Source organism: Gloeobacter kilaueensis JS1 (genome assembly GCF_000484535.1).
Lineage (GTDB): Bacteria > Cyanobacteriota > Cyanobacteriia > Gloeobacterales > Gloeobacteraceae > Gloeobacter > Gloeobacter kilaueensis.
Map to the genome: position 1 here is coordinate 3,174,072 of NC_022600.1, position 450,937 is coordinate 3,625,008.

The 450,937-nt window shown below is 60.5% G+C and carries 444 protein-coding genes, 1 tRNA gene, 1 other RNA gene and 4 pseudogenes (2 of these 450 only partly in view); 219 read left to right on the plus strand and 231 right to left on the minus strand.

Features of this window, described 5'->3' with window-relative positions:
- A protein-coding gene (locus tag GKIL_RS14675) for a c-type heme family protein (protein ID WP_023174489.1) crosses the window boundary here: on the minus strand, positions 1–683 show its 5' portion. Its footprint begins 307 nt before the window's first position; only the first 683 of its 990 coding nucleotides appear in the window; it begins with the start codon at positions 681–683; its stop codon lies off the left edge, out of view.
- A complete protein-coding gene (locus tag GKIL_RS14680) occupies positions 680–1,582 on the minus strand; it encodes a c-type heme family protein (protein WP_023174491.1) in 903 nt (300 codons plus the stop codon). Before GKIL_RS14680 ends, GKIL_RS14675 begins: the two co-directional genes overlap by 4 nt.
- A 204-nt stretch (positions 1,583–1,786) precedes the next feature.
- Here GKIL_RS14680 and GKIL_RS14685 point away from each other — a divergent pair, with 204 nt between their 5' ends.
- Positions 1,787–2,665 carry a phosphate/phosphite/phosphonate ABC transporter substrate-binding protein gene (locus GKIL_RS14685; RefSeq protein WP_023174492.1) on the plus strand — a complete coding sequence of 293 codons (879 nt, stop codon included), beginning with the start codon at positions 1,787–1,789 and terminating at the stop codon, positions 2,663–2,665.
- 107 nt (positions 2,666–2,772) lie between these two features.
- The gene (locus tag GKIL_RS14690; RefSeq protein ID WP_023174493.1) at positions 2,773–3,297 is read left to right on the plus strand and encodes a cytochrome b; all 525 of its coding nucleotides are present in this window, start codon (positions 2,773–2,775) and stop codon (positions 3,295–3,297) included.
- Positions 3,298–3,304: 7 nt separating this feature from the next.
- Here the strand turns inward: GKIL_RS14690 and GKIL_RS14695 are convergent, their stop codons facing one another.
- Both GKIL_RS14695 and purQ read right to left on the minus strand, forming a co-directional pair.
- A complete protein-coding gene (locus tag GKIL_RS14695) occupies positions 3,305–4,087 on the minus strand; it encodes a helix-turn-helix transcriptional regulator (RefSeq protein ID WP_023174494.1) in 783 nt (260 codons plus the stop codon).
- A complete protein-coding gene (gene purQ, locus GKIL_RS14700) occupies positions 4,088–4,786 on the minus strand; it encodes a phosphoribosylformylglycinamidine synthase subunit PurQ (RefSeq protein WP_023174495.1) in 699 nt (232 codons plus the stop codon).
- A 502-nt stretch (positions 4,787–5,288) separates the two neighbouring features.
- Here purQ and GKIL_RS24240 point away from each other — a divergent pair.
- Genes GKIL_RS24240 through GKIL_RS24870 form a run of 5 tightly spaced genes read left to right on the plus strand, consistent with a single transcriptional unit; the run spans position 5,289 to position 9,280 of the window.
- Positions 5,289–6,908 (plus strand): sensor histidine kinase, encoded by a 1,620-nt coding sequence (locus tag GKIL_RS24240; RefSeq protein WP_187293822.1) that lies wholly within the window; start codon positions 5,289–5,291, stop codon positions 6,906–6,908.
- 5 nt (positions 6,909–6,913) lie between these two features.
- Positions 6,914–7,591, plus strand: coding sequence for a response regulator (locus tag GKIL_RS23695; protein ID WP_023174498.1), 678 nt, complete (start codon positions 6,914–6,916; stop codon positions 7,589–7,591).
- Positions 7,592–7,618: 27 nt separating this feature from the next.
- Complete coding sequence (locus tag GKIL_RS23700) at positions 7,619–8,038, plus strand: helix-turn-helix domain-containing protein (protein WP_071824817.1); 420 nt, start codon at positions 7,619–7,621, stop codon at positions 8,036–8,038.
- A gap of 8 nt (positions 8,039–8,046) precedes the next feature.
- Positions 8,047–8,667: a transposase gene (locus GKIL_RS14715; protein ID WP_245595941.1), complete on the plus strand. Its 621-nt coding sequence runs from the start codon at positions 8,047–8,049 to the stop codon at positions 8,665–8,667.
- Positions 8,645–9,280, plus strand: a complete 636-nt coding sequence (locus tag GKIL_RS24870) for a hypothetical protein (protein ID WP_187293823.1) — start codon at positions 8,645–8,647, stop codon at positions 9,278–9,280. Before GKIL_RS14715 ends, GKIL_RS24870 begins: the two co-directional genes overlap by 23 nt.
- 65 nt (positions 9,281–9,345) lie before the next feature.
- On the opposite strand, the gene GKIL_RS14720 is transcribed toward GKIL_RS24870, so the two are convergent.
- The 4 genes from GKIL_RS14720 to GKIL_RS14735 all read right to left on the minus strand — a co-directional run bounded on the left by GKIL_RS14720 (position 9,346) and on the right by GKIL_RS14735 (position 11,028).
- Positions 9,346–9,759, minus strand: coding sequence for a Spy/CpxP family protein refolding chaperone (locus tag GKIL_RS14720; RefSeq protein WP_023174502.1), 414 nt, complete (start codon positions 9,757–9,759; stop codon positions 9,346–9,348).
- Entirely contained in the window at positions 9,746–10,066 is a 321-nt protein-coding gene (locus GKIL_RS14725) for a hypothetical protein (RefSeq protein WP_023174503.1), read from the minus strand. Before GKIL_RS14725 ends, GKIL_RS14720 begins: the two co-directional genes overlap by 14 nt.
- A complete protein-coding gene (locus GKIL_RS14730; RefSeq protein ID WP_023174504.1) occupies positions 10,063–10,626 on the minus strand; it encodes a sigma-70 family RNA polymerase sigma factor in 564 nt (187 codons plus the stop codon). The genes GKIL_RS14725 and GKIL_RS14730 overlap by 4 nt, the downstream gene beginning before the upstream one ends.
- 87 nt (positions 10,627–10,713) lie before the next feature.
- Entirely contained in the window at positions 10,714–11,028 is a 315-nt protein-coding gene (locus tag GKIL_RS14735) for a hypothetical protein (RefSeq protein ID WP_023174505.1), read from the minus strand.
- Between the two features lie 167 nt (positions 11,029–11,195).
- On the opposite strand from GKIL_RS14735, the gene GKIL_RS14740 reads away from it, so the two are divergent.
- The 7 genes from GKIL_RS14740 (at position 11,196) to GKIL_RS22810 (ending at position 18,270) form a co-directional block, all read left to right on the plus strand.
- Positions 11,196–12,599 carry a pyridoxal-phosphate dependent enzyme gene (locus GKIL_RS14740; RefSeq protein WP_023174506.1) on the plus strand — a complete coding sequence of 468 codons (1,404 nt, stop codon included), beginning with the start codon at positions 11,196–11,198 and terminating at the stop codon, positions 12,597–12,599.
- Entirely contained in the window at positions 12,596–13,762 is a 1,167-nt protein-coding gene (locus tag GKIL_RS14745) for a trans-sulfuration enzyme family protein (RefSeq protein WP_023174507.1), read from the plus strand. Before GKIL_RS14740 ends, GKIL_RS14745 begins: the two co-directional genes overlap by 4 nt.
- A 127-nt stretch (positions 13,763–13,889) precedes the next feature.
- A complete protein-coding gene (locus tag GKIL_RS14750) occupies positions 13,890–14,696 on the plus strand; it encodes a cytochrome c oxidase subunit II (protein ID WP_023174509.1) in 807 nt (268 codons plus the stop codon).
- The gene (gene ctaD, locus GKIL_RS14755; RefSeq protein ID WP_023174510.1) at positions 14,693–16,348 is read left to right on the plus strand and encodes a cytochrome c oxidase subunit I; all 1,656 of its coding nucleotides are present in this window, start codon (positions 14,693–14,695) and stop codon (positions 16,346–16,348) included. The genes GKIL_RS14750 and ctaD (GKIL_RS14755) overlap by 4 nt, the downstream gene beginning before the upstream one ends.
- A 13-nt stretch (positions 16,349–16,361) precedes the next feature.
- Positions 16,362–16,919 carry an RNA-binding protein gene (locus GKIL_RS14760; RefSeq protein WP_023174512.1) on the plus strand — a complete coding sequence of 186 codons (558 nt, stop codon included), beginning with the start codon at positions 16,362–16,364 and terminating at the stop codon, positions 16,917–16,919.
- Positions 16,920–16,936: 17 nt separating this feature from the next.
- Positions 16,937–17,731: an NAD(P)/FAD-dependent oxidoreductase gene (locus GKIL_RS22805; protein ID WP_081705262.1), complete on the plus strand. Its 795-nt coding sequence runs from the start codon at positions 16,937–16,939 to the stop codon at positions 17,729–17,731.
- Complete coding sequence (locus GKIL_RS22810; RefSeq protein WP_144080406.1) at positions 17,728–18,270, plus strand: NAD(P)/FAD-dependent oxidoreductase; 543 nt, start codon at positions 17,728–17,730, stop codon at positions 18,268–18,270. The genes GKIL_RS22805 and GKIL_RS22810 overlap by 4 nt, the downstream gene beginning before the upstream one ends.
- A gap of 11 nt (positions 18,271–18,281) precedes the next feature.
- Here GKIL_RS22810 and GKIL_RS14770 read toward each other — a convergent pair whose 3' ends face one another.
- Positions 18,282–18,689, minus strand: coding sequence for a nuclease A inhibitor family protein (locus tag GKIL_RS14770; RefSeq protein WP_023174513.1), 408 nt, complete (start codon positions 18,687–18,689; stop codon positions 18,282–18,284).
- A gap of 64 nt (positions 18,690–18,753) precedes the next feature.
- Here GKIL_RS14770 and GKIL_RS14775 point away from each other — a divergent pair, with 64 nt between their 5' ends.
- The 5 genes from GKIL_RS14775 to GKIL_RS22820 all read left to right on the plus strand — a co-directional run bounded on the left by GKIL_RS14775 (position 18,754) and on the right by GKIL_RS22820 (position 23,252).
- Positions 18,754–19,356: a histidine phosphatase family protein gene (locus GKIL_RS14775; RefSeq protein ID WP_023174515.1), complete on the plus strand. Its 603-nt coding sequence runs from the start codon at positions 18,754–18,756 to the stop codon at positions 19,354–19,356.
- A 168-nt stretch (positions 19,357–19,524) separates the two neighbouring features.
- A complete protein-coding gene (locus tag GKIL_RS22815) occupies positions 19,525–21,237 on the plus strand; it encodes a DUF7948 domain-containing protein (RefSeq protein ID WP_023174517.1) in 1,713 nt (570 codons plus the stop codon).
- A gap of 21 nt (positions 21,238–21,258) precedes the next feature.
- Positions 21,259–21,762, plus strand: a complete 504-nt coding sequence (locus tag GKIL_RS14785; protein WP_023173029.1) for a helix-turn-helix domain-containing protein — start codon at positions 21,259–21,261, stop codon at positions 21,760–21,762.
- Positions 21,763–21,785: 23 nt separating this feature from the next.
- Positions 21,786–22,469, plus strand: a complete 684-nt coding sequence (locus GKIL_RS14790) for a transposase (protein WP_223173775.1) — start codon at positions 21,786–21,788, stop codon at positions 22,467–22,469.
- A gap of 138 nt (positions 22,470–22,607) precedes the next feature.
- Positions 22,608–23,252, plus strand: a complete 645-nt coding sequence (locus tag GKIL_RS22820; protein ID WP_023174519.1) for an SBBP repeat-containing protein — start codon at positions 22,608–22,610, stop codon at positions 23,250–23,252.
- A 15-nt stretch (positions 23,253–23,267) separates the two neighbouring features.
- On the opposite strand, the gene GKIL_RS14800 is transcribed toward GKIL_RS22820, so the two are convergent.
- The 12 genes from GKIL_RS14800 to GKIL_RS14855 all read right to left on the minus strand — a co-directional run bounded on the left by GKIL_RS14800 (position 23,268) and on the right by GKIL_RS14855 (position 34,079).
- Positions 23,268–23,879 (minus strand): cytochrome c oxidase subunit 3, encoded by a 612-nt coding sequence (locus tag GKIL_RS14800; protein ID WP_023174520.1) that lies wholly within the window; start codon positions 23,877–23,879, stop codon positions 23,268–23,270.
- Between the two features lie 4 nt (positions 23,880–23,883).
- On the minus strand, positions 23,884–25,542 hold the full coding sequence (gene ctaD, locus GKIL_RS14805) for a cytochrome c oxidase subunit I (protein WP_023174521.1): 1,659 nt from the start codon (positions 25,540–25,542) through the stop codon (positions 23,884–23,886).
- Between the two features lie 2 nt (positions 25,543–25,544).
- Complete coding sequence (locus tag GKIL_RS14810) at positions 25,545–26,462, minus strand: cytochrome c oxidase subunit II (RefSeq protein WP_023174522.1); 918 nt, start codon at positions 26,460–26,462, stop codon at positions 25,545–25,547.
- Between the two features lie 29 nt (positions 26,463–26,491).
- Complete coding sequence (locus GKIL_RS14815; RefSeq protein ID WP_023174523.1) at positions 26,492–27,745, minus strand: NAD(P)/FAD-dependent oxidoreductase; 1,254 nt, start codon at positions 27,743–27,745, stop codon at positions 26,492–26,494.
- Between the two features lie 31 nt (positions 27,746–27,776).
- Positions 27,777–28,376 (minus strand): DUF2231 domain-containing protein, encoded by a 600-nt coding sequence (locus GKIL_RS14820; protein WP_023174524.1) that lies wholly within the window; start codon positions 28,374–28,376, stop codon positions 27,777–27,779.
- Positions 28,373–28,867, minus strand: coding sequence for a DUF2231 domain-containing protein (locus tag GKIL_RS14825; RefSeq protein WP_023174525.1), 495 nt, complete (start codon positions 28,865–28,867; stop codon positions 28,373–28,375). Before GKIL_RS14825 ends, GKIL_RS14820 begins: the two co-directional genes overlap by 4 nt.
- Positions 28,868–29,081: 214 nt before the next feature.
- On the minus strand, positions 29,082–29,582 hold the full coding sequence (locus tag GKIL_RS14830) for a vitamin K epoxide reductase family protein (protein ID WP_023174526.1): 501 nt from the start codon (positions 29,580–29,582) through the stop codon (positions 29,082–29,084).
- A 105-nt stretch (positions 29,583–29,687) separates the two neighbouring features.
- Positions 29,688–31,187 (minus strand): glycoside hydrolase 100 family protein, encoded by a 1,500-nt coding sequence (locus tag GKIL_RS14835; RefSeq protein WP_023174527.1) that lies wholly within the window; start codon positions 31,185–31,187, stop codon positions 29,688–29,690.
- A 75-nt stretch (positions 31,188–31,262) separates the two neighbouring features.
- Positions 31,263–32,561, minus strand: coding sequence for a nucleotidyltransferase family protein (locus tag GKIL_RS14840; RefSeq protein WP_023174528.1), 1,299 nt, complete (start codon positions 32,559–32,561; stop codon positions 31,263–31,265).
- Between the two features lie 168 nt (positions 32,562–32,729).
- Positions 32,730–33,137, minus strand: a complete 408-nt coding sequence (locus GKIL_RS14845) for a lasso peptide biosynthesis B2 protein (protein WP_023174529.1) — start codon at positions 33,135–33,137, stop codon at positions 32,730–32,732.
- Positions 33,134–33,412, minus strand: coding sequence for a PqqD family protein (locus tag GKIL_RS14850; RefSeq protein ID WP_041244827.1), 279 nt, complete (start codon positions 33,410–33,412; stop codon positions 33,134–33,136). The genes GKIL_RS14845 and GKIL_RS14850 overlap by 4 nt, the downstream gene beginning before the upstream one ends.
- Positions 33,413–33,464: 52 nt before the next feature.
- Complete coding sequence (locus tag GKIL_RS14855; RefSeq protein ID WP_023174532.1) at positions 33,465–34,079, minus strand: DUF1643 domain-containing protein; 615 nt, start codon at positions 34,077–34,079, stop codon at positions 33,465–33,467.
- Here GKIL_RS14855 and GKIL_RS14860 point away from each other — a divergent pair.
- The 3 genes from GKIL_RS14860 to GKIL_RS14870 all read left to right on the plus strand — a co-directional run bounded on the left by GKIL_RS14860 (position 34,078) and on the right by GKIL_RS14870 (position 37,168).
- Entirely contained in the window at positions 34,078–34,716 is a 639-nt protein-coding gene (locus GKIL_RS14860; RefSeq protein ID WP_144080407.1) for a hypothetical protein, read from the plus strand. The two genes, GKIL_RS14855 and GKIL_RS14860, sit on opposite strands and share 2 nt — an antisense overlap.
- 70 nt (positions 34,717–34,786) lie before the next feature.
- Positions 34,787–36,415, plus strand: a complete 1,629-nt coding sequence (locus GKIL_RS14865) for an MDR family MFS transporter (RefSeq protein ID WP_023174534.1) — start codon at positions 34,787–34,789, stop codon at positions 36,413–36,415.
- A gap of 30 nt (positions 36,416–36,445) precedes the next feature.
- On the plus strand, positions 36,446–37,168 hold the full coding sequence (locus GKIL_RS14870) for an ROK family protein (RefSeq protein WP_041244830.1): 723 nt from the start codon (positions 36,446–36,448) through the stop codon (positions 37,166–37,168).
- Positions 37,169–37,203: 35 nt separating this feature from the next.
- Here the strand turns inward: GKIL_RS14870 and gloB are convergent, their stop codons facing one another.
- Positions 37,204–37,971: a hydroxyacylglutathione hydrolase gene (gloB, locus tag GKIL_RS14875; RefSeq protein WP_023174537.1), complete on the minus strand. Its 768-nt coding sequence runs from the start codon at positions 37,969–37,971 to the stop codon at positions 37,204–37,206.
- Positions 37,972–38,028: 57 nt separating this feature from the next.
- Here gloB and grxD point away from each other — a divergent pair, with 57 nt between their 5' ends.
- The gene (grxD, locus tag GKIL_RS14880; RefSeq protein WP_023174538.1) at positions 38,029–38,364 is read left to right on the plus strand and encodes a Grx4 family monothiol glutaredoxin; all 336 of its coding nucleotides are present in this window, start codon (positions 38,029–38,031) and stop codon (positions 38,362–38,364) included.
- Here the strand turns inward: grxD and GKIL_RS14885 are convergent.
- A complete protein-coding gene (locus GKIL_RS14885; RefSeq protein ID WP_023174539.1) occupies positions 38,357–38,641 on the minus strand; it encodes a BolA family protein in 285 nt (94 codons plus the stop codon). The genes grxD and GKIL_RS14885 overlap by 8 nt on opposite strands.
- 286 nt (positions 38,642–38,927) lie before the next feature.
- Here GKIL_RS14885 and GKIL_RS14890 point away from each other — a divergent pair, with 286 nt between their 5' ends.
- Positions 38,928–39,236, plus strand: coding sequence for a hypothetical protein (locus GKIL_RS14890; RefSeq protein ID WP_023174540.1), 309 nt, complete (start codon positions 38,928–38,930; stop codon positions 39,234–39,236).
- On the opposite strand, the gene GKIL_RS14895 is transcribed toward GKIL_RS14890, so the two are convergent.
- Positions 39,217–41,808, minus strand: coding sequence for a glycogen/starch/alpha-glucan phosphorylase (locus GKIL_RS14895; protein WP_023174541.1), 2,592 nt, complete (start codon positions 41,806–41,808; stop codon positions 39,217–39,219). The two genes, GKIL_RS14890 and GKIL_RS14895, sit on opposite strands and share 20 nt — an antisense overlap.
- Before the next feature lie 172 nt (positions 41,809–41,980).
- On the opposite strand from GKIL_RS14895, the gene GKIL_RS14900 reads away from it, so the two are divergent.
- Positions 41,981–44,119 (plus strand): sensor histidine kinase, encoded by a 2,139-nt coding sequence (locus GKIL_RS14900; RefSeq protein WP_023174542.1) that lies wholly within the window; start codon positions 41,981–41,983, stop codon positions 44,117–44,119.
- A gap of 43 nt (positions 44,120–44,162) precedes the next feature.
- Here GKIL_RS14900 and GKIL_RS14905 read toward each other — a convergent pair whose 3' ends face one another.
- On the minus strand, positions 44,163–44,942 hold the full coding sequence (locus tag GKIL_RS14905; protein ID WP_023174543.1) for a Uma2 family endonuclease: 780 nt from the start codon (positions 44,940–44,942) through the stop codon (positions 44,163–44,165).
- Between the two features lie 154 nt (positions 44,943–45,096).
- Between GKIL_RS14905 and GKIL_RS14910 the strand changes: the two genes are divergently transcribed.
- The 4 genes from GKIL_RS14910 (at position 45,097) to GKIL_RS23710 (ending at position 51,144) form a co-directional block, all read left to right on the plus strand.
- The gene (locus tag GKIL_RS14910; protein ID WP_023174544.1) at positions 45,097–46,779 is read left to right on the plus strand and encodes a malectin; all 1,683 of its coding nucleotides are present in this window, start codon (positions 45,097–45,099) and stop codon (positions 46,777–46,779) included.
- A 179-nt stretch (positions 46,780–46,958) separates the two neighbouring features.
- Entirely contained in the window at positions 46,959–48,047 is a 1,089-nt protein-coding gene (locus GKIL_RS24245) for a glucosaminidase domain-containing protein (protein WP_023174546.1), read from the plus strand.
- A gap of 155 nt (positions 48,048–48,202) precedes the next feature.
- On the plus strand, positions 48,203–49,651 hold the full coding sequence (locus GKIL_RS24875; protein WP_023174547.1) for a gasdermin: 1,449 nt from the start codon (positions 48,203–48,205) through the stop codon (positions 49,649–49,651).
- Positions 49,652–49,692: 41 nt separating this feature from the next.
- Positions 49,693–51,144: a S8 family peptidase gene (locus tag GKIL_RS23710; protein WP_071824819.1), complete on the plus strand. Its 1,452-nt coding sequence runs from the start codon at positions 49,693–49,695 to the stop codon at positions 51,142–51,144.
- On the opposite strand, the gene GKIL_RS14925 is transcribed toward GKIL_RS23710, so the two are convergent.
- The 3 genes from GKIL_RS14925 to GKIL_RS14935 form a co-directional block, all read right to left on the minus strand.
- On the minus strand, positions 51,141–51,479 hold the full coding sequence (locus GKIL_RS14925; protein WP_023174550.1) for a hypothetical protein: 339 nt from the start codon (positions 51,477–51,479) through the stop codon (positions 51,141–51,143). The two genes, GKIL_RS23710 and GKIL_RS14925, sit on opposite strands and share 4 nt — an antisense overlap.
- A gap of 73 nt (positions 51,480–51,552) precedes the next feature.
- Entirely contained in the window at positions 51,553–52,986 is a 1,434-nt protein-coding gene (gene tnpC, locus GKIL_RS14930) for an IS66 family transposase (RefSeq protein WP_023173055.1), read from the minus strand.
- Positions 52,987–53,174: 188 nt separating this feature from the next.
- The gene (locus GKIL_RS14935) at positions 53,175–53,516 is read right to left on the minus strand and encodes a BON domain-containing protein (protein WP_023174551.1); all 342 of its coding nucleotides are present in this window, start codon (positions 53,514–53,516) and stop codon (positions 53,175–53,177) included.
- A 233-nt stretch (positions 53,517–53,749) separates the two neighbouring features.
- Between GKIL_RS14935 and GKIL_RS14940 the strand changes: the two genes are divergently transcribed.
- From GKIL_RS14940 to GKIL_RS14960, 5 genes are read left to right on the plus strand one after another with little or no spacing between them, the layout of a single operon-like run.
- Positions 53,750–55,351 carry an AAA family ATPase gene (locus GKIL_RS14940; protein WP_023174552.1) on the plus strand — a complete coding sequence of 534 codons (1,602 nt, stop codon included), beginning with the start codon at positions 53,750–53,752 and terminating at the stop codon, positions 55,349–55,351.
- A 23-nt stretch (positions 55,352–55,374) separates the two neighbouring features.
- Positions 55,375–55,749: a DUF1257 domain-containing protein gene (locus GKIL_RS14945; protein WP_023174553.1), complete on the plus strand. Its 375-nt coding sequence runs from the start codon at positions 55,375–55,377 to the stop codon at positions 55,747–55,749.
- Positions 55,749–55,964 carry a DUF2997 domain-containing protein gene (locus GKIL_RS14950; RefSeq protein ID WP_023174554.1) on the plus strand — a complete coding sequence of 72 codons (216 nt, stop codon included), beginning with the start codon at positions 55,749–55,751 and terminating at the stop codon, positions 55,962–55,964. The genes GKIL_RS14945 and GKIL_RS14950 overlap by 1 nt, the downstream gene beginning before the upstream one ends.
- A 25-nt stretch (positions 55,965–55,989) precedes the next feature.
- Positions 55,990–56,598 carry an XRE family transcriptional regulator gene (locus GKIL_RS14955; protein ID WP_187293824.1) on the plus strand — a complete coding sequence of 203 codons (609 nt, stop codon included), beginning with the start codon at positions 55,990–55,992 and terminating at the stop codon, positions 56,596–56,598.
- Positions 56,595–58,130, plus strand: coding sequence for an Hsp70 family protein (locus GKIL_RS14960; protein WP_023174556.1), 1,536 nt, complete (start codon positions 56,595–56,597; stop codon positions 58,128–58,130). The genes GKIL_RS14955 and GKIL_RS14960 overlap by 4 nt, the downstream gene beginning before the upstream one ends.
- 12 nt (positions 58,131–58,142) lie before the next feature.
- Here GKIL_RS14960 and GKIL_RS14965 read toward each other — a convergent pair whose 3' ends face one another.
- Complete coding sequence (locus GKIL_RS14965) at positions 58,143–58,535, minus strand: DUF1622 domain-containing protein (protein ID WP_023174557.1); 393 nt, start codon at positions 58,533–58,535, stop codon at positions 58,143–58,145.
- A gap of 532 nt (positions 58,536–59,067) precedes the next feature.
- On the opposite strand from GKIL_RS14965, the gene GKIL_RS14970 reads away from it, so the two are divergent.
- The gene (locus GKIL_RS14970; protein WP_023174558.1) at positions 59,068–59,481 is read left to right on the plus strand and encodes a hypothetical protein; all 414 of its coding nucleotides are present in this window, start codon (positions 59,068–59,070) and stop codon (positions 59,479–59,481) included.
- A gap of 9 nt (positions 59,482–59,490) precedes the next feature.
- On the opposite strand, the gene GKIL_RS14975 is transcribed toward GKIL_RS14970, so the two are convergent.
- Positions 59,491–59,787, minus strand: coding sequence for a YiaA/YiaB family inner membrane protein (locus GKIL_RS14975; RefSeq protein WP_023174559.1), 297 nt, complete (start codon positions 59,785–59,787; stop codon positions 59,491–59,493).
- A gap of 130 nt (positions 59,788–59,917) precedes the next feature.
- On the opposite strand from GKIL_RS14975, the gene GKIL_RS14980 reads away from it, so the two are divergent.
- Complete coding sequence (locus GKIL_RS14980; RefSeq protein WP_023174560.1) at positions 59,918–60,358, plus strand: alkyl hydroperoxide reductase; 441 nt, start codon at positions 59,918–59,920, stop codon at positions 60,356–60,358.
- Between the two features lie 6 nt (positions 60,359–60,364).
- Here the strand turns inward: GKIL_RS14980 and GKIL_RS14985 are convergent, their stop codons facing one another.
- The 3 genes from GKIL_RS14985 to GKIL_RS22825 are packed head-to-tail and all read right to left on the minus strand — an operon-like array spanning position 60,365 to position 63,992.
- On the minus strand, positions 60,365–61,594 hold the full coding sequence (locus tag GKIL_RS14985) for a hypothetical protein (protein ID WP_023174561.1): 1,230 nt from the start codon (positions 61,592–61,594) through the stop codon (positions 60,365–60,367).
- A complete protein-coding gene (locus tag GKIL_RS14990) occupies positions 61,591–62,796 on the minus strand; it encodes a caspase family protein (RefSeq protein ID WP_023174562.1) in 1,206 nt (401 codons plus the stop codon). The genes GKIL_RS14985 and GKIL_RS14990 overlap by 4 nt, the downstream gene beginning before the upstream one ends.
- A complete protein-coding gene (locus GKIL_RS22825; RefSeq protein WP_023174563.1) occupies positions 62,796–63,992 on the minus strand; it encodes a lipase family protein in 1,197 nt (398 codons plus the stop codon). Before GKIL_RS22825 ends, GKIL_RS14990 begins: the two co-directional genes overlap by 1 nt.
- A gap of 151 nt (positions 63,993–64,143) precedes the next feature.
- On the opposite strand from GKIL_RS22825, the gene GKIL_RS22830 reads away from it, so the two are divergent.
- Positions 64,144–66,423 (plus strand): FG-GAP-like repeat-containing protein, encoded by a 2,280-nt coding sequence (locus GKIL_RS22830; protein WP_023174564.1) that lies wholly within the window; start codon positions 64,144–64,146, stop codon positions 66,421–66,423.
- Between the two features lie 23 nt (positions 66,424–66,446).
- Here GKIL_RS22830 and GKIL_RS15005 read toward each other — a convergent pair whose 3' ends face one another.
- The 4 genes from GKIL_RS15005 to GKIL_RS15020 form a co-directional block, all read right to left on the minus strand.
- Positions 66,447–67,817, minus strand: coding sequence for an aminopeptidase P family protein (locus tag GKIL_RS15005; protein WP_023174565.1), 1,371 nt, complete (start codon positions 67,815–67,817; stop codon positions 66,447–66,449).
- A 54-nt stretch (positions 67,818–67,871) separates the two neighbouring features.
- On the minus strand, positions 67,872–69,638 hold the full coding sequence (locus tag GKIL_RS15010; protein WP_023174566.1) for an esterase-like activity of phytase family protein: 1,767 nt from the start codon (positions 69,636–69,638) through the stop codon (positions 67,872–67,874).
- Positions 69,639–69,749: 111 nt separating this feature from the next.
- Positions 69,750–70,064: an outer membrane cobalamin receptor protein gene (locus GKIL_RS15015; protein ID WP_023174567.1), complete on the minus strand. Its 315-nt coding sequence runs from the start codon at positions 70,062–70,064 to the stop codon at positions 69,750–69,752.
- A 52-nt stretch (positions 70,065–70,116) separates the two neighbouring features.
- Positions 70,117–70,587: a hypothetical protein gene (locus tag GKIL_RS15020; RefSeq protein WP_023174568.1), complete on the minus strand. Its 471-nt coding sequence runs from the start codon at positions 70,585–70,587 to the stop codon at positions 70,117–70,119.
- 171 nt (positions 70,588–70,758) lie between these two features.
- On the opposite strand from GKIL_RS15020, the gene GKIL_RS15025 reads away from it, so the two are divergent.
- Entirely contained in the window at positions 70,759–71,472 is a 714-nt protein-coding gene (locus tag GKIL_RS15025) for a phenylalanine 4-monooxygenase (protein ID WP_023174569.1), read from the plus strand.
- Here the strand turns inward: GKIL_RS15025 and GKIL_RS15030 are convergent.
- Together GKIL_RS15030 and kynU are read right to left on the minus strand one after the other, a co-directional pair.
- A complete protein-coding gene (locus GKIL_RS15030) occupies positions 71,450–71,704 on the minus strand; it encodes a helix-turn-helix domain-containing protein (protein ID WP_023174570.1) in 255 nt (84 codons plus the stop codon). The genes GKIL_RS15025 and GKIL_RS15030 overlap by 23 nt on opposite strands.
- A 69-nt stretch (positions 71,705–71,773) precedes the next feature.
- Positions 71,774–73,003, minus strand: coding sequence for a kynureninase (gene kynU, locus GKIL_RS15035; protein ID WP_023174571.1), 1,230 nt, complete (start codon positions 73,001–73,003; stop codon positions 71,774–71,776).
- Positions 73,004–73,173: 170 nt separating this feature from the next.
- On the opposite strand from kynU, the gene GKIL_RS22835 reads away from it, so the two are divergent.
- Positions 73,174–74,841: a serine/threonine-protein kinase gene (locus GKIL_RS22835; RefSeq protein ID WP_023174572.1), complete on the plus strand. Its 1,668-nt coding sequence runs from the start codon at positions 73,174–73,176 to the stop codon at positions 74,839–74,841.
- A gap of 7 nt (positions 74,842–74,848) precedes the next feature.
- Here GKIL_RS22835 and GKIL_RS15045 read toward each other — a convergent pair whose 3' ends face one another.
- Positions 74,849–76,210 (minus strand): cytochrome P450, encoded by a 1,362-nt coding sequence (locus GKIL_RS15045; protein ID WP_023174573.1) that lies wholly within the window; start codon positions 76,208–76,210, stop codon positions 74,849–74,851.
- A 105-nt stretch (positions 76,211–76,315) separates the two neighbouring features.
- Between GKIL_RS15045 and GKIL_RS15050 the strand changes: the two genes are divergently transcribed.
- Positions 76,316–76,885, plus strand: a complete 570-nt coding sequence (locus GKIL_RS15050; RefSeq protein WP_023174574.1) for an NADPH-dependent FMN reductase — start codon at positions 76,316–76,318, stop codon at positions 76,883–76,885.
- Between the two features lie 106 nt (positions 76,886–76,991).
- On the opposite strand, the gene GKIL_RS15055 is transcribed toward GKIL_RS15050, so the two are convergent.
- Positions 76,992–77,207 (minus strand): hypothetical protein, encoded by a 216-nt coding sequence (locus GKIL_RS15055; protein ID WP_023174575.1) that lies wholly within the window; start codon positions 77,205–77,207, stop codon positions 76,992–76,994.
- Between the two features lie 131 nt (positions 77,208–77,338).
- Positions 77,339–78,997, minus strand: coding sequence for a glycosyltransferase family 39 protein (locus GKIL_RS15060; RefSeq protein ID WP_023174576.1), 1,659 nt, complete (start codon positions 78,995–78,997; stop codon positions 77,339–77,341).
- A gap of 231 nt (positions 78,998–79,228) precedes the next feature.
- Here GKIL_RS15060 and GKIL_RS15065 point away from each other — a divergent pair, with 231 nt between their 5' ends.
- Positions 79,229–80,704: an NAD(P)/FAD-dependent oxidoreductase gene (locus tag GKIL_RS15065; RefSeq protein ID WP_023174578.1), complete on the plus strand. Its 1,476-nt coding sequence runs from the start codon at positions 79,229–79,231 to the stop codon at positions 80,702–80,704.
- A 3-nt stretch (positions 80,705–80,707) separates the two neighbouring features.
- Here the strand turns inward: GKIL_RS15065 and GKIL_RS15070 are convergent, their stop codons facing one another.
- Complete coding sequence (locus GKIL_RS15070) at positions 80,708–82,399, minus strand: alpha/beta hydrolase (protein WP_023174579.1); 1,692 nt, start codon at positions 82,397–82,399, stop codon at positions 80,708–80,710.
- A 175-nt stretch (positions 82,400–82,574) separates the two neighbouring features.
- Here GKIL_RS15070 and GKIL_RS15075 point away from each other — a divergent pair, with 175 nt between their 5' ends.
- Entirely contained in the window at positions 82,575–82,820 is a 246-nt protein-coding gene (locus tag GKIL_RS15075; RefSeq protein ID WP_023174580.1) for a hypothetical protein, read from the plus strand.
- A 185-nt stretch (positions 82,821–83,005) separates the two neighbouring features.
- The gene (locus tag GKIL_RS15080) at positions 83,006–83,692 is read left to right on the plus strand and encodes a hypothetical protein (RefSeq protein ID WP_081705378.1); all 687 of its coding nucleotides are present in this window, start codon (positions 83,006–83,008) and stop codon (positions 83,690–83,692) included.
- Between the two features lie 9 nt (positions 83,693–83,701).
- Here GKIL_RS15080 and GKIL_RS15085 read toward each other — a convergent pair whose 3' ends face one another.
- Positions 83,702–84,733 carry a phosphotransferase enzyme family protein gene (locus GKIL_RS15085; protein ID WP_023174582.1) on the minus strand — a complete coding sequence of 344 codons (1,032 nt, stop codon included), beginning with the start codon at positions 84,731–84,733 and terminating at the stop codon, positions 83,702–83,704.
- 148 nt (positions 84,734–84,881) lie between these two features.
- On the opposite strand from GKIL_RS15085, the gene smpB reads away from it, so the two are divergent.
- Positions 84,882–85,340 (plus strand): SsrA-binding protein SmpB, encoded by a 459-nt coding sequence (gene smpB, locus GKIL_RS15090; RefSeq protein ID WP_023174583.1) that lies wholly within the window; start codon positions 84,882–84,884, stop codon positions 85,338–85,340.
- Here the strand turns inward: smpB and GKIL_RS15095 are convergent.
- Positions 85,337–85,690, minus strand: coding sequence for a winged helix-turn-helix transcriptional regulator (locus GKIL_RS15095; RefSeq protein ID WP_023174584.1), 354 nt, complete (start codon positions 85,688–85,690; stop codon positions 85,337–85,339). The genes smpB and GKIL_RS15095 overlap by 4 nt on opposite strands.
- Before the next feature lie 228 nt (positions 85,691–85,918).
- Here GKIL_RS15095 and GKIL_RS15100 point away from each other — a divergent pair, with 228 nt between their 5' ends.
- The 3 genes from GKIL_RS15100 to GKIL_RS15110 all read left to right on the plus strand — a co-directional run bounded on the left by GKIL_RS15100 (position 85,919) and on the right by GKIL_RS15110 (position 88,585).
- On the plus strand, positions 85,919–86,539 hold the full coding sequence (locus GKIL_RS15100) for an FMN-dependent NADH-azoreductase (RefSeq protein ID WP_023174585.1): 621 nt from the start codon (positions 85,919–85,921) through the stop codon (positions 86,537–86,539).
- 102 nt (positions 86,540–86,641) lie between these two features.
- A complete protein-coding gene (locus tag GKIL_RS15105) occupies positions 86,642–86,914 on the plus strand; it encodes a hypothetical protein (protein WP_023174586.1) in 273 nt (90 codons plus the stop codon).
- A gap of 207 nt (positions 86,915–87,121) precedes the next feature.
- On the plus strand, positions 87,122–88,585 hold the full coding sequence (locus tag GKIL_RS15110) for an FAD/NAD(P)-binding protein (RefSeq protein ID WP_023174587.1): 1,464 nt from the start codon (positions 87,122–87,124) through the stop codon (positions 88,583–88,585).
- Between the two features lie 14 nt (positions 88,586–88,599).
- Here the strand turns inward: GKIL_RS15110 and GKIL_RS15115 are convergent, their stop codons facing one another.
- Positions 88,600–89,475: a shikimate dehydrogenase gene (locus GKIL_RS15115; RefSeq protein WP_023174588.1), complete on the minus strand. Its 876-nt coding sequence runs from the start codon at positions 89,473–89,475 to the stop codon at positions 88,600–88,602.
- A gap of 99 nt (positions 89,476–89,574) precedes the next feature.
- Here GKIL_RS15115 and ilvB point away from each other — a divergent pair, with 99 nt between their 5' ends.
- The 6 genes from ilvB (at position 89,575) to GKIL_RS22845 (ending at position 96,076) form a co-directional block, all read left to right on the plus strand.
- Positions 89,575–91,365 (plus strand): biosynthetic-type acetolactate synthase large subunit, encoded by a 1,791-nt coding sequence (gene ilvB, locus GKIL_RS15120; protein ID WP_023174590.1) that lies wholly within the window; start codon positions 89,575–89,577, stop codon positions 91,363–91,365.
- Between the two features lie 409 nt (positions 91,366–91,774).
- An RNA gene (ffs, locus tag GKIL_RS23715) (signal recognition particle sRNA small type) lies at positions 91,775–91,872 on the plus strand.
- A gap of 81 nt (positions 91,873–91,953) precedes the next feature.
- Positions 91,954–93,261 carry an adenylosuccinate synthase gene (locus GKIL_RS15125; protein ID WP_041244844.1) on the plus strand — a complete coding sequence of 436 codons (1,308 nt, stop codon included), beginning with the start codon at positions 91,954–91,956 and terminating at the stop codon, positions 93,259–93,261.
- 309 nt (positions 93,262–93,570) lie between these two features.
- Positions 93,571–94,374: a DUF2092 domain-containing protein gene (locus GKIL_RS15130; protein WP_023174592.1), complete on the plus strand. Its 804-nt coding sequence runs from the start codon at positions 93,571–93,573 to the stop codon at positions 94,372–94,374.
- Positions 94,371–95,258 carry a DUF6515 family protein gene (locus tag GKIL_RS22840; protein WP_023174593.1) on the plus strand — a complete coding sequence of 296 codons (888 nt, stop codon included), beginning with the start codon at positions 94,371–94,373 and terminating at the stop codon, positions 95,256–95,258. Before GKIL_RS15130 ends, GKIL_RS22840 begins: the two co-directional genes overlap by 4 nt.
- A gap of 98 nt (positions 95,259–95,356) precedes the next feature.
- Positions 95,357–96,076, plus strand: a complete 720-nt coding sequence (locus tag GKIL_RS22845) for a hypothetical protein (RefSeq protein ID WP_023174594.1) — start codon at positions 95,357–95,359, stop codon at positions 96,074–96,076.
- A gap of 4 nt (positions 96,077–96,080) precedes the next feature.
- Here GKIL_RS22845 and GKIL_RS15145 read toward each other — a convergent pair whose 3' ends face one another.
- Together GKIL_RS15145 and GKIL_RS15150 are read right to left on the minus strand one after the other, a co-directional pair.
- Positions 96,081–96,914: an MBL fold metallo-hydrolase gene (locus tag GKIL_RS15145; RefSeq protein WP_023174595.1), complete on the minus strand. Its 834-nt coding sequence runs from the start codon at positions 96,912–96,914 to the stop codon at positions 96,081–96,083.
- The gene (locus tag GKIL_RS15150; protein ID WP_023174596.1) at positions 96,911–97,489 is read right to left on the minus strand and encodes an anthranilate synthase component II; all 579 of its coding nucleotides are present in this window, start codon (positions 97,487–97,489) and stop codon (positions 96,911–96,913) included. Before GKIL_RS15150 ends, GKIL_RS15145 begins: the two co-directional genes overlap by 4 nt.
- Before the next feature lie 154 nt (positions 97,490–97,643).
- Between GKIL_RS15150 and GKIL_RS15155 the strand changes: the two genes are divergently transcribed.
- Entirely contained in the window at positions 97,644–98,483 is an 840-nt protein-coding gene (locus GKIL_RS15155) for a DUF4344 domain-containing metallopeptidase (RefSeq protein WP_023174598.1), read from the plus strand.
- Here the strand turns inward: GKIL_RS15155 and argB are convergent.
- From argB to GKIL_RS15170, 3 genes are read right to left on the minus strand one after another with little or no spacing between them, the layout of a single operon-like run.
- Positions 98,480–99,421: an acetylglutamate kinase gene (gene argB / locus GKIL_RS15160; protein ID WP_023174600.1), complete on the minus strand. Its 942-nt coding sequence runs from the start codon at positions 99,419–99,421 to the stop codon at positions 98,480–98,482. The two genes, GKIL_RS15155 and argB, sit on opposite strands and share 4 nt — an antisense overlap.
- Entirely contained in the window at positions 99,421–100,080 is a 660-nt protein-coding gene (locus tag GKIL_RS15165; RefSeq protein ID WP_023174601.1) for an SDR family oxidoreductase, read from the minus strand. Before GKIL_RS15165 ends, argB begins: the two co-directional genes overlap by 1 nt.
- Positions 100,081–100,136: 56 nt before the next feature.
- Positions 100,137–100,466, minus strand: a complete 330-nt coding sequence (locus GKIL_RS15170; protein ID WP_023174602.1) for a hypothetical protein — start codon at positions 100,464–100,466, stop codon at positions 100,137–100,139.
- Positions 100,467–100,695: 229 nt separating this feature from the next.
- Between GKIL_RS15170 and GKIL_RS15175 the strand changes: the two genes are divergently transcribed.
- The gene (locus GKIL_RS15175) at positions 100,696–104,172 is read left to right on the plus strand and encodes a DNA polymerase III subunit alpha (protein WP_023174603.1); all 3,477 of its coding nucleotides are present in this window, start codon (positions 100,696–100,698) and stop codon (positions 104,170–104,172) included.
- Here the strand turns inward: GKIL_RS15175 and GKIL_RS15180 are convergent.
- The 4 genes from GKIL_RS15180 to GKIL_RS15195 all read right to left on the minus strand — a co-directional run bounded on the left by GKIL_RS15180 (position 104,165) and on the right by GKIL_RS15195 (position 108,637).
- Positions 104,165–104,749: a Crp/Fnr family transcriptional regulator gene (locus GKIL_RS15180; RefSeq protein ID WP_023174604.1), complete on the minus strand. Its 585-nt coding sequence runs from the start codon at positions 104,747–104,749 to the stop codon at positions 104,165–104,167. The genes GKIL_RS15175 and GKIL_RS15180 overlap by 8 nt on opposite strands.
- Positions 104,750–104,801: 52 nt before the next feature.
- On the minus strand, positions 104,802–105,425 hold the full coding sequence (locus GKIL_RS24250) for an NIL domain-containing protein (protein WP_023174605.1): 624 nt from the start codon (positions 105,423–105,425) through the stop codon (positions 104,802–104,804).
- A 147-nt stretch (positions 105,426–105,572) separates the two neighbouring features.
- On the minus strand, positions 105,573–106,382 hold the full coding sequence (locus GKIL_RS15190; RefSeq protein ID WP_023174606.1) for a CPBP family intramembrane glutamic endopeptidase: 810 nt from the start codon (positions 106,380–106,382) through the stop codon (positions 105,573–105,575).
- Between the two features lie 572 nt (positions 106,383–106,954).
- Positions 106,955–108,637: an NADPH-dependent assimilatory sulfite reductase hemoprotein subunit gene (locus GKIL_RS15195; protein ID WP_023174607.1), complete on the minus strand. Its 1,683-nt coding sequence runs from the start codon at positions 108,635–108,637 to the stop codon at positions 106,955–106,957.
- A 173-nt stretch (positions 108,638–108,810) separates the two neighbouring features.
- Between GKIL_RS15195 and GKIL_RS15200 the strand changes: the two genes are divergently transcribed.
- The 7 genes from GKIL_RS15200 to GKIL_RS15225 all read left to right on the plus strand — a co-directional run bounded on the left by GKIL_RS15200 (position 108,811) and on the right by GKIL_RS15225 (position 114,851).
- Positions 108,811–109,704 (plus strand): S1C family serine protease, encoded by an 894-nt coding sequence (locus GKIL_RS15200; protein WP_023174608.1) that lies wholly within the window; start codon positions 108,811–108,813, stop codon positions 109,702–109,704.
- A gap of 22 nt (positions 109,705–109,726) precedes the next feature.
- Positions 109,727–111,010: a serpin family protein gene (locus GKIL_RS15205; RefSeq protein WP_187293825.1), complete on the plus strand. Its 1,284-nt coding sequence runs from the start codon at positions 109,727–109,729 to the stop codon at positions 111,008–111,010.
- 60 nt (positions 111,011–111,070) lie between these two features.
- On the plus strand, positions 111,071–111,868 hold the full coding sequence (locus tag GKIL_RS15210; protein ID WP_023174610.1) for a prohibitin family protein: 798 nt from the start codon (positions 111,071–111,073) through the stop codon (positions 111,866–111,868).
- Positions 111,869–111,889: 21 nt separating this feature from the next.
- Positions 111,890–112,078 carry a hypothetical protein gene (locus GKIL_RS15215; RefSeq protein WP_041243987.1) on the plus strand — a complete coding sequence of 63 codons (189 nt, stop codon included), beginning with the start codon at positions 111,890–111,892 and terminating at the stop codon, positions 112,076–112,078.
- Between the two features lie 3 nt (positions 112,079–112,081).
- Positions 112,082–113,149, plus strand: coding sequence for a helix-turn-helix domain-containing protein (locus tag GKIL_RS24880; RefSeq protein WP_023174612.1), 1,068 nt, complete (start codon positions 112,082–112,084; stop codon positions 113,147–113,149).
- The gene (locus GKIL_RS24885) at positions 113,140–113,958 is read left to right on the plus strand and encodes a GSU2403 family nucleotidyltransferase fold protein (RefSeq protein ID WP_023174613.1); all 819 of its coding nucleotides are present in this window, start codon (positions 113,140–113,142) and stop codon (positions 113,956–113,958) included. Before GKIL_RS24880 ends, GKIL_RS24885 begins: the two co-directional genes overlap by 10 nt.
- A 233-nt stretch (positions 113,959–114,191) precedes the next feature.
- Positions 114,192–114,851 carry a DUF1345 domain-containing protein gene (locus GKIL_RS15225; protein WP_023174614.1) on the plus strand — a complete coding sequence of 220 codons (660 nt, stop codon included), beginning with the start codon at positions 114,192–114,194 and terminating at the stop codon, positions 114,849–114,851.
- On the opposite strand, the gene GKIL_RS15230 is transcribed toward GKIL_RS15225, so the two are convergent.
- Positions 114,780–115,766: a LysR family transcriptional regulator gene (locus GKIL_RS15230; protein WP_023174616.1), complete on the minus strand. Its 987-nt coding sequence runs from the start codon at positions 115,764–115,766 to the stop codon at positions 114,780–114,782. The genes GKIL_RS15225 and GKIL_RS15230 overlap by 72 nt on opposite strands.
- A gap of 110 nt (positions 115,767–115,876) precedes the next feature.
- Between GKIL_RS15230 and GKIL_RS15235 the strand changes: the two genes are divergently transcribed.
- A complete protein-coding gene (locus GKIL_RS15235) occupies positions 115,877–116,362 on the plus strand; it encodes a GNAT family N-acetyltransferase (protein WP_023174617.1) in 486 nt (161 codons plus the stop codon).
- 2 nt (positions 116,363–116,364) lie between these two features.
- On the opposite strand, the gene GKIL_RS15240 is transcribed toward GKIL_RS15235, so the two are convergent.
- Entirely contained in the window at positions 116,365–116,646 is a 282-nt protein-coding gene (locus tag GKIL_RS15240) for an ArsR/SmtB family transcription factor (RefSeq protein ID WP_023174618.1), read from the minus strand.
- 167 nt (positions 116,647–116,813) lie between these two features.
- Between GKIL_RS15240 and GKIL_RS15245 the strand changes: the two genes are divergently transcribed.
- From GKIL_RS15245 to GKIL_RS15255, 3 genes are read left to right on the plus strand one after another with little or no spacing between them, the layout of a single operon-like run.
- Entirely contained in the window at positions 116,814–120,044 is a 3,231-nt protein-coding gene (locus GKIL_RS15245; protein WP_023174619.1) for an efflux RND transporter permease subunit, read from the plus strand.
- A 3-nt stretch (positions 120,045–120,047) separates the two neighbouring features.
- Positions 120,048–121,256 (plus strand): efflux RND transporter periplasmic adaptor subunit, encoded by a 1,209-nt coding sequence (locus tag GKIL_RS15250; RefSeq protein WP_023174620.1) that lies wholly within the window; start codon positions 120,048–120,050, stop codon positions 121,254–121,256.
- A 39-nt stretch (positions 121,257–121,295) separates the two neighbouring features.
- Entirely contained in the window at positions 121,296–122,750 is a 1,455-nt protein-coding gene (locus GKIL_RS15255) for a bifunctional orotidine-5'-phosphate decarboxylase/orotate phosphoribosyltransferase (RefSeq protein ID WP_041243989.1), read from the plus strand.
- Between the two features lie 31 nt (positions 122,751–122,781).
- On the opposite strand, the gene mtnC is transcribed toward GKIL_RS15255, so the two are convergent.
- From mtnC to GKIL_RS15275, 4 genes are all read right to left on the minus strand, one after another.
- Positions 122,782–123,522, minus strand: a complete 741-nt coding sequence (gene mtnC, locus GKIL_RS15260) for an acireductone synthase (RefSeq protein ID WP_023174622.1) — start codon at positions 123,520–123,522, stop codon at positions 122,782–122,784.
- A gap of 193 nt (positions 123,523–123,715) precedes the next feature.
- Positions 123,716–125,353 carry an acetolactate synthase large subunit gene (locus tag GKIL_RS15265; protein ID WP_023174623.1) on the minus strand — a complete coding sequence of 546 codons (1,638 nt, stop codon included), beginning with the start codon at positions 125,351–125,353 and terminating at the stop codon, positions 123,716–123,718.
- The gene (locus GKIL_RS15270) at positions 125,350–126,738 is read right to left on the minus strand and encodes an NAD-dependent succinate-semialdehyde dehydrogenase (protein WP_023174624.1); all 1,389 of its coding nucleotides are present in this window, start codon (positions 126,736–126,738) and stop codon (positions 125,350–125,352) included. Before GKIL_RS15270 ends, GKIL_RS15265 begins: the two co-directional genes overlap by 4 nt.
- Positions 126,739–126,919: 181 nt before the next feature.
- Positions 126,920–127,192, minus strand: coding sequence for a PII-interacting protein PipX family protein (locus tag GKIL_RS15275; RefSeq protein WP_023174625.1), 273 nt, complete (start codon positions 127,190–127,192; stop codon positions 126,920–126,922).
- Positions 127,193–127,340: 148 nt separating this feature from the next.
- Here GKIL_RS15275 and GKIL_RS15280 point away from each other — a divergent pair, with 148 nt between their 5' ends.
- Positions 127,341–129,713: a UvrD-helicase domain-containing protein gene (locus tag GKIL_RS15280; RefSeq protein ID WP_023174626.1), complete on the plus strand. Its 2,373-nt coding sequence runs from the start codon at positions 127,341–127,343 to the stop codon at positions 129,711–129,713.
- A 44-nt stretch (positions 129,714–129,757) separates the two neighbouring features.
- Here GKIL_RS15280 and GKIL_RS15285 read toward each other — a convergent pair whose 3' ends face one another.
- Positions 129,758–130,072, minus strand: a complete 315-nt coding sequence (locus tag GKIL_RS15285; RefSeq protein ID WP_023174627.1) for a YdhR family protein — start codon at positions 130,070–130,072, stop codon at positions 129,758–129,760.
- 161 nt (positions 130,073–130,233) lie between these two features.
- On the opposite strand from GKIL_RS15285, the gene GKIL_RS15290 reads away from it, so the two are divergent.
- The gene (locus GKIL_RS15290) at positions 130,234–130,830 is read left to right on the plus strand and encodes a TetR/AcrR family transcriptional regulator (protein ID WP_023174629.1); all 597 of its coding nucleotides are present in this window, start codon (positions 130,234–130,236) and stop codon (positions 130,828–130,830) included.
- Between the two features lie 14 nt (positions 130,831–130,844).
- On the opposite strand, the gene corA is transcribed toward GKIL_RS15290, so the two are convergent.
- Positions 130,845–132,014 carry a magnesium/cobalt transporter CorA gene (corA, locus tag GKIL_RS15295; protein ID WP_041244855.1) on the minus strand — a complete coding sequence of 390 codons (1,170 nt, stop codon included), beginning with the start codon at positions 132,012–132,014 and terminating at the stop codon, positions 130,845–130,847.
- A 161-nt stretch (positions 132,015–132,175) separates the two neighbouring features.
- On the opposite strand from corA, the gene GKIL_RS23735 reads away from it, so the two are divergent.
- On the plus strand, positions 132,176–132,532 hold the full coding sequence (locus GKIL_RS23735) for a DUF6883 domain-containing protein (protein WP_023174631.1): 357 nt from the start codon (positions 132,176–132,178) through the stop codon (positions 132,530–132,532).
- Positions 132,519–132,722 carry a DUF4926 domain-containing protein gene (locus GKIL_RS15300; RefSeq protein WP_023174632.1) on the plus strand — a complete coding sequence of 68 codons (204 nt, stop codon included), beginning with the start codon at positions 132,519–132,521 and terminating at the stop codon, positions 132,720–132,722. Before GKIL_RS23735 ends, GKIL_RS15300 begins: the two co-directional genes overlap by 14 nt.
- A gap of 49 nt (positions 132,723–132,771) precedes the next feature.
- On the opposite strand, the gene GKIL_RS15305 is transcribed toward GKIL_RS15300, so the two are convergent.
- The 3 genes from GKIL_RS15305 to rpsT are packed head-to-tail and all read right to left on the minus strand — an operon-like array spanning position 132,772 to position 135,648.
- Entirely contained in the window at positions 132,772–133,329 is a 558-nt protein-coding gene (locus tag GKIL_RS15305; RefSeq protein WP_023174633.1) for a phycobiliprotein lyase, read from the minus strand.
- 46 nt (positions 133,330–133,375) lie between these two features.
- Positions 133,376–135,337: an acetate--CoA ligase gene (gene acs, locus GKIL_RS15310; protein WP_023174634.1), complete on the minus strand. Its 1,962-nt coding sequence runs from the start codon at positions 135,335–135,337 to the stop codon at positions 133,376–133,378.
- 2 nt (positions 135,338–135,339) lie between these two features.
- A complete protein-coding gene (gene rpsT, locus GKIL_RS15315) occupies positions 135,340–135,648 on the minus strand; it encodes a 30S ribosomal protein S20 (protein WP_023174635.1) in 309 nt (102 codons plus the stop codon).
- Between the two features lie 142 nt (positions 135,649–135,790).
- Here rpsT and GKIL_RS15320 point away from each other — a divergent pair, with 142 nt between their 5' ends.
- From GKIL_RS15320 to GKIL_RS15330, 3 genes are all read left to right on the plus strand, one after another.
- A complete protein-coding gene (locus GKIL_RS15320; RefSeq protein ID WP_023174636.1) occupies positions 135,791–136,060 on the plus strand; it encodes a hypothetical protein in 270 nt (89 codons plus the stop codon).
- A 119-nt stretch (positions 136,061–136,179) separates the two neighbouring features.
- Entirely contained in the window at positions 136,180–138,342 is a 2,163-nt protein-coding gene (locus GKIL_RS15325; RefSeq protein ID WP_023174637.1) for a transglycosylase domain-containing protein, read from the plus strand.
- The gene (locus tag GKIL_RS15330; protein WP_023174638.1) at positions 138,339–138,692 is read left to right on the plus strand and encodes a translation initiation factor; all 354 of its coding nucleotides are present in this window, start codon (positions 138,339–138,341) and stop codon (positions 138,690–138,692) included. Before GKIL_RS15325 ends, GKIL_RS15330 begins: the two co-directional genes overlap by 4 nt.
- Before the next feature lie 294 nt (positions 138,693–138,986).
- Here GKIL_RS15330 and GKIL_RS15335 read toward each other — a convergent pair whose 3' ends face one another.
- Positions 138,987–139,634 carry a Uma2 family endonuclease gene (locus GKIL_RS15335; protein ID WP_023174639.1) on the minus strand — a complete coding sequence of 216 codons (648 nt, stop codon included), beginning with the start codon at positions 139,632–139,634 and terminating at the stop codon, positions 138,987–138,989.
- Between the two features lie 138 nt (positions 139,635–139,772).
- Between GKIL_RS15335 and GKIL_RS15340 the strand changes: the two genes are divergently transcribed.
- The gene (locus tag GKIL_RS15340) at positions 139,773–140,381 is read left to right on the plus strand and encodes a rhomboid family intramembrane serine protease (protein WP_023174641.1); all 609 of its coding nucleotides are present in this window, start codon (positions 139,773–139,775) and stop codon (positions 140,379–140,381) included.
- On the opposite strand, the gene GKIL_RS15345 is transcribed toward GKIL_RS15340, so the two are convergent.
- Complete coding sequence (locus GKIL_RS15345; RefSeq protein ID WP_023174642.1) at positions 140,375–141,808, minus strand: CCA tRNA nucleotidyltransferase; 1,434 nt, start codon at positions 141,806–141,808, stop codon at positions 140,375–140,377. The genes GKIL_RS15340 and GKIL_RS15345 overlap by 7 nt on opposite strands.
- Before the next feature lie 338 nt (positions 141,809–142,146).
- Between GKIL_RS15345 and GKIL_RS15350 the strand changes: the two genes are divergently transcribed.
- Positions 142,147–142,713: an RNA-binding protein gene (locus tag GKIL_RS15350; RefSeq protein WP_023174643.1), complete on the plus strand. Its 567-nt coding sequence runs from the start codon at positions 142,147–142,149 to the stop codon at positions 142,711–142,713.
- Between the two features lie 70 nt (positions 142,714–142,783).
- On the opposite strand, the gene pheT is transcribed toward GKIL_RS15350, so the two are convergent.
- Positions 142,784–145,141, minus strand: a complete 2,358-nt coding sequence (pheT, locus tag GKIL_RS15355; protein WP_023174644.1) for a phenylalanine--tRNA ligase subunit beta — start codon at positions 145,139–145,141, stop codon at positions 142,784–142,786.
- Between the two features lie 275 nt (positions 145,142–145,416).
- Here pheT and rsmH point away from each other — a divergent pair, with 275 nt between their 5' ends.
- The 3 genes from rsmH to GKIL_RS15370 are packed head-to-tail and all read left to right on the plus strand — an operon-like array spanning position 145,417 to position 148,564.
- Entirely contained in the window at positions 145,417–146,286 is an 870-nt protein-coding gene (rsmH, locus tag GKIL_RS15360) for a 16S rRNA (cytosine(1402)-N(4))-methyltransferase RsmH (RefSeq protein ID WP_023174645.1), read from the plus strand.
- Complete coding sequence (locus GKIL_RS15365; protein WP_023174646.1) at positions 146,283–146,708, plus strand: hypothetical protein; 426 nt, start codon at positions 146,283–146,285, stop codon at positions 146,706–146,708. Before rsmH ends, GKIL_RS15365 begins: the two co-directional genes overlap by 4 nt.
- Complete coding sequence (locus GKIL_RS15370; RefSeq protein WP_023174647.1) at positions 146,708–148,564, plus strand: peptidoglycan D,D-transpeptidase FtsI family protein; 1,857 nt, start codon at positions 146,708–146,710, stop codon at positions 148,562–148,564. Before GKIL_RS15365 ends, GKIL_RS15370 begins: the two co-directional genes overlap by 1 nt.
- On the opposite strand, the gene rsmD is transcribed toward GKIL_RS15370, so the two are convergent.
- The 3 genes from rsmD to GKIL_RS15385 form a co-directional block, all read right to left on the minus strand.
- Positions 148,519–149,094, minus strand: a complete 576-nt coding sequence (gene rsmD / locus GKIL_RS15375) for a 16S rRNA (guanine(966)-N(2))-methyltransferase RsmD (RefSeq protein ID WP_023174648.1) — start codon at positions 149,092–149,094, stop codon at positions 148,519–148,521. The two genes, GKIL_RS15370 and rsmD, sit on opposite strands and share 46 nt — an antisense overlap.
- Before the next feature lie 426 nt (positions 149,095–149,520).
- Positions 149,521–149,865, minus strand: a complete 345-nt coding sequence (locus tag GKIL_RS15380; protein ID WP_023174649.1) for a DUF3140 domain-containing protein — start codon at positions 149,863–149,865, stop codon at positions 149,521–149,523.
- Entirely contained in the window at positions 149,862–150,086 is a 225-nt protein-coding gene (locus GKIL_RS15385) for a hypervirulence associated TUDOR domain-containing protein (RefSeq protein WP_023174650.1), read from the minus strand. The genes GKIL_RS15380 and GKIL_RS15385 overlap by 4 nt, the downstream gene beginning before the upstream one ends.
- A gap of 225 nt (positions 150,087–150,311) precedes the next feature.
- Between GKIL_RS15385 and GKIL_RS15390 the strand changes: the two genes are divergently transcribed.
- Positions 150,312–150,986, plus strand: a complete 675-nt coding sequence (locus GKIL_RS15390; RefSeq protein WP_023174651.1) for a Uma2 family endonuclease — start codon at positions 150,312–150,314, stop codon at positions 150,984–150,986.
- 50 nt (positions 150,987–151,036) lie between these two features.
- On the opposite strand, the gene GKIL_RS15395 is transcribed toward GKIL_RS15390, so the two are convergent.
- From GKIL_RS15395 to rfbD, 9 genes are all read right to left on the minus strand, one after another.
- Positions 151,037–152,668, minus strand: a complete 1,632-nt coding sequence (locus GKIL_RS15395; RefSeq protein ID WP_023174652.1) for a phosphodiester glycosidase family protein — start codon at positions 152,666–152,668, stop codon at positions 151,037–151,039.
- Entirely contained in the window at positions 152,634–152,921 is a 288-nt protein-coding gene (locus tag GKIL_RS15400) for a DUF3007 family protein (RefSeq protein WP_023174653.1), read from the minus strand. The genes GKIL_RS15395 and GKIL_RS15400 overlap by 35 nt, the downstream gene beginning before the upstream one ends.
- Positions 152,922–152,926: 5 nt before the next feature.
- Positions 152,927–153,736, minus strand: a complete 810-nt coding sequence (locus GKIL_RS15405; RefSeq protein ID WP_023174655.1) for a tyrosine-protein phosphatase — start codon at positions 153,734–153,736, stop codon at positions 152,927–152,929.
- Positions 153,733–154,953: a tetratricopeptide repeat protein gene (locus GKIL_RS15410; RefSeq protein ID WP_023174657.1), complete on the minus strand. Its 1,221-nt coding sequence runs from the start codon at positions 154,951–154,953 to the stop codon at positions 153,733–153,735. The genes GKIL_RS15405 and GKIL_RS15410 overlap by 4 nt, the downstream gene beginning before the upstream one ends.
- Before the next feature lie 2 nt (positions 154,954–154,955).
- Entirely contained in the window at positions 154,956–156,029 is a 1,074-nt protein-coding gene (locus GKIL_RS15415) for a polysaccharide biosynthesis/export family protein (RefSeq protein ID WP_023174658.1), read from the minus strand.
- A gap of 76 nt (positions 156,030–156,105) precedes the next feature.
- Entirely contained in the window at positions 156,106–157,173 is a 1,068-nt protein-coding gene (locus GKIL_RS15420; RefSeq protein ID WP_023174659.1) for a glucose-1-phosphate thymidylyltransferase, read from the minus strand.
- Positions 157,173–158,588: a sugar transferase gene (locus GKIL_RS15425; RefSeq protein ID WP_023174660.1), complete on the minus strand. Its 1,416-nt coding sequence runs from the start codon at positions 158,586–158,588 to the stop codon at positions 157,173–157,175. Before GKIL_RS15425 ends, GKIL_RS15420 begins: the two co-directional genes overlap by 1 nt.
- A gap of 4 nt (positions 158,589–158,592) precedes the next feature.
- The gene (gene rfbB, locus GKIL_RS15430; protein ID WP_023174662.1) at positions 158,593–159,630 is read right to left on the minus strand and encodes a dTDP-glucose 4,6-dehydratase; all 1,038 of its coding nucleotides are present in this window, start codon (positions 159,628–159,630) and stop codon (positions 158,593–158,595) included.
- The gene (gene rfbD / locus GKIL_RS15435) at positions 159,627–160,508 is read right to left on the minus strand and encodes a dTDP-4-dehydrorhamnose reductase (RefSeq protein WP_041243992.1); all 882 of its coding nucleotides are present in this window, start codon (positions 160,506–160,508) and stop codon (positions 159,627–159,629) included. The genes rfbB and rfbD overlap by 4 nt, the downstream gene beginning before the upstream one ends.
- A 308-nt stretch (positions 160,509–160,816) precedes the next feature.
- Here rfbD and ychF point away from each other — a divergent pair, with 308 nt between their 5' ends.
- From ychF to GKIL_RS15450, 3 genes are all read left to right on the plus strand, one after another.
- Positions 160,817–161,908 (plus strand): redox-regulated ATPase YchF, encoded by a 1,092-nt coding sequence (gene ychF, locus GKIL_RS15440; RefSeq protein WP_023174665.1) that lies wholly within the window; start codon positions 160,817–160,819, stop codon positions 161,906–161,908.
- A 110-nt stretch (positions 161,909–162,018) separates the two neighbouring features.
- Positions 162,019–162,336, plus strand: coding sequence for a DUF4258 domain-containing protein (locus GKIL_RS15445; protein WP_023174667.1), 318 nt, complete (start codon positions 162,019–162,021; stop codon positions 162,334–162,336).
- Positions 162,333–162,560: a hypothetical protein gene (locus tag GKIL_RS15450; RefSeq protein WP_023174668.1), complete on the plus strand. Its 228-nt coding sequence runs from the start codon at positions 162,333–162,335 to the stop codon at positions 162,558–162,560. The genes GKIL_RS15445 and GKIL_RS15450 overlap by 4 nt, the downstream gene beginning before the upstream one ends.
- Positions 162,561–162,716: 156 nt before the next feature.
- Here the strand turns inward: GKIL_RS15450 and GKIL_RS15455 are convergent, their stop codons facing one another.
- Positions 162,717–163,463, minus strand: a complete 747-nt coding sequence (locus GKIL_RS15455) for an SDR family oxidoreductase (RefSeq protein ID WP_023174671.1) — start codon at positions 163,461–163,463, stop codon at positions 162,717–162,719.
- A gap of 136 nt (positions 163,464–163,599) precedes the next feature.
- Here GKIL_RS15455 and GKIL_RS15460 point away from each other — a divergent pair, with 136 nt between their 5' ends.
- The 3 genes from GKIL_RS15460 to GKIL_RS15470 all read left to right on the plus strand — a co-directional run bounded on the left by GKIL_RS15460 (position 163,600) and on the right by GKIL_RS15470 (position 167,337).
- Positions 163,600–164,850 (plus strand): cytochrome P450, encoded by a 1,251-nt coding sequence (locus tag GKIL_RS15460; protein ID WP_023174673.1) that lies wholly within the window; start codon positions 163,600–163,602, stop codon positions 164,848–164,850.
- A 114-nt stretch (positions 164,851–164,964) separates the two neighbouring features.
- A complete protein-coding gene (locus GKIL_RS15465) occupies positions 164,965–166,329 on the plus strand; it encodes an MFS transporter (protein ID WP_023174674.1) in 1,365 nt (454 codons plus the stop codon).
- Positions 166,330–166,410: 81 nt separating this feature from the next.
- Positions 166,411–167,337, plus strand: a complete 927-nt coding sequence (locus GKIL_RS15470) for an ROK family protein (protein ID WP_023174675.1) — start codon at positions 166,411–166,413, stop codon at positions 167,335–167,337.
- A 5-nt stretch (positions 167,338–167,342) separates the two neighbouring features.
- Here the strand turns inward: GKIL_RS15470 and GKIL_RS15475 are convergent, their stop codons facing one another.
- Complete coding sequence (locus GKIL_RS15475; RefSeq protein WP_023174676.1) at positions 167,343–168,260, minus strand: AraC family transcriptional regulator; 918 nt, start codon at positions 168,258–168,260, stop codon at positions 167,343–167,345.
- Positions 168,261–168,499: 239 nt separating this feature from the next.
- Between GKIL_RS15475 and GKIL_RS15480 the strand changes: the two genes are divergently transcribed.
- The 3 genes from GKIL_RS15480 to GKIL_RS15490 all read left to right on the plus strand — a co-directional run bounded on the left by GKIL_RS15480 (position 168,500) and on the right by GKIL_RS15490 (position 170,954).
- Positions 168,500–169,489 (plus strand): aldo/keto reductase, encoded by a 990-nt coding sequence (locus GKIL_RS15480; protein ID WP_023174677.1) that lies wholly within the window; start codon positions 168,500–168,502, stop codon positions 169,487–169,489.
- Positions 169,490–169,588: 99 nt separating this feature from the next.
- The gene (locus GKIL_RS15485; RefSeq protein WP_023174678.1) at positions 169,589–170,389 is read left to right on the plus strand and encodes an alpha/beta fold hydrolase; all 801 of its coding nucleotides are present in this window, start codon (positions 169,589–169,591) and stop codon (positions 170,387–170,389) included.
- 64 nt (positions 170,390–170,453) lie between these two features.
- On the plus strand, positions 170,454–170,954 hold the full coding sequence (locus tag GKIL_RS15490) for a hypothetical protein (RefSeq protein WP_023174679.1): 501 nt from the start codon (positions 170,454–170,456) through the stop codon (positions 170,952–170,954).
- Between the two features lie 6 nt (positions 170,955–170,960).
- Here the strand turns inward: GKIL_RS15490 and GKIL_RS15495 are convergent, their stop codons facing one another.
- Positions 170,961–171,620 (minus strand): 2OG-Fe dioxygenase family protein, encoded by a 660-nt coding sequence (locus GKIL_RS15495; protein WP_023174680.1) that lies wholly within the window; start codon positions 171,618–171,620, stop codon positions 170,961–170,963.
- Positions 171,621–171,863: 243 nt separating this feature from the next.
- Between GKIL_RS15495 and GKIL_RS15500 the strand changes: the two genes are divergently transcribed.
- On the plus strand, positions 171,864–173,105 hold the full coding sequence (locus tag GKIL_RS15500) for a cysteine desulfurase-like protein (RefSeq protein ID WP_023174681.1): 1,242 nt from the start codon (positions 171,864–171,866) through the stop codon (positions 173,103–173,105).
- A gap of 1 nt (position 173,106) precedes the next feature.
- Here GKIL_RS15500 and GKIL_RS15505 read toward each other — a convergent pair whose 3' ends face one another.
- Complete coding sequence (locus GKIL_RS15505; RefSeq protein WP_023174682.1) at positions 173,107–174,183, minus strand: RMD1 family protein; 1,077 nt, start codon at positions 174,181–174,183, stop codon at positions 173,107–173,109.
- 62 nt (positions 174,184–174,245) lie between these two features.
- Here GKIL_RS15505 and GKIL_RS15510 point away from each other — a divergent pair, with 62 nt between their 5' ends.
- The 3 genes from GKIL_RS15510 (at position 174,246) to GKIL_RS24890 (ending at position 176,275) form a co-directional block, all read left to right on the plus strand.
- Positions 174,246–174,647: a DoxX family protein gene (locus GKIL_RS15510; protein ID WP_023174683.1), complete on the plus strand. Its 402-nt coding sequence runs from the start codon at positions 174,246–174,248 to the stop codon at positions 174,645–174,647.
- A gap of 25 nt (positions 174,648–174,672) precedes the next feature.
- Complete coding sequence (locus GKIL_RS15515; protein WP_023174684.1) at positions 174,673–175,545, plus strand: heme-dependent oxidative N-demethylase family protein; 873 nt, start codon at positions 174,673–174,675, stop codon at positions 175,543–175,545.
- Positions 175,546–175,651: 106 nt separating this feature from the next.
- Positions 175,652–176,275 (plus strand): hypothetical protein, encoded by a 624-nt coding sequence (locus GKIL_RS24890; protein ID WP_023174685.1) that lies wholly within the window; start codon positions 175,652–175,654, stop codon positions 176,273–176,275.
- A 22-nt stretch (positions 176,276–176,297) separates the two neighbouring features.
- Here GKIL_RS24890 and GKIL_RS15525 read toward each other — a convergent pair whose 3' ends face one another.
- Positions 176,298–181,490, minus strand: a complete 5,193-nt coding sequence (locus GKIL_RS15525) for an nSTAND1 domain-containing NTPase (RefSeq protein ID WP_023174686.1) — start codon at positions 181,488–181,490, stop codon at positions 176,298–176,300.
- Between the two features lie 229 nt (positions 181,491–181,719).
- Between GKIL_RS15525 and GKIL_RS15530 the strand changes: the two genes are divergently transcribed.
- The 3 genes from GKIL_RS15530 to GKIL_RS23740 all read left to right on the plus strand — a co-directional run bounded on the left by GKIL_RS15530 (position 181,720) and on the right by GKIL_RS23740 (position 185,325).
- The gene (locus GKIL_RS15530; RefSeq protein WP_187293826.1) at positions 181,720–182,835 is read left to right on the plus strand and encodes a CE1 family esterase; all 1,116 of its coding nucleotides are present in this window, start codon (positions 181,720–181,722) and stop codon (positions 182,833–182,835) included.
- Between the two features lie 155 nt (positions 182,836–182,990).
- Positions 182,991–184,058, plus strand: coding sequence for a hypothetical protein (locus GKIL_RS15535; RefSeq protein ID WP_023174689.1), 1,068 nt, complete (start codon positions 182,991–182,993; stop codon positions 184,056–184,058).
- Between the two features lie 82 nt (positions 184,059–184,140).
- Positions 184,141–185,325 (plus strand): aspartyl protease family protein, encoded by a 1,185-nt coding sequence (locus GKIL_RS23740; protein WP_071824820.1) that lies wholly within the window; start codon positions 184,141–184,143, stop codon positions 185,323–185,325.
- A gap of 141 nt (positions 185,326–185,466) precedes the next feature.
- On the opposite strand, the gene folP is transcribed toward GKIL_RS23740, so the two are convergent.
- The 6 genes from folP to GKIL_RS15570 form a co-directional block, all read right to left on the minus strand.
- Complete coding sequence (folP, locus tag GKIL_RS15545) at positions 185,467–186,318, minus strand: dihydropteroate synthase (protein ID WP_187293827.1); 852 nt, start codon at positions 186,316–186,318, stop codon at positions 185,467–185,469.
- On the minus strand, positions 186,270–186,623 hold the full coding sequence (locus tag GKIL_RS15550; protein ID WP_023174693.1) for a hypothetical protein: 354 nt from the start codon (positions 186,621–186,623) through the stop codon (positions 186,270–186,272). Before GKIL_RS15550 ends, folP begins: the two co-directional genes overlap by 49 nt.
- A gap of 41 nt (positions 186,624–186,664) precedes the next feature.
- The gene (locus tag GKIL_RS15555; RefSeq protein ID WP_023174695.1) at positions 186,665–188,179 is read right to left on the minus strand and encodes a TolC family protein; all 1,515 of its coding nucleotides are present in this window, start codon (positions 188,177–188,179) and stop codon (positions 186,665–186,667) included.
- 118 nt (positions 188,180–188,297) lie between these two features.
- Positions 188,298–188,666 carry a DUF1634 domain-containing protein gene (locus GKIL_RS15560; RefSeq protein ID WP_023174696.1) on the minus strand — a complete coding sequence of 123 codons (369 nt, stop codon included), beginning with the start codon at positions 188,664–188,666 and terminating at the stop codon, positions 188,298–188,300.
- Positions 188,653–189,504, minus strand: a complete 852-nt coding sequence (locus tag GKIL_RS15565; protein ID WP_041243995.1) for a sulfite exporter TauE/SafE family protein — start codon at positions 189,502–189,504, stop codon at positions 188,653–188,655. Before GKIL_RS15565 ends, GKIL_RS15560 begins: the two co-directional genes overlap by 14 nt.
- A gap of 83 nt (positions 189,505–189,587) precedes the next feature.
- On the minus strand, positions 189,588–190,250 hold the full coding sequence (locus GKIL_RS15570) for a hypothetical protein (protein WP_023174699.1): 663 nt from the start codon (positions 190,248–190,250) through the stop codon (positions 189,588–189,590).
- Between the two features lie 217 nt (positions 190,251–190,467).
- Here GKIL_RS15570 and GKIL_RS15575 point away from each other — a divergent pair, with 217 nt between their 5' ends.
- From GKIL_RS15575 to GKIL_RS15585, 3 genes are all read left to right on the plus strand, one after another.
- On the plus strand, positions 190,468–191,535 hold the full coding sequence (locus tag GKIL_RS15575) for an aromatic ring-hydroxylating oxygenase subunit alpha (protein WP_023174700.1): 1,068 nt from the start codon (positions 190,468–190,470) through the stop codon (positions 191,533–191,535).
- A 30-nt stretch (positions 191,536–191,565) separates the two neighbouring features.
- On the plus strand, positions 191,566–192,636 hold the full coding sequence (locus tag GKIL_RS15580; RefSeq protein ID WP_023174702.1) for an N-acetyltransferase DgcN family protein: 1,071 nt from the start codon (positions 191,566–191,568) through the stop codon (positions 192,634–192,636).
- A 69-nt stretch (positions 192,637–192,705) separates the two neighbouring features.
- Entirely contained in the window at positions 192,706–193,158 is a 453-nt protein-coding gene (locus GKIL_RS15585; RefSeq protein ID WP_023174703.1) for a surface-adhesin E family protein, read from the plus strand.
- Between the two features lie 44 nt (positions 193,159–193,202).
- On the opposite strand, the gene GKIL_RS15590 is transcribed toward GKIL_RS15585, so the two are convergent.
- Positions 193,203–194,177, minus strand: coding sequence for a stage II sporulation protein M (locus GKIL_RS15590; protein WP_023174704.1), 975 nt, complete (start codon positions 194,175–194,177; stop codon positions 193,203–193,205).
- Between the two features lie 79 nt (positions 194,178–194,256).
- Between GKIL_RS15590 and GKIL_RS15595 the strand changes: the two genes are divergently transcribed.
- Together GKIL_RS15595 and GKIL_RS15600 are read left to right on the plus strand one after the other, a co-directional pair.
- On the plus strand, positions 194,257–195,096 hold the full coding sequence (locus tag GKIL_RS15595) for a DUF7847 domain-containing protein (protein WP_023174705.1): 840 nt from the start codon (positions 194,257–194,259) through the stop codon (positions 195,094–195,096).
- The gene (locus tag GKIL_RS15600; RefSeq protein ID WP_023174707.1) at positions 195,093–195,971 is read left to right on the plus strand and encodes an RDD family protein; all 879 of its coding nucleotides are present in this window, start codon (positions 195,093–195,095) and stop codon (positions 195,969–195,971) included. Before GKIL_RS15595 ends, GKIL_RS15600 begins: the two co-directional genes overlap by 4 nt.
- Here the strand turns inward: GKIL_RS15600 and GKIL_RS15605 are convergent.
- Entirely contained in the window at positions 195,918–196,247 is a 330-nt protein-coding gene (locus GKIL_RS15605; RefSeq protein ID WP_023174708.1) for a hypothetical protein, read from the minus strand. The two genes, GKIL_RS15600 and GKIL_RS15605, sit on opposite strands and share 54 nt — an antisense overlap.
- Positions 196,248–196,253: 6 nt before the next feature.
- Positions 196,254–196,646 (minus strand): DUF4346 domain-containing protein, encoded by a 393-nt coding sequence (locus GKIL_RS15610; protein ID WP_023174709.1) that lies wholly within the window; start codon positions 196,644–196,646, stop codon positions 196,254–196,256.
- 139 nt (positions 196,647–196,785) lie between these two features.
- Here GKIL_RS15610 and GKIL_RS15615 point away from each other — a divergent pair, with 139 nt between their 5' ends.
- The 6 genes from GKIL_RS15615 (at position 196,786) to GKIL_RS15640 (ending at position 198,873) form a co-directional block, all read left to right on the plus strand.
- A complete protein-coding gene (locus GKIL_RS15615; RefSeq protein WP_023174710.1) occupies positions 196,786–197,121 on the plus strand; it encodes a rubredoxin in 336 nt (111 codons plus the stop codon).
- A 4-nt stretch (positions 197,122–197,125) separates the two neighbouring features.
- Positions 197,126–198,106, plus strand: a complete 981-nt coding sequence (locus GKIL_RS15620; protein ID WP_023174711.1) for a photosynthesis system II assembly factor Ycf48 — start codon at positions 197,126–197,128, stop codon at positions 198,104–198,106.
- A 76-nt stretch (positions 198,107–198,182) separates the two neighbouring features.
- The gene (gene psbE / locus GKIL_RS15625) at positions 198,183–198,440 is read left to right on the plus strand and encodes a cytochrome b559 subunit alpha (RefSeq protein WP_023174712.1); all 258 of its coding nucleotides are present in this window, start codon (positions 198,183–198,185) and stop codon (positions 198,438–198,440) included.
- Between the two features lie 27 nt (positions 198,441–198,467).
- Positions 198,468–198,620, plus strand: coding sequence for a cytochrome b559 subunit beta (psbF, locus tag GKIL_RS15630; protein ID WP_023174713.1), 153 nt, complete (start codon positions 198,468–198,470; stop codon positions 198,618–198,620).
- 15 nt (positions 198,621–198,635) lie between these two features.
- Positions 198,636–198,749: a photosystem II reaction center protein PsbL gene (gene psbL / locus GKIL_RS15635; RefSeq protein ID WP_023174714.1), complete on the plus strand. Its 114-nt coding sequence runs from the start codon at positions 198,636–198,638 to the stop codon at positions 198,747–198,749.
- Between the two features lie 13 nt (positions 198,750–198,762).
- Positions 198,763–198,873, plus strand: coding sequence for a photosystem II reaction center protein J (locus tag GKIL_RS15640; RefSeq protein WP_023174715.1), 111 nt, complete (start codon positions 198,763–198,765; stop codon positions 198,871–198,873).
- A 27-nt stretch (positions 198,874–198,900) separates the two neighbouring features.
- Here the strand turns inward: GKIL_RS15640 and GKIL_RS15645 are convergent, their stop codons facing one another.
- Positions 198,901–199,947 carry a hypothetical protein gene (locus GKIL_RS15645; protein ID WP_023174716.1) on the minus strand — a complete coding sequence of 349 codons (1,047 nt, stop codon included), beginning with the start codon at positions 199,945–199,947 and terminating at the stop codon, positions 198,901–198,903.
- Positions 199,948–200,092: 145 nt separating this feature from the next.
- Between GKIL_RS15645 and GKIL_RS15650 the strand changes: the two genes are divergently transcribed.
- The gene (locus GKIL_RS15650) at positions 200,093–201,013 is read left to right on the plus strand and encodes a substrate-binding domain-containing protein (protein ID WP_187293828.1); all 921 of its coding nucleotides are present in this window, start codon (positions 200,093–200,095) and stop codon (positions 201,011–201,013) included.
- A gap of 6 nt (positions 201,014–201,019) precedes the next feature.
- On the opposite strand, the gene GKIL_RS15655 is transcribed toward GKIL_RS15650, so the two are convergent.
- The 5 genes from GKIL_RS15655 to GKIL_RS15675 form a co-directional block, all read right to left on the minus strand.
- Positions 201,020–201,775 carry a thioesterase II family protein gene (locus tag GKIL_RS15655; protein WP_023174718.1) on the minus strand — a complete coding sequence of 252 codons (756 nt, stop codon included), beginning with the start codon at positions 201,773–201,775 and terminating at the stop codon, positions 201,020–201,022.
- A 38-nt stretch (positions 201,776–201,813) separates the two neighbouring features.
- Positions 201,814–203,043, minus strand: a complete 1,230-nt coding sequence (locus tag GKIL_RS15660) for a glycine zipper 2TM domain-containing protein (RefSeq protein WP_023174719.1) — start codon at positions 203,041–203,043, stop codon at positions 201,814–201,816.
- 78 nt (positions 203,044–203,121) lie between these two features.
- A complete protein-coding gene (locus GKIL_RS15665) occupies positions 203,122–203,832 on the minus strand; it encodes a response regulator transcription factor (RefSeq protein WP_041243999.1) in 711 nt (236 codons plus the stop codon).
- A 47-nt stretch (positions 203,833–203,879) separates the two neighbouring features.
- A complete protein-coding gene (gene upp, locus GKIL_RS15670) occupies positions 203,880–204,548 on the minus strand; it encodes a uracil phosphoribosyltransferase (protein WP_023174721.1) in 669 nt (222 codons plus the stop codon).
- On the minus strand, positions 204,548–204,862 hold the full coding sequence (locus tag GKIL_RS15675) for a DUF3155 domain-containing protein (RefSeq protein WP_023174722.1): 315 nt from the start codon (positions 204,860–204,862) through the stop codon (positions 204,548–204,550). The genes upp and GKIL_RS15675 overlap by 1 nt, the downstream gene beginning before the upstream one ends.
- Positions 204,863–205,125: 263 nt before the next feature.
- On the opposite strand from GKIL_RS15675, the gene GKIL_RS15685 reads away from it, so the two are divergent.
- Both GKIL_RS15685 and GKIL_RS23745 read left to right on the plus strand, forming a co-directional pair.
- Positions 205,126–206,814 (plus strand): hypothetical protein, encoded by a 1,689-nt coding sequence (locus GKIL_RS15685; protein WP_023174724.1) that lies wholly within the window; start codon positions 205,126–205,128, stop codon positions 206,812–206,814.
- An 87-nt stretch (positions 206,815–206,901) separates the two neighbouring features.
- A complete protein-coding gene (locus tag GKIL_RS23745) occupies positions 206,902–207,285 on the plus strand; it encodes a DUF6130 family protein (protein WP_023174725.1) in 384 nt (127 codons plus the stop codon).
- A 31-nt stretch (positions 207,286–207,316) separates the two neighbouring features.
- On the opposite strand, the gene GKIL_RS15695 is transcribed toward GKIL_RS23745, so the two are convergent.
- Together GKIL_RS15695 and accC are read right to left on the minus strand one after the other, a co-directional pair.
- Positions 207,317–208,750 carry a M20/M25/M40 family metallo-hydrolase gene (locus GKIL_RS15695; protein ID WP_023174726.1) on the minus strand — a complete coding sequence of 478 codons (1,434 nt, stop codon included), beginning with the start codon at positions 208,748–208,750 and terminating at the stop codon, positions 207,317–207,319.
- Between the two features lie 3 nt (positions 208,751–208,753).
- Entirely contained in the window at positions 208,754–210,103 is a 1,350-nt protein-coding gene (gene accC / locus GKIL_RS15700; RefSeq protein ID WP_023174727.1) for an acetyl-CoA carboxylase biotin carboxylase subunit, read from the minus strand.
- A 225-nt stretch (positions 210,104–210,328) separates the two neighbouring features.
- Here accC and GKIL_RS15705 point away from each other — a divergent pair, with 225 nt between their 5' ends.
- Both GKIL_RS15705 and GKIL_RS22860 read left to right on the plus strand, forming a co-directional pair.
- On the plus strand, positions 210,329–212,191 hold the full coding sequence (locus tag GKIL_RS15705; RefSeq protein WP_023174728.1) for a hybrid sensor histidine kinase/response regulator: 1,863 nt from the start codon (positions 210,329–210,331) through the stop codon (positions 212,189–212,191).
- A 52-nt stretch (positions 212,192–212,243) separates the two neighbouring features.
- Positions 212,244–212,696, plus strand: coding sequence for a tellurite resistance TerB family protein (locus GKIL_RS22860; RefSeq protein WP_023174729.1), 453 nt, complete (start codon positions 212,244–212,246; stop codon positions 212,694–212,696).
- 49 nt (positions 212,697–212,745) lie between these two features.
- Here the strand turns inward: GKIL_RS22860 and guaA are convergent, their stop codons facing one another.
- The 3 genes from guaA to GKIL_RS25510 all read right to left on the minus strand — a co-directional run bounded on the left by guaA (position 212,746) and on the right by GKIL_RS25510 (position 215,582).
- Positions 212,746–214,293 carry a glutamine-hydrolyzing GMP synthase gene (gene guaA / locus GKIL_RS15715; protein WP_051382956.1) on the minus strand — a complete coding sequence of 516 codons (1,548 nt, stop codon included), beginning with the start codon at positions 214,291–214,293 and terminating at the stop codon, positions 212,746–212,748.
- Positions 214,294–214,452: 159 nt separating this feature from the next.
- Positions 214,453–215,154 carry an N-acetylmannosamine-6-phosphate 2-epimerase gene (locus GKIL_RS15720; RefSeq protein WP_023174731.1) on the minus strand — a complete coding sequence of 234 codons (702 nt, stop codon included), beginning with the start codon at positions 215,152–215,154 and terminating at the stop codon, positions 214,453–214,455.
- A complete protein-coding gene (locus GKIL_RS25510; protein ID WP_023174733.1) occupies positions 215,151–215,582 on the minus strand; it encodes a hypothetical protein in 432 nt (143 codons plus the stop codon). Before GKIL_RS25510 ends, GKIL_RS15720 begins: the two co-directional genes overlap by 4 nt.
- Positions 215,583–215,684: 102 nt before the next feature.
- Here GKIL_RS25510 and trpA point away from each other — a divergent pair, with 102 nt between their 5' ends.
- Complete coding sequence (trpA, locus tag GKIL_RS25515; RefSeq protein WP_023174734.1) at positions 215,685–216,509, plus strand: tryptophan synthase subunit alpha; 825 nt, start codon at positions 215,685–215,687, stop codon at positions 216,507–216,509.
- Between the two features lie 155 nt (positions 216,510–216,664).
- Here trpA and GKIL_RS15735 read toward each other — a convergent pair whose 3' ends face one another.
- Complete coding sequence (locus GKIL_RS15735) at positions 216,665–218,167, minus strand: leucyl aminopeptidase (protein ID WP_023174736.1); 1,503 nt, start codon at positions 218,165–218,167, stop codon at positions 216,665–216,667.
- Positions 218,168–218,260: 93 nt separating this feature from the next.
- On the opposite strand from GKIL_RS15735, the gene GKIL_RS23750 reads away from it, so the two are divergent.
- Complete coding sequence (locus GKIL_RS23750; protein ID WP_041244002.1) at positions 218,261–219,307, plus strand: dockerin type I domain-containing protein; 1,047 nt, start codon at positions 218,261–218,263, stop codon at positions 219,305–219,307.
- 282 nt (positions 219,308–219,589) lie between these two features.
- Here GKIL_RS23750 and GKIL_RS25785 read toward each other — a convergent pair.
- Together GKIL_RS25785 and recJ are read right to left on the minus strand one after the other, a co-directional pair.
- Positions 219,590–220,411: pseudogene (locus tag GKIL_RS25785) on the minus strand (SAM-dependent methyltransferase); the annotation flags it as partial.
- Positions 220,335–222,668 (minus strand): single-stranded-DNA-specific exonuclease RecJ, encoded by a 2,334-nt coding sequence (gene recJ, locus GKIL_RS15750; protein WP_023174741.1) that lies wholly within the window; start codon positions 222,666–222,668, stop codon positions 220,335–220,337. The gene recJ and the pseudogene GKIL_RS25785, both read right to left, overlap by 77 nt.
- A gap of 206 nt (positions 222,669–222,874) precedes the next feature.
- On the opposite strand from recJ, the gene gyrA reads away from it, so the two are divergent.
- The 7 genes from gyrA to GKIL_RS15785 all read left to right on the plus strand — a co-directional run bounded on the left by gyrA (position 222,875) and on the right by GKIL_RS15785 (position 230,137).
- Positions 222,875–225,346, plus strand: a complete 2,472-nt coding sequence (gene gyrA, locus GKIL_RS15755; protein WP_023174742.1) for a DNA gyrase subunit A — start codon at positions 222,875–222,877, stop codon at positions 225,344–225,346.
- Between the two features lie 88 nt (positions 225,347–225,434).
- A complete protein-coding gene (locus GKIL_RS15760; RefSeq protein ID WP_023174743.1) occupies positions 225,435–225,806 on the plus strand; it encodes a DUF3110 domain-containing protein in 372 nt (123 codons plus the stop codon).
- Between the two features lie 4 nt (positions 225,807–225,810).
- On the plus strand, positions 225,811–226,266 hold the full coding sequence (locus GKIL_RS15765) for an EVE domain-containing protein (protein ID WP_023174744.1): 456 nt from the start codon (positions 225,811–225,813) through the stop codon (positions 226,264–226,266).
- A gap of 46 nt (positions 226,267–226,312) precedes the next feature.
- A complete protein-coding gene (locus tag GKIL_RS15770) occupies positions 226,313–226,963 on the plus strand; it encodes a HEAT repeat domain-containing protein (protein WP_023174745.1) in 651 nt (216 codons plus the stop codon).
- A gap of 222 nt (positions 226,964–227,185) precedes the next feature.
- Positions 227,186–228,130, plus strand: a complete 945-nt coding sequence (gene mnmL / locus GKIL_RS15775; protein WP_023174746.1) for a tRNA modification radical SAM protein MnmL/YtqA — start codon at positions 227,186–227,188, stop codon at positions 228,128–228,130.
- A gap of 52 nt (positions 228,131–228,182) precedes the next feature.
- Positions 228,183–228,623 (plus strand): photosystem I reaction center subunit XI, encoded by a 441-nt coding sequence (locus GKIL_RS15780; protein ID WP_023174747.1) that lies wholly within the window; start codon positions 228,183–228,185, stop codon positions 228,621–228,623.
- A 14-nt stretch (positions 228,624–228,637) separates the two neighbouring features.
- On the plus strand, positions 228,638–230,137 hold the full coding sequence (locus tag GKIL_RS15785; RefSeq protein WP_023174748.1) for a bifunctional ADP-dependent NAD(P)H-hydrate dehydratase/NAD(P)H-hydrate epimerase: 1,500 nt from the start codon (positions 228,638–228,640) through the stop codon (positions 230,135–230,137).
- A gap of 6 nt (positions 230,138–230,143) precedes the next feature.
- On the opposite strand, the gene clpS is transcribed toward GKIL_RS15785, so the two are convergent.
- Positions 230,144–230,431, minus strand: coding sequence for an ATP-dependent Clp protease adapter ClpS (gene clpS / locus GKIL_RS15790; RefSeq protein WP_023174749.1), 288 nt, complete (start codon positions 230,429–230,431; stop codon positions 230,144–230,146).
- Positions 230,432–230,482: 51 nt separating this feature from the next.
- On the minus strand, positions 230,483–230,653 hold the full coding sequence (gene psb35 / locus GKIL_RS24265; RefSeq protein ID WP_023174750.1) for a photosystem II assembly protein Psb35: 171 nt from the start codon (positions 230,651–230,653) through the stop codon (positions 230,483–230,485).
- Positions 230,654–230,832: 179 nt separating this feature from the next.
- On the opposite strand from psb35 (GKIL_RS24265), the gene GKIL_RS15795 reads away from it, so the two are divergent.
- Positions 230,833–231,531, plus strand: coding sequence for a lysophospholipid acyltransferase family protein (locus GKIL_RS15795; RefSeq protein ID WP_187293829.1), 699 nt, complete (start codon positions 230,833–230,835; stop codon positions 231,529–231,531).
- Positions 231,528–232,262 (plus strand): alpha/beta fold hydrolase, encoded by a 735-nt coding sequence (locus GKIL_RS15800; protein ID WP_023174752.1) that lies wholly within the window; start codon positions 231,528–231,530, stop codon positions 232,260–232,262. The genes GKIL_RS15795 and GKIL_RS15800 overlap by 4 nt, the downstream gene beginning before the upstream one ends.
- Here GKIL_RS15800 and GKIL_RS15805 read toward each other — a convergent pair.
- From GKIL_RS15805 to GKIL_RS15820, 4 genes are all read right to left on the minus strand, one after another.
- Positions 232,259–232,990 (minus strand): hypothetical protein, encoded by a 732-nt coding sequence (locus GKIL_RS15805; RefSeq protein WP_023174753.1) that lies wholly within the window; start codon positions 232,988–232,990, stop codon positions 232,259–232,261. The two genes, GKIL_RS15800 and GKIL_RS15805, sit on opposite strands and share 4 nt — an antisense overlap.
- Before the next feature lie 138 nt (positions 232,991–233,128).
- On the minus strand, positions 233,129–233,686 hold the full coding sequence (locus GKIL_RS15810) for a hypothetical protein (protein WP_023174754.1): 558 nt from the start codon (positions 233,684–233,686) through the stop codon (positions 233,129–233,131).
- Positions 233,687–233,857: 171 nt separating this feature from the next.
- Positions 233,858–235,237 (minus strand): nicotinate phosphoribosyltransferase, encoded by a 1,380-nt coding sequence (locus GKIL_RS15815; RefSeq protein WP_023174755.1) that lies wholly within the window; start codon positions 235,235–235,237, stop codon positions 233,858–233,860.
- A gap of 92 nt (positions 235,238–235,329) precedes the next feature.
- Entirely contained in the window at positions 235,330–236,358 is a 1,029-nt protein-coding gene (locus tag GKIL_RS15820) for a bifunctional nicotinamide-nucleotide adenylyltransferase/Nudix hydroxylase (RefSeq protein WP_023174757.1), read from the minus strand.
- 123 nt (positions 236,359–236,481) lie between these two features.
- Here GKIL_RS15820 and GKIL_RS15825 point away from each other — a divergent pair, with 123 nt between their 5' ends.
- The 4 genes from GKIL_RS15825 (at position 236,482) to GKIL_RS22870 (ending at position 238,842) form a co-directional block, all read left to right on the plus strand.
- Entirely contained in the window at positions 236,482–237,087 is a 606-nt protein-coding gene (locus tag GKIL_RS15825; protein ID WP_023174758.1) for a hypothetical protein, read from the plus strand.
- On the plus strand, positions 237,087–237,803 hold the full coding sequence (gene pyrF, locus GKIL_RS15830; protein WP_023174759.1) for an orotidine-5'-phosphate decarboxylase: 717 nt from the start codon (positions 237,087–237,089) through the stop codon (positions 237,801–237,803). Before GKIL_RS15825 ends, pyrF begins: the two co-directional genes overlap by 1 nt.
- Positions 237,800–238,330, plus strand: a complete 531-nt coding sequence (locus tag GKIL_RS15835; protein WP_023174760.1) for a hypothetical protein — start codon at positions 237,800–237,802, stop codon at positions 238,328–238,330. The genes pyrF and GKIL_RS15835 overlap by 4 nt, the downstream gene beginning before the upstream one ends.
- A gap of 125 nt (positions 238,331–238,455) precedes the next feature.
- Positions 238,456–238,842, plus strand: a complete 387-nt coding sequence (locus GKIL_RS22870) for a cupredoxin domain-containing protein (RefSeq protein WP_023174761.1) — start codon at positions 238,456–238,458, stop codon at positions 238,840–238,842.
- A gap of 11 nt (positions 238,843–238,853) precedes the next feature.
- On the opposite strand, the gene GKIL_RS15845 is transcribed toward GKIL_RS22870, so the two are convergent.
- The 4 genes from GKIL_RS15845 to GKIL_RS15860 all read right to left on the minus strand — a co-directional run bounded on the left by GKIL_RS15845 (position 238,854) and on the right by GKIL_RS15860 (position 244,270).
- Positions 238,854–239,306 carry a hypothetical protein gene (locus GKIL_RS15845; RefSeq protein ID WP_023174762.1) on the minus strand — a complete coding sequence of 151 codons (453 nt, stop codon included), beginning with the start codon at positions 239,304–239,306 and terminating at the stop codon, positions 238,854–238,856.
- 6 nt (positions 239,307–239,312) lie between these two features.
- A complete protein-coding gene (locus GKIL_RS15850) occupies positions 239,313–241,508 on the minus strand; it encodes a cation:proton antiporter domain-containing protein (protein WP_023174763.1) in 2,196 nt (731 codons plus the stop codon).
- A gap of 248 nt (positions 241,509–241,756) precedes the next feature.
- Positions 241,757–242,992, minus strand: a complete 1,236-nt coding sequence (locus GKIL_RS15855) for a M16 family metallopeptidase (protein ID WP_023174764.1) — start codon at positions 242,990–242,992, stop codon at positions 241,757–241,759.
- Positions 242,993–242,998: 6 nt separating this feature from the next.
- On the minus strand, positions 242,999–244,270 hold the full coding sequence (locus tag GKIL_RS15860) for a M16 family metallopeptidase (RefSeq protein WP_023174765.1): 1,272 nt from the start codon (positions 244,268–244,270) through the stop codon (positions 242,999–243,001).
- Positions 244,271–244,327: 57 nt separating this feature from the next.
- Here GKIL_RS15860 and GKIL_RS15865 point away from each other — a divergent pair, with 57 nt between their 5' ends.
- Complete coding sequence (locus tag GKIL_RS15865) at positions 244,328–245,959, plus strand: NAD+ synthase (RefSeq protein WP_023174766.1); 1,632 nt, start codon at positions 244,328–244,330, stop codon at positions 245,957–245,959.
- Positions 245,960–246,045: 86 nt separating this feature from the next.
- Here GKIL_RS15865 and GKIL_RS15870 read toward each other — a convergent pair.
- Positions 246,046–246,118: transfer RNA gene (locus GKIL_RS15870), tRNA-Glu, on the minus strand.
- A 297-nt stretch (positions 246,119–246,415) separates the two neighbouring features.
- On the opposite strand from GKIL_RS15870, the gene GKIL_RS15875 reads away from it, so the two are divergent.
- Positions 246,416–248,428 (plus strand): TonB-dependent receptor plug domain-containing protein, encoded by a 2,013-nt coding sequence (locus tag GKIL_RS15875; RefSeq protein WP_023174768.1) that lies wholly within the window; start codon positions 246,416–246,418, stop codon positions 248,426–248,428.
- A 399-nt stretch (positions 248,429–248,827) separates the two neighbouring features.
- Here GKIL_RS15875 and GKIL_RS15880 read toward each other — a convergent pair whose 3' ends face one another.
- The 4 genes from GKIL_RS15880 to GKIL_RS15895 form a co-directional block, all read right to left on the minus strand.
- On the minus strand, positions 248,828–249,304 hold the full coding sequence (locus GKIL_RS15880) for a hypothetical protein (protein WP_023174769.1): 477 nt from the start codon (positions 249,302–249,304) through the stop codon (positions 248,828–248,830).
- Positions 249,305–249,441: 137 nt separating this feature from the next.
- Entirely contained in the window at positions 249,442–253,086 is a 3,645-nt protein-coding gene (locus GKIL_RS15885) for a tetratricopeptide repeat protein (protein WP_023174770.1), read from the minus strand.
- 2 nt (positions 253,087–253,088) lie between these two features.
- A complete protein-coding gene (locus tag GKIL_RS15890) occupies positions 253,089–253,439 on the minus strand; it encodes a hypothetical protein (RefSeq protein WP_023174771.1) in 351 nt (116 codons plus the stop codon).
- Between the two features lie 251 nt (positions 253,440–253,690).
- The gene (locus GKIL_RS15895) at positions 253,691–254,158 is read right to left on the minus strand and encodes a hypothetical protein (protein ID WP_023174772.1); all 468 of its coding nucleotides are present in this window, start codon (positions 254,156–254,158) and stop codon (positions 253,691–253,693) included.
- A 236-nt stretch (positions 254,159–254,394) separates the two neighbouring features.
- On the opposite strand from GKIL_RS15895, the gene GKIL_RS15900 reads away from it, so the two are divergent.
- Positions 254,395–255,297 carry a DUF4351 domain-containing protein gene (locus tag GKIL_RS15900; RefSeq protein WP_023174774.1) on the plus strand — a complete coding sequence of 301 codons (903 nt, stop codon included), beginning with the start codon at positions 254,395–254,397 and terminating at the stop codon, positions 255,295–255,297.
- An 83-nt stretch (positions 255,298–255,380) separates the two neighbouring features.
- On the opposite strand, the gene GKIL_RS15905 is transcribed toward GKIL_RS15900, so the two are convergent.
- Together GKIL_RS15905 and GKIL_RS24905 are read right to left on the minus strand one after the other, a co-directional pair.
- Positions 255,381–256,331, minus strand: a complete 951-nt coding sequence (locus GKIL_RS15905) for a hypothetical protein (RefSeq protein WP_144080408.1) — start codon at positions 256,329–256,331, stop codon at positions 255,381–255,383.
- A gap of 251 nt (positions 256,332–256,582) precedes the next feature.
- Positions 256,583–256,813, minus strand: coding sequence for a hypothetical protein (locus GKIL_RS24905; RefSeq protein WP_144080409.1), 231 nt, complete (start codon positions 256,811–256,813; stop codon positions 256,583–256,585).
- Between the two features lies 1 nt (position 256,814).
- On the opposite strand from GKIL_RS24905, the gene GKIL_RS15910 reads away from it, so the two are divergent.
- Positions 256,815–258,644, plus strand: coding sequence for an aminopeptidase P family protein (locus GKIL_RS15910; RefSeq protein ID WP_023174777.1), 1,830 nt, complete (start codon positions 256,815–256,817; stop codon positions 258,642–258,644).
- Between the two features lie 67 nt (positions 258,645–258,711).
- On the opposite strand, the gene GKIL_RS15915 is transcribed toward GKIL_RS15910, so the two are convergent.
- Positions 258,712–259,254 (minus strand): GNAT family N-acetyltransferase, encoded by a 543-nt coding sequence (locus GKIL_RS15915; protein WP_023174779.1) that lies wholly within the window; start codon positions 259,252–259,254, stop codon positions 258,712–258,714.
- 90 nt (positions 259,255–259,344) lie between these two features.
- Between GKIL_RS15915 and mads3 the strand changes: the two genes are divergently transcribed.
- Positions 259,345–260,652: a methylation-associated defense system AAA family ATPase MAD3 gene (mads3, locus tag GKIL_RS23755; RefSeq protein WP_023174781.1), complete on the plus strand. Its 1,308-nt coding sequence runs from the start codon at positions 259,345–259,347 to the stop codon at positions 260,650–260,652.
- Positions 260,649–261,263 carry a methylation-associated defense system protein MAD4 gene (gene mads4 / locus GKIL_RS24910; protein ID WP_023174782.1) on the plus strand — a complete coding sequence of 205 codons (615 nt, stop codon included), beginning with the start codon at positions 260,649–260,651 and terminating at the stop codon, positions 261,261–261,263. Before mads3 ends, mads4 begins: the two co-directional genes overlap by 4 nt.
- Here mads4 and GKIL_RS15920 read toward each other — a convergent pair.
- On the minus strand, positions 261,253–261,855 hold the full coding sequence (locus tag GKIL_RS15920) for a glutathione S-transferase family protein (protein WP_023174784.1): 603 nt from the start codon (positions 261,853–261,855) through the stop codon (positions 261,253–261,255). The two genes, mads4 and GKIL_RS15920, sit on opposite strands and share 11 nt — an antisense overlap.
- 25 nt (positions 261,856–261,880) lie before the next feature.
- Positions 261,881–262,939 (minus strand): ankyrin repeat domain-containing protein, encoded by a 1,059-nt coding sequence (locus GKIL_RS22875; protein ID WP_023174785.1) that lies wholly within the window; start codon positions 262,937–262,939, stop codon positions 261,881–261,883.
- Between the two features lie 49 nt (positions 262,940–262,988).
- Here GKIL_RS22875 and GKIL_RS25520 point away from each other — a divergent pair, with 49 nt between their 5' ends.
- From GKIL_RS25520 to GKIL_RS15940, 3 genes are read left to right on the plus strand one after another with little or no spacing between them, the layout of a single operon-like run.
- Positions 262,989–263,378 (plus strand): hypothetical protein, encoded by a 390-nt coding sequence (locus GKIL_RS25520; RefSeq protein WP_223173778.1) that lies wholly within the window; start codon positions 262,989–262,991, stop codon positions 263,376–263,378.
- A 40-nt stretch (positions 263,379–263,418) separates the two neighbouring features.
- Positions 263,419–263,985 carry a photosystem I assembly protein Ycf4 gene (locus GKIL_RS15935; protein WP_023174788.1) on the plus strand — a complete coding sequence of 189 codons (567 nt, stop codon included), beginning with the start codon at positions 263,419–263,421 and terminating at the stop codon, positions 263,983–263,985.
- A gap of 3 nt (positions 263,986–263,988) precedes the next feature.
- Complete coding sequence (locus GKIL_RS15940; RefSeq protein WP_023174789.1) at positions 263,989–267,165, plus strand: alpha-mannosidase; 3,177 nt, start codon at positions 263,989–263,991, stop codon at positions 267,163–267,165.
- Between the two features lie 56 nt (positions 267,166–267,221).
- Here the strand turns inward: GKIL_RS15940 and GKIL_RS15945 are convergent, their stop codons facing one another.
- Positions 267,222–267,866, minus strand: coding sequence for a hypothetical protein (locus GKIL_RS15945; RefSeq protein WP_144080410.1), 645 nt, complete (start codon positions 267,864–267,866; stop codon positions 267,222–267,224).
- Between the two features lie 77 nt (positions 267,867–267,943).
- Positions 267,944–268,201, minus strand: a complete 258-nt coding sequence (locus GKIL_RS24915; protein WP_144080411.1) for a hypothetical protein — start codon at positions 268,199–268,201, stop codon at positions 267,944–267,946.
- A 246-nt stretch (positions 268,202–268,447) separates the two neighbouring features.
- Here GKIL_RS24915 and GKIL_RS15950 point away from each other — a divergent pair, with 246 nt between their 5' ends.
- Positions 268,448–269,476 carry a HEAT repeat domain-containing protein gene (locus GKIL_RS15950; protein ID WP_144080412.1) on the plus strand — a complete coding sequence of 343 codons (1,029 nt, stop codon included), beginning with the start codon at positions 268,448–268,450 and terminating at the stop codon, positions 269,474–269,476.
- 28 nt (positions 269,477–269,504) lie between these two features.
- Here the strand turns inward: GKIL_RS15950 and GKIL_RS22880 are convergent, their stop codons facing one another.
- The 4 genes from GKIL_RS22880 to GKIL_RS15970 form a co-directional block, all read right to left on the minus strand.
- On the minus strand, positions 269,505–271,985 hold the full coding sequence (locus tag GKIL_RS22880) for an FG-GAP repeat domain-containing protein (RefSeq protein ID WP_023174794.1): 2,481 nt from the start codon (positions 271,983–271,985) through the stop codon (positions 269,505–269,507).
- Between the two features lie 133 nt (positions 271,986–272,118).
- Positions 272,119–273,342 carry a glycosyltransferase family 4 protein gene (locus GKIL_RS15960; RefSeq protein ID WP_023174795.1) on the minus strand — a complete coding sequence of 408 codons (1,224 nt, stop codon included), beginning with the start codon at positions 273,340–273,342 and terminating at the stop codon, positions 272,119–272,121.
- Complete coding sequence (locus GKIL_RS15965) at positions 273,339–274,157, minus strand: glycosyltransferase family 2 protein (RefSeq protein ID WP_023174796.1); 819 nt, start codon at positions 274,155–274,157, stop codon at positions 273,339–273,341. Before GKIL_RS15965 ends, GKIL_RS15960 begins: the two co-directional genes overlap by 4 nt.
- 3 nt (positions 274,158–274,160) lie before the next feature.
- Positions 274,161–275,153, minus strand: a complete 993-nt coding sequence (locus GKIL_RS15970) for a glycosyltransferase family 2 protein (protein WP_023174797.1) — start codon at positions 275,151–275,153, stop codon at positions 274,161–274,163.
- Positions 275,154–275,398: 245 nt separating this feature from the next.
- Between GKIL_RS15970 and GKIL_RS15975 the strand changes: the two genes are divergently transcribed.
- The 3 genes from GKIL_RS15975 (at position 275,399) to GKIL_RS15985 (ending at position 281,298) form a co-directional block, all read left to right on the plus strand.
- Positions 275,399–278,479 carry a DUF4132 domain-containing protein gene (locus GKIL_RS15975; RefSeq protein ID WP_023174798.1) on the plus strand — a complete coding sequence of 1,027 codons (3,081 nt, stop codon included), beginning with the start codon at positions 275,399–275,401 and terminating at the stop codon, positions 278,477–278,479.
- Positions 278,480–279,571: an ATP-binding protein gene (locus GKIL_RS15980; protein WP_023174799.1), complete on the plus strand. Its 1,092-nt coding sequence runs from the start codon at positions 278,480–278,482 to the stop codon at positions 279,569–279,571.
- Positions 279,572–279,693: 122 nt separating this feature from the next.
- Entirely contained in the window at positions 279,694–281,298 is a 1,605-nt protein-coding gene (locus tag GKIL_RS15985) for a sensor histidine kinase (RefSeq protein ID WP_023174800.1), read from the plus strand.
- On the opposite strand, the gene GKIL_RS22885 is transcribed toward GKIL_RS15985, so the two are convergent.
- Positions 281,295–281,726, minus strand: coding sequence for a nuclear transport factor 2 family protein (locus GKIL_RS22885; RefSeq protein ID WP_023174801.1), 432 nt, complete (start codon positions 281,724–281,726; stop codon positions 281,295–281,297). The two genes, GKIL_RS15985 and GKIL_RS22885, sit on opposite strands and share 4 nt — an antisense overlap.
- 108 nt (positions 281,727–281,834) lie before the next feature.
- Between GKIL_RS22885 and GKIL_RS15995 the strand changes: the two genes are divergently transcribed.
- Positions 281,835–282,320 (plus strand): MauE/DoxX family redox-associated membrane protein, encoded by a 486-nt coding sequence (locus GKIL_RS15995; RefSeq protein WP_023174802.1) that lies wholly within the window; start codon positions 281,835–281,837, stop codon positions 282,318–282,320.
- 15 nt (positions 282,321–282,335) lie between these two features.
- On the plus strand, positions 282,336–283,376 hold the full coding sequence (locus tag GKIL_RS16000) for a DMT family transporter (RefSeq protein ID WP_023174803.1): 1,041 nt from the start codon (positions 282,336–282,338) through the stop codon (positions 283,374–283,376).
- Positions 283,377–283,382: 6 nt separating this feature from the next.
- Here the strand turns inward: GKIL_RS16000 and GKIL_RS16005 are convergent, their stop codons facing one another.
- The 3 genes from GKIL_RS16005 to GKIL_RS16015 form a co-directional block, all read right to left on the minus strand.
- A complete protein-coding gene (locus GKIL_RS16005; RefSeq protein ID WP_041244889.1) occupies positions 283,383–284,594 on the minus strand; it encodes a DUF790 family protein in 1,212 nt (403 codons plus the stop codon).
- The gene (locus tag GKIL_RS16010) at positions 284,581–285,984 is read right to left on the minus strand and encodes a DEAD/DEAH box helicase (RefSeq protein ID WP_023174805.1); all 1,404 of its coding nucleotides are present in this window, start codon (positions 285,982–285,984) and stop codon (positions 284,581–284,583) included. Before GKIL_RS16010 ends, GKIL_RS16005 begins: the two co-directional genes overlap by 14 nt.
- A gap of 69 nt (positions 285,985–286,053) precedes the next feature.
- A complete protein-coding gene (locus GKIL_RS16015) occupies positions 286,054–286,503 on the minus strand; it encodes a ComEA family DNA-binding protein (protein ID WP_023174806.1) in 450 nt (149 codons plus the stop codon).
- A 248-nt stretch (positions 286,504–286,751) separates the two neighbouring features.
- On the opposite strand from GKIL_RS16015, the gene GKIL_RS16020 reads away from it, so the two are divergent.
- A complete protein-coding gene (locus GKIL_RS16020) occupies positions 286,752–287,219 on the plus strand; it encodes a DUF3598 family protein (RefSeq protein ID WP_023174807.1) in 468 nt (155 codons plus the stop codon).
- Positions 287,220–287,240: 21 nt separating this feature from the next.
- Here the strand turns inward: GKIL_RS16020 and GKIL_RS16025 are convergent, their stop codons facing one another.
- From GKIL_RS16025 to GKIL_RS16045, 6 genes are all read right to left on the minus strand, one after another.
- Positions 287,241–287,825: a PadR family transcriptional regulator gene (locus tag GKIL_RS16025; protein ID WP_023174808.1), complete on the minus strand. Its 585-nt coding sequence runs from the start codon at positions 287,823–287,825 to the stop codon at positions 287,241–287,243.
- 104 nt (positions 287,826–287,929) lie between these two features.
- Positions 287,930–288,076 (minus strand): hypothetical protein, encoded by a 147-nt coding sequence (locus GKIL_RS25345; RefSeq protein WP_023174809.1) that lies wholly within the window; start codon positions 288,074–288,076, stop codon positions 287,930–287,932.
- Positions 288,077–288,084: 8 nt separating this feature from the next.
- Positions 288,085–289,302, minus strand: a complete 1,218-nt coding sequence (locus tag GKIL_RS16030; RefSeq protein WP_187293830.1) for an efflux RND transporter periplasmic adaptor subunit — start codon at positions 289,300–289,302, stop codon at positions 288,085–288,087.
- Between the two features lie 83 nt (positions 289,303–289,385).
- Positions 289,386–290,327 carry a hypothetical protein gene (locus GKIL_RS16035; RefSeq protein ID WP_023174811.1) on the minus strand — a complete coding sequence of 314 codons (942 nt, stop codon included), beginning with the start codon at positions 290,325–290,327 and terminating at the stop codon, positions 289,386–289,388.
- A 76-nt stretch (positions 290,328–290,403) separates the two neighbouring features.
- The gene (locus tag GKIL_RS16040; RefSeq protein ID WP_023174813.1) at positions 290,404–291,393 is read right to left on the minus strand and encodes a nucleotidyl transferase AbiEii/AbiGii toxin family protein; all 990 of its coding nucleotides are present in this window, start codon (positions 291,391–291,393) and stop codon (positions 290,404–290,406) included.
- Positions 291,394–291,416: 23 nt separating this feature from the next.
- Positions 291,417–292,031 (minus strand): type IV toxin-antitoxin system AbiEi family antitoxin domain-containing protein, encoded by a 615-nt coding sequence (locus GKIL_RS16045; RefSeq protein WP_023174814.1) that lies wholly within the window; start codon positions 292,029–292,031, stop codon positions 291,417–291,419.
- 201 nt (positions 292,032–292,232) lie between these two features.
- Between GKIL_RS16045 and GKIL_RS16050 the strand changes: the two genes are divergently transcribed.
- Positions 292,233–292,655: a GNAT family N-acetyltransferase gene (locus GKIL_RS16050; RefSeq protein WP_023174815.1), complete on the plus strand. Its 423-nt coding sequence runs from the start codon at positions 292,233–292,235 to the stop codon at positions 292,653–292,655.
- Here the strand turns inward: GKIL_RS16050 and def are convergent.
- The 4 genes from def to GKIL_RS16070 are packed head-to-tail and all read right to left on the minus strand — an operon-like array spanning position 292,652 to position 294,957.
- A complete protein-coding gene (gene def / locus GKIL_RS16055; protein ID WP_023174816.1) occupies positions 292,652–293,161 on the minus strand; it encodes a peptide deformylase in 510 nt (169 codons plus the stop codon). The two genes, GKIL_RS16050 and def, sit on opposite strands and share 4 nt — an antisense overlap.
- A complete protein-coding gene (carA, locus tag GKIL_RS16060; protein WP_023174817.1) occupies positions 293,158–294,300 on the minus strand; it encodes a glutamine-hydrolyzing carbamoyl-phosphate synthase small subunit in 1,143 nt (380 codons plus the stop codon). The genes def and carA overlap by 4 nt, the downstream gene beginning before the upstream one ends.
- A 42-nt stretch (positions 294,301–294,342) precedes the next feature.
- Positions 294,343–294,579, minus strand: a complete 237-nt coding sequence (gene ndhO / locus GKIL_RS16065; protein ID WP_023174818.1) for an NAD(P)H-quinone oxidoreductase subunit O — start codon at positions 294,577–294,579, stop codon at positions 294,343–294,345.
- A 57-nt stretch (positions 294,580–294,636) separates the two neighbouring features.
- Complete coding sequence (locus GKIL_RS16070) at positions 294,637–294,957, minus strand: HU family DNA-binding protein (protein WP_023174819.1); 321 nt, start codon at positions 294,955–294,957, stop codon at positions 294,637–294,639.
- An 80-nt stretch (positions 294,958–295,037) separates the two neighbouring features.
- Between GKIL_RS16070 and GKIL_RS16075 the strand changes: the two genes are divergently transcribed.
- The 7 genes from GKIL_RS16075 to gatC all read left to right on the plus strand — a co-directional run bounded on the left by GKIL_RS16075 (position 295,038) and on the right by gatC (position 299,336).
- A complete protein-coding gene (locus GKIL_RS16075; protein WP_187293831.1) occupies positions 295,038–295,937 on the plus strand; it encodes an alpha/beta fold hydrolase in 900 nt (299 codons plus the stop codon).
- Between the two features lie 6 nt (positions 295,938–295,943).
- Complete coding sequence (gene ispF, locus GKIL_RS16080) at positions 295,944–296,423, plus strand: 2-C-methyl-D-erythritol 2,4-cyclodiphosphate synthase (protein ID WP_023174821.1); 480 nt, start codon at positions 295,944–295,946, stop codon at positions 296,421–296,423.
- Positions 296,424–296,611: 188 nt separating this feature from the next.
- Entirely contained in the window at positions 296,612–296,989 is a 378-nt protein-coding gene (locus GKIL_RS22890; RefSeq protein ID WP_187293832.1) for a BON domain-containing protein, read from the plus strand.
- A 71-nt stretch (positions 296,990–297,060) separates the two neighbouring features.
- Positions 297,061–297,831, plus strand: coding sequence for a M48 family metallopeptidase (locus GKIL_RS16090; RefSeq protein ID WP_023174823.1), 771 nt, complete (start codon positions 297,061–297,063; stop codon positions 297,829–297,831).
- Positions 297,828–298,319, plus strand: a complete 492-nt coding sequence (locus GKIL_RS22895) for a DUF2127 domain-containing protein (protein WP_023174825.1) — start codon at positions 297,828–297,830, stop codon at positions 298,317–298,319. The genes GKIL_RS16090 and GKIL_RS22895 overlap by 4 nt, the downstream gene beginning before the upstream one ends.
- Positions 298,320–298,394: 75 nt before the next feature.
- Positions 298,395–299,000, plus strand: a complete 606-nt coding sequence (locus tag GKIL_RS16100; protein ID WP_023174826.1) for a hypothetical protein — start codon at positions 298,395–298,397, stop codon at positions 298,998–299,000.
- A gap of 51 nt (positions 299,001–299,051) precedes the next feature.
- Positions 299,052–299,336, plus strand: a complete 285-nt coding sequence (gene gatC / locus GKIL_RS23770) for an Asp-tRNA(Asn)/Glu-tRNA(Gln) amidotransferase subunit GatC (protein ID WP_023174827.1) — start codon at positions 299,052–299,054, stop codon at positions 299,334–299,336.
- A gap of 99 nt (positions 299,337–299,435) precedes the next feature.
- On the opposite strand, the pseudogene GKIL_RS16105 reads toward gatC, so the two are convergent.
- Positions 299,436–300,200: pseudogene (locus tag GKIL_RS16105) on the minus strand (undecaprenyl-diphosphate phosphatase); the annotation flags it as partial.
- 296 nt (positions 300,201–300,496) lie between these two features.
- Here GKIL_RS16105 and GKIL_RS16110 point away from each other — a divergent pair.
- Positions 300,497–301,273: a fatty acid desaturase gene (locus GKIL_RS16110; RefSeq protein ID WP_041244006.1), complete on the plus strand. Its 777-nt coding sequence runs from the start codon at positions 300,497–300,499 to the stop codon at positions 301,271–301,273.
- 14 nt (positions 301,274–301,287) lie between these two features.
- Here the strand turns inward: GKIL_RS16110 and GKIL_RS16115 are convergent, their stop codons facing one another.
- Positions 301,288–302,379 (minus strand): saccharopine dehydrogenase family protein, encoded by a 1,092-nt coding sequence (locus GKIL_RS16115; protein ID WP_041244896.1) that lies wholly within the window; start codon positions 302,377–302,379, stop codon positions 301,288–301,290.
- A gap of 298 nt (positions 302,380–302,677) precedes the next feature.
- Here GKIL_RS16115 and GKIL_RS16120 point away from each other — a divergent pair, with 298 nt between their 5' ends.
- A complete protein-coding gene (locus GKIL_RS16120; RefSeq protein ID WP_023174831.1) occupies positions 302,678–303,538 on the plus strand; it encodes a hypothetical protein in 861 nt (286 codons plus the stop codon).
- 11 nt (positions 303,539–303,549) lie between these two features.
- Here the strand turns inward: GKIL_RS16120 and GKIL_RS16125 are convergent, their stop codons facing one another.
- The gene (locus GKIL_RS16125) at positions 303,550–304,278 is read right to left on the minus strand and encodes a cytochrome c biogenesis protein CcdA (RefSeq protein ID WP_023174832.1); all 729 of its coding nucleotides are present in this window, start codon (positions 304,276–304,278) and stop codon (positions 303,550–303,552) included.
- A gap of 10 nt (positions 304,279–304,288) precedes the next feature.
- Complete coding sequence (locus GKIL_RS16130; RefSeq protein WP_023174833.1) at positions 304,289–304,828, minus strand: thioredoxin domain-containing protein; 540 nt, start codon at positions 304,826–304,828, stop codon at positions 304,289–304,291.
- Positions 304,829–305,084: 256 nt separating this feature from the next.
- Between GKIL_RS16130 and GKIL_RS23775 the strand changes: the two genes are divergently transcribed.
- Complete coding sequence (locus GKIL_RS23775; protein WP_081705281.1) at positions 305,085–306,407, plus strand: serine/threonine-protein kinase; 1,323 nt, start codon at positions 305,085–305,087, stop codon at positions 306,405–306,407.
- Here GKIL_RS23775 and trpE read toward each other — a convergent pair.
- Positions 306,290–307,786 carry an anthranilate synthase component I gene (trpE, locus tag GKIL_RS16140; protein WP_023174835.1) on the minus strand — a complete coding sequence of 499 codons (1,497 nt, stop codon included), beginning with the start codon at positions 307,784–307,786 and terminating at the stop codon, positions 306,290–306,292. The genes GKIL_RS23775 and trpE overlap by 118 nt on opposite strands.
- A 54-nt stretch (positions 307,787–307,840) precedes the next feature.
- On the opposite strand from trpE, the gene GKIL_RS16145 reads away from it, so the two are divergent.
- Positions 307,841–308,110 (plus strand): YciI family protein, encoded by a 270-nt coding sequence (locus GKIL_RS16145; RefSeq protein ID WP_023174836.1) that lies wholly within the window; start codon positions 307,841–307,843, stop codon positions 308,108–308,110.
- 67 nt (positions 308,111–308,177) lie between these two features.
- Here GKIL_RS16145 and GKIL_RS16150 read toward each other — a convergent pair whose 3' ends face one another.
- The 3 genes from GKIL_RS16150 to GKIL_RS16160 all read right to left on the minus strand — a co-directional run bounded on the left by GKIL_RS16150 (position 308,178) and on the right by GKIL_RS16160 (position 311,700).
- A complete protein-coding gene (locus GKIL_RS16150; protein ID WP_023174837.1) occupies positions 308,178–308,816 on the minus strand; it encodes a TraB/TrbI/VirB10 family type IV secretion system protein in 639 nt (212 codons plus the stop codon).
- Between the two features lie 194 nt (positions 308,817–309,010).
- Complete coding sequence (gene bchI / locus GKIL_RS16155; RefSeq protein ID WP_041244007.1) at positions 309,011–310,111, minus strand: magnesium chelatase ATPase subunit I; 1,101 nt, start codon at positions 310,109–310,111, stop codon at positions 309,011–309,013.
- Between the two features lie 47 nt (positions 310,112–310,158).
- Positions 310,159–311,700 carry a site-2 protease family protein gene (locus GKIL_RS16160; RefSeq protein WP_023174840.1) on the minus strand — a complete coding sequence of 514 codons (1,542 nt, stop codon included), beginning with the start codon at positions 311,698–311,700 and terminating at the stop codon, positions 310,159–310,161.
- A 91-nt stretch (positions 311,701–311,791) separates the two neighbouring features.
- Here GKIL_RS16160 and GKIL_RS16165 point away from each other — a divergent pair, with 91 nt between their 5' ends.
- The 4 genes from GKIL_RS16165 (at position 311,792) to GKIL_RS16175 (ending at position 314,458) form a co-directional block, all read left to right on the plus strand.
- Positions 311,792–312,916 carry a geranylgeranyl reductase family protein gene (locus tag GKIL_RS16165; RefSeq protein WP_023174841.1) on the plus strand — a complete coding sequence of 375 codons (1,125 nt, stop codon included), beginning with the start codon at positions 311,792–311,794 and terminating at the stop codon, positions 312,914–312,916.
- A 16-nt stretch (positions 312,917–312,932) separates the two neighbouring features.
- Positions 312,933–313,700, plus strand: coding sequence for a hypothetical protein (locus tag GKIL_RS16170; protein ID WP_023174842.1), 768 nt, complete (start codon positions 312,933–312,935; stop codon positions 313,698–313,700).
- 115 nt (positions 313,701–313,815) lie between these two features.
- Positions 313,816–314,163, plus strand: coding sequence for a nucleotidyltransferase family protein (locus GKIL_RS25940; RefSeq protein ID WP_023174843.1), 348 nt, complete (start codon positions 313,816–313,818; stop codon positions 314,161–314,163).
- Positions 314,150–314,458, plus strand: a complete 309-nt coding sequence (locus GKIL_RS16175) for a HepT-like ribonuclease domain-containing protein (protein ID WP_023174844.1) — start codon at positions 314,150–314,152, stop codon at positions 314,456–314,458. The genes GKIL_RS25940 and GKIL_RS16175 overlap by 14 nt, the downstream gene beginning before the upstream one ends.
- A gap of 102 nt (positions 314,459–314,560) precedes the next feature.
- Here GKIL_RS16175 and GKIL_RS16180 read toward each other — a convergent pair whose 3' ends face one another.
- A complete protein-coding gene (locus GKIL_RS16180) occupies positions 314,561–315,100 on the minus strand; it encodes an HNH endonuclease (RefSeq protein ID WP_023174845.1) in 540 nt (179 codons plus the stop codon).
- Between the two features lie 3 nt (positions 315,101–315,103).
- Positions 315,104–315,502: a thiol-disulfide oxidoreductase DCC family protein gene (locus GKIL_RS16185; protein WP_023174846.1), complete on the minus strand. Its 399-nt coding sequence runs from the start codon at positions 315,500–315,502 to the stop codon at positions 315,104–315,106.
- A 133-nt stretch (positions 315,503–315,635) separates the two neighbouring features.
- Between GKIL_RS16185 and GKIL_RS16190 the strand changes: the two genes are divergently transcribed.
- The 3 genes from GKIL_RS16190 (at position 315,636) to GKIL_RS16200 (ending at position 317,916) form a co-directional block, all read left to right on the plus strand.
- Entirely contained in the window at positions 315,636–316,310 is a 675-nt protein-coding gene (locus GKIL_RS16190; protein WP_041244008.1) for a DUF1995 family protein, read from the plus strand.
- Complete coding sequence (gene miaA, locus GKIL_RS16195; RefSeq protein ID WP_023174848.1) at positions 316,307–317,224, plus strand: tRNA (adenosine(37)-N6)-dimethylallyltransferase MiaA; 918 nt, start codon at positions 316,307–316,309, stop codon at positions 317,222–317,224. The genes GKIL_RS16190 and miaA overlap by 4 nt, the downstream gene beginning before the upstream one ends.
- 104 nt (positions 317,225–317,328) lie before the next feature.
- The gene (locus tag GKIL_RS16200; protein WP_023174849.1) at positions 317,329–317,916 is read left to right on the plus strand and encodes a DUF4142 domain-containing protein; all 588 of its coding nucleotides are present in this window, start codon (positions 317,329–317,331) and stop codon (positions 317,914–317,916) included.
- Between the two features lie 48 nt (positions 317,917–317,964).
- On the opposite strand, the gene GKIL_RS16205 is transcribed toward GKIL_RS16200, so the two are convergent.
- Positions 317,965–318,780, minus strand: coding sequence for a bestrophin-like domain (locus tag GKIL_RS16205; protein ID WP_023174850.1), 816 nt, complete (start codon positions 318,778–318,780; stop codon positions 317,965–317,967).
- Between the two features lie 262 nt (positions 318,781–319,042).
- Between GKIL_RS16205 and GKIL_RS16210 the strand changes: the two genes are divergently transcribed.
- Both GKIL_RS16210 and GKIL_RS16215 read left to right on the plus strand, forming a co-directional pair.
- On the plus strand, positions 319,043–322,150 hold the full coding sequence (locus GKIL_RS16210; RefSeq protein WP_023174851.1) for an efflux RND transporter permease subunit: 3,108 nt from the start codon (positions 319,043–319,045) through the stop codon (positions 322,148–322,150).
- Positions 322,151–322,279: 129 nt separating this feature from the next.
- On the plus strand, positions 322,280–324,121 hold the full coding sequence (locus tag GKIL_RS16215) for an alkaline phosphatase family protein (RefSeq protein ID WP_023174852.1): 1,842 nt from the start codon (positions 322,280–322,282) through the stop codon (positions 324,119–324,121).
- Between the two features lie 3 nt (positions 324,122–324,124).
- On the opposite strand, the gene GKIL_RS16220 is transcribed toward GKIL_RS16215, so the two are convergent.
- Positions 324,125–324,727 carry a Uma2 family endonuclease gene (locus GKIL_RS16220; protein ID WP_051382844.1) on the minus strand — a complete coding sequence of 201 codons (603 nt, stop codon included), beginning with the start codon at positions 324,725–324,727 and terminating at the stop codon, positions 324,125–324,127.
- A 220-nt stretch (positions 324,728–324,947) separates the two neighbouring features.
- Here GKIL_RS16220 and GKIL_RS16225 point away from each other — a divergent pair, with 220 nt between their 5' ends.
- The 4 genes from GKIL_RS16225 to GKIL_RS16240 all read left to right on the plus strand — a co-directional run bounded on the left by GKIL_RS16225 (position 324,948) and on the right by GKIL_RS16240 (position 330,289).
- Complete coding sequence (locus GKIL_RS16225) at positions 324,948–325,973, plus strand: sulfonate ABC transporter substrate-binding protein (RefSeq protein ID WP_023174854.1); 1,026 nt, start codon at positions 324,948–324,950, stop codon at positions 325,971–325,973.
- 13 nt (positions 325,974–325,986) lie between these two features.
- Positions 325,987–327,084 carry an FMNH2-dependent alkanesulfonate monooxygenase gene (gene ssuD, locus GKIL_RS16230; RefSeq protein ID WP_023174855.1) on the plus strand — a complete coding sequence of 366 codons (1,098 nt, stop codon included), beginning with the start codon at positions 325,987–325,989 and terminating at the stop codon, positions 327,082–327,084.
- Between the two features lie 32 nt (positions 327,085–327,116).
- Complete coding sequence (locus GKIL_RS16235) at positions 327,117–329,741, plus strand: TonB-dependent receptor (RefSeq protein ID WP_023174856.1); 2,625 nt, start codon at positions 327,117–327,119, stop codon at positions 329,739–329,741.
- A gap of 224 nt (positions 329,742–329,965) precedes the next feature.
- Positions 329,966–330,289 carry a hypothetical protein gene (locus GKIL_RS16240; protein ID WP_023174857.1) on the plus strand — a complete coding sequence of 108 codons (324 nt, stop codon included), beginning with the start codon at positions 329,966–329,968 and terminating at the stop codon, positions 330,287–330,289.
- 67 nt (positions 330,290–330,356) lie between these two features.
- Here GKIL_RS16240 and GKIL_RS16245 read toward each other — a convergent pair whose 3' ends face one another.
- The 5 genes from GKIL_RS16245 to GKIL_RS16260 form a co-directional block, all read right to left on the minus strand.
- Complete coding sequence (locus GKIL_RS16245) at positions 330,357–331,634, minus strand: MFS transporter (protein WP_023174858.1); 1,278 nt, start codon at positions 331,632–331,634, stop codon at positions 330,357–330,359.
- 303 nt (positions 331,635–331,937) lie between these two features.
- Entirely contained in the window at positions 331,938–333,050 is a 1,113-nt protein-coding gene (locus tag GKIL_RS16250) for a PQQ-dependent sugar dehydrogenase (protein ID WP_023174859.1), read from the minus strand.
- Positions 333,051–333,077: 27 nt separating this feature from the next.
- Positions 333,078–333,572, minus strand: a complete 495-nt coding sequence (gene aroQ / locus GKIL_RS16255) for a type II 3-dehydroquinate dehydratase (protein ID WP_023174860.1) — start codon at positions 333,570–333,572, stop codon at positions 333,078–333,080.
- Entirely contained in the window at positions 333,556–333,678 is a 123-nt protein-coding gene (locus GKIL_RS25760; RefSeq protein ID WP_023174862.1) for a hypothetical protein, read from the minus strand. The genes aroQ and GKIL_RS25760 overlap by 17 nt, the downstream gene beginning before the upstream one ends.
- 31 nt (positions 333,679–333,709) lie before the next feature.
- Entirely contained in the window at positions 333,710–334,987 is a 1,278-nt protein-coding gene (locus GKIL_RS16260; protein ID WP_023174863.1) for a competence/damage-inducible protein A, read from the minus strand.
- Positions 334,988–335,064: 77 nt separating this feature from the next.
- On the opposite strand from GKIL_RS16260, the gene GKIL_RS16265 reads away from it, so the two are divergent.
- The gene (locus tag GKIL_RS16265; protein ID WP_023174864.1) at positions 335,065–335,502 is read left to right on the plus strand and encodes a hypothetical protein; all 438 of its coding nucleotides are present in this window, start codon (positions 335,065–335,067) and stop codon (positions 335,500–335,502) included.
- A gap of 3 nt (positions 335,503–335,505) precedes the next feature.
- On the opposite strand, the gene GKIL_RS16270 is transcribed toward GKIL_RS16265, so the two are convergent.
- Entirely contained in the window at positions 335,506–336,540 is a 1,035-nt protein-coding gene (locus tag GKIL_RS16270; protein WP_041244009.1) for a TIGR03032 family protein, read from the minus strand.
- Positions 336,541–336,650: 110 nt separating this feature from the next.
- Here GKIL_RS16270 and GKIL_RS16275 point away from each other — a divergent pair, with 110 nt between their 5' ends.
- Positions 336,651–337,784, plus strand: coding sequence for a choice-of-anchor tandem repeat GloVer-containing protein (locus GKIL_RS16275; RefSeq protein WP_023174866.1), 1,134 nt, complete (start codon positions 336,651–336,653; stop codon positions 337,782–337,784).
- Position 337,785: 1 nt separating this feature from the next.
- On the opposite strand, the gene GKIL_RS16280 is transcribed toward GKIL_RS16275, so the two are convergent.
- The 10 genes from GKIL_RS16280 to GKIL_RS16320 form a co-directional block, all read right to left on the minus strand.
- On the minus strand, positions 337,786–338,964 hold the full coding sequence (locus GKIL_RS16280; protein WP_023174867.1) for an LL-diaminopimelate aminotransferase: 1,179 nt from the start codon (positions 338,962–338,964) through the stop codon (positions 337,786–337,788).
- Positions 338,965–339,001: 37 nt separating this feature from the next.
- Complete coding sequence (locus GKIL_RS16285) at positions 339,002–339,880, minus strand: serine/threonine protein kinase (RefSeq protein WP_023174868.1); 879 nt, start codon at positions 339,878–339,880, stop codon at positions 339,002–339,004.
- 57 nt (positions 339,881–339,937) lie between these two features.
- On the minus strand, positions 339,938–340,252 hold the full coding sequence (locus GKIL_RS25790; RefSeq protein ID WP_023174870.1) for a DUF6760 family protein: 315 nt from the start codon (positions 340,250–340,252) through the stop codon (positions 339,938–339,940).
- Entirely contained in the window at positions 340,195–340,569 is a 375-nt protein-coding gene (locus GKIL_RS16290) for a hypothetical protein (protein WP_023174871.1), read from the minus strand. The genes GKIL_RS25790 and GKIL_RS16290 overlap by 58 nt, the downstream gene beginning before the upstream one ends.
- An 82-nt stretch (positions 340,570–340,651) precedes the next feature.
- The gene (locus tag GKIL_RS16295; RefSeq protein ID WP_041244904.1) at positions 340,652–340,966 is read right to left on the minus strand and encodes a hypothetical protein; all 315 of its coding nucleotides are present in this window, start codon (positions 340,964–340,966) and stop codon (positions 340,652–340,654) included.
- Between the two features lie 11 nt (positions 340,967–340,977).
- Positions 340,978–341,493, minus strand: coding sequence for a phage tail protein (locus GKIL_RS16300; RefSeq protein ID WP_023174873.1), 516 nt, complete (start codon positions 341,491–341,493; stop codon positions 340,978–340,980).
- A 17-nt stretch (positions 341,494–341,510) separates the two neighbouring features.
- Positions 341,511–342,005 carry a phage tail protein gene (locus tag GKIL_RS16305; protein WP_023174875.1) on the minus strand — a complete coding sequence of 165 codons (495 nt, stop codon included), beginning with the start codon at positions 342,003–342,005 and terminating at the stop codon, positions 341,511–341,513.
- A gap of 36 nt (positions 342,006–342,041) precedes the next feature.
- The gene (locus GKIL_RS16310; RefSeq protein WP_023174876.1) at positions 342,042–342,506 is read right to left on the minus strand and encodes a phage tail protein; all 465 of its coding nucleotides are present in this window, start codon (positions 342,504–342,506) and stop codon (positions 342,042–342,044) included.
- Positions 342,507–342,607: 101 nt separating this feature from the next.
- Positions 342,608–344,281, minus strand: coding sequence for a phage tail sheath family protein (locus GKIL_RS16315; RefSeq protein ID WP_023174877.1), 1,674 nt, complete (start codon positions 344,279–344,281; stop codon positions 342,608–342,610).
- A gap of 63 nt (positions 344,282–344,344) precedes the next feature.
- On the minus strand, positions 344,345–345,187 hold the full coding sequence (locus GKIL_RS16320; RefSeq protein WP_023174878.1) for a Pvc16 family protein: 843 nt from the start codon (positions 345,185–345,187) through the stop codon (positions 344,345–344,347).
- A 288-nt stretch (positions 345,188–345,475) separates the two neighbouring features.
- Between GKIL_RS16320 and GKIL_RS16325 the strand changes: the two genes are divergently transcribed.
- Positions 345,476–346,582 carry a sensor histidine kinase gene (locus tag GKIL_RS16325; RefSeq protein WP_023174879.1) on the plus strand — a complete coding sequence of 369 codons (1,107 nt, stop codon included), beginning with the start codon at positions 345,476–345,478 and terminating at the stop codon, positions 346,580–346,582.
- 28 nt (positions 346,583–346,610) lie between these two features.
- Positions 346,611–347,285 carry a response regulator gene (locus tag GKIL_RS16330; RefSeq protein WP_023174880.1) on the plus strand — a complete coding sequence of 225 codons (675 nt, stop codon included), beginning with the start codon at positions 346,611–346,613 and terminating at the stop codon, positions 347,283–347,285.
- Here the strand turns inward: GKIL_RS16330 and GKIL_RS16335 are convergent.
- Positions 347,260–348,387 carry a glycosyltransferase family 4 protein gene (locus tag GKIL_RS16335; RefSeq protein ID WP_023174881.1) on the minus strand — a complete coding sequence of 376 codons (1,128 nt, stop codon included), beginning with the start codon at positions 348,385–348,387 and terminating at the stop codon, positions 347,260–347,262. The two genes, GKIL_RS16330 and GKIL_RS16335, sit on opposite strands and share 26 nt — an antisense overlap.
- Positions 348,350–349,666, minus strand: a complete 1,317-nt coding sequence (locus GKIL_RS16340) for a hypothetical protein (RefSeq protein WP_023174882.1) — start codon at positions 349,664–349,666, stop codon at positions 348,350–348,352. Before GKIL_RS16340 ends, GKIL_RS16335 begins: the two co-directional genes overlap by 38 nt.
- A 146-nt stretch (positions 349,667–349,812) precedes the next feature.
- Between GKIL_RS16340 and GKIL_RS16345 the strand changes: the two genes are divergently transcribed.
- Complete coding sequence (locus tag GKIL_RS16345; protein WP_023174884.1) at positions 349,813–352,320, plus strand: mannose-1-phosphate guanyltransferase; 2,508 nt, start codon at positions 349,813–349,815, stop codon at positions 352,318–352,320.
- Here GKIL_RS16345 and GKIL_RS16350 read toward each other — a convergent pair.
- Both GKIL_RS16350 and GKIL_RS16355 read right to left on the minus strand, forming a co-directional pair.
- Positions 352,317–352,529 carry a hypothetical protein gene (locus GKIL_RS16350; RefSeq protein ID WP_023174885.1) on the minus strand — a complete coding sequence of 71 codons (213 nt, stop codon included), beginning with the start codon at positions 352,527–352,529 and terminating at the stop codon, positions 352,317–352,319. The two genes, GKIL_RS16345 and GKIL_RS16350, sit on opposite strands and share 4 nt — an antisense overlap.
- A gap of 82 nt (positions 352,530–352,611) precedes the next feature.
- Positions 352,612–353,001 carry a C6orf136 family protein gene (locus GKIL_RS16355; RefSeq protein ID WP_023174887.1) on the minus strand — a complete coding sequence of 130 codons (390 nt, stop codon included), beginning with the start codon at positions 352,999–353,001 and terminating at the stop codon, positions 352,612–352,614.
- Between the two features lie 80 nt (positions 353,002–353,081).
- On the opposite strand from GKIL_RS16355, the gene GKIL_RS16360 reads away from it, so the two are divergent.
- The gene (locus GKIL_RS16360; RefSeq protein WP_023174888.1) at positions 353,082–354,623 is read left to right on the plus strand and encodes an FAD-dependent oxidoreductase; all 1,542 of its coding nucleotides are present in this window, start codon (positions 353,082–353,084) and stop codon (positions 354,621–354,623) included.
- A 60-nt stretch (positions 354,624–354,683) separates the two neighbouring features.
- Positions 354,684–355,121 (plus strand): T3SS (YopN, CesT) and YbjN peptide-binding chaperone 1, encoded by a 438-nt coding sequence (locus GKIL_RS16365; RefSeq protein ID WP_041244907.1) that lies wholly within the window; start codon positions 354,684–354,686, stop codon positions 355,119–355,121.
- Between the two features lie 5 nt (positions 355,122–355,126).
- Here the strand turns inward: GKIL_RS16365 and lepB are convergent, their stop codons facing one another.
- Positions 355,127–355,690: a signal peptidase I gene (gene lepB, locus GKIL_RS16370; RefSeq protein WP_023174890.1), complete on the minus strand. Its 564-nt coding sequence runs from the start codon at positions 355,688–355,690 to the stop codon at positions 355,127–355,129.
- A gap of 122 nt (positions 355,691–355,812) precedes the next feature.
- Between lepB and GKIL_RS16375 the strand changes: the two genes are divergently transcribed.
- Complete coding sequence (locus GKIL_RS16375; protein ID WP_023174891.1) at positions 355,813–356,730, plus strand: nucleoside hydrolase; 918 nt, start codon at positions 355,813–355,815, stop codon at positions 356,728–356,730.
- Here the strand turns inward: GKIL_RS16375 and GKIL_RS16380 are convergent.
- A complete protein-coding gene (locus GKIL_RS16380; protein ID WP_023174892.1) occupies positions 356,727–357,761 on the minus strand; it encodes a threonine aldolase family protein in 1,035 nt (344 codons plus the stop codon). The genes GKIL_RS16375 and GKIL_RS16380 overlap by 4 nt on opposite strands.
- Before the next feature lie 299 nt (positions 357,762–358,060).
- Here GKIL_RS16380 and GKIL_RS16385 point away from each other — a divergent pair, with 299 nt between their 5' ends.
- Positions 358,061–358,261: a DUF2973 domain-containing protein gene (locus tag GKIL_RS16385; RefSeq protein WP_245595857.1), complete on the plus strand. Its 201-nt coding sequence runs from the start codon at positions 358,061–358,063 to the stop codon at positions 358,259–358,261.
- Here GKIL_RS16385 and GKIL_RS16390 read toward each other — a convergent pair.
- Positions 358,258–358,782 (minus strand): dihydrofolate reductase, encoded by a 525-nt coding sequence (locus GKIL_RS16390; protein ID WP_023174894.1) that lies wholly within the window; start codon positions 358,780–358,782, stop codon positions 358,258–358,260. The two genes, GKIL_RS16385 and GKIL_RS16390, sit on opposite strands and share 4 nt — an antisense overlap.
- Before the next feature lie 53 nt (positions 358,783–358,835).
- Here GKIL_RS16390 and GKIL_RS16395 point away from each other — a divergent pair, with 53 nt between their 5' ends.
- Positions 358,836–360,638: a M14 family metallopeptidase gene (locus GKIL_RS16395; RefSeq protein WP_023174895.1), complete on the plus strand. Its 1,803-nt coding sequence runs from the start codon at positions 358,836–358,838 to the stop codon at positions 360,636–360,638.
- Here the strand turns inward: GKIL_RS16395 and GKIL_RS16400 are convergent.
- A complete protein-coding gene (locus GKIL_RS16400) occupies positions 360,619–361,878 on the minus strand; it encodes an MFS transporter (RefSeq protein ID WP_023174896.1) in 1,260 nt (419 codons plus the stop codon). The two genes, GKIL_RS16395 and GKIL_RS16400, sit on opposite strands and share 20 nt — an antisense overlap.
- A 114-nt stretch (positions 361,879–361,992) precedes the next feature.
- On the opposite strand from GKIL_RS16400, the pseudogene GKIL_RS16405 reads away from it, so the two are divergent.
- A pseudogene (locus tag GKIL_RS16405) lies at positions 361,993–362,325 on the plus strand (integrase core domain-containing protein); the annotation flags it as partial.
- 148 nt (positions 362,326–362,473) lie between these two features.
- Here GKIL_RS16405 and GKIL_RS23785 read toward each other — a convergent pair.
- From GKIL_RS23785 to GKIL_RS24920, 4 genes are all read right to left on the minus strand, one after another.
- Positions 362,474–362,926, minus strand: a complete 453-nt coding sequence (locus GKIL_RS23785; RefSeq protein ID WP_023174898.1) for a Clp protease N-terminal domain-containing protein — start codon at positions 362,924–362,926, stop codon at positions 362,474–362,476.
- 273 nt (positions 362,927–363,199) lie between these two features.
- On the minus strand, positions 363,200–364,495 hold the full coding sequence (locus GKIL_RS16410; RefSeq protein WP_023173207.1) for an IS4 family transposase: 1,296 nt from the start codon (positions 364,493–364,495) through the stop codon (positions 363,200–363,202).
- 47 nt (positions 364,496–364,542) lie between these two features.
- Entirely contained in the window at positions 364,543–365,325 is a 783-nt protein-coding gene (locus tag GKIL_RS23790) for an RHS repeat-associated core domain-containing protein (RefSeq protein WP_071824827.1), read from the minus strand.
- Between the two features lie 225 nt (positions 365,326–365,550).
- The gene (locus GKIL_RS24920) at positions 365,551–366,315 is read right to left on the minus strand and encodes a hypothetical protein (RefSeq protein WP_023174900.1); all 765 of its coding nucleotides are present in this window, start codon (positions 366,313–366,315) and stop codon (positions 365,551–365,553) included.
- A gap of 333 nt (positions 366,316–366,648) precedes the next feature.
- Here GKIL_RS24920 and GKIL_RS25675 point away from each other — a divergent pair, with 333 nt between their 5' ends.
- On the plus strand, positions 366,649–367,950 hold the full coding sequence (locus GKIL_RS25675; RefSeq protein WP_041244267.1) for an IS701 family transposase: 1,302 nt from the start codon (positions 366,649–366,651) through the stop codon (positions 367,948–367,950).
- A 497-nt stretch (positions 367,951–368,447) separates the two neighbouring features.
- Here GKIL_RS25675 and GKIL_RS16420 read toward each other — a convergent pair.
- From GKIL_RS16420 to GKIL_RS16440, 5 genes and pseudogenes are all read right to left on the minus strand, one after another.
- Positions 368,448–370,544, minus strand: a pseudogene (locus tag GKIL_RS16420) (RHS repeat-associated core domain-containing protein); the annotation flags it as partial.
- A 152-nt stretch (positions 370,545–370,696) separates the two neighbouring features.
- Positions 370,697–371,329 (minus strand): transposase, encoded by a 633-nt coding sequence (locus GKIL_RS16425; RefSeq protein WP_071824818.1) that lies wholly within the window; start codon positions 371,327–371,329, stop codon positions 370,697–370,699.
- On the minus strand, positions 371,326–371,745 hold the full coding sequence (locus GKIL_RS23800; protein WP_071824817.1) for a helix-turn-helix domain-containing protein: 420 nt from the start codon (positions 371,743–371,745) through the stop codon (positions 371,326–371,328). Before GKIL_RS23800 ends, GKIL_RS16425 begins: the two co-directional genes overlap by 4 nt.
- Positions 371,746–371,801: 56 nt before the next feature.
- A complete protein-coding gene (locus GKIL_RS16435; protein ID WP_023174902.1) occupies positions 371,802–373,379 on the minus strand; it encodes a hypothetical protein in 1,578 nt (525 codons plus the stop codon).
- Between the two features lie 390 nt (positions 373,380–373,769).
- Positions 373,770–373,988: a TOBE domain-containing protein gene (locus tag GKIL_RS16440; protein ID WP_023174903.1), complete on the minus strand. Its 219-nt coding sequence runs from the start codon at positions 373,986–373,988 to the stop codon at positions 373,770–373,772.
- A 68-nt stretch (positions 373,989–374,056) separates the two neighbouring features.
- Between GKIL_RS16440 and GKIL_RS16445 the strand changes: the two genes are divergently transcribed.
- Positions 374,057–374,746 carry an O-methyltransferase gene (locus tag GKIL_RS16445; protein WP_023174904.1) on the plus strand — a complete coding sequence of 230 codons (690 nt, stop codon included), beginning with the start codon at positions 374,057–374,059 and terminating at the stop codon, positions 374,744–374,746.
- Here the strand turns inward: GKIL_RS16445 and GKIL_RS16450 are convergent.
- Together GKIL_RS16450 and GKIL_RS16455 are read right to left on the minus strand one after the other, a co-directional pair.
- Positions 374,743–375,213, minus strand: coding sequence for a hypothetical protein (locus GKIL_RS16450; RefSeq protein WP_144080415.1), 471 nt, complete (start codon positions 375,211–375,213; stop codon positions 374,743–374,745). The genes GKIL_RS16445 and GKIL_RS16450 overlap by 4 nt on opposite strands.
- A gap of 22 nt (positions 375,214–375,235) precedes the next feature.
- Complete coding sequence (locus GKIL_RS16455; RefSeq protein WP_023174906.1) at positions 375,236–376,609, minus strand: RecQ family ATP-dependent DNA helicase; 1,374 nt, start codon at positions 376,607–376,609, stop codon at positions 375,236–375,238.
- A gap of 157 nt (positions 376,610–376,766) precedes the next feature.
- Here GKIL_RS16455 and GKIL_RS16460 point away from each other — a divergent pair, with 157 nt between their 5' ends.
- Both GKIL_RS16460 and GKIL_RS16465 read left to right on the plus strand, forming a co-directional pair.
- A complete protein-coding gene (locus GKIL_RS16460; protein ID WP_023174907.1) occupies positions 376,767–377,729 on the plus strand; it encodes a M14 family metallopeptidase in 963 nt (320 codons plus the stop codon).
- A gap of 4 nt (positions 377,730–377,733) precedes the next feature.
- Positions 377,734–378,702: a M14 family metallopeptidase gene (locus GKIL_RS16465; protein ID WP_041244011.1), complete on the plus strand. Its 969-nt coding sequence runs from the start codon at positions 377,734–377,736 to the stop codon at positions 378,700–378,702.
- Here GKIL_RS16465 and GKIL_RS16470 read toward each other — a convergent pair.
- Entirely contained in the window at positions 378,699–379,586 is an 888-nt protein-coding gene (locus GKIL_RS16470) for an ion channel (protein WP_023174909.1), read from the minus strand. The two genes, GKIL_RS16465 and GKIL_RS16470, sit on opposite strands and share 4 nt — an antisense overlap.
- 155 nt (positions 379,587–379,741) lie before the next feature.
- On the opposite strand from GKIL_RS16470, the gene GKIL_RS16475 reads away from it, so the two are divergent.
- From GKIL_RS16475 to GKIL_RS16485, 3 genes are read left to right on the plus strand one after another with little or no spacing between them, the layout of a single operon-like run.
- Positions 379,742–380,755, plus strand: coding sequence for an alpha/beta fold hydrolase (locus GKIL_RS16475; RefSeq protein ID WP_023174910.1), 1,014 nt, complete (start codon positions 379,742–379,744; stop codon positions 380,753–380,755).
- Positions 380,756–380,804: 49 nt separating this feature from the next.
- Entirely contained in the window at positions 380,805–382,124 is a 1,320-nt protein-coding gene (locus tag GKIL_RS16480) for a S41 family peptidase (protein WP_023174911.1), read from the plus strand.
- Between the two features lie 51 nt (positions 382,125–382,175).
- Positions 382,176–383,522, plus strand: a complete 1,347-nt coding sequence (locus GKIL_RS16485) for a golvesin C-terminal-like domain-containing protein (protein WP_023174913.1) — start codon at positions 382,176–382,178, stop codon at positions 383,520–383,522.
- Here the strand turns inward: GKIL_RS16485 and GKIL_RS16490 are convergent.
- Positions 383,519–384,472, minus strand: coding sequence for a multicopper oxidase domain-containing protein (locus GKIL_RS16490; protein ID WP_023174914.1), 954 nt, complete (start codon positions 384,470–384,472; stop codon positions 383,519–383,521). The two genes, GKIL_RS16485 and GKIL_RS16490, sit on opposite strands and share 4 nt — an antisense overlap.
- A 117-nt stretch (positions 384,473–384,589) precedes the next feature.
- On the opposite strand from GKIL_RS16490, the gene GKIL_RS16495 reads away from it, so the two are divergent.
- Genes GKIL_RS16495 through GKIL_RS25355 form a run of 3 tightly spaced genes read left to right on the plus strand, consistent with a single transcriptional unit; the run spans position 384,590 to position 385,948 of the window.
- Positions 384,590–385,090: a superoxide dismutase family protein gene (locus GKIL_RS16495; protein WP_023174915.1), complete on the plus strand. Its 501-nt coding sequence runs from the start codon at positions 384,590–384,592 to the stop codon at positions 385,088–385,090.
- A 7-nt stretch (positions 385,091–385,097) separates the two neighbouring features.
- Positions 385,098–385,532 (plus strand): hypothetical protein, encoded by a 435-nt coding sequence (locus GKIL_RS16500; protein WP_023174917.1) that lies wholly within the window; start codon positions 385,098–385,100, stop codon positions 385,530–385,532.
- A gap of 44 nt (positions 385,533–385,576) precedes the next feature.
- Positions 385,577–385,948 carry a hypothetical protein gene (locus GKIL_RS25355; RefSeq protein ID WP_023174918.1) on the plus strand — a complete coding sequence of 124 codons (372 nt, stop codon included), beginning with the start codon at positions 385,577–385,579 and terminating at the stop codon, positions 385,946–385,948.
- On the opposite strand, the gene GKIL_RS16510 is transcribed toward GKIL_RS25355, so the two are convergent.
- The gene (locus GKIL_RS16510) at positions 385,910–386,632 is read right to left on the minus strand and encodes a Uma2 family endonuclease (protein WP_023174919.1); all 723 of its coding nucleotides are present in this window, start codon (positions 386,630–386,632) and stop codon (positions 385,910–385,912) included. The genes GKIL_RS25355 and GKIL_RS16510 overlap by 39 nt on opposite strands.
- A 633-nt stretch (positions 386,633–387,265) precedes the next feature.
- On the opposite strand from GKIL_RS16510, the gene GKIL_RS16515 reads away from it, so the two are divergent.
- Positions 387,266–388,042 carry an integrin alpha gene (locus GKIL_RS16515; protein WP_245595858.1) on the plus strand — a complete coding sequence of 259 codons (777 nt, stop codon included), beginning with the start codon at positions 387,266–387,268 and terminating at the stop codon, positions 388,040–388,042.
- 297 nt (positions 388,043–388,339) lie between these two features.
- Here GKIL_RS16515 and GKIL_RS16520 read toward each other — a convergent pair whose 3' ends face one another.
- The 6 genes from GKIL_RS16520 to GKIL_RS16545 form a co-directional block, all read right to left on the minus strand.
- On the minus strand, positions 388,340–388,528 hold the full coding sequence (locus GKIL_RS16520; protein ID WP_023174921.1) for a hypothetical protein: 189 nt from the start codon (positions 388,526–388,528) through the stop codon (positions 388,340–388,342).
- 238 nt (positions 388,529–388,766) lie between these two features.
- Positions 388,767–389,294 carry a DUF2808 domain-containing protein gene (locus GKIL_RS16525; protein ID WP_023174922.1) on the minus strand — a complete coding sequence of 176 codons (528 nt, stop codon included), beginning with the start codon at positions 389,292–389,294 and terminating at the stop codon, positions 388,767–388,769.
- Between the two features lie 120 nt (positions 389,295–389,414).
- Positions 389,415–391,037 carry a 2-isopropylmalate synthase gene (locus GKIL_RS16530; RefSeq protein WP_081705285.1) on the minus strand — a complete coding sequence of 541 codons (1,623 nt, stop codon included), beginning with the start codon at positions 391,035–391,037 and terminating at the stop codon, positions 389,415–389,417.
- A gap of 272 nt (positions 391,038–391,309) precedes the next feature.
- A complete protein-coding gene (locus GKIL_RS16535) occupies positions 391,310–392,338 on the minus strand; it encodes an IS110 family RNA-guided transposase (protein WP_023171280.1) in 1,029 nt (342 codons plus the stop codon).
- 77 nt (positions 392,339–392,415) lie between these two features.
- On the minus strand, positions 392,416–394,746 hold the full coding sequence (locus tag GKIL_RS16540; RefSeq protein ID WP_023174924.1) for a prolyl oligopeptidase family serine peptidase: 2,331 nt from the start codon (positions 394,744–394,746) through the stop codon (positions 392,416–392,418).
- On the minus strand, positions 394,743–395,510 hold the full coding sequence (locus GKIL_RS16545; RefSeq protein WP_023174925.1) for a TerC family protein: 768 nt from the start codon (positions 395,508–395,510) through the stop codon (positions 394,743–394,745). The genes GKIL_RS16540 and GKIL_RS16545 overlap by 4 nt, the downstream gene beginning before the upstream one ends.
- A gap of 124 nt (positions 395,511–395,634) precedes the next feature.
- Between GKIL_RS16545 and GKIL_RS16550 the strand changes: the two genes are divergently transcribed.
- From GKIL_RS16550 to psb35 (GKIL_RS16565), 4 genes are all read left to right on the plus strand, one after another.
- A complete protein-coding gene (locus tag GKIL_RS16550) occupies positions 395,635–396,054 on the plus strand; it encodes a secondary thiamine-phosphate synthase enzyme YjbQ (protein WP_023174926.1) in 420 nt (139 codons plus the stop codon).
- A gap of 26 nt (positions 396,055–396,080) precedes the next feature.
- Positions 396,081–398,315: an SF1B family DNA helicase RecD2 gene (gene recD2 / locus GKIL_RS16555; protein WP_023174927.1), complete on the plus strand. Its 2,235-nt coding sequence runs from the start codon at positions 396,081–396,083 to the stop codon at positions 398,313–398,315.
- 137 nt (positions 398,316–398,452) lie between these two features.
- The gene (locus GKIL_RS22900) at positions 398,453–401,230 is read left to right on the plus strand and encodes a S8 family serine peptidase (RefSeq protein WP_023174929.1); all 2,778 of its coding nucleotides are present in this window, start codon (positions 398,453–398,455) and stop codon (positions 401,228–401,230) included.
- A 197-nt stretch (positions 401,231–401,427) separates the two neighbouring features.
- Positions 401,428–401,640, plus strand: coding sequence for a photosystem II assembly protein Psb35 (psb35, locus tag GKIL_RS16565; RefSeq protein WP_023174930.1), 213 nt, complete (start codon positions 401,428–401,430; stop codon positions 401,638–401,640).
- Positions 401,641–401,710: 70 nt separating this feature from the next.
- Here psb35 (GKIL_RS16565) and GKIL_RS16570 read toward each other — a convergent pair whose 3' ends face one another.
- The 6 genes from GKIL_RS16570 to GKIL_RS22910 form a co-directional block, all read right to left on the minus strand.
- Positions 401,711–403,111 carry a PP2C family protein-serine/threonine phosphatase gene (locus GKIL_RS16570; RefSeq protein ID WP_023174931.1) on the minus strand — a complete coding sequence of 467 codons (1,401 nt, stop codon included), beginning with the start codon at positions 403,109–403,111 and terminating at the stop codon, positions 401,711–401,713.
- Positions 403,112–403,222: 111 nt separating this feature from the next.
- On the minus strand, positions 403,223–405,940 hold the full coding sequence (locus GKIL_RS22905) for a protein kinase domain-containing protein (RefSeq protein WP_023174932.1): 2,718 nt from the start codon (positions 405,938–405,940) through the stop codon (positions 403,223–403,225).
- On the minus strand, positions 405,930–406,508 hold the full coding sequence (locus GKIL_RS16580) for a sigma-70 family RNA polymerase sigma factor (RefSeq protein WP_023174933.1): 579 nt from the start codon (positions 406,506–406,508) through the stop codon (positions 405,930–405,932). The genes GKIL_RS22905 and GKIL_RS16580 overlap by 11 nt, the downstream gene beginning before the upstream one ends.
- 299 nt (positions 406,509–406,807) lie before the next feature.
- Entirely contained in the window at positions 406,808–407,164 is a 357-nt protein-coding gene (locus GKIL_RS16585; RefSeq protein ID WP_023174934.1) for a hypothetical protein, read from the minus strand.
- Positions 407,165–407,233: 69 nt separating this feature from the next.
- Positions 407,234–408,544, minus strand: a complete 1,311-nt coding sequence (locus tag GKIL_RS16590; RefSeq protein WP_023174935.1) for an MFS transporter — start codon at positions 408,542–408,544, stop codon at positions 407,234–407,236.
- Positions 408,545–408,623: 79 nt separating this feature from the next.
- Positions 408,624–409,910, minus strand: coding sequence for a GGDEF domain-containing protein (locus GKIL_RS22910; RefSeq protein ID WP_144080416.1), 1,287 nt, complete (start codon positions 409,908–409,910; stop codon positions 408,624–408,626).
- A 256-nt stretch (positions 409,911–410,166) separates the two neighbouring features.
- Here GKIL_RS22910 and GKIL_RS16600 point away from each other — a divergent pair, with 256 nt between their 5' ends.
- The 4 genes from GKIL_RS16600 to GKIL_RS16615 all read left to right on the plus strand — a co-directional run bounded on the left by GKIL_RS16600 (position 410,167) and on the right by GKIL_RS16615 (position 413,287).
- On the plus strand, positions 410,167–410,889 hold the full coding sequence (locus tag GKIL_RS16600; RefSeq protein WP_187293833.1) for a L,D-transpeptidase family protein: 723 nt from the start codon (positions 410,167–410,169) through the stop codon (positions 410,887–410,889).
- A 41-nt stretch (positions 410,890–410,930) separates the two neighbouring features.
- Complete coding sequence (locus tag GKIL_RS16605; protein WP_041244015.1) at positions 410,931–411,446, plus strand: hypothetical protein; 516 nt, start codon at positions 410,931–410,933, stop codon at positions 411,444–411,446.
- 123 nt (positions 411,447–411,569) lie between these two features.
- Positions 411,570–412,400, plus strand: a complete 831-nt coding sequence (locus GKIL_RS16610; RefSeq protein WP_023174940.1) for a sigma-70 family RNA polymerase sigma factor — start codon at positions 411,570–411,572, stop codon at positions 412,398–412,400.
- Positions 412,397–413,287 (plus strand): after-VIT domain-containing protein, encoded by an 891-nt coding sequence (locus GKIL_RS16615; RefSeq protein ID WP_023174941.1) that lies wholly within the window; start codon positions 412,397–412,399, stop codon positions 413,285–413,287. The genes GKIL_RS16610 and GKIL_RS16615 overlap by 4 nt, the downstream gene beginning before the upstream one ends.
- Here GKIL_RS16615 and GKIL_RS16620 read toward each other — a convergent pair.
- The 4 genes from GKIL_RS16620 to GKIL_RS16635 are packed head-to-tail and all read right to left on the minus strand — an operon-like array spanning position 413,284 to position 415,200.
- Complete coding sequence (locus GKIL_RS16620) at positions 413,284–413,526, minus strand: hypothetical protein (protein WP_041244016.1); 243 nt, start codon at positions 413,524–413,526, stop codon at positions 413,284–413,286. The genes GKIL_RS16615 and GKIL_RS16620 overlap by 4 nt on opposite strands.
- Positions 413,527–413,580: 54 nt before the next feature.
- Positions 413,581–414,060, minus strand: a complete 480-nt coding sequence (locus GKIL_RS16625; protein ID WP_223173779.1) for a DUF2656 domain-containing protein — start codon at positions 414,058–414,060, stop codon at positions 413,581–413,583.
- Between the two features lie 32 nt (positions 414,061–414,092).
- Positions 414,093–414,626 carry a methylated-DNA--[protein]-cysteine S-methyltransferase gene (locus GKIL_RS25765; protein ID WP_023174944.1) on the minus strand — a complete coding sequence of 178 codons (534 nt, stop codon included), beginning with the start codon at positions 414,624–414,626 and terminating at the stop codon, positions 414,093–414,095.
- Positions 414,601–415,200, minus strand: coding sequence for a bifunctional transcriptional activator/DNA repair enzyme AdaA (locus tag GKIL_RS16635; protein ID WP_023174946.1), 600 nt, complete (start codon positions 415,198–415,200; stop codon positions 414,601–414,603). The genes GKIL_RS25765 and GKIL_RS16635 overlap by 26 nt, the downstream gene beginning before the upstream one ends.
- A gap of 157 nt (positions 415,201–415,357) precedes the next feature.
- Here GKIL_RS16635 and tolA point away from each other — a divergent pair, with 157 nt between their 5' ends.
- A complete protein-coding gene (tolA, locus tag GKIL_RS16640; RefSeq protein ID WP_023174947.1) occupies positions 415,358–416,389 on the plus strand; it encodes a cell envelope integrity protein TolA in 1,032 nt (343 codons plus the stop codon).
- Here the strand turns inward: tolA and GKIL_RS16645 are convergent.
- Positions 416,373–417,686, minus strand: a complete 1,314-nt coding sequence (locus GKIL_RS16645; RefSeq protein WP_023174948.1) for an ATP-binding protein — start codon at positions 417,684–417,686, stop codon at positions 416,373–416,375. The genes tolA and GKIL_RS16645 overlap by 17 nt on opposite strands.
- Before the next feature lie 409 nt (positions 417,687–418,095).
- On the opposite strand from GKIL_RS16645, the gene GKIL_RS16650 reads away from it, so the two are divergent.
- The 13 genes from GKIL_RS16650 to GKIL_RS16705 all read left to right on the plus strand — a co-directional run bounded on the left by GKIL_RS16650 (position 418,096) and on the right by GKIL_RS16705 (position 429,234).
- Complete coding sequence (locus tag GKIL_RS16650) at positions 418,096–418,674, plus strand: Uma2 family endonuclease (protein ID WP_023174949.1); 579 nt, start codon at positions 418,096–418,098, stop codon at positions 418,672–418,674.
- Positions 418,675–418,725: 51 nt separating this feature from the next.
- Positions 418,726–419,268 (plus strand): hypothetical protein, encoded by a 543-nt coding sequence (locus GKIL_RS16655; RefSeq protein WP_023174950.1) that lies wholly within the window; start codon positions 418,726–418,728, stop codon positions 419,266–419,268.
- A gap of 106 nt (positions 419,269–419,374) precedes the next feature.
- Positions 419,375–420,748, plus strand: coding sequence for an FAD-binding oxidoreductase (locus GKIL_RS16660; protein WP_023174951.1), 1,374 nt, complete (start codon positions 419,375–419,377; stop codon positions 420,746–420,748).
- A gap of 82 nt (positions 420,749–420,830) precedes the next feature.
- The gene (locus tag GKIL_RS25360; protein ID WP_023174952.1) at positions 420,831–420,995 is read left to right on the plus strand and encodes a hypothetical protein; all 165 of its coding nucleotides are present in this window, start codon (positions 420,831–420,833) and stop codon (positions 420,993–420,995) included.
- Positions 420,992–421,258 carry a methyltransferase gene (locus tag GKIL_RS16665; protein ID WP_023174953.1) on the plus strand — a complete coding sequence of 89 codons (267 nt, stop codon included), beginning with the start codon at positions 420,992–420,994 and terminating at the stop codon, positions 421,256–421,258. The genes GKIL_RS25360 and GKIL_RS16665 overlap by 4 nt, the downstream gene beginning before the upstream one ends.
- A 425-nt stretch (positions 421,259–421,683) precedes the next feature.
- On the plus strand, positions 421,684–422,574 hold the full coding sequence (locus GKIL_RS16670; protein ID WP_023174954.1) for an AraC family transcriptional regulator: 891 nt from the start codon (positions 421,684–421,686) through the stop codon (positions 422,572–422,574).
- 126 nt (positions 422,575–422,700) lie between these two features.
- Positions 422,701–424,368: a sensor histidine kinase gene (locus GKIL_RS22915; protein WP_023174955.1), complete on the plus strand. Its 1,668-nt coding sequence runs from the start codon at positions 422,701–422,703 to the stop codon at positions 424,366–424,368.
- Positions 424,355–424,993, plus strand: a complete 639-nt coding sequence (locus GKIL_RS16680; protein WP_023174956.1) for a response regulator — start codon at positions 424,355–424,357, stop codon at positions 424,991–424,993. Before GKIL_RS22915 ends, GKIL_RS16680 begins: the two co-directional genes overlap by 14 nt.
- 105 nt (positions 424,994–425,098) lie before the next feature.
- Positions 425,099–425,641 (plus strand): DsbA family protein, encoded by a 543-nt coding sequence (locus GKIL_RS16685; protein WP_023174957.1) that lies wholly within the window; start codon positions 425,099–425,101, stop codon positions 425,639–425,641.
- Between the two features lie 172 nt (positions 425,642–425,813).
- A complete protein-coding gene (locus GKIL_RS16690; protein ID WP_023174958.1) occupies positions 425,814–425,996 on the plus strand; it encodes a hypothetical protein in 183 nt (60 codons plus the stop codon).
- Between the two features lie 90 nt (positions 425,997–426,086).
- Entirely contained in the window at positions 426,087–427,049 is a 963-nt protein-coding gene (locus GKIL_RS16695) for an ABC transporter ATP-binding protein (RefSeq protein WP_023174960.1), read from the plus strand.
- 170 nt (positions 427,050–427,219) lie between these two features.
- A complete protein-coding gene (locus GKIL_RS22920) occupies positions 427,220–427,804 on the plus strand; it encodes a BON domain-containing protein (RefSeq protein ID WP_023174962.1) in 585 nt (194 codons plus the stop codon).
- A 101-nt stretch (positions 427,805–427,905) separates the two neighbouring features.
- Positions 427,906–429,234, plus strand: coding sequence for a metal-dependent hydrolase family protein (locus GKIL_RS16705; protein WP_023174963.1), 1,329 nt, complete (start codon positions 427,906–427,908; stop codon positions 429,232–429,234).
- Here GKIL_RS16705 and dnaB read toward each other — a convergent pair.
- Positions 429,228–431,447, minus strand: coding sequence for a replicative DNA helicase (dnaB, locus tag GKIL_RS16710; RefSeq protein ID WP_023174964.1), 2,220 nt, complete (start codon positions 431,445–431,447; stop codon positions 429,228–429,230). The two genes, GKIL_RS16705 and dnaB, sit on opposite strands and share 7 nt — an antisense overlap.
- A 235-nt stretch (positions 431,448–431,682) precedes the next feature.
- Between dnaB and GKIL_RS16715 the strand changes: the two genes are divergently transcribed.
- Together GKIL_RS16715 and GKIL_RS16720 are read left to right on the plus strand one after the other, a co-directional pair.
- Positions 431,683–431,898: a hypothetical protein gene (locus GKIL_RS16715; RefSeq protein ID WP_023174965.1), complete on the plus strand. Its 216-nt coding sequence runs from the start codon at positions 431,683–431,685 to the stop codon at positions 431,896–431,898.
- 45 nt (positions 431,899–431,943) lie between these two features.
- Entirely contained in the window at positions 431,944–432,807 is an 864-nt protein-coding gene (locus GKIL_RS16720; protein WP_023174966.1) for an isoaspartyl peptidase/L-asparaginase, read from the plus strand.
- Here GKIL_RS16720 and GKIL_RS24280 read toward each other — a convergent pair.
- Together GKIL_RS24280 and GKIL_RS16730 are read right to left on the minus strand one after the other, a co-directional pair.
- Entirely contained in the window at positions 432,804–433,469 is a 666-nt protein-coding gene (locus GKIL_RS24280) for a pentapeptide repeat-containing protein (RefSeq protein ID WP_023174967.1), read from the minus strand. The genes GKIL_RS16720 and GKIL_RS24280 overlap by 4 nt on opposite strands.
- Positions 433,470–433,570: 101 nt before the next feature.
- Complete coding sequence (locus tag GKIL_RS16730; protein ID WP_023174968.1) at positions 433,571–433,777, minus strand: hypothetical protein; 207 nt, start codon at positions 433,775–433,777, stop codon at positions 433,571–433,573.
- Positions 433,778–433,902: 125 nt separating this feature from the next.
- Between GKIL_RS16730 and GKIL_RS16735 the strand changes: the two genes are divergently transcribed.
- Both GKIL_RS16735 and GKIL_RS16740 read left to right on the plus strand, forming a co-directional pair.
- The gene (locus GKIL_RS16735; RefSeq protein WP_023174969.1) at positions 433,903–434,583 is read left to right on the plus strand and encodes a hypothetical protein; all 681 of its coding nucleotides are present in this window, start codon (positions 433,903–433,905) and stop codon (positions 434,581–434,583) included.
- Between the two features lie 35 nt (positions 434,584–434,618).
- Positions 434,619–435,527, plus strand: a complete 909-nt coding sequence (locus GKIL_RS16740) for an alpha/beta fold hydrolase (protein WP_023174970.1) — start codon at positions 434,619–434,621, stop codon at positions 435,525–435,527.
- Here the strand turns inward: GKIL_RS16740 and rpsR are convergent.
- Positions 435,511–435,732: a 30S ribosomal protein S18 gene (gene rpsR, locus GKIL_RS16745; RefSeq protein WP_023174971.1), complete on the minus strand. Its 222-nt coding sequence runs from the start codon at positions 435,730–435,732 to the stop codon at positions 435,511–435,513. The two genes, GKIL_RS16740 and rpsR, sit on opposite strands and share 17 nt — an antisense overlap.
- Positions 435,733–435,734: 2 nt before the next feature.
- A complete protein-coding gene (rpmG, locus tag GKIL_RS16750; protein WP_023174973.1) occupies positions 435,735–435,926 on the minus strand; it encodes a 50S ribosomal protein L33 in 192 nt (63 codons plus the stop codon).
- A gap of 244 nt (positions 435,927–436,170) precedes the next feature.
- Here rpmG and GKIL_RS16755 point away from each other — a divergent pair, with 244 nt between their 5' ends.
- Complete coding sequence (locus GKIL_RS16755) at positions 436,171–437,583, plus strand: ammonium transporter (RefSeq protein WP_023174974.1); 1,413 nt, start codon at positions 436,171–436,173, stop codon at positions 437,581–437,583.
- 53 nt (positions 437,584–437,636) lie between these two features.
- Here the strand turns inward: GKIL_RS16755 and GKIL_RS16760 are convergent, their stop codons facing one another.
- The 5 genes from GKIL_RS16760 to GKIL_RS16780 all read right to left on the minus strand — a co-directional run bounded on the left by GKIL_RS16760 (position 437,637) and on the right by GKIL_RS16780 (position 443,885).
- On the minus strand, positions 437,637–439,103 hold the full coding sequence (locus GKIL_RS16760; RefSeq protein WP_144080418.1) for a hypothetical protein: 1,467 nt from the start codon (positions 439,101–439,103) through the stop codon (positions 437,637–437,639).
- 246 nt (positions 439,104–439,349) lie between these two features.
- The gene (locus GKIL_RS16765) at positions 439,350–440,201 is read right to left on the minus strand and encodes an ABC transporter permease (protein ID WP_023174977.1); all 852 of its coding nucleotides are present in this window, start codon (positions 440,199–440,201) and stop codon (positions 439,350–439,352) included.
- Entirely contained in the window at positions 440,198–440,980 is a 783-nt protein-coding gene (locus GKIL_RS16770) for an ABC transporter ATP-binding protein (protein WP_023174978.1), read from the minus strand. The genes GKIL_RS16765 and GKIL_RS16770 overlap by 4 nt, the downstream gene beginning before the upstream one ends.
- On the minus strand, positions 440,977–441,987 hold the full coding sequence (locus GKIL_RS16775) for an ABC transporter substrate-binding protein (RefSeq protein ID WP_041244018.1): 1,011 nt from the start codon (positions 441,985–441,987) through the stop codon (positions 440,977–440,979). The genes GKIL_RS16770 and GKIL_RS16775 overlap by 4 nt, the downstream gene beginning before the upstream one ends.
- A 92-nt stretch (positions 441,988–442,079) precedes the next feature.
- On the minus strand, positions 442,080–443,885 hold the full coding sequence (locus GKIL_RS16780; RefSeq protein WP_023174981.1) for an aspartate kinase: 1,806 nt from the start codon (positions 443,883–443,885) through the stop codon (positions 442,080–442,082).
- A 258-nt stretch (positions 443,886–444,143) separates the two neighbouring features.
- Between GKIL_RS16780 and GKIL_RS16785 the strand changes: the two genes are divergently transcribed.
- A complete protein-coding gene (locus GKIL_RS16785) occupies positions 444,144–445,301 on the plus strand; it encodes an acyltransferase family protein (protein ID WP_023174982.1) in 1,158 nt (385 codons plus the stop codon).
- Between the two features lie 377 nt (positions 445,302–445,678).
- On the opposite strand, the gene GKIL_RS16790 is transcribed toward GKIL_RS16785, so the two are convergent.
- Together GKIL_RS16790 and GKIL_RS16795 are read right to left on the minus strand one after the other, a co-directional pair.
- Entirely contained in the window at positions 445,679–446,191 is a 513-nt protein-coding gene (locus tag GKIL_RS16790) for a hypothetical protein (protein WP_023174983.1), read from the minus strand.
- Positions 446,192–446,246: 55 nt separating this feature from the next.
- Positions 446,247–446,693, minus strand: a complete 447-nt coding sequence (locus GKIL_RS16795) for an acyl-CoA thioesterase (protein WP_023174984.1) — start codon at positions 446,691–446,693, stop codon at positions 446,247–446,249.
- 55 nt (positions 446,694–446,748) lie between these two features.
- On the opposite strand from GKIL_RS16795, the gene GKIL_RS16800 reads away from it, so the two are divergent.
- Both GKIL_RS16800 and GKIL_RS16805 read left to right on the plus strand, forming a co-directional pair.
- Positions 446,749–448,104: a M24 family metallopeptidase gene (locus GKIL_RS16800; protein WP_023174985.1), complete on the plus strand. Its 1,356-nt coding sequence runs from the start codon at positions 446,749–446,751 to the stop codon at positions 448,102–448,104.
- Positions 448,105–448,217: 113 nt separating this feature from the next.
- Positions 448,218–448,916, plus strand: coding sequence for a response regulator (locus GKIL_RS16805; RefSeq protein ID WP_023174986.1), 699 nt, complete (start codon positions 448,218–448,220; stop codon positions 448,914–448,916).
- Here the strand turns inward: GKIL_RS16805 and GKIL_RS16810 are convergent.
- The 3 genes from GKIL_RS16810 to pheS all read right to left on the minus strand — a co-directional run.
- Positions 448,913–449,329, minus strand: a complete 417-nt coding sequence (locus tag GKIL_RS16810; RefSeq protein WP_023174987.1) for a DUF6220 domain-containing protein — start codon at positions 449,327–449,329, stop codon at positions 448,913–448,915. The genes GKIL_RS16805 and GKIL_RS16810 overlap by 4 nt on opposite strands.
- A gap of 284 nt (positions 449,330–449,613) precedes the next feature.
- The gene (fbp, locus tag GKIL_RS16815; protein WP_023174988.1) at positions 449,614–450,657 is read right to left on the minus strand and encodes a class 1 fructose-bisphosphatase; all 1,044 of its coding nucleotides are present in this window, start codon (positions 450,655–450,657) and stop codon (positions 449,614–449,616) included.
- A gap of 2 nt (positions 450,658–450,659) precedes the next feature.
- Positions 450,660–450,937, minus strand: the end of a protein-coding gene (gene pheS, locus GKIL_RS16820; protein WP_023174989.1) for a phenylalanine--tRNA ligase subunit alpha. The gene runs 739 nt beyond the window's last position; only the last 278 of its 1,017 coding nucleotides appear in the window; the start codon falls outside the window, past its right edge — the gene reads right to left on this strand; its stop codon occupies positions 450,660–450,662.

Sequence of the window (450,937 nt, forward strand, 5' to 3'; positions counted from 1 at the left end):
GCCGCCACCACCGCCCCCAGCTTCCAGTTAAAGCCGTTCTCGCTGCCGTAGGTGGTGAGCAGACTCTTGGGAGCAGCGGCGGGCGTGCTGTGGCACTGCAGGCAGCTTTTTTCAGGAATTCGCAAAGGCCGCGAGATAAAAAAGACATCGCCCCCCGGCAGCGAGCGAAAGCCGGTCAATTCTTTGAGGGAACTATCTGCGGTGAAGCGGCTCACCAGCGCCGCCTCAAAATCGTCGGCCTTGTCGCGCAGGTTGGTCGGGTTCGGGGCCGCCTCCTTGTAGAGGAAGTTGTTGTACTTGCCGTTCTTGCGCACTCCTTCAAAGATCTCCGTCGCCGCAAAGCCGGAGGCGGTCTCGGAGATGAAGGTCGGCTCGGTGGCGGCTTTGCTCGCAAGCAGTGGTTTGACGCGGTTGTTGGTGTAGTTGCGCACCGAGTTCATCGTCTCCAGCAGCACATCCGCCTTGGAGGTCACCTCGTCCTGGGCGCGCTGCTGCAGCACCAGCGAGAGAATCGAGCCACTGATCGCCAGAGCGCCGACAAAGATCAAAATCAAGATCAGGCTAAATTTCGTTCCCAGTTTCAGGTTTTTAAGCATAGCGTCAACGCGGTTGCGTTCAGAAACGGTCCTATTGTCCTGCCGGTCGATATCTACCGTCCAGCCAAAGATAAGTAGCGCAATCAACGCGGCTGCTGGCTCAAAAGTTTGAGGGCAATTTCGAGGCTCGCCTTCATCCGGTTGAAGGCGGTAGCGAGGGTACCGATCTCGTCGGTCGAGTCCTCGCTGAAGTTGGCCTGCATCTGGCCGGTGCTCACCGCGTCGGCAGTTACGGCCATCCGACCGATGCGCCGGATCACCGAGCGCTTGAGGAGCCAGTTGACCACCCACAACAGCACCACGAAGACAGCGGCGAGCATCGCCATCACCAGCGCGAGCGAGCGGCGGCTGTTGGCGTAGACCTCTTCTACCGGCACCGAAATGACCTGCGCTGCCACGACTTCGTGCAACTTCCAGCCAAAACCGTTGTCGCTGCCGTAGGTGGTGAGCATGCTCTTGGGAGCAGCGGCGGGCGTGCTGTGGCACTGCAGGCAGGAAGGACTGGAGACGGTCAGTGGACGGGCGACATAGAAGACATCGCCGCCGGGCAGGTCGCGAAAACCGGTCAGCTCCTTGGTATCCGGTTCGTTGCGGAAGCGCTCGACAATCGTTGTCTCAAAGCCGTCAGCCTTGTCGCGCAGGTTGGTCGGGTTGAGGGCCGCTTCTTTATAGAGAAAACTGCGGTACTCGTCGTTGGTGCGCAAATTCTCGAAGACTTCGGTCGCCGAATAGGCCGGTATCACCTCCGGGATAAAGACCGGCTCGGAGACGGCTTGCGCCAGAAGGAGGGGCTTGATGTGGTTGGAGGTGTAGTTGCGCACCGAGTTCATCGTCTGCAGGAGCACCCGCGTCTTGGCTGTCACCTCGTCCTGGGCGCGCTGCTCAAGCAAAAGTGACAGCAAAGTGCCGCTTGCCACCAGACCGATCGAAAAAATCAACAGCAAAATCAAGCTGAACTTCAGACTGAGATTTAAGTTCTTGAACATGGCGCTGAATGGAGAATAACGACGGACTAGAAATATCGACGATTCTGCAAGAGGGTCTTTCACCTGTCCGCTATTGTCGTCGCATCTGTCTAATTCATAGGCCCGAACTTCAAAATTATTCAGCTCAGCGGCCCGTGCGCCCCTGCCTTCCTGCGACAGCGGCGGCAGTAAACTAAAGCTAAAAGCACGCTTTTGCAAAAACAAATGTTCAAAACGGGGCTACGATTTTTATTGTCTCTGGCAACTTTGCTGCTGCTGGTTGCCTGCGGCAGCTCCGCCGATCGCGGCGGTAAACTCACGATCGGCACAGTCAGCTACAGCGAGGGCACCCAGGCGATCAAGCGCTACGCCCGCTTCAAAGATTACCTGGCAGAAAAAGCCCAAAATTTTGTCGAACTCGATCCGGCCTACAACGAGCAGCGGGCGATCGAGCGCATCCGCAACCATTCCTGGTCGCTGGTCTTTGCCCCGCCGGGGCTGGCGGCGATCGCGATCAAAGAGGCGCAGTACCAGCCTGTTCTTCCTCTGCAGGGGGTCGAGAACCGTCGCTCGGTTCTGGTGGTGCGCAAGGACAGTCCCATTCAGACGATCAAAGAGCTGGCCAACCACAGCGTCGCCCTGGGTCAAATCGGCTCCAGCACCAGCTATTACTTTCCGCTCTACAACCTCTACGGCCTGACCCTCTCGGAACTGCTCTTTGCCCCGACGCCCAAGAGCGCCCTTGAATGGGTGGCAAGCGGCAAAGCGACCGCCGGAGCCCTTTCTAAAGAAGAGCTGGACCGCTACGCTCCTGAGATTACCAGTGGCCAGTTTCGCGTCCTCGCCGCCGACGAGCACTTCGTCCCGGCGGGGGTGCTGCTCATCGGCCCCAACATCGAGCGCAACCGCCAGGACCAGCTCCGGCAAATTCTCAAGGACACCCCCAGCCCGCTAGCGCAAGAAGCCGGTTTCATTCCCAACGGCAGCCTGCCCGACTACAGCTACATGTTCTCGGTCGTCGATCGGGTGCGATCGATCTTTCCCGATGCCCCCGAGCCCGCTGAACTCAAACCGGCCCGCCTGTACGGCAACGCCCGTCCCTGAAGGGCAGCGCAAACAATCTTAATTCTTCTCGTTAAAATCGAAACATTCGCCGGTCGTCTTCCGTCTGGGATAGGGTCGGCAGCGATGAAATTTTATGAGGAAAGGCTATGGCAACAGCGAAAGTCGCGGTGCGCAAACCTTTGCGCTGGTTGCACTGGACGATGGCGATCTGCTACGCGATTTTGTTCACCGTCGGCATCTACATGGTCAACCTGCCGGAAGGGGTGAGCTACACGCCTTCACTGTTTGCCTTTCACAAGTCGATGGGTGTTCTGGTGCTGTTGTTGTTGACCGCCCGCATTCTGCTTTTGATCCCGACGATTGGGCCGCCTCGGGGCAAGAACTGGCTGCCCACCGCTGCCCTGCACACGATTCTCTACCTGGCGATGATCGTCGTGCCGATTAGCGGTTACTTTTTCTCCAACACCAGTGGGCACGGCGTCGCTCTCTTTGGCCTTGCGCTGCCGACGCTGTTTGCCAAAAACAAGGCCATTGCCGAGCTGGCAGGCGATGTTCATGGCTGGCTCGCCTACACGTTTTTGGCCTTTATCGCGATTCATATGATTGCCCAGCGCAGCTACTTGCTGGGCAGGTGGAAGCGGCTGACGCGGGGACGCGCCACCCGCGCTTGAAGGCGATCTATCCAGAACGGGGCAGCAGGGCGACCAGTTCTGCCCGCGACGAGATGGCGAGCTTGCGGAACATTCGCTTGAGCGCCTGTTTGACCGAATTTTCGGTGATCCAGATACTGCTTGCGATCTGGGCGTTGGTCAGACCCTGAGCGACGAGATTCGCAATCTGCCGTTCTCTTGCCGTCAGACCGTTTGCCGCCGCCGCGAGCGCTGGCGGTGTGAGGCGGGCGAGGCAGGCCGAAAGGTGAGCGCATAGAGCCGCCAGATCCGCCAGGTTTCGCTCATCGAAGGCTGGTCGGTTCTGCTCGCGGGTGAAGTGGACGAAGCCCAGCAACCGCCCCTCTCCCACGATCGGCCCCATCAGCATGTGGCCGTGGTCGAAGGCCGCAAAGCAGGCGCGGTAGAGTTCGCTCTGCCGCCAGTCGTCCGTTTGAGGCAGCATCTGATCGTGAGCCGGGGCGTGGCGATCGACCAGGGACTGCACGATCGGATCGAACGGCTGTCCTGCCTGGGCGAGGCGCTCGATGAGCGCGGCAAAATCCGGCGGCTGGCCCTTGTTCTTGAAGGCGGCAAAAGGGGGTGTAGCAAAAAGAGCGGTCTGCTTCAGCGCTGCCGTATCCGGATTGCCCTGCACACCGGCCATCGTGTGGCCCTGCGCCTGATCTTGAACGTGTATTCCCCAGTGCTGCGCCTCAAAATAGCTCCCGGCCTCCGCCAGAAAGCATTGCCGAAGCGCCTGGAGGCTGTCTGCCCCGGCCAGCTTCACAACAAAATCGCGCAGCGCCGCCACCTATACAACCGCCAGACTTTCGACCAGGCTCTCGAACAAGCGCCGCCCATCGGTTCCACCGCCCAGCAGCGGATCGCTCACCCGCTCCGGATGGGGCATCATCCCGAGCACATTGCCCGCCCGGTTGCAGATACCGGCGATATTGCCCAGCGAACCGTTCGGGTTGGACGCCTCGTCTATCTCTCCTTCCTGGTTGCAGTAGCGCAAGACCACCTGGCGGTGTTCCTCAAGCTCCTGCAGCGTCGCCTCCTCCGCGTAGTAACAGCCCTCGCCATGGGCCACCGGCACCGCAATTACCTCGCCCTGCCGGTAGCCGCGTGTCCAGGGCAGATCGTTCCGCTCGACTCTAAGGGAGAGCCGATCGCAGACGAACTGCAGATTGCGGTTGCGAACCAGCGCGCCGGGCAACAATCCCGCCTCGGTGAGCACCTGAAAGCCGTTGCAGATGCCGATGAGCAACCGCCCCTGCCGGACATGCTCCCGAATTGCCTGCATCACCGGCGAGAAGCGGGCGATCGCCCCGCAGCGCAGATAATCGCCGTAGCTGAAGCCGCCGGGCAGAACGACCACCTCACAGTCGCTCAGGTCGGTCTCGGTGTGCCAGATCATCCGCGTCGGCTGCCCGAGTAGCCCCCGCGTCACCGTGACCACATCGCGGTCGCAGTTGGAACCAGGAAAGACGACGACGCCAAATTTCATGATTGTGCTCCCTCGCCAGGTCCAATCTACTGCACGGGCAGGCATCCACGACAAAAGTCGGACCGGAGTAAAGATGTGTATTCAGGTAACTGAACAGCAGTCCGAGTTATATTCCTGCCCCGCAGCCCCCCTATCGCGTCATTGCTCAAGGGCAGAAGAATGATGGATGCTAACAAGCTCAAAAGTGCTCTGGAGGCTGCCCAAATTCGAGAAGAAGCTTTACTAGAAACAGAAAACATACAATTAACGATTAACTCCGACATGAATAAAAGCGCACAGGCTAACGCAGAAACTTCAATTTATATACTTATGTATTGATAAACGGCAAATGTGTATCTCAGATCGCTACCGCAATCCAACCCGTGTACAAAAACTTACAGAACTTAGCAAAACTTTCTCCCCAAATTAGACGACTCAGTATACACTGATGCACGAGCAAATAGGGGATGTTTGCCAGAAATTCCCCACTATAACTTTCTCAATCAACTCAAAGTTGGGTAGTATGGAACAGCGCCTCAAGTTAACACCAGGGAAACTTTTTAACCATCTAAAATCAGGCAGGGCTTTATTGCGGCTACTAGCCTCAATGGGTATAGCAACGTTGATCATTTTCTTCCTAACTTACTCAAGTTACTTGAACTACTGGAACAAGACAATTTATCGAATACAAACGGTAGATTTTAATATTCTTGCTAACTTACTTCCGACAAAGCTATCAATTATTCTGGCAAAAGGCGATAGGCAGCAGATTCAGAGCACTCTTAATAGTAACTATGGCCTTTTCGGCGTTATTGTGACTGATTGTCAAATCAGCCAAGTCACTTGCCCTAATCAGAAAATAATTTATACAGCAAGCGGAAAATATGATTCAAACTGGAAACGGAATCTAACCGTCGAAAAACTTGATGGACATGTTTTCAATATTCTGACTAGCCCGCCACCAATGCAGCCAGAATGGCATTATCCAAATCCTCGCGAAACCAGTATTCAAATTAATAAACAGGAGATTAGAGGAAAAATAATTGGACGAGTTTATTACCTGCGGAATCCACCGCCAAGTTTTTTAGAAGATATCTTAAAGTGGTTACAAGACGTCGGAAGTAGTAGTAGTGCCGTCCTTGTCTATAATAGTATCGCTTTAGCCTCTTTAATAACGAGTTTCGCTATATGGTTTGTTATTGAATTTCTGTTCTATCGATCCAATGTATCTGAACAGACCGCGTTGCATTATCAACAAAGAATGGTTGAAGAAAGAGAGGCAGCGGTAGCTGCTAGAGAAAAATGGCTTGAAGAAAAAATGCAGGTAGAGAAATACAAAGATTATTTTAACGCGGTTAAAGAAGTCATTGACTCCGATTTTGTATCAGTAGTCAATAATCTAACGCAGGAAATATCTGCAGTACTCTATCAAATGAAAGTTTGCGTGATGGACATTATCCATGATCTAAAAAAAGCGCCACTTATAGAAAACAGAGATACTCAAAATGTTATAGATGCACTCAAGCGCATGAAAGAGGTTTTAACCGAGCCTAAAACCCAACAGGATTACGAAAAACTCATTCAACATCTCTCTGAAATAGATAAAACTGTCGAGACGATTATTTGGTCTATGGGAAACTTAAGTGGTTTCGTAGCTGAACCCGAATTGATTGACTTCAGCGATGAGATCCATAAATTTTATACGGATCTGCCGCCTCGAATCCGTGATAGCTATGATGTAAAATTTGAGATTCAAACTGACAGAAAATTACTGATACATTGTAATCCGCATCATTTGCGAAGCATAGTAAAAAATGCTCTCTATAATTCTTGTGGAGCTTTGGAAAAGCTGAAAGGGAAAGTTGAGGGTCAGGTGGTAATTACATGTCATGAGATGGAGCAGCAAGCTGCTGTTACTATTTCTGACAATGGAGATGGAATGCCTAGTAAAGTGTTGAAAAATCTCTACGAGACAGAAGAAGTTTTGAATTCCAAAGAAGGCAAAGGTATGGGTAGCGGTATTGTTCGTGCGTTCTTGAAACTGTATGGCGCACAGGTTAAAAAAGCAAACAAAAAGAAGCCAGAACGTGGCGCAACAGTAACTTTTCTTTTCCCACTTCAATCGAATATAGGTGAGGTATAGCGACAATGGCGCACTTTCTATTAGTGGATGATGAGACAACTATTCGTCAACACTATCGCACTCTTTTGGAGCCGAGAGGCCATACCTGTGTTGAAGCGGGAAGTTATTCCGAGGCACTGGGATATATAGAAGCGAGCGAATGCGGAGATCAATCTGCCTTCGACCTGATTATTTTGGACCATGACATAAATCCTAAATACGGGTCAGATCTCGTCCGAGATGCACGGGAGATTCTGGGCTCCAACTGCTGCAAATATAACTTTATTGTTTCAACAGGCTTCCCGGATACGAATCTTGCAGTTATGTATAATCGACTCGGCGCACTGGGCCACTTCATAAAGCCTATTGATCGTCATATTGCAATGTTTTGGACAACTCTTGAAAGTGCTTTGAATGATGAGCGTCGAAGCATCCATACTGGAATAGAGCAATTAAAAAAACTGACCGCAACTCGTCAAGATGAAGTTGTTAAAACAAACATTGGCATCCACACAGCAGCAAGGGATAAGTATGGGCTGTTGCAAACCTGCGCGGACTGGTTAGAGCTACTTGCCAATGGTGAGCAATACGAACGATTAGACAGTGCTGTCACGGATTTGCGCTCATTACTCAGGCAAAGAAGCATCTCGCTACATGATTATTTCTATCTACTAAGTAGGCGGAGGTTGAAATACAGCATATGATACAAGTGCTGCCTCTGCCAACTAACCATGCCCTATCATCGCATCTACCTGACACCCCAGGAAGAAGACGACCTCCAAAAACTCAGCGACGACCTCACCGTTCCTCAGCGTGTACGCCAACGTGCTCAAACCGTACGGCTGAGTATGCATGGCATGACTGCACCTCAAATTGCTGCCTACCTCGGTTGTGCCCCATCTACAGTGCGCACTACCTTCCGCCGTTGGTGGGACCACGGCCTGCAGGGATTGTTCGAGGCTAAGGGTCGTGGTGCCAGACCGAAACTCGCAGCGGAAGACTTTGAGTTTCTCAGACAACAGATGCAGCAACACCCAAAAGCCTACAATGCGAGACACTTGGCTACTCTGCTTCAGCAGCGGGGGGTGCAAGTGCATCCAGACTATCTCAGGCAGGTTCTCAAAAAAAAAGATTCAGTTGGCAAAGAATAAGGCACAGCATTGTCAAACGCCAAAACCCAGAGCATAAGCAGAGCAAATCGAACGACCTGGAAACTCTAAAACTGGCTGAGCAAGAAGGTTTGGTGCATATCAAATATCTTGACGAGTCGGGTTTTAGCCTACCAAGTGTGATTGGCTATACCTGGGCAGAAGTCGGTAAGCAAAAACGGATCGAGCAGCCAAATCGTCGAGGCAAACGCATCAGTGTGCTTGGGATATATGCTCCGGGAGAAGCCTTCAACTATGGTGTGAGTTTGGGAAGCATAAAAAACGATGTGTATATCGAGTTAATGGATTGGGAAGCGAAAAGAGCCGCCGAAAGACTGGCAGAGACTGGTCAAATAACAGTGATAGTGCAAGATAATTATTCAGTGCATAAACATTGGCGGGTGAAAGAGCGATGGCCAGTATGGGAGAGGCAAGGGTTGTACGTGTTCTTTCTGCCAGTATGTTGCCCAGAGATGAATCGCATAGAGGAGGAATGGCACCAGGTAAAAGCTCACCATATGAAGTGTCGTAGCTTCGAGATGGAGTATGAACTTGCGGAAGCAGTGATTGAGGCCATAGATGAGCGATATCTGGGCAAGGGGTTGCAGTGTGAACGTTATCTGTTTAATTGACTCCGTCTACTTAGAAGGTATGCAAGTATATGCTTATGACTCTCCAGTAATACGCAAAATTCTCTCTGATGAATATCAAAATATCGCTTTTAGGGAGACGGACGAAGCGTCTGTAGAGAATAGAAGCGTTGAGCCTTTCGTCGAAGAAATAATTCACGCTCTTCATGTATTTGATTCTACGGTTGCGCCAGAAGTAGCGGAGTACATTCGTTCAAAATTGCAAAGTCCGTCTACTCTTAGTGCTCGCGAAGACTTGGGTACTTCAGAATGGGATAGCGACCTCGACTTAAGCGATCTGACAATTGGTATTGCGGGTGGCCACCATAAAACGCGGGCAAATATTGTCGAGAGATTATTAAAACTCGGAGTAGCGAGTTGCATTGAAGTTGCTCCATCTAGTGAGTCGTATTTGAGCAAATCTAAAGTTGCAGAAGCAATCAGGGATTGTGATCTAGTCGGCTTCATTACTGGCTATACTGGGCACGATCTCAGCTACATCCTTGTTTCACTCAATAGAACAGGTGCTTTTCGAGGCAGACTGATGAGATTGTCCTGTCGTGGTGTCTCGGGTGTAGTCAGAGAATTGACGGCAAAATTACAGCAAATGTTCTGATGCCGCTAGAGCTTTGTGTAACCTGATCGTCAAAGGAAAACGCTTGGCGTTTTTCTGAAATTAGATTAAGGGCGGGCAAAGGAGAAGTTGGTGCGGCGGCGCTGGCCGAACTGGCTGCGCAGTTGGGCGCGCTGTTCGAGGGTGAGCACGCCCCGGATGTGCATCAGGTTGTCGAAGCGGGCGCGTTCGAGCCGCTGGCGATAGACCTGCATCCGGTCGTACTGGGAGCGCACCTGCTCGTCGGGGGCGTCGCTGGTGTAGAGGTCCCGCAGTTGATTGAGTTGGGTGTTGAGGCCGTCGCGGATCGGAGCTGCCGACTGCTGATCTTCGCGGCGGATGTCCTGCAGCTGGCTGCGCTGGTCGGGGGTGAGGTTGAGACCGCGCAGGTCGAGGGATTCGGGGGGAGTCTGGGCGAAGGCAAGGGCGAAACTCGAACACCAACTGAGTGTGACCAGAAGCAGAAGCTTAAAATTGCACATCGTAGAGGCCGGTCTGGGGATCAACTGCAAAGAAAGTATCGGGTTCACGGAAGGCGAGGGTGGCTGTCTCGGCGGGTTTAGAAGCTTCGAGGATGGGACGCTGCTGTTGCTGTTGCTGCCAGAGGCCAAGGCTGCCCAGAAGAAGCAGAGCGAGGCTTGCCGCTGCGATGAGCGGCGGGCGGCGAAGATACCAGGGATGCACCGCCGGAGCGAGGGTGCGGGCAATAATGTGGTCTTCTAGATCGATCCCCGGCTCGGGCGGCTGGGGAGCGTTGTGGCGCAGGAACTCTTGTAGTGGGTCACTCATAGCTCGATCCCCTGGGCGTAGAACCATTCGCGCAACTGGCGGCGCGCATAGAAGAGGCGGGATTTGACCGTGCCAACCGGCACGTTCAATATTTTTGCAATTTCTTCCTGGGGCCGGTCCTGCAGGTCGTGCAGGACGACGACCAGGCGATGCTCGTCTTTGAGGGTCTGGAGGGCACGGGCGACCAGTTCCTCGCGGTCGAGGCGCTTGAGCGGATCTTCGCTGTGGGCCGCAAGCGGGAGCTGATCGATGGGGACGGCGACGGGGCGGCGGCCCCGACGGCGGCGGGCATCCTGGCAACAGTTGACGGCGATGCGAAATAGCCAGGTCGAAAATTGAGAATCACCCCGGAAGGACGGCAGCGCCCGGAAGACCTTGACGAAAACTTCCTGGGTCAGATCGTCGAGTCCGTCACCGTCGCCCGTCATCTGAAAGAGCAGACCGCGAACCTTTGCCACGTAACGCTGATAGAGTTCTCGAAATGCCTGACTGTCGGAGCGGCTTGCCCGCTGGACAAGCTGCTCATCGCTCACCTGTGTCACAGTTGCGTCCGCACGCATCGAAACCCTCTTGTACCCATCTACTTAGACTGGCCTTCTGCCCTTGGGGTTCAACGATCCAGGCCGCTTGCATATAGAATCCTGGGTTCAAAGATAGGTGAGCAAAAACAGGTTCAACAGTCCCAGGGCAAGGGCGAGAGCGAGGATGAACCACCAACGGGCCGTCACCAGTTGCAGGCCACTGAGGGCAGAGATGTCTTCGCCCCGCCCGCGCCGTTCCTCGCGGTAGCCGGGAACAAAGAGCAAAGCAAGGCCAAGCACCAGGGCCGCCGGACCAAAGATACTCGTTCGGATATAAAAGGAACCCTGACTCTGGCGGTTGTACCAGCTCCAGCCGATAAAACCGACGCCAATCGCCGCGATTAGCGCGCCACCCAGCAATTTTTTGGTCCGCTCGTCCATCCGCGTCGCACCTGACATCCGAGGCAATTATAGTGCCCGTCTTACAATTGCTGCGCTGACTTTCAACCGCAGGGCCGCCGTTTGCCCGGCGTTAGTCGTAGAATATGGCGAGCGCCTCCCGGTTTGTTCGGGCTTCAAGAAGGCCGCTTTTCTTTCAAAAACTGCCTATGTCCAGCTTCTCGGATACAAAGATTCTCGCTCCGGCTGTGGGCGATCCGCTGACGCTCATCGGCAATACGCCGCTGGTGGAGCTGACAAAATTCGATACTGGTCTTTGCAGGCTCTTCGTCAAGCTCGAAAACCAGAACCCCGGCGGTTCGATCAAGGACCGGATCGGTCGCTCGATGATCGAGGCGGCGGAGCGCGAGGGCCGTCTCAAGCCGGGGGGCACCCTCATCGAGGCGACGGCGGGCAACACTGGCCTGGGTCTTGCCCTGGTGGCCGCGAGCCGGGGCTACCGGCTGATTCTCGTCATTCCCGACAAGATGGCCCAGGAAAAGGTCTTCCACCTGAGAGCCCTCGGTGCCCAGGTGGTGATGACCCGTTCCGACGTCGGCAAGGGCCACCCCGACTACTACCAGGACAGAGCGGAGCGCCTGGCATCCGAAATTCCCGGTGCCTTTTACGTCAACCAGTTTGCCAACCCGGCCAATCCCCGCGCCCACGAGGAGACGACCGGCCCCGAAATTTGGGAACAGGTAGGCCACGACCTTGATGCGGTGGTCTGCGGCGTCGGTTCTGGCGGCACGATTACTGGCCTCGGGCGCTATTTTCGCCGGGTCGCTCCCCACGTCCAGATGGTTCTAGCCGATCCAAAAGGCTCGATTCTTGCTGATTACGTGCGCACAGGAACAGTCGGTGAGGCCGGTTCCTGGGCGGTAGAGGGCATCGGCGAAGATTTTATCCCGCCGCTGTCGGACCTGTCGCTGGTGAGCGAAGCCTTCGTCATAAGCGACGCCGAGAGCTTTGTGACCGCCCGCGAACTGGTGCGGCGCGAGGGCATCTTAGGCGGCTCCTCCTCCGGTACGCTGCTGGCGGCGGCCCTGCGCTACTGTCAGGCCCAGAGCACGCCCAAACGGGTCGTCACCTTTATCTGCGACAGCGGCAACAAGTACCTCTCCAAGATGTACAACGACTTCTGGATGGCGGACCAGGGCTATCTTACCCGGCCACCGGCGGGCGACCTGCGCGATTTGATTTCCCGGCGGCACGACGAAGGGGCGACCCTCAGCGTCGGTCCCGACGACACACTGCTTACCACCTACAACCGGATGCGCCTGAGCGATGTCTCGCAGCTGCCGGTGCTCTCAGGGGATCGGGTGGTGGGCATCGTCGATGAGTCGGATCTGCTGCTTGCCGTCTACAAGCGCGACTGTCAGTTCACAAGCCCTGTGACCATGGCGATGACCAGCCACCTTGAGACCCTTGCCCCCGACGCTCCCCTCGAAGCGCTCCTGCCCATCTTCGATCAGGGTTACGTCGCCATCGTCGTCGAGGGTGAGCGCTTTTTGGGCCTCATCACCCGCATCGACATGCTCAATTACCTGCGCCGCAATACGAGTCAACCATGAGTGATTCTTCTAACCGCCCCTACAATTTTGACACTCGCGCCATCCACGCCGGTCAGGAGCCGGACCCGGCCACCGGCGCAATTATGACGCCCATCTACGCCACATCGACCTACGTCCAGCAGAGCCCCGGTGTTCACAAAGGCTACGAGTACTCCCGCAGCCAGAACCCGACCCGCGCCGCCTACGAGCGCTGCGTGGCGGATCTCGAAGGCGGCAGCCGGGGCTTTGCCTTCGCCTCGGGCCTTGCGGCGATGGCGACGATTCTCGATACCCTCGAAAGTGGCTCCCACATCGTTGCGATGGATGACCTCTACGGCGGGTCCTACCGGCTCTTCGAGCGGGTGCGCCGCCGCTCGGCGGGCCTCGATTTTAGCTTTGTCAACCTGGCGGACCCAGCAGCGCTCGAAGCCGCCCTCCGCCCCGAGACCCGGCTCATCTGGGTGGAGAGTCCGACCAACCCGCTCCTCAGGCTGGTGGACCTCAAGGCGGTGGCCCAGGTTGCCCGCGAGCGCGGCATTCTCACCGTCTGCGACAACACCTTCGCCTCCCCCTGGGTGCAGCGCCCGCTCGAATCGGGCATCGACCTGGTCGTCCATTCGGCCACCAAGTACCTGAACGGTCACTCGGATATCGTGGGCGGCATCGTCGTCGTGGGCGACAACCCGGCTCTCGCTGAACAGCTCGCTTTTTTGCAGAACGCCGTGGGAGCGATCGCCGGTCCCTTCGATAGCTTTCTTGCCCTGCGCGGCCTCAAGACTTTGCACCTGCGCATGGAGCGCCACTGCGCCAACGCCCTCACCATCGCCCGCTGGCTCGAAGAACAGCCTTTTATCGAAAAAGTGATCTACCCCGGCCTGACGAGCCATCCCCAGCACGCTCTCGCCTGCCGCCAGATGCGCGGCTTTGGGGGCATCGTCACGGCCATCCTGCGCGGTGGGCTGCCCGCCTCGCGCCGCTTCCTGGAGCGCTGTCGGCTGTTTGCCCTTGCCGAGAGCCTGGGGGGGGTCGAGAGCCTCATCGAGCATCCGGCAATTATGACCCACGCCTCGATTCCGCCGGAGCGCCGCGCTGAACTGGGTATCGACGACGGTTTGATTCGCCTTTCGGTCGGCGTCGAGGACGTGGACGATCTCATCGGCGATCTGCGCACAGCAGCGGGCTGACGGACGACCGGATCTATCTTGTGACGGACGTTCCAGTCAACTGAGCGACTTAGATTGGGACGGCGACAAAGTACCGCATCAGTGTGATTTGGGGTAGCACCGCGATGTCGGCAGCGGTCGGGGGCGCATGGTCAATCTTCGCCGAATCCTGGATCGAGGAACGCTTCTGCAGATCCTGGTATTGACCGCAGCAGCGGTGGTCGTCGGGGCTTTTGGTCTCTGGCTTGGTAGCTGTACAGGCTGGCTATTGCCGGTGGCGGCGAGTGCTGAGGCGCAGGCTGTCGATGGCTTGTTTCGGCTGGAGTTGACGCTCGCGGCGATAGTCGCCGGTTCGGTTCTGGCCCTTGTCCTCTATATGGCGATTGCCTTCAGGCGGGCGGGCGAAGATACCAGTGACGGTCCGAATATTCAGGACAACGAGCGGCTGCAGCAGCTATGGACGTTGCTCCCGGTGGTGCTGGTGGCGTTTTTGACGGTGTACGGCTATCAGGTCTACCGCCAGCTCATCGTCACCACTCCCCTCAACTTTGGTCACGCCCACCCACTGGTCGCCCCAGAAGCACAGTTGTCCAGTGGTCCAGCCCCGATTCAGATCGAGGTGGTCGCCCACCAGTGGGGCTGGACGTTCTTCTACCCCGGCCACCCGGCCAAGAGCGAACTGCACCTGCCCGCCGGTCAGCAGGTCAATCTCACGATGCGCTCCGAGGACGTAATTCACGGTTTCTGGATACCCGCTTTTCGGCTCAAGCAGGACGTGATCCCAGGCCGGACGATCCCCTTGAACTTGCGGCCCCTGCGCGTTGGTCGCTACGTGCTCGAATGCACGCAGTTGTGCGGTCTTTACCACGGAGCGATGCGCGCTCGGGTGGTGGTCGAGCTACCCGAGGACTACGAGCGCTGGCTCGATTCGACTCCAGGAGCAAGCGGACGATGACGAGCCTTGCCGGTCAAAGTAGCGAGGAGCGCCAGCCCGTCACTGGCAGCAACTGGCGTGTCTACTTCAGCTTCAGCACCGACCACAAGGTGATCGGCATCCAGTATCTGGTGACCACCTTCTGCTTCTATCTGGTGGGCGGTTTGATGGCGATGTTGATTCGGGCGGAACTGGCGACGGCGAACCTCAATCTCGTCTCCCCCGCCACCTACAACGGCCTGTTTACCCTGCACGCGACGATCATGATTTTTTTGTGGGTGATCCCGGCCTCGGTCGGGATGGGCAACTATCTGGTGCCTCTGATGATCGGGGCGGAGGACATGGCCTTTCCGAGGCTGAACGCAGCGAGTTTCTGGATCATCCCGGTAGCGGGGCTGCTATTGCTGTCGAGCTATCTATTGCCTGGAGGACCGGCCCAATCCGGCTGGTGGTCCTACCCGCCTGTCAGTCTGCAGGCGGCTCCCGGTCTTTTGCCTGCAGGCGAACTGATCTGGATCGTGAGCGTCGTGCTTTTGGGCATCTCGTCGCTGCTGGCTGCCTTTAACCTGATGTCCACCATCCTTGCGATGCGGGTGGAGGGGATGACGCTGTTTCGGATGCCGGTGTTTGTCTGGAACATGCTGGTCGTCTCGATGATGACCCTGCTGGGGGTGCCGGTGCTCACCGCCGCTCTGGTATTGCTTGCCTTCGACCTGACGGCGGGAACGGGCTTTTTTAACCCGGCAAGAGGCGGCGATCCGCTCGTCTACCAGCACATGTTCTGGTTCTACTCGCACCCTGCTGTCTACATCATGTTCTTACCGGCGGCGGGAATGGTGAGCGAAATCCTGCCCACTTTCAGCCGCGAGCCGCTCTTTGGCTACCGGACGATCGTGATCTCCACAGTGGCGATCGCGGTGATCGGCTTTTCGGTCTGGGTGCATCACATGTTCGCCTCCGGTACCCCCGATTGGGTGCGTCTGTTCTTTATGGTCACCTCGATGACGATCGCCGTACCTACCGGTCTCAAAGTCTTCAACTGGATAGCGACGATGTGGCGAGGCCGGTTGTGGCTCACCGCACCGATGCTCTTTGCGATGGGCTTTGTGGTCATGTTCGTGATGGGCGGGGTGACCGGGATCATGCTTGCCACAGTACCGGTAGATATTCATGTCAGCAACACCTACTTCGTCGTTGCCCACCTGCACTACGTTTTGTTCGGGGCAAGCGTGCTCGGGTTGTACGCGGGTATCTACTACTGGTTTCCAAAGATGACGGGCCGGATCATGAGCGAAGCGCTGGGCAAGCTGCATTTCTGGCTGACGATCGCGGGGCTGAACCTGGCGTTTTTGCCGATGCACGCAGTCGGGCTGCTTGGGATGCCCCGGCGGGTGGCGGTGTATCTTCCTGAATTTCAGAACCTGAACGTGTTTATCAGCCTCGGGGGCTTTTTGCTGGGCATCTCGACGCTGCCTTTTATCTTCAACGCCGTCTTCAGCTGGCTGGTGGGCAAAGAAGCAGGGGACGATCCCTGGCGCTCCCACGGTCTGGAGTGGCTGACCAGCTCACCCCCGCCCGTCAAAAATTTCACCGCACCGCCAAAGATTACCGCTGGTCCCTACGAGTACGGCATCCTCGGCAAGGGGGCCGGTCCTGTCGATCCGTCCAGGTAAGAGTCGAGGAAAGATGGAAAATCCTCAAATTCGCGGCATCGCGACATTCAGCGACAGACAGCAGGCCGAGGGGGCCGTTGCCCGCCTGCAGCACCTGGGCTTCGACCCCGAGCGGTTCGTGGTCGTCGATTCGGCGGAATCTCTGGGCAAAAAGCTGGCCGAGGGGGAGGTGCGCGACGAGATCGCCCACCTGGCAGGCTCAGCACTTTTAGGCGGACTTGCGGTCGGGGCGGCGGTCGGGGCAGGTGGCGGGTTGCTCGTCGCCGTCGCCGCTCTGTGGCTGCCCAAAATTCAACCCGGACCCGTGCTGAGCGGTGTGTGGATTGCTGCAGCGACGAGCCTGGCCGGGGCAATCGTCGGAGCGGCAACTGGCAGCCTCGCTGCTGCCCTGGCCAACCTGGGCATCCCCAATACGAGGGCAGAAGCTTACCGGCAGGCGATTGCCTGGGGCGGGGCAGTGTTGTTGATGGACGACACGCCCCGCAGGATCCGCCGGGCCCGGCGGGCTCTCAAAGTAGCGGGCTTTTCGCAGGTCGATAAAATCCTCGAACCTGGCAGCTCAGTGCTCTAGACCCTACAGGAGGCTCTATGCGCTCATCTCAGCAACCGACGTTGATCTTAGGCGGCGGTTTTACCGGTCTATTTGCGGCCCTACACCTCAGCCACCGCAACTATCCCCGACCAATTATCTTGATCGACGACGCAGAGCGCTTTGTCTTCAAACCGCTCCTCTACGAGTACCTGAGCGGTGAGATGAGCAGCGATCAAGTCTGTCCGCTTTTCAGTGAATTGCTCGAACACCGGGGCGTGACCTTTGTTCAAGGCTGCGTGAACAATATTGACCTCACCGGACGGCGTGTCCGGCTGGCAGAGGGAACGGAGTACGGCTACGAGTACCTGGTGCTGGGTCTGGGAAGCACGACCGGCTACTTCGGTGTGCCGGGAGCCCAGCAAAACACTTTCGCTTTTCGGACCGGCGAGGACGCACTGCTGCTTGCCCGTCACCTGCGCGATTGCCTGCAGCGGGCGAGCCAGACCAGCGACAGGGCTGAGCGGCGCAAGCTCCTGAGCGTCGCGGTTGTGGGCGGCGGACCGAGCGGTGTCGAGCTGGCGGCTACCCTCGGAGATCTGCTGCCCCAGTGGTACGAGCCCCTGGGAGGCGATCCGCGCGAGTTGCAGATTGTACTGATCAACCACGGCAAGATGCTCCTCGAAGGCGACATCAACAGCAAGCTGCGCTCAGCCGCGACAGAGGCGCTGGCCAGCCGCCGCGCTCCCGTCCGGTTGCAGCTGGTACGGCGGTGGTCGAGGTGCAGCCGGGCCAGGTGGCCCTTCAGCCCGCAGACCAGGATCAACTTCGGTGGCTGGCAGCCCAGACCGTGATCTGGACTGCTGGGACCGCCACACCGGAACTTGTCCGCGCACTGCCGGTGAGCGAGCACAACCGCGACCATCGCGGCCAGTTGCGCGTCAACGAGGCGCTGCAGTTGCCGGAATACGCCGAGGTTTTTTGCGGCGGCGACTGCGCCGTCGATTACCAGTCTGCTGCTCACAACGGCCATCGCCAGGACTACGAACCGCACGAGGCGGACCGGAACAAAAGCCACGGCCAGGCCAGACCGCTCCCTTCCACTGCCCAGGTCGCCTACCAGCAGGGTGCCGGTATCGCCGAGAATCTGGTGCGCCTGGCGGAAGGCAAACCGCTGCAGCCGGTGGCTGTCAACTTGCGAGGCTCGCTTTTGAAACTGGGCCTGGGGGAGAGCGCCGCCGAAATCTACGATCGCATCGAGATCAAGGGCAAAATTGGCCACCTGATCCGCCAGGGAACCTATCTGGAGCTGTTGCCCGACATCAGCCACGACTTTAAGGTGACCCTCGAATGGATCACAGACGGCATCCTCTCGCGCTTTGCCGGTAGCTGATCCACCTGCTCCTACGTCTCAACCACCTGGGTCGAGAGGCCGCTCAGGGTACCCTTTCGGTTGCGACCGACTATGTAGATGTCAGCCTCCGTATCGCCTACCCGGTACACCTGCACATCGTTCAAGTTCTGCTCGATCGTCTGAACGAGGTGCCGGAAGCGGGCGGCTGTCTGCTGTTCCTCGGGGCCGTACCAATCTTCTTCGCGGCAGGCCGAGCTGAAGAACTCTCGAAGGGCCAGCTTTCTTACACGCATCCCGGTAGCATGGCCGGTGCGCTTCAACAGTTGGGCAGAATCGATCGTCGCAACCGGCCAACGGAGGGCACGAAAAGGCGCTTCCGACTCACTGATAAATATGAGCCCAGCAGCGGCCTCCTGCAAAAGCGCCGCTGGATCGTCGGCGGATTGTTCCTCGCTCATCGTCAACTTGATACTTTTGAGGCCAGGATAATGCAATTGCCTGTATCTGACGACGGAAGCTCTCTTGAACCTCTACCTCATCCGCCACGGCGAGACGCGCCTCAGCGAAGAGCGGCGCTTTTGCGGCAGTACCGACCCGCCTCTCAGCACCACCGGCGTGAGCAACGTCGAAAAACTGGCCCACTGGCTTGCTGCCCACCAACCACTGCCCGACATCGTGTTTACAAGTCCCCTGCAGCGCGCCCGCCGGACGGCTGAACTGCTAGAACCTCTCTGGCCCGCTGCAACCGTCCAGGTCGAACCCAGGGTAGCTGAGACCGACTTTGGGGCGTGGGAAGGATGGAGCGGCGATCAGATCCAGCAAGAAGACCCGGCAAGATTTGCCCGCTGGATGGCGGACCCCCTTTCCTTCCAGCCGCCGGGCGGCGAATCGGTGGCTGAGCTTCTTGTCCGGGTGGAATCTTTTTTGAACGAATTGCTCGCTCGTCCTGCCGATAAAAACGTCGCCATTGTCTGCCATGGTGGTGTGATTCGAGCATTTTTGCTCGTGGCTCTGGGATTGCCTGCGCACCTGTTCTGGCACTTCAATCCCCCCTGGGCTTCGGTAAGTCTCCTGCAAATGAGTGATCCAATTCGCAGGCTGCACTTTCTCGGTCAGCGTGGCTAGATCATCAATTCAGCCCCTGGAGTCGCGCTCACCCGTCATCTTTGCGACCTGCGTAACCTCATACACCCGCTGCCCACAATAACGAGATGTAAAGTGTTTTGCGCATTACCGACTTGTCCCTGAAGACTCTACCTATAATGCGAGCGCCACACTTGCCCCGGTGATATCATGCTTTTCCATCGCACTGCTGCCCTGTTGAGCATTGCTACTCTGCTTATCCAGGCCCAGGTTCTTTCTGCCCCGCTGCCGGTTGTTGCCGTAAAGAGCTCACCGCCAGTGGTGCCCTCCTCGGCTGAACGACTCAGTACAGCTCGCAAGCAGTACGGCCAGTTGCCTGTGAGCTTCGAGCCGAATGTCGGTCAAGCACCTGCTGCTGTGCGCTTCCTTGCTCGTACAGGCGGTTATAGAGTAGCCTTGCTGCCCACAGAGATGCTGTTTGCTTTCCAGTCCGCTACACCAGGCTTGACTAAAGACAAGGGCGCACTCCAACCGTCCCACTTGAGCACAAAGACAAAGACAGCACTCGTGCAGATGCAACTGGTGGGAGCAGATAGCCAGGCACAGCTAGAAGGAATCGACGCTCTACCGGGTAAGGTCAACTATCTAAAAGGCAACGACCCGAGCCAGTGGCGCACTGATGTGGCAACTTATGGTCGTGTGAAAAGCAAGAGTGTGTATCCTGGCATCGACTTGATTTACCACAGCGAGTATGGGCAGCTGGAGTACGACTTTGTAGTAGCACCCCATGCTGACCCTGGACGCATTCGTTTACGATTCAGTGGAGCAAAGCGCGTTTTCATCGACAAGCAAGGTGGGCTGGTGGTCGAGAGCGAAGCAGGCCAGATGCGGCAGCTGCCTCCAACAGTCTATGAGTACGACTCCGGCAACAAGAGACAACTGCAGGGACGGTATGTGCAACTAAACCATCAAACGGTTGGCTTTTCGGTAGTCGGTCACAACCAGAGTAGAAAGCTGGTTATCGACCCCGTTCTGGCTTACTCTAGCTACCTTGGAGGCGGAAGTTTCGAGAGTAGTTACGGCGTAGCGGTGGACGAAGCAGGTAACGCTTATGTAAGTGGGTATACCTTTTCAGCTGATTTTCCGACTACATCCGATGCACCACAAACTCAATCTAGTGGTGACTACGAAGCTTTTGTGGCAAAGCTGAACGCAACAGGAACTGCCCTGGTCTACTCTACTTATCTGGGAGGAGGAGGCTCCGATCTCAGCTATGGCGTAGCGGTAGACAGAGCTGGCAATGCTTACGTAAGCGGACTCACTCAATCAACCAACTTCCCGACCACAACCGGCGCGCTGCAGACCCAATTGAGGGGTCCAGAGGACGTATTCATAACCAAAGTGAATGCAGCGGGTACTGCTCTGGTCTACTCTACCTATCTGGGAGGCAGCGACTACGATTACAGCTATGGTATAGCTATTGATACTACCGGTAATGCCTACCTGACTGGAAATACTAGTTCGCCTGACTTCCCGACCACGTCTGATGCAGCTAAAACTCAATTGAGCGGTGCCGGAGACGCATTTGTAACGAAGCTGAACGCGACTGGAACTACTCTTACGTACTCTACTTTCCTAGGAGGTAAAGACATCGATATTGGCAACAGTATAGCAGTGGATAGAGCAGGTAACGCTTACGTAACTGGACTCACTTACTCAACTGACTTTCCAACAACATCTGATGCGCCGCAAAGCCAGTTTGGTGGAGGGGACTACGATGCATTTGTGGCGAAACTGAGTGCAGCAGGTACTGCTTTGGTCTACTCCACCTATCTAGGAGGCAAGGGTAGGGACGAAGGCTTTGGCATTGCGGTGGACAGGACGGCTAGTGCAGGTGGGCTGAGTCAGTCTGGTAGTTTGTAGGCAGGATTTCGGTAACCACTCATGCCTGGACCCAAACCACCCGCTCTGGTACTTGCTGAAGATGTCCGCTCAGCTCTGCAGAAATTCTCAACCAAACACAGCACCCCCCAACAGCTAGCCTGGAGAGCCAAACTCATTCTTGGTTGCGCCGACGGCCTCAATAACTCCCAGGTGGCACACGCTCACGACACGGACCCCGATGCCGTGCGCTTTTGGCGCAGCCGCTGGCTGGCTGTTGCGGCCATCCCACTGCCAGATCTCAGCATTGAGGAGCGACTGGCCGATGCCCCCAGAGCAGGCAAGAAGTCTGCTATTAGCCCGGAGCAGTTTTGTCAGATTGTCGCTCTAGCGTGTGAAGCGCCAGAAAAATCAGGCCGCCCGATTACTCAGTGGTCTGGCAGCGAAATCGCCAAAGAAATCGTGGCCCGTGGCATCCTGCCTTCAATTTCGCCGCGTCATGCCTTGCGCCTACTCAAAAAGGGGATCTCCAACCCCACCGCGTCCGGGGCTGGCTCACCGCGCTAAAAGACGAGAACTTTGAACCTAAAGTGCAGCACATCTGCGCACTTTACCAACAGGCACCCGCCCTGCAAGCGGCGGGAGAAGTAGTTTTCAGCAGTGATGAAATGACCGCAGTGCAAGCACTGGAGCGTCTGCATCCAGACAAGCCAATGCGGCCAGGAGCGCCTGAGAAGCAGGAGTTTGAGTACATTCGTCACGGCACGCTGTCTCTGATTATTCATCGGGAGGTGGCCAGTGGCCAACTTGTCGCGCCGTTTGCCGCTCCCACCCGTGCAGAAGAAGACTTCGCTCTTTCTTTGGTGCTGGCGATGGGCACCCGTCCTGAGGCTGTGCGCTGGCACTTTGTGGTGGACAATCTCAACATTCATCAGTCTGAGTTGCTGGTGCGGTTAGTCGCTGCTGTGGAGGGTAGCTCTGAGAAGTTGGGGCGCAAAGGCAAAAGCGGCATCCTCAAGTCGATGGCCAGCCGACAGGCATACCTGAGCGATCCGAAGCACCGAGTTGTTTTGCACTACACACCCAAACATGCCTCCTGGCTCAATCAAGTCGAGATGTGGCTATCGATCTTGGCACGCAAAGTGCTCAGGCGTAGCTCGTTCCGCTCAGTTGAGGAGTTGCGCGAGCGGGTGTGGGCCTTTATTGAGTATTACAACCTGGAATGGGCGAAGCCGTTCAAGTGGACCTACCAGGGCAAGCCTTTGCAGGTATGAACTACCAGCTCTTTTCAGCCCATCTGCACTAGCGCATACGTGGGTGGATTTACCACTTCAACCAATTTTCCAACGACGCGTGACGTGCGTCAGCGCAGGTATGGTGGTGGTAGCGGCTTAACGGAAGGCGACGCGTTTGTGGCAAAGCTGAACAAAGCAGGCAAGACCTTGGTCTATTCCACTTACCTGGGAGGAGACAGTTCCGATTTCGGCTACGACATAGCTGTAGACAATCTGGGTAACGCCTACGTAAGTGGCTCTACCACCTCAAACAACTTTCCATTGGTTAACGAAATCTACTTCACCCTTAACGGCTTTGCAGGCTTCCTCAGCATATTGAACGCTACAGGCTCCGGCTTGATTTTTTCTACTCTCCTTCCAGGCAACGTTGACTTTATTAGCGTAGCGCTGGACAGTACCGGCAATGCTTATGTAAGTGGGGAAACTGTGTCGCCGAGCTTCCCGATCACTCCCGGTGCCGTACAAGCAACACTCAATGGTGGAGACGATGCTTTCATCACCAAAATCAATCCTTCCACACCGCTTGTTACTGGCTTTTCTCCTGCTTCCGGTCCAGTGGGAACAGCAATTACCCTCACCGGCACGGGCTTTTCTAAGACTTCTTATGTCTACTTCACCAACGGCAAGAAGGCTCCCTTCACCATCGTCTCGGACACCCAACTGGTCGTCACTGTTCCAACTGGGGCGACGACGGCCAAGATTGATGTTTACGTGCCCTTCGGTAAGGCGCAGAGTCCCACTGCCTTCACTGTCACTCCCTGAAGACGCAAAGGCGGTTTAACCTTGCACTGCTGGCGATTGCCACAGGTACAGAAGCGCGAAGAGAATCAACCAGATTACATCGACGAAGTGCCAGAAAAGCGAGGCGGCACTCAGGCCGAAGTGCTTCTCGGGGGTATAGAGCCCAGCGACGAACGAGCGGGCGAAGACACCCAGCTGGAGCAGGATGCCCACCAGGACGTGCAGGCCATGGAAGCCGGTGAGCAGATAAAAGGTCGAGCCGAACTGGCCGGTGGTGAGGCCAAAGGGCAGGCTGCGCCACTCGATCGCCTGACCGAGTAAAAAGTAGCCCCCCATCGCCGAGGTGAGCAGGAGCAAGCCCCGAAAGAGCGTGAGATTGTTGCGCTCGAGGGCTTTTTCAGCAAAGAAGATGACAAAGCTGCTGGAGACGAGGACGACGGTGTTGATCGCCGGGCGGATCACTTCGAGGCCGTCCACCCCTGCCGGGAGCCAGCGCGGGCTGGTGAGTCTCAGGGCAACGTAGGCAGCGAAGAATACAAAAAACAACATGCTCTCGGAGAGCAAAAGGATGGTGACGCCGAACATGCGATTGTCCGGCTCCTCGTGGTGGGCAGAAGCGATCGGGGCAGGTTGGGCAGGGGTATCCATATATTTATTCGGAGGCGGTGGGCTGGGCAGGCGTCGGCTCGATCAGGCCGTAGCCGTAGGGCATACCGGTGACGACCGGGATCTTGGCAAAATTTTCGACCGGCGGCGGCGAGGGGATAGTCCACTCTAAGCCGAGGGCGCGCCAGGGATTGGCCACCGCCCGCTTGCCCCGCGTCCAGGAGATGACGACGTTGAAGATAAAAGGCAAAGTCGAGACCCCGAGTAAAAAGCCGCCGATGCTCGCTACGACGTTGAGCGGCTGGTACTGCGGGTCGTAGGAGGCCACCCGCCGGAGCATCCCCAACAGGCCCAACTGGTGCATCGGAATAAAGAGCAGATTGAGACCGATAAAGTTGAGCCAGAAGTGGATCTTGCCCCAGTTCTCGTTGAGCATTCTGCCTGTCATCTTCGGAAACCAGTAGTAGATGGCGGCGTAGATACCGCTCACCGTACCGGCGTAGACGACGTAGTGAAAGTGGCCGACGACGAAGTAGGTGTTGTTGACGTGAATATCCACCGGCACCGAGGCGAGCATGACGCCCGTGATCCCGGCAAACAGAAACATGGCGACAAAGCCGATGGCAAAGTGCATGGCGGCAGTGAGGCGCAATTTGCCGCCCCAGATCGTGGCCGTCCAGCTGAAGACCTTGATGCCGGTGGGCACAGCGATCGCCATCGAGGTGATCATAAACAAGATTCGCATCCAGTTCGGGGTGCCGCTTGCGAACATGTGGTGGGCCCAGACCAAAAAGCTCAAAGCAGCAATCATGATGCTCGAAATCGCCACCACCTTGTAGCCAAAGAGCGGTTTGCGGGCAAAGACCGGCAGCACCTCCGAGACGATGCCAAAGGCGGGCAGGATCATTACGTACACCGCCGGGTGCGAGTAGAACCAGAACAGGTGCTGGTAGAGAATCGGGTCGCCGCCTTTTGCCGGGTTAAAAAAGCCCGTGCCAAATTCGAGATCAAAAAATAGCAGGACCACGGCTGCCGTCACCGACGGAATGCCAAAAAGCTGGATGATCTGGGCGGAGAGAGTGGTCCAGACAAAGATCGGCATCCGAAACAGGGTCATCCCCGGAGCCCGCAGCCGAAAGATCGTCGCCACAAAGTTGACCGCCCCCAGGATCGAGGAGATGCCGTAGATGGCCACACCGACAATCCAGACCGCCTCGCCGTTTATCAGGCTGCCGGAAGGGTTCTGGAGGCTTACGGGCGGATAAGACCACCAGCCTGCCTGGGCGGCTCCGCCGGGGACAAAAAAACCCGCCATCAACAACAGCCCTGCCGGAGGCAACATCCAGAAACTGACGGCGTTGAGCCGGGGGAAAGCCATATCCCTGGCTCCGATCATCAGGGGCACGAAGTAGTTGGAAAGCCCCACCAGCGACGGAAAGATCCAGCCAAAGATCATCAAGGTGCCGTGCATGGTAAATAGACCGTTGTAGAGCGAGCGGTCCACCAGATCCGAGGGCGGGGTCATCAGTTCTCCCCGGATCACCATCGCAAAGAGCCCTGCAAACAGATAGGCAATAAAAGAGGTCACCAGATACTGGATGCCGATCACCTTGTGGTCGGTACTGAAGCTGAAGTAGACGCGCCAGTTGGCCGGGGGCTGGTGGGGCTTGTTGCTTCCGAGATTGCCGTCGGATAGTTCGACCATCGCTATTTGCCTCCGGTAGGGGATGCTCGCTTGATCGGCGGCTCGACGTGGGGAACGACCGGCCAGCCGCTGGAGAAGGCCCGCTTTGGCTCCTGGGTTTCGACGGGCGGGGGCTGGGCAAGTGGGCCGGTCTGTCTGCCGGCGGCAGCGCCCGCAAGCCAGCGCCCGTAGTCGGCGGGTGCATCGACGATGACATCCGCCTCGTTTGCACCGTAGTAGGTGCCGCTAAATTGAGAATCGTGCAGCCGGTAGCGGCCAGGCCGGGTGGGCGTAAACATCATGTCGATCGTCCGGGCCGGTACGATGTCCTGCTTGACTCGAAATTCGGGCACATAAAAGCCGTGCAGCACATCCGCTGAGCGCAACTTGAGCCGGACGCGCCTGCCTGCTTCAAGGTGCAGCTGGCTGCTTGTCACCCCAGCGTCGGGGTAGTAAAACGACCAGGCCCACTGGCGACTCATCACCTCGATGACGATGTCCGGCTTACCGGCAATCGGTGGTGCGGCTGCGAGGGCGGGTTCGCTGCTGCCGGGCAGGTGCAGATGCACCAGTTGCATTGGGCCAAGAATGCTCATGCGCTTGTAGATGTCGAAGCTGTAGACCCCGAGATAGATCACCAGCACCACCGGGATCGCCGTCCAGAGAATTTCAAGCCGGGTGTTGCCCTCGATGGGCTCAGCGTCGCTAAAGTCTCCCTTCGCAGCGCGGGAGAAGAGCAGCGAATAGAGGAGCGCCCCCTCGATGCCAAAGAAGATAAACGCGCCGATCGTCGCTAAAAGACGAAACAACTCGTCGATCAGCCCGGCCTCGACCGTCGCCTGCACCGGCAGCCAACCGGGCGATTGGCTGCCCACCCAGACACTCAGAGCAGAATCGACAGCGACGATGGCGGCGATGATCAGGAGGTTCTTGAGCGGCATGGCCCTATCCGGGTGGGGTGGACTGTCAACTAGCTAAGACTGCCGGCGCGGCGAAAAACCTCGTCACTCAGCCATTCGGTCGTCACCTTGAGGTCGTGGACGGGGGTAGGGAGCATCTCAAGATAGGTGAGTTGGCGAATGGCGTGGCCGAGGTGGCCCTTGATCTCGTACTTGTTGAAGATCTCAGCCGCCGCTTCGCTCAGGCCCAGCTTCATCAGCGTACCGCGCAAGAAGACGTGCTCGGGGTTAGGCACATCGCCTGCCAGGACGTTTACCAGATTGTGGGCGATCGACTTTGCCTGCTGGTAGGCAACCTGGGCCAGGGCAGGCTCGCTCTTGTGCAACGTCACGCAGTCGCCCCCGGCAAAAACCTCCGGATAGGCCAGCAGGTGCAGCGTCGGGGTGACAAAGGGCTTGCCGTGCTTGTCGCGCTGCTCGTCGGGGATGGCCAGATCTTTTAAGAGCGGATGGTTGGCAGTACCCGCCGTCCAGATGATCGTGCCTGCCTCCAGCACGGCGGTCTCGCCATCTTTTTTGTACTCGACCTCGCCGGGCCTGACAGCGCTCACCGCCGCCCCACTCACCAGTGCGACCGGGACAGCCCGCCGCTGCATCGCTTCGAGGGCAGAGTTGCGCAGGTGAGTATTGGCATCGCCTGCGAGAATTTCCGTTCCCCGGTTGAGCAAAGTGATGCGGACCTCCTCGCCCCTGCCGCCCAGCTCCTTGTAAAGCTGAGGCAACCAGTCGGCGAGGGTGAGCCCCAACTCGAGACCGGAGGGTCCGGCTCCGATCACCGCCACACTAAGGAGACTGGCCCGCAGCTTGGGATCGTCGGTCTGGCTTGCTTTTTGCAGTTGCTGGCGCAGGTGAGTCTGCAGGGCAATCGCCTCGCGGGCGGTGCGAAAAGAGAAGGCATTTTCTTCTGCCCCCGCTATACCGAAGTACCCGGCGACGCTGCCCAGGGCAAGCACCAGGTAGCGGTAGTCGTAGTGCAGGCCCGAGGCGAGTTCGACTTTTTTAGCCGGCAGGTCGATGCGGGTAACAGTATCGCTGATAAAGGTAGTACCGCTACCTGCCAGCAGTTCGTCGTAGCTGGGCCAGACCTGCTCAGGGCTCATCTCGCCCACCAGAAATTCGTACAGCAGTGGCTTGAAGACAAAGCGCGCATCTTGATCGATGAGCACGATCGGCTGGTTGTAGCGCAGGTGGCTCAGATACAGAGCCGTAAACAGGCCGGTGAAGCCACCGCCGACGATGACCGTGGGTTTAGTCGCTGTGTCCACTAACAACTCCTGTAGAGAAACCGATAGACACTCACTTGATCGAGCGCAGCGGAACGCCCTGCCGCAACAGGTTGCCCGCCGTATTGTGGATGGCGAATTCGGCTGCCATCTGGGCTCCGAGGGTGCCATGAAAGTAGAGCACAGCGATTACCGCCACCCCCGCCGCCAGATAGCTCCACTGCACCTGCCGGGACTGGTCCTTGCGCCACCGGTAGCGCTGGAGGCCGCGCCAGAGCGTCAGGCCCACGATCGCAAACAACAACACCACACCGCCGACGCCGTGCCAGAGCATCGTCTGGTAGGCCGTCAACCCCCAACTGCTTTTGAGATCGAGGGGCGGCTGGGCGAGCATGATCTCGAAGAAACCGGCGCTCACGGTAAAAAACGTAATGATTGCTGAGCCCAGCAGGTTGTACCAGCCTACGTCGAAGAAGTTGGAGCGGTTGGCGGCAAAACCAAAGATCTTGATGAGCGGCTTTTCGATCGGAAACAGCACCCCGGCAATATCGAAGACGATAGCGATGATAAAAAGCCCTAGCGTCAGATGCACCAGATTTGGATGGATCGGGATCGCGTAGGGCAGGCCGTTTGCCCCCACCGAAAAGCCCAGTTGATCCGCCGGTGGATTCATGGCGCGGCTCCATTGCGGGTGGCCTCGACCACCGGTACGGTATGCAGGCCGTAGACCCAGACCAGCCGCGCGCCGAGCAGCACCTGATAGCTGACCAGGCCCACGAGCAGTACCCCCACACCCAGATAGACCGGTGAAATCTTCAGCGGATTGCGCAGCCGCAGAATGCCGCGCCAGGCGGTCATCGCCACGACGATCGCCGAGAGCGACCAGCCAATCAGCGTGTGGGTCTGCAGGACAGGTTTTACCGCCTCGTAGGGCTGGGCGAGCGCCGCCTCGAACTGGCCAAAGATAATCGCAAAGAAGATCGCCACCGAGGCGACGACCATATTCCACCAGCTCACCTCAAGCAGGCGACGCTTGCCGGTAAAGTAAGCGATCAGATCGCACAGAACCGCGAAGACAATCATCGCGATCACGAAGTGAACGATGATCGGATGGATCGTATCCGGGTACGGCAGATTGTGGTCGTTCAGATGCAGATCCGGCATCGTCCCCCCTGACCGATGGCAACTGCCACCGGTGAGCAACATCTGACTGGAAGTCCTCAGCAGGCTCATTGTCCTGCCTTGGAGCACCGATGAGCCAGTAAAGTTTGGGTTGTTAAACGCGGAACTTACAGCCACCCGCTGGTTGACTGGTGCTTGTATCCTCTTAGAAGCCAGTCGCTTCTGTCAAGGCAAGTTGTGGATTGCCAGCGCGGATTCAGCCCTGCTTGCCTTGCCGCAGGGCTGCGAGCGCCTCGGGTAGAGCAATCGCCGCCGAGGCGAGGGAGGCGACCGTCGCCACCTGGCAGTAGGCACAGAACGCCTTGTTCTCCTGCCACTCTTCGCGGGCCAATTCCAGACACACCCCGGCGTCGATCAAAGTCTTGGCGGCGGTCAGCAGCGGCAACAGGGGCCGGGTCCGCGCCCGATCCGCACCGCCTGCGCCGGCCAGGATCGCCGTAAGCGCGTAGTTGGCGATCATAAAAAGACCGTCGGGGGTCTCAAGGCGCTTGTAAGCGTAGTCGGAAGCATCGACCCGGTCGGAGTCGAATCCGGGTACAGGTGGATCGGGCAGGTGGCGAACGATGCCGGTCTGATAGAGCGAGACGATCTTGCCCATCGTTCCCGCCAGCAGCGATAGCCCGATCACCCACCGGCGGCGGTTGAGGTCGGGACTCTGCCCGTGGCGCAGTTCGTTGCTCAGTTGCCGTGGCTGCATCGCTTCGTCCTCGCTGTGCTGCGTTTGCCTGCCACTCCATCGTTGGCCAAACAGTCCCCGCCTGTCGTCTGACCGGCGGACTACTTCCCGGCAGAAGTTGCTTCTTTAATTCATGAGCGGGCGCAGATGTTTGAGGCGGGGCAGATCAAAGATGTGGGCGTCCGCTGCCTCCACCCGCAACAGGTGATGCACCAGCAAAAAGCCGACGATCGTCCAGGTCTGGTAGTAGCGGGCCTGCTGGCCGGTCCATAGCCCCGTCGGGCCGTCGAAGTACTCGGCCCACTTTTGTTTGGGCAGCCGGTAGAGCAAATCCTGGTAGGTCTGCTCCAACAGCTGCAGCGCAGGCTTCAATCGGGCCGTAGATTTGCTGGGGTGGCGGAGGATAGCGAGAGCCAGATACCACAGCAGGCAGGGCCAGTGCCCGCCATTGTGGTAGCACCAGGGCCGGTTTTTAGGATCGAAGCCTGTGACGCTGCGCCACTTTTCGCTGTCGAGGGGCGGGTGACAGATGCGCAGGGGCATCTCGGCCACCAGCTCAGTCTGGTTGTGGACGACGAGCTGAAAGAGCGACTGCTGCTGGGCACTGCTCAAGATGTCAAAGATCGCCCCCAGGCAATTGCCCAGGGTAAAAAAGCGAAAGTCGGGCCTGCCGGTGCGGATGTTGCCGATAAGATAGCCGCCCTTCGGTCCCAACCAGAGCTGCAGCCAGTGGGGGATCGTCTCGGTCTGGATGTTGTACTCGTTTGCAATCTGATCGCCGTACTGCTCGGTGGGCCGGCGGCGCAGCACCTGAATGCTGCTGGTATTGACCCAGTAGTACTTGAGCAGGTAGTGGCGCAACCGGTGGGCCCAGCGGATCGCCTGCTGCAACTGCTGGCGCTGCTCGCTGATAAACGCTTTCTCGGCGTGGTGGACAGCCGGATGGCCTCCCTCCAACAGTCCCTTGGCCTCCAGATCGACGCGAATCAACTCCGCTGCGCTCACCAGTGCCCCGTACAGCAGCGTCTGGACTTCGAGGGGGATGCCCCAGACATCGAGCGGGCGGTCCACCATGAACGCCCCGTCCGGTACCAACAACGTCGGCGCGTCCCGAAACCCCGGCTGCAGCACCAGCCGCAAAAAGCGCTGCAGTCCGGCCTGGACGTGGGGCTCGCTCGCCCACTGACGGTCCTTTGTGCGCTGGACGTAGGTGTGGGCGAGGATGGGCCACCAGAGCGTCGCATCCACCGAAGTGACCCGGCCAATCGCCCGCTGGCCGTAATCGGCGACGAGGCGTCCCTCGCTTTCAAAGAAGCTGGTGGGGAAGATGCCGCTCGTCTGCTGGTGGGTGCTCTGCAGCTTCAAGCAGGTCTCAAGAAAGTGCCGGACGATCGCCCCTTTGCCCTCGATGAGCAAATAGACCATCACCGGCACATTGTCGCGGATAAAAACCTCGGTATAGTTCAGGTCGTGAACGACAGTCTTTTGATCGCCTTTGGCCTGGGGAATGGCGGCGAGCGCCCCGGCAAAGGCTCCATCGACGACGGCGAGCGCCCCTTCGTAGAGCAGTTCGCGGGCAGACTGGACAACCGAACGCTCGAAGGCAGTGTCAGTTTTTTCGCTCATGAACCGGGGTGGGTTGCAGAAAATATAGTATGTCCAGTTTTACCACGCCCTGCCGCTGCTGTTGGGGCACGGCCCTTAAATCTGGGACGGATAGCGCCAGCCACCGGAGGCAGCGTCCACGGGCGGATCGAAGGCGGCAGGCTCTTTCCAGGCATGGACGATGCGGCCATTTAATTCAACCCAACAGGAAGCCTGTCCGCCTGGCCCTTCCTTGTGGCAGAAGACCGCCGGATAGCCCCAGCGCCGCAGCGCCGCAAAAAGGGCGAGGGTGCCCGTAAGATGGGCCTCGGCTGCCGGCAGCCCGAGCAGACGAATTCCCCAGCGGATGCCCCTCACGATCCGGTGGCAGGGCAGGTGCGCCGGCGGGAGCACACCCGGTCGGGCCGCAATCTGGTCCAACAACTGGCGAACCGGGGTGCCCCGGCGCAAGCGGGTACGCAGCTGCCAGAGGTGGGGCCACTCGCGCCACAGATCCGCAAGCACACCGGGCCGGTACAGCTGTCCCAACAACCGCTCCCAGCCCAGATGACCGCGCTCAGGCACGATCGCGAGTTCCCAGCGCCGGAGTGTGCCCGGTGTCGGCTCGCTCAGATCTAAAGTGTCAGTCCACGGATCGCAGCGCTGCAAAAAAAGCTTGACCGTGCGCTCGCAGCCCAGGACAGCCGCCCGTTCGAGCACCGTCCGGCGCGTCAGGCCGAACTTGCGCACCAGCAGCCGCAGATCGAGCAGGTCGTGGGCCTTGATCTGCCAGCGATCGAGCGACCAGCAGCGGTTGAGGACCAGGCCGATGAGCAGCGAATCTGTCGGATCGAGCACCCAGAAGCGGCTATCCTCCCAAGCTTGCAGGTGCGCCCGCTGCCAGGCTTGCTCTGTGATCCGCTGCTGGAGATGATGCCAGGGCGTATAGGTGTGCAAAATGCGGTGGTGGACATCCAGCTCGATAAGACCGTCGGCGCTGAGCAGGTGCAGCGCCACATGGTTGCACGGCTGCATCACCTCGCGCTGGTTCCAGCTCTCGCTCCAGCCCAGCCCCTGGGCCAGACGCGACGCCTCGCCTATCTGTTCTGGCTTGATTAAAATATCCACATCCTGAAAGTAACGCTGGCCGGGCAGATCGTAGATGCACTCCGCCAGATAAAAGCCTTTAAAAAACAGCACCGCGATCCCGGCTTTTTGCCAGGCGCGCACCAGCGGCAGCAACATCGCCTTGAAGTGCAACTGGCGGGCCGCCGCCTGCATGTAGTCGCCGCGCAGGGCGGCGCGGGCCGGATGGTTCTTTGGTAGAGAGCTAAAGGCGTAGGCGCTCAGGTGCTGATCCCGCAAGATCGCAATCTGCTCCTCGTTCACCGTCCCATCCGTCAAAAAACGCTCCACTGCCCCCGTGCTCCTTTGGGGCAAGGCAGCGGACGGTGCCGGAGGACCGGAGATAGTCGAGAAAAAAGACACGATAGCAGGCGGGAGGGAAGCTACAAGTATCCTAGCTTGCTTTTACTTGCTTGCTGTGAAGCTTTTTTCAAATACAGGCAAATCGTGACAAAGCACCTATATTTGCCTGGGCAATTTGAGCAGGGGCGGCGTCCGGCTCGCCACATCGGCGGCGTCGTTGAGTACGCACTCGCCGTAGCACACCCAGGCATGGCCCAGCGCGCCCGCCCAGCCAATCTGCAGGCGCGCAGCGATCCCCTGGGCGCGCAGCCAGCCGTAAAGAGCGATCGAGCGGTGCAGACAGCGCGCCTGAGCGGGATGGTAGCGGGCAGCCCAGGCCAGGGCCGCGCTGCGCCGATGGATCTGCTGCAACTGGTGGTCACTTAAAGCTGGAAGGGGAAAGACAGGTTCTGCCTCCGCCAGAGCTGCAACCGCCAGGGCGTGCAACCGCCGATCGACGCGCCCGAGGGCGAGCAGTGCCCAGGCGCGCAGGTACCAGCACTCCAGTCGGTTGCGGACGCTCATGAACGGGGAACGAGAATGCCACGGGCAGTCAGCTCGCAGAGCATCGCCTGCAGGTCGCGCTCAAGTTGTTCAGGCTCGACCTCGTACTCGGCGAGGACGCGCTCGACACCCGCCTGGGGCTGGCCGCTGCACAGCCCTTCCCACAGGTAGATAGCCGTCTCGTTGAGGGCGTAGTAGTTGCCGGTCGAGGCGTGCAGCAAGATCGCCTCGTCGCCCACCTGGCGGTAGAGCACGTCAGCTGCGATCGTAAAGGCTGGACCTTCTGAAGAAGACATCTTGGCAATGTTCATGGGGGGATCGATCTAAAAGAAGCTGTCAACCGTCATTCTACCGATTGGCAAGGGGCGATTCTACCGACTTCATAAACTCTAGACATTCGTCGAACGGTTCCACTTCGAGGCGAGCGCTTAGATAGAGCGGATGGCGAGGCTGACCGCTGCGGGTGCGGCCCAGGCAATAGAGCCTGCTCCCTGCGATCAAATTCAGAACTGAGCGGTTGCGGTTTTGCAAACTGCCCCAGTTGCCCCAGGCGAGGATCACCGGTCGTTGCGGCTGGCAGGCGGCGAGGAGGTACAGGTCGTTGTCAGGACCGACCGGATCAGGGGTACAGGTGAGTCCACGGGGATCGCTGCTGCGCCAGGCAAACAGGTTGAGGACTTCCAGCGCGCCGTAGCCCCAGGTTCTAGCAAATGCCAGGCAGCGGCGGAGTGTCGGGTCGTCGCGGTGGGCATCGGCGGTGCTCGGGTTTAAAAGTACAAATACCAGCAGCGGACGCTCCTGATCCCAGCGCCGCCAGAGGCGGTAGCGGTAGGCTCCGCTCGCATCGAATACGGCTCCACCTTCGATCACCTGCTCGCTCCAGCACCCGAGGCCGCCTGCAATGCACGGCAGGGCAGCCTGGACGATATCATAGGGCTGCTCTGTGTTTTCGAGAAGACTCATGCAAAAACGGCAAGTGTCAGGCTGGGTAAGCCTGCTCAGTGCGGTTTTCCTGGCGGCAGCTGCTGCGCCCTTGCTGGCCCAACAGGCGGTGGACAAGGGACCGGGAAGTACCTTTAACAATCCGCAACAGCAACAGCAAAAGCCCAGCGAAGATCCAGCCGCCCAGGATGAACTCAAGCGCAAGGTCGAGGAGGCCGAAAACCACAACAAGGCTGTCGCTGCCAACAACAAGGGCGTCGAACTGCAAAAAGACGGCAAAAATGCCGAGGCGGTCGAGGCGTTCCGGGAGGCGCTGACGGTAGAGCCGGGGTACGAACTGGCGCGTCAGAACCTGGCGGCGGCTCACTACAATGTGGCGGGTGAGGCTGTCAAACAGAAGAAGTGGGCCATCGCCGTCGAAAACTTCGAATCTGCCCGCACCTACGACAAGGGGATGCGCGAGCGCACCACCTCGCCGCTCGCTGCCTCCTACAACAACCTGGCTGCCGAGCAGGTCGATGCAAAGCGGCTCGACGATGCAGTGGCGTCGATGGAAAAGGCTGCCGAACTCGACAGCAAGTACACCCCCGAGCTTGAAAAACTCAAAGCCTACCGCGACTCGGTTGCTGCTCAGCAAAAAGGCGGCAAGAGCAAATAGGCGCGCTGCTTCCCCGGTCGGGGGCGGGTGGGGCGTCTATGATTGAAAAGTTTGTATCAAAGGATGCCGCTTGCAACTTCCGCGTGCCGTCGATTACGCGGCCACCCTCGACGAGCGTACCAAGCGGTTGGTGATGGGAGCGGTGCTCCTCGCTCTGTTTCTGACCTCACTGGATCAGACTGTCGTTGTCGCCGCCCTGCCCAAGATCGTCGCCGATCTGGGGGCGCTGGATCTGCTTGCCTGGACTTCGGCGGCTTACCTGCTCGTGAGTACAGCGATCCTGCCCATCGCGGGCAAGCTCTCGGATCTCTATGGCCGCAAGATCATCCTGCTTTTGGGGATCACTGAATTTCTTTTTGGTTCTTTTTTGTGTGGGCTGTCGCCTACCATGCTGGCGCTGGTCTGCTTTCGCGGGTTGCAGGGTTTGGGAGCCGGGGTGATTATGGCCGTTGCCCTCACGATTCCCGCTGATCTGTACGTACCGGCGGATCGGGCCCGCCTCCAGGGGCTGATCGCCGCTGTCTTTGCCCTGAGCAGCATCGTCGGGCCGCTTTTGGGCGGTGTACTCACCGATACCCTGAGCTGGCACTGGATCTTCTTTATCAACCTGCCTTTTGGCACGCTGGCGCTGTTTTTTATCCTGAGCTTTATGCCCCGCCTCGACAGTGGTCTTAGCCGCAGCATCGACTTTGCTGGGGCGCTGTTGCTGCTGCTGACAGTCGTGCCCCTGCTCGTCGCCCTCAGTTTCGAGAACCACTCCTGGATGTCACTGCTCAAATTGGGCCTGTTGGCGGTGGCCGCCGTCGGCCTGGCTGCTTTTATCGGGGTCGAGCAGCGGGCCAAGGAGCCAATTTTGCCCCTGTCGCTCTTTCGCATCCCCGTCTTCAGCCTGCTCTGTGCGATCTCGGTGCTCATGGGCTCGGTCTTTATCATCGCCATCTTGTTTTTGCCGGTCTTTCTGGTCAACGTCCAGTCGGCGACGGCCACCCAGGCCGGTGCCGCTTTGATCCCCGAATCCCTCGGCCTGATGGTGAGTTCCTTTATGACCGGCAACATCGTCCAGCGCACCGGGCGCTACAAGGCGGCGATGCTGGCCGGGCTTGTGCTGATGGGCTCGGGCTTCTTTTTATTGAGCTGGATCGGTCCTGCCACCAGCGCCCTTCAGATCTGGGTGGCTCTTGCCGTCTTCGGCCTCGGAGCCGGGGCGACCTTTCCGCAGCTCAACCTCGCCCTGCAAAATGCCGTTCCGTTCAAAGATGTGGGCGTCGCCACCGCCGGACGGCTCTTCTTCTCCCAACTGGGCCAGACGATCAGCGCCGCCGTCTACGGCTCGCTGTTGGTCGCCTGCTTGAGCACCGCTCTGACCGCCAACCTCGCACCCATCGCCCAGCACCTGCCTGCGGATCTGGCCATTCATCTCACGCCAGAACGGCTGCGCAACGGCGGCAGTGCCGTGACAGGCGAGCTGGCTGCCCTCAGATCCCGCCTGGCCCCACCGCGCTTCGATGCCGCCCAGCGCCGGCAGGTTACTGCCGCTGTCGAAACGGCGATCAAGCACGCCTTCGCCGAAGGGATTGCCCGCGTCTACCGGGCCGGATTGCCCCTCGCCGCTGTGGCCCTGCTCCTGGGCCTGCTGGTGCCCGAATTGCCCCTGCGGCGCAGCAACAGCCCGGACCCGTCCCAGCCACTCAGCGAATAAAATACCTCCAGCCCGCCCGTCTCACCCGTGATTGCCGAGCAGAGTACATTTCCCCGGACCCTCGCCGTCGATATCGGTGGCAGCGGCATCAAGGCATTGGTGCTCGCTGCCGACGGCTCGCCGCTCACAGAGCGGGTGCGGGAGGCCACTCCCCGGCCCGCTCCCCCCGAAGCGGTCGTTGCCATTATTCAAAAACTGAGCAAAGCCCTCGGCCCCTTCGAGCGCGTCTCAGTGGGCTTTCCGGGCGTGGTGCGCAATGGCCGTACCCTCACCGCCCACCTGCACCCCGACTGGATCGGCTTCCAGTTCGATGCCGTCCTTGCCCAAACCCTCGGCAAGCCGGTGCGGGTGGCCAACGACGCCGACGTGCAGGGGCTGGGAACGATCGCGGGCCGGGGGGTCGAACTGGTGATCACCCTCGGTACTGGCCTGGGCTCCTCACTGTTTGCCGACGGCAGACTGTTTCCGAACCTCCAGCTTGCCCACCAGCCTTTTTTAGAAGGCAAGACCTACGAGCAGCACCTGGGCAACCCTGCTCTGCAGGTGAAGGGCAAAAAGAAATGGAACCAGGCGCTTGCCCTTGCCCTCACCAACTTTGAGGCGCTCTTTGGCTTTGATGCCTGCTACATCGGCGGCGGCAACGCCCTGTACGTCAAGCTGGACCTGCCGCCCCACATTCAGATCAGCTCGAACATCAATGGCCTTTTAGGCGGCATCGCCCTCTGGCGGGATTCAGTAGACGAAGCCAGGTAAGTGAGGTTTTGGGGGTTGGAAATCAGAAGGGGAGGTCAAAGGTAGAGGTAGCGGTCTTTAAGCGATCGTAGTTTCGCAAAGAGCGCCACCGGCGAATGCTGGCCCGTACAGCGCTGCAATTCGGGACTCTGCCAGCGCAGGAACGGATTGGTCGAAAGCTCCAGGCCGATCGTCGAGGGAATCGTCGCCTCTTCCCGCCGCCGCAGGTGTTCGACCGCTGCCAGGCGTTCGGCGAGGGCGGCGTTGCCCGGTTCGACGCTATGGGCAAAGCGCAGATTGCCCAGGGTGTACTCGTGGGCGCACCAGACGCGGGTCGATTCTGGCAAACTCGCAAGCCTGGCAAGCGAATGCTGCATCTGAGCAGCTGTGCCCTCGAAGAGGCGACCGCAGCCACCGGCAAACAGGGTATCGCCACAAAAAAGATCGCCGCTGCGCTCGAAATAGTAGGCGATGTGACCCAGGGTATGGCCAGGGACGAACAGGACACGCCCCGGCTCGCCTGCAAAGTGGACAGTATCGCCATCCGCCAGCTCGACATTCTGGCCGGGGATGCGGCCCCGGTCCTGGGCTGAGCCATAAATCTGCAGCTCAGGAAAGGCTTGTAGCAGTTCATGGTTGCCGCCCACGTGATCGCCGTGGTGGTGCGTATTAAAGATGGCCACCAGGCGCAACCCCCGCCGTTCAAGGGCGCGCAGCACCGGAGCCACTTCTGCAGGATCGACGACAGCGGCGGTGCCCGTGGCGGCATCGCTCAGCAAAAAAATATAGTTGTCCTTCAATGCCCGGATTCGTTCTACCTGCATCGGTCGTTCCTGCCGGCTGCGTTAAGATCAAGTATTGATGGCCAGGAGCGTTGAACCATGTCCCAGTCCGTTCAAGAAAAGATCGATTCTTTAGTCAAAAATAACAAAGTGCTCATCTTCATGAAGGGCACCCCCCAGTTTCCGCAGTGCGGCTTCTCAGCAGCCTCTGTCCAGATTCTCTCCTCCCTCGGCTATCCGTTCGAGGCAGTCAACGTGCTCGAAGATTTCGAGATCCGCCAGGGAGTCAAAGAATACGCCAACTGGCCGACGATTCCCCAGGTTTACGTCGATGGCGAATTTATCGGCGGCTGCGACATCTTGATCGAGATGCACAATCGCGGCGAATTGAAGCCGCTCGTCGAGCAGGCTTTCGCGGGCGAAGCGGTCAAGTAGACAACTGGCGCGAGCGCCACTGCTCGGGGGTGAGGGTGGTAAGGGCGAGCGCGTGGATGCTCAGGCCCATCTCGCCCGCGAGCGCCTCGTAAACCAGTCGGTGCTGCCGCAGCATCGAAAGTCCGGCAAAGCGCTCTGAGACGACCGTCACGTCGTAGTGGCCTCCCCCGTTTGACCCGGCGTGACCGGCGTGAAAGCGGGTGCGGTCCTCGACGCTGACGCAGCTGGCAGCGAGGCGCTCTTCGAGGACTTTTTTGATCTGTTCTGCTGTGATCATCTTTGTATTCTCTCGTAGCGGCCAGGTCGCTGTCGAATGGGGCTGCATCTGCATAAGCGAAGCTACAATGGGTCTAATCTCATCTAAAGTGTCTGGGCACCTGTTTGTAGCAGGACGTTTTTTCTGTATTACATAGTGCATCCTGGCGCTGTGGCGCTATTCACACTATCGAAATTTCTGGAGGCCGGCGGAAGCTTTTCTGGAAGCATTCAGAACGGTTGCAGGCAGGCTATCCAACTATCGCTTACCCGCTCATCTACCGAGTACGGTAGGGAGGATTCTTTCCATGCATTATTCTCATCGAGGCAGCCGCGATACGCTCAAGGCGATGGGCCTGCCGAGCAAGAATCTGCGCTGGGAGCAGCAGCGGCTCTACGTCATCGATCGCTGCAACAAGGTACACGTTGCCCAGATGTTTCCGAGCCTTTATCAGGAGTGCCTGCAGGAGGCGGCGATTCTGCTCAATCGGCTTGAACTGGAGCGCAAGCGGCTCATCCACCCGGATCAGTGGGGGCCGGGGCTGAGCAGCGAGAACGCCGATTTTCCGATTCTGGTGCGCCTGCTACGTCTGGGCTTTACTCTGCAGCGGGCCTGATCGCCGGGCTTTCTGGCTCGACTGGCACAGGCTCGCTCTGCCAGATGTTCCGGCTGTACTCGCGGATGCTGCGGTCCGACGAGAAGTAGCCCATGCGCGCCGAGTTGAGGATGGACATGGTGAGCCAGCGCTCGCGGTCGCGGAAAGCCTGGCTCACCTGCTCCTGGCAATCGATGTACGCCTGGTAGTCGGCGAAGACCAGATAGTCGTCGCGGTACAGCAGCGAGTCGAGCAGGGGGCGAAACAGGTTGGTGTCGCCCCCTGAAAAACCGCCTGCGCTGATCCGATCGACCACTTCGCGCAACTCGGCGTTGCTATCGTAGTAGTCTCTTGGGTTATAGCCCCGCGCCTTGAGATCGTAGACCTGCTGGGCGGTGAGGCCAAAAAGAAAAAAGTTGTCGGGGCCCACCTTTTCGCGGATCTCGATATTCGCACCGTCGAGGGTGCCGATCGTGAGCGCGCCGTTGAGGGCAAATTTCATGTTGCTGGTGCCGCTCGCCTCCTTACCGGCGGTCGATATCTGCTCGGAGAGGTCGCAGGCGGGATAGATGCGCTGGGCGAGGGAGACGTTGTAGTTGGCAAGAAAGACTACTTTTAGATGTCGGCTGACCTGCGGGTCGCTGTTGACCACCCTCGCCACCGAGTTGATGAACTTGATGATCAGCTTTGCCATCGCGTAGCCCGGTGCCGACTTGCCGCCAAAGATAAACGTGCGCGGCACAATCTCAAGATCCGGCTGGCGCTTGAGGCGGTTGTAGAGGGTGACGATAAAAAAGGCCAGCAGAAGCTGGCGCTTGTACTCGTGGAAGCGCTTGACCTGGATATCGAAGAGCGAATCGGGATCGACCTCGATCTGGTTAAACTGCAGGATGTATTCGGCCAGGTCGCGCTTGTTGTCGTCTTTGATCTGCTGCCAGGCGCTGCGAAAGGCCGGATCGGCGACAAGCGATTCGATGCGGCCAATCTGATCGAGGTCTTTGAGCCAGTCCTGGCCGATGCGCTCACTCAAGAGCAGCGCCAGCTTTGGGTTGCTGAGGAGCAAAAAGCGGCGGGGGGTGACGCCGTTGGTGACGTTGGTAAATTTTTCGGGCCAGAGGGCGTAAAAGTCGGCGAGCACGTCTTTTTTGAGCAGTTCGGTGTGCAGTTGGGCGACACCGTTGATCGCGTGGCTGCCGACGCAGGCAAGGTTGGCCATGCGCACCTGCTTTTGGGAACCTTCTTGAATGAGCGAGAGGCGGGCTATGCGGCCCTCGTCTTCGGGAAAGCGCTCGCGCACCTCGTCTAAAAAGCGGCGGTTGATCTCGTAGATGATCTCCAGATGGCGCGGCAACAGATTGCCAAACAGCGCCACCGGCCAGCGCTCCAGCGCCTCGGACAGCAGCGTGTGGTTGGTGTAGGCAAAGACGCGCCGGGTGATCTGCCAGGCTTTGTCCCAGCCCACCAGGTACTCGTCTACCAGAAGGCGCATCAGCTCGGCGATGCCGATGGAGGGGTGGGTGTCGTTGATCTGCAGGGTGACTTTGTCGGCAAAGCTCTCGAAGTCGGAGTGGTACGAGAGGTAGCGCCGGATGATGTCCTGCAGCGAACAACTGACGAAGAAGTACTGCTGTTCGAGGCGCAACTCCCGGCCCTGGTAGGTGTTGTCGTTGGGATAGAGCACCTTGGTGATGTTCTCGGAGTAGGTCTTGTCGGCCACCGCCCGCGCAAAATCGCCGGAGTCGAAGACCTGGAAGTTAAAGTCCTCGGTGGCCCGCGCGCTCCAGAGGCGCAGGGTGTTGACGGTGTCGTTGCGGTAGCCCGGCACCGGGTAATCGTAGGGGGTGCCCAGCACCGAGCGATCGTTGACCCAGCTCACCCGGTACTGGCCTGCCGGGTCGATGTAGCCCTCGGTGTGACCGCCAAATTTGACTTCGACTAAGTACTCCGGCCTCGGGATCTCCCAGGGGTTGCCGTAGCGCAACCAGCGATCCGGCTGTTCGACCTGCCAGCCGTCGCGGATGCTCTGGGCAAAGATGCCAAATTCGTAGCGGATGCCGTAGCCGATGGCCGGGATCTCAAGGGAGGCGAGCGAATCCATGAAGCAGGCGGCCAATCTACCCAGACCGCCGTTGCCCAGTCCCGGCTCGATCTCCTGCTCCATCAGATCGCGCAGGTCGAGGTTCATTTCTTTTAAGAACGCGCGGGCCTGCTCGTAAAGCCCGACGTTGATGAGCGCGTTGCCGAGTTGCCGCCCGAGCAGGTACTCCGCCGAGAGGTAGCAGACCGAGCGCACATCTTGTTGCAGATAGACCTCCTGGGTATGCAGCCAGCGCTGCAACAGCCGGTCGCGCACGGTGTAGGAGAGGGCCATGTAGAGGTCGTAGGGCGTGGCCAACTGCAGATCCTTGCCCTGAATGTAGTAGAGGTTGTCGAGAAATGCCCGCCGCAGGGTCTCGACATTCATGCCGGTGCGGTCGTCCTCGATCTGCACGGCGGCTTCCGAGGTGCGGTGGGGGTGCTTCTGATAATCGGTGGGCAGGGCGGCGTGCTGGGTGGCACGCTTGCGCCAGACGGACTGGTAGTCGCTGCTCATCGTCGTCCCCTCCATAAATGTCGTCTGCAATACGAACCGCTCGGCCTCTATCGCTGAGTAAAACACAAATTTTCCGGTGCGTTTATGGGCGGGCGCAGATGATCCTGGACGCCCAAAAAACCATCTTGGTACCGTCTCGGCTAGCCTGTAGGGCAGAATCCGGCTCCTGGTCATGGTCACGCGGCTGCGCACCCAGTATCTGTTCTTCTTTGCCCTGGCGGCGGTGGTGCCGGTGCTGGTACTGGGGATTGTCGAATTTTCGCTCCTCCAGCGCGATGTGCCGGAGCGCGAACAGCGGGTGCTCGATGAAAACCAGCGGCTGGCGGACCTGCTCGCCGCCAACCTGCGCTACCAGCTCAATCTTGTCCTCGACCCGGTGCAGCGGGCGGCAGGCTCAAGCGCTGCACCGACGAGCCGGCCCACCGGCGGCACACTTTCGCAGTGGATGAGCACGACGCCCCTTTTTCGCCATCTGTTGCTGGTCGAGCGCCGCCGGGTGGTGGCCAGTGCCCGTTCGACCCTCTGGCTGGGCCGCCTGTTGCCTCCTGCTGCTCTACCTGGGCCTGGCAACCGGCCCGCTGCTGTTTTTTATTCGCCGATGTTTCCTTCGCTCTACGACGGGGCACCGCTCGCGGCGGTGGTGGTTGCTTTTCCCGATTTCTCCCGGTCGGCCTTAGTCGGCCTGCTCGATCTGAACGTGCTCGACAGCCAGCTGCAGGTCCAGGCCACTCCCACCCGCCGGGTGGCCATCGTCGATCAGACCGCCCAGGCGCTGGCCTTCGCTGCCCAACCCCGAACGGTACCCATCGGCGCAGACTTGAGCCGCCTCGCCCCAGTCAAAGCCGTACTCCGGGGCCATCGCGGAACGCTGCGCTTACCAGAAAGCGGGGACCTGGCGGCCTTCAGCCCGGTGAGCGGCACCAGCTGGGGGGTAGTCGTCAACAGCGCGGCCTCCGAAGCCCTGGTCGGCCCCTTCGCCAACAACCTGCCGGGCTTTGGGGCGGGCCTCGGCCTCACCGCCCTCGCAGCTGTCGGCTTCGCCTACTGGCTGAGCGAGCGGATCAGCCGCCCCCTGCAGCAGTTGAGCGAGCGGATGCAGGGGCTGGCGCTCGGCAATTCCCTCGATCCGCCCCCTACGTTGCTGGCCCCGGCAACGGCCCTGGAGGTGCAGGTATTGATCGACTCGTTTCGGACGATGCGCCAGCGCATCGGCAGCGAAGCTGCCGCCAACCGCCGGCTCGTCGCCAACCTGAGCGCTGAGAAGGGCAAGCTGGAGCTGATTATCGAGTCGATCACCGAAGGGGTACTGGTCTACGAGGAGTCAGGCCAGGTGATCACCGCCAACAGCGCCCTCTGGACACAGCTCGACAGCGCACCGGCCACCCTCACCGACTGGCGGGCTCTGCCCCTGCGCGACGCCCTCGGTGAGACTCTGCCGAGCGAGCGGAGCGTCCTGGCCCGCGCCGTCCGCCTCGGTAGCCCCGAGAGCGCCCTCTACCGGCTCGCCCGCCCCGGTTCGCCCCTGCGCATCCTCCAGATTGCCGCCGCACCTTTGCGCATCCCAGAAGGCAGCATCATTGGCGGTGTCGCGATCGTGCGCGATGTCACCGCCCAAAAAGAAAGCGAAAGACTGCGCGAAGATTTTGTCGCCACCCTCACCCACGACCTGCGCACGCCGCTTCTGGCTGCCGTCCAGACCCTTGGCTTTACCCTCGAAGGCCAGTACGGCCCCCTGAGCGACGGCCAGCAGCAGATCTTGCTCGCCGTGATCGAGAGCCACCGCGAGCTTCTGGGCCTGGTCGAAAGTTTGCTCACTATCTACCGCTACGAGGCAGGCCGGATGCGCCTGCGCAAGGAACCGACCGATCTTGTCGCCCTCACCGCCAGTTGCCTGGAAGAGGTGGGCACCCTCGCCACTGCCCGCAAACTCAGCCTCAGCCTCGATGCCCCGAACCATCTGCCTCCCGTCCCCTGCGATCGCCAGCAGTTGCGCCGGGTAATCATCAATCTTGTAGACAACGCCCTCAAGTTCACCCCCACCGGTGGCCGGGTCGAGGTGCGCCTTCTGTGTCAGGATGCCGGCGTGCAACTGAGCGTCCGCGACACGGGCCGGGGCATCGCCCCCGAAAAGCAGGCGGCTCTCTTCGTGCGCTTTGCCCAGGCCGACAGCTACAGCACCGGCACCGGCCTCGGCCTGTACTTGTGCCGCCAGGTGATCGAGGCCCACGGCGGACGCATCTGGGTGGAAAGCGAGCCAGGACTGGGTAGTACCTTCGCCTTCGACCTGCCCCTCAATAGCCCTTCTGGCTGATCAGGATTCGAGCTACCAGAAGCTTTGTGAGCATGTTGATATTTCAAAGGGCATCTGGATCGACGCCCAGGGCTCTCAACCTTGCTGCTAAATTGGCGGCTCGTTGCTCGGCTTGCTGAGCGCGTTGTTCAGCCTGTCGGGCAAGTCGTTCGGCTTGCTCAGCCCGCTGGCGCTCTTGCTCCACATCGGTAGAAATCCATTCACCCCGCGCATCGTACCAGCGCAACCACAGGCGCTCCACCCCAGCAAATTTTCCCTGCCACAGCCCCAGACCAATCCCCAACGTTCCGATCCAGAGGCGGTCATCGGACAGTTCCCGGTACTGCTCGCCTTCCAGCCGAAACAGCCTATAGCTATTTGCCTCGCGGTTAAAGAGCACGTAGTACGGCACCCGCAAAATGCTCTCGTACACTTCCCACTTCGAGGGCGGCTGCCGGTCTCGCAGTGTCTCCCCCTGGTCTTCTTCAAGGGTGCCAGGCGAGAGCAATTCGACCACTACGATCGGGGCACGTCCCTCGCGCCACAGTACGTAGCTGAGCCTGCCGGCATCGACGAGGCGCGGCACCCCGACCACCGCAAACCAGTCGGGCCGCTTGTAGTAGCTGGTGTTGAGCGAGTCGTAGTAGAGGTTGAGGTCGGTGGCACAGAAGACCTGCTCGGGCGGGTAAGTAGTGGGCCGAAAAGTCTGGCTGAGCAGCTGCGGTTGCCAGTGATGAAACTCGTCAGGCAAGCCAGGCTCCTCGGGATTTTCGCTCGGTAGATCGTACATCGAGGGCAAAGGCGGGAGCGGCGAGGGGGTGAAAACTGGCTTATAGACAGTCATCGGACACCTGTTTGAAGATTTTGTGTTTTTCGCCCGTTCCCTCACTTTAGCCCCGTCTGTCCCGGTCATTCGCCCTCGCCAACCTTTAGACTAAAAAACGCGATACCTGCTCCCCATCCTTCGTTCACACACCTTCGTCGTTCAGGGGGACAATATGCGATTTTCTTTGCGCGGGGCGCTCTGCGTCCTGATGCTGGTCTTTGTGTTCTTTTGCGCATCTGCCTATGCTGCGCCTACGACTTTCAACATCAACTGCGGCGGAGTGCCCTATCAGAACAAGAGTTCTGACGGTCAGACCTGGCACTGGAGCGGCGACGTTGACTACAGCGGCGGCACGACCTACGAGAATGCTGTGCCGATTGCAAACACGGCGAACCCGTACCTCTATCAGACCGAGCGCTACGGCAGCAGCTTCAGCTACAACGTTCCGCTGCCGGACGGGACGTACACGCTCTCGCTCAAATTTGCCGAGACCTACTTTACCCAGCCAGGTCAGCGCAAGTTCAACGTGACAGCCGAGGGTCAGACGCTTTTGAGCAACTTCGACATCCTGGCAGCGGCGGGGGCGAATACGGCGATTACGAAGAGCTTCACCGTAAAAGTCACGGGCGGCAGCCTGAATATCGGCTTTAGCGGCGTGGTCCAGAACGCCAAGATCGACGCGATTGCGATTAGCGGCGGTCCGAGCGCTCCCACTTCCGAGCCGGGGGAGTTCAGTGCTTACCTGACGCCCTATCCGGCTATGCCGACCGCGAGCAGCCTCACCACGCAGCAGATCTTCGAGAACACCCTGAGCAGTGCGGCTCCGGTTTCCACCAGCGACGCTGAACTGCGCCAGGCGATCATCGCCATGTACCAGTCAGTGGGCATCGATCTGTCTTTGTCCTCTGACAAGCTGGCGGCCCTCGAACCGGTGGATTATTCCCTCGCCACGCCTCAGCCGCTGAGTGGCAGCTACCAGCAGCCTCTCAGTAGCGACGCGCCCTTCTATCACAAGATCCCGGCGAACAGCCCCAAAGTCGCCCTGCCGCCAGGTTACCTGAGCACGCTCCAGTACGATCTGATCGACCAGGCGAACGGCGGCGACGGCATCGGCGTCGGGGTGACAGCCCCAGTAGATGGCAGCGCCTACTCCCAGACCGTGGCGAGCGTTAACTATCCCAGCAGTACCTATACGCTCACGACGATGCCGGGGGCCTTGAATTACCTGGCAAAGCCAGGAGATTACGACGGGCACCTGGTCTTCATCGATCCGGTGGCCCAAAAATCACTTTCTTGCTACCACACGACCAGCGGCAATGCCCAGGGCAAAGCTGCCGACTACGCCTGTCTTTATACGCCCGGCGCTTTTCGCCTGCCTTTTTTGGGCGACAGGGGAGGCACGAACGCCGCTCAGATCTTTGAGCTGGGCTACACCGTCCGTCCAGGTGAAGTGACCGATGCGAGCAAGCCCATTCCCCACGCCCTGGGGGGCCCTTTCAGACGCACCTGGAAGGCGATCGTCTACCCGGCCCGCGCCACCGACGCAGACGCCAATACCAGCCCCAATGCCAACGGCCTCATTCCCTACGGTGGGCTGGTGCAACTCGATCCCGCCCTGAATTTGAAAGCGCAGTACCCGGATCTCCCGCTCCCTGCCTTTCGCATCCTGGAGGCGATGCAGAACTACGGGCTCTATCTGGTCGATGGCGGCGCTTACAGCGACTTCAATATCCATACCGCTGCCAGCGGAAACGAACTGGCTCCCTACGGCAGCGTCCAGGCGATCGAAGCGCAGATCGACTCGGTTCTCGCTCAGCAAAAGCTCTACGTCGTGCCGCCCCTTGTAAAGCGCTGAACGCCCTCTGTGAGCCGGTTCTCTTCTGTCACAAATACAGGAGCCGAAACGCTCTACTGCCCTTGAGGAGGACCGGGCAGACAGAAATAAAAGTTAATAGTGAAAATTGGCTGATGCATTGCATAACTTGCACTTCTCGCAACTAATACTCATCACAACAACAGAACTGGCGAGTGACGATGGTAAAGATTCACGTTTACCTACCGGACGATCGACGGCAGGTAGGAAGGCTGCAATTAGTTGACGATAATGATGAGATAATTACGGGACCATTCCCTGTGCTTGGTAAGGCAGATAATCAGGCGGCAGCAGCAAATGGCAATCCGTCACGAGATCCGCTACGGAAAAATGGGGATACACCCCTGGGAACTTACCGAGTATCCGAAGTGCGGCCCACAGATAATGAACATTATCCTAACCACTCCTACGGTCCATACGGTTTTCTGCCCTTGATTGCTGTGAGCGGCCAAGCGTTGCACGCTGCACAAAACGGACGGGCAGGTTTGGGAATTCATGCAGGCGATCCCGGAACTGGTGGAAAATTGAGACCTACTTATGGCTGTCTTCGGCTTTTCAACGATAACCAAAAACAGCTTGTTGCTGCTCTAAAAAATGAAGGTTTGCCATGCGAGTGCATAGTTGAATCCACATCGAAGCCATCTTCAATAACCTTTTTACTTGAGAGTGAAGTTTATAGCGTTGGAGAAGACGATGGAGATGTGCCGAGCGAACCTGCAGAGGCTGTTGCTGCAATTGCAGCTTTAGAAGCATTCAGCTTTATACGTTCTCCATTTAGCATCGACGCGCCGCTCAAAAAGAATAATTCGCGCTTGACTCCGCAACTCTTTGATAGATATCTTGACTCGAGAGAGCGGACACTTCTTTCTGGGCTTGGTGTCTACGCTATTGATGCTCAGAGCAAGTACGGGATCAATGCGACATACATTGTCGCTCATGCCATTGTAGAAACTGGCTGGGGTACGTCCAGAATCTGCATAGAAAAGAACAACTTGTTTGGCTGGGGCGCATTTGACGGCACGCCCTACCAAAGTTCCAAGGGCTTTCCAAGTCGGGAGATATGCGTCGATTTTGTGATGGGCAAAATCAACAGCCTGTACCTGGATCCCGCTGGTCGATACTACAGGGGTGCAGTACTTGGTAATAAGGACCATGGGATGAATGTTTACTATGCGTCCGACCCGAACTGGGGAAGAACAATCGCAGCAGTGGCTGAGAGAATTGAGAGATTTCTCGATTCACAAACTTGAGAAAGCGTTCAGGTAGCAAATTAGGCCAGTTGAATTATCCGTTAGCGAATCGATATGCGAAGTAAGTCCTCCATTGCTCGAGGCAATCTATCGAATCCAGCCCTGGTGGTGCATTTCAAGGTCAATGTTCTTCTCAACTTAACGAGGTCTTCGGTATGTGCAAAGACGGCTCCGTGAATTTTCTCCAATCAGTTGGCTACAATGTAATTCGCTATCCTAGCGAAAAGTTTAAACCACTTCAAGTTCTTGTTCGAGTTCCTAATCGCAATCGGGTTATTGAACTAATTGGGCCAGTAACAGACCTTATCTCTGCTGGCCCTACAGCACCTGAGCCCAAAGAGTTAGATGGTGCTGATGTGAGTGGGAAGCAATCAGATAAATTTGAACTCAGCTTTGGTCTTGGGATACTGAGAGATCTACTCAAGACTTTAGGAGTAGGAGCGATAAATCTGAGCACAGCTTTCTCAAACTCAAAAGAGATTCAATTCGTCTACCAAAATGTCAAGCTAGACTCACTCATGACTACTAGTGCCGCCAGCTACTTAAAAGCCTGCAAACCAGACGTAAGCAGCGAGCTGTTCGATCAAATGGATGAAGAGGGAGAAGCCTATTGCATCATCGAAACGTTAAAGTCCAATAGCTTCTCGGTCAGAGCTTTTCGTGATAATGGGTTCAGCGCAAGCATTGATCTGAGCGTCCTTCAGGAAGCTTTAGCTTTCACTCCTGGCATTAGCATTTCCGGCAACGATGAGCTTGTTACCTTCTATAAAGGTGATAGTAATCTCGTCTTTGGATTCAAAGCTATCCCATTTTGGGTTGCCATTGACTCTGCTGGCTTGCCATACTTCAAGATCGAGTACTCCTCGGCTCCTACCTCAGATGTGCTTGAGGGTATTCAAACTGATCGTGGTAACCAGAGCGAGCAACTGCTACTCGATACCGTAGTATTGAGCGAAGATCTACTGCTTGTAAAGCTAGACAACGGCCTGGATCGACCTACACTGAGAGAAATGGCCCTGCCTCCAGCATCTACCCTTATATCTTCTGCAGCCTCTCCTTTTGGAAGTGCTGAGTCTACTAGGACTTCTGCTGAGGGCGTTTTTGACGATCTACACCAAGATCCGGATGACTCTGAGCAAAAGTCTACTCCTATAGTTGGAGTTGAGGTTGAGGCTGTGCGTCCCTGGCGAGTTGCTAAGTGCCTTGAAGTTCTGCGAGGGCAGATCAACTCAAAATTTCCTAGACGTGACAAAGATAGCGATGGTTGTATCGGTGATGCCAGCCATCAAACACGTAATTCAGATCACAACCCTTGGGTAGTTGATGGGGGTATAGGTGTAGTAACTGCCTGTGATGTCACTCACGATCCCGCCCATGGCTGCAATGCCGGAACAATTGTACAAGCACTTTGGCAAAGTCGTGACCCGCGTATTAAATACATTATCTGGAATAGACGAATTGCTAACTCTTCACCAATTGGTGGGGTTGAAGCATGGACCTGGAGATCCTACACCGGCTCCAATCCTCACACTGAGCACTTTCATCTCTCTGTTAAGTCCGAAAAAGACAGATACGACTCGACGACGTTATGGTCGATTACCTGATGTGACTTTTTTAAGTTTGCCTATGTTGTTATGGAGGAGGAATGATGGAATCGGAAGCACTGGCAAAAGCTCGCATGGTTGTTCATAATCGTTACGGTGCTGATTTAGAGAGCAAGGCAAGTGATGCTTTCTGTATTGTGCATGGTCTGCCAACTGTAGCCACTGAGGCTTTTTTTGAGTCGGCTGTGGCGAGTACAGCAAGTATACCCTTAGAAGCGCCAGCGGCAGTGATCGAATTCGCCCATAGTTCTGAGGTCGTTGCCGAACGCTCACAAGCAACTGATGCTATACGCAACAGCCCTACCTGGGACCAAATCAAAGAAACAATAGCCGAACTTAATCAGTTCGAGGAACTGCCTCTGCGAGCAACACAGTTGCTGCGCGACAGGAGCATTCGTTCGAGCAGGGAGAACTTCTACAGAACGATTGGAGTGATGCGCGGGGCGATCGAGCGTGGAGCACGCGCCTTCATCCAGCCCGGTACATCAAGCCTGAACACATATGCCTCGGCACGTACAAGCGAAGTGTGCTGGTTAAATCGCACCATTCTTACCTGGGCCGACCTGCGAGTTCTGTCGGAACTCGCTTCGGATCGCAGCATTGAACAACTTGACCTACCCCGGCAGCTAACTGCCGAGGTGAGCATACCTGGATTGCCTTCAAAGGCACCTGAATTTCGTCTGTCGTCTGGACGAACCGGTAAAGGAATTATCGTTGCTGTTATTGATTCGGAAGTTGCTCTTCAGCATCCCGCTCTCGTCGGTCGTGTGATTCAAAAACGCAATTATTCGCGCGAACCCTGGGGAAATCCCGATGCTCATGGAACAACTGTTGCAGGAATTATTGCCGCTCAATCAGATCAATACGACGGAATCGCGCCAAATGCAACAATTTACAATTACAAGGTTCTTGCGACCAATCGCTTCTCAAATGGGAACGATTTTTATGGCAATCTTGCCATTCAATCTGCTCTGGAGGACGGAGCCCATATTGCGAATTGTTCTTGGGGTGCTGGACCGATTAGCGACGGCCGATCTCGCGAGGCCAGAGCTTGTAACGCTGCGTGGCAATATGGACTTACCATAGTCAAGAGTGCTGGAAATAATGGTCCTACTGCAGGCAGTTTAACCTCTCCAGCGGATGCGGAAGGAATTATTGTTGTTGGAGCTACTGACGAAACAGGTGTTACTGTTCAGGATTACAGTAGTCGTGGTCCGCTCAAGAATGGTGAGCATCGTCCGCATCTAGTGGCAGTAGGTGGAACCACTCTGCGCGGAGTCGATGGTTGTACTGTAGGTGGAGACTTCGGAGATTGCGGGTATGGAACCAGTTTTGCTGCTCCCTATATAACTGGTCTGATTGCGCTTCTACTAGAAGGCGAACCAGACCTAGAACCCGACCAATTACGCACTAAATTGTTACATTTGTGTAATCCATTAAGAGCACACAGCTTAGATGTTGACGGAGAAGGATTTCCGCTTCTGCCACTTTAGGGTGACAGCCGATCGACATTGATGGCATGTGGCAAATCGAGAAACTCTACTCTGTCAAAGCTGGCCAAATTTTTAATTGTATGTGCTGGGACACGCGCCAGAATTGTGTGATTAAGCCAGGCAGTTGATGTCACTTCTCCTCCCGACCGCCGGATGGTTTCTTCAATAGGGTCAACTATTTTCTGGAAAGCTTCACGCGACTGTGCGATCCGATCGCTTCTCGAGATGCCTTCTACTTTGGGCTCATGCACCTTCAACTCCAAAACCAGGTCGAGCATTGCTGAACTATCAGCTTGCTCCAGCCACGCCTCCAACTCAGCTGCAATCTTTTGCATAACCGACGAACCTCATCTCTATCAGCTGCAATCTATACAAACATAGTAGCCTTTTTACTACGAATGTAACTGTTCAGGTGCTGGTTTCCGGGATCAGTGACGGTTGAGCAAAACCCCCATGATAGGTTGCCTGCAACGCTCGCACGAAAAACTCCATCGCCGAGCGGCCCTGCCGCCGACACGATTGGATCACACTCAACAAGTCCGCCGTCTGGGCATACCCTGCCTGCGACCGGCTTCCTCCCGACACTTTGCGCCGGGTCACAGCCAAGCGTAAGTTCCGCTCCGACAGATTGTTGTCCGGACGCACCGCCGGATTCGACAAAAACTGCCACCACTGCCCAGCGCGCTCCTGCAACGAGCGCAGCAGTTTGCTCCCTGCATAGGCTGCTTTCGGTTGCCAGGTGCGGATCGCCTGCTCCACCCGCACCCGAAACTGCTGCCCCCAACTTTGCCAACTCGCGCTGTCCCCGTCCTGCTGCCACTGCCGGTAGCGCTTGAACGCTTCGTCAATCAGCTCAATGAAGACCGCGCCGATGCCTGCTGGCTCGGCTGGATGGAGGGCGAGTTTTTTGAAATGCCGCCGCAGATGGGCCAGACACTTTTGCTGCGCCTGCACCTGATAGCCGTTGTAGGCACTGAAGTCATCACTGACGAGGGTGCCACAAAAGCGCTCGCCCAACCGACCACGCAGTTCCAAACGCGAGCGCGTCTGCCCGGCATGAAATAGACTCAGCCGCTCGCTGCCAAAGTGCCACAACCACTCTTTACACCCAGCCACCGGCCAGGGCGTCTCATCCACATACACCACCGCCTCAGTGGCCAGATGCTGCCAGGCCGCCTGCACACTGGCAGCGACCGCCAGGGCCGTGCGCTCCTTGACTGCCGCCAGCGTCCCCACCGCAGGCCGCCAGCCGCACAAGCTCTCGACGAATTCGGCTTGTTTGTCCAGACTGAGATGGCCGTAGTGGCCCAACCAACTCAGCACCGCCATGAGCGTGGCATCCAGCTCAAAGTGACCGACCAGACGGCTGGGCCACTTTGGGGTGTGGGTGCTCCGGCAGTGCGTACAGCATCCAGTCGGGCGGCGAAACTCGACGATTTCGAGAGGCCGCTCGGCAAAACAGGCCACCTGCCGCGCTTCGACGCTCAGGGTCTGCCACTGCCTCCCGCCGCACTGGGGACACTCCCCCAGCGAGACCGCTTCCAAACGGTCTGGGGTGCCGAAGCCTTTGCGGGTTTTGCCCTGATGGCCGGGCTGAGCACCCGGTTTTCTTTTCGGAACCTTGGGTTCTCCTTCGGGCTTGGGTTTGGGTGATTCGGGCTTTGTGAGGAGGTCTGCGGAGGGGGGACGGCTTGAGGTGGTGCTGTCGGTGGCCAGACGGGTTTGCAACTGTTCAACGATGCCCCCCAGGCGGGTAATGTACTCCAGCAACAAGTCAATCGCCTGCGGCTGGGGCATCTGCAATAACTCGTCACGGCTGGGCAGGGGTGGTAACGCACTCATACCGAAAGCGTACAGTCTGTTATCGCTCCGTCAAGACCAGCACGTGAATGCTTACCTACGAATAGCCGTGGCAGAACAGAAGTTGCAGCAGCCGTGCCTCGTACTGAACTGCCACGGATTCTGGATCTTAGAAAAGAAAAAGCATTTCTCGCTTTCTCCTCTCAATTGGGTTGAAGGTGCTTGAAAGCCTAACCCACTGTTACCTGGTTGGTCTCGACGGCGGTTGCGCCGTTGACGCCTCTGGCTACCGCCACCAGCTTGGTGAGGATGGCCTGGTTGGGCACTTTGCCCTTCAAGACGACCGTGCTGCCGGTCTGGGCAACGTAGATCGTGTCGATATCATCTACCTCTGGATCGTTGTCGAAGGCAAGCGCAACGCGCTTGGCAAGTCCACTCTGGTCGTACTCACCGTGCAGGCCGACCCGCTCGGGCGCGACCGTCTCACCGGAGGGGGTGGTGGGAGCCTGAGCCGGGGCAGCGGCGGCCTGGGGCGGTTTTTCAAGACCAAATAGACGCTGTAGCCATCCCATATCGTCTGAGTCCATGCGAAACGACTTTTCCCCAGCATATTAACCGTGCGGGACCGAAAAACGTCCCCAAAGACAGATGTTGTAATCTCACGATCCCACTCTTCAATAAACTTTTATCAGGTGGGATGTATACAGCGCGACATCACGGGCGCAATCCTCTCTGGGGGCACCGGTGAGCAGGACAGTCTCCGATTCCGCCATACTTGGTATGGAAAAAGGACAAGGAAGAAGCGGTGGTCGATTCTCAACTGACAGCCGGTGAGGGCGAGGGTATCGTCGCCCAGTTGCATCTGCTCGTCCGGGCCCGTGCAGCACTCATCTACATCGTCTCGCCCGAAGAAGGACCGGTGGAGGCGGCCCTCGAACAGGTGGCGGCCCTCGATCGGCCATCGCGCCGCATCCGCCGCTGGGATGTGGTGGCAGGCTGGGAGGACACAGGCCAGGCAAAGGGAGCAGCGATTCAGGCGCTCGAGCAGGTGCGCGCCGCCGCCGATGAGCCGGTGCTCTTTTTAATCAGAGACCTGCACCCGGCGCTCAGCAATCCCCTGGCCGCTCAAAATTATCCGGTGGTGCGCGCCCTCAAAAAACTGGCGATCGATCTTAAAGACAAGCGCAAGACGGTGATCTTGCTCAGCCATACGGTGGCGGTGCCCGCCGAGCTGCGCGAGGAGATGGTCGTCGTCGATTTTCCGCTGCCCACTGCCGCTGAAATTCGCCGCCTTTTGCGCACGAGCGTGCCCGCCGAGCAGTACCAGATTCAAGATCTGGCCGAGGAGCAACTGGTGCGTGCCTGCCAGGGTCTTTCGCGCACCCGCATCCGCCGGGTACTGGCCCGTGCCCTCGCCGCCAACGAGCGCGTGAGCGAGGGTGACATCGACCTGGTGCTCGAAGAAAAAAAACAGTACGTCCGGCAGACGGAGGTGCTCGAATTTTATCCGGCCCGCGACTCACTCAAAAGCGTCGGCGGCCTCGAAAACCTCAAAAGCTGGGTGCGCGAGCGGCGGGGCAGCTTCAGCGAAGGGGCGCGGCGCTACGGCCTGCCCAACCCAAAAGGCGTGCTCCTGGTGGGCATCCAGGGCACCGGCAAATCCCTTTCGGCCCGCACGATCGCCTGCGAGTGGCGGATGCCACTGCTCAGGCTCGACGCCGGTCGCCTCTTCGGCGGGCTGGTCGGGGAATCGGAAAGCCGGGTGCGCCAGATGATTCAGATTGCCGAGGCGATGAGCCCCTGCGTGCTCTGGATCGACGAAGTGGACAAAGCTTTTGGCGGCGTCGATGCCAGTGCTTCGGGCGATTCGGGCACCAGCAAGCGCGTCTTCGGCTCGCTCATCACCTGGATGCAGGAGAAGACCACCCCGGTCTTTATCGTCGCCACCGCCAACAACGTCGAAGTTCTGCCTGCGGAATTTTTGCGCAAGGGCCGCTTCGATGAGATTTTCTTTCTCAACCTGCCCAACTTGAGCGAGCGCCAGGCGATCTTTCAAGTCCACCTCCAGCGCCTCCGGCCCCAGCGGCTGCGCGAGTTCGATCTCAAAGCCCTCGCCGCCCACACCCAGAACTTCAGCGGCGCTGAGATCGAGCAGGTGATCGTCGATGCGATGCACCTCGCTTTTAATAGCCGCCCTGGCCGCGAATTCTCGATGGAAGATATATTCCATAGTGTCGAGCAAACGGTGCCGCTCGCCTCGATCGCCCGCCAGCAGATCGCCCGGCTCAAGCGCTGGGCTGCCCAGTCGGGAGCCCGCACCGCCTCGATCGACACCGAACTCAGCCAAGAGATCCAGGCGATCGCCGCCCGCCACGGCCTCGACTCCGTCGAGATCGATGATCCTTAAAAAGCGTAACGATGAGGCGCTCCATGTCCCACTTCACCACCGTCCGTCTGCAACTAAAAAACCGGGCCGTCCTGCGGACCACCCTCGAACAGCTCGGCCACACCGTAAGCGAGAACGCCCCGGTGCGCGGCTACCGGGGCAACAGCACCCGCGCCGACCTGGTCGTCCACCGCCAGAACGGCTACGACATCGGCTTTTATCAAAAGGGCGAGGCTCTTGAGATGGTTGCCGACTTCTGGGGTGTGGGGCTCACAGCCGAACAGTTCCTCGCCCCCGTCCAGCAGCGCTATGCCCACAATCTGCTGTTGGCCACCGCCGCCGAGCAGGGCTTTAGCGTCGAGAGCGAAGAAGTGAGCGGTACCGGTGAGTTGCGGGTCGTGCTCGGGAGGTGGGCGTGATGGCCGAGTACCAGCGCATCGAATTTGTCATCGGCAAAGATGGCCGGATCACCGAGCAGGTGAGCGGCGCTGTCGGCTCCCACTGCACCGAGATCACCGCCGCCCTCGAAAATGCCCTGGGCCGGGTAGAAAAGCAGGAGCTGACCAGCGAGTACGACGGAGCCGCCCAGGTGAGCGAATCGTTGCCGCACCGCCTCGACCAGGGGAATGCCTAGCCACGACGCACTCTTGCGCAGCTACATGCAGTCTGTCGGTATCGAGAGCTGGCGGCAGCTGGCCCGGCGGTGCGGCGTATCCGCTCGGGCCGTGCAGCTGGTGCGCCGGGGAGAAGCAGACCAGTTGCGGACGAGGGCGGCCCAGCAACTGGCAGCCGGTCTGGCGGTGGATCTGCCCACGTTTTTAGGTGATTTTGGCAGGCTGGATCTGCCCCGGTCCCCCCGCGACCGCGACGCTCTCTGGGCGGAGTGCCGGCGGCTCCAACAGCAGCTCGACGAACAAAAAGCGCTACTTACCGCCCAGTTTCGCACCCAGACCGCCGGGCAGCTCCTTGCCCTGCTGGTGCAGGCTCCCACCCTGCGCGAGGCCGCCCTCAAAAATCCCGCCCTGAAGGCGGCAAGTTTTGTGCATCTGCTCGCTCCCCTCGAAAGCCTGATGGCCGACTGGGGCTACCGGACCATCGGGGCGGTCTGGCAGCCCGTATCCTTCGACCCCGACCTCCACCAGCCCGACAGCGAGAAGATCGTGCCGGGTGAGGCGGTCTACGTTCGCTTCGTGGGCTACCGGAGCGACGACGGTGCTGTGCTCTGCAAGGCAAAAGTGAGCCGCACGCTGCCGGGAGGGAGTCCATGAGCACCGTCGCCATCGACTTCGGCACCTCCAACACCGTCGTCTGCATCGAAAATCAGGTCAAAAAAACCGCCGAGACCCTCGTCTTTCCCTTCAGCTTGAGCTACCAGGGCGGCCCGGCGCTGGTGCCCTCGCTCATCTACGTCGAAGCCGGAGGTTCGGTTTGCATCGGCAGGGACGCCGCCCAAAAAAGCAACCGCACCCGTTTATTTCAGGGCTTCAAGCGCGAGCTGTCCCAAGAATTTACCCCTTCGCCGCGCTGGATCGACAATGTCGAGTACGGCCCGGAGACGGTGGCAGAACTCTTTCTGCGCGAACTCATCGCCGCTATCGGGCAACAGCAGATCGTCCCCAGCCAGCTCATCGCCAGTGCGCCGGTGGGCGCTTACGAGCGTTACTTGCGCTGGCTTCGCGAAGTGTGCGTCCGCTTCAAGCTGCCGGAGCCGGTGGTGGTCGATGAACCGACGGCGGCGGCTCTGGGCTACGCGATCGATGAACCGGGAGCCCTGGTGCTCGTCATCGATCTGGGGGGCGGCACGCTGGATCTGGCGCTGGTGCGGACGAGCAAGTTGCGCCCAGGGGAGCGCGCCTACCGGGCGGAGGTGCTGGCCAAGTCCGACCGGCCCTGGGGCTGCGGCGGGGTCGATATCGACCAGTGGATCGCTGAAGATTACCTGACCCGCCGGGGATTCAGCCGCGCCCAGGTAGAAACGTCAGCCTGGCAGAATCTGCTCCTGGTGGCCGAAGCGGTCAAAATTCGCCTTTCGACCCACCGCGAGGCCCGCGAGAGCTGGCTCGACGAGGAGAGCTTCGAGACCTTCGAGGTCCACCTCGACCGCGAGCGCTTCGAGGCGATTCTCGAACACAACCTGTTGTTGGAGCGGCTGCGCGAGGCGATCGACGAAGTGCTCGATCAAGCCTACGGCAAGGGCATCGCCAAAAAAGCGATCCAGCACGTGCTGCTGGTAGGCGGCACGAGCTTGATCCCGGCTGTCCAGAAACTCGTCACAGGCTACTTTGGCCGCGAGCGGGTGCATTTTGGCAGGCCCTTCGAGGCCGTCGCCCACGGCGCGCTCAGTCTGGCCCACTACAGCAGCCTCGACGACCTCCTGCGCCACACCTACGCGCTGCGCCACTGGAACCCCTATGCCCGCCACTACGAGTACCTGCCCATCTTTGCCAGCGGCACCTCCTACCCGGCCACTGCCGAGCCGGTCCTCCTGCAGGCCAACGCCAGCGGCCAGCAGGAGGTGAGCCTGGTGGTGGGAGAACTGAGCAGCGAGGCGACCACCGAAGTCTACGAGGATGCCGCCGGGATGCTGCGCACCCGCGCCGGGAGTGCTGACAGCAGTTTTCGGCCCCTGGGCAAACGCAATCAGGTGAACTTCGTTCTCGATCCGCCCGGCACCGCCGGGGTGGACCGCCTCGAAGTACTCTTCACCGTCGATCAGGCCCGCACCCTGCGCGCCACCGTCCGCGACCTTTCGACCGACGCCCTCTTAGTCGATGCCCAGCCGGTGGGCCGATTGAGCTGATGGGCGCAAAGTTTATCCATTGTCGGGGCGGGTGAGAGGCGATTTTGCTGGTTCTGAAACTTCCTCAAGCTTCAGCTCTCTGCTCAAAAAATAGTTCAAGAACGTGCGAATCACCGCGATGAGGGCGAGCTTGCCCAGTTCTTCAAACGTCGGCGCAACGGTAGTAGCCAGAATGTCCGCCCCCAGTTGAAATTCGAGTGCCAGCGCCAGCCAGGTACCAAAGCGCAGCCGGATCTGGTTGAACGGAAAATCCTGTCCCTGCGGGCGGCGGCTGAGTTCGAGGCCGAGCACGAGGGTGCGAAAAAGACCAAACACGATACAGGCGACCGAAGCCGTCTCCAGGCAGAAGCGGGCCACCGCCACCGTTGCTTTGAGAGCGGATTCAAACAGGGCAAAATTCTCCATCGCTCCCCAGATACCGGTCTAGAAGCTCCTGTCGTGTACCAGATTGCCACATCCGCCCCAACCAGGGCGCATTCGGGGCAGTCTGAAGCAGGCAGTCGTTCCAACGGATATCCACCTGGATAGAACAAAATGTCCGGCTGACAGTGTTGAAGGTGCCTGTACTCATCGAAACTGACGACAAGAGAACGTTTTTGGCCCTGAACCCCTTCGTTGGTCCCTGCCAACCGCCGACAGTGTCCGACGTCGGCAGTCTCCCAAAACAGCCAAGTCACTTGTGCCAGCCCTGGAAAGTCCTTTTCCAGGGCTTTTTCTGGCGCTGGTCTAAGCGTTGTAAGCAAAGACAAAGAAGTGTTGCAGAAATGAGCTGAGCGTACAGTCTATGCAGATTAGAGAGCGTAAAGCGCGCACGTACCCTATTCGGGGGATTTATAGGAAAGCCGTGCATATCTCTATCCAAAGACGGATGTGGGACTGAAATAGAGATTTGTACTCTGAGTTGACCAAGTGGCTATTGGTCAAAGGTATGGCATCGATGACAGAAAATACCCATGAGCGGATCATGAGTGCCCTGCGCACGATGGAGCAGGAAGGTCGTCTGCCGATGAATGCCGGTGTGCTCGTCGATGAATTGATGAAATCGACGAATCTGGCCCGCAGCACTGTTTACCGCTACCAGCGGCAATGGCGCAAGTATGCCCGCGCACCGCGCACGACGCTCGACGAAGACCTGGCGACGGCAAATGCCCAGCAGCGCTTTTTGATCAGCATCCGAATGCCTGCAGATCTGCTGCGCTGGCTCAAGTCCAGGGGCGAATCTCAAAATATTGGTTACCAGTCTCTGATCGTCGCTCTGCTGTACTGGACAAAGGACAACCCGCTCCTTAGCAGCCAGGTGGCCGGTTTTGACAGCGAAGACGAGGAGTACGACGAGGACGAGCTAGGCTGAAGCGTCCGGTTACTTTGTAAACGGATCGTGCTCGACCAGTATCTTCTGCAACTTGGCGTCGTCGATGCGCGAGGCTAGTTTTTTACCTTCGTGCAGGTCACGCAGGGTTTTGGTCAGGCTGATAGCGGAGGCGAGACTAAACGAAAGTCCCATCGCCAGGAAGCCCTTGATCCACTGATCGACGGGCAGATAAAAAATTCCTCCCGCCGTCAGCACCAGCGAAAGGAGCATATTGGCCCATGCCTGGGCGAGCCAGGCGGGGCTGTGGATGTTCGCGCCAGCCTGGTACATTTCTTCTGAACGCATCACAGCGAATCTCCTCCAAGGTTGCTCGACTACCGGTATAGCTGTCCTGTAACAGCTCCTGGGCGCAAGTTGTGCCGGTTGCTGAACTGGCCGGAGATTAGGATGGGTGGAAGCGTGCAGGAGGTTTGCTGTGTTTATCCAGCCGGGCAGCCGTCTACCCCTGTTCAAGATCGCCGGTACAGACGGGCAGGTAATCAGCAGCGCCGATTTTCGCCAGCGCTACAATCTCCTGCTGATCTTTCTCGACCAGCCCCGGCAACTGGACTACCTCGATGGATTCGTCGCTGCCGCCGAGCAGCTGCGCCTGGCCAACACCCGCGCCATCGCCTTTTTGTCCCAGTCGGGCTTTGAGAAGCCATTGCCCTTTGCAACGGTCCTCGATCCAGAGCGCCGCATCTACGAGCAATTGGGCATTCCAGAAAAAGCGCTGGTGTTGAGCGACCGCTTCGCCACCGTGCGCAAGATCTTTTGGGCTCCGGAGCCGATTGCCCTGCCGGAGGTGCCGGAGGTGCTCAGTTGGGTCGAATTTATCGACCTCGAGTGCCACGAGTGCAACACGCCACTTTTTTGAACGACGCTAACCGGGAAGATCCAGGTACTGCAGCGCTTCGAGAAAAGACAGCTCCTTATGGCGGCGCAGCCCGTCCGGACGGTCCGGATTGAGGCCCGTAAAGGTCAATCCCGTGCGCTGGTAATCGATAAAACTCGCGTAGCGGGTTAGTGCCTCCAGGCAGGTCTGGGCCAGGCTAAGGATTTCCGGATTGAACTGGCGCTCTGCAACCCGCACGTAGGTAGACAGGCGCTCAATGGCATAGGAAAAGCCGGTGTTAAAAAGCGGCAATCCGCGCTGGGCAATTTGAGCAAACAGTTCGATGGCTTTGTGGTGCTCGCCCAGGCGAGCGAGCTGTTCTGCCCGGATCGCCGGACCATCCGGTAGCCAGGTAAACCAGTTCATCAGATTTTCTGGCCAGTCGTGCAACCGGTCGAGTTCGCCGAAGCGCAGCAGGGCGTAAGCGCCGACGGTGGCGGCGATCGGATCGTTCAATTTGCCGTACAGCAGTTCTTCGGCGTGGTTTGCGATCGTCTGGGCTTCCTGCAGATAGCCGCGACTACGAAACTGCAACAGTTGCCGGGCCGCCTCGTGCTGGACGATCAAGCCGATCTGCCAGCCCGGTGCGTCGGTGCGATAGACGAGTGGATCGGCACCAGGCCCGATGGCCTGCAGGTACACGAGGTTCTGGGGCTGCTGGCCCTGCTGCAAAAGTTGAACCAGGGCAACATCGTCCTGGGGGGACAGTTGCAGCTTCAGGCGGTAGGCTTGGGCCGCCTCCGGGATCGACACCGACTCAGCACTCAGCTGCCAGGGCGACTGAACGAGCCGGTAGCCGTCCATAAGACTGCCGCCATAAAGGCGCAGCGCGACATCGCTCGTCCTGATCGCTGCTTTTGGCGCACCTTTGAAACTGGGGGTGCGCTTTTTGAACTTATCGAAGTAGCTGTTCCAATCGAGGGCAAAGGTGCTGCCCGCCAGCTGCGGCGCATCGGGTGTCCAGACGACGGCCTCGCCCGTCAGGGTAACGGTCTCGTTCTCCGGCCCGTCCTCATCGACGCTGAAGGGGGCGCTGTAGGCCGTCCCATCCGGCAGGGCCGCCGAGACAAAATACGCTCCCGGCGACAGGGACACGGCCCGGTCGAGCGTCGTCCGAGCAACCAGATTGAGATCGGCGCTCCTGATTTCGATGGGCAGGGCGGCGGTGTTCAGTTCGCCGGAGGGTGCTTCCCCCAGTACAAAGCGGACCCACTTCACGGCGCACCTCCTGCAACCTTTACCTGCCAGCGCGCAAGCGGTGGGCGGGCCAGCTGAATGCGGGTGTAATTTTTTAGCCCCGGCTGGGGAGGATCGACTTTGCCGCGCAGGATGTACGAGCCACCCGGCAACTGGCTCCGGTAAGGATGGGGATCGACTGGGGCAACGAGATTCCAGATCTCGGCGTCTTCTTCGCTGCACACCTGGACATGTACACTGGCTAGCGCTCCCGGCGGCAACACCTCCAGTTGAATTTCGACCGTCGGCGGAGCCGTTAGATAACAGATCACCGCGTCCTTGACCAGGCCGTTGGTAATGCACTCCTGATCGGTCTTGTAGAGCGCATTCAGGCGGCTGATCTCGTCGCTCAGGCTTTTGGCGAGCGAGTTGACCGTCACCCGCCAGCGGGGTACGTCCTCTTCCTGCTCGGGTGGGGTGCCCGCCAGATTCTTGAGGCACTGGATGAGCGCTTTGCTGAAGATGCTTTGATCGCCTTTGATCGCATAGGCTTTGCTGTCGGCGACGGCAGCGTAGAAGATAGGGGCGCAGCGATCGTCCCGGCCTCCCAGCTCGATATCCCAGGGAGCGGTCGTATTGAGCTTTTCAAAGTTCTTGAACTTGGCCGGTAGATTGCGGCAGGCATCGATGAAGTAAAACTGCTTCTGGGCGATTTCAGGACAATTTGCAGAAAAGGCCATGCCGTCGAAGATTTCGCGGCTGCGCACGGCGTTGGTGAGCGCCGAACCAAGACCGTCGCCAAAATTTTCCAATAACAAGATCGAATCCTGGCGGCTCGCCTGCACGCCATGACCGGCGAAGTAAAAAAGGGCAATGCCATCCTTATGCGTACTGGCGTCGGTGCGCCATTCGGCGAGGGCCGTCAGAAAGCTCTTGAGCGTGCCGTCGCCCGCTCGATCGAGAATTGCCGCAAGTTCCGGCTCCGCCTCGATTTCTTGTTCAGAAGGCGAAAGGAGCAGACGACAGGTAGCAAGCGGCACCGGCAGGGTGCTCTGGTTGTCGATGAGCCAGCGATAAAAGCGAAAGGCGCTCAGGGCCGTCGAAGAAAGCTGCTTCATCCCGAAACTCTCTGGGGCGGGTGTACCACCTCCTTCGGGCAGGTGGGGATAGTGGCTGATACCGACGATCAGGGCGTGAAAACCCGGTTCGCCCTTCAGGATTTTTCTGTTATCGACCAGCAGCATCAGCCGCCTCCCTGTCCTGCAAAAATCTTGACCAGCCGCTCGCCCAGCCGATCGTAGAAGCTAGGGCGGACGAAGTAGGCTCCGTGCGCCTGAAAAAAACTCACCCCGGACGAATAGCTCAGATCCTCGACCCCGGCGACGATGTCCTTTGTCGCGAAACTGAGGGCGTCGGTCGGATCGAAGACATTCAGCCAGACTTTCTTGACGTTTTCAGGCTTTTTCAACGTCAATTCCGGCTGGTCTTCCTGCAACTTAAACAGTTTTTGGACAGCGAACATACCGAGCTGCGAGCCGACCGTAACCACTGCGTCCACCTCGATCTCCGGACGGTAGTAACTGAGCAGATCGTAGGTGATGATGCCTCCCAAACTGTGGGCGACGACGATGAGCGGGTCGTTCGCTGTGCGCAGGGCAAGGGCTTTATCCAGTTGCTGGCTGATTGCCTGAATAATCTTGCCAGGCTGTGCCTTGCTGCCCCGGTCATCGAGGTAGACGAACACATCGCCAAAAAAGAGCGTGACCATCCTCTGCAGGCTCGTGCGCGCCAGGTCCAGAAGCTTCTGGCTGGCCAGGTTGAGCGCCGCTTCCTGTATTCGGGAGAGTGCTTCGTCAAATTCGTTTGGAACATCGGCGGTTCCCAGCGCCTCGACCTCACCCGCCGCCGGGGAATCCGTTTCCAGAAACCGGGTGCGATCGAAAAGTTCGCGGAGGAACGCCTCGTCATCTTTTACAACCGCGAGCCAGTCAGGTTTCGGATTCTTACGAGCGTACTCAGAAAGAGTAAACGCCTGGGAAGCGAGCCCGGCAAGTTTCTGCGCCGGGACTTCGACCGTCGCAATGCTCCAGAGCAGATCGATTGCCTGCTCCAGCGAGCCATTTCTGGCCGTTTCCACGAGTAACTTTTGAGTACCACTGCCCTGCACAATCAGCGGATTTTGAGCCAGGATCTCACCTACCACATCTTCGCCCCCCAGCCCTTCCACTCCGACCTGCGGCAGGTACGAGAGGTTGGCGACCGCACCGGCACTGCCCCAAAAAGGATTGAAAATTTGCCGGGAAGCGGGCAGGGAGCCAGCCCGCTCAAGAACGTACTTCAAAAAAAGCGCGTCGCGAATCTCTTGATTGCGCCGGTACGCCCTGCGCTGCTCATCGTCGTCCTGCCGGTTGGCGACCCCATGCACAAATACCAGGGGCATACGGATTCTCCTGTCTATGCCTGTCTTCAATTAATAGCTCTGACTGCCCCCGCCCATGCAACGCTGACATCTCCATAAAGGTGTGAGAGAACACACGACTGGGGGGGAAGTGCAACGTATTCTTTGAGGATGCTTCTAAGTGTGGTGCGGTATGCAGTGGATCTGTCGTTTTCTCGCTCAGCTTCTCAAAAAGCCACTTCTCAACCGCTCTGGTCGTTCGTGGCTGGTAGGTCTGGGATTGGCTGCAAGTATCACCGTGCAGGTCACTCCCGCCCAAGCCCAGGTGAGCTTTCTCAGTGCGAAGAGTCTTCCTGTTGGGGTGATTGGAGAGGCAGCCGGAGATCTAGACGGGGACGGTGATCTCGATTTGGTAATTACCCAACTTACTGGCTATTACGACGGCAGAGTCTTAGTGCTCAAGAACAGTGGTAACGGTAGCTTTGATCCATCGCAGAGCGTTGTCGTCCCTATCGGACACAACGTATTACCTGGAGAGCTTACCCTGGGTGACTTTGATGGCGATGGCGACCTCGATATCGCCACCGCGAACTTCTACACGTCCGGCGTCTCGGTCATAAAAAACAACGGAGACGGTACCTTTGCTCTCGCCCAGACGCTTGAATTCGGTGCCGACTCCGTCGTCGCTGGTGATCTCGACGGTGATGGCGATCTAGATCTGATCACCGGGCTCTCCGCTTCCCAGAGCTACGTCTCCCTGCTCAAAAACAACGGCAACGGCACCTTTGCTCCACCAGTTAAACTGCTGATCGTCCCCTCCGCTCCTTACAGCCCTCTCTCCGTCGCACTCGGAGATCTCGATGGCGACGGCGATCTCGACATCGCCTTTGCTCCCGGTGCAGACCAAGGGTCGCTCTCGGTGCTCAAGAACAATGGCAACGCAACATTTGCTCCACCCAATCAGGTCACAACTGGAGCGTACCTGGAATCGATTGTGCTCGCAGACCTCGATGGCGACAGCGATCTCGATCTGGCAATCACTGGAGGCAACGAGCGCAGGGTGGTGCAGGTATTCAAGAACAATGGCCTGGGCAGTTTTGGTGCAGTTGCTCTCTTCAGCACTGCTGGCAAAGTGCCGAACACCCTTACTGCCGGTGACCTCGACGGTGATGGTGACCTCGATCTGGTGAGCACGGACCGTACAGATGGCACCGTCTCGGTGCTCACCAATGGCGGAAACGCGACTTTTACTACATCCCGTTCCTATGCCGGGGCCGGCAATTATTTGGCTAGGGCGGTACTCGGCGACTTCGACGGTGACAGGGCTCTCGATGTGTCGGTAGGTGCAAGTTGCAGCTCGTCGATATTGTTTAACCGGGGAGGTACCCTACTCGCCGCTCGCAACTTTGCCACGGGTGGTGAGGCATCGGCAGTTGCCCTCGGAGATCTCGACAGCGACGGTGACCTGGATGTGATCGCGGTGGATAGCACTGGCCTGGATACAGGCATCTCGGTGCTCAAAAACAAGGGCAACGGTGGCCTTGGTGCTCCCCGCCGCTACCCGAGCCCGAGCCCCTCGGGGCTTGTCTCGGGGTTTGCCAGTGGTGATTTTGACGGCGATGGAGATCTGGATCTGGCCGTAGCGGAGTATTTCAGTGGCATTATTCAGGTGCTCTCCAACAACGGCAAAGGTACTTTTGTGGCAACTGCCAACTTCAATGCGGGCAGTGCAATCTCCAGTCTGAGCGTCGGGGATCTCGACAGCGACGGTGACCTGGACTTGCTGGCTGCCAGTCGAAATGACTATATCTCGGTATTCCGGAACGGCGGCGGCACTTTTGGTGCCCCAAGGCGTTTTTCTTTCTATATCGACAACGGCAACGATCTTGCTAACGCCCAAGTTGTCCTGGGTGACATCGACGGTGACGGCGACCTGGATCTAGTTGCGCCTCAGTTCAATTCTAATAGGCTCGGTATACTCAAGAACAACGGCGATGGTACCTTTGCCACCAACACTACCTACCTGTCTGTTGATGGAAGACCTCTAGGTGTTGTTGGTGCCGACTTTGACGGCGATGGTGACCTGGATTTAGCTGTCACCGTCACCGTCAGCAATGGCTCTATAGTCTCCGTTCTGTTAAACAGAGGTGATGGAACTTTTGATGCCCCTGCTATCTTCCACACTATTGACGGAAACAGCAGCATTTCTGCTGGTGACCTGGACGGTGACGGTGACGTTGATCTCGTTACATCGGGTAGACTTGCTAACGTTTCGGTTCTACTCAATCGGGGTGGAGGCCGCTTCGCGCTTGAGGCCAGCCTTACACCAGCCGCTGACGGTGTAGCAATCGGAGATCTAGACGGCGATGGCGATCTGGATCTAACCGTGGCGAGGGGCGGAAACAACACGTCGGTGGCGGTGCTTGAGAACATAACCCGACGACGCACTCTGAGTGCGGCTGCCCATAAATAGATCACTCTGCGCCCTGGAGCCAATCAGCCGACCAAATCTTCTATCGCCTCAGCCTGGGTGGGCAGATCGGCGGTGAGGACTTCTGCACCAGTTGAGGTGACGAGCACATCGTCCTCGATGCGGATGCCGCGCACGTCGGCAAATTGCTCAAGCCGTTCCCAGTCAATCATCTGCCGGTAGCGCTCGCGGTTGGTCGGATCGTCCAGGATCGCCGGTACCTGATAAAAGCCAGGCTCGATCGTCGTTGCCATGCCGGTCGTGAGGGTGCGATCGAGGCGCAGGTAGCCCAGGCCGAAGCGATGGGAGCGGCTGCGGCCCGGAGCGTAACCCGCCAGATCTCCCAGATCTTCCATGTCGTGAACGTCGAGGCCGATGAGGTGGCCGACGCCGTGGGGGAAAAATAAAGCGTGGGCGTCCGCTTCGACCAGATCTTCGGCTTGACCGCGCAGGATGCCCAGATCTACGAGGCCCGCCGCGATCGTCCGGCAGGCGGCAAGATGAACGTCCCGGTACTCGACTCCTGGCTTTATCAGGGCGATGGCGTCGTCGTGGGCGGCGAGTACCACGTCGTAGAGGGCGCGCTGGCTCGCGCTGAAGCGGCCCGAGACCGGCCAGGTGCGGGTGATGTCCGAGGCCCAGCCCAGCTCCGATTCGGCTCCCGCATCGACGAGCAATAGATCGCCGGGCTGGAGGGGGTTGTAGTAGTGCTCGTTGTGGAGCACTTCGCCGTGGACGGTGACGATGCTGTTGTAGGCGGTGCCCATCTGGTGAGCGATGAACGCACTTTCGATCGCCGCTCGGACTTCTGCTTCGCTGCGGGCGCGGCGGGTGGCCTGCATTCCGGCTTTGTGGGCAGCGACGCTCACGGCGGCAGTCCGGCGCAACTCTTCGATCGCCCCCTCGTCGTGGGTGAGCCGGAGGGCGATCACCGCCTCTGCCAGAGCCAGATCTCTGCCGGTCTGAATCGAGACGGGCCGCTCCAGAAGCCGGGCCTGGGCGATGCTGGTTGCCGCATCCTGGACCGGCAGCGTCGCCGCTCCGGCGGCGTGGGCCTCCAGATCGGCCAGGGCGTAGGCGCTATCGGCCCCGATCCACTGGGCGATTTCGCTGCGGCTCGGGGTGGGGCCGTGCCACAGGGCATGGGTAGATCCCGGCTCGTCGATAAATAGTTCCAGATTGCCCCCCTCCAGTCGGATCGCAGCGTTTTCGAGGGGCGCACCGGCAAAGTACAAAAAGTGGCTGTTGGCGCGGAACGGATAAAGATTGTCGGGATAGTTGCGCCCGATGCTCCGCCCCGACCAGAAGATCGCAGGACCATCTACCAGGGCAGCCAGCCGCTGCCGCCGCGTGGTAAGCACACCCGCCATCGAAGGCCGCAACTGCCAGGCCACCATCTCAGGTTCTCCGTATTGCCAGTCCTCCTATTTTACTGCCGGTGCTTTGTTCTTCTACTGGACTGTAAAGGCGGCGGGGGTGACGATCGTGCCGCCGGGGGCGGTGATTGTGATCGGGCCTGTTGCGGCTCCGGTGGGCACCACGGCCTTGATCACCGTTCCAGCGGCGGTGGCTTTAAATTTGGCACTCTTGCCACCGGCAAACTGCACCTGGCTCGTTCCCCGCAGGCCGCTGCCTTCAATCGTCACGACCGATCCGACGGAACCAGCAGGAGTGAAGCTGCTGATGCCGGGAGCCAGGAGCAGTTCCCGCGCATTGATCTTGAAGGAGTAAATAAAGGTGGGAATGAGCGACTGACCACTGGGACAGGGCGCATCGATCGGCACCTCGCTGCTGGTGGTGTAGGCAGGCGCATCGACGCAGACATCGAACTGAACGTCGTTGTCGTCCTGGGTAACGCTGAAGTCGTTGTCGGTAATTGCGATCACGACGAGGGAACCGTCCGCCAGAGCCGGACCCACCGCCAGACCCTCGATCTTCTCCGGCACGACCTGACCGGCAGCCTGCAGCAACCCCAGCAGGTCGAACACGGTTGGGGTCTTGATGACCGGGATGATGCCGCCGGTCGGATTATCGGGAAGTGCGTCGATGCCCACCAGGCTGGTAGTGCTCACGTCGGTGGCAAAGCGAGTGTCAATCTTGTAGACGCGCTTGGTACTCACCGGGGTGCTGCCGGTCGGATCGTCCACGCCGATGCCCCGGTTGTCGCGTTCAAGCACCAGTAGCTGGCCATTGGGCAGCGGTGTGATCGCGCTGATGCCGATGCTGCGCCCCTGCTGGTTGGTCTTGAAGGGATCGGAGGGCACGCGGGCATTGATCGTGGCGAGGGATTCGAGCGGATAGACGTACTGGGCGAGGTTGGTGCCGCTCGTCAGATCGAATTTGCTCAGGCGAATGTTGCGGCTGTTGCGCCCGTCGCTGCTCGATCCTTCGTTGACCAGCGGATCTTGCAACAGGGCGTAGGCGGTGTTGCCTGCGATCGTGAAGCCTTCAAAGCCCCGGTTGTCCTGGCGGCCAAAGGTGAGGGCCGGATCGTCGGAGCGGCCATTGACATAGTTGAGGCTGCCGTCGGCGATCTTCGGCAGCAAATTGGGGGCGAGGTTGACGCCGCTTACGGCGCTGGGCACGTCGAAGGCACCGATAAAAGCACCGCCCGCATCGAAGCGGTAGATCGAAGGGCCGTACTCGTCGGAGACGATGAAGCTGCCGTCGGTAAGCACCGCCAGACCCTCCGAATCGAGGCTGCGGCCCAGGATCGCCGGATTGCCGTTGAGCGGGTCGAGGCTGGGGTTCAGGCCGTTGAAGGCGGTGCCGCTCGCGAAAGTGAGGCCGCCCACGGTCGTGTTGGGCGACTGGATGGTGAGTGGGATGGTCTTTACCAGTTGAAAGTTGCTGATTGCGCCGGTTTTAAGGTCGATGTCGAGGGTAAATTTCTGAATCCGGTTCTCGTAGCTGATCACTCCGCCACCGGGACCGCGATCGGGTTCTCCGTAGAAGACGAAGCGCCGCACGCCGGGGGTGCCGGTGGGCTGGTTGTTGGCCGGATCGCTTTTGGCGTAGACCAGGTCAGACCCGAAGCCGCCCAGACGGTTGATGTTGGCCGAATTGGTGCCCGGAGGAACGGGGGTGAGGTCGGTGGCGTTGCCAGGAACGGTCAGAACGTTGACCAGGGCGGGCTCAGCCCAGGCAGGAGCGCTGATCGCACTCAAAAGCAGGCAGGAGCCGACGACCAATCGCAGTGGCAGTGGCAGTGATTTCACAGCACAACTCAAAGACAGAACAGTAGCAGGATCGGCCACCAAGGTTAAGAGACGACTAAGCCCCCGCTTCAAAAAAGCAGGGGCCGGTTAGAGAGAGGACAGATTGCGGGTCTAGCGGCCAGTAAAACCGGGCACCAGTTGCAGGGCGTCCCGGACGGTGATCGCCCCCACCGAACGAAAATCTTCTTTGCGCAGCACGTAGGTGTTGACGGTCGTATCGCGGGCGCGGGCCGGACGGCGGGTGGCGGTGACGCTTACCTCATCGAGGATGCGGCCAGGCGGCAGGAAGGGCGAACTGGCCTCGGTGGCAGCCGGGGGCGTGGTCACTACAGCCGGGGTGCTCGCTGAGTCTTGCGCCAAAGCCGGGATCGCTGCCAGCCACAGGCTGAACGGGACGACAAATAGATGCCAGGAGGGCTTCAGCATAAAAAACTTTTCCTCGTGGTTGGGCCTCTATTCTAGCCCCCGCCCCCAGCCCTCAGGTGCGCTCCGAGCGGTTGTCGAGGTTGTCGTCGTCGCCAAAAAGAATCGTTTCCTTGTCGATGAGCCCCTGGGCTTCATCGACGATGTCCTCCTCTTCGTAGCTGGCGTAGTGCATCGGCTGGTCGATCGGATCGAGGGTGAGATTCTCGGCAAAGGCGCGGATCCGCTGCTGCTCGTCGCTGCCTGTCAGGTCGGTGAGCAGGCCCTCGTCGAGCATCGCCAGAAATTTTTCGTTCGCCTCCTTGACGTACTCGTAGCGCTCCAGACAGCGCTGGTAAAGGTCGAGCACCGCCTCGCGCACCTCCGGATCGACGCTCTCGGCTGCCGCCGCCAGCTCTGCCTCCGTATCGACTGCATTGGTATCGGTCAGTGTCGCCTCACCGCTAGGGCGGGGTTGGGGCTCGATAAGGGCACTATCGAGGTCACCAAAGTAGCGGGAACGCAGCTCGCGCAGGCGTTGAAGCATATCGGGTCGTCCTGAATGAAGATCCCATCAGTCTCGTCTGTTCGGGGCTTTCAGGCTTCTATCGGTCGGTGGAACTTCCGGCAGTGTCCGAGCAGATGTGAAGTTCTGCTGCGGATCGGTTGACTGACAGGGGCCGCCGATGGCACACCAAAAAGAGGAGGTAACGGGCGCGTGCAGCAAGATTACGACGACTACAGCGACGAGGACCAGCAAACCTGGAGACGACTGGTCGAACTGCAATTTCCCCTGTTGCAGGCCCACGCCTGTACAGCCTTTCAAGAGGGTTACGCGCTTCTGGAGCCGCACCTGCGCACCATACCGCGCCTGGAGGATCTGGCCCGGTTGCTGGAACGGTACGCAGGCTGGAGCGTCGTCGCCGCCGACGGCTTTCTGAGCGCCGAGGACTACTTCGCCCTGCTCGCCCGGCGTATCTTCCCGGTCGTACCGGCGATCCGCAAGGCGGGAGCGCTTCGCTTCACCCCGGCCCCGGACATCTGGCACGATGTCTGCGGCCACCTGCCGCTCTTGTTCGACCGACGCTACGGGCGCTTTGTCGCCGATCTCAGCCGGCGCTTCGCCCAGGCAGGCGAGCGGTTGCGCGTGGCAATCGGCAGGCTCTACTGGTTCACCGTCGAGACGGGCGTCGTATTCGAAGCGGGCGGGCGCAAAATTTATGGCTCGGGCATTCTCTCCGGCCCCGACGAGATCCGCTACGCAGCAGGCGATGCGGCCCCCGTGCGGCCCTTCGACCTCGCTCAGATCGTCGCGACCCAGCCGCACTACGAAGATCTGCAGCCTTTTTTTGTCGCGATCGACTCCTTCGACGCCCTGGCACCCTTACCGGCGGCCCTTGAGCGGCTGCTTAGAGGCGCTCCTGCTCGATGAGCTTTTCGCAGTGAGCGACGCCCTCATCGTTGAGCACGATCCGAAAGTTGGTCCGCTCGATGTAGCCGCTCTTTTGCAGCGCCTTGCAGGCGTCCTGGAGATCTTTGAGGCCCAGGCCGCTCGCCACCTGCACGTCTTTTAAGTACGTGGCGTGCTCGGGATCTTCGAGGGCGAGGTGGTAGATCGCCTTCAGGGTCTTCAGTTCACTCTGATGCTTATCGACAAACCGCATGGGCAGGCACTTGTGGACGTTTGTGCTTCTTTTTTAGCACGTCCGGGCCCGCTCTGCCAGTGCCGGTGTTCAGGTGACGCTCTGGCGGCGCATAAATTCGGGCCGGTCCCATTCGGCTGCGTCCATGACGGCGGTGAGGGCAGCCACCGCATCCCAGATGTCGGTGTAGCGGTTGTAGAGGGGAGCAAAGCCAAAGCGCAGCACGTCGGGAGAACGAAAATCCCCGATCACCCCCCGCCGGATGAGCGCCTGGATAATGGCGTACCCTTGCGGGTGGCGCAGGCAGACCTGGCTGCCCCGGCCTTCGCCCTCGCGGGGAGAAGCCAGGGCAAAATCGAGGCGGGCCCCCTCTACCAGATCGATGAACAGATCCCCCAGGGCGAGCGACTTGTGGCGGATCGCGTCCATCGGTGCTTCTAAGAGCAGATCGACGCCGCATTCGAGGGCAACCAGGCTCAAGATCGAAGGCGTGCCGCACAAGAAGCGCTCGATCCCGGCGGCGGGCCGATAATCGGCCTCGAAGGCAAACGGTTCGGCGTGGCCCAGCCAGCCCGTCAAAAAAGGCCGGAGTCGGGGCTGGAGGGCGTGGGCGACGTAGAGAAAGGCCGGTGCGCCGGGACCGCCGTTGAGGTACTTGTAGCCGCAACCGACAGCCAGATCGACGGCGCAGGCGTCGAGGGCTACGGGCAAGGCTCCGGCGCTGTGGGCCAGATCCCAGAGGATGAGCGCGCCACGCTCGTGGGCACAGGCGGTGATCGCAGCCATGTCGAGGCGGGCTCCGTTGCGGTAATCGACCTCGGTAAGCAGTACGACCGCCGTCTCAGCGTCAATGGCAGCGCAGATCTCGCTGGGGTTGACGGTGCGCAACCGACAGCGATGGCCCGACAGCGCCGCCAGTCCCTGGGCAATGTAGAGGTCGGTTGGAAAATTACCGTCCTGCGAAAGGATGACGGAGCGGGGTGCCTGCAACTCGACCGCTCCGGCCAGAAGTTTGAGGAGGTTGATCGAAGTCGAATCGGCCACCAGCACCTGGCCTGTGTCCGCTCCGATGAGCCTGCCAATCTTGTCGCCCACCCGGCGCGGCAGGGTAAGCCAGTCGTGGGTCGTCCAGCCGCCGATGAGCGCTTCGCCCCATTGCTTGCGCACAAGCTGCACGAGACGGTCGGAGGTGGCCAGGGGCAGAGCTCCCAGCGAGTTGCCGTCGAGGTAGACAATCCCCTGGGGCAACAGAAAATGCTTGCTGAAGGGGGCGAGGGGATCGCTCGCATCGAGGGCGAGGGCTTCGGCGCGGGAAAGCATATTGATTGAGGGTGCAGAGAGGACCGGAGGGCCAGTAAACAGACATTCCAAAGATTATGATGCACTTGCAAAAACTGCTCCCTAGAGTGGGCATCGGCTTCTTCCCCGGCTGCAGACAGGTTTGACGGTTTTTGGCTGCCTGACAATTCCACCCGCTCAGTCGTGTACCGATGATCGACCAAGACGCGGCAGATACTGCCCCTGTAACCCAACGCACCGACTGGGCTTCCTACCTCGGTCGCCTGGTCGGTGGCCGCTATCGCATCGTCCGTTTTATCGCCGGCGGGGGGATGGGCCGCGTCTACGAGGCGCTCGACACCCGCCTGGCCGAAAAGGTCGTCGCCCTCAAGGTGCTGGTACAGCACCTGTTTGCCGAGGACGAACGGGCATTTGAGATGCTGTTGCAGCGCTTCGAGCAGGAGGCGAGATTGAGCGCGCTGCTGGGCCGCCACCCCTGCATCATTCAAGTCACCGACTACGGCATCGAGGACAGCAGGCCCTACCTGGCGATGGAGTACCTGGGCAAAGCACCGGAGGGGCGCTCGCTCACCCAGCTCATCGAGCAAGAAGGTGCCCTCGCCCCCGAGCGGGTCGTCGCCCTGGCCGCCCAGATCTGCGACGGCCTGGCCTACGCCCACAACCTGCGCGTCCAGGTCGAAGGCCAGACGATCCGGGGCGTGATCCACCGCGATGTCAAGCCCAACAACATCTTCGTCCTGCAGCGGGGCGAGTTGGGCGAGACGATCAAGATTCTCGATTTTGGCATCGCCAAGGCGGTGAGCGACGCCAGCATCGCCCTCGGCACCAACACCGGCTTTGTCGGCACCCCAAAATACGCGGCCCCCGAACAACTGCGCGGCGACCCGCCGGACGCACGCTCTGACATTTACTCGCTGGGGGTAGTGCTCTATCAGATGCTCACAGGCCGCCTGCCCCTGCAGCCCAAGACAGATTCCTTTCCAGGCTGGTATCAGTATCACAACTACGAGCAGCCGATCGGTTTCGAGGGCACCGCTGTCCCGACGGCTCTTGCGGCAGTTGTTCTGTCCTGTCTTGCCAAAAAGCCCGAGGAGCGTCCCCAGACGATGCAGGAGCTGGCTCAGCGGCTGCAGGTTGCCCTGAACACTCCCGATCCGCTGCCGCGCCGTCCGGTTCTGGGCTGGTTTGCTGCCGCTTCTCTGGTTGCCTTGCTGGTTGCCGCCGGCACAGGACTGATCTGGCAACAGCACGACCCAACGAAACCCTCCCCTGTTGCTGCCACCGCCCCGGTCCTTCAGACTCCGCCGCCAAAGCGTCCATCCTCCCCACCTACCAGACGCGCACGCCCAACCGCAGCCGGACCCACCCCTGCTGCCCAGCCCCCCCGCCGGAGTACGTCAGAACCAGCGGCATCGCCCAGTGTGGCAAAGCGACAACCCGCAGCGACAAAACCGCCGCCTGCCCGGTTGCCAGTTCTTTCTGAGCCGCCTCCCGCTCCCTCCCCGCCTGTAGTCCGGCAGGTTCCGGAACCCCTGCCCCGGCTGTACGCCGTTGCCCTGGGCACCGGCAGCACCGCCCGCAACGAGATTCGCGGCGAGACGAACACTTTTGCCCCCGACACGCCCGAAATTTATTGCGTCTGGAAGGCGAACGTGAGAACCAGCACCGAGCTGCGCATCGTCTGGGTGGCCGACGAGACGGGCGAAAAGCTGGCTGAGGACGGGATGCCCCTCAGTGGGGCGATGTCCGGCACCTTTAATCTCAGCAAGCCGGAGGACGGCTGGACAGCTGGCCGCTATCACCTGGAGCTGTACCTGGGAGAAGTCCTTGCTCAGTCGGTGCCGTTTACGGTGCGCTAGCGCCCTTTTAGACAGAAGCCGGGACGCGCCCGCAAACGCGCCGGGTTCCAGGCATCAGGTACAGGCCATCCGGCGGGGCAAGGGTCACTCCTCGCCGCACCGGCAATAGCGGGCGCGGGTGAACCAGGTGCATCTCCAGCTGGCTGAGAAACGTCGCGAGCACCAGCTTCATCTCGTAGAGGGCAAAGGCCATGCCGATGCAGCGCCGGTTGCCGCCCCCGAAGGGCAAATATTCGTAAGGCGAAAAAGTGCGCTCCAAAAACCGCTCGGGCCGGAAGCGATCCGACTCGGGGTAAATGTCGCTGCGGTGGTGCGTCAGGTAGATAGCGGCAGTCAACCGCTCCCCAGTCGTATATTCGTGCCCCAGGATCCGGACAGGTTTGCGCACGACGCGGGGCGATGTGATGAGGGCCACCGGATAGATGCGCAGAGTCTCAGAGCAGACGGCATTCAGGTAAGGGAGGCGGGCCACCGCCTCCGGATCGAAGTCGGTCCCGAGCCCGTCGAGTTCGGCGCGCAACCGCTGGTACACCTCCGGCAGGTAGTGAATCCAGTAGAGCGCCCAGACCAGAGAGGTCGCAGTCGTCTCGTGACCGGCCACCAGCAGCGTCATCAATTCGTCGCGCAGTTCGACATCGCTCATCGGCTCGCCCCGCTCGTCGCGCGCCGCCAGCAGCAAACTGAGGATATCGTTCGCCGCCGGGTCGGGCCTCTGCCGCCGCTCGCGAATCTCAGCATAAAGCAGCGCATCGATCTGCTCCAGGGAGCGGTTGAGCTGGCCACGGGGACTCCAGGGACCGAGATCGTCCGGCAACAAGAGCAATAGCCCCATCAACAGTGGCGCGCTCATCGTGTCGAGCATGTTGCTCAAGATCCGGCGCAACTGCCGCAGGCGCGCACCGCCTTCCAGGCCAAAGACTGCCTGCAAGATCACCGAGAGCGAGATGCGCTGCATCGTCGAGCGAATGAGAAAGGGACTGCCCGGCTGCAGCCCGGCGATTACCTGGGATGTGAGTTGGCGGATCAGCTCGCCGTAGGAGCGCATCCGCTCGCCATGAAAAGGCGGCATCAACAGTTTTCGCTGCTGCTGGTGGCGCTCGCCGTCGAGCAACAACAGCGAATTGCTGCCCAAAGTCGGCTTGAGCGCCTGGTTGGAGGCACCGGCATCGAAGGTGCCGCTCTCGGCGCTAAAAAGCTGCTGGATCGCCTGCGGGTCGCTCAGGAGCACCAGCGGTGGAAAGACGCCGATGCGCATCGTAAACGCATCGCCAAAGCGCCCTCGGGTGGCTTCGAGGTATTCGGTGGGCCGCCCCAACCAGCGCATCAGCTGAAACGGCGACGGCGAAGCGGGACCGGCAGGCAGAGACATGGCGAGACGACCACGAGCGTACCCCCACAGGTTAGCGCGCTGCCCAGCCTATTGCCGAGTGACAAATGGCATGTACGATCAGCTCAGGACTATGACGGAGGACCGATGGGCAAGCCCTGCTCACCAATCCAGCTATTGGCGATCTCCGGTAGTCTGCGGGCCGCCTCCTCAAATACGGTTCTGCTGCGGGCCATCTCCCAGCTGGCACCGCCGGGCGTCAGAGTCGAACTCTACAGCGCCCTGGGTGAGTTGCCCCACTTCAACCCCGATCTGGAGGGCAAAGAACCGCCGGTTGTGAGGGACTTCTGGTCCCGGATACGCGGAGCCGATGGTCTGTTGATTTCAAGCCCCGAGTACGCCCACGGTGTACCGGGAGTGCTCAAGAACGCCCTCGACTGGCTGGTGAGCGGTGAAGAATTTATTGCCAAGCCCGTCGCCCTCCTCAATGCCTCGCCGCGAGCGACCCACGCCCAGGCGTCGCTGAGCGAGATCGTGACGGTGATGTCGGGGCGCATCGTCCACGAGGCGTCGATCGCCGTGCCCCTGCTCGGTAAAAATCTCGATGCAGCGGGTATTCTCGCCCACGCCGAGATCGCTATGGCCCTGCGCGGCGCGCTTACTGCTTTTGTAGAAGTGATCGAGCGCTTTCGGACCCAGACGCAAGTTCCGCAATAAAAAACTCCCGCGCTTTGGGCGCGGGAGGGAGGGACGAGAGTCAGGAGGAGTGGAGGATGGCCTGGGGGGAAGAAAGATTGCTCAGCCAGACAGACTGGAGCGCACCTCAGGCCAGTTCTGCTCCCTGGGTCCAGACCCAGCAACCCAACAGGCCAGTGGCAGCGAGCAGCAGCAGTGGCAGCGCACCGGTGGCGAAGATGGGCATCTGACCGGTGGTGGCGGCGTAGAAGAGCGTAAAGCAGGCCACCAGGGGGACGATGATACCGGTGGCGACTCCGAGAATTTGAAGGGCGTAGAGGCGGTTGCGGCAGTGGCTGGTCATCTGAGGTGCTCCATGTCTGGCTCGATGTCTTTATCATCTTTTGGAGCGGCATTCGCCGGGATGATGTGCGGAGCATTCTCAGCTGCGATCAAGCGCAATGCTCCTCGCGAGCAGACGTATCGGCAACAGCGCTAAGGAGTCGTGCGCCGCAAGATGAGCACCTGCGAGGCACCAACCGGCAGCCAGCGCTCGAACGGATAGCGCTCGTAGAGTGCGTACCCGGCGATTGGGCCAAAGGCCACGGTGTAGTCGTCGCGGTCCACCCACCACCAGCTTTTGCCCGGCGTAGCCTTGTAGCGCGGGTCGTAGTTGTACCAGCCGTTGAACTCGAAGCCGCCGTCGGTGTTGGCAGGGGTGAGGCGGCCTGCAGCCATGCCGGCGCGCAACGCCTGCCAGCGCACCCGGTTCCAGGCCAGGTAGTCGTGGACGGCGGCGGTGGAGAAGACCCCGTAGGCCGTGCTCAGGACCAGACAGAGCGCAAGAAGTATGCCGTCCTGTTTGAGCGAGACAGTGGCCGGTTGGGCGAGGGCGAGCACGATGAGGAGCGGCAGGAAAAAAAGAAAGTAGCGGTCGTAGGAAGCTGTCCGCGTCGCGATGAGCAAAAAGTAGGCGAGGCTGCCGGTGAGGGCGAATACAGCCGTCCAGGCTCTGGGCCGCCGTTCGATGGCCAGGAGCGAAAAATAGGCGATGAGCGCCGCCCCAAAAATGCCCACGACCGTAACGCCGACCCAAAAGAGCACGGGTCCTTTGGGCATGTGTGGCAGCCAGAGGGTAAAGGTGTCCTTGAGAATCGGAAAACCGATACCAAAATCGAAGAGCACGCCCCCGAAGATATAAGGAATCAATCCGTCCGGCAGCAGCGGGCGGCCCGCCGCAACGACGGCAAACAGGGCGAGGGCAATGAGACTGCTGCCGCCGCCATAGAGCAGGCGCTGACGCAAGGGCAGTTCCCGCCAGCTCGCCCACGCCGGTATGAGCAGCCAGGGAAACAAAAAAAGGCCCGAGTAGAGAGCCGCCTGGGCCAGGGAGCGGGCGACGTGCGCCAGGCTGTCAGCTCGAAAGTAGCCTCTTACCAGTTCTCCCGCCTGCTCGCTGTACATCTGGGGCAACCGACCACTCGCACTCAACCAGCCCTGATAGAACCCCAGGCACAGGAGTACGACGGCGAGCGGCACCAGGGCTTTGATGCATCGGCGTGGCCGCAGGCCATAGTGGGTAACATACGCCAGGCAAAAGGCAAAAGGCAGCACCAGGGCAAACTGGCGGGTCAGGGTGGCAGCGCAGGCAAAGAGGGTGCCGAGGGCCATCTCGCCGTTCGTGTCCCGGCGGAGGCCCCGCAACAAAAAGACGATCGCCAGGACACAGAAGGTATAAAACGGCACGTCCGTCATGAAGGTGTAGGCAAGATTGAGATAGGCCGGGTTAAAGAGCACCACCAGAGCGGCGATCAGCGCCACCGGCCAGCTTGCATACATGTCCCGAGCAAGTGCGTAGGTGGCAATCACTCCAATCCAACCCAGCACCAGCGTCGAGAAGCGCAGCGCGTCGAAGGAAAAACCGGCGGGCAGGCAAAAAAGTGCCCCCCAGAGGCTCTGGGCAACCTGGCTTGCCGGAGCCCAGTCCGTCAGCCGAAAGTCGCCAGCGAGAATAGATTGTACAGCTTTTCCATAAGCCCAATCGTCGTTGAGCGGAAAGTTGCCGAGCGGGTTGATAGCAAAAACGACGAACAGCCAGAGGAGTGTGAGCAGACCTCCAGCGATCGGATCGGTACGATTGAACTTTTCACTCATCGGCAGATCCTTGCCGCTGCGGGCCTTTCAATTCGTCTGTATGGGGGAGCTACTGCCAGAGAGCTACAGCGAAAAAAATGCTATGAAGCTCTTGCAATAAGCTTTTTAAGCCCAGAAATGGGAGGTTTCATCTCTGCGGGGGAAGCAGGGCGGGAGGGGAATGTTCATAATTTAGCTGAGAGCAACCCCCCAGTCATTTTTCACCAGTGATTATCCGATCCAGGTGAGACTATGCTATCAATTACATCTGTCTCCGGGGCAGAGATTGCTATCGATCGCGCACCCGTCTTTGTTCTCGGAGCTGGTCCTGCCGGGCTTGCTTGCGCCTATACTCTGAGCAAGCTCGGTCTGCCCGTGGTCGTCGTCGAGCGCGACGATCAGGTGGGTGGATTGGCAAGAAGTATTGTGCATAAGGGCTTTATCCTCGACTATGGTCCCCATCGCTTCTTCACCAAGCTCGCTCCCGTTCTCGACCTGTGGAACGAAGTTTTGGGCGATGAGCAGGTGACCGTCAACCGCCTGACGCGCATCTACTACGGTGACAGGTACTTTTCTTATCCGCTCAAAGCCTTCGAGGCGCTCTTTATGCTGGGACTGATTGAGAGTAGCCGCATCGTGCTCTCCTACGCAACGGCGCAGCTATTTCCCAATCCAGCGCCGCGCAACTTTGCTGAGTGGGTGACGGGCCGCTTTGGCAGACGGCTCTTTGAAATCTTCTTCGAGGGTTATACCGAAAAACTCTGGGGCATTCCCTGCACTGAAATTTCAGCCGAATGGGCCGCCCAGCGCATCAAGGGATTATCGCTTCTGGCGGCGGTGCGCGGTGCCCTCTTTGGCAACAGCGGTCGGGTCAAAAGCCTCATCGACCAGTTTCAATTTCCCCGCCTGGGCTCCGGCCAGTTGTACGAGCGAATGGCGACTGCGCTGCGGGAACAGGGCCAGAGCCTGCTGCTCAATACCGAGGTGGTGGGCCTTACCCACGCCGGGGGACGGGTGAACGCTGTTCGCCTCAAAGACCGCACAAGTGGCAGGGAGTATCGCGCTGAGTGCTCCGCCGTCGTCTCCTCGATTCCGCTGACCCGGCTTGTCGAGCAATTAGAACCCACTGCTCCAGAAGCGGTCCTGGCGGCGGCCCGTTCGCTGCGCTTTCGCAACACGGTGCTGGTGTACCTATTTGTCGAAAGCCACGCACTGTTCCCGGACAACTGGCTCTACATCAACGATCCGACGGTGGCGCTGGGCCGGGTGACCAACTTTGCCAACTGGTCGCCTGCGATGCTGCCCGAGAACGGAACCTGTACACCCCTCTGCTGCGAGTACTGGTGCCAGTTCGACGGTCCCTGGACGATGGGCGACGCTGCGCTTGTCGAGCGAGCCGAGCAGGATCTGCGCCGCATCCGGCTTTTAGACCAGCAAAAAGTCATAGAGGGCTTCGTCGTCCGTCTGCCGCGCACCTATCCGATCTACGCTGGTAACTACGAGCAGGCGCTCAGCACCCTGCGCGCTCACCTGCAGCAGTTCAGCAACCTGCAGGTGGTGGGCCGCTACGGTGCCTTCAAATACAACAACCAGGACCACAGCCTGCTGATGGGCATCCTGGCAGCGCGAAACGTTCTGCAGCCCGGCCAGCACAATCTGTGGGCCGTCAACTCCGACAGCGAGTACCACGAGGAGGTCAAAGTCGCAGCAGCTTCCGCTGTCCGCTAGTGATCAAGGCCGAACCGTATTGCGAGCTTTTCGCAGTGCCTCGTCGAGCAGTTTGCGAATCTGGGGATTGTCGAGGGAGGTGATCGAGCTGAACTGGTAGGGCGGCTGGCTGAGGGAGCCCACATAACCCTGTTGCAGAAACGGGGCGTAGGACGGCTCACCTGCCAGCTGCGTCTTGAAAAAAGCAACGGTGACCGCCCGAAGGGCAGTGAAGTAGCTTGCAGGATCCGGGCCGACGAATTCTTTGGGAATAGGCAGTACCGAGGCGGTTTGCCCAGGGTCGATGGTCGGTGTGAAGTGGGTGGCGTTGCGGGCCAGCACGAGATATTTTTGCGGGACTTTCAAGAAGCTGAAGGGCAAAAATTGCTCCAGCTCTGGCCGGGCAAAGGCATCCTTGTTGGCTGAGACCATGAGTGTCGGCACGGCGACGCGGCCCATTCCCGGTCTGCCAAAGACAGCGGCCCCGATCGGATTGATCGCAAACACAGCTTTGATGCGCTCGTCGCGAAATTCGGTCGGGGCGGTGGCTGGTAACAGCAAGGTACCGCATTCGAGCAGCAAAGCAGAGTTGACCAGTTCCACCAGCCGGTCTCTGTTGTCGCAGACCGAATGCACCGTGTCGTAGTCGATAGTGGCTCCTCCCACAGTCAGAGCGGTGTAACCACCCATCGAATGACCGACAATGCCGCTCTGGGAGGCGTTCAGTCGCCCCTGCCAGGCAGGGTCCGTCCGGGAGAGCCGCTCCAGTTTATCGAGAAGCGCTGAGATGTACTGGGGGCGGGCGATGAATTCACCGGGACCGCCGCTACCGCTCACGCCGCTGAAGAGTTCGGCGGCGCGCTTTTTGTCGGATCCGGGGTGATCGAGGGCCGCTACGGCGAAACCCCAGGAAGCCAGGTGCTGAGCCAGCCAGCCGAAGGTCCGGCGATCCGAGGCGACGCCGTGGGAGATGACGATAAGGGGGGCAGGGCGAGCAGTGCCCACCGGTAGATAGACATCCGCTGTGATCTGGGCGGTTGATGCGAGGCGCAGCCAGTCCTCCGCCTGGGCATAGCGGGGGTTGTTGAAGGACAGGGTGCGCACCTCGGTGCGAAAAGGACCAGTCTGGCGCGGGTCCGCCGTACCTGCAGCCGGTGGCTCGGCAACAGTGTCAGCCTCCGCCTGCTTTTCGACGGCGCTGAAGGTGACTTCGCCCAGGTCGAACAGACTGGCCACCTCCCTGCCCACCTGCTCGCCGGAGGAGACATCGACCTTGAGGGTCGTGAGCGGATAGCTCTGTAAAAAACTGAGCAGCGTCAGGCCGCCGGGGGAACCCGCCCCCAGCAACAGCGCGGCGCGCAGGGCATGAAAGCTGCTGTTGCCTGCCTCGGTAGGCAACAGGCTGCCCAACCGTTGCAGGACGCGCTCGCCCACCGGCGAGTAGGTGATTCGAGAAACCAGCGCCAGATTGACAGGCAGGGGGGTAATGAGGACGTTTCGCAGGCTGGCGAGATCCCCCGACCCTGCCAGATTGATTAGATAGGCGAGCTTGTCGCTCACCTTGCCGGTCTGCACGTAGCTGTCGAGGTCTGCTACCGGTAGCGACAGGCCAAAAGGACCGTAATTAAATAGCAGACTCTCTGCTGAGCGGGCCGGACCAGCCAGGGTTACCAGCGCGGCAAAAACCAACAGCCATCTTCCTGCCACTCGGAGCATAGGATTTTCTCCTGGACCTCCGATCATTGTCCGCCTGAAATCGGCTTTGAAAACAGTGTGGCTGGCCTCTGGCCCCTGACAATCGCCCTATTCCCCAGAACAGAGAGGCAAAAACCCTAAGTTGTGTTAAGAAGAATAAAGAACGGTAACTAGAAGTGTATCTGGAGACTGTCCTATGGATATTTTCGGCATCAACCTGGGTGCGCCAAAGCTTGTGGACGGCCTGAAGCTGGCCTTCGCCGCCGAGCTTGGCATCGCCACCCTTTCGGAGCTGACGATCGGTGCTCTCGGCCTTGACAAGAACATTCTCACCCGCCCGCTGGTCGATATTCAGCGGCTGAACGCAGCGGCACAGACGCTGCTGTGGGGGGCGCTCATCTACCAGCTTGAGCAGCCTGTGCCTGCTCAGAGCGCTGAGTAGCAAGAGGCCGAAGGTCTGCATACTTACTATTTTTGTAGGCGGTATGACAACTGCAGCTCTCTCCAGAGTTGGAACCTGCTAGCATGCAGATCTGCGTATCTTTGAAGAAAAGCCGAGTTGTATTGCAGGCGGCGGCACCGGCATATTGCTGGTTAGGATAGGCCCGTTGTTGCCCGTTGGTGGCCGTGGCAAGCAGTAGGAGGCAGCGGACAGCCGGGCTGTGCCTGGGGGCGTGGCTATGGTGGACAGCAGTAGCGGTAGCTCTACCCCTGCAGGATCACCTGCCGCCGACGGATCTGGCGGGACGGCCCGTTAGCGCTGAGCAGCTGCGCGGGCGGATAACGGTGCTGGTGCTCGCCGGACAGGCCAACGAAGCGGAGGCCACCGCCGTCAGCGATGAAATCGTCGCTGCGATGAATGCCCAGCCCGAGCGCTATGCCTTTGTGGTCGTGATGGATCTGGCGGGCGTGCCGGAGTTTGGCCGGGGACTGAGTGTAGCCATCGTCCGCGAGCGGTTGGAGCGGGAGGATCAGCTTCTCGCTGCGCGCCTCGAACAAGGAGGGCAGACCTTCAAGCCGCCGCTGCGGCTGCAGTTGCCGGACTGGAGCGGGCAGGCCACGCGCTTCTGGCTGGCCGCAATACCGGAGGCCGGGTACGCTGTCTTTCGCGCACCGGAAGGGCACACCCGCTTTGAGCGCGACCGGCTAAGACGCGAGCGGCAACGGTTGCGCAGCGAAGTGCAGGTATTTGTGCTCGATGAAAAGCACGAACTGAAGGCCCAGTACGTCGGACGAAGCGCCGGAGCACGGGCGATCGAGGCGATGCGCACCCTACAGCCTCACAGCCCTGCGGCTCTGGGCAATTTGCAGTAAAAGCATCGCTTAAACCGCCACTTCGACCACTCGTGGTTCTGATATAAAGACAGCGGCGACGATCTGCTCCAGTTCATTGTGCTGGCGCACCAGGTCGCGGTAAACGGCAATCTGCCTGCGGCAGCGGGCGAGGTTGTGGGCGCACCGGCTCCCATAGGCTGCCGGATCCCACTGGAAGTAGCAGTCCTCGAAGTAGTCGATCAAGTAGCGCATCGCCAGTTCGAGGGTGATGAGCTTGATGGCAGCGATGAGACAGCCAGGATCGAGGGCGTGGAGGGCACCGGCCTCGGCGTAACCTTCGAGACTGGCTTGCAGTGCCATGAGATCGAAATGTTCGCCTGCCGTACACCAGGAGCGCAGGGCGTCGCCCAACTCGACGTAGAGGTTGTGGTACATGAACGTGTCGAGGTCCACTATCCCAACCACCGCGCCCGCCTCGTCAAAAAGAAAATTGGTGAGCTTGAGGTCGCCATGGATGATCTGGCGAGGCAGATCGGCTGGTAACAGCAGAGCCGGGATCTGCTCGATAAGAAAAAGCCACTCGAACTCTACGTGCGGATCGCTGGGGTGGGCGAATAGCTGCTGCCAGATCTGCTCGCTGGCATGAAAGTTAGGCAATTGAAACTGAAAATCGTGGTCAAAGTCAGATAAGAGGCGGTGCAGGTGACCGGCGGCCCGGCCTGCGTGTTGCAGGTAGGCAGCGCTGGGAGCACGGCGGTGCGAGCGGCCCGGCAGGCAGTTCATCACCCGCCAGGATTGCTCCTGCCAGTCGAGGTGCAGATCCCCCTGGCGCGTTCGCATAAATCGCGGAATGCCAAAGCCCTGGTTAGATAAATAGCAGCTCACCGCCTCGGCGTCCTCAGTCACCGCCTTGTCGAAGGCCGGGTGGAGGCTCTGGCAAATGTAGGCGGCGCTGTTGGTCTCAAGCTGCCAGGTCTGCTGGATCTGGCCAGTTTGCAGCCGGGTCAGTCGCTGAGGCTCTCCCAGCTGGAATGCATCTACAACAGGTTGCAGCCACGGAAGATTGTTGCTGCTGGTCATACTCCTCATAGGCGACGCAGTGCAGGCTGCTGCCAGTTTCAAAGCATAGCGGACAGCGGGCTGCCTGTAAAACATATTCCCCCGCCAGAGCTGTGAAGGCAAAGGAGGGTTGCGCTAGTCTGGAAAGATCCCCGCTGTTCACACCACCATGCCCGGCAGTTCGACGCGCAAATTACTCATCGATAACCGCAAGGCCCGCTTCGAGTACGAGATTCTCGAAACCTACTCGGCGGGTCTGGCTCTCCTGGGCAGCGAGGTCAAGGCGATTCGTGCCGGTCGCGCCAACCTCACCGATGCTTTCGCCCGCATCCAGGCGGGCGAGGTACTCCTTTACAACATGCACATCTCCCCTTTGCAGACCGCCGGTGCCTTTGCCCACGATCCTCTGCGCACGCGCAAACTCCTCCTCAAGCGCCGCGAGATTAACAAGCTCACTGGCCGCGTCGAAGAAAAGGGCCTGACCCTGGTGCCGCTCAAACTTTACCTCGAAGGCAGCTGGATCAAGCTGGACCTGGGCCTGGCGCGGGGCAAAAAGCTCTACGACAAGCGCGAGGACGTTAAAAAGCGCGAGGCCAAGCGGGATATGGAGCGGGCGCTGCGCCGTTAGTGGGTTGAAGTGGGTACAGGCTCCTCGCACCTGTACCAGCGCTGGGCAATGTCGTGGATCTGATCGAGGACGACAACCAGGTCCTCCATACGTTCGGTGAGACTGTAGGTCACCTGGGGCGGCACCGTCGGCTCGTACTCGCGATGAATCAGCCCCGCCTCCACCAGCATCCGCAGCCGCTCTGCAAGGATGCGCGAGGAGATGCCGGGGATGCAGCGCTTGAGCGCTCCGTAGCGCAGGGGGCCGTTCGAGCGCAGGTTCCAGAGAATATAAAGCGTCCAGGGACCGCTCAGCAGCCTGAGCAGCGTATTCATCGGACAGGGATCGCTGTGGTGCTTGAGAACTGTCATCGCCTGCCTCCTGCTGCCGGTCGATAGTTACTTTAAGACAACTACTTTACTTTCTAGACCACCGGGCGATAGTGTCAAGGTGTACCGGGAGGATGCGGCAGATACTCTAAGAGCCGAGACGACCGGGATATAGTCTGTCAGCCCACGCCACAGTTTGCCTTACACGTTGTTTTTGAGCGCGTGTGCCAGTCCGCTGCGTTTGCCAACTTTTGCATGGAGAATTATCGCATGGTCCATATTCTGCACATCGATGCGAGCCCGCGCGGCGAGCGCTCCGTCTCCCGCACCCTGGCGGGCGAATTTGTCGATAAGTGGAAAGCTGCCCATCCGGGCGGTACGGTTACCTACCGCGACCTGGGTCATAACCCGGTACCGCTCGTCGATGAAACCTGGATCGCCGCTGCCTTCACTCCACCGGAGGCGCGCCCGCCCGAACTGGCTCAGGCCATCGCCATCTCGGACGAACTGGTAGACGAGCTTCTGGCCGCCGATCGCTACATCTTTTCGGTGCCGATGTATAACTTCAACGTACCGGCTGGTTTCAAGGCATACATCGACCAGATCGTGCGCGTTGGCCGTACCTTTGCGGTCACCCAGGAGGGATACGCCGGGCTGGTGGCAGGCAAAAAGGCACTATTTATCACCGCCCAGGGAGGCAGTTATCGTCCTGGCACCCCCGCAGAAGCTTACAACTTCCAGGAGCCTTACCTGCGGGCCATCTTTGGCTTTCTCGGCATTACCGATGTCAGCTTTATTCAAGCTGATACCCTGAACCGCGATGAGCCGTCCCGCGAAAAATCGCTCGCCGAGGCCCAATCGGCGGTCCGCCTGACAGCGAGTAGCTGGTGAAGTCTGGTGATCCTCCACTGTCAGGTGGATGGCAAATTGCCGGTCAGAACCTATCGTGAAGCCGCACACTGCGCTTATCTGGCTGCAGGAGAAACAACGACGATGCACACATCAAGTTCTTTGTGTCTGGCTCTCGCCCTCACGGTTGCCGGCTCCGGGCTGCTACTGGTGCCCGCCCATGCTCAGGCGTTTACGACCACGAACACCCTGGCCCGCACCTACACCTACACCAAAAAGCGGGCCAGGGGGAATCGGGCCGCTTCTGTAAAGGAGCAGTGCCTGAAACTCACCCAGTCCAACGCCTACGACCCGCAACTGCTGGTCAAGTACGACAAACTCAAGTGCGATCAGGTGCTGGCAGCCAAAAAGTCCTGACTGCCCGCCTCGACTTCCCCTGCGCTCCGGCAAATCCTGGGATTTGCCGGAGATTTTTTATTGATGAAAGCATGACAGAACAGCAAAAGCGTATCAGAAGAAACGCCTACTCCAGGCGGATCTTCGGATAGGATCCGGTGTAAAGCTTCTGGTTTTTGCCCCTGCAAATCTGAAGCAAAAGCCCCAGATCGAGCCTTACTGTCTGTTATGCAACATACCACCGCTTTTCAACGGATTACCTCTCAGCTATCCCAGCGGCCCGACCCGGATCGCTGCCGCCGCTCACCGTTTACGATTGCCATCGTCGGAGCGGGTTTCAGCGGCACGCTATTGGCCTTTCACCTTTCACGGTTGTGCGGTCCGCTGCCGGTGCGGCTGGTGCTCATCGAGCGGGCGAGCCGCTTTGCCCAGGGCGCGGCCTACTCTACCCGTTGCCCCCTGCATCTTCTAAACGTACCGGCGGGCCGGATGAGCGCGCTGCCCGAGGCGGCGGGTCATTTTGTGAACTGGCTTGCGCAGGAAGGTCTGGACGCGGACCCGGACAGCTTTCAGCCGCGCCAGGTATACGGGCGCTACCTGCGCAGCCTTTTTGATCAGAGTACCGAGCATTTTGCTGGTCTTGAGCACCTGCGCGGTGAGGTAACGGCGGTGCTGCCCAATCCGGACGGTACCGCCGCTATAGTCGAGCTGGCGGACGGCTCGTCGCTGACGGCGGACCGGGTGGTGCTGGCTCTGGGCAATCTCAGCCCCGCCCAACCGCTTGCCGGTCACTGGGACTTTTATCAAAGCCCGCGCTACGCCCGCGATCCCTGGTCAGAAACCCTCTTTAGCGGACTCGATCCCCAGGCACCGGTGCTGCTGGTCGGGAGCGGACTCACGATGGTGGACAAGGTGCTGGAGCTGGAGGAAGCAGGCCACCGGGGAGCGATCTTCGTGCTCTCGCGGCGGGGGTTGATGCCCCTTGCCCACCGTTTTCCCAGGGGACGGGCCAGGCTACCCGCTCTCCTGCCAGCCACGGCAGATGGCTGGTGCCGCCTGCTGAGGCAACTGGCGCGGGAGAGTGCCGACTGGCAGCATGTCGTCGATGGCATCCGGCCCCTCACCGAGCAGATCTGGAGCGCGTTCAGCCTCCAGGAGCAGCACCGCTTCCTGCGCCATCTGCGCCCCTACTGGGAGGTGCATCGCCATCGCATCGCTCCCGAGGTGGCCCGCCAAATCGAGCAGGTCCGAACAAGTGGCCGCTTGCAGGCTCTCGCTGGCCGTCTGCTGGCTTTTTATGAGCGGGCGGACGGCGTGGAGGTCGTCTTTCGACCGCGTGGCAGCGGCGAGAGGCAGTCACTCAAGGTCGAGCGGGTCGTCAATTGTACCGGCCCCGAGAGCCGCATCGAGCGCATCGCAGAACCGCTCATCCGCAGGTTGCACGCCCAGGGTCTTATCCGGGCCAATCAAACTGGGCTCGGACTCGACGTGACGGCGGGCGGTGCGCTGATTGACCACAGCGGCACAGCGTCCCGGTTGCTCTTTACGATCGGTCCCCTGCGCAAGGGGTGCCTGTGGGAGACGACGGCGGTTCCAGAACTGCGGGGGCAGGCGGCGGTTCTTGCCCGGCAACTGCTTGAGCCTGTGCTGGCCAATCTGACGGCAGCGGGGGGGCAGGGGCAGAACAGCTGAAGCAGGCGATCAAGCTACCGCTCTGCGTCATCACTGCCCGTACCCAGAGCAAGTTCTCCTGCCTGGAGCATCAGGCCGTCGGGTGGCTTCAGCCCCGTCCAGAAGCAAAAAGCCGCCTCCGCCTGGGCCACCAGCATCGGCAGGCCATCGACGGTGCGCAGACCCTGGGCGGCGGCCAGTTGCAATAGCCGGGTCGGTCGGGGCCGATAGATAAGGTCGTAGACGCAGGCGGTAGGGGGCAGGAGGCTCAGCTCGGCAAGCGGACTGGCGGCGGTGGATGGGGCCATGCCGACGGGCGTGGTGTTGACCAGCAAGCCCGTATCAGCCAGCAGCGCCTCCTGCTCCTCCCAGGGGTGAACGCTGATGGCAGGCATGGGGGCAAGCCGGGCCTCAAAGGCAGCGAGCCTGTCATGATCGCGCCCCAGCACCCGGATGCGCTCGAAGCCCAGGGCGGCACAGCCCAGGGCCACCGCCAGCGCCGAACCACCGCAGCCTAAGATCGTGGCATGGCCTTGCAGGGGCAGATCCGCGATCGGGGCGATGAAACCCGCGATGTCAGTATTCGCTCCCACCAGACGACCGTCCGCTTCCTGGCGGATCGTGTTCACCGCTCCGGCGCGCTCCGCCTCGCTCGTGAGTCCATCCAGCAGGGATAGAACAGCCTGCTTGTGGGGAATGGTGACGTTAAAGCCAATAAAGCCTGAACGGCGCAGCCCAGCCAGGGCCACGGCCAGATCGGTGGGGGCCACCGGAAGCGGCACATAGACCAGATCGAGGCCGAGCCTGGCGATGACGGCGTTGTGCATCGCCGGGGAGAGCGAGTGGGCCACCGGATAACCGAGCAGCCCCAGAAGCCGGGTCGAACCCCGGACGATAAAAGAATCGGACATCACAGGCACCGGAAGCCGAAGACGGGACAGTTACTGCTGCAGCGGTGATGTAGAGTAAGTGGTTACAGGGAACCGTTATTTTCGCTACAGGTCAGATCTATGCATACTACCGGAGCCTTCGCCATCGTCGATAGCCTCTGTCGCCAGGGTGTCCGGCATATTTTCGGTTATCCGGGCGGCGCGATTTTACCGGTCTACGACGAAATTTACCGGGCCGAGGCGGAGGGCCGGTTGCAGCATTTTCTGGTGCGCCACGAGCAGGGAGCGGCCCACGCGGCGGACGGCTACGCCAGGGCAACGGGGCGGACCGGCGTCTGTGTGGCGACCTCCGGACCGGGGGCGACCAATCTGGTGACTGGCATCGCCACCGCCCACATGGATTCGATCCCGATGGTCGTGCTCACAGGCCAGGTGCCGCGCCGGGCGATCGGCTCCGACGCCTTTCAAGAAGCGGACATCCTGGGGATTACCCTGCCCATCGTCAAACATTCTTATATCGTCCGCGACACTGCTCAGATCAGCCAGATCTTCTGCGAAGCGTTCCACATCGCCGCTACCGGCAGACCCGGCCCGGTCCTCATCGACCTGCCCAAGGATGTCGGACAGGAAAGTTTTGAATATCACCCCGTCGAGTGTGCGCCCAAAATTCCTGGCTACCGGCCCACGACGCGGGGCAATCCCCGCCAGATTGCAGCGGCGGCCAAACTGATCCTCGAAGCCGACAAGCCACTTCTTTATGTCGGCGGCGGTGCCATCGCCTCGGGAGCCCACGCCGAGGTGCTGCAATTGGCCGAGCTGTGTGCGATTCCGACGACGACGACGCTCATGGGCAAGGGCGCTTTTCCTGAACAGCATCCGCTCGCCCTCGGAATGCTCGGGATGCACGGCACCGCCTACGCCAACTTTGCCGTCACCGAGTGCGACCTGCTCATCGCCGTCGGAGCGCGCTTCGACGACCGGGTAACAGGCAAGCTCGACGAATTTGCCGCCCACGCCAAGGTGATCCACATCGACATCGACCCGGCGGAGGTGGGCAAGAACCGGGCACCGGATGTGCCGATCGTGGGCGATGTCAGGCTCGTATTGCAGGAACTCAACAAAAAGCTCGTCGCCGGTCAGCCCCGCAGCCGCGCCTGGCTTGAGCGCATCGAGCGCTGGCGGGCCGACTATCCGCTGGAGGTGCCGGGCGACGGTACCCGGCTTTTTCCGCAGCAGGTGATGGTCGCCTTCCGCGAGCTGGTGCCGGACGCCTTTTATACGACCGACGTCGGCCAGCACCAGATGTGGGCGGCTCAGTTTCTTAAAAATGGTCCCCGCCGCTGGATCTCCTCCGGTGGCCTCGGCACGATGGGTTACGGCTTCCCGGCGGCGATCGGCGTCCAGGTCGCTCTGCCCGAAGAGGATGTCGTCTGCATCTCAGGCGATGCGAGCTTTCAGATGAATCTGCAAGAAATCGGCACCGCCGTGCAGTACAACCTGCCGGTCAAGACGGCGATCGTCAACAACGGCTGGCAGGGCATGGTCCGCCAGTGGCAGGAATTTTTCTACGACCGACGCTTCTCCCACTCCCACATGCAGCCCTCGATGCCCGATTTTGTCAAGCTCGCCGAGGCGTTCGGTGCCTCTGGCCTGGTCATCGACCATCCCGACCAGCTCGAAGCCGGCATCAAAGAACTGATGGCGAGCGAGGGACCGGTGATCTGCGATTTTCGGGTCGTCGCCGATGCCAACTGCTACCCGATGGTGCCGCCGGGCAAGGCCAACTACCAGATGGTGGGTCTTCCTGTCCAGCCGCCGCTAGAGGCGCTGGAGCTTATCTACTGTCCCAACTGCAACACCAAGAACACCACCGCCAACCGCTTCTGTCCCAGCTGCGGCACCAAGCTTTAAGCGGCTGTTTTTGAGGACTGGAGGTGTTGCTCCTTTGGGTGTGAATTAATGTTGACGAGCCGATCTATTTCGAGCCTCCGCTTTTATAGTAAGAGTGTCGTTAGCAAAAGAGTTCACGACCTGGAGCGAGTGACAAGTAAGCGATTTCCGCTTTCGATCTACACTCAAACCTTGAAGCCGAAAGTGCTCTCCTCCTGGTTTCCTGGCGTAGTCGATGCGATGACCCCAACCCAATACTGAAGCGTCCCAAATTTTGGAAAACGGGAGTTTCCTGGTTCGTTTATGACAGAAACTCCATCGAGATTCTAGATGTGAATCGGGACAATTTTGGTAGAAGGTCTGGGGTTTTCGCATGGGAACCGGTCGGGGAGCGTTGCACCATTTGTTTTTGATGCGCTAACATGATCGTTGCCTGGGCCCGTGCGGCTCAGACGCCCGAACCGTGTCAGGACCTGACGGTAGCAGCACTAAGGGATGCTCTGGGCAGGCGCGTGGTTCCGGGTTTTTTTGTGCCCGAATTTCACATTGACAGGCTCCTGTTTTTTCCCTTACGCTTGATTGTTTGGTGTCGTAAAGGTCTGCGGGTTTTTGGCTAATGTGATCGTGGTCGGCGCCCAGTGGGGTGACGAGGGCAAAGGCAAGATTACCGACTTACTCAGTGTCTCGGCGGACGTGGTGGTGCGCTACCAGGGCGGCATCAACGCTGGACACACCGTCTGCGTAGGCGATCAGACGTTCAAGTTGCACCTGATTCCGTCGGGCATTCTTTATCCTGAGACGCGCTGTGTCATTGCCTCCGGCACAGTGATCGATCCGAAGGTGCTGCTGGAGGAGATCCGCCAGCTTGAAGAACTGGGCATCTCGACCAAAAATTTGTTTATCTCCGAGACGGCCCACGTGACGATGCCCTACCACCGGCTGATCGACCTGGCCGAGGAGGAGCGCCGGGGCAAAAACCGGATTGGCACCACCGGTCGGGGCATCGGCCCGACCTACGCCGACAAGTCCGACCGCACCGGCATCCGCGTGCTCGATCTGATGGATCCGGAGGGCTTCCTCGAAAAACTGCGGTGGATCGTGCCCCTTAAAAACGTCTTGCTTGAGCGCCTGTACAACCTGCCGCCCTTAGCGATCGATGCGGTGGCCGAGCAGTACCTGGCCTTTGCCGAGCAGTTGCGCCCCCACGTCATCGACGCCTCGTTGCTCATCGATCAGGCGGTGCGCACCCACCGCAACATTCTTTTTGAGGGAGCCCAGGGGACTTTACTCGATCTCGACCACGGCACCTACCCCTACGTCACTTCTTCTAATCCAGTGGCAGGGGGTGCCTGCGTCGGGGCTGGCGTCGGTCCTACGATCATCGACCGGGTGATCGGGGTGGCCAAAGCTTACACCACCCGCGTCGGCGAGGGGCCATTTCCAACCGAACTCGGCGACGCGATAGGCAGTCACCTGAGCGAGCGGGGCGCTGAATTTGGCACCACCACTGGCCGGGCCCGGCGCTGCGGCTGGTTCGATGCGGTGATTGGCCGCTACGCCGTGCGCATCAACGGCCTCGATTGCCTGGCGATCACCAAGCTCGACGTGCTCGACGAGCTTGAAAACATCAAAGTCTGCGTCGGCTACCGGGCGGGCGGGCGGACGATCGCAGAATTTCCGAGTGACGCCAATCTGTTCGTCCGCTGCGAGCCTATCTACGAGGAGTTGCCCGGCTGGAAGGAGCCTACCGGTCACTGCCGCACCCTCGACGAGTTGCCCGCCGCCGCCCGCCACTACCTCGAATTTCTTGCCCAGCAGATGCAGACCCCCATCGCCCTCGTCTCCGTAGGAGCCAACCGCGAGCAGACGATCATCGTCGAAGATCCGATTCACGGCCCCAAGCGCGGCCTGCTCTAGCGCTATACGGCAGCATCGACAGAAAGTACCCATCAATATCAGGCAGTGTATGCCTGAAAATAGCGCTTCCGGTGCTGTGCGACAATACCGAGCATGACCGGAGAAGGAAAGACCAGTGAATACTTGGCAAAAGAAATTTGCCATCTATAATAGCGGCGGACGCTGATAGCGATTCCACGCTCCTTCTGTTGATGCCTGTACCCCCGAGGTGTTGCCGGGGGGTTTTGCATACAATTTTCACTGCTACAATCTCTTCTGAATAGTGGATTGACTCGATCAGGATCTCTTTTCAACTGAGGACAGGTGTCTATGAATGGACAGAGGCAAGCGCTGGAGAATCGCCTGCACACTGGCCGGTGGGCGCTCCTATGGTTTGCATCGACGCTACTTACTGCTATGCCGGTCGGTGCCCAACCCAACGCCGCGCCGGAGCAGGTTTTAGACAGGGTTTGCGACTGGTTCAAAGCCCAAAAAGCTTTTCGCGTCGAGGTCGATACCGCCTACGACGACGTGCTGGAAGATGGCCAGAAGGTGCAGTACAGTGCCTTTCAGCAACTCTCGGTACAAAAGCCCGATCGCCTGCGCTCGGACTACGTGGGCGACGAGCGGGTCACCGAATTTTACTACGACGGCAAGTCCTTCGCGTTGCTTTCTCCTCAGAAGAAACTATACGTCACCAGGTCAGCACCAGCGACGATCGATCAGGCGGTGGACACGATTGCCGAAAAATACGGCATCACCATTCCCCTCTCCAATCTGGCCGTCGCCGACCCGTGTACCAGGCTCAGGAGCGATCTGCTCACCGGTACCTTCGTCGGCAACGATATGGTCAACCGGGTGACAGGCTCCCACTTTCTTTTTAGCGGCAGTGAGCGGGACTGGCAGTTGTGGGTGAGTGACGGAGAAAAACCCCTGCCGATGAAACTGGTAATCACCTACAAGAAGCTGCCGGGAGCCCCGCAGTACACGGCTGTATTTTCTAACTGGGATTTCGCACCAGGTTTTAGCGAAGAGGCTTTTGCCTTCAAACCTCCGGCGGGAGCTTACGGGATCGAATTCTTGCCGCCGGAGAGTGCCCAGAACGCTCCTCAGAAGCGAGGGAAAAAATTATGAACCGCATCTTTTTGCCCTGTACCCTCCTGGGTTTGTGGATTGCCCTCGGCACGTCTTTTACCGTAGGAGCGGGTGCCCAGCGCTTTGGGGGTGGTGGGGGCGCTTCGCCGCGCCTCAACCGCAGCGTTAATTTGCAAAATCGAGGCAATATTTCGCTGCCGGCGGGGAGTACGCGCGACAATGCCAGTGCTCGCGCCCGAGTTGCCGAGGCGCGCAACAATCCAAACGTTCAAAATCGGCTGAATGCGGCGCGCAACAATCCCACCAATACTCGCGACCGTGCGGTGCAACTGCGCAACAACCCGAACGTGCGAAACCGGGTCAACGAAGCGCGCAACAACCCCAATCTTCAAAACCGCGTGGCCGAGGCGCGCAACAACTCAAATTCACAAAACCGGGTCAATAACATTCGCTCCAACCGCAACGTGAGAGCCAGCGTTCAAAATCGCGCGAACGAGATTCGTAACAATCGGGTTACCAACGTCAATATCCGCAACAACAACATCAACATTGCACCGCCCAGGAGTGCCTGGGGTGGCGGTGGCTGGTACGGCGGCGGCTACTACACTCCCCCCGGATGGGGTACTGCATTTACCTTTGCTGCGGGCCTGGCCATCGGCGCAGCACTCAGCGCTCCACCGCCCTACTACACTCCCGTGGTTATTGGTTCCACCAGATATGTCTACTCTGATGGCGTCTTTCTGCAACCAGTGGGCGGCCAGTACATCGTTGTCCGGCCTCCACTCGGAGCGGTGGTCGATTATTTACCCGACGGATGCCTGACCACGCAACAGGGTGGCATCGTGCTTTATGACTGCAGCGGCGTCCTCTACCAGCCTTACTACGAAGCAGATGCCCTGGTCTACAGGGTAGTCCGGCTCTAGGGGCGCAATCGCCAGTAGAAGCGACCTGCCCCTGTCCAGCTGCGGCAGGTCTACCCTCTGCGACTGGTATAGTGTGAGGGTTGCAACGTGTTCATCCCTTGACCAAGCCTGCCACGCCGCGCCTGCGGGTGCGCCGCCGTCCACCCGCAAAAGCCCAGGCTCCCTTTGACTACCGCAACTTGATCCTGGCGGCTTTTGTCCTGCTTGGGGGTGCAGGAGCGAGTTTTTTTGGCTTTCAGTTTGGTCAAAAAGCACTCGAAGATGTCTCCTCGCCCAGAACACCCAGTGGTGAGGGGCGCAAGGTACTGGGCAAAAGCCAGGGTCTACTTAAAGAAGCCGAAATTCTCGGTTCGCTGACCACTGCCTCCGAGGTGCCCGAGGCGCTTACGCCGGACGAGCTATTAGAACAAGAAGAAGACCTGGCAGCCGAAGACAGCAGTTCGGCCAAAGTCAAAGTCTCCGCCCGCTCAGTTCAAGAAAACGTCTCGCTCAGCGTCGATTCGCTCTCCTGGCAGGGCAGCAATCTGGTGCTCCAGGTGAGCCTGCAGAACAAGAGCTACCACGCGGCGCGCTTTGCCTACAGCCCGGCTTTTGGTCTGCTCGTGGTCACCGACGATCAGGGCAAGCCCCTGCGCACCGTCAGCGAAGGTTTGCCGCCAGAACTTCCCGACGATCGTCAGGTTTACAAGGGCAATATTCAAATTCCAGCAAGCGAACTGGGTAACAGCCGCTCCCTCAACTTGAGCCTCACCGACTATCCCGACCGCCAGCTGCAATTTCAGCTCAATGCCATCCCTGTCCCGCCCCGGCCTCAGTAACGCTTCAGGAGCGCTCCGCTTGAGAAGAAGGCACCGGCGTCCGCTCGCGGCCTAAGGGTGCGGCTTTGCCGGCAAAGTTGTAGGCAAAGACGCGCACCCCCGGTGCGTCCTCGGCGCGGGGCAACTCGGCGGCGGTGAACTGGGCGACGGGGCTGGTGTAGACTTTGACCGATTCGCTCTTGAAGTACTTCAAGAACGGCTCGACGTTGCCCAGATCGCAGGCTTGTTCGGCGGCGGCGGTGCGGTAGTAGGTGGGCACCACCAGCCTTGGCTGCAACTGCTGAGTTGCCTCGTGCGCCAGTGCCGGATCGAAGCTTTTGAGTCCGCCACCCACCGGCACAAACAACAGATCCGGCTTGCCCAGCAGGATCTTTTCTTCGTCGCTCAGGGGAGAGGCAATCACCCCAAGGTGAACGATGTCCATCCCGGCCTGCCGCCAGCGCCAGGCGACGTTGACGCCGAACTGCTTGCCATCCTTGCGGTCGTGCAGGGTCTTGACGCCCTGGAGTTTGTCGAAGCGATCGACGGTGAAGACGCCCGGCTGATAGAGCACGCGGGGATTGCCCCGGACAACGTCGAGCGCGCCCTCGTCGAGCAGGCGCGAGCTGAGCAAGATCAAGTCGGCCTGCACCTCCGGGCGGCGGTACCCGGCGGTACAACCGGCGGGCCGGAAAGGATCGACCAGCAGCCGCCCCTCGCTGGAGCTGAACAAAAAGCAGGAGTGGCCCAGCCAGGTCACCTGCAGTCCTTTGGGCCGGACCGGAGCAGCGATTACCGGTACTGCAGCGGCCAGGGCACAACTGGCGAGGCCCGTTTGCAACAGTTGTCGTCTTCTCATGCGTTCGCTAAACTCTCCAAGAAATTGCGGAGCAGATCTTTACCGGCGGCAGTAAGGATACTCTCCGGGTGAAACTGGACCCCCTGAATGTGTGGCCAGGCGCGGTGGCGCACGCCCATAACTGTCCCGTCCTCGGTCCAGGCAGTGATTTCGAGCACCTGCGGAAAGCGCTCGCGGTCGATGACCAGCGAGTGGTAGCGGGTGGCCACAAAAGGTTGCGGCAGATTGGCAAAGACCCCTTCTCCCCGATGGTGAATGAGCGAAGTCTTGCCGTGCATCAACTCGGTTGCCCGGACAATTGCCCCGCCAAAGACCTGACCGATCGCCTGGTGGCCGAGACAGACGCCCAGAACCGGCAGCGAAGATCCCAGTTCAGCGACGATGGCCCCGGAGATTCCGGCATCCTCGGGACGACCTGGACCGGGAGAAATCACGACGGCTGCCGGAGCCAACTCGCGCACCTGATCGAGATTGATCTGGTCGTTGCGCCGGACCTGTACCTCAGCCCCCAGTTCTGCCAGGTATTGCACCAGATTGTAGGTAAAGCTGTCGTAATTATCGATGACCAGGATCATTGTGCTAACCGAGCTTACCCGCCTGCATAAACTTCCCTATCATAGACAACCCAGGCTCGAACAGGGCGACAAGTGGCCCCAATCGTTGGCAGTGTCACCCGATCGTGGTACAGTTCTTCGCGCCATCGCAGGAAATTCGACCGTGCAAAAGCAGATGCTTCGTTTCTCTTTTCAGCGTCAGGCTGTGGCTGCCGTTGTGGCCGGCTTCGTCGGTATTCTGACATTGCTGCTCGCTCCTCCCCGCCCGGTCTCTGCCCAGACGAGCGGTGGCCAGCTCAAAGTTGTCTTCGTGCCCCCAAAGAGCGCCTTCGGCAAGTCGATGGAAAAAGTCCTCAACCAGGGCGGCTCCAACAGCGGTTTTGCCAAAATTGTCGCTTCGCTCAACAAGCTATTTATCTTCCCGCGCGATCTGCCGGTGATCTTTCGCGAGTGCGGCTTTGTCAACGCCTTTTACTCGCCGCCCCAGCACACGATCACCGTCTGCTACGACCTGATGCAGCACTTTGGCGATCTTTTCAGCAAACAGGGCAAATCCGGGACAGAACTGGGCCGGTTGGTCGCCGGGGCAACGCTCTTTACGTTTTTTCACGAATTTGGCCACGCCCTGATTGGCGAAATGGGCATCCCGGCCACAGGCAAAGAAGAAGATGCCGTCGATGAATTTTCGACGCTACTGCTGGCGCGTCTGGGCGATACCGGCCAGTTTGCCGTGCGCTCCGCCGCCTACTGGTTTGCCCTCGAAGGACAGCAGCAGGCCCGCACCGGCAGAGTAAGCGATCTACCGTTCTGGGACGAGCACTCCCTCAATCAGCAGCGCTTTTACGATGTCATCTGCATTCTTTACGGCAGCAGCCAGAAGCGCTACGCCAACCTGGCCACCGCCGTCGGCATCCCGCCCACCCGCGCCGCCCGCTGCGTGCGGGACTACCCCAAAGAGCGCAAAGCCTGGAACGCCCTGCTGGCCCCTCACCTCAAGCGCCAGTTTTCGCTTTAGCTGAGTTCGGAGGCGACGAGCATACTGCCGATGCCCTGGTCGGTGAGCACTTCGAGCAACAGCGCGTGCATCTGGCGGCCATCGACGATGTGAGCGGCGCGCACCCCCTGGGCCAGGGCGCGCACGCAGCACTGCACCTTGGGAATCATGCCGCCGACGACGATGCCCTGGTCGATCAACCGGCGCGCCTGGTAGATGTCGAGCTTGCGCACCAGGGTCTTGGGATCGTTTTTGTCGAGCAAAATCCCGGCGGTGTCGGTGAGCAAGATAAGCTTCTCAGCGTCGAGGGCCGCCGCCAGTTCCCCCGCCGCCGTGTCGGCGTTGATGTTGTAAGCCTGGCCGTGCTCGTCGCTGGCCACACTCGAGAGCACCGGGATATGGCCATCTTTAAGGAGCGATTGCACGAGCTTGGGGTTGATGCTCTGGATGTCGCCGACAAAGCCTATCTGGGGCTGTTCCTGGGCGCTCGTGTGGGGGCGGGCCTCGATGATCGTGCCGTCCCTGCCGCACAAGCCCACCGCTGAACCGCCCGCCTGATTGATCATCTGGACGATCGACTTGTTGACCTTGCCTGCCAGGACCATCTCCACCACTTCCATCGTGTCGGCGTCCGTTACCCGCAGACCGCCCACAAATTGCACCGGAATATTGAGTCGGGCAAGCCAGCTGTTGATCTCAGGGCCGCCGCCGTGGACGACCACCGGCTTGATGCCGACGGTCGCAAGAAAGACGATGTCGCGGATCACCTGCTCGCGCAGGGCGGCCTCTACCATCGCCGCCCCGCCGTACTTGACGACGATCGTCTTACCTGAGAAGCGCTGAATGTAAGGCAGCGCCTCCGCCAGCACCTGCACCCGATCGACCGGTGAGATGGGCGTAGTAAAGCAACTGGGAGCCGTCTGGGAGGCAGTGCGCAAAGAATCGGCGGTCTGGTCCATCACAACTCAAATAGCGCGAAATCTTTCCCACTGTAGGTCATCTGCCGGTCCACAGCCGAAAGAATCCGGTTGCGGGCCCGGTAGGATTCGAGGGCACAGCAGACCAGGGCCGCCACATCAGCTCGATGAATCGTCCCGGCCACGCGCGGATCCTCGGTGAGCACGCCGTTGCCGGTGGCAGGCTCCGACTTGAGGCCGCCGGGCCGGATAATCGTATAGGCAAGGCCGCTATGCACCAGATGCTGCTCGGCCTTGTCCTTTTCGATTAAGACCGGTCCCAGCGTCTGCAACACCTGGGCGGGCAGGGCGACCGCACTGTTACCGGTACCGATCGAAGTAATCAAGACGAAGCGCCCGACCCCCGCCGCTGCTGCTGCATCGATCAAGTTGCGGTTGCCAGGGTAGTCGGCGCGCCGGCCATCTTTTGGCAGGCCACCGATCGTACTCACCACCGCCTCGATCGGTTCAGATCCAAACGCCCGGCTTACAGATAGTGGATCGAGGGCGTCACCGAAAACGACTGCGACACCCATCGCCTCCAGTTCCTGCCGGGTCGCCTCCGAGCGCAGGAGTGCTTTTAGCGGCTGCCCCTGGGCGCTAAGCTGGCGGGCAATTTCAAACCCCACTCCACGGCTGGCACCGGCCAGAAGAATGGTCACTGTACACCCTTACAACACCAGTCTTTAAGCTTACGCCATCGGGTTTGAAGCTGGCACTAGCGGTGCAGGGAGTTCAAAAGCAGGTTGACGCCCGTCTGGATCAGCGCTCCCTGCAGAGTCTGGGGCTGCCCGTAGCCGTAGCCGCCGTAATAGCCCTGGTTGGCGTAACTGCGCTGCTGGCAGTAGCCGTTGCGGCCACAGGTGTAACCGTCGTTGTAACCCTGGTTGTAGCCCTGGTTGTAGCTGTTGTCGTAACCGTAGCCCTGGTTGCCGTAGTAGGGCTGGTTGTAGCTGCCGTAGGTGTTGGGCAAAAATTGTGCCTGTGCCGGTGCAGCCAGGGTCAGAGCGGTCAACGAAAGGGCAGCAAGAGCAAGAACTTTTTTCATGGCACAAGTGAGGGTAAAAGGTCCAGCCTCCGTGGCCACTGCCTACGGCTGCTCTAGCCCCTATTATCCCCTGCGCCCCCTGCACCACACTTGCGCTTTCGCGCAGAGATCGCTGCGGCGATACTATAATTTGCGTAGACAAGTGTTCATGATCTCCGATCAGCCGGCGGTGATTGCTTCCAGATCTAGCGTCCGGTAGGATGATGGCCTGTATAACTAGTGCTCCACGATGCAGTACGTCAACCTTCACACCCACAGCGACTACAGCCTGCTCGACGGAGCGAGCCAGGTGCCGGACCTCATCGAGCGGGCCAGGAGCCTGGAGATGCCGGCGATCGCCCTCACCGATCATGGGGTGATGTACGGGGCGGTGGAGCTGATTAAAAAATGCCGCTCCGCCGGCTTGAAGCCCATCGTCGGCACCGAAGGGTACGTCATCAACGGCGATATTCGCGACAAGACCCGCCGCTACCGCCGCTACCACCAGGTGCTGCTGGCCAAAAATCTGCAGGGCTACAAAAATCTCGTCAAGCTGGTGACGATCTCGCACCTGGAGGGCATGCAGGGCCGGGGCATCTTTGCACGCCCCTGCATCAACAAAGAACTGCTGACCCAGTACCGCGAGGGTCTTATCTGCACCTCCGCCTGTCTGGGGGGCGAGATTCCCCAGCAGATTCTCAACGGTACCTTCGATCAGGCCCGCCGCATCGCCCAGTGGTACAAGGAGCTGTTCGCGGACGATTTTTATCTGGAGATTCAAGATCACGGCCAGCGGGAGGACCGCGTCGTCAACGTCGCCCTGCTGCGCCTCAGCCGCGAGCTGCATATCAAGCTCATCGCCACCAACGACTCGCACTTTACCTCCTGCGAGGATGTAGACGCCCACGACGCGCTGTTGTGCATCCAGACGGGCAAGCTGGTGAGCGAGGAGAACCGGATGCGCTACACCGGCACCGAGTTTCTCAAAAGCGCCGAGCAGATGGCGAGCATGTTTCGCGACCACCTGAGCGACGAGGTGATCGCCGAAGCCCTCGCCAACACCCTCGAAATTGCCGAGAAAGTCGAGCGGTACGACCGCGAACTGTTGGGAGACGCCCGGCTGCCGCAGTTTCCGATCCCGCGCGGCCACACCGCCGAGAGCTACTTAGAGCAGGTGAGCTGGGAGGGGATGCGCGAGCGCTTCGGCAGCCAGATCGACCCCGTCTACCGCGACCGGCTCAAGTACGAGCTGGGCATTATCGAGCAGATGGGCTTTGCCACCTACTTTCTGGTGGTCTGGGACTACATCAAGTACGCCCGCGACCACAGCATCGCCGTCGGACCAGGACGCGGTTCAGCGGCGGGCTCCCTCGTCGCCTACGCCCTCAAGATCACCAACATCGACCCGGTGCGCTACAACCTGCTTTTTGAGCGCTTTCTCAACCCGGAACGCAAGTCGATGCCCGACATCGACACCGACTTTTGCATCGAGCGCCGCGACGAGATCATCCGCTACGTCACCGAAAAGTACGGCGAGGAGTACGTCGCTCAGATCATCACCTTCAACCGCCTCACCTCCAAGGCGGTGCTCAAGGACGTGGCGCGGGTGCTCGACATCTCCTACGGCGACGCCGACAGGCTCGCCAAGCTCATCCCGGTAGTGCGCGGCAAACCCGTTCCCCTCAAAAAAATGATCTCAGAGGAGACGCCCGCGCCGGAATTCAAACACGCCTACGAGAGCGACGAGCGCACCCGAAAGTGGGTCGATCTGTCGATGCGCATCGAGGGCACCAACAAGACCTTCGGCGTCCACGCCGCCGGGGTGGTGATTTCGAGCATTCCCCTCGACGAACTGGTGCCGCTGCAAAAAAACAACGACGGCCAGGTGATCACCCAGTACTACATGGAGGACATCGCCGATCTGGGCCTTTTGAAGATGGACTTTCTCGGCCTGCGCAACCTGACGATGATCTACCGCGCTCAGGAGTTGATTGGCCAGTACCGGGGCGAGCACATCGACCTTGACAACCTGCCCCTCGACGACCCCCAGACCTACGCGCTGCTGGGCAAAGCGGACCTGGAGGGCATCTTTCAACTAGAATCCTCCGGCATGAAGCAGATCGTCCGCGATCTGCGCCCCTCCAACATCGAAGACATCTCATCGATCCTGGCACTCTATCGGCCTGGACCGCTCGATGCCGGGCTCATTCCTGAATTTATCGACCGCAAGCATGGCCGCAAGCAGATTCAATATCTGCACACTTTACTGGAGCCAATCTTAAAAGAAACCTACGGCGTTCTATGCTATCAAGAACAAATTATGAAAGTCGCCCAGGAATTGGGCGGCTATACCCTCGGTCAGGCCGATCTGCTCCGGCGGGCAATGGGCAAAAAAAAGCGCGAGGAGATGGAAAAGCACCGCTCGATTTTTGTCGATGGCTCCGCCAAAAATGGCGTCCCCAGTCGAATCGCAGAAGAGCTATTTGAGCAGATGGTTGTCTTCGCAGAGTACTGTTTTAACAAGAGTCATTCTGCTGCCTACGGCTACGTTACTTTCCAGACGGCCTATCTTAAAGCCCACTATCCAGTCGAGTACATGGCCGCACTATTGAGTTCGGTCAAAGGCGATCAAGATAAAGTTCAAAAATATATCGCTTCCTGTTTGAGCATGGGCATCGAGATCGAGCCGCCCGACATCAACCGCTCCGGTTTTGACTTCACTCCTCAAGACAAGAGCATTCTCTTTGGCCTCGGGGCCGTCAAGAACGTCGGCGAAGGGGCGATTCAGGCGCTCATCGAAGCGCGTGCCCAGAAAGGTGCCTTCCGCAATCTGGCCGATCTGTGCGACCGGGTCGATCTGCGGGTAGTCAACAAGCGCGCCCTCGAAGCGCTGGTCAAAGCCGGTGCCTTCGACAGCTTTTCGAGCAACCGGGGTCAGTTGCTCGCCGATATGGAAAAGGTGGTGGATTGGGCCCAGGACCGCGCCCACGACCGCAGCATCGGCCAGTTCAACCTCTTTGACGCCTTTGCCGCCGCTGCTTCTGAGCGGATGGCAAGTTTTGAGAGCGCCCCGAGTGCGCCGCCCACCGCCGATCTGCTCCCGGCGGACAAACTGCGCTTCGAGCGGGAACTATTGGGCTTTTATGTCTCGGACCATCCCCTCAAGGCGGTGCGCGAGAGCGCCAGATTGCTCGCGCCGATCAATCTGGCGGATCTGGCCGATTGTCGGGTCGAGAGCAGCGTGAGCGCGATTGCCCTGGTGCGCGATGTAAAGGCGGTCGTCACCAAAAAAGGCGACCGTATGGCGATCGTGCAACTGGAGGATTTGACCGGTTCGACTGAGGCGGTGGTCTTTCCGAGAGTCTACGAGCGGGTCGGACCCCTGTTTGTCACCGATGCGCGGCTGATGCTCTGGGGAAAGATCGACCTGCGCGATGAGCGCCCTCAGCTCATCATCCAGGACGCTAAACCGATCGAGGAAGTCAAGATGGTCGTCATCGACCTCGAACCGCGCTCGGACGTGCAGACCTGGCACCAGTTGCGCGAGTTGTTGCAGGCGCACCAGAGCGAGACAGCCCATATTCCGGTGATCGCCTCGATCAAAAATGACCAGCGCCACAAGCTCATCCGCTTTGGCCACCAGTTTCGCATCAGCAACGACAGCGCCCTGATTCAGGCGCTGGCGCGCAAAGGTTTTGCTGCCCGGCTGGCGCGGATCGTCAATTGAGCAGGACGCAGGGGGCAGCCGTTGTCGGGCGGAGGATGAGGCGGTGACGGGCAACGCGCAGGATGCGTCCCTGGCGCTCGAGCTGGTTGAGGATGCGGGTGACGGTGACTCGCGAAGTACCCACCAGATCGGCAAGATCTTGATGGGTCAGGCGCAAGTCGATGAGCCGTCCTTCGGCCACATCGCAGCCAAAGCGGCGGGCGAGCCAGACGAGCACCGATTCGATGCAGACCTGGGCATCCTTGCACTGGACAATTTCCAGCAGGTCCATCGCTCCCCGGACGTGCCGGATGAGGGCGTCGGTGAGCCGGGACCACTGATCTTTGGGAACGCGCACGGCCACGACCGGTGTCAAACATTCGAGGTGGTAAGGTTCGACCTGCACCAGTTCTCGGCCAACCACATCCCCCGGCCCCCAGAGGCCGAGGGAGATGAGTGTACCGTTCTCATGCCAGGTGGTGGCGCGCACGATACCCTGAACCAGCTGCCAGAGGCAGTCGCGCTCGTGGGGCAAAAGCGCCCGGCGCTCGAAGGTGTGCGTGCGGGAATAAGCCGTCGAGATGATTGAAGTAGCCATAGTGTGGGTAGCTGCTGCAGGACGGGAAGTACCGTCACAGCAGGATAAGCGGTTACCAGCTTTCTGCTAGGGACACAGGCTCAAGCCATAGCTGCAGGCCGAGCTGTTCGAGGTACTGCAATCCGTCCCCAATCTGCGCCTCGCTGCCGCGCAACTCAAGGTCGAACCAGCCGTCGTCGTTGCTGCCGGAACCCAACAGCGCACCGAGAATGGTGAAGCTCAGCTTGTATCTGGCCGTCAGATTAGAGAGCACCGGCTCGCGCCGGAAGCGCTGCGGTACGTGCAGGCGCACCCGCAGAGAGACTTCTGTGCTCCGTTCGTTCAGAGGCTTGATAAAAACGCGCTCCCGGTCGCTATGCAGTTGTACCGGGCAGGCAAACTGGTCAGGTGCTGAGAGCACACCCTCGTAGTCGAATACCCCCACCTCAAAGTTGAGGTGCCTGGGCAACGGCACCCCCGGCCCCTGGGGCGAGACGTTACAGTACATCTCCAGGCCAATCCAGTCTCTTCCTTCCTGCCGCACTGCCAGCGAAAGCGCAGAGGTGTCAGTGCTCAGCGTATGCCAGTGGACCACCGAGGCCGACCGGTCCCAGAGCGTCGCCGGAATACAGACCTGCCGGGGAATCCGCAGATGGGTGCGCAGTCGAGCAGTCCGGCTCTCGGCAGTGGTGTTCATGGGTGCTCCCGGTTCGTGCAAACAGATAAAGGGGCCAGTTCCCGGTTAAAAATAAATTACCGGTAAGTTGGTCGATTTATCGTAGTTAGTGCCCATTATGCTTGCACATCTGCGCTGAGATTGCAAGCTGTCTGCTGACAATTGCGCTCAAAAAACCGACAGCAGCCACAGACCGATCGCCGTTGCGGCAAGAAAAACCAGTCCCATCGCTCCGGCGAGGGGTTTGCCGCCCAGGCCGCTCACCCACTCTCTTACGGCACCGGTGGACCGCACGATCCCGTGGGTGTCGATGAGGGTCATCCCCCAGACCCAACCGGCGTGCAGTCCCCAGGCCAGATAAAGATTGCCCCCCGAGAGTATTCTTGCCAGCACCAGGACCATGCCCATTGCCCAGAGCCCCGGTAGTTCCCGCGCTGCCTCAGCGAATTTGTCGAGCTGCCAGATAAGGTGCAGTGCGGCAAAGACGAGGCTGCTGGCAACTGCTGCGGTCCAGGGACCGTAGGGCAAAAGGGTCTGGAACAGAAAACCGCGAAACAACAGCTCCTCGACTCCGCCCACAAAAAGCCCGATCACAAGCGGCAGCAAAAAAGGTTGCCCACCCAGGCGCACAGGCTTTATCTGTGCCCAACCCGCTGCCGTCTCAAAGCCAAACAGCAGCGCCAATCCCAGTGTTCCGAGGCCGAGCCCGGCAAGCACCTGCAACCCAGCCCGCCCGCCGGCATCTCCGAGGCCGTAGGCGGCAAGGGGAACGGCAAGCCAGGCACTGACTGCCCAGACAACGATCGGAATGATGAGGTAGAGGCTGAGCAGAAGCTTGAGCCTGTCAGCAAAAGCAATAGGCCGACCGGGCCGCCAGCCCAGCCGGATGAGCTGGGGCAGTGCCACCGGCAGCCAGAGGCCAAAGCAGCCTGCGGCGACGACAAAGACAAGCAGTAGCGGCGAGGGGGCATCCGGCATAGATTGGAATTTTTCGACTAATTAGACGGAGCTAAATAGGCATCAGATTTGGGCTGGAGTGGGGGAAGCGGGTTTTTGAGTACTTCTAAAACCGTCCCCACCCCTCCACACCCCCCCTGCCCCCCGCTCTCCTCCTCCTGCCCCCCGAATGGGGGGCTGCCCCCGCTGGGCAGGGAAGAAGAGGGGGGGTTCACTGTAACTGGGTTGCGGGTGGGATGGGCGAAGTCAGTTGCAGACTCGAAGGGATGCATAGCTGTTTTGATCTGACGTTAATTACCTTCGGCTACACTTCAACAACATCTGCTGTCTTGGGCACCTTCTCGATAAACCAATCCATGCTCAAACGACCTGAGCGCTGAGGCGTCTGGTATAGGGGTGGTCTAATGGGAGTCCAGTTGGAGCGCAAACGCTGCTGCACCACATCAGAAAGACTGCCTGACCGTTTTCTGTTCACACGGGCGCGGATCATGTAGGTATTTTAGCCCAGGCATGATCCGGTGGGAATCCAGCCAGGAAAGTGTCCGACTGGAAGCTAGCCGGGAGGGCATCCAACCTATGCCCTGATCCTGGTTCTAGAGCAATTGCGCCTCGAGGTCGGCTTTGCCTTTGCGGGCGCAAAAGTCACCGAAGGATTCGCCGGGCAACCGCTCGTCTTTGAAGTAGGCAAACAGAGGAGCGAGCAGCGCGGCGATCTCCTCGCGCTTGACCCGCTCGCGGAAAAGCCAGTTGAGCCGGGTCGATTCAAAGTTGCCGCCCAAAAACAGGTGGTAGGCACCGGGGGCACTGCCGACAAAACCGATTTCACCCATGTAGGGGCGGGCACAGCCGTTCGGACAGCCGGTCATCCGAATCGAGATGGGCGTGTCGGCCAGCTCCAGCTGCCGCAGGTGGGCAGTAAGTTCCTCAACGATCGAAGGGAGCACCCGCTCCGATTCGGTGAGGGCAAGGCTGCAGGTGGGCAGAGCCGGGCAGGCCATCGCGTAGCGATGGGAGGGGACGATATTGTCGGCTGTCTCGATGCCTGCCCGCTGCAAGATCCCATCGATGGCCTCGCGCTGATCGGGTAGAACATCGACGATGAGCAGGTTCTGGGTCGGCGTAAAGATAAGGTGCAATCCAAAGCGCTCGACGATCTGGCGCAGGGCAGATTTGAGATAAAGACCTTCTCGATCGAGAATGCGGCCATTCTCGATCCAGAGGCCCAGAAAGTAGCGCCCGTCGCCCTGGGGGTGCCAGCCCAGGTAGTCCTCGTAGCGCCAGGAAGCTACAGGCCGCCAGGGTAGCAGAGCTTTGCCCAGGTACTTTTCGACTTGATCGCGAAACCATTCCAGCCCGCGATCGTGGATGAGATATTTGAGCCGGGCATGGCGGCGGTTGTAGCGATCGCCAAAATCGCGCTGCACCAGCACGATCGCCTTGACCGCATCGAGCATGTCCTCGGGAAGGACAAAGCCCAGGTGATCGGCGCGGCGCGGGAAGGTCTCGGGGTTGGCGTGGGTCATCCCGAGGCCGCCCCCCACCGTCAGGTTGTACCCCACCAGCCGCTCGCCCTCGAAGAGCGGCACCAGGCCCAGATCCTGCGTGTAGAGATCGACCGAATTGTCGCCTTCGACGGCGACGGCGATCTTGAACTTGCGGGGCATGTAGGTCTTGCCGTAGATGGGTTCGACCTCCGGCTCGTCGGTAAAAAGCTTTTCTTCGCCCTGCCAGACTTCGACGTAGGCACCGGTGCGGGGAGTGAGCAGCTCGGCAATCTGAACCGCCGCCTCGCGGGCCGCCACGTAGGGCAAAGAAGCAAAGGGCGCAGCCGGAGCCATGACGTTGCGGTTGATGTCGCCGCAGGCTCCTAAAGTCGAGCCGAGGTGGGTGCTGATCGTCGCTACCACCTCCTGCAGGTTGCGCTTGTGGATACCGTGCAACTGCAGGCCCTGGCGGGTGGTGGCGCGGATCGTGCCGTTGCCGAGACTGTCGGCGAGGGCGTCAATGGCCAGATAAAAGGCCGCCGGGGCGTAACCGCCCGGATTTTTGGTGCGCACCATAAAAGAATAGTCAGGCTCAAGGGCGCTTTCCTTGCGCGCCTTGCGCTCGTCGCGGTCATCTTGCTGGTAGATGCCGTGGAATTTAAGCAGTTGCTGCGACTCCTCACCAAAGTGCGTCGTCGGCTCCGCCAGTTCCTCGCGCAACCTGCCGCGCAGGTTGTCGCTCTGCTCTTTGATCCGCTCAACTTTTGAGCGCCGCACCGTCGTCTCAGTCATACCTGTCTTTTTGCCCCAGTTCCCCGGTATCTCTATCGAGATTTAGCAATTTTTTGAGCATTTGTCACGTGAGCTTGCTCACATCGGCAAAACTTTGCTGACATAGTTCACGTTCGGAACCGCCGCTTTGCAGTCGGCGTCTACTTTCTGTAGTTGTCCTGGTGCCTGTTTCGATGAACTGGAAGCCTGCCCTCACAGGTCTTGTCCTGCTCGGTATTCTCGGCCTTGCTTCGCCGCTGCCCGTCCTTGCCTTTGACCCAGAGGAGACGACGACGATCAAAGTTTACGACCGGGCGAGCAAGGCGGTCGTGAGCATTCGCAGCAGCGACGGCACCGGTGCCGGAGCGCTCATCGATCCGAGCGGGGTGATCATCACCAACAACCATGTCGTGCAGGGCAATCGGCGCGTGCAGGTGCAGACGGCGGACGGGCGGAGCTATACCGGCAGCGTGCGCGCCCTCGACCGGCGCAACGACCTGGCGATCGTCGAGATTCAACCAAATCGAGCGCTGCCTTATCTGCGCCTTGCAACAGGACCGGCGCGGGTCGGCCAGCGCGTCTACGCGATCGGCAATCCCTTTGGCCTCGATCGCACCCTCACCGTCGGCATCCTGAGCCGGATCGCCCCGAACGGCGACCTGCAGACCGATGCCGCCCTCAACCCCGGCAACTCCGGTGGCCCGCTCCTTAATTCGGATGGCGAAATCATCGGCATCAACAAGGCAATCTTGAGCGAGAGCGGCGGCAGTATCGGCATCGGTTTTGCCACCCCCACAACCCCGGTGCGGACACTGCTTGCCAGTGGCAACCGCGAGACAGCTCAGCGCCCCGACCGCCGGGGACTGGGCGTCGTCCTCGATACCCAGACGCTCACCGTCCTCGAAGTCCAGCCGGACTCGCCGGCGGAGCGCGCCGGTCTGCAACCGGGCGATCAGTTGCTGGGGGTCAACAACTACGCCCTGCAAAGCTCTACCCAATTGCAGCAGATCTTGCAGCGCGCAGCTGGCACACTGATATTGACTGTGGCCCGCGATCGGCAGATCGGGCGCGTCCGGATCGAGTTGTAGTCGGTTTGTCTGGATGATCTTGTTGAGACTGGCCTTAATCTTTGCTTGCCTGCTGGCTTCTTGTGCAGTTGCTGTCGCTGCTCCGCGCAAGGCAGCCCTGAGTGCCCGCGAGGTCAGCGTTCCGCTCAATATCCGCCTGCGCGAGGCGAACCTGCGCTTTGGCTTTCGGCTTTTGAGCGAGCTGACGGAGGAAGCCCAGCCCCGCGAGGGGAATATCTTGATTTCGCCTTTGAGCGTCGAAATTGCCCTGGGCCTGCTGCTGCCGGGAGCCTCCGATCCGGTCAGGCGCGAGATCGCAAGTACGATCGAGTGGCGCGATCAGGAGCTGGACCAGGCGAGCGAGGCCCTCGCCTTGCTGAGCGAACAGTTTCGCACCGATGAGCCACGGATACAGCTGACGCTTGCCAACGTGCTCTGGGCGCAGGGAAGTGCCGCCGATCTTTCTCAACGCTTTTCGGGGCTGGCCCTCCCCCGTCCTGGAGCAAATGTGCTGATCGCCAATTTACAAAATTCGACGACAGCCATCGATCTCAACCGCCAGCTCTCCCTGGGCACCAGCGGTCAGATCGATCGGGTTCTCGATCGAGAGCGACCGCAGACCCGCTCGCGGGTACTGGTAAACGCAGCCACTTTTCGTGCCCCCTGGCGGCAGGCATTCAATCCGGTAGAGACGAGCGAGGTTCCTTTTACCCTGAGCGATGGCAAGCAGAAGACCGTGCAGCGCATGGGGATGACCGGCAGCTTTCGCTACTTCGAGGGGCGCGATTTTCAGGCGGTGAACCTGCCTTTTGGCCGCAACAGTGAATGGAGCATGATCGTGTTTTTGCCCGCCGCCGGTACCACCCTCACCGCCTTTGAAGACGACCTGAGCGACGAGCGCTGGCAGCTCTGGATGCAGCAATTTGCCCTGCGCGATGGAGCCGTCTACCTGCCCCAGTTGCGGTTGCGCTACGGCAGTGGTCTGAGCCGGGCCCTCAAGGCGCTGGGCATGGTAAACGCCTTTTCGGCAGGAACGAGCTTTCCTGGGCTGGGAACCGCCCTCGACGAGGTGAGCCACCAGACCGCCTTCGAGGCCCGCGAGGATGGCCTGGAGCCGCCACTGCCCACCGGCGACACCAAGCAGCGTCCGCTGAGCATCGTCAATCCAGCCCAGTCACCTTCAGCCCGCAGTGAGCGCCGCCGCCGGGCACCCTTCGTCTTTAATGTCGATCGGCCTTTCTTTTTTGCGATCTACAACAATTACTCCGGCTTCGTGTTGTTTTTAGGTTCCGTCGTCGATCCGACCGAGACCACCAACAGCGGTTAACAGCCAGACGCCGTGTAGGATACAGACAAAGACCACCAGAAGACATCGTGACAGCCAAAGATGAGTAGCGATCGGCAGAACTGGCTTTTTTGGGGACCGCAAATTATCGGGGTCTTGATCCTCGCTTTTTTGCTTGTGAGCCTCAACCCGGTGCGTTTTGTGGGCAACGGCGAAAACCTCGTGGTCTTCTCCTGGCTCGGGGGCATCCAGCGCGAGGCGCTGCAGCCGGGGGCGCACCTGGTGCTGCCGGTGGTCTCCCAGACGATTCCCTTCGACATCAAGACCCAGACGCTCACGTTCAAAAATGGCGGCGAGAACACCTACGGTCCCCGCGTCGTCGCCCTCACCCGCGACGGTCAGGAGATCAGCACCGAAGTAACGATGCAGTTTGTCGTGGCCGATCCGGCCAAAGTCTACGAGACTCTGGGCACTGACTATATCGACCGCATTGCGCCGATTGTTCGTTCTGTGATCTCTTCTGAAACCAGCGGCTTTTCTGCCCAGGCGCTCTACTCGACAAAGCGTCCCCTGTTGCAGGCGCAGATCCGCGAGCGGGTGGCAGGCAACCTCGGTCCCTACGGCATCAACGTCCTCGATCTGCTGCTCAGGGACGTGAGCTTCGACAAGGACTTTGTCTCGGCCATCGAGGCCAAGACGATCGCCGAGAACCAGCTTGCCAAAAAAGACTACGAGATCGATCAGGCCACCCAGGAAGCCAAGACTGCCATCTCCGAAGCCCAGGCGGAGGCTGGCCGCCTCGGAGCCAAAGCCGATGCCCTGACTAAAAATCCTGCCTACCTGCGGGTGGTCCAATCGGGCGTGCTGGGCGATACTCTCGATACTCTCGTCACCCGCTAAATTTCACTACCGGGGGTGCCTGTGACGACAAATCTGCAGGTAGGCGAAAAATTCCCCGATGTAGAATTGCTCGATCACGAGCGCCAACCGATGCGCTTCTTGTTCTTCATGCGGCAGCGCCTCAGCGGCATCGGTATTGCAACCAGGAACTGCCGCCAGGAGCAGCTACAACTCCATGTTTCAGAAACCAGCTTGTTTCGTTTAAAATGAAACATGGCCATTTCTGAAACAGACTTGCTTAACCTCCTAGATGTTATTCGAGCTCGGCTTCCTGCAAGATGGAAGCTTGAGCGCGAGCAGATCGAGCCTCACCTCGGGCGAGGGATGAGGCCAGACGCAACGGCAGTCCTTACAGATCCACAGGGTATGAGCGCGGCCATCATCATCGAAGTGAAAAGCCAGCCAGTAGAAGCGCACAAGGTACCGTATATTGCAGCTCAGCTGCGCCGCTATGATCAGTGCGTTCCATTGTTACTGTGTCCCTTTTTAGGTAAGGCTGCCCGTACACGGCTGCTCGAATACGAAGTTAATTATATAGATTCTGTTGGAAACTCCAGACTCGCCATTGAGAAGCCCGCAATCTTTATAGAAACAACAGGAACTGACAAAAATCCCTACCGGGAAGCGGGAAAACCTTTGCGCTCATTGAAAGGGGCAGGTGCAGGAAGAGCTATACGAGCGCTATGCGACTTTATTCCTCCATATGGAGTTCGTGAACTTGCCAAATGTTCAGATGCTGCGGTGTCAGCAATCAGCCGGGTGGCTGACTTATTAGAGCGCGATGGGCTTGTGCAGCGCAGTAGTGGGCGTATTATTGATGTTGATTGGTGTGGAGTTTTGAGACGCTGGAGCCAGGATTACGTGTTGTTTGTTTCTGGTAAGTATACGTCGTACTTAGAGCCTCGAGGTCTTTCAAACCTATTGTCTAAACTTCAGAATCTACAAGAGAAATGGGCTTTGACAGGATCGCTAGCTCTAAACCAACGTGTGTCCGTTTCGCCAGCACGGCTTGGGCTGGTATATGTTCCTAATGTTCGTACTACAGCGAAGAATTTGCAGCTAGTGGAGACTGAAACAGGAGCGAATGTTATTTTACTTGAACCGTTTGATCCAGTTGTTTTCTCTCGTCTATGGGACTGGGAGATGCCGCAGCGAAATGCGGCAGCTACGCAGGTTGCTGTAGACCTTATGGTCAGTCCGGGTCGTGGTCCTGCTGAGGCTGAGGCATTGCTGGAATGGATGGGAAAAAACGTATCTGTGTGGAGGCGTAAGTGTATCTAACGACCGGATTTGAACCGGAATACGTTCAGGCTCGCAAGGCGCTTCTAGATGTTCTAGAAGCGCTTGGTAAACACAGAGAGGCAGTCGTCCTAGTTGGAGCACAAGCTATATATCTTCGCACTGGCGAGTCCGATCTTGCTGTTGCACCGTACACTACTGATGCAGACTTAATGATCAACTCTACGATACTCACTGATAAGCCTCTACTCGAAGAAGTACTTGAAGCTGCAGGATTTAAATTAGAGACTCCTCCTGGTGCATGGAAGAGCAGTGGAGATATAGCAATCGATTTTATGGTTCCAGAAAGTCTAAGCGGACAGGGTAGAAGAGGAGCCGACCTTGGTAATCATGGACGAAGGGTAGCGAGGCGAACTCTAGGTCTGGAGGCAGCACTTGTAGACCAGGACGTACAAATTATTGGAGCTCTGGAAGATACCGATACTCGAAAGTTTGAAATTAGAGTAGCTGGACCAGGTGCATTGTTGATTGCAAAGTTGTATAAAATCGAAGAGCGAATAGAAAAACCACATCGTCTGAGTAATAAGGATGCCCTCGATGTGTACCGCCTTTTGAGAGAAACTTCTGTGGACACAATGGCCGCGACTATGAAAAAGCTTTTGGCGGACAAGCGCTCCCAAGAGATTACAGAGCAGGGCATACGCTACTTGGAGGAACTGTTTACGTCTGCGACAGCCAGAGGTGCAGCAATGGCTGGAGAGGCAGCACATCCACTTGTAGACTCTGGAGAAATAGCAGCTTCAAGTGCAGCGCTTGCTAAAGAGCTACTTGTAGAAATTTTAGAGAACTGAAACTAAAAAGGTAGTGCATTATTTTAAAATTTATTCTCAGGGCGGTGCAGGTAGAACAGCAACCTCCTGCACGATACGCAAGAGCATCTTGAGAACTGAAGGCGTTGATCTTCTACTAAAGGGGGCCTTTAGAGTAAAAATAAGCGCGGTACCAAAAGCGCAGTTGCATAGCTGCAGTCCTAGAACGAGGTGCAAGTGGTGTACCGTAGGCCAGCGGAGCGAGGAAATGCCAGATGACAACTTCGCCGATGATGGATCGGATCGTCAACCTTCACCCTATCAACCGCCTGCTTTTGTCTTTAATCGCAGCGGCGGTCGCTTATTTATTGGTCAGCCGCGACAGTTCCCTGCTCTACCGCACCTTGGTTCCCTGGGAGAGTGCGACGCTTTGTTATCTGTCGCTGTCCTGGCTGACCGCCTTGATGATTACCCGTGAGCGGATCGCGAGCCTGGCCGACGAGGAAGATGTGGGCCGCACGGTCATCTTCTTTCTGGTGATTGGAGCGACTACGGCGAGCCTGGTCGCGATTGCTTTGCTCTTAGCCGATGTCAGGGGACATGCCCCCCACCTGCTGGCGGGCGACGTGGCGCTGGCCGTCACCTCGGTGCTCAGTTCCTGGTTGCTCACCCACACCACCTACGCCTTCCACTACGCCCGCGACTACTACCGGGGAGAAGACGGCGGCCTGGAGTTTCCCGGCAAGGAACCGCCCAACTACTGGGACTTTGCCTACTTCTCGTTCGTGATCGGCATGACTTTTCAGGTATCGGATGTGGAAATCTCCTCTTCTGGGATCCGGCGCGTTGTTCTGGGCCACTCCCTATTGTCGTTTGTCTTCAACACGGTGATTCTCGCTCTCAGCATCAACTTGATCGCCGGGCTGGTCCACTGACGAGCCGTCAGCATTTTGCCGCTCCAAGTGGGGCAGACCGGCGACTTCGCGCACGACGTTCAAGAATGCCTCCAGAACCGGTGAGGCGTTGTTCTCCCGCCAGATCGCCGCCACCTCCACCTGGGCTTTGGGATCGGCCAGTTCGCGGTAGACCACTCCAGAGCGCTGAAAGTTGCGCACCGAAGCGGGAACGAGGGCAACACCGATGCCACCGGCGACGAGGTGAATGGTGGTCTGGATGTTGTTGGCCTCCTGCACGACTTTTGGGCTAAAACCCGCCTCGAAGCAAAGCCCTACCAGCTGATCGTAGTAACTTGGGCCAAACTGGCGCGGAAAGAGAATGAACGGCTCGGCGCGCAACTGTTCGAGGGCAATGATCGGGTAACTGGCGAGCGGATGATTGGCAGGCAGGGCCGCCACCAGCGGCTGCTGGAGGATAGACAGGTGGGCAATCTCAGCGTCGAGCAGGGGCAGGTAGACGAACCCGACATCGATGCGATCCTCGTAGAGCGCCCGCAACTGGGTGTCCTGGGGCAATTCGTTGAGCACCAGCGTCACCTCGGCGTAGCGCTCGCGAAAGACGCGCCAGGTATCGGGCAGCAGACTGTAGGCAGCGGCGCTCACAAAGCCTACGACCAGACGGCCCACCTCGCCCCGGCTCGCCTGCCGGGCAGTGAGCACGGCCTGCTCGACGGCGGCGAGCACGGGCCGAATGGATTCTAAGAAAACCTGGCCCGCGTAGGTGAGTTGCACGGGCCTGCGGCCCCGCTCAAATAGCGACACACCTATTTCCTGCTCAAGAGCCTGGATCTGCTGGCTGAGGGGCGGTTGGGCGATGTGCAGCCGGGCAGCGGCCCGACCAAAGTGCAACTCCTCAGCGACAGCGAGGAAGTAGCGCAGGTGGCGAAGTTCCACGGGAATTCCCTAACTTGATATCTATTGCATATCATCTAATGCCAAACAATATATTGGACCTCTTGTGAGAGGAGCTTCTAGAGTAGGAGCAAGCGCGGTGCCGGAGGCGGATGGAAAAAGTGCAGTTGCGCGGCTACAGCCCCGGAACGATCGGCAAGGTGACGGAACTGCATGGCAGTTACTACGGTCGGCAGTGGAATCTTGGCCTGCGCTTCGAGGCGCAGGTGGCAGGAGATCTTTCTCAGTTCTTGCTCGAACTGGACGAGAAGCGCGATCGGTTTTTTGCAGCGACGGTGGCGGGCGAAGTTGTCGGCTCGCTGGCAGTCGATGGCCGCAGCAGGGAGGAGGGGGCGCGGCTGCGCTGGTTCGTTCTCGCGCCCACTCACCAGGGTCTGGGAATCGGCCAGATCCTGTTGCAGGCAGCCCTCGATTTTTGCCTGGAGGCGAGCTTTGAGCGGGTGTACCTGTGGACCTTCGCGGGCCTCGATGCCGCCCACCACCTCTATCGCAAGTTTGGCTTCACCCTCTCCCGAGAATGCACCGGCGACGAATGGGGGCGGCCCCTGACCTATCAGATGTTTGAGAGGGCACTGTGAATCTAACCCGGACTGTCCAGGCTAGCCAGCAACGCCCTGAGCAGGTCGCGGTTGAGGCGGTTGTACTTGGTCTGCCCTTCTTTGCGCTTGTCGAGCAACCCCACCTCCCACAGCTGCTTGGTGTGGTGGCAGGCAAGGGAGAGGCTCACCCCCAGCCGCTCGGCAATTTCGGAAGTACTCAATTCAGGCACAGCCGCCAGCATCTCGACGATCTGCAGCCGGGTCGTATCGGCGAGGGCCATAAACGCCCGCGCCCGCTGCTCGTGGTCCGCCTGCTCACCCATGTTCCCGCTGCGCTGCCGGTCACTCTTAATTAAACACTTAAATAACTATTTGACTACAGGAACGTTTTTGCGTACTCTGGAATCTGTACAGCCTGCAACAGTAAAGTCAGATACCGATCCCCCGGCGACGGCTGGGGTGATTTTTTCTTCTCGTTACAGGTGGAGCTATGTGGATCGTCCGGCTGGCGCTGCGCCGTCCCTATACATTCATCGTCGCCAGTCTGCTCGTCGTCTTATTGGGAGCGGTGACGATTGCCCGGATGGCGACCGACATTCTGCCTGAGATTGACGTGCCGGTGGTGAGCGTGATCTGGACCTACGGCGGCGTCAACCCCAACGACATGGAAAAGCGGATCGCTACGATCTCCGAGCGGGCAATGACCACGACGGTCAACGACATCGAGCACATCGAATCGCAGTCGATGAACGGCGTGAGTGTGATCAAGGTCTTCTTTCAGCCCGGTGCGAAGGTCGAGGCGGCGGTGGCCCAGGTCACCTCTGTCTCCCAGACCATCCTGCGCATTCTGCCGCCGGGGATCGTGCCGCCGCTCATCATCCGCTACAGCGCGGCGAGCGTGCCGGTCCTGCAGGTGGGTGTTTCGAGCAAAAAGCTCTCTGAGGCGGAGTTGTACGACTATGGCCTCAACTTTGTGCGCACCCAGCTTGCCACCGTCCAGGGTGCCTCTGTGCCGTTGCCCTACGGCGGCAAGCCGCGCCAGATCATGGTCGATATCGACCCCGACGCACTTTTTGCCCGTGGCCTATCGGCAGCCGATGTCACCGCTGCGATTAACGCCCAGAATTTGATCCTCCCCGCCGGTACCGCCAAGATCGGTGCCCGCGAGTACAACGTCGAACTCAATTCCAGCCCCGAGATCGTCAAAGCCCTGGGCGATCTGCCGATCAAGCAGGCGAACGGGGCGACCGTTTACATCCGCGACGTGGCCCAGGTGCGCGACGGCTTTGCTGTACAGACCAACATCGTCCGCCAGGACGGCCAGCGCTCCAGCCTGCTCACGGTCCTCAAAAACGGCGGAGCCTCGACCCTCGATGTCGTGGACCGGGTCAAGGCGGCTCTGCCCCGCATCCAGTCCACGCTGCCGCCGGAGTTGAACCTCAAGCTGCTCTTTGATCAGTCGATCTTTGTGCGCGCCGCGATCGACGGCGTGGTGCGCGAGGCGCTCATCGCCGCTCTGCTCACCGGCACGATGATCCTGGTATTTCTTGGTTCGTGGCGCAGCACCCTCATCATCACCATTTCGATTCCGCTCTCGATTCTCTGCTCGATCATCGCCCTCAGCCTGCTCGGCCAGACCCTCAACGCGATGACCCTGGGGGGTCTGGCGCTGGCGGTGGGCATTCTGGTGGACGATGCCACCGTCGAAATTGAAAACATCCACCGCAACCTGGGCCAGGGCAAGCCCCTCAAGCAGGCCATCCTCGACGGTGCCCAGCAGATCGCCGTACCGGCTTTCGTCTCGACCCTGTGCATCTGCATCGTCTTTGTGCCGGTCGTCTTCTTAAGCGGCGCGGCCCGGTCGCTGTTTGTGCCGTTGGGGCTGGCGGTCGTCTTTGCGATGCTCGCCTCCTATCTGCTCTCGCGCACGCTGGTGCCGGTACTGGTCAACTATCTGCTGCGGCCAGAAGTCGATCGCTACGCTGCTCCCCATACGGCAAAGGGCGACTGGATCTGGCGCTTTCATGAGGGGTTCAACCGGCTTTTTGAGCGCCTGCGAAACGGCTACCGCGACTTGCTGGTCTGGACCCTCGCCCACCGGGGCGCAGTCTTTGGGCTATTTGCCGCTTTCTTTGGCGGTTCTTTGCTCCTTTTTGCGATGCTGGGCCAGGACTTTTTTCCGCAGGTAGACGCCGGGCAGTTCCGGCTGCACGTGCGCACGCCGGTAGGCACCCGCATCGAGCAGACCGAAGTCTACTTTGCCCGCGTCGAGCGGGCGATCAGGCAGACGGTCCCGAGGGGCGAACTCTCGACAATCATCGATAACATCGGTCTGCCGGTGGGCGGCGTCAACCTCGCCTTCAGCGACAGCTCCACGATTGGCCCGAGCGACGGCGAAATTCTCGTCTCCCTCAAAGAAGACCACGGCTCGACCCACGATCTTGTCCGGCGCTTGCGCCGCAGGCTGGTGGCCGAATTTCCGGAGCTGACCTTTTTCTTTCAGCCCAGTGACATCGTTACCCAGATTCTCAACTTTGGTCTGCCTGCCCCGATCGACGTGCAGGTGAGCGGGCCGCCGCGCAACCAGCAAAAAAACTATCCCATCGCCCGCAAGTTGCTGGCGGAGATCGCCCGTATCCCCGGCACCGTCGATGTCCACATTCATCAGGTGCTCGATTCGCCCACCCTGCGCATCGACGTCGATCGCACCCGCGCCTCCGAACTGGGCCTCAGCCAGCGCGACGTCGCCAATACGGTGCTCTATTCGCTCAGTTCCAGCGGTCAGGCCGCTCCCAACTACTGGCTCAACCCCAAAAACGGCGTCAACTATCTGGTGGCGGTGCAGACGCCCCAGTACCGGGTCGATTCGCTCGCCGCCCTCCAGAACACGCCGGTGAGTGCCGCCGGTCTGAGCGCGCCCCAGTTGCTGAGCAACCTGGCTACGATCCAGCGCAGGACCATCGGCCAGGTGATCAACCACTACAACGTCCAGCCGGTCTACGACATCTACGCCAACGTCCAGGACCGCGACCTGGGCAGCGTCGCCGCTGAGGTCCGTTCGATCGTGGCCCGCTACGAGAAGCAACTGCCGCGCGGCAGCCGCATCGTCGTGCGCGGCCAGGTGGAGAGCATGACCACTGCTTTTACCAGCCTCGCCCTGGGCCTCATCTTTGCGATCGTGCTGGTCTACTGCCTGATGGTAATTAACTTCCAGTCCTGGCTCGATCCGTTCATCATCATCTCGGCTCTGCCCGGAGCGCTCGCCGGGATCTGCTGGATGCTCTTTATCACCCAGACCACGGTGAGCGTACCCTCGCTGATGGGAGCGATCATGAGCATCGGTGTGGCCACCGCCAACAGCATCTTGCTCGTCACCTTCGCCAACGACCAGCGCCGCCACGGCCTCGACGCCACTGCCGCTGCCCTCGCCGCCGGTTACACCCGCCTCAGGCCGGTCTTGATGACGGCACTCGCGATGATTATCGGCATGTTGCCCATGGCGCTCGGCTTTGGAGAGGGAGGCGAGCAGAACGCCCCCCTGGGCCGGGCGGTGATCGGTGGCTTGCTCGTGGCGACGGTCACGACTTTGCTCTTTGTACCGCTCGTCTACAGCGTCCTGCGCCGCGCCCAGCCCTTTGATCCCGATACTGACGAAGATCGGACGCTGCCCGAAGCTGCCTCTGCCTACTCGCTCAGCGCCCAATCTCAGCAGGAGGAATAGTCGATGGCCAGTGAGAAGTCCGCCAAAAAAGCATTCTCCCTCAAAGGCCCGCTCCTGCTCGTCGCGATCGTAGCTGGACTGGCGGGGTTGTTTGCCCTCGGGTTTCTCCCCCGGCTGCAGCGCCAGCGCACCCTCGAAGCGGAGGCAGGCGAACTCGCGAGCAAGCCAGCGGCGGTCTCCATCGTCCGGCCCACCCGCTCAGGCCGGACCACCGCCGTGCGCCTGCCGGGCAACATCCAGGCACTCTCCGACACGGTGATTAACGCCCGCGCCGACGGCTACCTGGAGCGGCGCACCGTCGATATCGGCGATCGGGTGCAGGCGGGCCAGCTGCTGGCGGTGATCGAGACGCCGGAACTGGACCAGCAGGTAAACCAGCAGCGCTCCAACCTCGCCCAGGCCCAGGCCGACCTCAAACAGCGGCAGGTCAACCTCGATCTCTACCGCACGACCCTGGAGCGCTGGCAGAATCTCGGACGGCAGGGGGCGGTCGCCCGGCAGGACGTGGACGAGCGCACCTCGACCTACCAGGCCCAGCTTGAGGCCGTCGCCGCCCAGCAGGCCACGATCCGCTCCCAGCAAGCTGAATTAAATCGACTGCTTGCCCTGCAAAATTTCAAGCAGGTGCGCTCGCCCTACGCCGGGATCATCACCGCCCGCAACGTCGATAACGGGGCGCTCGTGAGCAGTTCCGGCAACACGCGCACCAATCTTTTCACCGTCGCCAAAACTGATCGCGTGCGCATCTTTATCAACGTTCCCCAGCCCTTTGCGCCGGGAGTAAAGGTGGGCCAGAGCGCCCACGTCCTGGTACAGGAGTACCCGGCCCCCTTTACAGGCCGCATCACCCGCACCGCCGGAGCCCTCGATCCCGCCTCGCGCACGATGCTCACCGAGGTGCAGGTCGATAACCGCGATGGCCGCCTGCTGCCTGGCATGTACGCCCAGGTGGAGTTGAGTGGCCGCCGCACAGCACCGCCCCTGGTGATCCCAGCGAGCACCCTCATCGTCCGCGCCGCCGGTCCCGAAGTCGCCGTCGTCGGTATCAACAGCACCATTCACCTCCAGAAAATTGCCCTGGGCCGCGACTTCGGCGATACGGTCGAGGTCGTCTCGGGCCTTACCGGCAACGAGCAACTGGTGGTCAATCCGACCGACGACGCGGTGCCGGGGGCAAAAGTGCAGGTGGAGCGCGGTGCAGGTCCGTCCTGAGCGCCTACAGTAAGAAGACACGCGCCCCGGCAGATGCTGATGAATTTTTTAGACAGGCTCAACGCGGCGATCCGGAAAAATAACAGTTTGCTCTTCGTGGGCCTCGATCCCAACCCCGAGTGGTTGCCCGCCCGCTACGGCCAGGGTTCTTCGATCAAACCTCTAAGAGCGTGGCTGCGCTTTTTAATCGACCAGACCGCCGATCTCGTCTGCGCTTACAAGCCCACCCTCGGCTTCTATCAGGCTCTCGGGCCGGAGGGGCTGGCGCTGCTTGTCGAACTGCGCGAGTGGGTGGGGCCGGATCTGCCGCTCATCCTCGATGCCAAGCACGCCGATCTCAATACCGCCACCCTCATGGCCCGCACGGTCTTCGAGGACTGGCACTTCGATGGGATCACCCTCAACCCCTACGCCGGGCAGGATGTCGTCGCCCCCTTTCTCCTCCATCCCCACCGGGGCGTCTTCGTGCTCTGCTGCACCGCCAATCCCGCTGCCCAGGCGCTGCAGACCTATCCGAGCGAGCAGACGCCCCTGTACCTGCAGGTGGTTCGTGAGGCGTGTGCCTGGGGATTGCCCGAACAGTTGGGTCTGGAGGTAGGACCGGTGCGCGCCGAAGTGCTTGCCCGCCTCAGGGCCGCCGCACCGGAGCGGGTGATCTTACTGCGCAGCGTCTGGGCCTTGAGCGAGGGACTGGATTCGATCCTGGCGGCGGGCCTCGATACAGCGGGGTCGGGCCTGCTGGTGCCGGTGCCCCTGGAGATGCTGGTGGCGGGCGATCCAGCCACTCAGGTAGACGCTCTGCGCCGCGACATCGAAAAATCGCGCCACGAATCTACCCGGCAGGACACTTCCAGTAGCTGCAGCCTCTGGCAACCGGATGTCTGTTTGCTCGTACCCCAGAGCGACCCACACCTCGAACTCACCCTGCAGCTATTCGACAGCGGCTGCGTACTCTTTGGCGAGCACGTGCAGGCGAGCGGAGCCGTTTTTCCTTATTACATCGACCTCAGGCGGATCATCTCCAATCCCCAGCTTTTTCATCAGGTGCTCCTCGCCTACGCCCAGATCCTCCAGCAACTGCGCTTCGACCGGCTCGCCGGTATTCCCTACGGCTCGCTGCCCACCGCCTCGGGACTGGCGCTGCACCTGAACGTGCCCCTTATCTTTCCGCGCAAGGAAGTCAAGGCCCACGGCACCCGGCGCGCAATCGAGGGCAGCTTCGAGCCGGGCGAGGTAGTAGTGGTCGTGGACGATGTATTGATCAGCGGCAAAAGTGCCCTCGAAGGGGCTCAGAAACTCGAATCCGCCGGGCTCGTCGTCAACGACATCGTCGTCCTCATCGAGCATGAACCCCAGGTGCGGGAGCGGCTACGCGAGCACGGCTACACCAGCCACGCCGTCCTGCCCTTTGCGCGCATCGCCCGCACCCTGCACGCCGTTGGCCGAATCACCGACGAGCAGTACCGCCTGCTCCAGCCGGAGGAAGCAAGCTGACCCCTCCGGCACCCTGAGGGGATGCCCTTGATCAAGATTCGTCCCCAGCCGGGGCGGGGGCAAAGCTGCGGACGACTGGAAAATCTGTACCCTCCGCCAGTGCATTGCCGGGACGAACGACCAAAACAGTCCGCAGACCGGCTTGCTGGGCTGCCCGCAATTCACCACGGTGATCGGAGGCAAATAAAATTTGAGCCGCATCCACTGCGATCTGGCCCGCAATCCGGCGGTAGCTGTCAGCTTCGAGCTTCGGGCCGCTGGTGGTATCGAAGTAGCGACTCAAGTAGCCCCTCAGATCGCCCTGCTCGGTGTGCTCGAAGAGCAGGCGCTGGGCCTGGATGCTTCCTGAAGAGTAGATATAGATGCGTTTACCTGCCCTGGTCCAGCGCTCGAAGGCCGGTCTCACGTCCGCAAAGATTTGCGAGCGATAGGCTCCGCTCAGGTAGCCCTGCTCCCAGATCTTGCCCTGCAGCGACTTTAAGCCGGTGGATTTGCGATCGGCAGCGATCAAAAAGCGGATGTACGGTGTGGCCGCCGTCGGCTCCGGTCCGCTCCAGTCAGGCAAGATAAGCCCCCGCCCGGTGTCAGCTTCGTACTCGTCGCGCAGCGCCGCCAGATCCGCCTGCACCAGGGGCTCTTTGCCGTGGACTTCTAAGAACGTTTCTACCTGCGCTGCCGCGTAGGGAAACAGCACCTCGAAGACAAAAGACACTGGCGCAATGGTTCCCTCGATGTCAAGCAGCAAGACCTCCGCATCCTCCAGCAAAGACATGGCACCGCCCTGTTGCAATAGAAAACCAGTGTAGTGGCCGAACGAGGCAGGGCCAAACCCGTGCGTCAGGCGGCGATTCAGTAGACGGCACCGGATTCGCCTCAAGGCCGCCGAGCAGATCGCAGTTCCGCCGCCCTCGGAACTTGCCGGTGCCGAGACAGCGGGCGCGTTCGTCGAACTCTACTGGCACGCCTTAGATCGCGCAGTTGAGCTGTTTGGTGCGCTGCGAGAAGCGGATATTCTCGCGATAATCCACCGGACAATCGATCACCGCCGGTACCTTCTGCTCAAGGGCGCTTCTGAGGACGGGCAGCAACTCGTCTGCGGCCTCGACGCGGTAGCCTTTGAGGCCCATACTCTCAGCCAACTTCACAAAGTCCGGGTTGCTGAAGTGGACGTAGGCGGCGCGGTTGAAATGCGTCTGCTGCTTCCACTCGATAAGCCCGTAGCCGCCGTCGTTGAAGATCAAGGTAACGAAGGGGGTGCCCACGCGCACGGCAGTCTCCAGTTCCTGCACGTTCATCATGAAACCGCCGTCGCCGGTGACGGCTACCACCTTGCGCTCGGGGTAGACGAGTTTGGCGGCCACCGCGCCGGGGATGGCGATGCCCATCGAGGCGAAGCCGTTGGAGATGATGCAGGTATTGGGCTGGTCGCAGTGGTAATGGCGGGCCACCCACATCTTGTGCGCGCCGACGTCGCTAATCAGGATGTCGTGGGGGGCGAGCACCTGGCGCAGGTCGTAGATGATCTTCTGCGGTTTGATCGGGTAGCCGGTATCGCAGGCGTACTCCTCGTACTCGCCCCGAATGTCCTCGCGCAGGTGAATGGCGTAGGGGTCGGGCTTGCCCTGGCGGTCAGCCCGCGCCAGAATCTCCTGCAGGCTGTCGGAGATGTCGCCTACAACTTCGACTTTGGGAATGTAGCTGCTATCGACCTCCGCCGCCGTCTTGCCGATGTGGACGATCGGGATCACTCCGCCGGGATTCCACTTTTTGGGCGAATATTCGATCTGGTCGTAGCCGATCGCGATCACGAGATCGGCTTTGTCGAAGCCGCAGCTGATGTAGTCGCGCTGCTGAAGGCCCACCGCCCAGAGGGCGAGGGGATGGGTGTAGGGGATGACGCCCTTGCCCATGAAGGTGTTGGCGACGGGGATGTTCAGGCGGGTGGCAAATTCGGTCACCGCCGGGCTCGCCTGGTTGCGGATAGCACCGTTGCCCACCAGGATGATCGGATTGACCGCCTGCGAAATCAACTCCGCTGCCCGGTTGATGCTGCTGAAGGAGGCGAAGACGTCGTTGTTGTCGGTAATTTCGAGCGGTGCCCCCGTCGCTGCCATCGCCGCGATATTTTCGGGCAGGTCGATGTGGACTGCCCCCGGTTTTTCGGCCTGGGCCAGCTTGAAGGACTTGCGGACGATCTCGGGGGTATTGCTGGGCCGGACGATCTGGGTGCTCCACTTGGTGACGGGAGCGAACATCTGTACCAGATCGAGGTACTGGTGCGAGTCGATGTGCATCCGGTCGGTGCCCACCTGGCCTGTGATCGCGATGAGGGGCGCACTGTCGAGGTTGGCGTCGGCGACGCCGGTCATCAAGTTGGTGGCACCGGGGCCGAGGGTCGAAAGACAGACTCCCGCTTTGCCCGTGAGCCGTCCGTAGACGTCGGCCATAAAGGCGGCACCCTGCTCGTGGCGGGTGGTGATAAAGCGAATCGAAGAATCCTGCAGCGCTTCGAGAAACTGCATGTTCTCCTCACCCGGCAGGCCAAAGATGTACTGGACACCTTCTTTTGCGAGGCACTGCACCAACAGTTCGGCTGTGTTCATGACTCCCACACCGTTTTGATGTTGACAAATTCTAAGATGCCTTCGCGCCCCAGCTCGCGGCCATAGCCCGAGGTCTTGATGCCGCCGAAGGGCAGACGAGGGTCGGATTTGACCATGGCGTTGATAAAAACTGCGCCAGCGTCGATCGCTTCGATCAGGCGGGCTTTCTCGTCCGGCTCGTTCGTCCAGCCGCTCGCGCCGAGGCCAAAGGCGGTGTCGTTGGCAAGGTCGATCGCTTCGTTCAGGTCTTTGACCCGAAACAAGGACGCCACTGGACCGAACAGCTCTTCACTGTAGGCCGGGCTGTCTTTGGGGATATCGGTGAGCAGGGTCGGCGCGTAGAAGTGCCCCGCTCCAGCAAGCCGTCCACCTCCCACCAGCACCCGCGCTCCCCGTTCGATGCTCGAACGCACCTGGGCGTCGAGGCCGGTGAGAATCGCCTCGGTGGCGAGCGGACCGATATCGGTATCGGCCAGCAGCGGATCTCCTACCTTGAGCGCTCGAAAATGCTCGACGAGCAACTGCTCGAAGCGGTCGGCCACGGCCTCCACGACGATGAAGCGCTTGGCGGCGATGCAGGACTGGCCACTGTTGAGCATCCGGGCTTTGACGGCGGTAGCCGCCGCCGCCGCCAGATCCGCGCTCGGCAGGACGATGAACGGGTCGCTGCCCCCCAGTTCGAGCACCGTTTTTTTGAGGTGCTGCCCGGCGGTAGCGGCCACACTGCGGCCAGCCGGTTCGCTGCCGGTGAGGGTGACGGCTTTGATCCGTTCGTCGGCTACCAGCCTGGCGGTGCGCTCGGAACCCACCAGCAGCGTCTGAAAGACGCCCGCTTCAAAACCGGCTTGCTGAAAGATCGCCTCGATGGCGAGGGCAGACTGGGGAACGTTGGAGGCGTGCTTGAGCAGGCCCACGTTGCCCGCCATCAGGGCCGGGGCGGCAAAGCGGAACACCTGCCAGAACGGAAAGTTCCAGGGCATGATCGCGAGCACCGGCCCTAAAGGCTGATAGCGCACGAAGCTTTTTTGGGCGTCGGTCTGGGCCGGTTGGTCGGCCAGATAGCCGGCAGCGTGCTCGGCATAAAAGTGGCAGACCGCAGCACACTTATCGATTTCTGCGAGCGCGGAGGTGAGGGTCTTGCCCATCTCGGCGCTCATCAGTCGGGCGTACTGCTCGCGCCCTGCGCCGAGAATATCTGCAGCCCTGCGCAGCTTTGCGGCCCGCTCGGCAAACGTCGTGTGCCGGTAGGAGCCGAAGGTGCGCCAGGCGAGTTCGAGTCTGGCTTCGAGTTCGCTATCGCCGAGCGGGAGAAAGGTCTTGAGAATCTGACCGGTCGCCGGATTGATACTCGCGATCGGCCTTGCTGGACTTTGCGCCTGTACCATCGCCTTGCCTTCTTATGCGACAGTTTCCGATCGCCCACTGTATCTTTTGGGGATCAGCGCTCGGGGACTTCAAGACGGATTCTTAACATCCGGATGATTGATCCCTCTCACTGCCAAGGGGAGTAAGAAAACGGTTTTGCCCCCCCTGCCCTTGCCAGGAAGGGGGCCGGGGGACCAGGTCTCACACCTGTTGATAAAACGACTTCATCCGGTCAATCGTCTCGTGGTCCAGTTCGAGCGCTCCCCGTCGATAGGCCCGCAGCCGCTCATCGATCAGGTGGCGCGCCTGACCGCGACTGAGGGACTCGAACTGCAGAGCGTTGCCCTCCGCCTCGGTGACGACGAACAACATCCGCTGAGCATAGAGCGTCGCGAAAAGTCCCTTCCTCGGGCCGAGGCTGCAGACGAGGAACAGCAACCCGAAATTAGGATGTTGCAGGTACTGTTCGTTCATGCCTTTGTGCGACGTAATGTATTCGACACTACTGCAAGATGTTCAGTTTGTCACCACTTCGGACGGCGAATGTCCGTCTGTGTCAGCAGGACAGCAGCGTATACGATAGGTCAGAACCATCCAGGCAGCATTGGCGAGGTGAACGGGCATGGTCCTGGGGAAAGATGCATTACTGAACCCTACGCAGCGGCGGGCGGTCGAGCGCTTCAACGGGCCGTTGCTGGTCGTCGCTGGTGCCGGAAGTGGCAAGACGCGCATTCTCACCTACCGCATCGCTCACCTCATCGAAACCTATCAAGTCGAGCCGGAGCACATTCTGGCGGTCACCTTCACCAACAAGGCCGCAGGCGAGATGAAGGAGCGCATCCTGCAGCTTTTTTGCGAGCGGGCGGCCCGCAACCGCACCGGCAGCGCTTACCTCGATCTGAGCGAAGCTGAGCAGCGCGAGATCGGATCTCGGGTGCGCGCTGAACTGATTCAGCCGCTGTGGGTCGGCACCTTTCATGCCCTGTGCGCCCGGATGTTGCGCTACGACATCGACAAGTACACCGGCGAGGGGGGCCAGAGCTGGCAGCGCAACTTTACGATCTTCGACGAGTCGGACGTGCAGGAGATCGTCAAGGAGATCGTCACCAAAGAACTCAACCTCGACGATCGAATGTATCAGCCGCGCTCGGTGCGCTTTGCGATCAGCGCCGCTAAAAACCGGGGCCTCACAGCCGAGGAATACGCAGCCGAGGAGGGCAGCCGCCGCGCCCGGACGATCGCAGGAGTCTACGAGCGTTACCAGCAGCAACTGGCGCGCAACAACGCCCTCGACTTCGACGATCTGATCCGCGTGCCGGTGCAGCTTTTTCGGCAGCGCCCCGAGGTGCTCGACTACTGGCATCGGCGCTTTCATCACATCCTGGTCGATGAGTACCAGGACACCAACCGCACCCAGTACGAGCTGATTCGCCTGCTCGCCACCAACAATCGTCCCCGATCGGAGTGGGACTGGCGCGACCGCTCGGTGTTCGTGGTGGGCGACGCCGATCAGGCAATCTACAGTTTTCGCCAGGCCGACTTTCGGATCTTGATGGATTTTCAGTCCGACTTTGGCGACGGCCAGTCCGACGACAAGACCGAGACGCTGATCAAGCTCGAAGAAAACTACCGCTCCTCGGCGACGATCCTCGACATCGCCAACGACCTGATCGCCAACAACGTCGAGCGCATCGACAAGGTTCTGCGCCCCACCCGGCCTGCCGGTAAACCGGTCACCCTGCACGAGGCGGAGGACGAAGTGGCCGAGGCCGAGTACATCGTCTCCCAGATGCGGGCGCTCAAAAACAGCGAAAGCCGCTCCTGGCGCGATTTTGCCGTACTCTATCGAGTCAATGCCCAGTCCCAGCCCATCGAGCAGGCGCTCGCGCGCTGGGGGGTGCCCTACGCGGTGGTGGGCGGCCTGCGCTTCTACGACCGCCGCGAGATCAAGGACGTTTTAAGTTACCTCAAGGCGATTCACAATCCGGCGGACTCCCTCGCCCTCAAGCGGGCAATGTCGATTCCGCGCCGGGGGATCGGCAAGACGACCCTCGACAAGCTCGAAGCCGGTGCCGGAATGCTCCAGACTTCACTCTGGGAATTGCTCGCCGATCAAAGCAGCATCCAGAATCTGGCGGGGCGGACGAGCGGGCCAATCTTGCAGTTCGTGCGCTTTATCGGTCGGATGCAGGAGCTGGCTGCCACCGGCAGCGTCTCGCAGTTGCTCGACACCGTGCTTGAGGAATCCGGCTACGTGCGGATGCTTCAAGAAGAAGGCAGCGAGGAGGCCGAAAATCGCCTCGAAAACGTCCTCGAGTTGCGCTCGGTGGCCCAGCGCTTCGAAGAAGAAAACGACGATCCGGCTGCCGCTACCCTCGAAGCGTTTCTGGCCAACGTTTCGCTCGCCTCGGACCTCGATAGCCTCGATGAGAGCGCCGATCATATTTCGCTGATGACCCTGCACGCCGCCAAGGGGCTCGAATTTCCGGTCGTCTTTCTGTGCGGCCTCGAGGACGGTCTTTTTCCCCATTTTCGGGCGATTCAAGACGGCGACAGCGCCGCCATCGAGGAGGAGCGGCGGCTCTGTTACGTCGGGATCACCCGCGCCAAAGAACACCTGTTTTTAAGCTATGCCCAGGCGCGCAGGCTCTACGGCGACCGCCAGAGCGCCATCGCCTCGCAGTTTCTCAAAGAACTGCCCGCCGACAAGCTGGCTGGATCCAAGCTGCGCAAGGGTTTCACGCCGGGTGGGCGCACCCGCGCCCAGGCCCAACTTTCTGCTACCAGGCCCGCCGCCGCTCCTGCTCCTACCCGCCGCAAGCAACCGGCCCAGTCCTGGGCGGTGGGTGACAGGGTCGAACACGAACAATTTGGCCCAGGCCAGGTAACCCACGTTTTAGGAGAAGGAGCCAGACAGTACCTGGCCATCAGCTTTCCCGGCCAGGGCAAGAAGATCATCGACCCGCGCCTCGCGGTGCTGCGCAAGGTGGAGTGACGCTGGACTTGCCTTGATCCATGTGGCCGATGGCCAGATACTCGCTAGTCGTAGTAGGGTGAGCGCATGTCGCGGCTCGCTTCTTCTACTACCTCGCCGTCGAAGATCTTGGTGGTAAAGCTCACGCCAAGCTGCCGCGCTTCGCGGGCAAAGAAGCCATCGGCAAACGCTCTGGCGTTTTCGAGGGAATCGAATTCGTAGAAGCCGCCGACGGAGTTGGAATGGATGCCGCTCAGCCAGGTCTTTTTGAGCAAGCCTTTTTCCTTTTTCATCTCGGGGTTGAGCAGCTGCCAGTTGACCTCGCTAAAAGGCTTCGACGCCTGAAGCTCGGTGTAGAGAAACACTTTGTTCGGACTCATCGCCTGTCTCCTGGTAAGTATGGGACTGGCCGGTCATCTTCGCCGGCGGCGGACCCGTTTGGACACTCATTAATATCACGAGCGTTATATAACGGTAAGATAACTGTCGTTATCCTGTCAAGGATAATCTAGCGATCGTTATCTAATTGAGGGGATAGAAGGTGCGCTACGCCACTGGACACAAGCAAAAGACCAGGCTGCGGATTCTGGAGGCGGCGGGCCGCTGCTTCCGGTTGCGCGGTTACGAGGGTACGGGTGTGGACGCTCTCGCCCAGGAGGCCGGAGTCACTTCGGGCGCTTTCTATGGCCACTTTCGCTCGAAGACGGAGGCTTTTTCGGAGGCGGTGGTCGGTGGCCTCGGGCAGCTAAAAAGTGGAATCGAAGCGTTTCGGCAGGCTCACGGTCAAGGCTGGGTTGCCCCTTTTGCGCAGTTCTATTTCAGCAGCAAGCGCAAGTGTGATTTGAGCGAAGGGTGCGCCCTGCCGAGCCTTTCACCCGAAGTGGGCCGCTCCGGCTCTCAGGTACGCACGGCTTATCAAGGCGAGCTTCTGCGCATCGCCGAGACGATCGAAGCCGGTCTATCCGGCGATGCGAGTGAGCGGCGCTCCGACACCTGGGTGCTCCTTGCCCTGCTCGCTGGAGGCACGATGCTGGCGCGGGCAGTGCAGGAGGAGGCTATAGCCGACGAGATCGCAGCCGCCGTCCAGGAAGCGACGGAGGCGGTTGCTGCAGGCAGGCTGGGCCGGGAACCGTCTTGATGCGCGTCGGTCCCTCAGCGCCTCTCGTCCCGGACGCCCGAGAGGTTTTCAAACCAGCCCCGCCGCCAGAAGTAGATAACCAGGCCAGAGGCGACGGCGAGCATGACGAGGAGGCAGATCGGATAGCCCCAGTACCAGTTCAATTCCGGCATGTTCCAGGGAGACTTCTCGGCGTTGAAGTTCATGCCGTAGACCCCGGCAATGAAGGTAAGGGGAATAAAGATCACCGAGATTACCGTCAGCGTCTTCATCACCTCGTTCATCCGGTTGCTCACCGAGGACATGTACACGTCCATCAGGCTCGAAGCCACTTCCCGGTAGGTCTCGACAATATCGAGAATCTGGATCGCGTGGTCGTAGCAGTCGCGCAGGTAGACGCGCACCTCGTCGCGGATGAGCGGGTTGCCGTCGCGGATGAGGGAGTTGATCACGTCGCGCTGGGGCCAGATGGCGCGCCGCAGGCTCAACAGTTCGCGCTTGAGCTTGTGGATGCGCTCGATCGTGCTGCGGGTCGGATTTTCGACTACTTCCTCTTCAAGTTCTTCGATCCGCTCGCCGTAATCCTCGAGCACCGGAAAGAAGCCGTCGATGATCGCATCGAGCAGGGTGTAGGCGAGGTAATCGGCCTGCTGGTCGCGGATGATCCCCTTGGCGGTGCGAATGCGGTCGCGCACGGGGTTGAACACGTCGATCTGGGGTTCTTCCTGGACGGTGAGCAGATAATGCTTGCCCAGAATAAAGCTCACCTGTTCGCTGATGAAGCCCGATTCTTCGTTGGAGCGGGGACAGACCATGCGGGCGATGATGAGAAGCTGGTCCTTGTACTCCTCGACTTTTGGCCGCTGCGGCACGTTGACCACATCTTCGAGCACCAGCGGATGGAGGTTGAATACCTGGCCCACCCGGCGCAGAATATCTTCGCTCCCTAGGCCGCGCACGTCCACCCACGAGACAGAGGCACTGTCGAGGTAAGGGGCAATTTCTTCGGGGGTCGCTACCTTCTTGCAGGTGGCCTGCTCGCCCGCGTAGTCGATCACCACCAGTTCCGGAACCGCCGCATCCTCGTCGATGCTGAGGGTTCCAGGCAGATCGCCCGGCTCGCCATAAAAATAATCGACGTAGGACTCGTCGTCCTCGTTCTCGTCTACCTCCGCTTTTTGTTCGTCCTTGTCGCGATCGCTCATCTGTTCGACAGGTTCATGCTCGAAGTTGCGCATGGCCGACCGCCTCGGCTATCTATTGCTTAGATTCTAGGCCGGGTTGGGACCTCAAAGCTGCACCACAGGAGAGAAGACGGCGGGGCGACTCATAATAGTGTCAATTGGCCACTCTTAGATTCCGAAGCATGAAAGTGCCCTATGCTGAGCGAGCCTTTGTGGATATGAACAAGCTCATCGGTTATTGCTTAAATCCTCAGCATTCACGGGGCAGGCATAAAGCGCGGGTTTTTGCAGCAGCTCTTGGACTGACCGCAGAAGCTGCCGCAGAGTTGCGAGATGCATTGCTTGCAGCAGTTTGCAGCTGTGAGTCAGCGCCCGCTGAAGTTGATCAGTATGGGCAGCGCTACACCGTGGACTTTTTGCTGCGACGGGGGCGACAGGCAGCAAAGATTCGTAGCGCGTGGATTATTCTGCATGAAGAAGACTATCCCAAGTTGATTAGCTGCTATGTCATGAGGGAGCAGGACGATGAAGCTACTTGATACTGTTGCTTTACTGGAAGATCTGCCGGAACGCAAGCTGTACCGGGGGCAGGTAGGAACACTTGTCGAAGAACTGGCTCCTGGCGTGTACGAGGTGGAATTTAGCGACGACGAGGGCCGGACCTATGCCTCACTTGCGCTACAGCTCGAACAGTTGCTGATCTTGCACCACAAGCCCTTTGCCGCCTGAGATTGTCGTTGGACATGAGTCACAGCAGCAGGTCCAATTTAAGCAAGACTCAAGTTACTTTTTTCTCGACACCGAAGCCAACCAGTTCCAGATCCTGTAGGGGCAGATTCTCAAGAACGTTGCGCCGAAAGTTCTGGATCTGACGGATGCGCAGTTCGGGGTTGACCAGGGTAATCGAATCGACCGAGACCACCCGCGTGTAGCGGGTGATCATCCGCAGTTCGGCCCGCTCGGGGTCGTAGCGAAAGTGAGAAATCATCGGGCGGGATTCTTCGTAGGCGCGATCGCGTAGATAATCGCCCTCGATGATGCCGTCCTCACTGGTATGGGTAGGTACGAAGAGAATATTCAGATCCATCGCCACCGCCTCCCCCCGGTCGGAGAGGGTATCGAAGGCCAGAAAAAAGCCGTAGAGCGGTCCTGTCACCTCGCTGGGGCGGTTATTGTCCGCCAGTACCTTTTGTCTGCGATCCGCCGTCAGCTCCTGGATGTCGTAGTTGGTGTGGGAGCGCTCCACCCGGCCTTCCGGGTCACTCAGGTAGTGATAGGTCCGCTCGATCGACCACTTGCCCAGACAGGCATCAAAGAATGCCTCGATCGAAGTCATCGCACCGCCTCCCAGCCATCTGCCGCCCATTGTAAAAGAACGCCCTTCAGCCGTCGCGCAGTTTTTCGAGCACGGATCGATCTTCGAGGGTAGAAGTGTCGCCGGTGAGTTCTACCCCGGCGGCCAGAGATCGCAGCAATCGACGCATGATCTTGCCGGAGCGGGTCTTAGGCAGCGCCTCGGCGTAGCGAATCTCCTCGGGCCGGGCGAGGGCTCCGATTTCTTTGACGACGTGGGCGCGCAGTTCATCGAGTAACGGTGCGGTCTGCTCTACGCCCGCTTCGACGGTGACGAAGGCGACGATCGCCTCGCCTTTGATGTCGTCGGGCCTGCCCACTACCGCCGCCTCGGCTACCGCCGGGTGTGAGACGAGGGCCGATTCGATCTCCATCGTGCCCAGGCGATGGCCGCTCACACTGATCACATCGTCCACGCGGCCCATCACCCAGAAGTAACCGTCCGCGTCGCGGCGGGCCCCGTCACCGGCGAAGTAGACGTGGGGCACCTGGCCCCAGTAGTTCTGGCGGTAGCGCTCCGGATCGCCGTAGACCGTGCGCAGCATCGAGGGCCAGGGCTTGCGGATCACCAGATAGCCGCCCTCGTTAGCCTCGCAGCTGTTGCCCTCGCGGTCCACCACATCGGCGACGATGCCCGGAAAGGGCAGGGTGGCCGAGCCGGGTTTGGTGGTGGTCGCTCCCGGCAGGGGGGTAATCATGATCCCGCCGGTCTCGGTCTGCCACCACGTATCGCAGATCGGGCAGCGCTCGCCACCGATTACCCGGTGGTACCAGATCCAGGCTTCGGGATTGATGGGTTCCCCTACGGTGGCAAGCAGGCGCAGGGAACCCAGATCGTGCCGCTTGGGCCACTCGTCGCCCCACTTGATAAAGGTGCGGATCGCAGTTGGGGCCGTGTAGAAGATCGTGATCCGGTGCTTTTCGATCATCTGCCAGAAGCGTCCGGGATCGGGCTGGTTGGGAGCGCCCTCGTACAAAAAGGTCGTCGCCCCATTGGAAAGCGGGCCATAGACGACGTAGGAGTGGCCGGTGATCCAGCCTACATCGGCGGTACACCAGTAGACGTCCTCGTCGCGCAGATCGAAGATCCACTTGCTCGTGATGTGGCTGTAGAGGTTGTAACCGGCGGTCGTATGCACCACGCCCTTCGGCTTGCCGGTGGTACCGCTGGTGTAGAGAATAAAGAGCACATCTTCAGAATCGAGGGCTTCGGCTGGGCAATCGCTACTGTGCCTGGCGACCAGTTCGTTCCACCAGAGGTCGCGCCCCGGCTGCATCGCCACCTCCTGTCCCGTGCGCCTAAGACAGACGATGTGCTGAACGCTCGTCGCCTGGGCCACCGCTTCATCGACGCGCGGCTTGAGGGCGACGATCGCCCCTTTACGAAAACCGCCGTCGGCGGTAACGACAACTTTTGCTCTGGCGTCGTTGAGCCGGTCGCGCACCGCCTCGCCCGAAAAGCCGCCAAAGATAACCGTATGGGGCGCGCCGATGCGGGCACAGGCGAGCATGGCGATCGCCGCCTCGGGCACCAGGGGCATGTAGATGGCGACGACATCGCCCCTGCCCACCCCGAGGGACTTGAGGGCGTTGGCAAAGCGACAGACCTCGGCGTGCAACTGGGCATAACTGAGGGCGCGCACCTCCCCCGGCTCGCCTTCCCAGAGAATCGCCGTCTTGTCGCCGCGCTCTGGAAGGTGCCGATCGAGGCAGTTGTAGGACAAGTTGATCTTGCCGCCTACGAACCAGCGGGCAAAGGGCTCCTGCCAGTCGAGTACCTGCTGCCAGGGAGCAAACCAGTGCAATTCTTTTTGGGCCAGATCGGCCCAGAACGCCTCGGGATCGGCTACCGAGCGAGCATAGAGCTGCTGGTAGGCAGCAAAATCGCCGATCCAGGCACGCTCGCCAAAACCCGCCGGTGGCTTGAAGCGTCGCTCCTCCTGCAGGATCGACTCGATCTCGATCGCCCGGTGGCCTGGCTCGCTCGCCACCGCTAACCTGCCTTGGCTTGAACCTTATCCAGGGCGGCGCGCAGAGCGGCGCTGAGGCGGGCTTTTTTGCGCGCACCGTTGTTGAGGTGAATCACCCCGACTTTTACCGCCTTGTCGATGCGGCTGAACGCCTGGCTCAGGTAGTCCTGGACCTCGGCCAACACCTCGTCGGAGGGCGACTGTGTGTACTCGCCCAGGCGGGTCAAAAACTTTTTGCTGAGGGTGCGGATCGTCGATTTGTAGGTGACGTTGCGCTGGCGATTGCGCTCGGCCACATCGACGCGCTTGATCGCAGATTTGATATTGGGCACGGTTTTGTCTTCCTGGCAATAGCTTCGGCAGCCTACGATTATAGGCCAGATTGCGCCCGTTTGTGACAAGTTCTTGCACTTCTAAAGCCAGTTGGAGGTGGGCGGATATACTGGCCTGTGCCGAACAAAGAGATGATATTCGATGGAATTAGAGGCCCTACAGACGAAGCGTGAGCTCCTCTACCGCGAAGCCAGAGAAATTCATCAGCAGCGCCTTGTCATCGATCGCAACCTGCGTTGGGTTACCGGTACCGATCCGATGGCCTGCCAGCGCCGTTCTCTTTTACAGAGTGAGTTCGACGATCTGACAATTCATCTGCGGGCGCTCTCGGCACAGATTCGCTCCCTCAGCCAACAGATCGACCGCCGTCTGGCCCGCTCCGAAGTCTGGAAAAACGAAAATTCCGGCTGAGGTGCTGCGGCTGCTCGCGCGTGCGAGTCTTACCGTGCGGCGCAGCAGGTACCCTTAAGCTTCGATCATCTCCGCCTACAGTGGAAGAATCTGTTCCCTACCGGAGCTTGGGTGCGAGGATGGCTTTTCCGGATTCTTCTTTGGCGGGGGTGCGCAGTGCCGCTTCTGCAGGTGCCTTCTTGCGCAGCCATCGTCGGCAGATCTTGCTTGGCTTTTTGCTCACCCTGCTCGCCTCTTTGCTGGGCCTTGTGGTCGCCCTTTTTTGGGATCTGCCCTCCGCCGACGCCGTGCGCCACTACACCCCCGAAAATCAACTGCTCATCAAGGCGATGGACGGCTCGCTACTATACAACAGCGCCCAGGGACCGGCCAAGCAGGTGACTTATAAACAGATTCCCGACAGCTTGATCAAGGCAATCGTCGCCACCGAGGACCGGCGCTTCTACGATCACCAGGGCATCGACTGGCGCGGTATCGGACGCGCCATCGTCCGCGATGTGCAGGCCCGCTCGCTGCGCGAGGGCGGCTCGACGATTACCCAGCAGTTGGCGCGCAACTTGTTTTTGAACCAGCAGCGCACGCTCTGGCGCAAGCTCAAAGAGATCGTGATCGCCGCTCGCATCGAGCAGGAACTGTCTAAAGAAGAAATCCTCACCCTCTATCTCAACCAGATCTACTTCGGGTCCGGTGCCTACGGCGTCGCGGATGCGGCGCGCACCTACTTCAGCAAACCGATCGAGCGCCTGAGCCTGACAGAATCGGCGCTGCTCGCCGGTCTACCCCAGGCTCCAAGCCGCTATTCGCCGCTCATCAATAAATCCCTCGCCCGCAAGCGGCGCGACGCGGTGCTCAAGAACATGGTCGAGGTGGGCTATCTGCCCCGCCCCGGCTACGAGCAGGCCCGCAAGCGCCCGGTTGTCATCCGCCCAAGCGAGAGACCGCAACTGTTGCAGGCAGGCTACTTCAGCGCCTACATCCAGTCGCTGTTGCCGGACTTGCTCGATACCCAGACCGTACCCGGCGGGCTCACCGTCGAGACTACCCTCGATCCAAAGATGCAGGCGGCAGCCCAACGCACGCTCACAACCGCCCTTGCAAGCTACCGCGCAAGGCGCGTGAGCCAGGGAGCGCTCGTCACCCTCGATCCTGCTTCCGGCGAGATTCGGGCAATGGTAGGAGGCGGCGACTTTCAAAAAAGCCAGTTCAACCGGGCAGTACAGGCTCTGCGCCAGCCCGGTTCGACTTTTAAGGTCTTTGTCTACACCGCCGCCATCGAAAACGGCATCCGCCCCGAGGATGTCTACGTCGATCGGCCCCTGCGCTTTGGCCGTTACACCGTCAAGAACTACGACCGCCGCTACTACGGACCGATGACCCTGGTGGACGCCCTCAAAGAGTCGCGCAACACGATCGCCGTGCAGCTCTTTAACAAAGTGGGCGAGGCAAAGGTCGTCGATGTGGCCCGGCGCATGGGCATCCACAGCAAGTTGCAGTCCGGGGCGGCGATGGCCTTGGGCGCTTCCGACGTCAGCCTGCTCGAACTCACCAGCGCCTACGGCACCCTGGCAAGTGGGGGCCGCTACAGCGAGCCGGTGGCCGTCCGCCGCATCGTCGATAAAGACGGACGGCTGCTTTATAGCGCCGCCCGCCAGTCGCGCCCTGCCCTCTCCCCCGAAGTCACCTCGACGATGACCCGGATGCTCCAGCAGGTGATCGAAAACGGCACCGGACGGCGGGCGGATATCGGCAGACCAGCGGCGGGCAAGACGGGCACGACCGAAAATTACCGCGACCTGCTCTTTGTGGGCTACACTCCCCAACTGGTGACGGGCGTCTGGCTGGGCAACGACGACAACCAGCCCACGCGCGGCAGCAGTGGCCTCGCCGCCGCCCTCTGGGGCCGCTACATGGGTCAGGCTCTCGCCTCCTATCCGGAAGTAGACTTTCCTGATATCGGCGACAACGAACCACTGCCGGCCTCACCGCCCCAGGGCGAGGAGGAACCGGCAGCTGAACCGGACAGCAACCAACCCGACGAGCAGCCCAGATCGGACGATACCGACTGCGAGCGCGACGAGCAGGGGCAACTGGTCTGCTCCAACGCCGCCGGAACCGCCGCTCAGGAACCCTCTTCTCCTGCCGCCGCGCCTCAAAATGGACAGAACGGCGACAATCAAGGTTCTGCCCCGCCACCGGACAATCCCCTGCCTTCTCCCGAACTGGACCACGAGCACGCCCTGCCCGCTTCTCCAGCGCCAACCGATACGCCCCAACAGCCATGAGCCCCGATCGCATCGTCTATTCGACCCATCCCCGGCCCGAACCCCGCTGCGAGGGTTGTGGCGCGCCCCAATCCGAGTGCTCCTGCCCAGTAGCTGAAATTCCTCCTCGTAAACAGACCGCCCGGCTCGCCCACGACCGCAAACGTCGCCGGGGCAAAGTCGTGACCGTAGTGAGCGGCCTGCAACTTTCGGAAGTAAATCTCTCAGAACTGGCCAGATTGCTCAAAAACCGCTGCGGGGCCGGTGGAACCGTAAAAGACGACGAGATCGAAATCCAGGGCGAGCACCGCGACAAAGTGGCAATGATTCTACAGGAACTGGGCTACAAGACAAAACTCGTGGGCGGATGACAGTTAGCTAAAGGGCTAAAACAGACTCGGCGCATCCAGGGCGCGATCGATCAACTGCTCCGCCTGGTTTCGGCTTATGGTAGGAGCCTTACAGGATCGAGCAGGCTTTGCCGCAGTGACAGTGACATCGCTCATCCTCCGGCCTATGTAATGAGAGCGCGCGGATAAACAATTGCCTCTCTATCCCCGGCGGTCCGCAGGTTGCTCAAGTCCAGTGTGGCTCTCGCAATCCGTGCTCTTCGAGGGGATGGTAGTGAAAGTCTCGCGGGAACGAACTTGAATCGGGGGCAATTATCAGTAAGAAAGTTGTCGGTGAATCCAGGTGCGCAGTTGCTGAATAGTCGCGTTGTGGCCGCGCTCGTCGGCCATCTGCAAAAATACTGGCAACTGCGCTATCGGTAGTCCGGCAAAGGCACGGCTTTGAAGAGACGGCTGGTAGCTGGTGCCATCGAACTGATGTATCTCCAGCCTCCCACTGCGGTAGAGCCAGATTTCCGGTACCTGCAGCGCCGCGTAAAGCGGGAACTTTGGCGCGGAGCTACTGGCGATATCGACCTCGACAATCAAATCTGGGGGCGGATCTTGATTGAGATCGACTTCTCTATTTTGCTGGACGATGGCGCGGATCACTGCTTCGTTCTGGATATAAAAACACGAATCCGGTTCGACACCGGCCAGTGGCTCCAACTTCCAGGTGGTCGAGCCGAGGGCGTAGATCTCCAGCCCCAGTTCTTCGCTGAGGGTGATCACAAATCTTTCAAGCAGTCGGTTCACCTGCTCGTGCTTAGATGACGGATTCATAACTTCGAGCACCCCCCGATAGTAAGCAAGACGGGTCGAGCTGCGATCGCCCAACTCAGCGAGCAGATGCTCGAACGTTTCCCAGGAGATGGGCTGCAGCGCGATGCGCTGGGTAGGGTCCGTCGATAAAGTCGTGACCATCGTGCGCTTCTACGAATGGGGCTTTGGCAGATAGATATGCCAAGGATATCAGGCGGCAACTCGGCTCGACGCGGGTGCGCACCCGGTCATCCCTAAGATAGGATCAACCTACTCTTCAATCACTGCGCGAGAAATACTATGCTCAGCAACAGCAAAGGTCAGCCGTCACTCGCTCGCACCGTCAAAAGCCAGGCCACGATTCTCGGGGGAACGGTGGCCAGCTTCTGGGCACTCGAGATCTTCGATCAATTCCTGCCGCGCAGCCTCTCGCTCGACAACTGGGGCATTCACCCCCGCGATGTCCACGATTTGCTCAATATCTTTTTTGCGCCCTTCTTGCACGTTGGCTTTGCCCATCTCATCGCCAACACGGTGCCCTTTGTCGTGCTGGGCTGGCTCATCATGGTGCGCAGTGTCCGGGATTTCTTTTTGGTCTCGCTCATCGGGATCATCGTCAGCGGCCTGGGGGTCTGGCTGTTCGGCGATCCCAACTCGGTGACGGTCGGGGCGAGTGGGGTGATCTTCAGCTACCTGGGCTTTTTGCTGTTGCGGGGCTACTTCGATCGCAGCTGGCAGTCGATCGCGATTGCCCTGGTGGTCGGGTTTTTCTTCGGCGGTGCGCTCTGGGGAATGCTGCCGGTGCAGACGGGCATCACGATGATCTCCTGGCAAGCCCATCTGTTTGGATTTATCGGCGGGGTGCTCGCCGCCTGGCTGCTCACCTCGCGCCGCCGCACTGCCTACTGAGGGCGTTCGGCCAGCGCCAGTTTTTGGGCGAGCGCCAGTGCCTGCTCGCGATCGGCGACTTCACCGGTTGCCTGGGCTTCTTGAATGGCGGCCAGTAGCCTGCCCACGATTGGCCCCGGTGGCAGGGCAAGGGCGCGCATCAGGTCGCGTCCGTCGAGCAGCACCGGCGGATGGGCGAGCGGGTCGGCTGGGGTGTAGTAGTGCTCCAGCAGCAGGTGGGTGAGTGCTTCGGCCCGCTCGAAGTCAGCAGCCCTCACCAGCGGACCACGGGTGGAGCGGCGATCGGCGAGGGCGAGCACGAGCAGGGCCGGCAGCATCTCCCCCAGATCGCGGCAGAGGCGGTAGATCGCCCGGCGGCTGGGGGGCAGGTGGGAGGCGAGGTGGCCGGGGCGCAGGTGGTGCTGCACGAGGGCTGTGACCCAGCGCTCCTCCTCGCGGCTACACTTGAGCCGCTGCAGGACCGTGCGGCTCATCTGGGCTCCGAGGGTCTCGTGAGCGGGGAAGCTGAGGGAGCCCGTCAGGGCGTCGCGCTGCTGGGTGGCGGGTTTGGCGATGTCGTGCAGCAGGGCGGCGAGTTTGACGAGGGTGGCGACGCTGTGGCCGCCGCTTACCTGCCGCTGCAGATCGCTTGTCAGAAATTGGCCAAAATCAGCGATCGCACCGTCCACCTGACGGACCACCTCGAAGGTGTGGGCGACGAGCGGAAGGTGGTGATAGTCGCTCGGACCGATAGGCTCCATCGCCGCCAGTTCCGGCAACCAGAAAGCAAAAAGCCCATCGCCGTAGGCCGCTTCGAGGGCGTCAGCCCCCGGGGGGCTTGCGAGCATTGCGCACAGCTCCTCGCGCACCCGCTCTGCGGAGACGTGGGCAAGCAGAGGGGCGTGAACGGTGAGCCAGCCCTGGGTCTGAGAATCGATCGTCAATCCCAGCTGGGCCTGAAGCCGGTGGGCGCGCAGGAGCCTGAGCGGATCGTGGGTCAAGTTGGCCTCGCTGATGGCCCGCAACCGCCCAGCCTCAAGATCGGCCAGACCACCGCACGGATCGACCAGTTCCCCGGTGCGCAGATCCCAGGCTAAGGCGTTCATCGTGTAGTCGCGGCGCGCCAGATCCGCCCTGAGATCTTCTCCCTGCTGGCGGGCAAAGTCGAGGGTGAGGCCACCGGCGAGCACCAGGCGGACGATCTCGTTTTCGGCATCGAGCAGGGCAAAACCCGCCTTGAGGTGCCGGGACAGAGCGCGGGCACGATCGATCACTGGACCGGGGGTGACAAAATCGAGGTCGATCGGTGCGCGCTCCCGGCCCAGTAGAGCGTCGCGCACGCTGCCACCCACCAGAGCAATCGGTCCCGGCCACAGAGCCAGATCGAAGGGGATGCGCTCGCAAAGGGGCTGCAGTGCCTGTGCAAAATTTTGAGAGGGGCTGCCCATTTACAGGAGTTTGCGCTAGTCTGGATCAGGCCGAGCGGGGTTCGCACCACCGCGTCAGGCTGGACCCAGCAGGTCCACAGCACCCACCGTAACTCAGACTCGCTCGGATTCAGGCTTTATCCCTACCCATGTCATCCTTGCCCCCTGTCGGACGGTTGCGGTCGTGCCTCTCTGCTGTGCCTGCCAGAGTTTGTGCCGGGCAGCAAATCTCGTCTTCACACCGATTAGATCGCCTTTTTGGCGACAAAAGGGCTAGAACCGTAGGGGCGGAAGATTTCCTGCCGCTCCCTGTCTCGCTGTCGTCTTGTGTTCCTGGTTACTCGCATTAGGAGTTTTGTATGTCCGTTCGTCTTTACATTGGTAACCTGCCCGAGGAGGTTACCCGTCAGGAGCTGGAGAGCTTCTTTGCACCGGTGGGCAATGTCGTCTCCCTCAAGGTGATCACCGATCGCAAGACCAACAAGTGCCGGGGCTTCGGTTTTCTGACCGTGCCCAGCCCGGAGGTGGCCGATAGCTTTATCGAACAGTTCAACGGTGCCACCTTCAAAGACGCCACCCTGCGCGTCGAAAAGGCCCAGCCCAAGACCAAGGGCGAGCGCTCCGAAGAAGGCGGCAGTGCGCCTGCCGAGTCAGAAGCCGCTGCTGTCTCCACAAGCGAACCGGGTAGTGCTCCCGAACAGCCCCAGCCTGCTCCGGCGCGTTCGACGGCTACCCCGCTCATCAGCACTGGCCGTTCGCCCATCCGCAAAAACGACAAGCAGCGCCAGAACGACAGCCGTCGCCGCGACAGCAACCGCGAGCGGCCTGCGGTCACGACCACTTCCTCCGACGAGGCCAATCAGCCCGATCCGCGTTGGGCCGACGCCCTGCGGGACATCCGCCGCCAGCTGACGGCCAAGGCGTAGTTCACGCCCGACCAGGAACACCATTTTCAGGCGGTTCGAGGCAGGCGTATGCCTCGAACCTTTTGCTTTTTTAACTGCGCGCTTCGATGTCGAAGCGGTCGATGAGCGCCTGACGGATGCGCTGGTGAACGCTGTTCACTTCTTCTTCGGTGAGGGTGTGATCGCTGCGGTAGACCATCCGGAAGGCGAGGGAACGGCTGCCTTCCGGCACGCTGCTGCCCCGGTATTCGTCGATAAGCGCCACCGATTCAAGCAGTGGTTCGCCGTTGTCGCGAATCACCCGCTCGAACTCGAAGACAGTGGTCCCCTCGCGGGCGTAAAACGACAGGTCGCGATCGGAGGCGGGGTAGGGCGAGTAGGGCCGAAATTCGGCGGGGCGCTCGCGCACGACGGCGATCAAAAAATCGAGGTCGATCTCAAAGAAAAACGTTTGTTCCGGCAGATCGAGGCGGGCCGCCAGCCGGGGATGAAGCTGACCGATCACACCCAGCCGCTCGCCGTCGATCCACAGCGAGGCGGTGCGGCCAGGATGCAGCCTATCGTCCTGGCGATCGGCCTGGTACTCGACATCGATCTGCCAGGGCGAGAAGAGCGATGCGAGCACACCCTTGGCGGCGAACCAGTCGAAGTCTGGTGCTTTTTTTTGCCAGTCGCCGACGGTTGGCGCACCGCAGAGGACCGCCGCCAGCCGCTGCGACTCGAAGATGCCCTCGTCGGTCTTCAAAAAGACAATGCCAATCTCGAAGGCGTGCAGCTGGGCGGTGCCCTGGGAGCGGTTAAAGCGCAGGGTCTCGATCAGCCCATCGATCAAGTTGGTGCGCAGGCTATTGAGTTCGGCGCTCAAAGGATTGCTGAGGGCGACCGGATTTTGATCGCGGTCGGGGGCGAGGGAGTAGGTAACCACCTCGGTCAGACCCGCCCCCTGACAGATGGCCCGGATCTGGCGTTCGAGCTGGTCTTCGAAGGGCAGATAACCGCCGTCGGCAGGCGGCGGCAGCGTCGGCGCAAAGCGCTCATAGCCAACGATGCGGGCCACTTCTTCGATGAGATCGACCTCGCGCTCGATATCCCGCAGCCGGTGGCTCGGAACGCTCACCCGCAGGTGCTCGGGATTGGCCTGGACATCGAAGCCGAGGTCTTTAAGCACCTGGGCGATCTGGGCTGCTGGGATCTCCTCGCCCAGCAATCGGGCAAGGCGTTCGGGCCTGAGGACAAGGGTGCGGCCCTGGCGCTCGCGCCCATCGACAATTGCCTGGGCACTCACTCGCGCCCCAGCAAAGTCGATCAACAGCTGCAAAGCCCGGCCCAGGGCGTGTTCGAGGGCAAAACTATCGACCCCCCGCTCGTAGCGGGCCGAAGCTTCGCTGCGCAGGCCGAGGGCACGAGCGGAGCGGCGGGTAACGACCGGATCGAAGACGGCGGCTTCGAGGACGACGCTGGTGGTCTCGGGGCTGACCTCCGTCGCCTCGCCGCCCATCACCCCGGCTACAGCCACAGGCCCATCGGCGGCGGTGATGAGCAAGTTGACCGGCTCCAGGCTGCGGTCGGTGCCGTCGAGGGTGCGCAGGTGCTCTCCCTTGCGGGCAAAGCGCACCCCGAGGGGCCGGGCGGCCAGTTTGTCGGCGTCGAAGGCGTGCAGCGGCTGCCCCCACTCAAGTAACACGTAGTTGGTGATATCGACGAGGTTGTTGATCGAGCGCATCCCGGCTTTTTCGAGGCGCTCCACCAGCCAGGCGGGCGCAGGTCCGACCCGGAGACCCTCAAGCAAAGTGGCGGTGTAGATAGGGCAGGCATCGGGCGCTTCGACCCGGACTGCGAGCGCACCCTCGCCCACCGCCGGGGGATGGGCAATCGGCAGGCGCAGCAGGCCGCCGGTGAGGGCTGCCACCTCGCGGGCGATACCGATGATGCTCAGCGCGTCGGCCCGGTTGGCCGTCGAGGCGATGTCGAGGATGACATCGTCGAGCTTGAGCAGAGGCCGCACGTCCGCTCCAAGGGGCAGATCGCTTTGAGAAAAGATATAGATACCGTCGGACTCTTTTTCGAGTCCCAATTCTGCCAGCGAGCAGAGCATTCCCTCGCTGGGCACCCCCCGGATCGTCGTGCTGCGCAGTTTGAGATCTTTGATGGGCAGATAGGTGCCCACCGTCGCCACGGGCACATAGATATCGGCGCGGGCGTTCGGGGCACCGCAGACGATATTGAGCAGGCGGCCACTGCCCGTATCGACCTGGCAGACCCGCAACCGGTCCGCCTGGGGATGGGGAACGCATTCGAGCACCCGCCCGACGACCACACCGTCTGCCCAGGTGCGCCGATCTTCGATGTCCTCGACTTCAAAACCGGCCATAGTCAGCTTCTCGGCCAGTTCGACCGCAGTAAGGTCAAAGTCTACATATTCTCGCAGCCAGTTGATCGAAACGCGCATGGAACGAGCCGGACGATGGAGCCTTTCGATGCTATCAGTTCTCCCGGTGAGGGTGGAGCGGAGCCCAAAAATCGCCCTTCGCTTTTAGGCAGTGAAAAAGGTGTAGCAGGTATCTCGCCCCCACTACCCTGAACAATGGACCCACCCAACTGTCAAAAATAGCGACGAGCGATTTTGAAGATATCGACTGCTAAAAATAAACGACAAGACTTGACAGAAACCTCTCAGTTTTTTTAGTCTGTCACAAGGTTATCCAGACGTGGTTTGCTCTCCTCGTGGATCTGCTGCATCGCCCTGTTCTATTAGAAGAAACGATTGCCGGTTTGCAGGTGCGCTCGGGGGGCGTCTACCTCGATGCCACCGTTGGCCTGGGTGGCCATTGCGAGGCGATCTTGCGCACCGAGCAGACCCGCGTCGTCGCCCTCGATCAAGACAGTGCTGCCCTCGAGCTGGCCCGCGAGCGACTTGCGGCCTACGCCGACCGCATCCGCTTCGTCCACATCAATTTTGCTGAATTTGCGCCGCAGGGCGAAGATTTCGACGGTATCGTCGCCGATCTAGGGGTCAGTTCGATGCAGCTCGACAATCCCGATCGCGGTTTTTCCTGGCGCTTTGAGGCACCCCTCGACATGCGCATGAACGAGCAGGCAGTGGGTGAGACGGCGGCAGACTTGATCAATACCAGCAGTGCGACCGAGTTGAGCGATCTGTTCTGGCGCTACGGCGAGGAGCGCTTTTCCCGGCGGATCGCCCGGCGGATCGTCGAGCGTCGGCCCTTGCGCACGACAACCGAACTGGCGTCGGTGGTTGCCTCCGCCGTTCCTGGCCGCCAGAGCATCCATCCGGCCACCCGCGTCTTTCAGGCGCTGCGCATCGCCGTCAACGATGAACTTGTTGCCCTCGATGCGTTTTTGACCCACAGTCCCGACTGGTTGCGCCCGAACGGACGCATCGCGATTATCAGCTTCCACAGCCTCGAGGACCGGCCAGTCAAGCATCGCTGGCGGGCCGATCCGCGCCTTGAGGTGCTCACCCGCAAGCCCATCAGCGCCTCCGAGGCAGAGGTGCGCGCCAACCCCCGCGCCCGCTCCGCCCGCCTGCGCATTGCCCGCCGCCTTTCACCCAGTGAGGAGTCCCAACCGTGAACGCCCTGCCCCAAAGCCAGCTACCGCCTACCCCACCGGCTACCCTGCTGCCACTTGAACGGCCCCTGCCGCTGGGCGCGCTGCGCACCTGCGCCTGGCTGCGCACTGCCCAGCGCGCTGCTGCTGCTGTACTGCTAATGTTGATTGTCGCTATCTGCGCGCTCTACTGGTGGACTTTCCAGACCCAGGCGCGCTGGGAAGAGGACTACCGGCAACTGATAAACTTGCGCACGCAGTCGCGGCAGCTTGCCGTGCTCAACGAAGCGCTCACCGGCGATCTGGCGGGCAGTGTCGCCCTCAACACTCCCCTGCGCGTCGCCACCCCAGCCCAGACGCTGAGCGTTCCGGCTGCCCTCGAACGGCCCCTCAAGCAATTGTCCGAACCACCCGCGTATACCCTCGACATCCCGGCAGGTTATTGATGCGCGATCTTCGTAGACAGACCACCTCCCGCTTGTGGCTGGTGGGCATCGGCGTATTGGCCGGAGCCGGGGCTTTAGGTTGGAAGCTTTACGACCTCCAGGTGATCCAGGCCAGTACCCTGCAGAACCGGGCGGCAGCCCAGCGCGAGCGCACCATCGCTGCCGACAGGCCCCGCGCCGGGATCTTCGATCGGCGCGGCGTAGCTCTCGCCCTCGACCAGCCCATCTACGATCTCTACGTCCATCCTTTTTTAATCGACGCCGAAGCGCGCGACCGCGCTATCCGGCAGGCCGCCAAAGTCAAGACCAAAGGCATCGACCGCCAGGCACTCGCTACCAGATTGACTTCTCAAAACCGCCAGGAACTTTACACTCAGATGGCGAGCACCCTGGCGGCCACAAGCGGCAAACCCACCGCCCAGATTGCCCAACTCCTCTCCCAGCCCAAACGTACCGTGGCGATCGCCAGGGGTCTGAGCGAAACGGCCCACGACCAGCTGCTGGCAGCAAAGCTACCCGGCCTCGAATTCAACACCCGCCGCCGGCGCTACTACCCGGACGGCCTCAACAGCGCGGCGGTGATTGGCTTTATCAACTACGACGGCCAGGGTCAGGGCGGCGTCGAGCAGTACTACCACAAAAAGCTGAGCGCCAAGGCGGCGAGTTACCCGGTGACGATGGGTCCGCTCGGCCTGCCTCTAGCCGCTTCGCTGCCGGCTGAGGCGCTGGCCGATCCCCAGCCGGGCCGCCTGGTGCTCACGATCGATTCTCGTGTGCAGCGCGCCGCCCGCATCGCCCTCGATCGCGGCGTCAAGGCCAACCGGGTGAGCCGGGGCACAGCGATCGTGCTGGAGCCCCAGAGCGGCGAGATTCTGGCTCTCGCCGTCTCCCCGAGCTTCGACAACAACCACTACGGCCAGTTTGCGCCTTCTACTTATAAAAACTGGGCAGCAAGCGACCTGTACGAGCCGGGTTCGACATTCAAGCCCATCAACGTTGCCCTCGCCCTGAGCGCCGGTGCGATCCGGCCCGATACGACCATCTACGACTCTGGTTCGCTGAGTTTTGGCCGCTACACGATCAGCAACTACGACCACAAGGGCCGGGGCAGCCTCGATGTCACCCACGTGCTGATGTTCTCCGACAACATCGGCATGATCCGCCTGATGCAGCACATGCAGCCGGGCTTTTACTACGACCGCCTGCGCGAGATAGGCATCGGCCACAGCAGCGGCATCGACCTGCCCGGCGAGACGCGGGGCATCATCACCAACCGCACCCAGTTCGTCAAGTACCCGGTGCAGATGGCGACGGTAGCCTTTGGCCAGGGTGTGGCCCTCACGCCATTGCAGCTGGCACGGCTGCACGGAGCGATCGCCAACGGCGGCACCGCCATCACACCCCACATCGTCCGCGACTTTGAAGACGAAGACGGCAAAGTGCTCTGGAAACCCGAACTGCCGGCGAGCAAACCGATCTTTACCCCCGAAGCTGCAGCCCAGGTGCGCCAGATGATGCTCCACGTCGTCGAGGAGGGCACCGGCAAACCGGCGCGCATTCCCGGCTACCGGATCGGGGGCAAGACCGGCACCGCTCAAAAGGCCAACATCGGCGGTCGAGGCTATCTGGCCGGTAAAAAGATCACCAGTTTCGTCGGTTACCTGCCCGCCCTCGCACCGCGCTACGTGGTTCTCGTCGTCCTCGACGAACCTAAATCCGAGAACGCCTTCGGCTCGACCACTGCCGCTCCCATCGTCCGCGAGATCTGCCAGGATCTGATCTCTTATGGCAACCTCGCTCCGAGCCATCCTCAGGAGTTGCACCCAGGCGCAGGATCGGCGGCCAAAAAACGGTAGTAACTTACCGCCGTGCTGCCGTAGACGCGCCGATCGATGCGCACCAGCGTTTCTATTTGTTCTGGCAGGTCCGGCAGGTCATCGCTGTGCTCGGCAGCCAGTTCGCCGTCGGCAACGAGCAATTTTGCGTCGGCAATCGCAGCGAGCACCGGCGCGTAGAGGGCGCTTCTGTAGGGCGGATCGAAGTAGATCAGATCAAAAGTTCTGATGGCTTTGACCAGGCGGGCAATGCCGGCGAGTACGTCGGCTTTCCAGATCGTGCCCCTGCCGGGAGCGACTTTTTCCCAGTTGAGGGCAGCAATCCGGGCAGTGGCTGCCGAAAGTTCGATGCCAAGGGCTTCCTGGGCTCCCCGCGCCAGAGCCTCCGCTCCCATCGAACCCGCTCCAGCGCACAGATCGAGCCAGCGGCAGCCGTCTATGCGGTCGTGCCAGCGCCCAAAGACTGCCGAGCGCACCCGGCCCAGGGTTGGTCGGGTTTCAAGCCCGCTTGGGGTGCGCAGGAGCCGGTTGCCGTAGATGCGAAGACTCATCTGATGACGAAGCTAAAACATTTTCCCCACCTCTCCTCACCCCCCCTGCCCCCCCTCTCCTCTCCTGCCCCGCCGGGCAGGGGAGAAAAGGGGGGGTTCACTGTAACTGGGCTGCCATCGGGCAGGGTGAAGTCAGTTGCAGGCTCGTCCTCTCTAGCTCGACTTCGTCGAGTGAGTCTGCTCCCAGGTCTGGTACAAAATTGTTGCTGTACATAAGGGCTGACATGCTCTTCAACAATTATCTACAAGATCATCCTGTGACGAAGCAAAAACCCGGCTAGCAGTGGCGAGGAATGCAGGATAACACCGTACCAGAAACACACGCTGACGATCCAGTGTTGCCGGATGCAGCTTGTAGAGATAATTTTATATGGGCAAGGGTAGAGGCTGAGAGGCGTCCTCAGCCTCGCATCGGACAGACAGGTTCTACGATTTGAGCGGATCGTGGCCCCAATTCATCAGTGAGTAGCGCCAGCGGCTGTGCTCGATGTCGCCGCCAGGCTTCTGGGCCATGTGGCGGTGGACGTAGCTCACCACCCGCCGGATCTGGTGCAGGTCGTCTTCGGTGTAATCGGCGGATTTTTTGGTGAGCAGTTCAACGATCGCCTCTCCGGAGTGATGGCCGATCGCTTCGCTGTCGCCCGCTTTTTTCTGGCCGACAGATTGTGACTCGTCTGTTTCTAGCCAGTTGCGCAATTCTTTTGCCGACATGTTGACTGCGCTGCGAAACTCTTCGATCGCGGTCTTATCGTCTTTTTGTGTGGTGGTCATTTCTTGTCCCCCTTCAGTTTCTTCAGCGCTTCCGGCTTGTGGGCCGCTTCTTCACCGGTCTTGTCGCTCACGACCAGATACTGGGGTTCCTCCTCGGAAGCGTTGACCTTGTGGTCCTTGATGTGGGTCGGGGAGGTCAGTTTTTGCTTGATTTTTCCGATGGAGGTGCCGCCTGAGCTGTGCCACTCGACGCGGTCGCCAACTTTTAGAGTGTCAGACATAAAAAGGGCTCCATTGTTCACTCGATCGTCGCCTCAGACGAACACTCAGCCCTGCCCCTCTAGATGGAAATCAGCGACCTCAGCGCGGACAGAGCCCGAGGCCGTTGTGGATGGTGCGCAGGCCCAGCAGGTACACGCCGGTCAAAAGTCTGCTGGAGGTAACAACCCACATGCTGGCACCGCCGCTGCGTCCTCGGCCACGAACAGGGCATAATTGGTGTGCCCATGCTGCGTTCTTATCCCAAATTTGTGCCCGTACTTGTTGCGCTTGACTGTATTGAGCTGGAGCCCGGCAGCACAGTGACGATTCACGGCCTGGGCTGGGAACAGTTTGAAGCCTACCTGGAGGAACTGGGTGAAGGCCGTTCCGCTCGCATCGCTTACTTTCACGGCGCTCTGGAAATCATGGCACCATTACCCGCCCATGAACGTCCCCACCGCTTCATCGCTGACGTGGTTAAGGCCATCCTCGATGCCCAGGGACGAGACTGGGAAGACTTCGGCTCGACGACATTCAAAAAAAAGACAGCCGATGCTGGATTAGAGCCGGATACCTGCTTTTACATCCAGAATGCACAGCGGGTGCGCAATTGTCTGCGGATGGACCTGGAAGTTTATCCACCGCCGGACCTCGCGATTGAGGCCGACCTGACATCCACAACGACACTTGCGGCTTACCAGGCTTTACAGGTGCCGGAAGTCTGGATCTACAGCCAGAATCGGCTCACCATCCATTTGCTGCGCGACGACCGCTACGAGCAGTCTCAGACCAGTGAAGTTTTTGGCGATCTACTTGTTGCCCAAGCCATCCCCCGATTGTTGCAGCAGGCGCTTCAGCAGGGCAGCAGCCAGGTATTGCGGTCACTGCGCACTCGCCTTGCCGAGGGCAAGGAGCTGTAAATCGAAGAATTGAAGCCCAAAAAAAGACAGCCTCGGCAACCACTGCTGTTTTAGCGGGGCCAGAGTCCGAGGCCGTTGTGAATGGCGCGCTCGAAGGCACCAGCTTCGCGATCGCGCAGGTGACTGCCGAGATAAAAGGCGCTGGAGCCACCGCCGTCGAGGTTGAGGGCGTCGCTGACCCCCAACTGGAGCAGGAGGCGGGCGAGCGCTTCGAGGGAGAGACCAGCGGCTGTGCCGTCATGGCAGGCAACGATGAGTAGTCCCTGGCTGCCCCGTCTGGCGATCACCGTGCGGGCGACGCCGGGGGCGCGCACGTCCGGCTGAAAGCGCTCCGCCGTCGCATCGAGAACGATCTGCCCGTCTTTTATCAAGAGCGGTCCCGCCTGCAACAGCGAGCCGTCGCCACTGGGAACGATATCCAATTGAGCGGTGGCACCGGCCAGGGTACGCACCTGGGCGCGCAGAGCCTCGCTGCGGGCCACCAGCAACTGAGCATCCGCTGGAATCGGCACCTCCTGATTTGGGCTTGCTGACTCAAAGACGCTCTCGATCCGACCGGCGCGCACCAGGGCCAACGTTTCACCCGTTCGCCCCCGGTAGGTGCTGCCCCAATCCGGGGTGTAGAGGGCGAATCCGTTACCGGCCACAGTGCTGTTAAAAGCTGCAACGGGAAACAGCCGATCGTTCAGGCGGATCGAAGCACTCCAGTTCAGGCGATCGAAGCCCGGTAGATTGTCCTGCCAGTTCACGGCTCCGCGCGGGGGCAGGCCCGCGACGCTGCTGGTCCACCAGCGCCCGGTGGCGCGCAATGCTCCGAGTGCTTCGGCGGTGTTGCGGTTAAAAAAGCTGCCGTTAATCGCTGCCCAGGCCCCCTGAGCGGCGGCCAGAGTGCTGAGAGCAGTCAGTTCGTGCAGGTTCGTAGCGGAGCGCAAAAGTCCCAGGCGCATCCGCGTCGGGTCGAACTCGGCCACCATTAGCCGCTGCGGCAGTCCTTCCCAGACGGTGCGAATCTCGCGGTAGCTGAGGCCCGCTCCCCAGTTTTGGACGCGCTCGAAACGGCCACTGCGCCGCCATTCGAGCACCAGCCGGGCGGGAGCGGCGAGGGTGCTGACGAGCGGATAGCTGCCCGGCGGCGCGACAAAGACCAGTTCGCTCTGGGCGGGACCGACCGTAAGCTGCAGACCAGGAGGGCCTTCGAGCGGGGCAACTGGCGTCGCCTGCACACTCAGACGCAGGCCGGTTTCGGTTGGAATCACCTCGTAAAAAGCGGGCCGGTCCAGTTCGATGACCCAGCGCAGGTTGTCGGCATCCGGCAGTGGGCGCAGAGCCTGGATGTGGGCCTGGGGCAGGTCCAGGCGCACCTGGGTTGCCTGGACGGTGCCTGCTGCCCCAGTCAGTTGCTGGACCTGTTCGAGGGGGAACCGCCGGGCCGGGCCGTCCAGCACCCGCAGGTCGAGTTGTTGACCAAAAAATCGCACCGGCTGGCTGTCCGGCTGGGGAGCGTCGAGCAATTCGACCCCGAGGCGCTTTTCGACCTCGAAGGCGTCAAGGGCGCGTCCGGCACTGAGGCTGAGCACCGGAGCCGCTACTACGGGAGCAAAGCTGGCGACGAGAAGACAGCTGACGGCTGTGCCGACAAGGGCGAGGCTAGCGGCTGCTCTTGGACGGATCAGCCTGGGCACCGGTTTGTTCTTCGCGGCGCTTGCGCAGCACCGCCTCCTTGTAGTTGCGCATCTGGGTGTTGAAGGTCATCTTGCGGCCTGCCACCCGGAAAACATAGCTGCCTGTCCAGACGACCAGGCCGACGACGAGAATGAGTTGCGCCCACAGACCAGCGCCGATGCGCGAGAGGCCGAATAGGGAGAGCAGGCCGTAGAGCAGACCGCCCACTACCAGAATGCCCAGTCCCCAGAGGAGCGCATCGATGCGGCGCATGGCACTTATACCCGCGAAAAAAGACGCGACCAGAAACCGCCGCCGCTCGCCTTCCGGCGCGTCGCTCCTGCTTCTGCTTCCAGATCATAGAGGGGAGCAGGAATTTCTTTAGAATCGAGCACGTACTGGGGATTGCGCTCCATCACTTCCCAGGCGCGATCCGGGCCGATGAGCGACTCGACCAGGGGACGGTTTTGCAAGGGAAAGAAGGCAGGACCGTCCGGGTGATGGGCGTCTGAGGCAACGATCTGAATCAGGCCGCGCTTGAGAAAGTCGTGGGCTGATTTTTGGGCGGAAGGACCATAGGCACCGTGCATACTGCCGGCGCTCATCACCGCCCGCACCCCCGACTGGATCATCGCCTCAAGGCGCTCGGGATGGTGGCGCAGACTGCGGTTGCGCTCGGGGTGGGCAAGCAGCGTCATCAGTCCTTTGGCCTGCAGCGAAAAGAGCAACTGCTCCATATAAAAAGGACAGTCTTGCTGGGGCAGATCGACGAGCAGGTAGGCACCGTCGGCCAGCGTCTGCAGTTCGCCCCGCTCGTAGCGCTCGCGCAGGTCGCCTTCTGGATAGGCTTCTTGACCGGGCAAAAGCTGAATATCGATGCCTTCGCGCTCGTAGGCCGCCTGCAACTGGCGCACGTAGTTCTGAATCTGGGAGGCCGTGTTCTCGTAGGTGCCCGGCATGTGGTGCGGGGTAATCGTCGCGGTGCGGATTCCGCCTGCGTAAGCCTTGCGCGCCAGCGCCAGGGCAACATCCCAGTCCTTGGGGCCGTCATCGACTCCAGGAACAAGATGTACGTGTAGATCGATCACCGGGTCACCTCCTGTATCTTTCTAAGATCCGCTTGCAGTTGGGCGAGCGCTGCAGAGGGAATAAGCGGATTGTCGAGCGCCTTTTTAAGCTGGTCGGCTGCCTCTGTCCGGTTGCCCAGACGAACGAGGGCCAGCGCCAGGTTCCGGCGCGCCTCCCAGTAATTGGGTTCAAGCTGGAGAGCCTGCTCGAACTGGGGGACCGCCTCGCGCTCGCGGCTGCTGTCGAGGTAGAGTACGCCGAGGTTGTTGTAGACCTGAGGTAGTCTGTCGTTGACAGCCAGGGCGCGCTGGTAGGCCGCTACCGCCTCGTCCATCTTACTCTGCTGTCGGCGAACGACCCCGAGATTGCTCCAGGCTTCCGCATAATTGGGGTCAAGGGAGGTCGCCCGTTCCAGGGCCACCGCCGCCTGATCGTAGAGTTTCAGTTTGCTGAGGGTGACGCCCAGATCGTTCTGGATGCGCGCTGAAGCCGGATCGAGGGCTGCCGCCTCCCGCAGGGCTGCCGCCGCCGCTTCGGATTGATCTTGAGCGTTGTAGAGCGTGGCGAGCAACAGCCAGGAGCGGGCATCCATCGCCTTGAGGCGCACCGCCGCCTCCAGTTGGGCAATGGCGGCAAAGTCCTGGCCCGCATCGACCAGTAGCTGCCCGTAGGCCAGCCGGTAGCTGCCGTTCTCAGGCTCCAGATCGACCGCTTTTTGCCAGCTTGCGAGCGCCTGGGGCCTGCGCCCCAGCTGCTGCTGGATTCTGGCGAGCCGGGCGTAGACCGGAGCAGACTCCCCGGCCCCCTGCAAAAATGCCTGGTACTCGATCGCCGCTTCGCTGTAGCGCTTGAGCCCTTCGTAGACCGTGGCCAGGTTGAGCCGGTAGACCGGGTTGGTGCGATCGAGCTTGAGCGCCTGCCGGATCGCACTTAAAGCTTCGTCGTAGCGGCCAAGGGCGGCGAGGGCGACCGCCAGGTTGCTGTAGGCGTCGGCGTACTTGGTATCGAGGCGGACCGCCTGCCGGTAGGCGCTCACCGCCTCGCTGTTACGATTTTGCCGCCGGAGGCTGACGCCCAGGTTGTTCCAGAGGCGCGGCTCACGCGGCTGCGCCTTGAGGGCTGCCCGCAATTGCAACTCCAGCCCCCTGTCGGCTGCTTCTCCGGCGGCGGTGGCTGCCGGGGCGAGCGCCACCAGGAGCGCAAGGCAGACCGGCAGGACGCAGCGAGTCGAGAACATCTTCAATAGCGGAAGTTCCGGAAGATAAAAAACAAATTCGCGAAGGTGCTGACGGGCGCTGCGACGGTGTTGAGCCCGTTGAGCAATTCTCCTCCAAGGCTGCGGCGGACAATCACCGCATCTTGATCCTGCAGCTGCAGGTTCTGGCTCGCGTCGTTGTTGAAGGCCAGATTGCCGTTGACGATCCGATTTTTGACTCTGCCATCTCTCTGGAGCGACAACACTTCGACGCTCTCGGGTGCAGCGTAGTTGGTCATCCCGCCCGCTGCCGCGATCGCATCGAAGACCGTCGAGTGGGCATCGAGGTCAAAGGGGCCGACTTTGTTGACCTCCCCCAGCACGCGCACGCGGATCTTGGTGGGGGCGATCGTGCTGTAGCCAATCACCCGACTATCGATGGGGCTATCTGCTGCCACCTGTGGCACCAGCAGCACGTCGCCGTCTTTAAGGAGCATGTCCTCTTCGACCCTGCCCTCGTTCATCAGCCGCCAGAGGTCGATTTTTTTGACGATTACCTGGCCATCTACCGTCCGCCGCTCCAGGCGGATCGCACTCACATCCGCCCGGTTGGTCACACCGCCGGCGGCGGCGAGAGCGGCACTCACCGTGGGCAGGGTGTTGGCGTTGACGTTGGGGATGCTACCGGTTGCCAGAAGCGACTGCAGCTGGCGCGGTCCTGGCTGCAGCACTTCCCCAGAGACGGCGATGCGCAGGGGCCGTAGAGCCTGTACGGAGATGCTCACTTTTGGTTTTTTGATATATGCCGCGAGCCGCCGCTCCAGCAGAGCGCTCAGATCCGCGACCGTCTGGTTGGTCACTGGAACCGTACCCACCAGATAAACAGAGACCGTCCCATCCGGGAGGACGGGTTGCTCACTGCTAAATTCTGGTGAACCGAGGACGCTGATCTTGAGGCGGTCGCCGGGACCGAGCAGGTAGCCGTCTTGAGCAGCCGAAAGATCAAAACTTTGAACCGGCCCTGCGCCCTGCGGCTGGGCCAGCACCGGAGGAGCCGCCAGCAACAGCGGCGCAACCACCAGCAAAGAGGGCACTGCCCGGAAGGAATTTCTCGACATCTGTAACGCGCCTCACGAGGTCCACTGTATCTTACCGGTTGTTTGCAGTCGTCTAGAACACCAGCGACGACGCCTTTTAAAGCTCGATGAGCGAGTCGTCGCCCAGCAAAAAGCGGTGGGCCTCGGGCTTGCCGGTGTGGCGGGCAATCACCGTGCGCTGGCCAATCAGACTATCGACGATGCGCCCGGCGTCGCTGATGCGCGTCCCTTCCATGACGACGCTGTGCTCGATATCGACGTTCTTAAGCTGCACGCCGCCGGCGATGCTGGTATAAGGACCGATGTAAGTGTCTTCGATCTGGCAGTCGTCGCCGATCGTGACCGGACCGCGCACCGTCGATCGCACCAGACGGGTGCCGGAGCCGATGCAGACGCGGCCAGAAATTTTGCTTCCGCTATCGAGGGTGCCGGCCATCGGGCAGTGGGTGCGCTCGTCGAGGATGATCCGGTTCGCTTCGAGCAGGTCGTCTTTTTTGCCGGTATCGAGCCACCAGCCGGTCAGTTCGACCGATTCGACCCGAGAGCCCATCGCGATCAGCTGCTGGATGGCGTCGGTGATTTCCAGTTCACCGCGAGCGGAGGGGCGGATCGCGTCGATCGCCTTGTGGACCAGGTGCGAGAACAGGTAGACCCCCACCAGCGCCAGATCCGAGGGGGGCTGCTTTGGCTTTTCGACGAGCCGCTGCACCCGGCCCTGGGCGTCCAGTTCGGCCACACCGAAGGCGGTCGGGTTGGCGACGCGCTTGAGTAAAATCAATGCCTCCGGCTGGGCGCTCTCGAAGCGATGCACCAGCGTCTCAAGCCCGGTCTGGATCAGGTTGTCCCCCAGGTACATCGCAAAATTGCCGTCCCTTAAAAAAGGACGGGCGATCTGTACGGCGTGGGCGAGTCCCAGCGGTTCCTCCTGCAGGATGTAGCGGATGCGCGCTCCAAAGCGCTCGCCATCGCCGGTGAGGGCGCGCACCTGATCGCCGGTCTCAGGGGAGATGATGATGCCGATATCATGGATGCCCGAGGCGACCATCGCCTCGATGCCGTACCAGAGGATGGGCTTGTTGGCGACGGGCACCAGTTGCTTGGCCCCGGTGTAGGTGAGCGGACGCAGCCGCGTGCCCTTGCCGCCTGAGAGAATTAATCCGCGCATCAGTACGCTCCCTGTGCCCGCAGCACGACGCCGACAGTCTTGAAGAGAATCTCCAGATCGAGGGCCAGCGACCAGTTCTGGATGTAATAAAGGTCAAGGCGCACCACATCGTCGAAGTCCTTGAGATCCGAGCGGCCCGAAATCTGCCACAGTCCAGTGATCCCCGGCAGAACCAATAGCCTGTCGTAGTGCCACTTTTCGTACTGTTCGACCTCGGCGGGCACCGGCGGACGCGGCCCGACCAGACTCATCTCGCCTATCAACACGTTGATGAGCTGGGGCAATTCGTCGAGGCTGGTGCGCCGCAAAAAAGCACCCACCGCCGTCACCCTCGGATCGTTGCGCAACTTGAAGAGCGGCCCCTGCACCTCGTTTTGGGCCATCAACTCCGCCTTGCGCTGCTCTGCATCGACGTACATGCTGCGAAATTTATAGATCCGAAAAGGGCGGCCCCGCACGCCGACCCGCTGCTGGACAAAAAAGACCGGCCCCGCTGAATTGAGGCGAATCGCCAGGGCGATCGCCAGAAAAAGGGGCGAGAGCACCAGCAGCGCCGTCCCCGCAAGCAAGATATCGACCAGGCGCTTGAGACGAAAGTCCATGCCGCTGATGAGGGGCGGGCTGACCTCGACCGTCGGCAGGCCGCCCAGGATGCGGGGGGTGCCGATCTGCCTGAGCAAAAGCTCGCCTCGATCCGGCACCCAGCGCACGGTGATCCCGGCGGAGCGCAGACCCCGGTAAAAAGCCGGCAAGCCAGGCAGATAATCGATCGTCGAGACGGCGACCTCCTGGGCCTCACTGGCGATCACCCGCTCCAGCAGCGAGGAAAGATTGTCAGCGCTCGGAGCGGCGTAGCCCACCACCCGGTAACCCACCGTCGCCAGCTGCCTTTCGATCTGCGCCTGGCGATCGCCCAGGGCGACGATAAACGTCGGAATGCAAAAGTAGTGCCGCCGCCGCAGATAGAAGATGATGCGCTTGACGATCTCCCGTCCGAGGCCCGCCAGGATCATGCTCAAAAACCAGGCCGCCACCAGCACCGAGCGGCCAATCGGCAGCACCAGGCCGGTGAGGACAAACCAGCCCAGGTGCAACAGCAGCACCGACAGGCTGATGGCGATGAGCAGATCCCGGTAGCTGCGCCAGTAGCTGCCCCCCCGGTAAAGACCACGCAACGCAATCACTGCCACCATAAAGCCGGCGATAAGCCAGATTGGCACCCCTTTGAAGTTCAAGTATCCCGGCTCGATCTTCAAAGCGTTCCACTGTCCGGCCAGCGACCAGGCACTTAAAAACGCCAGATAATCGCTGATCACCAGCAACACCAGCCGCGACCACTTCATCAAGGTAGTGCGCCGCACCCGCAGGCCAAGCCCGGCCCGCACATCGACAAACGAAGCGCTGCTCGAAGACATAGCGTTACACCTGGCGAGAAGGGAAAGAAAGCGCCTGATGGGTATGCCACCAGGAGCGGTTATCGATGTACCACTCGACGGTACGCCGCAGCCCGCTCTCGAAGCTCTCGCGGGGCCGCCAGCCCAGTTCCGTCTCGATGCGCGTCGGATCGATGGCGTAGCGGCGGTCGTGACCGGGCCGGTCGGTGACGGGGGTGATCAGTTGGTGAAATTGTCCGGCACGCTCCGGATAAATGCTGTCAAGAATGTCACAGATAATCCGTACCGTATCGATGTTGCGCCGCTCGTTGCGCGTGCCGATATTGTAAGTTTCGCCGAGTTGACCGCGCTCGATCACCGCCTCGATGCCGGAGCAGTGATCGGCGACGTACAGCCAGTCGCGCACCTGCAGGCCGTCGCCATAAACAGGCAATACCCGGCCTTCGAGGGCGTTGGTAATCATCAGCGGAATCAATTTTTCAGCAAACTGGTACGGGCCGTAGTTGTTGGAGCAGTTGGTGGTCACTACCGGCAGGCCGTAGGTATGAAAGTAGGCGCGCACCAGGTGATCGCTCGCTGCTTTGCTGGCGGCGTAGGGACTGTTGGGCCGGTAGGGCGTCGTCTCACTAAAGGGGGGATCTTCCGGACCGAGGGTGCCGTAGACTTCGTCGGTCGAGACGTGCAAAAAGCGGCAGTCGGTCTGCTCGTCTTCCCAGTAGCGGCGCGCCGCCTCCAGCAGGACGAACGTTCCGCGCACGTTCGTCTCGATGAACGGTTCCGGACTTTTAATCGAGCGATCGACGTGGGATTCGGCAGCAAAATGCACGATCGTGTCGATTCGTTCTTCTTCGAGCAACAGCCCCACCCGCCCGGCATCGCAGATGTCGCCCACGACCAGTCGCAGTCGGGGATCGCTCTCGACGGTAGCCAGGTTGGCGCGACTGCCGGCGTAGGTGAGCTTGTCGAGCACCACTACCCGATCGCCCGGATGGGCAGCAAGCCAGTGATGGACGAAGTTGCTGCCGATGAATCCGGCTCCGCCGGTGACCAACAGATGCCTCATCGCTTTTCCTCCTGCTCGTATAACTGGGCGAGCATCCGCCGCAAGCCCTTGCGCCACTGGGGCAGGGGCGCGCCGAGCAACTGGGCCGCTCGGGCAGTAGCGAGGACAGAATAGGCGGGCCGGGCGGCGGCGGTCGGGTAATCGGCGGTGGCAATCGGCTCGATATCTCCCAGCCGAAAGTCCTTTTCCCCCAGCGCCTCTGCCTCCTCGACGATCGCCACGGCAAAGTCGTACCAGCTTGTCACGCCGCTGTTGGTGAGGTGATAGATCCCACCGGCGGCGTTCCCATCGGCCAGCCCCACCAGCGCCACCGCCAGATCGTAGCTCCAGGTAGGCGAGCCGACCTGATCGGCGACGACCCGCAGCCGCTCGCGCTCCTTTGCCAGGCGCAAGATCGTGCGCACGAAGTTAGACCCCCCGACGCCGTACAGCCAGGCGGTCCGCACGACCAGATGGGCATCGCTGCTCTGGAGCACCGCCACTTCTCCTGCCCGCTTGCTCTGGCCATAACTGCCCAGGGGCCGGGTCGGAGCATCTTCCGGGTACGGCGTACTGGCCTGGCCATCGAAGACATAGTCGGTCGAAATATGGATGAGCCGACAATCGTAAGCCTGGCACGCTCTGGCGAGTAGGCCCGGTGCGAGGGCATTGACCTGCCAGGCCCGCTCACCTTCCGATTCTGCTTTATCGACCTGGGTGTAGGCGGCGCAGTTGAAGAGCACGCGCGCCTGGGTGCGCGCCAGAACTTTTTCGATCGCCTCAAGATCGCAGATGTCCAGTTCTGCTCTGGTGCAGGCCAGGAAGGCACGGTCCTGCCCGCCCAGCACCAGGGCAAGATCGTGCCCCAACTGCCCGCCTGCCCCAGTAATCAAATACATAAAAACCACTTCCAGCCAGCAGCGCCGGCGACAAACAATCCAACCAGGCACCGATCGCCTAGCAGCACACTTCTACCCAGCAAGTGAACCTCACCGAACGCTCACTACTCTCGTCCCGGTCGCCCTGCCGCTTGAACTTTACCATATTTCATATATGTCTCCAGGGGCAAATCGCCGCTCTCATCGGACTTTTTGCCGATTTCTCAACCAGGAACAGCATCAACCGTGGCACTGTCTGCGCCGCGATGGACTGTGCGGCTGGCGGACCAGAAGCATTAAGATCGAGTAACAATTTGCATCCGCACCCTATGCTCAAGACAGGCATCGTCGGCTTGCCCAACGTCGGCAAATCCACTCTCTTCAACGCCCTGGTCGAAAACGCGAAGGCCCAGGCGGCCAATTTTCCCTTCTGCACGATCGAGCCCAACACCGGCATCGTCAATGTGCCGGACGAGCGGCTGGCTGTCCTGGCGCGCATCGTCTCCACCCGCACGATCATCCCGGCCCGCATCGAGTACGTCGATATTGCCGGTCTGGTGCGGGGGGCAAGCCAGGGTGAGGGGCTGGGAAATCAGTTTCTCTCGCACATTCGCCAGGTCGATGCGGTCGTCCACGTCGTGCGCTGCTTCGAGAATGCCGACATCGTTCACGTCGAGGGCTCCGTCGATCCGGCCCGCGACATTTCGACGATCAACCTTGAACTGGCCCTCGCGGATCTGGGTCAGATCGAAAAGCGGCTGCAAAAAATCGGCAAACAAAAAAACAGCAAGGAGTACGCCGTCGAGATGGGCGCGATCGACAAGATCACGCCGGTGCTCAACGACGGGCGACCGGCGCGGGCAACCGACCTCAGCGAGGCCGAAAAGCAGAGCATCCTGCACCTGGATCTGCTGACTTTCAAACCTGTGATCTACGCCGCCAACGTCTCAGAGAGCGATTTAGCGGCGGGGGGCAACGCCTACACCGAGCAGGTCGCCCAGATCGCTGCCGCTGAGAACGCCCAGATGGTCGTCCTCTGTGCCCAGTTGGAGGCTGAACTGGCCGAACTCGACCCCCAGGAGCGCACGGCCTTTCTCGCCGATCTGGGCGTCACCGATTCGGGCCTGCAAAAGATGATCCAGGCCACCTACAGCCTGCTCGGTCTGCAAACTTTTTTTACTGCCGGTGAAAAGGAAGTGCGCGCCTGGACGATCTCCCAGGGCACCACCGCTCCCCAGGCAGCAGGGACCATCCACACCGACTTCGAGCGCGGCTTTATCCGAGCTGAAACCGTTGCCTACCGCGACCTGGTCGCCACCGGCTCCACGGTCGCTGCCCGCGAGAAGGGCCTGCTGCGCTCGGAGGGCAAGGAGTACGTGGTCAAAGACGGCGACGTGATGCACTTTCGCTTCAACGTCTGATGTCTTACCGGTAGTCATTTACCCCTTTGCGTCAAGAAATCTTTCTGGGTTCTCGACGCCTGCCTCAGATGCTACATTTGCGATGCAGAATAGGGCAATAGGCAACAGGCGTGATCGGTGTTGAGGAGTTGACCGAAGCAATCTTCCAGGGCAACTTTAAGGTTACGCTCCATGCTCAGCAGGCTGCTGCTGTCGATGATCTTGAAATCGTCTACGTGGTTACAAGCGTGGTTGCATCAGGTCAAATTATTGAGCAGTATCCGAATGCCCGTATCTCTCCAGCTTGCCTGGTACTGAGCACTGGTCTGGGAGGTGAGCCCATACACACCGTCTGGGGCTATCATCAGCCTGATAGACGGGCTGCTCTGATTACAATCTATCGTCCTGACTCGGACAACTGGCAACCTGATTGGAGGACGCGCAGATGAGCGATTTCGAGGAATTGCGTTTGTGGGCACAGGCGCAAATCGATAACAGTGCCAAGCCGGAAGTGCGACCCGATATCGGGGTGACTGTGCTGCAGCTGCTCGATTATCTGACTGAATTGCAGGAGGGCGCAACTATGGATGGCTCTGCCACTGAAAAGCCAGGATCACCGGTGCTCGATCCCGAGCTGCTCGAAAAAATGCTGCGCCTGCATTCTCAAAAGTAATGCATCCTGGCTGGTACCAGCAGGAGCATTCTGACGACCACCTGCTGCAGCAACTGTGCTATCAGGATGACGGCGGTACGCTGGGACTGTTTTAACACTGTCCTTTCGGCCCGATGGGTTGATTGTGACTCAGCCAGCCTGAAAGTTAGTCATGCCCTACCAGGGCAGCGGCTCGCCCTGGTAAAAGAAGCCGCCACTTGGTCCGTCCTCGTCCAGCAGAGCGAGTTCAACTCCGCTTCTGGCTCCTTCTTCGACTGTCATCGTCGCTCCGACACTGCCGATCTCAGTCATCACCCAGCCGGGGTGGGCGCTGTTGACCTTGATTGGCGTGTCACGCAACTCGTAGGCCAGGTGAATCGTAAAAACATTCACTGCCGTCTTGGAGGCGTCGTAGGCAAAGGGTTTGGAATGGTAGAGCACCGAATGGGGATCGGCGTGCAGCGTCAGCGAAGCCATGATGCTCGAGATATTTACGATGCGGCCCTGGGGACCCTTGCGCAGGAGCGGCAGAAAAGCGCGGGTAACGTTGACGAGCCCGAAGAAGTTCGTCTCAAAAGTCTGGCGGATCGTCTCATCTGAGACCGTAATAACAGTGCTGATGCCCCACTCGTGCTCCAGCATCACCCCTGCGTCGTTGATCAAGATGTCGAGGCGGCCAAAGCGTTGTTCAACCTGTTGGACAGCAGAGCGAATCGAGTCGGTCTGAGTCACATCGAGGGTTAAAGGATGGGCATCGCTCCCCTCCTTTGACAGCTCGGTGGCAGCAGCCTCCGCTTTTTTTGGATCGCGTGCGGTAACGAGCACGGTAATTCCCTTTTGGGCCAGTTGACGGGCCGTCTCAAGGCCAATACCCCGGTCGGCACCGGTTACAAGGGCGACCCTGTGATTGGTAGAATTCGTCACCCTCAAATCTCCTCTCAATCGTTTCCTTGGGCCATCTGCTGCTAAACTATAGAGCAAACGCATTTACTCGTCCACATCCATTACCTGATGGAGGGCAAACGAGCAAAGCCGTCACTGCTTCGAGGACGAAGATCAGATGACACTCATTCCAGGTTCATCCGTCCATCCGGATCCCAGAGAAGGGGAAGGTTTTTTCCTCAACAGTCCGCAGAAATTGGACAATCCGTTCCCCGATCTTCAATACTTCCGAGAAAACCGTCCCATCTTCTTTTATCCGCCCCTCGACCAGTGGTTTGTCTTCAAGTACGACGCTGTGAACGAACTGCTCAGTGATCCCAGACTCAGCGCCGATCGGATGAAGGGATTTGTGGATAAAGTGCCCGAGGAAGTGCGCGAGGAATTCAAAACAATTGCGCCTCTGTTGACGATGTGGGTATTGATGCAAGATGGAGAAGATCATGCTCGGCTTCGCAACTTTTTGTACCTTGGATTTAATGGCACCGTTGTTCATGACCTGAAGGAGCAGACACAAAAATCAGCCGATGAACTTCTCGATCGAGTCGAGCGCCAGGGGTACATGGATGGTTCCAGCGATTATGGCTTTGTGCTCACTGCCTACGTCCTTTCCGACTTTTTGGGCGTCCACAAAGAAGATCGCGATCAGGTTATCCAGTGGTCCGTAGACTTTGTCGATTTTTTTAATATCGTTCCGATCACAGTCGATACGACACGACGACTTGTGCGAAGCACCAACGGGCTCAGCCAGTACACGCGGGGTCTGATCGCGGAGCGGCGCGCCAACCCTCAGAATGATTTTTTGACCACACTGATCCGCGCAGAAAACGAGGGGGGCCACTTTAGCGATGACGAGATCGTAGCCAACGCTATGCTCTTCTTGCTGGCTGGCCATCTGGCGGTGAGAAACCTGATAGGCAACGCCATTTATTTACTCTTGACCCATCCCGAGCAGTATCGCCAGCTTCTGGCGCAGCCAGAATTATTGGAGAATGCTGTCGAGGAGACGCTGCGCTATGAGCCGCCAGTTATCTTGATCCCACGGATTGCCAACGAAGATTTTCTATTTAATGGAAACCGCTTTCGTCAAGGGCAACTCATCCAGCTCAGCATCGCTTCTGCCAACCGCGATGCAGACCACTTCTCTATGCCAGATCAATTTGATATCACCAAAAAGCCAGGTAAGATTTTGAGCTTCGGTCACGGTCCCCATACCTGTCTGGGAGCAGTTTTAGCCAGGCAGGAGGCAATTATTGCCCTCGAAACGTTGTTCCGGCGCTTTCCTACGATTAAGATCGCTGAAGACAAGCAAATCCAGTGGTACCGCAATGCCGGCAATCGTGGACCCCAGAAGTTACCTTTAGTGTTTTGAGCGAAAAAGGCATTTCAGCCCATCTGCCCTGGGACAGTGCTAAAACTGTCCCCTCCAGGCGGCCAATCAAGTGTTTTTCATCCAGGCTAAAAGTAGCAACCTGCAGAGTCCCCTGTGCCCACTACCCCCAGGTCCGAACGTCTGAGTCTCGCCCAGAAACTCGCCTACGGCGCGGGCGATTTTGGCCCAGCGGTCGCCGCCAATTTGCTCGTCTTCTTCTGGCTGCCTTTTTTGACCAACACGGTTGGTCTGGCTGCCGGGATCGCCGGGAGTATTCTCAGCATCAGCAAAATCTGGGACGTGGTGAACGACCCGGTGGTGGGGGTGCTCACCGACCGCACCCGCAGCCGCTGGGGCAGGCGGCGTCCCTGGTTGCTGTTTGGGGCGATACCCTTTGGCCTCGCCTTCTTTGCCCAGTGGCTGGTACCTTTTCCCGGCAACCTGAGCGCCTCTTTCTGGTACTACCTGGCCCTGGCCTTGGTCTTCAGCTCGCTCTACGCCGTCGTCAACCTGCCCTACACCGCTTTGACGCCGGAACTCACCGACGATTACGACGAGCGCACCAGCCTTTCTAACTATCGCTTTGCCTTTTCGATCGGCGGCAGCTTAATTTCTGGCGTCACCTTTCCGCTCATCCTCCAGCAGTTCGGCGAGCGCAGTGCCCTCGCTCACGCCGTCGCTGCCGGGCTCTGGGCTGTCCTCTCGGTCCCGCCCCTGTTCTGGTGTTTTTTGGGCACCCGCGAGCGCTACCAGGCTGCCCCGGCCTCGACGATTCCGCTTATCGAGCAGTTGCGCATCGCCTTTGCCAACCGCGCCTACCTCTACGTCGTCGGCCTGTACCTGTGCTCGTGGCTCGCGGTGCAACTGGTAGCGACGGTCGTTCCCTACTACGTCAGTTTCTGGATGCGCCTTTCGAATAACTGGCTGGCCGGGACGATCCTCGCCATCCAGGGCGCTGCCTTCGCCGCCCTGTTTGTCTGGAATGCGGTGAGTGAACGCATCGACAAGCAAAAAGTCTTCTACCTGGGCATGGTCTTTTTGCTCACGGCGCTCACGGGCCTCGCTTTCCTGCAACCTGGCCAGCAAAACTGGATGATTGCCCTCTCGGTCGTTGCCGGGATCGGCGTCTCGACGGTCTATCTGATTCCCTGGTCGATGTTGCCGGATGTGATCGATGTGGACGAACTGGAGACCGGTGAACGCCACGAAGGTGTCTTCTACGCCTTGCTGGTGCTGCTGCAGAAAGTCGGCCTCGCCCTCAGCCTGCTCCTGGTAGGCCAGATTCTCCAGTTTTCCGGCTTCGAGGGCACCGCCTCCCAGCAGCCGGATTCCGCCCTACTTGCCCTGCGCGCCATCATCTGCCCGATCCCGGCGGTTGCTCTGTTGGGCAGCCTGCTCTTTGCCTGGCTCTACCCGATCACCCGCGAAAAACACCAGCAAACTCTTTTAGCCCTGAAGGAGCGGCGTCAGCAACTCTAGCTACGACGCTTCTTATCTACCACGAACTGTTGTAGAACAGGTTCTGCAGGCTTTTTGGTTTCAGGAAACGGACAGTCAGAAATGTCTGAACCCTCCCACAGCATGATCGAAGACACGGCGAAGATCGGCATCGACCTGGGCGGCACCAAGATCGAGTTGATTGTTCTTAGCAGGGATGGACAGGAACTTTACCGCCGCCGGGTGGCGAGTCCACGGGGCGATTACGGGACGACGCTGCGCACACTCCGAGATCTGGTGCAGGCGGCGGAGGAAGCAGTCGGTGTGCGGGCGAGTGTCGGCATCGGCATTCCAGGGATCGTCTCGCGCCGCACCGGACTGGTCAAAAATGCCAACTCTACCTGGCTCATTGGCCATCCCTTCGACCGGGATCTAGAAGAGCTGTTAAGCCGCCCCGTCCGCGTCGAGAACGACGCCAACTGCTTTGCCCTCTCGGAGGCGACGGACGGCAGTGCCTCCGGTAAGGCAGTGGTCTTCGGTGTCATTCTGGGCACCGGCGTCGGCGGCGGGCTGGTGGTGAATGGCGGGATCGTGCAGGGGGCAAACGCGATTGCCGGGGAGTGGGGGCACAATCCACTGCCCTGGCCCGAGGCGGACGAGTTGCCCGGTCTGGAATGCTACTGTAGCCGCCGGGGCTGCATCGAAACGTTCCTGTCCGGTCCTGCCTTCGAGCGCGATTACCGGCAGAAGATTGGCAAAGCACTCGGGGCGGCGGCGATTGTCGAGCGCGCCGAAGCGGGCGATCCGCAGGCGGTGGCTGTGCTTGAGCGCTACTATGACCGGCTGGCGCGGGCTCTGGCCCATCTGATCAATATCGTCGATCCGGCGGCGATCGTCCTGGGGGGCGGGCTCTCACAAATCCGCTCCCTCTACGAGGCGGTGCCGGAGCGCTGGAGCCGCTATATCTTCTCGGATACCGTGGACACGCAACTGCTGCCGCCCAAGCACGGCGATGCCAGTGGCGTGCGTGGGGCAGCCCATCTCTGGTAGCGCGATCAGGCAATCCGCAGTCGTTCGATATCCTTGATGGGCGGTGCGCCAAACATGCGCGAGTATTCGCGGCTGAACTGCGAAGGGCTTTCGTAGCCGACCCGGTAGGCAGCAGTCGTGGCATCGGCATTTTCGGCAAGCATGATCTGACGCGCTGTTAGTAATCTCAACTGTTTTTGATACTGCAGGGGACTCATAGAGGTGATTTCTTTGAAGTGGCGGTGGAAAGATGAGACGGACATATGGGCCTGCTCCGCCAGATCTTCGATGCGCAGCGGCGCTGTAAAATTGACCTTGATGTGTTTAATCATCGCAGCGATGCGCTGCATATTGCTGCCGGAAGTGGCAATCTGACGAACCGCTTCTGCCTGTTCTCCCACAAGCAGGCGGTAATAAATTTCACGTACAATCATCGGTGCAAGAAAGGGAATGTCCTGCGGTGTGTCCAGAAGTCGGGTCAACCGGATCGCACAGTCGATCAAAGCGGGCTCAGCGTCGCTGATAAACCAGCCTCTGACCGATTCTTTCTTGACTGGAGCCGGATGAATCTGGGCAATGATTTCACAAAGTTGAACGGGGTCCAGATTGATCTTGACACACAGGTAGGGCCGTTCGGGAGTGGCATCGATAATAGAACTGCTGAGCGGCAGATCTACCGAAACGACAAGATACTGGGCGACGCCGTAGTAATAGACTTCTTCATCCAGTAGCACTGCTTTTTTGCCCTGAACGACGATGGCAAGCAGCGGTTCGCTGATCGCCGGTGCCACCACCGAAGCATTTGGCTGCCGGATAAAGGACAGTTGCGCGATTTCCGTGGTGTGAACGCTGCTGTTCTCACCCGCTGTGTGGCGATCGACTAGAGCTGATAATTCTTCACATCTTGTGATCGCAGGCTCTCGGTAGGATATCTTGCCAGTCATACTCCATTCCAAATGTGCGTACCCCGATGGGATCATTATAAAAAATCTTTCTGCGCTGTCTGCCCCCGGCTTGAGAGAATCGGGTAATCATCTGCAAGGTTTGGGTATTGGGAAAAGTGTCCGTCAGACCTACGATAAATCCAGGCTGCTTGATGTCCTTTCAGTCGTTCGATGAGCGGCAAAGCAGGTATAGGCATCGGATCAGCAGCGCAGAGAAAACAGTCCTTTCAGGAGAATCTATGAAGACGCGGACGCTTGGAGCGCAGGGTCTGAAAGTCTCAGCCCTCGGTCTTGGTTGCATGGGCATGAGTTGGGCCTACGGCAGCGCCGACGAGGACGAAGCCATCGCTGTCATTCACCGTGGGATCGAGCTTGGGATCACGTTTTTTGACACTGCCGAAGTGTATGGGCCGTTCACAAACGAGCAACTTGTCGGTCGTGCCCTGCGGGGCCGCCGCGAGCAGGTGGTGATCGCCACCAAATTTGGCTTCGCGATTCATCCTGGAGATAGCTACAGTCGCGGCCTCAACAGCAAGCCTGAGCACGTCCGGGAAGTGTGCGATGCGTCGCTCAAGCGTCTGGGCACCGATTACATCGACGTGTTCTATCAGCATCGCGTCGATCCGGCAGTACCGATCGAAGAGACGGTCGGTGCGATGGCCGAACTGGTCAGGGACGGCAAAGTCCGCTACCTGGGGCTGTCGGAGGCCAGTGCGAGCACGATTCGCCGCGCCCATAAAGTGCATCCGATTAGCGTCCTCCAGTCAGAATATTCGCTGTGGGAACGGGGGCCGGAGGCGCAGGTTCTCCCCACATTGCGCGAATTGGGGATCGGCTTTGTTCCCTACAGCCCGGTGGGCAGAGGCTTTCTCACCGGTCAGATCAAGCGCTTCGAAGACTTTGCGGCGGACGACTACCGCCGCAGCGATCCGCGCTTCCAGGGCGAAAACTTCGATCGCAACCTCCAGCTCGTCGATCGCGTCCGAGAAATCGCTCAACAGCTGAACGCAACGCCCAGCCAGATCGCCCTCGCCTGGCTGTTGCACCAGGGAGATGACATCGTGCCGATTCCTGGAACAAAGCGGCGGACGTATCTCGAAGAGAACGCGGCGGCGGCTGAGATCGCTTTGCGCCCCGATGTGCTCGATCAACTCAATCGGGCCGCCCCGGTGGGAGCAGCCTCCGGCGAGCGCTACGGCGAGCGGCTGATGGGCACCATCGATCGCTGAGGCCGCGCCTTCTGTTCGGAGGGAAGGGGAGCGCTTAACTGTCTGGTTAAAACCAGTTACATTCGTTCAGCAGCGCGTTGAAGCTGGAGAGACCGCCGGATGGGCGTCCACCTCACCCCCGAACAGTTGCAGACCCTCCCCGAGGCGGAGCGCCTGACCAGGGCGTTGCGGATGTTCGTCACGCCAAGACCGTTCGAGCGGCGGCCCAAAGAACGGCTGCTGCTTGCCTCCGGTACGGCCCTGCATTTCGAGGGAGGACTGGCTGCCACCAGTTGGGGAGAAGGGCCGCCGGTGCTTCTGGTGCATGGTTGGGACGGGCGCGGCACCGATATGGCCCCCTTCGTCGCCCCGCTGGTAGCCGCCGGCAGGCGGGCAATTGCCCTGGACGGCCCGGCCCACGGGGACTCAGCAGGTAGCGAGAGCAGCATGGTGCGCTTTGCCGAGGCGATTGGCGCGGTCGGGGCAGAGTTGGGCGAGCTGGCCGGAATCGTCGGCCATTCGGTAGGAGCTGGAGCGACCGTGCTCGCCCTCGATCGGGGCCTCACTGTTCGCAGGGCGGTGCTCATCGCCGCTCCCGCCACCGTCGAGGGGATCATGCGGCGCTTTTTGCACATTCTCGAACTGCCCGAGAACTGGCTTCCAGCTTTTCAGGCAATGGTCGAGGCGGAGGTGGGCGTCCCGGCAGCCGCCCTCGACCTTGTACATATCGCCGGACAGCAGCGCATTCCGGCCCTCGTCGTTCATGCCGACGACGATCGGGAGGTGCCGGTTACAGATGCTCAGGCAATCGCCCGCGCCTGGCCGGGTGCCAGGCTCTACCGGGTAAGCCACTGCGGCCATCGGCGGATTCTGCTCGTGCAGGCGGTGGTCGATGAGGCGGTGAAGTTTTTGCTCGACTGAGCGATTGCCTGCGAAACCCTCGGTTATTCGTGGGATAATCTCTGCAGTCACAGGACACCAGACGATGCAAAAACGACTGCTTCCGCTCCTTACAGCCATCGCCATCAGCTTCGGTGCCGCCCTTCCTGCCGTTGCCACCACCTATACCGACCGGCGCGGGCAGGTCAGCTTCAAGATCCCCAGCGGCTGGAAAAACATCAGCCGGTCCGCCGATTATGCCTACTTTGTCACCGCCGACGGCAGCGTGGGCATCCTGGTCCGCTCGCTTCCTGCCTCCAATCTCACAAGTGCGGTCGAGACGGCGATCGGCCAGGCCCAGCAGGTCATCCCCGACCTCAAGCCTACCGGCGGTGCCAAAAAAATTACGATCAACGGTCTGCCGGCCACCACCCAGCTCGGTACCGGCACGATGAAAGGCGTCGGCAGTGCGGCGGTGAATCTGGTGATCGTGCGGACCCGGCCCGATAGCTACCTGTTATTTATGAGCACGATCGACCGCAGCGTGTTCGACCAGGGCCAGGAGGCGGTGAGCTACGTGATCGGCAGCATCCGTCCCAAACAATAGATATCGCTAGGCCGCCGAGTCGATGCGCTCCGATTGTTCCTCCACGCCAATCGCCGTAAAGACGAAGGCATCGCGCACGCCCCTCCCCGGCTGTTGCACGCGAATCGGCGAAGTGTAGTGAAACAGTTCGCGGTCGTTAATTACCAGTAACTCACCCGGATTAAGGGTCCAGCGGAGAATAGGACGCCCCTGCTTTTCGCGATAAAGAAGCGTCTCGCCGCCCTGGAGGTTGTCGATGCCGACGACGTAGATGCCGATCACCTGAAAGCCGTCCTGGTGAACCCCTTCGGGAGCGGGATAGCCCTCGTGGCCCTCCGAACAGCTGATTTCAAGTTGATGCGCACCGATCTCGATCGCCCTTGCCGTCAGCCCCGAGAGCCGGGCAAAGGTGACAAGTAACTCTTGAAAGCTCGGAAGATTGGCCAGCGCCTCTTCGAGGGGCTGGTAGGAGCGGACGATCCCGCCGAGTTTGGCGTTATAGTCACTGCTTTGAAAAAAAGTGTGATGGGGCAGTTTGATCAAACCTGCAGCTGATAGTTGAAACCGGTCGAAGCGCCGGGTTCGATAACCACCAGGGGTATACTGGTCGGCTGGAAGCGATGCAAAGTACGCACGGATCTGGGAAACATCCAGTTCCAGCCGCTGCAGGGTAAACAACTGTTCCATGAGCGTTGCCTCGCTGCTGCATCTGGCCCCATTATAACTGCTTGCCAGACGAAAGTGTTACCGGATAAACATTTTTATACGCTACAAAACTTACCAGACTATTAGGAACATTGTCCTACCCCGTTTGGAGTATCATTCCAGGGCGGCGGCGGCATTCTTGATTTTGCTGCGTATAAATACTCGTCAGTTGTTGTCTGCAAAGCAATTGGCTCCCAGGGTAGATTATGGAAAGTGAGATCAAAGATGACGATGAAGAATGCACTCGATCTGGGATTTGTTCGCAGGCAATTTCCGGCCCTGGCAGGAGAGTGGACGTTTTTTGACAATGCGGGGGGTTCGCAGATCCTGGGGCGGGTCGTCGATCGGCTGGCGGATTTTTTGCTGAGCACCAACGTGCAGTTGGGCGCGTCCTACGCCGTCTCCGAGGCCGCTACCGCCCGCCTGGCCACCGCCCGGCAGGTGATGGCCGACTACATCCATGCCCGCTACCCGGAAGAGATCGTCCATGGCTCCTCGACCACCCAGTTGCTGGCCAATCTTGCTCTTGCGATGGTGCCGCTGTTGCGCCCCGGCGATGAGATCGTCGTCACCAACTGCGATCACGAATCGAACGTTGGCCCCTGGGTGCGGCTAGGCGAGCGGGGCATCGTCGTCAAATTCTGGAAGGTCAACCCCGACAGTTCTGCCCTCGAACCGGCGGACCTGGAGCCGCTTTTAAGCGAACGGACCCGCCTGGTCTGCTTTAGCTACGCCTCCAACGTCGTCGGTACCATCCATCCGGTCGCCCAGATCGTCCAGCTTGCCCGCCGCTACGGGGCGCTCACCTGCGTCGATGCCGTCGCCTACGCGCCGCACCGGCCCATCGACGTGCAGGCGCTCGACGTCGATTTTTTGGTCTTCAGCACCTACAAGCTCTACGGGCCGCACGCAGCGGTGCTCTACGGCAAGCGCGATCTGTTGCTGGAACTGGCGGGCATCAACCACTACTTCATCGAGCGCCACGAGATTCCCTACAAGCTCCAGCCCGGCAACGCCAACTTTGAACTGGCCTGGGCGACGACCGGCATCGTCGATTATTTCGAGCAACTGGCCGCCATGCAAGAGGGACCACCGGCAGAAAGCTACCCAGAGCGCATCGCCCGTGCCTTCGAGCCCATCGCCGCCCACGAGGAGGCGCTGAGTGCCCGGCTTCTCGCCTATCTCACTGCCCAGCCCAACCTGCGCATTCTGGGCCAGAGACAGGCTGAGCGCCACCTGCGGGTGCCGACCATCAGCTTCTGGGTGCCGGGCCGGGCGAGCTGGACGATTCCTCCCAAAGTCGATGCCTTCAAGATCGGTATCCGCTGGGGCGATTTTTATGCCCGACGGCTCATCGATAGCCTGGGCCTCACCCCCACCGGCGGCATCGTCCGCGTCTCGGCGGTCCACTACAACACGATCGAGGAAATCGACCGGCTGATCGCAGCCCTCCAGACCGTACTCTAAGCTAGCGCGCAAGTGCCAGAACGATCTCCGCCAGGATCAAGCCGATGATCACCAGTTCTAAGGTCTGGCCCTGGGCAGTGTTCACCCGGTCGGTGAGAAGCTGGTAGAGGTTGGCAACGATATCGAGCTTGCGCGAAATCGAGCTTTCCCACTCCTGCAGATAAAAGCGGCGGGTGCCGACCGAGTAGACGCGGGCCAGATACAGGTCACCAATCAGCTTCAGGGCGTTATCGACCCGCTCCGAGAGGAGCGAAGATTCGATCCGCAGCTCCGCCAGATCCTCGATCGCCCGCCTGTGGGGCGTGCGCAGAGGAATCGGCCACTCCGCCCGCTTCTGGATCAGCCCTTCGTAGTCGCCGATGCGCCGGTCAAGCTGGGCGTCGATGTAGCGCGCCTCCAGCAGCTCGACGTTGAGTAGCTCCAGCACATTCAGCGTGTCCCAGTAATCCTGGTCGTAGATGATCGCCGCGTTCCAGTCGATCACCACCAGATCGCTCTCGTAGTAGGAGATATGTTGCTCCAGCGCGTCCTGCTGCTGTTCGGCACTCAAAGGCCGGGTATCGAAGCGCAGTACCTGGGCGAGGGCAGGCCGGTACTCCATGAGCAACTGGGCACTACCCAGGGGCGCATCGAGCTTTTCGATCACGAACAGGTAATAGTCCTCGACCAGCTCCGCCAGTTCCGGACGGCTGACGGCGGGCGCAATTTTTTGCACCAGGCGTTCAAGCTGCTCCCTGGCATGGGCCTCCAGAGCGAGGCCATACAGTTGCTGGCTCAGTTCGGGCAGCTTCTCCAGATCCAGAGCGTTCATCGGCCAGCGGTAGGCGAGGCTGACCGCGCCAAAGTCAAAGACCGTCGCCTGGATCTGCCCTGGCCGCTCCACCAGAACCGGAGCGTCCCCCAGATTGAGCAACTGGGGCGGTCGGGTGTACTGCAGATAGTCGGGCGTCTTTTTTTTGCGCGACAAAGGCGGCACCGGGGCAGAAAGGAGTAGCTCCCTCACCCGCTCCAGCGACACTTCGTAGCCGATATCGAAGGCAAACAGGGCAACGGCCTGGCCCTGCAGAATCTGAACCATGCCCTCACTCTAGCCGCTCGCGGGCAACCGGGCAGGGAGTGTTCTAGGCTGGACTTATTAAGATGGACCTTGCGGTGGAACGCTTCAAATTCCCCCTGCGCCTGCTTCTGAGTGCCTTCATGATCGCAGCGGGTTGCCTGCACTTTCTCAACCCTGCTCCCTTCGTCAAGATCGTGCCCGCCGCTCTACCGGCCCCGGCGCTGCTGGTCTACATCAGCGGCTTTTTTGAGATCCTGGGCGGTATCGGACTCTTGCTTCCACCGCTTTGCCAACCGGCCTCCTGGGGGCTCATCGCGCTTTTTATCGCCGTCTTTCCCGCCAACATCAACATGGCCGTCAACGATATCGTCCTCGAAGGCATTCCCCATATCCCGTGGCTCTACTGGCTGAGATTGCCGCTGCAGGCTGTCCTCATCGCCTGGGCCTGGTGGGTGGGACAACCTGCAAGCGAGACTAAAGACTAGCGATGTAGAGAGCAGGTGTGCCCAGATGCCCAGGTATTTCCCCTACGCCGACGGCCAGTGGCGGTTACATATCGGCTTGAGCGCCCTCGATCTCAGCGAGTGGATCGAACTGGACGAGGAATACCCCGTCTACCTGGCCCGCAAGCAGCAGCTCCTTGCCCAGCGCCGCGACGAGGTGCTGGTGAACCTGCCGGACAGCCTGCCGGAGCAGATAGAAGTGCGGGACTTGCTCATTGCCCATCTGCTGCAGCGCTTTCCCGAGCATTACCAGCGGAGCGGCCAGCAGGTAGACAACCGGATCACAGGCGAAAGCTGGAACATCGACGCCTTCGCTTCGCCGCTGGAGCTGGCCTCTCGGCTCGTTCAAGAAGATCTCTGCATCCTCAGACCTGCCACCGGAGCCTACGTCCTGAGCGCTGCCTGCGTCTGTTTTCCCTCGCGCTGGTCTCTTGTCGAAAAACTGGGCCATCCCCTCGCCGCGATCCATGCCCCCGTACCAGGGTACGGCGAGCAGTTGGCCAGACCCGTGGACCGCTTCTTCGATCGGCTCCGGGTCGAAGCACCGATGCAGCGGCTCAACTGGACGATCGTCGATTCACCTGCCCTCTTTCTGCCCCCCGATCACCCCCGCGCCGCGCCTATCGCTGCCTCCGAGGCCGGAGAGCACCTCTGGATCCGCATCGAGCGCCAGACCCTGCGCCGATTGCCCACCACCGGAGCCGTTCTTTTCACGATCCGCACCTACGTCCATCCCCTCGCCTGTCTGGAAGGGCAACCGGAGATGGCCCGCGCCCTGGCCGAGACTGTGCATCAGATCCCGGAACCGATGCAGCTGTACAAGAGCATCTTGCCGGTGCGCGAACCCCTGCTCACTTACCTGACAAAAATCAGTCATTAACTGTGTAAAGGCCAAAAATTTTTTCGGTAGTTTCACATTAGATTGCTGCATATTTTATGCGGCAGCTCTCTATGGGTATTCAAATCCCCCTACCGGAGAAGCGCTCATGACTTCTTGGATAATTACTGCTGTCCTCCCTGGTGCCCAATTGCCCAAGATTATCAGGGCTGGTCAACAGGCACCTGATCCGGCTGGAGTTACGCCTGGTGTTACTATCATCGACGAAAATGACGTTCTATACACCCACTCATCGTTGGTAGAGTTGCGGCCAGTTAACCCCAGTTCTCGCGATGTAAATGCGGTGGCGAGATTGGATCAAAATTCACAAGTTACACTGCAACAAGATGGGCCAGCCATGATGCTAAAGCCCCTGGAGGGGAATCTCTTTATCAACAACCCCACTCCAGCCGTTTTCGATCCAACCAGTTATGGATTTCACACCAGCTCAAACGGCAAGTGCATCCCGGACTTACAGCAAATTTATCTGGTGACAGAGGGCCAGTCAGCGAATCATACGCTTTACAGCCTGATTGGAGATACAAATGTGTACGGCAACGTACGCTCTGGAGGAAGCCAACAATATCTCCTGGCAGGCACTGTGGCTCAGAACTTCAAGGCTACCTACAATGGGCAGGTGACAGGATTAGCTACGTCTTCTCAAATTACTCAAGAAGAGCGCGACGACATCAGAAATCGCTTCCTCAACTCAGGTTGGCAACCATTGCCGTAGTCGATAAATAATTGAATTGCCCTCAATCGCCCGAGCTACCGCAGACATTCAACACTTCCTGCTCTTCTCTTTTGAACTGACTCGTGTAGTTGCTCAGCCAGTGGCAACCTTCATTCAGCAAGCGCTGCTGATTGGGTTGCCACTGCTTCCATAGCAGGAGCTGACCATTGTTACTTCCTGATACAATGCTTTTGCTATCGGGGCTGAAGGCGAGCGCCGAGATAATTTCCTCGGAGTCGTTGAGCACAGCGAACTGCTCTATGTCCAGATTCCAGACATGAATCTTTCCGTTGTCGGCAGCCGTCAGTAGAGTTTTGCCATCGGGGCTGAATTGAAGTCTCGTGATCGGCTCATCTCGATCATGGAGAGTAGCCAGCAATTCGCCTTTTAGATTCCAGATACGAACAACACCGCCTGCATCGGCGCTGGCCAGCGTCTGGTTGCGTGGATTAAACTTGAGCACGCTAATTTGACTTGTATGCTTCTTTATCGTGCGAATTTGCTTTCCGTTCCTGTCCCAGAGTGAGACCGTGCCATCGGAGTCTCCGACCGCAAAAATTCCAATTCTGGTCTCTGCATCGATGCAGGTCGCTGCCTTGAAACCAGATAAAACTTTTACCTGTTTACCATCCAGTTTCCACCATCTAACAGTGTTGTCGCGGCTGAAAGAAACTATTGCTCCAGATAAATCAAGTACGTGAAAGATATCATCTTTATGGCCCCGAAAAATGCGAAGCAGCTTGCCACTTTGATCGAGAAGGTGAATAGACTTATCATAGCTAGCTGAAATGATTTTTCCATCCCTCAAAAAAGAGACCGTCGTGATTCCTTCGGTGTGACCATAAACGGTCCTGAGCAGCTTGCCCTCCTTGCTCCAGGTGCGAACAGTTCGATCATTGCCGGCTGAAACAATAAATTCTCCGTCGGGGCTGATGTCGATCGCCTGGATCTCAGCTGTATGGCCTCTTAGAACTGCAAGGAGCTGTCCTCTGCGATTCCATAGCAAAACATTGTTGCCGCTGTCGATACTAACGAAGCGACTGCTATCCGGACTGAAGCGAATAGACTTGATTGTCGTACCAGAATCGAAGAAATTTTGACTGAACTTGTTCTGCAGTTGCCAGATCCGGACAGTTTTATCTAGACCTGCGGAGAGCAACCTGTCTCCGCGCGAACTGAACCGAACATGCATCACTGTATCTGTATGTCCTTTTAAGGTTTGAAGTGCCTCTCCATTTGTGCTCCAAAGCCGTATCGTCTTGTCCCAGGCGGCGGTTGCAAGAGTCTGGCTGTCCGGGCTGAAGGCAATGCTCTCAATGGCATCCGTGTGGCCTCGATAAACATGTAAGAGCTTACCGCTGATGTCCCACAATTGAATGCTGCGATTGCGGCCGACCGTAGCAAGGGTTTTTCCGTCAGGGCTGAATGCGACATCATCGATGAACTGTTTCTGCCACTTGAAAATCTTCAGGTACGCGCCGTCGATACTGCGCAACTCGAACGTTCCCAGTTTTCTAGTCGCAATCGCAAGGCTTTTACTGTCAGGACTGAACGCCAACTTCTGCCCATCGTCGAGGTTTTGAGTGATCGTTCGCAGAAGCTTACCATCCCGATTCCAGATCCGAATGGATTCCTTGCTGAGGGTAGCGATTGTCTTACCGTTGGGACTGAAGGCAACGTCGTGGACAGGATTTGCATGGCCTGTAAACGTTTTGAGAAGTTTACCGTTCAGTGCCCATAGACGTGCCGTCCTGTCGTAGCTTGACGTGGCGATTGTCTGGCTGTCGGGGCTAAAAGCGATCTTCCAGATAAAATCGCTGTGTCCCCTCCAGGTTTTGAGCGGTTGGCCGTTCTGTTGCCACAGATGAACAAAGCCACGGGTGTCAGCGGCAGCGATCATCTTTTCGTCGGGGCTAAAGGAAGCACTGGTGAGCTTGCCTGTAGGGATTGTCAGTCGATTTGCCTCGCTCATTGCGTAGAGTATGGGTTGCAGCGTCTGGGTCGCTTCGTCGCTCAGCTTCTCGTCGCCGGAAAAATACTGGCGGCTCAGCCCGGCTGCCAGTACGGCGTCGGAGAGAGCTTCCAGTTGTTTGTGATTGGCCATCAATAGCTTCGATTCGGAGAGCAGAGTCTGGATGTGGCTGTGCTGCACCTCCTGAACCTGCTTCCAGGCCACCAGTCCAGCTCCGGCGGCGATCACCGCCAGCGCCGCCATTGCCCCGGCTACGATCTGGGCGAGGCGCAGGCGGCGGTGTGTCTGTTCGCGTTCGCGGTCGCGCTTGGCCAAACAGGCGGCGATGAACTGGCGCACGTCCTCAGAGAGTTCGTCCGCCTGCTGTTCGTACAGTTCCTCGGCAACGGGCAGCTGTCCCTCCGGCAGCAAGAATCCTGCCTGGCGGTGGTTCTGAAGCCAGACACTGGTGGCCTGCTCGATCTGGCGGCGGGTGCGCAGGCGGTCGCGATTTTCGTCCAGCCAGGTGCGCAGGGTAGACCAGTGCTGGATGAGGATTTCGTGGACGACCTCGACTGTCACCTCCTGCTTGAATGTTTCCAGTTCAGCGTCGAGATCGCCGGGGAGGGCGGCGCGGCTCTGGAAGGCCAGCGAGTTGCTGCCCCGATCGACGATGACGAGTTTGGCGTCTTCGAGCGCCCCCAGGGTGCGATCGACCAGTTCGGCGCTGTAGCGGGGCACGAGCAGGTCCGCCTTGCGCATCAGGCGGCGGGTATCTTCGGTGCCCTCGCCCAACTGGGTGAGCGACAAAAAGATCCAGCGCGCGCACGCCTTTTGCTCGGCACTCAGCGATTGGTAGGCTTTTTGGGCGCGCTTCTCCACCGCTCCTTCGAGCCTGCCTACTTCCTGCTCGTAAGCCTGCAGGCTCAAGCGTCCCTCGCTGCGCACCTGCCAGATAAGCTCCAGGGCAAATTCGAGCAGCGGCAGCGCCCCCGAGTCGTTACCCAACTCCTGCAGCAGCGCTTCGACGAGAGCCGGATCGACCTGCAGGCCGACCTGCTGGGCTGGTTTGCAGATGATCTCGCGGTAATCCTGGCGCTCGAGCTGCGGCCTCAGCAAAAAGTTGCCGGTGCCGAAAAGTGGACCTAAAAGCGGGGTTCTCAGGCAGCGATCCATATATTCGAGGCGCAGGGTGACAGCGATTTTGAGGCGGCCCTCCGCCAGCGGCAGGGCTTCAAGCAGCACCTGCAGCAGCGCCTGTGTCTGGGCGGGACCGGCGAGGGTAAACAGTTCCTCGAACTGGTCGATGACGAGCAGCACCACCGGTTCCGGGCGCGTGGTGAGCCAGTGCAGCAGACCCTTTGCTCCCAGGTGCAGCAGTCCTTCGATCACCTCCTGCGGCTTGCAATCTTCAGCCGAACGGCTGCCCTGGCCAAGGGCGTGGGCGAGAGCAACCATCGGCTTTTCGCCTGGCCGAAAGCTTGCGATCCACCAGTGCTCGGAGCCAGGAATCTGGTTGCCGGAGCGCAATCGAGGCAGCACACCGGCGTGGAGGAGCGAAGATTTGCCGCTGCCGGAAGCACCGCTGATGGCAAGAAAATGACCGGTGGCCAGCCGGTTTGTCAGGCTATGGCTCAGACCCTCGCGGCCAAAAAAGTACGGGGCGTCCTCCTCGCCAAAGGCGCGCAGTCCCATGTACGGGCAAAGATTGAGGTCGCTGGTCTGAAATTCGCCTGCACTGCCGCCCGGCAGAATCTCGATGATGCCGGTTTCGCCGGAGAGCCGTTCGTGCAGCTCGATGGCCGGATCTCCCTGCTGCAGTTGACTGATCCAGCGGGCCGCACTCAGGCCAGTCTGGATGTCGGCGGCGGCGAGGGTAGAAAAAACCAGACGCGCAAAGCGGTCCGGGTCGTCCACCGGCGAGGCGGCGGCGATCAGGCACTGGCTGCGGCTGGGGCCGAGAACCAGCCGGTCGGTCCAGCCCGCCAGGTTCTCCGCTCCCGGACAATCGAAGATCAGCACCTGCTGCAAAAAGGGACTCTGGCGCATCTGTTCTAAAAGCCAGAACGCAGAAAGGCGCAGACCGCCGCCCAGAACCAGCCATTCGCCCTCGTCGCCCCGCTCGATCCGCCCGCGCAGATACAGCAGCACCGTCTCACTCGTATCGGCAGTCGCACGAGGCTGCAGAGCAGACTGGATGGCATGGCGCAGCTCGCTCCAGTCTTGATCGTGGGCGGGCCAGAATTGCGGCTCGAACTGGCCTGCCCCTGCCAGCTTGCGGCCAATATCGAGGGCTATCTGCTGGCCCTGCCGGGCCGCAGCAATGATCGCCCGCCGGGGAGGCCGCACCAGATTTGAGGCAGACCGCAGGCCGATGCGCAGGTTGCCCACGCCCTCGACGATCCGCTTTGGCTCCTGGCGGGCGTAGTCCGGCAAAAGGTCGCTCTGGCCAAGCCGCCGCCGCTGCCGATTCAAATATCGGACCTGCTGGTTGCGATTTTCGATGTAGCTGCCCACCTGGCGGCAGACGTAGTGGTAGAGGTTATCGACCTCGATCTCACCTTTGAAGTTGGCCGCCGCCCCCTGCAGACCGTGCATCAAAAAGTACGTAAACAGGCCGTGGCCCAGTTCGCTGAACTCCCAGGAGCGCTGGCCCTGGTTGCAGGAGAGCATCGCGTAAAAACCCCTGCTGCGGGCTGCCTGCTCCCGCAGGATCTCCTCCATCCGCCCGTTGGGATCTGCGGACCTGCCGTTACCGGTAGCGAGATCGCCAAAGTTGACGCCGCCGCTGTGACAGGCATCCAGCCAGATAATCTGCTGGGCGGCAACGGAGCGGCCCAACTGGGCCAGCAGACGCCGCAGTTCGAGGCCCGTCGCGAGCAGATCGTCCTGGTCGGTGTCCGCCAAGCAGAGCACTGCCCGGCGCTGTACCGGCTCCAGAGTGCCGTGTCCGCAAAAATAAAAAAGCACCGTGTCCTGGGGCCGGGCAAGAGCGACAATCTGCTCGACGGCGGATCGGACATTGGCGAGGGTGGGAGCTTCGGAAGCCTCGTCGTGCAGGATAAAAGCAGTCTGAGCGGCGAGGTGGCGATTGGCCTCCTGCAGCGCCGCTGCGATACCCCGGCAGTCAGCCACACAGTAGCGCAAAGTGGGCAGGCGCGGGTCGCGGTAGGTGTTGACACCCACCAGCAATAGCCACAGGCGGCCCTCCTCGGTCACCTGGGCCTGTTTGGACTGGGTGGAACGAATCCCAACGGGAGGCATAGGAGTAATTTCCAGACGGTGGGGATTATTTTTGGACGGGCAGCGAATCAATTGTGCTGCCGAAATCTGATAATTCTTGCGCCCTGGTGCAATACAGTCCCCCCATCATAGGGGAGGTAGGACAGCTTTCTCTATCGCCAGGCAGCGGCATTTATGCAGATAGAGATCCGACTGCTGGTTTGTCGGCTATTGTGAATCCTGCTACTTCCCCACGGATTTTATGAACTGGATGCGCTCTTTGGCCCCGGTGGGCAAATTTGTGTCCTGGCTTGTGGTCCTGGTCTGCGGTGCCACCCCAGCCCTTGCCCAATCGACAAACACGAACTGCCCGGCAGTGAACCCCGGCGTCACCGTCAACGCCAACGGCAGCAAGGACACGCTCTACAACGCCACCTGGCAGGTGGCAGGCAAGACCAACCGGCGCTACTACATCGTGCATACGCCGCCTGGATACGACCCCACCAATCCGCTGCGCTATCCGCTCGTCTTCTTCCTGCACCCTGGCAGTAGCTGTGCGATCAACGCCCGCAACAAGCCGGTGAATCTGGCCGACTACGCCGACGAGCTGGCTCTAGCCGAGCAGCCGACTTTTTTCGCTGTCTATCCCCAGGGTTACTTCGACCCTGTGACCAAACTGGGCTACTGGAATGCCGGCAACTGCAGCGGGGCGGACGGCGTTACCCAGAGTTGCGCCACACCGGCCTACACCAATGGCAGCAACGACATCGATTACTTCAACTCCGTGCTGCAGCAGGTCCAGAGTAAGTTTCGGACCGACACTGCCCGCGTCTACGTGCTCGGCCACTCCGACGGCGGCTCGATGGCCCACCTGCTCGGCTGCCAGCCCCAGACGCACATTGCGGCTGTCGGTTCGATCGAGGGAACTTTCAAGGTGCCCACCTGCTCCCTCGGCAATCCGCCCGTATCGGTGATTGCCTTTCATTCGCTGGGCGATACGCAAAATCCCTACTATGGCACCGGCACTGAGGCTGCTCTCAACGTCGTTCCCAACACGGGCCGCGAGGGCGATACCTCCGTCGAGCCTTTTACGATGAACCTCTGGCGGGCTGCCAATAGCTGCACCGACGCGCCACTCAAGTCGGACCCAGCGCCGAGCACTACCGGCATCGGCACCTACACCCTCACGAGCAATACCTTCTGCCACTTCGACAGTACTGGTACCTCCAGCCAGGTGTTGCTCTACTCACTGTGCGACCCCTACTACGACAGCGACAACAATCCGCGCTGCGACGCAAGCCACAACTGGCTGTACTCTCTGAGCACCCTCGATCTCGACTGGCGGCCTCTTGTCTGGAATTTTTTCCAGAGCCGCAAGAAGCTCTAAATACTACCGAATCAATGGATTTTCATCGTCTACCCTGAGCGCCACCGCTGGCAGCAAGCATCCTTTTCGCTGTGCGGATTTCCCCAAAAGTGGGTTGACAATTCTGTATTGCGAATATACCTTCTGAAAGCGTAACCTTCATCGACAGGTGGATCATGGACGAAGAGCTTCCGCTTCCAGACGAGCAAGATAATTTTGGCGGTGAGGGAGAAGGCGAGTACGAGGCGGACCTGCAGAGCAACCTCGAGCAGGACTGCGAAGATGAGGGGGGCGAGTACAACGACGACGGGCAGAACGAACAAGCCGCTCTCCAGAATTTTGATGACGGCCAGAACGGCGGCTTTGCCGACGATTTCGGTGATGGACAATACCAGGCTCTCGCTGACGATGGCTACGGCAACGGACAGTACCAGAGTCCTGACGATGGCTACGACGAGGGGCAGTATCTGGCCGATGCCGACGAATATAGCGACGGGCAGTACCAGAGTGCGGACGATAGCTACGATGATGGCCAATACCAGGCAGCCGGAGACGGCTACGACGATATCCAGGGTGAGCAGGACTTCTCCAACTTCGATGCAGAGAGTTTTGACAACTCGTACAACGAGCAGACAGGCAGCTTCGGCAATTTCTTTGACAGTGAGCGGAACGACGACACGAACGGAACAGGCTATGGCTTTGGCAGTAGTGACGGCAGCTTCAACAGCTACGACTACGATGGCGACGCGAGCGGCTACGGCAATGGTGCGTATGAGATGGGTAATGATAGCTATGGTATGCCGCCGGAGGGGAGTGGCTTTATTGGCTCTGGAGCCGAGAGCTATGGCATGACCTCCCAGGTAGACGGCATGGGCGGCACAGATCCGACTTTGCTGGCGGACAATCCAGGTGGTGCGCCTGCGAATCCAAACAACGGCGGAGCCCCAAGCACCAGAGCTACTGATCTGGGTCCGCCTATAACCAGTCCTACTCAACCCCAAGATCAAAGAAATACCAATACTACTGGTGGAGTCAGCTATGGCAAGAACTCGCAAGGTAGGATAGATGCCACAGCAATCTTTGAAAATTGCAACCAGTACAGTGGCGGAGCAACAAGTTTCGGTGGCAGTGTAACAGCAGGCTCTGATGGCAGTTGGCGATTTGAGGCTCACGGAGGAGTGACTACAGGAGACCCAAATAAGCAAGGAGATTGCCCAAAACCTCCCAATCTGCCCAATCCATAATGATGAGGAACGTATCGAGTTGAGAGGAAGGTACACATCTCTACAGTTATTCTGCATCATAGTACTTCTATGGGCAGGATGGATGTTTTTAGGGCGGACAGATTTGCTTGCGCAATCTGTTCCGGACCATTCAAAAGCTACTGCAACAACTGAAAAATCACCACTCACGACCATCCCTTTCGAGAGGGGTATCTTTGCCTTTGTGCCAGTTGTGAAGGTTAAAATCAACGATCAAGAATCTTGCTTTCTTGCAGTTGATTCTGGTGCATATGGCGTCCAAATCACCCCTGAACTAGCTTACAAACTAAAGTTACCTGTAAAACCTCGTGAGGGTGGTTCAGCCGTGCTAAACGGACTAGGTGATAAGCAGACTATACTGATAAGCCAGGAAGCATATATTAACAGTATTAAAATCAGAGACATTGAACTGACTAATATAAAAGCGAGTATATCCGCTTTACCTCTTAATACATCAGAGATTGATGGTCTTTTAGGTTCTGAATTATTTGAGAATTTTGTAGTTCAACTAAATTACGATAAATATGAGATATTACTCTTTGAGCCGAAGCAGTTCTCTTACAGAGGGAACGGCATCACTTTACCAATTACTTTTGCTTCTACTACGCCAATCATAACAGCTAAAATCGATGGTTTAGATGCACAGTTCAATCTTGATACTGGGAGTAGCAGAAGGCTTACCCTGTTCAAGCCTTTTATCAATAGATTCGACTTGCGCAAGCGTTATCCAAAGCGGATAGAAGTAGATAGCGGCCAGGCAATTGGTGGCCCTACTAGAGCAGAACTTACCCGAGCAAATCTGCTGAAATTGGGGAATATTGAGATTCATAGACCGCTAATCGAGCTAACGTTGCAAAAAGGTGGCTTCGCGACTTCCTTTTCAGTAGACGGAAATATTGGAGCGGGATTGCTGCAAAGATTCAACACGACCTTCGACTACAAGCGACAGCAATTGATTTTAGAAAAGAACTCCCATTTCAACGATCCTTTTATATTTGTTTACTACGGCATGGCGGTTTTTCCAAAAACAGGTCTGGTAACTGAGATAGAAGAGTTGGGCCTTTTTTATCGCGCTGGTATTCGTAAAGGCGATAAAATCGTCGCCATCGATGGTTTTGCTTTTGACAAGATGAAAATCGAAGATTACGCCAGGCGGCTCGATAAAAAGCTTGGCGATCAGATTCGGATGACGGTGCAAAGGGGCGACCAGCAGCGCGAAGTAGTAATTACTGTCGAGGAAGCGCTCTGACATTTTTTAGCGCATTAGTCGAGAGTCTTGCGCCCGTTTGGGTAAGGGGTGAGGCGCGCTGGTAGCCGATCGCAAACTGCTGCGCCAGGATGAGGGACTGAGTGGAATTTTTCCGGCAGCTGCAAGAAGCTCTAAGACCGCCTACTCTCGAATCGCATTCAGCACCCGAATAGCATCGCTCAGGGGGGCGACGGCGTGGGTGCGCAGGTAGTCGATGCCGCCCAGATACGCCCAGATTTCACAGGCCAGGGTACCGGCAGCACGGCCCTCGACGGGGCGGCCCCCGAGGACGTTGCCGATAAACGACTTACGTGAGGCGCATAAATACAGTGGGCGGCCTAGCTGGCGCAATCGCTGCCACCCGGCGAGTACCCGCAGGCTCGCTTCCGGATTGCTGCCCAGAAAGTAGCCCATGCCTGGATCGATGATGAGTTGTTCCTCGTTCAAGCCCGCCTGCAGCAACCGCTCGATGCGCTCAGCAAAAAATCGCTCGATGCGATCGAGGATCGTCTCCGGATCGCTGATTTGCTTTTTGGCGCGCTGGCCCTGGTCTTGAGAAAACATCAGCACCACCGGCACCTCGGGATAGCTTTTAACGATCTCGACGCTCGCCGGGTCTTTGAGGGCGGTGATGTCGTTTACCATGCCCGCACCCAGTTCCAGAGCGCGGGCGATCACGGCGCTTTTGTGGGTATCGACGGAGATGCGGGCTCCTGAACGGCGCAGATCAGCGATCACCGGCTCCAGGCGAGCCATTTCGGTTGCAGCGCAGACGGCTTCGCCCTCGGGATTGCTCGATTCTGCTCCCAGATCCAGCCAGTGCGCTCCCTGGGCCAGCAACTGGTGGCCGTGGGCGATGGCCCGCTCCGCTTCGAGAAATTGTCCGCCGTCGGAGAACGAATCGCTGGTGATGTTGACGATGCCGACGATCTGGGTCTGGGCCATCAGCAGCAGGCGCAGGCAAAGGCCGGATCGGCGTGGTCGCGCGACCACTGCCGGATCTCATCGCCGTCTGGACTGCGCAAAATCAGCTCGTTCAGATCGTTCAGGCTTTCGAGCCTGCCCCGGCCAAAGAGTTTGACGATCGTGCTGCGATTGGGCACCCGTGGCCACTGCTGAGCAAGCCAGTAACAGCCGGGCAGTTCGCGGGCGATCCGCATCCGGTTTTCGACAGGCGAAGGAGGCTCGCCCAACAAGTCGTCGCTCAGGGCCGTGAGGCTCAAGCGGCGGTACTCGCGAAAAAACCAGTTGCTGAATTCTTTTTCGGGATTAACTGGGGCAGCGAAGCCTTTGCTCATAAAGATCCAGACGAACGGCGCTTTCCTCATTATAAGAAGCGCTACAGTTCACCCAAAGCTCGCCGGAGCGACGAGAGCGAGCGGTTGTAGTCCACCGTCGCCGTGAGCAGATTCACCCGCGCCTGGGTGAGGTCGCGGTCGGCCACCAGTACGTCGGTCTGGGTGCCGACGCCCTCTTCAAAGCGCCGCCTGGCAAGGCGCAAACTTTCTTCGGCGGAGGTGAGGGCGGTGCGGGCCGTGTCGATCTGCTGGCGGGAGGTGTCCAGTTGCGAGTAAGAACTCTCGACATCGAAGCGAATCGTGTCGCGGGTGTCGAGGTAGCGCACCCTGGCCGATTTGGCGTCGGCGATTGCCTGGGCCGCCCGCCCCTGGGCCGCCCCGCCGTCGAAGGCGTTCCACTGGATCTGCACACCGGCGCTGTAGCCGGTGAAGATGCCGAGGCTGCGGTCGGTGAGGTTGTCGAGGGCTTCGCCGTTGGCAAAGAGGCTGAGTTGGGGGCTGACGCTGCCGTAGGCGGCTTCTTCCCGCGCCCGCGCCGCCTGCTCCTGGGCAATTTGCGCCGCAAGCTCCGAGCGCTGGCTGTAGCTTTTGAGAATGCTCTCTTCGAGTCCCAGCGGCCAGGTGCCGCTCGCCTCGATCGGTTCGTCGGCGCTCACGTCGGTGGGCCGCTCGAAGTGCAACAGCCGGGCGAGGGCCCGCCGCCGGACTGTCTGCTGGTTCTGGTAGCCCAGCCGCTGCTGAATGGCGTTGGCCAGTTGCACCTCCGCCTGCAGCACCGCAAAGCGGGCGGCGATCCCGGCGCGCAACTCGGCCTGGGCATCTGTAAGAATCGCCTGGGCACTCTTGACCGCTGCCTCGCCGATTTCTAAGTTGCCGTCGGCGGTCTGCAGGTCGTAGTAGGCGGTAATCACGCTCTCGATCACATCCTGGCGGACGCGCTCGTAGTCGAGGCGGGCCGCCTGCAATTGCTGCTGGGCGGCCCGGATGTTGCCCGGAATCAGGCCCCCCGAAAAAAGCGTCCAGCTGATGCTGGCCCGGCCATCGATGGGCGTCGAATCGAGAGGAAAGGCACCGCCTAGAATACTGCCGTTGCGCGCAAAGGCGGCCAGGATCGTGTTGGCCTGCAGGGGGGTAAACGCACCGGAACCCAGCACGACCTGATCGATGCCTGTGGGCTTGGAGAAGATGTCGAGGGTGATGCGCGTCTGGGCCGACTGCACGTAGGAGTAGCTGAGACTGAAGCTGGCTGTTGGATAAAGGGCCGCCTCCGCCTCGCGCTGCACGCCCTCGGCCCGCTCGACCGCCAGCTTTGCCAGCAACAGTTGGGGGCTGCGCTCCAGACCGATTCTCACCGCCTCCTGCAGCCGCAGGGGCCGGTTGATCTGGGCTTTTAACTCAAGCGGCCCCTTTGGCATCGGCGGAATCGACGGTTGCAGGGGCGTTTCACCCAGCGCAGCGGCGTTCGTCCCGCTACTCGGAGTGGTCTGGGCGACGAGCGGCGCACCAGAAAATAGCCAGCCGGTGGCCAATAACCCGATAAGCAGGCGGTGGTTCATCGTCTCTCTCCTGGTTTGGGGACGGATTAACTAAACTGCCGAGTTAACTAAACTGGCAAGTTAACACCGATCCGGCCCATAGTTTAGGGAGGGGGGCGACGAACAAGAAATTTTGGCTTCAGCCAGCAAGCAGGCCGTGGAGCAGTACCAGCAGAACAACCGCTGCAATCCCGGTATAGACCGCTTCGCGCTGTCTGGCAAAATTGACGAGGGCAAAGAGGACCTGGGCGATGGGCACCGCAAGCAGGAGCATCAGTCCCAGTTGGATGAGAGCGCGGCCATGGCCGCCCGAGGCGGCCTGGATGATCGCCGGAAGCTGGCGCAACTGGGCCGGTTCGGAGTGAAAGACGGCGTAATCGGGACTGGCACTGCCGTGGCGCTGGAGGTACAGCCAGCCGCCGACGGCGACGACAAGGGCGGCAAGCCAGACACCTGCGCTGAGCACGCGACTTAAGTGCTGCTGGAGCGGTTGTTCAGAGTGCTGCATGGCCAAACCTCCCACCAAAAGCACCAACGATCATCTGCACCGCCAGAACCGCCACCAGACAGGCAAAGACCGGCCTCAAAAGTCGTGGGCTGCTGCCGATGAAGACCCGCGCTCCCACGAGCGAGCCTGCGAGGACGCCGAGCACGACAGGCAGGGTGAGGCCCGGATCGATGTAGCCCTGGTGGAGATAAATACCGGCGCTGGCTGCCGCCGTCACCCCGATCATGAAGTTGCTGGTGGCCGTCGAAACCTTAAAAGGCAGGCCCATCACCTGATCCATCGCCAGCACCTTCAATGCCCCCGAACCGATGCCCAGCAGGCCCGAAAGCATTCCAGCCACCCCCATCAGGGCAAACCCTGGGGCAACCGCCCGCACCCGGTAGCTGCGCGCTCCGCCCGCTTCCGGATAGCTGCCGTTCAGTTGCAGAACTTCTGCCCACTTATCGACCCGCTCAGCGGCGGGCGATTTTTTGGGCGGACGAACGGCGAGGTAGGCCGAGACGAGCAGCACTGCACCGAAGACACAGGCGATGAGGGCTGTCGGCAGGCGGGAGGCAAGCAGCGCTCCTGCCACCGCCCCGAGGGTCGTCGCCAGCTCCAGCAGCAAACCGATGCGGACGTTGGTGATGCCGCGCTTGAGATACACACCCGCTGCCGCCGCCGAGGTGGCGATCACCGACACCAGCGACGCCCCGGCGGCGTAGCGAATATCGACGCCAAAACCCAGAGTCAGCAGCGGCACGATCACCACCCCACCGCCCAGACCGCTCAAGGCCCCGAGAAAACCAGCCAGCAACGCTCCCAAGCCGAGCAGAACCGTCAAAAGCCAGATCGTCAATCGCTCCCCCCACCGCTGTCTTTCCTTCTCCAGGATATGCAGCAATTAACGTTCAGACAAAAAATGCAGCAAAGCTCACACAATCAACATAAATTTACGCCCTGGGGACGGGCGCGGGTTGCGATCTCCGTCTGGCGGAGCCTGTGGATGTTGTGGCAGGTAAAGGTCGCAGCGCCGCTACGCCGCTCGATAAGTTCGATGATCTGACCGGCGCTGTTAGCGAGAAACCACTGGCGCAGCAGGGTGTCCTCTACCGGCTCGGGGCTGAGGGGAACAAAACCGCGCCCTTTCCAGCTGCAAGCCACCTCGTCCATCCGATCGGGTAATACCCGCAGGGCGACGTGATGCACGCAGTCGCTGCCGTTTTCCTGCAGGAGCCGGGCATGCCGATCGCCGTCGCTATAAGGGGCAAGCACGACGACAAGCCCCCGCTCCAGGCGCACGCTCGCCATATAAAACCACAGATCCACGGGCAGATCGGCTGCTTCGCCCCCAGCACAAAAGCCATCGGGAAACAGTGCCGGTCCCTCGGTGAACTGCCCACCGACTACCAGCAGTTCGCCGTTAAAGCGCTCGAAGTGTTCCCGGTTCCCCTGGAGGACTACAACGTGATCCACCGCCACTTCCTGGCCGTAGAGCCGATCACAAAAGTCCCAGGTTGCCCAAAAAGCTGCTGAAGAGCGCTCCGGACGGTAATACAGCCGGCCTGCACGCTCTTCAAAAGGACTGGTGAGTTGTCTTTCCACCCCTCCAGCCTAGGCGATCCGGACCGCCGACAGATTTTGGACAGCATTTTACAAAAAACTCGCCTGCCGCCTGACCGGCAGTACCGCCCCTTGCCCCAAAAAAGGGAGGTTCACCGTTGCCAGGAGCCGGACAGCTTCCCGCAACCTCGGTAGTCGTAGCTACTGCCAGGGCAGCGGGCGTCTGTGACGATAGGTGGGTTCTATCTGCACCGCACCGATGACCCGCAGTCTGCCTTTTGCCGGTGCGTCCCTGGGATTGCCGGGGCGCTACTACACCGAGCCAGAAATTTATCAGCGCGAGTTAAAGACGCTCTGGCGCTCGAGCTGGCAGTGGGTGGGGCGGGTCGAAGATCTGGCAGCTCCCGGCGATTACCTGACCTGTATGTTGGGCGAGGAGCCGATTCTGGTGCTGCGCGACGAGCAGGGAGAACTGGTGGCGCTGCACAATGTCTGTCCGCACCGGGGAGCGCGGTTGCTGAGCGAAGCGCGGGGCAACTGCAAGATGCTGCAGTGTCCGTACCACGCCTGGACCTTCGACCGGCAGGGGCAACTGGTGGCGGTGCTGCAGCCAAAGTGGTTTCCGGATCTCGACAAGTCGCAAATTTCGCTGGCGCGGGCGCGGGTCGAATGTTGGGGCGGCTTTGTCTTCGTCAATCCCGATGCGGAGGGCGAATCCCTCGGCGAGTACCTGGCGGGCTATCCCGACTATCTGGCCGGCTGGGGGGAGCGCTGGGAAGATCTGCGCGAAGTGGCCCGTACCAGTTACGAGGAGCCGATCAACTGGAAGTTTATCGTCGAGAATTACGTCGAGGATTACCACTTCACGATCGCCCACGCCAGGAGCCTGGTGCCGCTTTTTGAGGTACAGAATATTCGCACGCTGCCTACTGGCCGCCATATCCCGATTCTGGTGCCTTACGTGAGCGAGCCGCCTGCCGATCCGGCCACTTTCAGGCACTGGGAGCAGCACCGGCCTTCCTACCAGGGTTTTATCTTTCCGAACATGATGATCAACACCGGCAAAAGCGGCTGTTCGGTCTGGCGGGTGACCCCCCTCGGGCCAGAGCGCTCGCGGCTGGAGACGATTCACTACCAGACGCCAGGGCAGTACGCGGCTGAACCGTACCTGCCCGAGTCCTGGGCAGAAGTAATGGAAGAAGATTTTGCCGTCTGCCGCCTGTTGCAGCAGGGGGTCGGCTCACGGGCCTATCAGGTGCGCAGTCTGGCGGAGGAGCATGAACTGGGCGTCTCCCACTTCCACCAGGTGCTGGCACAGTATCTATAAGCGACGCAACAACTTCGCGGAGGACAGGCGGTGGATGGCACGGCGGTCGTGATCTGTGACGGCTTCTTTCAGATGCCGGAGGGCAAAACTGCCCACGGGCTGGTGCGCGAGACCGATCGCTACAAGATCTTGGGGGTGATCGATGGGCCGACGGCTGGCCAGGACGCCGGGGTGGTCCTCGATGGCCTCCACCGCGCCATTCCCATCTACCCGTCGCTCCAGCAGGCTCTCAAAGCCTTGCCCGTCGCGCCCGACTACTGCATCGTCGGCATCGCCACCAGGGGCGGGCGGCTCACCGCCTCGCTGCGCGAGCAGCTGCTGGTAGCCCTCGAAGCGGGTATGAGCGTCGTCAATGGCCTGCACGAATTTGCGGCGGACGACCCGAAGTTGGCCCAGGCGGCGGCAGCACAGGGCCGGATGATTATCGATATTCGCAGACCCAAACCCAAGGAACAGTTGCACTTCTGGAGCGGGGCGATCCGCACTCTGGGCATCCCGCGCATCGCCGTACTCGGCACCGACTGCGCTCTGGGCAAGCGCACCACCAGCCGCTTTTTGCTCACAGCCTGCAACCGCGCCGGCATCCGCACCCAGCTCATCTACACCGGTCAGACCGGCTGGCTGCAGGGAACGGGCTGTGGCTTCGTCCTCGATGCGGTCGTCAACGATTTTGTCAGCGGCGAGATCGAATACGCCATCCTCGAATGCGCCCGCCGCTTCGAGCCTGAACTGATCTTGCTGGAGGGACAATCGGCCCTGCGCAATCCTGCCGGTCCCTGCGGCAGCGAATTTATCCTCTCCGGCGGTGCAGCCGGTGTGATCCTCCAGCATGCCCCCGGTCGCCTGTACTTCGACGGCTTCGAGGAGGCGGGCTACAGAATTCCGCCGATTCAAGAAGAGATCGCGTTGATCGAACTGTTAGGAGCCCAGGTACTGGCGGTGACGATCAACAGTGCAGGACTGGGGGCGGCTCAGCTGGCCGATGCCTGCCGGCAGCTACAGGCGCAGCTGATGCTGCCGGTGGTGCGGCCCCTCGAAGATGGGGTAGAGGGCCTCGTTGCGGTGATCGAGCGCTACATTGCCTCTCAAAGAGCCCTCTAAATTCGCCTTTTCAGTACAGGCCGCTGCGGCACCGCCGGGTTAAGGTGAGAGCGCGCAGGGCAGGGTACGATGACCAGAGCACCTACAAAGGCTACTATTATTCTCGCCGTTTTGCTCCCGTCGCTGTTCGTTTCTATCGGCAGTGCCAGAGCAGAAAAATGGGTCGATATTGCCGTTTCTTCTGAAGCGAATACCCACGCGATTAACATCGATTCGATCACGTTCTTGAACGATCTGGTAAAGTTCTGGAAAAGAATCATTCTCAAAAAACCCGAGCATCTGCCGGACGGCACCACCTACGACCGGACGCTGACGCTCAACTACGTAGATTGCACAGAACGCAAAGCTGGCTTCACGCGGTTAATTCTCTACAAAAAAGAAAAGGCAGTCGGCAACGATGTCTATCCCCTCGATCTCAAACAACCCGCTCCCGAATCGATCACAGCCAGGGTGATCGATGAAGTGTGCGAGGTCGCCCACTTTCGCAAGGCGGTGCTTTCAGGGGACATGGACCTGCCTTGATCGCCTGTGGGCGGACCGCCTTTTTATCCCGAACTGACGTTGCATCAAGATCCGCTACGACTTTCGCCAGCCTTACGGCGGCTGCCGTAGAGCACGAGCAAGATAAAAAGAATGCTGCCGGCCATGTACTTGAAGGGCTCGGGAATGGTCGGGTTGGGGGAGAAGAAACCTTCGATCGTCCCGGCGATGAGCAGCAGGGGTACGATGCCGTAGACCAGTTTGGCCGCCTCGCCCCCCCAGAGTTTGAGGGCGGCGACCCGCGTCAGGCGGCCAGGAAAAAGCAGTGCTCTAGCAAGAAGCAGCCCCGCGCCGCCCGCCAGGAAAATCGCCGGCAGTTCTAAGGCACCGTGGGGAAAGACGAAGGCCCAGAAGGGATACCAGAGGTCGTTTTGGGCCACCAGAGCGGCGGCGGCTCCGAGGTTGATGCCGTTGCTAAAAACAATCCAGGCGGTGGAGAGCCCGGCGGTGATGCCTCCGGCCACAGCGGCGAAAGAGACGGTGAGGTTGTTGATCATGATGCTGCTGCCGGCAAAGGGGGCGATGCCTACGATCGAGCCAATCCAGAGTTGGTGATTGTCGCGCACTTGATGGACGATCTGGGCAGGCATCACCAGGTCGATAAAGTGCGGGTCGGCCCAACTGCACCACCAGGCGATCAGGCCGCCCACGAGCAGCAGTGCCGTTGCCAGGCCAATTTCAAGGCGACTACGCTGGATGACCGCCGGGAGTTCCCACCGATAAAATGCGACGAGGGCGCGCCACTCCTGTCGCCGCAGTCCCTGGTAGATCTGGCGGTAGCCACGGGCGACCAGGTTCTGGAGGTCGGCGGTGAGCCGTTCGCTCGATTGAGAGGAGCGCAGACGGGCCAGATCGGCGCAGGCGGAGCGGTAGAGGCTCGACAATTCGCGTACCTGCTCCGATTCTAGCGAGCGCAATCCTTTGCTTTCTGCCCGGCTGAGCAGGCGGTCAAATTTTTGCCAGTCCGCCTCGCGGCGGCCAACCCAGCGCTGCAGATTCATCGCACCCGCTTGTCTGGAATGTTTTTAATACTCTAAGGCGGGAGTAGGATAACCTCAAATCGACCCTTCGAGAACAGCCATGCTCCTCCAGCCGCTCCGTACAGGCGATATTGTCAGCGCCGCTGTGCAACTGTACCGCCAGAACTTCAAGACCTTTTTGCCCATTGCGCTTGTCGCGAGCCTCTGGCTGCTGGTGCCCGTCTACGGTTGGGCACAGTACGGAGCAAAGATGGGACTCTTGTGCCGCCTGGCCTACGACCAGCTCAACGGCAGCGGCGAGAGTGAAAAAGAGGCGGCTGCCTTTACCGAGGGGCGCAGGTGGTCCTATCTGCTCGCGGGTTTTCTCTGCCTGATCATCCTGGGAGGCACCTACTTCGTGGTAATTGTCATAGCGATTGCCCTCAGCGTCGGTGCAGCGCTGGTGCTCGGGGCCAGTTCGGCAATCCCCGCCGACCGCACTGTCGCCGCCCAGGTATTCGCTCTTCTTTTTTCGCTGGTGCTACTGGCCCTGTTCGTTCCTTTCTTCTGGCTTTTTACGCGCCTTTTTATCACCGACGCGCCCCTTGCAATCGAGGCGGACCTGGGCGGTTCCGAGGCGCTGCAGCGCAGCTGGAACCTCTCAGGGGGCGGCGTTCTGCGCATTCAACTGGCCGCTTTGATCGCGTTTTTGGTGACGCTGCCTCTGAGCCTGCCTTTTCAGCTGTTGATCGCCTTCCTGCGCACCGTGGCGCTGATCAAAGTGAGCGATGGCGAGGGCGGGGCAGCTGTGTTCGCGGTTTTTAACCTCATCGTCACAGTCGCGCTCACAATCTTGTTCACTCCCTTCTGGCAGGCGCTCAAAGCCGTGCTCTACCAGGATCTGCGCGCCCGCCGCGAGGGGGCCGATCTTACCTTGAGCAGCGAGCCGGTAAAGTTATGAACCCTCTGAAGCGGGTGGTGCTGAGAACGCCTGAGAGCGTCGAACTCGAATACACCCTGGCAGGCATCGGCAACCGCGCCCTGGCCCTGCTCATCGATGTGCTCGTTGTGTCTGGGGTTCTGCTGTTGGGCGTTATCGCTCTGGTGGTAGCGGTGGTCAGCCTGCCGGATTTTCAAAGCTGGCTTTTGGGCACCGGCGCGCTGGTCTTCTTCTTTGTCTACGTCGGTTACTTCGTCGGCTTCGAGTCGCTCTGGCGGGGCCAGACTCCCGGCAAGCGCCTGCTGCAACTGCGGGTGATCCGCGAGGACGGTCGCCCGGTGGGGATTGCCCAGGCTACCCTGCGCGCTCTGCTCAGGGTCATCGATGACGCGTTTTACCTCGGTGCCTACATCATTATCTTTGCGCCCCGCGAGAAGCGCCTCGGCGACTGGGCCGCCGGTACCCTCGTCGTCCAGGAGCCAAAAGCCGGAGGCGAGGGGCAATTTGTTCTTTCTGAAGCAGGTGAGCAACTGGCAGAACAGCTGAAAGTCCGGCTCGATACCGCAAAGCTCCTGGCGGACGATTTTGCCGTGGTGCGCGAATTTCTCCGGCGGCGCACCCGCATGGAAGGGCGGGCCCGGTTGTTCAAAAGTCGAGAACTGGCCGGGCAACTGATCGAACGCTTTGGGCTGAGCGAACTACCGGGACAGGCGGTGAGCGATACCGGCACTGCGCGGGAACTGCGCTCGCTCAAGCGCCTGGCTGAACCGGTGTCCCCTGGTAGCGAACCGGCGGAGATTTTTCTGGAGGCGGTCTATAGCCTCTACCGGAGCCACCGGCCCTCAATGTCTGAGGGCAAGCAGCCAGCTGATGAGCAACAGCAGCAGCAACAATAAGGGCACGCTCCAGAGGCGGCGGCTGAGGGGCGATTGATAGATTGGCGGCGCTTCTTTGGGAGCCTGCGCGTCGCGGTAGAGCGAACAGCGCTGCGCTTTTGGGCAATCCGGCAGGTTGCAATCTTCGCGGTAGGCACAGCGCTCGCACAAAAATTCGCCCTTAGGAGCGACGGCGATGCGGATGCCGGGCCTATCGCCGGCGATGAAGCCAAGCCCGCACTCCGGGCAGCTCTGCTCGTTTTGGGCTAAAAGGGTGCCGCAACGAGGACAGCGCATCAGCTCTCAGTCCTGCACGTAGTCGTCGCCGCAGATAAGGGCGTGCTCGGCGCGCATCAGCTCTCGCCCAAGATAAGCGGCGTGGCAGAACTGGCTCACTACCGGCTTCTGCGTCTCAAAAAGCTGCACGCACATCTCTTTGGCGGTGCGGGCGGTGTAGGTGGCGATCAAGGGCGTGTTGACCGGTCCTCTCGCAGGCAGGGGCTTGCCTGTCTTTGGATCGATGGCGAGGCCCTGATCGTTGACGACCAGAGCGTAGTGGCTGGCGCGCAACAAACCCTCTTCGCGATCGACTGCGATCAAAAAGTACCCGGCTTCGTCGAGGTCGATGTGGCGAGTCGAGAGCTTGCGATCGATCTCGGCAATGCGCGCCTGCCAGGGAGAAACTTGCTGAACCATGAAATCCGCTCGGTTACCCTTCCCATCGTAAATACGGCGATCTTGAGCGTCAAATCGCAGCGCAATCGGGCGGAGGCGCTATCCTTGATAATGAAGAGAATTTAAGTTTTTCTTTCGATTGTTTGCAGGTGGGACCGCCATGACGACCCAGATCACCGACCCGACCCAACTCGATCGCTACGAGTGCCGCACCTGCGGCTACATCTACGAACCTACCAGAGGTGAAGCTGTGGTGGCGGCAGGGACCGCCTTCGAGGATCTGCCGGCTGCCTGGAAGTGCCCGGTCTGCTCCTCGCCTTCGAGTCGCTTCAAAAGCATCGGGCCCAAGGTAGGCACGGTGGCCGGTTTTGAAGAAAACGCCGGGTATGGCTGGGGCGTCAACCTCCTCAACCCGCAGGCAAAGAACCTGCTTATCTTTGGGGCACTGTTTCTCGGCTTTGCCTTCTTTATGAGCATTTATTTTCTGAGCAGCTGACGCCATGGGCAAAGGTCGCGGACTAGGACTGGGGTTGGGACTGGGACTGCTGCTGTTGCTGGCAGGGTGTGGTGCTCCCTCCCTCGATCACCACGAGTGGAAGGCAGTATCGCCAAAACTGGACAACCGGCCAGATCTGACCGATGTTGCGTTCATCGATGACAAGAATGGCTGGGTCGTGGGCAGCAAATCGACCCTGCTGCGCACCGAGGATGGCGGCGAGACCTGGAAGGCGGGCACCGTCCGGCTCGACTCCGATTCGCGCTTTGTCTCGGTAAGCTTCAGCGGACCGGAAGGCTGGCTGGGCGGCGAGCCCCGGCGACTGTTGCATACTGTCGATGGCGGCAAAAGCTGGAGCACGATCAGCCTCGATCGGCGCATCCCCGGCAACCCGATCAAAGTCTCTGCCCTCGGTCCCGGCACCGCCGAGGTGGTGCTCGACGCCGGTCTGGTGCTCAAGACCGTCAACGGCGGCAAGAACTGGAAGTTGCTCACCCCGGCTTCGGCGGGCGGCATCAGAAGTGCCCAGCGGATGCCCGACGGCTCCTACTGGGTCGTCTCGACGCGCGGCGGCTCCTACCTGCAGTGGAAGCCCGGCGATCCGCAGTGGACCAACTACGAGCGCACCAGTTCGCGCCGCATCCAGAGCATGGGCTTCAGCGACGAGCTTCACGGCTGGATGATCAACCAGGGCGGCGAGATGCAGGTAAGCAGCGACGGCGGCAAGAGCTGGACCCCCAGCCGCTCGGTCATCCTTAACGGCATCGGTCTGCTCGACGCCGACTACATCCCAGGTGGTGCCAGACTCTGGGCGGTGGGCGGCAACGGCACCCTCATCGTCAGCGCCGACGGCGGCAAGAGCTGGCAGGGAGACGATCTGCCCGATGTCAAGACCAACCTGCTCAACGTCGCCTTTATCGGCGACAAAGGCTTTGTCCTCGGCCAGAACGGCCTGCTCCTCAAGTACCAGCCGCCCGCCAAATGAAAATGTTGTTGTTCTGTGTAATGTTACGTATCATTGTGTAAAATTGCAGCTGTAAGCCGTGGGAGGCTCTTATCTTATGTCTGGATCGCGCAGCACGGGCGAACGCCCTTTCTCCGACATCATCACCAGCACCCGTTACTGGATCATTCATATACCGGCGCTGACAATTTTGTTTGCCAGCGGCTTTTTGTTCGTCTCGACGGGTCTGGCCTACGACGTGTTCGGTACGCCGCGTCCCGACGAGTACTACAACTCCGACGGCAGCAAGAAGCCTCTGGTCAACAAGCGCTTCGAGGCCAAGCAGGTTCTCGACGAAGGGACCAAGAACAAATAGTTTTGCTTTTGCAGGGAGAACCGTTCCATGACTTCTTCAAATCGTCCCACAAGCGGCAGTGGTCCTCAGGTGGTCTCCTACCCGGTCTTTACTGTGCGCTGGCTGGCTGTCCACGCCCTGGCCGTACCCACGATCTTCTTTTTGGGTGCCCTCGCCGCCATGCAGTTCATCCAGAGATAAGTAGGAGAAATTCCCGTGTCCAAAGATCCGAGAAATCCTGGCGTTGAACTGAACCGCACTTCCCTTTACATGGGCCTGGTGCTGGTACTGGTCATCATTCTTTTGTTCTCCAACTATTTCCTCAACTAACGGGAGCACGACGATGCCGAACCGCATTCCTCTCTGGCTGGTAGGCGTGATGGCCGGTCTGGGCGTCATTGCCATCCTTGGCATCTTCTTCTACGGCGCTTACACCGGCGTCGGCGCTGCGTAAGCAGCCTGCACCGCAGCCATAGCGCTTCTAACCCTTGCAGGAATGGGTGCGGACGCGATTGGCCACCTGTTCGACTTGATCTGGGTTTACGAGCCGTTCCTGGGGTTCCACAGTCCCGTAGCCGCCGTACTTCTCTATAGAGAAGTTGTTCGGTATGTGGCCACGGCTACCCTCGCCGGAGGTATGACCAGAAAAAGAACTGGCGTAGTACGTCTCTACATATTTTGTGCTGGCCGTCTCGGTCTGTATCTTCGGTTCTGATCGCGTTGGTCCCCCAAACAGAATGTTCTTGTCACTGTCATTCACTGGTGAAAGCCCGAGCATCCGCCCCAGTTGAAATTCGCTCTGCTGCTTTAGCTCGCCCGGATGACGCCAGCGGTAGCCATCCTGCACTGCGCCACCGGCATCAAACTTCGTGACGATGCGGACAATCTGCTGTCCATTCGCCTCGTCGCTGATATAGGGGCCAAAGGCCGTAGCATCTACCAGCGCGTCGATGCGGACATCGGCCTGCTCCGGTTGCTCGACGAGTGCTAGAACTGGCGGCAACTTGTCATCCCGGCGCGAGATAAAAGTGTTCCAGGCGGCGATGCCCTGTTTGATACCTTCGAGGCTGCTCGGGACGATTTTTTCATCCGGCTGGTCCACGTGGGCGACTGGAACATAGACCTTGACCGGATAGCAGTCGGCCAGAAAGGGTCCAATCTGGGCGCGCAGGCGAAACTCCGCCGCGTAGGGCTGAGCGCCGGGAGGAGCGGCAAACGCCGGAATGGCTACCAGTGCTTCCTCGATCGACTTGCGCACCGCCTCGCTGGTGCCGATCTTGGGACTTACCTGAATGTCGGAGCTGACCAGTTTGCCGTCAGCGCCGATATTGGCGGTAACGTCGATGGTCGTCGTGCGCTCCACAAAAGGAATCTTCCAGCGGCTGAGCACAGCGTTGCGCACCGAGGCGTTGTAGGTAGATAGTTCAGAAAAAGAAGGGCGGGAGGCGGTCTTTGGTCCAGCGCCCTGAGCAAAAACGGGGCCAATCAGCAAGCAGGCGGACAGCAGGAAGAGCAGACGGTTTTTCATGGGGTTTCGTCCAACGTGGATGGGTAGGACGAGTCTACTGCTTTTTTTCTCATCGAACCGGCAGCTGCACTCTTGAACACAATTTTTCACAGCGCCTGGGTCGCCTTCTGGTAGATTTATCACGCAGCGGCGAGGAGGAACGCATTTGAGTGGCAGGCGTTGGTGGTGGATGGTGCTCTGGTTTGCTCTTCTTGCTGCAGGCTGTGGCCAGGGAGGTTCCCAGTCGGGCAACGAGCCGGTGGTCGGAGTGTCGCTTCTTACTCGCCAGGACGCTTTTTATCGCGAACTGGAGCGCGGTCTGCGCGAAGAAGCCGCCAGACAAAAGCTGACCCTGCGCCTGGACGCTGGAGAATTTGACCTCGCCCGCCAGCAGAGCCAGCTTGAAAATTACACCGTCCAGAAAGTCGCGGCGATCGTCGTCTGTCCCACCGATTCTCAGGGCATCGGCCCGGCGATTGCCCGCGCCAATCAGGCGAAGATTCCGGTCTTTACCGCCGACATCCGCGCCAAAGATGGCCAGGTGGTCTCCCACATCGCCTCCGACAACAAGGCGGGCGGGCGACTCGCAGGCGAGTACATCGCCAGGCGGCTCACCGGCAAAGGCTGGGTGGCAATTATCGATCAGCCCTACATCCAGTCGGTGATCGAGCGGGTGGAGGGTTTTGAGCAGGCACTCAAAGCCTATCCGGGTATCCGGATCGTGGCCCGGCTGACCGGCGACGGCGTGCGCGACCGCTCGCTCAAGGCAACCGAGGATCTGCTGCAGGCCCAGCGCAAACTTGACGCCGTCTTTGCCATCAACGACGAATCGGCCTTCGGTGTCCTCTCGGCTCTGGAAGCCGCAGGACGCAAGAATGTCTTCGTCGTCGGCTACGACGCCTCCGAGGAGGCCCGCAACTTAATCAATAAGGGCGACTCTCCCCTGGTGGCCGATGTTGCCCAAGATCCCTACCAGATAGGCCAGCGGACGATCCAGGCCGTCAGCGATTATCTGGCGAAAAAACCGGTCCCGCCCCTCATCCCCGTGCCGGTCAAACTCGTCGAGCGCTCAACTGCCGCTCCATAAGGACATTTAACCGTCCACAGGTTGCAGGGCACTGGCGATTTCGGCGAGCAGTCTAACGTGTTGCGTGCTCAAGAAGAAGTGATCGCCCGGCAGTATGTGCAGCTTAAATTCAGCAGTGGTTTGAACGCGCCAGGCCACCAGTTCCGCTTCGCCAATCGTGTCCGCTTCGCCGCCGAAGACGGTGATCGGGCAGCCCAGGGGCGGCTGGTGGTTGTAGGTATAGGTGTCGAGCACGGTGAAATCGGCGCGCAAGGCCGGTAGCAACAGTTGCATCAGCTCGGCGTTGGCGAGGATCGCTTCGGGTGTACCGTTCAATCGGCGCAATTTTGCTAAAAATTCAGGCTCCGGCAGGTTGTAGGTGGAGGCGTCGGTGCGGGGCAGTTGCGGTGCCCGGCTGGCGGAGACAAAGAGCACCAGCGGCAGGGGCGCGTTCAACTTGCGAAACTGGCGGGCCAGTTCAAAGGCGGTCAGCGCTCCAAGGCTATGGCCAAAAAGGGCATAAGGGCGGTCCAGAAACCCCAAAAGAGCCTGGGCGGCTGCTTCGACCAGGGGCTCCATCCGTATAAAAGGCGCTTCCTGCAGGCGCGTGCCCCGGCCCGGCAGCTGGAGGGCGCTCACTTCGATGCTCGCAGGCAAAAAAGCGGGCCAGTCGCGAAAGACAATCGGACTGCCGCCCGCGTAAGGCAGGCAAAAAAGCCGAAGTGCCGCTCGGGGGTTGGACTTCGGTACTTGAAGCCAGCGGCTGGCAGGCTTGTTAGACATGGCAGCGATCGTAGCAGGCAGCGGACGCTCTGCAGGTATCAGTAGTTGCCGATGGTCAGATCATCGACCAGTTGGGGATTGATCGTGCCCTGGGGAATGACGACGGTGGTGCGCACCTGGGGCCGCGAGAGCGATCCGCCCAGGAAACTGCCCAGAAGACCGCCCAGAAGACCGCCCCACAGACCACCCCAGCGCCGATCGACCGAGCCGCCAAGAATCGAGCCGCCGACGCCGCCCACGACGCCGCCGATCGCCATACCGGTGCCCATGTCGCCGCCGGAGCGGCTCACCTGAGACGGATAGACCGGCGAGACCGCCCGAATTGCGTACTGGCGGTTGTTGATTGTCAGCTCGCGCAGGGTGAGGCGGGCACCGCTCGGGGTCGGTTCGACCGTGCCGCGCACCCGGCTGCCGCCGGGCACCACCAGATCGCCCTCGTCGCTCAGGATGTCCTGCAGGACGACCGCCTGAAAGGCGACGGGCTGATCGCCGCTGACGATCACCTCGCGGTCGAGCAGCACCGGAATCGGGCTACCGGCGCGCAGGACGCTCACCCGCGTATTAAAAGGACGAGAGCCGTTATTTGCATCGGCGAGGGCCGGGGTCGAAGCGCCGGAGGTATCGCCCCTGGCGGGGTCGGCTACTTTCTGGCCGGGATAGATCGGATCGCCAATCACCGCCAGATCCCCCAGCGAAGCGGACCTGCCCTTTGGCGGAGCCGATCTGGCCGGGCGGGGAGCCGGAGGGGTGCGCGCCGGGGGCGCATCGATCGGATCGCCCAGCACCGGAATGTTTTCGTCGTCGCTGCGGTTGGCGATCGGCTCAGAGGCGGCGATGAGGGGCGATCTTTTGGCCGGACCGCGCACGCTCGTCAGGTCGATCTTGGCGAGCATCTCCGGATCGCCGTCGCGCTGCAGCCGGGACGCTACAGCCGGAGCGATCGATCCTTCGTAGGGGTTGGGTTTGTTGAGCAGGTAGGCGCGCAGCGTCACCTTCTGCAAGCCGGGTTCACTCGATTCGAGCAGGCTCGCCATCTGCAGCAGTGCCAGTTTTAGCTCGTCGGTGTTTGGAAAAATCTGTTCGGAGAGGATCGTCAGGCGCGAAGCATTGCGCTGAAGCTCAAACCTGGAACCCACCAGGCCCGAGCGGTCGATCGCCTCGCGCAACTGCTGGGTCGAAGCGGCCAGTAGGGGCAGCCCCTGGCAGAGGGTGAGACACATACTGAGGGCAAGGGCCACGCCGCACCGCCACCTCGTCGCGCTACCCATCGCCGGACTCCCTGCTGAAGCTCGAATGTACAACCATTTTAGACTTGTCAGGCAGGAGCAGGTTCCAGCAAGTTGTCCTCAGGTGCCGCGCACCGGATCGCGCCCGAGATGGTTGCGATTGATCTGATCGGGGCGCAAGATGCCAAACTCTAAGGCCCGGCGCACGCAGAGCGTGCGGGTGCGCCGCAGTTGGCCCTCGTCTACCCCCGGCTCAGAGAGAATCTTGGCCATCAGCGACTTGACGTGGGAGGCGACCGTCGAGGGGGCGACCACCAGTTTTTGGGCAATTTCGCCGTTTTCGAGACCGAGGGCCATGTAGCGCAGGACGATGCGCTCGCGGGGCGTGAGCTTGGGAGCGTCAAATTTGAGTGGACGGCCCACACCCTGGGCAGCGTGGCGGATCGCCTCGATGCGCTCCTGGGGTGTGGCGGTCTTGAGCAGATAGTCGTAGATCACGCGGGGCTTGCAATCGACGAACGGCTGGGCAGCTACCAGCCCGGAGCGGTCCTGGTGACCGGTCATGACGATGAGCCGCGTCGGCCAGCCACCGCCACGGATAGCGCGGGCGATCTGGATGCCGCCCAGGTATTCTGCCGCCTCGCCGACGGCGCGGGGCAATTCGAGATCGACCAGGGCGACCTGGGGCTGGTGGTCGCGAATCGCCGTCAACGCTTCGGCGATCGTCTGAGCCTGGGCGACAAGCCGGATGTCAGGACAGTTACCCAAATAGGCCGCTGCACCTAGCAGCACATCCGGGTGATCATCGACAACGACAACGCGGATTGACATTGCATCACCGAACGGAATATTGGACCTATAGTAGCAGGCTGGGACTGTCATCCTACCCCTGGGGGATAGGCGGTGCCGAAGGCTCTATCCCCAGCGTCTCCGAGGCCCGGCACGATGAAGCCGCGCTCGTCGAGGGCTTCGTCGATCATCGCCGTGTAGATGACCAGCGATGGGTAACGTCCTCCCAGCTTTTGCAGGGCCGCAGGCGCACAGATGATCGAGAGAATCCGCACCAGCGCCGGGTCCACGCCGCGCTCGATGAGTTTTGCCATCGCCGCCAGGCTCGTGCCGCCGGTGGCGAGCATCGGCTCCAGCACCAGTACCCGCGTCTGGGGAGCGAAGCGCTCCGGCAATCGGTCAAGATAACAATTTGCCTCCAGCGTCTCCTCGTCGCGGGCATAGCCGAGGTGATAGACCGGCGCTGCAGGCAGCAGGGGCAGCACCCCATCGAGCAGCGCCAGCCCGGCCCGCAGAATCGGCACGATCGCCACCGGCGCATTCGCGTCGATAATTCGGGCAGCGGCGATCACCTCCAGCGGCGTGCGTACCCCGACTTCGAGCGTCGGCAGCCAGTCGCGGACGCACTCGTAGGTGAGCCAGCGACCCAGATCGGCCACAGCAGAACGAAAGATCGGAACTGGCGTGGCGCTGTCGCGGCAGACCGCGAGCAGATTGGCAATAAACGGATGGGGAGGAACGTGGATAGTAAGAGCCATCAGGCGACCGAATCGCCCTGGGCCTCGGCTGTAAGCCGGACACGCAGCATCTCAAGGGAGGGAAACATAAAGTGGTGCTCCTCGACGTACTGGGCACTGAATAAGCCCTTGAAGCCCCAAAAAAAGCGCTCCTGATTTCGCTCGGAGCGCTGAACGACGACGATTGCCGGTGGCTGGATACTGTGCGCCTCGATAAACTTGCGCGCCGCCGTCACCGACTTTTCATCGCCGCATTCCAACCCGAAGCGCGGCACCAGATCGAGGATGCGCTTGCCCTCCAGGCGACGAGGATTGACACGCTTGCGTCTGGCCAAGCTGTTATCTCCTTACGAGGTTGAGCAGGACGGGGAGGAAAGCAGCAAAGAGTATACCGGCTCCGGCCAGGTGGGCAAAGGGAACTTTACAAAATAATGTGAGGCGCGGGCTTCGCCCTCCCAAAACGTGGACGATAGTGGCTGGAAGCTGCATTGCAAAAAACGCAGGACCGCCACGAAGGGCGTTAAATGTGTACATAGTGAACCCTAGAGCTTTCTGCAGCAGCATTTCCAGACTCCCCACACAAAGGAGCAGCACTTCCATGCTGGACAACGATTGGACCGCAGGCCCCGAAGATGACGAAGAAGAAGATGGCGGCCTGTTTGGCCAGCTTGCAGACTGGGCTGGCGATCAAGTAGAGGCGGTCTCCGATGGCCTGGGCGACCTGGGCGAAGGGGCGATGGACCTGGCAGGTGACGCGCTGAGCGGTATGAGCGATCTCGCCGGTTCCGCCATAGAAGAGGTAGGCGACGCTACCGGCTGGCAGGAGTTGAGTGATTTTGGCAGCGGCGTCGAAGCTGCGGGCGACGCGCTGGACCAGCAGTGGGACGAAGACGGCGCTCTGCTGAACGCTCAACTGGACGGCTTTGGTGAGCAGGCAGATGCGACTATCGGCGGTGCCGGTGATTGGGCGGATGCGCAGGTTGACGGAGCGTTCGACAGCGCAATCGATCTGGGTGTGGATCTGGCGGCGGGTGCAATTGACCTGGCCCAGGACGGTGCCCAGGCGTTCGTCCAGTACGGTGATCCGGCAGCGGACTGGCTGGGCGACCAGATCGAAGGGGGCCTCGATACAGCAGGCGATCTGGTAAGTGGAGGCGCGGACCTGCTGGGCGATCTGGGTGGCGGTCTGCTTTCAGGAGCGGGCAGTCTGCTCTCAGATATCGGCGATCTCAGTGGCCTCGATGGAATAAGCGATCTGGGCCACGATGTCCAGGACACCGGCCAGCAGCTGGATCAGGGGCTCGACGCGCTGGGCGAGCAGGCCAATGACAGCCTCGATGCGCTCGGGGCCGCCGCCGACTACGTGCTCGACAATCCCCTCGGGCTCATCGACACCGACAACGACGGCTCGGCCCTGGACAACATCATGGGTTGGGGCGGCTCGCTCATCGACGACGGCCTTTCGTGGATGAGCGGCGGTGCCATCGCCACTGACCTCGGAGCCTTTGGCGAACAGCTGGGCGAGTTGACCTCCGACGCTCTGGGCACGCGCGGCGAACAGACCAGCCCAGAGGCAGACGAGGCCGCCCGCCAGGCAACACTCGAAAACGATCCCAGCCAGTACCAGACGATCGAGCTGCGCAGCGAGTACTACGACTCGATGCAGGATGTCTTGAGCCAGACGGAGAACCTGCAGGATGTCCAGTTTTTCGGCGCGGCAAGTGCCGTCACCAACAAGTTTGGTGTCGGCGTGATCGAACAGCTGCCCGAAGATCTGCTGGACCTGCACACCCCCGAAACCGAAAGATTTCTCATGCAGGTAAATACTGATCTTTTCGAGGGCAACATGGGTGTGCTCAACCGGACCCTCACCAACGGCTATCCTACCGACCCCCTCAACCCCGACTCGAGCGAACCGCTCTCAGGTTTGGACTTCGACCTGCAGATGGTGAAGTTTGAGCAGGGCAGGGTCGAGGACAACCTCGACACCTATCGTCAAACCCACACTCCCGAAGAGTATGCTGCCCTCTGCGCAAATATCGACGCGGACTTGAACCTGGATGGCCCGGTGCGTCAGATCGGCGCACGATCCGGATTGGCCGACCCGGCCATCGCCGCCGCCCGTCAAGCCCTCCACCTCAAAGACGGCGAGAGGCTCAGCTTTGCCAACCAGGAACACCGTATGGCCATCGGTCGCGCCAAGGTCTTCGCCGCCCACAACCGCAGTCCCGAAGAACTGGCGGCCTACGTCGCTCAGCAGCGCCCTGCCGTTCCTGATGCCGATTAGTTGCTCACTGACCAGGACCGGCATTGCTCGGGATGTTTTTTGAGCAAAGATTGGCTATTCTCTACAGGACGCTTTCTATTCGATGTGATGAACGCCCCCAACCAGAATGCCGGAGAGGTCCGCGATCCATCGCCACTCATCGCTATCGAAAACGAAGCACCGGCCAGGCTGATCGTTGATCCGCCGCTTGCTGGACCGCTCGCTCAGGGCCGCGTATTCATCCAGTATCGGACGGAGAATTTGCGTGTATTGCCGGTGTTCGGCGCAGGCGCTCTCGATGTCTCGCCGCGTATCGGTCATGTTCACATCACCGTCGATGACGCGCCATGGCACTTCATCGATACCAGCGGCGAGACAGTGGTTCTGGTGGGCCTGGAGCCTGGCCCGCACAGGGTTCTTTTTGAGCTGGCCGACCCCACACACAAAGTGATTACCAGCGAGACGGTGACCTTTACAGTACCCGCTCGTTAGAGCAGGGCTGGAGCGCCACCAGGCTCGCCCCTCAGCGGGGAGTAGGTTTCGGAAAGCTGACCAGGCTCGCGTGGCCATTGCTGTCGAGCGACTGGACGCCAAAGAAGTAGTTGTCCTTTGAAAGATTGGGCAGGGTGAAGCTGGTGGCGGTACCAGTGGACTGGACGTGGTTCCAGAAGGGGGCGGTCGTCTCCCGCCAGACCACCTGATAGCCCACTGCGCCGGGTACAGCCTGCCACTGCAGCTTCGTATCGTTGCTGAGGCTGCTGTCGATCGTGACGGCTTTGGGAGCGGCGGGGGCCAGGGCGAGGGAGGCGAGGGCAACGGCGTTGACCCGCGCCACCTGGGCGACGTAGTTAAAGTCTACGAACTGGGGCAGATCGCCGTACTGGATGCCGTCTTTGGTGCGCAGGCGCTGGTGCTGGTGGCGGTAGTCCTCCAGCCACTCGGTAAAGCGCACCGCCGGATAGCCGTTCTGCAAAAACGGAATGTGATCGCCTCCCCTTGAGTAGCGGTCCCGCCGCCAGATGGGCTCGACGGTGATCCCCGGTACCGTGCGGCCTGCCACCTCCTGAATGTAGCGGGCCAACTGCCGCGAGGGCGCGTCGTTCTCGCCGCCCACCGAGCGGCGCACCTTTGCCTGCGCTTCGCTCTCGTCGCTGGGCACCCCTTCGGAGAAGACCCGAAGGGCCGGTGGGCCGGTGCGCCCGGCGCTGCTGCCCACGATGTCGTTGGTGATCATCCCTTCGATCTGGGCACCCTGGGCGCGGTACTGCTCTGCCAGGTGCGCCGAACCGTACAATCCCTGCTCCTCGCCCACGACCGCCGCAAAGACGATCGTGGCGGGGAAGCGCTCCTTTGCCATCACTCGCGCCAACTCCAGCACCACCGCCACCCCCGAAGCGTCGTCGTCCGCTCCCGGCGCGTCGCTCGTGGCATCGAGCACATCCTGGGCGCAGACGCACGAGTCGAGGTGGCCGCTCACCACGTAGATCCGGCCTGGATCGCTGGTGCCGGGCAGGACCGCCAGCACGTTCGTCATCTGGGTAGGCACCGGCACCCGCGCTGAGACCGGCTGCACGAACGTATCGAGTTTGACCTCCAGCCGCGCCCCACCCTGGCGGGCGGCGCGCTCGAATTCGGAGTGTACCCAGGCGGTGGCAGGGGCGATCCCCCGATCGGGCGCTGCTTTGGCTGAAAGGGTATGGCGGGTGCCGAAGGAAACGAGCTTGCGAATCGTCGCCTCGATGCGGCTGGCAGAAATCTCGGAAGTGATCTGCTCCAGCTGGGCGTCCTTCGCCGCAGGAGCCGCCTGGGTTGGGGCAGGGGCGAGCCCCAGAAGAACAATCGCTAGCGCCGCCTGCGCGGCCAGCGGGTGAACATTTCGGTTTTGGCCGAGGCGAGCAAATAAAGAATCAAAAGGGCGATACCGGCGAGAAACTGGGGCCACTGGTTCATGGTGCATGGGTTACGGGTTCATCCGGCGCTGGACAAAATTGGTATAGACATCACCGCGCAAGAACCAGGCATTTTCGAGCACCCGCAGGTGAAAGGGAATGGTGGTCGGCACGCCTGTTATCGCGCACTCCTGCAGCGCCCGGCGCATCCGCCGGATCGCCTCCTCGCGGTTGCGGCCCCAGACGATGAGTTTGCCCAGGAGCGAGTCGTAGTTGGCCGGGACCTTGTAGCCCTGATAGAGGTGCGAATCCATCCGCACCCCCGGTCCGCCCGGCGGCAGGTAGGCGCTCACCGTGCCGGGGGTGGGCCGAAAGTCGTTGTCGGGATCTTCGCAGTTGATCCGGCACTCGATGGCATGGCCGCGAAACTGGATGTCGCTCTGCTCGTAACCGAGAGCTTCACCGGCGGCGACGCGAATTTGCTCGGCGATCAAGTCGGTGCTCGTCACCATCTCGGTGACCGGGTGCTCGACCTGGATGCGGGTGTTCATCTCCATAAAGTAGAAGTTGCCGTGCCGGTCCACTAAAAATTCGACCGTGCCCGCACCGACGTACTGGATCGATCGCGCCGCCTGCACCGCCGCCTCTCCCATCCGCTCGCGCAACTCGGCGCTGAGCAGGGGGCTGGGCGATTCTTCGAGCAATTTTTGATGGCGGCGCTGGATCGAGCAGTCGCGCTCGCCGAAGTGGACGACATTGCCGTGTTTGTCGGCGAGGATCTGAAATTCGACGTGGCGGGGTTCTTCTAGGTACTTTTCGATATAGACTCCCCGGTTGCCGAAGGCACTTTCTGCCTCCCGCTGGGCGGTCTGGAGCATCTTGATGAGTTCGCGGCTGTTGCCTGCGATCCGCATTCCCCGGCCACCCCCACCGGCGGTTGCCTTGATGATCACGGGATAGCCAATCTGCTCGGCAACTTTGGTCGCTTCTTTTTCTGATTCGATGAGGCCATCTGAACCGGGCACCGTCGGCACACCGGCGGCGCGCATCGTGTCGCGGGCGGTGGACTTGTCCCCCATCTTGCGGATCGCCTCGGGGGAGGGTCCGATGAAGTTGAGGCCGTGGTCGGTGCAAATTTCAGCGAAGCCGCTGTTTTCAGATAAAAAGCCGTAGCCAGGATGGATCGCGTCGCAGTCCCGGGTGAGGGCCGCTGAAATCAAGTTAGGAACATAGAGATAACTCTTAGCAGGTTGGGCCTCACCGATGCACACCGCCTCGTCGGCCAATTGCACGTGCAGCGACAGGGCGTCTGCGGTCGAGTAGACCGCCACCGTGGAGATGCCCAGCTCATTGCAGGTGCGCAGGATGCGCAGGGCAATCTCGCCCCGGTTGGCAATCAAGATCTTGCGAAAGTAAGCCACAAAAAGGTCCGCCCTGACGGCTGCTTCAGCGGATAATCTTAACACGCGCGGCCTTTCAATTCTGGCGGTATAGACGACCTCCTCCAGTCGGAAGAACCTGCGCGGTCGCTGGCAAGCCGGCTTTCCTACCGGGGCGAGAGGTAAAAAGTAGTCGATGATCCCGAATATAGGAGCGGGGCCGCACCGGTTCGGCTGTCGCTGAGTGCCCCTTAGCAGGAAAGTTCAGTGGACGAGCACGAGCACAGGGATCAAAAACAGCTGGAGGCGCAGATCGAGCAGTACCGCCATGAACTGCAGCGTCTCAAAACGATCGAGAGCCGCTACCTCGCCGCAAACGCCGAATGCGAGCGCCTGAGGGAGCAGCAACAGGCAGCGGCTGAACGATCGACGCTGCTGGGGCGCGCCGCTGCTATTCTCGCGTCCTCGTTTGACTACCAGGCGACGCTGGCGGCGATGGGCCAGCTGGTGGTGAGCTACCTGGCCGATTACTGCATCGTCGATCTGATCGAGGAGGACCGGACGGTGCGCCGTCAGATTATTGCCAACGTCGAACCCAGGACGCTGGAATTGGCCTGGGAAGTCGAGCGGCGCTATCCTTTTGATCCGAACGCGCTCTACGGTCCGCCGCGCGTCGTCCGCACCCGTCTGCCTGAGATCGTGCCGGTGGTGGCGGACTGGGTAGTGGCGGTCTACGCCCAGGACGATGGGCACCTGCAGCTGTTGCGCCGCTTTGGCCTGCGCTCATACCTGTGCGTGCCGCTCATCGCCGGAGAAAAAACCCTCGGTGCTTTGACTTTTGTGCTCGCCCATACCGAGCGCCACTACAACAGCGCCGATTTGACCCTGGCGCAGCAACTGGCGGAGCGGGCAGCCCAGGCGATCGTCAATGCCCGGCTGCACCGGGCCGAACAGACAGCCCGCGCCGAGGCCCAGGCCGCCAACCGGACAAAAGACGAGTTTCTCGCTGCCCTCAGCCACGAACTGCGCACCCCACTCAATTCGATCATCGGCTTCTCGCAGCTGCTGCGGCGGGGGCGCTTCAACCCGGCGGCGATTGCCCGCGCCACCGAGGCCATCGAGCGCAATGGCCGCCTGCAGGCGCAGCTGATCGACGATCTGCTCGATGTCTCCTGCATGTTGCGCGGGCAGATCCAGCTGCAGCGGCAGAACGTCGATCTCAAGGCGATCGTCGAAAATGTTTTAGCTGTCGTGCGCCCAGAAATTCGCAGCCGGGGTCTGACGCTCAAGACGCGCATTGCCCGCCAGTTGCCTGCCGTCGAAGGAGATCCGCGTCGGCTGCGGCAGATCTTCTGGAACTTGATCTCCAATGCGATCAAATTTACGCCGGATGGCGGCAGCATCCTCGTCCAGCTCAAGAGCACCGATGGTCATATCTGCCTGAGTGTCCGCGATACCGGCGTCGGCATCGAAGCGGATTTTCTGCCGCACCTGTTTGAAATTTTTCGGCAGGCAGATGGCACTGCGACCCGCCGCCACGGTGGCCTCGGGCTGGGTTTGAGCCTGGTCCGCCACCTTATCGAGTTGCACGGCGGCAAGATCGAGGTCGAGAGCGCCGGGATCGATCAGGGCAGCTGCTTTACTGTCCGTCTGCCGGAGATAGAAAGCCAGGCAAAAAGCTGCCCGATTCGCCTGCCTGCGGCCAATCCTTCTGCCCTGGCCGGACTGCGGGTGCTGGTCGTCCTTGAACACGCCGCCCTCGCCCACACCCTGCAAAACGCCCTGATTGCCCAGGGAGCGACCGTTCAGCCCGCTGCCTCGATTCAGGAGGCGATGGATTTTATCGAAACCTTCCGGCCCGACATCCTGGTGAGCGATGTTATCTCCCGAGACAACCAGTCGGCGGGCCGCTTCGCGCTGGTGCGCAAGCTCGATGAGCGCGAGGAGTGCTTCTCTGCCCCCGACACCGAATTGAACACCACCTCGATCACCCGTCGGTTGTTATTTGCCGACTTTGCGATCCGGATGGCCCTGCCCCAGCAACCGGACGATCTGGCCCGCGAAGTGATGCGCCTCGCTGGCCGCCCCGCCCCGCCCCTGCCAGGTGAGCAGCCCCATCCGCAAGCGTGACGGATCGGCAGGAACAGGGGACAATTTTGTGCGTGGTACAAGGAGAGTCCCGATGGCAACCTCTGACTTTGACGGCGTCTTTAGTAGCAGTGCAACCATTCCGGACGAGCTGACCTTCAAGGAAGCTGTCCTTGCCATCAGCGCCCTGGTGATGTGGAGCGATGGCCAGATAAAAACCGAGGAACTCGATACGATGTCCGCTTTTTTGATGGACAAGAGCTTCGATATGGAGGCGATGAAGCAGGCCAGCATCAAAGTCAGCCAGATTTACTACGCGGACGGACCGGGGGCGCTCTTTAACGCGGCAAAAAAAGTGCTCAACGCTCCCCAGCGAGAGACTGCCTTCGAGCTTGCGATCAAGACGGCCCTGGCCGACCAGGAAGTGGCCCAGCAAGAAAGAGATTACGTTTCAGCTCTGGCAAAGGCGCTCGATATTCCTGCCAAAATATCCCAGCAGATCATCGCCGAGTACACCGGCGGCAAACCGGAGTTGTTCAACAGCTGAAAACGGCGCTGCTTCCAGTGCCACTGGGACGGGCTTGAAGTGTCGGAAATTACTCCCACTCGATCGTGCCGGGGGGCTTGGAGGTGATGTCGTAGACGACCCGGTTCACCCCCGGCACCTCGTTGACGATCCGGTTGGAGATCTGTTCGAGCAGGTCGTAGGGCACCCGCGCCCAATCGGCGGTCATGCCGTCCTCGCTGGTGACAAAGCGGAGGGCGACGGCGTAGGCGTAGGTGCGCCGATCGCCCATCACTCCCACCGATTTGACCGGCAGAAGCACCGCGAACGATTGCCAGTAGTCGTTGTAGCGCCCGGAGCGGTTCACTTCCTGGCGCAAAATAAAGTCCGCTTCGCGGAGGATCTCGACTTTATCTCGGGTGAGTTCTCCCAGCACGCGGATGGCGAGTCCCGGCCCCGGAAAGGGCTGGCGCTGAACGATCTCGTCGGGGACACCCAGGTTGCGGCCCACCTGGCGCACTTCGTCTTTAAATAGACGGCGCAACGGCTCGATGAGCTTGAAGCGCAAATTTTCGGGTAGTCCCCCGACGTTGTGGTGCGACTTGATCTTGACGGCCACCCGCTCGCCGGTCTTGGGATCGATATTTTCGCCCGCCGACTCGATGATGTCGGGATAGAGCGTGCCCTGGGCCAGATAGTCGAAGGGACCGAGCCGCTGCGACTCGCTCTCGAAGACCTGGATAAATTCGTCGCCGATAATCTTGCGCTTGTGCTCGGGATCGCTCACTCCCTGCAGGCGGGCGATGAAGCGCTCGCTGGCATCGACGTAGACCACCGGGATCGCAAATTGTTCTTTGAAGAGTTTGACGAGGCGCTCGGGCTCGTTTTTGCGCATGAAGCCCTGGTCGATAAACATGCAGGTGAGCTGATCGCCGATTGCCCGGTGCAACAAAAAGGCGAGGGTCGAAGAATCGACGCCCCCCGACAGTGCCAGCAATACCCGCTTGTCGCCGACGCGGGCGCGCACCTCGCGCACGGCCTCCTCGATAAAGGTGGCTGTCGTCCACTCCGGCTCACAGCCGCAGATGTGGTAGACGAAGTTGCGCAACAGGGCCATGCCGCCCAGGGAATGGACCACTTCTGGATGGAACTGGACGCCGTAGAGGTGGCGGCGATGGTGGGCGATCGCCGCGCAGGGAGTGTTGTCGGTGTGGGCAAGTCGCTCGAAACCCGCCGGAACGCTGATTACCGAGTCGGCGTGGCTCATCCACATCGTCGTGCCGTCCTCGACGTTGGTGAGCAGGTCGGTCGGATCGTCGATATAGAGCGACGCCTTACCGTACTCGGCCCGCTCGGCCCGCTCGACGTTGCCGCCCAACTGCTGGACCATCAGCTGCATCCCGTAGCAGACCCCGAGAATCGGAATTCCCAACTCCCAGAGGGCCGGATCGCATTTGGGGGCGTACTCCTCGTAGACCGAACTGGGACCGCCGGAAAGAATGATCCCGCGCGGACGGAGGCGCTGCAACTGGGCGATCGGCGTCTGGTAACTCAGCACCTCAGAGTAAACTTTTGTCTCGCGGATCCGGCGGGCAATCAACTCCGAGTACTGGGAACCAAAATCGAGAATAGCGATCATCTCGCGGCTGAGATCGGCGCTATCGGCAGCGCTCGCGGTACTCGTCTCTTCCGCAGTCGTCCGGGTGGCGGACAAAGGGCCGGTTGTCATGGCGTCTGTCGGCGATGGGTTGTTATTCAGGACATCATAGCGACTGATTGGCTCGATTGTGGAAGGGCACTACGCTTCTGTCTGCATCGTGGGCGACACCCTTCCGGCAAAGTGGGCAAATTCGCGCACGCGCACATCCAGCCCGGTAAGGGCGGTGCCGACGACGACCACCCTTGCGCCACAGGATCGAGCCAGAGCCACCTGGGCAGGACTTTTGACGCCTCCCTCGCACCAGACCGGGACGCTGAGATCCGGCGCGAGGGCCGCCACCAGGTCGAGGGCCGGTAGCGGGGTGCCGTGGGTCATCTCGGTGTAGCCGCAGAGGGTGGTAGCGACGATATCTGCCCCCAGTCGGGCGGCGGCTATTCCTTCGGCGCGGGTGGCGACATCGGCAAGGACTGGTTTTTGGAGTTCTGTCCAAATGCGTGCGATCAGATCGCCCAGTTGTTCACCGTTCGGGCGCTCGCGGTCGGTCGCATCGATGGCGACGATATCCGCTCCGCTCAGCGCCACCGCCTGGGCATCGGCGAAGGTGGGCGTGATGTAGACGGCACTATCCGGATACGTCCGCTTCCAGAGGCCGACGATGGGCCGATTCACCCGTCCGCGCACCGCCTGGATGTGGGCGGGCGATTCGATGCGCACCCCAACCGCCCCCCCCAGGCAGGCGGCTTCGGCCATCGCCGCAATTACCGGCGGCGCGTGCAGGGGCGAGGTGGCGGGAGCCTGGCAGGAGACGATGAGCCCTTCTAGCAGCGCCAGTTCGCTCATCTATGCCCGGCGAGCGGCAGAACGACAGCGACCGGAGCCCCCTGGGCTGCACTCGTCTTTTTGCGCTGGTCGCGGGGCACGTAGACGAGGGCGATGTAGACCAGAATTGCAATCATGACCAAGAAGGTGATCGTGTTGAAGATCCCGGCCCGGTACTGGAAGGCGATGTAGGCCCAGAGCCAGGGAAAGCGGCCTGCCAGGTGCGCTCTCAAGTTTTCGTCAGAACCGCCCTCGATCGGTCCTTGCGGGTAATCTTTGATGAGCAGCTGCCTTGCAAGATCCCGCGTGCCGCCGCTCAACTGCACCCACATGTTATAGTCGCCTACCAGTCCCTTGCGCGCTTCGACCATCTGCTCGTCGTCGGTGGTCAACCAGGCGGGATCGGCCCGGTAAGAAAAAGACGGCTGCTCCGATTCGTTCTGCTGCATACTGTCCCTGAAAGGCAAGCGCTGCCCCAGCTTGAAGCTCTACAGTCAACGTTAACATCAATATTGTCGCCGGACACTGACCACCTGAATGGGAGAATTTTCGTGAGCACCATCGCCGCTGGCCGGATTGCCCGCCGCTTCGCCGAACTGCGCGCCCGCCGGGAGGTTGCCTTCCTCCCCTTTGTGACCGCAGGCGACCCGGACCTCCAGACGACTGCCCAGGCGCTGATCGCCCTCGATCAAAGCGGCGCAGACATTCTTGAACTCGGCGTGCCCTACTCGGATCCGCTCGCCGATGGCCCGGTGATCCAGGCCGCCGCTACCCGCGCTCTGGCGCGAGGAACCACCTTGAGCGCCGTGCTCGCCCTGCTCGCCCAGCTCAGCGGGCAGTTGCAGGCTCCAGTAATCGTTTTTACGTACTTTAATCCGATTCTGGCTATGGGTATAGAAACCTTCGTCGAGCAACTGGCGGCGAGCGGGGCCGGCGGTCTGCTGGTGCCGGATCTGCCCGTCGAAGAAGGCGAGGTGCTGCAGCGCGCCGCCCACAGCCAGGGGCTGGACATTATCTGGCTCGCTGCTCCCACCAGCCCCCCCGATCGCCTGCGGCAGATCGCCGCTGCCACCACCGGTTTTATCTATCTGGTAAGCACTACCGGCGTCACCGGACGCCGCGAGCAGGTCGCAGGCACATTGCGCTCCTCGCTCGCCCAACTGCGCACCCTCACTACCCACCCGATCGCCGTCGGCTTCGGCATCGCGAGTGTCGAACAGGCCCGCGAAGTGGCCACCCTCGGGGCCGACGGCGTCGCCGTGGGCTCCGCCATCGTCCAGCTGCTTGCCGAAACCCCGGCCCCGGAACGGCTTGCGAAACTCACAGCCTTCTGCCAGCAACTCAAGCAGGGCAGTCAAACCAATGTGACAAAATAATAAGTAATTGAGAAAAGTGGCGACAGAAAAAAGCAATGCCGTGTATTCTCGGCAGCAGAGGGAAACACGACAGAGCTCAGTCGGGATGTGTGTCCGATATCCAGGGGGGAACTGAGCTCTTTTTTTCTGCGTTTTCCCACCGCCAATTGGATGTACTACTGAGCGAGGACAAAGCGCACCAGGGTGCGCACGCCAAAGCCGGTGCCACCCCGGTTGAGGTAGCCGCGCTGCTTTTCAGTCCAGACCGGACCGGCGATGTCGAGGTGGACCCAGGGGGTCTTCTCGACGAACTGCTTGAGAAAGAGGGCAGCGGTGATCGTGCCACCGTCCCGTGAGCCGGTGTTGCGCATGTCGGCCACCACCGACTTCATGTTCTCGAAGTAGGTGTCCTCCATCGGCAGGGGCCAGAATTTTTCGCCGCTCGCCTCACCGGCGGCGCGCACCTGGGAGGCGAGTTCGTCGTTCGGCGACAACAGACCGGCGATGTCGTTGCCCAGGGCGACGACGCAGGCACCGGTGAGGGTGGCCAGATCGACGATCGCATCGACCCCCAGCTTCTCAGCAAAGACCAGAGCGTCGGCCAGGGTGAGGCGGCCCTCGGCGTCGGTGTTATCGACCTCGATCGTCTTGCCGTTAGAGGCGGTGAGGATGTCTCCGGGGTGGATGGCGTGGCCGGAGACCATGTTCTCGGTGGCAGCGACGATAAAATGCACTTCGACATTCGGTTTGAGCTGGGCGAGGGCGCGGGCTGCACCGAGGGCTGCCGCTGCGCCGCCCATGTCGATCTTCATCAGTTCCATGCCCTTGGCGGGCTTGATCGACAGACCGCCGGAATCAAAAGTCAGGCCCTTGCCGATAATCGCAAGCCGCTTGCGGGGGGTACCCTCGGCAGGTTTGTAGGTGAGGTGGATAAATTTGGGCGGCATGTCCGATCCTTGCGCCACCCCGAGGTAAGCGCCCATCCCCAGCCGCTCGCAGTCTTCTTTTTCGAGAATTTCGCTTGTGAGGCCGCCGGCGTCGGCGATCGCCTGGGCCTGCTCCGCCAGGTAGGTAGGCGTCACGTAATTGGCCGGAGCGGAGACCAGTTCGCGGGCAAAGATCGTGCCCTCGGCGAGGATGTTGCCCTTGCGGATCGCCGCCTCGAAGTCGGCTTCGCCGCCGACAATCAAGCTCACTTTCGCAAGTTTATTTTCGCTGCCGTTGCCCTCGCCGTCGCCATTTTTTTTGTGCGAGCGGAAGCGGGCGTCGGTGTGCAGGGCGAGGCACAAACCTTCGACGATAGCCTCGACACTCGCGAGTTCATCGTCCCCTGCAGGGGGTATCCAGACTCCGGCGCTCGCCGCCTTGATGGCCTTGAGGGCGCGGGCTCCCTCGCCCACCGCCTGGCGCAGCGCTTCGAGGGTGTACTTCGAGCGCTCCCCCAGGCCGACGAGCACCACCTTGCGCACCGAGGCGGCACTACCGACGCGGACGCTCAATTTCTGGCGGGGTTTGGGCTTGAATTCTTCTTCGGCGATGACTTCGAGCACCACCTGGGCGGCAACCGGATCGAGAGCGCTCAACACCTCCGCCGGAGCCGGTCCATCCTGGAACAGCCCCACCAGCAGAGCGTCTCCCCGATAGTCGCCTGGGGTGATCCGGACTGCTTCAAATTCCATATCTGCCTCCCTCGTTTTTCTTCTCTTCAAATTAACCTGCGGGATACAGTTGAAGCGACGCGGCTGGCATGGGCGATGGCAAGAGGCTGGCTAGTGGCAATTTTGCTGGGTGCGCTGCTCGCCTGGGGTCCGCTCTGGGCGGCGGGCAGCGGCGATGTCAACGGCGACGGCCACTTTGACGAGCAGGATCTGGCGGTCATCGATGCGTACCTGGCGGGAACAGTGCTTCTGGCCGACGAGCAGATCCAGGCGGCGGACGGCGACGGCGATGGCCGGGTGAGCCAGGCCGACCGGGATCTGTTGGAGCAGCGCCTCAAGGAACTGGCCGTCGGTCACGCCCCAGGCCGCATTCAGGCAGAAAGTGCCAACAGCGGTGTCGTCCTCGACAGGGCGACGGGCAAACCGCTCGCCGGGGTCGAGATCGCCCTGCCGGATGAAGGGGTGACGGTGCGCACAGATAGCCAGGGACGCTTTCAGTTGCCCGGTGCCACAAAAGGCAAGATCCTGACGGTCCGGGCGGCAAACTATGCCCCCCAGGCCACTGCGGCTCCCGGCGGCGAGGGCGGCTTTCGGCTCGAACTTGAGCGGCTCTCGCCCAGGCTGGTCGTGCTCGACGACAGCCTGCACCACCTGGGGGACGACAAGTACGGCTACGGTTCGGCCAACTACCGCGAATTTCGCCTGCGCGCCGAGGGACCGCGCCTGGAGCGCACTTTTTATCTCGACGCTCTGCCGGAGCCGATGCGGCTGCGCGTCGGCTCGATTATCGGCCTCGACACGGCCCATTCGGTAGCGATGGGCCAGTCCGCCCTCAGCCAGTTTGCCGGTAGTCGCCCGGACGGCCTGCGCATCTATCTCAACGGTAGGCCGCTCCAGAAAATTTATCTTAACGGCGACAACCTGACGGTGCGGTTGCCGCCCGCCCTCCTCAGGCGCGGCGCAAACGTGCTGCGCCTTGAGACCCATCCGCTGCAGCTACCGGGGGAGGCGGACGACGAACTAGCGCGAGTCGTCCGGCTCTACGGGCTGGTCAACTACGACGACATCGAGTTTGCCCACCTGCTGCTCATCGACGACAGTGCCGGTGGCCGACACATCCGGGTACAGGGTGAGATCTTGCCCACCGCCGTCGGACCCTGACGGCTCCGGGTGCTTGCGCAGGTACAGCGTCAGTTCCTCGCGGTTGTGAAACAGTTGCTTGGCCCGGACAAGCTCTATCTTCTCCCCGAGGATCACAAGCACGTCCTTGAGGGTCTGAAAGGGCTTTTTATAGAGCAACTTGACAGTAACAATCGCCGCACCGCCTGCTACCAGCACCGGCAAAAGCCCGGCCACCAGCTTTGCCATCCGCCGTGCGTCCCAGTTCATATCGCAGACGAGCAGATCAAAAGTCTGGGCACCCAGTCGGGCGGTGGCGGCGCTGGTGGCCAGGTAGCGTAGCCGGGGGTGGCCCAATAGCGTAGGGTGCAGGGCCGCCGGATCGATGGCGGTCACTTCGAGGCCCCGATCGAGGAGCAGCGCTGTCCAGCCTCCCGGTGCCGCCCCGATATCGAGGGCGCGGCGAAACCGGCCTAGATCCAGTCTGAAGCGCTCCTCCGCTTCCAGCAGCTTGAAGGCGGCCCGCGAGATCTGCCCCTGTTCTTTTTGAAAGCGCACCATACCGCCCGGCCAATCCGAAAGATCGTCGCCCGGTCGGGTGAGCCCCCAGTAGAGCCGGTTGGCGGCCAGGTACACAGCGACGGTCCAGTCGGCCTCGCGGCGGACAGCCTCGATGGCAAACGTGCGCACCAGGGCCGCCTCGATCGCCGATCGCACCTGTGCCGCTGTATAGGCAAAAGGCTGACCCCCCTGGAGCCGCACCCGCACCGCCACGGTCTCACCGGCGCTCAGGCGGCGCTCACCGGCAGCCAGCGCGGCGATGCGAGCCAGATCTGCCCAGGTGCGATCGAGGGGGAGCACCTGATCGACCGGCTGGAGGTGACGCAAAAAGATCGGTTCGCGCCCGCTTACGATCTGCAGCGCGTCTTCGGTCGCAGTCGCCGTCTCAAAGAGAAAGACCTCCCCCACATCGAGGTACGAAAACCGCAGATCCGAAAACAGCTGCCGCAGTTCTGTAAGCGCGTACTGGGCCGAGCCAGGATTCGACGAGCCGATAAAAGCGGCCCGCTCAGCAAAGGGAGTCACAGGAGCGTGCCAGCGGTTGCAACAGCGAAGCAGGCCGCCTGAGAAGCTCCTGGAGCACATCGGCCCGGCTCTGGTACCACTCGGCCAACTGCAGGCGCTCTGCCCCCAGCCAGCCGTGCAGGTTTGCATCGATCACAGGACGCCAGTCTTCTAAGAAGCGCTCCTCCACCAGCGCCTCGCAGACGATCCGGGGCGAGACCCAGCAGTGCTGAGAAAGCCGCAGAATCTCGAAGGGCAGCCCTGGCCGGTAGCTCGCCTGCAACTGGTGCCTGAGCTTCCAGGGATGAAAAGCGGGCACAGTGGCGGCAAACAGGTGGACCGTCCGGGGCCGGACCACCGCCAGCAGCCAGAGCAGGTGCAGCGGCGAGGGCGGCAGGCTCCACAACAGCAGGTGCTCGTAGCGGTAATTCTCCTGGGGGCGGTCGTAGTGGACCGGCCAGCCAGGGGGCAACTGGGGACGCTCGTGCCCATAGAGGAGCACCGGTCTTTGTTGATCGGGCACAAAAGTTGCCAGAAATGCAGCGCCGTCGCCCTCGCGGTGGTCGTGCCACTCGATGGACTCCTCAAAAGCCGGAGGAGCCGGCAGGACAAACGGGGCGGCAGTGGCAGCGCGCAGGCCCGCCACTTCCAGTTCGATCTTGACGGTGCCCTGGTACTCGTTGCGCCTGGCGCTAAAGGCGATATCGACGAATTCGGGCAGCGGCAGATAGTCCGCCTGCCGCCAGCCCACCGCCCGCCGCTCAGCGGTACCGTCGCTCACTAAAAGCTGCAGGTGGGTACCCTCCTTCCCCATGGCCTTTTGCTGGACAACCCGTGCCCCGGCTACCCAGAAAACCGGTTCACGGTTGCCGAGGCCGCAGGGCTGCAGCCGGTCGAGCTGCTCGACGAGTGCGCGGTTGATCTGGGCAAGCTGCACTGCCGCGTCGATCTCTACGAGCGGCGCTATCTGCTCGGGCTGGAGGCGGGCGCGGGCAAAATCCTGCAGCCGCACCTTGAAAGCTTCAAGCTGATCGCCCCTGAGCGAAAAGCCCCCCGCCATCGGATGGCCGCCGAAGCCGTCGAGGAGATCGGCGCAGAACTTGAGCGCCTCGTAGATGTGAAATTCAGGAATCCCCCGCGCCGAGCCGCGCACCCGCTCGCCCTCGATGGCCGCGATAAAGACCGGAGCTCCGTAGCGCTCCTTGAGGCGGCTTGCCACGATCCCGATTACACCGTGGTGCCAGCCAGGCTGGGCAAGCACCAGCACCCGCTGCTGAGCCAGGTCGAGCCCGTCTTTTTGCTGGGCCTCGACAAGGGCAATCGCCTCGGCCTCGATCTGGGCACAGAGCACCTGGCGGCGCTGGTTGGCCTGTTCGCACTCGCCGGCCCGCTCGGCGGCCACCGCCGGATCGTCGGTGGTCAATAGCTCGATGACCGTCACCGGATCGCCGATGCGGCCCACAGCGTTGATCCGGGGGCCCAGGGCAAAACCGATCGCCTCAGGCTTGAGATCGTTGCGCCCGAGCAGACCGCAGACGGCCAGTAGCGCCTGCACGCCGGGATTGGTCGAACCGGGCAAGCGCGCCAGCCCCCTCAGCACCCAGGCCCGGTTGACACCGACCAGCGGAGCAAGATCCGCCACCGTTCCGAGGGTAAATAGTTCCAGCAAACTCTCCTGCAGATCGCCGTTGTCTTCGAAGCGGCGGGCAAGTTCTCCGGCCAGAACAAAGGCCACCCCGACTCCGGCCAGATAGGCGTAGGGCGAGGTGCGCTCCATCAACTTGGGGTTGAGAATCGCGTCGGCCACCGGCAGCACATCCGGCAGGTCGTGGTGGTCAGTGACGATCACCTGCATACCCAACTCGGCGGCGCGGGCGATCGGTCCGTGGGCGGAGATGCCGTTATCGACGGTCAGAATCAGACCGACGCCGCGATCAAAAAATTCTTCGACGATCCGGCAGTTGATGCCGTAGCCCTCGTGCATCCGGCTGGGGATCGCATAATCGATCTGCCCGCCCAGGGCGCGCACCGCCCGCAGGAGTAAAGCCGTGCTCGTCATGCCGTCGCAGTCGTAGTCGCCGCAGATGGCGATGGGCTTGTTGTGGACGATCGCCTCCGCCAGCAGCTCCACAGCCCGGCCCATCTGGGCAAATTCTGCCCCAGGCTCCGGCAGCACCCAGCTGTCGGGCGATAAAAAGTGCTCGGCCAGCTCGCAGGTGGTGATCCCGCGATTGATCAGCACCTGGGCCACCAGCGGCGACAACCCGAAGGCTCCGGCCAGCCGTGCGGCCAGGTCGGGAACGGGAGCGGCAATCTGCCAGCGCTGCCTGGGTAGCATCGAAACAGCCTATCTCTGGCTGCTATCTTACGGAACAGGCTACTTGTCTTACAAGCGCCGCCCACCCCAGCTGTGATACAAAAGCCTGTAATCGCCCGAGCAGGGACCACTATGCTACGAATAAGGCGATCGAACGGCGAATTGAGTACAATTGTTCACAAGCTCGTCGTTCCACTGTCCGCACCAAAGCGAGTGTTCCAGACACCATGCCCAGACAGCTCGAATTGACCGGTCCAGATCCCAATTCCCGGATTGTGCCCACGGCCCTGCATTCAGAGATGCAGCGCTCGTACCTCGAGTACGCGATGAGCGTCATCGTCGGTCGAGCACTGCCGGACGTGCGCGACGGCCTCAAGCCGGTGCATCGGCGCATCTTGTTTGCGATGCACGAGTTGGGGCTCGCTCCCGATCGGCCCTTTCGCAAGTGCGCCCGCGTCGTGGGCGACGTGCTGGGCAAGTACCACCCCCACGGCGATACGGCGGTCTACGACGCGCTGGTGCGGCTGGTGCAAGATTTTTCGTCGCGCTATCCGCTTCTGGCGGGCCACGGCAACTTTGGCTCGATCGACAACGATCCGCCCGCCGCGATGCGCTACACCGAATGTCGCCTCGCAGCGGTGGGCGTCGATGCCCTGCTCGCTGAGATTGACGAGCAGACGGTCGAATTTAGCGACAATTTTGACGGCTCCCAGCGCGAGCCGGAGGTGCTGCCGGCCCGGCTGCCGGTGCTGCTCTTAAACGGCAGCTCGGGGATCGCCGTCGGCATGGCGACGAATATTCCGCCCCACAACCTGGCAGAGGTGGTCGATGGGCTGGTCGCCCTCATCGACAATCCCCAACTGAGCGACGACGAATTGTTGCAGCTTATTCCCGGCCCCGACTTTCCGACCGGGGGCCAGATCATCGGCACCGCCGGGGTGCGCGAGGCGTACCTGAGTGGCCGGGGATCGATCACGATGCGCGGGATCACCCATCTTGAGGAGGTGGGCAGCGGTCGGCGGCGCAAGCCCGCGATTGTCGTCACCGCCCTGCCCTTTCAGGTCAACAAGGCCGCCTGGATCGAAAAGGTGGCGGAGCTGGTCAACCTGGGCAAGATCCAGGGTATCAGCGACATCCGCGACGAGTCCAACCGCGAGGGCGTGCGCGTCGTGCTCGAACTGAAGCGGGAGGTCAAAACCGACCTCATCCTCGCCGGTCTCTACCGGCTTACGCCCCTGCAGGCCAACTTCGGCAGTATTCTGCTCACCCTGGTCGATGGCCAGCCGCGCCTGCTCAAGCTGCGCGAACTGCTCGAACAGTTCTTGCAATTTCGCCTCACCACCCTCACCCGCCGCATTTCGTACAACCTCAAGCGCGCCACCGACCGCGCCCACCAGCTCGAAGGCCAGCTCGTCGCCCTCGCCAACCTCCAGCCGATCGTGCAGCTTCTGAGCACCTCCCCCGACGCCGCCCAGGCAAAAGCCGCCCTGGTCTCCCGCTACAGCCTGAGCGAGCGCCAGGCCGAGGAGATCTTGCAGATGCCCCTCAGGCGGCTGACATTGCTCGATCGCGAAAGGCTCGCCACTGAACATCGCGAGTTGCGCGAGCGGCTCATCGAACTGCAGTCGTACCTCGACAGTCCCCGCAAGCTCCAGAACCTCCTCAAGCGCGAACTGAGAGACCTCAAAAAAAAGCACGCCGACCCGCGCCGCACCAAGATCGAGCTGCAGGCCGCTCCTTTGCCCACCGCCGATGAGATGGTGAGCGACGACGAGGTCGTCGTCCAGTTCAGCCGACGGGGCTACGTTCGCCGCCTGCCCGTTGCCACCTTCGAGCGCAGCAACCGGGCCCGCCGCAGCGCCTCGCGCAGCGAGGACGCCGATTTTGTGATCGAGAGCTATCCGACCCGCAGCCGCAACGAGCTATTGGCCATCACCCGCAGTGGCCGCGCCTACTCGCTCAAAGTCGGCGACATTCCCGAGACGGGGGCGCGGGCGCGGGGAACGCCGCTCGTCACGCTGCTCGCCTTAAACAACGAGCAGATCGCCGCCACCTTCGTGCGCGAGAACTACCCGAGCGACCTGTATCTGGTGCTGCTGACCCGCGAGGGCCGGATCAAAAAACTGCTCCTCAGCGAGTGCGCCAATCTCACGGGCCGGGGGCTGATGCTGCTCAAACTCGGCGACGACGACCAGCTACTGCAGGTGGCCCTTGCCACGGCCACCAGCCAGATCGTCGTTGCCACCAGCGCCGGACGGTTGCTGCGCTTTTTAGCCGACGAGGCCCAACTGCCGGTGATGGGCCGCACCGCCCTCGGCCTGCAGGCGATCAAGCTGCGCCGGGGCGAGGCGCTGGTCGGGATGACCGTAGCGGGCGAGCAAGACAACCTGCTTTTGCTGAGCCGCCAGGGCCAGGCCAAGCGCCTGCCCCTGGCCGAGTTGCGGCTGCAGGAGCGCGCCGGTCTCGGCACGCCGATCGGTCTGCTGGCCGACCGCGCCGATGTGCTCCAGGCGCTCACCAGCACAGGCACAGAAGACGAGCTGATCGTCGTCACCGATCAAGAGCGGCTCATCCAGCTGCGGGCAGGGGATCTGCCGGTGGCCAGCCGCTCCGAAAGTGGCCGGGTTCTACCGGCCCTTGAACCGGGCGAGCAGGTGATGGCGCTTACCCGCTTGGCCTGTGAACCTGCAGACGATTAGCGATGGGGTCCAGGCGGCGGTCTCAGCCGATACGGCTGGCCCTCCCGCTGCAGGCTAAAATGAAGGTTAACCAAAAACAGGGGTATCCATGCAGCTGTGGGTGCTGATCTTCAACGCCGGCTCCGAGAACGAAGGGATCTACACGCTGAGCGTTCAGGATAAAAACATCGTCGTCGCCTTCGAGAGCGAGGACGACGCGCTCTGCTACGCCAACTTGCTCGAAGCGCAGGATTTTATGGTTCCCCAGGTCGAGCGCATCGAGTCCGAGGAGATCAAGCAGTTCTGCGAAGATTCCGATCTGGGGCTCATCGTCGTCGAGGCCGGTAAGCTGATGCTCCCTCCTGAGCAGAGCAAAGAAGCCTTCGACTGGCAGCCCGGCCAGAAGTCCGAAGAGCGCGCCGGGGGCGAGCTGGACCGGATGCGCTCGATGCTGGAGCGGCTCTACAGCAAACCCACCTGAGCGGATGGCCTACTGGCTTTTTAAAAGTGAGCCGGGCGTTTTTTCGCTCAGCGATCTCAAGGCCGCTCCCACCGACTGGAGCGGCGTGCGCAACTACCAGGCCCGCAACTTTATGCTCACGATGCAGTTGGGGGATGGGGGATTTTTCTACCACAGCAACAGCAACCCCCCCGGCATCGTCGGTACCGTCGAGGTGGTGCGCACCGCCTACCCCGACCCGACCGCCCTCGATCCAAAAAGTCCGTACTACGACCCGCGCTCGACCCTCGAAAAACCGATCTGGCAGATGGTCGATATCGCCTTTCGCTCCGCCTTTGCCGAGATCGTCGCCCTCGATCGGCTGCGCGCCACGGCTGGGCTTGAGCAGATGCTGCTTCTGCGCCGGGGCAACCGCCTTTCGGTGATGCCTGTGAGCGCTGCTGAGTGGCGGATCATCTTGAATCTGGCGGGCCCATCGTAGGCTTCGGGGGGTGAGTTAAGATGCCAGAGGCAAACGGGAGAGAAGCGTGGAAACTCCGGAGCAAAAACTGGCCAGCGCGGACGTTGGCGATCGGCTGAGCGCTGTGAGCGCCCTGCGGGAGGTACCGGCGGAGCGCTCGGTGCCCCTGCTGGTGCAGGCCGCTCAAGATAGCAATGCCCGCGTGCGCTACGCCGCTATCAGTCTGCTTGGTCAAAAAGAAGATACTTCGGTGCTGGAGCTACTGCGGACCACCCTCAAGACGGACCCCGAATTTGACGTGCGCGCCGCCGCCGCCGCTGCCCTGGGCGACCTGCACGAGCGCCAGGCTTACGAGGATCTGGTGGAGGCGTACCACCGCGAGAGCGAATGGCTGGTGCGCTTTAGCTGCGTCGCTGCCTTAGGAGAACTGGGCGATCCTCGGGCGGTCGATCTCCTGGTCGAAGCCCTCGCAGGCGACGCGCTGGTGCGCACCGTCGCCGCCGGTGCCCTCGGACAACTGGGGGATCCCAGGGCGGTGCCGGCGCTCATCACATATCTAGGCGACGAAGATTGGCAATTACGCTTTCGGATCGCCCAGGCGCTCGGCGAGTTGGGCGGAGAGCAGGCCCGCGCTGCGCTCGAAAAACTGGCTGCCGATCCCAGCGAGCCGGTGCGCTCGACCGCCAGCTACGCCCTCGCTCAGTTGAGCGAAAAATAACGACACGATTCCTCCCCGCAGGCGAGAGAAATTTCTTAAAAAAAACTATTGCTTTCCCAAAATGTAGTTTCGGGAACAACTTTCCTAGGACTGGATGCGTGAGCATCAAGGTGGTTCTCCTTATACTCTGACACTCCCCCTTGGGGAGTTTTTTTTGTCCGGACTCCCTGGGCCTGCTGAAGGACCGTGGCACGATAGAAGCGGTGAGCACGTCCAACGGTCATGTCCGAGTCACTGCCCTACAACCAGTTCAGCCGCCACCTGCGGGAGCGCTTTGGCGAGAAGGTCTTCAAAGTGACCCTCGACGCCGGTTTTGACTGTCCGAACCGCGACGGCACCCGAGCGCGGGGGGGCTGCACCTTCTGCGACGCCTCCGGCTCCTCCGCCCAGGTGGCACCGCCCACGGTGCCGCTCTTAGAACAGTTGCAGATCGGCATGGCAGGCTGGCAGCGCAAGTTTGGCGAGCGGGCGCGCAAATTTGTCGCCTACTACCAGGCGTTTACCAACACCCACGCCCCCCTGTCGCGCTTAGAAGAAGTCTACCGGATCGGCCTGGAGCATCCCGACTGCGTCGCGCTCGCTGTCGGCACCCGTCCGGACTGCGTGGCCGAGCCGGTACTCGAACTGCTCCAGCAGATGGCCCACCAAAAATATCTCTGGGTGGAGTACGGCCTGCAGAGCGCCCACGACGCCACCCTCCAGCGCATCAACCGCGCCCACAGCGTCGCCGAATTCGTCGATGCGGTCCGCCGCACCCGACAGCGCGGCATCGAGGTCTGCGCCCATCTCATCCACGGCCTGCCCGGCGAGACGCCCAAGATGATGCTCCAGTCGGTGGATCTGCTCGCAGATCTAGAAGTCGAGGGGATAAAGATCCACTCGCTGCACATCCTCAAAGGCTCGATCATGGCAGGCCAGTACCTGCGGGGGGAGATCGAACTGATGAGCGAGCAGCAGTACGTCGGCTCAGTCTGCGACTCGCTGGAGCGCCTACCGCCTCAGACCTGGATTCACCGGCTCACCGGCGATGGGCTGCCGCACCTGCTCATCGCCCCCGAGTGGTCGCGCCACAAGCGGGCAGTGCTCACCGCAATCGAACAGGAAATGCGTAGACGCGGCACCCGACAGGGATCGCAGTATCTATTAAGGAGTGTTGCGGGTCGATAGCGGCGGCAAACGAACGACGTAGGATCATCGAGACGCTCGAGGAATAGCAATCATGACCCTGGCACGCTATGTCTACACGCCGGACCCCCAGGAGGGAACGCTGCTCACGCCGATCAACAATTCCCAGGCGGTGCGCTGGTTTATCGACAATCTGCCCATCAACCGGCAGGGTATGGATGAATTCACTCGCGGTCTGGAAATTGGCCTCGCCCACGGGTACTGGCTTTTAGGGCCCTTTGCCCTGCTTGGTCCGCTGCGCAACACGGAGCTGGGGCTGGTGGCGGGGCTGCTCTCGGCCATCTCGCTGGTCTTGATCTCGACGATCGGGCTGTCGGGTTACGCCTCGCTCACCACCGATCCGCCCGTCTTTGACCGCAAGGGCTGGAGCCGTCTGGCCGGTGGCTTTTTAATTGGCGGTGCGGGCGGTGCGATCTTCGCTTTTGTGCTGCTGCAGTTCTTCCCGCTGCTCTCGGCGATCGCCAAGATTCCCTGAAAAAGCCAGCTTCGATGGTTGCCCTCAGCCGCAGTTGCCTGGTAAGTGCCCAGGCAATGGAGCAGGTCGAATCGACTATCTTCGCCGGCGGTTTGCCGGTCGAAGCGTTGATGGAAAAGGCTGGTCTGCGGCTGGTCCAGGCGATCGAGCGCGACTTTGCTCTGAGCCGTTACAGCCGCATCGGCGTACTGGTCGGGCCCGGCCACAACGGCGGCGACGCGCTGGTGGTGGCCCGCGAGCTGTTGCTCGCGGGCCGCACGGTCTTTGCCTACTGCCCCAGAACACCGGCAAAACCCCTCACCGCCTCTCACCTGCGCTACTTTCAGTCATTGGGAGGCAGTGTGAGCGAGGGAGAAGCCCTCGATGGGCAGGCGGATCTGTGGATCGACGGGCTCTTTGGCTTTGGCCTGACCCGGCCAGTCACTTCTCCCTACGCCCAGATCATCGATCGCATCAACGCGAGTGGTGAGCCAATCGCCGCAATCGACCTGCCTTCAGGTCTATCGAGCGACGGGGCAGTGCTGGGCACGGCGATCCGGGCTCGGCGCACCTACTGCCTGGGCCTCTGGAAGCGGGGACTGTGGCAGGATGCAGCGCTGCCTTACCTGGGCAGCGCTGAACGCCTCGATCTGGGCATCCGCGACAGCCAGATTCAAATGCCGATCGCCGAGCACCTGCTGCTGCCGGAGATGGCCCGGAGCTATCTGCCCCTCAGCCGCCCGCCCCTCGCCTACAAGTACAGCGTCGGCACGGTGCTCGCCATCGCCGGATCGCACCAGTACAGCGGTGCGCCCCTGCTCGTCGCCCTGGGAGCCCGCGCCGGTGGCCCCGGTATGCTCTATCTGGCCGTGCCCGAATCGCTGCCACAAAGGCTCAGCCCCGAATTGCCGGAGGCGATCTTTTATCCCTGCCCCGAGGCGGCCAACGGCACGATCGCCGATCTGCCCCTGGATCTGGGCAAGTTCGATGCGGTTGTCTGTGGCCCTGGCCTCGGCAAGATCGATCCAAAGCTGGTGGAGCGCGTCGTGGGCGAGACAAAAGGCGCTCTGCTCCTCGATGCCGACGCTTTGAACGTTCTCGCAGACGGCCTTCTCGCTGCACTCACTAGCCGCAGGGCACCGACGGTGCTCACCCCCCACGCCGGTGAATTCAAGCGCCTCTTTGGCGACATCGATCTGGGCGATCGGCTCACCGCCGCCTCGGAGGCAGCCCGGCGCAGCGGTGCCTGGATCGTCCTCAAAGGTGCCCGCAGCGTCGTCGCGAGCCCAGAAGGTTCTGTGTGGGTCAATACCGGCGGCTCAAGCGCCCTTGCCAGGGGCGGCTCCGGCGATGTGCTCTCCGGCCTGGCCGGGGCGCTCCTTGCCCAGAGCCACAATGAAACCCAAAAAGCCATGCTCGCCGCCGTCTGGTGGCACGCCGCCGCCGGCGAATGGCTGGCCGGGCAACACACCGTCCTGGGCGTCGATCCGCGCACCCTCGCCCTCGGGCTTTTGCCTTTTTTGGTCGCAAGCTGAGAGGCTTTAACCCTGCTCCAGCGGTGCCATCGTCAGACCCTCGCGGCCCAGTTGTTCGTGATACAGTTCTGCCTGTTCGAGCGGCCCTGCCCAGACAATCGCCTGCCCCTCGAAGTGGACTTGATTGGTCAACTTCCAGGCCCGATCGGGGGTCATGTGGGGAATATGCTTCACAAGGCAGTTTGCGACGTGCTGGAAGGTGTTGAAGTCGTCGTTGAGGACGATCACCTTCCAGGGCTTGTAAGCTTTGGGCGCTGTCTCCGGCTTGGTTGGGGCAACCGTTGGGCTCGGCATCGCTTTTGGCCTCACTGCACCTCTGCCCATTTTAGAACGTGGGCTTTGCTCCTATCCTTGATCGCCCGTCTGCTCCAGGCTTTTGGGGGTCATCTTTCTGACCCAACCGGGCGTTTCTGCCCCTTCCCAGCCCGCCGGTTTTTTGGAGCTGTACCAGGCAATCGAGCCGAGAGTCACGCCTGCCACCAGCCCCGCTGCCATCAAAGCCCAGAAAATAACCATATGCCCTCTCGGCGAAACAATCTTTTGTATCAATCCTAGAATAAATGTGAAGAAGTGATCGCGATTTGGCGCGACGGGCCGCTGTTAGGATGGGTGAACGTTTGTCTTGCTCCGCCTTGCCGTCGATGGATCTTGCTCTAGGGCTTCCGGCTTTTTCTCAGCGGTCGCTGGCTTCCTGGATGCTCGAATTGTTTCGCACCCAGGTACACGTCACCTACCAGCAGCCCCTGCCGGCCCACGAGGGCTGTCTTTTGGTGGTGAGCGGCCACCGCAGCTTTCTCGATGCGCCGGTATTGCTCTGGGGGATGGGCAGGCCGATCCGGCTGGTCTGCCACCACTATCTGGGGCAGGTGCCCCTCGTCAACGAACTGGTGCGGCAGTTGGGCGGCTTTCATATGGGGCCGCAGGGCCAGGGCTGGTCACAGCTTTTTGCGCGCGCCGCCGGTTTTTTGCAGGCAGGCACCCATGTCGCCATCTTTCCGGAAGGAGCCCAACTGATCACAACCGCCAGCCGACCGGCCCAGGTTGCCCGCTTTCGGCGCGGCTTTGCCCATCTGGCGCTGCGCAGCGGCATCGTCGGTCTGCCGGTTGTGCCGGTGGCGATCGTGAGCCGCCGCGAGGCGAGTGGTCCGCTCGTGCCGCTGCGCCTTTTGAGCCTGTTCGATCAAAGCGAGCCGATGTTTCAGCGCTCAGGCTGGCACCCTTACGTCGTCTACGAACAGGTCGAGTTGCGCGTCGGCTCTCCCCGGCGTCTGGTAGCGGACGAGTTCGAGCGCTACCGCAGCGGCGAGGCAGCGGCGGTGACGGCGGCGCTGGCAAGCGAGATGGAGCAGGCGGCGCGGCAACTGACTGCCAGTGGGGCGACCCACCCGTGGTGAGCGAGCGTCCTTTGCTCCTCTATCTGCCCGGCCTCGACGGCACAGGCAAGCTTTTTTATCGCCAGGAGATCCACCTCGCTCCCTACTGCGATGTCGTGGCGCTTTCTATCCCGATCGACGATCTGGGGGACTGGCAGAGCCTGGTAGTGCGGGTGCGGGAGCTATTGCCTGCCGACAGGCGGCCTGTGCTGCTTTGCGGCGAGTCCTTCGGCGGTTGCCTGGCCCTGATGAGCGCCCTTGCCTATCCGGAGGCTTTTGACGCGCTGGTGCTCGTCAATCCAGCCACCGCCTGGCGGCGGCAGAACTGGCTGGTGCAGGGTTCCCACTGGCTGAGTCTGTTGCCCACCGTATCGCTGCAGGTAGCAGCTCTCGTCTTTCTGCCTTTTTTGAGCGCTGTCAATCGCCTTACCCCCGCCGACCGGCGCACGCTGCTCGCGACGGTGCGGCTGGTACCGCGCGAAACGATTCTGCACCGGCTGCAGCTACTTGAGCAGTGCAACCTCGACGCAGATCTGGAGCGATTGACGCTGCCGGTGCTGCTACTGGGCGGGCGGATGGACCGGCTGCTGCCCTCGCTGAGCGAGACGCATTTTTTAGAGGAGCGCCTGCCCAACGCCCAGCGCGAGGTGCTGCCCCACAGCGGTCACGCCGCCCTGCTCGACAGCGACCTCAACCTTGCCGATTATCTGCTGCGCCACGGACTGCTGCCCCAGCCCGCCGAGGCGGGTTAACGGCTCTCCTGCTGGGTATCCGGGGACCAGAAGCGGGTCACACCGTCGCTTGTCTCGACGAGGGTGCGGCCATCGGGGCTATAGCTGAGCTGGGCCGTCCAGCTGCTGCTGGGGTAGGGCACCGGGGTGATGAGCCGTCCATCGGGCAGGCTGCTCAGGTAGCCGACCATCGAGCTGGTCGATCCGAGCGGCTCGCCAAACCAGAACAGCTCGGTCACCGTCACCGAGCGCACGCCCGCCGGGAGGGCAGGCAGGTTGTTGTCGAGGTCGCGGACGGTCTCGACTGCCCTCTGGGCCACGTCGAGGGGCGCTGTCGTGTACTCGGGCAGCAGACGAGCGTTGTAGACATGGCCGTCGGCATCGATGTCGTAGGCGACCACCGTGTACTCGTTGCCCCCCGACTCGTTGAAGTAAATATCGTGATAGTGCCGGATCTGCCGCGACAACTCCAGGTTAAACGTGCTCAAACTCTGCTCACAAGGAACCGTTTCTGCCTCAGAGCGAAACAGCGCCGCCAGGGCGTCCGGCAAAGCGAGGGCGCTCTGGCCCCAGCGCACCAGCTTGAGGGGATTGAACGTGTCGCGCAGCTCAAGCCAGCCTGCGTCGGCGAGGGCGCGAGCGGTCTGCTCGGGGGTATGGACGGCCATCCAGCGGACAGCAAAAGGGGAAAGGGCAAAAACCAGGCTCAAAGCCAACAGCGGCCTGACGGCGGGGCGCAGATGGTTCATCACAAAATCTCCCGGCAGTTTTCTTCCTGACAAAATACTACACACTGACTCTCGATTCTTCACCCCCCTGAGCGGGCGGAAATCGGCCAACAAAAAGCGCCCCTGGCCCAGGAGCGCTTTTGTAGATCCAGCAAGAGCTTACCGGGGCTTCTCGCTCATCGAGCCGGAATCCGGCTTGCTCTGGATGTCGCGGCCCGGCTGGGCATCGCCCTTCGGACGGCTGTAGCGCGACGGGTTGAGGTTTGGATCGACGTTGCTGGTACCGGAGGGCGGCTCGGCAACCACAGCGCTGTCGGGCCGGCTCTGGTTCTCGGGCAGGTCGGTCGTCTGGGTCACCGGGACGCGGTCGGCGTCCTTGCCCGATCTGACCTTGTCCTGCTGCATCTGGCTCGTCCTGGGCGGCTTGGTGCTGCTCGGATAGGTCGTCGTGCCCTTCTGCATCGTCTTGTCTTTTTCCATCCGCGTCATATCGCCGGTCCTGTCGGGCCGCTCAGCGGACGGTGTACCGGCGTAGGGCGTGGCATCGGTCCGGCTCTCGTCGGTCGGTCCATTTTGATCGTTAGTCGGATTGGCGCGGGGGTTATCTGTCTGCGTCGTCGTCGGCTTACCCGTCGGCGTGTTCGTCGTCTGGGCAAATCCGGGAGCTGTCGCCAGCAGCAGACCTGCAGCCACCGCACCGACAAATTGAATCTTCATAATTCCTCTTCGCTAAGGCGCTAGGAAACTTCTTTTTGCATGGTCGCCCAGAGTAAAACAGATAGACTCTTTCTCAGGTTGGAAGCTGATTGCAGCCTGGCGGTCCATAAGAAGGAGCTTCCTGCAAACGGGGGTGGCGCAAAATGCATCGTGTAGTGAAAGTTTTGCGGCTCAGGCTCCGGCGCGGGAGCGCACGTCGTTCAGGGTGTACTCGCGGCACACCTCGCCATCTTCAAAGACGGTGACCAGTTCGCTGGTGGGCAACGGCTCGCTGCCGGTGAGGCGCACCGTGGTGTACTCGCCGTTGGCGTCGCGGACGAGATCGAGGCGGCCCTGTTTGCTGCGCTTGCCCGGATCGGTGATCGGGTCTTTGAAGACGGGCAGTGAGCGGCCATCCACTTCGACCTCGGAGACTTTCATCGCAAACTTGAGCGTGTCGCGGTTGAGCACCTGCAGGAGTTGCCCGCCCATGCCGAAGGCAATGTTGGAGGCGCTGAAGCCGAGTTTGAGAGCGGTTTCGAGCACCTCGGCCAGTGTGTCGTGATCGACGCCGTCGCCCTGGATGACCCGCACGTGGTTGAGCAGTTTGTAGCCTTTGGAGTTGATTGTGCTCCCGAACTGGTTGTCGAGAATGTTGAGTACCCGGCTCACGACGATAGCCGGAATACCGGAGTCAGGACGAATGACGACCGTGGCACCGGATTGCTCAATCTGAGAGCGCAGATCGCCGCCCCAGAGGTTGCGCACGGCGTTCCAGAGGTCGTAGGAGTCGGAGACGACCGCCAGGGTCGCCCCCGGCCTGGCAAAGCGACCCAGCATGTTGCGGTAGGCGTCCACCTCGCGCTCGCGCCCCCAGGCGATGATCGTCGAGTGCTCCGCCGCCGGGATCGAGAAGGCGGCCATCGGCTGGTGGTAATAATGGTTGGCGTAGCGCACCCCAATCGCCGTGTCGGAGCCTTGAAAGTTGACCAGATGGGCCATGCCGCCGATGCCCGCCGATTCGCTGCTGGAGACGCCCCGCGAGCCAAAATCGTGCAACTTGAAGGCGATCTCACTTTCTGGTTCGTCGGCGCTCTTGTCGAGGTACTCGCGGATGGTCTGCTTGAGATACCAGCTGCGGGTGGCGACGGTAATCGGATACCAGACGCGCAGCAGCAGCGTCTCCAGGTAGGTGACCAGCCAGAAGACCGCCGGATCGGTCGATTCGATCGTCACCAGCGCGTTGTGGACCGGGACGACGCTGCCCTCGCTCACCGCCCGGATCCGCACCGGCAGCTTTCCGCCCCGCTCCCGGACAATGTAGGACCAGCCCTCGTAGTTGAAGGGCAGCCCGTGGGCCGCAAAAAAATCTTTTGCTTCCTCGACCATCCACTGCTCGACGGGACGGCTGAGATATTCCTTGAGCAGGTACTGCAGACCAAAAAAGACCGTGTTCGGGTAGCGCCCGCCCCGCGACTCGATGTAGGCAAACAGCGATGTCGTTCCAGGCGGGTACTGCAGGTAGTGCGAAGCCTTGTAGCTGTCGGTATCGAGGACGAGGTTGTACTGCATGACGATGGTTCCTTTCCCACTCCGGGATGGTGGTGAGCCGCTTCGGTCTATCCGGCGGCAGTCTGGCAATTACGGCGATAGCGGAAGCTACCTCAGACTCTGCTTACGAAGTGCTGAATGATCGCAAAGTGGTCCTCGAAGAAATGATCCTCGTGGACGTAGAGATCGGCGAGCGACATCCACAGCGCCTTGTCAGCATCGTCGCCCCCTTTGACCGCCGGCAACTTGCCCGCCTTGAGCTGGATGAAGTAGGCGTGGGTGATCGTCCGGCCCCGCAGCGAACGACCGGGGTTATCGAAGACGTGGCTATCGACGATCGAACCGCGCAGGACCGGCACCGGCACCTTGAGGCCCGTCTCTTCTTTGAGTTCGCGCAGCATCCCCTCCAGCAGGGTCTCGTCTTGATCGACGAAGCCCCCCGGCAGGGCAAAAAGGCCGTGGCCAGGGTGGGCCTTGCGCCGGACGATGAGCACGTGGCCGGACTGGACGACGACGGCATCGACGGTGACGAAGGTGGGCGGATACGGAGCCACCGACCAGGCTTTTTTGTAGTTCTGGATAAAGGTGTACTCGCCGCACAGTTCCTCGAACAGTGGGTCGCTTTGAAAAGTGCTCAGGTTCACCTGCACACCGACCGGCAGTTTGTCGAAGTAACTCGCTTCGGGGGCGCGGCTCAAGTAGGCGGCCCGGATATCGGTGGAGTGAATGTCGCGGTAGTTGCCGGTCTCGATGTAGCTCCACTGCGGAAAGCTATCGAGGTAGTAGGAGCTTTCGTCCTTGCGGTGGCCGATGATCGCCACGGCGCTGTCGTCGTCGGCGATGGCGAGCACTTTTTGCTGAATATCGGCTACCCAGAGGTTGTCGCTGTAGAGCTGGTCGCGCACCGGTACAAAGTGAATGCGCGCCAGCAGCTCCGGCTCGTCCTTGAGGGTCTGGCGGATCATCTGCTCCCGCTGGGCCGAGGTCCAGGGGTTCTTGATATTCGGTGCCGTCCGGTGGCTGCCGATAACGATAATCAGCCTTTCGGCTTCCTCCAGGGCAATGCGCACACTCTGAAGGTGGCCGAGATGAAACGGCTGAAAGCGACCAATATAGATGCAAAAGTCGTATTTTTTGCGCATCGCAGGCTCCCTGTGATGAAAAAATCCTCTCTCCGAGGATTAAAATCACATTCCCACAGGCGGCCCATAATTGCAAGGGCTGAGCGAACTGGTACCCTGAAGGGAGGCTTTGATCTCGACTGAATGTCTGTTTCCCCGAGGCTGCTTCAACTTTTTCGTGAGCGGCACCCGACCGGCACCGTCGTCGCCGAGTTGTTGCGCTTTGACGCCGGGGCGTACACCGTCCGCGCCGAGGTGCGCATCGACCGCAACTGGGTGCTCGCCTCGGGCCTGGCTGTTCACGCCGACATCGAAAAGGCCGAGGAGCGGGCGATCGAGCGGGCCTTGCAGGTGGCCGGATTTGCCCTGTTCGACCAGCGTGGACGCGAGCCGACGGGCGATTCTTTTGCCCTGCCGTCTGCCCCGGCCCGGCCAGGCGAGGTGAACCACGCCCCCACCAACGGTTCTCTGCCCGTCTACGAAGAAGAAGCGCCGTCGCTGCTCGCGAGCAGCAACGGCCACAGCTACGAGTTGGAGCCGCCGGTGGACCTCTCGGACCTGCTTGCCCAGACCGACGTGCAGATGCAGCGCATCGGCTGGAGTTCAAAGGAAGGGCGCGACTACCTGCAGCGGACCTTCGGCAAAAATACGCGCTCGCAGTTGGAGGCAGGCGAGTTGCAGGCGTTCTTGCGCCACCTCAAGTCCCAGCCCAACCACCTGCCCCGCCGCAATCAACCGGCACCATTCTGATGATTCCAGTTGCCGAACGGATCATTGTCGCCCTCGATGTGCCCGACGCCCCGACGGCCTGGCAGTGGGTGCAGCGCCTGCCCCAGGTCCGCTTCTGGAAAGTCGGCCTTGAGCTGTTTGTTGCCGCCGGCCCCGGACTGGTGAAAGATCTCAAGGCTCAGGGACTGCGGGTGTTTCTCGATCTCAAGTTGCACGATATTCCCAACACGGTCGCCGGAGCCTGCCGCCGGGTGACGCACCTGGGAGCGGACTTGCTCACCGTTCACGCCGCCGGTGGCACCGCCATGCTGAGGGCGGCAGCCGATGCGTGTGCGAGGGAAGCGGAGCACCTGGGCATCCCCGCTCCAGCGGTGCTCGCCGTCACCCTGCTCACCAGTCTGGACGAGACAGTTCTAAAAGATGAGCTGCTCATCGAGCAGAGCCCAACCGATTACGTCGCCCACCTGGCCGGTCTTGCCCTGGCGGGGGGCGTTCCAGGGATCGTCTGTTCTCCCCACGAAGCGGAGGCGGTGCGTGCCCGGCTCGGCGACAAATTGCTCATCGTCACCCCCGGCATCCGGCCTGCCGGTGCCGAGGTCGCCGACCAGCGCCGGACCTGCACACCCCTCCAGGCGATCCGAGCGGGGGCCGATTATCTGGTGGTGGGCCGGCCCGTGCTCGCCGCCCCCGATCCAGCCGCTGCCTTCGCGGCCATCGTCGAGGAGATTGCCCTGTGAAACCCAGGCTCATCCTCGCCCTCGCTGCCGGACTGCTACTGCTCAACGTTCTTGTTGCCCAGGCAGAAAATAGCCCGCTCGCGGTGGACGAACTTTCGACCCGGCTCACCGCAGCCTTGCCCGATTACGTCAACCGCGAGTACGCCCGAGCGCGCTCAGACTGGCATCTGGTGCTCACGAGCAACCCCCGCGTCGCCCACGGTCCGGGCGACAGCTACGCGATCGCCTTCGTCACCCTTGAGCGAATTTTTCAAAAGGGCCGGCTGGTGCCGGTGCTCATCGACCGCACGATCCGCGTCGCCCCGAGTGGTGGGCGCTGGTGGTTGAGCGATGTGCGCACCGTCTTTCGTCCGATTCCCGAAGCACTCGACAGCAAGCTCGGCCCCTACCTGGGCGATTATCCAAAACCCCAGTCCGACCCGCCCACCATCGACGCTCTGCCGCCTTACACGGTGGTCGAGAGTGCCTTCAGCAAGGCAGTCACTACCTGGCTGCGGGATATCCAGACAACCAGCGATCAGTACTAAAGAAAACGTTCATCGCCACTGGACGTTGACAAACAGTCGCCGCTTATTGATAATAACTTGCGGTAAGCGACGGGCTTTTCCGTCCCACCGGCCCGCTATCACCCGTTTTAACCAGGAGACACCTCATGCTGCGACGGTCTGTACCCGCCCTGCTGCTTGCTTTTGCTGCCTTTGCTTCGGCTGGGGTAGCTGCCGACATGAAAAAGCCGGTCGATGTCAAGATTACGCTCGGCGAATACACAGTCGAGTCATCGCTGACCAGCTTTGAGAAGGGCGTCCCTTATCACTTCATAATTGAGAATGCTGGACAAAGAGAACACGAGTGGATGATCATCCCGCGCAGCGAGCGCGATACCAAAAAGGCGCTCATCGAAGTCGAAGAAGACGATCTCAAGCCCGGTGCCACGGCGGTGCGCGACTTTACATTCAAAGAGGCAGGCGAGTTTGAATTCGCCTGCCACGTTGGTCGCCACTACTCGAAGGGCATGGTGCTCGCGATCACCGTCAAGTAACCCCGGAGAGTCTACTCGGCTTTTTTGGTTTCTCCTTCGATAGCGAGGGTGCGGCCTGCAAGGGCAACCTGGCCCTGCAGGCGGCCACCAGCCACGCTCGCTTCGAGGGTTACGGGTTGCTTTTCTTTGCAGGTGCCGAGGCTGATTCTGCCTGCGAGATGCACCTTTGCGGACTCGACCTGCCCGTGGAGCAGGCCGTTGCCCTTGAGGGCGCGGGTGAGCAGGTTCTTTTTGGCGTCGGCGGGCACGATGTCAGCTCCCAGGTAGCTGCCGGACTGGCCAACCACCAGCAGGGGCGGCTCGCTGAAGCAGTCGCCGGGTAGTCCCCTCACGACGTACTGGCCACCGATCGCCTCGGGGGCGCGCAGGTGGGTCGAACCGTAACTGGCGATAGCGCTGAAGGCGGCGACGATGAACCCGATCATGCCGATGTAGAGGGCGACGGTTTTGGGGTTGGCTTTCATGGCTGGCTACTCCGAGGCGGTGGTCACAATCGCCGGGCGCTCGCCGATGAGCGATTGCAGGTGGGGCGTCGCATCTTTGTGGTGCTTGACGATGAGAAGAGAAGTCTGGCAGCGGGTGGCCAGCTCGTCGGTGCTCTTACCGAAGATGTGGCGATCGAGGCCCCAGCGGGCGCTGGTGCCGACGACCAGCAGATCGGCGCTGCGGCTCGCTTCGACCGTATCGCTGAGCGGATCGCCCAGGATAGGCGAGACCTCGATCCCAAGGCGCTCCTGGAAAAGCGCAATCAGATCGCCCACCTCCCGGCTGAGGGCTACCGCCTGCAGCACCCGCAGACTCGCCCCACAGCCGAGGGCGAGGCGCAGGGCGATCTCGACGGCGAGCCGGTCGTGGATCGTGCCGGAGTAGGGAACGACAATCCGCGAGCGCGCTTCGAGTTTGAGACCCCGGTCGATGAAGACCGCCACATCGGCGGGGGCGGCTTCGAGGATGGGCCGCACATTGCCGCCCAGCAGATCCTGGGTGAAGGTGGGCCGGTGCCAGCCTAAGAGCACCAGGTCGGCGTGGTATGCCTGGGTGATCCGGCGGATGTCGCCGGGGATGTCGTCGGAGAGCTGGCTCATCGAATGCACCTGCTGATGCTTCACGATCACCCGCCGCACGAGAGCGTCGAGGCGCTCACGGCTCTGGCTTACCAGCTTCTCGGCCTGCTCCGGTAAACTCTCAAAGCTGTACTCGTCGCCCAATCGCACCAGGTTGACCGGATAGATGCGCGAGGCGGACGCCTCCGGCAGGGTGAGAGATTGGGCCATTTGCAACAGTCCCAGTTGGGAATCGGGGTTGGCCACCGGCACGACGATCGAATAGGTGCTTGCCGGATCGGCTGCCTGCAGGTAGACTTCTTCCTCCTCTTCGCTCACCACGCCGAAGCGGTCCTGGGGATAGATCCATTCGAGGATGGGGGTGGTGGCAAAGGTAGTCACCAGCGCCATGATCACCATCATCGCGAACAGGGCCGGGGAAATGACGCCCAGATCGAGGCCGATATTGAGGATGATCAGTTCCATCAGGCCACGCGTGTTCATCAGCACGCCGAGGGCAGAAGATTCGCGCCAGTTCAACCCCGAGAGTTTCGCCGAGAGGCTTGAGCCGCCGAACTTGCCCAGGGTGGCGGCGAGCACCACCAGGGCACAGTCGAGCCACAGCGAGGAGTTATTTAATAGACCGAACTGGGTGCGCAGGCCGGTGTAGGCAAAGAAAATCGGCAGCAAAAAGACGACTGTAAAATCTTCGGTCTTCTCGGCCAGATCGCGCACGAAGACGCGGCGCTGGGGCATGACCGCACCAAAGAGAAACGCGCCGAAGATATTGTGGATGCCGATGAGTTCTGTGATCGTGGCGGAGATGATGAGGCCAATAAAGATCACCGCTACCCACAGTTGCGTCAGCCGACCGTTGTTGCTCTTTTCGACAAAATCAGCCAGTTGGGCGAGCAGCGTGCGGCCAACGGTGAGCATAAAGCCGATATAGACCACTGCTAAAAGCGTCGTCGGCACCGCCCCCAGCAAGTCGCCCGAGCGCACCACCGAAATCACAAAGGCGAGCAGACACCAGGCAGTGACATCATCGACCGCCGCACAGGTGATGGCGATCGTTCCCAGATAAGTCTTGTGGAGGTTGCGCTCCGTCAGAATGCGCGCCAGGACCGGAAAGGCCGTCACCGACATCGCCGCGCCCATAAATAGCGAAAAGGACAAAAAGGGCACGGCACTGGTGGAGAGCGACTCGTAGAGGTAGAGCGCGAGCAATCCGCCCAAGAAAAAGGGCGCAATGATGCTCACATGGGAGACGACCACCGCCGCGTGGCCCTTGCCCTTGAGGTTGTCGCTGTTGAATTCAAGCCCCACCAAAAACATAAAGAACACCAGCCCGACCTGGGCGAGGATGTTCAAGTAGGGCAGCGTCTCAGGCGGAAACAGCTGCGCCGAGAGATCCGGGGCGATCAAGCCAAAAAACGACGGCCCCAGCAAAATACCGGCGACGATTTCGCCGATGACAAGGGGCTGGCTGATCTTTTTGAACAACAGCCCGACGCCCCGCGAGAGGGCGATGATGATGCCGATTTGAATCAGCAGCAACATGACGATGTTGGCTTCCGCCGGTGCCGCTGTCGCTGCCAGCAGGGGTGAGCTAGCGATCCACATAGACAGTTCCGCCCAGATGAGGACATTCTCAGGCTAGGGCTGTCTTCTTGCTGCAGGCTATACGACAGTGAGCGTATTGTGGATAGCTCTCTCCTCTTAGTGGCCTACGTCATCCAGCAGGTTCGATCGGCATCTGCCCATTTGGGGACGAGGTTTTTGGTCAGGCACTCAAAATCGCCAAACCTTTGCTGGAACTACTCAAGCCAGGGCAAACCGTGCATCGGTTTTACGAACTGCCAGGAGCAGAATCAGATCAACGCTGGCACTTCGGCGGGGCCGACCAGTGAGACGAGGGGTTCTGTGAAAGTGCGCTCGGCGGCGGCGCGCAGATCCTCGGGGCGCAGGCGGGCAATCGCCTCGGTATAGGTGCGATCAAAGTCGGCTCCCACCCCGATCGCCTCGTACCAGCCCCATAGCTGGCTCACCTGGCTGTTGGTCTGCTTGCCCAGGGCGTACTGGCCGAGAAACTTGTTCTTGGCGATCTGCAATTCTTCTTCGCTCAGGTCGATCTGGGTGAGCCGCTTTGCCTCGAAGCGCAGGCTCTGCTCGCAGGTGCGCGTATTTTCGGGGGCGGTGCCGATGTAGGTGACGAAGTGGGAGCGATCGACCCTGGTCGGGAAAAAGGCGGAGACTTCGTAGGCCAGACCGCGCTTTTCGCGCAACTCGGTAAATAGACGGCTCGAAAGGCCGTTGCCCAGGTAGGTGCCGATGAGCTTGAGGGCGGCAAAATCCGCTTCACCGACAGCCACCGCCGGATAACCCACCAGGACCATGCTCTGCTGGGTGGGCTGCACCGTCTGCACCGTTTGCTGAGCCGGGATCAAGACCGCAGAGGCCGGAGGCGTGGGCAGCGGCACCGCCGGAGCCTTCCAGCCCGCCAGGACCGCTTCGAGCTGCTCGACGACGGCCTCCGGTTCGACCGGGCCGACGCAGACAAAGATGGCGTTGTCGGGCCGGAAGTGAGTGCGGTAAAAAGCCAGCAACTGTTGGCGCTCGATCGCCTGGACGCTCTCCTCGGTGCCCAGTTCGGCAAAGGCGTAGGGATGCTCGCCGTAGAGGGCGCGGCGGAACTGGTTGTAGGCGACGGTAAAGGGACGCTCCTGCTGGGAGCGGATCGCCTGGAGGGTGACTTTGCGCTCGATCTCGATCTGCTCCGCCGGAAAGGTGGCTTCATTTAAGAGTTCGGCGGCGAGGGCCAGCAGGGCTGGAAAATCTTCGCCCAGGCTCTTTATCGAGAGCTGGAAGTAATCGGGGCTGCCGTCTGCTCCGAGCATCGCCCCGAGCGATTCGACGGCGTGGGCGATCGCCATCGAGTCGCGTCGCTGGGTGCCCTTGCTCAGCACCGAGGCTATCAGGTGAACGAGCCCCGGCTGGGTTTCGTGGCGGGAACCGGAACGGATAAAAAAGCGGGCGCTGACGATATCGACGGCAGGATTGGCAAGCACGAGCACGCGCAGGCCATTGCCGAGAACGGTACGAAACATGGCACCTCAGAGCGATTCAGGAAGCAGGCGCAAGACGACGGCCTTTTGCGGATCGATGTAGTGGCGGGCGATGCGCTGCAGGTCGGTGGGGCGCACCTTCTGCAGGTAAGCAGGATAATCCAGGGCCGTCTCAAGGGTGGCGACAGTGCTGTAGTAGCCGTAGAGCCCGGCCAGTTGGGCGGGGGCTTCGGTGTTAAAGACAAAGTCGTTGCGCAGGATGCGCACGGCCCGCCCTAACTCGTCGTCGCTCACCGGCTCATCGATTAACTGGGCAAGCTGCCCGCGCACTTCGGCTTCGACCGCCTCCAACCGCTGGTGATCGGCCTGGGCGGCGATTACGAACAGTCCCGGCTGCTTCTGGGGCATAAAGTACGCCTGGATCGAGCGCACCCAGCCTTTTTCTTCGCGCAGCGAGCGGACCAGCCGCGAGGTGCGCCCCTCCGCGAGGATGGTGGCGAGCACATCGAGGCCGATCGCCTCCTCGATGTCGGCGATGGGCGCTCCCTGCCAGGCCAGGAGGAGCCGGGGCTGCTCCAGCCGCGCCAGGGTATGGGTGTGTATACCCGGCGGCACCAGGGCCGGAGGCTGCTCTACGGAAGCTGGGATCGGCTGCCCGGCAAGATCGGCAAATTCGGCCTCACAGGCGGCGAGCATCCGCTCCTCGCTCACGCCGCCCACGATCACGGCGACCGTGTTGGCGGGCTGGTAGCGCTCGCGGTGGTAGGCGCGCATCTGATCGGCGCTCATCGCAAGCAAGCTCTCGGCGGTACCCAGCACCGGCCTGCCGTAGGGGTGATCCGGGTACATCGTGCGCGCCAGGATCTCAAAAGCCCGGCGGTCCGGGCTGTCGTGGGAGCGGCGGATCTCTTCGAGGACGACCAGCCGCTCGCGCTCGTACTCGTCGGGCGGGATCGCCGCTCGATTGACCAGCTCGACCAGGTACGGTAGCGCCGCCTCGAAGTGCTCGTTGGCGACGGTGATGTAGTAGTGGGTGTAGTCCTGGCTGGTAGCGGCGTTGGTCACCCCGCCCCGATTTTCGATCTGCGAATCGAAGACGCCGGGGCCGAGCTTCTCGGTGCCCTTGAAGATCATGTGCTCCAGAAAGTGAGACACCCCTGCCAGAGCCTCCGGCTCGGTCCGGGCTCCGGTGCGCACCCAGAGGTCACAGGTCACGGCAGCGGCAGTAGGAATCGAACGCAAGATCAAAGTCAGCCCGTTGGGCAGGGTGCGGACGGTGCCCGCAAAGTTCTGAACGGTAGTCGATGGAGTCGCAATCATCTTTTCATCCTAACGTTATGGTGGGCTAGAAGACGCTGCCATTCGAGGTGTGCCTTTGTGCAGATTGCCCTGTTGCAACTGAACCTGACGGTGGGGGATCTGGTGGGCAATGCTGGCCGCATCGAGCAGGCCGCCCGCCAGGCGGCTGCTTGTGGGGCGGATCTGGCGGTCACCTCCGAACTCGCTCTCCTCGGGTATCCGCCCCGCGATTTGCTGTTGGACCCGGCTTTTGTTGCGAGAGCCGCCGGGGTGGGAGCGGATCTGGCCCGCGCCCTGAGGGGTGTGCTGCCGGTGCTGGTGGGCACGGTGGTACCCAGCGACGGGGGCCGCCCCCTCGCCAACGCGGCAGTGCTGCTCGCCGGGGGCGAATGCCGGGTCGCAGCGCGCAAGGTGCTTTTACCGACCTACGATGTCTTCGACGAGGACCGCTACTTCGAGCCAGGTAAGACAGTCCAGCCTTTGGATCTCGCTCGCCAGTCCCTGGGCGTCCACATCTGCGAGGACGGCTGGAACGACCGCGAGTTCTGGCCGGTGCAGCGCTATCACCGCGATCCGGTGGAAGAACTCGTCACAGCCGGGGCCGGGTTGCTGATTAACCTTTCCGCCTCGCCCTACTACCGGGGGGTGCAATCGTTTCGTGAGCGCCTGCTGGGCCACACCGCCCGCCGCCACCGCCTGCCGCTGCTCTACGTCAATCAGGTGGGCGGCAACGACGAACTGTTGTTCGACGGCTGTAGCTGTGCCTTTGGCCCCGACGGCGGACTCGTCGCCCGCGCCCGGAGCTTCGAGCCGGATCTGCTCGTAGTTGACACCGAAGCCCTCAGCGGTCACTGCTCGCCAGTGTTTGCGGGCGAAGCCGAGGTCTGGGAGGCGCTGGTGATGGGGACGGCGGATTACGTGCGCAAGTGCGGTTTTCGTCAGGCTCTCGTCGCCTTCTCCGGCGGCATCGATTCGGCCCTCACCCTGGCGGTGGCGAGCGCTGCCCTTGGACCTGCGAACGTGCTCGCTGTCCTGATGCCCTCGCCCTATTCGAGCCCCGGCAGCATCGACGACAGCCTCGCCCTTGCCGCCAACCTGGGCGTCGAAACGCTGAAGCTGCCCATCGCTCCGGCGATGGACGCCTTCGAGCAGATTCTTTCTCACAGCTTTGCCGGGTACAGCGCCGACATTACCGAGGAAAATCTCCAGGCGCGCATCCGGGGCACGCTGATGATGGCCCTCTCCAACAAGTTTGGCCGCCTCGTGCTCACCACCGGCAACAAGTCGGAGACTGCCGTCGGCTACAACACGCTCTACGGCGACACCGCCGGGGCCCTGGCGGTGATTTCGGATCTGTACAAGGGCGAAGTGTATCGGCTCGCCCACTGGCTCAACCGCGACCGAGAGCTGATCCCCGCCAGCATTCTGACCAAGCCCCCCTCCGCCGAACTGCGCCCCGGCCAGCGCGACTCCGACAGCCTGCCCCCCTACGACGCACTCGACAGCATCCTGCGGCTTTTGATCGAGCAGAACCGCACCCCAGAGCAGATCGAAGCTGCCGGTCACGACCCGGCAACCGTCCGGCGGGTGCTCCAACTGGTCGATCGGGCCGAATTCAAGCGCCGCCAACTGCCTCCTGGCCTGAGAGTCAGCCCCCGCGCCTTCGGCATCGGCTGGCGGCAGCCCATCGCAGCCCATAAAGCGATCTGACTTTTTTAAGAATCGAAGCGAACCGGTCGCTCTCCGCCCTCGAACGAGGCGCTATCCAGTGAGATCCGCCGGCTTTGAATGGCGCATACCCCCAACCGGATTCGAACCGGTGTCGCCTCCGTGAAAGGGAGGTGTCCTGGGCCTCTAGACGATGGGGGCACAGACACAGCTTCTTATTATGGATGTAAATCGAAGCGAGCGTCAATCTCGCTGCGGCGGCGCTCCGAGTGTACCCGCAGCAACCGCAGTGGAAACTTCATTCAGGCGCAACCGTTGCTGCGGCCCTGCCACTCTACTCGAACGCCGCTTTGCCCGATCGTAAAAGAGGGTAGTGAAAGCTACCTCGGCGGCCTGTACCCCCCTGCAGGCCGTCTTTTTTTGGTTTGACAGCCGGTCTTTTGACGAGTCATCCGTCCTGCCTGACAATGAGCGGCTGAGTTAGCCACCGGTAATCGCTTGAAAACTTCGATCTGTCTTGCCCTGCTCATCCTGGGCCTGCCGACGCTTGCGGCGGCCCAGAGCGCGCCCACCCGCTCCGAACTGGTCCACCCGTCCCAGCGGGCAGCGGACCTGCTATCCCAGGCAGAACCTGCGATCCCGGTTTTGACCCCCCAGGCGGAGACGCGCCAGCCCGCTCCCCCGGCGACGCCGGTCTACACCGTGCCCGCCGCCCAGATCGAAAAACAGGGAGCGCAGAGCCTGGCGGATGTGCTGCGGGGGCTGCCGGGCTTTGCGATCAACGATGTCGGGCCAGGGGCGGACATCCACACCGGCACCTACTACCGGGGAGCTTCGATCAACCAATCGACCCTGCTCCTCAATGGCCGCCCCTTCGGCACCAACATCAACACCTACCACGGCACCACCGACTTCAACGCCCTGCCGGTCGAGGCGATCGAAAAGGTCGAACTGACGAGCGGAGCCAGCTCGACTCTTTATGGCAGCGAGGGCTTTGGCGGCGTGCTCAACGTCGTCACCAAAAAAGGCCGGGGCCAGCCCCGGCTCAGCGCCAGCCTCGAATACGGTTCCTACGGCCAGAGCAACTACCGGGCCGCCTTCGCCGGGGCGGGCGATCAGTTCAGCTACACCGTCAACTACCAGAGCTTTTTGGCCGACAACCGCTACGGTGTTCCTTTTGAATCGGTCAATCGCGGCCCGGACGGGCGGCTCTTCAACGGCGACGCCTACCGCAACAGCTACGCCGCCAACTTCAGCTACGAACCCGACAGCCGCAACACCCTCTCCTTTGATCTCACCAAGATCGTCTCCCGCAAGGGCCTGCTGTACTTTGGCTTTCCCGGCAACTGCAACCCGGCTTTGCCCCTGCAGTGCGACCGCCTCGACCACGACGGCCTCAATACGGGCTTGAACTGGCGCAGCCAGCTTGGAGGAGGGGAAGATTCGCTCTTGAGCGTCAGCCTGGGCTACAACCAGGACTACTTCAACACCTACGGCCCGAACCAGAACCAGTTCAGCCGCACCGGCAGCCTCGACTCGCAACTCATCAGCGCCCGCATCGAGCACGACTGGTACACCTCCCCCGGCCACCGCCTGCGCTATGGCTTCGACCTGCTCAACAACAGCCTCACCGGCACGATCTTGAGCACCAACCCGGCCCGCGCCGCCAACAACGGCGGCGAGAGCCACGCCGTCTTCAACGGTGCCTTCTTTGCCCTGAGCAGCTGGACCGTTGCGAAGCCCCTGCAGTTAGAACTGGGCGTGCGCCAGACGGTGAATAGCCTCTTTGGCAGCTACACCAACCCGAGCCTGGGCATCCGCTATGCACTGAGCCCGGATGTCGCCCTGCGGGCCAGTTGGGTGCTCGCCCAGCGCAATCCGGGCCTGGATCAGCTCTTCGTCTACGACACCGTTCACGGCTGGCTGCCCAACCCCAATCTGGTACCCGAGACCGGCTCCGCCTACACCGCCGGATTCGACGTGCGCTTCAGCGAGGCTCTGAGCGGCCAGTTCACCTACTTCGGCAGTGGCCTCGCCAACCGCCTCGCCGTCGGTTCCGACAATCGCTGGCAGAATATCGGCTCCGTCGCCACCAACGGCCTCGAACTCGCCCTGCGCTGGCAGATCGCCCCCGAGTGGTCGAGCTTTCTCAACTACACCTACACCGACGCCAAAATCCTCACCGGTTCCGACGCCGGACTGCAACTGGGCCTCGTCCCCTACTCGGTGGGCCAGGCGGGCGTGGGCTACGACCACGGCGGTTACCAGGCCAACCTCATCGCCACCTACGGCAGCGGCAGCCGCCGGGCCTTTTACACCCTGCCGGGGGTGAACAACACTGACTTTTCTTCGCCCTGGCTCTCCCTGGATCTACGCACCCGCATCCCGCTCACCCCGAATCTGGCCTTCACCGCCTACATCGAAAATCTGGCGGACGTGCCCTACGAGCGGGCCAACCGCATCTTCACCCCCGGCATTCTCTACCGAATTGGCGTGGAAACCAGTCTTTAGCGGCCTGACCTGAGCCGGAAGTTTTCAGTTCCAAACCGGAAGCTCGGGGTTCCGAACCTGAAGTTCGAGGTTCAAAACCCGGAACTTGAGGTTCGCAACCAGAAATTCGAGGTTCAAAACCTGGAACTTGAGGTTCTGAACCTGGAAGATGGGGTTCCGAACCCGAAGGATGAGGTCTGGAACCTGAAACTTGAGGTTCTGGACCAGAAAGATGAGGTTTTGAACCTGAAACTTGAGGTTCGGAACCCCGAGCTTGAAGTTCCGAACCTGAAAGACGAGGTTTTGAACCTGAAAGCCGAAGCCCGGAGCCTGGCCGTTCCAGACTCCGGGCTTGCATACCTGTGAGCATCGGTGCCGATAGCAGCTCAGAACACCGTCTCCCAGCGGGGACCGCTCAGCTCAAACCGTGGGAGCAGCAGGCTCACTGCGGCGTGCCTTGCGAGCAAAGCGGCGGCCCATCTCATCGAGCGCTCCATCCAGACCTAACCCCTTGCCGCTGTAACGACCAAAGTTGTAGACCGTGAGCGCTGCTCCATACGCCTCTGCCCCTACTACTGTCGTCGTGTCCTCCAGCAACTCGTCCAACTGCCTGAGCGACAGGGCAATCGGATACAGCTTCTCGAACAATTCCACATCCCGCCGCATCTCCTGCACCTCGAAGGTGCGGGGCAGGAAGTCCGGATTTTGCCCGGCTATCTCAAGAGCGCGGGCGACAAAGGCGCGACTTTTATCTCCGAGCCTGGGCAGGGCGCGTCTTTCATCTGCGGTGAGCCCAACCAGAAACGGCAACTTCTGGCGGATGAGGGCAATGGCGTCAAGAATGGCTTTCTGGTCTTCGGCAGAAAATTCAACACTCACACGGTTGTTCGTCGTCATGCGGTTATCTCCTACAACTGGAAGGACAGTTTCCCAGCAAACACTAGAGAGCAGGGTATACCGACGCAGACAAGATTTGCAAGACCGACTGCTCTACCAGTAACACTATTTCCTGGTTGCAGACAGCCGAAAGCTTATTACTCCTGCTGAAGCATCTGCCTGAGCAGATCCTGGGTCATTGGAGACCCCTGCGATAGTAGCTTTTCGAGCAGGGCGGGCTGTTCCTGCACGATGCGCTCCAGCATGCCGACATAATTCTGCCGAACAGTGATGGTGTTGGGATGTTCGGTACCGAGCTTCTTTAGTAGTACCTCAACTGCCCGTACATACAGTGGCTCCGCCTGCTCATACCGACTCTGGGCTGTGTAAAGCAAAGCTAGATTGCATAAGTTTATGGCCACGTCTGGATGCTCCTGACCCAATAGCTTCTGTCGCATTTGGAGAGCCTGAAGGTACAGTGGCTCGGCCTCTTCGTACCGACCCTGGGAATAGTAAAGCATGGCCAAATTTCCCAGGCTGACAGCTACAACTGGATGCTCCTGGCCCAGTAGATTTTGTTGCATCTGGAGAACCTGGGTGAACAGTGGCTCGGCTTCCTCGTACTGTTTCTGGGAATATTTGATTATGGCTAAATTACCCAAGCTATCAGCTAGGTCCGGATGCTCCTCACCTAGCAGCTTTTTCTGCATCTGGATAGCCTGCATAAAGCGCGGCTCCGCCTGCTCGTATTGGTTCTGGGAATAGTAAAGTAAGCCAAGGTTATTGAGGTTAGCAGCCACGTCTGGATGCTCCTGACCCAATAGCTTCTGTTGCATTTGGAGAGCCTGAAGGTACAGTGGCTCGGCCTCCTCGTACCGACCCTGGGAATAATAGAGAAAGGCTAGATTGCCCAGATTTCTGGCCACGTCTGGATGCTCTTGACCCAACAACTTCTTTTGTATCTGAAGCGCCTGAAGGAACAGCAACTCGGATTTATCGTACTTTCCCTGGGATTCGTAAAGTGCGGCCAAACTGCCCAGATTTTTGGCTACGTCTGGATGCTCCTGACCTAATAGCTTCTTTTGTATCTGAAGCGCCTGAAGGAACAGCGGCTCTGCTCTCTCGTACCGACCTTGGTGATAGTATAGTCTAGCTAGATTGCCCAGGATAATAGCTACTTGTGGATGCATCTGGCCCAACCGCTTCTTCTGTATCTGGAGAGCCTGCATGTAAAGCGGCTCCGCTTTCTCGTACCGACCCTGGTCCATGTAGAGTGCAGCCAGGTTGTTAAGGCTATCAGCTACCTTTGGATGCTCCTGACCCAATAGCTTCTGTCGCATTTGGAGAGCCTGAAGGTACAATGGCTCGGCCTCTTCGTACCGACCCTGAGCGTAGTAGAGAACGGCTAGGTTGTTGAGGCTAGCAGCTACCTTTGGATGCTCCTGGCCCAGTAGATACCGGCATGATCGCAACACGTCGGACTGTAGTGGTTCAGCTTCCAAGTAACGACCCTGCTGTTGCCACTGCATTACGAGAGCATCAGCAACTTTTTGCATCTGCTCCCATTGCTCAGCTACCTTTGCCAGGCGATAGATCTCCAGAGCCTGCGCTTCGATGCATCTACCAGAGTGCTCCCACCAGCAGCGGTACAGTGCATCGACAGCTAATTGTGCCAGCGGTTGTACTGGCTCCGGGACAGCAGCAATGACCAACGGGGGCACCCACAGACTGCCGTCCAGTCCGGCTTCCAGCAGGCCCAGGGAACGGGCGCGCTCGATGTGTCGTTCCAGTGAGGCAATACCCTGACAGACAGCCAGGAACGCCTCGGCAGGCACCGGCAACTCGTACACCCGTCCACACTCCAGCATCCGGCGCAACTCCGGCTCCTGCTTGTTCAACAGGTGCTCCACCAGAATCTCTTCGCAGTACTCCACTCCGGTCTGTTCCAGCTTCAGCAGTAGAGCCTGCTGGTCCAGATCTTTTGCCTGCAGTACTTTGTCTAGCCGTTCCAGCAAGCGCGGGTTGCCTGCAGCCAACTTCAATGCTCGCCGCCGGTTATCTGCATCTACCTCTGCGCCTGGTCGAAATGATTTCAGACGCTCACACTTTTTCATCAGGTCTGCTCCGCGTAGGGCAGGCACCTGAAATCGTTCGAGTAGGGCGTTGAGTTTGGGGTCAGCTACCGTGAAGTCGTAGCGGCTGGTGATGATGAGGCGGTGAGGCAGGCCGCTTCCCTGCACTGCTGCCAGCAGATCTCGCAGGATTGGGACGACTTCGGCTTTGAGGAGGGGTTTGCCCTCCCGGAGAATGACTTTGCCCTCGTCGTCAGTCTCGAAGTTGGCCTCGAAGTCGTCCAGCACAATAGCCAGACGCTGGTTGGGTGCATTGAGACCGGCCTTGAAGAAGCGCTGCCACTTCTGCAGGGTGGGCAGCCTACCGTTCAAGATGTCATGGCCCCCATCTGACTCACACTGGCGAGCCAACTTGCTTGTCAGGCGCTCTTCTGTGAGATCCCGATACAGCACGATGCGGCTATATTCTGCCAATCGCTCCAGTAAGCGGGCAGCGAGACTGCTTTTGCCTATTCCTCCTTGACCAAGCAGCACCACGCCGATGTTGCGGCTGCCCTGCAGGATCTTTAGAGTCTTCTGCAACAACCGGCGGCGGCCAACAAACTGCTCGGAGGTCGCTACCCGTACCTGCTGCTCCTCGTCAAGAAATTCTGTGGCAGCAGGAGGCAGAGGTAGCGTGAGCATGTCCCCAGATGGTTGCACCAGGGAGCCAGGACATTCGCCCCGAACATGCAGACGCAGCAGATGCCAGTTGGCAGCCTTCTCGTCCAGCAGGTGCAGGTAGGTCTTGATCAAAGCTTCCGACAGAGCACATCCGGCGGCGAGATGCTCGTACAGTTGAGCGGCAGCCTTGGTAGCAGTAGTGTCCTCGATAGGCAAGCCCCAGCCGAGCACCGCCGTGGCTCCAGCTTCCACCAGCGCTTCGGCCATCGAAGGGATGGCTCCTTCGCTTCCTCCCTGACCGGTGCGGCAACCGGACAGGAACACCAGCGGCGGGATACGAAACTGCAGTGCTCTGGCAATGTCCTTGTCACTCACATCCTGACGCTCGCCAACCTCGTTCTCCGCCACAAAAAAGGGACCATTAGCACCCAGGCCCGCATGTCCAGTCAAATGCAGAATATCGACCTCGCCAGAACCGTAGCGTTCCAGACGTTTGCCCAGCAGAGGCAGGTTGCCACTTTCTTCCACCCGCATTTGCAGGGGCAAGTCGGCAGTAGCTTGGAGAATGGCACTCTCTTCCCGCTCGAAGTCCAGGGGCGGCTCTACCCCTTCGGGTGAACAGGCCATGAAGACTGTGAGCAGTGGACGATCCTGCGGTTGCCATTTCTTACTCTCACCGGGGATAGTGCGCACGGGCAACACGGGTGGGAACCGCTGCACCAAGAATTGCTCACCATCGTGCAGAGCCTCCCAGGGCAGATGACGCAGGCGGCCTGCTCGTTTGACGCCGATGTGCAGCACCAGCAAATTAGCACTGCTTTGACTCACAGCCTGACCGAGCCACCGCTCATCTCCATCGAGCCAGGCGAAGAGCCGTTTGCCAATAGCGACAATATCGGGTCGTACTACGTAAAAGTCCCGCTCTGCCTGTCCCAGCAGGTCTTCGATCTGAGCCAGTGGTAAAGTGCGTTCCTCAGAGGCGGCCTTGCCCGGTAAGCGACAATCCAGACGGACATATTGGCTGTCGCCGGTCTCGTTCAACTGCAGGAAGAGACTATCAATAGGCATCTTCAGGGCTCCAGCACCTTACGGATCTGCTCGGGGGTAGCACCTTCCAATAACAAGCGCTTGCCGTTAGAGCCGATGAGCAAAACTTTTGTAATTTTGTTGGCCTCTTTGGTCTGCTTGCGCTTGCTGTACCACTGGTGGATCTTCTCAGCAAGACTTACTAGACCCGAGACTCCGCTGATGGTACCGCCAGCGATGCTGACGATAGTAGCGACTGCAGCCAGGGTGATGGGTTCCCTTTTGCCGGAGGCATCCAGTGGTTCCTGGAAGCCCTCGATGTCAGGCTCACGAAGTAGCTCCGCTGCGGCTGAAACCGCTCCTTCTCCTTCAATAACCAGTTCGATGGGTGTCATAAATCTCCTGAGGTAGCCTAACGGTTGTAGTGCAAGAGCGTTTCGTGAGCGTTCCTGATTGAAAGAGCAACTCTAATGTAATGGAGATATGCGGCTCTTGGGGTTGTAAAGCGATGCGCGAGGAGGCTGTGGTGCTCCGGCTCCATCGGGCTATAGCAACCGCAAGAATGACAGCGTGAATCATCCAGGCTGATATGGTTGGTTGTCAGAGGGAAGCCACAGGCTGCCAGGTTGGATGCACTTTTTCTGGGCTACACACTCGTTAGCTTCAGACGCACGACAAACCAGGAGTCTAGATCAGGAATAGCGCGCGTGAATGCGTCTGCCAGGGTCGGGGTGAGCCACCAGATCTGGCGAAGAGGCAGATCTGCAAACTTTTCGCGTTGGTAGTTCAGGTACACCAGATTGCGCACATCATCGCGCAGGAACGTTTCTTCAAAGCCGCTTACAGAAAGAACGCCCGGCTCTAGAGCAGCGAGGTTTTCAAGCAAATCCCAAACCAATTGGGCAGGAGCCTTTTCCTGCAGCAGGGCTACTTCGTGAAATTTGATTCCCAGTGGAGCCAGAGCCGAGCGCAACCGGATAACCACTTCCTGGCGAGTCGATTCGGACAGGTACTCCACGCGGGCCAGGCTTCTGTCCACGCGCTTCGCCCACAAAACCAGACGGTCCACAACGTACTGGACGTTCTCAGAACTGGAAGTGTCAGCCTGGGCCACTAGAAGCTTTCCTTTTCACGAAACACTCCGGTCTTATATTGCGATTCCACTGTACTGCTGCGGTTCCTTACCGCGAGATGAGTAGCTGGTGGGGACTGAACAGCAGGCACGCTGTCTGGCGGAGCGTCTGCGGCGGCTGAAGCTCGACCATCGACAACTCTGGATGAGAAAGTGGCCCTGAAAAATCAGGGTGCCCCGATGGTTAATGACAATGCTCCCGCTCGTGCCGTCCGCTCATGACTGAACGCCGTCCCTTTGACACCAGCCTCCAGGGACTGGCCTCCCTCTACAGCCGCGACTTTCTCACCTGGCTGAGAGGACCAGGGGTGACCTGGCAACAGAATCTCGATACCGTCATCGTCGCCCAGCAACGGCGGACCGATTTTCTCATCGCCTTTCAAGATCCGCAGGGTGAGCAGAAGCTCTTGCATATCGAATTTCAGCGCGCTGTCGTTCTGGGCAACCCCACCGAGGAGCCGCCCGGCAGAATGGCTACCTACGCCCTGTTCGCATTCAATCGCTACGGCCAGGTGCCCGAACAGGTACTGGTGCTGCTCATCGACAGCCCCGCCTCCCGCTCGGTGCCAGACTGCTTCACAGCCGGTGGGGTGCGAGTGGAGTATCAGGTGATTCGGTTGTGGGAGATAGACCCACAGCCGTTGCTGGAAAGTGGTCTGCCGGGACTGATGCCGCTGGTACCCCTGATGGCTGGACAGAATGTAGTCCCCCTGCTGGATGCCAGTATCGGGGTAATCGAGCAGGAGATAGAATCAGCGCAGGAGCGGGCAGAAGTGCTGTCGGTGATGGCGTTGCTGGCCTCGCTGCGCAACCGGAGAATGATCCAGGAGTATTTCAGGAGTCAAGGGATGAAGGACTTGTTGCGCGAGACGCCCCTATTTCAGGAAATGGTGCAGGAAGAGGTGCAGCAGGCGGTGCAGGCAGCCAAGTTGCAGACATTGCTGCACCAGTTGGGCCGCCGCTTCGGGCCATTGCCGGAGGAGTTGCAGCGGCAGTTGGAGGCTGTGACCGATGCTGAGCAACTTGAGCGGCTGATCGACGCGGCCATCGACGCCGTACAGCTGGAAGACTTCAGGACATCGCTGCCAGCGGCGACTCAGAACGTGATCGCGCCTCAGTAGAGAGGCTGTTTTCGCTCCCAGAACCTGAAGTGCAGGGTTGGAACGGGACTATTAAGATTGGCTCTACGGCAGCGACCAGGTGATCATCTGGCGCAGGTGTGGTTGCGCACCCAGTCCCCGGCGTCGATGAGCTGATAGTTGGTGAGGGTGCGGTCGCCCTGGCTCTCGGGCTGAATGCCGCCGCTGGTGAGTGAACCCTGGCCGCCTCCCAGGCTGAGGCGGTCGTATACCTGGTAGTCGCGGGTGCTGCCCAGGTCGGTCTTGTGCGAAAGAATCGAGGTGGAAGGACCGGCGTAGAGGACGTTGGTTTGCTGGTCCGAGAGGCTCAAGTTCAACAGGCGGCCCAGCTGAAACATGCCCTCCTGGGTGAGAACTTCGGGAGACCACCAGCGATAACCGGCGGAGAAGAGGGCGGCGACCTCCTGTTTGGCGGGCACCGGCAGCAGCACCTGGCCCGTCTGCTCGTCGATGCGGTAGCTGCTGTAGTCGGGATGATCTTGAAAGACGACGAAGCGGATATCGGCGGCCTTGGGATCGGAGGTGATCACAAAGGGATTGGTGACCTTGCCCTCGGCGTAGCCCACCACCGCGCCGTTCCACTTGAGGGCCGCCTGCTCCAGGGCCGTCACCGAGGTGGCAGGCAACACCTCGCCGCTATCCTGCAGGCGGTTGGGAACGTAGACTTTGAGCGGAAAACAGCTTTTGAAATAAGGGCTGCTGCGCGCCCGCAGGGTAAATTGGACCGGCCCGGTCGGTGCGGAGGCGACGGTGGTACCGGCGATCGCCTTCTGGACGCTCGCTGCGATGTCGTCTGCGGCCTGGCCCGTCGCGCCCTCGACGCTGATCTGGGCCTTGCCGAGGCTGCCGCCCGTCAGAACCTCGGTGCGCACCGTCACCCGCGCATCGCTCGTCAGTTTCGGCATCCGCCAGTTGTCGGCCACCCGCTCGCGCACCTGAACGGCGACAGATTGGCTGGAGCTGACGGCAAGATTCGCCTGGGGTACGCTCTGGGCCAGGACCGGGGCAACGGGCAACGCGATCCATACAGGCCATATCAGCCGCAATAGTTTTATGGCAGCGTCTAACATATCGGGCTCCCTGCTTTTCCTACTAAGCTACACGATTCTCTTGCGCAAATTCCCAGAGCTGTCTTTTTGAGCTGCGCGGCGGCCAGATTTTTGGAAGGCGGCGGTACCGGCGAAATCTGTTTGCTCGAACGGATGGAGCGATCAAGGCGACGCTTACGAACGGGCCTTCTTGCGCAAACCGAGCAGGCAGTGGTGGGCTAAGGCGTTTTTTTAAGCTGGCTGCGCAGCACCAGAATCAATAAGCTCAAACCGATCGCCAGACCGCCAAAGAAGTAGAGAAAAATCGGCAGCGAGATCATCTGGCCGGGGGTGTCATTGAACATAGCGCTTTGATTACAGGCTTCTCTGTTTGCCTCCCAGTATCGCACAGCCCGATCGGCGGGCTCCGGGCTGGGGTACGGTGGTGAGAAGAAGACGTAGACCGCCAAGATGGTACAGACCCTCGCCCCTGCCACCCACCGCGACCGCCTCGCCCAGTTGCGCCAGTTGCTGAACGAGCGCGCCCTCGACGGCCTGCTGGTCAACTCCGCCGACGAACACCTCAACGCCTACCTGCCGGAATCGCGCAAGCGGCGCGACTGGCTGTGCGGCTTTGGCGGCTCGGCGGGCGATCTGCTGGTGGGCCGCTCCGACGCCTGGCTCTTTGTCGATGGGCGCTACCACGAGCAGGCCGCCGGCCAGATCGACGCAGCTCTTTTTACCCTCTGCAGGCTCGGCCTCGAAGGCGAGCCGACCCTCGTCGAAGTTCTCCAGCAACTGGGGCGGGCCGCCCGCGAGCAGGGAGGCCGCTTTCGGCTGGGCCTCGATCCGTTTACGGTGAGCGTCGAGCAGTGGCGCACCTTTGAGCGGCAACTGGTGCCCCTGGCAGTAGAGCTGGTGGCGCTGGAGAGCAATCTGGTGGACCTGGCGCGGGGCCGCCTCGAAGGTGTACCCGCCCCCGTTCCCTCGCCGCTTACGGTCGTGCCCGTCGCGGTGGCAGGCCAGAGCGTCACCGCCAAACTCGCCGCCGTGCGCACCGCCTTAGACCGGCGCGGCGCAGACCTGCTGCCCATTACCCGCCTCGACGAGGTGGCCTGGCTTTTTAACCTGCGGGGCAGCGATATTCCCCACAACCCGGTCTTTGTCGCCTACGCCATCGTCACCGCCAGCCAGAGCTTTCTTTTTTGCGATCCCGAACGCTTAGAAGCCGGGGTGGGGGCGGCTCTACCTGGGGAAGTGCAGCTATTGCCCTACGAGCGCTACGGCGAGACGCTCAGCGCCCTGGTGCAGCAAGATGGCTCCTCGCGGGTACTCATAGATGTGCAGCGGACCACCGCCGGTACCCTGGGCCGCCTCGGCAACTGCTCGATTATCGAAGCCACCCACCCGGTCACCGTCCTCAAGGCGCGCAAAAATAGCGCCGAAATTGCCGGGATGCGGCAGGCCAACCTCCAGGCGAGCCGGGCCAAGACCCGCACGCTCTACGAGGTGCTGCGGCGCTTTGCGGCGGGCGAAGCGCTGAGCGAAGCCCAGATCGCGGCACTCATCGAGCAGCGCTACCGCGAGGAAGACGCTTTCGAGAGCTTAAGCTTTACGACGATCGCGGGCATCGGCGCAAATAGCTCGATCGTCCACTACAGCACCCCCGATCCGGCCTGCAGGCTCGCTCCCAGTACCCTGCTGCTGCTCGATGCCGGTGCCCAGTATCGGATGGGCACCACCGACGACACCCGCACCGTCGTCGCCGGTCCGCCCCAAAGCGAGCAGATCGCCCGCTACACCGCCGTGCTCAAAGCCCACATCAACTGTGCCCGCCAGCGCTTTCCGAGGGGCACGACCGGAGCCCAACTCGACGGGATCACCCGTTCTTGTCTCTGGCAGGCAGGCCTGGACTACCAGCACGGCACCGGCCACGGCGTCGGAGCTTTCTTGAACGTCCACGAAGGACCGCAGGGCATCCACAAGCTGGCGCGGGAGAGCTTTGTCCCCGGCATGGTGACGAGCATCGAACCCGGCTACTACCTGCCGGGCTGGGGGGGGATCCGCATCGAAAACCTCTACGTCGTCTGCGAGGATGAAACCGACGGCTGGTACCGCTTCGAGCCGCTTACCTATATTCCCTTCGACGCCCAACTCATCGATATTGCCCGCCTCGACGAACCGCAGCGCGACTGGCTCGCCCACTACAACCGCGAGGTCTATTCCCGGCTTGCACCTGGCCTGGATGCCGACGAAGGGGCCTGGCTTGCCCACCAGTGCCGTCATGGCCTGACAGGTTGAGCTTCCGTCCTAGTCCATCTTGCCTGGGAAGCAATAGTATATATTGGTTAAATCAGGATACCGGGTGTCATCGCCTGTGGTACTTCTCAGCTGTCAGTCTAAAAAGATCCAATGCTTCGCCGCCGTAATAGCGGGTGGTTGGGCCGAGCGCTTCCATGCCCAGCCTTGCGGTGACGCGAACCGAGGCTGTGTTGCCCGCTTCCACAAGGGCGTAGATTACAGGCAGCTCCAGGACGTTGAAGCCACGAGCAAGGGCGGCCCGGCCCGCCTCGGTGGCGTAGCCTTTGCCCCACCGATCGCGCCGCAGGTGCCAGCCCACCTGATAGTCGTCCGTCAACTCAGCATCCCTTCCCGGCAGGCGGCTCAGAAGGACCGCACCGACGATGCAGCCGCTGTCTTTTTCGACCAGCGCCAGGGCACCTTTGCCCTCATCGACCGCCGCGTAGCGGTGCAGGCGCGCCCGGACAGCGGCAAGATCCGGTTCGGCTGACTTGCCCCCCAGATAACGGGTGACGAGCGGATCGGTGTAGAGCAAGGCAGCCTGCTCGGCGTCTGTCTCCGGCTGCCAGGGACGGGCGAGGAGGCGAGGGGTCTCGAAGATAATACTCATGAATGAGGCTTTGTTGTTATAGAAAACAAAATTTTCTCTTGATGCAGAAAGCAAAATTAGGTTATCACTACAATCGAGTAGGAGGTAATTATGCTTTACAAAATCGAAGCTCTCAACTATCGATGCTTGCATTATGTTTCTCAAACACTTGCACCGTTCCAGATATTGGTAGGGCCAAACGCTTCCGGCAAATCGACGTTTCTTGATGTCGTCGCACTACTTGGTGATTTTGTAAGGTCTGGCTTAGATGACTCACTCTTGCTCGACTTTGACATCAGGAAAGGTCGAGCAAGCAAATTCAGTGAACTTATTTTCAACCAGCTGACTGACTACTTCGATGTCGCCATTGAATTTTATATTCCAGAGAATCTTCTACAAAAAGAGGCGTCCGCAAAGTCAGCTTTTTCCTATGACCTGGCCAGGTATGAAGTGTCTTTTGGACGTCGAGAGACGGGAGAACTGGAGATCAGAGCAGAGCAATTGTGGCTCATCGATAGCCAAAGAGACCAGCAACGTCGGCAAAGCGGCAGCAGCAGACAATATAGTATATTATTTCCTGCAGAGCCGGAAGCGCCAAAGACAATAATCAACTCTGCGAAAACCCGCCCTGGCTGGCGTCCAGTCGTAAGAAAAGTTCAAACATCCGGAAATGATTATTTCAAATCAGAAAGCAGTGATTGGAATATCATGTTTCGTGTCGGCACTCGTAGAGCAGCTCTCTCGGGCTTACCAGATGATGCCGCTCGTTTTCCTGTAGCGATATGGGTGAGAGATCAATTGCTTGAAGGTGTCAGGTTACTTGCACTCAATAGCGTTTCAATGAGACGACCCGTCAGCCCCTCAAGATCTAGAGATTTTAGTGTCGAAGGTGCAAATCTACCTCTGGTCATTCAAGATCTAGAGAAGCAGGATCCTCTTGCCTACGGAGATTGGGTCGCTCATGTACAAACGATACTACCCGACATAGATCAGATACTTATACGAGAGCGGAAAGAAGATAACCATTTATATCTAGCCATCCAGTATAAGAATATCTCAGATCCCGTTCCCTCCTGGTTGGTTTCTGATGGAACGCTGCGGCTACTTGCGCTTACTCTTCTTGCGTATCTGCCTAGTCAATCAGATGTTTTTCTAATCGAAGAGCCAGAAAATGGTGTTCATCCGAAAGCTATCGAAGGAGTTTTTCAATCGCTTTCGTCGGTGTATAAGGGACAAACACTCGTCGCCACACATTCACCAATGTTCCTTGGATTGGCAACTCCTCAGCAGCTGCTTTGCTTCGCCAAAAATCCTTCGGGAGCTATTAGCATTGTTACCGGCGATCAACATCCTGCTCTTAAAAACTGGAAAGAGCAATTGGATCTTTCTACGCTGTTTGCTGCCGGAGTCTTAGGATGACAAAAGATCTGATTGTTCTGGTGGCGGATGGACAACAGGAAATAACACTAAAGACTTTATTAACAGAAAGAAGGCAATCTATGGGCATTCAAAATATTACCTTCGATGTCTTTCGTCATCCGCGAAGAGATCCAGGAGTCTTTCACGAAGCCGATAAGTTCTTAGATTTGTTCATGCCTCCAGCATATGCTCATGCAATAGTGCTATTGGACCGAGAATGGGAAGGCTCCCCCGGAGATGCGCAGCATCAAAGACAATTAATTGTACAGCGTATGCAGTTGAGCGGTTGGCCGGAGGATACATTTGAGGTTATAGTTATCGACCCTGAGCTTGAAGCCTGGATATGGTCAACTTCTGAAGAGGTTGCTACAGTCCTGCGTCTTTCCTGGCAGGAGATAAAAGAGATTGCTCACAGTAAAGGATATTGGCCTGCTGGATGGGCAAAACCCACTCGTCCGAAAGAACTGTTTACAGAGATCCTGCGACAGCAACGGCGTTCTTCTTCTGACGCTATCTTTCAGGCTCTTGCTCGCAAAGTGGGATTGACAAGATGTCAGGATCCTGCCTTCCTGCTTCTGTGCAACAGGCTCAGAGACTGGTTCAGCCTGTGATCGGTATGTGGCCCGGTTGGGAAGCGACGCGCTCAAGCCAGGCGCGGATGGCGGGATAGCCCGAGAGGTCGAAGTTGCCTTCTTCCGCGACGTGGGTGTAGGCGTAGAGGGCAATGTCGGCGATCGTATAGCGCCCGGCTACAAAAAAGTCGTGGCCAGTCAGGTGCTTTTCCATCCGGTCGAGGGCGGCGTGGCCTTTGAGCCGTTTCTGGTCGAGCACATCTTTGAACTGCTCCGCTTTTTTGAGATAGCTGATCAAAAAGCGCGAGGTAGCGATATTTGGCTCGTGCTCGTACTGCTCCCAGAATAGCCAGCTCAGCACCTGGGCGCGCTCCAGACGAGCGGTGGGCAAAAACGGCGTGCCCTCGGCAAAGTAGAAGATCACCGCATTCGACTCAGAGAGCAGTTCGCCCGAATCGAGGCGGACCAGCGGTACGCGACCGTTGGGATTGAGGCGGATAAATTCTGGGGTGCGGGTTTCGCCTTTGATGATGTCGAGTTCGGTGCGCTCGAAGGGAATGCCCAGTTGGGTCAGCAACAGCCGGATCTTGTAGCAGTTGCCCGAGGGCGTGTACTCGTAGAGGTGCGGCATGGCCTGTGTTGAGTGGGACGGTTTATCAGTATCGCGCACCGGCGTGGATCAGTAAATCGATGACCTGCTTATAGTTGGCTGCCCTTGCGTAGCGCAGGGCCGTGTAGCCGTTGTTGTCTCTGGCGTCGAGCTGCGCGCCTTTTTCGATAAGGAGAGCCACCGTCTGGGGATGATCTTCGGCGGCAGCGGCGATGAGCGCCGTCCAACCACTGTCGTCGTGGCCGTTGATGTCCTGTCCGGCGGCAAGCAGCCGCTCGACGGCGGCGTTCTCACCTTTGCCCGCCAGTTCGACCAGGGCAGAAGCAGAGTTGCCCGAGCGTACACTCTGTCCCGGCCTGCGCGATTCGGCGGCGAGGCGCGCGAGGCGAAAATCGAGCCAGGCATCCTCGTAGTAGCGTCCCAGGTTCTTTTTGGACTTTTCGGTGAGCACCTGGACGTTGGTGAACTCGATGCCGTAGTAGATAAACTTTTGTCCTTCCACCGGGTACATGATGTCCCCGGAGTCGTCGCTGTGATCGAGGCCGAGGCTGTGGCCCAGTTCGTGGGTGGCGATCACCCTCAGTTCGTCGGTGCCCCGCTGCTCGAGGTTTTCGGTGTTGATGTTGGGTATCGGCACCGGCACCGGTACAAAATAGCCCAACAGTCCCGTCGGAATCTGGTGCCGCGCCCAGTGCTCGATAATCAGCGTCACGCGGGATTTGGCGCAGACGCTGTAGCTGGCACCGCCGCCGGTGGTAAAGATGTGCTTTTGCTCGAATCCAGCAGCACTCGGATTGGGCGGCAACTGCCAGGAGACCAGCACATCCGCTTCCCGGCGCTCGTTCGTTTGCTCGAAGACGGGTTTGCCGCCAATGCCCACGTCGTTCCAGGCTTTGATGCCGTCCTGGACCGCCTGCAGGTAGTCCTGGCGGTGGGCCGCCGCCTCCTGGGGAACCGCCTCGATAAAAACCTTGAGCGGCAGGGCGTGTTCTTTCCAGGCACAGCGCGGACCGGCGCTGTCGCCGCTGGCCTGATTGTCACTCTGGGCAAGGGCGGGAGCAGCGAGGAGCAGGAAGCAAACCAGCAGGCCAGGGCAGATCTTCATCGGGTGCGCAGGAGGGATCCGCCCATACTGATAGCACGAATTTGCCTCTGTGCCCAGTTCCCACACTGTTCCGTCACAAGCTGCCTGTTGGGCGGCGATGTGGGATGATGGCGGCATGGCAGGCAGGCAGATTTGGGCCGTTATTCTCTTTTGTGCCACCGGGCTGGGGAGGGCGACGGCGGTGTGGGCCGAGGAACCAGTCGGGTACGAGTTGCCCCCGCCGGAGGACACACCGGAAGAAGTGCTGCGGCTGGAGGAGCCCGGTTACGCCACCTCACCGGTCGATGGCGAGCGGCTGAGTCTCGGCGACTATGCGCGGTTGCAGGCAGAATTGCAGGACGCCCAGTACGTGCAGCCCAAGATCAACCCGAAGCTTGCGAACCTGATTTTTTTGTTGAAACTGCGCAAGCTTCTGCGGGTCTTCCTGCCATTTCTGTGACGCCGGTAATAAGATCAAGGGTGTTCGTACCGGTAAACCTATGGCCACCCCGGCAATCCAGCAGACAGATACGCTCCTGCGCCTTGAGGTGCCGGGTTCCCGTCGCCTCAGCACGTACCTGGTCGCAATCGTGCTCACCCTGGGCGGCATCGGTTTTTTGCTGGCCGGGCTCTCGCCGTTTTTGAACACCGACCTGTTGCCTTTTACCAGCACCCGCGATCTCTCGCGCTTTCCCCAGGGGGTAACGCTCGTCTTCTACGGCACCGCCGCGCTGCTCGCCTCGCTCTACTACTGGATGGTGATTGGCCTCGATGTCGGCTCCGGCTACAACGAGTTCGACAAGGCCAAAAAGCAGGTGACGATCTTCCGGCGCGGTTTCCCTGGCAAAAACCGCACGATCGCGATCGTCCATCCCCTCGAAAACGTCCTGGGCCTCAAAGTCCAGATCAAAGAAGGCATCAACCCGACCCGCTCGTACTTTCTCAAGCTCAAGGGCGCACGGGACTTGCGCCTCTCGCCGGTGGGCCAGCCCCCTCCCCTTTCAAGCGTCGAAGATCAAGTCTCGGCGATTGCCCGCTTCCTCAATATCGGCGTCGAAGGGATCTAGCCCTTGCGCCGACTCGCCGGACCGCTGCTCATTGCCGTTTCATTGCTTCTGGGAGCGCCCGCGCAGCGGGCCATTGCCCTGCCGCTGGAAACCACCCTCGCCCGCCTGCGCGCCATCGCCCAGGTGCCGCTCATCGGCCACTGGCGGCAGCACTCCGGCGATCTGCCCGATGCCGCCTTGCCCGCCCTCGACGATCGAAGCTGGCCTGTAGCCCAGCCCGACGCCAGAGGCGACATCAACTGGGGCAAGGGCCGACAGGTACTCTGGCTCAGGCAATGGATCACCGTCCCCGCCAGGTGGCAGGGCTATCCCGCCGCCGGTACCGCGCTGCGCCTGAATCTGATCTGGTGGGCAGAAAAGGCCGAAATCTACGTCGATGGCCGCTTCGTGCAGGCGGGCGATCTCTACGACGCCGTTCAGCGGGTGCCACTCACTGCCACTGCCCGGCCCGGCCAGCGCTTTTTGGTGGCTCTAAAATTCACCAGTCCCGGCCACGACAATGGAGCCCTTACTCAGTCCCGCCTCGATGTCGAGGCACCGGCAAGCCGCATCGATCCCGGCAGGCTGGCGGATGAGCTGGCGGTGGTGAAGGGCTACCTGGATGACTTTGCCCCAGCCGCCGACCGTCCGCGCCTGCAAAAAACACTCCGGCGCGCTCTGGATACTATCGACTGGCAGGCACTCAAAGCCGGGCAAGCTGGCCGGTTCGACACGTCGCTCGCCCGCACCCGCAAAGAACTTCTGCCCGCAGCAAGTCTCGCCCGCCGCCGAACGATCGCCCTATTGGGCCACTCCCACATCGACATGGCCTGGCTATGGACCGTCCCGGAGACCAAGGAGGTGATCGAGCGGACCTTTCGCTCGACCCTTGGCCTGATGGAACAATTTCCGGAACTCGTCTTTGCCGAAAGCACCGCCCAGTCCTACGCGTGGCTCGAAAAAGAACGGCCCCAACTGTTCGATCAGATCCGTAAGCAGGTGCAAAAAGGCCGCTGGGAACTGGTGGGCGGGATGTGGGTCGAGCCGGACCTCAACCTGCCGGACGGTGAATCTTTGATCCGGCAGGTTCTCTACGGCAAGCAGTACTTTATGAGCCGCTTCGGCACCGACATCCGGGTGGGCTGGAATCCGGACTCCTTTGGCTACACCTGGCAGTTGCCGCAGATCTACAAAAAAGCCGGGCTCGACTACTTCCTCACCACCAAGCTCGACTGGAACGATACGACCAGATTTCCGCATCGGATCTTCTGGTGGCAGGCTCCGGACGGCTCGAGGATCCTCACCTACTTTGCCAACCCGTTAGGCGAGCAGATCGACGGGGTGAAGATGGCAAGTAAAGCCCGCGCCTACGAAAAAAATACCGGCTACTCGAAGTTGCTCTGGCTCTACGGCGTGGGCGATCACGGCGGTGGCCCGACGCGGGACATGCTCGAAACCGGACGGCACTGGCAGCGATCTCCGCTCTATCCGCGCCTGGAACCCACGACCGCCCGCGCCTACTTCGAGCAACTGGCCAAAGCCGATCCAGATGGCCGGCGCTTTCCTACCTGGAACAGTGAACTGTATCTAGAATTTCATCGCGGCACCTACACCACCCACGCCGATCAAAAACAGCAGAACCGGCGGGCAGAGGTGTTACTCGCTGAAAATGAAAAATTCGCCGCCGCCCGATCGCAACTTGCCGGGTCCGACTATCCCGCTGCACCGCTCGCCGCCGCCTGGAAGACGACCCTCTTCAACCAGTTCCACGACATTCTGCCCGGATCGGCGATTACCCCCGTCTACACCCGCGCCAACCAGGAGCGCGCCGCCGTCCGCGAGCAGGGAGAAAAACTGCTCTCCGCCTCGCTGCAGGCTCTCGCCTCCCAGATAGACACACGCGGCCCCGGCGTTGCGGTTGTTTTGTTCAACAGTCTCGCCGCCTCCCGCAGCTCGCCCGTCGCCATCGCACCTCCCCCCCAACTGCCCGCCGGTGCTCTTGAGGCTGTAGACCGCACGGGCGAATCGGTACCCGTCCAAAAGGGCGAAGATGGCCTGCTGCACTTCTGGGCAAAGGATGTGCCTGGGGTGGGCTATAAAGTCTACTGGCTGCGCCTGGCTTCAGGTCCAACTGCCGCCGCCGGAACTCCCAAAAGTTCAGCCCTGTCTTTGAGCAACGATTATCTAACAGCAACGATCGATCCGCCCACGGGCAATCTGGCGAGCATTGTTGATAAGCGCACGGGCCGTGAGGTTCTGACTGGTCCCGGCAACCAGCTCCAGTTTTTCAAGGACGACGGCCAGTACTGGGATGCCTGGAACATCGATCCAAAGTACGAACAGTATCCCCTCGAAGCGCCGCAACTACTCTCCATCCAGAGCGTCGAGGACGGGCCGGTGCGCCAGGTGATCCGCATTGAGCGCCGCTTTCGCAAATCTACGTTTGAGCAGGATCTGATCTTGTACCGCCAGTCTCCTGCCCTCGAAGTCCACAACCGCATCGACTGGCAGGAGCGGCACGTCTTCGTCAAAGCCGCCTTTCCCCTCGCCCTATCAGCCGAGAACGCCAGCTACGAAATTCCCTTCGCGACGATCGAGCGCAGCACCCGGCGCGACACCCCCGAGCGCAAGGCGAAATGGGAAGTACCGGCCCTGCGCTGGGCGGACGTTTCAGACCCGCGCTCCGGTTTCAGCTTGATCAACGACAGCAAGTACGGCTACGACGCCCGCAAGAGCGACACCGGCACGCTCCTGCGCCTCTCGCTCCTGCGCGGTCCCGAGTGGCCCGATCCCCAGGCGGACCTGGGGGCGCACAACTTTCGCTACCTGCTCTATCCCCACCCCGGCGACTGGCGCGCTGCCGGGTCTGTCCAGGCGGGGCTGGATCTCAACACTCCCCTGCACGCCCTGATCGAGCCTCCGCACCCCGGCAGTCTCCCCGACCAGTTCCTGAACCTCGACAATTCCCAGATCGTGCTGGCCACCTGGAAGCAGGCCGAGGACGGCAAAGGCTGGATTCTGCGGTTCTATGAATCTACGGGCCGCCCGGCTAGCGCTCAGCTGCGCCTCGCCGCCCCGATCCGCACCGCTACTACAACCGACCTGCTCGAACGACCTCTCAAAACACTACCGCTCCAGAACGGCCAGATACCGCTGCAACTTGGTCCTTACGAGATCCAGACCATTCACGTTCGACTGTAGTTATCGCGCCGGAAAAGAAAAGGATGTTTCCTACAGGAGTTGCTTCATTCCCTTCGTCATCTATTCTGGTATTCGACAAGGTACATTTCGCCGATCTCACGAATATCTTCATCTGCACTATCAGCAGCTCTTCTTGCTAATTTAAAAGCAAGAGATGGATCGATTTCTGAATATAACTTTATTAGTCCGCTATACTCCTCGTATGTGCCATCTTCAAGAATTCCCTCTGAGTATTTTTCAATATTAGCAAGTAGCCATTCACGTGAAAGAGACAGTATAATTTCTCTTGCGAGATCGGTGAAACCACTGTAACTGCTAGCTATGTAAAGTAGTTCTGAGAAAATCTGCTCGAAGTTATCTTCGTTTGTTAAGACATCATTATATCTTCTTAAAAAATTCGTGAAGCGTAGAGCAGTTGCTCTTTCAGAAGGATCGCTCAGGGCAATCTTAAGCAAATTGAGTAGTTCACTGCCAGTCGGTAGAACAGCTTCCAAGGCGGCAGATAGTTCCTCTTGCCGCAAAACAAATTCCTGATACAGAGCCCTTGACTTCGATTCAAATTCTCTCTCTGCAAAAGAGTCTAGAAATGTATCAGGTAGGCGTTTAAAGAACACCATAACTAATTCGTTTTGCCTTGGATAAGAATATGATTTCTCATCTAACAGGAGTCCGTCGGCATGTAAAGAATCAAAGAGTCTCATTCTTGCTTCGATGTAGCTTCTGTCAGCAACGACGAGCCTTTTCCAACGTTCACTAAGAGTAGAGGGCGAGTTTGTTATCATGGCATTTTACCCACGTATTCCCACGGCAGATTGGAAAACTTTGCAATAAAATCCACTGGTAGCATCTTTACGCAAGGATAGATGGTGTGATGGGTAGGGCTATGTATTCCTCCATTATCTGTGCCGTCTGGAATCACTGCTAAATCTGGTGCAAGGTTGGTGCTGTCTGGCAGACGCCAGTAGTGTCCACTCAATCCGGGAACTGTTGGATCTGCAAAGGTCGAAGCACCAGAATCAGGTGAGATGCCGACCATACCGTTCTCATCTAGTCTTAGATCTGGAATTCGGTACGATCTGCCCTCATAACCCTGGATGCGAGGCTCGCGTGGTTTCGTAGAGTTGCCGAAAGCAAAAAGGTCGCAGGGTACAACCTGCAACGGTGCCATACGCTCATTTTATCAACAGCAGCACAAGCATACCACTCTACTCCCACCAATGGGAACGGGCAGGGTTTTGCAAAATTTGCTGTAGACTGTCATCGTCACCTTACCTGCTTACAAGTGAAATACGCTCTGGTACTGCTTTCTAGCTTGATGCTCGGCCTTGCTTTGGCAGGGCGGGTGTTTGCCCAGCAGGTGATGGACGAAGCCGGTGGCAACCGGATCAAGACTCCCCAGGAATTATTTAACGAGCGGCACCTGTCGCCCGCCGAGGTGGATGCACTGGTCGATCGGGCGATCCAGCAGATGCAGTTCGACCGCGATGAATCCACTCGCCACCAGGCCATAGATTCGCTGATTCCTGTCGGGCCATGGGCAGCTAAGGCAATACCGCTGCTTGTGGAATATATAGAGCGGGGCGAATGGGCGGGCAATGCTATGGAGGCGCTTCAGGCGATGGGCGATGCGGCAGCTCCTGCCTATGTGCAGTTGCTGGCAAGCCCGAATCCCCGACGTCGCCAGTCGATAGCAGCTACTCGACTGGCTCCTCCACTCACTTCCCCGGAACTTTTCGACGCCTACGAACGGGTCTTGCACGATAAGTACTGGTGCGTTCGCAGTGAGGCAGTGTGGGGATTAGTTGGGTATGGCTCAAAGGCAGTCCCTATTCTCAAATCTGCTTATTTGGAGGATTCAGCCCCTGCGGTGAGAAGCAACGCGCTATTTGGCCTTGCTGCCATCCGGCCCATCGGCAGGGACGTAGCTCAGTTGTTCGTTGCAGCCCTGAGCGATCCTGCCACAGACGTGCGTGTAGCTGCTGTTGTAGCCATGAACAATCCGGACCCACCCGACGACGCCTATGTGCCAGCCCTTGTGCAAGCGAGCAGCGACCCCAGTATGCAAGTCAGAGAAAGTGTTGCCGGTTCGCTCGCCAATATTGCTCCACGGGTTCCGGCCCAATTTCAACAAGCAACTGCGGCTCTCAGGAAGCTCGAAGAGGATCCTTCCGAAAGCGCCCGCCGTTGGGCAGTACTGGGTATCCAGAGGCTCCATCTGCTTCCGCTAAAACCAAAGCACCCGCCAGAATTCACGGGTTCTCAACAACAAACAACAGAGTTCGACAGGGATTGCTTCGGTAAGCAACCTTGAAAGCTACTGGTAAATTGGCGGCCCTTGCTCAGGGAGTGACGCGGAAGCGGAGGGCGCTCGTCGCCTTGCCCGCCGGGGTGACGACGACGATGCGGCCACTAACGGCTCCTGCGGGGACGGTGGCCTGAATCTGGCTGTCGGAGAGCACGGTGAACTGGGCGTTCACCCGGCGCACGCCCTGCCCTTTGAACTGGACGGCAGTGGTACCGGTGAAACCTGTGCCGGTGATTGTCACTGGGCTACCGACCGGGCCGGAGCGCGGTAAGAGGTTGGTGATCGTTGGAGCGCCGGCAACGACCGTGGTATTGAGTAGCACCGTGACGCTACTGCTGTTCGCGTTGGCGGTGGCGAGGTCCGGCTTGTTGTCACCGTTCAAATCGCCCACCGTCACGGCAAGGGAGCCTGCACCGGCAGCAAATTCGCTGGAGGGGCCAAAATTGCCGTCGCCGCTGCCTGCGAGCACCGAGACGTTGTTGGTGTCGTGAAAATTGCCATTTGCCGTCGCAATATCGAGATCGCCGTCGGCGTCGAGATCGAAGAGGACCACAGAAGAAGGCTGACCGGCTGCCGGAAAGTTGCGGGCGGTTGCAAAGGTGCCATTGCCGTTGCTGAGCAGGATCGAGGCGCTGGCAGCGTCTCGGTTGGCAGTGACGAGATCGCCGTCGCCGTCCCTGTCGAGATCGCCGATCGCTACAGCGTAGGGGCCAGCCCCAACTGGCAGGGTGAGGGCGTTGGCAAAGCTGCCGTTGCCGTTACCCAGCAGCACCGATGCGGTGTTGTCAAAGAAGTTGGCCGTCGCCAGGTCGAGGTCGCCGTCCCCATCGATGTCTCCGGCGGCGATCGAAAAGGGACCATCGCCGACCGTGAAGTTGGTGGCTGCGCCAAAGTTGCCGTTGCCGTTACCCAGCAGCACCGAGACGACGCCGGGGAAGTTGCCGGTGGAGGTGGCAATGTCGAGATCGCCGTCGCCGTCGAAATCCCCCAGGGTTACAGCGTAGGGCCGCACCGAGGCAGCAAAGTTGCGGGGTGCGGCGAAGCTGCCGTCGCCATTCCCCAACAGCACCGAGACCGTTCCAGGACTGGTGTTGTTGGCCGTCACCGCATCCAAGTCGCCGTCGCCGTCGAGGTCGCCCAGGGCAACGGCGTAGGGCCGGTAGCCAGTAGTAAAGACCTGGGGAGCGGCAAAGTTGCCGTCGCCTGTGCCCAGCAATACTGTGATGCTCGAAAAAAGATTGGCGCTCACCAGGTCGAGGTCGCCGTCGCCGTCGAGGTCACCCGCAGCGATCGAGACGGGATTTTCGGCTGTGGCAAAGTTCGTGGCGGCGGGGAAACTGCCGTCTCCTTTACCAATCAGTACTGAGACACTGCTACCTGCGCCGTCCGCGCTCACCAGGTCGAGTTTGCCGTCCTTGTCGATATCGAGGGCGAGCACCGCGTCCGGAATACCACCGGCGGCAAACGAACGGGCAGCAGCGAAAGTTCCATCTCCTTTGCCTGCAAGTACCGAAGCCGTTCCGTCGCCGTTGGCGCTCACAATATCCAGCTTGCGATCCGCGTTGAGGTCCGCGATATCGAGCGCTACCGGATTTCTACCAGCGGCAAAATTGCGGGCGGCGGTGAAACTGCCGTTGCCGTTGCCCAGCAGGACCGAGACGTTGTTAGATCCAGAATTGGCCGTCGCCAGATCCAGATCGCCGTCGCCATCGAGGTCACCTGCTTTAACTGCGTAGGGGACGCTTCCGACCGCTGAGTTGACGGCAGGGGCGAAGCTGGCACTGCCGTTGTTGAGGAGCACCGAGACGCTGTTGGCTGCGAAGTTGGCCGTTGCCAGATCAATATCCCCGTCGCCGTCGAAGTCGCCCACATCGAGGGAGAGGGGCTTTTTGCCGACGGCGAAGGTGCGGGCAGGGGCGAAGGTGGCATTGCCGTTATTGAGCAAGACCGAGACCTGATCGCGGCCTCTGAAAAAACCGCCGCTGTCGGTGGTGGCCAGATCCAGATCGCCGTCGCCGTCAAGATCAGCGATTTTCACCGAACCGGGCGCGCCCGAACTGCGGGCGTCGATGCGTCGGGCGGCAGCAAAGGTACCGTCGCCGTTGTTCAAGAAAACGGCCAGATCGCCCGCGCCATAAGTGTAGAGCTGGTAGTCGGCTGAGACGATATCGAGATCGCCGTCGCCATCGAGGTCTCCCACGGCGACCGAGAGGGCAAAATCACCCACCTGCAACGGCTGGGGTGCGCCGAACCCACCGCTGCCATTGTTGATCAAGACGGAGAGCGAACCGCCCGTAGTACTCACCGCCAGGTCGGGCCTGCCGTCGCCATTAAAGTCGCCGCTCGCCACAGCGGTCGGGTTAGAGTCGGTCGTGTAGCTGCGGGCAGCCTGAAAAGTGATCTGTGCCTGGCCAGGAGCGGCACAGATTGCCAGGGTCGCAGCCAGGCTGAGGCTGCCAAACCAGAGGCGAAACGACTGCTTGAGGGGCCATCCAAGTCCAGGGCTGGGTACCATACCACACCGTCGGAAGCGTAAACACCCAGAAGATACCAGCCGCCCTGCCCACAGTCGCGCATCCAGGATCACACGTTCACAAAAATTACCGACTGTTCCACAGAGCAACAACGCATACAAGAAGCCTGACAGATTACAGGCCCGGCAAGACTGCCAGGATCTTCTCGCAGTAGGCTTTCCAGGTAATTTCCATTGCTCTCTGGCGCGCCTGTTGGCCCATCTGAATTGTCTCGGCGCGGCGGTCGGCGAACCAGTCGAGCTTTTCGGCCAGCTTTTCGGGGGAGCGAATCGGGACGAGAAAACCGGTCCGGCCCTCCTCGATCAGATCTTCGCCGCCGGTGTTGGGAGTAATTAAAAGCGGCAGGCCGCAAACCATCGCTTCCTGCTGGACCAGAGCGCGGCCCTCGACGATCGAAGGGAGGGCAAGCAGGTGGCAGCTCTGCATCAGTTGGAGCACCAGGGCGTGGGGCCGGGGCGCTTCGTAGGTAAAATCCGGCAACTGGCGGCGGTAGAAAGGGAGCGGCAGCAGGGGCGTACCCAGCACCACCAGTTCGATGTCAGAGCGTCCAAGCAGCCGGATCGCAGCGAACAGGTCGGCGAGCCCCTTGCGCTGGCTGAGGGATCCGGCAAAGAGCACCCGCAGCGGTCCGGTTTCAGATGCGGCCCGTTTCTTTGCGGCAAGGACCGGGGAGCCAAATTCAGCGACGACGCAGCGCTTGTCTTCGCGCACGCTCTCAGGCAGCGAATCGTACACAAACCGGCTCGGACAGATCACAACGTCCGCCAGGGCCAGTTCTTCGCTCTTGCGCTCGAGTTTGGCTTCCGAGTCGCGGGTGCCCACCAGGGTCGGCTCCCATTCGGGCAGGCGCTGGGCTTCCTCCTCCAACAATCGGCGGCTGGTCTGCCAGTAGGCGATGGGCAGGTCGTAGCAGCAGCCTAGACCAAGGCGGTGGGCGGCGCGGAAGGTTTCGAGGGCGGCATCCTCGTAGCAGTAGACAGCCTGGGCCCGATGTTCAGGGAGGCGAGCAGCAACGCGGCGGTCAAGATCCTGCCAGATCGCATCCACCGACGCCCAGCCCCGCTCGTGGGCAGTCAAAAAGCGCGGGCCGATGCGGGAGGCAAACAGGCGCACGCTCTCGCGCCAGGGCCGGGAGCGGATCTGCTGGACCGGTAGATCGTAGGTGCGGCGCAACAGTTCGCGGCGCAGAGGAGCCGGAGCGGCCCGCACGTACCAGTCGCCGGGTTGGACGGCAAGGGTGGTGTAGAAGGCGGCGAGTTTCTTTTGTGCCGCCAGGTGGGCAAGCAGGGCCCGCACGAACGGGTTGCCCGTCGGGTGACTTACCAGGACAGTGCTCACAATTGGCCGGTCCCGGCGGCCAGAGCGAGGGCACTCTTGATCGCGAGGGGCACGAAGACGGGGCAGGCAGTGCTCATCCGCCAGAATTCGTGGCGGGCAAACCAGAGCCTGAGCCGGTGGCGGTCGCGCAGCAGCGGGGGACCGGTGCGGGTGATCGAGAGGTCGTGCTTGCGGTAGTAGTAGGACGGCCTGCGGAAGACGCGCACCTCATAGTTTTCGAGCAGAATCCAGAGGGCCATCGCCGTGTCGATGTGCTGGTTTTCGATGAGCGGCAGGCGGCGGACGGCCTCCCGGCGCAGCACAAAACTCGGAAAGTTGCCGAACCAGGAGGAGAGCCAGAGCCGCAGCCACTCGGGGCGCGAGCGTTCTTCGTAGCCTTCGAGCGGATGGGTGGTGCTGCCGGTGGGCTTTCCTGCCGCGTCGATGTCAATCGCGTTGCTGGTGGTGAGGCCACGGCGGGAGTCGGCCACCAGCCAGTCCATCGCCTGCTCCAGGTGATGGGGCATCCAGATGTCGTCGTCGTTGTGGATGGCGACGAAGGGCGTGGCGATGGGCTGCAGGGCGAGATGATGGTGCTCGCACATCGTAAGCTGCCCGCCCCGGTAGACGTAACGGACCTGTTCGGGAGCAAAGTTCTCAGAAAATGCCTGGACTATCTTTTCGCAGCGGGCAGCACAGACCGGCTCGCTGGAGTTGTCGGAGACGAGCAGGTGCCAGTCGCTGAAGCGCTGCTCTGCGATCGAGGCGAGTGTCTGCACCAGGTAATCGGGCCGGTTGCGCGCCAGGAGCAAAATTGTCACAGCAGGCGATGCCATGCTTTAACTCTGCCTGAGGGCCAGCAATTGTTTCAAGCGGTCCTTGCTCCAGAGCCAGGCCCGGTTGTGCGTCCGCAATAGCGGCCCAAGGCCCAGACCCATCAGCACAAGCCGTCGGGTAAGTTCCGCCGATTCGCCCAACTCGCGCAACAGCGCGACGATCTGCTCGCGCTCTGCTGTACTGAAGGCGGGCGCATCGAGGACCGTAGCGTGCAGGAGCGCCAGCTGAATGCGCTGGCGGGTGAGGGGCGCGACATCCCAGCCTCGCCGCTTGAAAGCGGGGATGAGGCTTTCCTCGAAAACGCGGATCATCCCGCCCAACTCGTCGGCCTTGCGCCGGAAGCGCACCTGCTGGGCCGTATCCCAGACCCGGTAGGCAGCAAGAATCTGACTGGAATAGACGTTGCCCCAACCGGCGTCCGCCAGACGCACCGCCAGATCCCAGTCGTCGCAAAAATCCATGTCGAGCTTTAAGTAATCGACGCTCACCAGCGCCTCGCGCCGGAACAAACAGATATTCGCCGCCACCCGATAACCGCTCACCAGTGCCTGGAGGGATTCCTCGGCAGACTGGAAGCCGGTGGGGCGGGCGAGCCGCCGGATGCGCGTCACCCGGCCCTCTTCGTCGATCTGCTGCACGGCGGCGTGGGCGTAGCCCGCCTCGGGATGCTTTTGTAGTAGCTCGACGAGCACGGGCAGATAATCCGCAGCGAGCAGATCGTCGGAGTCGAGCTTGGCGATGTAGGTCGTGCGCGGCTGGCGGAGGATCCAGCGCGGGTTGCCCGACATGCCCAGGTTCCGCTCTTGCCGAAAGGCGCGCAGGTCCGGGTATTGCTGCTCTAAGCGGGAGACGAGGGCGGGGGTGGTGTCCGTACTCGCATCGTCCGACAACCAGACTTCCAATCCCTGCCAGTTCTGGCCGTAAGCGCTCTGCACCGCGCCTTCGAGGTAAGCAGCCTGGTTGTAGGTGGGGATGCAGACGGCGACGGAGGGCATCAAAGACTGTTCCTGTTCTGGCCGCTCGATGCTTGAAACCCAATGTTTTGTACCGGCCACACACGCCAAGATACTCGATGCCTGCCAGATCCTGCCCCGCAGCTGCGCGGTGGAGGCAAGGCAGGCAGTTCTCCTGCCTGAGCCGTCAAAAATAGAACATTTGTCCATGTTTTCCGTAGTATACTGATTGACTGTGGCGTGCAGCGATGGGGCGGGGTCGAAATCCTGACGAGGACACCACAGGTATGACCGAGCGCGTCTTTCACTTCAGCGACGACAGATCGAACAAGTTCTGGGCGGTCACTCAGCTGGCAACTGGTTACACCGTCCGCTTCGGTCGGCAGGGAACTGCCGGACAGACGCAGAGCAAAGATTTTGCCACTGCCCAGGAGGCGGAACTGGCGAGCGCGAAGCTCATCTTCGAAAAGCTCAAAAAAGGCTACATCGAAGTTACCCCTCAAACAGCAGGCGACCAGGCCGACGTGATTGGGCCGGAACCTGCTGCACCCGTACCTGAAGCGCCCTCCGAACCCGCGACTGTCGTCTCAGCGCAACCGGCGCAGAGCGCCAGTCTTGAGCGGCAGTTGGACCTCGAAGCGCTCGACTGGCTCTGGGTGAGCGGTCCGCCGGAGCAGCCCTGGCCACAGCCCAGCCCGGCACCCTTTGATCGCGATCATTGTCTGGATCGGCTGGCAGGTCTGGCCGAAGATTATCGGCGCTGGGAGCAGGCCCGGATTTCTGATTTTTTAAGCCCCGAGGAGGCGAGCTTCTGGCTCACGGCGGCGGTGCTCATCGAAGTAGAGCACCTGCAACCGGCAGCAGCAGCGCGCAGGCTCGCCTCTCAGCCTCAGGAGGTACTGAGCGAAGAGCAGGTGCGGACGATAATCGCTGCCCTCGCCCATCATTCCGCCTACAGGCTGGCTGAGACGGCAATGGGCCTGCTCTGTAACCTGCCCTACTTCGAGCTGTTGCCGCAGCTGTGGGAGCAGGAGCCTTCCAGTTCTAACGAAGTCTCCTTTGGCAGGCGCTGCCTGGCTGTCTTCTGTGAACGTTTCCACACGCGGATTCTGCCCTATCTGCTCCCGGCCCAGGTCACTTTGCTGCGCGCCTGGCTGCGCCCCCGGCTGACTGCGGCCCACTGGCCCCAGAGCTACTACGAGACGCCCTTCGAGTTTTTGCTCGCCGCCCAACTGGGCATGGCGGACGCCCTTTTGCCGGTGGTGGCCTCCTGGCCGGACGACCAGTACACCGCCCAGCCCTGGCACGATCACTACCACCGCCCGCAAGCGATCATCTTCGGTCTGGGCGAGCGCGGGCAGATGAGCTATCACTTTCGTCGCCTCAAGCTCAAGCTCAAAGACGGCGAACAGGTGCGCGCCTGGCTGGCCCTCACTGGCTTCGACGACCTCGATATCGTTCGCGAGAGTGCCCTCGCCGCCGCCAACAAAGATCTGGCAGAAGATTTGGTGTCGGCCTTTGCCCGCACCGTCGCTCCCGAGGTGGCTCCGGCGATGTTCGAGCTGATGCTCTCCTCGAAGGCGTCGCGCCTTGCCCGCCAGTGGTTGCTTGCCCATCCCCAGCAGACGATTGCAGGACTGGTGCCCTTTGCCGTCATAAGCCGCAGCCGTCAGGCCGAAGGGGCGATCGATCTGTTGGGCAGTTTGGCAAAGCGGGGCTTCGAGCCGCAGCTGCGGGCTGAACTGGCCCGACAGGAACCGGCGGCGGCCCAGAAGCTCAGCGACGCTCTCTTCAACGCTTCCGCCCTGCCGCCATTTGAGGCGGCCACGACCCCGGACTGGCTGAAGGAGGGACTCGCCCGCGCCATGCCTGCCAAAAAGCCGATTACCTGGGTGACAGCGGCGGACCTGCCGCCCATCGCCGCCCTGGGCCGGGTGCTCAACCCCGAGCAGACGGGGCTGGTGCTCGTCGCGCTGCAGCAGAGCAAAGACCAGCCCCAGCCGCTGGTGGTTGCCCTCAAGGCCCACGCCGAACCTGCCAGCCTCGATCGCTTTGCCTGGACACTTTTTGAGCGCTGGCTCCTCGAAGGTGGACCCTCTAAAGAAAACTGGGCAATGCAGGCGCTGGGCCACTTCGGTTCTGACACGAGTGCGCTCAAACTCGCGCCGCTGATTCGCGAATGGCCGGGCGAGAGCCAGCACCAGCGGGCGGTGGCTGGTCTGGAGTGCCTGCGCGCCATCGGCACCGACACGGCCTTGATGCAGATCAACGGCATCGCTCAAAAAGTCAAGTTCCAGGGCATCAAAAAGCGCGCCCAGGAGTGCATGGAGGCAATCGCCCAGGAACGGCACCTGAGCCGCGAACAGCTCGAAGATCGGATCGTGCCCGACTGCGGGCTGGATGAAAATGGCCGCCGCAGGTTCGATTTTGGTCCGCGCCAGTTTACCTTCACCCTGGGCGAGGGGCTCAAGCCGCTGGTGCGCGACAGCGACGGCAAGTTCAAAGGCGACCTGCCCAAACCGGGCGCAAAGGACAGCGCCGATCTGGCCCAGCAGGCAGTCGCCGACTGGAAGCTCATCAAAAAGCAGGTGGCCGAAGTCGCCAAGATCCAGGCAGTACGGCTGGAGCAGGCGATGGTGACAGGCAGGCGCTGGCAGAGTTCTGAGTTCGAGCTGTTGTTCGTGCGCCATCCGCTGATGAACTATCTGGCCCGGCTTCTGGTCTGGGGCGGGTTCGACGCTTCTGGCCAACTGGTTGCCGCCTTCCGGGTGAGCGAGGACCGGACACTGGCGGACAGCGAGGACAACCCCTTCGATCTAGCTGGGCTCGATCAGGTGGGCATCGTCCATCCGCTGATGCTGGACGAAGCGCAACTGACCGGTTGGGGGCAACTGTTCGCCGACTACGCGATCGTGCCGCCCTTTGCCCAGTTGGGCCGGCCCATCTACCGGCTCGAAGCAGGCGAGCGGCAGGCCAGCGAGATTACCCGCTTCGAGAAGATCGCCGTGCCCATGGTCGCCCTGGTACGCACCCTCGAAAATCTGGGCTGGGTGCGCAGCCAGTTGCACGATCATGGCGACTACACCGCCCACTGCAAGTACTTTCCAGGAGCCAACCTGACGGCGTTCGTGGGCGAGTGGGACGAGGTCTTCGTCGATCTGAGCGTGCAGATTGGCTCCGGCAAAGAAAAGCTCGACAGCTGCTGCTTTTTGGTGGGCCGCCACCTCGATCTCTACGACTACCCGACCAACAGCTGGCAGCGGCAGCACAAAGCTTACGAGATTCTGCCTCTGGCCCAGGTCGATCCGATCGCGCTGAGCGAAGTGCTCAAAGACCTGTACACGATTGCCGCAAAAGGAGAGCAGTAGATGGCGGACCCAAAATTGCAGCGCCCGGCGGCAGAGGCGCTCTACGCCGACGAGCTGGAGCGGCTCGTGGCAGCGGACGGCGACGCGCCCCGGCCCGGTGGCTGGCGGCTCACCCCGCGCGGGGTGCTCAAATTTATCCTGGGCGACGAGGGGCTGGGCATTCGCGGCAAATTCGTCGGCAGCCGCAGTTTTCTGGAGCGCTGCGTCGTCGCCCTCGCCACCAATCGCGGCTTGATGCTCATCGGTGAACCGGGCACGGCAAAAAGCTACCTGAGCGAACTACTGGCAGCGGCGATCAGCGGCGATTCGACCCTGACCATCCAGGGCAGTGCCGGGACGACCGAGGACAACATCAAGTACTCCTGGAACTACGCGCTGCTGTTGGCAGAAGGACCGAGCGAGCGCTCGCTCGTCCCGGCTCCCATCTACCGGGGCATGGCGGCGGGCCAGATTGTCCGCTTCGAGGAGATTACCCGCTGTCCCCTCGAAATCCAGGACACGCTGCTATCGATTCTCAGTGACCGGCTGATGAGCGTGCCTGAACTGCCCGAAAATGCCGACCGCACCCTCTACGCCAGGGTCGGCTTCAACGTGATCGCCACCGCCAACACCCGCGATCGGGGCGTCAACGAGATGAGCGCCGCCCTCAAGCGCCGCTTCAACTTCGAGACCGTCCAGCCCATCGCCGATCTGGCGCGGGAGATGGAACTGGTGCAGCGCGAAGCGAACCGGCTGCTGGAGCAGGCCCAGGTGCCGGTGAGCCTCGGGCCGGATCTGACCGAGGTGCTGGTGACGACCTTTCACGAGTTGCGCCGGGGCCAGACCACCGACGGCCACAGCCTCGAAGCGCTGAGTACGGTGATGAGCACCGCCGAAGCGGTTTCGGTGGGCTACGCCGCCGGTCTGCACGCCTACTACTACGACGGCGGAGCCCTTGCTCCCGACCATCTGGTGCAGAGCCTGGTGGGCTCGGCGATCAAAGATACCGCCGAGGATCTCAAAAAACTCCGCCACTACTTCAACCACGTCGTCCGGGAGCGCCGGGGCAAAAGCTGGCAGGGCTACTACGCCGCCCGCCACCACCTCGATTGACTTGTTCTGTCTCCTCTCGATGGGCAGAGCAAATGTACTCCTTTCGATAGAGAAAGAATCTGAAGGTAAATACCGGCCAGCGGTTGCGGCTATGCTTTGGTTACGTTTTCTGTTGCATTACGATGCTGCCGGATGCTGCCGGTTCACCAGCAGGCGGCTCAAAGTCACCGCTGAAGCCGCAATCTCCAGGTGTGCGCCCCTCCAGCCTGAGTGAAGGGCACCTGCGCACAGCCCTCGAATTTGCTGAGCTGGGGGTGTGGCACTGGGATCTGCTGAGGGACCGGCTGGAGTGGACAGATACCTGCAAGCGCCTGTTCGGGATTCCACTCGAAGCTGAGGTGGACCTGGATATTTTCTTGCAAACCCTTCATCCAGACGACCGGGAGCGCACCCTCGCAGCCATCCAGCGCACGATCGATAGGCCAGACGTTCCCTACGACATCGAGTACCGGGCCATCTGGCCGGATGGAACGGAGCGCTGGCTCGCCGCACGGGGCAACACCGAGTACGACGCCCAGGGGCGGGCGGTGCGGATGGTGGGCGTCGTTTTTGACATCGACGAGCGGGTGCAGCTCACCCGCGAACTCAAGACGAGTCACGCCCGCGAGCGCATTGCCCAGCAGGCGGCAGGAATGGGCATCTTTGAGTGGGATCTGCGCACCGGCCTCTCGGTGTGGTCGGAGGAGCTGCTGGCCCTCTACGGCGTGGCAGGAGATCCGGACTTCCAGCCGGGGGTGGAAGGGTGGGTGGCGCTGCTCCATCCCGACGACCGCGAGCGCTGCCTGCAAGAGGCCGAAGCGCTCAATCAGGGCGACAAAGAGTACGCGAGCGAATTTCGGATCATCCGGCCCGACGGCCAGATGCGCTGGTTTTTAGCCCGTGGCCGCACCTTGCGCGACGAGGCCGGCCAGGTCCACAAAGTTGTCGGCATCAACATCGATATCACCGAGCGCAAGCGCTCCGAGCAACTGCTCGATGAGGCCCGCGCCGAGGCCGAGGCGGCCAACCGGGCAAAGGACCAGTTCCTGGCGATGCTGAGCCACGAATTGCGCACGCCGCTCAATCCGATTTTGGGCTGGACGCAGCTGCTCAGGCGCGGCCAGCTTTCTGCCGCTGCCCAGGCGCAGGCGCTTGAAATTATCGAGCGCAACGCCAGACTGCAGAACCAGCTCATCGAAGATCTATTGGATGTATCGCGCATCGAGCGGGGCAAGTTCATCCACAAACCGCAACCGCTACAGTTGACCGGCGTGGTGCTGGCGGCGGTCGAGGCAGTCCGCACCCTGGCAGTGGAAGCCCAACTACAGCTGGAAGTGGAGATTGCCGAGAATCTGCCCCTGGTCGAAGCGGACCCGACGCGCCTGCAGCAGGTGATCTGGAATCTGCTCACCAACGCGATCAAGTTCACCCCCAGCGGCGGACAGATCCGCCTGCAGGTGGAGCGGACACCGAGCGGGGTGCGCGTCAGCGTTACAGATACCGGAGCGGGGATTGTAGCGGATTTTCTGCCCCATCTATTCGAGCGCTTCCGCCAGGCGGATGAGACGACGACCCGGCGGCAGGGCGGTCTGGGGCTGGGGCTTTTTATCGTGCGGCACATCGTCGAATTGCACGGCGGCAAAGTCTGGGCTGAGAGCGCCGGCGAAGGCAAAGGTGCGCGCTTCACCGTCGAGCTGCCCGCTGCTATCTACCCGGTTGTGCTGCCTGATGCTGTGGCAAACGCTTAAGCCGGAGCGTGGTCGAAGTGGGCCTGCAACCGGCAAATCTGCCAGCGTCCACCAATCTTGCATACTTCGGCTGTGTAGAGGCCGGTGGTGAGGGGCCGCCACTCGCCCCTGGCGCGATCGCTGGAGGTGATCAGGCAGTAGGCCACCGCCTGCGCCCGGCCCGGTTCGATTGGCTCGACGGCGATGTTGGTAAACAGGTGGCGGCGCTGGATGCCGCCATCGGCAAAACCTTGCACCCGCCGTTCAGCCACTGTGCGCAGCGCCTGGGGATTGTCGAAGATGTGGCCGCCCAGATCGATGTGGGCATCGCTGGCGAACAGGGCCATGTAGTCGTCGATCCGGCCACCGTCGTAGCTGTGGCCGTAGCGGGCGAACAATTCGGCAATCGCCAGGCGGTCGGCGGTCGAAAGACGTTTGTGCTCGCTCATCCTGGACCACCTGTCCGCTCATCCGCCGCAGCCGCCGCCTTCGTACCGCAAGTAGGGCGTCGAGGAGCCGATACCTTCTTTGTGCCCTCTTCTTTTTGCATATCGACGATGAAAGCAACGACTCTCCACACTACCCTGACGGCCACGCGCATTCTGCTGGGCGTCTTCTTCGTTCTCTCCGGCATTGCTAATTATATACATTTTCATGACAGTGGCGCGCTGTTAGAAACGGTGCTCACCCAGAAGCTCAAGCTCTGGGGGCTGGGTTTTGGCGGCGTCGGTCCCCTGCCCCCCCTGCTGGCTCTGCCCTACGCCTATCTGCTGCCGGCAGTTGAGATTCTTGCAGGCATCCTGTTTGTCGTCAATCGCTGGACGACCTACGCCGGGGCGCTGATGCTGCTGATGCTCTTTAGTTTCATCGTGGCCTTTGGCCTCTTCCCGGCGGCGGGCCTGTTTCCCAACAACGAATCGACCTGGGATAAAAACGTCTTCATCATGGTCCTCGTCTGGATCTGCGTTGTCTGGGAGGAGGTCAAGCCACAACTGGCCATTCCCACCCCTGAGCGCCCTGCCAGCCCGACCCTGCGCAATTGACCCGGAGCGATCGAAATGCTCAGCGCGTCGCCGGGTCCGTGGTTCAAAGTTCCAGGGCAGCTCTTCTTGTGGATTGCCGTGATTATCTTTGCTGCCTCCGGTGCTGTCACCCGCAAACTCACCGAACTGGGAGCCCAGCATCTGGTGGCTGGTCATAACCCCATCTCGCTGTGCAACCTGCTTTTTGTCGGCAACCTCTGTGCCCTGCTGGTGCTGGTGCCGCTCTACCGCAAACAGCTCACCCCTGCCACCTTCCGGCAACTGTCCCGCTCCGACTGGCTCGGAATGATCGCGGTGGCGGTTCTGGCCGGTGCCCTCGCCCCCGCCTTTTTTTTGATGGCCCTCAGCATCACGATGGTCAACAACGTCACCCTCGTCAGCCGCCTCGAACCGCTGCTCACCCTGGTGCTCTCCACCTGGCTGTTGCGCGAGCGCACGAGCGTCTGGGAAGGAGCCGGTGCCGTCGTCTCCTTCGCGGGCGTGATCGCCACCATCGCCCTTCAAAGTGGAGCGGCGGGCGGCATGGCCGCCTACAGCCTGGGCAGCGCCGCCCAGGGAGAACTGCTCACCGCCATCGCAGCGGTTGCCCTGGCCGTGGCAAATATCGTGAGCCGTGCCCGCCTGGGCCGGGTGCCAGTGGGCACCTTCAGCGTCGTGCGCACCAGCCTCGGTACAGTCATCTTTTTCTGTCTTGCCCTGATTCTTTACGGCAGCCGGCACTTCGGCGAAGCGTTCTCGCCCTTTCTCTGGCAGTGGATGCTCCTGTACGGTACGCTCATCGTCGTCGTCGGCCAGTCGCTCTGGCTCCTTGGCCTCAAGCGCGCCGGGGCTTCAGAAGCGGCCCTGGTCGAAGCATTCAACCCGGTGGCAGCCGTGCTCGCCGCCTACTTGATCCTGGGCGAAGTACCTACCCTCGCCCAGTACCTCGGGGGCGGGATCATCCTGGCAGGGATCGCCTTGAGCCTGATCGGCGTCTACCGCAAATCTGGCCCGAGCGATCCGATGATCGAGGCGCGGGAGAAAGCGGGAACGGGTTCTGGCTTTCGCGGCATGTGATCCCTCCTACCCCAGGGCTTTGAGCACGGCGCGGGCAGAAAGTTTGTCCTTGTACCAGACGACTCGGGCGGGCAGATCTTCGAGTTTGACGCCTGCTTTTTCGAGGTTGAGGCGCTCGGAGATGGCCAGGAGCAACTCCGGGCAATCTACCCGGCGCACCTGGGAAAACTTTTTTTTGAGGTATTCGGGCCGCCAGTAGCCCACGATTTCGAGGATGACGCTGCGCCCGTCGGGGTGAATCAGCCGAAAATCGGGAATCATGACGCTGCCGGGAATGGGCAGCAGATGGACTTCGCGCTCCAGTTGCCACTCGGTTTTAAGCGTGCGCCACTGCTCGGCAAAGGACTGCTCGATCATGCTGTCGAAGGGTTTGCCGGGCGGATAGTGGCTCACCAGACCACAGCCGGAGTCGAGGTGGAAACTGGCGGTGCGGATCTCTCGGGTGTAGGTGTCGCGGCTTTTGAGGTGGGCGACCAGATTCCAGCGCGAGACGTGCAGCAGGGCCGGCAGGAGTTTGGCGAGGGCCAGGCCGTACTGGGCGTGTACCTGGAAGAGGCTGGTGGGGCCGTCGATCGTGAGGGTAAAGCCGCAGTCGGGATCGCCCTCGATGTAGGTCATCAGGCCAAACAGTTTTAAGAAGCGAAACAGATACTTGTACTCGCCCGGATCGTTGCGGTGGACGTTGAGCTGGATGTGGGTGGCCCGGTAAAAGACACCCTGGACCTGGGCGAGGTTGTAGCGGTGCAACAGCGCCTCGGGAGTGGGCTCCTCGAAGGCGGTGAGAATCTGGTTCTGGGGCAGATCGGCGTAGAGCGACTGTTGCAGGACGGGGGCGGCTACCGGTCGGTCTAGCTCGGCACCGATCGCCCCTGCCAGTTGCTCTAAGTGGCGGGCGGTCTGGGCGGGGCTCGGAATGCTTCCGGCGGCGAGGGCGAACAGGCGCGAGCGCAGCTTCGGCGGCTCAATCGGGCTGACAGTCTCGAAGGTGCAGAGGCTTTTGAGCAGGTGGACCAGCCCGCGCCGCAATCGGTAGTCGGGGCTTTCGCCCTCCGCCTCCGCGAGTAATCGATCGAGGCTACCCTGGCTGCTGCTGTGGGCCGAACGAAACAGGCTAATCAACTCACCTGCCAGCTGCCGGTGGTACGTGTCGAGGGGCAGGCGGCGGGGTACGACCGTTCCGCCGCGCCAGCTGTGCAGGAGCAGATCACCGGGCAGCATCGCTTTTGGGGTGGTGGGGACGGGTGTGGGCGTGGCGGCGGGCACTGGCGCGCTCCTCGCCGGTGTCCTCAGAATAAATTTCGTAGAGGACGGCAAATTTGTCCGGGTCGCTGCTCTTGCGCAGCACCCGTCCCAGCCGCTGGATGTACTCGCGGGGTGAGGCGGTGCCGGAGAGAATAATCGCCACCCGCGCCTCCGGTACGTCCACCCCTTCGTTGAGCACCTGGGAGGCAACCAGCGTGCGGTACTCGCCCCCACGAAAGGCTTTTAAGATGGCGTGGCGCTCTTTGATCGCGGTCTGGTGGGTGATGGCCGGGATCAAAAAATCCTGGGAGATGCGGTAGACCGTGGCGTTGTCGTGGGTAAAGATCAACGTCTGCTCCGGCCAGTGGCGCTCAAGCAATTCGGCCAGCAGGCGCAATTTGCTCTCGGTGCCCAGGGCGATTGCCCGTGCCTGGTTGTGGGCGAGCATTGCCCGGCGGCCCTCGGCGCTGCGGGCGCTCACCTGCACGAAGCGCTGCCAGCCCTCTGCCGAGCCGAGGGACAGATTTGTAGTACGCAAAAAAGCGTTGCGCACCGCCAGCGCTGCGTCGTGGCGGCGGCGCTCGTCGTCGCTGAGGCGCACCTTGATCCGCTCGGTGCGGTGGGGAGCGAGCGCCGTACCGGCCAGATCGGCAGGGGTGCGGCTGTAGACCACCGGGCCGACCAGGGCTTCGAGGTCGCTGTGGCGGCCATCGCTGCGCTCGGGAGTGGCAGTGAGCCCCAATCGGTAAGGGGCGACGGCGTACTCGGCCACCTTGCGATAAAAGTCCCCCGGCAGGTGGTGGCACTCGTCGAAGACGAGCAGACCGTAGCGGCAGCCGAGAGCCTCGGCGTGGATCGCAGCGCTGTCGTAGGTGGCGATCAAAATCGGGCTGTCGTCGCGCGAACCGCCGCCTAAAAGGCCCACGGCGGTCTGGGTGAAGGCGGTGCGCAGGTTTGCGTACCACTGATGCATCAACTCCAGCGTCGGCACGGCAATGAGCGTGCTGCGGGCGACGGCCTGCATCGCCAGCTGAGCCAGGTAGGTCTTGCCACTGGCGGTAGGAAGAACCACAAGACCCCGATGCCCCGCTGAGCACCAGGCAGCAAGCGCCTCCCGCTGGTGGGGGTAGGGTTCGAGAGCCTGCTCCAGAGCGAGCGGCAGCGGCACAAAGGCACCGGCCCTGTCCTCGAAGCGCGCCCCCTCGGCGCTCAGCGCCGCTACGAGGGGGCGGTAGTCGCTCGCTGGAATCCGAAATTTTTCGACTCGATCATCCCAGGTGGCAAAATCGACCCAGGCTTTGCCGCGCGGCGGCGGATGCAACAGCAGCGTGCCGCGATCGTAGGAGAGCACCGGGATGCGGGCCATCGGGCACCAAACGGTCTGGTTGGGACTATTGTGCCACCCTGAGCCGGAATGCCGGGGCTACTTTATCGCTCAAGGCTGCCGGACCGGCTTTTTGGTGGGCTGCTCGCTCTGCTCCGGCTGGATGGGCGAGCTGCCGCGCAGGGTCGTCAACTGCGGCTTGAGCGTTTCGAGTTCGGTGGCGGTGATCACCCCCTTGGTGACCAGATCCTGCACGAAGGTGTAGGGGCGATTAGCGATAAAGCGCTGGGCCCGTTCGGCGCTGATGCCTGCTAGTTGCTGCAACTCGTCGCAGTTGGCGGTGTTGATATTCACCGTTACCGAGCGCGATTTGGTGACGGGCACGGGCTTGCCCTGGGCGTCTATTCCCGGTTTGCAGCTGAGCAGGTTCGACCCGGCCTTGTCGCTGCTGGAGGGCCGGATCTCGGGGTTCGATGGGGTAGTGGGCGTCTGAGCCAGTGCTGTGCTGCCGCCAGAGGCGACCAGGCCCAACAGCAGTCCCAAAATCAAGTGCTTGAGCATGAGATTCTTTCCAGGATAATGTTCCGTTCCTCAAGCTAGACCGCTCCGGCAGCCACTGGACCTTTCTGCAGATAGAACCAGAAGGCTGATTTCTGTACTGGCTGAAATATCGCAGGTTACCCTTCCTCTTTACTGGCAGGAGCACCAAAAACCATTACAGCTACTGCACAGGAATGGGCCCGAGTGAACGACAGGTGCATTCCCGGATGCTAGGCTGCCAGGAACAGAAGCAAGAACCACCACCGACGATGAACGCAGGACAAGCTTTACAACTATTAGACTTTCGCGTACTGCCAAGACACACAGGCACCTGGGAGGGCGATTGGCTTTTTCTCGATGCCGAGGGTCATGAAACGCTGCGCTACCGGGCAGTCCTCACCCAGCGCATCGAGGACAATCGCTGGCTGCAGACCAACCAGAATTACCTGAGCGATGGCCGGACGACGACCCAGAATTTCGTCGGTCAGGCGATTGGACCAGGACGGGTACGGGTCGAGAGCACAGAGCCGCCCTTCTCGAATTATCAAATGGTCGCCGAGGAGCATGGAGAGAGTCTGTTGCTCTTCGAGATAAAAGATCAGGCCATAGGCCAGCTCCTTGCCCTTGAGACGATCAATCTCCTCGACGATGCCCGTCGGGTACGCTCGACCCAGAGCTTTGCCGAGGATGGTCAGCTGCGCGGCTTCTTGCTGATCCGGGAGACCAGAATCAAGTAAAACCGCGCAAGCCCCCGGCTCCTACTCGCCCCCCAGGATGGTATAGATCTCGCGGCGGGCGCGCTCGAGCACTTCGCGCACCTGGCTTACTTTTTGCTGGTTGCCGGGGCGGGCCGACTCCATCACCGCTGCCGCGAGGCCAAGCATGGCGTCTTTGAGTTCGATCAAAGTCGAAAACCCCTCCGTCCCTGGTGCGCCGCGAGCGCGTCCGCCGCTGGAAGCTTTCCAATCGGCGAGCATCGCCCTGCCGCTCTCGGTGATCGTATAGACCCGCTTGCCGTCGATCAGCTCACTGGTGAGGTACCCCCCCTCTTCGAGCAGTTGCAGCGTCGGATAGACCGAGCCAGGACTCGGGCGGTAAAAGCCGCCGTGGCGCTTTTCGAGTTCTTTGATCAGTTCGTAGCCGTGGCGCGGCTGCTCCGCCAACAGCTCAAGCAAAATGTACTTGATGTCGCCCCGGCGCGTGCGCGGCTCCTCGCCAAAACCCCAGCTTCCACCAAAACCCCAACTGCTCTCAAAACCCGCTCCAAATGGCTGCTTGCCGCCCCGCCGGCCCGACCTGCCGCCAAAAGCAAACTCCCAGGGCCACCGTTCATTGCAAAACATCGTCCTGTCCTCCAGAAGACAGTGAATCCATTCACACTAGCACAATACATCGCGATATATCGTGAAATTGGGTAAGTAAAGCAAGTTGTCCGCCGTTCGCCAGGTTAGATCAGGTGATAGACCTTGTTGGCGACGGTGAAGGCGATGAGGGCGACCAGAAGCAGCAGGCCGAGAATCTCAGCTAGGCGTTCACTTATCGCAGCCCCGAGGCTGGCGGGTTTAGAGGCAGCGTGGTGGGCGGGTTTAGACATAGCCGTTTTCAGGATTTGAGCAGTTCAGACTTGAGAACGAAACCACCTTCGACGACGATCGCATCGCCGGGCTTGAGGCCACTGCGCACCTCGACGTACTGACCGGCGCGGCTACCGACCGTGACACTCCGAGGCCGAAAGCGGGTCGCCGACTCGCGCACAAAGACGATCTGTTTGCCTGCGACTTCGTAGAGGGCTTTATCAGGAATGGCGAGCACCTCGCGGCTGGCAGATCCCAGGTCCACCTCCGCCTGCACGAGCATTCCGGGCTTGAGCTGGCGTCCGCGATTGGGGATGACGACGCGCACATCGGCGGTCCGCGTCTGGGGATCGAGCGCTTCGCTGATGCGCACGACTCGACCATTGACATCCCTATTGCTCAGGCCGCGCACGGTAAAGCGGACACTATCGCCCACCCGCAACCGGCCCAGTTCAGACTGGAAGACCTTGAGCACCACCCAGACTTCCGAAAGATCCGAGATCGAAAACAGCGCCTCCCCCGGCTGCACCACCTGGCCGACGCGCGCTTTGCGCTGGATGATCCGCCCGTCGGTGGCGCTTCTGGCGTAGAGCCTGGGGGTGATGTCGCCCTGGTTAATCTCCTGATTGGTCATGCCAAAGGCGAGCAGGCGCGCCTTCGCCGCGTCGATGGCCGCCTGGGCAGCGGCAAAATCGGCCTGGGCGCTCGCCAGTTGAGCCTGGGCTTCCTGCTTTTCGCGCTCGGAACTGATGCCCCGACCAAACAGGTAGCTCTCGCGCTCGCTCTGGCGGCGGGCGGCGATCAACCGCGCCTGTGAGGCGAGCAGACGCGATTTTGCCGAGAGCAAATCCGCCTTTGCCGTCCCCAGTTCGCTGCTGGTAAGTACCGCCAGCACCTGCCCCCGGTCTACCGAATCGCCAATATCGACATTGATCTGTTGCACGCGGGAGGACACCGGCATCGAGACGGTGCCGGAGCGGTTGGCTGCCTCCTCGATCGAAGCCGGGAAGACCTTGCGCTCCAGTAAGCGGCGGCGAGCGACGGTCTGAACCTGGATGCCCTGGTTGCGCACCGCCTCGGCAGAAAGCTCGATCGCCCCTTCTGGCTGACCGGCAGCGACCTGGCCGCTCGTCGCGGCAATCGCTACTTGTTGCTGACTTTGATCGGACACTTCGGAGTGACCGCACGCTCCCAGTAGCAGCGCCAGAACCCCGACAATTGTCCCGCCAGTCAGGCTTTTGCTCACGATCATCCCCCTGAGCGCGTAAAACTCACATTCTCCCAATGTACAGTGGCACTGTTTGTTTTACAAGAATTTACACGCCGGGCTTAGTTGTCGCCTGCGCCGTCCGCCGGGCTCTCAGCGGACAGATTGAGGGTGTAGTTGCCTTCCTGAGCGGGCAGGCGTTCGACGCGGACGTAGTAATCTCCGGCCACCAGCGGCTGGGTAATCGCTTCGCCGATGCCGGTGCGTTTGCTGGTGGCGAGCGTCTCGCCGTTGCTGTCGAGCAAAACGGCGCGGGCGGCATCGCTGTCGAGCAAAAGATTCAGGGTGCTGTCGCGGTGAAGGGCAAAGCGCAAAAAGTCCTGGGGGTCCGCCTCCCCTACCCAGTCGCGGTATTTCTCGCTAGAGCGGCCCAGCCGACCAATATCGCGGGCTGTGCCCGGCGTATCGTCCTCGCGCCGCGAGGCAATCGACTGGACGGACAGGCTCAGGTGATAGCTCGTCTCCCGCTGTTCCTTCGCCTTGATCCAGAGGTAGTACGTGCCTGCTTTGAGGCTGTGCTGCAGCGCTTCGCCGGTCGGGGTGCTGTGGGTCTCAGTGAGGGGGTTGCTGTTGCTGTCGAGCAGTACAGCGTGGATGGCATCGCCATCGACCAGCAGGTTGAGCGTGCCGGTCTGCTCAAGCGCGATGCGATAAAAAGCACCCTTAACGCCGCGTTCGAGTTTGCCGTCAAAACTCTGTTCGTCCCCGTCGAGTCCCTCGACCAGGACCGCCGTTCCCAGAGTGTGGCCTTCGCTCGTCGCGACCGGAGCGGGCGGAGGGGGCAGCGGGGGCGGGGGCAGCATCTTGGCGGGGGCATCGTCGCGCTCACTGCAGGTGGCATTGACGACCCGGCAGAGCTGCGAGAAGACCTGGCCCAAAACCGGGAGCTTGACGAGGGAAGGTCCCCACCAGTTGAGTACCAGTCCGAGGGCCACCGTCGCCGCCAGACCGGCGGAAGCTCGAAACCACACCTGCTCGTCCAGCCGCTTCTTTACTCCAGACATCGCTTGAGCGCCCAGCCGCTACGTTAGCTAGCCTACTCCCAGCCGGGCTTAAGCTGGTAGCCCCAGCGAGCATCTATCAACTACTGCCTTGCGTGTTTGAGCTGGAATCTAGAGAGTTTGAAGGGCACTCCGGTTCCTGGTGGGAGGCTGCTGCGGGTACGGACAACCAACTGCCACTGCATTCCCATCTTCCTCTGAACACTTTTTCTTCCGCGCAGGCTTGGTAAACCGGCGCGATGAAGTTTGTAATTTGTGCAACCACCTGAGCAAGGGGAGTCCTTGGTAGCTGCATCGGATTGCGTTTGAGGAACGCATCCCACTGTTTCAATTTCCTCTCGTCACGACAGAACTGATCCGAGAGCCCTTCGGGTAGCTCACAGTCAAACGCTCGCCTCCGCCTATTGAATGTCGTCGCCAGCGCCTTTGCCAGGTTTTCACCGTCAAAATTGAAAATTTGCTGTAGAAACCAGAGGTCGTAGTAATCTTTCATGCGGCTATTATCCAGGCCACGCCTTACAATTGTTTCAAACTTTTCTGCAACGACTGTTTCTGGAGGGTACATCTTCAATTTGGGACTGGTTAATCCCTGAAGCAGCGATGGATATTCCGCGACCTGCGGCGCGGGAGATACAGCGTCTCCTACTCCAATGTCGAACTGGATATGCAGCTTGGCCTGCTCAAGTTTCGCTTCTATTAAGAGTCGAACGCCCCCGTATTCCTGATCCTCTTTGATAAGTTCTGTTGTGATCGTAGCGGAATCAAAGACGAGTCCATCTGGTTCAAGGTCCATCTTGCAGAGTTCTTGAAAAATTCCAACCAATACCTCGGGGCTTGCATCCCCGTAGGCCAGCATGTCTGCATCTCGCGTGGGGCGGTAAGTGTCCTTTGCCCACAGTGAAACAAGCAGTCCGCCTTTAAGAACAAAGCGATCGACATGACTGGAGTTGCTGAGACGAAAAAGTACCCTTTCCAGCCCGTACCGCTCAAGCACGAGATTAAAGTCTTCTTTCCGCTCTTTAGCCAGGGCAAGCAAGCGCATTCGCACCGAGGCAGCCATGTTCTTCATCGCCACGTATCTTTTCGCCGGATTTAGAGTGTTTCGAGAATAGTTTCTAGATACGGAGCCATCACCTTTGCTACGCGACATATTTGCGCATATCGGCGAATTTCTACCGGCGATGCAAGGCGTTTTCTTAGGCAATCTCGGAGGGCTTCGATTGCCACGTCTATTCCCACTCTGTTGCGGAACTTGAAGCAATCCGCGACGGTTCTAGCAGCGCTGGTAATGCGTACCGGGACACCTTCAATGCGGTGCTCTTCTACTCCCTCCTGCAGGCAGATATCGGCCATGCGCACCACTTCAAGCTGGATTTCGGATGTCTTTGGTGGTTTCCCATCCTGTTTGATAGCAAACCACACTCGGGCAGGCTGCTGAGTTGTCAGACGATGGAAGCTCAGCGCTGACAGTAAACAGACTACCCCCTGTGGGGAGCGAAAGGCTGGTTCAACAAAACTGTGGAACTGCGATGGGGGAACAGAGATGTTCCTCCAGATTCCCTTGCCTACGGGCGCGATGGCATTTTGCTGTTGCAGTGTTTTGAGCAGCGTTTTGCGGCTCTTCTGTCCGCGCACCTGTGAAGAGCGTACAAGGGCGGTGTGTGAAATTCTCCTGCTCTCTGGCCCCTGCTGTCTGGCTTTTGCCATATTGATACTTCCAGCTCATCCCGTAGTTATAACAAAGTACGGAGTCAGTGGGAAGCACGAGTCCGTTGGATCTATAATCTACAGTGCTTCCAGCCATTGAGAGCTTGGTGCCTGGTAGAGAGGAAGCAGGCCAAGGTTCTTTGTCTCTTAAGTAGTGGGTATAGACCGGATAGGATCGGGCTGTTTGCCTCAAGAGTACTCATGTCAGGCGCAATCACAATCCAGGACAATCCCGACCAGGCTGAGCTAGACGCGTTGTACGGCCAGCTAAGAGCGTACAACGCCCCTTATATCGGCGAGGCCACCCCCGAACGGCTCGCTGTCGTCTTAAAGGACGATCAGGGGCAGCTAGCAGGCGGCGTACACGCCTCCACTGCCCTGGGTTGGCTGGATGTCTACCAACTCTGGGTGCGCGCCGATCTGCGCGGTCAGGGTTACGGCAAGGCGCTGATGCAAGCAGTCGAGCAGGCGGCCCGCGAACGCGGCTGCACCCAGGTGCTCCTTGATACCTTTAGCTTTCAGGCTCCCGGCTTTTACCAGAAGCTGGGCTATCAGATCGTCGCGGTGCTGGAGTACGGCGAGCACCACCGCTACTTGCTTAAAAAGAACCTGAACGCCGTCTAACTGGTGCCGCTGGCAGCGGGGGCAGCAAGCTGGGCCTCGCGATCGACGATCAAGATGCCATCGAGGTGATCGATCTCGTGCTGGAGGATGCGGGCGAGAAATCCTTCTGCGATAAACGTCACCGGTTCACCCTCGCGGTCAAAGGCGCTCAGCTCAATCCACTCGGGTCGGTTGAGATTGATGCGCCGCTCCGGCACACTCAGGCACCCCTCCTCGCAGGCGACGGTCTTGTCTGCAGATCGCAGGATAACCGGGTTGATCCAGATCTGCAGCGGCACCGTCTCGCGATCTGGATAGCGGGGGTTGGCGTTGCACTCGGCGGCCACCACCCGGATCGAGCGAAACACCTGGGGGCCAGAAAGGCCCACCCCGCTCGCCGAGCGCATCGTCTCGACAAAATCATCCAGAAAGGTTTGAAAGGCGGGTGTGCGGATCTGTTCGATGGGCACCGGCTGGGCGGCCAGGTGCAGGATCGGCTCTCCTACCTGGGCAATGGGCAGAATCACGCCTCTACCTCCTGCTTTTCGCGCATCAGCTGGGCGAACTGGGCAAACAGATAGTCAGCATCGTGGGGGCCGGGGCTTGCCTCCGGATGATACTGCACCGAGAAGACCGGCAGCGTCCGGTGGCGAAAGCCCTCGACGGTACGGTCGTTGAGGTTGACGTGGGTAATTTCGATGTCAGCCCCGGCGAGCGAATCGGCATCGACGGCAAAGCCGTGGTTCTGGCTTGTGATCTCGACGCGATCGTTGGCGCGGGCGGGCTGGTTGAGGCCGCGATGGCCAAACTTGAGCTTGTAAGTGCGTCCCCCCAGGGCCAGGGCCAGAATCTGGTGGCCGAGGCAGATACCGAACATCGGTTTTTGAGCAGCGAGCAGCTGCTGGACCGTCTCGATGCCGTAATGCACCGCCGCCGGGTCGCCGGGCCCGTTAGAAAGAAAGATACCGTCGGGTTGGTACGCCAGGATCGCATCGGCGCTGGCGGTGGCGGGGACGACGGTAACTTCGCAGCCGTAGCTTGTGAGGCGGCGCAGGATATTGTGCTTGATGCCAAAGTCGATGGCGACGACCCGCAGGGGCCGTTCGATTGTCGGCGCGTCCGTCGCCAGCCAGCCGGAGCCGGAGGGATCCTCCCAGGTGTAGGGAGCCGCAGCTGTCACCTCAGGAACCAGATCCAGCCCCTGCATCGCCGGTTGCTCCCGCAGGCGGGCCAGCAGTTGCTCGCTCGTCAGCTCAGTCGAGATTGCCCCGTTCATCGCTCCCTGGCTGCGCAGGCGGCGGGTGAGCGCACGGGTGTCGATACCGGCGATGCCGACGATGCCGTGCTGGGCAAGCCATTCACTCAAGCTCTGGGTGGCGCGCCAGGAACTGGGCCGCCTGGCGACGTTGTGAGCGATCACCCCCTGCACCTGGGGACGGCTCGATTCGATATCTTCCGGATTAATCCCGGTGTTGCCCAGTTCTGGATAGGTAAAGGTGACGATCTGACCGCAGTAGCTCGGGTCTGTGATCACTTCTTGATAACCGGTCATGCCGGTGTTGAAGACCACCTCGCCGGTGGTGGTGCCGGTGGCACCGAAGGACCAGCCGTCGAAGGCCGTTCCATCCGCGAGTACCAGCCGCGCCCCTATGCGCGAAGCTTCCATCTACCGCCCCCTTGCACTGTCTCTAAGCTAGCAGATGGGCTTTTAACCTTCCGCTGGGGCCGCCGCTCCCACCTCGACCAGTTGATCGAGCCTGAGCCAGATAGGAGGAGTGGGCACTGCGCCGAACTTGATGAAGGCGTAGTCGCCGCGCAGATCGAGCACTTCGCCGTCGGTCTCAAACAAGTACGGCGGCCAGAGCGGATCGCTTGCCAGAGCTTCTATGCTGTTGTCGAGTTTTTCGCGCACGGCGCGCACGAGTACGCCCTTTTTGATCGGCATCGCAGTCCTTCCACTTCCACTGAATCTCCAAAGTAACCGCATTTTGCCAACTGTGAGCTAGAGGCGGCTCTCGGGCAGGGCGAGCGATTGGAGACGTTCGCGCAGGCTCTGGGCGGGAGTAAAAATAACGTTCCAGGCCGCTGGAACGGCAACCGGCTTGCCGGTGCGCGGATGGATGTTCGTGCGGGCTGCCCGCCGCCGCACCTGAAAACTGCCGAAGCCGGAGAGCTTGACAGCGCGGCCCCGACCCAATGCTTCGCTCATCACCTCGATCGCCGCCTCGATCGCCGCTGCGGCGGTCTTCTGGGTCAGGCCATCGACGCGCTGCGCCATCTGCTGAAGGAGCTGCTGGCGATTGAGGGGTTCTGGGTGATTCATAAGAATAATACCGACGGAAACAAAAAAGTGGCCAGGTTATGAGACCGGACCACTTATTTTTAGCTTGGGTGGGGAGGCGCATGGACCCAATGCACTGCATAGTGCTGGATCTCCTGGCGCGGTTCTGTGTTGCAGACTACAGCTACGCTAGGCTGAGGGGAGAAAAAGCGACAGCACGGGGGGGAGAGCTGGCTTATTCCTGTATCGAACAGTTTCAACAGTGGAACGGCGTTTCCATCTACAGCCAGATCGCTGGTCGCGGTCTACCGGTTTACCTGTTGCATAGCCTGGGGGGCACTGCCCGGCACTGGCAGTTTACGATGCCCGCCCTGGCTGCCGCCAATTGTCGCGTCACGGCCATCGATCTACCCGGTCATGGCCGCTCGGGACTGAGCGAAGGGAGTCTCACTCCCCGCCGGATGGGCGCGGATCTGGCCCGATCGCTCTCCTCCCCAGCTGTCCTGGTCGGCAACAGCCTGGGCGGCTGGGTGGCGCTGCAGGCGTACCTGCACCGCCCGGATCGAGTCCTGGGGATCTGTCTGGTGGCGAGCGCCGGGCTGGCGGGAATGCCCGTTCGCCCGCCGAAGCTCAGACTTGCCCCTGGCGCGTCGAACCTGCTGGAGATGCTGCTCGCCTCGGTCTTTCACCATCCGGAGCGCATCGACCCGCTCGTGCAGCAGAGTGTGCTGGGTGGGATCGCCGCTCCGGCTCTGCTGCGCCTTGCCCCCGAGGGAACGCTCAGCCCCGCCGATCTAAGGCGCGTCCGCTGTCCGGTCCTGATTCTCTGGGGTGAGAACGATCAGATCCTGCCGGTGCATTGGGCCGAGTCCTTCGCTCGCCATCTGGGCGCTTACAAAAAAACGATTTTGCCAGACTGCGGTCACCTGCCCCAGATCGAGTGTGCGGAGCGCTTCAACCGCGAGCTGATTGCCTTCACCGGGGTCTTTCAGAGTGCTACTCTAAACCCGGCATCGCAATAAGCTTCTATGCGCATCGGCAACGGCTACGACTTTCACCGCCTGGTCGAGGGACGGCAGCTCGTCCTGGGGGGCATCGAGATTCCCTATCACCTGGGTCTGTTGGGCCACAGCGACGCGGACCTGCTCACCCACGCGATCACCGACGCCCTGCTGGGTGCCGCCTGCCTCGGCGATATCGGCCAGCACTTTCCGCCCGGCGAGCCGCGCTGGAAGAACGTCTCCAGCCTGCTGTTGCTCTCAAAGGTGCTGGAGTTGGTGCGCGAGAAGCACTACCGGCCCGTCAACGTCGATGCGGTGGTGGTGGCGGAGCGGCCCAAACTTGCTCCCCACATCCCGGCGATGCGTACCAGTCTCAGCAGCGCCCTGGATCTGCCCCTCGACCGGGTGAGTGTCAAGGCGACCACCAGCGAGGGCCTCGGCCCCATCGGCGAAGGGCTGGCGATGGCCTGCTACGCGGTCGTGCTGCTGGAAGAAGAGGCTAAGTGAGCCGTCGGCCCTTCCTTCACGATGAGATTGGCTTATCAGTATCGACTGCGCCCCACTGGGGCGCGCAGATTGAGGGTCAGGGGTAGGTCACATTTTCTATAGTGGGTAGAAGGTAGTTCATCCTGACAGGTAAGGCGATGCAAGTTGCTTTTTCCCTCCCACGTTTTACAGTTCTGGTTTTTGGACTGATGATTCTGGCCGGTTGTGCGCCCAATACCGAGAGCCGCACCTCAGCAGAGCGCTCGCTCGAATACGCCAACAAGTCCGTCGAGGAAGCGGGCCGGGCCGTCAGTGCCCAGACCCGCGAGGCGACCGATACCGTCAACCGCAAGCTGGACGATGCCAAAGTCAGCGCCGGCGATGCGGGACTCACCGCCAAGGTCAAGAGCATCCTTGCTGCCGACCCGCTCGTACACGACTTCTCGATCGATGTGCAGAGCAACCGGGGCATCGTCACCCTGAGGGGCGAGGTCAAAAGCGACGCCCTGCGCCGCCGCATCCTCGAAGACGCCCAGTCCGTTGATGGCGTGATGCAGGTGAACGATCAGCTGACGGTAAAAAGTTAAGTCCAGAAGCATGTAGCGCTTCTGGCGCGCAGGTGTTTTAATCTCCAGCAGATTTAGCTACTGACAAAACCATGGGCAAGGGTTTGCTTCCCGCTTTGCTGCTTGCTGCCACCGTTACCCTCGCCCTCCCTGCTCCCGCTGTGCTGGCCCAGGGGGGTGTCCTGGAGAATTTGCTGCAAGCTTTTACCCTCTCCAGCCTCTCCGATCGCCAGGAAGTCCAGCTCGGCAGTGAGATCAACCGCCAACTGGTCCGCTCCGGCCAGATCCGGCTGGTTCCTGCCAGTGCGGCTCTCAGGCGGGTGCAGGATGTCGCTGCGGTAGTTGCCCAGGCGAGTGATCGGCCCAACATTCCTTACACTGTCCAGGTCGTCGCCGACAAGTCGATCAACGCCTTTGCAACGATGGGCGGCTACGTCTACGTCACCACGGGGCTACTGCGGGCAGTAGATAACGACGCACAACTGGCCGGGGTGCTGGCCCACGAAATGGGCCACATCGCCGCCAAGCACGCCCTGCGCCAGATGAAGGACGCAGCAATCACCCAGGCCGGTGAGGCGGCCCTGGGCCTTGAGCACAGCGCCCTGGTCAACATCGGCGCAAAGCTCTTTTTTTTGCGCTACAGCCGCGCCGACGAGTACGAGGCTGACCGGCGGGGACTCTTCACCCTGGCGCGTACCCCTTATCCGCCGCGCTCGCTGCCGGATTTTTTGCGCAAACTGGAGAATCTGCCCTCCAATCCCGAATTTCTCTCCTCGCACCCAAGTCCGCCGAACCGGGTAAAAAAGCTGGAGCAATTGATCGCCCAGTACCACCTCGATCGCAACAACGGAGGCCGCCTGTGACCACCGTGGCCAACCGCCCCCTGGGCACGTTTCTCATCGCCCTCCACAAACTGATCTGGGGCGTTGTGCTCGTTTTTTTGGCTCTCGGCGTCGAGGTTTTGCGCTTCAAGGGCATCAACCAACCGATCCAGTTCGTGCTCTCGGAACTGGGGATCTCCGCCCGCAGCCACATCTGGACGCTCCTGGTCGGGCTGTTGCCTTCGGTCGATGGGACCCAGCTCAAGCGGGTGGGCGTCTTTTTGTTCGTCTATTCGGCGGTGACGCTCATAGAAGGCTGGGGGGTCTGGGAGGGCAAGCGCTGGGTCGAGATTTTCCTGGTGCTGGAGACGGCTGCGCTTTTGCCCGTTGAGCTTGTCGAACTGGTTAAAAAGTTTTCGTTCGGTAAGGTGGCGCTGTTACTCATCAACCTCTTCGTCGTCGTCTATCTTGGCTGGTCCCTCTGGCGCAAGTGGCAGCAAGAAAAGAAAAAAGACCGCCCGGCCCAGTGAATAAAAATCGCCATCTGAGCGCCACAGAGCCGTGCTAGCGTGATTTACAGTCCCCCTCAGTGCAGGAGGTGAGCGATGAAGAGTTATCTACAGGCTGGTCTTTCTTTGCTGTTTGCGGCGATGCTTTCAGGGCCGTCTGCCCTGGCGCAGACAGCGACCAGTTCAACGCCAAATGTTGTACCGGCGGGTACGACCTTTGAGGCCAAATTGCAGCAAGAAATCTCCACCGCCAACAACCACGACCAGGAGCGCTTTACGCTGCGGGAGAAAAATCCGCTCTTCGGGGGCAACCCGATTCTCAAAGATTCTCAGATCGAAGGGCACCTCGAAGGGGTGGTCAAGGCGGCAAAGGGCACCAGGGCCCAGCTGCATCTGGTCTTCGACGATATCGTGCTCACCAACGGTACCCGGTTGCCCCTCGACGCTTCGCTGGTCGATTCAAAGCTGGAGACCAAGACCAAAGGCACCTTTTTGCGCAACGCCGGGATCATCATCGGCGGTGCAGTGGCCGGTCATTACCTGGGCAAGGCTGCCCACGTTCCTCTAGGCGGTACGGGCGGCGCAGCGGCAGCGACGGCGGTCGTGCTCAACAGTCCCGGCGGCGAGGTGGTGATCAAGCGAGGAACTGTTCTCAAGCTCAAGCTCAATAGTCCCCTCGAAGCTGGGGCAGCCGCCCGGTAGGCAACGGCGAGATTGATATAATCCGAAAACCGATGCCCGAGCAAGACAGAGATGATCGACCGCGAACAGGTCAAAAAAGTCGCCGCCCTCGCCCGCCTCGAAATCAGCGAGCAGGAACAGGAGCTATTTACCCGACAGCTCTCATCGATCCTCGATTATGTGGCAGAACTACAGCAGGTCGATACCGAAGGCGTTGCGCCCACGACCCGCGCCATCGAGGTCAACAATGTCGTGCGGCCCGACCAGCTTGAACCCTGCGTCGAGCGCGAGCGCATTCTCGCGAACGCTCCCGAGCGCGAGGACGACTTTTTCCGCGTGCCCAGAATTATCGAGTAACGCGCTGGGAGTACTGGCCGGTTCGATGTTGGCGATCTTGCCCATCGCCAGCAGGGCGAGCAGGGCCGCGCCGAATAAAAAGCGATAAAGGATAAAGACGAGGGTCGATCGGGTCTGCAAGAACTTGAGCAGCCAGGCAATCGCCAGGTAGCTGAAGATCGTCGAGGAGATAAAGCCCACGATCACCGGCAGCGCTCCGCCGCTTCCGAGGCCGTCCTCGAACAGTTTCTTCAGTTCCAATAGACCGCTCAAAAAAATCGCCGGGATGGCGAGCAAAAAAGAAAAGCGAGCCCCCTCGGCGCGCTGAAAACCCAGCAACAGAGCGGCGGTGAGGGTGGAACCGGAGCGGGAGACGCCGGGGACGAGGGCCAGGGTCTGGGCGGTGCCGATAATCAGCCCATCCAGGATGCGGATGCCGGTGATCGTTCGCTTGCGGCTACCGACGACTTCTGCCAGCCAGAGCAGGGCCGCCATCACGATCGAGGCGACGGCAATCACGCTCAGCGCCCGCAACGGCGAATCGGGCGCTTCGAGGGTCTTTTTAAGGATCAGGCCCACAATTACGATCGGGATGGTGCCGAGGACAATGCTCCAGAAAAGCCGCACGTCCCGCGAGCGCGTATCGCCGGAGCGAAAGGCTTTCACCGTTCCGGTGACAATTTCTGTCAGATCTTTGCGGAAGTAGGTGAGCACTGCCAGCAGGCTGCCCAGCTGGATCACCGCCGAGTAGGCGGAGCCTGGATCGCCCCAGCCCAATAGCGCCGGTACCACCCGCAGATGGGCCGTGCTGCTGATGGGCAGGTACTCGGTGATCCCCTGCACAAAACCCAGCACAATCGCCTCAATGATACTGATCTGCTGCATATGGTTGCCCCACAACCGGCTCTACCCGGTAAGTCTTGCATCAGGTTAGCAGGGGCAGGTAACGGAATTGGTATCTTCAGGAGCCGGCAAAAAAAGTGGCGGGCGGCCAAAATCCTCAGGCCGCCCGCCATTGAGCCGATTCGGGCCAGAGATCTTCAGTGCGGCAGGGAACGGATCGCTACTCAAGGTAGACAGCAAGTTGCAAAGTGAAATCTTAGGATGCAAGCAGTAAGGCAACCAGGCGGCAGTATCCTGTGCGCGGGAGGTAAACAGACGCGGAAATGACAAATTTTTGTATGAGTAAATCTTTTATGCGACCCACAGCCGAACTGCGCAACAGGTACGTGGGGCTGCTCTGGGCAGGCACGATCGTTGCCGCCTGGTGCCTGAGTGCCGTGTCCCTGTTCTGGCTACCGGTGCATAAGCTGCCCATTCCCGCGATCGCCGGTGCAGTTTTGCTTAGAACCTTCTTGCACACGGGCCTGTTTATCACCGCCCACGATGCGATGCACAGAAGCGTCTGTACAACAAACCATCGTCTCAACGACCTGGTAGGCCGGTTGGCGGTTGCCCTGTACGCCTTTTTGCCCTACCGGGAACTGCTCGTCAAACACCAGCAACACCACCGCGCCCCGGCCACCGCCTCAGACCCGGATTACCACGACGGTAGACATACTGGCTTTGGGCAGTGGTATCTCAACTTTATGCAGGAGTACATGGCGGGCGAGCACGCCGTCCGGCAGCTTGTGGCTCTGGCTCTCCTGTGCGTCGGCTGCCTCTGGCTTCTGGCGGTACCGGCAATCAACCTGCTGCTGTTCTGGCTTTTGCCCCTGGTGCTCAGCTCGGTGCAGCTGTTTTATTTCGGCACCTACCTGCCCCACCGCCGTCCCCACGGCGGTTACCACAACCGTCACCGCGCCACCAGCAACCGCCTCTGTACGTTCTGGTCGTTCATCAGTTGCTACCACTTTGGCTACCACTGGGAGCACCACGAGTACCCCCAGGTGCCCTGGTACCACCTGCCGTCGCTGTTGGGTGCGGCACCCCGTCAGCAGTCAGCAGCCCGCTCGTAGTGCGGTTCGCCCGGTCAGTCCAGTTGGACGACGAGCCGGCGGTTTGTGACGATCTGCTCGAAGAGGGGGGTGCTCAGGGCTTCGTCTACCGTCCAGACGCCGGGCTTATTTACCTTGCCGTTCAGCATCAGTTCGGCCAGGCTGCCGGTGCCGATGCCGCAGACGACCGTCGTGTTGTGGTGGGAGAGGACGGCGGTGCGTAGGCTGCTCTGGCCATCCTTGATGCCACTCACCTGGGCGCGGATGCGCACGCCGACGCCGCTAAAAGCATCGGTGACGGCAGTCATCGCGTGGCTCACCTGGGAAAGAAATTCGACGACATCCGGGTTGGCGAACCAGTTTTTTGGAAAGCGCTCGGCGGCAAGGGCGGTGAGGTGGTTGTACAGGTCGGGCTCGACCCCGAACTTGGTAATCACCGAGCGCACCGAAAAGGTCTGGGCCAGGGTGTAGCTTTCGGGCATATCGAACCAGTAGACGTGGGCCGGTGTCTGGCCAAAGTAGACGGTCTCGCGCCCGCTGTAGGGTTCGACCTCCTGCCAGCGGCCATCGAGCCAGACTTTGAATGGATGCTGCAGCGCAAGAAAGGTCGTGCGCAGGACCGTCACCCCCGCTCCGCCGGAACCCTGCACGACGTAGCTCAGATGAATTGTCTCGGGCTGGTCGAGCTGTTCGGCAGCCTGGCGCACCATGCTGTTGGAGAGGCCCGGAAAGATGCCCGAGTTGACGATCGCTGTCACCCCGGCCTCCTGCGCCCGCTGCCTGAGGGCGAGCGCCCCGATGGTAAAGGCGCGGTTGTCGCTCACATCCAGATAGTTGACGCCCAGAGCGATGCAGCGCTCAAGAACAGAGGCATCTCGAAACTGAAAGGGACCGGCGCAGTGGATGACCAACTGGCTCTGGGCAATTGCCGTTTCAAGGGCCGCCCGGTCCTGCAGATCCAGCTGTTGAAAGCGGACCCGTGGTCCGAGGCGGCGGGCAAAGGCCGCCCCGGTTTTTTCGGAGCGGCCCGTGATCACCACCTCCGCCTGCGTGTAGGCGACGAGATCGGCGGCGACGCTGCTGCCGATTCGTCCCTGGCCTCCAAGAATGAGTACGTGTTCAGTCACCATCAAAAGCAGCTATATTCTTTCTTGATTAAACTTCGGCTTTTGACAATCTTCATCCACTCAGAGGTTGATCCCTGGCAGGTCGCTCTTCAATTGGGTAGGAGAAATAGCAGGGGATAGTATTCCGCAAAAGAGGCTCCAGAAGGATTTGCTCTTTTTGAAACTCCGTTTCTCGATTGCCTGAAGTCTCCCACCTGGGCGAGGCCAACCGCCGTGGGAAGAGAAGCGCTCCAGATATTTGCTGGACTTTTACGGATCAAACTGATAGATTGAGAACGGTTTGTCCCTGGAGGAATGCATGGCCGGCAACGAGAACGAGACGGGACTGGAGACCGAGCGGCGATCGCCGCTTCGGCCCTGGGTCGGCGCACCGCCCTGGATGAAGGAAGCACCCGAGCCCCTCAACCCCGACCCGGCAGACAACAAACCCGCCGGGGAGCAGCCTCCTGCCTTGCGTTCGGCCTCCCAGCCCTTCGGCGACGGTGAGACTGACACTGCACCGCCGCCTTTGCGGCCTGCTCCGGTTCCGCTCGAAGACGCAGACGACGCGCCACCCTTCAAGTCAGCTTCTGCCCCCTTTGGCGACAGCGATGAGCCCCAAACCCCCGACCTGCGCTCCGCCCCCCAGCCCTTCGACGACCAGGACGACGCGCCAGATTTCAAGCCCGCCGAGCAGCCATTCGGTGCAGCGGGCTTTATGGGCAGCGACATCGAGCAAGACCAGCAAGAAGCGTTCGCTAACTATTCCGGCTTCGACGGCTGGGATGGAGTGGGCGACGAGAACGGCTCCTATTCCGAAATGAGTGCCTTCGGTGCGGGCGATCCCCAGTTTCAAGATCCAGACGGCGAAGGTGAGCAGTCCGGCTTTGGCCCTGATTTTGAGCAAGATGGTCAGGCATTCTCCGATGCCTATTCAGACGAAAACTTTGGCGGCGATTACCAGGTCGCAGACAACCCGGACGACCAGGACCAGGACGATCAGGCTTTCGCGGACGGCTACGACAGCGGCTTTGGCGGCGATTATTCGGACAGCTATAACCAGGAGGGGGGCGCAGAGCAGTTCATCGCTGCCAGCGACGATTGTGACCAGGGTACGACGGACGATGGCGGCTACGGCTACGAGGGTGAGCTGGAAGATTATTCCGGTGACGCCGCTTAGGGCCGCTCCAGCTACCGGTGCAGCAGATTCAAGATGGCGATCGTGCCCGTAAAGATGAGCAGCACGCCGCTTGCCTGGTTGATCAGCCCCGACCAGCGCCTGAGCGAGAGCAACGCCTTGAGGGCACCAGTAAAGGCTCCGGCAAGAACGAGCGGCGTGGCGTGGCCCAGCGAGTAAGCAAAGAGCAAGCCGACGCCCACCAGCGGATTGCCGGTGGTCGAGACCCAACCGAGCAGGCTCAGCAGCACAGGCGTCGAACAGGGAGAGGCGACCAGGCCGAAGGTGAGCCCTGTGAGCAGGGACTTGAGCCACTGGGGAGTGTCCTTGTCGAAGTCGAAGCCCCCCCACTGCGGCAGGCGGATCGGGATGAGGCCCAGCAGGTTCAGCCCCATCAAGATCGCCAGTGCGCCCATGGCGATGAACCAGCCGGTGCCGACCTGGCCGTAGATCACCCCCGGCAGCGTCGCCACCAGGCCCAGGCTGGTCATCGTGACGGCCAGCCCCAGGGCAAACCAGGCCGACTGGATGAGCGATTCGCTGCGCGAGCGCGACTGGTAGCCGCCGATGTAGCCGATCGTCACCGGCAACATCGAAAGAATACAGGGTGTAAAGCTGGTGGCAAGGCCGATTGCGTACAGCAGCAAAAAGCTCAAAGGCGAGATCTGGCCCAGCTGGGCCTTTGCCAGTTGCTCGGCCCCCTGCTGCAACTGATAGAACCACAACTGCAAAGACTCGCTCAACGCTCCCTCGCTACGAGTGATCGGTAGGTTGCACGGCGCGTTTGGGCGGCGTGAAGGTGGAGGTGCGGCCAGGAGCCGCTGTCAGGCCGGGCAGTTGCCGTTCTCCCGCCACCAGAGCGCTCAGGTTGTCCGCTAAGACGGTCGAGGGCTGCAGACCGACCACCGACCCGAGGGGCCGCCCCCGGTCGTCTAAAAATGCGTAGTGGGGTATGCCGTAGACTTTGTACTGCTGCAGTTCGGGTAGCCAGCGGGGATTATCGACGTTGAGCATCACAAAGTTGGCCCGGCTGCCATAGCGCTCTTTGAGCTGAGCAATTACCGGGGCCATCGTCTGACAGCTGCTGCACCAATCGGCGTAGAACTCGACAAAGGTCGGCCTGCCGCTGGTGAGCGCCTGCTCGAGGGGCACCGCCGTCGTCGCCATCTGGGCCAGCGAGGGCGACTGGCTGCGCGAGGCAAAAAAGACGAGCACCGCGATCAGCACCGTCGCTACAGCGACAATGCCGTTGCGTATCCAGATGCCCATCCTGCTCCCAGAAGCCGTATCCATCGGCGCGCTCCTGCCTCTCCTCTTCCAGGTTACAGGATTGGCCACCTCCTTCGCTGGCCTTGAATTATGGACAAATGTCCGCTATAATAAGGACGTCGCCGCTCAAGAGGTGACCGCTACCGGCCCCAGATGCGGAGTGCGACCAGGTATTTTCTGATTTTTTGCGATTTGCGGTGCAGGCGATCTTGTAAAGCCCCGGTAGATTGTCTGCATTCGTTGCTTTCGACCGGCAGTTTCCCAGGCGGAGGAGCAGGAGATGTTGATGCGCATAATGGAACTGGCCATTGCCGCAGACGGTGGAAACTTCCCTTTGAATGAAAGCCTCGATTCTCCTATCGGTCGGCTGTTCGGCGAGCGCTACCGCATCAGCCGCTTCGTCGCCGGTGGCGGCATGGGTAGAGTCTTTCAGGCGATCGATACGCGCCTTGCCGGCAAGATCGTGGCGATCAAGTTGCTCTCGCTGCAGCTACTGAGCAACCCGCAACTGGCGACCCGCCTGCGGCAGTGGTTCGAGCAAGAAGCACAACTCAGCGCCATCCTGGGCAAGCACTCGCGGATTATCCAGGTCACAGATTACGGCGTGGATGCAGGCCAGCCGTACCTGGTCATGGAGTACCTCGAAGGCCGCAGCCTCAAGCAACTCATCGAGAGCGAGGGCGTGCTCGCCCTTGAGCGGGTCTTAAATCTGGCCGTTCAGATGTGTGAAGGTCTGCAGTTTGCCCATTCTCTGCAGACGCGGGTGGGCGGACGCCAGCTCAGTGGCGTCATCCACCGCGACATCAAGCCCAGCAACATCTTTGTCATCGACGAGGGCCGCCTCGGTGAGACGGTCAAGATACTCGATTTTGGCGTCGCCAAGGTAGTAGGCGACGTGCAGGAGACGCTGCACACCCAGTCGGGCTTTGTCGGCACCCCCCAGTACGCTTCTCCCGAGTTGTTGCGCGGCGAAGCGCTCGACTGCCGCTCCGACATCTACTCGCTCGGGGTCATCCTCTACCAGATGCTGACCGCCCGGCTGCCCTTTTCGCCCCAGACCAATTCCTTCGGTGGCTGGTACCACGCCCACAACCACCTGCCGCCCATCGACCTGGGCGCTTTCAGCCCGGAGGTGCCCGAAGCCTTTGCCCGGACGGTGATGGCCTGCCTGGCCAAAGAGCGCGACGAGCGGCCTGCGACCATGGCCGAGGTGAGCGACCGATTGCAGGCGGCGATGACCACTCCGACCCTTTTTGCACCCACTTCCCCGGCAGAAGACTGGCGGCAGGTGATCCTCTCCGAACAGCCGATCGCCCTGCCTGCCACGGTTCCGTCTGAGCCGGACACCCCCAAAAAGCCCACCGCCGGGCGCAGGCACCTGGCTTGGCGGATGATCCTCCTGGCTGCCCTCGCGGCTCTGGTGGTGCTATTACTGCAAGCTGCGCTCTCCCACCGCCCGATCGGTCTCTTCCAGAGCGTTCACCATCAGGGCGATGCCTGCTGGGCGCGGGCGATCGTTTCGAGCATTCCCCGCGCCTTGCTGAGGGTTTCCTCGTACTCGACGAGTGGAACAGAATCGGCTACCAGCCCCGCCCCGGCCTGAATCGTCGCCTGATTATTGGCAACTACCAGAGTCCGAATCGTGATGGCCGTATTGAGCTGGCCGTCGAAGCTGTAGTAGCCGTAGGCTCCGGCGTAAGGACCGCGCCAGAAAGGTTCCAGCTCGTAGATAATCTCCATCGCCCGGATTTTGGGCGCGCCGCTCACGGTCCCGGCAGGAAAAGTCGCCTTTAACAACTCCCAGGCCCGCGCCCCCTCCCGCAGTTCGCCCGTCACATTCGAGACGATGTGCATGACGTGGGAGTAGCGCTCGATCGTGAGCAGTTCATCGACCTGCACCGTTCCCGGCTTGCAGACGCGCCCGAGGTCGTTGCGGCCCAGATCGACCAGCATGACGTGCTCGGCCACCTCCTTTGGATCGGCGAGCAGGTCTTTTTCGAGCCACTGGTCCTCTTCGTCGTCGAGGCCCCGGCGGCGGGTACCGGCGATCGGCCTGAGGGTGGCAAGGGCTCGCCCCTCGCGCCGGTCGAGGCGGACCATCACCTCGGGGCTGGAGCCGACGATCTGAAAGTCGCCGAAGTTGTAGTAGGCCATGTAGGGCGAAGGGTTGATCACCCGCAAGGTGCGATAAAGGTCGAAGCTCTCGCCCCGGTAGGCTGTGGCGAAGCGCTGGGCCAGCACGACCTGAAAGATGTCACCGGCGCGGATGTACTCGCGGGCGCGCTCGACGGCGCTGCAGAACTCCTCGCGGCTGAAGTTGCTCGTAGGGCTTACCGGGGCCGCCGTCCATTCGAGGCTGAGGGGCCGGGCCTTCGCCGACGGTCTGGACAGGCGCTCCACCAGCGCGTCCACCCGTTCGCTCGCCTCCTGGTAGGCACTTTGCGCGTCCTGTTCGCGCAGGTCGGCGTAGGCCACCACCCAGATCTTGCGCTTGATCTGATCGAATATAAGAAGCGAATCGATCTGCATCCAGAAGCCGTCCGGCAGAGCGGCGGGCTCAGCGTGGACCGGCACCGAGGGTTCGATCCAGCGGATCAGTTCGTACCCCCAGTAGCCAAAGAGCCCCCCGATCCCGGCGGGCAACTCCGGCAGGTGAACCGGGTGATAAGGCTCCAAACAGCGATCGAGGACCACAAACGGATCGCCCCGGTGCAAAATTTTGTGCCCGTCGCGAAACACCTGCTCGCAGGTGTCGCCGCGCGCCGAGAGCGTCCAGAGGGGTTCACAGCCTAAAAAGCTATAACGGCCCAACCGCTCGCCGCCTTCTACCGATTCGAGCAAAAAGCTCTGCTGCGCCTCCGCACAGACTCTGTACCAGGCGGAGACAGGCGTCTCGAGATCGGCGAGGATCTCGCGGTAGACAGGAATAAAGTTTCCTTCGGCTGTTAGCTGGGCAAAGCGCTCAAAATCCGGTGCGACCATTGCTCCCCTCCCCGGTCTCCCGATAGTAGCGCAGCCCCGTGGCACAATCGAACTATGGCCAAGTATGTTCTTACCGGCACCTACTGCCCGGACGTGCTCGAAAAGCGTGCTCCTTACCGTGAGGCGCACCTGGGCCGCCTCGCTGGGCTGAAGGCGGCGGGCAAGGTGATCACGATCGGCCCCACCCGCGACCTGACCCGCGTCTTTGGCGTCTACGAGACCGATTCGGAGGCAGAGGCGCGCGAACTCATCGAGTCCGACCCCTACTGGCAGCACCAGATCTGGACGAGCTACGAGCTATTCGAGTGGATTCAGGCTTTTTGAAGCTTGCTCGTAACCACAAAAAACCCGCCTCCAGGAGGCGGGTGGGTGGGTCTAGATTTTGAACAAACTAGTAGCGCAGCGAAAGGGGCGCTTCGAGACGGAGATCAATTGGGCTGTTGTCATCGACGACAACCACCTGGGGAGCGGTGACGTTGCCGATTGCCGCACCGCCTACGCCGCCTGCGATCGCACCGAGGCCCGGATTACCGAGTGCCCAGCCGAGCAACGCACCGCCCGCCGCACCGATAGCCGCGTCACCGGCAATCTTGCCGCCACCCTGGTAGCGCGGATCCTTGACGTCCTTAAGGGTCTTGGAGGAGGCGCGCAGGGTGTAGAAGCGGCCATTGATGTTGGCCGAATCGGCAAAGAAGCGCAGACCGCCCTTGGCCGGACGGAAGGTGCCGCGCACTTCGCTACCTGCTGGTAGAGCGACGTTGCCGTTGCCGTCGTAGACGTCTTCGGCGACGATCAGCGAGTAGGGGTAGCTCTTATCGGTGTTGAGGTACAGCGTGCCCTGATCGGTAGTCGGTGCTACCGAAATGGTGGTACCAGGGGCCAGCCTTGCCACACCCAGGTTGAACTGGCGGCTGTTGTTGTTGCCGCGATTGTATTCGTAGTCTGAATACTGTTGCGCCTGCACGGGCAAGAAAGCGCCGGTGGCACTCACCAGACCCACGACCGCGAGGGATAACAGTGACCGATTCATACTCTTCCTCCCAAAATTTGGTGGATGGGAATGCTCACGAAACCAGCCTTCTTTTAGTCCTAGACTAGCCTGGGACAGGCATTGGGGGATCCCCCCAACGGTCGAAGTTAGCTGGTCTGTACATCCTTATCCTAGTCGAGCTGCCCACCCGTCCATAGGCTGATCGTTGCAATCTTCGCTGCGCTTAACAGTACTTACCGGGGCAGGGGATCGCGCTCCGGCGCTGTGCCGTTGTTCTCGGGGGCGGGCAGATTAAAGACGCGCCGGAACACCTTTTCGACCTTGTAACCGGAGTCGATCGTCTCAAGCGGATCTTTGCGCAGGCGATGGCGCAGACACAGCACGATGATTCGCTCGATGTCCTGGGCAGTGACACTGGCGCGTCCCTCGAAGGCAGCGAGGGCGCGGGCGGCGTTGTTGGCGACGATATCGCCCCGCAGGCCGTCTACGTTTAACTCCGAGCAGACTTCAGAAATCTGCAGGCGCAGCGGGTAGGGCACTTCGGTTTTTTTGAGCAGTTGCTGGGCTTTGAGGATACGCCGGGACAATTCCTGTTGGGCTTTGCGGTGGGCGAGGGCAAAGCGCTGGGGGTTGCTGTCGAACTCGCTGCGCTGCTGGACAATCTGCACCCGCAGCTGGGGATCTCTGACAGTCCGCACCTCGGCGTGCATCGCAAAGCGATCGAGCAGCTGGGGCCGCAGTTCGCCTTCTTCGGGGTTGCCCGAGCCCACCAGGACGAAGCGGGCCGGGTGGCGCACCGAGATCCCCTCGCGCTCGACGGTGTTCCAGCCCATCGCCGCCGAATCGAGCAGCACATCGACCAGATGATCGTCGAGCAGATTCACCTCATCGACGTAGAGGATGCCCCGGTTCGCCCGCGCTAAAAGCCCCGGCTCGAACGCCCTGGTGCCCTCGGAGAGCGCTTTCTCGATATCGATCGTCCCACAGACCCGGTCCTCGGTGGCCCCGAGGGGCAGATCGACCATCTGGACCTGGCGGCGCTCGATGGGCAGCGCTTCTCCCGCCAGCTTGCGCACGCGCACCTCGTCGCTCATCAGATCGGCGTTGTGGGGATCGCTGTTGTAGGGATCGCCCGCCACCACTTCGATTTCAGGCAGCAGTTCGGCGAGGGCCCGCACGGTGGTCGATTTGCCGGTGCCCCGGTCGCCCATGATCATCACCCCACCCAACCGGGGATCGATAACGTTGAGGATGAGGGCCAGCTTCATCTCTTCCTGGCCGACGATGGCCGTAAAAGGAAAAACCGGTCGGCGACCACGGTCGGCTACAGCCACGGCAGGATACCTGTTAATTGAACGGCTCCAATTCTAACGCCTTGGCCTCAGCCCCCGAGGCCAAGGCGCAGGGCAATCTGGGGCGAAAGGGGCAGCAAGATTGCCGCCATCGCAAACAGTGCCAGGATGGCAAGCGCGTCGCGCCGACTGTCGGTTTCGCTCAATTCGTTGAGGCAGGGCCGCTCTGGGGTGCGGGCAAACAGGAGCACCACCACCGCCCAGTAGAGATACTGGGGCACAAAAAGACCGATAAAGCCTAACAACACAAGGGCGACGATGCCAGTGATCCGCGCAGTCCGGCGACCATAAACCGCCTGGACGATCCGGCCTCCGTCGAGCTGACCGGCGGGCAGCAGACTGAGGGCAGTAATCTGCAGACCGACCAGGCCAATCACCGCAAAAGGATGCAGGTCGATGAACTGGCCTTTTGCTATCGGTCCTAACAGTACCCGGACCAGGATGCCCGCCAGCACGTTCAGGCTATCCGGAGCGATCGTGAGCGGCCCCTGGGTGGCGATCACGCTCGACAGCAGCAGGCCCACCAGCAAAAAGGCGAGGGAGACGAGGCCACCCACCGCCGGACCGGCGAAGGCGATGTCAAAGAGGGCGCGGCGGCTGGGCGGAGGCGAATCGATGCGCGTCAGCGAACCGAAGGTACCGGGAAAGACGGCAAAGCCCGAGGGCGGCACCGGAAAGGGCGTGAGCAAGGGCAGAAAAAAGGCGGCACTTAGGCGCACGCCGTAGCGCTTTGCCTGCCAGCGGTGGCCCACTTCGTGGGCAAAAAGGGTAAAGAGCACGCCCCCTGCCATGGGCAGACCCTGGAGCAACCCGGCGGGCGAGAACGGGTTGACGTTGTTGGGTATACAGATGAGCAACACCGCGAGAAACATCAAGACCAGCAGCGCCGCTGTAAAGGCAGCCGGCACCTTGCGCCCCTGAAACGGATCGCGCTCGGTGGGCATGACCAGCACCGTCGGTCGGTTCTCCTCGTCGGCGAGCAAATACAGCTGGTAGCGCTCGCCAAAGAGGGCGTGCAGCTTTTCGCTCAGCGTCCGAAAGACCAGTTCCGTCTCGCCCCGCAGGTTGCCCTTATAAAGAATACCCTGGCGAAAAGGTACCGACTCGGTAGCAAAAAAAGTGTCGATGCCGAAGATGCCCTGCAGTTGCTCGCGATCCGGGTCGGGGATGGCGACCGCCTCCTCCAGTTCAAGCAGCAGCGCCGAGGGCTGTACCGGTTGCTCGCCATCCTGGCTATCACTGGCTGCCTGACGGCGCGCCTCCAGTTCGGCCCGGTAGCGCTCGCGCAACTGCTTTTCTTGATCGCTCGCCGCCGCCCGCAATAGCCGCCCCACCCAGATGTAGCCGCCGGTGGTGGCAATCAAGATCACAATCAAGATGCCGAAGTTGATCTGAACATTGGTCCAGAACAGGGCGAACAGGCCAATCCAGGGCAGGTAGAGAATTGCCGCCTGCAACCAGGCGAGGATACCGACCCGCCCCGCCCGGCGCGCCCGCACAAAACCCCAGCCCAGGAAGGCAAAGCTGCCCAGGATAAGCAATGTAGGGATGAGCAAGGCGGAGGTGTTCACCTCTCCATTGTGTCCACAGGTTGCGAGAATACTTCAAAGATCCGCCAAAAACTTTGTGGCAGGATAGTGCTTCCAGAACAAAGACGATCCAATGGCGCAAGTCTACGACTGTGCAGTGATCGGTGCCGGTCCGGGCGGTGGAGCGACAGCCTACCACCTGGCCCGGCGCGGCTACCGGGTGCTGGTACTCGAAAAAGAATCTCTGCCCCGCTACAAGCCCTGTGGCGGCGGCGTCTCCCCGGCGGTAGCCGAGTGGTTCGACTTTGACTGGTCACCGGCCATCGCCACCTACGTCGATACAATCCGCTACACCTGGCAGATGGAGGAGCGCGTCGATGCGCCGCTGGAACTGGAGCGACCGATCTGGATGGTCCGGCGCGACAGCTTCGATCACTTCTTGATTAAAAAGGCCGTCGCCCAGGGAGCCGAGCTGCGCACCGCCTGCCCGCTTACCGCCCTTGAGCGTCGGGGCGATCGCTGGGAGCTGACAACTTCCGCAGGCTCCTTCACCAGCCGCTACCTGGTGGCCGCCGACGGTGCCAAAGGACCGACGGCCCGCTGGCTGGGCCTTGAAAAGCGGGCGATACTTATCGGCGGAGCGATCGAAGTCGAGATCGTCGCTCCGGTTCCCGAGCCGAACGTGGCGCACTTCGAGTTTGCCCTCGTCAAAGACGGTTATCTCTGGAACTTTCCAAAGGACAATGCCCACTCGATCGGCATCGGTAGCTTCGGCCACCGCAAGGTCGATCTCAAGACACCCCTCGCCCGCTACGTCGAATCTTTTGGCCTCTCGCTCGCGGGCGTTACCCTCCATGGTCACCCCCTGCTGCTCTGGCGGGGTCCGTCGCGGCTGCACACCGAGGGGGCGATCCTCTGCGGCGAGGCTGCCGGGATCGTCGATCCGTTCACTGCCGAAGGCATCCGCCCGTCGCTTTACACGGGCGTGCAGGCTGCCGGGGCGATTGCTGCCGCCCTGGCGGGTGAGCCGAATGCGCTGGAGCGCTACAGCGAGCAGATCAAACGCGAGTGGGGCGAGGACCTGCGCTGGGCGGAGCGGCTCGCTCAGGTGTTTTATGCCTTTCCGCGCATCGCCTACCGCGTCGGCGTCCAGCAGCCCTCCGCCACCCGCACGATGGGTAAAATTCTCTCAGGCTCACTGCGCTACCGCGACGTGGCCGAACGGGCGATCCGGCGGCTGGTGGGCCACAGGCGCTAGGAGTCAATATTTTCCCTTGAACGAATTCACCTACCACCTGCAGATTATCGGCCACCCGCAGAGTGGCCGCTCGACGTTTCTAGCCGCCTCCTACTACCGCGCCCGCGAATTGTTGCGCAGTCTGGGCAAGGCGAGCCTCAGCCTCAGTTGCACCGATCAGGCGAGCCGTGAATTTATCGATCGGATCCTCTCGCACGTGCGGGTCAACGGCGACTACCCGAAGCTGAGCGGCTGCCCCGACACCCTGCGCCTGCACTTCTACAACCTGCACGCGCCCACCCGGCTTTTTGGCGAGCGCGAGATCGCTGTCTGCTACTGGATCTGGCACAAACTCTCCCTCCCAGATAGCAGCGCAGCGCTTCCAGACGCCGACGGCAGTTGTCTATTTATCGACGCCGCGCAGCTGATGGACGACATTGCCTACCGGGCAAAGCTCGACGAACTTACCGGGGTTGCCCTATCTATCGCCCAGAAAGCGCACCGCCGTCCCCATCCGTTTGCGATCGTGCTCACCAAGTGCGATCTGTTGGGGCAGATGACCCCGGCCCTGCGCCGGGTGCTCAACCGGGAACTGATTCCACTCACCGAGGCTCTAGCCCGCAGCGAAAGCCTGCACCAGGTCTTCTTCTCGTCGCTTGCGATCGGCGTTGTCCCCAATACGCAGCGCTACTTTCTCCTCTCCAGCGACAGTGCTGCCGCTCCCCTCTGGCTGATGGACACCATTCACCCCCTCAACCAAGCACCGCTCAACGTCGATCTCGACCAGTTGCTCAATGCCCGGTAGGGCTAAGTGTGCCAGACCGGGACACTTTAAATATTTGACCCGTCGCCGCGAACAAAGAGGAAGTACAAGCGCTAGCATGTCTGCGAGAGCCTCATAGGGTTCAGAAGACTCGTTTATGGTCTTTGCGCGGCAATCAGAACCGTTCCCCACCTGGAGCCATCCTCCCCGGCGTCAGGAAGTTCTCGACTGTCTACGTCGCCACTGGTCCCAACTGCAGGCTTTCGGAGTCAAATCCATCGCCCTTTTTGGCTCCGTTGTCCGAGACGAAGCCAGGCGAGACTCGGATGTAGATTTGCTCGTCGAATTCGAGCCTGGTGAAGTTGTAACCTTTGCCAGGTTTTTTGAACTCCAAGACTTTCTTGAAGCGCTTTTACAGCGTCCTGTCGATCTCGGAACTCCCAGTTCTTTGAAACCGAGGATCGCAGCGTCAGTATTTAAAGAACTTATCTATGTCCAGCCATGATGTTGATCGGCGTTTGAGCGATATTCTGGATGCTGCCAGCAGCATCCAGCAGTACACGGCCAATCTGAGCGAACTGCAATTCATCTCAGGGCAACAGGTAGTAGATGCCGTGAACTATAACCTGATAAAGATCGGTGAGGCCGTCGCTAACCTGCCAGAAGACTTTAAAGAAGCGAACCCTGACATTCCCTGGCAGGCTATTAAGCGAACCCGCAATTTTATAACTATCGTTATTTTATGGTGGACCCCAGCATCGTCTGGGCAACAGTCCGGTCTGATCTGCCGGAACTTGTAACGAAGGTTGAGCAACTCGTTGTAAGCCGCACACAGATCAATCCGGCGGAGTCGGAGCAGTCAGGCCCGGAAACCAGCTCAGAGTAGGAGTGTGGGTCGCGTGTTAATAATCGAGTTCCTGTGCGGTCGAGAGGTGCAGAGTAATCTCTTCGAGTTGGCGAGCGGTCGCTTCTGGGTAGCGCAGGCGCAGATCGAGGGGGGCGGCTTCTAAGAATGTGGTCTGCTCGTGAACGCCCGGTGCGGCAGCCCGCAGGTAGGGCAAAAGATATTCAGGCAGCGGAGCGCAACGGCCCGCAAAGTGACGATCAAAGTAGATGATCCGGTCGCTCTTCCAGAGGTTGCACGGCTGGCAAAGGGGCTGGAGGTTCTTCGCCTCGTTTGGCCCGCCCCGGCTTACGGGCACGATATGGTCGCGGGCAATCATCTCTACCGCTGACCAGTTTTTGCCGCAGCAGGGACAGGTGCGGTACCAGCGCAACAGATCCCAAAATTCCCAATCTTCGATCTGGCCGTTCGGATCGTAGCTGTGGCGGCGCTCCTTCGCTTTTTTGGCGCGGGCCTTGCGGTTGGCCTGGTCGATGCAACCGGGGCAGGGTTCGACCCGCATCAAAAAGTCCGAGTAGCAGTCCGGGCAGCGGTACATCGTCTAGTTGGCCGCAGCGAAGGGCGGGTAGAGGCTGCGGTAGACCTGATCGCGGCTGCCGAACCAGGCGTAGCGGTTGTCTCGCACCTGGATGTAGCAGTTGTCGCCCAGATCCTGCAGGCCCGGTACGGCCCGGTAGGCAGCGATGAACGCCTCACCTGCCGGTAAGCGGCGGGCGATCTGTTCGGCGGCGGCACTGCCTTGAAACCAGTCGGGCGATGTGGGGTCGATCAAGATCATCCCCTGCTCGCATTGACCGGAAGCTACCCCAAAGTGGGCCAACTGCTCGCTGTCCTGCATCGGCACGTAGCGGAACTGTCTGCCGCCGTCGAGGCGCTCCAGGAGCTGCACCAGGTTCACGCATAGATTGCAAAGGCCGTCGTAGATGATCGTGGAGTGCACGGATACCCTCCTTTGCAGCCCCTTTATGGTAGCCGCGCCAAAATCAAATCCGCAGGGCAAAGCGGTCTTCCTGCGGCGAGAAACGGTGGCAGAATGGCGCTTGTAGAGCTTTCAGCGGTCCATGAGCTGTCCATTGCCCGATACGTTTGAACAGGCGCTCCTGCAGGCCCAGAGGGCACTGCGCAACGCCGTCGAGGCGGGCCATACCCGCCTGCAGGTCGAGGTGCAGACAGGACGGCGATCGGCGACGGATCTGGCCCGGCCACTGTTGGATATGATGCCGCAGCCGCTACTAGCCGTCTCCGGCACCGGCATCGCCGACTACGCCTTTACGCGCTGGGGCGAGACCCCCTACAAGATCCTCAATATCAGCGAGCGCGACTACATCGGCAACAACTGGCAGACCCTGGCGCTCATCGACGCCAGTTCGATCGATGTCGATGAGGTGCAACTGTACGCCGAGCGGGCAAAAGCCGGCAACAAACACTTCTTGATGGTCAACAACTGGCCGGAAGGGCCGGGCCTCACCGGCATCGGTCGGGGCAAAGAATCGGTGCGTCGAGCTTTTCGCTCCACCGTCGAAGTCGCCTACTTTTTGCAGGCGTTTCGCTACCGACCAGTGGTTCTGTTTCGCCGCTTCCCGGAAGCCTGGCAAATCTGGGAGCGCCAGGGCGAAAGTTTCAAGCTCGCCCGCGAATCGGCCCAGATCTTCAGCGCCAGAGAGATCGCCGCCTTCGGCGAGAGCGTCAATCCCCTGGTGGCGGTGGAGCGCTTCTTCAAGGGTCCGAGCTTTTTTCATTCGTGGTGAACGGCAAACTCATCGTTCTTTGCGGGCCGACCGCCGCCGGCAAGACGGGGCTGGGCATCCAGCTTGCCCGCTATCTGGGGGTGCCGGTCTTGAGCGCCGACTCCCGGCAGGTCTATCGCGAGTTCGACATCGGCACCGCCAAACCGACCCCCCAGGAGCGCGAGCAGGCAGAGCACCGGCTGATCGATGTCGCCTCGCCGACTGAAACGTTCAACGTCGCCCGCTACCGCGCACTGGCCCTCGCCGAGATCGAGAAGCTGCACGCAGCCAGGCAACCGGCGCTGCTGGTGGGCGGCAGCGGCCTCTACCTGCGGGCGGTGGCCGGTGGCTGGCAACCACCTGCTGTCCCGCCAGATCTTGAACTGCGCAGCCAACTTGCTATCCAACCCCTCGCCCGGCTTTTTGAGCAGCTGCAACGACTCGACCCCGAGACCGCCAGGCGACTGCATTCCAACGACCGGGTGCGCATCGAGCGGGCGCTGGAGGTGTGCCTTGCGAGCGGCAGACCGATGAGCACCCAGCAGCAACCCATTCATCCGGGCTTTGAGGTTCTCACCGTTGGCATCGGCAGCGATCGAGCAGCACTGCTGGAGCGCATCGAGCGGCGCACCCACCAGATGATCGAGCGGGGCTGGCTCATCGAAGTTAAAAAATTGAGAGCAAAGTACGGCCTCGATCTGCCCCTGCTGCGGACGCTCGGTTACGCCGAGTTGGGAGCGTACCTGGCAGGAGAGATCGATCAAGACCAGGCTATCCGGCAGATCGTCGTCCATACCCGTCAGTTCGCCAAGCGCCAGATGACCTGGTTTCGTTCCGAATCCAAAATTCACTGGCTGGACAGTCTCGAAGAATCTGCCCAGGCAGATCTCTGGTCCCGCCTGCAGGAGCAGGTAGACCGTTTTCTAAAAAGCTGAAAGGACCTGACAGCAGGTAAACCCCTCTCCAGAAGGAGGCCGGAGCCGCGTCCCGGCTCGACCATGGAAGACAAGTACCGACCTGTGAGCCTGGAGAAACAGCTATGGGCAAACAGACGATTTTCAGCCTGGCCTCTGCTCTGACATTTATAACCCTGGTGGTCGCCCTGCCGGTACGGGCCCAGGAAGAGACCACCGTCATCCAGCGCACCGAGACGGTGACCACCAGCCCGGCGACTGCATCGGGGGCCGCCTATCTAAGTGCGATGGCCGAATTTGGCGTGCGCGAGGTGACCCTGGCCGGTCTTGCTCTCAAACATTCCAACAATCCCACCGTCCGGCAGTACGCCACGGACGTGCTGACCTACCATGAGCGCACCGACCACGAGTTGCAACTGCTCGCAGCGAGCAAGCGCGTCACCGTCCCGGCCACCGGCAGCGATCTCACGGCACCGGCCAAAGACAAACTCCAGTCGCTGCTCGCCCGACTGCAGCCCTGGTCCGGCAGCCGCTTCGACCAGGAATATCTCAACCTCGCCTACTTCGATCAGCGCGAAGCTCTGCGACTGTCTCGCGCTGCTGCCGAGCAGTCCCGCGACTCCGACATCCAGAACTTTGCCAGCCGCAACCTCGAGACGCTGCAGACCCAGACTGCCACCGCCGATACCCTCGCTAAAAAACTTCCCGGTTAAAAAAAGGTGCCCAGCCACCGGCCACGATGCGATGCGCCTCCGGGCGCTTCAGCCGCCCGGCTTTGAACGTCCCCATTTTCTTTCCTGCTCGATCACCTGCCGGGCATCGGCAAACGGGGACGCATCGACCCGCAGGTTTCCAGAGTACGGGTACTGGAGTAGGAGCACTACATAGACGATCGAACTAAATAGCAGGGCAAACAAGGCGATGAGCAGCGGGTAGTTGCCAGGGTTCTCCGGCGGGAACAGCGCCATGACGAGCATGGCCAGCACCGACCCTAAGAGCACCAACCACCACATGATGACGGGCAGAGTGCCACCTGCAAGCCACAGCCGCTCATTGCGCAGTTTCACCAGTTCACCCAGGGTGGGTAGAAGGATGTTATAGGCCGCGAGCTGGGTGGTCGTCGCCACTCGAATATGAGAGAAGATAGTATATAATTTCTCGACGGCGGGCCTGGACGCCTTTTGTGGCCGTCCCTGTTCCATCGTCGGCCACTCCTGCTCAACAACCAGGTCGATGTACTCGTTGATGGCCGCATAGACATTCTGGCGCTCGGCGACGGGGAACTGCTCCATCAGACGAGAGATAACGATGAGCTTTTGCGTCTCGTTCACCAGGTCGAGTTCGGCCCGCTTCATGTCACTCCAGCAGTTGACCAGGATAAAGCCAACAATCAGGCCGACGACCGAGAAGAAGTAGCCGTTGACATCCTGGGCCGCATCGCTGATGAATCGGTACTTGCCCTGCTGGTGCCGTCTACAGGTCCAGAAGGCCAGTGCGGAGAACGCCGAGGTCGGAAACACGACGATCAGCAAAAAAGAGACCCAGGTAGGCCAGTTGACAAAATCCACCATTTTCATGGGGACACTCAGCGCGCTTCCAGAGCTTTACCTGAGTAGTGTACTTTGGCATCGAGCAAGACAGTACATCGAAGACGACCTCGATGGCGGGGATGTTCTGAGGGGCACCCTGCCTGCCGGAGAAAGCGCTCGGCCCAAAAATTTGTGAGTTTGTGTGAGCGCGAACCCGCAAGATTTCACATTCTGCACATAGCTCAGGGCGGATCAAAACCGGCGCTTTTTTTACAGTGGCTGCGTAGGTGCCCGCTACTGGCTGCGCGCTATGAACTGGAACATCTCGGCCTGGTCCATCCGCAATCCCGTCCCGACGCTGGTGTTGTTTTTGGTGATCACCCTGGCCGGAGCCGTCTCCTTTGCCGGGCTCGGCATCGACCTCGATCCGAACACCGACGCACCGATGGTGGGAGTGACGATCAGCCAGCTCGGCGCAGCCCCGACAGAACTGGAGACCCAGGTCACGCGCAAAGTCGAGCAGGCAGTTTCAAGTATCGGCAACATCAAGCACATCTACTCGACGGTGAGCGACGGCAGTTCGTTTACGCGGGTCGAATTTATTCTGGGCACCAGCATCGACCGGGCGACCAACGACGTGCGCGACGCGGTGAGCAAGATCCGTTCTTCGCTGCCCCAGAGCATCGATGAGCCGGTGGTCCAGCGCTTCGACTCCAACAACGAGCCATTTATCGGTTACACCCTCTCTTCGACTCGCCGCTCCGCCGTCGAATTGAGCTGGGTGGCCGAAAACACAATCGCCCGCGAACTGTTGACGGTGCCCGGCGTCTCCCAGGTGCTGCACTTTGGCCTGCAACGCGAGGTGCGCGTCCAGCTCGATCCATTGCGCCTCAAGGCTCTAGGTGTCACCGCCGATCAGGTCCACGCCCAGATTCGCGCCCTCAACATCGATCTGCCCGGTGGCCGGGGAGAAGTAGGCACCACCGAGCAGGCGATCCGCACCCTGGGCAGTGCCGCCACGGTCGAACAGTTGCGCACCACCCGCATCGCCCTGCCGGATGGCCGCTACGCCAACCTTGAGACCCTGGGCACGATCGTCGATGGCACCGCCGAGCAGCGCTGGCTCGCCTTCTTCGATGGCCGTCCTGCCGTCGTCTTTCAGGTCGTGCGCGCCAGCGGCACCAACCTCGTCGCCGTCGAGCAGGCGGTGCGCAACCGGGTAGCCGAGATTCAAAAAAGCCTCCCTGCCGATACCCGCATCGAGATGCTCTGGACCACCGGCACCTTTGTGCGCGAGTCCTACGACGCCTCGGTGGAGGCGGTGCTGCTGGGAGCGGGCCTCGCCATCGTCGTCATCTGGCTCTTTTTGCGCGACTGGCGATCGACGCTCATCGCCGCGCTGGCCATCCCGCTTTCAGTGGTGCCCACTTTTGCAGTCATGTACCTGGCGGGCTTTACCCTCAACAACATGACCCTGCTGGCGCTGGCGCTGGTAATTGGCATTCTGGTAGACGATGCGATCGTCGAGCTTGAAAATATCTCCCGCCACATCGGCATGGGCAAGACGCCCTTTGAGGCGGCGATCGAGGCGGCGGACGAGATTGGCCTGGCGGTGGTGGCGACGACCTTTGCAATTGTGGCGGTCTTCTTGCCGGTTGCCTTTATGGACGGCATTCAGGGGCAGTACTTCCGGCAGTTTGGCTGGACGGTCGCAGCGGCGGTGCTCTTTTCCCTCGTGGTGGCCCGGATGCTCACCCCACTCATGGCCGCTTATCTACTCAAGCCCCACCACCAGCCCTCTGGGCGATCGGTGCTGATGCGCCTCTACGACGCCGTTCTCAGGCGCGCCCTCCGCTACCGGCTCCTCACCCTCGCTCTGGCGATTGCCTTCTTTGTGGGCAGCTTGTTGCTCATCCCGCTATTGCCTACGTCTTTTATCGGGCCGGTCGATCAGGGCCAGAGCAGCCTGGAAGTGGAGCTGCCGCCGGGTTCGAGCATCGCCACCACCCGCCGGGCGATCCTGCAACTGAGTGCGCTGGTGCAAAAAAACCCGGATGTCGAGCACATCTACGCCCGCGCCGGGGCGATCGGCGCGCAGGCCGGTCAGGTCAACGTCGGTCGGCTGGTGATCCCCCTCAAACCCCGCGACCAGCGCCCCCACTCCCAGCAAGAATTTGAAGCGCTGATGCGGCCTGTGCTCAATTCGGTGCCGGGGGTACGGCTGTCTTTTTCGGGCTGGGGCGGCAAGGCGCTGCAGATTGTTCTGACCGGCGACAATCCGATCGAATTGAACCGGGCTGCCCGCGACCTTACCGACCAGATGCGCACGTTGCCCGAACTGGTCGATATCAGCTCCAGCGCCGCCCTGCTGCGCCCCGAGATCACCGTGCGGCCCAACCTGGCCCGCGCCGCCGAGCAGGGCGTCTCGGTACAGGCGATCGCCCGCACTGCCCAGATGGCGACCCTGGGGGACAACGAGGCCAACCTGCCCAAGTTCACCCTGCCCAGCCGCCAGATCAATATCCGCGTCCAGCTCGACCCGGCCTTCCGCACCGACCTCGAAGCGATCGGCGATCTGCAGGTGACAGGCAACGATGGCCGCCTCGTTCCCCTCAAGGCGGTCGCGACTGTGCGCATGGGCAGTGGTGCCGTCCAGTTCGAGCGCTACGACCGGGCCCGCCAGGTGCTCATCGGTGCCAACCTTGCCCCCGGCGTCAACCTGGGTCCCGCCCTGCAAAAAGTTCATCAACTGCCCGTACTGCGCAATTTGCCTGCGAGCGTCACCGAAAAACTGGCAGGCGACGCCGAGAACCAGCGCGACGTGTTCAATGGCTTCGGTGGGGCGATTGCCGCCGCCATCCTGCTTATCTGGGCGGTGCTGGCACTGTTGTTCGGTGGCTTTTTGCAGCCGCTCACGATCATGATGTCGCTGCCGCTGTCGCTGGGCGGGGCGCTTATCGGTCTACTCGTCTTTCAAAAATCCCTGGGCCTTTACACCCTCATCGGTATCGTCATGCTCATGGGCCTGGTGACCAAAAATGCGATCTTGCTGGTCGAGTACTGCCTGGTGGCGATGCAGAACGGCCAGACCCGCAGCGAGGCGATCCGTTCTGCCGGGGAGGCGCGGATGCGGCCCATCTTGATGACCACGGTCGCGATGATTGCCGGAATGCTGCCCATCGCCCTCGGGATCGGTGCCGGTTCGGAGGCGCGCTCGCCCATGGCCGTCGCCGTCGTCGGTGGCCTGCTCACCTCGTCGTTGCTGACGCTGGTGGTCGTGCCCGTCGTCTTTACCTACATCGACGATCTGCAGAATGGGCTCTGGCGCTTGCTCCTGGGCCGCCGGGGCGAGATGGCTGCACCAGAAACCTCCGAGCAGGTACCGTCCGCCGCTGCCCAGGCCGCCCAGCAGGAATAGGCATCAAAGTGTCCAAGAAACAGGGGACCCGTCGGGGAGATTCCAACCTCCCCGACGTTTTTTTGCGCACGCCGCCCGCGACGCGGGTTGCCGTAGACTTGTACGGGCCCGGTGAGGAGCATTTTATAAATGGCAGGCGCGGGAGCTTTCAAGAAAAACAATCTGGCAGCCTGGCTGGCAGCGGCATTGACAGTGGCAGGACCGGTGGCTGCCCAGCCCCAGCCCCACAACGTCGTGCTCTTTGTGGTCGATGGCTTGAGGCCGACTGCCGTCAACCCGGTCGATAGCCCGAGGCTCTATCGCTTTGCCCGCAGGGGTGTACGCTTTGCCAACAGCCATTCGCTGTTTCCGACTTTTACGACCCCGAACGCCACAGCCCTGGCCACCGGCCACTACCTGGGCGACACGGGCGATTTTAGCAACACGATCTTTCGGGGGCTGGACGGGCCAGCCGGGCAGACGGTCGTGCCCTTCATCGAAAACGATGGGGTGCTCGCCAGCTTGAATCAGCAATTTACGGGCAACTTTACAGGCGAAACGAGCCTGCTCGCAGCGGCGCGCACAAAAGGTTTCAGCACCGCCGCCGTGGGCAAACTGGGTCCGGTCCTGATTCAAGATCTCACAGGAGCTGGTGAACCTGGGACGATCGTTTTTGACGATACGACCGGCAGTACAGGCGGCGTGCCGATCGATCCCCAGGTGCTCGAACGGCTCCAGCAAAATAGCCTTCCTGCCGTCGCTCCCGCTCGGGGCTTGAACGGCAAGGGCGGCGACAGCAAGACACCGGGCACTGCCCTGCCCAACACGGTCCAGCAGCACTACTTCATCGATGTCACCACCCAGGTGTTGCTGCCGCTATTTAGAGAGCGCCAGAAACCGTTCGTGCTCGTCTACTGGTCGCGGGATCCGGACGGCACCCAGCACAACCAGGGCGACAGCCTCAACCAGTTGCGCCCCGGCATCAACGGTCCCACCTCCCGCGCCGCCATCCACAACGCCGACAGCAACCTTGCCCAACTGCTCGCCGGGCTGCGCCTGCTCAATCTGGAGGCGACCACCGATGTCGTCGTCGTCTCCGATCACGGTTTTTCGACGGTGAGCAAGCAAGACAGCAAGAGCTACGCCGCCCAGCAGCGCTACCCCGATGTGCCGCCGGGATTTGTCCCGCCCGGCTTTGTGGCGATCGACCTGGCCCACGAGCTTCAACTGCCGCTTTTTGACGCCGACAGCCAGAATGCTCCCGTCGATGCCCAAAAAGGCCAGCATCCTTTTTTGGGCAACGCCGTCATCGGCAGCGATCCGGCCTCCCCGGCGATCGTGGTCGCAGCCAACGGCGGCTCCGATCTGCTCTACTTTCCCGATGCGCCCGATCGCCCCCAGAAGTTAAAGCAGGCGGTCGATTTTTTGCTCAAGCAGGACTACGTGAGCGGCCTGTTCGTCGATGACAGCCTGGGCGTGCCACCCGGAGCACTCCCCCTCAGCGCCGTCAACTTAAAAGGCACGGCGCGCACCCCGACTCCGTCGATCGTCGTCAACTTCCGCTCCTTCAGCACCGGTTGCCGCAACGAGCGCGCCTGTGCGGCGGTCATCGCAGACACGCGCCTGCAGCAGGGCCAGGGCATCCACGGCAGCTTCAGCCGCGCCGACACCTTCAACTACATGGCAGCGAGCGGGCCCGATTTCCGCCGCCAGTTCATCGACCGCGCTCCGGCGAGCAACGCCGATATTCAAGTGACGCTCGCCCGTCTATTGGGTCTTGATATCCCGAGCCGGGGCGAACTCACTGGGCGAGTGCTGGGCGAAGCACTGGCAGGTGGTGCCCCCGTACCGGTCAGCTCCGGCACCCTGCGCTCGAAACCTGGAATAGAAGGCCGCGTCACCCTCCTGCAGTACCAGCAGGTGGGCAAGACCCGCTACTTCGACGCTGCCGGCTTCGCAGGCCGCACCCTGGGGCTCAAACAAGGCCGCTGAGGATCAATCGGACAGGTTTAGAACGAAGCGCATCGCCGCTGCCTGCCCTTGCTGCCGTCCGATCCGCAGCGCCTCTGTCAGGACGGCTGCGCTCAATCCCGGCAGCAAGCTAGAGCTTTCTATCGGCTCCAGGGATTGACTCTCGGCAACTGTGCCAAAAAGCAGTACCCGAGCAGCGTTGCTATCGACTATCCAGTACTCTTGTATCCCTAACTGGCCGTACAATTCGCGCTTAATTGTCAGATCGTCCTGCAAGCTGGTGGCTGCGACTTCCAGGACCAGAGCTGGAGCGGGGGCATTGTCGAGATCGATCGGGCTGTTGGAGTAAGCGTCCGGTTGTCCTCCCATCAGGTAGTAGGCCAGATCCGGCTGGGCTTCTTGCTCACCCGTTTTTCTAAGGCTGATATTGGTCAGGCCCTGCAGGTCGAGCCCCCGGCTGAAAGCATAGATGCTGATGATCTGGGCGATGAGATAGTTGTCTTCTGCGTGGGCGCGGCCAACGGGTGACATCTCAATGCGTATCCAGCCCTGGTGATAGTAGAACTTCGCTTTTTGAAGGGCAGGATCGTCAGCCAGAGCAAGAAAGTCGCCCCAATTGGCGCGCACCCATGCCTCTAATCGAACTGCCGGCGTTCTCATCGGTCTGGAATCTTCTACCTGCTGTTTCTGATCTTAGCGAGAAAAAAGAGCAGACAGCTGTGGAAGGCGATCTCAGGGCAGTCTAAATAATGTACGGTAATGTACTCGATTTACTGTACTTGACTGTTTGATCGTGCTAACTTGTTAGGCGCTCAATAAGTACGGTTTATCGATTGGAGAACCGTAGATGCCGAATATTCAGTGTGGTGGGTTCATCGGGCAGGTGTGGGCGGTCCTGGCGCGCTCTGTTTTAGCGCTGGGGATCGCCCTGGGACTGGCCGGTTGCAGCGTCCAGGCCGGTACCCAGGTGGCGGCGCGCAGCCAGGGGGAACGGGTGGTGCGCATCGGGTATCAAAAGACCGGCGAAATCATCCGGCTGCAGGGCAAGCTCCAAAAACGGCTGGCGGCGGTGGGGGCAAAAGTCGAGTGGGCAGAATTTACCGCCGGGCCACCGCTTCTGGAGGCATTGAGCGCGGGCGGCCTCGATTTTGGTGCGACCGGCGACACGCCGCCTATCTTTGCCCAGGCGGCGGGTGCGCCCCTGGTCTACGTGGCGGCAACTGAACCGAGCCCGCGTGGGCGGGCGATCCTGGTTCATAAAAGCAGCCACATCCGCACCGTTCGGGATCTGCGTGGCAAGAAAGTGGCCGTCCAGAAGGCTTCCGGAGCGCACTATCTGCTGGTGCAGGTGTTAGAGCGAGCGGGGCTTCACTGGAGCGACATCAAGCCGGTTTATCTTGCTCCGGCAGAAGCCAGGGTGGCCTTTGCCAGCCATAGCGTCGATGCCTGGGCAATCTGGGATCCGTTTTATGCCGTGGCCGAGGAACAGCCGGATGTGCGGGTACTCATCGACGGCGAGGGGATCACCACCCAGGGGAGCCGCTACCTGGCTTCGCGGGATTTTGCCCTGCGCAATCCCGATCTGTTGCGCGTCGTGCTCGACGAGTACCGGCAGGTCAACCGCTGGATCGACGAACATCCCCACGAGGCAGCCCTGCTCGCTGCCAGGAGCCAGGGGCTGCCGGTCTCGACCCTTGAGCGGACCTTCCGCCGCCGCCGCGAGGCGCTCGTACCGCTCGACGCCCACTTTGTCAGCGAACAGCAAAAAGTGGCGGACACCTTCTGGCGGCTCAAACTGCTCCCCCGGCCCGTGAACATTCGTGAGGCGCTGCTCGATTCAAAGCAGTACGCCGCCTCTGCCGGATCACCTTAGACAAGGAGAGGACATGGAAGTGTTCTGGTACCTGCCGACCCAGGGCGACCAGCGCTATCTAGGAAGCGCCATCGGTGAACGGGAGCCGAGCTATCCGTACCTGCGCCAGATCGCCCAGGCCGCTGACCAGTTGGGCTTTGGCGGAATGCTCATCGGCACCGGCCAGAAGCAGGACACCTGGGTGGTGGCGACCGCTCTGATGACCGAGACGCAGCGGCTGCGCTTTTTGCTCGCCATCCGGCCCTCGATCATGTCACCGGCGCTGTCGGTGCGGATGGCGGCCACCTTCGACCGCATTTCCGGTGGTCGGATCTTGCTCAATATCGTCACCGGCGGCAGCGCCGTCGAGGCGGCCAAAGACGGTGTCTTTCTCGATCACGACGAGCGCTACGCGCTGACGGACGAATTTTTGACGATCTGGCGGGCGCTGATGCGGGGCGAGGAGGTGCATTTTCAGGGCAAGCACCTGCGCATCGAGGGGGGCAAACTCGGCTTTGCTCCTGTACAGCGGCCTTACCCGCCCCTGTACTTCGGCGGCTCCTCCGCTGCCGCCCTGGAGGTGGCTGCCAGGCACGTCGATGTCTATCTGAGTTGGGGAGAACCCCCTGATCAAGTAGCGCTCAAGATTGCCCAGGTGCGTCGCCTGGCGGCAGCCTGCGGTCGGACGGTGCGCTTCGGCATCCGCCTGCACGTCATCGTGCGCGAGACGACCCAGCAAGCCTGGGACGCCGCCAACGACCTGATCCGCTACCTCGACGACGAGCAGATCGCCGCTTCCCAGCAGGCGTTTGCCCGCTCCGACTCCGAAGGCCAGAGGCGGATGCTGCAGTTGCACCGGGGGCGGCGCGACGCCCTCGAAGTTGCCCCCAACCTCTGGGCAGGGGTCGGGCTGGTGCGGGGCGGGGCCGGGACGGCGCTGGTGGGCGATGCCGATACGGTTGCCCGGCGGATGTACGAGTACGCCGATCTGGGCATCGAGACGTTTATCTTTTCGGGCTATCCCCACCTGGAAGAAGCCTACCGGGTGGCCGAGTTGCTCTTTCCCCGGCTGCCGCTCAAAGAACCGCCCCAGCCCGAGCGCCAGCCGGTGGTGCGCGAGGGAGCGGTCTAGGACCAGATTTTTGCAGAGCGAGTGAGGTGTGCATGGGAGTGTTCTTAAAATTTCGTTTGCCTCTGTTTCTCGCTATGGGCCTGCTGGTGCCCTGGGAGGCCGCTCAGGGACAACCACCGCTGCGGCTGGGGGATCTAAGAACTCTAGATACAGGCAGCGCCGCCGATCTCAAGGAGCGCCCCGCCGCCTGGAACTGGACAGAACCGGTGATCAAGCAGGCGGCGGCTCCACCCGATGGGGCCCAGTCTTCTGAGCCCGTGGCCGATCTGCCCGACGAGGAGGGTGCGGGCGATCTGCTCGACGAAGTGGCGGTGACGGCAACCCGGAGGCCGGTGCGCCAGCGGGACACCACCGCCACGACTTATAGCGTCCGGCAAGAAGACTTCCGGGCCGTGGGGGCCACCACCGCCAGCGACGCTCTGCAACTGGTGCCGGGTTTTCAGGCGGTGCCTTCCTTTGGCGGTATACGCATCGGCGGCATCTTCCTGCGCGGCTTCGACGACTCGCGCTTTCAACTGCTGCGCGATGGACTGCTCTTAAACCGCTCCTCCAGCGGCGCAGCGGATCTGGTGGCCGTGCAACTGGTCGATCTCGAGCGCATCGAGGTGGTGACCGGTGGGGCGACGCTGCGCTACGGCTCCGGGGCGGTAGGAGGCGTGATCAACTTGATCACCGAGACGCCCAAAGGGCAACCCAGACTGCGCTTTAGCTACGAGACCGGCAGTTACGGCTTCAGCCGCTACACCGCCAAGTTCGGCGGCGACGACACCTTCAACTACAACCTCACCTACGGCGGCATCGTTGCTTTCAACGACTACCCCTTCAGCTACACCCTGCCCAACCAGGCACTCTTTTATGGGCCGACCAGCAACCCGGCGGCCCAGGCACCGGCGGCAATCAATCCGGCGGGCTACCCGAACGGCCAGAACTCCTTTGGCCTGGGCGGTGCGGCGGCTGCCGATCCGGCCAACCGTGGTCCTATCGACCTCTACGGCTTTCTCAAGCCCGAGGTCGGGCCACCCATCAAAGTCCAGGGCGTCGCCGACGCTGCCCAGGCAGCCAGCGACAACTACTCAGCCAAGCTCACCTTCAAACCCGACCCCTTCAACAAGCTGACCCTGCGGCTCGATCAGCAGAACCGTTTTTATTTGCAGACGCCCTCCACCTTCGGCAACAGTTTTCCGGTCTGCCAGGGAGGGCCATCGGCAGCAGCCAATCCGACCCTCAACGGCGATCAGTTCTTTCCGGTCGATGAATTCGGCAACCCCCTTTCCTGCGACCAGCAGCGCTACACCGTCGCTACCCCCAGCAGCGTCCAGGCAGGCGGTCCTTACCCCTACAACATTGCCCTCGGCAGCGGAGCGGTCTTTCCGACAGGCCAGGCGTACCCACTGGCGGAGGCCAGCACCCAGGGCGGGCCGCGCGCCTTCCAGCGCATTCATACTTCCCAGACCCAGGCGGCACTCTATTGGGACCACGAAATTTCTCCCACCACCTCGCTCAACAGCTACGCCTACTTTTTGCGCCTCGCAGGCAACCAGTTCACCCCCGATCCCTTCTACTACAACACCAACCTCCAGCAGAGCCTGGGAACGAGTGCCATCCCCGGCCTGCCCGGCCAGCGCACCGCCCCCCCCAACGCCCAGCCTGCCTACGAGAATGGCCGCTTCGAGATCCAGACGGCCCTCAACACCAAGCTCTCCCCCGGCCAGGATCTCTCCTTTGGGCTCAACTTTCTGGAGGACCGCTCCTACCAGCAACGAAGCGGTGGGCGTACGTTCTTCGACAAGGCGATTGCCCGCTACGCCGCCTTCTTGATCGACGACATCAGCTTCAGCGACCAGCTCAAGGCGAATATCGGCCTGCGCTACACCTCCAACTCCGCCTTCGGCGAGCTATTGAGCCCCGCCGCCGGTGTGCGCTATAGCCCGACCAGTTTTCTTTCGTTGCGGGCGAACTGGTCCCAGGTCTTTAACGCCCCCAGCCTCACCAACCTCTTCGTCGCCGGGGCGGGCGTGATCCCCAACCCCGATCTCAAACCCGAGACCGGCGTCACCTACGATGTCGGCGTCGATATCACCCCGGCGCGCAACCTGGGCTTTCGCCTCACCTACTTCAACACCTACCTGGACGGGGCGATCGGCACAGCGGTCTTCCGCAACCCCGATCCGACCTCGCAGTTTCGCTTTCTCTCGCAGACGCGCAACTTGGATAGCCGCCTCGCCTCTGGGATCGAACTGACCGCCGACTGGCAGCTGAGCGATCAGTGGCGTCTTAGAGCGATCTGGAGCAACACCGATGCGCGCAACTACGGTCCTCCCGACAGCCCCGATCAATCTACCTACCCCTACTTTTACCAGTATCAAGATCCAAACATTCCCTTCAACAGCGTCCTGGTTAACGCCGTCTACCAGAACCGGGGCCTGCTCGCCAGCCTGGTGGGCCGCTACGACAGTGGCAAGCGCCGCTTCAACTCCCTCGACTTTGTGCCCGCCTGGTTCAGCCTCGATCTCAACGTCGAGCTACCTATCGCTCCCAACTTCATCCTCACCGGCAGCGTCTTCAACCTGCTCGACAGTCAGTACGAATTTCGTGACGGTGCCCCGGCACCCGGCACTACCTTCCGCCTCGGCGGACGGGTCGAGATCGGCGGCTAGGCGTTGAAGCGGTGTGCGAATATTCAGCTGATTGCACGCGGATCGGACAGTGCAAAATATTGTACAGTCTTAAATTGATCTCTGGCGATGTATCAGGCGATACCTGTAATTCTCTATCTCAAGACAGTCGCTTCCGCCTCCCGCTTTTGAAACAATCTGCCTGCAGTGGAGAAGCCTCCTTCGACACTCACAAACTGTCAAGACACCAAAAAGGGAGATTTACTATGGCAGATTCTCAAATTACCGCCGATCTCGACACGACGATTGCAGCGCTGCAACGGGGGCTCACCTCCGTTCCTGCCGATCAGGCGCTGGCCCTTATCGACCGCTGGCAGCAGGCTCTACAGGGCACTGACCTGGCTGAGGATCTCGGTCAGCTAAAAGCGGCACTGGGCAACGGTGATACCGCTCAACTCGGTTCTTTGCTCACTGATCTTGGCGAAGATTCGGCTGAGACCGCGACCAAAGCCGGTGCCACCGGCGAGGTAGCAAGCAAGTTGCAGCAACTGTCGCAGCTTCTCGTTCAGGCGGGCGGCTCCCTGCAATAGCGATGAGCGCCGCAGTCTCGCCCAGCCAGTACCTGGATGAGGCTGCGGTTTCCCGATAGATTGCCCACTACAGCCTCAATAGCTCCCGATGCCGCAAGAAAGCCTGCAGCGCGTAGAGTGTCACGACTACCGCCCCAACGGCGAGGGTGAGCGGGGCACCGAAGTGGTTGGCGACAAATCCCGAAAGCAGGTTGCCTACGGGGGTGAGGCCCATAAAGGCGAGGCTGAACAGGCTCATCACCCGGCCCAATAACTGGTCCGGCACGCTCGTCTGCAACTCGGTGTTGACGATCGTCACCTGCGAGACGATCGCTGCGCCGAGCATAAAGAGCAACAACAGCGACAGCACAAAGTCCGTCGAGAGGGCAAAACCGACCAGGCTGCCCCCGAGGGCGAGGGAGGCAAAAAAGGTGATCCGGCCCTTGCCCAGCCGCTCGCCCAGCCAGGCGATGAGCAGCGCACCCGTAACCGCTCCGATGCCCACCGCTCCTGTAAGTAGTCCAAGGCCGCCGGAGCCGACTTTTAGAATGTCTTTGGCAAACAGCGGCAACAGCGTGATGTAGGGCATGGCAAAGATACTGGTGACGGCGACCAGCAACAACAGCCACTGCACCTTAAGGGTCTGCTGGACGTAGCGAAATGCCTCCACCAGGCTGCAGCGAAAAGAAATCGTGCTGGGGGCGGGTTTGGTCGGTAGCTTGACTCGCAGCAGGGCAAAGATGACGACGATGAAGCTCGCGGCGTTGACTAAAAAGCAGACCGCCGATCCGGCAGTGGCCAGCAGCACAGCGGCAATCGAAGGACCGATCGCCCGCGCCAGGTTGAACTGGGTCGAGTTGAGGGCGATGGCGCTCGTCACTTCGTCGCTCGCCAGATCCTTGGCGAGGGTCTGGTAGGCAGGACCGCTCAGGGCCATCGCCAGGCCCGCTCCGAAGGCGATGGCGGCGACAGTGGGCACATCGATGCGGTGGATCCAGGTGAGCACGCCCAACAATAGCGCCATCAGCATCTGGACAGTCTGGGCAGCGACGAGTAAAAACCGCCGGTCGAAGCGATCGGCAAAGACGCCGCCTACCACCGAGAAAAACAGCGACGGCAGGCCACCGGCAAAACCGACCAGTCCCAGCCAGAAGGGCGAGCTGTCGAGGCTGAGCACTAGCCAGCCCTGGGCGACGACCTGGATCCAGCCGCCAATGTTCGAGACAAAGGCGCTGATAAAAAACAGGCGGTAGTCGCGGTACCTGAGCGCCCCAAGATGCTTAAAAAGAGCGATCTCGGGCCTGTCACTCTCCACCGGTAGCACCGGGGTGATGGGCTCGACGGCGCGCATGTTGTTGCCGCTCATGGGTTCTTCCAGAAGGAGAGATCGATCTCAAGTAGACGAAGCTGAATAAGCATGAGGTTTTGGGCTGGGGTAGGGGAAGCAGAGTTCTAGGGCTGGTTGTTCTCTTGGCTTTTTGGGTACTTGCTAAAACCGTCCCCCACCTCCCCTTACCCCCCTGCCCCCCTTACCCCTCCTGCCCCCGCCGGGGCAGGAGAGGCAAGGGGGGTTCACTGTAACTGGGCTGCCGGGTGGCTCGGTGAAGTCGGTTGCAGGCTTGTCATCCTCCCCTCTCTCCTTGTGGGAGAGGGGCTGGGGGGTGAGGGGTCAGGGACCGGCCTTCGCCTGGGTAGCGCTGTAGCGGATGCGGTAGACCCTCCCTGCAGCGTCGTCGGTGACGAATAAGCTGCCGTCCGGGGCGGTGAGCACATCGACGGGACGGCCCATCACGTCGCGGTCGGGCCTCAGCCAGCCGGTGGCAAAGTCGGTGAGCTGTTTTACCCTGCCGTTCTCGAGGTGGGCGCGCACCACCTTGTAGCCGGTGGGCTGGGAACGGTTCCAGCTGCCGTGAAAGGCGACGAACAGATCGCCTTTATAGTCGGCAGGAAACTGGCTGCCGGTGTACTCGCTCACCCCAAGCGGTGCGGAGTGAGCCTGAAAGCTCCAGTCGGGGGGAGTGACGGCGCTGCAGGAGCCAAGGGAACCAAAGCGGTCGTCCCTGTATTTGCCCGCGTGGCAAAAGGGCCAGCCCGCGTTTAGCCCGTCGCGGACGATGTGCAGTTCGTCGGGCGGGATGTTATCTCCCAGCCAGTCGCGGCCATTGCTGGTGGCCCAGAGCCGTCCCTGGCTGTCGAAGCGCAGGCCGACGGCGTTGCGCAGGCCGCTCGCGTAGATCCGGCCACCGCTGCCGTCCGGGTTGTACTGCATGATCGTCGCCCGGCGCTTGTCCTTTTCGTTGCAGACGTTGCAACTGGAGCCGATCGAGACGTAGAGCTTGTTGTCGGGGCCAAAGGCGACCGTGCGCGTCGAATGGCCGCCGTCGTCGGGCAGGTTGGGGACGACGACGCGCTTATTGCTGCCGGTGGGTTTTCCGGGTTGATAGTCGAAGCGCACCACCTCGTTGGTCTCGCCGATATAGAGGCCGCTTTTATAAAAGGCAAGGCCGTGGGGGTGGTTGAGGCCACTGGCAAAGACCACCCGCCGGTCCGCCTTGCCGTCTTTGTCGCGGTCGGGCAGCGCACTGACGCGCCCGGCCCCCATCTCGGTGACGAACAGATCGCCTTCGGGGGAGAGGGCCAGGGCGCGGGGCTGCTCCAGGCCATCGGCAAATACCTCGATCTCAAATCCGGACGGCAGATTGATCAGCTTCAAGTTCGGCGCTGCCTGAGCCGCTACTGGTGCAAGGGTCAAAAACAAAAGTACCAGCTTCCAGATGCGCATTTTTTTGCGATCCCGGTGACAGTAATCTCAATCTACCGAGTCAGAACCGGAAGTGTCCCCCTGCTCTGCCCTGCGGCGGAGGTGAGCTGCCAGGGCTCTCAGGCCCAGTCCGTAGCTGTCGGCTCCAAAGCCGCTGATCTGGCCTACAGCCACCGGCGCGATGTAGGAGTGATGGCGGAACGCCTCGCGCCGGTAAATGTTGCTCAGATGCACTTCGACAGTCGGCAGTTCGACCCCTGCGATCGCATCGCCCAGGGCGACACTCGTGTGGGTAAAGGCTCCGGGATTGATCAGCAGTCCGTCGAACTGACCGGCAGCGGCGTGGATCGCGTCGATCAGGGCTCCCTCGTGGTTGGACTGAAAGCAAGAAAGCTCGACGCCCAGATTTTCGGCGTCGAGCTTGAGTGATTGTTCGATCTGGCTGAGGGTCACAGTCCCGTAGAGAGCAACCTCACGCCTGCCCAGCAGGTTGAGGTTTGGACCGTTGAGAAGAAGAACGCGATATTTAGCGGCGATCGGCACGGACGCGGACAGGAACGCGCTGTAGCTGGGGCACCTGCTGTGGGATGCCCAGTAGTTCTGCCAGTCGATCGAGGGCGCGTTGGATCTTCTCTGCAATATTGTCCATGCTTCGTTCTCTCAAGGTGACTCTCGCCTTCCTATCCTTTTAGCATACCAGAGGCGCGCTGGGCGATGATCTCTCTTCGGAGAAGATCGAGGGCGCTCTGGCTGCTCACCAGGCGGATCGCTTCGCGGCCCCGCTCTGCCCCCAGGCGTAGCTCCTGGACCCGCGTGCCCTGCGGCCCGGCCAGGGCAAGGTACACTAGGCCTACCGGTTTTTGCTCCGTGCCGCCCTCCGGCCCCGAGATACCGGTGAGGGCCAGCCCCCAGTCACTGCTGGTGAGGCGGCGCACCCCTTCTGCCATCTGGCGCACCGCCGGTTCACTGACGGCACCGTGAGCGATAAGTATCTCTTCTTCGACGGCCAGAAGTTGGGTTTTAAGCGCATTGTCGTAGGCGAGCACGCCGCCTGCAAAGTAGCGCGAGGCACCCGGCACGGCAGTAATTGCCGCCCCCACCAGCCCACCGGTGCAGGATTCGGCGACCGACAGCGTTGTGCCTGTACTGACAAGAAGTTTCCCGCACACCGAGGCGAGGGTCTCGTCGTCAGCTCCATAGCAGTCGTCTCCGGCGAGGGCGCGCAGGCCGGCCTCCACCGGGGCGATGAGCGCTCTGGCCGCTTCGGGAGTGGCGGCGCGGGCGGTGATCCGCAGTTTTACCTCGCCGTCGCCCGCGTAGGGCGCGACCGTCGGATTGTCCTGGGCCAGATAAGCGGCGGCCTTCTCCGCCAGCAGCGATTCGGAGATGCCCCAGTGCCGGAGGGTGCGGCTGATAAAGACCTCCTGGCCCCAGCCTTTTGAGCGCAAAAAAGGAACGGCGGTCTGCTGCCACATGGCGCGCATCTCGGCGGGCACCCCCGGAAAAGTGAGAATCAGCACCTGGGGCCGTGCCTGCCAGAGAATGCCGGGGGCGGTGCCAGTCGGGTTGGGTAAAACCTCCGCCCCGGCGGGCAGATCCGCCTGGCGGGCGTTTGTAGCGCTCATTGGGCGCTGGCGCGCCCGAAAGCGGGCCTCGATGCGGGTCAGTTGCTCGGGATGGCGGACGAGGGGGACGCCAAAATGTTCGGCGATCGTCGGATGGGTCAGATCGTCGGCGGTCGGCCCCAGCCCGCCGGTGGTGAGGATTAAACCGGAGCGGGCCATCGCGACATCGAGGGCATGGTGGATGCGCTCGGGGTTGTCGCCCACGACGCTCTGGTAGTGGTGGGGAATGCCGAGGGCCGCCAGCTCCTGGGCAAGAAACCGGGCGTTGGTATTGACAATCTGGCCCAGCAACAGCTCGGTGCCAATGCAGAGGATTTCGGCGCTGACAGCCATCTTCAGCAGTCCACTAGAATAGATAGGCGAGAAAGACTTGGCCAGCCATCTACTTCAACCACCCCTGCTGTCAACTGATGCGTACCTTTTTTCGCGCCCTCCTGATTGTAATCGTGCTCGCTACGGCTGCCAGCGCCGCCGCGCCCCTCATCAACACCGATCCGACCCCCGCCCAGGCTCTGCACAACCCGATCGACATAAAAATCAGCCTCAAGCTGAGCGGCGAAGCGGGCAAAAGCCTCGACTGGCGGCATCCCCGCGTCGTGGTCAACGGCTACGACGCCACCGAGATGCTCCGGCCTCTGCTCGAAGGGGCAAATGCCGTGCCGATCAAGGGCGACCAGTTTGTGATTATGGATTCGACCGTTCAAGACGACCAGGCCGAGTTTCACATCTACGGCTTCGACGCCCCCCTCGGTCCCCATCAGGTGCTGGTGGAGGTGCCGCGCAGCGACGGCAGCCCGCCCCTGCGCTACCAGGCCCAGTACGTCGTGACCGCTCTGCCGCCGCGCTAGAACTTATTCGCGGAAGTTGTAGACCCGGTTGATGTCTTCTTTTTGAAAACCGAGGACGAACGGGTGGCGGCAGCCCTCGATCACCTGGATGTCGTAGATTTCTTCGATGCCCGTATCAAAGCTCAGCCAGGCTTCGACCGCCCCGCTGCGCAGGTTGACCGCGTAGACGCCGCACTGCAGACCGCCGTTATCGATGGGAGAGCCGCCGAAGGTTGCCTTCTCGCGGATCTTAGAGAGCCCGACGAAGGCGTAGGGACCGACCAAAGCCAGGCCGCGCGTGAAGCCTGGGAGCTGGGCGAGGGGCTCCCACCGGCCCGCCTGCGGATCGAAGGTGCCCAGTTCTCCCCGGCCAGAATTAAGGAGCCAGAGCCGGCCATTGTAGAGGCGCGGCGAGTGGGGCATGGCAAAGCCTTTATAGATCACCTCGTTTGCCTCGACATCGATGAGGCAGCCGCCGCTATTTTTTTCTGGCCGCCAGCCGGTGGCAAAGTCGGTGGTGCTGAGGGCGGCGGCGTAGCGCAGGCGGCCCTCCGCGTCGAGGGCGACGCTGTTGAGGTGGCAGCGGTCCTCCGGGGCCAGGCGGCTGATGAACCGGGGCTGCCAGATCGGCACAAAGCTCGCCGTCGGGCTGATCCGGGCGACGCAAGAAAAGAGCGTATTGACCAGATGAATGTCGCCACCCAACAAGAAGACATCGTGGGCGGCGACATCGCCCGTCACATAGGAGCACTGGGGCAAAAACAGATTGTCGTAGTCGCGGTCGGGATAGTGGATGGCGAGCAGCTGCGGCGCTTTGACAAACGACCAGATCTGGTTGCGGGTCGCAAGCAGCATTCCCCCCGGATGGACAAACAGACCCATCGCCTTGTTGTAGGTGCGCATCAGCATCCGCACCCGCTGCTGGTAGTTGCTCAAAAAACAGAGCTTGCCCGCCTGGTAAGTGGTGAGGGCGAGGGTGATACCGAGCCTGTCGAGCAGTTCGGCGAAGCTGGGGGAGTGGACAAAAGTAACCGAAGCTTCGGTGCTGGTGGCCGTCATAGACAAATATTCTAGCGGGCCGGATGGCATCGCTTCTGTTCTTCCTCAGCAAAGTAGAGCGCTGTGGTAGAACTTGCTAGAGGTGGTTGCTTATCCAATCGGGGCGTGCCGTGTTTTACGGGTATCTGGGGATCGTTCTTGTGGCCCTGCTGGTGTCCGTCCGGATGGCGGCAGCCCAGCCGCTTGTCATCCTGCACGGCTTCAGCGGCGCAGACGGCGCTTACCCTTATACCGGCATCCTCATGGGTCCGGACGGCAACTTCTACGGCACGACGAGCGCCGGGGGAAGCGCCAACAAGGGCACGATCTACCGGCTCACGCCCACTGGCGCATTCAATCTGCTCCATAGCTTTACGGGCAGCGACGGGGCCAACCCCTATGCCAGGGTGCTGCCCGCCCAGGACGGGATGTTCTACGGTACGACCAGCAGCGGCGGTGCCCAGGGCCGGGGGACGATCTTTCGCCTCAGCCGCAGCGGTGAGTTCAAAACCCTGCATTCCTTCGAGGGCAGCGACAGCGGCAATTCTTTTTCCAGGCTGCTGCAGGCGAGCGACGGCAACTTTTATGGCACGACCAGCGGAGCGATGTCGCCGGGCGATGGCACGGTCTACCGACTGGACAAAGAAGGCCACTTCCAGACGCTGCACGCTTTTCGCCTATTGGACGGCATCGATCCTTACACGTCATTGAGCGAGGGCAAAGACGGCAACTTTTATGGCACTACCCCCTACGGCGGTACCGGCGGCAACGGAACGATCTTTCGGGTAAATGCCAGGGGTGAATTTGCGGTGATCTACGCCTTTGGCGGCGGCGACGGAGCCAATCCCCACGCCGGGCTGTTGCTTGCAAGGGACGGCAACTTCTACGGCACGACGACGGGCGGCGGCGATCAGGGAATGGGGACGATCTTTCAGCTCACCCCAGCAGGCAAACTCACCGTCCTCCATAGCTTTGCGGGCAGCGATGGAGCCCGCCCCCAGGCTGGTCTTCTAGAAGGCAGCGACGGCAGGCTCTACGGCACGACTGCCTATGGCGGAGGGGATCTGTCGCTTTTTGAGGACGGGGACGGTACGATCTTTGCCCTTTCTGCTGCCGGTGCTTTTCAGACCCTCTACGTCTTTACGGGCGACGACGGCACCAACCCGGCCTGCACGCTCATCCAGGGCAAAGACGGCGCACTCTACGGCACCACCGCCCACGGTGGCACTAACGGTCAGGGCACCGTCTTCAAGTTGCCTCTATAGATCAAGCGTCGTAGCGGATGCTCGCCGCCTCCATGCGATGAATCGCCTCGCGCATCCGCTCGTCGGGGACAGTGAGGGCAATCCGAAAGAATCCCTCGCCGTGCTCGCCGTAGCCATTGCCCGGCGGGACGATGATCCCGCACTTGTCGAGCAGGGCGCTCACAAAGGCGAGGGACGAATCAAAAGATCTAGGAATCGCTGCCCAGACGTAGAGGGTGGCCCTGGGCGCTACGATCGGCCAGCCCAGCGAGCGCAGCCCTTCGACAACGATGTTGCGGCGGTTTTGATAGACCGTCATCAATTCTTCGAGCCGTTCGTCGCTGAGCGAGAAAGCGGCGATCGCCGCCTGCTGGATCGCCTTGAAGGCACCGGAGTCGATGTTGGTCTTGACCTGGCCCAGCCCCGAGATGCCGGTCTGGTTGCCGATCACAAAGCCGATGCGCCAGCCGGTCATGTTGTAGGCTTTTGAGCACGAAAGAAACTCGATCGCCACGTCCTTTGCCCCCGGTACCTGGAGAATGCTCGGGGGCCTGTAGCCGTCGTAGGCCATCTCGCTGTAGGCGTTGTCGTGGCAGACGAGAATATCGTGTTTTTTGGCAAAATGCACGACCCGCTCAAAAAATTCCAGCGGAGCGATGCCGCCGGTCGGGTTGTTGGGATAGTTGAGCCAGAGCAATTTTGCTCGATCGGCCACCGCCGCCGGAATCGCCTCCAGATCGGGCAAAAACTGATTTTCGGCGAGCAGGGGCAGCGTGTAGTATTCTCCCCCAGCAAAGATCGTCGCGGTGCGGTAGACCGGATAGGCCGGATCGGGAATGAGCGTCAGATCGCCCGGATCGACGAAGGCCAAAAAAGTGTTGTGGATCGCTTCTTTAGAGCCAATCGACGAAATTACCTGGGTGTCCGGATCCCAGCCCCCGACGCCAAAGCGCCGCTCAAACCAGTTGGCGGCGGCCTCGCGGTAGGCGCGGGTGCCCTTGTAGGGCGGATAGTTGTGGGTGGCCGGATCGTCGATCGCCCGGTGCATCGCCTCGACGACAATCTCAGGGGTCGGCTTATCCGGGTCGCCGATGCCCATGTTGATGATATCGACGCCGCGCGCCACCGCCTCGTCGCGGCGGCGGTCAATCTCGGCAAATAGATACGGCGGAATGCGATCGAGGCGGCTGGCAGTCTTCATGGGCACCCAGGTGAGCGGACTGCGCCATTGTACCGGCTTATCCGGAGGCGGCAAAGGGCTGCAGGGCAGCGGCAAATGCGCGGCAATCGCGGTAGCGGTCCTGGGGCTGGTAGGCGGTCGCAACATCGATAATCGCGATCAGATCGGCGGGAATGCCTGCTGCGTCGAGGCCCAGCAGTCGGCGCTGGCGAATGTTGTAAAGGTTGCCCGGAAACTGGCGGGTGAGCAAGAACACCAGCGTCATCGCCACCCCGTAAATGTCCGACTGGATGCAGGGACGGCCCTGGCTCTGCTCGGGCGGGCCATAGCCGGGGGTGGCGATGCGCGTGCCCTGGCGGTTGCTGAACTCTTTGACCGCACCGTAGTCGATGAGCACCACCTCGCGGGGGTTATAGCGCAAGATCATGTTGGCAGGCTTGAGGTCGCGGTGGATAACCGGCGGCGTGCGCTCGTGCAGGTAGGTGAGCACGGCACACACTTCGAGCATCCAGCCTACGGCCTGGCTCACCGATCGCGGCTGCAACTGTTCGAGCGTCAGGCCATAGATCATCTCCATGACCAGGTAATAGCGATCTTCAGTACAAAAAAAATCGTAGAACCTGGGAATACCGGGGTGACGCAACTCGGCGAGCACCCGCGCCTCGCGCAAAAATAGCTCCCGCGCCTTTGCCTTGCGCGATAGATCGGCGTCGATCTCCTTGAGCACCGCCAGCCGGTCGTTCTGCAGGTTAAAAATTAAATACGTCGTGCTCATCCCGCCCTGGGCGAGGGTACTGATGATCTCGTAGCTATCCCCGGTTTCGGGGTTGGTGAGCACCCCCTCGCTGATTAAAAGCCTGCCGCAGATCCGGCAAAAGCGCGTGTAGCCGGGGTTGTTCTCACAGCAGGCAAGCGGCACTTCACTCCTGGCGGCCACACCGGCTCCTTACTCGATTGGTCCCCTTGCGGGCAGTCAGCATCGCGACACCTGGCCTTACGAAGATTTGCGGTTTTTCTTGAGATCTTCCGGGTTCATTGGCCCCATATCCAGGAAAATATGGTTGGGATCCTTGTTCTTTGCTATCAGCGTACTGCTCCACTTGCGCGCCTCGATCTGCTGATTGATCTTGCCTATCTCCTCCACCCAGCGCTGGCGCTCCCTGTGCTCAAGGCCCAAGATCGCATCCGGCGGCCAGTGAAAGTGAAAGGCAATGTAGGCTACCTCCTCGTACAGCCGCTCGGAGGGGTAGCCTAAGATTCCCCCGATAAGGCCAGCTCCACGGCGAACTGGTTGCTGCAGTAGGGGCACTGGGCCGGGATGTGGGCGTTGCCCTGCTGATTGAGGCGATTGTATAACTCGCGCAGGTAGCCGATGTCTCGGGTAAATAGACTTTCGAGCAACTCCGGGGTAAGGGGAGCGAGCGTTCCGAGGCGGGTGATCACCCGCGCCAGCATCACGAGCACGCCGTAGGCGGGATTTTCTTGCACGCGGCTGTCATTTTGCACAGCCATCTCGTCCCTGGCGGTCGCCAGGCGCATCATCCCTTTTTTGTGCAGCTGCCCCTGATCGTCGAGCAACCCCCGTGGCAGGGTAAAGGGAAATTCACTTCGGAAATCTTCACTCATACGCGCACAACGAACAACAGCAAAAGGGCGAACCGATCGGCCCGCCCGCTGTGGAGAAGCAACCGCGCCACCCACGGGATCGTCAGGTCGCGGAGGACTTGGTCGCCTCCGGGATGAGCCCGTTGATCTGCCGGTAGAAGTTTTGCAGGTAATTGAGATCACCAGCAAAAAAACCTTCGACGACCGCCGGGGTAATCTCGGGCAGGGCTCCCAACTGTACGATAACGCGGGAGAGGATGATGATCGTAGCGTAGGCGGGATTGGACTTTACCCGTGGATCGCGCAGGGGCGCGATCTCGTCCATCGCCGTCGAAAGGCGCATGACGCCCTTGCGGTGCAAATTGCCGTCAGGATCGAGATATCCCTTGGGCAGGGCGAACTCATACTCAGTCTGAATGGCACCCACGGCTACATTACTCGCTTGAACTCTTCAACGGCCAACTCCACCTCTTCGAGGGCGTACTCGCCGCTCGAAGCGTCCAGTCCGGGGCGGTTCGCCTCAATATAAGAGAACTTCCCGGAAGCTGGTCCAAAGCTGGTGGGCCAGGCTCCGTGGAAGTCGTAGCGCGCCCCCACATCACCCGCCTGAGTATACACCGTTAGCGAGCCCGAGCGACGCTTTGCTGCCCAACCGCCTTCTTCGACGCCGTTGAACCAGTTCCACATCGCAAGGGAACTGGTCATACCGTGTCTGAGAATCAAGGTGGTGCGCTGCGTATTTCCCGGTACCTTGGTGCTCACCACCATGCCGCGCTTGGCGTTCGCCCAGCGCTGGGGGGTGACTTCGACGACCTCGACGATCGGCTGTTTGGCCCGGATACCCCGGCACTCCAAAAAAAGAGCGTCCATGGGCCCAGCTCCGTCGAGCGACAGTTCGACGTAAAACCGACAGGCAACGAGGGCTTCAGCGCTGATGGGCAACATGGCGGATCACCTCGAATTTAGACAGTGCCGGCTTCGCGGCCAACACAGGTCATCTCCCGCCAGTGGATCGTGAAGGTCTCGGTCATGACGTCGCCGCTGCTGGCCTTGGCTGATCCAATTTTATAGTCGGAGGGCACGCAATCGACGTACTCGAACTGCGAGACGACGTTGCCCGACTGGTCGTAGATGCAGAGCGTCGATGTCTTGCGGTTCTTAGACCAGGTATTGCCGGTGCTGGTCCACTGCTTGGCGCACTCGCTCATCCAGCGCTGGATGGCATTGTCCTTGCACATCACAACGGTGATCGTGTAGGGCTTGTTGGCGTTGGTGGACATGATCGGCGTGCCGAAGAGCATACCGCCGGGCTTACCGGCACCCAGAACGGTGTTTTTGGAGGCGATCGTGTTGCTGTAGCTGAAGTCTTTGACTTCGAGGACGGGGCGCTGCTCGATGCCGGTCGCTGACCAGTAGAATCGGCAGGAGACGAGAAACTCTCTATCGTGGTCGATCATCTGGCTTGCTCCTCCTTGTTGATGGGTGTGGGTCGCTTAGAGAACGCGCTTGATGCCTTCGTGGACCAGTTCGAGGGTCTCGGTCGCCATCGAGGACTGGCCGGCACCAAAGTCGGGACCGCCGTACTTGCAGGGATAAGAGTTGACAATCTCCCAGCGCGCCTGCATCGAGCCATCCTGACCATAGGCAGTGATCGAAGACGCTTTACGGTTGGTGCGCCAGGAAGAACCACCGGCATCGTTTTTGTTGCACTTCTCGTACCACTGGTAGAGATCGACGTCGTTGGTGGCGACGAGTTTGACGATCACGTGGGTAAAGCGCTCGACCGTCGGGGTGACCTGACGGGTCTTGGCACCGTTCTTGCTGGAGCCCTGGACGTTCTCGGCTCCGCCCACGGGCGAGGAGCACACCAGACCGCGAATTTCGCTGATCACCTTGTCGGTGATGCCGTCCGCTTCAAAGTAAAACTTGCAATTTGTAAGAAACTCTCCAGTAGCCATGATCTCGCTCGCTCCTTTGGTAATGGATGACGTGATGAGTGAACAGGTCGGGAGCCGTCAGCCACCCCTAGGGATGGCTGACGGCGAAAGTCAAGCCGTGTCTAGGCCACTTCCTCGTCGGCAGCGCCGTTCCACTGGCTGATGCGGAAGACGACGAATTCTGCCGGCCTGACCGGGCAGACGCCGACTTCGACGTACAACCGGCCCAGAACCATCGTCTCGGGCGTGTTCAGCTCTTCGTCGCACTTGACGTAGAAGGCTTGCTCGGGGGTGGCACCAAACAGCGCTCCCTCGCGCCAGATGCGCTCAAGGAAGTTAGAAATGGTCCGGCGCACCCGCATCCAGAGGTCCTGATCGTTGGGCTCGAAGACCGCCCACTGGGTGCCCAGTTCGATCGACTTTTCGATGTAGCTGATGAGGCGGCGAACGCTGATGTAGCGCCACTCGGTCTTGTCGGGTTCAACCAGCGTGCGCGCGCCCCAGATGCGGATGCCGCGATTGGGGAAGGAGCGGATGCAGTTGATGCCCAGGGGGTTGAGCAGTTCTTGCTCGCGGAAGTTGGTGTCGTAGGCAAGGCCGATGACGCCGCGCGGCACTTCGTTGGCGGGAGCCTTGTAGACGCCCCGCGTCTCGTCGGTGCGGCCCCAGACGCCCATGACGTGGCCGGAGGGCGGCACCAGCAGCGGGCGACCGCCGTTGCGCGGGTTGGCCACCTTGATCCACGGATAGTAGAGGGCAGCAAACATCGAGCGGCGGTTGAAGGCGGCGAGCCACTGCACCACTTCCTGGGGCTTGACGCGGTCCGGCGGCGCATCGAGGACGACCATGCGGTTGGGCGGGTTGGGCACATCGCCGGTGGCGGAGCCCTCGCACATGCTGATCATCATCTCCATGATCGCGTGGACCTGCTCAAGATCCAGCAGGTTCGCCTCGTAGGCGCGCCAGAGGTCGGGGCAGGCCACCATCGTGATCTCGTCGATTTCAAAGATGCCGCGCACGCCGGTGCGCTCGTCTCTTAGACCCTCGACATCGCGGGCAAAGCGGTCGATCGATGAAGCGACCAGCGGCGGCGACAGCTCATACTGGCCATTGCCGGGACGCCGAGCGAGTGGGCGACCGGTCTGAGCCAGATCTTCGATCTGAATAAACTGCGAAGTCTGCACGGCGGTGGCCACGTAGGTCGCTACCTGCGGCTGGGCTTCGCGCTCCATCGTCAGGTGCTCGAAGCGCTCAAGGATTTGATCGCCCCGGCGGACGGTGACCGTAAAGTATTCGCCGGTATTGACCGGCTGTTCGCCGCCCTGGCCGTCGGGCAGAGCGCGGGGGGTACCATCTGAAATCTGGACGGTCACAGAGCCCTGCTGGGCTGCCTCGGGCTTGAGGACGAGGCGCAGCGAGGGGCGGTTGCCACGGCTTTGGATCTGCAGCCCGGTTTCACTGGTGGGCTGGGGGGTACCCGGCTTGGGACCAGGCAGCTGCGTGCCGATGCTGGTCACCCAGCAACGGCCACCGCCGTTCATAAACCAGCCGTAGACCGCAAAGGGCAGGTAGGCGTTGAAATCGGTAAAGCCATCGGAGCCGGGCCGGGCAAAGTAGTTGAGGTACTGGGTCCAGTTGGTGATGAGCATCGGCTTGAACGGTTCGGCACCGCCGCGCACATCCTCGCTGAAGCCGACGAAACCGGCGATGGCGGTAGCCACACCCTCGATCGGGCGACTACCACGGTCAATTTCTTCGATGTATACGCCAGGGGCGAAATAATCCAGTCTTGGCATGATGGGCTTCCTGTAGGGTAGGTGGGACGGCGCTGCCGGGAGTCTTCCCCGCCATCGCCGGAGCTAATTTGGAGTCAGCAGAATCTCCTTGAAGGTGTAATTCTGGGAGTCCACCAGCACATTGCACCTCTGGGTGAGATAGCCGGGACAGTCCAACTCCAAAACGTAGTGACCGAGGGCGAGATTGTCGAAGTAGAACAATCCCTCCTGGTTGCTTGTCACTGCCTTTTTGGTACCGGCGATGGCCACCTTGGCAGCGACTAGCGGTTCGGTGGTGAGGGCGCTTTTGACCACACCTGCAACAGAAACGCGCCGAGAGGCGGCTGAGTCGGCATGGCCATCGGCGGTCGATGAGCGCAGGCGGGTGATCCGCTCCCAGACCAGGGGAATCGGAGCGGCGGCGTTGGGATTGATGGGAGCGGTGATCGTCACCATCAAGGCCGGACGCAAGGGGGCTCCCAGGGCCAACCACAAAGTGGAAATGTCCATCGGACGCACCTGGCAGACGCTCATCGTCAGGTTGCCAAAGCCGCGCAGGGCCGGGGCGAGCAGATCCTCGCGCAGCGAGCGATGCCTGAGCAGCAAGCTCAAAGCCTCGGAGAGCAGATGGTGCTCGCCCAGTACCGTGCGGTCCCAGGCGGTGATCAAAAAGGAGGCATCGAACCAGGTGGGCGTCCAGCCCACCGCTGCCAGGGGCCGCTCATCGATGTAGCGGCGCTCGACCTGGCGGCTGGCCTGGGGCACCTGGGCATTTTCGCGCAGATCGTAAAAGTAAACATTGAGACCCTGCTGACCAGACTTTGTCTGCCGCTCGCCAGGCGGCGCAAAGTCGATCTGTTCAGTACTGGTGAGGGAGGTGCCCCCGGCTAAAATTTCGGCCAGGGTCTGAACGAGGGCGGTGATCATTCGGGAGAAAGACGTTCGTATCCAGACTCAGATTAGGGAGCGGCGAGGCTTTCTGGTTATTAGACTTTGGTCGGAGATTTTTGCTGAATATTCGTGACGGAGCCGACAGCAACTTTTTCTAGACCCGCTATACTCATGGCAAACACCAAATGGGCATGGGTATCTCGGGTTGCATACTTTCCTGCTTTCTCCCCTAGAACCTTAAGGAGAAGAGCACGATCGCCTGCGCCTTCCCACGTTCTCGGCTATGTGTGCTCCGGTTCTGCATCTGGTAGCTGCTCGCCTCCTATGAAGGTCTCTTTCTCACCCGTATCCGTAAGCTCCACTGCGCCCCCCTCACCGCTCGAAAGTGCCTGCCGGCTGCATGCCGAGCAATTGAGCGCGCTCTGTCCGATTCTGTGCGTCCGCATCGCCTACTACGACCCCCACGCAGGTTGCTGCCGGCACCTGACCCACTACGGGCCAGATCAACCTGGTCTGCCGGAAGAAAGTTTCCCGGAGGCCACAGCCGAAAACTGGTTGACAGACAAGCTACCCGTAGCTACATTATCAGAAATCAATTTCAAGCATTTTCACGGCGCGGCCTATATCTGTCCTCTTGCTTACAGAGATCCCAATCCTGAGTACCTGCTTATTTTCTCTCCCCAGGTACTGAACACTTCACAAAAGCAGGCGATCGAGCAGGCGACTTTGCTTTTGGCCCGTCACCTCGAACTGTATCAAAAGTGCGTGCGCCAGCATTCTGAGATTCAACTGCTCGAGCAGGTCGTGCAGCGCGTCGGTCACCAGCTGCGCAATCCCCTGGCTCTGGTCAGCCTCTACGCTGAAAATCTCTGCCTGGGTCTTGCGGACGGCACAGCCCTCGAACAGGCGCAGATTATCCGTGAGACAGTCCAGGAACTGAATACCAATTTGACTGAACTCATCTACTGCGGGCAGGGGGTGCGCCTGCGCATGAGCTTTCAGGATCTGCGATCGATCTTCGATGAGAGCATCGAAGCGCTCCAGCCCTGGATTGCCAAAAAGGGACTGCAGGTCCGCCTGCCTGAGACTTCGCTGATGCTGGTGTGCGATCGGCTCCAGCTCAAGCAGGTCATCGACAACCTGCTCAACAACGCTGTTCATTTCAGTCCGGTGGGCGGGACAATCAATTGCCGCTGGCGCTCGTTTCAAAACGAGGTGCTCATCGAGATCAGCGACCAGGGGCCAGGGCTGTCCCATCAAGATCTTCAACAGATCTTCACACCCTTTTATTCGCGCCGCCCCGGCGGCACTGGACTGGGGCTGGCGATTGCCAAGAAGATTGTTCTCGATCACCAGGGCAGTCTGTGGGCCCAAAACCTGCACGCCGGTGGGGCACAATTTTCTTTAAGTCTGCCTCGGGGTGTCAACTGAATTGGGGCAGGCGGGGAGGCCAGGCTCAATGGTGACTGCGGCGCTGTCCATTTTGCTGGTCGATGACGAGCAACGCTTTCGTCAGGGTCTGCGCACGCTGTTAAATTTTTACAGCTCCGCTGGTCCCACGACCTTTGAGATTGTCGGCGAAGCGGCCTCCGTCGAGCAGGCGATGGTCCTGGTCGGTGAGCAGCGGCCCGCTCTGGTGCTCTTAGATCTCGAACTGGCGCGCGGCGACGGGGTGGCGCTCCTCGAACAGTTGCGCGAGGGCAGCTACCACGGCAAGGTACTGGTACTCTCGGCCCACCAGGAGGACGACTGGGTCTTTCGCGCCATGCAGGCCGGTGCCTGCGGCTATGTCTTTAAGACCCACCTGGCAAGCCAGTTGGGCGAGGCGATCGCGACGGTGATGCGCGATGAAATTTATTTGCCGCCGGAGGTCGCCACTCAGTTTTTCCGACTGTTTCACTACTATTCCGGTCGTTCGCTGCAGGCGCGCAGCCAGATTCACCTCACCGAGCGCGAGCAGGAGGTGCTCTACTGGCTGGTGCGGGGCGCTTCTAACGAGGAGATCGCCAAAAACCTCTACATCACGATCGCCACAGTCAAGGCGCACCTGACGGCAATCTTTGAAAAATTGCAGGTGACAAGCCGCACCCAGGCGATCGTCGCGGCCCTCAAGCTCGGTCTGGTCCAGGCGTAGCGAGCAATCGGCGGTAGTGACCCAGATATTCATCGATCATCCGCTCAGGCCGGAAGCGCTCGATATTTTGCCGGCCCCTGGCAATCCAGATCGAGCGCTCGTGCGGATCGGTGAGGCGGAGGATTGCACTGGCCATGCCCTGCTCGTCGTCGAGGCTAAAAACCAGCGCCGAGTTGGCCACTACCTCCGGCAGCGAGGTAGTATCCGAGCAGATCACCGGGCAGTGGCACTGCTGCGCCTCCAGGGGCGGCCAGCCGAAACCCTCGAAGCGCGACGGAAACAGTAGAGCGTGCGCGCCGCTGTAGAGCGCTTCGAGTCGTTCGTCGTCGGGAGATGGCACCTCGATGAGCCGATGGGCGATCCCCAGTTGCTGGGCCAGTTCCCGGAGGGCCGGGCCCGCCGGTTCTCCTGCCAGCACCACCTGCCCGTCCCAGTGCCGGTGGGCGAGGGCAAAGATGCGCAGGACACCTTCGCGGTTTTTGCGCGCCAAAGCGGAGCCGACGTGCAGCAGGTAGGGCCGCGTCCAGAGATCAGGGAGGGCCGCAAGCCGGGCTTGAATTTCGTCTGGCGGAAGCGGACGGTAGGGGCGGTTGAGCCCCAAAAGGACAACAGGAGCGTCGAGCTGTCTACCTGCCAGGCGCTGGAGATCGCCCTGGGTGTGGGTCGAATCGCAGATCACCAGGCGCGAGCGCCGCAGCCCCGAGAGAATCAACCGCTGCAAAAGCTTGCCTGTAAGCGTGGCCGGACAGTCGGTGTCCTCGCCCAGGGCACCGCGCACCGCCAGCAGATCGTGGCAGGTAACGCTCGCGCCGGGCAAAAAGTGGGCGTAGATCGCGTTGGAGTGATCGCAGATATGCACGATGTCTGCCCAGGGGCGCTGGGTCCAAAGCGTCCCGGTAAAGAGCACGAACTTGTCGAGGTAGGCGACCCACTTGCGCACCGGAGCTGGGGTTGCCTTAAAAAGCGGCAGCAGGCGGGGCTCGGGGGCAACGACGCGCACCTGCACACCGGCTTGCTTGAGGCCCGAGGCAAGCAGTGCAGCGAAGCGCAGCATACTCTGCTGCTCATCGGGTCGATAGTTGGCGACCAGCAGAACTTTCATAGCTTTCAAGCACTACTGGCACCCGCATCGCCGCCAGACAGAGGCCGCCGCCAAAAACGGCGAACCCGAGACTGGTGGGCTGGCCGAACTGGCCACTGATGATGTTGAGGCCGCAGGCGGCAAACAATAGCAGCGGCAGCAGGTTGCCGGTGGAGACGCAGCGCAGGGCAAGCTTACCCATCCAGACAGCAATCGCTAACCGCAGCAGGATATAACCGAAACCGAGGATCGGACCACTCTCGCGCACGACGCGGGGCCACTCGGCCTCGGCAAGCAAAAAGCGGCCCTTCAGCCCGAGCAGGGCTGCCCCAGCGTTGGTGCCCATCCCGAGGCCGTAACCTAGAAGCGGCACGCTCAAAAGACCATTGAACGTGTCCTGGTAGCTGCCGATAAAGCGCTGGGCAAGCCCCCCCTCGGCGGTACTGGCAAGCTCCAGGCGGGTCGTGGTGACGTTGAGCGCTTCATTAAAAGTCGGCAAAAAACTGAGGCTCAGCCCGGCAAACCCGATAAATAATGCCACCCGCACCGCCCCCCGCGCCAGTCGTGGCTGCAACAGCAGGCCGACGAACATCGCTGCAAAGACCAGAGCCACCCCGAGGATTGTGCTGCGGCTGCCGGAGACAGCGAGGGCGATGGGCAGCGCAAAACCCGCAGCTGTGAGCAGGGGGCGCGAGTAGACGCCGGGCTGCAAAAAGCCGTAGAGCAAAAAAGCGGTGCTCAAAGCAAAAAAGAGCGACGTGCCGTTGACGAACGAAAAAGTCCCGGCTGGCCGGATGCGGCCAAAGACCGAGATGATCTGGCTTGCATCTTCGCCGGCCCCGCGATTGAGAAACGCCTCCGGCCCGACGGCGAACTGGGCTGCCATGAGTAGCGCCATCGGCAAAGCTAAAAGGAGCACTACCCGGCCAAAGCGCAGCACGTCGGTGCGATCGAAGACCTTGGGGATCAAAAAGATCAGGGGCAGGTGCAAAAAGTTGGTGCGCAGCCCAAAAAGCACGACGCTGATATTGCTGAAGTCGGTGTAGACGGTTGCCACCAGCCCCGCCGGAAACGACAGCAGCGCCAGGGCCAACGTCGAGCGCGTGAAGCGGTTGTCCGGCAGGAGCTGACAGCGAAAAGCATAAAAATATGCAAGCAGCAGCACCGGGTCGCGGACGATGAGCAGGGGCACCGATAGACCGGGCAAAAGCCACTTGCGGAGCACTCCCTCGAAGATGAGCAGCCAGAAGTACAACCAGATAAAGCGCTGAATATAGCGGACGTGCTTGGTGACGGGCATGAAGGAGCAAAGCCGAGGGTCTGTCCCTCAGAATATCAATCTGCCGCCCGAAGCCACCAGTCCTTGCCAATCACCACGGCCTGAGAAACTAATAAACTGGACGTTGGCGGCGCTCATGGACACGACAGCAGACCAGGAGGAATCTTATGCGCGCGGTACTGATGGCGGGCGGCTCGGGAACGCGGCTTCGGCCCCTCACCTGCGATCTGCCCAAGCCGATGGTTCCGATTCTCAACCGGCCCATCTCCGAGCACATTCTCAATCTTTTGAAGCGGCACGGGGTCGATGAGGTGATTGCGACCCTGTACTACCTGCCGGATGTGATGCGCGAGTACTTCCGCGACGGCAGCGACTTTGGACTGCACATGACCTACGCCATCGAGGAAGAAAAGCCCCTGGGCACCGCCGGTTGCGTCAAAAATATCCAAGCGCTCCTGCAGGATACCTTCATCGTCATCTCGGGCGACTCGCTCACCGACATCGACCTGAGCGCTGCCGTTGCCTTTCATAAAAAATCGGGCTCGAAGGCGACGCTGGTGCTCACCCGCGTGCCGGACCCGATGGAATTTGGCGTCGTGATCACAGACGCCCAGGGCCGGATCGTCCGGTTTCTCGAAAAACCGGCGACCAGCGAAGTCTTCTCCGATACGGTCAACACCGGCACCTACATCCTGGAGCCGGAGGTACTGCAGTATCTACCCGCCGACACCGAGGTCGATTTTTCTAAGGACCTCTTTCCAAAATTGCTCGCCAAGGGCGAACCGATGTTTGGCTACGTCGCCGAAGGCTACTGGTGCGATGTCGGCAGCCTCGATACCTACCGCGAGGCGCAGTACGAGGCGCTCGCCGGAAAGATCGCCCTTGAGACCGGCTACAGGCAGATCGAGGAGGGCATCTGGATAGGCGAGAACTCGATTATCGATCCGAGTGTCCGCCTCGAAGCGCCGCTACTGATTGGCAACAACTGCCGCATCGGACCACGGGCACGGCTTTCTGCCGGAACGATCATCGGCGACAACGTCACGGTCGGGGCGGAGGCGGACCTCAAGCGCCCGGTGATCTGGAATGGGGCGCTTATCGGCGAGGAAGCGCACCTGCGCGGCTGCACGATCGCCCGTGGTGCGAGGGTCGGACGGCGCGCCCAGCTATTAGAAGGGGCCGTCGTCGGCGCGCTCACAACCGTCGGAGAAGAGGCAGTGATCGCCCCTGAGGTGCGCATCTGGCCTTCTAAGAAGGTCGAGGTCGGGGCGAATGTGACGATGAATCTCATCTGGGGCACGACGGCGCTGCGCAACCTGTTCTCGCAGCGCGGCGTCAGCGGCCTCGCCAACATCGAGATCACCCCCGAATTTGCCGTCAAGCTGGGAGCGGCTTACGGAGCCACCCTCAAACCCGGTGCCCAGGTGCAGGTCTCCCGCGACCAGCGAGCGATCTCAAGAATGCTCTCGCGCTCGCTCATCTCGGGCCTGATGAGCGTCGGCGTCAACGTCCAGAACCTGGAGGCGACGGCGATTCCGATCGCCCGCTACGTCGCGCCGATGCTCGAAGTCGATGGCGGCATCCATGTGCGCGTCCACCCCGAGCACAACGACCGGGCCCTCATCGAATTTATCGATTCGCAAGGCATCAACATCAACAAAAGCCGCGAAAAGAAGATCGAATCTTCTTTTTTCAAAGAAGACTTTCGCCGCGCCCGCGTCGATGAAATTGGTGAAATCACCTACCCGGCCCGCACGCTCGAATTTTATGGCGCGGGCTTTCTCGATCACCTGAGCGCTCAGGCCCTGCGCAACAGCCAGGCGCGGGTGGTGATCGACTACGCCTACGGCGTCTCCGGCGCGGTGCTGCCGATGCTTTTGGGCAAACTGAGCTGTGAGGCGGTGGTGCTCAACGCCGCCCTTACCACCAACACTCCCCCCACCGGCAAGCAGCGCGAGAGCCTGATTACCCAGTTGGGCAACGTCGTCGAGGCTCTGCAGGCCACCTTCGGCGTTCAGATCTTTGCCAACGGCGAGCGCTTCACCCTGGTGGACGAGGCGGGAGCGGCGATCCGCGAGGAGCAACTGACGGCGCTGCTCGTCGAATTGGTGCTTACCGACAGCCCCCGCTCGGTGATCGTCGTGCCTACCGAAGTGTCGAGTGTCGTCGAGCAGATCGCCCACCGCCACGACGCACGAGTAGTGCGCACCAAGTCGAGCCCGACAGCCCTGATGGAGGCAGCCGCCTCGATCACGAGCGTCGCCCTCGCCGGTTCAGCCGAGATGGGCTTTATCTTCCCCCAACTGCATCCGGGCTTCGATGCGATGTTTGCCATTGCCCACCTGATCGAGATGCTCACCAAGCAGGGCCGATCCCTCTCCCAGACCCGCCAGGATCTGCCGCGCATCCACCACCGCCACCACGTCATCCACTGCCCCTGGAGCGCCAAAGGAGCGCTGATGCGCCAGCTGGTCGAATCGCACCCCGAGGACAGCCTCGAACTGGTGGACGGCGTCAAGGTACACTTTTCTAACGAAGACTGGGTGCTAATCTTGCCGGATGCGGGCGAGCCCATCGTCCATATCTACAGCAACGGCCAGAACCGCGAGTCGGTGGAAAGGCTGGCGCGCAAGTACCGGGAACTGGTGCAGGATTTTACGCGGGACCGGCGCTAGGCAAGTTTGCCGATTTCGCGCCGGGAGACGACGACGGTGTGCTCCCAGCCGTCCATATGCACGGTGATGCCGCCGAAGGCTCCGAAACCGACGACTGTACCGGTTTTGCCCACCAGCGAGCGACCAAAACTGCGGGCGGGCCTGCCGGGAGGAGTGGGATTGGGGTCGATGCAGCGCACGCGGTCGCCGATGGCAAGCGTTATCTTCATGCAGAATTGCTATGTGTCAGACAAGGTACCAACAATCTTAGCGGCAGGGTTCTACCCCTCACCCCTGCCCTTAAGGCCGATTTTATCTACTGCTGCCCCAGGCGAAGTGCTGGCGCAGCACATCGAGGGGCGGATGCCGCCAGTAATCGATGTGCGAGACGATGCGCTCTGTCTCATCGACGATGAGTTCGCTCCAGCCGTCGATGCGGATGCGCGGCTGCCAGGGCAAAGGAGCGCGCCAGCTCAGTGTCCAGCGCGTCACGATCCGGCTATCTGTGCGCTCGATCCCGTGCAGCTCCAGCCGCAGATCCTTGAACCACCTGCCCATAAAGCCAATCATCCGGCGGTAGCGCTCCAGACCCCGAAATTCGGTGAGCGGATCTTTGAAGTAGACCCCTGGGGCGTAGATGCCGTAGGTCTGCTCCGCTGGAAAGCGCTCATAGTCTGCCCGCAGAATGTCGAGGAGATCCACAACGTAGACAAAATAAAGTTTTGTTTCGATTGTAGGGCTTGCTGCCGCTAGGATCGAAGCAGTTGCGCTCAAGGGAGGCGATGCCAGCCAGCCGGACGCCCCTATCGCCCGCCGACCGGGAAAATTTGCGGCGCGCCCAGCAGATCTGGGAGCAGATCAAGGCACCGGGTCCGTTGCCGGTTGCCCAGGTGCTTTCAAGAAGTAGCGAACTGCTTTTTTCGCCGCAGTGGGATGTCGCAATCGCAGGCGGCACACTCGGGGCAATGATCGCAGTACCGCTCGCCCGGCGGGGCTGGCGGGTTGCCCTGGTGGAGCGCGGGCACCTGCGGGGGCGCGATCAGGAGTGGAACGTCTCCCGTCCGGACCTCGATGTACTCGTGGAGCGGCAACTGTTGAGCCGCCACCAACTGGAGCAGGCGATTGCCACGCACTGCGGCCCGGCCCGCATCCAGTTTATGGGTGGTGAACCCATCACCGTGCAGGGTGTGCTCGATGTCGGCGTCGATCCGGTGTTTTTGCTGGCCACCCTCAAGGAGCGCTTTTTAGAAGCCGGGGGAACACTCATCGAACAGGCGGCCTTCGAGAGTGCCGTTGTGCATCCCGATGGCGTGAGCGTCCGGGCGGGCGGCAGGACACTCACGGCGCGATTACTCGTCGATGCGATGGGGCACTTCTCACCCATCGTCCGGCAGGCCCGAGGCGGCGTGAAGCCGGACGGTGTCTGTCTGGTGGTCGGCAGTTGTGCCCGTGGCTATGCTGCCAGTTCAGACAGGACGGACTTGATTGTTTCGTTTACGCCCAGCCAGAACCAGTGCCAGTACTTCTGGGAAGCGTTTCCGGCCCGCGATGGCCGCACGACGTATTTATTTACCTACGTCGATGCTGACCCCCGCCGCTTTGACCTTGAAGTGCTTCTAGACGAATACCTGCACCTGCTGCCGGTATACCAGGGTGCCAATCTGGAGGATCTGCGCTTTGAGCGGCTGCTGTTTGGGGTCTTTCCCTCCTACCGGCGGCCACTGGATCTTTCGCGCTGGGACCGGGTGCTGGCGGTGGGGGACAGTGCGGGTAACCAGTCACCTCTGAGCTTCGGCGGCTTTGGTGCGATGCTGCGCCACCTCGGGCGACTTGAAACTGGCATCGACGGGGCACTGCGGGCAGATTGTCTGGGCGGCCCCGACCTGCAGCGCCTGCAGCCTTATCAGCCGAATCTGGCGGCAAGCTGGCTGTTTCAAAAGGCGATGAGCATCGCAGTGGAGCGCCGGGCCGACCCCGATCAGATCAATCGACTGCTCACCACGGTTTTTGCCCAGATGCAGCAGTTGGGCGAGCCGGTGCTCAAACCGTTCCTGCAGGATATCGTGCAAGCCGGAGCGCTGACGGCAACCCTGGTGCGGGTTGCGATCGCTGATCCGGCGCTGGTGGTGCGTCTGCTACAGCAGCTGGGGGCGGGGCCGGTGCTGGAATGGACCGGCCACTACACAGCTCTGCTCGCCTACAGCGGCCTTTTTCAGTTGACAGCCCACCTGGACCGGCAACTGCTCGATCGGCTGCCCGCCCCACTGTGCTATCGCCTTGGCTGTCTGCTGGAAGCCTGGCGCTACGGTTCGGGCAACGATTGAGCCTCGTTCGGGGCAAAGTTCTAAGATGAACCTGCGGCCAAGAAGGAGATACAGAAGATGATGGAATTTGAGACCGAGCAGCAGAAGCAAGTCTTCGAGCGGATCTTGCCCTGGGTATACGCCGTCTTCGACAAAGCGTCGGTGAGCGTTCACGAGGACAAGCCCCTGGTTCGCATCACCTTCGGCTCCGCCTTCGTCGTCGTCAACGTCTATCCCTGGCGCGACGACGCTGTAGTCAACGTCCGCTCCTACGTCGTCACCAACACCGAGATCACCCCGGATCTGATGTTCTTTTTGTTGCGCGAGAACGACGACATGCGCTTCGGTGCCTTCGGCATCGACGAGGAAAACGACATCTTCTTCGAGTACGCGATCGTCGGCTCCACCTGCGATCAGCCGGAACTGAAGGCAGCGGTCGGGGCGGTTGCCTTTACTGCCGACGAGTACGACGATCAGATCGTCGAGCGCTGGGGCGGCGAGCGGGCAATCGACCGTTAAATTTTTTAGTTGAGCGGCCCCAGCCGATCGAGCGGCCAGAAGCGGAAGACGGCCCGGCCAATCACGTTCTTGCGCGGCAGGAAGCCCCAGATGTGCGAGTCGAAGCTGTTGTTGCGGTTGTCGCCCATGACGAAGTACATGTTGTCGGGCACCTTGACCGGCTGCATCTCGTAGGCCGGTGGCTCGGCGATGTATTTTTCGTCGAGGGGTTTACTGTTGATATACACTTTGCCCTCGTGGACGGCGACCGTATCGCCCGGCAGGCCGATCACCCGCTTGATAAAGGGCTGGTCGTTGGTGTTGATGCCATTTTTGGGCGGTGTGAAGACGATGATCTGGCCGCGCTGGGGCGAAGAAAAGTCGTAGCTGATCTTTTCGACCATCAGCCGATCGTTGATGAGCAGCGTCGGCTCCATCGAGCCTGAAGGAATGTAGAACGCCTGGGCGGCGAAAGTCTGGATGGTGAAGGTGAGGATCAGCGCCACGGCGATAGACTGCACATTTTCGCGCTGGCTTTTAAGGAATGTCCAGAATTTGTTTTCTGGGGGCGGGCTGGGCGAGTTGCTCATAGATACACTGCGAAACGATCTGCCTTTGCAAATCATAGTGGATCAGCTTCCGGACGGGCCAGAGCCTGACGCTGTTTCGCACACCAGCTAGGCTGTGGGAGCTAGCGGGAGGAAGATGCACCTTGGCAAAGCCAGTCATCCACGACCAGGATGGCCACGCCGACGATCTGGTGGCGACGCTGCTCCTGGCGGCCCACCCGGCGGTGGACCTCAAGGCTGCCATCGTCAATAGCGGCGACTGTCTGCCGGAGGTCTCCGCCCAGGTGCTGCAGGAGGTACTGCTCCAACTGGGCCTCCCCGAGGTGGTGGTGGCTTACCAGATCCATTCGCTGCCCCATCCGTTTCCGGCAGCCTGGCAGGCGGAGAGCCTCAATTATCGCCGCGACTTCGCCGGTTCACCGGTGCATTCTCCAACCGCAACGGGCACCCAACTGCTGGTGGAGACGATTCTAGAGAGCCCCGAACCGGTGACACTGCTGGTCACTGGTCCCTGCACCAACCTCGCCGCCGCCCTGGACGCTGCACCGCAGATTGCCCGCAAGTTGGAGCGGGTGGTGTTGATGGCCGGTAGTCTGGCGGCGGGAGGCAACGTCCACGACCAACCGGGTCACGACGGCAGCGCCGAGTGGAATCTTTATTGTGACCCGCCCGCCGCTGCTTTCTGTCTGGCTGCTGGGCTGCCTTTGGAGCTGGTCACCCTCGATGTCACCAATCACGTGCCGATGACGCCGCCTTTTTTGCAGCGCCTGGCTGAGCGCTCCGGTGCCTGTGCGATCGCAGCCAGGCTGCTGGGCGGTGTCGAGCAGCAGAATTACTATTTCTGGGACACCCTCGCCGCTCTGCTGACCTGCGAACCGGATTTTCTACCCCGCCAGGGTGTACAAGTTCGTATCCGCACCGACGCACCGGCTGAGGGGCGCACCGAGTGTGCGGACGACGGCTTTCCAGTAACGATCTTTGCTGCCGGAGACGAGGACAGAACGCTCAAGGTGCGCGTCGAGGAACGCTTTATCAAGATCCTCGAAGGGGCAGGATTCTAGCCATAGAGACGCTTGAAGACCGCGAGTGCCTGCTCGATTGCCCCATCGTTGATGTCGAGGTGGGTGACCAACCGCAGCCGCTGGGGACCAAAGACGCTGACTCGAACGCCGTGGGCGGCCAGATCCGCCGCTACCGCCGCCGCTGTGTAATCGGCCTGGACATCGACCATGACGATGTTGGTGTGTACCACCTCCAGATCGACCGAAAAGGCCGGCAGCTGAGCAAGTTGCTCCGCCAGCTGCCGTGCGCGCCGATGATCCTCCGCCAGCCGTTCGATGTGGTGATCGAGGGCGTAAAGCCCGGCGGCGGCGAGCAGGCCCACCTGGCGCATACCGCCCCCAAAAGCTTTGCGCAGCCGCGTCGCCTGGGCGATAAAATCGGCTCCCCCCGCCAGGACCGACCCCGCCGGGCAGCCCAGCCCCTTAGAAAGGCAGAAGTAAACCGAGTCGAAAGGAGCGGCCAGTTCTGCCGGGCTGAGGCCGCTGGCGACGCTGGCATTTAGGAGTCGCGCTCCATCGAGGTGCATCGGCAACCGGTACTGGTGGGCAACCTCGGCAATGTCTAAGATGAGCGGCTGCGGATAGACCACGCCGCCACCCCGATTGTGGGTATTTTCAAGCAGGATGAGGGCGGTCATCGGCTCGTGCAGATCGACGGGCCGAATTGCAGAGCGCACCTGCTCAGCGCTTAAGATACCGTGCTGACCACTGAGGGTATGGAGTTGGACGCCGCTTAAGTGACTCGCGCCGCCCCGCTCGTAGTTGAAAACATGACAGTCTCGATCGCAGATCACCTCCTGGCCGGGACGGGTATGGGTGGCAATTGCCACCTGATTGCACATCGTGCCGGTAGGAAAAAATAGCCCCTTTTCTTTGCCGAGCAGGCGAGCGACGCGCTCCTGCAGGCGGTTGACGGTGGGATCTTCTCCGTATACATCGTCTCCGACTTCGGCCTCGAACATCGTCTGACGCATCGCCGCTGTGGGCCGGGTAACCGTATCGCTGCGCAAATCGATGGCCGGGTCAGACATAGCTTGTACTCCCTGTGATTTCTACATCCTAGCGAGCACACTCCCAAAGCTGGGCGAGCAATCGAATTACCGATTGACCCTAAACCTCAAGAAAGATGTCGGGGATCAACAAAGAGGGCTAAGATTGAAATCAGGATCTGGCGTTGTGCGATTCGATACCGGTTGATATCTGACAAGCAGCGACAGAGCCTGGGATAAATCTAATAATCGCATTGCTTTACGGTTTGAGGCTGTCAATGCTTTTCCACCTGCTCTATCTGATCTGCTTCCTGCTGCTGAGCGCTCTGGCGTTTTATACCATGGCTGTGGGTTGGCGTCAGAGGCAGTCGCGTAAGACGAATCGCATCAAGCCGCACCCGGAATTGCTCGATCGTCAGGGCCGGTTGATCAAAGATCCGCTGCTGGTGGTCCGGGTAACGCCCCGCGACGCTGATTTTCGCAGTCGGCTCGAAGCTCTTTATAACCAGTCCCCCGACGAGGAGCAGCGCCCCGAGCGCTAGGTTTTTTGTGCGCCCAGCTGTGACCAGTCGAAGTGGGCCTGCTCGTCGCGCTGGAACTTGTAGCGCACAAAGGTCTTGAAGCCTTCCTCCGCAACGATGTTCCAGCAATAGCCGAGATCGGGCAGGTAGGTGTCGCCCGTGTGCTCTCCTGGGATCAAGCTCAAGTAGAGAGTGTCGAGCAGTCTGGCGCACTGGGCATAGACGCTCGCTCCACCGATAACGAAGAGGGTTTTTTGCCGGGCACAGACCAGTGCCTCCTCCAGGCTTGGCAGATACTGCACGTCGGGCCAGGGCGGACCCGGTCGATGTGTCAATACAAGATGCCTGCGTTCTACTAAAGGGGCTTTGCGCCTTTTGACGATGCTCTCGAAAGTTTGGCGGCCCATCAGCAGCGTCTGGCCGATGGTGAGCTGTTTGAATGCCTGCAATTCTTCAGGGCAATCCCAGGGCAGGTCGTTGTCCCGGCCAATCAGGCGGTTGCGGTCGGTGGCGACGACGGCGGTGAGTTTGAGCATCTCCATAAAATTGGCTCCGGCCTCTTTCAAAGACCCCGACAAAGGCATAGTATCGGCGGATGCAGCGCACGATTTCGACAATGTTTCTGCTGGGCAGTGGTTTGCTCAGCCTTGTTATTCTCAGCTTCGCTGCCGGGGCTACCCCGGTACCCGCCCAGTGGCAGACGCAGGCCGAGGCGAGCGACTATCGCCGGACCAGCCGCTACGACGAGGACGTTGCCTTTGCCCGCAGACTGGCAGCGGCCTCGCCTTACATCGACTTTCAGCCGGTGGGCAAAAGTCCGGAGGGACGCGCTCTGCCGGTCATCGTCGTCTCGAAGGATAGAGCCTTCAGTCCCGAGGCAGCCCGCGCCACAGGTAAAGAGATCGTGCTGGTCATTGCCGGCATTCACCCCGGCGAGATCCCAGGCAAGGACGCCGGTTGGGCGCTGGTGCGCGACATGGCGATCACCGCGACCCAGCAGGCGCTTTTGGACAAGGCGATCTTGATATTTATCCCGATCTTCAACGTCGATGGCCACGAGCGCTTTGGGCCCTATAACCGGATCAACCAGAACGGTCCCGAGCAGGCGGGCTGGCGCACGACAGCCCAGAACTACAACCTCAACCGCGACTTTCTCAAAGCCGACAGTCCCGAGATGCGCACCTGGCTGGATCTGTTCCACCGCTGGCAGCCGGATCTCATCGTCGATACCCACGACACCGACGGCGCGGATTTTCAGTACGACCTCACCTACGGCCTGGAATTTGCCGCCAACCTGCCCCAGGCACTCGTTGCCTGGCAAAAAGCAGCGTTTTTAGGTGCAATCTTTCCGGCCACCGAGCGCCACGGCCACAAGATCGCTCCCTACATCGTCCTGCGCGACAGCAAAGACCCGACAAAAGGTTTCGATCAGCAGGCGAGCGAACCGCGCTACTCCACAGGCTACGGAGCGATTCTCAATCGCCCGTCGCTTCTGGTGGAAACCCACATGCTCAAGGACTACCGCACCCGCGTCCTCGCCACCTACGATCTATTAGTCGAAATTTTTGCTTACCTGAACCGCCATCCCGGCGAACTGCGCGCCCTGGTAAATCAAGCCGACAGTCAGACGACCGCTCGCGGCCAAAAGTACGATCCGGCGGCCCGCTTTCCCCTCACTTTTGAGTTGAGCGATAAACACGAGCGCTTTGCCTTCAAAGGGTTCGAGTCGCACCTCGAATTGAGCGCCCTCTCGGGCACCACCTGGATCCGCTACGATTCGAGCAAACCGCGCACCTTCGATGTGCCGTACTACAGCGAACTGCTCCCCAAAAAGACCGTCGCACCGCCTCTCGCCTATATCGTGCCAGTGCATCTGAGCGAGGTGATCGAGCGGATCAAACTCCACCACCTGCGCTACGAGGTGCTCACTGCTCCCCGCCAGTTCACCGTGCAGACCTATCGCCTGAGCGACCCGGTCTGGGAGGCGCAGCCCTTCGAGAACCACATCCGGCTCAAGGACTTCAAACTCGCGCCCATCGAGCGCCAGATAACCTATCCGACCGGGTCGTTACTCGTTCCCCTCGACCAGCCCGCTGCCAACGTCGCCATTCACCTGCTGGAGCCGGAGGGACCGGACTCGCTTTTGCAGTGGGGCTACCTCGACGCCCTCTTTGAGCAGAAGGAGTACGCCGAACCCTACGTGATGGAAAAAAAAGCCCGCGAGATGATCGAAGCCGATCCACAGCTCAAAGCCGAATTTGAGCAGAAGCTCAGCAGTGACCCGGCCTTCGCCGCCAGTCCCGAAGCACGGCTGGACTTTTTTTATCGGCGCACGCCCTACTGGGACGAGCGGCTGGGCATCTATCCGATTGGCCGGATCATCCAGCCAGTTCGCTGAGCGAACCGAGGCGGCGCACCTGCGGCCAGAGCCAGGCCACGGCGAGCACGACGACGAGGGTGCCGATGCCGCCGCCCACCACCGAGAGAATGGGTCCGAACCATTCGGCCACCAGGCCCGACTCGAAGCCGCCAATTTCGTTGGAGGCACTTACAAAGACGAAGTTCACCGCCAGTACCCGGCCCCGCATCGCGTCGGGGGTGAGGAGCTGCAACAGGGTGCTGCGCACGACGACGCTGATGTTGTCGAACACACCGGTCAGCGCCAGCATCGCGAGCGACAGATAAAAATTGTGCGACAAACCAAAGACGATCGTCGCCACACCAAAGCCGCTCACCGCCAACAGCAGCGTCAGCCCGGCCCGGCGCATCGGCGGCAGGTAGGCAAGGACGATCGCCATCGCGAGGGCCCCCACCGAGGGAGCGGCCCGCAGCCAGCCCAGCCCCACCGGACCGACGTGGAGAATATCTTTGGCATAGACCGGCAGGAGGGTGGTGGCACCGCCCAAAAGCACCGCAAACAGATCGAGGGTGATCGTGGCGAGGATGATCTGGTTGCTCCAGATAAAGCTCAACCCACCCACCAGCGAGCGAAAGCTAATCGCCTCTTTGGCGCGGGCGGGCGGTCTGTACTGGGGCCTGAGGGCAGCGGTGAACAGCAAAAAACTGAAGGCGCAGGCGACAGTGAGCACGTAGGCGAAGGCGGCGCTCTTTTGCCAGGCGATCACGAGGCCACCGAGAGCCGGGCCAATCACCGAGCCAACCTGAAACCAGCTGCTGCGCCAGGTAACGGCGTTCGCCAGAGCAGCCGGCGGCACCAGTTGCGGCAGCAGTGCCGAGTTGGCGGGGCCGCTGAAGGCGCGGGCCAGGGCACTGATAAGCAGACAGCCATAGATGAGCATGACCGCACCGTGCAGGGCAGAAAGCAGCGAGAGCCCAAGAGCGGCGAGGGCAACCACCGTCTGCGCCACCATGATCACCCGCTGGCGGTCGTAGCGGTCCGCCACCTGACCGGCGGGCAGCGAGAGCAAGATGGGTGGCAGTGCCTGCACCAGCCCGACCCAACCTAAGAGCAAAGTCGAGTGGGTGCGCTCGTACAGCTCCCAGCCCACCGCCACCGCCTGCACCTGCTGGCCCAGTACCGCCGCCATGCTGCCGCAGGCGTACAGCCGGTAGTCGCGCGAGCGCAAAGCGGCGTAAGGGTCATGCAGAGCCTTCAGCTCTTCGTTGTTCTCTCCCATTCCCGCTCCTGAGCCAACCCCCCTCACCAGTAAAACCCACCGCCTATGTTTCAGATACCCTGGCTGGATTTCCAACACAAGGCAGTTCAACTGGTACAGACGGTGCCGCAAGCAGTGGAGCGCTACGGCAAACCGAGACGTATTTGCGTAGACAACGGTCCAGAGTTTGTGTCGAAGGAGCTAGATTTATGGGCTTATACCAATGGAGTAGAGTTAGACTTTTCCCGGCCTGGTAAGCCGACGGACAATGCCCACTGCGAGTCGTTCAATAGTCGGCTCAGGCAGGAGTGTTTGAATCAGCACTGGTTCTTGAGTGTGGCAGATAGTCGTCAGAAGCTGGAGGAGTGGCGGGTGGATTACAATCAGTATCGACCGCACAGTTTGCTGGGTGGGATGACGCCGATAGAGTTTGCCTGTGCCACGAGCCCTGATCCTTTGCTAGTGTAGGAGACAGCCGGATTTTCCCGTTCCCGCCGGTCCAGTATTTGGGTCATCTCCATCGGCCAGAAGACTCTCAGTTTAAGCGGTTCACTTTCACGGTTGCATGTCACAGAGCGTCACCTCAATTATATTCGGTTTTATTAGGTCACTCTACTTATAACTGTTCTTTGCAAAGCTGTTCGCGCAAAGCAGAAGGCGTAATATTAAACTCCGAAAGTATTACTTCTGATACCCCTCCATAAACTTCGACTGCGCGAATAAAGCCCAAGAATAAATGCCTGTCAGAGACCATTGCAAATCCGTCCTTGTGAGCTTCTTCTAAAGCGGAATTTAAGGCAAAAATATATGTGGGGGATGGCTCAGTAGTGTTAGCTGCTGCTTTTTTAGTGAAGCTCAATCTTTCTATGCTATCCCTTAAAGCTTTCAAACCTAGCTCAAATCTTTTTAAGATACTGAAGCTCACAGTTTCAGGAACAGATGCAAGGCTGAAAAGCAGATGCTCAAGCTCGACTGTATTTGAGAGAAAACTTTGTGCAACCCCACTGCTAGCGATGATAATATACAAAGCTTTTTCAGAGTAGTCGTCGAGGCTAAACCTACTTTCCATGAATCACCCTTTACCTGAGGTTGTATGTTTTTGTCAGCTGAAGAGGGTTTACTCCTCTGCGTGATGTACTTCTTATTGCTGCACCTCCAACTCTAGTGAAGTTCACTCGTAAAGTTTGATAGCCCCGTTGCTTCAGTTGCTCGAAGAAAAGCCTGTAAACCCCTCGCAATTGCCCCACACCTACTTGTGATTTGGTAAACGGGTTTGGACCACTAACAAGAAAATCATCAAGGACAAGGGCATCCGTGACAAGTTAAGGTCACGGACGGTTTGTCAAGTAGGGTGAGGAGCAACATTGAGGCGGACTTCTGGTTTTCGGATCGTCTTGAGCACACCCAAATCTTTGTTCTTCGGCGCTGACAAATACTCGACTACATCACTGGCTATCCCACGATTGGCGGCATTGCAAAAGTGATACAGCCCCCGATACACCATCTCCTGCGAAATCCGCTCGTACTCGACAGACAACGCCTCTGCCACCGCATCGCTCAAGTCCACCAGCACACTGTAAAACAGCCAACTCGCCCAGACTTGTAATTGCACGCCATTGATTGAACCGGTCCACAGGTACGACAACCCCAACAAGCGCTTAACGATGCCAAAAGCTGTCTCAATATTCCAGCGTCTACTATACAAATCTGCTACGACAAAAGGCGGCAACACGGTTGGGTCGAGCACCGAGGTCAGATAGCTGTACCAGGTATTGCCCTGCTTCACTTCTACCAATCGCAGCACAGGCAACTCTCCCTTGCTGGAGGTGAGCAAAATGGTGCGCTCCCGGTGGTAGGCACTTTTAGAAAGGCTTTCGACCACCACATAAGTCGTGTTTTTCTTCATCCGACTCAGAAACTGGCCACCACCTGCAAGAACACGGGCGAACTCGCCAAAGTCATAAAACCCCCGGTCCAAAACCAGCAATATGCCCGGACGGACGCGGGAATGTAAGGCTGGCCAGAAAGTGGTGTCATGGGCCAGTGGCTGCTCCTCAAACCATACATCCACCGGCAGATGAGTACACATGTCCAGCAGCGTGCAAATCTTCCCCCCAAGCACTCCTGCGGGTTGCTCCTGGAGGCTGTCGAGTTTGCGGAACACCGCTTCGAGCGTCGAGCCGTCTGCTATCCAGAGCGCCTCAAAGTGTTTTTTTGCGATTTGGAGGGCGACGGGTAGGGGACGGGTGCGCTGTTGCTGACGTTGCTGGAGAGTGGGAAGCAATGCTTGCAGGACAGAAGCGAACAATCCTGCAGCAAATGCCAGCAGACGCTGGGACAAAGCTTGCTGAGAGACATCGACCGCCGTACACCAGAGGAGATTGTCTCTTGCGAGCATCCGGGCCAGTTCATGGACTGAGGGTACCTGCCGCCAGATGAGGGTGAGCGTGGCTGCGACCATCAGTGGCAAGGAGAGAATGCGCTCGCGTAGGCCCAGTTGGCGATAGCTGGCAAGTTGGCTGTAGACCGCAGGCTTGAGAAGCAGGGTGAGGTGCTCTTCAATCTGCTCACTGGTGGGAGCGCTCATGCGGCGGGAGCGCACGTGGTCAGGGTGACGAGTCTTCTTGTTGGTTGTCATGCCGCCTAAACTAGCAAAGCGGCAGGCTTGACAAAAACATGATTACCTTAACTTGTCACCCATGGGACAAGGGTAGTGTCAGAGGATTGACCACTAACTACTCCCCGGATAGTTACAGAATCTCCTTGGGTTGGAAATGTTTGATTAAACCGGTCTCCAGGTTTTAATGGTTCATTTGTAGACAAATAGACATCAGGACCATAACTTCTCTGCCGAGAAAACTGCGCCAGCAAGAGGGGTACACCTCGTGTAGGCATCATCGGCCCATTCGGGTCGCTCGGGTTCGGCTGCTTGGGTGTCATATCCGGAGGCGAAGTCGGAGGAAAGGGCCGCCCGCTGCCACTCCCGTTACCACCACCACCGCCGCCAATTCCAGGTGCGCCGATGGTTACGCCAGTACCAACCAGGAAAGAGACAGGAGCATTGGGATCGAGAATGGAACGCGGTCCAATGACAATGACCGGTGCTAGGTCGTAAGGTGTACCACCACTTCCATCTCCCCTATCGTCGCCCTCCAATCCAGAGGGATCGCTATCGGTATGCGGGTTGTTGCCGACGTAGCGGTAGAGGTTGGTGTCACCGCCTGCAAAACCGAGCGGGTCTTCCATCGTGTAGCGGTGATGACCAGGAATGTAGTACCGGCCCCGCATGTAGTAGTACCAGCTATTGGAGTCTTGCTCCCGGCCTGCATAGCGCAGATTGTTGCTACTGCTGTTGCTGCTATTGGCAACTATCTTGTCGCCAAAGGGACTATAGCCGTAGCCCGTCTTCACCGTTTTGCTATCGCCGTCAATCGCTGCGATGACCGAGTTGTTGAACGGGTCGTGCAACAGACACTCGTCCGTACTGCCCGCTCGGCTCGCCTACCAACAGGCCGTGCGCGGCAACATCCCCGAAAACAGCGACTGCACAGTGATCGTGGCCCGCATCTAGGGACTGCTACTCGTCGCTGTATTCGACCATCCACAATTCAGCTACCGGCAACTATCGGCAACTGCCAGCCCGGCAAAAGTTCCAGCGTCTTCAGGGTCATCTCCGATAGGGTTGAAGAAGCACTATGCTGTAAAGTAATCATTTATATCTATGTCACTTATATTGATTTGATGCCACTCATCTGTTACTGCAACAATAAAAAGCTGATCTGTAGCTTCAAGGTACGTTTCTAACTTAAATGATATTTCTTCAACACTAAATTTACTTTGCATCAAACATGCGTTAGGCATATAATACCAGTGTTTTGTAGCCAGCGAATCGATCACAGCATAGAACTCTGAATAAGCCTCTCTTGAAGCTCTATCTCTACTTTTGCTAATTCTGGCAACATCGTAGGTCATTAAGTAGGTTTTAAGTTCCTTAAAATTTTGAGGTGATGATGTTTTCAGCTCATATGCCTTACTTGGAGCAAAGAAAGGTTCGTCATATGCAAGAACCTCTATCAATTGACAATGCACTGTATTCATTTCCTCCTGACTGTAGCCAAGGCGGATATGTAAATCATTTGAGTCAATAATGTTTAAGCAGATCGTTAGAGAATTAACCATAGCTTGTATTTCTTGTTTTGAAAATCGCAATAGAAGTTGACTTGTAAAATCAAAAGTATCTTTATCAATATAAGGTCTAAGTTGTGCATGTACTAGCTCTAATAAGGCTTGTGCTCGCACACGTTCTAAACCGATCTGCGTTGAGAAATCTTGAAAACAATACTTGTCGAGAAGCTCCAGTCCAAAACAAACTTCGTTTAAAGCTGCCTGTAAGATGGCTCCTTCATCCAGAGTCAAACTTAAAGTAAGTAAGGCGTGTTCAGATTGGAGTACTTGCATCGGTTTACTCCTCATAATTCGCTTAAGTTACCTTAGGCGTCTTAGGTATTCATTAACACTTATACCTCCAGGAGGGTCAACAAAGAATATGGTGCCGCCATCTGGAGAACCTGGATCTCTTATTAAGAGTACATTTGTCTTTGGATTATAAAAGGCAGTCCTTCCTCTTAATAATCTTATCGGATTAAGGCTGACGTTTTGCAGCATGGAGTCAATGAGTACTGCTAGGTCCGCCTCGTCAAATATTCCAAGCGGTCTTAGCTTATCTATCCCTGATCTGTCAAACTGGGTACAATGATCGCTGCAAGCCTCTTGCTGGAGGGATTTGCGGTCATGACCACTCCAAGGAAACCTAATAGCACTGTCCCTTTCGTAGATCAATACTGTTCCACTTACCAACACCTGTTTGCAGACGTCCGAACTTTTGAATGCTTCAAAAGCTTGCAACTCGGGTTAGTTTCCGAGGTCAAACGCAAAACTCTGCCCGCGATAGCCAGAGCAGTGGGCGCAGACGCTCAGGCTTTTCATCACTTTTTGGTCCACTCTCCCTGGTCGGTTGAATGCTTTAGAGAACAACGAATTGCACTGACCAAGCAAGCACTGAACGGACGCTCTATCACCGTTTGCATTGACGAAACTGGCGACAAGAAAAAGGGAAAGAAGACCGACTATGTCTCCCGACAATACATCGGCAATGTCGGCAAAATAGATAACGGCATTGTTTCCGTTCATGCCTTCGGTTTGCTGGGGAATATCACCTTTCCATTGCTATTCAGGGTTTTCAAACCCGAGTGCCGTCTTGCTAAAAACGAACAGCACAAGAGTAAACCCAAAATCGCTGCTGATTTGATTGATGAGTTATGTGAGCAGGGGTTCAATATTGGTCTGGTAGTAGCGGACAGCCACTATGGAGAAAGTAGCGATTTTATCAACACTTTGTGGAAACACCGACTGCACTATGTCGTTGCTATCCGCTCCAATCACGGGGTGTGGATGCTCAAGGGTTGGGTTGTTCGTCGCAATCGCTGGAAAAGCTTCGAGCGTCAATTCAGTAATGGCAAGACAGAAACACGCTACATCCGCGAGATTATTTTTGGCAAACGCAAGGCAACGCGATACTACGAGATCACGACGGATATCGAGAAACAGCCCGAGGAAAGTACCTGGTATATCATGACCAATCTGCCTGGAAAAATTGAAAAGACGGTAGGCAATTTGTTTGGAGATAGAACCTGGGTCGAGTACGGTTTTCGTCAGGTGAAAGCGGAACTAGGCTGGACGGACTACAAGTTGACAGCTTACCGAGGCATCGAGAAGTGGTGGGAGATGGTGTGCAGTGCCTACTTAATGGTGAGTATGCAAACAACGACGATGGGAGAAGAATCAGAGGAAGAGGTTCCTGACAAAGCAAGCGAGAGTCAGCGTTATCCTGCAATGTACACCACCCATAAGTGGTGGGATGAAAAACAAGGATGGAAGGCGATTTTGAACAACATGCGACTGATGATTCAGCCATTCGTTTGCTTGAGTTTATTATTGCCGTGGCTAGAGGTGACCCAGTTGAATGACCTTGGAAAAGTACTCCAGAATCTAATAGACAAAGTCAATGGTTTTGCAGTCTTCCTCCGACTTTGACAGATTAGGGCTATGTTGCTCGCAGCATGTCTAGCTATACTCCTAGCAAGTGGAGTAAAAGAACGTATTCTGACTTTGCCAGAGGACGGATCACGATCTTTGACTATTGCCTCGTTGCAGTATCCATAATTGCATCCCAAAGCCTGTGCCAGCAAGAGGGGCACGCCTTGAGTAGGCATCATCGGCCCATTCGGGTCGCTCGGGTTCGGCTGCTTGGGTGTCATATCCGGAGGCGAAGTCGGAGGAAAGGGCCGCCCGCCGCCACCCCCGTTACCACCACCACCGCCGCCAATTCCAGGTGCACCGATCGTTACGCCAGTACCAACCAGGAATGAGGCAGGAGCATTGGGATCGAGAATGGAACGCGGTCCAATGACAATGACCGGTGCTAGGTCGTAAGGTGTACCACCACTTCCATCTCCCCTATCGTCGCCCTCCAATCCAGAGGGATCGCTATCGGTATGCGGGTTGTTGCCGACGTAGCGGTAGAGGTTGGTGTCACCGCCTGCAAAACCGAGCGGGTCTTCCATCGTGTAGCGATGATGACCAGGAATGTAGTACCGGCCCCGCATGTAGTAGTACCAGCTATTGGAGTCTTGCTCCCGGCCTGCATAGCGCAGATTGTTGCTGCTGCTGTTGCTGGTGCTTGCTGTGAAAGTATCGCCAAAAGGACTGTAGCCGTAGCCCGTCTTCACACTCTTGCTGCTGCCGTCGATTGCCGCGATGACCGAGTTGTTGTACGGGTCGTGCAACAGATACTCGTCCGTCGTCCCCGCTCGGGTAGCCCACACCTCGTCTAGTCCCAACCCGACCAGGTAGCGCTTGGTCACACCGTTGGTTGTCTCCTCGATCACCTGGTTGCCACTGTAGACAAACGTCGTCTTCGTGCCGTTGACCGTCTTGCTGATGCGCCGACCAAGCGCGTCGTACACAAAGCTCATGTTGACGTTGCCCGGCACATCATTGAGGGTGATGAGTTGGTCTCGCTGGTTATAGGTGAAGGTGGCCGTGCCGGAAGAACCACTTTGTACCGTCAGCCGACCATTCTTGTCGTAAGTCTCGCTGTAGCCACCAAAGCTCGTCATCCGGTTGGTGCCTGGCTCGTAGACCAGATTGTAAGTCGAACCGGCGCGGTTGATGTAGGTGGCGTTGCCGTCTTTGTCGTAGTCGGTGTGGTACGTCCCGGCAGTAGGAGTAGTCGTGTTGGTCAGTTGGTCGTCGTTTGTGTAGCTGTGGCTCTGGCTTGTCGCAATCGAGGGCACACTCGGACCACTCTCGCTTCGGGTGGCAAGCCGTCCCCGACTCGCCTCATAGGTGAAGTTCAAGGCCCGCAACGTCGTGCTGCCGGCTGTGTAAGTCGCACTCTTGAGATAGCCGTAAGGGCAACCCGTCACCCCACTGCCGCAATAGCTGAAGCTGCCGCTGATGCCCGGATAGTTCAGTGCCGTCAGCTCCCCTGCCTGGTTGTACTTCAGCGAGACGGAGATATCACCCTTACTCGCATCCTTCAAGATGGCACTGGCTAAGCTGCCGTCGTCCGGGTAGTACGTGTAGCTCAGTAAAGCCGTCTGCACAACACCGTCGGTCACTACGGGCACATTGGCACTGTCGGCACCATCACCGGCTGCGGCTTCCACCTCGCTTGCTGCTGGCTGCTCGGAGAGTTTCTGGCTGCGGTCACTGGGCGCTTTCTCAGGCACACAGGTGGTGCAAAGCTTTTGCACTGAAACTGTAGCCGTGGAAGTCACACAACCAGATGTACACACCTGGATGTTAAACACACCTGTGACATTCGGAGCCGGGGCCGTCAAACTGCTGCTCGATTGGACCGTGTAACCTGCTGAGTAGCTGGTGCTGCCCTTGACAAACTTGACAGAACTCACACCGCTAAAACCCGTGCCTGTCACTGTCACCGTGTCGTAACCATCGACTGAACTGGGAGAAATGCCTGTGATGGTCAAACTCGGCGGCGGCGGCGATTTGACGGTGAAGGTGCCGGAGGAGGTGCCCGTGCCATAAGGCGTGGTCACAGAAATCGGACCACTCGCTATCTGGCTGTTGAGTTGGGCAACAATCGTCGTATTGCTGGAAACACTGAAAGAACTGACATTGCTGCTGCCGATTTTGACCGCTGTTGCGCCGTTAAAGTTATTGCCGCTAATCGTGATCGACACCGGCGGCACACCGCTGGTGGGCGAAAAAGAACTGACTACCGGTGGGTCGGGCACAAGCGACTGACGCGAAATCGTCGTCAGCCGGCCTGCATTGTCGTAGTCGTAATGGAGCGTATCACTGCCGGTGGTGACACTCTTCGGACCAGCAATGTTGCTGTTGTCGTCGTAATAGTCGATGCTAACGTTCTTGGCCGCATCACCGGTATCAATTGCCGATGTCAGCCGGTCCAACTCGTCGTAGCTGTAGGTAACAGAGGTGTTGTCCTGGGTGTAAGTCACCTTCGATAGGCGACTTTTGGCGTCGTAGTCGTAGTAGGTGTCCTTGCCGTTCGGGTCTACTTTGTGAGCAAGCCGACCGTAGTAGTCGTAGTAGTAGGACTCGGTGTAGCTGTTTTGTGAGCGGGTGGCCACCTGGTCCATCGCGTTGTAGGTGTACTTGGTAATCACCCCGTTGGCAGCAACGATGGCCGTAACGTTGCTGTCGTCGTCGTAGGTAATATACTCGTTCCAGGCTGAGGCAGGCCGCTCGATGCGATACACGCGATTGAGCTGGTCGTAATAAGTAGACGGAGTCAATTAAACAGATAACGTTCACACTGCAACCCCTTGCCCAGATATCGCTCATCTATGGCCTCAATCACTGCTTCCGCAAGTTCATACTCCATCTCGAAGCTACGACACTTCATATGGTGAGCTTTTACCTGGTGCCATTCCTCCTCTATGCGATTCATCTCTGGGCAACATACTGGCAGAAAGAACACGTACAACCCTTGCCTCTCCCATACTGGCCATCGCTCTTTCACCCGCCAATGTTTATGCACTGAATAATTATCTTGCACTATCACTGTTATTTGACCAGTCTCTGCCAGTCTTTCGGCGGCTCTTTTCGCTTCCCAATCCATTAACTCGATATACACATCGTTTTTTATGCTTCCCAAACTCACACCATAGTTGAAGGCTTCTCCCGGAGCATATATCCCAAGCACACTGATGCGTTTGCCTCGACGATTTGGCTGCTCGATCCGTTTTTGCTTACCGACTTCTGCCCAGGTATAGCCAATCACACTTGGTAGGCTAAAACCCGACTCGTCAAGATATTTGATATGCACCAAACCTTCTTGCTCAGCCAGTTTTAGAGTTTCCAGGTCGTTCGATTTGCTCTGCTTATGCTCTGGGTTTTGGCGTTTGACAATGCTGTGCCTTATTCTTTGCCAACTGAATCTTTTTTTTTGAGAACCTGCCTGAGATAGTCTGGATGCACTTGCACCCCCCGCTGCTGAAGCAGAGTAGCCAAGTGTCTCGCATTGTAGGCTTTTGGGTGTTGCTGCATCTGTTGTCTGAGAAACTCAAAGTCTTCCGCTGCGAGTTTCGGTCTGGCACCACGACCCTTAGCCTCGAACAATCCCTGCAGGCCGTGGTCCCACCAACGGCGGAAGGTAGTGCGCACTGTAGATGGGGCACAACCGAGGTAGGCAGCAATTTGAGGTGCAGTCATGCCATGCATACTCAGCCGTACGGTTTGAGCACGTTGGCGTACACGCTGAGGAACGGTGAGGTCGTCGCTGAGTTTTTGGAGGTCGTCTTCTTCCTGGGGTGTCAGGTAGATGCGATGATAGGGCATGGTTAGTTGGCAGAGGCAGCACTTGTATCATATGCTGTATTTCAACCTCCGCCTACTTAGTAGTTGGTGATGTCGGTTGTGTCGCTGCCGCTACTGTTGGTGCGGTAAGTTTGTTTGACCCTTGAGAGCACATCGTAGTCGAGTTTGCGATGGATGCCATCCGGTCCAACGACTTCGTTGAGGTCTTGACTACCTAAAGCGGAAGTGGGTTTGTAGCTATAGCTGGTAGAACGACCGACGCCATCGGTACTGTTCAGTAACTGAGCATAGGAGTTGTAGTTCGTGAAATTCTGATAGGAAGGCAAAGCATCACTGATCTGGCTGAGCAAACCAGTGACCGTCGAGCTAATGTTGTAACTGTGAGCAAAGGTTGTTGTGTTGTGATTGGGGTCACTGACGCTCTTGAGCTGACCATAGGGACCACTGAAATCAAAACTGGTGGTAATCGCCGGGTTAGAATCGGTAATTTTGCTGAGGTGATAGTCGATACTATAAGGCTGGTTGTACTCGAAGCTGGTGGAGTAGCCACGAGCATTGGTCAGGCTCATCAATAGGCCGGTATTCTGGTCGAAGTTATAGCTAGTGGAAGTGTTAAAGTACTCTTCGCTTTCGGAGGTGAGATAGCCTTTGGCGTCGTAATAGTAGTGGTAGATGTTGTAGGCGTCGGTGACCTTCGTGTTTTGACTATCACCTGTGCCGTAGTAGTCGTAGAGTGAAACGATATCGTCGGTGGCTGTACTGGTGCTGGTACCTGGTAAAGTCTGCTTGCTGACTTTGTTGTTCGTCCAGGTGTTGGTGAGCTGCACGATACCACGGGGCGTGGTGATCGTGCTGAGCTGATTGCTGGTGCTGTTCCAGCCATAGATGGTGCGGCCATTGGCGGTACGGGTGGTGATCTTGTTGCTGGAATCGAGAGTATTGACGGGCTGATTGTGAACAGCGTTGTCGAAGTACTGGAGGCGGCCAGAAGAGTCGTAGGTGTACTTGACAAGGTAAGGTCCAGAGAGGGTAGCGCCGTTTCTATAGAGGCTGGCCTGGGTAATCTGAGCCGGATAGGACGTATTGCCGTAGGAAAGATTGATGCCCTGACCAAAGGAGTTTTCGACTTTGGTGAGGTTGTTGCCGGTATAAGTCAGATTGATAGAGACACCGAAGCGGTCGGTGATTTGGGTGAGTTGCTGGGCACCGCTGGTGCTGGTGTGGTTGAAGATGAGTGAGGTGCCATTTTCCAGCTGCAGGGTAATCTTTGTGCCGCTGAGGGTGACGGTGCCGCGCAGACTGTCGTCGGCTTCGGCGTTGCTGTAGGTACTGCCGCTGTAGAGGTTGAAGTTGGTTTCTTCGCCGGTGGGCAAGAAGATGCGGACATGGCCACTGGTAAGTTGGGCGGTGAGGCTCCAGAGGCCCAGGTGGGTATTTTTGCCGAAAGGACCGTTCGGAACCTTGGTGTTGTCGGTAGTCGAAGGTGACTGGTAGTGCCGCAAAAGCCGAATAGGAGCGCGTGAGCCAAGGGCAAGGTCTACCTGGTCGTAGCTGAATTGGCCTGTTTGAAAACTGAGGGAAGTGCCAGCGTAGGCTGGAAAGGATTGCAAGGCAAAAACGAGCACGACGAACAGGCACAAAAGCCGCCTGAGCATAAGTGCAACCTCGAATGGAAGTGGTTAAGAAAAGGTTAGAAGGAGGAGGACAAGTGGGCTTGCCATCCATGAGAAAAGGTACACGAGAGAAGCTGCACCTGTCTATAGGACAAGGCCATCAACTTCTGTAGCATTATGTTTCAATCTGTATACTGAAGCGCTGAGCACTAACTTTGTATAGCAATACTTACAAGTCATGACCTAGCTCGAAGCTCCCACCTTAAGATTTTTCGATGAAAGTACGGCGTTTCAGCTCGCGAAAAATCAATGTTTCACCCATGCTTGGCAAGATAAGGTGACGGTACTCATGTAAATGGAGACGAGCGGCAGGCAGCGACCCTGTTGCCATTGCCGGTGGAATGGAGCTGGCCACTCTGGGCAAACACTCGATCAGGGCATGTCTTTAATCACCATCACTTCGGTCGCCTTGATGAGCATCGTCACCGGATCGCCCACTTTGAGCTGCAGGTTTTCCGCCGAGCGGCGGGTGATCACCGCATCGACCACCTGATCGCCCACCTGGACACTCACCTCCGCCAGAATGTCTCCTAACTGCAACTCGATAATCCGTCCGGGCAACTGGTTGCGCCCGCTGATTTTGGGAGCCATCGCCTCTCCTGCTTCTCGGTCTGGATGCAGTTATCGTAGAGGTTGCAGACGAGCAGGAGTGATCTCAGGTGGCAGACGATACGACGCGCAGCGGAACGGGCGGTTACTCTTCGCTTGCGATTCGCGACTATATCGAGAGCCTCTATAGCCCACCGGCTAACGATCTGACCGATGCGGTCGGCGAGTTGGAGCGCACGGATATGCCGCGCATCCAGATTTCACCGACGGACGGTTCGATCCTGCGCCTGCTCCTGCAGATGATTCGGGCAAAGCGCGTCGTCGAGTTCGGCACCCTCTCGGGCTACTCGGGCCTCTGGATGCTCAGAGCGCTGGGAGTTGACGGGCATCTGTGGACCTGCGAGTACAGTTCCAGACACGCTGAGGTGGCGCGGGGCGTCTTCGAGCGGGCGGGTTACGGCTCGCAGGTGACGATTTTAGAAGGGGACGGGAGGGAGAGCCTGAAGAAGCTGGAGGCGCACGCTCCCTTCGACGCGGTCTTTATCGACGCCGACAAGAGCGGCTATCCACTCTACGCCCGCTGGGCCTTCGATCACCTGCGGCCTGGAGGATTGATCGTCGCCGACAACACCTACCTTTTTGGCTATCTGGCGGGCCGTGCGCCCGACCGCAACCTCGATCAGCGCTCGATCGAGGCGATGCAGGAGTTTCACGTCTTTCTCACCTCCCACTGTGTGGCCGCCTGCCTGCCCACCCCGGACGGCCTGAGCGTCGGGATTAAGCCTGGGAACGGTTTTTAAGGCTCCACCGGCGGTAGACGCAACTCGGAACCAAAATCTCCAAGAAAGCGATTGACCAGCGCGATATCGGTGGAACCCAGTTGCTCGTAGATCACCGAGCGCAGCAGCAGGGCCGCTTTTTCTTCGAGGGGACTGGTGGCGCTTTTGAATTCTCGATCTGCCTGGATAAGCCCTTCGGCAAATTCCCGGCAGCGCATCTGCTGGCGGGTAAGGGGCGAGAGTCCCTGGGCTGCGAGCAACTCCAGCAGCTTTTGCTGGTGCCAGAGATACACTGGCGCACCATCGGCAAGGGGCGAGAGGCAGCACAGCTGCTGCTCGTGGGCGAGCGCGCTCGGCTGGCCAGGCGGCGCTTTGAGGCCCAGATTCTGCAGCACTGTGCCCATAGCGGGCACCGGCAGGCCAAAGAGTTCTGCCAGTCTGGCCTGGCTGATCCAGGTTTCTTGCGGGGGGGATGTCGATTCGTCCACGGCTTGCTCTTGAAAATAGTTGTCAGCGAAGCGTCCGGCAGCAGCGATCGCAGTGGCCGCAGGGCGCACTGTGCGCCTGACCGAACGCCGAGAGCAGAAATTGCCAGCGGCAGTGCCGGGTCAAAAGATAGCTGCGCAACAGATGAGTAGGTGCGGGTTGAGAAAAAATTGCGGCGCTTTGAGTGATCCGGTAAACAAAAGGCGTCTCCCAGACAAGTTGGCCACACTCGTGCAGCAGGGCGAGGCTGAGGGCCAGATCGGCTCGAAACGCGCCCCGTGCAGGCAGTTGGGCGAGAGCCTGTCGGGCCTGTTGCCAGTGGCGCTGCTGTTGTTCGTGAAAATGCCGGTGGAGGTTGTGATCGCTCGGCTCGATGAGCCCGCTCGGCTCGCTTGCCAGTAGCAAAGCCGTAGCCGGTTCACCGTCGCGGCCCGCCCGGCCAATTTCTTGCAGGTACTCTTCGAGGCTGGGCGGGGTGTTGGCGTGGATCACCCAGCGCACGTGGGGAGCGTCTACCCCCATACCGAAGGCGTTGGTGGCAAGCAGAAATTGCTGGCGGCCAGCCAGCCAGTCGCGCTCGATCGCCCGGCGGGTTGGGCCCGCTAATCCAGCGTGGTAGTGGGTGCAGCGGTAGCCCAGGCTCGCCAGTTGCCGGGCCAGCCGCTCCGCCCCGGCGCGGGTGCGCAGATAAATCAAGCCACTGCTATCTGGGGGACAGGTTGCGAGAAACGCCCGCATTGCCCCCAGCCGCTGCGGGTTCGACCACATCCAGCGCACTTGTAAAAACAAGTTGGCGCGGTAAGGCGGCTGGACCAGGCGCACCGGATCGATGAGCCCCAGCAGGCGCTCTAATTTTGCCGCTGCCGCCGCAGTGGCGGTGGCCGTCAAAGCGCACAGCGGCGGTGCGCCGAGGGCCAGGCGGGCGGCTCCCAGGCGGTGGTAGCTGGGCCTGAAACTGCTGCCCCAGCTCACCAGGCAGTGGGCCTCATCCAGAACGATGCGGCTGATGTCGGTGGTGAGCAGCCGGGGCCAGACCGCCGGGCTGAGCAGGGTTTCAGGAGAAAGATACAACAGTGACCAGCGCCCATCGCCGATCCCTTTGAGCACTTCGCTGCGCCGCTCAGCCGAAAGTTCACCGTGCAGGCAGGCGGCGGCGATGCGCATCGCCCGCAGGCGGCTCACCTGATCTTCCATGAGCGCCACCAGCGGCGTGACAACCAGCGTCGTTCCGGAGCAAAGCAAGGCCGGGATCTGGAAGGTCACGCTTTTGCCGCCGCCGGTGGGCAAAATCGCAAGCACATCCCGACCGCCTGCGATCGCCTCGACGATCGGCAGTTGCTGGGGGCGGAAGCCGGGATAGCCCCAGAGTTTGTGCAGGATCTGCGCCGCTTCTTGCATCGCCACTGCTTGAGAACAAGTAGAGCATCGCCGGAGCGGAGGAAGCGGGCAATCCGGAGGGCTCGATCGCCCGATAAATCGCTGCCGGACACTCAGGCGACAATCGCCGGGGTTCTAGAATAAAGGGCAAACCGGCTCGATCTCCAGCTTGATCTCCATGCCCACCTCCGCCGCCATCCACTTCGAGCGCCAGCTGGTATTTGCCCTGGACCTGCCATTTGCCCAGCAGATCCGCCTGATCAACCACCGCTTCGAGCCGCGCTGGCACACCGGAGCCCAGGAAGTGACGATCTTAAGTGGACTGCACGGCGACGAGCTGGACGGCGGTTATATCTGTCATCTGCTCTCGCGCTTTTTGCAGCGCCTGCCCGCCGGCTGGCGGTTGCTCGGTGCGATCAACGTCCTGCCCAACGCCAATCCGCTGGCGGGCAGCCTTGCGGAACGCTTTGTACCGGCGATGGGCAGCGATCTCAACCGCAGCTTTCCAGGCCAGGCGGGGGGCAACGAGTGCGAGCGGCTGGCAGCAGCCATCTTCTCGATCGCCGCCCGCTCCAGCGCCTGCATCGATATCCACAGCTCCAACGGTTTTCTTGAAGAACTGCCCCAGGTGCGCGTCGTCCAGGAGCCGCGCCTTATAGAGTGGGCCAATTGCCTCGGGCTCGATCTCGTCTGGAGCCATTCGAGCCACAACTGGATTGCAGGCACGATTGCCCAGGCGCTCTTCGAGCAGAATGTACCGGCCCTTGTAATCGAGCTGGGTACCGGCAGTCGGATCCACCGCACCTACAGCGAGCGGGTTTTTCGCGGCATCCTGCAGTGGCTGCTCAAACTCGGCATCTTGAGCGGACCCCAGACGGCGGCGGTGCCCCACCGGCCCCTGCAGGCAGGAGAGTTCAACATCGTCTACGTCAACGCCGAAGGAGGCGGCCTGTTTGTGCCCCGCGCCGCCCTCAGCCTCGGGGACCGCCTGCGGCGCGGCAGCCGGATTGGCCAGGTGATCGATCCGATAAACGGCCAGGAGGCGGAGATAATCGCCCCCCTCGACGGTCAGCTCTTTACGCTGCGCGTGCATCCGGTGGTCTATGCCGGTTCCCTGGTCGCCCGGCTGGTACACACCTAGCGCCATGCAAAAGTCGCTCGGACCGCTGCTGGTTCCTTTCGCCGCCCCTTTACCGCTGATCCTCAACGAATTTGGCCGGGGCCGACCGGTCTTGAGCGTGGTGGGCGGCCTGCACGGCCACGCCTACAACAGCGTCTACACCTGTCATCTGCTCATGCGCTGGTTAAAAAAGCAGGAGCAACGGCAGAGCGACTACCAGTTGCGCGGTCGGGTGCGGGTGCTCCCGGCGGTGAATGCGCCGGGACTGCTCACCGCCAGTCGCTACTGGCCCTTCGACAACACCGACCTCGACCGGGTTTTTCCGGGTTACAGCCAGGGGGAGACGACCCAGCGGCTGGTGAGCTGGGTCTTCGAGCAGGTGCGCCACTCCGACTGCTGCGTGGATCTGCGCGGCCCCGAAAACGGGATGGCCGAATGGCCGCAGGTGCAGGTGCATTTTAGCCAGCCGCGCGCCCTTGAACTGGCAAAGGCGATGGGGTTGCCCGTGATCCGGGTGCGCCGCCCACCAGCGGGCCGCCTCACAGCCGGGTACGATCTTTTTTCGGCCAGCCAGGGCAGCCTTGCCCACAACCTGTTCCAGGCGGGCATCGACGCCCTGCTGCTGCAGGCTGGGGCGGGCCAGGTGATCGAGCCGCTGTTCTGCCACCAGCTACTGGCAGCCTTGATCCGGCTGATGCTGCAGATGGGGATCGTCACCGGCCCACCGCCAGAGCCGCCTGGAGTCGCGGTGCCTGAGACGATTACTGCAGACGACATCGAGGCGATCCACGCTCAGAGGGCCGGTCTATTTGTAGCGGGCGCTGCTCCCGGCCAGATCGTCGAACCTGGCACGCCCTTAGGTCAGATCGTCGATCCGCTCAGCGCCGACATTCTCGAAGAGCCGGCAGCTGCCAAGATGGGCCTCATCCTGTCACTGCGCCTGCAGCCTATCGTCCTGCAGGGAAGCCTGATTGCCTGTACAACCAGAATCTAGCGCGGCGGGGCCGTCTCGGGCTGGGCGACGAGGGCTTCGACATCGTGGAAGCGCGAATAATCGAGGATGCGCCTGCCCTCCGGCGTGCGGGTGATGATATCCGTCAGCCGATGCTCAAAGAGGATCTCAGAGGCAATAAAGGAGTGCCGGGCGTGAATATTTTGAGAAACCGTATCGTCCAGACCGGTGAGGGTGACGATCAGTTCTGTCTGGCTTTCTGCCAGCGACTCGCTCGTCTGGCCAAATAGCGGGCTCTCTTCGTCGATGACGTGCATGATCGTCCAGGTGAGAGCAAAGATCGATGTCTGGCCGCGCACGAGCTTCATGTCATAAAAGCGGCGCATAAATTCACCGTTTGGCAGCGTCTCGTCCCGTGCCAGGGTCAGGCGCACCTGGGCCTCGAAGATCTGGTTGCGGCGACGATTGGCGGTGCGAAAGAATAGCGTCGGTCGTCCCTGGCTCTGGTTGATCACCGCTACGTCGCTAAAGAGCACCCGCGCCGTCGGCTTTGAGAATTTGGCAAACATCAAACCGGTGGCCAGGGCAAAGCCGCTCCAGCCCACCAGGCCCTCGATCGAGGCGATGATATGGCCGTAGGTCGTCTTCGGTGACATCACGCCGTAGCCGATCGTGGCGAGGGTCTGGACGCTGAAGAAAAAAGCGTCCTCAAAGGAACCGTGGCGGGCATTGAGAATGGCATCGCCGCCCAACAGGTACAGCCCGGCAAAAAAGACGTTGGCGAACAGGTAGAGCCCGATCACCAGCAGCAACAACCCGGTCCAGGAAATCGTCAGCAAAAAGTGGTAGACATCTCCCCACGAGCGCTCAAGACCGATGCGCTCGATCGCAAGCGACGATGAGCCGTTGCGCCCGATAAGCCGCATCTGTCGGCCTGGTGGAAGTCTATCTGAGCGCCGAGAAAGTAGTCGCATAGAATGTCCCAGATTCCTTCGATTGTATCGCTGTGCCTGCCGCTACCTGCTCTCTGACGGGCAAAACGCTTCTACGATGAGCGAGGGGAACAGGGCAGACACAGGATATGGCGCTCGCGGACACTCTGGGCAATCTGGCCCTGCTGGCATTTATAACGGCGGATGTGGGGGCGATCTACCAGGCGCTCGCCTCGGTCCTCGACCGGCGCAACTGGCCGCCGCCTGGGCGGCTCATCGACATGGGCGGTCACCGCCTGCACATCCAGGTGGCGGGCCAGGGCGGGCCGACGGTGGTCTTTGAGGCGGGAGGCGGTAGCTGGTCTATCGAATGGTTCCGCGTCCTGCCGGAGGTGGCAAAATTTACCTGCGCCGTCGCCTACGACCGGTCCGGTTATGGCTGGAGCGACATCAGCCTCAAAAACGCGAGCAGCCGGTCGGTGGCCGAAGAACTGCACGCCCTGCTTGAGGCTGCCGGGATCGAAGGACCGTACATCCTGGTCGGGCGATCGACAGGTGCCCTGCACGTCCGCATGTTCGCCCACCTCTACCCGCAGGAGGTAGCGGGCATGGTCCTGCTCGACGCCGCCCACGAGGAAGAAAAAACGCGCATCCTGCCTGCCCTGCGCGAGGTGGGCGAGCGGGAGTTGCAGTTGCTGGGCGTGCTGCGGCTGCTTGCGCCGCTGGGGCTCATTCGCTTTTTGGGCTGGTGGGGAGCCCTGGCGCGGCTGCGGATTCTCGAAAAATTGCCCTCCGAAAAGCAGCAGCAGGTTCTGGCGGGTATCTATCGCTCGCTCTACTGCAACACCCTCTACGGCGAGTACCAGCAATTTGACGAGAGTGCCGGGCAGGTCCGCGCTACCGGCTCCCTGGGCGATCTGCCCCTGGCGGTCGTCACCGCCGGAGACCACCTCGATGCGGCAAACTACCCAAAGGACTTTCCGATCGCCCAGGCCCAACAGATCTGGGAGCAGTTGCAGTCTGAGCTGGCTACACTTTCTGCCAACAGTCGGCATGAGGTGCTAGAAGGCTGCAGCACCTACCTGCCCATGGACTGTCCGGCGGCGGTGGTCGATGCGATTCGTTGGGTTTACGACAGAACCTGCGGCCAACCGGGGCGATAATGAGCACAAATCGCACGCTTACGGTGCGCTTGAAGTGAGGAAATTGACGATGAGCAGGCAGCAGCGCTGGCTGTGGCTTTTTTTGGTGTGGCTCGCGCTATTGAGCACCCCGGTGCTTGCCCAGAGTCAGGCGACCACGACACTCCGCAAACTGTCCTTGCAGGATACCCCCAAGGCGCTGGTGGACGAGGTGTGGCAGACGGTCGATCGCGAGTTCGCCGATCACAGCTTTAACAATCTCGACTGGCAGCAGGTGCGCCGGGATCTGCTGGCACGGGAGTACACCAGCCGCGAGGATGCCTATCAGGTTCTGCGCACGACGCTCAAAAAACTGGGCGATCCCTACACGCGCTTTCTCACTCCCCGCGAGTACCAGAACCTGCTGGAGCAGACCAACGGCGAGTGGATCGGCATCGGCATGACCCTGGGCACCAACGAGGACACCGGCGCGCCTGTGATCGTGCGGGTCTTTCCGGACAGCCCGGCCTCCGGAGCCGGACTGCAGCTTAAAGATCAACTGCTCGCCGTCGATGGCCAGTCCGTGGCGGGCCTCAGCCTCGATGCCGTCACCCAGCGCATCCGGGGCGACAAAGATACGACCGTCACCCTCGCCCTGTTGCGCGGCGGCAGCCAGAAATTGACCGTCACCCTCAAGCGCAGCCCGATCGAATTGCCGGTGGTGAGCGCCCAGCTCAAGCAGGAGGGCCTCTACAAGATTGGCTACCTGCGCCTCGAAGAATTTAGCGGCAAAGCCCCCGCCGAGATGCGCACCGCCATCGAACGCCTCAAGGGCGAAGGTGCCCAGGGCTGGATTCTCGATCTGCGGGGCAACCCCGGTGGCCGGGTAGACGCGGCGGCTGAGATCACGAGCCTCCTGATGCAGCAGGGCACGATCGTCATGGCCACCAACCGCAACGGCGAGCGCGAGACGCTGCAGGCCGATCGCCGGGCGATCACCGGTCTGCCCCTGGTGGTGCTGGTCGATCGCGGCTCCGCCTCAGCGAGCGAGATCGTCGCCGGTGCCCTGCAGGACAACCGCCGCGCCAGACTGGTCGGCACGATCACCTTCGGCAAAGGGGTGATCCAGCAGATGAACACGCTCTCCGACGGCTCGGGCCTGAACGTCACGATCGCCCGCTACCAGACGCCCGCCGGTCGCGAGATCCACAAAAAAGGACTGGTGCCGGATGTGCTGGTGCCGATGGCCGAAGGACTGCGCCAGCAACTGGTGGCGACCGACGCTTTTGCCGGCGACGCAGATACCCAGTATCGCCGGGCCGTGAGTGAACTGACAGGCCAACTGCAGCCCAGTGCGCCGGGCGCATCCACCCTCGAAGCCGGTAAGAGCGAAGCCAATCCGATCCACTAGACGGCCCTGGTAGGCTGGGCAATGTTTGTCCTGTCCGGCAGGAGAAAATCGTTGAAGTCCATCTTCTGGACATTGCTGCTCGTTGGATCGCTGGGGCTCGCTCCGGCTGCTCTTCTTGCCGACACGACGATCGACGATCCAAAGCTCGACCGGCTGGTGGCGGAGGCGCGCCGCGAATTTCTCACCACCCAGTCCTTCGACCGGCTCGATGTCGTCGTGCTGTTGCCCAGAGGCGACGGCACCTGGCAGCGGGGCTCCTATGGCCGGGAAACCCTCGCCTATCCGGCCAGTTGCGTCAAGCTCGCCTACATGGTGGCAGCCGTCCACTGGTGCAGCGCCCAGGGCAAGCCGGTGGATTGCCTCGATTCCCACCTCCGACCGATGGTGGTCGATTCGAGCAACGAGGAGACGGGCGAAGTCGTCGATGCGATCACCGGTGCTCCCAACCGCCCGGCCACCAGCAGCAATACTCCTGGCTACCGCGAGTGGTACAGCCGCCGCCTCTATACCGAGAACTTTTTAAAAGCCCAAAACCTGTTGGGCAACCAGACCATCCTGCACAAGACCTACCCATCCAACTCTGGCGAAATGCCCGGCGGAGCGGAGAAAGTGGCGATCGATGAGCGCGGTCGCAACGCCATGCGCCCGGACTTGAGCGCCGAGCTGATGCGCCGGATTGTCAGAGGCGAATTGGAACCCCAGGCGACTGCCTACATGCGCGCCCTGCTCGCCACGCCCACCTTCGACGAACAGAGCGGCATCGGCTTTGGCCTGCCCCCCGGTAGCCGCTACGAGAACAAGATCGGTGCCGCCTACGACACCCTCGAAGACATCGCCTATATTGTGCTCCCCAATGGCCGTGAACTGATTCTGGCCATTTTTACCAACGGCCTCGATCAAAGGCAGCCCGAGCCCTACGACATCGCCCCGCTGGGCGTCTTTGCTGAGAAGCTGATCGAAAAACTGGGACTCGATGAAGGCGACCCACCGAAGCGCAAGATCGATGACACTGATTCTGCCGTCACCGTCACGGGCCGCTGGCAGAAGCGCACCGACACGAAAGACAAATTTGGCGAAGATTACCTGCGCTCGGTAGGGGGCTTCGGCAGCCAGCAGGTGATCTGGAACCTGAACGTGCCGGAGAGCGGGCGCTACGAGGTGGCGGTCTGGTATCCGGCCTTGCAGGAGAATACGAGCGAAGCGGCCTACACCGTCGTCCACGGCGACGGCATCGCCGAGGTCAAACTCAACCAGCAGGTCTGGGGCGGGCGCTGGGTCAAACTCGGCGACTTTGCATTTAAGGCGGGCCAGGGCAGCGTCATCCTGAGCGACAAGACCGCCGATCCGAACCGGCAGGTGGTGGCGGACGCCCTCAAGATCACCCGCTGGCCGCGCTAGAGGACGTGAAACATGCCCATCATCCCGTTCTGCAGGTGCTGATCGACGTGGCAGTGGTACATCCACATGCCGGGATTGTCGGCGCGGATGGCGACGGACCAGGAGGAGGCGGGACCGATCGGGTGGGTGTCCTCGCTGCGACCGTCCTCGATCCAGCGGTAGCCGTGGATGTGGAAGGTATGAAACTCGGTGCCCAGGGCGAGGACGTTGAAGCGCACCAGTTCGCCCCGCTTCGCCACCAGGGTCGGGGTGTTCCCGGCGTAGGCGAGGCCATTGATGAGATCAAAGTCGCGGCCCAGGCCACTGGTGGGCGCTTCCAGGCCCGTAAGAAAGACAAAAAACTCGCGGTCGGGCCGCCTGGTCTTCGGATCGTAGACGCGGATCGCCCCGTACATGCCGAGGGCGGCGTTGCGCTCCGGCTGCACCGAATGATCGTGGTAGGCCCAGGCTCCCACCGAATCCGCCGCCGCTTTCCAGGTATAGGTAAAAGTTTCGCCGAAGGGCACAGCCGTTCCGGGCTTGTCGGGGTGCGAGCGCATGTAGGAGCCGTCCATCGCGTCGCTGTACTGCAGGCCGTGGGGGTGCAGGGAGTGGGGCTGGCGGTAGTAGTTGTCGAGGTTCTTAAAGTGAACGATGACCGTATCGCCCACGGTCGCTTCGATCGTCGGGCCCGCCAGACCGAGGGCCGGGTCGGCGGGTAGAGCGACGCCAAAGCCGGGCGAATAGGCCCTCAGGTGCAGGGCGTTAAAAGTTGCCTGCTCAGGGGCGATGCGCTGGCCGGACTGTTCGTCGGGATGGGAGGCGACGTTCCAGCGCTCGGATTCGACGGCGATCCAGTACTCGCGCACCTGTGCCCTGTCGGGGACGGTCTTCGCAGCGGCGACCATCCAGCCTGTACCGAGAAAAGCGCCCAGGCAGACTACAAAAATGAACCGGCGGGGGGAAAACATAGCAGTTCCTTCGGGAGGAGGCGGTAGGAGAAGAAGTTTGACGGGCTGTCTTTTGCCACTCCATCCTTCTCCCTCTTAATTTTGAAGAAGAGAGGCTCCCGATACAGTAAGAAAATCATGAAGAAAATCTTTCTCAGTCCTGCCCTGATCGCTTTGCTTCTAGCGGCACCCGTACTGGCAGGCAATCCACCCCAGGCAACGGCCCAGATCAAAGACGCAAAGGGTGAACCGGTCGGTACCGCCAGCTTCGTCCAGCAACCGAAGGGCGTGCTCGTCACCGTCGAGGTCAAGGGGCTGGAGCCGGGCAAGCATCCGATGCACATCCACGCCGTCGGCAAGTGCGACGCGCCCGACTTTCGTTCCGCCGGTCCCCACCTGGGCGATCACAAGATGGCAGGCATGAAGGGCAGCATGGCGATGGAGACGATGGCAGGCGATCTGCCGGAACTCCTCGTCGGCGCGGACGGCACCGGCAAAGCCGAGGTGCTCAACCCTGAGATCAGCCTTGGATCTAAATCCCTCTTGCAAAAGCAGGGGACAGCTCTGCTCATCCACGACGCCACCAAACCGAGCAAACGTATCGCCTGCGGCGTGATTTCCACAAACCCGAACCCATAAAAACACCATGAACAAAGCTTTCCGGCCACTCCTGACACTGCTACTGGTCTTTGCAGCAATTACCGGTGCGCAGGCCCACGACCTCAAGGCCAACCGCACCGTCGGCGCGCTGATGCACATTCAGCCCGACGACAACCCCCAGGCGGGCTCCGCCACCGTCACCTGGTTCGGCCTGGTCAAGCGCGGCGGTGAACCGGTCCCCCTCAAGGACTGCGACTGCAACCTCGCCATCTACAGCGGCAGCAAAGCCGCCGGGGCTGCCCTTTTAACGCCGGGGCTGCGCGAGGGCAAAGTCGAAGGCGAAGTCGGCAACAAGGACCGTCTGCTGGCCGATGTCACCTTCCCAAAAGCCGGACCCTATACCCTGGTCCTCTCCGGCAAACCAAAAGGCACCGCCAGCTTCAAACCCTTCAAATTCCAGTGGCTCGTGCGGGCCACCTGAGCACTGCCCAGCGCTTGCCCTGTGCCTGCGGACTGCGATTACTGGTGTGCGGGGTTCGCAACCTCATCTTTCGCCTCCAGCACCCGAAGTCTGAGGTTCCGAAGCTGAAACTTGGGGTTCCAAACCCGGAACTTGAGGTTCTGAACCTGAAACTTGGGGTTCCGAACCCGAAGGATGAGGTCTGGAACCTGAAACTTGAGGTTCGGAACCTGAAAGATGGGGTTCCGAAGCTGAAACTTGAGGTTCCGAACCCGGAACTTGAGGTCTGGAACCTGAAAGATGAGGTTCCGAACTTGGAAGATGGGGTTCGGAACCCGGAACTTGAGGTTCAGAGCCTGAAACTTGAGGTCTGGAACCTGAAAATTGATGCGGGCAGCTCAGGCCAGTTGGTCTGGATCGATGCCCTGTGCTCTTAGAAGGGCGGCGAGTTGTTCTGCCCGCTGCCGCTGCTGCTCTAGTTGGACCGTCAGTTGCTCGGTCCGTTGCCGCTCTTTTTCTTCTGGTGTCGGATGGCGCTTGCCCGATTGGTCGTACCAGTACAGCCACTCCCGACGCCAACCCTGATACTCCCCTTCATCCAAACCAATACCCAGACCCAGACCCTCTAGCCAAAAAGGCGCAGCGCCTGCTAGCCGTTCGTACTGGCCATCGATCAGTTCGTATACCTCCAGCACCTGACGCTTGCGACGACCCTGCGGGTTGTAAATCACGTAGTAGCGAATTCCCAGATGCTCGTACTCGCGCAGCTTCTCTTCGTACTCATCCCGGTAGGTCTTAGAAACCAGTTCCAGCACCAGTACTGGCATCACCCGTTCTTCCCACAACACATAGCTGAGCCTACCGTTCGGATCGCTCAGGCGCGGTACATTCAAAGCCAAAAAAGCATCGGGCACGATCGCCTTGTAGGGTTCGTGCGGATAGACATACATGCCCATATCTATCCCCAAAAACCAGTCATTGCGCTGGTCCCATAACGAGGCCAGGATCGTCTTGAGCAGGCCAGGAAGCGTGTCCTGTAGTTCGTTATCCACAGGGGTATCGTCGGAGTCGGGCAACTCGCGGGAAGAGGGCAGACGCAGCGAAGGATCGAACTGGAGCATAAACCGCTGCCTGAAAGGCCGGAACAGATGTCTACAGTATAGAAGTGGTTTAGGTTGTCAGTTCTGAGAATGCCAGGCTGTCGGGAATGCCAACTCTCCGCCGACCATCTAGATCTCTCGCCTCAATGCGGATGATGGTGCCGTTTGCCAAAATAGCGGGCACGACAACAGTCTCAGTTGTCATTTAACACACAAATTCGTCGAAATTGGAAGCCTAAAGCTGCCGTTCACCCACGAGAGAATCAGCCTTCCAGCTTCTGGCAGTTTATCTACCACCGGCACTTTGGAAGCCTATCTCTGCGCAAAGTTGAAACTGGAGCCATAAAGCTGCCGACCGTCAGCTACACCAGCGCCCACCTTCGCTCCCTTTTAGGGAATGTGGTCTAATCAGGGTGGCTTTGCTGGCTGCTCTGGCTACCCAGGCCACTGCAGCCGCTGAGCTACATCACCCTTCACCTTGTGCTGCACTGGTGCTCACAGCCTCTGTAGTTGTGGGCGCTACCGCCGCCAGCACGAATCTACCCTTGCCACTTCTACTCACAGGAGCAAAGCATGTCTTTCTTACCCAGCCCACCGAGCTACTGGGATGTCCCTGCCAAGTCGCGCTACCGCTCTGGACGACGGCAGAGGTGGTTGAGTGTATCTATCGGTGTGGGTTGGCTTTTGAGCACAATGCTGCTGCCACTGGATACAGAGGCGTTACGCGCTGAGGCACAGGTAGTCACGCCAACCAGAGGTGCGGGCTTCGTCATCATCGGCAGCCTGATGTTCGATGAATCCGGCAACTCTGTCAGTGATGCGGGCGATGTCAATGGCGACGGACTCGCCGATGTGATCGTCGGAGCTTTTACAGCCGCCCCGAATGGTCAATCCTCTGCTGGTCGGAGCTACGTGGTCTTCGGCAAGCACAGTCACCTACCAGTAGCGCTATCGGTCATAGAAAGTGGTAGCAGCCCAGACGGTTTTGTCATCAACGGCAGCAATGAAGGCGATGCCTCCGGTTTGTCTGTCAGTGGTGCGGGCGATGTCAACGGTGATGGACTCGCCGATGTGATCGTCGGAGCTTTTACAGCCGCCCCAAATGCGAAAGTCAACGCTGGTCGTAGCTATGTGGTCTTCGGCAAGCGCAAGCGCCAGCCTGTGGAACTATCGGCAATAGAGAGTGGTAGCAGCCCAGACGGCTTTGTTATCAACGGCAGCAATGGACAAGATCTATCCGGCCAATCTGTCAGTGGTGCAGGCGATATCAACGGTGATGGACTCGCCGATGTGATAGTCGGGGCTCCCGGTGCCTATGGCAATGGTCTTCAAGGTGCTGCTGGTCGTAGTTATGTGGTCTTCGGCAAGCGCAGCATCCAGCCAGTGGAGCTTGCAAACCTGGAGACGGCCAGGCCATCGCCGTCTCCCTAGGCTGCAGCAGCTATTCGAGCACCGGTTGCAGCTGGTCCGGCAGCAAAGAAGTCAGAACGGTTCAGCTCAGGACAGTTTACGCTCAGCTATTGCTATTTATGCATCCACTACCGGGGCAGCATGTCGGTCTCGCCCCATCGCTGGGTACACTATCCTGATGTCAACGAAGTGCAACGAGCCGAGCAACAGGCTCAAGCAGAAAGGCAGACCCACAGGGCAGCGGAACAGCGCGCTCAGCCTTTGGCACACCTGAGAGAGTTAGGGATCGACCCCGACAGTCTGCGGTAGTCCAGGCGGCTAGGGTGTGTTTTTGAGCAGCCACATCGCGGCGGGAGTGTCTCCTTCTTCCCAGGCCAATTTCTCGATGGCCGTGACGATCAAAGAAGCGACGCGCTCGGTGCTCATTCGGGTGCGCAGCCGGGCCACCGCGCGCTCGGCTTGATCGAGGTTGCGAGTACGGATTGCCTGAATAAGTGCGTCTGTCATCCTGTAGCTCCTGGGCAGGATTGGCGGCGATGGTTTTTATCTTCGACGCAAACTTTGACCGCTTCAGCAATTTTTGAACTGGATGAAACGGATATTGAGAACAAGCGACGAAATGTAGCATCTCGATCGCATCGGCGGGGGAAAAACCCTGATTAAAATTGCGGTTTGTAAAGAATACAAAAACTCGCCCACCTGCGCCGGGCAGGTGAGCGAGCGAGAAGGATATAAGAGCTGGATACTAGCCGCTGCTGCCTGCGCCGCCGACGAAGAACTCGAGTCGGCCAAAGCCCAGAAAATAGCTGAATGGGTTGGTTCCGGCAGGCAGAGCGCGCACCTCAAACAGGTAGGTGCCGCCGCCTTTGGGGTTGCGGATGGGCTCGAACTGCACCGTGACCGTCGAGCCCGGAGCGACCGGTTGCTGGAAGGTAATCAGCAGGCTGCCGTCGCTCTGGGCAGTTGTCTGGGTGGCAAGCCTGGCTCCGGTGGCATCGACTACTGACACCTCACCGGGGTAGGGCGTGTAGATGCCGGCAGGAATGCCAACCGAGAGCGCTCCCAGCGGTTCGCCGCTGTCGGATGGAACACTCACCGTAAAAGAGTAGCGGGCAATCCTGTAGGAAGCGCTGACATTGGTCGTCGTGGCTCCGACGAGTCGCGGTACGACCAGAAAATAGGTCTGACCACCGGCGACGATGGCGTATAGCGGACTGGCGCTCAGTGCAATCAGCGCAAGCGTGCTGAGGCCGAGTGCAACGGACTTTTTCATGCGGATAACTCCAACAATGAAGCGTGGCCCTGATTGTGTGTTTGGATACCAGAGGAACCAATAGTCATAACATTACCATGACCCGTGGTGGATTATCACGGTTCATGAATGCGATGCGCCTCAGAGCTTCTGAGCGGCGGCGTCGGGGCTGCCGAGCACGCCGCCGCTGTGGGTCGGGTGGGCGAGGGCAAAGTGGAGTTTGTTGAGGGCGTTGAGGTAGGCGCGGGTGGAGGCGACGATGATGTCGGTGTTGGCGGCATGGCCGCTGAAGGTGCGCTGCTCGTGGCGCACGCGGATCGTCACCTCGCCCATCGCGTCGATCCCGGCAGTCACCGACTGCACCGAAAATTCGATGAGTTCATTGGGCAGATCGATGATCCGGTTGATCGCCCTGTAGACGGCATCGACGGGGCCGGTTCCGACGGCGGCATCGGTGCGCTCGCTGCCGTCGGCGGTGCTCAGGCGCACGGTGGCAGTGGGTATGCCCAGATCGCCGCAGACTACCTGCACCTGCTCAAGCCGGTAAGCTTCGGGGATAAGCCGGATCTCGTCGCTGATAATCGCCTCGATATCCCAGTCGCTGACGCTCTTTTTTTTGTCCGCCAGTTCTTTGAAGCGCAGGAAGGCGCGGTTGAGGTCGGCCTCACCCAGTTCGTAGCCCAGTTCGCGCAGGCGGGTGCGAAAGGCGTTGCGGCCAGAGTGCTTGCCCAGCACGATCCGGTTTTCGCTCACCCCGACGGTTTCAGCATCCATAATCTCGTAGGTGAGCCGGTTTTTGAGCACGCCGTCCTGGTGGATGCCCGACTCGTGGGCAAAGGCATTTGCCCCGACAATCGCCTTGTTGGGCTGGACGAGCATCCCGGTGAGGTTGGAGACCAGGCGCGAGGTCTTGTAGATCTGGCGGGTGTCGATGGCGGTGAGCGCTTCGCCTTCATCGGCAGGGCGGCCAAAGATCGGATTAAAGAGGTGCCGCCGCACGTGCAGGGCCATGACGATCTCTTCGAGCGAGCAGTTGCCGGCCCGCTCGCCGATGCCGTTGATCGTGCATTCGACCTGGCGCGCCCCGTTCTCGACACCGGCAAGAGAATTGGCTACTGCCAGCCCAAGATCGTTGTGGCAGTGGGTCGAAAGAACGGCTTGCTCGATATTGGGCACGTTCTGGCGAATGCCGTAGATCAAGGCACCAAATTCGAGGGGCGTCAAAAAGCCCACCGTGTCGGGAATATTGATCGTGGTCGCCCCGGCAGCGATTGCTGCTTCGATCACTGTGTAGAGATAGTCCGGGTCGGAGCGCCCAGCGTCCATCGGCGAAAACTGCACGTCCTGAACGAAGCTTTTGGCGTAGGCGACCATCTCAGAAGCGATCGCGAGCACTTCGGAGCGGCTTTTGCGCAACTGGTGCTCCAGGTGAATGTCGGAAGTTGAGATGAACGTGTGGATCCGCTGCCGGGCTGCGGGACGGATCGCCTCGGCTGCCGCCTGGATATCGGCGCGGATCGCCCTGGCGAGGCTGCAGATAATCGGTCCATTGTCGCTACCGACGGTGCGGGCCACCTGGGAGACGGCTTCAAAGTCGCCGGGACTCGCGAAGGCAAAACCGGCCTCGATTATATCGACACCAAGTCGGGCAAGCTGGCGGGCGATCTCCACCTTCTCTTCGGTGTTGAGGGTGGCACCCGGCGACTGCTCGCCGTCGCGCAAAGTGGTGTCAAGGATAATCAGCCGGTTTGGAGCCATTGTCAGTTTCTGGGTAATGAAGACAACGGCATTCTAGCCAAATTCCGCTGGTTGCAGGCTTTTAGATGGGCGAAGTGCGGGAGGTAGGTTTCTGGGGAGTGGTCGCTATCTGATTGCTTTTTTGGGTATTGCTAAAACCGTCCCCACCCCTCCACACCCCCCCTGCCCCCCGCCTCTCCTCCTCCTGCCCCCGAATGGGGGCGTGCCCGCCAGGCCAGAGGAGAAGAGATACGGTATTGAGAGTCAAGCAGCCTCCTCCTTTCTTCTCTTCCTCCGCCCTACTGCAAGCAAACCAACCTGCCGTGCTCTGCATCGAAAGGCGTGTCTGTTTTCACAACCGCCCAGGCAATGTGTAAGAGTTTGCGAGCCGCAGCGCAAAGCGCTACCTTTGCCGGTTTACCGGCTGCTCGTAGCCGCTGGTAAAAGCTTTTAATCTGCTGATTGCAGCGGATCGCACTCAAGCTCGCCATATACAGCGCCGTGCGTAAGCGGGCATTGCCTGCATGGCCGATGCGCTCTGGTCTATGAAGGCTGGTGCCGCTACGGTGGGAGCGGGGAGCGAGACCCGCGTAGGCCACCGCCGCTTCCACCGTTGCACAGCAGCCGAAGTTGAGGGTACTCACCAACACCCACCCAGCGGTGACAGACCCAATGCCTTTGATAGTGCGCAGCTTGGTTGCAGCTTGATGCCAAAGCGAGTCTTGGGCGAGCAGCGCTTCTAGCTGAGCTTCCATCTGCGCAATCTGCTCATCGAAGGTGTGGCTCAACTGCTCCAGACTCGCTTGTACCGCCGCCACCACCAACGGAAATTGCCGCAGAGCGTGCAACTGGTTGTGCAGTTGTTGGCGTTGCTGCAGCAAGGCATCGCGATGCTGCAGGCGCTGTTGGAGTTGGTAATAAATCTCAGGCGGCGGCTGCCAAAGACCAGGTTGCAGGGCGGCAGCGAGTTGGGCAAGCGTCTGGGCATCAAGCGCATCGCTTTTGGAACGCTTGAGCAGTGCCCTGGCAAAGTAATGAGACTGAGCGGGGTTGACCACACTGACGGCAAAACCTTTGAGCGCCAGAAATGTGGCCAGTCGCATCCAGTAGGAGCCTGTGGCTTCGATGACCACTAACACCTCAGCGGCGGTGGGACAGACGGCGAGTAAGCGTTCGGCCAATTGGCAGTGTCCTTCGGGGGTTTGGGGCAGTGTGATGGCAGCGGTAGGCTTTGCGTGGGTGAGCAGCCAGGCGGCAGTGACAGTGAGTGCCGCCACATCAATACCGACAAATAGCTGATAGTCGTTTTGTGAACCGTCTCGCTGCATGAGTGTCTCCAGTTGAAGCTTCAGAGGAGGTAGGCAAGTTCCGCAGGACGGCAAAAGTCTAGCCTCGTGATACGTGGTCAGTGCCACTCGATACGGTTCAGCTTTGCCGGTCCTTGATAGCGGGGGACAATCTCTTCCACGCGGTCAAAGCCGCAAGGGGGGGCACAGTCCTCACCGCTACCTTGGAACCAATAGCAATATACGAGGGGGGGTTCACTGTAACTGGGCTGCGGAGGGGATAAGCGGGGACAATCAGGGAGTCTGGCAGGAGCAGCTGCAAACGGGACGGGTGGTGACAGTGGCAGGCTTGTCATCCTCCCCTCTCCCCTTGTGGGAGAGGGGCCGGGGGTGAGGGGTCCATTTGTAAAAATTGCTGCCAGAAAGGCCCAGCGGTCAGCGGCTTCTTCGATGCGCTTGCTGGTGGGCTTGCCCGCTCCGTGGCCTGCCCTGGTCTCGATGCGAATCAGTACGGGCGCATCGCCTGATTGGGCAGCCTGCAGGGCGGCGGCGAACTTGAAGCTGTGGGCGGGTACTACCCGATCGTCGTGGTCCGCTGTCGTGATCAAAGTGGCCGGGTAGGGAGTGCCGGGTTTGAGGTTGTGCAGCGGCGAATAGGCGTAGAGGGCACGAAATTGTTCCGGGTCGTCTGAGCTGCCATAGTCCGATACCCAGGCCCAGCCGATCGTGAACTTTTGAAAGCGCAGCATGTCGAGCACGCCCACCGCCGGAAGGGCAGCGGCAAAAAGTTCGGGCCGCTGGGTGAGGACTGCGCCCACGAGCAGGCCGCCATTGCTGCCGCCGCCGATGGCGAGCTGTTCGCTGCGGGTGTAGCCCTGGGAGATCAGGTACTCGGCAGCGGCGATAAAGTCGTCGAAGACGTTTTGTTTGTCGAGGACGGTACCCGCCTGGTGCCACTCTTCGCCGTACTCGCCGCCGCCGCGCAGGTTGGGCACCGCGTAAAGTCCGCCCAGTTCAAGCCAGGTAAGGATGCTCGGAGAAAATTCTGGCGTGAGCGAGACGTTGAAGCCGCCGTAGCCGTAGAGGTAAGTGGGGTTGTTGCCGTCGCGGGGCGCATTCTTTTTGCCGGTGATAAACATCGGCACGCGGGTGCCGTCCTTGCTCGTGTAAAAGACCTGCTCGGTGAAGAAGTCTTCTGGCTTGAAATCGACCGTGGGCTGAAAAAGAACCGTGCTCGTGTCGCTCGCCAGATCGTAGCGGTAGATGGTCGTGGGCGTCGTAAAGCTTGTGAAGGCAAAAAACGTCTCGCCGGTGCTGCGCCTGCCCCCAAAGCCACTGGCGCTACCGATCCCCGGCAGGTTCACCGCTTCGAGAAACTGGCCTGAAAGATCAAAGATGCGAATCTCGGTACGGGCGTCTTTGAGATAGGCGGCAAAGAAGCGCTCACCGAGCAGGCTCACCCCCTGGAGGGTGTCGGTGCTCTCGGGGATCACCGGTTGCAGGGCAAGGGGCTTCGTCGTATCGATGGCCACCACCCGGCCACGGGGCGCGTCCCGATCGCTCATCAGCCAGAAGAGGGGACCCTCGTTGGCAATGAACGCATACGCAGCGTCCGCCTCAGGGAGTAATTCGACTATGGGCGCGTCTGGGTCGCTCAGATCCTTGTAGAACAGGCGGTTTTTGGTATCGGTGCCCTGGGAGACAGTAATGATGAGATAGCGGCCATCCTCGCTCACCTCGCCCTGAAAGCCCCATTCTTTTTGATCTGTGCGCTCGTAGACGAGCAGATCTTGCTCCTGATCGGTGCCCAGGCGGTGGAAGTAGAGTTTCTGGAAGTAGTTGACCTCTTGAAACAGCGCGCTCGGGTCCGGCTCGTCGTAGCGGCTGTAGAAAAAACCGCTGCCATCTTTGCTCCAGGCAGCACTCGAAAATTTGACCCAGCGCACGACATCGGGTAGGTCCGCTCCTGTCTCGACATCGCGCACCTGCCACTGCTGCCAGTCGGAACCGGAGGCGCTCGTGCCATAGGCAAGTTTGAGGCCGTCGTCGCTCAGGGCAAGTCCTGAGAGGGCAATCGTACCGTCCTCGCTCAGAGTATTCGGATCGAGCAGTACCGCCGGTTCGCTCTCCAGATCGGTCGCGGTGTAAAGGACGCTCTGATTTTGGAGGCCCGAATTTTTGAAAAGAAAGTAGCGGTTGCCTTCTTTGAAGGGAATGCCGTAGCGCTCGTAGTCCCACAGCTGCTCCAGCCGCTTTTTGATCGCCTCGCGCCCGGCTATTGCTTCTAAAAAATCGAACGTCACCGCGTTCTGGGCCGCCACCCACTCCCGCGTCTCGGGCGAATCGGGATCTTCAAGCCAGCGGTACGGATCGGCCACCAGCGTGCCGTGGTAGTCGTCCACCTGCTCGACGCGGCGGGTTTTTGGGTAAGACAGGGTAAATCGTTTCATGGACGCAGCGAAATTTCCTCTTCTACCTCAAGCTTTTTTTTGGAGAAGCCCCAGCCGAAGATTGTGGCGACGACGCCCAGGACAAGCCACTCCGGTGTCTCAAAACTGTGATCGACAAGCTCGAAGACGACTTCGGTGAGCATCTTGAGGCCGACGAAACCCACTGCCAGAAAGGCGGCTGCCTCCAGGCGCACGTAGACATCGATGAGTTTGATGAAGATCTCGGCGATGTAGCGCATCGTGACGATCCCGAGGATGCCGCCCACGATCACCACCCAGGCTTTGTTGCTGAAGGCGACCGCCGCTGTGATCGAATCGACGGAGAAGGCAATGTCGGTGAGTTCGACCAGCACGATCACCCGCCAGAAGGGCGAGAGCCGTCCCAGGGTGCCGCGCACCAGTGGGTGGCTCATCAGCACCTTCTCGTCTTCACAGCCCTCTTCATTGTCCTGGCCCTTCAAAAAATGGCTGAGAGCGAGGTAGATGAGGTAGAGCGCTCCGGCCAGCTTTAAGGCCCAGTTGTGGATGAGCCAGGCAGCAAACAGGACGGCGAAAAAACGCAGGACAAATGCACCAATGATCCCGTAGCGCAGCGAGCGGCGGCGCTGTTCTTTGGTGGGCAGTGAGCGGGTAAGGGCAGCGAGGACGGCGGCATTGTCAGCACTCAGGGCACCTTCGACGAAGACCAGGGCAAGGATGATCGCAAAATCCCAGGGCTCGACCCCCATGTGCATGCCCAGGCTTCGATAAAGGTTTTCCCACATCAGCGCTTCCCTCGGCCTCCCACCGGAGATATCTCGAAATAAAATGGTCTACATCAATTATCCGCAGGAACGCCTTCCTGAGACATCGACCGTAGGCCCAATAATCTGAGCATAGCCTCATCAGATGATCTATCACCAGCAAGTTCTAAAAGTGCCGACGGGCCGCCAGTCCCTCTATGCGATCACCGGGGCGGTGGCAGCCATCGTTGCCGAGGCGGGAATAGAGACTGGTCTTTGTACATTGTTCTTGCGGCATACCTCTGCCAGCCTGCTCATTCAAGAAAACGCCGATCCCGACGTGCTGGCCGACCTTGAGACGTTTTTTTCGCGCCTGGTACCGGAGGACCGCCGCGCCTACCGCCACGGTGCGGAGGGACTCGACGACATGCCCGCCCACATTCGGACTGCCCTCACCCACACCAGCGAGAACATCCCAATCGCCGCCGGTCAGCTGGTACTGGGCACCTGGCAGGGTATTTACCTCTGGGAGCACCGCCGTCAGGGGCACCAGCGGGAGGTGGTGGTCCATGTCGCGGGCACTTAGCGGACGCATGTCCTCAAGCAGGTAAGATGGAGGACATGGGCCTGGCGATGCAGCGGACGATCGATGGACTGGCCGAACCGGAGCGCCACGAGACGCTCGCGGGCGTTGTCGAGCGCGTCACCTTTCACAACGCCCAGAACGGCTATACGATTGCGCGGGTGGCTGTCCGGGGCCACAGTGATCTGGTGACGGTGGCAGGTAACTTTGCCCAGTTGCAGCCGGGCCAGACGATGCAGTTCTGGGGTTTCTGGAAAGATCATCCCCAGTACGGGCCGCAGTTTCAGGCTCACCGCCACGAGGAGACCCGGCCCGCCACTCTGGCCGGGCTCGAAAAGTATCTTGGCTCCGGGCTGATTCGTGGTGTGGGACCGGTGACAGCTCGCCGCATCGTCGCCCACTTTGGCCTGCAGACGCTCGACATCATCGAGACCGCCTGCGGGCGACTCATCGAGGTGCCGGGCGTCGGTGCCCATCGCGTGCGCCTCATTCAGGCGGCCTGGGAAGAACAAAAGGCGATCAAAGACGTAATGCTCTTTTTGCAGTCGCACCAGGTCAATACCCAGCACGCCGTCAAGATCTACAAGACCTACGGCGACGAGGCGATCGAAAGGGTGCAGAGCAATCCCTACCAGCTTGCCCAGGACATCTGGGGCATCGGTTTTCGCACCGCCGATCAGATTGCCCAGAACCTGGGGATTGCCGCCGACAGCGACGAGCGGCTGCGGGCGGGGTTGCTCTTTGCGCTGATTACGGCCACCGAAGAAGGCCACTGCTATCTGCCTTTGGCCGAGATGTTGCAGCAGGCGATTGCCCTGTTGCGGCTGGAGGAGCAGGAAGACGCTCTCACGCCGCGCTTAGTCGAGATTGCCCGCTCCCTGGTGCGCGAGGGGGCAATCAAGGCGGAGCGGCTCGAAGACGGCACAGGTGAGGCGCAGATCGCCTGTTTTCAGCCCTCGCTTTACCAGTGCGAAGTGGGACTGGTGCGGCGGTTGCAAAACTGGCCGATGCCCTCCGGGATCGATCTGCCCCGCGTCGAATCGTGGATCGAGCGCTACATGCAGCACCACGATCTGCGCCTCTCCGACGAGCAGCGCCGGGCGATCGTGCTTGCTGCCCAGCAGCCGGTGACGGTACTGACCGGCGGCCCCGGCACCGGCAAGACCCTCTCGACGCGGGCGATCACGGCTCTATGGCGGGCGATGGGCAAGCGGGTGCTATTGGCCTCACCGACGGGCCGGGCTGCCCAGCGGCTGGCGGAGGTGACGGGACACGAGGCAAAGACGATCCACCGCCTGCTCGAATTCGATCCGGCGACGATGGGCTTTAAGCGCAACGCCGACAATCCGCTGCCCGCCGACGCTTTTGTAATCGACGAAGCGTCGATGATCGACGTGGTGCTCGCCCACAACCTGTTCAAGGCCATTCCCGAACAGGCCCAGGTGTTGCTGGTGGGCGATCAAGACCAGCTCCCCAGCGTCGGTCCCGGCAACGTGCTGGGCGATCTGGTGCGCTCACCGCAGATTCCTACTGCCCGCCTCACCCAGGTCTTTCGCCAGGCGGCGGCGAGCCGAATTATCACCAACGCCCACCGAATCAACAGCGGCCAGATGCCCGACCTTGAGGGCGCAGGAACCGATTGTCTGTTTATCGAGGCCACAGAACCGGCTCAAGTCGTCGAGTGTATCCGCGAATTCGTCACCTGCGAGCTGCCCCGCCTGGGCTTTCAGCCGCTCACCGATGCCCAGGTGCTCTGTCCGATGAACCGGGGCACCGTCGGAGCCAATCACCTCAACACTGTCCTGCAGCAGGCGCTCAATCCGCCCCTGCCCACCACCCAGCAGTTCGATCGAGGCAGGCGACTGTTTCGCGTCGGTGACCGGGTGATCCAGTTGCGCAACAACTACGACCTCGGCGTCTTCAACGGCGACCTGGGTACGATCGCCGGGATCGACTTTGAAAATCAAAAACTGCAGGTGCAATTTTTTGAGCGCACCGTTCCCTACGACTTCGCCGACATAAACGAACTGTCCCTTGCCTACGCGATCAGTATTCATCGCTCCCAGGGCAGCGAGTACCCGGTGGGCATTCTGCCGATGCACACCCAGCACTTCCCGATGCTCTCGCGCAACTTGCTTTACACCGGTCTGACCCGAGCGCGCAAACTGGCGGTTCTGGTCGGCACCCGCAAAGCGATTGCGATCGCCGTGCGCGAGGTCAAGGCGATGCAGCGCTATACCCGTCTGGCAGAACGGCTGGGCTAGAGTCCGCCGCCCGGATTGCTTTTGTAGTGACGCAGCTACGGCGTAAAGTTCGAGTTTGCTGACAATGGGCTTGTCTGCAACTCTCTTGAAACTCTATAATCCGGCGGTCCGTAGCACGACTCACTGGATTCGCAGCGATGAACAAAAGTATTCTGCCTGCTCGCCTCCACACCCCGGCTTGCATTCTCTCTCTGCTGGCGCTTAGCCTCAGCCTCTCTCCCGCCGTTCTGGCCCGTCCCGATGTGCCTGCCAACCTCGGCAACGGCCTGGCTTCGCTGGTGCGTCAGGCGAATGCCAACGGCGGCACGCTCAACCGCAGCGCCCTGCGCCCCGGCATCGACAACTCCCGCATCGCCGTCTTCGACAGTCAGAACCGCGTGCTCGTCCAGATCTTGCTGAGCGGCAGAAAGCCCCTCCAGGACGTTCAGCGCACCCTCCAGACGCGCAAGGAGTTTCAAGCGCTGCGCATCGGCGCTGTGAGCGACCGCTACCGCAAGGGCGTGATCGAAGCTTACGTGCCCCTTGAGAAGGTGGCGCAACTGGCCCGGCTGCCGGAGGTGGCTGCCGTTCATCTTTCGCCAAAACCGTTCACCAATGTCGGTCTTACCACCAGCCAGGGCGTGGTGCAGCACAGAGTCGATCAACTGCCCGCCGGCAGCGACGGCACCGGCATCACCGTCGCCGCCCTCTCCGACAGCTACGACACCGCCACCCAGACGCTCTCTGGCCAGCCTTTGACGATTCATGCCGCCGAGGACATCGCCTCGGGGGACCTGCCCGGTCCCGGCAACCCCCTGGGCAACACCCAGCCGGTGGTGGTGATTCAAGACGGCACCGGTTTCGACGAAGGGCGGGCAATGCTGCAGATCATCCACGATCTGGCTCCCAAGGCAAAGCTCTGCAACGCCACTGCCGACGGAGGCCAGACCAACTTTGCCAACAACATCCGGGCACTGGCAGACCCGAACGGCCCCTGCAAGGCGAACGTGATCGTCGATGACATCTATTACCTCGATGAGCCGATGTTCGCCGACGGCATCGTCTCTCAAGCAGTCGATGAAGTGGCCGCCCAGGGTGTGAGCTACTTTTCCTCGGCGGGCAACTATCCGTCGTACACTGCCTACGCTTCCCAGGTCCGGATTGTGCCGGGCGATGCGTCGTCGCTGACAGGCACTAACATTAAGCTCACCGGCGTCGATCCTGCCCTTTACGCTGGCGGCTTCCACAACTTCAAAGCCAGCGGACTCGATATCGCTCAGACCATCTCGATTAGCAGCAGCGGCGGCACCCTCGTCTTCCAGTGGGACGACCCCTACGACACCGTCCCTCCCCAACTGGGCGCAACCCTTCTTGATACCTCCGGCACCATCACTGCCGCTCAGCCGGTTGCCAGTTTTCCCCTGACTGCTACGGCAGGGCAAGGCGTCTCGATCACTGCCGACGGCGTGCCCACCGGCAGTGTGGACCTGGTGCTGACGATCATCGACCCGAGCGGCAACACGGTTACCTCCATCGACACCGGCACCAGCCCCGAGACGTTCACAGGCATCTTGCCCGTCAGCGGCACCTACACCATCCAGGTCTCAGGCTTCCAGGGTGCGACAGGTCCCTTTACGCTGGTGGCGAACGAGGCGATTGGTCTCAAGCCCGTCACCTCCGACTTCAACTTGCTCTTCTTCGATTCTCAGGGCAACTTTGTCGGAGCACAGGCGGACAACAACATCGTCAACCTGCGGCCCATCGAGATCGCGAGTATCAGCGGATTGACGTCGCTGCAGTTGGTGATTGCGCGGGCGAACACGCCAGCTGCCACCCCCACTCCGGCGAGCAAGTTGCGCTACGTGTGGTTTACTTCCGGTGCGCCTCAGGAGTACTACTCCTATCACTACCCGACCGTTTACGGCCACAACACGGCCAAAGGGGCAAGTAGCACGGCAGCCTACGGAGTGTTCACCCCCTACATCCCGGAGAGCTTTACCTCACCAGGACCGTCAATCATCTACTTCGACCCGAGCGGCAACCGCCTGCCCAGGCCGGAGATTCGCCAGAAGCCCGACATCGCCGCAGCGGACAACGTGAACACGACGTTCTTCGGCTTCGACGACACCCGCGACCCGGACACCTTCCCCAACTTCAGCGGTACGAGTGCCGCTGCCCCCCACGCCGCTGCCATCGCTGCGCTGTTGTTGCAAAAGAATGGTGGTCCCACCTCCCTCACTCCTACCCAGGTGCGTTCCATCCTCAAAAAGAGTCCCTTCTTGCACGACCTGGACCCGTACTTTGCTTCCGGCAAGTTGACGGTGGATGGTACCCGCGTCTTCATCAACGTCGCCGCCGACGCCAATTCCACTTCCCAGTTCGATACCCGCGTCTTCCGCGTCGCCGTCGGTGGCACGGGCAGCGTGAGTTCTATCCTCTTTGACGGCACCAATGGCAACCCGACTGAAATAGTACCCGGCATCGCCTTCGATCAGCGCAGCGGTAATCCCGCCCCCGGTTTCCCATTCACGGTCGGCATCACCCAGGGTCTGTCTGCTTCCGACATTGCCGGTGTGCTGGGTCCGACGGCTCCGCCCCCGGCGGTGGCCGGCCAGTCCAACACGCTGACGGTGAGCATCACTCCCGGTGTCTTTACCAAGGGCAAGCTCTTTACTTTTGGTATCGACCGCGACGAGCAGCAGACGGCCTTTGTGCCGCCTTCGACCGCCGGGGGCAACTCGGCGGACCTGTTCGGTTCGGGGGTGTTGATTCCCCAGGGGACGATTGCCACCGGAGGAGTGAGCTTTACGGTGACGACCGGCAGCGGTCAGACGGGAACGGGTACCTTTGTCAACAATATCGGTTCAGGCTATACGAGTCTGGACGGCTACGGCTTCATCAACGCCGAGAACGCCCTCAACCAGCTCAAACCCTGAGGCAGGGCCAGAGTACGCACCTGCTCCACTGCGGACAACACCGACCCGCCCCCACTGGCCGCCAGCCAGCCAGTGGGAAGCGCGGTTGCAGATGCAGTTCTCTTTCTGGGGAGAGAAGGCCAGGTATATCACGGGGTGGATGAACCCTGACCACCCTTATCGGTAGGCTGGAAGCACCTAAGACGGAATTGGGTGTTATGGGAAGTTTACCGATCATTTTGCTGATTATTGGTTTTGTGGCTGCCATTACCTTTGGGTCGGTCGCCTGGTACAACTCCAAGCGCCCCCCCGGCTGGGAGCGGGCCAAAAAGCCCGAGGTCGTGCCGGATCTGACGCCCGAACAAAAGCGCTGGCCAAATACCCCCAACGAATCAGATGCCGGCAGCCCCGAGAATGTGATTCGCGAGTAATCGAGCCTTTCTTCCTCAACTGGTCTTCCACTTGATCGACTGGCGGTTCCTGGTATCAGGAGCCGCTTTTTTATTTGTCGCTTTGGCCCTGGTAATGCAGCAGGACGAAAGTGATGTTGTCGTGTCCCATCTTCTGGAGTGCCAGCTTGATCAGGTTCTCTGCGGCGGTCTGCAGGTTCTGTTTTTCGAGTAGAGGCAGCAGGAGTGTCTGCCAGTGGCGCTCGATGAAGTCGTAATCGGACAGCCCATCGCTGCAGAGCAAAATCAGGCAATCCTCCGGCAGCAAAAAAGTCTGCACCATCGGTTGCAGATGAATCGGGGGAATGACGCCGAGAGCCTGGGTCAACTGGCCGCAGCCTTTTGTCTGCTGCAGCGTCTGGCGAGTGACGCGGGCAGAGCTTACCTCGCGGTTGAGCAGATCGTCATCGACGCTGATCTGCTGGCAGTGGTGGCGGTCGATGAGATAGATGCGGCTGTCGCCAATGTTGAGCAGGTGCAGGAGCGGCCCACTCATCAGGCAGGCAACGGCGGTCGTGCCCATCTGCCGGTGTTCGCGGCGGCCCTGGCGCTGGTTGATTGCCCAGATGCGCTGGTGGGCTCGAAAGGCAATCTGCTTCAATTCCTGCCGGACCTCGGTCGCTTCGAGGTTCTGGCATTGATAGCTCAAGCAGAGCAGATCCTGCTTCAAAGCAGAGAGGGCAAGGGAGCTGGCGACCCTGCCGCCCTCATGACCCCCCATGCCGTCGCAGACGACGGCGTAGCGGCCCTGGGGCTCATGGTCGAAGCAATCCTCGTTGTAGATGCGTTCGCCAGGATGGGTGAGGCCAAAGACCGCCTGCACCTTCGCCGAGGGAGCGCAAACAGCGGCCAGTTGTTCGAGGGCGGCGAGCAGATCGGCGGCAGCCTCGATCTGGCCTGCGCTCACCGCCTCGAAGATGGTTTGAAGCTGGGGAGCAAGGGGCTCAAGCTGCCGCCAGCACTTCACCAGATCTGTCAGTTTCAGCTCAGGGGAATCGGGCTTGAGATAAAAAAATCGCACCTGCCAGCCCAGCACCCCGATGTTGTCGAGCGACAACAAAGAAGCTGCCACCTGCTGCCGATAACACGGCTCCCAGAGCCGTACCAGTTGCATCAGCCAGCCGAGCTGTTGCAGGAGATCCGCTGCAGCCCACGCCTGCTGCAGAGTGGGCCAGGGCGTACCGTCACTGGTGAGAGGAACGTTGTCAAGAAGAATACAGGGGGTGGCCTGCCGGGCGGAGGGAAGTTGGGCGAGCACCTCCGGCACTGCCCAACGGCAGGCGTTCAACCGCTGGTATGGTTCGCACTCAGCAATGAGATGAGCGAGGGTCGGTGCCGGTGGTTGCTCCGGCTGCAGATCTTGAACGACCCAGGGCGAGGTGCTGAGAATCTGATAGCGAGCGCTGGCGGGCGCAGTGAGAGACCGGCAATCGCCAGTCGCAAGATAGTACATCGTTTCTATGGACCTTCGTTGAGAAGAAAACCGGACGGCAGCAGGGCAGGGCCGTCTGATCGCGTCTATAGATAAAAGCGAAATTGCTCCCCCAAGTAGCTCACCAGATCGTTAACGGGCTGTGCCCAGCTGGACCAGAGCTGCGTCGCAGGCGGCAATCTGGGCACTCAGATCGTTGATCTCACTGGCCTCGTAGTCGTAGTAGCCATAGGTGCTGGGGATAGGGAGTGTGTTCAGCATCTGCCGGCTACGCTCGAACCAGGAGCGGGCCTGCTGCCAGGCAGCGATCCGCTCTAAAGTAGCCGTCTTCTGGTTGCTGCCCAGGCGAGTGTAAGCGCGGGCGAGCTTTGCCCAGACATGGCTGAGGTCGCGATCGACCTGGAGGTTGGCCGGATCTTGAAAGGAAAGGCTGAGATAGAGTTCCTGGGCCCGGCGGAAGCTGGCGAGAGCAGAAGTCATCTCACCAGTCTGAGCAGATAGCGTACCGGAGCGAACATGGCTGCTGGCCAGGTCGTAGCGGTTCCAGGCATTGACAGGATCTTGCACCGTCAGCGCCTCGAACTGGGCAAGCGCCTGACGGTAGTTTTGTTGAGCGAGAGCGAGGTTGTGGTTCGCCGCCAGCCGATCGCCCAGGTTGAGATAGGCAGCCGCCAGATCGTGGCGGCCACCGGCGTTGAGGGGGTCCGCCTTTGCCAGAGCCTGGACAGTCGCCAGAGCCCTGCGGGCCGACTGGAGAGCCTGAGGCGCTTTGCCGGTGGCCTGCAGCATCTCGGCTACGCGGCTGCGGGCGTCTTCGAGGTCGCGCCGAAAGGCGGTGTTGGCAGGTGCTTGAGCGGCAATGCGCTCGAAGATGGCCAGCTCCTGGCGGTACTGCTGCAGGGCTCGAACGGTGTCGCCGCTCGCTTTGAGCATGTCGCCCAGTTTTTCGTGGCCAATCCCCAGCTTGTGCCTGGCCTCAAGGTCGCTCGGGTCCGCTGCTGCCAGCGCCTCGCGGATGGCCAGCGCCCGGCGATAACTCACCAAAGCCCCGACCTGATCGCCCAGGTTGTTGTGAAAGTTGGGATTACCCAGGGTATCGCCGATGCGCTGGTGGGCGATGGCAAGCTTCTGGCGGGCCGGTACATCTATCGGCTTCGCCGCCTGGACCAGTGCTTTTGCGGTGCGGTAGCGGGCGAGGGCTCCCGCCGTATCGCCGCTCACCGCCAGCAGATCGCCCATGGCGATGTCGCTCGTCACCAGGTCGAGGCGGAGTTTTGGATTGTTCGGATCTTTGCTCGTCAGCGCCTCACGCATCGCGAGCGCCCGCTTCTGGCTGCGCTCTGCTCCAGCCACATTGCCGAGATTGGCGTAGTAGCGGTTCCACTGGATAGTGCCGATGCGGTTGTAGGCGGTGGCCAGCTCCTGCTGCAGGGCCGGGTTGTCCCCCGATTCTTGATCGAGGCTGTCGAGATAGTCGAGCGCCTTTTTGACCAGCAATTGCCGGGCTGGAGTGGAGCCGGGCAGTGTCTCGATTGCATCGTGAATCTCGAACATGAACGAGTTGGCCAGCTGGCGCACGTCGTTGAAGCGGCGCTCGGCGCGCTGGGCCTGCCAGCTCGTCGCTGCGATCCCCCCCACCAGCAGGGCGACGATCAAAGCGCCCACGGCGACCCCCGCCCGGTTGCGCTGAATAAATTTGGCGCTGCGGTAGGTGAGGGTGTCGCGGCGGGCCAGCACGGGCCGTCCGACGAGATGGCGGTCGATATCTTCGCTGAACTGCTCGACTGAGGCGTAGCGCCGCCGGGGCTCCTTGCGCATCGCCATCAATGCGATCGTGTCGAGGTCGCCCACCAGAGCGCGGCGCAACCGCTCAAGCTGACCGGCGCGATTTTTGCTGAGCGGTTTGGTGGCAGTCGCGGCGGCGGATTCTTCGCGCCGAAAGATGGCGAGGCTGGGCCGCTCGGGCTCCTCCTCGCAGATCGTGCGCACGAGTTCCTGGGGCAGGGTGTTTTTGAGGCGGTAGGGCCAGTGACCGGTCAACAGCTCGTAGAGGACGACGCCCAGGGAGTACACGTCGCTGGCGGTAGTGATCGCCTCGGCGCGCAACTGCTCGGGGCTGGAGTAACCGGGGGTCATCATCCCCATCGCTGTCACCGTCGGATCGATGGGCTGGGCGAATAGCTCCGGGTTGAGGAGCTTGGCGATGCCAAAGTCGAGCAATTTGGGCACACCTTCGCCCGTGACCAGGATGTTGGCGGGCTTGAGGTCGCGGTGAACGACAAGATTCTGGTGGGCGTAGTGGACCGCCGAGCAGACGGTGCGAAAAAGCTGCAGCCGCTCGCGGATGCTCAGGTTATTTTGATCGCAGTAGACATCGATCGGCACGCCCTCGATGTACTCCATCACAAAGTAGGGCAACCCCGACTCGGTTGTGCCGCCGTCGATCAACCTGGCGATGTTCGGATGGTCGAGACGCGCCAGGATCTGGCGCTCGCTTAAAAAGCGCCGGACAATCGCCTCGCTTTCCATGCCGCTTTTGATGAGCTTGATTGCCACCTGCTGCTCGTACTGCTCGTCGGCGCGCACCGCCAGATAGACGGCGCTCATACCGCCCTGGCCCAGTTCACCCACGACCTGATAGGCACCGATGCGGCGGCCAACCATCGAAAAAGCGGGGGTTTCAAGCCACTCCCCCGCCTGCAGATGCCAGCTTAAAAGCGATTCGACCTCCTGGCGCACCGCCGGATCCGGGCTGCAGGCTGCCGCCAAGAAGCGCTCGCGCTCCTCGGTGGGCTGCTCCAGAACCTGGGCGAACAGGTCGTTGACCTGCTGCCACACTTCAGGAGTCATTGCTCGCTTCACTCATCCAGCGGTACAACCAGGCGCGGGCCACGCTCCAGTGCCGCTTGACCGTCGCAGGCGAGATCGCAAGCGCCTCCGCCGTCTGCTCGATCGTCAGACCGCCAAAATAGCGCAACTCGACAATCTGGCTCTGCTGGGGGTCGATCGTCTCCAGCACAGCCAGCGCTTCATCGAGGGCCACCAGTTCCTCGTCGCGCTCGGGCGAGGACAGCTCTGCCACCTTCTCAAGCGACACCTTGACAGCGCCGCCGCCCCGCTTGGCAGCGTTGCGCCTGCGGGCGTGCTCGATCAAGATCCGCCGCATCGAGCGGGCGGCGATCGCCAGAAAGTGTGACCGGCTGCTCCAGGGCACCTCACTCTGGCTCAAAAGGCGCAGGTAGGCTTCGTTGACCAGAGCCGTCGCCTGCAGCGTGTGGCCGCCGCGCTCGCTGCGCAGGCTGCGTTCTGCCAGGCTATGCAGTTCGCGGTAGATGAGTGGGGTCAGTTGGGCAAGGGCCTGCTCATCACCGTTTCGCCAGTCGAGGAGCAACTGGGTGACATTTGCCGGAGAGTGCATGCTGAGCCTCTTGAAATCACCAAAAAAACTTCACTGCGTGCAGGGTTTATCCAGGGGCAGAACATTTTTATAGGCCGCATTCGCAGGTTTATGCAGGGGCGGACCGACGAAGGAGAAAGGATGCAGGCAGGTGCTGGGCGGCTGCGATGAGATACTGCTGCTCGAAGCTTTTTGCCGCCAGAGTGAAATGCTTACTTGATAGAAGCAGATCCTGGATCTCTATCTGAAATCTTAGCGGTTGGGTGAGCCTTTTTCGCCCAGCTTTACGCTTCTTATGCGCTCGTTGACAGCACCACCGGCTAAGGTACCCGGATATTCGCCTCGCCGGGCAGGGTGAGAGGAGGAATGGCCGTCGTGGAATTAAAGAGCGCCTCGGCGGTGCAGAGACGGTCGAGCACTTCCTGGGCATCGATCAGGCGCTTGAGGACGACCTGACCGAAGCCTTTGGCGCTGCCGTCGCTGGGAAAGGGTTTGACCTCGACCATCACGACCGCTTCTTCGACCCTGTAGAGCCAGAAGGCTTCACCGTTCTCGACGATGCCCATCTCGATGCGCTCGATGCCCGGCTTGCGGCGCTGCACCTGTTCGTTCCAGATTCCCGAGGTGTCCCACACCCGTGCAATCTTCCAGCCCTCGGTCAAAAAGAAGTATTTCATTACCCGGCTCTGACTCGCTCTCTCCCATGCCAACTTTACCGCCTGAGCTGCTGAGATTCGCGCTTTTTATCAATCAGCCAGCGCCTGCCCCCGCGTCTCGATCACCAGCGGAATGAAAAGCAACCCGGCGATCGGCACGAAGCCAACCCAGAAGAGGGTTCCAAGCGCACTCTGCAGGCTGTTGGTCCCCTGACCGGCCACATAGCCCACCAGAAACGGTCCACCGGCGGCGACGATCCGCCCGATGTTGTAGCAAAAACCGGCTCCGGTGGCCCGCAGGCGGGTGGGAAACAACTCCGGCAGATAGTAAGTAAAGCTGCCGAAGATGCCAAAGACCGTGAGGCCAATCGGAAAATACAGATAAAGCCGCACCGTCGGCGGCAGTTCGAGGCCGAAGGTCAACAGCAAAGCAGCAGCGGAGAGGATGAAGTAGAGCGAGAACATGCTCCTGCGCCCCAGGTACTTGGCTGCCGGGATCGTAAAGAGCGTGCCCAGAAGCCCACCGACGTTAAAACTGTTGGAAGCGGTCGCCTTCCAGCTTTCGATGAGCGCCTGGGTTTCCGGTTTGGCCAGATTCTGGGCTGCCGCCTCAGCACCGGCCAGGCCGGAGGCGACGAGCGGGATAAACGCAGAGGAACTCCACCAGGTAATCAGGGCGGTAACTGCCATGAGAAATCCACTCAAGGTAAAAGGCAGGTAGCGCGGTTCAAAAAGTTCGGCAATTGCCGGTGGTTTTTGCCGGGCACTGACGTTCTGCCAGCGCTCAGGCTCTTTGACGAACACCCGCACAAAAAGCGCCGCCGCCGCCGGGATCAATCCGCACAAAAAGACGTAGCGCCAGCTGGTTTCAGGGCTGGACTTCAAAAAAACGCCCGCCACCTGCAGATTTAAGAACGTGGCCAATAGCAGCCCGGCTGGGGCAGCGGTGTAGAGCAGGGCACCGGCCTCGACGCGCTTGTCGTCGGGGACCACCTCCGCCACCATCGTCGCTCCCGCTGCCCATTCGCCGCCGATCCCAAAGCTCGCCACCGCCCGGCAGAGCGCCAGAACCCAGATATTGGGCGCAGCGGCACAACTGGCGGTACCGAGCGCGTAGAGGATGATCGTCAGAAGCAGTGTTCTGGTGCGGCCAATCTGATCGGCGAGTTTGCCAAAGAGGATGCCGCCCACAGCCCAGCCCACCAGCAGCACCGAGGTGAGAATGCCCGTCCAAAGAAGCGTCGCCTCCTTGGCAGCCGGGGTGCCGATGGTGAGCCCCAGGAGCGTCGGCACGCAGTTGGGCGCGACAAAGTTAAACAACAGACCGTCGAAGATATCGAAGCCCCAGCCGAGCCAGGCGGCGAGCAGAACGGTCCACTGGTAGCGGTTGAGCGAGAGCATGGGCGTACCGAAGCTTTTGGATGAGCAGTATAAAGTACCTCGATACTGATGGCGAGGGCGCAGGGCGAAACGGCGCGCTTCAGACAGCGCTGTCGCGTGTTGCTGACAGGGTTGTGGCCGGATTGATAGCGGCGATGACGCGGTTGCGTCCCTGGTGCTTTGCCTCGTAGAGCGCTCTGTCGGCGGCGAGCAGAACCGACTGCGCCAGGGTCTGGGGCTGTTCGAGCGCGGCCACGCCCACCGAGACCGTCACCGGAGCGATGGGCCAGCCGCCGTATTCCAGCTCCAGGCGTTCGATCTGAGAGCGGATCTGATCGGCGCGCTGCACTGCTGTAGGTAGATCCGTTCCCGGCAGCAAGAGCACGAACTCTTCACCCCCGAAACGGCAGACAATATCACCGCTGCGGGTGGCGCGCTGCAGGCAGCGGCCCACCTGGCGCAGCACCGCATCTCCGGCGTCGTGGCCGTAGGTGTCGTTGCAGCGCTTGAAGTGGTCCACATCCAAAATCAGCACAGCAAGGGGTTCGCCGCTTTTTTGAGCACACTCTGCCAGGCTCCCGAGCGCTTCGTCGAAGTAGCGGCGGTTGTGCAGGCCCGTGAGCGGATCGCGCACCGACTGCAGGCGCAGCGCCTCGCGCAACTGCAGGTTCGCCAGCGCCAAAGCCAGGTGATCGGCGACGATCGCCGCCAACCGTTGCTTGGCAGCGTAAAGGCTGCCGGGCTGCTGCTCCTGCAGGCTCAACATGCCCTTTGGCTCACCCAGCACGAGCAGGGGGAGCGTGATGCGCTTTGTGTACCTCGTCGTCCCCCCCTCGTCCCCTCCCCAGGAGAGCACCGGCTCAGGGGCGCTGTGGGGATCACCGCTCAGCAGGAGAACTCCAGTCACCCCCTCGAACATCACCGGCAGCGTCGCAGAGACAGCGGCCCGAAAAGCGGACCCCCCGTTCGAGCAGACCTGCAGCATCTGGCACAGTTCGCTCAACGCCGTCAGCTCCCGAGCGCGCTCGCTGAGCTGGTTGACCTGCAGGCGCAACTGTTCGACCTCGCTGCGCAGTTTCATCTCGGCACAGTGGCGGGCGGTGCTCTCCTCCAGGTAGTAGCGAAAGCGCCTTGCACCGATGGGGCAGATCGTCACCGTCAGCCAGCGCTCCTCCTGGGCAAAAGGATGGAGCATCTCAAAGCGCACCGGGCAACCGTGGACCTCGCTGCGCCGGCACTGGGAGAGCCAGCGGCTGATCACCGCCCTCGGCAACCCGATATCGCTTGCAAGTTGTCCCTGTAAATTTATTTCCGTCAGTCCAAGTAAGCGGAGGGCGGCGCTGCTGGTTCGCCTGAGACGAAAATTTTGATCGAGTCTTTCGATCACTCCCGTCGCTGCCGCAGGCTCCGTCAGCGCTGATCTGTTTTTCGATAACAGGCGCACCAGGGTACGCTCGAACTTCTCTGGACGCATAACCCCCATTGCACAGGCTCCAGTGACTGTAATAGTGACTAGACATGTACCAGCAATGTATCCCGGTGCTGGCCGGGGCGATACTATCCAGAGAAGCTGTCCAACTGGATATCCACTGTAGCTGCCACCGGGACTGCTAGAGTGAACGGCGGCTGCACACGAGGTAAAGGTGAAGCAGATCTGGCTTTTGTTGGCTTTTCTTGCTGGTCTGCCTGTTATGGCGAACGCTGGTCCGATTCCTGAGACGACAAGCCAGATGATCCTGGTCACGAGCGGCGATTGGCCTGCGATTGCCGGTCGGCTGCAGCGCTACAGCCGCGTCAGCGGCAGCTGGCAGCCGGTCGGAGAAGCCTGGCCGGTGGTGCTCGGGCGCAGCGGGCTGGGCTGGGGAGCCGGCCTTGCTCCGCCCGGCGAGGGTCCGCGCAAGCGCGAGGGCGATGGCCGCTCCCCGGCGGGCGTCTATCGGCTGGGCAAAGCCTACGGCTACAGCGACCTGCCGCCCACAGGCACAGCGCTGGCTTACCGGTCTCTGGGTGAGGCCGATCGCTGCGTCGATGATCCGAAGGCTGCCGAGTACAACCGCGTCGTCACGATTGGCCCGGACCTGCCCGCCCGCTGGTCCTCCGCCGAGGTGATGCGCCGGACGGACGAACTGTACCGCTGGGTGATCGTCGTGGGTCACAACAGCGACCCGCCCCAGCCCGGCGGCGGCAGTTGCATCTTTTTGCACGTCTGGGCCGGGGCCACCTCGCCCACCGCCGGCTGCACGGCGATGCCCCGCGAGCGCATCGAGGCGTTGCTGGGCTGGCTGCGCCCTGAGGCAGAGCCCGTGCTCGTCCAGCTTCCTGTGGCCAGCTACCAGGCGCTGCGCAAGCCCTGGGGGCTGCCCTGACGGATACCCGGCTAGACTCGATGGAGCAATGGAACGAGGCGATGCCGACAGAAGCGATCAGTTTTGCCCAGGCGATCGAGCGGACGACGGCCCTGCTCGACGAACAGGCTGCCGGTCAACGGGATGCAGAAAAGTTGTACCGGGCGGTGGCGGATCTGGTGGCGACAGCCAACGGGGCGCGGGGCTTTTTTGTGACGTTTCTTTCTGGCGAGTGGCCAATCGCCGATGCCCTGCCCGATGGACTGGTTGAAGCCCTGCGCACCGCACCGGCGGTGGTCGCCCCGCTGATGACCAAAAATCTCGCGATGTCCACGGCGATGATCTGGGCGCACCGGCAGAACGGCGACGCCGAAGCCGCTTCCGGCTCCGAGCAGGTGGCCCGGCGCAGCGCCGCCCTCATCGCCAGGCTCCAGCTGCCGCAGATCGAGCGCGAGATAGCTGAATTAAAAAGAGCGCTGACGGACGGACAGGGCGATTATGCGGCCTTTCTCGACCGCTGGGGGTACACGGAGGCGCAACGCGCCGCAATTAAAGAAGCGATCGAACCGTTTGGTTAGCTTGGGCAAGCTGCATCGCTCTCGTTCTTCAGGGCTATAAATACTGAGCGGCCCGGTCAATCCGTTAGATTATGGGGACAGGGCTCCGCGTTTGTACTCATCGTGGTCAGGAAAACCTAAGCGATGTTCAATAATCTTTTCCCTTCCCAACGCTCGCGCCCGGCTGAAACGACCGCTGAGGCGCTCCAACAGCTCGCCGTCGTCCTGCAGCCGGTGTTGCGCGCACGCGAGCAGGTCTTAAGCGATCCCGCTTTGCCGCCTAGTGCAAAGGAGCAGAGGCTCAGGCAACTTGCCCGCGAGGCGCGCAGCGGAGGACTTCAAGACTTCAACGCGCTGTTGGAGCGGGTCTGTCGCAGTTACTGCCGCCGCTACGAGACCCCCGCCCGCTTTGAAGTCGATGATTTTGTGACCGAAGTGATCTCCCTTACCTACTCGCAGCTCGCCCTCTTTGATCCCCAGGTGGCCCGCTTTTCGACCTGGTTCAGCTCCTGCATCCTCCCCAGGGTCTACAGCGACATGCAGCGGCGGATCAACCCTTCCTGGGGCCGCCCGCAGCCAAAGACGACCCAGGGCAACCTGGCCCGCCAGGAAGTGCTCAACATCGTGCGCAATCTCTCGCTCGATCAGCCCACCGAGGCAAACCGGCCCCTGGGCGAGGTGGTAGCCGACCGGGCCGCTCCGGTCGAAACCCAACTGCTCGAAGCCCAGTGCCAGGAGTATTTTTTAGAGGCGGTGGGACGGCTGGCCGAAGGGGAGCAGTGGCTTTTGCGGCGGGTGTACGTTCTGCAGGAACCCCAAAAAGACATCGCCGCCTCGTTGGGGATCACACCGGCAGCGATCTCGATTCGGTTCAAAAAAATCTATCGCCGCCTGGCCGAATTGTTGGGCGAATCCTTCGACTCGGAGTGCGGTGAGACCCAGTTTTGTGAAGCGCTGCGCAGGAGCGAGCCATGAGCGATCCCGACCGCCTCGAACGCGCCCTGCCGGATCTGCTTCGCCGCTCCGGCTGGAACGCCCCGCAAGCGGGCGACCCGCCCTCGCTGCCGCCGGAGGAGCTGGCCCGCTGGGAGGGGCTGCTGGCTGAGCCGCCTGCTCCCATCCGCAACGAAAACAATCTGCGCCGCTTTCCGATTGGTCCCATCGGTGCGACGGGACTGGTCGCCGCTGCTCTGGTGCTGGCGGTGGGCCTGAACGCTTATCTGCAGCACGGCAGTCTCACAGGCTTGATCCCCGCGCCTACCAACCAGACGCTCTCCAACCCGGCCCGCCCGCAGGCAGCCAGACCCGCTGCCCCCAAACCGCCGGCGGTGGCCCAGGCTCCAAAGAGCGAGCCGCGTCCCCCCAGCCGCGCTCCTGCTACAAAAACAGTCCCTGCTCCTGCTCCACCGGTCCCCTCCCAGGCGGGCCGCAGCGAGGAAGCTGCGCCACTGCGCGAGGATCGCGAGCGCTCCACGGCCCCCAGATCTGACACAAGCGCCGGAACAGCGGCAGAAAGTGCCGCCCCTGCCGGTGGTGCGGCCCCCGGCGTACCGGCGATGGCCACCCGTTCCGCCCTGCCGGTTGTGCGACTGATAAACACGACCGGCCTCGATGCGGGAGCGGTAGCCTCGCTCAATCAGGTACTCGACAACACGCCCCTCCCCGCTGAAAGCCAGGGTGCTGTCGCCTTTGAAGCGGATATCGAGCGGGGCAGAGTCCGTCAACTGCGGCTGGTCGAAGAAAATACCACCCTCAAAGCAGATGCAGCGATCGACGCGCTGCGCCGTAGCCTGGTGAGCTGGACCGTACCCGGCGAGCCCACTGCCCACGCTCAGATCACGCTGGAAGTCGAACAGCCCTAGGCGGTGGCCTGCCGCCAGGCGGCCCAGGTTTCTTTCGAGCCAAAGCGGCGCGACAGACCAGAGAGCACCGCGTCACCGAAGCCGCTGTGCTCGCCGTCCTCGGCGATGTCGAGGCGGCAGTGCTCGCAGGCAGCGAGCAGGGCGACAGTCTCGTGCAGATCGCCGCTGCTGGTGGCCTGGCAAAAAGGACAGGTGACGATCACATCCTCGGTCTGGTAGCGCTCGGGCTCTTCTTCCATACTCTGCGTCAAATTTTCGCTCATCCCGCGATCGTACCAGCGTCCAGCAAGAGATTACTTACCGGGCAGGACCACCTGAAAAACTTCTTCGGCAGGCAGACGGGCGACCGTCGCCTCCCAGCCGATGGCGAGCAAAAAAGTTTCTGCCGAGGCTGTCTCGACGACATCGACGCCCCAGTTGCCCGGCTGCAGAGAATAGGGCGAAGCGCTCCTGGCTGGGGTGGTCTTGAGGCCGCCGAGGGCGAGGATGTCCGGAGGCGCTACGCCTTCTGGCAACTGTTGCTGCCGCCTGTCTGCCAGCGCCTGGGCGCACAGCTCGCCCACGCGGGCAGGCGGGTGGGTATCGGCGGCAAAAAGCACCTCGACCAGCCAGTGGGGACTGTCTTCGAGATAGCGGCAGCGGATGCCCGGTTGGGAGGCAAGTCCGTCGATAAATACACTGGCAAACTGCGCCGAACTGAGAACGGGTATACCTCCCGGTTCGAGATCGAAGTTGTGAGAGAGCAACATCCGGCCCTGCAAATCTTCGCCCACCACCGCTCGTCCTGAAAAATTCCAGGCCGACGCTAACAGGGCAGCAATGGACCTGTCAACTCAAGCTGGCCGTTCTGCCGGTGAACTCCCTCGTGCTCCAGAAGGGCGCGCTTGAGGGGCAGGCCACCGGCGTAGCCGGTGAGCGTACCGTCTGCGCCGATCACCCGATGGCAGGGGACGACGAGGGCGATCGGGTTGGTGGCATTGGCCCGCCCGACCGCCCGCGCCCCACCCGGCTGACCGATGCGGGCCGCCAGTTCGCCGTAGCTCATCGTCGTTCCGAAAGGAATTTTTGTGAGTTCTGCCCAGACCGCCTTCTGAAATGGGCTGCCCATCGGGGCAAGAGGCAGATCGAAGTGGCGGCGCTGGTTCTCAAAGTATTCGCCTACCTGGCGGACCACCGGGATAATCGCCTCGTCGTTCCAGCGAATCGCCATGCCCCGCAGGCTGGGAAATTCGGCGCTGCCCTGGGCTGCAAAGAAAAACTGCACCAGCGCGCCTCGATCATCGACCACAGCTACGGCTGGGGCGAGGGGCGTCTCAAAGATTCCGGCCTGATAGGACATCGCTCGTCTCCTGTAGAGGCAGTGGGCTGGAACGGTAGGCACCAGGGGTGCAGCCTGTCAGGGCAACGAAGTGCCGGTGAAAGGCCGATTCACTCTCGAAGCCGACGGCAAAGGCAATATCGACGATCCGCTCGCCGGTGGCGATGAGCAGTTCGCAGGCTTTCTGGATCCGGGCTTGCTTTAAGAAGGCCGCCGGTGTGAGCTTTGCGTGCTGCCGAAACAGCTCGCCCAGTTTGGTAGTACTGATCTGAGCGGCAGCGGCGAGGGCGCTCACGTTGCGAAAGGCCGCCGGGTTGGAGCGCACCCGACCCGCAAGGCTCTCGAAGCAGCGGCGGTCGGGATCGTCGCCCCGATAAAAAAGTTCGGGCCGACAGCGCTTGCAGGGGCGCAGGCCGGCGGCTCTTGCCTGTTCGATATCCGAATAGAAGCGGACATTTTCGCGCTTTGGCTTGCGCGCCGAACAGGAGGGCAGGCAGAAGATCCCCGTCGTCAGCACGCCGACCACAAACTGGCCGTCGTAGCGGCGGTCGCGGGCCAGGCAGCAGTCGTAGAGAAAAGTCTCATCAGTAGACATATCTGCAGTCTAGAACGGCAGCCACCGGCGGCACCTCCTGTTCTGACCGCCGGAATTTTTGGTTTGCCCAAAATTATAAGAACTGTGTCATCTCCTTGAAATGTATTTTCGGCAATCCAAAATATGGTGTTTGCGTCTCGATATTCGAGGAGGCCGCGTGCAGACGATCGCTCAGAAAATCGCCAGAAGGGCCGGACGCGGGCTTTCACTTCTTGTAGCGCTCTATCTGCTGGTCATACCGGCAACCTATGCCTGGGGCTACGACCGGACCAACTTCCCGATCCGCGTCTACATCGCGCCGGTGGCCCGCTATCCGTCCTTTCCCAACAGCGCCGGTGAAGCTGTACCCCAGCAGACCGCAGGCGCACTGCAGCAGGGTTTTCTTGACTGGGTGAATATCTTGCTCTCTACCCCGAGCCGCAACGCTGCCGAAAACAGCCTCGTCGTCCTCCGGCCCCAGGCCGAGGAACGCCAGGCAAAAGCTCTGCTCGCTGCCGGGCTTTTCAGTTTCAGCCCAGGCCCCGACAAGGCCGATCTCTACGTCGAGGTGCTCCGGCGCACGCCGATCAGCGACTCAGAAGAACAGAGCGACGGTGTGACGGGCCGCTACGCCACCGGTGGTCCCTGGCGCTTCGGTAAAATCCAGATTATTGTCAACCAGTCGCAGGGCGGTGCCGTCGATGAATTTGCCCTGCGCACCGCCCTCATGCACGAGATCGGCCACGCCCTCGGCCTCGCGCACCGGGCCGGGGAGCACTGCAATCTGATGTCTGCCCACAGGTTCACCTGCACGGCTCCCTTCCCCACCGAATGCCGCGAGGGAGCAAGCGACGGGCGCTGCATCGAAATCGCGACAGCCGACCTGCGCTATCTGCAGCGCTCGATGCTCGCCGAGCCTGGCCAGGGTCCAAATAGTGCCGTCGCCGAGATCAGCAGCTACAAGGCGAGCGTGATCGAGCGCATCCGCAGGGGCCTTATTAGCCTGAACGACCTCAAGCCGACCGGGGCGGTCCTGCTGCACCTCGACGCCGAGGGCCGGGTCGAGACGCTGCAGGTGCAACAGTCCTTCGGCAACCCGCAATTGGACGGCCAGGTGGTCGAAGGCATCCGCAAACTGGCTCCCTTCGGCCACTTCCCAGCCTCCTGGAAAGATCCCGGCATCCAGTTCAGCTTCAGCCTTGGACCGTAAAGAGGGTTCCTGGTATGGCCGCCCGCCGGAGGCGGCTCGGGTGGAACAGGCGAATCCCCGTCCGTCGGCGCTGGCTTTTATCGGCAGCGGTCGCCGGACGCAGAGCCGTCGCACGGGCTCGCACCCCGGCAGCCACCGCCGGACAGAGCCAGATGCCGGCCTCGCCGGATTCGACGAGGGCGCAGCGCTTGAGGGTCTGCAGTGCCTCGATGAGCTGCTGGGCACTGAAGCGGCGCTCCCACAGACCACAAAGGTGCTCGATCGTCGCCGGTAGACGGCGCACACTCAGCTGGGTAAGAATCTGGCGCTCGACGGGTGAAAGGCGCGGCAATTCTTCATCCAGCAACCGATTCACCTCGGGAATCGCAAGTCCCTCGCGCTGCAGCAGGGCGACAAAGGCGGCGACATCTCCCCCAAACAGATCTTCGATGAGGGCCGCCGCCGACAGCAAAAACCGGGGATTGCCGCCAAAGTAAGTATTCAGGGCCTGCCAGTCCGCCGCCGACCCCCGGTAGCAGCCCCGCCGCCCGACAAAAACCGCCGCTGATTCTGCCGTCAGGGCACCCAACTGCAGAAGACGCACCGGCAGCGTCTGACCGGCCAGGGCGCGCAGATCCGGGGGCACAGTCCGGCCCACCAGTAGCAGGCAACTGCCGTGGGCTTCCTCGCTCAACCTCTGCACCAGCGGAGCGTAGAGATCCCCGGCCTCAAAATCATCGAGCACGATCAAGCACCGTCGGCGGTCCAGCTCAGCACCGCTCAGTTCGGCTTCTAACTGTTCTAGCGACCCTGCACAACAGGAGCGATAGAGCACCGTCTGAAAGTGGCCCTGCAGGAGCTGGGCAAACTGCAGAACAAGAGCCGTCTTGCCAATACCCGCCATACCCGTGAGCAGCACCAGACGGCAGCCCTCCGTCACGATCCACTGCTCCAGCGCATTCAGCTCCGCGCTGCGGCCATCGAAGAAAGCCGGTGCCTGCCTGCCGCCCATATCCCAGCGGCGGCCCGCCGTGGGGATCGGACGCTCCATCGCCTTGACCTGGCGGTAGTCCGTGGCCTCGATCGTCAGATGGCAACTTACAAATAGCTGGCGCAGACTCGCCAGATCCACCGGCTGTTCGCGCTTTTGAATGCGGCCCAGGGTCGTGACGTTCAGACCGCTCAGCTCGCTCAGCGCTTCGAGCGTCAGCCGCCTACCGTGCTGAAACTCGTGATTTTGTCTGAACTGCTGCCACTTGTGCAACCCAGTCGGGGTGAGCAGAACACCTCTTGTACGCGATTGGCCGAGGGCGTGCATGGCGTCTCCTTCCACTGGCTTCGATGAGCTGGCATCGGTGCTAGCATCTTCTCCTTGTCGCCTGCGAATGTTCCTGAACGTATGCCCGGTCTTGTCGCTATGCAAGAGGCCAGTTTGTTTCTATGCACTTTGGCAAATACCGGACGCTGCGGTGCTGATTTTCCTAGACTTCGAGGGATTCACAGTGGCTGTGTTCGGCCTGAGTGCTCCTTCCCACAGCACGTAGCTTGGTCGTCTTTGAGGACACCTGATGTATTTGTCTGGCAGTAGTACCGCACGATTTCAAAAATCAGCTTCTCCACTCTACCCCCTGCCTGGGGTTGCGGCATGAGAAGCTATCCTGAAATTGCCTCTGGAGCCCGGAGTTCTGTAGAACCTCCAGCTTGCCCAGTACAGACGGTGATTCCCCATGACGGCTGTGGCCCTAAACGTGCGTCCTCTTGAACTCACCCATGAACTGTTCACTGCCCTGTGTCGCTCCAATCCGGACCTGCGGTTGGAGCGCAGCCCACGGGGAGAATTGATCGTCATGGCTCCAGCCGGAAGCAATAGCGGCAGACGCAACGCCCGCCTGAACCATCGCCTCCTCGACTGGGCTGACAGGGACAGAACGGGTGTCGTCTTCGATTCCTCGACGGGTTTCACCCTGCCCAACGGGGCGATTCGCTCCCCCGATGCTGCCTGGATCCGCCGGGAACGATGGCAGGCACTGAGCCTTGAACAGCAGGAAGGATTTGCACCGCTCAGCCCAGACTTTGTAATCGAGCTGCGTTCAGCCAGCGACGACCTCAACACCCTGCAGCTGAAGATGGAAGAATACCTGGCCAATGGGGTGCAACTGGGCTGGCTCATTGACCCACAGGCACGGCGAGTCGAAATCTACCGACCTGGACACCCGGTGCAGCGCCTGGAAAACCCGGCCCTGCTCAGTGCCGAACTTCTGCCGGGCTGGCAGCTGGATGTACAGGAAATCTTTGACCTTCAGTGAGGCTGAGCTGTCCACACTGGGGCACGTTGTTGTGATTTGGTAGAGGCACCGATGCTTTCCGGTACTCAAGCCCGGAGCCTGACTGTTCAAGACTCCGGGCTCGGCTTTGGGGTTTTGAACCTCACCTTTCAGGTTCTGGACGCGAAACTTCAGGTTCCGAACCTCAAGTTCCGGGTTCCGAACCCCATCTTTCTGGTTCTGAACCTCGAACTTCGGGTTGCGAACCTCAAGTTTTGGGTTTTGAGCCTCGACTTTCCGGTTCGCAACCTCGAACTTCGGGTTCAAAGTCTCAAGTTCGGGGTTCTGGACCTCAAGCTTCGGGTTCCAAACCCCATCTTTCCAGATCTGGACCTCAAGCTTCGGGTTCGGAACCTCATCTTTCAGGTTCTGGACTCGGAGGTTGTGTCTTGCAACCCCAGAGTTGCGGTTCAGAACCTCAAACCTCGGATTTCAGACTCGAAGGCAGTACGGCTACGCAACAATCTACTCAGCGGGCAGGCGCACACCAGCCGTGCTTGGAGCGGAGCCAACCCCGGCCAGTCAGTGGGTTTGCTCAGCCACTTCGATAGTGCTTCAGGCCACGAAGACTCATAACAAGTTCGTTGAAACCATAAGAATCTGACAAATCGTTGTAAGAATCTGAAACCGGTTATGCATCGCGATTCACTACACTCCGGATATAGCACTCTGAAGAGAAAGCATGACAACTACGTACAGTCGGAACCGGGGATTGTTGGGCGATCTTGCAGCACGGCTCACAGCGGGTCAGACTGTCATCCCGGAGGACGCTACTTATGAACAGGTGCGCCAACTCTGGAATGGCAGGGTGAAGACCCGGCCCGCCGCCATCGTTCGTTGTTTGAGCGTGCAAGATGTCATTGATACGGTTCGCTGGACACGCACCCACGGCTTGCCGATCTCCGTTCGTGGGGCAGGACACGATTTTGCAGGACGCGCTTTATCTGAAAATGGCATCGCAATCGATTTGTCCCAGATGCGGGCCGTCAACATCGACCCAGGCGGGCGCACAGCCCATGTTCAAGCTGGAGCGACGGCGGGTGACCTGATTGAGGCGGCAGAGAGATACGGGTTGGCGACAACCACAGGATCCATATCGAGTGTCGGTATGGCTGGATTTACCCTGGGGGGAGGCTATAGTCCTCTGCTCGGTGCTTATGGATTGGGTGCCGATAACTTGCTGTCGGCACAAGTGGTGACAGCCGATGGGCAACTCCTGACAGCCAGTGTTAGGGAGCACGCAGACTTGCTTTGGGGACTGCGCGGCGGTGGCGGCAACTTTGGCGTCGTCGTTTCTCTGGAGTATCGCCTGCATCCGCTCACGACAGTGCTATCTGGTCCGCTGCTGTATCCTCTAGACCAAGCCAGAGCAGTGCTACACCGTTTCAACGAGTTTATTGCCACCGCACCCGATGAACTGACGGTCATAACTGGGTTTATCCAAACGCCAGAGGGTTCGACGGTTCTTGTTCTCTCACCTACCTACTGCGGCCCGCTCGAAGACGGTGAGCAGGCAATCGCACCCCTGCGTACCTTTGGCACCCTTCTGGTCGATCAGGTGCAACCCGTCACCTATAACGCTGTGATCCACGCACAGGATGCGATTGCACCGCAAGGTCGCCATTACTACCTTCAAACCCAATCGCTCAAGGGTTTTCAGACTGAGGCGATCGAGGTGCTGATCGAACAGGGACTGCCGTTGCCCTCCCCATTTTCGAAGATCTTAATTCATAACTTTCACGGAGCCGCAAGTCGCGTGGGTGCGACTGAGACTGCTTTTGCCTTGCGTCAAGACCATTCGATGGTCGAGCTGATCGCAGCCTGGGAACCGCAGTCTCCAAGCGAAGAGCAGCAGCATATTCAATGGGCAAAGAACGTCTCCCAGGCACTGGCACCTTATGCTCTTAAAGGGGGATACATCAATGCCCTGGATGAGCAGGAACAGGAGCGCGTTCCACTTGCCTTCGGGTCCAACTATGAGCGCTTGGTTGAGCTGAAACGAACCTACGATCCGAACGATGTCTTTCGTTCGACGATTGGACATATCACACTGTAATCACTGTCAATAAGTTTGCGCCCCTGAAATATCCCTCGGGGGCGCATCCTTAGAGGCAATTTCGTGTTTGGGAGTTGATCAGATGGAAGCATTAGAAGTGACCCCTCAAGAAACAATGCTGAATCTAATCGGCGGTTTTTGGATTGCTCGGTCGATCTATCTTGCAGCAAAGTTAGGGATTGCCGATGCGTTTGACGCGCAGCCGAAGCCGATCGCTCAACCGCGCAAATATTTTCGCAGTCGATGACCAATGTAGGAAAGGAGAGCGCACAGGCGGTGGCCGCCAGCTATGACTTCTCTCAATTCAACACAATCGTCGATGTCGGTGGAGCACAGGGCAGCTTGATTTCTGCAATTGTGCAGTCGTACCCCCATCTCAAAGGGATCCTGTTTGATCTGCCCGAAGTCATCGTCAATGTCAGTGTAGACAGCGCTATTCAACCCGTTGCTGGAAATTTCTTCGAGTCTGTGCCGGCGGGGAGTGATATCATCGAAGCAGTAAAACGCTAAAGTATCCAGACTGATTCACAAAGCTTTTAGAAGCGCCCAGGGGGGTTTCGCGGAGTGTGTTGAACATCGCGCTGAACTTCTGACCGATGTAACACTGTTAATTTGTTCACGGTAAGAACTATTTTTCCTATGCTGGTAGAACTGCGGCCCCAGGGGCATCTGCGGTCCCAACCTCGCACTTGCGATCACCTGCAAGCTCATCGAACTGCCCACCGGCTTGATCGACGTCACAAGCCATACCGGTCGGGGCAACTGCTTACCGTCCGCTTGCGGCAACAAAACCTGGCACCGGACCCTTGACTTTTATATCCATTTTGGATATTATCCATGTTAGATATATCCGATATCCTAATAACCCAGAGCCAGGCTGAACAGCCTCGAAGCGCTTGTTCCTTGAGCAGTGAACCAAGGTTGAGGTAAATCCTATGACAACAAACCTGGTCAACCCGATTGACCTAGCCAAATTGTTAAACAAATCTCCTGTACTCTCCAGTGAGCAGATGGGTTGGAATGGGATTTTGCTTCAGAAGTACCAACATCCTTCGTCTGCGAAAGAGTTTGATACTCCCGCCCTGTCCTACCACTGGCTCCTGTTACCGCTGGGGCATCCCTATCGTCTGACCCAGATGCGGGGGGGTCGTCTGCACGAATCGATCGTTCAAAGCGGTGACAGCATTGTTGTTCCCGCTGAACAACCGAGCTACTGGTACTGCTGGAGAAGCGATACCTTCAGGCCCATGCTGCACATCTACCTCGAACCGGAGTTGATTGGGCAAGCTGCTGAAACACTGGAGCTAGATAATAGCGATCAGATCAGCCTCGTCCATTGTTTCTCCAAACGTGATCTGCGCCTTCAGCAAATTGCAATGCTGCTCTTAGATGAGTTACAGTCAGGCGGCGTGATGGGCCGGTTGTACGTCGAATCGCTGTCCCAGGTGTTAATCGTTCATCTGCTGCGGCACTACTCCAACTTGACGCAAACCATCACAGATAAGCACAGAAGCTTAACGCCTACACAACTGCAGCAGGTGATTGACTACATTCACGCTCACCTTAACCAGGATCTGTCCCTTCCTGAACTTGCCAGAATTATCAATATCAGCCCGACTTACTTTGCAAGTTTGTTCAAAGGTGCGATGGGAACCTCGCCACACCAGTACGTGATTCAACAGCGCGTGGAACAGGCGAAGTGGATGCTGACGAAGACGGATCTGGCCATCCCAGACGTTGCCTTACAGGTGGGCTTCTCCAGTCAAAGTCACATGACGCAACAATTTAAGCGACTCACCGGAATGACACCAAAGCAGCTTCGCTAGCACTATAAGAATTTTGTACAGCGTCACAAGCATCAAAAAAGTCAAGTTGTGGAGCGTAGTCGAAGGCTGCCCTGCTTCGTCGCTGCTGCTAAAATTTCGGCAGTAGACAGCTCTTGAGCGAGTCTCATGGAACAACTGCAGCAAGAGTTAGAACGGCTACGCCAGGAAAACAAGGAGCTGCAGCGCTATCGGGCGCTTTTTGAGCAGTCGCCCCTCAGTATGCAGCTTCACGCGCCGGATGGCCGATTTGTGGTGGCCAATGCGGCCCACTTCCACCAGTGGAACATCACGGCGGAGCAGATGCAGCACTTCGATCCGCTGAGCGATCCGGAGCTGGAGCGACTGGGTATTCTGGGAGCGGTTCAGCGTGCCTTCGCCGGTGAGACGGTGCTCATTCCCGGTAACTGGTACGATTCGAGCCACATTACCCCCAACGGAACGCGGCGCTACGTAGATGCGGTCTGCTTTCCATTGCGCGACGGTGCGGGCCAGATTAGCGAGGTCGTCATTATTCACCAGGACATGACCTTTTTGGAGCGCGCCGAGTTGCAACTGTTGCAGGAGCGCGAAAAGGCAGCCCAGGAGCGGGCAGCACAGCTGGCGCGGGCCAACGGCGCGCTGCGCGAATCGCTGGCCCTCCTCAGCCACCAGGCGAATCTGGACCGGTTTTTGGGCTACGTGCTGGGGGCGGTCGCCGAGCAGGCAGGAGCCTGTGCAGTCCACCTCTACGTCTTCGACCCACTCGCCAACACCCTCAGCCAGCGACTGTGCGTGCGCAACGGCGAGGTGTTCCAGCCCAACCATCCCGACGACCCGGCCCTGTTTCGGCGGCCCTTTGCAGCGGATATCACCCCCGCCTGGGAGCAAATGGTGCGCGCCAAAAATTCGATCATCCACCACACGATCGACCAGCCGCACCCGATGACCTGGCCCCAGACCCTCGAATGGCACAAAAAGATGGGCCACCGCGCCCGGATCGCCGTGCCGCTTTTTGCCGGGGAGCAGGCAGTCGGCCTTCTGGGGATCGCGATGGAGCACGAGGAGCTGTTTGCCCCCGAGCAGACCGAATTTATCGCGGCCCTGGCCAACCAGGCGGCGCTGGCGGTGCAACTCGACCGGCTCGCCACCGAAGCGCGCCAGAGCGCTGTGCTCGAAGAGCGCAACCGGCTGGCCCGCGAAATCCACGACACCCTCGCCCAATCGCTCACCGGCATCGTGCTGCACCTGGAGACGGCTGCTGAACTCCTGAGCGAGCATCCGAAGGCGGTCGCCCACATTCTCCAGGCGCGGGAGCTGGCCCGCAGCGGTCTGGCAGAAGCGCGCTGCTCGCTCTGGGCGTTGCGGCCACGGGCCTTAGAAGGCAGCGACCTCGGCGACGCTCTGCAGCGCCTGCTGCAGCAGTTGACGGCCTACACGGCTGTGGAAAGCCGCTTCCAGAGTTCCGGCACCCCCCAATCTTTGAGTGCAGAGGTGGAGGCGAATCTGCTGCGCATCGCCGCTGAGGCGCTTACCAATGCGCTCAAGCACGCCCAGGCAAGAATCCTCAGCCTTGAATTGACCTACAAGGCAGGGGCTGTGGAACTGTGGGTGAGCGACGACGGCTGTGGCTTCGACCCGGAGCGGGCGAGTGGTGGCCTTGGCCTTGCCGGTATGCGCGAGCGGGCCCGCCGCCTGGGTGGACAGCTTTTGATCGCCAGTGGTCCGGGGGCGGGGACGCGGGTGGTTGCCTCGGTGCCCCTTACCCCCGCTTCTGCCGCTGAATCTGCTCTGGAGACCGCCCGTGGGTTCTCGTGAAGGTCCGATCCGGGTGCTGATTGCCGACGACCATCCGGTGGTGCGCGCCGGTCTTGCCGCCATGCTCGAAGTGCGGCCCGAAGATCAGATCGCCGTCGTCGCCCAGGCGGGGGATGGCCGCTCGACGGTCGAATTGTTTGCCGAATATCGCCCCGACATCGCCCTTATCGATCTGCGGATGCCGGAATTGGACGGCATCGAGGTGATCGCGGCGATCCGCGAGCGCTTCGCCGATGCCCGGCTCATCGTCCTCACCACCTACGACGGCGACGAGGACATCTACCGCTGCCTGCAGGCGGGGGCAAAAGCGTATCTGCTCAAAGGGGCACCCCGCGCCGTCCTCGTCGAGTGCATCCGCACCGTCCACGCCGGGCAGTCCTTCGTGCCCTCCCAGGTGGGCAGCAAGTTGCTCGACCGCCTCGGCCAGCCTCAACTGAGCGAGCGCGAAAGAGAAGTCGTGCAACTGATGGCCCAGGGGATGAGCAACCAGCAGATCGGCTCGGCGCTGTTTATTGCCGAGACGACGGTCAAGTTTCACGTCAACAACATCCTCACCAAGTTGCAGGCGGGGGACCGGACCCAGGCGGTGATCGCTGCCCTCAAGCGTGGCATCGCCCACCTGTAGAACGGGCCGCACTTCCTGCTTCAGATGGGTTACACCCCCACCTGAAGTAGGGCGACATCGACCGGCAATCTGCCTACAGTGTTGACGTCTATTGCAAGGGTGCCCGTGGAACCGCAACCACCCCCTCAGCACGCACTCCGGCCAGTGACGGCGGACGAGCACATCCTGGGCAATCTCGATGCAACGGTGCTGCTCGTCAAGTACGGTGACTTCGAGTGCCCGAATAGCCAGCGGCTGCACTTTGCCCTCATCGAATTGCGGGAGCGCCTTCAAGAACGCCTCACGATCGTCTTTCGCCACTTTCCCCAGGGCAATCTCCATCCCCACGCCCATAAAGCGGCGGAGGCGGCGGAGGCAGCGGCGGCCCAGGGCCACTTCTGGCCGATGCACGCGCTTTTGTTTGCCCACCAGGACGCCCTCAGCAACGGCTTTTTAGTCGAGTACGCCCTGCAGGTGGGGCTGGATATTCCCCGCTTCTTGCAGGAGGTGAGCGGCGGTGTACACCGCGAGCGCGTCGAAGCGGACCGGCAAAGTGGGCAAGCAGCAGGCGTGGAGGTAGCTCCGGCCCTATTTATCGACCAGGTGCGCTATCGGGGCGGCTGGAGTACGCCGGAGTTGTTGGCGGCGATCGAATCTGAGCGCCGGTGAAGCCCATATTGCCCCCCGGTTCCCTCCCGCTTGCAACCAAAAGATTGCAGAACGGAAACGAACAGTCGTCTGCCCAATAGCTGGCGAGAATTGCTAATTTTTATCGCGGCTTTAGCGGCAAACGTTCGTGATGCGATAGGCGGTGCTACTGTATGGCCAGGAGGTGAGGCTTATGGTACGCGACTTCTCGGTCGTGATCCTGGCATTCGCCCTGTTCATCGGGATCGGTATTGTTTTTGCGACCCTTCTTTATAAGGCGATGTCCTGGGATCCGGTGATCACCGGTTCGATGGTGGTCGTTCTCTACGTTGTGCTTGCCTCGCTAGGCAGGTTAGAAAGCAGGCGTTTGCACTGAGGGCGTCCGCGCCCTGTCCGGCGACTGTCTGCTGTGGCACTGACCCGGCTATGATTGGGCATCCCTTGCAGGAGCGCCTGGAAGCTGGTCATGCCGTCCGAGGATCTGTCGTCTGAAACTGGGGCGATTGCCCTCGACATCCAGAATCTGAGCAAATCTTTTCGCTCCGGTTTCTGGCTGAATAGGCGGCTCTATCCGCTCAAGAACTGCACCCTGCAGGTGCCTGTCGGCGAAACTTTTGGACTATTGGGACCGAACGGTGCCGGTAAGACGACGCTGCTAAAAATTTTGTTGGGTATCGTTCGGCCAGGCGGGGGCAAAGCGACGCTGCTGGGTTGTCCACTGGGGGATGAGTCTGTAAAATCGCGCATCGGTTATTTGCCCGAAAATCCGTATTTTTATGACGCTTTGACCGGCGAGGAGGTGCTCTACTTTGCAGGCAGGCTCTTCGAGTTGCCCCGGCACCTCCTCAAGCAGAGGGTGGACGCCTTGCTCGATCGCGTCGGTTTATCGCGGCTCGCGGGCCGCCGACCGTTGCGCAAGTACTCCAAGGGAATGCTGCAGCGGCTCGGACTGGCCCAGGCACTGATCAACGATCCGCAGTTATTGTTTCTTGACGAGCCGATGTCGGGCCTCGATCCGCTCGGTCGCCACCGTTTCCGCGAGATCTTGCTGCAGTTGCGCGCCGAGGGCCGGACGATCTTCTTCAACAGCCACATCCTCACAGACGTTGAACTGCTGTGCGACCGCATCGGCCTTCTCATTGGCGGCGAACTCGTCCGCCAGGGCAGCCTTACCGAATTGCTGGGGAGCAAGCACACCTACCGGGCAGAATTGGAGGGCAAGGATCCCCGAGCCCTGGAGCCTTTGCTGGCCGATCTCGACTGCCAGGGCAACCGTATCCGGGGCCGCCTCAAGCTTCCCCCCCGCGAGTTCGTCGCCGCTCTACCGCCGGAGGCGGTGCTCATCGAACTGAGAGGCGAGCGCCCATCGCTGGAGGACTTTTTTCAGGCCACCGTCGCCGCCCACCAGGGACAACTGCTCGACACCTGAACAGCCGACAGGTAGAGATCGCGGCAGTGAAGAAGCCTTCCTGGGACAGAGGGAAGACACGTCCGCCGTTTCTAGTATCAAAATGTCCCTGCCGAATCGGGCGGGGAGGTGGGCAAATGCTGAAGGCTTTGTCTCACGGCTGAATCATCAGATCCAGGAGTTTAACCGAGATGAAAAAGACCCAAGCACTTTTGTTGAGCCTGCCGTTGATTCTTGGCCTGGCAGCCTGCAGCAATCCGAATCCGAATGCCGAGGGTGTCCGTCAGGATCAAGTCGCCTCCAACGAGCGCGCCGAAAACCAGCGCCAGGACGCTGCGAACAGCACCGGCGATGCCGCCAACAATGCTGGCAACGCCGCTGGCCAGGCAGCGGGTAATGCCGGTCAACAGGCCAATAGCGCTGTCGGCAACACCGACGGTGCCCAGACTGCCGGCAGCGGTGAGTCCCCCGCCGATGCTTCCAAAGACGCCGCCAGTGACACCCGCAAGCGGCAGCTCAACTCCGACATCCGGGCCCGCGAGCAGCGCGAGGACCGCACCGGCAAGGTGAGCGACGGCGATCTCGAAAGCAAGGTCCGCAGCAAGCTCGAAGCGAATATTCAGCAGAGCCGCATCGCCGTGACGGCCAAAGAAGGAACCGTCACCCTCAAGGGCAAGGTGCCGACCGAGGCGGATATCACCAAGGCCACTACCCTGACCAAAGAAATCCAGGGTGTGAAGCAGGTGCAGTCCGAGCTGACTACCGGTAAGGGCTGAGCGACAGAACGGCGGGGTTCTAAAAACATTTAGAGAACCAGGCGATCTGCCAGGGGCGATTGCTGTACTGTATCTTTCAATGTTTTGCCTGGAGCCTCGCCGTGTCTCTGTTTCGTCTCTTCACTGGCCTGGGTGCATTGCTGGGGGTGGTTGGGGGTGCTGTCGCCGCAAGTGCGGCACCGGTTGCCCTCAAGGCCGCCCGTCTTTTTGACGGCAAATCCGACGCGCTCCTATCCAACGCCGTCGTCCTCGTCGAGGGCCGCAAGATCGTCGAGGTGGGCAGCAATCTCGCGATTCCGCCCGGTGCGACGGTGATCGACCTGGGCAACGCTACCCTCAGTCCCGGCTTCATCGACGCCCATACCCACCTGAGCGGCGAAGCCTCCGACGATTACAAGCAAGATTTTATCGATGGCTTTCGCCGCCAGATCCCTGAGCAGGCGTACTACGCCGCCTCCTACGCCAAAAAAGTGCTGGAGGCCGGCTTTACCACTGTCCGCGACGTGGGCAGCCAGGATTTTATCGACGTGAGCCTGCGCAACGCGATTGCCAGAGGGCTCGTTCCCGGCCCCCGGATGCTGGTGGCCGTTCATGCGATCGGGGCAACGGGCGGCCACTGCGATACGACTGGCCTGCGCTTCAACGTGCTGGGAAAAGAGAGCGACTACAAGGAAGGGGTGGCAAACGGTCCGGACCAGATTCGAGAGGCGGTGCGCTTCCAGGTCAAGTACGGCGCGGATGTGATCAAGACCTGCGCTTCCGGCGGCGTGCTCTCTCTGGCCGACGAGGTGGACACACCGCAGCTTACTCTTGCAGAAATGACTGCCCTGGTGGACGAGGCCCATCGCCTGCGCAAAAAAGTGGCCGCCCACTGCCACGGCGACCGCGCTGCCAAAGAAGCGATCGAGGCTGGAGTCGATTCGATCGAGCACGGTTCGTTTCTCAAGGACGATACCCTTGCCCTGATGAAACAAAAGGGCGTCTACCTCGTGCCGACGCTGCTGGCGGGCGAGTGGACCGGCGGCAAGGCCGACAAGTTTCCGCCCGAAATTGCGGCCAAAGCGAAGGCGGCTCTCGCAGCCCGTTCCAGCATGTTCCGCCACGCTGTCGCGATGGGCGTCAAGATTGGCCTTGGCACCGATTCTGCCGTCTCGCCCCACGGCCTCAACGCCAGAGAATTCGGCCTGATGACCGGCTTAGGGATGAAGCCGATCGATGCTTTGAAAGCGGCGACCTCGGTAGACGCCGATCTGCTGGGCATCGCCTCCCAGGTCGGAACGCTCGAAAAGGGCAAACTGGCGGATCTTGTCGCTGTCCCCGGCAATCCGACCGCCGACATTACCGCCACCGAAAAGGTCTTCTTCGTGATGAAGGAGGGGCAGGTGATCAAAAATACGCGCCAGAGCGGTCTGGCTGCCGCCCCTCAGTGACCGCCGGAGTTGAGGTTCAAAAAGCGGGTGAACTGGTTTTCAAACAGCAGCTTGACGGTGCCGGTGGGACCGTTGCGGTGTTTGACGATATTGACCTCGGCGATGTTGCGATCCGGCGAGTCGGGATTGTAGTAATCGTCGCGGTAGAGCATCATCACGATGTCCGCATCCTGCTCTATACTTCCACTTTCACGCAGGTCTGAGAGCATGGGCCGCTTGTTGGTGCGGGCTTCGACACTTCTTGAAAGCTGGGAGAGGGCCATCACCGGCACCCGCAACTCGCGGGCCAGTCCCTTGAGGCCACGGGTGATCTTAGAAAGTTCCTGCACGCGGTTGTCGGAACCGGCTCCTTCCATCAGTTGCAGATAATCGATCATCACCAGCCCTAGCCGCCCGCCCTGCTCGGCCTGCAGCCGCCGCGCCTTGGAGCGGATTTCGGTGACGGTGGCGTTGGGCGAGTCGTCGATATAGAGCGGAATGCTCGCCAGTTCGCCGATCGCCTGACCGATGCGCTGCCACTCGTTTTCGCTGATCCGTGCGGCGCGCAGGCGATGGCTTTCGACCCCCGCCTCCGCACAGAGCAGGCGCTGAACAAGCTGTTCTTTGGACATTTCGAGACTGAAAACTACCGCCGGGAGGCCGACTTTTTGAGCGATCTTCTGGGCGATGGTGAGGGAAAAAGCAGTGTTGTGCAGACAGATGTCGGCGGCGACAAAGTTGTGAGAACCGGGAACGGTCAGATCGTAGACCTGTTCGTTGCCCGTATATTCGATCGAAACGATTGCATCCCACCAGATGTCACCCGAGGCAGTAGCTGATGTTTCCTGTTGTCCTAAAAACGTTGGATTTTCGGCAGTCGTCGCGGATGTAGCAGATCTCCTTTCGGCGATGCCCGCCACGACGGGAAGCCTTTTAGCTTGAATACCAATTGCAGTTACGAATCGCTGGACATCTTCGGGAAGAATTTCTAATCGATAGCCGTGCTGCGCTGCGCTCAGGCTGGAGAGAATGGCGAAGCGCAGCAGCAGATGCTGGACGACGTGGCCAGTCGCCTTTGAAACAGTACGAAAGCACATTTGGCCGCCATGGGCAAACAGGTGGGCAAGAAAGCGGGCCAGTTGCCCTTCCGGCAGCCGAAAGATTGCTTGCCAGTGGGAGAAGGGGGTCGCAGGGCCTGCTTTTTGAACAGCTTCTGCGAGCCGAAGAATTTGAGACTCCGGCAGGCTCTGGTGGCCAAAAACCGGGATGCGGCGCGGTACGGCGATCCGATCGCCCACTTTTAAGCGGTGTAGCGGCTGCCAGCCCGCTTCTGTGAGATAGGGGTGGGTAAGGGTGGTCCGCACCTCCCGGCCAGAGCGGGTGCGCACGCGGTAGAGGGGTTTGATGCCGTCGTCGATAAAGTCGCTCGCCCCTACCGGCCTCAGGTTCTGATCACCCACCAGCGAGAGCACGGCCACAGGTTGACCGGTTGCCCCGCGCCGGAAGACCTCGCCAATCGTCAACAGGTCGCCTGTGAGCGGATCGACGATGGGAGTGTCGGCGGCGCAGCATTTGCCCATGCCGGGCCTACCGGCCACGATGAGCAGGTCCGAAGGCTGCAGACCCTGGGTGTAGTTGTCGAGGTCGTAGAAGTGGGTGGGAATGCCGAAGACGTTGCTGCCGTCCTGGTAGCGGCTTTCGAGCTGCTCGAAGATGTTCATGAGCACTTCGGAGGCGGGCACCAGCGAGCGCTGCACCCGCTCCTGGGTGACGGCAAAGAGGATCTGCTCGGCTCGATCGAGCAACTTTGCAATTTCGCTGGCCGAGTCGTAACCCAGGGCCGTGATCTCCTGCCCAGCCCGAATCAGCATCCGCAGGGCGTGTTTGGCTGAGATCAGGCGGGCGTACTCGTCGATATTGATCGTGTTGATCGCCGCGTCGGTGAGCCGTCTTAGATAAGGACGGCCCCCCACCTTCTCGATGAGCTTGTTGTCTTCGAGGTGGGCGGTCATGATCCGCAGGTCGGTGGGCCGGCCCTGGGCGTGCAGGGCGAGGGCGGCCCGGTAGATGATCTGGTGGGACTCGACGTAGAACGCCTCGGGCCGCAGGTGCTCGACGACGCGGGTGATCGCCTCGGAGTCCATCAAGATGCCGCCCAGAATCGTCTCCTCCGCGTCGATGTTTTGAGGCGGCAGGCGGTCTTCGATGCGCAGGTCAAGATCGGAGGAGGTCATGGCTTTGCTCGTCGTCGTCGTAGAAAATCTGTACTCTTGGAGCCGGGTGAGCACTCAGAGACGCTATCCTACACTACATCTAGCGAGGAGCCTACATTTTCCGGCGCTGCGCCCGGATCGCTGCCGGACAGGCTTCATCAAGGTACGCTCAAGCGCAATCGAAACTGCGAGCGCCGCCATAGCAGCGGCCCCGAGGCGGTGGTTTGATAGCTGCAAACACCACCCGGAAGTGACTATGACCTCGCAGCACCTGCGCCGCCGCCACACCCTCCAGATTCTCGGTTGCAGCATCGGCATCTCGATTCCACTGTTGGCCTGCGCCACCTTGATCCACGTTGCGCTCACCGGCCAGATGCCGCTTCTGGCGACGGGTAGCCTGCCGCTGGTTTTGTTGTTCGTCTCCGGATTGCTGGCAGGCTGGATCTGGATCGAGACAGCAGAACTCGGCTAACCTCCCTGTCCGCTCCTGTAAGATAGGCGCAGCGCTGGAGAGCCGATGCCCCGACCCAGATTGATCATTCACGGTGGCCTGGGAGCCACCGAGGCCGACGAGGCGAGCCGGGCCATCCGCCGCGAAGCCCTTGCACCGATCCTCCAGGAGGCGACGAGCGTTCTTAAAAGCGAGGACGCCCTGCAGGCGGTGATAAGAGCCTGTGAACTCTTAGAAGATTGTCCCCTCTTCAACGCCGGTACCGGAGCGACGATCCAGCGCGACGGCCAGATCCGGCTCAGTTGTGCGCTGATGGACGGTCAGCGCCGCCGCTTCAGTGGCCTCGTCAACGCCCGCTACCTCAAAAATCCGATCCGGCTTGCCCAGATTCTGCAGGAGCGGAGCGACCGCCTGCTCGATCCGCACGGCGCAGAATTGCTCGCCCGCGCCCAGGGTGCGCCGGTCTACGAACCAGCTCAGCCGGAGGTAATCCGGCGCTGGGCGGAGCGGCGCTTCGACAGTGCTTTTGTCGGCACCCACGGCACGGTCGGGGCGGCGGCAGTCGATGGGGCGGGTGGGCTTGCCGCTGCCACCTCCACCGGCGGGCGCTTTATGGCCGGGGTGGGCCGGGTAAGCGATTCGTGTACTCCGGCGGGCAACTACGCCACCGACGTTTGTGCCGTCAGTTGCACCGGCCACGGCGAGGACATCCTCGACGAGGCGCTCGCGGCGCGCATCTGTGTGCGGGTGGGCGACGGCATGAGCCTCGAAGACGCCTTCGAGCGCTCCTTCGCTGAGGCGGCAGCACGCGAGCGCGACTTTGCCGCGATCGGCGTCGATGGCCTGGGCAACGCGCGCTGGTCGGTGACGATGGGCATTCTCGTCGCCGCCTGCTACGGCGACGATGGCCAGTTTCTGGCGACGTTTTAAGCCACTACCTGCCCATCCGGCAGCACCGTATTGCACAGACGGGCACCGCGCAGGCTGCGCTCGTCGAGGAGGGCACCGCGCAGCTGGGCTCCCTGCAGGTTGGCCCAGCGCAAACTGGCACCGCGCAGGTCACCGCCGATGAGCTTTGCGTCTTCGAGATCGGAGCCGTCGAGGTTGGCACCGAGCAGCACCGCACCGCTGAGATCGGCGCGTTGCAGGCGGGCACTGCGCAGGTCGCTGCCGATGAGCGATGCGCCCGTAAGATTGGCAGCCTGCAGACAGGAGGCTACCAGACAACTGCCGTTCAAGTTGGCCTCCATCATCAGGGCTCCCGAAAGTTCGAGGGTACTCAGATCGCCGCCCACCAGCTCGATCGTCTCAAAGGGATGCTGGCCCTGCCGATGGCGCACCACCAGTTCGCCCGGATCTTGAAGCGGGTAGGAGCGTCGGAGGAAGCGAAATTGCCGACCACAACCGTCACAGCGCTGGGCCTGACGGCGCGCCCCTTCGGCGAGCAAGCGAACCGCCGCCCGTCTGTCCTGCGGCCATTCCTCGCCGCCCTTGCCGGTCCACTGCTGGGGGAGTAAGCGCCGATGACAGCGCGAACAGACAATCCGCCAGTGGGTCCAGTCGTGCCAGATAACGTGTGCCGAAATAGCCATGAGGGAATGATTGAAGCACCTGCCTTAACAACATCTCCTCATCCTACGGGTGAGATTTCCTCTATCGGCTGATAGAAGTGTCATTGCGCTCAAGCGCAAACCTATCCCCACTCATCGAGGCGTCCGAGCTGATCGCGCACGCTCTCCAGAAGCTCTGTGTACCAGGGTTCCACTTCCAGGTATTCGATGGCGCGGCGCAGTTCTGCAAGGCAGTTGTCCAGATGTTTGCCGTCGCCAGTGTTGCGATAAAGATAAATCTCGCTCTGCACAAACAAAATCAAGTTCGCGATGTCCTGGCCCTGGGGCATGATCTGTCCTTGTGAGCGATAGCTGTCGTCCGTCGATGTCAGGGTTTACCGGTTTTCTAAGTGCGCCGATTGGTGTATCATCTATCGCAAAGGTTGGCCGTGTTTCCTCCAGAGGTGTCCAAAAGATGCTCAAATATTCCCTCAGTCTAGCTTTGACGCTGTTCGCCGCAGTCGCCCTCAGTGCCGGCAGTCTGTCTGCCGCCCAACTTTATACCGAACAGGGGGGCGACAGCAGCCGCATGATCAGCACCGCTCAGCTGATCACCGACCCGTCACCGGGCCTGACGGGAACTGGCCCTCTGACCGGAATCCAGGGCAGCCTGATCACCCCCAGCGGCATCGACCTCTACGGCTTTACGGTTACCAGCTCGACTTTCACCGCAACAGTAACGTCTTTTCCGTCCACCGGCAGCGCCGAGCTGTTCTTGTTCGACTCCAGCGGCCTCGGGGTGTTCTGGAGCAACAACGGTGCAGGTGGCCAGACCAGTTTGAGCGCCAGCAATCTGACGGTGGGTTCGATCTACTATCTGGCGATCAACAACTTTAGAAACACGCCCTTCAGCAGCGGCGGTCAGATCTTCGATGTCACCGCCGGTGGCTCCGGCGGACCGACCGGGCCAGGGGGGTCTGCTCCGCTGGTGGATTGGACTGGCAACAGAGGCTCCACCGTCACCGGCCCCTATTCGATCAGCCTCGACGGCGCAGCGGCGATTGTTCCAGAACCGGCCCTGCTGCCTGGTCTGCTTGGCCTGGGGCTTTTCGGGCTGGGCGTCGCCGGCTATCGCAAGATCAAAGCGGGAGCTTGAGCCAGAAAATCTACAACAGTCCTACCCTGAAGAGTATGGGTGACAGTTTTTTACCGGCGGCAGCCCGCGAACTGGGGGAACCGGCAGCGCTCGCTGTGCTCGAACGCATCGAGTCGGTGCCAGTGGCGCTTGCACAAGGGACGGTGCGGACAACTTACGTGCGCCAGGGCGAAGGCGAACCGCCCCTGCTGTTGCTCCACGGCTTCGACAGCTCGGTGCTCGAATTTCGCAGGCTATTGCCGCTTCTGGCCAGGACGTCTGCCGTCTGGGCCATCGATCTGCTGGGTTTCGGTTTTGGCGAACGGCCCGCCACTCTCGCCTACACGCCGCAGACCATCTGCGCGCACTTAAAAAGCTTCTGGCAACAGCAGATCGCCCGGCCCGTCGTCCTGGTCGGTGCCTCGATGGGCGGCGCGGCGGCGATCGACTTTGCCCTGGCCCAGCCAGAGGCGGTAGCCGGGCTGGTCTTGATCGACAGTGTGGGCGGCAGCCCGGCTCCCAATCCTGGTCGGTTTTTGTTTCCGCCGGTGGACGCGCTTGCAGCCGAATTCTTGCGCAGCCGCTTTGTGCGCTCGCGGGTGAGCGCCAACGCCTACGCCGATCTGAGCCTTGCTACCCCCGATGCCCAGCGCTGCGGCGCTTTGCACCTGACGATGCCCAACTGGCGAAGGGCGATTGTCGCCTTTACCCGCAGCGGCGGCTACGGCTATCTGGGCGAGCGACTGGCCCAACTGGCTGCCCCGACTTTGATTATCTGGGGCGAGCGCGACCGTATCCTTGGAACCGAAGCCGCCGGGCATTTTCAGCAAAAAATCCCCCACAGTCAACTGGTCTGGATTCCTGAGTGTGGCCATGTGCCGCACCTCGAAAAGGCCGAGCGCACCGCCCAACTTATTGGGCAATTTTGTGCTGCAGGCGCGATTGGCTCTAGCCTTCTTGATTGACGAAGGGCAACAGAGCCAGGATGCGGGCGCGCTTGATCGCCACGGTCAGATCGCGCTGCTGTTTGGCGGTCAGTCCGGTGATCCGCCGGGGAAGAATCTTGCCCCGCTCGGTGATGAACTTGCGCAGCAGGTCCACTTCTTTGTAGTCGATCTTGTCTTTGGGCGGGATCGGTGAAACCCGCTTGCCACGGTATCCAAAGGTCATCGCTATTTGATCTCTTTATGAACGGTGTGCTTGTTGCAGTGGGTGCAGAACTTTTTGAGTTCCATGCGCCCCGTCGTGTTGCGCTTGTTTTTGCTGGTGGTGTAGCGCGAAACGCCGGGCGAACGCTTGGTCGGATTGCTCCGGCACTCGGTACACTCGAGGGTAATAATGATGCGGGCACCAGGCTTCGCCATGGCTGTCGATCTCCAGTCTTTGCACGATCTCTAATTATTCCACATCAGGGCGCGTTTCTCAAAGAGGTTCGCCAAAGTTGGGCCATCGCTCGCCCGTCTGCCAATTCGTATACAGAAAACCGGCTTCACGTATTCCTTGATACAAAACATTGGTTAAGGATTCGCTTAACTCTCACTACAAACTGTTAACGACCACCTGATCTCTGGCCCTCAGTGCGGTGGCAATTGCGGGGAGACAACCTAGATGAACCGGATAACGAAGGGGAGCCTGAGCGCCCTGGCGGCTTTGCTTGTGGCTGCTCCTGTTTATGCTGCGGACGGACCCAAAATCGATACGGGCGATACGGCCTGGCTGCTGATTTCTTCGGCGCTGGTGTTGTTGATGACACCCGGTCTGGCGTTTTTTTACGGCGGTCTGGTGCGCGGCAAGAACGCGCTCAATACGCTGATGATGAGTATCGTTGCCCTGGGCGTGATTGCTCTTGTCTGGACGGTGGTGGGCTATTCGCTCGCCTTTGCGCCCGGTAGCGGTCTTCTGGGTGGCTTTGCCTGGCTGGGCCTCAATGGCGTCAACACTGACCCGAGCGAGACCTACGCGACGACGACGCCCCATCTGGCCTTCATGGTCTTCCAGATGATGTTCGCGATTATCACTCCGGCCCTCATCTCCGGGGCGATCGTCGATCGGATGAAGTTCAAGACCTACGTCGTCTTTATCATGCTCTGGTCGGTGGTCGTCTACTCGCCCGTCGCTCACTGGGTCTGGTCGCTGGGCAACCCCGCCGGCAGCGAAAAAGTCGCCGGTTGGATCGGCGCTCTGGGCGCACTCGACTTTGCCGGCGGCACGGTCGTTCACTTTACCGCCGGGGTTTCTGCCCTGGTGGCGGCGCTGATTATCGGGCCGCGCCGGGGTTTCCCGAACCAGCCGATGCCGCCGCACAACGTGCCTTTTGTGCTGCTGGGAGCAAGCCTGCTCTGGTTTGGCTGGTTCGGTTTCAACGCCGGTTCGGCGACCGCCGCCAACGGCACCGCTGCCCTCGCCTTTGTCACCACCAACGTGGCGACCGCCGCCGCGATGAGCACCTGGCTGCTCCTTGAGACGCTGTTAAATGGCAAGCCCTCCGCCGTCGGTGCAGCCACCGGGGCGGTGGTGGGCCTGGTAGCAATTACCCCGGCCTGCGCCTACATCTCGCCCCTCTCGGCAATTGCTCTGGGCGGCATCGCGGCGATCATCTCCTACGGGGCGATTCAGCTCAAGAAAAAGTTTGGCTACGACGATTCGCTCGACGTGTTTGCCTGCCACGGTCTGGGCGGCTTTACGGGGGCGGTGCTCACGGGCGTCTTCTGCGCCAAGGCGGTCGGTGCCCCCGCCGATGGCCTGATTGCCGGAAATCCGGGCCAGGTCGTCACCCAGCTCATCGCCGTCGGTGCGACAGGGTTGTACGCGGCGGCAGCGACGGCGGTCATCCTGCTGGCGCTCAAATTTACCCTGGGCCTCAAGGCGTCCGAGCAGGCCGAACTCGAAGGGCTCGACATCAGCGAGCACGGCGAAGAAGCGTACCTGGGTCTGGCGGGCAGTTTCGGCAGCGCCATCGAGGAGGGCGTCGTCACCTCCTCCCAGGGCTTTACCCAGGCTGCTACCCAGCAGCAGGAGTAGTTTTTACATCGGTTAGCTCCGTAAGCGTGAGACGCCCCCAATGGGGGCGTTTTTTATTGATACTCAAAGACGTAATAATTGGGCTCAAAGCGACAGAGCATTCCCCGCGCCGCTTTTACCGGCGGACCCAACTGGTTGTTGGTGCGAAACAACAGCCGATAGTGCCCATCGATCGTGTGCAGGCATTCGGTGTCGTCGTAGCTGTTTTTGTGCTGTGCGTCGAGCCGCTCGTAGGTCGGCTCGACATAGTTGTATTGCAGTAAAGGTAAAACGACCAGATAGTCGCCTCTGGCAATTTTGTTGGGCTGATTGCTCTTAAGAACGCTGTAGGGAGAGTAGGGATCGGTGATATTGAACTTATAGAAATCATTCTCGGGCTGGTCAGTTTTTACATCAAATTGTCGGGAAGTTAAACCTTTGTACTGCAGAAACTTGATGAAACTCCAGTACGCTTCGTAGCCGCTATTCTTGTTCAAATTCAAGAAGATATTGACTCGTTTTCCTTTGGCTCTACTGCGAACGTCCTGGACCAGATAATTTAACATAGGGTCGTAATTGGATGCTACGTACTTGTACTTGTTCAAGGTCGATGGCAGCGATTTTGGAAAAATCTGTGTGGGATTGCTCATCAAGACGAATACCAGCGCAATGACAGCATAGGAGAACTGCACCTTTTGAACCTGATTCTCGCAGCCAGGTTTGAAGTTATAAGCGAGAGCGGGCATTATTGCAATGTAGGCAGGCTGAAGGTAGTATTGCCCGGCTATCGCCAGCTTGAAGTAGACGAGAATATAGATGAGGGCTGCCAGGAGGAGCGAGTCGTAGAAACTATGAAACTGTGCTCTTCGCGTTGTGATAGCCACCACTCGGATGACCAGCAGGGGAAGCAAGAACAGAAATAGCAGTGGATCGCTCTGAAAAAAGCTAATGACCTGCTGTATAAGATCCTGATTGTGTATTGTCGCGGCATAATTGAGGGGACCGCGCTGCAGATACACGAACACAAAGTACAGTAACCCGTAGATGCCTGCACTGATGAGCAGGCTGCCGTCGAGCCACTTGGCAGCCAGGGCCGATGTTTTCCAGCTGCTTACCAGATGCAGCAGCGCAAAGCTTCCCAGCATCAGGAAGACGGGTTCCTTGTAATAAAGGGCAATGCTGGCGCAGAGGAGAGCAGTGCCGAAAGACAAAATCTTGTTTTTGTCTTGAAATTTGAAATAAAAGAAGAGAAATATCGTAAACCAGAAGATCACGCTTCGCTCGCCCACAAAGGGTCTAAACAGTGCAGTAATAAAGCCAGGCGTGGTGATATACAACAGCAAGATGGCGTACTGCAGCGCAACGTTGCGAGTTGCTCGCTTGAGGATCTGCAGGCTGAGAAACGAAAAGATAAGCAACTGCAGCAGATGGTAGGCAAAATAGAAAACAGGCGTCGCCGGCAGTAGTCGGGTGATGACGTTGTACTCGAATCCCAGCAGTGGACAGAAGCGGGAGATGTCTGGAACGATAAACGGCGGCAAGAATTTGCCGACCTGGGTCGTCTCAAGAAACTGGTAATCGTCGATAGGATTGAAGTGGGGGTCTGCCAGAAGCTGATAGCTATAAACAGCGAGAGTTGCGTAGAACAACAGTTGCAAAATGATCTGAAAGGGTGCTTTCTTCAACAGCATTGCTACCTGATTGGAGACATCTACCCGGCGGGGCAGGGCGAGCACCCCCCTCCAGGCACAGTTCCAAATTGTAGAGCAATTCCACTTTTTTCGTGGCTACCGATCGACGGCCCAGGGGACGAGCAGGCGAAACAGTCCCTTGAAGGCGGCGTCGATGGCCAGGCCAATCAGGCCGATGAGCAGGATGCCGACGAAGATTTCGTCGGTCTTAAGAAAGCGCTGGGAGATGAGGATGCGGTAGCCCAGGCCCGAGTTGGCGGCGATCAGCTCGGCGACGACCACAAAGTTCCAGGCGGTGGCGATGTTGATGCGCAGGGTGTCGATGATGTTGGGCAGAGTGGCCGGGAGGATTATCCGAAAAAAGGCATCGCGCCGACCGGCTCCGAGGGTATAGCTGACTTTGAGCCAGTCGGCGGGCACGAACTTGACGGCGTCGGCGACCATCAAGGTGTTGTAGAAGAAGCTGCCGATAAAGATAATCGCGATCTTCGCCGGTTCGTCGAGGCCGATCCAGAGGATGATAAGCGGAATGAAGGCGGCGGCGGGCATGTAGCGAATCAGCCCCAGCATCGGTTCAAAAAGTCCTTCGATAAATTTGAAGGTGCCGATGAGCAGCCCCAGCGGCACGGCGATCGCCGCCGAGAGCAAAAAGCCTGCCATCACCCGCGAGATGCTCGCAAGCGAGTCGTTTACCAGATCGCCGCTTTGGGCAAGGCGCAGGGCGGCCTGCCAGACCGACAGCGGCGTCGGCATAAACAGCGCATCGACGTGCCCGGTGGTACTGAGCACGATCCAGGCTCCGAGCGGCACCAGGATCGAGAGGCAGACCGCAAGCAGGTACAGCCGCCGGGGAATATCGGCGCGCACCGCCCAGAGTGGGGAGGGGCGGCTTCGGGATCTGGAGCGGGCAGTTCCAGGGGCAGTGGGCGAATCGAGGGCGGGTCTCATTGGGCCTCCTCGGCAAGGGGGGAGTGGGAGCGCAAAAGATCGCGGATCTGCTGTTCGATTTGCTGAAAGCGGGGCGTGCGCTTGCAGGCGAGGGAGCGCTCCCGGCCCAGGGGAACTTCGATCTCGCGGGCGATGCGCCCCGGTCGGGCCGACATCGCATAGATGCGGTCGGCCAAAAACACCGCCTCCTCGACATCGTGGGTGATCATCAGCACCGTGATCCCGCTGCGGCAGACCACCGAGTACAAAAATTCCTGCAGTGTCTCTTTGGTCTGGCAGTCGAGGGCACCAAAAGGCTCATCCAGAAGCAAAATCTGCGGTTCGTTGACCATGGCGCGGGCGATCGCCGCCCGCTGTTTCATGCCGCCGGAAAGAGCCCTGGGCAAACTGTCGGCGAAGCGGGTGAGGCCCACGATCTCGATGTAGCGATCGACCCGCTCGCGCCGCTCCGCCACTCCGACCCGGCGCAATTTGAGGCCAAATTCGACGTTGCCGCGCACGGTGAGCCAGGGGTAGAGCGTGTAGTTCTGGAAGACCATGCCCCGATCAGCTCCCGGTCCCTCGACGGGGTGGCCCGCCAGGAGCACTTCGCCCGCCGTAGGTTCCTCCAGACCGGCGACAATATTGAGCAGGGTCGATTTGCCGCAGCCGGAACTGCCCACCAGGCAGACGAACTCGTTGCTTTCGACGCGCATCGAGATGTCGTCGAGCACCAGCAGTGGCCCGCTGCGGGTCGCAAAAGATTTGCTGAGCTGGTAGATTGCGAGAGTGGCAGTCATGACGGGTTCGAGCGAGCGGCAAGAACAAAGCGGGGATCGATGAGGTTATCGAGATCGGGAATCGCCTGGATCTGGCCCTGGTCTTTGAGAAAGCGCGCCAGCAACCGCATCGAGCCCAGCAGGTAGACGGGGCTATTGGGGTTGGTAAGCATGTCGATATTGGTGGCCAGATCCGCAAGGCGAATGCCCTGCAGGTAGGTTTTGACCTCGCTGGGCTGGATTTTGATCTGGCGGGCGGTGATCGCGTAGCCTTCGTCCGGATGAGCCTCAAGGTAGGCCAGACCCCGCAGGACGCCAGTGACAAATGCCTGCACCTTCTCAGGGTAGATTTTGATATAACCCGCATCGAACAGGTAGATGTCGCTGATCGCCGATGGCAATCGCGAAGAATCGAAGAGGATGCGACCGTCGGGACGCGCCCGGTTAGCTGCCCCCAAAAAAGGAGCGTAGCTCACCGCCGCCTCGACCTGACCGCTGCGGTAGGCGGCGGCAGCGGCATCGGGGGGCGTGTTGACGATTGTCACATCCTGGCTGCCGAGGCCCGCCTGGGCCAGCACCTGCAAAAAGAAGAAGTGACTCACCGAGCCATATTCGAGGGCCACCTTGTGCCCCTTGAGATCGGCGATGTTACCGATGTGGTTGCTGGCCAGCAGGCCGTCCGCCCCAAGCGAGCGGTCCACGACCATCACCACCCGAAAATCCTTGCCCCGCGCCTTGAGATCTACTGCCCCGGCGGTCACGTCGGCAGCGGCCTCCACCCGGCCACCGGCAAAGGCGAGGGTGCCCTGGCCGGGAGACGGGAAGGTGCGCGCCACCAGATCGAGGCCCAGCGGTGCAAAGAAGCCTTTCTGAGCAGCAACGTACAGCGGCGCGTAGCCGACCCAATCGACGATGCCGACGGTGGTAGCGACAGGGCGGGAAGTGCGCGCCTGACCGGCACAACCGGTGAGCGCCAGCCCGGCCAGGGCGAGGACGCGGCGACGGTCCCAGCGGCTTTTTGAAAACATCCGCGCAGCTTCAACAAAGTTACGCCCCATCGTGCCACCCACCTCCGGCGTGTTTAGTGCCGTAAACTACGAAGCGGCGGCGCTCCAGGGAGTCAGTGCTGTTCGCCCTCGACGGCGACACCGGCACCACTGCCCAGATTAAAGGCGCGATGGACCGCCTGCAGTGACACTTCGGCCAGGGCGGCATCGACGATGCAGCTTACTTTGATCGTCGAGGTCGAGATCATCTCGATGTTGGTGCCCAGAGCGGCGAGGGTCTCGAACATCCGCGCCGCCACACCGGGGGTGCCGACGATGCCCGCACCGACCAGGCTGAGCTTGGCGACCGTATCGCGGACGACGACACCGCCGCAGCCCTCAAAGGTCTGGCAGAGCGCAGTGAGAGCACGCACCGCCGCTTGCAGCGCGCCGCGATGGACGGTAAAGCCGATGTCGTTGGTGGCAAGCCCGCGCTGGGACTGAACAATCATGTCTACCGGTATGCCTTCATGAGCGAGGCACTGGAAGATCGCAGCAGCTACCCCCGGCTGGTCGGGCACCTGCAAGATGGCGACCTGGGCCTGATTGGTGTCGAGGGCAACGCCCCGCACTGCCTGGACGGGCGCTCTGGCGATACTGACGACCGGGGCGGCTTCGTAGATAGGTTCGCGCAGGTTGAACTGGCGGCAGAGGGCTGCCCCGGCGGCCTCCGCCTGGGATCCGGCGATTACACAGCTGAGGCTGGTCTCCGAAGTCGAGATCATCTGGAGGTTGATGCCGACTTCGGCCAGCGCCTTGAACATCTGCACGACCACCCCCGGACGGCCAATGATCCCAGCCCCCCGGATGCTCACCTTGGTCGGGGCCGGATCGACGATTACCCGGCAGTTGCCCAGTTCGGCAGCGGCAGCTTCACTTGCGGCGATTGCGGCGCGCAGATCGGAGCGCTGAACGGTAAAGGCGATGTCGTTGGTGGGCTGCCGGGCGTTGGGATGGTGGATCGATTGGATGATCAGATCCACATCGATCCCGGCGCGGTACAGGTAATTGAACAAAGTTGCAGCGACACCGGGCCTGTCGGGCACCTGCAGGAGGGCGATCTTGGCCTGATTGTTGTCGATAAACACGGCGTCTACCGGTCGCTCGGTCTCAAGGTTGTCGATCGCCCGTGGCACCGGCAGAGGCGGCGAGAGCACGGCGGTACCGGGGGCATCGCTCCAGCTTGAGCGCACCACCAGGGGCACCGCAAAGTTGCGGGCAAGCTCGACGGCGCGCGGATGGAGCACCTGGGCACCGAGGCTGGCCAGTTCCAGCATCTCCTCGCTGGTGATTTCATCGAGCAGAGCAGCGTTTTTAACGAGCCTGGGGTCGGTGGTGAGCACTCCGGGCACATCGGTATAGATCTCGCAGCGGCTGGCGTTGAGCACGGCAGCCAGGGCGACGGCACTGGTGTCGGAGCCGCCCCGGCCCAGGGTCGTAATCTCCCAGAACCGACCGTGACAGATCCCCTGAAAACCCGCCACCACGACCACGTAGCCCGCCTCCAGCAATTCGGCGATCCGGCCTGTGTGAATGCGCAGGATGCGCGCCCGCGTGTGGTTAGGCTCGGTGACGATACCCACCTGGGCTCCGGTAAGTGAGACCGCCCGGCAACCCAGAGCGTGCAGCGCCATGCTCAAAAGTGCCACGCTCTGCTGTTCGCCCGTAGTAAGGAGCATATCCAGCTCGCGCAGGTCTGGCTCGCAGTGCAGTTCGCCTGCCAGCTTCAGCAGGCCGTCGGTGGTGTGGCCCATCGCCGAGACAACCACAATCAGGTCGTGTCCCTGGCGGTGGGTGCGCTCGATGCGCTCCGCCACCGCCCGCATCCGCTCGACCGTCCCCACCGACGTACCACCGTATTTTTGAACGATCAGACCCACGCTCGACGCTCAATCAGTCCTAACGAGTCTATCGGTTGGTATCGGGCCGCACAAGCGACGTTTCAAGGGCAGCAGCCCCCAGAGCGCTCCACACTCAGCCCTGCACCTCGTTGGTGCCCATCGCTTCAAACCGGCACTCCCGCTTCTGTGCCCAGTAGCCAGAGGTTGAACCTGTATCGACGACGTACCCGATATAGAGGTGTATAAGCAATTACAGGCAACTATGCTGAGGGTGTGCTAAAGAGTACAGGACAGTGAATGGTTCAGTCTGTGTTAGCTCAAAATCCCTCTACGTTGTCAAAAGCAGTTAATAAGCTACCCGAGAGGTTCGAACATCTCGATGGTCTGCGCGGTCTGGCTGCTCTGTTCGTCGTTCTGCATCACGCTTATATAGATGTCGATTCGCCGCAGCTGCCATCTGCGCTCATCTATAGCTCACAATGGTTGCACTATGGCCACTTCTCGGTGGCCATCTTCATCGTCTTGTCGGGTTATTGTCTGATGTTGTCGGTGGCTCGAACGCCGGATTACAGCCTTCCAAAGGGACTGTTCCATTACTTCAAGCGGCGGGCAAAGCGCATCCTGCCGCCCTACTACGGCGCATTGTTGCTGTGCTTGCTCTTGATTGCTGCAGTTGACGGCCTCGGGCATTTCGATCACACGATCTGGGACAATTCCTTACCAGCTTTTAGCCTCGAAGCGCTGCTGCCGCATCTGTTACTTATCCACAATTTCAGCGCCAATTGGGTCAAAAAGATCGATTATCCGATGTGGAGTGTGGCACTGGAGTGGCAGTTTTACTTTCTTTTTTCACTGGTGCTACTGCCGCTCTGGCGTCGTTTTGGCCCTCTGTTTGTCATGTTTTTCGCTTTTGTCGTTGGCTATATCCCGCTGTATTTTTTGCACGGTTATCTGGAGTGGAGTTGTCCGTGGTTTCTCGGATTGTTCGCTCTGGGGATGGTGGCGGCAGCGATCTCGGTACAGCCGGGCTTTGCGGCCTGGCGCAAGAATATACCCTGGGCAGGGATCAGCCTGCTGCTGGCACTGGCAGTTGGGGCGATGGGTGCGCTCTTTTCTTTCTGGTGGGTACTTGATCGTCTGCCCCTTATCGATCCCCTCGTGGGCCTGGCAGCGGCCTGTCTTCTGGTAGCCTGCAGCAGTCCCTCTGCTGAGCGAATGGCTGTGCTGAAGGTGCTGCGTGCGCGCTGGCTGGTGGCCTGTGGGATGTTTTCTTACAGCCTCTATCTGGTTCACGCACCGATTCTGGCGATTGTGCGCCTTGGGCTCAAGCCTCTGGCTTTGACGCCTGTGCAGTGGTTCTGGATGTTGCCGTCGCTCGGGACGATTTGCGCAACGGCTGTCGCCTGGTTGTTTTATCGAATATTCGAGCGGCCCTTTTTGAATTTATCGCGCTGAAGTAAGCATGACCTGCGAGACCACCGAGCAGGCCGGCTTTTTGGAGCTGGTCGTTCTTTTGCTTTTGGGTATTTTCTAAAACCGTCCCCACCCCTCCACACCCCCCCTGCCCCCCGCTCTCCTCCCCTGCCCCGCCGGGCAGAGGAGAAGAGGGGGGGTTCACTGTAACTGGGCTGCAAGCAGGATAGGTAATGATAGTTGCAAGCTTGTCTTCCCTGCAGGGAAGGGGACCGGAGGGAGCCTTTAGCAACCTTCTACGCGCACAAGCTCAGGAAGCGTATGTGTTTCTATGGATACCAAAAAAGAACAGAAAACAGGACAAGAAGCAGCCAGCCAAGCCGAATACTACAGCTCAAGTATTCCAGTGATGTGTTTGGTCAGAAAATTTGTACACCGCCTAGAAATTGCCGGAAGGTGGCGACCTGCTCCTTTGAGGGCGGTTTGGGCCAGTCGGCAAAAAACATTACCAGTTGGGCCGGGACCGGTGCGCCGATCCAGTGAACGGTGCGCCCGGCGCTGCCGGTAAACTGGCATTCGACGCCGTTCTGGCTGTCGAGGACGAAGCGGTTGCTCTGCTTGAGGACCAGACCCTTCGGCACCAGGGCGGCTGCCCGGTTGCAGAGGGCTTTTGCCTCGGCGGGGCTGAAAGGAGGGGCATTGTGCAGTTTGCGATCGAACTGGGCACCGGTGCTGATCGTCACGGACTTGTCCGGCGGCACGAGGACGAAGTGGACCGGCCCTGGGGTGGTCTGTTTGGTGGTCTGGAAGTACGGCGGCGGAGTAAAGGAGACCGATAGATCCTGATCGATCACCTTCCCGGCCCAGGCCGGTTGCGGGTTCACCGCACCCAGACAGCTGCCCAGTCCCACGGCCAATTGCCACCAGCGCATCGATGTTCTCCTGACTCCAGAATTCAGATTAAACCGTCTGGGGCCAGAGGAGAATTCAGTCCTGGTTTTCTTCGATAAAAGCCTGCACGGTGGAGAGACTGCGGGTCAGCGAATGCATAAAGGCCATCTTGACGCGGGCCTCGGTGGCGCTGAGCGCCCGCCCGTCGCGCTCGACGATCACCAGTTGCCGAAAATAAACGTGGTAGGGGGATTCCGCTGCCGCTTCAAGCTGGGTGAGCACCTGCAGTGGCTCCAGGCGCGCCTCGCGCAGGTAGTTGATTTCAAGCCGTGCGACCACCGGTAGAATTTTGCCCGGATTCTGGCGGCGAAAGTGGTGCGACAGCCAGGCCCACCGCCCCGCCTCCATGTACTCTAAAAAAGCGGCGTAGTTGACATGGCCAAAGCTGTCCAGGTCGTTCGGACGCACCGGCAGGGTGATCGAAATGTCCTCGTAGGCCACAGCACAGCGCTCGTTCAGCCCCTCAATCCTACGAGAAAGCATCGTCTGTCCGGAAGCCGCTATACTGCAACGTGTTTACCCACAGCCGCCCCCGGCGATGAAAAAAACGATCCTCGTCCTGTTGTTGCTTTTGGTGGCTGCCCTGCCGGTTCGGGCGAATCCCCTGCAACCGTTTGGCACCCAGCGCGAGCAGGCCGAACGGCAGCAGCAGTGGCTCTCCCGGCGCATCGAAACTGTGCTGCCCCAGTTGATGCGCCGCTATGGCGTCGATATGTGGGTGATCCCGATGCGCGAGTACAACGAAGATCCGGTCTTCAGCGCTCTGGTGTCGCCGACGACTTTCTCCGCCCGCCGCCGGACGATCTATGTCTTTTTTGATCGTGGCCCCCGGCTGGGGATCGAACGCCTTGCCCTGGGCGGCGGTTCCCAGGGCGGTGTCTATACGGCAATGCGCTCCGAAAAACAGGTAGAAGGGGCGACGGGCACCCGCTCAGCCGAGCTGTGGGGCGACGAGCAGTGGCTGGCTCTCAAAGACGTGATCGAACATCGGCAGCCGCGCACGATCGCCATCGACATCTCGCGCACCTTTGCCTTCGCCGACGGCCTGAGCGCTGGGGAGTACGAGGGGATGAGCGAAGCGCTCGGCCCAAAATGGACGAGCCGTTTCAGGCGGGCCGAAGGTCTGGCGGTGGACCTCATCGCCAGTCGGCTGCCGGAGGAGGAACCGTTCTACCGCCAGCTCAACGAACTCACCTGGCAGATGATTCAGACCGCCTTTTCAAGCAAAGTGATTGTCCCCGGCCTCACCCGCACCAGCGACGTGGTCTGGTGGATGCGCCAGTTCATCGCCGAGCGCGGCCTGGGGGTCTGGTTTCAGCCCACAGTCGATCTACAGCGGCAGGGAGCGACGGAGGAGCAGTTGGGCGAAGACCCGGTGATTCAAAAAGGTGACCTATTGCACTGCGACACCGGCATCGTCGCCCTCCGATTGCAGACCGATACCCAGCATCTGGCCTACGTCCTCAAAGACGGCGAGAGCGATGCCCCAGCCGGATTAAAGGCCGCCCTCGCCCACTCCAACCGCCTTCAGGACATTGTTCTAGCTGAGATCCGGCCCGGTCGCACCGGCAACGAGGTGCTGAGAGCCGCCCAATCGAAGATGCGCGAGGCCGGCATCGACGGCACGATCTACTCCCATCCGATCGGGCTTAACGGCCACGGGGCCGGGCCCCTCATCGGCCTCTGGGATCATCAGGAGGGCGTGAGTGGCCGGGGCGATCATGCGGTGATCGGCGGTGAATGGTTCGCCGTCGAACTGCAGGCGACGACGCCGGTGAGCGAATGGGGTGGTCAGCGGGTGCGATCGGCTCAGGAAGAGGATATTATCGTCGATGCTGCCGGCAAACCGCGCTGGGCCTACCAGCGGCAGGACCGCTTCTGGCTGGTGCGCTAGGTACTGAGACAAGTACAGTCAGTATATGTTCTGTCTTCCGGCAGAGGACTGACTCTGCCTGGCGTGGTGTAGTAGAAACGGAATCTTTCATTCAAAAGCCAGGCTACCGCCCTATGGAACCAATCCGCATCGTCCTTGTCGAAGATCATGATCTGACCCGCGCTGGCCTGCGCATGGCTCTCAGTCAGTATCCCAACGTCAAGTTGCTCGCCGAGGCATCTACGGGCGAGACGGGCGTCAAGCTCATCGAGCAGATGCGCCCGGATCTGGCGATCGTCGATGTCGGGCTACCCGGCATCGATGGCGTCGAGGTGACCCGCCGCGCCAAGGCGGAGTTTCCAGAGCTGCTGGTTTTGATTCTCACCATGCGCGACGATGCCGAGACGGTGCTCGCCGCCTTTGCCTCGGGGGCTGACTCTTACTGCATGAAGGACATCGCCTCCAAAGATCTGCTGGGTGTAATCGAGAAGACCCACGAGGGTACCAGCTACATCGACCCGGCCATCGCCGGTGTCGTGCTCAACGACCTGCGCTCGCGCTCCGCCCACTCCGCTACCGGTGGCCGCCAGACCTCGATTCAGGCCGCCGATCCGGAGCTGACGCAAATTCTCGAAGCTTCGCCCCTCACCGAGCGCGAACTGGAGGTGCTGCAGCTCATCGTCAAGGGCCACTCCAACGAGGGCATCGCCCAGGAACTCTACATCACTGTGGGCACCGTCAAAACCCATGTCCGCAATATCTTGAGCAAGCTGTGTGCCGACGACCGTACCCAGGCGGCGGTGCTTGCCCTGCGCTCTGGACTGGTACGCTAGACCTCGCTTGCCGGACGCTTAAAAAAAGCGCGCCAGGCGTAATGCACGAGCGTGCTGGAAGTCGAAAACAGCAAAAAGCCGTTCAAGGGATGGAGCACATTCAAGGGCGGACCGAGGTGAATCGTGAGAAACTGTAGGCCGAGCAGGACCGCAAGCCCGATGCTCAAGCCCAGAATCTTGCGGCCAAAAGGCTCCAGTAGTGCCCAGCCGAGCAGCAGGATCGCAAGGCCACCGAAACTGTGCACCAGTAGCACGTGCAGGTTCCACCAGCCGGGCTCCTGAAAGACGGCGAGCCCGACGCTGATGAGCTGAGCGATCAAAAACAGATTCAACAGCACAGCCACCACCAGAAACCCGCCCTGGCTCCAGCGGCTGGGGAGGCGTTGTTGTTGCAAAATCTTAGAAGCTGCCATTCTGATACCCAATCACCAGAACCACCCTAAGCGCTGCCTGGCTCTCCGGCCAGTCCTCGAAAGGGTACAGTTTATAGCCTTCCAGGCAACAGGGCCATCGGGCAACGGTAGGTGAACATCCTCGTTCAAGCAAGCAGATCTCGCTCCAAAAGCAGAAGACAGTTGCTAGATTTCCCACAGTTTGCTCTAAGTTGGGGAAACCTAAGGATTGGCATAGAAGCTAAGTGCTCGTTATTTTCAGGCACGCCTGCGGTGCATTCATTTTTCTACCCCCTCCAAAAAGGCTAGACAGCCTTTCGGACAGGAGAAGCGTCGGTAAAGAAGGCGACGGCCAGCTCGACTTCGTGGGGGCTACCTAGAATCAGCGGCACGCGCTGGTGCAGCGAGGTGGGTTCGATGTCGAGGATGCGCTCGCTGCCGGTACTGGCCCGCCCGCCCGCCTGCTCGGCGATGAAGGCCAGCGGCTGTGCTTCGTAGAGCAGTCGCAGCTTGCCCTTGGGCTTGGCCACGGTGCCAGGGTAAAGAAAGATGCCCCCGGTGAGCAGGGTGCGGTGAAAGTCAGCGGCGAGCGAACCGATGTAGCGGGCGGAGTAGGCTTTTTCGCCCCGCGAGCGGGCCTGCTTGAGATAGTCGATAAAGGCACCGACGGCGGGTTGCCAGTCGCTGGAGTAGGCGTCGTTGATGCTGTAATACTCGCCGCGCACCGGAATCTGGATATTCGGGTGCGAGAGGACAAATTCGCCCAGACCAGCGTCGAGGGTAAAGCCGTGGACCCCCTGGCCGCTGGTGTAGACAAGCATCGTATTTGGGCCGTAGAGCACGTAGCCTGCCGCCACCTGCTCGGTGCCTTTTTGCAACAGGCCGCTCATCTGGTCGTGGGCCGCCGGGTTACGCCGCTGCACCGAGAAGATCGAGGCGACCGAGACGTTGACATCGATGTTGCTCGAACCATCGACTGGATCGATGATGAGGGCGTAGCTGCCCAGTGGACAGCTATTAGAAAGAGGCAGCGGATCTTCGAGTTCTTCGGAGACGAGCAGACAGACGAGGTTGGTGTCTTTGAAGACGCGAATAAACGTCTCGTTGGCGTACTGGTCGAGGTGGCGGATCTGCTCGCCCTGGACATTCGTCTCGCCGGTAAATCCCAGGACGTTTTCGACCAAGCCGGCTTGAGCCAGCTGGCGGGAGATCAGCTTGGCTGCCAGGCTGATCTGGACCATCAGGCCGCTGAATTCGCCGCTTATTTCGGGTTGCTGCACCTGCTGGGTCAGGATGTGCTGGTAAAGGGTAATGCCCTTCGAAAGCGGAGTGAGAGAAGAAGTGTTCATCGCTAGAACTGGCGCAAAAAACGCCAGTCGTTGGTGTAAAAAAGGCGGATGTCGCTGATGTCGTAGAGGAGCATGGCGATGCGCTCGATGCCCATGCCCGCCGCAAAACCCTGCACCTTTTCTGGATCGTAGCCCACGGCCTGAAAGACATTTGGATCGACCATGCCACAACCGGCGATCTCAAGCCAGCCGGTGTGGGAGCAGACGCGGCAGCCCCTGCCTCCACAGAAGCGGCACTGGACATCGACCTCCGCCGACGGTTCGGTAAAAGGAAAGTAGC

Coding starts and splice junctions, on each gene's coding strand:
- dnaB (WP_023174964.1), bottom strand. CDS start 431,447: ATGACCTCCTCCGATCTTGACCTGCGCATCGAAGACCGCCTGCCGCCT.
- GKIL_RS14825 (WP_023174525.1), bottom strand. CDS start 28,867: ATGCCGGATCTGCATCTGAACGACCACAATCTGCCGTACCCGGATACG.
- GKIL_RS16130 (WP_023174833.1), bottom strand. CDS start 304,828: ATGGATACGGCTTCTGGGAGCAGGATGGGCATCTGGATACGCAACGGC.
- GKIL_RS16550 (WP_023174926.1), top strand. CDS start 395,635: ATGATCTATCACCAGCAAGTTCTAAAAGTGCCGACGGGCCGCCAGTCC.
- trpE (WP_023174835.1), bottom strand. CDS start 307,786: ATGGTCGCACCGGATTTTGAGCGCTTTGCCCAGCTAACAGCCGAAGGA.
- GKIL_RS22875 (WP_023174785.1), bottom strand. CDS start 262,939: ATGAAGATCTGCCCTGGCCTGCTGGTTTGCTTCCTGCTCCTCGCTGCT.
- pyrF (WP_023174759.1), top strand. CDS start 237,087: ATGATTCCAGTTGCCGAACGGATCATTGTCGCCCTCGATGTGCCCGAC.
- GKIL_RS25345 (WP_023174809.1), bottom strand. CDS start 288,076: ATGTCTAAACCCGCCCACCACGCTGCCTCTAAACCCGCCAGCCTCGGG.
- GKIL_RS23740 (WP_071824820.1), top strand. CDS start 184,141: ATGTTTTTAGGGCGGACAGATTTGCTTGCGCAATCTGTTCCGGACCAT.
- GKIL_RS15515 (WP_023174684.1), top strand. CDS start 174,673: ATGCCCAGGTATTTCCCCTACGCCGACGGCCAGTGGCGGTTACATATC.
- GKIL_RS15275 (WP_023174625.1), bottom strand. CDS start 127,192: ATGAACGAACAGTACCTGCAACATCCTAATTTCGGGTTGCTGTTCCTC.
- GKIL_RS15385 (WP_023174650.1), bottom strand. CDS start 150,086: ATGTCTGACACTCTAAAAGTTGGCGACCGCGTCGAGTGGCACAGCTCA.
- GKIL_RS16570 (WP_023174931.1), bottom strand. CDS start 403,111: ATGTACTATCTTGCGACTGGCGATTGCCGGTCTCTCACTGCGCCCGCC.
- GKIL_RS22825 (WP_023174563.1), bottom strand. CDS start 63,992: ATGCCCCTGGTATTTGTGCATGGGGTCGCCAACCGGCAGGACGACGAT.
- GKIL_RS14690 (WP_023174493.1), top strand. CDS start 2,773: ATGGCAACAGCGAAAGTCGCGGTGCGCAAACCTTTGCGCTGGTTGCAC.
- GKIL_RS16730 (WP_023174968.1), bottom strand. CDS start 433,777: ATGCCCCAGGGCCAGGACATCGCGAACTTGATTTTGTTTGTGCAGAGC.
- GKIL_RS16205 (WP_023174850.1), bottom strand. CDS start 318,780: ATGAAAATGGTGGATTTTGTCAACTGGCCTACCTGGGTCTCTTTTTTG.
- GKIL_RS14835 (WP_023174527.1), bottom strand. CDS start 31,187: ATGAGCGAAAAAACTGACACTGCCTTCGAGCGTTCGGTTGTCCAGTCT.
- GKIL_RS22805 (WP_081705262.1), top strand. CDS start 16,937: ATGCGCTCATCTCAGCAACCGACGTTGATCTTAGGCGGCGGTTTTACC.
- GKIL_RS14680 (WP_023174491.1), bottom strand. CDS start 1,582: ATGTTCAAGAACTTAAATCTCAGTCTGAAGTTCAGCTTGATTTTGCTG.
- GKIL_RS16020 (WP_023174807.1), top strand. CDS start 286,752: ATGAACGCAGGACAAGCTTTACAACTATTAGACTTTCGCGTACTGCCA.
- GKIL_RS15660 (WP_023174719.1), bottom strand. CDS start 203,043: ATGGGTAGCGCGACGAGGTGGCGGTGCGGCGTGGCCCTTGCCCTCAGT.
- GKIL_RS14950 (WP_023174554.1), top strand. CDS start 55,749: ATGGCCGAGTACCAGCGCATCGAATTTGTCATCGGCAAAGATGGCCGG.
- GKIL_RS16770 (WP_023174978.1), bottom strand. CDS start 440,980: ATGACTGCCACTCTCGCAATCTACCAGCTCAGCAAATCTTTTGCGACC.
- GKIL_RS15795 (WP_187293829.1), top strand. CDS start 230,833: ATGCTCGAATTGTTTCGCACCCAGGTACACGTCACCTACCAGCAGCCC.
- gloB (WP_023174537.1), bottom strand. CDS start 37,971: ATGCAGGTAGAACGAATCCGGGCATTGAAGGACAACTATATTTTTTTG.
- GKIL_RS15995 (WP_023174802.1), top strand. CDS start 281,835: ATGAAAGCAACGACTCTCCACACTACCCTGACGGCCACGCGCATTCTG.
- GKIL_RS15815 (WP_023174755.1), bottom strand. CDS start 235,237: ATGCAGTACAACCTCGTCCTCGATACCGACAGCTACAAGGCTTCGCAC.
- GKIL_RS15400 (WP_023174653.1), bottom strand. CDS start 152,921: ATGCGCCGCATCGATGCGCTCCTCTGGGGACTGGGCATTCTGGTAGTG.
- GKIL_RS14895 (WP_023174541.1), bottom strand. CDS start 41,808: ATGAGCAGCGACTACCAGTCCGTCTGGCGCAAGCGTGCCACCCAGCAC.
- GKIL_RS16175 (WP_023174844.1), top strand. CDS start 314,150: ATGTCCAGCCATGATGTTGATCGGCGTTTGAGCGATATTCTGGATGCT.
- GKIL_RS16330 (WP_023174880.1), top strand. CDS start 346,611: ATGGTGACTGCGGCGCTGTCCATTTTGCTGGTCGATGACGAGCAACGC.
- GKIL_RS23775 (WP_081705281.1), top strand. CDS start 305,085: ATGTTGATGCGCATAATGGAACTGGCCATTGCCGCAGACGGTGGAAAC.
- GKIL_RS16045 (WP_023174814.1), bottom strand. CDS start 292,031: ATGGCAAAAGCCAGACAGCAGGGGCCAGAGAGCAGGAGAATTTCACAC.
- GKIL_RS14850 (WP_041244827.1), bottom strand. CDS start 33,412: ATGTCTTCTTCAGAAGGTCCAGCCTTTACGATCGCAGCTGACGTGCTC.
- GKIL_RS16335 (WP_023174881.1), bottom strand. CDS start 348,387: ATGAAAGTTCTGCTGGTCGCCAACTATCGACCCGATGAGCAGCAGAGT.
- rfbB (WP_023174662.1), bottom strand. CDS start 159,630: ATGAGGCATCTGTTGGTCACCGGCGGAGCCGGATTCATCGGCAGCAAC.
- GKIL_RS24240 (WP_187293822.1), top strand. CDS start 5,289: ATGGAACAGCGCCTCAAGTTAACACCAGGGAAACTTTTTAACCATCTA.
- GKIL_RS15270 (WP_023174624.1), bottom strand. CDS start 126,738: ATGGTACAGGCGCAAAGTCCAGCAAGGCCGATCGCGAGTATCAATCCG.
- GKIL_RS22870 (WP_023174761.1), top strand. CDS start 238,456: ATGCTGCGACGGTCTGTACCCGCCCTGCTGCTTGCTTTTGCTGCCTTT.
- rfbD (WP_041243992.1), bottom strand. CDS start 160,508: ATGTATTTGATTACTGGGGCAGGCGGGCAGTTGGGGCACGATCTTGCC.
- GKIL_RS14885 (WP_023174539.1), bottom strand. CDS start 38,641: ATGATCACAGCAGAACAGATCAAAAAAGTCCTCGAAGAGCGCCTCGCT.
- GKIL_RS15150 (WP_023174596.1), bottom strand. CDS start 97,489: ATGATCCTGGTCATCGATAATTACGACAGCTTTACCTACAATCTGGTG.
- GKIL_RS16520 (WP_023174921.1), bottom strand. CDS start 388,528: ATGACAGACGCACTTATTCAGGCAATCCGTACTCGCAACCTCGATCAA.
- GKIL_RS15410 (WP_023174657.1), bottom strand. CDS start 154,953: ATGTTCTCGACTCGCTGCGTCCTGCCGGTCTGCCTTGCGCTCCTGGTG.
- GKIL_RS15550 (WP_023174693.1), bottom strand. CDS start 186,623: ATGAGCAAAGGCTTCGCTGCCCCAGTTAATCCCGAAAAAGAATTCAGC.
- GKIL_RS23745 (WP_023174725.1), top strand. CDS start 206,902: ATGAACGCCCCCAACCAGAATGCCGGAGAGGTCCGCGATCCATCGCCA.
- GKIL_RS15175 (WP_023174603.1), top strand. CDS start 100,696: ATGCAGTACGTCAACCTTCACACCCACAGCGACTACAGCCTGCTCGAC.
- GKIL_RS16645 (WP_023174948.1), bottom strand. CDS start 417,686: ATGCACGCCCTCGGCCAATCGCGTACAAGAGGTGTTCTGCTCACCCCG.
- GKIL_RS16100 (WP_023174826.1), top strand. CDS start 298,395: ATGAAGAGTTATCTACAGGCTGGTCTTTCTTTGCTGTTTGCGGCGATG.
- GKIL_RS15880 (WP_023174769.1), bottom strand. CDS start 249,304: ATGACGACGAACAACCGTGTGAGTGTTGAATTTTCTGCCGAAGACCAG.
- GKIL_RS15620 (WP_023174711.1), top strand. CDS start 197,126: ATGGGCAAAGGTCGCGGACTAGGACTGGGGTTGGGACTGGGACTGCTG.
- GKIL_RS15325 (WP_023174637.1), top strand. CDS start 136,180: ATGGCTTTTCCGGATTCTTCTTTGGCGGGGGTGCGCAGTGCCGCTTCT.
- GKIL_RS16735 (WP_023174969.1), top strand. CDS start 433,903: ATGCTCAAATATTCCCTCAGTCTAGCTTTGACGCTGTTCGCCGCAGTC.
- GKIL_RS16755 (WP_023174974.1), top strand. CDS start 436,171: ATGAACCGGATAACGAAGGGGAGCCTGAGCGCCCTGGCGGCTTTGCTT.
- GKIL_RS15180 (WP_023174604.1), bottom strand. CDS start 104,749: ATGGCTACTTCAATCATCTCGACGGCTTATTCCCGCACGCACACCTTC.
- GKIL_RS16615 (WP_023174941.1), top strand. CDS start 412,397: ATGAGCGATCCCGACCGCCTCGAACGCGCCCTGCCGGATCTGCTTCGC.
- GKIL_RS16290 (WP_023174871.1), bottom strand. CDS start 340,569: ATGAGTGAAGATTTCCGAAGTGAATTTCCCTTTACCCTGCCACGGGGG.
- psbE (WP_023174712.1), top strand. CDS start 198,183: ATGTCTGGATCGCGCAGCACGGGCGAACGCCCTTTCTCCGACATCATC.
- GKIL_RS16695 (WP_023174960.1), top strand. CDS start 426,087: ATGCCGTCCGAGGATCTGTCGTCTGAAACTGGGGCGATTGCCCTCGAC.
- GKIL_RS16025 (WP_023174808.1), bottom strand. CDS start 287,825: ATGTTTTGCAATGAACGGTGGCCCTGGGAGTTTGCTTTTGGCGGCAGG.
- clpS (WP_023174749.1), bottom strand. CDS start 230,431: ATGCCGAGCCCAACGGTTGCCCCAACCAAGCCGGAGACAGCGCCCAAA.
- mads3 (WP_023174781.1), top strand. CDS start 259,345: ATGCTTTACAAAATCGAAGCTCTCAACTATCGATGCTTGCATTATGTT.
- rpmG (WP_023174973.1), bottom strand. CDS start 435,926: ATGGCGAAGCCTGGTGCCCGCATCATTATTACCCTCGAGTGTACCGAG.
- GKIL_RS15920 (WP_023174784.1), bottom strand. CDS start 261,855: ATGCCGCACCTCTACGAGTACACGCCCTCGGGCAACTGCTACAAGATC.
- GKIL_RS15915 (WP_023174779.1), bottom strand. CDS start 259,254: ATGAGTATTATCTTCGAGACCCCTCGCCTCCTCGCCCGTCCCTGGCAG.
- GKIL_RS25510 (WP_023174733.1), bottom strand. CDS start 215,582: ATGCAGCAGAACGAATCGGAGCAGCCGTCTTTTTCTTACCGGGCCGAT.
- gyrA (WP_023174742.1), top strand. CDS start 222,875: ATGCCCAGACAGCTCGAATTGACCGGTCCAGATCCCAATTCCCGGATT.
- GKIL_RS15945 (WP_144080410.1), bottom strand. CDS start 267,866: ATGAGACTCTTTGATTCTTTACATGCCGACGGACTCCTGTTAGATGAG.
- GKIL_RS23695 (WP_023174498.1), top strand. CDS start 6,914: ATGGCGCACTTTCTATTAGTGGATGATGAGACAACTATTCGTCAACAC.
- GKIL_RS16525 (WP_023174922.1), bottom strand. CDS start 389,294: ATGAAAAAGTCCGTTGCACTCGGCCTCAGCACGCTTGCGCTGATTGCA.
- GKIL_RS14725 (WP_023174503.1), bottom strand. CDS start 10,066: ATGAGTGACCCACTACAAGAGTTCCTGCGCCACAACGCTCCCCAGCCG.
- GKIL_RS15605 (WP_023174708.1), bottom strand. CDS start 196,247: ATGCGCTGTCCTCGTTGCGGCACCCTTTTAGCCCAAAACGAGCAGAGC.
- argB (WP_023174600.1), bottom strand. CDS start 99,421: ATGGACCAGACCGCCGATTCTTTGCGCACTGCCTCCCAGACGGCTCCC.
- GKIL_RS15390 (WP_023174651.1), top strand. CDS start 150,312: ATGCTGCGTTCTTATCCCAAATTTGTGCCCGTACTTGTTGCGCTTGAC.
- GKIL_RS16000 (WP_023174803.1), top strand. CDS start 282,336: ATGCTCAGCGCGTCGCCGGGTCCGTGGTTCAAAGTTCCAGGGCAGCTC.
- GKIL_RS16380 (WP_023174892.1), bottom strand. CDS start 357,761: ATGTCTGACCCGGCCATCGATTTGCGCAGCGATACGGTTACCCGGCCC.
- GKIL_RS15250 (WP_023174620.1), top strand. CDS start 120,048: ATGGCCAGTGAGAAGTCCGCCAAAAAAGCATTCTCCCTCAAAGGCCCG.
- GKIL_RS15665 (WP_041243999.1), bottom strand. CDS start 203,832: ATGTCAATCCGCGTTGTCGTTGTCGATGATCACCCGGATGTGCTGCTA.
- GKIL_RS15655 (WP_023174718.1), bottom strand. CDS start 201,775: ATGTCTAACAAGCCTGCCAGCCGCTGGCTTCAAGTACCGAAGTCCAAC.
- GKIL_RS16200 (WP_023174849.1), top strand. CDS start 317,329: ATGGGCAAACAGACGATTTTCAGCCTGGCCTCTGCTCTGACATTTATA.
- smpB (WP_023174583.1), top strand. CDS start 84,882: ATGCCCGGCAGTTCGACGCGCAAATTACTCATCGATAACCGCAAGGCC.
- GKIL_RS16395 (WP_023174895.1), top strand. CDS start 358,836: ATGCAGCGCACGATTTCGACAATGTTTCTGCTGGGCAGTGGTTTGCTC.
- GKIL_RS15265 (WP_023174623.1), bottom strand. CDS start 125,353: ATGAACACAGCCGAACTGTTGGTGCAGTGCCTCGCAAAAGAAGGTGTC.
- GKIL_RS14890 (WP_023174540.1), top strand. CDS start 38,928: ATGCATTATTCTCATCGAGGCAGCCGCGATACGCTCAAGGCGATGGGC.
- GKIL_RS22840 (WP_023174593.1), top strand. CDS start 94,371: ATGAACCGCATCTTTTTGCCCTGTACCCTCCTGGGTTTGTGGATTGCC.
- GKIL_RS22885 (WP_023174801.1), bottom strand. CDS start 281,726: ATGAGCGAGCACAAACGTCTTTCGACCGCCGACCGCCTGGCGATTGCC.
- ychF (WP_023174665.1), top strand. CDS start 160,817: ATGCTCAAGACAGGCATCGTCGGCTTGCCCAACGTCGGCAAATCCACT.
- GKIL_RS16510 (WP_023174919.1), bottom strand. CDS start 386,632: ATGCTCCAGTTCGATCCTTCGCTGCGTCTGCCCTCTTCCCGCGAGTTG.
- GKIL_RS23735 (WP_023174631.1), top strand. CDS start 132,176: ATGAAAGTGCCCTATGCTGAGCGAGCCTTTGTGGATATGAACAAGCTC.
- GKIL_RS14935 (WP_023174551.1), bottom strand. CDS start 53,516: ATGGGATGGCTACAGCGTCTATTTGGTCTTGAAAAACCGCCCCAGGCC.
- GKIL_RS22890 (WP_187293832.1), top strand. CDS start 296,612: ATGATTCTGGCCGGTTGTGCGCCCAATACCGAGAGCCGCACCTCAGCA.
- GKIL_RS16070 (WP_023174819.1), bottom strand. CDS start 294,957: ATGAATCACCCAGAACCCCTCAATCGCCAGCAGCTCCTTCAGCAGATG.
- GKIL_RS14830 (WP_023174526.1), bottom strand. CDS start 29,582: ATGCAGCCACGGCAACTGAGCAACGAACTGCGCCACGGGCAGAGTCCC.
- ilvB (WP_023174590.1), top strand. CDS start 89,575: ATGCATACTACCGGAGCCTTCGCCATCGTCGATAGCCTCTGTCGCCAG.
- ispF (WP_023174821.1), top strand. CDS start 295,944: ATGCGCATCGGCAACGGCTACGACTTTCACCGCCTGGTCGAGGGACGG.
- GKIL_RS16180 (WP_023174845.1), bottom strand. CDS start 315,100: ATGTACCGCTGCCCGGACTGCTACTCGGACTTTTTGATGCGGGTCGAA.
- GKIL_RS16315 (WP_023174877.1), bottom strand. CDS start 344,281: ATGCCAAGACTGGATTATTTCGCCCCTGGCGTATACATCGAAGAAATT.
- GKIL_RS15095 (WP_023174584.1), bottom strand. CDS start 85,690: ATGACAGTTCTCAAGCACCACAGCGATCCCTGTCCGATGAATACGCTG.
- mtnC (WP_023174622.1), bottom strand. CDS start 123,522: ATGTCTTTGCTGGAGGATGCGGAGGTCTTGCTGCTTGACATCGAGGGA.
- GKIL_RS15075 (WP_023174580.1), top strand. CDS start 82,575: ATGGATATTTTCGGCATCAACCTGGGTGCGCCAAAGCTTGTGGACGGC.
- GKIL_RS22830 (WP_023174564.1), top strand. CDS start 64,144: ATGCAGTGGATCTGTCGTTTTCTCGCTCAGCTTCTCAAAAAGCCACTT.
- GKIL_RS15575 (WP_023174700.1), top strand. CDS start 190,468: ATGACCCGCAGTCTGCCTTTTGCCGGTGCGTCCCTGGGATTGCCGGGG.
- GKIL_RS16145 (WP_023174836.1), top strand. CDS start 307,841: ATGGCCAAGTATGTTCTTACCGGCACCTACTGCCCGGACGTGCTCGAA.
- GKIL_RS15590 (WP_023174704.1), bottom strand. CDS start 194,177: ATGAATCTGCAGCGCTGGGTTGGCCGCCGCGAGGCGGACTGGCAAAAA.
- GKIL_RS16670 (WP_023174954.1), top strand. CDS start 421,684: ATGACAACAAACCTGGTCAACCCGATTGACCTAGCCAAATTGTTAAAC.
- GKIL_RS16210 (WP_023174851.1), top strand. CDS start 319,043: ATGAACTGGAACATCTCGGCCTGGTCCATCCGCAATCCCGTCCCGACG.
- GKIL_RS15320 (WP_023174636.1), top strand. CDS start 135,791: ATGGAATTAGAGGCCCTACAGACGAAGCGTGAGCTCCTCTACCGCGAA.
- GKIL_RS15200 (WP_023174608.1), top strand. CDS start 108,811: ATGAACTGGAAGCCTGCCCTCACAGGTCTTGTCCTGCTCGGTATTCTC.
- GKIL_RS16310 (WP_023174876.1), bottom strand. CDS start 342,506: ATGGCTACTGGAGAGTTTCTTACAAATTGCAAGTTTTACTTTGAAGCG.
- GKIL_RS24915 (WP_144080411.1), bottom strand. CDS start 268,201: ATGGTCGGCATCTCACCTGATTCTGGTGCTTCGACCTTTGCAGATCCA.
- GKIL_RS15600 (WP_023174707.1), top strand. CDS start 195,093: ATGAACCCTCTGAAGCGGGTGGTGCTGAGAACGCCTGAGAGCGTCGAA.
- GKIL_RS16250 (WP_023174859.1), bottom strand. CDS start 333,050: ATGCGCATCTGGAAGCTGGTACTTTTGTTTTTGACCCTTGCACCAGTA.
- GKIL_RS15060 (WP_023174576.1), bottom strand. CDS start 78,997: ATGAGTGAAAAGTTCAATCGTACCGATCCGATCGCTGGAGGTCTGCTC.
- GKIL_RS16050 (WP_023174815.1), top strand. CDS start 292,233: ATGTCAGGCGCAATCACAATCCAGGACAATCCCGACCAGGCTGAGCTA.
- GKIL_RS16465 (WP_041244011.1), top strand. CDS start 377,734: ATGCAAAAGTCGCTCGGACCGCTGCTGGTTCCTTTCGCCGCCCCTTTA.
- GKIL_RS15785 (WP_023174748.1), top strand. CDS start 228,638: ATGGTTGCCCTCAGCCGCAGTTGCCTGGTAAGTGCCCAGGCAATGGAG.
- GKIL_RS16470 (WP_023174909.1), bottom strand. CDS start 379,586: ATGCGGCTTATCGGGCGCAACGGCTCATCGTCGCTTGCGATCGAGCGC.
- GKIL_RS15210 (WP_023174610.1), top strand. CDS start 111,071: ATGAGTAGCGATCGGCAGAACTGGCTTTTTTGGGGACCGCAAATTATC.
- GKIL_RS25940 (WP_023174843.1), top strand. CDS start 313,816: ATGGTCTTTGCGCGGCAATCAGAACCGTTCCCCACCTGGAGCCATCCT.
- ctaD (WP_023174510.1), top strand. CDS start 14,693: ATGACGAGCCTTGCCGGTCAAAGTAGCGAGGAGCGCCAGCCCGTCACT.
- GKIL_RS15110 (WP_023174587.1), top strand. CDS start 87,122: ATGCAACATACCACCGCTTTTCAACGGATTACCTCTCAGCTATCCCAG.
- GKIL_RS16785 (WP_023174982.1), top strand. CDS start 444,144: ATGGTTCAGTCTGTGTTAGCTCAAAATCCCTCTACGTTGTCAAAAGCA.
- GKIL_RS16805 (WP_023174986.1), top strand. CDS start 448,218: ATGGAACCAATCCGCATCGTCCTTGTCGAAGATCATGATCTGACCCGC.
- psb35 (WP_023174930.1), top strand. CDS start 401,428: ATGGGAAGTTTACCGATCATTTTGCTGATTATTGGTTTTGTGGCTGCC.
- kynU (WP_023174571.1), bottom strand. CDS start 73,003: ATGCTTTCCCGCGCCGAAGCCCTCGCCCTCGATGCGAGCGATCCCCTC.
- GKIL_RS16225 (WP_023174854.1), top strand. CDS start 324,948: ATGCCGAATATTCAGTGTGGTGGGTTCATCGGGCAGGTGTGGGCGGTC.
- GKIL_RS14745 (WP_023174507.1), top strand. CDS start 12,596: ATGAGTGATTCTTCTAACCGCCCCTACAATTTTGACACTCGCGCCATC.
- GKIL_RS15145 (WP_023174595.1), bottom strand. CDS start 96,914: ATGAGAAGACGACAACTGTTGCAAACGGGCCTCGCCAGTTGTGCCCTG.
- GKIL_RS23800 (WP_071824817.1), bottom strand. CDS start 371,745: ATGCCCTATCATCGCATCTACCTGACACCCCAGGAAGAAGACGACCTC.
- GKIL_RS16610 (WP_023174940.1), top strand. CDS start 411,570: ATGTTCAATAATCTTTTCCCTTCCCAACGCTCGCGCCCGGCTGAAACG.
- GKIL_RS24875 (WP_023174547.1), top strand. CDS start 48,203: ATGTGCAAAGACGGCTCCGTGAATTTTCTCCAATCAGTTGGCTACAAT.
- GKIL_RS16385 (WP_245595857.1), top strand. CDS start 358,061: ATGGCTGTGGGTTGGCGTCAGAGGCAGTCGCGTAAGACGAATCGCATC.
- GKIL_RS15380 (WP_023174649.1), bottom strand. CDS start 149,865: ATGACCACCACACAAAAAGACGATAAGACCGCGATCGAAGAGTTTCGC.
- GKIL_RS22905 (WP_023174932.1), bottom strand. CDS start 405,940: ATGACTCCTGAAGTGTGGCAGCAGGTCAACGACCTGTTCGCCCAGGTT.
- GKIL_RS15030 (WP_023174570.1), bottom strand. CDS start 71,704: ATGCGGTTTGTCGATAAGCATCAGAGTGAACTGAAGACCCTGAAGGCG.
- GKIL_RS16660 (WP_023174951.1), top strand. CDS start 419,375: ATGACAACTACGTACAGTCGGAACCGGGGATTGTTGGGCGATCTTGCA.
- GKIL_RS15370 (WP_023174647.1), top strand. CDS start 146,708: ATGCGCGATCTTCGTAGACAGACCACCTCCCGCTTGTGGCTGGTGGGC.
- GKIL_RS16765 (WP_023174977.1), bottom strand. CDS start 440,201: ATGAGACCCGCCCTCGATTCGCCCACTGCCCCTGGAACTGCCCGCTCC.
- GKIL_RS15340 (WP_023174641.1), top strand. CDS start 139,773: ATGCTCAGCAACAGCAAAGGTCAGCCGTCACTCGCTCGCACCGTCAAA.
- GKIL_RS16265 (WP_023174864.1), top strand. CDS start 335,065: ATGCGTACCTTTTTTCGCGCCCTCCTGATTGTAATCGTGCTCGCTACG.
- GKIL_RS16500 (WP_023174917.1), top strand. CDS start 385,098: ATGAACAAAGCTTTCCGGCCACTCCTGACACTGCTACTGGTCTTTGCA.
- GKIL_RS15685 (WP_023174724.1), top strand. CDS start 205,126: ATGCTGGACAACGATTGGACCGCAGGCCCCGAAGATGACGAAGAAGAA.
- GKIL_RS14760 (WP_023174512.1), top strand. CDS start 16,362: ATGGAAAATCCTCAAATTCGCGGCATCGCGACATTCAGCGACAGACAG.
- tnpC (WP_023173055.1), bottom strand. CDS start 52,986: ATGAGTGCGTTACCACCCCTGCCCAGCCGTGACGAGTTATTGCAGATG.
- ndhO (WP_023174818.1), bottom strand. CDS start 294,579: ATGCCGATCAAAAAGGGCGTACTCGTGCGCGCCGTGCGCGAAAAACTC.
- GKIL_RS15560 (WP_023174696.1), bottom strand. CDS start 188,666: ATGCAGCACTCTGAACAACCGCTCCAGCAGCACTTAAGTCGCGTGCTC.
- GKIL_RS15280 (WP_023174626.1), top strand. CDS start 127,341: ATGGTCCTGGGGAAAGATGCATTACTGAACCCTACGCAGCGGCGGGCG.
- GKIL_RS25360 (WP_023174952.1), top strand. CDS start 420,831: ATGGAAGCATTAGAAGTGACCCCTCAAGAAACAATGCTGAATCTAATC.
- GKIL_RS15470 (WP_023174675.1), top strand. CDS start 166,411: ATGTCTGAACCCTCCCACAGCATGATCGAAGACACGGCGAAGATCGGC.
- purQ (WP_023174495.1), bottom strand. CDS start 4,786: ATGAAATTTGGCGTCGTCGTCTTTCCTGGTTCCAACTGCGACCGCGAT.
- GKIL_RS16475 (WP_023174910.1), top strand. CDS start 379,742: ATGGCGCTCGCGGACACTCTGGGCAATCTGGCCCTGCTGGCATTTATA.
- GKIL_RS16260 (WP_023174863.1), bottom strand. CDS start 334,987: ATGGCTGTCAGCGCCGAAATCCTCTGCATTGGCACCGAGCTGTTGCTG.
- GKIL_RS15535 (WP_023174689.1), top strand. CDS start 182,991: ATGGACGAAGAGCTTCCGCTTCCAGACGAGCAAGATAATTTTGGCGGT.
- GKIL_RS15285 (WP_023174627.1), bottom strand. CDS start 130,072: ATGAGTCCGAACAAAGTGTTTCTCTACACCGAGCTTCAGGCGTCGAAG.
- mnmL (WP_023174746.1), top strand. CDS start 227,186: ATGTCCGAGTCACTGCCCTACAACCAGTTCAGCCGCCACCTGCGGGAG.
- GKIL_RS23710 (WP_071824819.1), top strand. CDS start 49,693: ATGATGGAATCGGAAGCACTGGCAAAAGCTCGCATGGTTGTTCATAAT.
- GKIL_RS15460 (WP_023174673.1), top strand. CDS start 163,600: ATGACACTCATTCCAGGTTCATCCGTCCATCCGGATCCCAGAGAAGGG.
- GKIL_RS16585 (WP_023174934.1), bottom strand. CDS start 407,164: ATGAAATACTTCTTTTTGACCGAGGGCTGGAAGATTGCACGGGTGTGG.
- GKIL_RS15485 (WP_023174678.1), top strand. CDS start 169,589: ATGGGCGTCCACCTCACCCCCGAACAGTTGCAGACCCTCCCCGAGGCG.
- GKIL_RS14925 (WP_023174550.1), bottom strand. CDS start 51,479: ATGCAAAAGATTGCAGCTGAGTTGGAGGCGTGGCTGGAGCAAGCTGAT.
- GKIL_RS24250 (WP_023174605.1), bottom strand. CDS start 105,425: ATGAACACCACTGCCGAGAGCCGGACTGCTCGACTGCGCACCCATCTG.
- GKIL_RS24890 (WP_023174685.1), top strand. CDS start 175,652: ATGACTTCTTGGATAATTACTGCTGTCCTCCCTGGTGCCCAATTGCCC.
- GKIL_RS15005 (WP_023174565.1), bottom strand. CDS start 67,817: ATGGTGGCCTGGCAGTTGCGGCCTTCGATGGCGGGTGTGCTTACCACG.
- GKIL_RS15640 (WP_023174715.1), top strand. CDS start 198,763: ATGCCGAACCGCATTCCTCTCTGGCTGGTAGGCGTGATGGCCGGTCTG.
- GKIL_RS15350 (WP_023174643.1), top strand. CDS start 142,147: ATGTCCGTTCGTCTTTACATTGGTAACCTGCCCGAGGAGGTTACCCGT.
- GKIL_RS16120 (WP_023174831.1), top strand. CDS start 302,678: ATGGCCGGCAACGAGAACGAGACGGGACTGGAGACCGAGCGGCGATCG.
- gatC (WP_023174827.1), top strand. CDS start 299,052: ATGATCGACCGCGAACAGGTCAAAAAAGTCGCCGCCCTCGCCCGCCTC.
- GKIL_RS16655 (WP_023174950.1), top strand. CDS start 418,726: ATGCTTTCCGGTACTCAAGCCCGGAGCCTGACTGTTCAAGACTCCGGG.
- GKIL_RS22815 (WP_023174517.1), top strand. CDS start 19,525: ATGCTTTTCCATCGCACTGCTGCCCTGTTGAGCATTGCTACTCTGCTT.
- GKIL_RS16345 (WP_023174884.1), top strand. CDS start 349,813: ATGCGCGCGGTACTGATGGCGGGCGGCTCGGGAACGCGGCTTCGGCCC.
- GKIL_RS14860 (WP_144080407.1), top strand. CDS start 34,078: ATGCAAAAACGGCAAGTGTCAGGCTGGGTAAGCCTGCTCAGTGCGGTT.
- GKIL_RS14910 (WP_023174544.1), top strand. CDS start 45,097: ATGCGATTTTCTTTGCGCGGGGCGCTCTGCGTCCTGATGCTGGTCTTT.
- GKIL_RS14750 (WP_023174509.1), top strand. CDS start 13,890: ATGGTCAATCTTCGCCGAATCCTGGATCGAGGAACGCTTCTGCAGATC.
- GKIL_RS16300 (WP_023174873.1), bottom strand. CDS start 341,493: ATGTTGCCCATCAGCGCTGAAGCCCTCGTTGCCTGTCGGTTTTACGTC.
- GKIL_RS25760 (WP_023174862.1), bottom strand. CDS start 333,678: ATGGACAATATTGCAGAGAAGATCCAACGCGCCCTCGATCGACTGGCA.
- GKIL_RS16215 (WP_023174852.1), top strand. CDS start 322,280: ATGGCAGGCGCGGGAGCTTTCAAGAAAAACAATCTGGCAGCCTGGCTG.
- GKIL_RS15850 (WP_023174763.1), bottom strand. CDS start 241,508: ATGTGGATCGCTAGCTCACCCCTGCTGGCAGCGACAGCGGCACCGGCG.
- GKIL_RS16400 (WP_023174896.1), bottom strand. CDS start 361,878: ATGGGAGAGAACAACGAAGAGCTGAAGGCTCTGCATGACCCTTACGCC.
- GKIL_RS15505 (WP_023174682.1), bottom strand. CDS start 174,183: ATGGTTCAGATTCTGCAGGGCCAGGCCGTTGCCCTGTTTGCCTTCGAT.
- GKIL_RS14965 (WP_023174557.1), bottom strand. CDS start 58,535: ATGGAGAATTTTGCCCTGTTTGAATCCGCTCTCAAAGCAACGGTGGCG.
- GKIL_RS22835 (WP_023174572.1), top strand. CDS start 73,174: ATGATCGACCAAGACGCGGCAGATACTGCCCCTGTAACCCAACGCACC.
- GKIL_RS16240 (WP_023174857.1), top strand. CDS start 329,966: ATGGCAGATTCTCAAATTACCGCCGATCTCGACACGACGATTGCAGCG.
- GKIL_RS15525 (WP_023174686.1), bottom strand. CDS start 181,490: ATGCCTCCCGTTGGGATTCGTTCCACCCAGTCCAAACAGGCCCAGGTG.
- GKIL_RS16165 (WP_023174841.1), top strand. CDS start 311,792: ATGGCGCAAGTCTACGACTGTGCAGTGATCGGTGCCGGTCCGGGCGGT.
- GKIL_RS15980 (WP_023174799.1), top strand. CDS start 278,480: ATGGCGGACCCAAAATTGCAGCGCCCGGCGGCAGAGGCGCTCTACGCC.
- rpsR (WP_023174971.1), bottom strand. CDS start 435,732: ATGACCTTTGGATACCGTGGCAAGCGGGTTTCACCGATCCCGCCCAAA.
- GKIL_RS15500 (WP_023174681.1), top strand. CDS start 171,864: ATGACGATGAAGAATGCACTCGATCTGGGATTTGTTCGCAGGCAATTT.
- GKIL_RS14820 (WP_023174524.1), bottom strand. CDS start 28,376: ATGAATCCACCGGCGGATCAACTGGGCTTTTCGGTGGGGGCAAACGGC.
- GKIL_RS24245 (WP_023174546.1), top strand. CDS start 46,959: ATGGTAAAGATTCACGTTTACCTACCGGACGATCGACGGCAGGTAGGA.
- GKIL_RS14990 (WP_023174562.1), bottom strand. CDS start 62,796: ATGCTGCTGGTCGATAACAGAAAAATCCTGAAGGGCGAACCGGGTTTT.
- GKIL_RS15255 (WP_041243989.1), top strand. CDS start 121,296: ATGAATTTTTTAGACAGGCTCAACGCGGCGATCCGGAAAAATAACAGT.
- GKIL_RS16720 (WP_023174966.1), top strand. CDS start 431,944: ATGCCCCGACCCAGATTGATCATTCACGGTGGCCTGGGAGCCACCGAG.
- GKIL_RS15245 (WP_023174619.1), top strand. CDS start 116,814: ATGTGGATCGTCCGGCTGGCGCTGCGCCGTCCCTATACATTCATCGTC.
- GKIL_RS16715 (WP_023174965.1), top strand. CDS start 431,683: ATGACCTCGCAGCACCTGCGCCGCCGCCACACCCTCCAGATTCTCGGT.
- GKIL_RS22900 (WP_023174929.1), top strand. CDS start 398,453: ATGAACAAAAGTATTCTGCCTGCTCGCCTCCACACCCCGGCTTGCATT.
- GKIL_RS16410 (WP_023173207.1), bottom strand. CDS start 364,495: ATGACAACCAACAAGAAGACTCGTCACCCTGACCACGTGCGCTCCCGC.
- GKIL_RS16790 (WP_023174983.1), bottom strand. CDS start 446,191: ATGCGCTGGTGGCAATTGGCCGTGGGACTGGGCAGCTGTCTGGGTGCG.
- GKIL_RS15130 (WP_023174592.1), top strand. CDS start 93,571: ATGAATGGACAGAGGCAAGCGCTGGAGAATCGCCTGCACACTGGCCGG.
- GKIL_RS14730 (WP_023174504.1), bottom strand. CDS start 10,626: ATGCGTGCGGACGCAACTGTGACACAGGTGAGCGATGAGCAGCTTGTC.
- GKIL_RS15155 (WP_023174598.1), top strand. CDS start 97,644: ATGCTTCGTTTCTCTTTTCAGCGTCAGGCTGTGGCTGCCGTTGTGGCC.
- GKIL_RS14845 (WP_023174529.1), bottom strand. CDS start 33,137: ATGAGCGTCCGCAACCGACTGGAGTGCTGGTACCTGCGCGCCTGGGCA.
- GKIL_RS22915 (WP_023174955.1), top strand. CDS start 422,701: ATGGAACAACTGCAGCAAGAGTTAGAACGGCTACGCCAGGAAAACAAG.
- GKIL_RS16495 (WP_023174915.1), top strand. CDS start 384,590: ATGAAGAAAATCTTTCTCAGTCCTGCCCTGATCGCTTTGCTTCTAGCG.
- GKIL_RS15645 (WP_023174716.1), bottom strand. CDS start 199,947: ATGAAAAACCGTCTGCTCTTCCTGCTGTCCGCCTGCTTGCTGATTGGC.
- GKIL_RS15115 (WP_023174588.1), bottom strand. CDS start 89,475: ATGTCCGATTCTTTTATCGTCCGGGGTTCGACCCGGCTTCTGGGGCTG.
- GKIL_RS16110 (WP_041244006.1), top strand. CDS start 300,497: ATGAGTAAATCTTTTATGCGACCCACAGCCGAACTGCGCAACAGGTAC.
- GKIL_RS23700 (WP_071824817.1), top strand. CDS start 7,619: ATGCCCTATCATCGCATCTACCTGACACCCCAGGAAGAAGACGACCTC.
- GKIL_RS16245 (WP_023174858.1), bottom strand. CDS start 331,634: ATGAGCGGCAACAACATGCGCGCCGTCGAGCCCATCACCCCGGTGCTA.
- GKIL_RS16305 (WP_023174875.1), bottom strand. CDS start 342,005: ATGATCGACCACGATAGAGAGTTTCTCGTCTCCTGCCGATTCTACTGG.
- GKIL_RS15055 (WP_023174575.1), bottom strand. CDS start 77,207: ATGACCAGCCACTGCCGCAACCGCCTCTACGCCCTTCAAATTCTCGGA.
- GKIL_RS15475 (WP_023174676.1), bottom strand. CDS start 168,260: ATGACTGGCAAGATATCCTACCGAGAGCCTGCGATCACAAGATGTGAA.
- GKIL_RS16580 (WP_023174933.1), bottom strand. CDS start 406,508: ATGCACTCTCCGGCAAATGTCACCCAGTTGCTCCTCGACTGGCGAAAC.
- GKIL_RS15300 (WP_023174632.1), top strand. CDS start 132,519: ATGAAGCTACTTGATACTGTTGCTTTACTGGAAGATCTGCCGGAACGC.
- GKIL_RS15235 (WP_023174617.1), top strand. CDS start 115,877: ATGGAAAAAGTGCAGTTGCGCGGCTACAGCCCCGGAACGATCGGCAAG.
- GKIL_RS15190 (WP_023174606.1), bottom strand. CDS start 106,382: ATGCCGGATGCCCCCTCGCCGCTACTGCTTGTCTTTGTCGTCGCCGCA.
- GKIL_RS15765 (WP_023174744.1), top strand. CDS start 225,811: ATGGCCTACTGGCTTTTTAAAAGTGAGCCGGGCGTTTTTTCGCTCAGC.
- GKIL_RS15425 (WP_023174660.1), bottom strand. CDS start 158,588: ATGTCTTCGAGCAGCGCTTCGTTTGTCGATGTGCGGGCCGGGCTTGGC.
- GKIL_RS14955 (WP_187293824.1), top strand. CDS start 55,990: ATGCAGTCTGTCGGTATCGAGAGCTGGCGGCAGCTGGCCCGGCGGTGC.
- GKIL_RS15975 (WP_023174798.1), top strand. CDS start 275,399: ATGACCGAGCGCGTCTTTCACTTCAGCGACGACAGATCGAACAAGTTC.
- GKIL_RS15965 (WP_023174796.1), bottom strand. CDS start 274,157: ATGGCATCGCCTGCTGTGACAATTTTGCTCCTGGCGCGCAACCGGCCC.
- GKIL_RS14685 (WP_023174492.1), top strand. CDS start 1,787: ATGTTCAAAACGGGGCTACGATTTTTATTGTCTCTGGCAACTTTGCTG.
- GKIL_RS16460 (WP_023174907.1), top strand. CDS start 376,767: ATGCCCACCTCCGCCGCCATCCACTTCGAGCGCCAGCTGGTATTTGCC.
- GKIL_RS16365 (WP_041244907.1), top strand. CDS start 354,684: ATGGAATTTGAGACCGAGCAGCAGAAGCAAGTCTTCGAGCGGATCTTG.
- GKIL_RS16090 (WP_023174823.1), top strand. CDS start 297,061: ATGGGCAAGGGTTTGCTTCCCGCTTTGCTGCTTGCTGCCACCGTTACC.
- GKIL_RS16635 (WP_023174946.1), bottom strand. CDS start 415,200: ATGTCTACTGATGAGACTTTTCTCTACGACTGCTGCCTGGCCCGCGAC.
- GKIL_RS15015 (WP_023174567.1), bottom strand. CDS start 70,064: ATGCTGAAGCCCTCCTGGCATCTATTTGTCGTCCCGTTCAGCCTGTGG.
- GKIL_RS15345 (WP_023174642.1), bottom strand. CDS start 141,808: ATGGGCAGCCCCTCTCAAAATTTTGCACAGGCACTGCAGCCCCTTTGC.
- GKIL_RS15820 (WP_023174757.1), bottom strand. CDS start 236,358: ATGCGCAAAAAATACGACTTTTGCATCTATATTGGTCGCTTTCAGCCG.
- GKIL_RS15495 (WP_023174680.1), bottom strand. CDS start 171,620: ATGGAACAGTTGTTTACCCTGCAGCGGCTGGAACTGGATGTTTCCCAG.
- recD2 (WP_023174927.1), top strand. CDS start 396,081: ATGGAGGACATGGGCCTGGCGATGCAGCGGACGATCGATGGACTGGCC.
- GKIL_RS15695 (WP_023174726.1), bottom strand. CDS start 208,750: ATGCACCATGAACCAGTGGCCCCAGTTTCTCGCCGGTATCGCCCTTTT.
- GKIL_RS15855 (WP_023174764.1), bottom strand. CDS start 242,992: ATGTTTCGTACCGTTCTCGGCAATGGCCTGCGCGTGCTCGTGCTTGCC.
- lepB (WP_023174890.1), bottom strand. CDS start 355,690: ATGAGCAACTCGCCCAGCCCGCCCCCAGAAAACAAATTCTGGACATTC.
- GKIL_RS15585 (WP_023174703.1), top strand. CDS start 192,706: ATGACCAGAGCACCTACAAAGGCTACTATTATTCTCGCCGTTTTGCTC.
- GKIL_RS24280 (WP_023174967.1), bottom strand. CDS start 433,469: ATGGCTATTTCGGCACACGTTATCTGGCACGACTGGACCCACTGGCGG.
- GKIL_RS16690 (WP_023174958.1), top strand. CDS start 425,814: ATGGTACGCGACTTCTCGGTCGTGATCCTGGCATTCGCCCTGTTCATC.
- grxD (WP_023174538.1), top strand. CDS start 38,029: ATGTCCCAGTCCGTTCAAGAAAAGATCGATTCTTTAGTCAAAAATAAC.
- GKIL_RS16075 (WP_187293831.1), top strand. CDS start 295,038: ATGGACCCAATGCACTGCATAGTGCTGGATCTCCTGGCGCGGTTCTGT.
- GKIL_RS15970 (WP_023174797.1), bottom strand. CDS start 275,153: ATGCCCTCCGTCGCCGTCTGCATCCCCACCTACAACCAGGCTGCTTAC.
- GKIL_RS16010 (WP_023174805.1), bottom strand. CDS start 285,984: ATGGCCCGCATCCCGGTGCTCTCCTACGATCGCGGCACGCTGCTGTTG.
- psb35 (WP_023174750.1), bottom strand. CDS start 230,653: ATGGTTATTTTCTGGGCTTTGATGGCAGCGGGGCTGGTGGCAGGCGTG.
- upp (WP_023174721.1), bottom strand. CDS start 204,548: ATGGCTCTTACTATCCACGTTCCTCCCCATCCGTTTATTGCCAATCTG.
- GKIL_RS14905 (WP_023174543.1), bottom strand. CDS start 44,942: ATGACTGTCTATAAGCCAGTTTTCACCCCCTCGCCGCTCCCGCCTTTG.
- GKIL_RS15335 (WP_023174639.1), bottom strand. CDS start 139,634: ATGGTCACGACTTTATCGACGGACCCTACCCAGCGCATCGCGCTGCAG.
- guaA (WP_051382956.1), bottom strand. CDS start 214,293: ATGATCGCTATTCTCGATTTTGGTTCCCAGTACTCGGAGTTGATTGCC.
- GKIL_RS15490 (WP_023174679.1), top strand. CDS start 170,454: ATGCAAAAACGACTGCTTCCGCTCCTTACAGCCATCGCCATCAGCTTC.
- GKIL_RS15735 (WP_023174736.1), bottom strand. CDS start 218,167: ATGGAATTTGAAGCAGTCCGGATCACCCCAGGCGACTATCGGGGAGAC.
- GKIL_RS16665 (WP_023174953.1), top strand. CDS start 420,992: ATGACCAATGTAGGAAAGGAGAGCGCACAGGCGGTGGCCGCCAGCTAT.
- GKIL_RS14770 (WP_023174513.1), bottom strand. CDS start 18,689: ATGAGCGAGGAACAATCCGCCGACGATCCAGCGGCGCTTTTGCAGGAG.
- carA (WP_023174817.1), bottom strand. CDS start 294,300: ATGGAAGCTTCGCGCATAGGGGCGCGGCTGGTACTCGCGGATGGAACG.
- GKIL_RS14855 (WP_023174532.1), bottom strand. CDS start 34,079: ATGAGTCTTCTCGAAAACACAGAGCAGCCCTATGATATCGTCCAGGCT.
- GKIL_RS15985 (WP_023174800.1), top strand. CDS start 279,694: ATGCTGCCGGATGCTGCCGGTTCACCAGCAGGCGGCTCAAAGTCACCG.
- GKIL_RS15900 (WP_023174774.1), top strand. CDS start 254,395: ATGACTGAACGCCGTCCCTTTGACACCAGCCTCCAGGGACTGGCCTCC.
- GKIL_RS15420 (WP_023174659.1), bottom strand. CDS start 157,173: ATGCGCGGATTAATTCTCTCAGGCGGCAAGGGCACGCGGCTGCGTCCG.
- GKIL_RS16325 (WP_023174879.1), top strand. CDS start 345,476: ATGAAGGTCTCTTTCTCACCCGTATCCGTAAGCTCCACTGCGCCCCCC.
- GKIL_RS15805 (WP_023174753.1), bottom strand. CDS start 232,990: ATGAACCATCTGCGCCCCGCCGTCAGGCCGCTGTTGGCTTTGAGCCTG.
- GKIL_RS16035 (WP_023174811.1), bottom strand. CDS start 290,327: ATGTCTGGAGTAAAGAAGCGGCTGGACGAGCAGGTGTGGTTTCGAGCT.
- GKIL_RS14735 (WP_023174505.1), bottom strand. CDS start 11,028: ATGGACGAGCGGACCAAAAAATTGCTGGGTGGCGCGCTAATCGCGGCG.
- GKIL_RS16280 (WP_023174867.1), bottom strand. CDS start 338,964: ATGAAGACTGCCAGCCGCCTCGATCGCATTCCGCCGTATCTATTTGCC.
- recJ (WP_023174741.1), bottom strand. CDS start 222,668: ATGCTACCCAGGCAGCGCTGGCAGATTGCCGCTCCCGTTCCCGACCTG.
- GKIL_RS16590 (WP_023174935.1), bottom strand. CDS start 408,544: ATGCTCTCGCTCAACCGCTACCAGTGGACCGTTCTGCTCGCCGCCTGG.
- GKIL_RS15065 (WP_023174578.1), top strand. CDS start 79,229: ATGCTATCAATTACATCTGTCTCCGGGGCAGAGATTGCTATCGATCGC.
- GKIL_RS15415 (WP_023174658.1), bottom strand. CDS start 156,029: ATGTCGAGAAATTCCTTCCGGGCAGTGCCCTCTTTGCTGGTGGTTGCG.
- GKIL_RS15020 (WP_023174568.1), bottom strand. CDS start 70,587: ATGCTTCAACGCCTGCGCGAGCTGCGTTCCCGCTACTTTGGTGACCTC.
- GKIL_RS15195 (WP_023174607.1), bottom strand. CDS start 108,637: ATGACTGAGACGACGGTGCGGCGCTCAAAAGTTGAGCGGATCAAAGAG.
- GKIL_RS16490 (WP_023174914.1), bottom strand. CDS start 384,472: ATGTTTTCCCCCCGCCGGTTCATTTTTGTAGTCTGCCTGGGCGCTTTT.
- GKIL_RS15860 (WP_023174765.1), bottom strand. CDS start 244,270: ATGATTGCGACTCCATCGACTACCGTTCAGAACTTTGCGGGCACCGTC.
- GKIL_RS15085 (WP_023174582.1), bottom strand. CDS start 84,733: ATGACCAGCAGCAACAATCTTCCGTGGCTGCAACCTGTTGTAGATGCA.
- GKIL_RS14975 (WP_023174559.1), bottom strand. CDS start 59,787: ATGCGTTCAGAAGAAATGTACCAGGCTGGCGCGAACATCCACAGCCCC.
- GKIL_RS22860 (WP_023174729.1), top strand. CDS start 212,244: ATGGCAACCTCTGACTTTGACGGCGTCTTTAGTAGCAGTGCAACCATT.
- GKIL_RS16235 (WP_023174856.1), top strand. CDS start 327,117: ATGGGAGTGTTCTTAAAATTTCGTTTGCCTCTGTTTCTCGCTATGGGC.
- GKIL_RS25675 (WP_041244267.1), top strand. CDS start 366,649: ATGACCACTCCAAGGAAACCTAATAGCACTGTCCCTTTCGTAGATCAA.
- GKIL_RS16340 (WP_023174882.1), bottom strand. CDS start 349,666: ATGCCCGTCACCAAGCACGTCCGCTATATTCAGCGCTTTATCTGGTTG.
- corA (WP_041244855.1), bottom strand. CDS start 132,014: ATGAGCGATCGCGACAAGGACGAACAAAAAGCGGAGGTAGACGAGAAC.
- GKIL_RS15330 (WP_023174638.1), top strand. CDS start 138,339: ATGAGCCCCGATCGCATCGTCTATTCGACCCATCCCCGGCCCGAACCC.
- GKIL_RS16620 (WP_041244016.1), bottom strand. CDS start 413,526: ATGGAAGAAGAGCCCGAGCGCTACCAGACCGAGGATGTGATCGTCACC.
- GKIL_RS16150 (WP_023174837.1), bottom strand. CDS start 308,816: ATGAATCGGTCACTGTTATCCCTCGCGGTCGTGGGTCTGGTGAGTGCC.
- GKIL_RS14800 (WP_023174520.1), bottom strand. CDS start 23,879: ATGGATACCCCTGCCCAACCTGCCCCGATCGCTTCTGCCCACCACGAG.
- GKIL_RS16435 (WP_023174902.1), bottom strand. CDS start 373,379: ATGCTCAGGCGGCTTTTGTGCCTGTTCGTCGTGCTCGTTTTTGCCTTG.
- GKIL_RS16350 (WP_023174885.1), bottom strand. CDS start 352,529: ATGAAGATAACGCTTGCCATCGGCGACCGCGTGCGCTGCATCGACCCC.
- GKIL_RS16795 (WP_023174984.1), bottom strand. CDS start 446,693: ATGCTTTCTCGTAGGATTGAGGGGCTGAACGAGCGCTGTGCTGTGGCC.
- GKIL_RS15910 (WP_023174777.1), top strand. CDS start 256,815: ATGGTACAGACCCTCGCCCCTGCCACCCACCGCGACCGCCTCGCCCAG.
- GKIL_RS15530 (WP_187293826.1), top strand. CDS start 181,720: ATGCGCTCTTTGGCCCCGGTGGGCAAATTTGTGTCCTGGCTTGTGGTC.
- GKIL_RS15780 (WP_023174747.1), top strand. CDS start 228,183: ATGACCCTGGCACGCTATGTCTACACGCCGGACCCCCAGGAGGGAACG.
- GKIL_RS25765 (WP_023174944.1), bottom strand. CDS start 414,626: ATGTCCTATCAGGCCGGAATCTTTGAGACGCCCCTCGCCCCAGCCGTA.
- GKIL_RS14740 (WP_023174506.1), top strand. CDS start 11,196: ATGTCCAGCTTCTCGGATACAAAGATTCTCGCTCCGGCTGTGGGCGAT.
- GKIL_RS15045 (WP_023174573.1), bottom strand. CDS start 76,210: ATGTCTCTGCCTGCCGGTCCCGCTTCGCCGTCGCCGTTTCAGCTGATG.
- GKIL_RS14900 (WP_023174542.1), top strand. CDS start 41,981: ATGGTCACGCGGCTGCGCACCCAGTATCTGTTCTTCTTTGCCCTGGCG.
- GKIL_RS15885 (WP_023174770.1), bottom strand. CDS start 253,086: ATGCCTATTGATAGTCTCTTCCTGCAGTTGAACGAGACCGGCGACAGC.
- GKIL_RS16440 (WP_023174903.1), bottom strand. CDS start 373,988: ATGGCTCCCAAAATCAGCGGGCGCAACCAGTTGCCCGGACGGATTATC.
- GKIL_RS16005 (WP_041244889.1), bottom strand. CDS start 284,594: ATGCTGCCCGGTGATCTGCTCCTGCACAGCTGGCGCGGCGGAACGGTC.
- GKIL_RS16810 (WP_023174987.1), bottom strand. CDS start 449,329: ATGGCAGCTTCTAAGATTTTGCAACAACAACGCCTCCCCAGCCGCTGG.
- GKIL_RS15810 (WP_023174754.1), bottom strand. CDS start 233,686: ATGAAGATTCAATTTGTCGGTGCGGTGGCTGCAGGTCTGCTGCTGGCG.
- mads4 (WP_023174782.1), top strand. CDS start 260,649: ATGACAAAAGATCTGATTGTTCTGGTGGCGGATGGACAACAGGAAATA.
- GKIL_RS15100 (WP_023174585.1), top strand. CDS start 85,919: ATGGTCCATATTCTGCACATCGATGCGAGCCCGCGCGGCGAGCGCTCC.
- GKIL_RS16540 (WP_023174924.1), bottom strand. CDS start 394,746: ATGAAACGATTTACCCTGTCTTACCCAAAAACCCGCCGCGTCGAGCAG.
- GKIL_RS15240 (WP_023174618.1), bottom strand. CDS start 116,646: ATGGGTGAGCAGGCGGACCACGAGCAGCGGGCGCGGGCGTTTATGGCC.
- GKIL_RS15760 (WP_023174743.1), top strand. CDS start 225,435: ATGCAGCTGTGGGTGCTGATCTTCAACGCCGGCTCCGAGAACGAAGGG.
- GKIL_RS15105 (WP_023174586.1), top strand. CDS start 86,642: ATGCACACATCAAGTTCTTTGTGTCTGGCTCTCGCCCTCACGGTTGCC.
- GKIL_RS24880 (WP_023174612.1), top strand. CDS start 112,082: ATGGCCATTTCTGAAACAGACTTGCTTAACCTCCTAGATGTTATTCGA.
- GKIL_RS14960 (WP_023174556.1), top strand. CDS start 56,595: ATGAGCACCGTCGCCATCGACTTCGGCACCTCCAACACCGTCGTCTGC.
- GKIL_RS16535 (WP_023171280.1), bottom strand. CDS start 392,338: ATGCAGCGAGACGGTTCACAAAACGACTATCAGCTATTTGTCGGTATT.
- GKIL_RS23785 (WP_023174898.1), bottom strand. CDS start 362,926: ATGGAAAGTAGGTTTAGCCTCGACGACTACTCTGAAAAAGCTTTGTAT.
- ctaD (WP_023174521.1), bottom strand. CDS start 25,542: ATGGTCGAACTATCCGACGGCAATCTCGGAAGCAACAAGCCCCACCAG.
- GKIL_RS14970 (WP_023174558.1), top strand. CDS start 59,068: ATGACAGAAAATACCCATGAGCGGATCATGAGTGCCCTGCGCACGATG.
- GKIL_RS15610 (WP_023174709.1), bottom strand. CDS start 196,646: ATGGTTCAGCAAGTTTCTCCCTGGCAGGCGCGCATTGCCGAGATCGAT.
- GKIL_RS16740 (WP_023174970.1), top strand. CDS start 434,619: ATGGGTGACAGTTTTTTACCGGCGGCAGCCCGCGAACTGGGGGAACCG.
- GKIL_RS15555 (WP_023174695.1), bottom strand. CDS start 188,179: ATGAACCACCGCCTGCTTATCGGGTTATTGGCCACCGGCTGGCTATTT.
- GKIL_RS15050 (WP_023174574.1), top strand. CDS start 76,316: ATGGGCAAGCCCTGCTCACCAATCCAGCTATTGGCGATCTCCGGTAGT.
- GKIL_RS16455 (WP_023174906.1), bottom strand. CDS start 376,609: ATGCAAGAAGCGGCGCAGATCCTGCACAAACTCTGGGGCTATCCCGGC.
- GKIL_RS16480 (WP_023174911.1), top strand. CDS start 380,805: ATGAGCAGGCAGCAGCGCTGGCTGTGGCTTTTTTTGGTGTGGCTCGCG.
- GKIL_RS16015 (WP_023174806.1), bottom strand. CDS start 286,503: ATGCTCAAGCACTTGATTTTGGGACTGCTGTTGGGCCTGGTCGCCTCT.
- rsmD (WP_023174648.1), bottom strand. CDS start 149,094: ATGAGTCTTCGCATCTACGGCAACCGGCTCCTGCGCACCCCAAGCGGG.
- GKIL_RS14785 (WP_023173029.1), top strand. CDS start 21,259: ATGCCTGGACCCAAACCACCCGCTCTGGTACTTGCTGAAGATGTCCGC.
- GKIL_RS16775 (WP_041244018.1), bottom strand. CDS start 441,987: ATGTTTTCAAAAAGCCGCTGGGACCGTCGCCGCGTCCTCGCCCTGGCC.
- GKIL_RS15305 (WP_023174633.1), bottom strand. CDS start 133,329: ATGACTTCGATCGAGGCATTCTTTGATGCCTGTCTGGGCAAGTGGTCG.
- GKIL_RS22880 (WP_023174794.1), bottom strand. CDS start 271,985: ATGGTACCCAGCCCTGGACTTGGATGGCCCCTCAAGCAGTCGTTTCGC.
- GKIL_RS16320 (WP_023174878.1), bottom strand. CDS start 345,187: ATGATCACCGCCCTCGTTCAGACCCTGGCCGAAATTTTAGCCGGGGGC.
- GKIL_RS15825 (WP_023174758.1), top strand. CDS start 236,482: ATGTCTGTTTCCCCGAGGCTGCTTCAACTTTTTCGTGAGCGGCACCCG.
- GKIL_RS24920 (WP_023174900.1), bottom strand. CDS start 366,315: ATGCAAGTACTCCAATCTGAACACGCCTTACTTACTTTAAGTTTGACT.
- GKIL_RS16800 (WP_023174985.1), top strand. CDS start 446,749: ATGAAAAAAACGATCCTCGTCCTGTTGTTGCTTTTGGTGGCTGCCCTG.
- GKIL_RS16605 (WP_041244015.1), top strand. CDS start 410,931: ATGCCGACAGAAGCGATCAGTTTTGCCCAGGCGATCGAGCGGACGACG.
- GKIL_RS15070 (WP_023174579.1), bottom strand. CDS start 82,399: ATGCTCCGAGTGGCAGGAAGATGGCTGTTGGTTTTTGCCGCGCTGGTA.
- GKIL_RS15480 (WP_023174677.1), top strand. CDS start 168,500: ATGAAGACGCGGACGCTTGGAGCGCAGGGTCTGAAAGTCTCAGCCCTC.
- pheT (WP_023174644.1), bottom strand. CDS start 145,141: ATGCGCGTTTCGATCAACTGGCTGCGAGAATATGTAGACTTTGACCTT.
- GKIL_RS15595 (WP_023174705.1), top strand. CDS start 194,257: ATGCTCCTCCAGCCGCTCCGTACAGGCGATATTGTCAGCGCCGCTGTG.
- GKIL_RS15225 (WP_023174614.1), top strand. CDS start 114,192: ATGACAACTTCGCCGATGATGGATCGGATCGTCAACCTTCACCCTATC.
- GKIL_RS22920 (WP_023174962.1), top strand. CDS start 427,220: ATGAAAAAGACCCAAGCACTTTTGTTGAGCCTGCCGTTGATTCTTGGC.
- GKIL_RS14720 (WP_023174502.1), bottom strand. CDS start 9,759: ATGTGCAATTTTAAGCTTCTGCTTCTGGTCACACTCAGTTGGTGTTCG.
- GKIL_RS16040 (WP_023174813.1), bottom strand. CDS start 291,393: ATGAAGAACATGGCTGCCTCGGTGCGAATGCGCTTGCTTGCCCTGGCT.
- psbF (WP_023174713.1), top strand. CDS start 198,468: ATGACTTCTTCAAATCGTCCCACAAGCGGCAGTGGTCCTCAGGTGGTC.
- GKIL_RS14810 (WP_023174522.1), bottom strand. CDS start 26,462: ATGCCGCTCAAGAACCTCCTGATCATCGCCGCCATCGTCGCTGTCGAT.
- GKIL_RS15890 (WP_023174771.1), bottom strand. CDS start 253,439: ATGACACCCATCGAACTGGTTATTGAAGGAGAAGGAGCGGTTTCAGCC.
- GKIL_RS15935 (WP_023174788.1), top strand. CDS start 263,419: ATGGCCACCCCGGCAATCCAGCAGACAGATACGCTCCTGCGCCTTGAG.
- fbp (WP_023174988.1), bottom strand. CDS start 450,657: ATGAACACTTCTTCTCTCACTCCGCTTTCGAAGGGCATTACCCTTTAC.
- GKIL_RS16270 (WP_041244009.1), bottom strand. CDS start 336,540: ATGACGGCCACCAGCACCGAAGCTTCGGTTACTTTTGTCCACTCCCCC.
- GKIL_RS16360 (WP_023174888.1), top strand. CDS start 353,082: ATGCCAGCCAGCCGGACGCCCCTATCGCCCGCCGACCGGGAAAATTTG.
- GKIL_RS16545 (WP_023174925.1), bottom strand. CDS start 395,510: ATGTGGGAAAACCTTTATCGAAGCCTGGGCATGCACATGGGGGTCGAG.
- GKIL_RS16390 (WP_023174894.1), bottom strand. CDS start 358,782: ATGGAGATGCTCAAACTCACCGCCGTCGTCGCCACCGACCGCAACCGC.
- GKIL_RS15845 (WP_023174762.1), bottom strand. CDS start 239,306: ATGAAAGCCAACCCCAAAACCGTCGCCCTCTACATCGGCATGATCGGG.
- ssuD (WP_023174855.1), top strand. CDS start 325,987: ATGGAAGTGTTCTGGTACCTGCCGACCCAGGGCGACCAGCGCTATCTA.
- GKIL_RS15450 (WP_023174668.1), top strand. CDS start 162,333: ATGAGCGATTTCGAGGAATTGCGTTTGTGGGCACAGGCGCAAATCGAT.
- GKIL_RS15720 (WP_023174731.1), bottom strand. CDS start 215,154: ATGAGCGAACTGGCGCTGCTAGAAGGGCTCATCGTCTCCTGCCAGGCT.
- GKIL_RS15170 (WP_023174602.1), bottom strand. CDS start 100,466: ATGAAAAAAGTTCTTGCTCTTGCTGCCCTTTCGTTGACCGCTCTGACC.
- GKIL_RS14945 (WP_023174553.1), top strand. CDS start 55,375: ATGTCCCACTTCACCACCGTCCGTCTGCAACTAAAAAACCGGGCCGTC.
- GKIL_RS15615 (WP_023174710.1), top strand. CDS start 196,786: ATGACGACCCAGATCACCGACCCGACCCAACTCGATCGCTACGAGTGC.
- GKIL_RS16650 (WP_023174949.1), top strand. CDS start 418,096: ATGACGGCTGTGGCCCTAAACGTGCGTCCTCTTGAACTCACCCATGAA.
- GKIL_RS15510 (WP_023174683.1), top strand. CDS start 174,246: ATGGACCTTGCGGTGGAACGCTTCAAATTCCCCCTGCGCCTGCTTCTG.